We start from the raw sequence: 457507 nt of genomic DNA on the forward strand, positions 1-457507 counted from the left end.
GCGCTGGCAGGGCTCGTCGTCACGGGGTGCAGCGACAGCTACGCACAGTCCCAGGCCGACGGCCCCGCTCCCGGCGGCATCGCGGGCGGGAAGCCCGCCGCCCCACCGAAACCCCCGCGGGCCGCGAACGCCGCACTGGCCGTCGGCGGGGCCCGGCAGAGCCCCGGTGTCGTCGCCGCGGGCGGCGAGGACGCGGTGTACAACTACGGCCCCACGGTGATGGTCGACGGCGGCAAGACACACATGTGGTGGTGCAGCCAGTACGGCAGCGCGCCCCCGCCGGGCGACGACATCCTGTACGCCGAGGCGGCCACGCCCGACGGTCCGTTCACCGGACCGGGTGGCGGGGCACCCATCCCGGTGCTGTCGGGCGCGCCGGGCAACTTCGACGGCATGCACACCTGTGACCCGTCCGTGCTGCGCGTCGGCACTACCTACTACCTGTACTACACGGGCGCGGCGGGCGACCACGCGCTCGGCAACGCGATCGGCCTCGCCACCAGCTCCGACGGCGTCCACTGGATCCGCGCTGCGGGCGGCAAGCCGATCCTCGGGCCCTCGCACGACGTGCACCGTGACAACGTCTACGGCGCGGGCCAGCCGTCGGTGGTGTTCCTCGACGGCTGGTACTACCTCATCTTCACCGACACCACCGGCCGCGCGGCGGGCTGGAACGGCGCCGGGCAGTTTGTCGTCCGCTCGCACGACCCGGCGTTCGCCGGTGGCGTGGAAGCGTTGGGGGACAAGGGTTTCGCGCCGGTCTCATCGACGAACGCGCCTCGCGAGCGCTCGGTGGTGGACGGCTTCAGCGCCGACCTGGAGTGGGTCGGCGCGCTCGACGCGTTCGCCATCGCCCACGAGACCGCGGCCGGCACCACGCTGACGTTCTGGGACCGCGACTTCACCATGCAGCCGTACGCGCCCGTCGTGATCCCCGGCGCCTGGAAGGAGGGGCCCGGCCTGGTCCGGCGCCCCGACGGGCACGCGCCGACGTCAGTCGCCGACCCCTGCGGCACGGTCTCGTTCGACGTCGTCCGCGCGACCGTCACCGGCGAGTCCGGGGCCCCGACCGCGTTGCAGCACTTCGGCCTCGACGTGCGCGGCTCCGGCGCCTGCGCGGACGCCGACCGCGTCACCACCACCTTCGACGGCGTCGCGATGCCGTCCCCGGAACGCACGATGGACCTGTTCCGCCGCGGGCAGCGCATCCGGATCGACCGCCGCTCGGTGGCCGCGACGCTGGCGGGCGAGGTCGTGAACGAGCCGCTGCCGCCCGTCGAGGGCATCCCGGTGACGGCCCGGCTGCACGCCGGCGCCACCGTGGTGCACGCCTACGGGCGCGGCTACGGCGTGCTGCTGGGCAAGAACGTGCGGTGGGGCCTGCCCGACACCGGCTCGGTGAAGCTCAACGACTCCGAGGCGAAGGAGGTCGACCCGCGACAGTGGGACGCCTACGCGATCGGCCTGCCGCTGGGCGGCTGACCGGCGACGGCGGGTCCAGCTCCCCGGAATGACGCCCGGCGACGGGGTCCGCGGCTTCGGCGGCGAGGTCACCCAGGTCGCCGGACTGGCCGGAGTCGCCGCCACCGTCGGGTCCGGGGCGCGGGCGGCGGGTCGGGGAGGGCTTACGGCGCTTGGCCCGGCGGTTCGGGACCGGCGAGTCGGCCGAGTCCGATCCGGAAGCCGAGGCCGGCACAACATCGCCGGGCAGATCCAGCTCGCCCACGTTCCGCTGATGACGGGATTCGTCCGGCTCGAGCACCTCGTCGTCGTCCGAGTCCGCCCGGCCGGGACGCCGGATCCGGCCGCCGACGAACAGGCCCAGCCCGGCCGGGACCAGTACCAGCAGGGCGGAGAACGCCGCGCCGCCGGTGAGGGCCGACTTCAGCTCCGCGCCGCCGGTCTGGTCGACGAAGATGGCGCGCCCGATCACGTACAGGACGCCGCCCGCCAGGCCCGTCACCAGCGCCGCGATGAACCACGCGCGGCCGCGGTCGGGCCGGTCGCGCCAGCCGTCGACCGCGCTCCACAGCGCCGCGACGCCGACGAGCACCGCGAGCGTCAGCGACGTGATCACGGTCTGGTCGGTCGGGTGGAACACGGACCACTTGGCGAGCAGCGTCAACGCCGCGGCGTGCACCACGGCCATGACCAGCCCGCGCGTCAACCAGGCACCCAGCATGGACGGAGTGTAGGTGCCGCCGGGTGAACGCCGTGTGGTCCGTCCGGCCGTGTGCCGGTCCGGCCGCGGAGCGTAACCCTACGTAAGGTGGATCAGCCGCCCCGCCCGGCTGGCTAAGCTGGCCGGGTGCCTGAAATCCACGCTCACCGGCGCGGCGCGCTGCGGTCCCTGCTCGCCGAGTCCGGGGTCGACGCGCTGCTGGTCACCGACCTGCTCAACATCCGCTACCTGACCGGGTTCACCGGCTCGAACGCCGCGCTGCTCGTGCACTCCGGCGGCGACGGGCGCACGGTGTTCTGCACCGACGGCCGTTACACCACGCAGTCGGCGGCCGAGGTGCCCGACCTGGAGCGCGTGATCGACCGCGCGAGCGCCCGCGCGCTGGCGCGCCACGCCGCGCACGACCACGCCCACCACCGGCGGACCGGCTTCGAGAGCCAGTACGTCAGCGTCGAGGAGCACGAGGTGCTCAAGGTCCGGTTCGAGACCGTGGACCTGATCCGCACGCCCGGACTGGTCGAGCAGCTGCGCGTGGTCAAGGACGAGGTGGAGGTCGAGGCCCTGCGCGAGGCCTGCGCGGTCGCCGACCGGGCGCTCGCCGACCTGGTCGCGGCCGGTGGCCTGCGCGCCGGCCGCACCGAGCTGGAAGTGGCCCGCGACCTGGAGAACCGGATGCTGGACCACGGTTCGGCCGGGCTCTCGTTCGAGTCGATCGTGGCCGCGGGGCCGAATTCCGCGATCCCGCACCACCGGCCCACCGGGGCCGAACTGCGCGCGGGCGACTTCGTGAAGCTCGACTTCGGCGCCACCGTCGACGGCTACCACTCGGACATGACCCGCACGTTCGTGCTCGGCGAGCCCGCGGACTGGCAGCGCGAGCTCTACGACCTGGTCCACCGCGCGCAGGCGGCCGGCACCGAGGCCGTCCGCCCGGGCGCCGTGGTGTCCGAAGTGGACGCCGCCGCCCGGTCCGTGATCGTCGGCGCGGGCCGCGGGGAGGAGTTCTCCCACGGCCTCGGGCACGGCGTCGGACTCGAGGTGCACGAGGCGCCCAGCTTCGCTACCACGGGCGTCGGTACACTGACCGCCGGTATGGCGGTCACCGTCGAGCCCGGCGTATACCTCGCGGGTCGCGGTGGCGTGCGCATCGAGGACACGCTCGTCGTGCGGGACACCGGGCCCGAACTCCTCACCCTGAGCACCAAGGACCTCGTGGTCGTCCGATAGCGGCGGCCGCGGACTAGAGATCGACACAGGAGACCGAAAGCTCGTGGCCACCACCAACGACCTGAAGAACGGGCTCGTCCTCAACCTCGAGGGCCAGCTGTGGACCGTCACCGCGTTCCAGCACGTCAAGCCGGGCAAGGGCGGCGCCTTCGTGCGCACCACCCTCAAGCACGTGCTGACGGGGAAGGTCGTCGACAAGACCTTCAACGCGGGCACGAAGGTCGACACGGCCACCGTGGACCGCCGGAACATGACCTACCTGTACAAGGACGGCCAGGACTTCGTGTTCATGGACGCCGACACCTACGACCAGATCACGGTGCCGCCCGAGACCGTGGCCGACAACGCCAACTACATGCTGGAGAACACCGACGTCCAGGTCGCGGTGCACAACGAGGTGCCGCTGTACGTCGAGCTGCCGACCTCGGTCGAGATCCTGATCCAGCACACCGACCCCGGCCTGCAGGGCGACCGCTCGACCGGCGGCACCAAGCCGGCCACGCTGGAGACCGGCGCGGAGATCCAGGTCCCGCTGTTCCTCTCCACCGGCGAGAAGATCAAGGTCGACACCCGCGACGGCCGCTACCTCGGCCGCGTCTCCAGCTGATGCCGGACAAGCTGCCGCCGCACCCGAACCGCGGCGGGTCGATCAGCCGCAGGCAGGCCCGCCGCCGGGCGGTCGAGATGCTGTACGAGGCCGCCCAGCGCGACGCCGACGCGGTCACGCTGCTGGCGGACCGGGTCGGCGCGGTGGAGGTCGACCCGGTCGCGGACTACACGATCGCGGTCGTGGAGGGCGTCACCACGCGGCGGGAGCAGATCGACGAGCTGCTGTCCGAGCACTCGCAGGGCTGGACCCTGGACCGGATGCCGCCGGTCGACCTCGCGGTGCTGCGCGTGGGCGTCTACGAGATGCTGTGGTCGGCCGACGTGCCGGACGCGGTCGCCATCGACGAGGCCGTGGGCCTGGCCAAGGAACTCTCCACGGACGACTCGCCCCGCTTCGTCAACGGCGTGCTGGGCCGCATCGGCACGATCGCCGACCGGCTCCGCGCGGTCCTGTAGCCGCGGGCCCGCCCGATGCGCCCCAATGTGGCGTTCGGTGCGTTGGGCGCACCCAATGTGGCGTTCGGTGCGTTGAGCGCACCGAATGTGGCATTGGGGCGCATCGCTGCCGGATCACGATGGGTAGGTGCGGTTTAGCCCGATCGGGTCATGGCGCGGGCCGGGGGCCGGCGCCGGGAACCGGGCCGCGGGGCTGTGTTGATCACCGTCCGCAGCCACGGGAAGCGTGCGGGCAGACGCCCGAGGCGGGGTGAGCGTTTCCGGCTATCCGGTCCGGAAACGCTCACCGCGTCGGGCAGCTGCCGGACATCAGTCTTCTTTGGACGGACGGGCCTCTGGCGGCAGGACGCCCCAGTCGATGAGCTGCTCGGTGAGCTCGCCGGGGGTCATGTCGTAGATGATGGCCAGTGACCGCAGGTCCTCGGTGCGGATCGAGAGCACCTTGCCGTTGTAGTCCCCGCGCTGGCTCTGGATCGTCGCCGCGTACCGCGCGAGCGGGCCGACCTTCTCCGCGGGTAGCTGCTGGAGCCGCTCCAAATTTATCACGATCTTCGTGGCGGGCTCGGCGCCCGAGGGCACGCGGCCCTCCGGCAGCAGTTCGACCACCGGCACGCCGTAGAAGTCGGCCAGCTCGGCCAGCTTCTGGACGGTGACGGCCCGATCGCCACGCTCGTACGAGCCGACGACGACGGCCTTCCAGCGGCCGCCCGACTTCTGCTCGACCCCGTGCAGGGAAAGGCCCTGCTGCTGGCGGATCCCGCGGAGCTTGGCCCCGAGCGCCTTGGCGTAATCGCCCATCTGGTGGTTCTCCGTTTCCTCACCCCCACGCCGGTCGGATGACCGGTGAGGGGACTCCTCGAGTCGAATACTCAGAGTAATGGTTACGCATAGTTGTCACCAGGTCAAGCAGAAGGTCTTCCGCCCCTGGTCGGGGCCATGGACACACCACCCGGAAGGCTGATTGACCTCCCCTGCTACTGTCGGTGCGATTTCCTCGCACAAGCCGGAGATCGACGTCCTTTAAGGACCCGTCCAGAGAGGCGGGGAAGGAGGTCCGCCTTGTCGTCACGTCCGCGTGGCGCGGCGGAGCCGGCCGGGGAGCGCGAGCTCCTTTCCGCCGGCGATGTTGCGCGCACCATCGCCCGGATGGCCCACCAGGTCATCGAGAAGACCGCCGGTCCACCGGGTGACATCGCACCCCCGGTGCTGCTGGGCATTCCCACCCGCGGCACCCCGCTGGCCTTGCGGCTGGCCCAGAAGATCGGCGAGTTCGCCGGCACCACGCCCCCCACGGGCGCCCTCGACGTTACCCTGTACCGCGACGACCTGCGCCGCCGTCCGCCGCGCGCGCTGGAGCAGACGCAGCTGCCCGCGTCCGGCATCGACGACCGGCTGGTGATCCTGGTCGACGACGTGCTGTTCTCCGGGCGCACCATCCGCGCCGCGCTCGACGCCCTGCGGGACCAGGGCCGGCCCCGCGCCGTCCAGCTCGCCGTGCTCGTCGACCGCGGCCACCGGGAGCTGCCGATCCGCGCCGACTACGTCGGGAAGAACGTGCCCACCGCACGGGCCGAGGGCGTGTCCGTGCTGCTGACCGAAACGGACGGCCGGGACGCGGTCCTGCTCCGCGCCCCGGAAGGAGAAACCCGGTGAAGCACCTGCTCGCCACGGACGGGCTGGACGCCGACACCGCCACAGCCGTCCTCGACACCGCCGACGAGCTGAAGCACACGCTGCTCGGCCGCGAAGTCAAGAAGCTGCCGACGCTGCGCGGCCGCACGGTGATCACCCTGTTCTACGAGAACTCCACCCGCACCCGCGTCTCGTTCGAGATCGCGGGCAAGTGGATGAGCGCCGACGTGATCAACGTCTCGGCGGCCAGCTCGTCGGTGAACAAGGGGGAGTCGCTGCGGGACACCGCGCTCACCCTGGCCGCCGCGGGCGCCGACTGCGTGATCGTCCGGCACCCCGCCTCCGGCGCCGCCCACCGGCTGTCCGGCTGGCTCGCCGCGGCAGGCACCGCCGTGGTCAACGCGGGCGACGGCACGCACGAGCACCCGACGCAGGCGCTGCTCGACGCCGCCACCCTGCGGGAGCGGCTCGGCTCGCTGGCCGGCCGCCGTGTGGCGATCGTCGGCGACGTGCTGCACAGCCGCGTCGCGCGCTCGAACATCCACCTGCTCAGCACCCTCGGGGTGGAGGTGGTGCTGGTCGCGCCGCCGACGCTGCTGCCGGTCGGCGTCGAGACCCTGCCCGTCACGGTCTCGCACGACCTGGACGCGGAGCTGCCCGCCGTCGACGCGGTGATGATGCTGCGTGTGCAGGCCGAGCGGATGACCGGCGGGTTCTTCCCCTCGTCGCGGGAGTACTCGATCTCCTACGGCCTGTCCGAGCGGCGCCTTGGCCTGCTGCCGGAGCACGCCGTGGTGCTGCACCCCGGGCCGATGCTGCGCGGGATGGAGATCGCCTCGGCGGTCGCCGACTCCCCGGCCTCGGCCATCACCGAACAGGTCCGCAACGGCGTCCACGTGCGCATGGCGGTCCTCTACCACCTCTTGGCCAGTGAAGGAGACGCCGCGTGAACCTTGTGATCAAGGGCGCCCGCCCGTACGGGGAGGGCGACCCGGTCGACGTCCTCGTCGAGGACGGGGTGATCACCGCGATCGGCGCCGTCGAGGTGCCGGACGGCGCCGAGGTGCTCGACGCCGCGGGCCAGGTCCTGTTGCCCGGCTTCGTCGACCTGCACACCCACCTGCGCGAGCCCGGCCGCGAGGACACCGAGACGATCGAGACCGGCTCGGCCGCCGCGGCGCTGGGCGGCTACACCGCCGTGTTCGCCATGGCCAACACCGACCCGGTGGCCGACAACGCGCTGGTCGTCGACCACGTGTGGCGGCGCGGGCAGGAGGCCGGCCTGGTCGATGTGCACCCGGTCGGCGCGGTCACGGTCGGGCTCAAGGGCGAGAAGCTCGCCGAGCTCGGCACCATGGCCAAGGGCACCGCGCGGGTGCGGGTGTTCTCCGACGACGGCCTCTGCGTCGCCGACCCGCTGCTGATGCGCCGCGCGCTGGAGTACTCCACCGCGCTCGACGCCGTGATCGCCCAGCACGCGGAGGAGCCGCGGCTGACCGTCGGCGCGCAGGCGCACGAGGGCGAGCAGGCGGCCCGGCTGGGCTACCCGGGCTGGCCGGCGTCGGCCGAGGAGTCGATCGTGGCGCGCGACTGCTTGCTCGCGCGGCACGCGAAGGCCCGGCTGCACGTCTGCCACGTCTCCACCGCGGGCACCGTGGACGTGCTGCGGTGGGCGAAGGACCGTGGCACCAAGGTTTCGGCCGAGGTGACGCCGCACCACCTGCTGCTCACCGACGAGCGGCTGGCCACCTACGACCCGGTGAACAAGGTGAACCCGCCGCTGCGCACCGGGGGTGACATCGAGAAGCTGCGCGCCGCGCTGGCCGAGGGGGTGATCGACTGCGTCGCCACCGACCACGCCCCGCACGCCGTGCAGGAGAAGGACACCGAGTGGAGCGTCGCGCGGCCGGGCATGCTCGGCCTGCAGACCGCGCTGTCGGTGGTCGCCGAGACGATGGTGAAGACCGGCCTGCTCGACTGGCGCGGGGTGGCCAGGGTGATGAGCGAGCGGCCCGCCGCGATCGGCAGCCTGCCCGACCACGGCCGTCCGATCGAGGCCGGCGAGCCCGCCAACCTGACCCTGGTCGACCCGGACGCCGAGTGGACCGTGCGCGGCGCCGAGCTGGCCAGTATCTCCGCCAACACCCCGTACGAGGGAATGAGCCTGCCCGGCGTGGTGACGGCGACCGTGCTGCGCGGGCGGATCACCGCGCGCGAAGGGAAGATCTGCTGATGGACCGGGTCCTTCTCACACTGGGGATCGTCGTCTTCTTCCTGCTCTGCCTGTGGGGCATGTGGCTGGGCTGGCGGCGAAAGTCCCGCGCGCAGAGCGTTCAGGTGCCGCCGTTCCCGGAGATTCCCGGGGAGCCCGGTGAGGCCCTGCTGGAGTCGACCGGGCTCTACGTCAGCACGACGACCGCGGGCCACTGGCAGGACCGCGTGGTCACCCGCGGCGCCGGGCTGCGCAGCGGCGCGGTCTGGCGGCTGCACCCGGGCGGCATCGCCGTGGAGCGTGGCGGGGCGCCGGACTTCTGGATCCCGCGCGAGGCGGTCACCGGCGTCCGCCGCGACTCGCGGATCGCCGGGAAGGTGATGGGCACCGACGCGTTGCTCATCATCACCTGGCGGGCCGGGGAGGCCGAGCTGGACACCGGCTTCCGCGGCGACGAGCTAGACGACTATCCACAATGGATCGACCAGCTTTCCGAACACGACATCAAGGGAGGTGCCCAGTGAGCACCGCGAACGGCACCCGCGTCCCGGCTGCCCTGGTTCTCGAGGACGGCCGGGTCTTCCGCGGCGCGGCGTACGGCGCGCGCGGGCGGACGCTGGGGGAGGCGGTGTTCTGCACCGGCATGACCGGCTACCAGGAGACCCTGACCGACCCGTCCTACCACCGCCAGATCGTGGTGCAGACCGCGCCGCAGATCGGCAACACCGGCTGGAACGACGAGGACGACGAGTCCGCCCGGATCTGGGTCTCCGGCTACGTCGTGCGCGACCCCGCACGGACGCCGTCCAACTGGCGTTCGAAGCGCTCGCTCGACGCGGAGCTGGAACGGCAGGGGATCGTCGGCATCGCCGAGGTGGACACCCGCACGCTGACGCGGCACCTGCGTGAGCAGGGCGCGATGCGCGCCGGGGTGTTCTCCGGCGACGCGCTGGGCACCGACGAGCAGATGGTCGCCGAGGTGCTGGACAGCCCGCAGATGAAGGGCGCCGACCTGGCCGGCGAGGTCTCCACGGACCGGCCGTACGTGGTCGAAGCGGCGGGCGAGCGCCGGTTCCGCGTGGCCGCGCTGGACCTGGGCATCAAGTCGAACACCCCGCGGCTGATGGCCGCGCGCGGCATCGAGGTGCACGTGGTGCCGTCGGCGACGTCGGTCGAAGACCTGCTGGCCACGGAGCCGGACGGGGTCTTCCTGTCCAACGGCCCCGGCGACCCGGCGACCACCGCGCACGCCACCGCGTTGACGAAAGCCGTGCTGGAGCGGGAAATCCCGCTGTTCGGCATCTGCTTCGGCAACCAGATCCTCGGCCGCGCGCTGGGGCTGGGCACGTACAAGATGCGCTACGGCCACCGCGGCATCAACATCCCGGTGATCGACGTGGCCACCGGCCGGGTCGCGATCACGGCGCAGAACCACGGCTTCGCCCTCGAAGGCGAGCCGGGCCAGCGCTTCGAGACGCCCTACGGCGCCGCGCAGATCAGCCACTACTGCCCGAACGACAACACCGTCGAGGGCGTGCGCGCCTTCGACGTGCCGGCGTTCTCGGTGCAGTACCACCCCGAAGCCGCGGCCGGTCCGCACGACGCGGCGCCGTTGTTCGACGAGTTCGTGAGCTTGATGGAGAAGAAGGCCCGGGCATGAAGTTGGCGACCGGCGTTCAGCGGCTTCAGGTACGCAACTTCCGAGCGCTGCGCGATGTGGTACTCGATGATCTTGAGCAGGTGACCGCGTTCATCGGTCCCAACGGCAGCGGCAAGTCCACCCTGTTCGACGTGATCATGTTCGTGAACGAAGCGCTCGGCGGTGGTCTTGAAGCAGCCTGGCGGCGGCGTGGTGGATTGGCGCAGATTCGTACTCGTGGTGCCGATGGACCGGTCGAGATCGAGTTGGCCTGCCGGACGGTGGACGGGCTCTTCACCTACCGGCTCGCCCTTGAGGAGAACGAGGGGATGCCGGTAGTCGCCGAGGAGAGGCTCGTCTGGCAGGAGCGCGCGGACGACAGCGGACTCGCGGTGCTGGAATTTCATCATCGGCGGGGGATCATTCGGCGCCCGGGCTCCAAACCCGAGAAGACCGAGCTCGTCGAGGACGGGATCCTTGGCGTTGGCACGTTCGGACAGCTTGCTCCGAATGCGGAGATCGCGGCTTTTCTTCGCTTTGTGATGCGGATACAGCTGATTGATCTAGATGTGCGGGCGATGCGGGCCGGTGCCTCCGGCCCTGCCCGGGGAACAGGGCTTGATCCACATGGAGGCAACATCGCCATGCGGGTCCGTCATCTGCAGGAGCGGGAACCTGAGGATTGGGCGGAGCTGCTTCGTTCGCTTCGGCGCTTCGTGCCCTACCTGGAGGACATTCAGCCCGTTCAAGAGGGCGACACGCATATCGTCTTGTTACGGGAAGAAGGCAGGGCGGCGCCGGTTCGACCGGCGAGCATTTCGGATGGGACGCTGCTGCTGCTCGGCTACCTTGTAGCGCTGCGAAGCCCGCTTGCAGTGCTACTCGTCGAGGAACCTGAGACGCGCGTGCACCCGCGTCTGCACTACTTGCTCGCCGAAGAGGCTAGAGGTACTGCTAGCGAACAGGTGTTCATCTCGACGCACGCGCCACAGTTCGTCGATGCGCTGCGCCTGGACGAACTGTGGTTGTTCGGGCGGGTCGGTGAAGGCGTTACTGAGGTCAAGAGGGCGTCGGAAGTCGAGATCGCGGCGAGGATGATCGACCACGGCGGATCCCCTGGCAACTTGTGGACCGAGGGCTACTTCCGGTTCGGTGACCCCTTGGCGGATCGGACGTGAGTGCTGCGGCGCAGGTGCGGCTCGAGGTGCTGGCCGAGGACTTTTCGATGGAAGTCGTGCTGAAAGAGATCCTGCCCAGGATTGTGCCAGGAGCGCCCTATGAGGTCGCTTCGTTCCAGGGGAAGGACGACCTTCTGAAGGGTCTGCTCGGCCGGTTACGCGGCTATGCGAGTCACTGGTCCAGCACCGGAACGCGGGTTGTCGTGGTCCTCGACCGTGACAACGACAACTGCGCGGAGCTCAAGGCCAGGCTGCTGAGGATGGCGGACGACGCCAGGCTTCCTCGCGAAGCGGTGCTGTTCCGCATCGCGGTGGAAGAACTCGAGGCCTGGTTCTTCGGTGACATCCCCGCTCTCCGCGAGGCATATCCGAAAGTGCCGCCGAGCTTGGGCAGTCAGACCGCGTTCCGGGAGCCGGACGCGGTCGCGGGCGGTACGTGGGAGGCATTGGAGCGTGTCCTGCGTAAGCACGGGTACCACGCCAAAGGCCTGCGGAAGGCGCGAGCCGCTCGCGACATCGCCCCGCACATGGACGTCGAGAACAACCGCTCCCAGAGTTTCCAGGCTTTCCGCGATGGACTGCGGCGCTTGGTGAAAGAAGGAAACTGATGCCGAAGAGGACAGACATCCAGCACGTCCTGGTGATCGGCTCCGGGCCGATCGTGATCGGGCAGGCCGCCGAGTTCGACTACTCGGGCACGCAGGCCTGCCGGGTGCTGCGCAGCGAAGGCCTGCGCGTGTCGCTGGTGAACTCCAACCCGGCCACCATCATGACCGACCCCGAGTTCGCCGACGCCACCTACATCGAGCCGGTGACCCCGGACTTCGTCGAGAAGGTCATCGCCGAGGAGCAGGCGCTGGGACGGCCGATCGACACGCTGCTGGCGACGCTCGGCGGCCAGACGGCGCTCAACTGCGCGGTCGCGCTGCACGAGCGCGGGGTGCTGGAGAAGTACGGCGTCGAGCTGATCGGCGCGGACATCGACGCCATCCAGCGCGGCGAGGACCGGCAGAAGTTCAAGGACATCGTGCGCTCGATCGGCGCCGAGGTGCCGCGTTCGCGGGTCTGCCACGACATGGCGGAGGTCCGCGAGACCGTCGCCGACCTCGGCCTGCCCGTGGTCATCCGGCCCTCGTTCACCATGGGCGGGCTCGGCTCCGGCATGGCCCACACCGCCGAAGAGCTGGAGCGGCTCGCTTCCACCGGCCTCGACGAGTCGCCGGTCAGCGAGGTGCTGATCGAGGAGAGCGTGCTCGGCTGGAAGGAGTACGAGCTGGAGCTGATGCGCGACAAGCACGACAACGTCGTGGTCGTCTGCTCGATCGAGAACATCGACGCGATGGGCGTGCACACCGGCGACTCCGTCACGGTCGCGCCCACGATGACCCTGACCGACCGCGAGTATCAGGTGATGCGCGACGTCGGCATCTCCGTGCTGCGCGAGGTCGGCGTGGACACCGGCGGCTGCAACATCCAGTTCGCGATCAACCCCGAAGACGGCCGCATGGTCGTGATCGAGATGAACCCGCGCGTCTCCCGCTCGAGCGCGCTGGCGTCGAAGGCGACCGGCTTCCCGATCGCCAAGATCGCCGCGAAGCTCGCCATCGGCTACACGCTCGACGAGATCCAGAACGACATCACCGGCGAGACCCCGGCGGCGTTCGAGCCGGTGCTGGACTACGTCGTGGTGAAGATCCCGCGGTTCGCCTTCGAGAAGTTCCCCGGCGCGGACCCGACGCTCACCACGACGATGAAGAGCGTCGGCGAGGCGATGTCGTTCGGCCGCAGTTTCCCTGAAGCACTCGGCAAAGCGATGCGTTCGATCGAGACCAAGGCGACCGGCTTCTGGACGCTGCCCGACCCCGAGGGCGCGACGATGGAGTCCACTTTGGACGCCCTGCGCGTGCCGCACGAGGGACGGCTGTACGAAGTGGAGCGCGCGCTGCGGCTGGGCGCCACCGTCGCGCAGGTGCACGAGGCCAGCGGCATCGACCCGTGGTTCGTCGACCAGATCGCGCTGATCGGCGAAGTCGGCGCGGAGGTGCGCGACGCCCCGGTGCTCGACGGGGACCTGCTGCGCCGCGCCAAGCGCACCGGCCTGTCCGACCGGCAGGTCGCCGCGCTGCGGCCGGAGCTGGCCGGCGAGGACGGCGTGCGCGCGCTGCGCCACCGGCTCGGCGTGCGGCCGGTGTTCAAGACCGTCGACACCTGCGCGGCCGAGTTCGCCGCGAACACCCCGTACCACTACTCGGCCTACGAGACCGACCCCGCGGCGCAGTCGGAGGTCGCGGCCCAGCCGGACAAGCCGAAGGTGCTCATCCTCGGCTCCGGGCCGAACCGGATCGGGCAGGGCATCGAGTTCGACTACTCGTGCGTGCACGCCGCGATCGCCTTGCGCGAGGCGGGGTTCGAGGCCGTGATGGTCAACTGCAACCCCGAGACCGTCTCCACCGACTACGACACCTCGGACCGGCTGTACTTCGAGCCGCTGTCCTTCGAGGACGTGCTCGAGGTGGTCCACGCCGAGCAGCAGTCCGGCACCGTGGCGGGCGTGATCGTCCAGCTCGGCGGCCAGACCCCGCTCGGGCTGGCGAAGCGGCTCGCGGACGCGGGCGTGCCCGTCGTCGGCACCCCGCCCGAGGCGATCAACCTGGCCGAGGACCGCGGCGCGTTCGGCGACGTGCTCACCGAGGCCGGCCTGCCGGCCCCGCGCTACGGCACCGCGACGTCCTTCGAGGGCGCCAAGCGCGTCGCCGACAAGATCGGCTACCCGGTGCTCGTGCGGCCGTCGTACGTGCTCGGCGGGCGCGGCATGGAGATCGTCTACGACGAGGAGTCGCTGGCCGGCTACATCCACCGCGCCACCGAGGTGACGCCCGAGCACCCGGTGCTCGTGGACCGCTTCCTCGACGACGCCATCGAGATCGACGTCGACGCGCTGTTCGACGGCGAGGACCTGTACCTGGGCGGCGTGATGGAGCACATCGAGGAGGCCGGCATCCACTCCGGCGACTCCTCGTGCGCGCTGCCGCCGATCACGCTCGGCGCCACCGACCTCGAGGAGGTGCGCCGCTCCACTGAGCTGATCGCGCGCGGCGTGGGTGTGCGCGGGTTGCTGAACGTCCAGTACGCGCTCAAGGACGACGTGCTGTACGTGCTGGAGGCCAACCCGCGGGCGTCGCGCACGGTGCCGTTCGTCTCGAAGGCCACCGCGGTGCCGCTGGCCAAGGCCGCGGCGCTGGTGATGACCGGCTCGACGATCAAGGACCTGCGCGCTTCGGGCGTGCTGCCCGCCGAGGGCGACGGCGGCCGGATGCCGGCCGACTCGCCGGTCGCGGTCAAGGAGGCCGTGCTGCCGTTCCACCGGTTCCGCACGCCGGAGGGCCACGGGGTCGACTCCCTGCTCGGCCCGGAGATGAAGTCCACCGGCGAGGTGATGGGCGTGGACGTGTCCTTCGGGAAGGCGTTCGCGAAGTCGCAGAGCGGCGCGTACGGCTCGCTGCCGACCTCCGGGCGCGTGTTCGTCTCGGTGGCCAACCGGGACAAGCGCTCGCTGGTGTTCCCGGTGAAGCGGCTGGCGGACCTCGGGTTCGAGATCCTCGCTACCTCCGGCACCGCGGAAGTGTTGCGGCGCAACGGAGTCGGCTGCACGGTGGTGCGCAAGCACTCCGAAGCGGCCTCGCCCGGGAACGAGGAGCCGAACATCGTCGAGGTGATCCTCGCCGGCGGCGTGGACATGGTGATCAACACGCCGTACGGCAACAGCGGCCCGCGCATCGACGGCTACGAGATCCGCACCGCGGCGGTGTCGCGCGACATCCCGTGCATCACCACCGTCCAGGGCGCCGCGGCGGCCGTGCACGGCATCGAAGCGCTCATCCGGGGGGACATCGGGGTGCGGAGCCTCCAGAGCCTCCAGGCGGCGCTGAAGGCCACGAAATGACCGCAGGGGACGGAACGGAGCGGTTCGGGGCGCGGCTGGCGAAGGCGGTGGCCGCGCGCGGGCCGCTCTGCGCCGGGATCGACCCGCACCCGGGCCTGATCGAATCCTGGGGCCTGCCCCTCGATGTGAGCGGGCTGGAGCGGTTCGCGCTGGGCGCCACTGAGGTGCTGGCGGCCGAGACGGCGATCGTGAAGCCGCAGTCGGCGTTCTTCGAGGCGTTCGGCCCGCCCGGGGTGGCGGTGCTGGACCGCGTCGTGACGGCCGCTCACGACGCCGGAGCACTGGTGCTGCTGGACGTCAAGCGCGGGGACATCGGCTCCACCATGGCTGCCTACACGGCCGCTTACGTCGCCGCCGACGCCGCGTTCGCGGCCGACGCGGTCACGGTGTCGCCATACCTCGGCTTCGGCGCGCTGGACCCGGCTGTGACGGCCGCGCGCGAGGCGGGCAACGGTTTGTTCGTGCTCGCCCGCACTTCGAACCCGGAGGCGCACGCGCTGCAGAGCGCGAAGCTCCCGGACGGCCGCACGGTGGCCCAGAGCGTCGTGGACGCCGCGGCGGAGCACAACGCGGGTGCGGAGCCCTACGGGGACGTCGGCGTGGTCGTGGGCGCCACGGTCGCCGCGGGCGAACTGGACCTGACGCGGCTGAACGGACCCGTGCTGGCGCCCGGTTTCGGGGCCCAGGGGGCGACAACAGGGGACTTGCGGGCACTGTTCGGGCCCGGACTGCCGGGCGTGCTGCCCGCCTCGTCCCGCGACCTGCTGCGGCACGGCCCGGATACCGCCACCCTGCGCCAAGCGGTAGGCCAAGTGGCGGACCTGCTGGCCGGGCGCAAGGAAAACGGCCAATAGCAGGCGCCGGAATCGGCCTCCACCAGCCACCCCCGCATTGTGGCGCCTGGTCCAGGGTGGGTACCGTCGCGTCACCCACCCAGATTTGAGAACTACCGGAGGAAAACGTGGCACTTCCCCAGCTGACAGAGGAACAGCGTGCTGCGGCGCTGGAGAAGGCCGCCGCCGCCCGCCGCATCCGGGCTGAGCTGAAGGAGCGGCTGAAGCGGGGCGGTACCACTCTGGTCGACGTGCTGAAGCAGGCCGAGGAGAACGAAGTCCTCGGCAAGATGAAGGTTTCGGCCCTGCTCGAGGCGCTCCCCGGCGTCGGCAAGGTCCGGGCCCAGCAGACGATGGAACGACTGGAGATCGCACCCAGCCGCAGGCTCCGCGGACTCGGCGACCGGCAGCGCAAGGCGCTGCTGGCCGAGTTCAGCGGCGAGTGAGCGGCGTCGGTCAGGACTACCCGGTGATCCGGGGCGCCGGCCGCGACGATGAGCCGGTGGCGGGGGAGACCTCCCGCCACCGGCTCACCGTCGTCTCGGGGCCTTCCGGGGTCGGGAAGTCGAGCGTGGTGGGGGAGCTGCGCAAGCTCGAGCCGGACATCTACTTCAGTGTCTCGGTGACGACCCGGAAGCCCCGCCCCGGCGAGGTCGACGGCAGCCATTACCACTTCGTCGGCCACGACGAGTTCGACCGGCTGGTCGACAGCGGCAAGCTGCTGGAGTGGGCCGAATTCGCGGGCAACCGCTACGGCACCCCGCGGGAGCCGGTGGAGCAGGCGCTCGCCGACGGCAGGCCCGCGGTGCTGGAGATCGAACTGCAGGGCGCGCGCCAGGTCCGGGCCGCGATGCCGGAGGCCCGGCTGGTGATGCTGATGCCGCCGTCCTGGGAGGAACTGGTCGGCAGGCTGACCGGTCGTGGCACCGAATCCGAGGCCGCCGTGGCGGCCCGGCTCGCCCAGGCGGAGCGGGAGCTGGCCGCGGCGGGGGAGTTCGACGAACGGGTCGTCAACGCCGACGTGCGGACCGCCGCCGAGCGGTTGCTAGACTTGATTACCGGCGGTGGCATCTCTGCCGCCGGTCTGATCGACGATACGGAGCAGCACGAGTGACTGTGCAACAGGCGACGCTGGAAGAGCTCGAAGGCATCACCAACCCGCCGATCGACGACCTGCTCGAAAAGGTCTCCTCGAAGTACGCCCTGGTGATCTACTCGGCCAAGCGGGCCCGGCAGATCAACGACTACTACGCCCAGCTGGGCGAGGGCCTGCTCGAGTACGTCGGCCCCCTGGTGGAGCCGGGCCCCCGCGAGAAGCCGCTGTCGATCGCCCTGCGGGAGATCCACGGCGGGCTGCTCGAGCACACCGAGGGTGAGTGACCGCAAGCCCAGGATCGTCCTGGGGGTAGGCGGCGGCATCGCCGCCTACAAGGCCTGTGAGGTCCTGCGGGGCCTCACCGAGTCCGGGCACGACGTGCGCGTGGTGCCCACCGAGGCCGCGCTGAACTTCGTCGGCGCGGCCACCTTCGAGGCGCTGTCGGGGAACCCGGTGCACACCGGCGTGTTCACCGAGGTGCCCGAGGTGCAGCACGTGCGGGTCGGCAAAGAGGCCGACCTCGTGCTGGTGGTCCCGGCGACCGCGAACCTGCTGGCCAAGGCCGCGCACGGGATCGCCGACGACCTGCTGACGAACACCCTGCTCACCGCCCGGTGCCCGGTCGTCTTCTTCCCGGCCATGCACACCGAGATGTGGGAGCACCCGGCCACCCGCGACAACGTGGCGCTGCTGCGCTCGCGCGGGCTGGTCGTCACCGAGCCCGCGGCCGGGCGGCTGACCGGCGTCGACACCGGCAAGGGCCGGCTGGCCGACCCGCGCGAGATCGTCGACCTGGCCCGGCTGCTGCTGGACGAGCCCCGCGCGCTGCCCCGTGACCTCGAGGGCCTGCGCGTGGTCGTCTCCGCTGGCGGCACGCGCGAGCCGCTGGACCCGGTGCGTTACCTGGGCAACCGCTCATCGGGCAAGCAGGGTTTCGCGCTCGCCCGCGTCGCCGTCCAGCGCGGCGCCGAGGTCACGCTGGTCGCGGCCCACACCGTCGAGCTGCCGCCGCCCGCGGGCGCGAAGGTCGAGCGGGTGTCGAGCGCGGAGGAGCTGCGCAAGGCCGTGCACGCCGCGGCCGCGGAAGCCGACGTGGTGGTGATGGCCGCCGCGGTCGCCGACTTCCGGCCCGCCTCGCGCGCCGAGAGCAAGATCAAGAAGTCCGACGACCAGCCGGACCCGGTGATCACCCTGGACCGCAACGCGGACATCCTGGCCGAGCTGGTGCAGGACCGCCGCGCCGGCCAGGTGATCGTGGGCTTCGCCGCGGAAACCGGCGACGAGAACGGCAGCGTGCTCGACCACGCCCGCGTCAAGCTCCGCCGCAAGGGCGCCGACCTGCTGGTGGTCAACGCGGTGGGCGACGGCAAGGCGTTCGGCACCGAGGACAATTCGGGCTGGCTGCTCGCCGCCGACGGCACGGAGCAGGCCATCCCGCTCGGCGCGAAGGCGAGGCTGGCGGCCACTATGTGGGACGCTGTAACGGGTTTGCTTCAGCGTCGACTCCAGCTCTAGGCCTTTCTGGGTAGTGTAGGGCCTGTTAAGGGGTACCTAAGTCCAGGCTGGGTACCGAGCCGAAACGAGGGAAGTGACGGGCTCGTGACTGCGTCCATCAAAAGGCTGTTCACGTCGGAATCGGTGACCGAGGGCCATCCCGACAAGATCTGTGACGCCATCAGCGACTCGATCCTCGATGGCCTGCTCAGCAAGGACCCGCGCAGCCGGGTGGCTGTCGAGACCATGATCACGACCGGCCAGGTGCACGTGGCCGGCGAGGTGACCACCGAGGCGTACGCGGACATCCCGACCATCGTGCGTGACGTCATCCTGCGCATCGGCTACGACTCGTCGGCCAAGGGCTTCGACGGCAACTCGTGCGGCGTGAACGTGGCGATCGGCTCGCAGTCGCCCGACATCGCGCAGGGCGTCGACACCGCTTACGAGTCGCGGGTGGAGTCGGACGAGGACGAGATCAACCGCCAAGGCGCGGGCGACCAGGGCCTGATGTTCGGCTACGCCTGCTCGGACACCCCGGAGCTGATGCCGCTGCCGATCGCGCTGGCGCACCGGCTCTCGCACCGGCTGACCGGGGTCCGCAACGACGGCGTGCTGCCGTACCTGCGCCCGGACGGCAAGACCCAGGTGACCATCGAGTACGCGGGCGAGCAGCCGGTGCGGCTGGACACCGTGGTCGTGTCCACGCAGCACGCGGACGGCATCGACCTGGAGCAGATGCTCGGCGTCGACGTGAAGAAGCACGTGGTCGAGCCGGAGCTCGCGGGGCTGGACCTGGACACCACCGGGGTGCGGCTGCTGGTGAACCCGACCGGCCGGTTCGTCATCGGCGGCCCGATGGGCGACGCGGGGCTGACCGGCCGCAAGATCATCGTCGACACCTACGGCGGCATGGCCCGCCACGGCGGCGGCGCGTTCTCCGGCAAGGACCCGTCGAAGGTGGACCGCTCCGCCGCGTACGCGATGCGCTGGGTGGCCAAGAACGTGGTCGCCGCGGGCCTCGCGAGCCGCGTCGAGGTCCAGGTGGCGTACGCGATCGGCAAGGCCGCGCCGGTGGGCCTGTTCGTGGAGACCTTCGGCACCGAGACGGTGGACCCGTCGAAGATCCAGGCCGCCATCAACGAGGTGTTCGACCTGCGCCCGGCCGCGATCATCCGCGACCTGGACCTGCTGCGCCCGATCTACGCGCCCACCGCGGCGTACGGGCACTTCGGCCGGCCGGACCTCGACCTGCCGTGGGAGAGCACCTCGCGCGCCGAGGCGCTGCGCTCGCTCACTGGCGCCTGAGCCGCCGGCTTCTCTGACCCATCCGAGTCCCTGAAGGCCACCATGAGGGCGTATCCGGCCCTCATGGTGGCCTTCAGGGCGTTCTGGCGGCGGGACTGTCGGCGGGGTCTGGTAGAGATCACGGGGTGAGCAGCTCCGAACCCGCCCCGCTGTGGGAACTCCCGGAGCCTTCGCGCTCCGAGCCGGAGCCGAAGGCCGCGTCGTCGCGCGCGTCGAAGTCCTCGGGCAAGCCCGGCGCGAAGAAGTCCGTGCCGCGTAAGGGACAACAGCAGCCGGCGGCCGAGCGGCCCGTGGCGAAGATCGTGGTCGACATCCCGCTGGCGCACCTGGACCGCACGTTCGACTACCAGGTGCCGGACAAGCTGCACGAGGCCGCGGTGCCCGGCTGCCGCGTGCGCGTGCGGTTCGCGGGACAGCTCGTCGACGGGTACCTCGTCGAGCGCACCGACACCACCGAGTACGAGCGGAAGCTGGCGTTCCTGGAGCGCGTCACGTCCAGTGAAGCCGTGCTGCCGCCGCCGCTGCACACCGTGTGCCGGGCGGTGGCGGATCGTTACGGGGGCACGCTTTCCGACGTGTTACGGCTGGCGCTGCCGCCGCGGCACGCGAAGGTCGAGGGCGAGCCGCCCGCCGAGCCCGCGCCGACGCCGCCGGCCCCCGACGTTTCGGCGTGGGCGCGATATCAGCGTGGCCCGGCGTTCTTGGAGGCGACGGCGGAGGGCAAGCCCGCGAACGCCGTCTGGCAGGCATTGCCCGGTGAGGACTGGCCGCGGCGGCTCGCCGAGGCCGCTGCGGTGGCCGCCGCGCAGGGACGGGGCGCGCTGCTCGTGGTGCCGGACCACCGGGACCTGACGCGGGTGCACGAGGCGTGCGCCGAGCTGGTGGGCGAAGACGCCGTGGTCGCGCTGATCGCCGGGCTGGGGCCCGCGGAGCGGTACCGGCGGTGGCTCGCCGTGCTGCGCGGCGCGGTGCGCGTGGTGGTCGGCACGCGCGCGGCGATGTTCGCGCCGGTGGCCGACCCGGGCCTGTTCGTGGTCTGGGACGACGGCGACGACCTCCACCTCGACCCGCACACGCCGTACCCGCACGTGCGTGACGTGCTGATGGACCGCGCGCACGCGGCCAAGGCGTCGCTGCTCGTCGGCGGCTTCGCGCGGACAGCGGAGGCCCAGCTGCTCGTCGAATCCGGCTGGGCGCAGCCGGTGCTGGCCGACCGCGTCGAGCTGCGCGCGGCGGCCCCGCGGGTGACGCCCGTCGGCGAGGACTTCGACGTGGCCCGCGACGAGGCCGCCCGCGTCGCGCGGCTGCCCGCGGTGGCGTTCGAGGCGGCGCGGCAGGCGTTCGCGGCCGGGCTGCCGACGCTGGTGCAGGTGCCGCGGCGCGGGTACGTGCCGGGGCTGGCGTGCGGCAACTGCCGGACGGCCGCGCACTGCCGCCGGTGCGCGGGCCCGCTGGCCCTGCCGGGCGGCTCCGTGGACGGCGCGCCGAAGCCGCCCGCGTGCCGCTGGTGCGGCGTGCCGGAGACCGCGTTCCATTGCGTGGCTTGTGGTTCCGTGCGCTTGCGCGCGGTGATCGTCGGGGCCAAGCGCACCGCGGAGGAGCTGGGACGAGCGTTCCCCGGGGTGCCGGTGCGGACGTCGGGGGCCGCGGAGGTGCTGGCGACCGTGCCGGGCCGCCCGGCGCTGGTGGTGTGCACGCCGGGCGCCGAGCCGGTGGCCGAGGGCGGTTACGGCGCGGCGCTGCTGCTGGACGGCTGGGCGCTGCTGGGCCGCCAGGACCTGCGCGCGTCGGAGGAGACGTTGCGGCGCTGGATGGCCGCGGGCTCGCTGGTGCGCCCGGCGTCGTCGGGCGGGCGCATCGTGGTCGGCGCGGAGGCTGGCCTGCCGGTGGTGCAGGCGCTGGTCCGCTGGGACCCGGCGTGGCACGCGTCGCAGGAGCTGGCGGAGCGCCGGGAACTCGGCTTCCCGCCCGCCATGCGCATGGCGAGCGTCGAAGGCACCCCGGACGCCGTCGCAAGCGTCCTCGACGACCTCCCGCTGCCCGGCACGGGCGAGGTACTGGGCCCGGTCCCCCTCGGCGATTTCGACGAGGAGGGCAACGCCGCGCGCGAACGGGCCCTGGTCCGCGTCGCCCGCCCGGACGGCAAGGCCCTCGCCACGGCCGTCCACGCCGCCGCCGCCCGCCGCGACGCCCGCAAGGCCACCGAACCGATCCGCATCCAGCTCGACCCATTGGACCTGATCTAGGCGGCTACGCCGTTTGCGGCTCGTGACTGCTGCTTCTGGCGGGCTTCGTCGGCACAGAGCCGCCCCATACGCTGGGAAGGGGGCGATCGTCCGGACCGGGCATCCGGCGGGTGGCCACCTGGCCCGGGTCGACGCGCCCGAGCCGTCCTTTCGACGTCGCGATGCCGGCCGGCCCGGTGAGGAGGAGCCCCCACCGATGACCGAGGCTGCCATCAGGTCGGCCGAACAGACGGACCTCGCCGTTCTCGCTACGCACCTGGGGGATCCCGGCTACTTCGAGGACCGCCTGCTCCGCCAGACGAAGGGGCTGGGAGTTCTGTACACCGCTTGGCACGGGTCCGAACCGGTCGGTGACCTCTACCTGTGGCTGGAAGAGGCCGAGGAGGCCCCGATCCGGGAGCACCTGCCCGGTGTGCCACTGCTGACCCATCTGGAGGTACGGGAGGGGCTGCGGAGCCGGGGCATCGGCCGAGCCCTCGTCGAAGCGGCCGAGGAGAGTTTGGTCAAGCTCGGCCACGACCTCGGCGCCCTGGCGGTCCGGACGGACAACCACCGCGCCGCGCGCCTGTACCGCAGGCTCGGCTACCACGACTGGGGCCGCGGTGAAGTCGTCTGCAACGCCACGCGGACGGCCCCCGACGGGAGCATGGTCACCGAGCCGGAACTGTGCCGGGTGATGGTGAAGGACCTGCTGGGCCGCCATCCGAGGCGGCTCGCGGAGGGAGCCTGCGGGCACCCGTCCTAGCGGGGGCCTTGGACGGCATCGGACAGGGAGAGGTCGCGAAACACCTTCTCCATGCTGTTCTCCTCACCGTCCGGAATGGACAGCAGCTCCAGGTAGTCCTTCCACGCCGACCGGTCCCGGCGCCAGCTCTCCAGATAATCGACGCAGAACTTCGGTTTGATCAGCTCGCTCTGGCGCAAGGCGGCCCTCAGCGACTCGTGCATGTGCCGGGTGTCGCCCCGATCCGGCGTTTCGGCCAGCAGCTCCCGGATGAGCTGTCGCCGGCTCTCGAGAAAGGTGGCCCAGTAGCCCAGGGTCGCGTCGACTGGCCCTTTTCGATCATCGAGGAGCCCGTACAGCCCCTCAGCCAGGGTGTCGCCCAGTTCCTCGGACTCGGCGCGTTGCGGGTTGTGGTAAGGGTCGTAGGGCTCTTGCTGAGCTTTGCCGGTGACGGCGGTCCGCAGGAGGCGCTGGTCGTCGAGAAGGAAGAACCAGTCCTCGTTGTAGATGTCGGGGAAGAACGAACCGAAAGCCCGGCGCTCAACGGCCAGGGCGCCGCCGCCGACGAAGGTGTCCTGGCGGCGGCCGGAACTGCGGAGAGCGTGGCAGACCACGGAGTTGTCGGGCATCCCGGAGTTGGTCAGCCCGACCGCCGCGTACTCGCCGAGCAGACCTGCGGCCGCGCTGAGGTGCGTCGGGTCGGGGAAGGAGATGTCGTCGTCCAGGAAGAGGACCCGCTCCCAGCCGGCCAGGTTCGCGATCATCAGGCCCAGATTGCGTTTGAGACTGGTGTCGGTGCCGCGGGTGAAACCGCGGTTCGTGAGCAAGGCTTCCGTCTCGAAGCGGGGCACCAGGTTGTCGTTGTCCAGCAGGCCGAGGTCCACGCCGTAGGCCCGGACCCCGCTCTCCTTGGCCGCGACCATGGTCTCCGCCACGGATGCGTCCTTGCTGCACAAGACGATCAGCGTCGCCTCGGTCCGGCCGGCCGCCTCGATCGCGTTGGCGAGGCCGCCCGGGCGGCGGCTGGTGGGCACGATGATGGCGTCCAGGTTTCCCGGAGTCACTCCGGCCGCGTCCACCCGGTCCACCAGGTCCTGGTGACTGGGATGCTGGTCGGCGAGGGCCAGCCGCTCGATCGGCGTCGCTGTCATTATTCGGTGCCCTTCCGAGACCAGGTGTGGAGACAGGCGTCGGTGAGCGCCCAGTCGGGAGTGATTGCCGCGCCGCGGAAAACGGTGACCCGGCTGATGACGCTGAAGGATTCCGCATCGCCGAAACGCTCGTCCAGCCACTCCTGGTTGCGTTCGCGAAACCGCTTGTCGGTCAGCGCCCGTACCACGCCGTAGGTCCCGCGACCGAACGTGCCGTTGCACAACGTCACCGTTCGCTCCGGGTTGAACGGGTTGCGGCCGTGATAGAGGTGGGCGACGTCGGCCACCAGGTGACCGCCCTGGTCCAGCTCGGCGGAGAAGAACTCCGTGCCGCCGTCGTCGCGGCTGACCTCGAACCCGCCGAGCGGCCCGTTGGGACCGTCGCGCCGCACCTGCCGCACGGGGATGTCCATCAAGTCGAGCAGCGCCCGGGTCTGGGTGTTCCAGTCGACCCCGCCGAGCACGATGAGGTGCGCGGTGTTGTCGTCGCGCTTCAGCGGCGTGCGTTCGTCCGTGGTCCGGAAGGTCAGGTCGCTGTGGGGGTTGCACATGCGGACGTGGCCCACCAGCTCGACCAGCGAATCGAGGTCCGCGTAGGTGTACAGCTCCACGTAGTCGGGGCTCTCGGGATCCGCGAAAGTGCTCTGCCGCAATTCCTCCGGCAGCCTCGCGCAGACGATCACGATGTCCTGGTCCGGCGGGAACTGCCACAGGTTGTGGGCCGCCGGGGCTTCCACCAACGATCCGGAGGTGGCGTCGGTGCCATCGCGGAGCTGCTGGAGCTCCTTCAGAAGAACGTTCCGCCGGTCACGCTCTTCCGGGGCGAGGTCGCCGGCCGAGAGCACCCGATAGGGTTCGCGCTCGACCGAGCGCTTGCTGGCAAAGAAGGTCGCGTAAGCCTCGAGCCGGACCGGCGGCGGGACAACCGTATTTTCCCAGGACGACAGCAGCGCGGTGCTCACGCCGAACGCCCTGGCCAGGTGGGTCTGGGTGAGCGGCACCCCCGGCCAGGTCTCCTTGCGCAGGGCGCGCAGCCGCTCGGCGAGCGGCGGGCTGTCTCCGGCCACAGTTTCAGGCCCTTCAGTGAAATTCAGCCAGTGGGTGAATTTGCGGGATTCTACCGTACACCCTCGTCAAGTGCTGGGAGGGGCGCATGAAGGGTGTCGTAACAGCGGTAGGGGTCGTTACATGCAGGTGCAGGGGTTGTGTCACGTCGGGAACGGACATTGTTTCAGGCGGCTTCAGGCCTTACAGTAGTGATTGTGAAATTTCAGTAGATTTCAGTAAGCTTCTGAAACCCCCAGGAGCCGGCCATGGACAATCGAGTGCTCGGTATGCCCCTCCACCGGACGATAGTGGTGGTCGACGTCGAAGGTTCGACGATGTTGACCAACCCGGAGCGCGCCCTGATGCGGGAGAGGCTGCGAAGACTGCTCGACGCGGCGTTCCTCGCGGGCGGGATCGAGGAGGAGTTCCGCGACCCGATGATCGACCGGGGTGACGGGGCACTGTGCCTGGTCCGTCCGGTCGACGAGGTGCCGAAGACGGTGCTGCTCACGAGATTCGTCCCGGCCCTCACGGAAGCGTTGTGGCGGGCGGCGGAAGAGCCGCGGGGGGAGGCGTTCCGGCTGCGGGTCGCGCTGCATGCCGGCGATGTCCACTACGACGGGCACGGGGCGTACGGCGAGGACATCGACTTCGCCTGCCGCCTCCTCGACGCCCCGGTCGTCAAGCGGTGGCTGAAGAATTCCACTGACCCGCTGGTCCTCGTCGTCTCCAGTGAGATCTACCGGACGGTCGTGCGGCACGGGTACGAGGGCATCGACAGCGGCGCGTTCGACCACGAGGTCTCGGTGCGGGTGGGCGGGCAGCGCATGCGGGGGCGGATCCGCAGTGCGGAGCCGGTGCTGCCCGGGACCGGGCTCAGCGCGTAGAAACCTGCTGCGGGGCGGAAAATGGAAACCTTGCCGCGACCACGAAGGGCCGGGTATGGAGGTGCACGGGTTCTGGACCGCGCTCGGCCCCTCCGATCGCGCGAAGATCACCCCGCTCGGGACGCAGCGGCTCTACCGGCGCGGCGAAATCCTTTGCCGCGAAGGGGATCCGGGCGGGATTGTGCTGGTTTTGATCCGTGGGCACGCCCGGATCATCACCGTGACGCCCGACGGGCGTGAAGTCCTCATCGCCGTGCGGGGGAGCGGGGACGTGGTCGGGGAACTGGCCGCGATCGACGGCGGGCCCCGCTCGGCGACCGTCGAAGCGCTGGACGACGTCGAAGCGCTCGAGGTGGCCGGCAGCCGGTTCGCCGCATTGTGCCGCAGGGAGCCGGAAATCTCGTGGGCGCTGCTGGTCGTCCTCAGCGAAAGACTGCGGGACGTCGGGAAGCAGTGGCTCGACCTCGGCGGGGGTGCCATCGCCCGGCGGGTGGCCGCGCAGCTCATGCAGCTGGCTGTGCAGCACGGGGCCCAGCAAGGTACTGATATCGAAGTCGTCGTGCCTGGAACACAAGCAGAACTGGCGATGACAGCGGCGATTTCGCGGGAATCGTGGGCGCGTGTCACCCGGGAACTGAGGGAGCGGGGCATCATCAGCACCGGCCGCCGCCGGCTGACGATCCATCGGATGGACGAACTGCGCCGGCTGGCGCGTTGAACGTGTCTGCTGACACAGATTCCGCGCTCGCCCAGGGGTTTCCTTGAGGTTCACCACCGAGGGAGGCACCCCATGGAACCGTTTCTTCCCGTACCGCAACCGATCCGCTGGCGTCGCGGGGTCTACGCGGCCGCGCTGGTCATCCCGTTCACCGTGGCGCAGGTGTGGGCGCTGCTGGTGCTGATGAGCGTCGCGCCGCTCGGCGGGCTCGTCGGGCAGGCGTTCCTGGTGTCCTTGCTGGGTTCGCTCGTCGCGGTGGCGGCGGGCTGGCGGTGGACGTGGCTGCTGACCTCCGAACGTCGCCGCGAGCGGGACCGCGCCCGTGACCTCGAGCGTGTCCGTTATCTCGAGCGCGCCCGCGAGTTCGACCGTGACCATGACTTCGACCGTGACCTCGTGGCCAGGCACCTGACCGGGGTATGACCACCGCGACGCTGGCGGAGGCCGTCACGGGCGCCTCCGCCGGACCGGCGTCGCTGATCGTGCTGGCGCTGGTGCTGCTCGTCGCGTCCGGCCGGGTGCTGCGGCGGCCGGTGAGGTTCGCCGGACGGCTGCTCGGCCTCGCCGTCGCCGCGTCCGGCATCAGCGCGTGGGTGACGGTGACGATGGTCGTCGCCGTCCAGTGAGCGCGACCAGCTCGTGAGTGTTCCGGACGGTTAGAACCGTCATAGCCACTCACGAGTCCTTCAGCCGGCCAGTTGGCGTTTCACCTCCGCGGCCACGCGGCCGCCCTCGGCGCGGCCCGCGACCTTCGGGCGGAGCTCCTTCATCACCGAGCCCATCGCGGCCGGGCCGGTGGCTCCGGACGCGGCGACGGCGTCGGTCACCAAAGCGGTCAGCTCCTCGTCCGTGAGCTGGGCCGGGAGGTAACCCGTGAGCAGTTCCGCCTCGGCGCGTTCGCGGGCGGCGGACTCGGCGCGGTCGCCCTTCTCGAAGGCCTCCGCGGCGTCGCGGCGCTTCTTCACCTCGCGGGTGATGATCTTGAGCACCTCGTCGTCCGACAGCTCGCGGGCGGTCTTGCCCGCGGTCTCCTCGTAGCCGATCGCCGACAGGGTGAGACGGAGCGTGGCCGAGCGCAGCTGGTCTCGGGCCTTGATGGCGGTGGTCAGGTCGTCGTGCAGGGTCGCCTTGAGCGTGGTCATGCCCTGATCCTGGCACCAACCGGGCCCGTTCGCGCCGGGCGCCGCGCTACCGGCCGGGGCCCGCCTGCGCCCAGCCTCGCCGCACCGGCCGGGCCCGCGCCGAGCAGCGCGTGACGGTGCCTTCTAGACTCGACCCCGATGTTCGACCAGTGTGAATTCCCCCTTTCCCCGGCGGAGGTGCCGTGATGCGGCTCGTCTTCGCCGGCACCCCCGACCCCGCCGTGCCGTCCCTGCGCGCCCTGCTCGAGTCCGGGCGGCACGAGGTGGTCGCCGTCGTCACGCGGCCCGACGCCCAGTCCGGCCGCGGCCGGCGGGTCGTGCGCTCGCCCGTCGGCGCGCTCGCCGACGAGCACGGCATCGAGGTGCTGACGCCCGCGCGCGCCGGTGACCCCGCGTTCCTGGCGCGCCTGACGGAGCTGGCGCCCGACGCCTGCCCCGTCGTCGCGTACGGTGCGCTGCTGCCGCAGTCCGCGCTCGACATCCCGGTCCACGGCTGGGTGAACCTGCACTTCTCGCTGCTGCCCGCGTGGCGCGGCGCCGCCCCGGTGCAGTCCGCGATCCGCGCTGGCGACGAGATCACCGGCGCGTCCACCTTCCGGATCGTCAAGGAGCTGGACGCCGGCCCGGTGTTCGGCGTCGTGACCGAGAAGATCGGGCCCACCGACACCGCGGGCGTGCTGCTCGGCCGGCTCGCCGAGTCCGGCGCCGGCCTGCTGCTGTCCACCATGGACGGCATCGAGGACGGCTCGCTGCGCGCGGTCGAGCAGTCGGGCGAGGGCCTCAGCTACGCGCCGAAGGTGACGGTGGACGACGCGCGGGTGTCGTTCGCCGACCCGGCGGCGGCCGTCGACCGGCAGATCCGCGCGGTGACGCCGGAGCCGGGCGCGTGGGCGGAGTTCCGCGGCGAGCGCTTCAAGCTGGGACCGGTCACGGTGGTCGACGAGCCCGGCCCGCAGCCGGGCGAGATCGTGGTGGAGCGCAAGCGCGTGCTGGTCGGCACGGCGACGAAACCGTTGCGGCTGGGCGAGGTCCAGGCGCCGGGCAAGAAACGGATGGCGGCCACCGACTGGGCGCGCGGTACACGGATCGACGAGGGAGAGCGCCTGCGGTGAACGAGCGAGGCGAACGGCGGCCGTCACGGCCGCAGCGGGACCGTCCGGCCCCGCGCAAGGAAGGTCCGCGGCGTCCGCCGGAGGTCGACCCGGCCCGGCAGGCCGCGTTCGACGTCCTGCGCGCGGTGCGTGAGAAGGACGCGTACGCGAACCTCGTGCTCCCGCAGCTGCTGCGCGAGCGCCGGATCACCGGCCGCGACGCCGCGCTGGCCACGGAGCTGACGTACGGCGCTTCGCGGGCGCAGGGCCTGCTCGACGCGGTCATCGGCGCCTGTGCCGAGCGTCCGGTGGAGAAAACCGACCCGGTGGTGCTCGACGCGCTCCGGCTCGGCGTCTACCAGCTGCTGCGCACCCGCATCCCGCAGCACGCCGCCGTCGGGTCCACTGTGGACCTGGTCCGGGCCGAGGCGGGTTCGTGGGCAACGGGGTTCGCCAACGCGATCCTCCGCGGAGTGTCCGAAAAGGACGAACAGACCTGGCTGGACCAGCTGGCGCCGGACGAGGCCACCGACCCGATCGGCGCCTACGCGCTGCGCACCGCGCACCCCCGTTGGGTCGCGCGCTCCTTCGCCGAGGCGTTGGGGGACAAGGGCGCCGAGCTGAAGGCGGCGCTGGCGGCCGACGACGCCCGGCCCGAGGTGCACCTGGTCGCCCGGCCCGGCGAGATCAGCGCCGACGAGCTGGCCGCGATCACCGGCGGAGACCCCGCGCCGTACTCGCCCTACGGCGTCCGGCTGCCCGCCGGCGCCGGCGACCCGTCCAACGTCGAGCCGGTGCGCGAGCGGCTCGCCGCGGTGCAGGACGAGGGCAGCCAGCTGTGCGCGATCGCCGCGACGAAGGCGCCACTGGACGGCTCCGACGAGCGCTGGCTCGACTTGTGCGCCGGCCCCGGCGGCAAGGCCGCGCTGCTGGGCGCGCTCGCCAAGATCAGCGGGGCCCGCGTGGACGCCGTCGAGAAGGCGCCGCACCGCGCGCGCTTGGTCGAGAACACCACCGCCGGCCTGCCGGTGACCGTGCACGTCGCCGACGGCCGCGAGTCCGGGCTCGAACCCGGTTACGACCGGGTGCTCGTCGACGCGCCGTGCAGCGGCCTCGGCGCGCTGCGGCGGCGGCCCGAGGCGCGCTGGCGGCGCAAGCCCTCCGACGTCGCGGACCTGACCCGGCTGCAGGGCGAGCTGCTCATCGCGGCGCTGGACCTGGTCCGCCCGGGCGGCGTGGTGACCTACGTCGTGTGCTCGCCGCACCTGGCCGAGACCGAGGGCGTGGTCGGCGAGATCGCCCGGCGCAGCAAGGCCGAGGTGCTCGACTCCCGGGAGTTCTTCCCCGGCGTCCCGCAGCTCGGTGACGGGCCGTACGTGCAGCTGTGGCCGCACCGGCACGGCACCGACGCGATGTTCTGCGCCACGCTCCGCAAGCAGTGAGGGACCTCGGGCTCGTCGCGAGCTCGTGCGGTGGGCTGGACACCCGGTTCACCGCCGAGCTGGCGAAGCCCGCGGCCGCGCGCGGCTGGCGTCTCGCGGTCACCCTGACCCCGACGGCGCACCGCTGGCTGGACACCACCGGCGGCCTCGGCGAGCTGGCCGCGACCACCGGCCTACCCATCCGCTGCGCCGGACGGCTCCCCGGCGAGCCGCGGCCGCACCCCGACCCCGGGGTGTTCCTGTTCGCCCCCGCGTCGGCGAACTCGGTGGCCAAGCTGGCCCTCGGCATCGCCGACAACCAGGCGCTCACCCTGCTCGGCGACGTGCTCGGCGCGCCCGGCGTGACGATCGTGCTCGCCTACCAGATCCAGGACACCCGGGTGCACCACCCGGCCTGGCGCCGGCACCTGGACACGCTCACGGGCGCCGGGGTCCGGCTGCACCGGCTCGACCCCCGGCGCCCGTGGTCCGAGGTGCTGGACCTGCTGCCGCCCGCCGGTTAGCGCGCGATGGTGCCCTGAAGGCCACCTTCAGGGGCGGATACGACCCTCAAGGTGGCCTTCAGGGCGTGGAGCGCAAAGCCGCTGGTTAGCGCTGGGTCAGCGCCGTCTCGAGGGCGGCGTCGAGGTGCCCGGTGGCGGCTTCCGGCCCCGGCGCCTCGTTGATCAGCACGGTGGCGCTGCGTCCGCTGTCGGTGACGCCGGCGCGGGCGTAGAAGCCGAAGATTTCGCCGTCGTGGCCCCAATACCGGCCGCCGCCCGGCAACGGCTGGAGGATCAGGCCCAGGCCGTAGCCCTGAGTGCTGCCCGGGATCGGCACGGTGCGCTTCATCTCGGCGAGCTGGGCCGGCGGCAGCAGCCGTCCGCCGAGCAGGGCGGTGAAGAACGTGTCGAGGTCGGCGCCGGTGGAGACCAGCGCGCCCGCCCCCGCGGCGATGCTCGGGTCGAAGTCGGTGAAGTCCACTGGGCCGTCCGTGTCCGGCAGGTCCACGTAGCCGCGGGGGTGCGGGGCGGGCAGCGTCTCGTCGCCGCGGCCGGGCAGCGACGTGCCGGTCAGCCCGAGCGGGCGGCTGATGCGGGCGCTGATCTCGTGGGCCAGCGACTGCCCGGTGACCCGCTCCACGAGCATCTGGGCCAGCACGTAATTGGTGTTCGAGTACGACCAGGACGTGCCGGGCGCGAACAGCGGCGGGTGCGCCAGCGCCATCGCGACCAGCTCGGCCGGCTCGGCGCCGCGGTGGCGCAGCTGCTCCACGTTGCCCTGGAGCAGGTAGTCGGTGTAGTTGGGCAGGCCGCTGGTGTGCTGCAGCAGCTGGCGCACGGTGATCTTCGTGCCGTCGTTGCCGTTTCCGGTCACGACCCCCGGCAGGTACGCCGCGATCGGCGTGTCCAGGCGGACCCGGCCCTCGGCGACGAGCTGCAGCACCACCGTCGCGACGAAGGACTTCGTCACGCTGCCCGCCCGGAACCGCGCGCCGACCGGCATCGGGGTCCCGGACGCGAGGTCGCCGACGCCGCTGCGGACGGTCCGCGTCCGGCCGCCCTCACGCACCACGGCCTCCGCGCCCGGCACGCCGTCGCCCACCGTGAGCACGGCGAGCGCCTGCCGGACCGGGTCGGCAGGCGCGGCCGTGGCCGGCGCGGCGACCACGGCCGCGGTCAGCACGGCGAGCGTGCCGACGGCGGTGATCTGCCTGCAGCGTAAGGACATTCTCATGATCTTCCCCTCGGTCGAGTGCCTCAAGGAAGATCGTGTCGCGGCGGCGCGGGCGAAACCACCGGGCTGGCCCCCGAGCCGTCCGGGGGCTTACCCCACCTCAGCGCAGGCGCAGGGCCCGCTTGATGGTGCCGAACAGGTCGGTCTGGTTGGTCAGGCCGACGATGTTGGCCGCCTGCGGGCCGTAACCGGCGATGCGGACCTGGGTGCCGGTGTGGTCCATGGACTGCCCGGCCAGGGCGGTGCCGTAGTTGAGGGTCATGTTCGCGCCCTCGTTCGTGACCAGCGTGGCGGTCTCGCCGGGGCTGACCGTGCCGTTGCCGATGATCTGGCTGGTGTGGCCGTGGTCGGCGGTGACCAGCACCAGCGTGTCCGCGTGGCTGCGGGCGAAGGCCATCCCGGCGGCGATCGCCGCGTCGAAGTCGACCACCTCGCCGATCTGGCCGCACGGGTCGGCCGCGTGGTCCTGCTTGTCGATGCTGGCTCCCTCGACCTGGAGGAAGAAGCCCTTGTCGCCGCGGCGGTCGTCGAGCAGCTGCAACGCCTTGCGGGTCTGGTCGGCGAGCTTCGGCTGTGTGGCCGGCAGGTCCGGGTTCGGGGTGCAGCGCGACGGCGCGGTGCCGCCCGTCTTGGCCAGCGGACCGGTCCAGTTCACCGGGAGGTTGCCGTCGGCGAACAGGCCGAGCAGCGGCTTGCCGGGCTTCGCGGCGGCGAGGTCGGCGGCGGTGCGGGCGACCTGGTAGCCCGCGGCCTTGGCCTGGTCCAGCACCGGCTTGCCGGCGAACTTGCCCGCCTTGGCGTTCTGCGCGAAGTACTTCGCGCCGCCGCCGAGCAGGACGTCGGGACGCGTCTGCACGAGCTGCTCGGCGATCGAGCCGGCGCCGCCGTTCTCCTTGGCGTTGGCCGGGCAGAGCTTGCTGGTCTCGTCCGGGCCCTTGCAGTCGCGGCTGACCACGTGCGAGCCGAGCACGGCCGGGGTGGCGTCCTGGACCTCGGCGGTGGTGACGTCACCGGTGCGCAGGCCGGCGCGCTTGGCCAGCTCCAGGACCGTCGGCACGGGGTTGCCGTACGCGTCGACCGAGATGGCGCCGTTGTAGCTCTTGGTGCCGGTGGCCCAGCCGGTGCCCGACGCCGCCGAGTCGGTGACGTAGTCGGGCTTGGCCGGGTTGCCCTTCTCCACGGCGTAAGTGGTGTAGTCGCCGGTCAGCGGCAGCTCGTCCATCGCCAGCCGCCCGGCCGCGCCGCGGGAGTAGTTGCGCGCCGAGGTGATCTCGGACTGGCCCATGCCGTCGCCGATGAACAGGACCACGTTCCGCGCGCTGCCGCCCTGGATCGCGTTCCGCACCTCCTGGGTGCGGTCGCCGGCCGAGGCGGCCCGGACGCCGGCGTCCCCGGGCGTCGCGAGGGCCGTGCCGCCCGCGGCGGCGACCAGCACCGCGCCCAGCGCGCCCGCGGTCAGCCACTTGCGGCGGCCTGCGAAGAGCGTTCTCATCGGTTCTCCTAGTACGGGGTTTTTCTCCGGATACATACGGAAGTTCCGGACTGGGCCATTAGTCCTGCCGCATGTGTTCCGTACGCGGAATCGCCATGAGCGAAGAATGTCCGTAAAGCGAACAACCGGGGCGTCACAGCCGGTGAGCGGCCACGGGCGGCCGCCTCCTACACTCGGGCCGTGGCCGAACGACCCCTCATCGCACCCAGCATCCTGTCCGCGGACTTCGCCCGTCTGGGCGAGGAGATCGCCGCCGTCGCGCACCCGGGGGAGACCCGCGCGGACTGGGTGCACGTGGACGTGATGGACGCGCACTTCGTGCCCAACCTGACGCTCGGCCTGCCCGTGGTGGAGTCACTGCTCAAGTCCACCGACGTGCCGGTGGACTGCCACCTGATGATCGACGACCCGGACCGCTGGGCGATCGGGTACGCCGAGGCCGGCGCCTACAACGTCACGGTGCACGTCGAGGCCGCCGCGGACCCGGTGAAGCTGGCGAAGAACCTGCGCGCGGCCGGGGCGAAGGCGGGCCTGTCGATCAAGCCGGGCACGCCGCTGGAGCCCCACCTCGAAACCCTGAAGCACTACGACACGCTGCTGGTGATGTCCGTGGAGCCGGGCTTCGGCGGGCAGTCGTTCATGCCGGACGTGCTGGACAAGGTGCGCACCGCGCGCCGCCTGGTCGACACCGGGCACCTCAAGCTGGTGCTGGAGATCGACGGCGGGATCAACGCCGACACCATCGAGCAGGCGGCCGAGGCCGGCGTCGACTGCTTCGTCGCCGGCTCCGCGGTCTACGGCGCGCAGGACCCGGGCAAGGCGGTCGCCGCGCTGCGCGAGCAGGCCGCCCGGCACCGGGCCGGCTGACGCCCTCGCCCGGGGAAGCACCCGGGCACGGCCGGGTGTTGGATGGAAGGCACCCGGTTCGGCGGGTGGTTTCTTCTCAGGGGAGGCAGTAGCGGTGTTCACCGGCATAGTCGAGGAAGTCGGCGAGGTCACGGCGGTCGAGCAGCTGACGAACGCGGCGCGGCTCACGGTCCGCGGCCCGCTGGTCACCTCCGACGCGGGCCACGGCGACTCGATCGCCGTGAGCGGCGTCTGCCTGACCGTGGTCACCGTTTCGGGCGGCGAGTTCACCGTTGATGTGGTGAACGAGACACTGCAGCGCTCCAGCCTCGCGAAGGTGGCCGTGGGCGACGCCGTGAACCTCGAGCGCGCGACCCCCGCGGGCGGGCGGCTCGGCGGGCACATCATGCAGGGCCACGTCGACGGGACGGGCGTCTTCCTCTCCCGCGACGAACAGGGCGTGACCACGTTCGCCCTGCCCACGGGCCTGGCGCGGTATGTGGTCGAGAAGGGCTCGATCGCCGTCGACGGCGTTTCGCTGACCGTCGCGGCCATCACCGAGGACTCGTTCTCGGTCGCCCTGATCCCCACCACGCTGGAGGTCACCACCCTCGGCCGGCGGACCGCCGGCGACCTGGTGAACCTGGAAGTGGACGTGGTGGCGAAGTACGTGGAGAAGCTGGCCATCCCGCATCTGGCCGGCCGGGCGCACAATGACCACGTCAGCGGGGACGGTACGAAGGAGCAGGCGTGAGCGAGACGAGGGCGGCCGAGCCGCAGACGGGGTGGACGCCCTGCGGCGCCGGCGCGGTGTTCGACGCCGACGCGATCGAGGCGGCGATCGCCGACATCGCCGCGGGGCGCGCGGTGGTCGTGGTGGACGACGAGGACCGGGAGAACGAGGGCGACCTCATTTTCGCCGCGGAGAAGGCGACGCCGGAGCTGCTGGCGTTCATGGTGCGCTACACCTCCGGTTACGTCTGCGTGCCGTTGACCGAGGCCGAGGCGGACCGGCTGGACCTGCCGCCGATGTTCCACACGAACCAGGACGCCCGCGGCACCGCCTACAGCGTGACCGTGGACGCCGCCGAGGGCATCAGCACCGGCATCTCGGCCGTGGACCGGGCGCGGACCATCCGGCTGCTGGCCGACCCGGACTCCAAGGCCACGGACTTCCGCCGGCCCGGCCACGTCGTCCCGTTGCGGGCCAAGGAGGGCGGCGTGCTGCGCCGTCCCGGCCACACCGAGGCGGCGATCGACCTGGCCCGGATGGCCGGGCTGCACCCGGCCGGGGTGCTCTGCGAGATCGTGTCGCAGAAGGACGAGGGCGAAATGGCGCGGCGCGACGAGCTGGAGGTCTTCGCCGCCGACCACGGCCTCACGATCATCAGCATCGCCGACCTGATCGCCTACCGGCGCCGCACCGAGAAGCAGGTGGAGCGCGTCGCCGAGGCGCGGATCCCGCTCGCCGCGGGCACCTTCCGCGCGGTCGGTTACGACAGCCTGCTGGACGGCATCGAGCACGTCGCCTTCGTCTACGGCGAGGTCGGCGACGGCGAGGACATCCTGGTCCGCGTGCACTCCGAGTGCCTCACCGGCGACGTCTTCGGCTCGCTGCGCTGCGACTGCGGCCCGCAGCTGGAGGCCGCGCTGTCCGCGGTCGCCGCCGAGGGCCGCGGGGTGGTGCTCTACATCCGCGGGCACGAGGGCCGCGGCATCGGCCTGCTGCACAAGCTGCAGGCCTACCAGCTGCAGGACGACGGCGCGGACACCGTGGACGCGAACCTGGCGCTGGGCGTGCCCGCCGACGCCCGCGACTACGGCACGGGCGCGCAGATCCTCTGCGACCTGGGCGTCCGCTCGATGCGGCTGCTCACGAACAACCCGGCCAAGCGCGTCGGCCTGGAGGGCTACGGCCTGCGCGTGACCGGCCGCGTGGCGCTGCCGATCTCGCCGAACCCGGAGAACCTGCGGTACCTGCGCACCAAGCGCGACCGGATGGGGCACGACCTCGCGCAGCTGGACCACTACGAGCAGGTGACGGCAGCCGGGCCGGACGGGGAAGGGGAGAGCACGCGATGAGCGGGGAAGGACGTCCCGACGTCGAGCTGGACCTGAGCGACTGCAAGTCGCTGCGGCTGGGCATCGTGGCGACGCGGTGGAACGCGGGGATCACCGACGTGCTGCTGGAGCGCGCGCTGGTGGCGGCCAAGGAGGCCGACCTCGAGGAGGAGCCGACCGTGGTCCGCGTGGCCGGCGCCGTGGAGCTGCCGGTGGCGGCCCAGGCACTGGCGCGCAACCACGACGCGGTTGTCGCGCTGGGCGTGGTGATCCGCGGGGGCACCCCGCACTTCGAGTACGTCTGCGACGCGGTGACGGCCGGCCTCACGCGGGTGGCGCTGGACGAGAGCACCCCCGTCGGCAACGGCGTGCTGACCTGCGACACCGAAGAGCAGGCGCTGGCCCGGTCCGGAAAACCGGGCTCGGTGGAGGACAAGGGCTACGAGGCCGCCGTCGCGGCGCTCGACACCGCCCACGTGCTGCGCGGCCTGCGCCAGCCGTGGACCGAACGGGGATTCGTGTGAGCGGGACCATGACCGAGCAGCAGACGGAGACCCTGGTGATCCGCCCCCGGCGGACACTGATCATGTGCAGCGTGCTGGCGGTGCTGCTGCTGGGCGTGTTCATCGTGGTCGCGGTGCTGCTGCGCAATTCGCACACCGGCGTGGTGTTCGAGCCCGCCGACCAGGCCGCGATGATCGGCATCGGCATCCTGCTGGCGGCGGGCACCATGCTGTTCGCCCTGCCGCGGGTCCGCGCGGACGCGGCCGGCGTCGAGGTCCGCAACGTCCTCGCGACCCGCCAGTTCGCCTGGACGGACGTCCTGTCGGTCAGTTTCCCGGACGGCGCCTCCTGGGCCCGTTTCGAGCTGCCCGAGGACGAGTACTTCTCGGTGATGGCGGTGCAGGCCGTGGACCGCGACCGTGCGGTCGCCGCCGTGCGCGCGCTGCGCCGCCTGCACCGGGCGGCGCACGAGGCTGCTTGAGTTTTCGCGCCCGAGCCGTCCGGACCTTCGGGTTCGGGCGGCTTTTCGCTGTGGTGAAAGGGAAAACGGTATGGAACAGGCTCTTCGCGCGAGCGCTTGGCGGGACGGCTCGTGGTACCGCGTCCGCACCGCCCGGTTCGAGGCGGCGTTCGTCGTCTCCGACGAGGAACTGGACCGGGTGGAGAACGTCGACGTCGAGGTCCGGCTCGCCGACGGCTCCCGCTGGACCGCGACGGTCTTCACCGTCGCCGAAGTCGGCCGGCTGATGGCGCGGTGGGCGGACAGCGGCGAGGCGCTGGGCGGACGCTACTTCTGGTGCTCGGACGGCCTCATCGTCCGGGACGCGGGCATCACCGCGATCACCGACGTGCTCAGCGGGCTGCTCGACAACGGCGACTTCACCAGCGTCCTGCGCCGCTGTGTTGATGAGAGCAGTTGATGAGAGCGGCGGTGGGGACTATGCCGCCGGGGACGGCAGTGAAAGGTCCACCACCACCGGCGCGTGATCCGAGGAGCCCTTGCCCTTCCGGGCCTCACGGTCCACATAGGAGTCCGCCACCGCGCCGGTGAACGCGCGGTTGCCGTAAACCAGGTCGATCCGCATTCCCCGGTTGTTGGGGAAGTTCCCGGCTCGGTAGTCCCAGTAGGTGAACGGGTGGTCGTACTTCTGCGGGCGCGGGAAGACGTCGCCGAGGCCCACGGCGCGCAGCCGTTCCAACGCCGTGCGCTCGGGCCCCGTGACGTGGGTCGAATCGGCGAATGCCGTGATGTCCCAGACGTCCTCGTCCGACGGCGCGACGTTGAAGTCGCCCAGCACGGCGAAGGGCGCGTCCGAAAGCTCCGCCGAGACGGTCTGCCGCAGCGCCTCTAGCCACTCCAGCTTGTACGCGTAGTGCGGGTTGTCCGGCTCACGCCCGTTGGGCACGTACACCGACCACACCCGCACGCCGCCGCAGGTGGCGCCGATCGCGCGGGCCTCGGCGGCGCCGTCGAACTGCGGCTCGCCGGTCAGGCCGCGGGTCACGTCGGCCAGCCCGATCCGGGAGAGGATCGCCACGCCGTTCCAGCGGCCCAGGCCGTACGCGGCGACCTCGTAACCCAGCTCCCGCACCGGTTCGACGGGGAAGGCCTCGGTGGTGCCCTTAAGTTCTTGCAGGCACAGCACGTCGGGGGCCGAGTGCTCCAGCCAGTCGAGCACGCGCGGCAGCCGCGGCACGATCGAGTTGACATTCCACGTCGCGATGCGCATGCCCGCCAGGATAGGGGTGCGCGGCCGGGCGGACCCGCCGCGCACCCCGCCCGGCTCAGACTCCGGCCGTGGTCCGGATCCACGAGCGGCTGGACGCGACGCTCGCGTAGTTGTTGGTGCCGCGGGTGTTCGTGCCGCTCTGGTTCTGCACCGTCGACGCGACGCCGACCTGCGCGCCGTTCGACAGCTCGGGCCCGCCCGAGTCGCCCTTCCACGCCGAGCCGTTGACGCCGACGCTCTGGATCGCGCGGCCGCCGTAGGCGTCCGTGGAGCGGCCGGTGACCTGGACGTTCGCCACCTTCAGCGCGGACGCCGGCGGTCCGGTCGGCGTGGTGCGGCCCCAGCCGTAGAGCTGGTTGGAGCTGCCGTTGGCCGGGTCCGCGCTGCCGAGGGTGACCGGCGCGGCGCCGGTGGTCTGCGCGAGGTGCAGGAGGGCGATGTCGCCGTTGGGCGACTCCTTCTTCTGGTCGACGGCGATCTTCGTGCCGCCGAAGAGGGTGTTGGTGCCGACCCGCACGAACATGCCGCTGCCGTCCTCGTCGAGGCAGTGCACGGCCGTCATCACCCAGCTCGGCGCGATGACCGTGCCGGAGCAGTTGAAGCCCTGGAAGTCGCGGCCGGGGGTGTTGACGTACACCTGCGCGCCCCAGCTGACGGTGGGAGCGGTGCCGCCGCCGACGATGTCCGTCTGGGCGCCGGCGACAGCGCCGCCCGCGAGGGTCAGCGCGACGGCGGCGGCGGTGGCTGCGCCGGCGATACGGATTCTGCTCAAGGCGGGATCCTTTCGGGGACCGGTGGGGACCGGGGGAGACGCCGAGTGCTCTCGGCCGAACGGAAAGTAACCGCGCGTTGACCAGGGCCGGAACCGACGAACGTCGCTTCTGTCCGAAGCACCCGACTTCCGTCGGGTCACCGGTCCCTGAAGGCCACCTTCAGGGACCGTCGTGCCCTGAAGGTGGCCTTCAGGGCACGACGCGACGAAACCCGGGCAGGCGAGGGGCCTCGCGAAACTGTCGGTGCCGCGCCATAGGGTGGTGACCGTGGCTGACCCGACCACCTACCGTCCCTCGCCGGGGAGCATCCCGGACGCGCCCGGCGTGTACAAGTTCCGCGACGCCGCGAAGCGGGTCATCTACGTCGGCAAGGCCAAGAGCCTGCGCAGCCGGCTGAACTCCTACTTCGCCGACCTCACCGGCCTGCACCCGCGCACCCGGCAGATGGTGACCACCGCCGCGAGCGTCGAGTGGACCGTGGTCAGCACCGAGGTCGAGGCGCTCCAGCTGGAGTACAACTGGATCAAGGAGTTCGACCCGCGGTTCAACGTCCGCTACCGCGACGACAAGAGCTACCCCGTGCTCGCGGTGACGATGAACGAGGAGTACCCGCGGCTGCACGTCTACCGCGGCGCGCGCAAGAAGGGCGTCCGCTACTTCGGCCCGTACGCCCACGCGTGGGCCATCCGCGAGACGCTCGACCTGCTGCTGCGCGTGTTCCCGGCGCGCACCTGCTCGGCCGGGGTGTTCCGCCGCCACGGCCAGATCGGCCGGCCCTGCCTGCTCGGCTACATCGACAAGTGCTCGGCGCCGTGCGTCGGGCGCGTCTCGGCCGACGAGCACCGCGGGATCGTCGAAGACTTCTGCGACTTCCTGGCCGGCCGCACCGACGCGATGGTCCGGCGGCTGGAGCGGGAGATGGCGGCCGCGTCCGAGGAGCTGGAGTTCGAGCGCGCGGCCCGGCTGCGCGACGACCTCGGCGCGCTGCGCCGGGCCATGGAAAAGCAGGCGGTGGTGCTCGGCGACGGCACGGACGCCGACGTGGTCGCCTTCGCCCACGACGATCTCGAGGCCGCCGTCCAGGTCTTCCACGTCCGCGGCGGGCGGGTGCGCGGGCAGCGCGGCTGGGTGATCGACAAGGCCGAGGAGATGGACGTCCCGGCGCTGGTCGACCACTTCATCACGCAGTTCTACGGCGAGGAGTCCGAGCGCGCGGAGCGCGACGACGTGAACGGCGGGCCGGTGGTGCCGCGCGAGGTGCTGGTGCCGGAGCTGCCCGCGGACGCCGAGCCGCTCGCCGAATGGCTGTCCGGCAAGCGCGGCTCGCGGGTGAGCCTGCGCGTCGCCCAGCGCGGGGACAAGAAGGCGCTGGCGGAGACCGTGGCGCGCAACGCCGCCGAGGCGTTCACCCAGCACAAGCTGCGCCGCGCCGGCGACCTCACCGCGCGCTCGGCCGCGTTGCAGGAGCTGCAGGACTACCTGGCGCTCGACAGCGCGCCGCTGCGCATCGAGTGCATCGACATCAGCCACATCCAGGGCAGCGACGTGGTCGCGTCGCTGGTGGTGTTCGAGGACGGTCTCGCGCGCAAGTCCGAGTACCGCCGGTTCGCGCTGCGGGAGGCGGCCGACGAGGGCGACGTCGCGTCGATCGCCGAGGTGGTCCGCCGCCGGTTCCACCGCTACCTGAAGGAGAGCGCGGAGGAGGCGGCGGACCGCGACAGCGCGGCCGGCGAAGGGGCCGAGCCCCCGCGTCCCGGCATCGACCCGGAGACCGGCCGCCCGCGCAAGTTCGCCTACCCGCCGAACCTGCTGGTGGTCGACGGCGCGGGCCCGCAGGCCACCGCGGCCGCCGAAGTGCTCTCGGAGCTGGGCATCACCGACATCGCCGTGGTCGGCCTCGCGAAGCGGCTGGAGGAGGTCTGGCTGCCGGCCGACCCGGACCCGGTGATCCTGCCGCGCACGTCCGACGCGCTGTACCTGCTGCAGCGGCTGCGGGACGAGGCGCACCGGTTCGCCATCCGCTACCACCGCGAGAAGCGGTCCAAGCGCCTGCAGACGTCCGAATTGGACAGTGTGCCCGGGCTCGGGCAGGCTCGGCGCACCGCGCTGATCAAGCACTTCGGCTCGGTGAAGAAGCTCAAGCAGGCCAGGGTCGAAGAGATCGAGGCGGTGCCCGGCTTCGGCAGGCGCACCGCGGAGGCCGTGGTGGCGGCACTGGCCGGGGAGACCGGTGCCACCGCCCCGGGAGGGGAACAAGGGTCGTGATCGGAGAAGGAACCATCATGAGTGCGCAAGAGGACAACCGGGGGACCGGGATGGAGGTCGCCGTCGTCAGCGGCCTGTCCGGGGCGGGGCGCTCCACCGCGGCGAAGTGCCTGGAGGACCTGGGCTGGTTCGTGGTCGACAACCTGCCGCCGGAGCTGATCGCCACCATGGTCGAGCTGGGCGCGCAGGCGCGCGGCGCGATCACCAAGGTGGCCGTGGTGATGGACGTGCGCTCGCGCGCGTTCACCGACGACCTGGCCTCGGTGATCAAGGACCTCGACGCGCGGGGCTACAAGCCGCGCGTGCTGTTCCTGGAGGCCACCGACGCGGTGCTGGTGCGCCGGTTCGAGGCGGTCCGCCGCGGCCACCCGATGCAGGCCGACGGCCGGCTCGCCGACGGCATCACCGCCGAGCGACGGCTGCTCGCGCCGCTGCGCGAGGAGGCCGATCTGGTCCTCGACACGTCCGCGCTGTCGGTGCACGACCTGCGCGCGAAGATCGAGGACGCGTTCGGCTCCGAGGCGAGCACGCAGACCCGCGTCACCGTGCTCTCGTTCGGCTACAAGTACGGTCTCCCGATGGACTCCGACCTGGTGATGGACGTGCGGTTCCTGCCGAACCCGTTCTGGATCCCGGAGCTGCGGGAGCACACCGGGCTCGACGGCGAGGTGCGCAACTACGTGCTGTCGCAGGAGGGCGCCGAGGAGTTCCTCGACCGCTACCACCAGCTGCTGCGCCTGATCGGCGCGGGCTACAAGCGCGAGGGCAAGCGGTACCTGACGCTCGCGGTGGGCTGCACCGGCGGCAAGCACCGCAGCGTGGCGATCTCCGAAGAGCTCGCCCAGCGACTGTCCAATGAGGACGGAATGGCCGTGAAGGTGGTGCACCGCGACCTTGGCCGCGAGTGAGGTGCGCGCTGTCGCGCTCGGCGGGGGACACGGCCTGCACGCGACGCTGACCGCGTTGCGGCGGGTCACCCGCAAGGTCACCGCCGTGGTGACCGTCGCCGACGACGGCGGGTCGTCCGGCCGCCTGCGCCGGGAACTCGGCCTGCTGCCGCCCGGCGACCTGCGGCAGGCGTTCGCGGCGTTCGCCGCCGAGGACGGCGGCACGCTGTGGGCCGAGGTGTTCCAGCACCGGTTCGGCGGTGACGGCGCGCTGGCCGGCCACGCGGTGGGCAACCTGCTGCTGGCGGGGCTGTTCGAGGTGCTCGGCGACCCGGTGGCGGCGCTGGATGAGGCGTGCCGGCTGATCGGCGTGTCCGGGCGCGTGCTGCCGATGTCGCCGGAGCCGCTGGAGATCGAAGCGGAGGTGAGCGGCCTCGACAGCGAGGACCCCGACGCGCTGCGCCGGATCCGCGGCCAGGTCGCGGTCGCGAGCACCCCGGGGCAGGTGCACCGGATCAGCCTGCACCCGGTCGGGCGCCTGCCGCGGCCGCCGAAGGGCTGCCCGGAGGCGATCGAGGCGGTGCTCGGCGCCGACGTCGTGTTCCTCGGCCCCGGCTCGTGGTTCACCAGCGTGCTGCCGCACGTACTGGTGCCGGACCTCTACGACGCGCTCGTGCGGACCACCGCGACGAAGGTCGTCGTGCTGAACCTTGTCCCCCAGCCGGGGGAAACTGCCGGGTTCTCGCCGGAGCGCCACCTCGACGTACTCTTCGAGCACGCGCCCGGTCTGCGGGTCGACGCCGTCATCGCGGACCGCGATTCGGTGCCGGACCCGGCAAGTCTGCGCCGCGCGGCCCGGCGGCTCGGCGGCCGGGCCCACCTGGGGGCGGTGGCCGACCCGGTGGTGGAGGGACGGCATGATCCTGATGCGCTCGCCCGGTGCATGAGAGAGGCTCTCGGTCTCGGTGGGGAGCACCGTGGGTGACGGCGGGCGCGGAGCGGAAGGCAGGAGGGGCAGTACATGGCGATGACCGCCGCGGTGAAGGACGAGCTGAGCCGGCTCGAGATCACCAAGATGGGGCCGCGCCGGGCGGAGGTCGCGTCACTGCTCCGCTTCGCCGGGGGGCTGCACATCGTGGCCGGCCGGGTGGTCGTCGAGGCGGAGCTGGACACGGGCTCGGTGGCGCGAAGGCTGCGCCGGGAGATCCACGAGCTCTACGGGCACCATTCGGACGTGCACGTGATCACCGCGAGCGGCGGGCTGCGCAAGGGGACGCGGTACGTCGTGCGCGTGGTCAAGGACGGTGAGGGCCTGGCCCGCCAGACCGGGCTGATCGACCAGCGCGGGCGCCCGGTGCGGGGGCTGCCCGCCGCGGTCGTCTCCGGCGGGGTGGCCGACGCGGAGGCCGCGTGGCGCGGCGCGTTCCTGGCGCACGGCTCGCTGACCGAGCCGGGCCGCTCGTCCTCGCTGGAGGTCACCTGCCCCGGTCCGGAGGCGGCGCTGGCGCTCGTCGGCGCGGCACGGCGGATGGGCATCCAGGCGAAGTCGCGGGAGGTGCGCGGCGCGGACCGCGTGGTGGTCCGCGACGGCGACGCGATCGGCGCGCTGCTGACCCGCCTCGGCGCGCACACGAGCGTGCTGCAGTGGGAAGAACGGCGGATGCGCCGCGAGGTGCGCGCGACGGCGAACCGGCTGGCCAACTTCGACGACGCGAACCTGCGCCGCTCGGCCCGCGCGGCCGTCGCGGCGGCGGCCCGCGTGGAGCGCGCGCTGGAGATCCTCGGCGACACGGCCCCGGACCACCTGCTGGCGGCGGGCAAGCTGCGGCTGTCGAACCGGCAGGCGTCGCTGGAGGAGCTGGGCCAGCTGTCCGACCCGCAGATGACCAAGGACGCCGTGGCCGGCCGGATCCGCCGCCTGCTGGCGATGGCCGACAAGCGCGCCAAGGACCTGAGCATCCCGGACACGGAGTCGGCCGTCACCCCCGAGATGCTCGAGGACGAGGAAGCCTGACCGCCCCGGCGATCGCCCGCAGCCACGGCTCGGCGATCGCCGGCTCGCGCGTCAGCTGCCGGACGAACCGGTCCCGCACGGGCGCCGGCCGCCCGGCCTCGACGATCGCGAGGGCCTGACGGGCGTGCTCGATGTGTGGGAGCGCGCGGGCGTCCTCGTCGGCCCACCGATCCCGGCTGCGGAAAGAGGCAGGTCACCGTCCGCGCTGCGGGCGAGCACTTTACGCGGCGCAGGCGGACGGGTTCTGGCACGTCACCAGCGCACCATCCCGGGCAACCGGTTTCCTGACGACACCTTGTTAACGCCGCCGCCGATGGCGGGGTGAACTCGTAACATCGCGGTAGCGCCCCGGAGTGGTGGGCGAAACGTGTCACCCGGACCGTGGACTCCAGGCGATCAGCCTCGAGGAAGGGGAAAGGCATGCGCACGAGTGGCACAGGGGAGCGCGCGCAGCTGCAGGTTTCGGCGGAGGTCGGCACCTGGCTGAACCGGCGCAGTGGTCGGGCGGGCGACTGGACGCCTGAGCAGCTGGCCGCCGCCAAACGCGGCACCAGCGTCTCGGTGGTCATCCCCGCGCGTGACGAGGAGGCGACGGTCGGCGCGATCGTCACCGCCATCCGCGAGGAGCTGATGGAGCGGCACGCGCTCGTGGACGAGATCCTCGTGGTGGACAGCCGTTCCACGGACGCCACCGCGGAGGTCGCCTCGGCGGCCGGCGCGGACGTCGTGGCGCAGGACTCGGTGCTGCCCGAACTCGGCGGCCTGGCCGGCAAGGGCGAGGCGCTGTGGAAGGGCGTCGCCGCGACCACGGGCGACCTGGTCGTCTTCGTGGACGGCGACCTGTACGACTTCACCACCGACTACGTCACCGGCCTGCTCGGCCCGCTGCTGACGGACCCGTCGGTGGGCTACGTCAAGGGCTTCTACCACCGCCCGCTCACGGGCGCGGCGGGCAGCGAGGCCGACGGCGGCGGGCGGGTCACGGAACTCGTCGCGCGGCCGTTGCTGAACATGTTCTGGCCGGAGCTGTCGGGTTTCGTGCAGCCGCTCGCCGGCGAGTACGCGGGCCGGCGCGAGGTGCTGGAGAGCATCCCGTTCGTGGCGAACTACGGCGTCGAGATCGGCCACCTGATCGACCTGCTGGAGGCCCGCGGACTCGACGCGCTCGCCCAGGTGGACCTCGGCCGCCGGGTGCACCGGCACCAGAGCACCCACGCGCTGGGCCGGATGGCGGGCCAGATCATGCTGACGCTGTTCGACCGCCTGGAGCGCTACGGCCGGCTCGTCACGGCGGTCCCGCCGGCCACGCTGCTGGCCCAGTTCCAGCGCGGCACCTCCGCCGAGGGCGTCGACCGCGAACTGGTCCTGACCGACCTGACCTGCGAGCAGCGGCCGCCGCTGTCGAGCTTGCCGGTGGCGTTGCGGCCGGAGAATCAGTTGCAGGACACGGCGTAGGCCGTGAAGTGGTCCACTGTGGACTTTGCACAGTGGACCTCTGGTAGTGCGCGGCCGGGACAACCGGCGCCGCTCCGGTTGTCCCGGCCGCGGTCGGGGTTCCCCGTCTCGGGCGGGGCGTTCCGGTCAGGAACCGGGGAGTGGCCTGCTGTCGGCCGTGGTGACGGCGGGCGGTCTGTCAGTGGGCGGTCTGTCAGCGGGTGGAGTGGCGGTGGGTGGTGTGCACCCGGGGTGACCGGCGCCGCTCCGGTCACCCCGGGCGCAGTCCGTGGGCCCGGGGTGACCGGGCCGAGCGCCGATGTCCCTGTGCCGATGTCCCTCGCGCCACCGCGGCGGCACGGGCGTGGGTACGTCCGCTCCGCACGGAATCGCGGAGCCGGGCGCGGTACGCCAGGTCAAGCGGATCGCCACGAAAACCTCCTCCAGCGCCGGAAGGCAGCGGGGACCTACCGGGGGCGGCAGCGGTGTCGGCGGTGTCAGCGGGGGACTGCGGTCGGACTCGGGGGAGATATAGTTAGGAAACTTTCCTATCTATGGGTGAGATCACACCATTTCCGACCGGGTGATGTCAATACCGAACCGGGCCGTCACGTTCAGTGCCCGGAGAACCCGGGAAAAGACGAGAAAAAGCCGGGTTCCCACCAGGAACCCGGCCCATCGATCCGAACGCCGAAAGCACGCTCCGCCTACAGCGCCCAAGCCCCAGCTTCAGCGCGAGAGCCGGCTCACCCGGCGATATCGGCCCGCGCGATCACCTTCGTGATCTTCGCCCGGACGAGGGACTCCTCCGGCACCGCGTTGCGCCGCCCGTACTCCGCGGCCCGCTCGGCGCCCATGTACCGCTCACCCAGCCGCGTCGCCCACTCCAGCATGCCGTCGAAATCGTGGGTCAGCCGCGCCTCGGCGGTGAACTGGACGTACGAGTAAGGCGGCCGCTGGTCGTCCACGGCCAGTGAGATCCGGCCGTCGCGGCGGATGGCCTTGCCCTTGAGGGTGTCGGTGCCCGTGGTGAAGACGATTTCGTCGCCATCGGGCGTCGCGTCCAGCAGGAACCACACCGGCGTCACGATCGGGGCGCCGTTCGCGCGGACCAGCCCCAGCATGCCGGTCCGGGTGCCGGAACCCGCGAACTCCCACCATTCGTCCCTGGTCATCTCGCGCATGGGACCGACGTTAGCCCGTCACCCGTGCGGGCGCAGGAGGAGGCCGACTAGCCTGACCTGCTGTGCGAGACGACGAGATGGGCGCCGCGGGCCTGGCCGACGAAGGGCTGACCCGCCGGCTGAAGGCGCTCGCCTGCACCGCGCCGCTGCACGACCTGGACGCGCGCAAGGCGAAGCTGGACTGGGCCGACGCCACGGTCTACCAGATGGCCGAGATCGCGCTGCACACGATCGACCAGGTCACCATCGCGATGGACTTCGATACCGGTGCGGGCCACGACCAGGTGATCGACCGGCTGCTGCGGTTCATCGCGCAGCAGGCGCCGTCGCGGACGCCGGACGAGCACGTGCGCGTGGCGAAGTGGGTGCTGGACAACCTGATCAACGTCGGCACCACCGACCGCGGCTTCCGGCGCGTCTACGGGTCCATGGGCCCGGGCGGCTACCAGCGCCGCCAGTTCGACTTCAAGCTGCTCGTCGAGCTGGCCGCCCCCGACGGCGAGGTCTACCTGCGCGCCACCGACGAGGCGATCAACGTGCTGGTCGGCGCGCTGGACACCGACGTCGAGTCGGCGCAGATCGCGGCCGAGGTGAAGCTGGAGAACCTGATCAACCGCGGCCGGCTGGCCGACGCCAAGCTCGCCGCGGAGCAGGCGCGCTACCGCACCGTGCAGTACGGCGAGACGTTGCGCGCGAAGCTCGACGCCACCCGCCGCGACGTGCGCGCCGTGGACTGGGAGCGCGAGGTGCCGGACCTGATCGACTCCGCGCTCGGCCACATCGAGTCCCGCTTCCGGGCGGAGAACGCGATCCTCAAGAACATCACCATCGCGCGCGACGAGTCGGAGGATGTCGACCACAAGCGCCGCGCGGCCGAGCTGGTCGACATCGTCGCGGACTGCATCCGGCGGCACACCCGCCTGCAGTCGCGGCTGGCCGACGCGGGCGCGGTGTTCCGCGCCGAGCAGGACCGCCAGCAGTTCTCCGGCCCGCCGCAGCGCGCGACCATCGACCTGTTCGGCCAGCTGCTGGTGCCGACGCTGGGGCTGCCGCTGGCCGACGCCGTCGCGCCCGCGGAGCACTTCTTCCACGCCGTCGCCGGGATCGCCCCGCCGGTGGTGCCGTCGCTGTCCTCGCTCGTCTCGCTGCTGCTGCGGCCCGTGCCGGAGCGCGACCAGCTGGTGGGCGAGGTGCCCGAGCCGGAGCTGATGCCCGCCGACGTCACCGACCGCTTCGGCGACGACGTCTGGCGCCTCGCCGACGACCTGCTCGACCTGCCGGAGGTGCCGCGCCGCCTGTCCGGCCTGCTGGAGGACGCGCGCCGGACGAAGCAGCCGGGGCTGCCGGCACTGGTCGCGCTCCGCGCCCTGCACGCCTACAGTCCCGAGGTCGGCGCCGCGCGCCGCCAGGGGGAACGCCAGGTGCTGCTGGCCGTCGACGATGGAACCCAGCTCGAAGATCCGGACTTCGGCGGCGCCGACCTGCTGCTGTCCACCGCCGGGGTCGAGCGCGCCGGCGAAACCGACGAGACCGAGGAGGTCGCCTGAGATGGCCGTGACCCACACGAGCGTCGACGCCGAGGCCGCCGCCCGGCTGGTGGCGTTCGGCATGCGGCCGAAGCAGCTGCCGGCCCGTGACGTCGTCTACGGCGAACTGGTCCGCAGGTATGGCGAGGACAACGCGTTCAAGGCGCTCACCCACGCCGTCGCCTCCGGCCTCGGGCTGATGGTGCTGGAGGTCAACCAGCAGGCGGGCGCGGTGCTCGCGGCCACCGACGAGTCGATCTTCGAGATCAAGATGGACGCCTACGCCCGGCAGAGCAAGATCCGCGAGCGCCGTGAGACCGAGAAGGTGCTGCACGGGCTGATCCACCTCGCCACCGCGGCGCTCGGCTACCCGCGCCCGGACGACCTGGCCAACGACACCTACATCGGCCGCGTCAGCGTCGAGCTGGTGGACGCGATGGTCCGCGAGGCCGCCCGCATCCTCGACGAGCGCGCGCAGCAGGCCGAGGCCAACAACGACCCGCTGGCCGACGCGCCGGAGCTGGAACAGGCGTGGCGCGCGTACGCCCGCCGGCCCGCCGCCGCGGCCACGAAGGACGGCCGGATGGCCGCCGACACCACCAGGGGCATGGTCGCGCGCGCCCTGCGGTTCCTCGCCGACCAGGGCTTCCTGGTGCCGGTGAGCGACGAGCAGGGCGGCACCTACCGCACCACCCCGCGTTATCAGATCCAGGTGCGCGAGCTGGCCGCCGACGCGGCGTTCGACGACCTGCTGGCGCTCGACGTCGTCGCGGTCGCGGGCGCCGGGGGCACGCTGCGCCCGGCCGCGACGGACACGCTGCAGTAAGAGGGGACTTCGATGTACGAGCTTTCGCGGGTCCGCCTGCACTCGGTGGGCCCCGCGGGCGCCCGCTACCAGGACGTGGTGCTGGACTTCAGCGGCGTCGGCGCCACGATCACCGCGCCCAAGCAGGACGCGCTGTTCAGCGCCGGGATCCACGCCGGGGGACCGGTGCGCCGTCCCTCGCCCGCCAGCGTGCTGTTCCTGGAGAACGGCGGCGGCAAGTCGGTGCTGATCAAGCTGATCTTCTCGGTGATGCTGCCGGGCCGCCGCCAGGTGGTCGGCACCACGAGCACCAAGGTGCTGGAGAAGTTCGTGGCGGCCAAGGACGTTTCGCACGTGGCGCTGGAGTGGCTGCACGTGGAGACCGGCCAGCGGGTGATCACCGGCAAGGTCTCGGAGTGGCGCGGGCACGTGACGTCCGCGGACTCGGAGAACCTGGTCGACTCCTGGTACTGCTTCCGGCCGACGCCCGCGCTGGCGCTGGACTCCCTGCCGCTGACGGAGGAGTCCCGGCTGCTCACGATGTCCGGCTTCCACGACCGGATCGCCGCCTCGGCGCTGGCCGAGCCGGAGCTGGAGCTGTTCTGGACGCGGCGCCACCACGAGTGGACCGGCCGGCTCGACAGCCTCGGCCTGGACACCGAGCTGTTCCGCTACCAGCGCGCGATGAACGCCGGTGAGGGCGAGGCGGCGGACGCGTTCCAGTTCTCCACCGACGAGGCCTTCGTCGAGTTCCTGCTGCGCGCGGTGCTCTCGGAGGACGAGCCGAAGGACCTCGCGCAGGTCGTCTCGACCTACTCGCACAATCTGGCGCAGCGCGGGGACCTGTTGGCGGAGAAGGACTTCGTCGCCGGCGCGCTCGAACTCCTCGGCCCGCTGGCCGAGGAGGAGGGTGTCGCCGCCGCGTCACGCCGCATCGCCGCGGTCGCGCGGGCCGACCTGCAGGAGCTGGCCGGGCGGATCCACGCACGCAACGAGCTGGAGAACGCGCGGCTGGACGGCCTGGACGACCACGTCGAAGAGGTGAAGACGGCGGAGAAGCTCGCGGAGGGCGACCACCGGCGGCTCGCCGCGGGGGTCACCGAGCTGCGCCGCCTGGTCGCGGTGCTGCGCCTCGACGAGGCCCAGGCCGCCCGCAAGCGCGTGGACGCCGAGCTGGCCGAGGCCAAGACCGAGGCCGAGGCGTGGCGCGAGACCGCCACCGTGCTGAACCAGCTGAACGCCGGTCGCAAGGCGAAAGACCTGCGTGAGCTGGTCGGCAATCGCGAGGAGAAGGCCAAGCCCGCGCTCGCGGCCCGCAACGCCGCGGCGTCGGCGCTCGGCCGGGGGCTGCTCGCGCTGGCCCGCGACGCGCAGCGACAGGCCGACAAGGCCGAGGCCCACGCCGGTGCGTTGCGCGCGGAAGCGGAGAAGGCGCAGACCGACCGGGACGAGGCCGCGAACCTGGCCGCCGGGCGCCGCGCCGAGGCGCGCGGGCTGTCCGCCCGGATCGCCGAGCTGCGCGAGGAGATCTCCGTCTCCGTCCGAAGTGGACTGCTGAGCGCGGGCACCGACGTCGCCGAGGCCGCCCGCGCGGCGCGGACCGCGGCCGAGAACACCGCCGCGGACTTCACCCGGCGCGAGCAGGAGCTGGAACGCGTCGCCGAAGACCTCCAGGCGGCGCAGCGGGCCGTGAACGAGGCGCACCAGCTCTCCGGGTCCACACAGGACCGTCAGGTGCGGACGATCGAGGACCTCGACCGCGCGCACCGGCGTACCGACGCGCTCGCCGCCGAGCCCCGTCTGGTCGAGCTGCTCGGCGCCGAAGACGTGAACCTGGAGAGCGACCTTCCCGTTCTGCTGCAACGGCTTCGTGAGGCGAGCGCGACCGTCGAGCGGGAGCAGACGGAGCTGCGGATGGCGGAGTCCGCGGACGAGCGGGCCCTGTCGGCGCTCGGCTCGGGCGGGCTGCTGCCGCCGCCGCAGGACGTGCAGGCCGCCCTCGACGCGCTGGAGCAGGCCGGGATCACGGCGTGGTCCGGCTGGCGGTATCTGTCCAAACTGGACTCTGTTCGCCGCGACGAGGTGCTGGAACGGCTGCCGCAGCTGGTCGCCGGGGTGCTGCTGAACGACGTCGCGCAGGTGCCGCGAGCGCGTGAGGTACTGGAGAACAGCCGGTTGCTGCCGAGCGCCGTCATCGCGGTCGGCACGACCGATGCGTTCCAGGACGCGGACGCGCCGGAGGTTTCAGGCGTCGAGTCCTGTGTTGAATTCATCGTGCCGCCGAACCCGGCGATGTACGACGAGGAAGCGGCCGACACCGAACGCGAGGCCGTCGCGCAGCGCAACACCGAGCGGCAGCGGCGCCTGGAGCGGCTGGCCGAGTCGCTGTCCGCCGACGGCGCGCTGACCTGGAAGCTCACCACCTGGCGCGAGGACTACCCGCCGGGCGCGATCGCGACGCTGGCCGAGCAGGCCCAGACCGCCCGTACCGCAAGGGAAACCGCGCAGACGGCGCTCACCCAGGCGGAGACGGAGTTCACGCGGCTGAGCGAGAAGGCGGCGACGCTACGCGAGCGCGTGCCGGCGTTGCGTGTGGCGCTGGCCGAGGCCGAGGACAAGGCGCGCCGGCTCGCGGAGCTGTCGACGCGGGCGTCGCGCGTCGCCGAATGGACCGAAGAAGTCGAGCGTGCGGGCGAAATCGCTGAGCGCGCGGAGGTCAACGCCTCCGACGCGGCGGCGAAGGCGGCGCGGCTGCGCGAGCAGGCGGGGGAGGAGCAGCGGACCGCCGACGGGCACCGCCGCACCGCGACCACCGCCCGCGCCGAGCTGGCCGAGGTGCCGGGCGCCGGCGAGCTGGGCGAGGACGCTGAAGCTCCGGCCGAGCCGGTGGACGCGCTACGGCGGACGTTCGCGTCGGCGTCCGAGGCTTACGCGAAGGTGGAGGTCGGCAGCGACCTGCGCGCCGAGCTGGACCAGGCCGAATCGGCCGAAGCCGCTGCGGGCTCCGCGCTGGAGTCGCTGGACGAGGCCGTGCGCCGTCGTTCGGCGGAGCTGCTGGAGACGCCGGACGGCTCCGACGCCTCGGCTCGCGCGGCGGCGCTGGCCCGGGCCCGGCGCGTGGTCGACTCGTTGGAGGAGGAGCGCACCGAGGCGATCGGGCTGGTCTCCACGCGGCGGGCGGAGCTGGACGTGCTGCCGCTGCAGAACGGCGCCGCCCCGGTCGACCGCCCGCGCGACATCGAGCACGGCCTGGAGCTGATCGACGCCGCGTCGCTGGAAGTCTCGGCGGCGGCCCGTAAATGGGAGGAGCTGCAGGAGCGGCGCGCGGCGGCAGAGGCGACGCTGGACTCGGCGAAGGCGTCGGCGTCCGGCTTCGCGCTGCTCGCGGAGTCGCTCGCGCACCTGCTGCCCGAAGACGCGGTGGCTGCGTACGACGGTGATGTCGACGCGGCGCGCGCGAAGCACACACAGCTCAACACCGTGCTGAGCGAGGCGCAGGAAGCTGCCGACACCGGCGACAGGCGCGTACGCGAGGCGGCCGACCAGCTGGCCCAGTACGCCACCGAGAAGCGGTTCGAGAAGCTGAGCACGCCCGTACGCCAGCAGGTGATTTCGGTGAAACGTGACCAGCTGCCGGTGCACGCGGCCGAGTGGGCCGAGGCACTGCGGCCGCGGCTGCGCACGCTGACCGACGACCTCGCCCAGATCGACCGGCACCGCGGCGGCATCATCACGCGCCTGCAGGGCATGGTCGACGGCGCGCTGCGGACGCTGCGCGCGGCCCAGCGCGTCTCGCGGCTGCCGGACGGGCTCGGCGACTGGTCGGGCCAGGAGTTCCTGCGGATCCGGTTCGCCGAGCTGGAGGAGAACGTGCTGGCGGAGAAGCTCGGCGAGGTCGTCGACGAGGCCGCGGCGGGCAAGACCGCCGACGGCCGTGACGTCAAGCGCGACGGGCTTTCCCTGGTGCTGCGCGGGGTCCAGGTGTCGGCGCCGAAGGGCTTCCGCGTCGACATGCTCAAGCCGGACTCCGTGCTGCGCACCGAACGCCAGCGCGTTTCCGAGATCCGCGACGTGTTCTCCGGCGGCCAGCAGCTGACCGCGGCGATCATCCTGTACTGCACGCTCGCGGCGCTGCGCGCGAACAACCGCGGCAAGGCGCGCAACCGGCACTCCGGCGTGCTGTTCCTGGACAACCCGATCGGCCGCGCGTCGGCGGGTTATCTGCTGGAGCTGCAGCGCGCCGTCGCGGAGGCGCTGGGCGTCCAGCTGATCTACACGACGGGCCTGTTCGACGCCGGCGCGCTCGCGGAGTTCCCGCTGATCGTCCGGCTGCGCAACGACGCGGACCTGCGTGCGGGCCGCAAGTACCTGTCGGTGGACTCGACCATCCGGACCTCGCTCGACGACCTCGGCGAGCCGGACGGCGTCGCCCGGCTCTCGGCGACACGGATGTTCACCCGCGGCGCGGAGGCTGGGGAAGCCGCGGAATCCGCGCAGGCGGAACTACCGGCGTAACTGAGTGGCACGTGGTAGCACGTGGTGCCACCTCTCGGATAGAATGGAGTTATGAGCCTCCACCACGAGATCACTCAGCGGGACCTGCGCAGCAGGTCCGGCGAGATCATGGACGCCGTCGAACACGGCAGTACGTTCGTGGTCACCCGGAGTGGGACACCGATCGGCGAGCTGGTTCCGCTGCGCCGTCGCCAGGCGGTCACCCGCGCGCAGTTCGCATGGGGGTCCGAGCATGCTCCCATCATCGATCTGGAGCGCTTCCGGGCCGATGTGGACGCGGACATCAGCGAAGAGGCGTCTGACCCGTATGAGCGGTGAAGTCCATGGGCTGCTGGACACGAATATCCTGATCCTGCGCCACAGTATTGAGCACAGCCGGCTGCCGGACGTGGTGTCGATCAGCGCGATCACCCTCGCCGAGCTCTCCGCTGGGCCTCAGCACACCGGCGACCCGGAGGAACGTGCGCGCCGCGTGGCCGTCCTGCAACAGGCCGAGTCCGAGTTCGATCCGTTGCCCTTCACCACCGAGGCTGCGCGGGTGTACGGCAGGGTGGTGGCGGCCGTCCTGGCAGTGGGACGGACACCGCGGAGACGCTTTGCCGACCTGATGATCGCCAGCACGGCCATCGCATGGGGACTTCCGTTGTACACCACGAATCCCCAGGACTTCGCCGGGCTGGACTCGCTGCTCCAGGTGGTTCCCGTCCCTCGGCCGTCCAACTGAGGGAACAACGGCGGGCCGGCGCGGGTTGCCTGCGGCATGGACAAACTCGGCCCACTGGGCGTCGCCAGTCCCGCGTTCGGCCCGGCGGACTCCGCCGCCGCGGTGGAGAAAGCCGTCGAGCTGGAAGAACTCGGCTTTTCGGCGCTGTGGCTGCCGGGCGGCCAGGACAACAACCTGCCGATCGTGCCGGCCGTCGTGAACGCGACGAAGCGGATCACCGTGGGCAACGGGATCCTGCCGGTCGACCACGTGCCCGCGGCGGAGCTGGCGGCGGTGTACGGCGAGCTGGCCGCGTCGCACCCCGGCCGGTACGTGCCGGGCATCGGCGGCGCGCACGGTCCCCGCCCGCTGGCCACGCTGAACGCGTACTTCGACGAGATCGACCCGGTGGTCCCGCGGGCCGAGCGGGTCCTTTCGGCCCTGGGCCCGAAGATGCTGCGGCTGGCGCGCGACCGCGCGGCGGCGGCGTACCCGTACCTCATCACGCCCGGCTACGTCGCGTCCGCGCGGGAAATCGTCGGCCCGGACACGCAGCTGGCGGTGGGCGTGGCGGTCGTCGCGGAGACCGACGTGCAGCGCGCCCGTGAAGTCGTGCGCGGCGGCTCACTGCCCTTCCTGTCCGGAGTCCCGGGTTACGTGGCGAGCTTCCGCCGCATGGGCTTCGACGACGCCGACATCACCGGCCTGTCCGACCGCCTGGTCGACGCGCTCACGGTGTGGGGCGACCTCGACACGGTGGTCGCCGGGCTGCGCGCCTACCTCGATGCGGGCGCCGACCAGGTCGTGATCCACCTCGACGGACTGCCGCCGTCCTGGCCCGCCGAGCTGGTTTCCGCGCTGGGCTGAGGGTTTTCAGTCCTTGCGGCCGGTGAACGCCAGCGTGGTGCCCAGGCCGATCATCACCAGCCCGCCGGTGCCGCCGATCAGTTCGAGGCGGCGGGGCGAGCGGGCGAACCACGAGCGGGCGGTGCCGGCCGCGACGGCCCAGACGCTGTCGGTGGCCAGCGCGATCGCCGGGAGGCAGATGCCGAGCAGCAGCATCTGCGCCGGCACCGAGCCGGCGCCCGCGTCGACGAACTGGGGCAGGATCGCGGCCAGGAACACGATCGACTTGGGGTTCGCGAAGCCGACGACAAAGCCGTCGCGCAGCACGGCCCAGGTGCGGCCCGGGGCGGCGCGCACGGTGGACGCCATCGCCTCGGTGAGCTTGCGCCGTTTCCGGATCGCCTGCACGCCCAGGTAAACCAGGTACGCCGCGCCCGCCAGCTTGATCGCGGTGAACACCGCGGCGGACGTCGTCACCAGCACGCCCAGCCCGAACGCCACCGCGACCACCTGCGTGTACACCCCGGTCGCGTTGCCGACCACGGTGAGCAGCGCGTCGCGGCGCCCGACGGTCAGCGCGCGGCTGATCGTGAACAGCACACTGGGCCCGGGGACGACGACCATGAGGAAGGTGAGCGCGGCGAACGCCGCGAGGTGCGCGGTGGTGACCATGCGCCCGAGGGTAGAGTCGGCCGCGGCTCGCTGACGACGCATTTTCGCCGTTCCCCGAGAGTGCGAGCGGAGCTGCTCGCCGGCCGGCGCACGACGGCCGAACCGGTCATCGGTGGCAGCTGACCGAGGTCACCGACACGTCGATCTTCGTCTTGGACTTCGGGGTGCTGACCACCGAGCGGGAAACCGAGTACTCCGTGCCCCCTGTGTTCACGGCCGTCTCCACGATCTCCCCGCTTTCGTCCCCGGTGATCGTGTACGTGAGGTCGCACTCGTAACCTGAGATCAAGGTGTTCGCCCCGAGGAACGAGATCTGGGGTTCGACCACCGTATTGCAGCCCGCTGACCGGAAGCACTGCTTGGAAAACGTCCGCAGCTCGACCTTGAAGTCCTTCGCCTCGGGCGCGCTGATCAGCGCCGAGGGCGGTGCCTCCGACGTCGTGGTGGGGGTGTTCAGGCTGACGCAGTCGGTCTGGGTGCAGCCCGCCGCCTGGTTCGAGTCGAACGCGCTGTGCCACTCGCTGGTGGCCGGGGCTTCGTTGCCGCAGGCAGCCAAGCCGAAAGCGGCGATCGCGGCGGTGACGGCGAGAGTGCTGCGCTTGATCATGGTGCGCCCCTTGCTGTGGTGTGCCTGGGAGTCGCGGCCGTCTGTCGAAGCGTTACGGCGGTCAGGTCCGCCTCCCCGGCCCTCCGACCACGCGTTTTTGTCGTACCCCGCTGGTAAGAACTTCTCTTGTGAAGATCACCCCCGAACAGCGCCGGGCCCGGCTCGGCGTGCGGCACCACCTCGCGGCTCCCGCGGCCTCGGCCGAGCGGGCGGCCGAAGGCGTCGTCGCGCTGCACGCCACCGATCCGGCGTCGGTGTACCTGGCCGCGCGAGCGCGGATGGCCACCGATGCCGTGGCCGGCGTTGAGCGCGCGCTGTACGAAGACCGCACCCTGCTGCGGATCCTCGGCATGCGCCGCACGGTTTTCGTCACCGGGGTGGACACCGCCGCGGTCGTGCAGGCGGGCTGCTCGGCCGATATCGCCGCCAGACAACGGAAACTGCTCGAACAGCACCTCGCGAACCAGGGCCACCCGGAGAACCTGCCCGACCCGGCGCCGTGGCTGCGGGAGGTCGAGCAGAGCGTCGAAACCGCGCTGCGCGCCCGTGGTTCCGCCACCGCGCAGCAACTCGTCGAAGACGAGCCGCGCCTGCGCCAGCAGCTGCACATGGCCAAGGGCAAGCCGTACGCGGCGATCGGCAACGTCACCAGCCGCGTGCTCTTCCAGCTCGCGGCCGACGGGCGGATCGTGCGCGGCCGGCCTCGCGGCAGCTGGCTGAGCACCCAGTACGAGTGGGCGCCGCTCGACGGCTGGCTGCCTGGCGGGCTCACCGCGTGGTCCTCCGGCGACGCGCGGGCGGAGCTGGCGCGCCGCTGGCTGCGCGCGTTCGGCCCCGCGCCGATCGCCGACCTGCGCTGGTGGACGGGCTGGACAGTGGGCCAGACGAAAAAGGCGCTCACCGCCGTGCAACCGGTCGAGGTCGACCTCGACGGTGAGCCGGGTGTTGTCCTCGCGGACGATCTCGAGCCCGTCGCCGAGCCGGCGCCGTGGGTCGCGCTGCTGCCCGCGCTCGACCCCACGGCCATGGGCTGGGCGGCGCGCGACTGGTACGTCGGCGGGCACCGCGATGCCCTGTTCGACCGCAGCGGCAACATCGGCCCCACCGTGTGGAGCGACGGGCGCGTGGTCGGGGCGTGGGCCCAGCGCGCGTCGGGTGAGGTCGTGACCCGGCTGCTCGAAGACGTCGGCGCGGAGAAGGCGGCGGCCATCGAGCGGGAGGCCGCCGGGCTCACCGGATGGCTGGGGGAGGTGCGCGTGATCCCCCGGTTCCGGACCCCGGCCGAGCGTGACCTGGCCGGGTGAGCCGGGGCACCAATACCGATCCAGCGAGTGGTCCGCCCGAGGCCCTGTTACAGATCTACTTTCGGTGTCGCAAGCGCGTGAGCTGGCTTCTTAATCGATTCTTGACGCGTTCGCGCAGTGGTGGAAGTCTCGTTGGGGCAGTCCGGGCCGCGCATGCCCGCACGCTAGGGTTGCGCCGAAGTCCGGAAGTCTTCCGGGGCCTCGCCCCGGTTCTGGTTCGCCGCCGCCCGCGGCTGCGAACCGCACTGAGACAGCTGAACCGAAGATACTTGTACTGAGATATTCAGAGGAGTGGCAGCAGTGACCGTTCGCGTAGGTGTCAACGGCTTCGGCCGGATCGGCCGCAACTTCTTCCGCGCCGTGAAGGCGAGCGGTCACGACATCGAAGTTGTCGCGTTCAACGACCTCGGCGACGTCAACACGATGGCGCACCTGCTCAAGTACGACTCCATCCTGGGCCGTTTCCCGGGTGAGGTCAGCGTCAGCGACGACGGCATCGTGGTGGACGGCAAGACGATCAAGGCCCTCGCCGAGCGCGACCCGGCCAACCTGCCCTGGGGCGACCTGGGCGTGGACGTCGTCGTCGAGTCGACCGGCTTCTTCACCAAGGCCGACGCCGCCAAGGCGCACCTGGCCGGCGGGGCCAAGAAGGTCATCATCTCCGCGCCCGCCACGGGCGAGGACCTGACCGTGGTCCTGGGCGTCAACGACGAGAAGTACGACGGCTCGCAGAACATCATCTCGAACGCCTCGTGCACCACCAACTGCCTCGGCCCGCTGGCCAAGGTCCTCAACGACGCCTTCGGCATCGAGCAGGGCCTGATGACCACGATCCACGCGTACACGCAGGACCAGAACCTGCAGGACGGGCCGCACAAGGACCTGCGCCGCGCCCGCGCCGCCGCGCTGAACGTGGTGCCGGCCTCGACCGGTGCCGCGAAGGCGATCGGCCTGGTGCTGCCGGACCTGCTGGGCAAGCTGGACGGCTACGCGCTGCGCGTGCCGGTGCCGACAGGCTCGGCCACCGACCTCACGGTGACCCTGAAGAAGGCCGCCACCGTGGACGAGGTCAACGCCGCCTACAAGGCCGCCGCGGACGGCCCGCTCAAGGGCTACCTGCGCTACAGCACCGACCCGATCGTGTCCTCGGACATCGTCACCGACCCGGCGTCGTGCATCTACGACTCGCCGCTGACCAAGGTGATCGGCAACCAGGTCAAGGTCGTCGGCTGGTACGACAACGAGTGGGGCTACTCCAACCGCCTCGCGGACCTGATCAAGCTCGTCGGCTCGAAGCTGTCCTGAACGCGATGACGGTCAAGACTCTCGACGACCTGCTGGGCGAGGGCGTTCAGGGCCGGTACGTACTCGTGCGTGCCGACCTGAACGTCCCGCTCGACGGGTCCCGGATCACCGACGACGGCCGCGTCCGCGCGGCCCTGCCGACGCTGAAGAAGCTCAGCGAGGCCGGCGCCAAGGTCGTCGTCACGGCGCACCTCGGCCGCCCGAAGGGTGAGCCGGACCCGAAGTACACGCTCGCGCCGGTCGCCACGCGGCTGGGCGAGCTGCTCGGCACCGAGGTCCCGCTCGCCGGCGACCTGGTGGGCGAGTCGGCCAAGGCACTGGCCGGCGGTCTCGCCGACGGCCAGGTCGCCCTGCTGGAGAACGTGCGCTTCGACGCGCGCGAGACCAGCAAGGACGCTGTCGACCGCTCCGAGCTGGCCGCCGAACTGGCCGCGCTCGTCCCGGGCGGGGCGTTCGTGTCCGACGGGTTCGGCGTGGTGCACCGCAAGCAGGCCTCGGTCTACGAGATCGCCGCGGTGCTGCCGGCCTACGCGGGCGGGCTCGTGCTCGCCGAGCTCGAGGTGCTGAAGAAGCTCACCGACGACGTCGCGCGGCCGTACGTGGTCGTGCTCGGCGGCGCCAAGGTGTCGGACAAGCTGGGCGTGATCGCGAACCTGCTGACCAAGGTCGACCGCCTGCTCGTGGGCGGCGGCATGGCGTATACCTTCCTCAAGGCCCAGGGCCACGAGGTCGGCAACTCGCTGCTGCAGGCGGACCAGCTCGACCAGGTGAAGGGCTTCCTCGCCGAGGCCGAGAAGCGGAACGTGGAGCTGGTGCTGCCGGTCGACGTGCTGGCGGCCACCGGCTTCGCCGCCGACGCCGAGCACGAGGTCGTCCCGGCCACCGGGATCCCGGCCGACCGTGAGGGCCTGGACATCGGCCCGGCCAGCCGTGAGCTGTTCGCGAGCAAGCTCGCCGACGCGGCCACGGTGTTCTGGAACGGCCCGATGGGCGTGTTCGAGTTCGAGGCGTTCGCCGGCGGCACCCGTGCCGTCGCCGAGGCGCTCGTGGCCAGCGACGCGTTCACCGTGGTCGGCGGCGGTGACTCGGCGGCCGCGGTGCGGCAGCTGGGCCTGCCCGAGGACGGCTTCTCGCACATCTCCACCGGCGGCGGCGCCTCCCTCGAGTACCTGGAGGGCAAGGAACTGCCGGGCGTGGTCGCGCTGGAGGTGAAGAACTGATGGCGCGCAAGCCGTTCATCGCCGGCAATTGGAAGATGAACCTGAACCACCTCGAGGCGATCGCGCTCGTCCAGAAGATCGCGTTCGCGCTGCCGCATAAGTACTACGCGAAGGTGGACGTGACGGTGCTGCCGCCGTTCACCGACATCCGCAGCGTCCAGACGCTCACCGACGGCGACAAGCTGCCGCTGACCTACGGCGCGCAGGACGTTTCGCCGCACGACTCCGGTGCCTACACCGGTGACGTGTCGGCGCCGATGCTGGCGAAGCTGGGCTGCAGCTACGTCACCGTCGGGCACTCGGAGCGGCGCGCGATCCACGGCGAGACCGACGAGCTGGTCAACAAGAAGGTCAAGGCCGCGCTGAAGCACGGCATCACGCCGATCCTGTGCGTGGGCGAGGAGCTCGAGGTCCGCGAGGCGGGCGAGCACCTGGCGCACACCACGGCGCAGCTGGTCGAGGGCCTCAAGGGGCTCAAGGCCGAGCAGGTCCAGACGGTGGTCGTCGCGTACGAGCCGGTGTGGGCCATCGGCACCGGCAAGGTCGCGACCCCGGCCGACGCCGAGGAGTGCTGCAAGGCCCTTCGGGCAACTCTGAACGAGAAGTACGGCGACGAGGTGGCTTCGGCCGTTCGGGTGCTTTACGGCGGTTCGGTGAAGTCCGGCAACGTCAGCGAGCTGGTGTCCTGCGAGAACATCGATGGTGCTCTCGTGGGTGGCGCGAGCCTCGACGGAGACGAGTTCACCAAACTCTGCGCACTCGCGGCCGGTGGGCCGCTGCCCTGATCGGGGCCACTACCGGGTAACCTGTGTATCCGGTCCGTCACACAGCAGTGGACGAGTCCAGGGGTACGGTGAAGATCCGCGCGAGCGGGTCCTGGCCGTGCCCCTGCGTTCTCCGAGAACTACAGAGGATGACATGAAGCTGTTCCTCCAAATTCTGTTGATCGTCACCAGCGTGTTTCTGGTGGTGGCCGTGCTGCTGCACCGCGGCCGGGGCGGCGGCCTCTCGTCGCTCTTCGGCGGTGGCATGCAGTCCAGCCTGGCCGGGTCCAGCGTGGCCGAGAAGAACCTCGACCGGATCACCCTGCTCCTGGGTTCCATCTGGGTGATCAGCATCATCGGCCTCGGCCTGCTGCTCAAGGTCTGACGGACCGGTAGCCCGCGCAGAGTGTGTGCATCGGCGTGCCTATTGGGGGGCGCGCCGCCGATTCGTAGGTGTGAGGATTCATGGTTGGCGGTAACGCGATTCGCGGCACCCGGGTGGGTGCCGGTCCTTCGGGCGAATCGGAGCGAGGTGAGTCGGCCCCACGTCGTCGCGTGTCCTACTGGTGCGCGAACGGCCACGAGGCCCGCCCGTCCTTCGCGATGGAGGCCGAGATCCCCGACGAATGGGACTGCCCGCGCTGCGGCCTCCCCGGTGGGCAGAACGAGAAGAGCCCGCCCGCCGCGCCGCGCACCGAGCCCTACAAGACGCACCTGGCCTACGTGAAGGAGCGCCGCAGCGACGCTGACGGCGAAGCCATCCTCGCGGAGGCCCTCGAGCGCCTCCGCCAGCGCCGGGAACTGATCTAAGGCGTCAAGGCCCAGGAACCACCGACCGGGTTCTCCACGACCCGGCCGGTGGTTTTCTTGTGCCCGGGGCCGGTTCGCCCTGGCTGCCCTGAAGCGCCCCAATGTGGCGTTGGTTGCGTTGGACGCACCCAATGTGGCGTTCGGTGCGTCGGACGCACCGAACGCCACATTGGGGCGCATTCGGCGAGGCAGGCGACCGCAGTGACCCGGGGGCAACCCGGTGGGGGCGCGGGAAGAGCCGAGCAAGCCCCGGAAATACCGAAGGGGCACCGCCGGAGCCGGGTTGCGGTCTCCTTGCGGTGCCCCTTCGGCTGGGGGACCGGGGGTGCGTCAGCGTTCCAGGGGGTACCTGGCCCGGACGCGGAACCCGCCGTCTTCGGTGTCGGCCGTTTCGAAGCTGCCGCCGAGGAGGCGGGCGCGTTCGGCGAGGCCGGTGAGGCCGTGGCCGCCTGAGGGGAGGTGCTCGCCGGCGCGGCTGGCGCGCTCGTTGCGGACCTCGATGTTCAACGCGCCGCTCCCGCCCTGGATCCGGATGGTCGCCGTGGCGCCGGGGGCGTGCTTGTGCACGTTGGTCAGGCATTCCTGCACCGTGCGGTACGCCGCGGCCGAGACCTGGCTGGGCACGGTGTCCGGCAGGCGCTCGACCGTCAGGTGGACCGGCATGTCGGCGGTGCGAATGAGGTGGTCCAGCTCGCCGATCCCGGGGCGGGGGCCGTCGTCCTCGGCGCCCGAGCGCAGGACGCTGACCAGGGAACGCAGCTCTTCCAGCGTCCTGGTCGACAGCTGGCGGATCACCTGCGCGGTCTCCATCGTCCGGCCCTCGTTGCCGGCCTGGGCCTGCAGCGCGCCGGCCTGCATGGCGATCAGCGTGATCTGGTGCGAGACGACGTCGTGCATCTCGCGGGCCAGCCGCGCGCGCTCCTCGGCGCGGACGGCGTCGGCGTGGAAGCGGCGTTCGCGGTCGCGGCTCTTGGCCAGTTCGGCGAGCTTGGCCGAGATCTCCGTGCGGGCCCCGATCAGCAGGCCGATCGCGATGGGCATGCCGGCCACCAGCACGCCGTAGATCCCGTCGAGGAAGTGCTCACGCCAGCTGAGCTGCACGAAGTCCTCGAGCGGCCACTGCACGAACCGGCAGATGAACACCAGCCCGGCGCCCACCCAGGTCTGCCAGTGGATCTGCCGGCGCGTGGCCAGCATGCCGAGCGTGATCATCGACGCCAGCTGCGCCCACCCGGCGAGGAAGCCCGGCACGGCGGCGAGCACGGCGAGGAACGGGAACCGGCGGCGGAACACGACGGCCAGGCACGCGGCGGCCGAGAGGTAGACCGAATACGGCTGGGCCTTGGGCGGGATCACCAGCCAGACGTCGAGCACGGCCAGCAGCACGGCGGCCGCTTCGACGCCCACCACCGCGACCGTCGGGCGGCGAAGGGCGGCGAGGACCCCGGTCAGGCTCGCCCGCCTGACCCGGTCGGCAGCCCCCGCACCGGGGCTGCCCATAGAGATGCCTGGAATCGAGAGTCCCTCTGTGCTCATCGCGGCGACCCCATTCGTCTTGTGGACTTGGTAATGAGATGCGCGAGGCACCCGATCGGGACGCGTGGCTGCGAACAAATGTGCGGATGCTAACGAAGAGAGGTGTAACGACGGTAAGTTTCACCCCGTCGCCGGGTCGGGGTGTGCTGCTCTCCGGCACTACGACGTACGGGCGATGCACGCGTCCTTGATGTCACCTCGTGTCGATCACACCACCCTATGTTCACCTTACGGGTGATCCCACATACTGGTGAGCCGCTCTTCGGCCCAGTGACCGTTGGGCCATTCGGCGCGCCGGTGACCCACGGTTGGCGGTTCACTCGTCCGGGCGCGGCCGACATTCTGGGCGCATGGCGCTCGGCATCGACATCTACCGGAGCTTCCAGACCGTCACCAGCTGGCAGGAAGTCAAGAACCACGGCGTCACCTACGCCTACGTCAAGCTCTCCGACGGGGGCGGGCGGCCCGTGGGCGGCCCCGGTGACAACGAGGTCAACGGCGCCAGGTCGGTCGGCATCCCGGTCGGGGGCTACCACTTCGTGCAGGCGAACCCCGGGCCGGAGGCCCAGGCCGACGTGTTCCTCGGCGAGGTCCGCCGGCTCGGCGCGACCGGGTGCGTGCCGATGCTCGACCTGGAAGACAACCCGGCGAGCTCGAAGCTGCCGAACATCCCGGACGGCCAGAAGCGCGGCTTCGCCACGGCCTTCTGCAACCACGTCGCGGGCCAGGGCTTCCGTCCTGGCGTGTACATGAACAACGCGCTGGCGAAGAAGCTGCGGCCCGACACCTGGGGTGTGTCCGGCCTGGTCATCTGGATCGCCCGGTACGGCGCCCGCCCCGACGCCGCGGCCGGGCGCTACGACCTGCACCAGTACTCCAGCACGGGGCAGGTGCCCGGGATCCGAGCCCGCGGCGTCGACCTCGACGAGTCCTACACCGATGCCCACCTCGCGGGCGTTTCACGACAGAGAGTGACCGAACTGATGGAACGCGTGAAGATCCCGGTCAGCATGGACAGCAGTGCGGTCCGGCTGTACCTGTCCGGCAGCGATACCTCGGCGATCGTCATCCGCCCGCACCTGAACGGCGACGGCTTCGCGCCCCACCCGGTGTGGCTCGGCAACATCTACGCCTGGGGCAGCGACAAGGCCGGCATCGGGCACAACCCGGTGGGCGAGCCGGGCTTCGACCCGAAGGTCGTGTCCCACCGCCGTTACGAGCTGCCGGGCGCGGTCTGGGCGGACCTCGAGTACAGCTCCGCCGAGGAGTTCGACATCGACATCGTCGGCTGAAACCGGCCCGGAACCGGCCCCGGACACACCGAAGGCCACCCCGGCGAACCCGAGGTGGCCTTCGATGCTGGCGAACTACGCCGTCGGCGTCTGGTAGACCTTCGTCAGCTTCCCGGCCGCGGTGCGGTCCAGGAGCCACAGGGTCCGCCGGTAGCCGCGGGCGCCGGAGACCGGCACCTGCACCTCGTCGGCGCCCGAGAGCGCCAGCGAAACGGCCTCGGCCTTGGCCTCGCCCGCCGTCATCAGCCAGACCTCACGCGCGCGGCGGATGGCCGTCAGCGTGAGCGAGACGCGGGTGGGCGGCGGCTTGGGGCAGTCGCGCACCGCCACCACCGAGCGCCCGGTCTCGTGGACCGCCGGCGAGTCCGGGAACACCGAAGCGGTGTGCCCTTCGCCGCCGAGGCCCAGCATCATGATGTCGAACGCCGGGACGCCGCTGCCGTCGTCCGTCCCGTCGGTGCCGGCGTTGGCGGCCAGCACCTCCGCGTACGCCGAGGCCGCCGCGTCCACGTCGTCGCCGAACTCGCCGTCCGACGGTGCCATCGCGTACACGCGCTTCGGGTCGAGCGGCACGTGGTCGAGTAGGGCCTCACGGGCCTGCTTCTCGTTCCGCTCGTCCGAATCCGCGGGCACGAACCGCTCGTCGCCCCAGTAGATGTCGAGGCGCGACCAGTCGATGGCGTCGCGGGCACTGGAGTTGCGCAGCTCTTCGAGCACCGCGATGCCGGTGCCGCCGCCGGTCAGCCCGACCGACGCCGAGCCCTTGGCCGCCTGGATGTCCACGATCCGCGTGACCAGCCTGGCCGCCGCCGCGGCGGCCAGCAGGTCGGCGGTCGGGTAGACGACGACCTCGGTGCGGCTCATGAACTGCTCTTTTCCGCCGTCTTCGTCTTGGCCGGGGCTTTCTTGGCGGCTGCCGTCGTCTTGGCCGGGGCCTTCTTCTCAGCCGAAGCCGAAGCCGACGCCGGAGCCGCCTTCGCCGTCGCGGTGCCCGTGACGATCTTGTGCAGGCCGTGCAGCGACGCCTCGTAGACCTCGTCCGGGTCGAGCCGCCGCAGCTCCTCGATCAGGCAGTCCTCGGTGGTGCGCCGCTGCAGCGAGATCCGCCGCGTGGGCTGGCCCGGCTGGGTCAGCGTGCCGACCCGGCCGTCCGGCCGCGTCAGCTCCACCGAGCCCGACCGCCGCTCCAGCGTCACCGAGATGATGCCCTGCGCGCTGGAGCTCTTGATCCGCTTCACCGGCACCTTGAGGTACTCGGCGAGCCAGCCCGCCAGCAGCTCGGTGGACGGCGAGTCCGCCTCGCCGGTCACGGTCGCGCCGGTGACCTTCTCGTACGGCGGCAGGTCCAGCGCCGACACGAGCTGGGCGCGCCAGCGCGTCAGCCGGGTCCACGCCAGGTCGGTGTCACCCTCCACATAGGACTTGGCCCGCGTGGTGAGCGCCCGGATCGGGTTCTTCTCCGAGGCCGAGTCCGTGATGCGCCGCTGCGCGAGGTCGCCCAGCGGGTCCTCCGCCGGCGACTTCGGGCCGGCGCCCGGCCACCAGGTGACGATCGGCGCGTCCGGCAGCAGCAACGGCACCACCGCGCTCTGGCCCTGCGTGGCCAGCGGCCCGTAGAGCCGCAGCACGATGACCTCGCTCGCGCCGGCGTCGCCGCCCACGCGGATCTGGCCGTCGATGCGGGGCGCCGCGGTGCGGGCGCCCTTGGCGACCACGATCACCCGCGACGGGTGCTCCCGGCTCGCGTCGTTGGCCGCCTCGATGGCTTCCTCGAGCTTGGCGTCGTCGTCGGCGACTATCACCAGGGTCAGCACCCGGCCGAGCGCGACCTGGCCGCCCTGCTCGCGGATCTCCACCAGCTTCTTGTTCAGTGCCGAAGTGGTGGTGGATGGCAGGTCGATGATCACGGACGCCTCCAGTGTTTTTGCGGGATACCCGCACCCAGTCGGCGTCCGCGATCGGCTTCGCGATTGTTGCTCACGGACGCCTCCAGTTCCGGCCGGTACGCTCCAGCATCTCGTCCGCGCTCTTGGGACCCCAGGTCCCCGGCGGGTACTGCTCCGGCGAGCCCTTCTTGGCCCAGCTGTCGAGGATCGGGTCCAGGATCTCCCAGGACAGCTCGACCTCTTCGTTCACCGGGAACAGCGAAGGCTCACCCAGCAGCACGTCGAGGATCAGCCGCTCGTACGCCTCGGGGGAGGACTCGGTGAAGGCGTGCCCGTAACCGAAGTCCATCGTGACGTCGCGGACCTCCATCGTGGTCCCCGGCACCTTCGAACCGAACCGCAGCGTGATGCCCTCGTCCGGCTGCACGCGGATGACCAGCGCGTTCTGGCCCAGCTCCTCGGTCGACGTCGAGTCGAACGGCAGGTGCGGGGCGCGCTTGTAGACCACCGCGATCTCGGTGACGCGGCGGCCGAGCCGTTTGCCGGTGCGCAGGTAGAACGGCACGCCCGCCCAGCGGCGGTTCTGCACCTCCAGCGTCACCGCGGCGTAGGTCTCGGTCTTGGAGTCCTTCGCGAACCCGGCCTCCTGCAACAGGCCCGGCACCTTCGTGCCGCCCTGCCAGCCGCCGGCGTACTGCCCGCGCGCGGTGGTCTCGTCGAACGGCTCCAGCGGCTTGGTCGCCGCCAGCACCTTCGCCTTCTCCGCGCGCAGCGCCTTCGGCTCGAACGACAGCGGCTCGTCCATCGCGGTGAAGGCGAGCAGCTGCAGCAGGTGGTTCTGGATGACGTCGCGCGCGGCGCCGATCCCGTCGTAGTACCCCGCGCGGCCGCCGAGGCCGATGTCCTCGGCCATGGTGATCTGCACGTGGTCGATGTAGTTGGCGTTCCAGATCGGCTCGAACAGCTGGTTCGCGAAGCGCAGAGCCAGGATGTTCTGCACCGTCTCCTTGCCGAGGTAGTGGTCGATGCGGAACACCGACTCCTCGGGGAAGACGTCGTTGACGATCGCGTTCAGCTCTTCGGCACTCTTCAGGTCGTGGCCGAACGGCTTCTCGATGACGACGCGGCGCCAGGTGTTCTCGTCGGCGTTCGCCAGCCCGGAGCGGGCCAGCTGCTTGGTCACCACCGGGAACGCACCGGGCGGGATCGACAGGTAGAACGCCGTGTTGCCGCCGGTGCCGCGCTCGATGTCCAGGTCCTTGACGGTCTGGGCGAGGCGGTCGAAGGCGTCGTCGTCGTCGAAGGTGCCCTGCACGAACCGGATGCCCTCGGCGAGCCGGTTCCAGACCGACTCCTTGAACGGCGTCCGCGCGTGCTCCTTCACCGAGTCGTGCACCAGCTCGCCGAAGTCCTGGTGCTCCCAGTCCCGGCGGGCGAACCCGACCAGCGAGAAGCCCGCGGGCAGCAGCCCGCGGTTGGCCAGGTCGTAGATGGCGGGCATCAGCTTCTTGCGGGCCAGGTCGCCGGTGACCCCGAAGATCACCAGGCTGGACGGGCCGGCGATGCGCGGGAGCCGCTTGTCCCGCGCATCGCGCAGCGGGTTCTGCCACTCCGAGGACGCGGTCATTCTCCGACCTCCTGTACTGCGCGGACCAGCTCGGCCAGCCCGGCCGCGCGGTCGGTCAGGTGCAGCCGCAGCACCGGGCGGCCGTGCTCGGCGAGCACCTGGCCGTCGCCCAGCGCCTGCGCGTGCTGCAGCTGGCCGAGGGTGTACGGGCGGTCCGGCACCTCGATGTCCTCGGCGACGGCGCCGGTGACCTGGAGGAAGTTGCCGTTCTGGTGGCCGCCCTTGTGGTACTGCCCGGTGGAGTGCAGGAACCGCGGGCCCCAGCCGAACGTGGTCTGCAGGCCGGTGCGCTTGGCGATCTCGCCGCGCAGCAGGGCCGTGGACGCGTCGTCGAGGCGGTCGAGGTAGGCCTGCACCGCGACGTAGCCGTGCTCCGGGGCCGAGCCGAAGAACGCGCGCAGCACGTCCGCCAGCTTTCCTTCGGTGGCAACGCCTTCACTGCCGAAGATCTCGACGGCACCGTCCACATTGGACGCAGTCTCGCCGCCCTTCAGCTTCTCCGGGTCGTCCAGCAACGCGCGCGTGGCCTTCTTGGCGGCCTCGACGTCGGGCTGGTCGAACGGGTTGATCCCGAGCAGCCGTCCGGCGAGCGCGGTCGCGAACTCCCACAGCAGGAACTGCGCGCCGAGCGGGCCGGTGACGGCGATCTTCGCCGCGCCCTCCGGCGCGCCGATGGCGACCGGGGTGGCGTCGGACTTCGCGTCGGCGAAGCCGGGCGCGTCCGGGCCTTCGACGGCGACCGGCAGCAGGCCGGTGCCGAGCTTGCCGGTGGACTCGGCGATCAGCTGCTCCGCCCAGTCGGGGAAGCCCTTGATGCCGGAGCCGGTGTCGGCCAGGACGACCTTCTCCGCGCCGTCCTCGTGGGCGGCGGCCCAGGCGGCGGCCAGCTTGATCGCCGGGTTGTCCGCCGAGTCGGAGCCGAGGATCCCGGCCACCGCGGCGGCCTGGTCGAGCAGTCGCGCGACGTCCGCGCCGGCCAGCCCGGCGGGCACCAGCCCGAACGCGGTCAGCGCCGAGTAGCGGCCGCCGACGTGCGGGTCGGCCAGGAAGGTCTTGCGGTAGCCCTCCTTCTCGGCCAGCTCGGAGAACGGCGAGCCCGGGTCGGTGACGACCACGATCCGCCGCCCGGCGTCGATGCCCGCGTCGGCGAACGCCTTCGCGAAGATCCGCCGGTGGCTGTCGGTCTCCATGGTGCCGCCGGACTTGGACGACACCACGAGCACCGTGCGCTCGAGGTCGCCCGCGAGCGCGTCGGCCACCTGGCCCGGGTCGGTCGTGTCGAGCACGGTCAGCGCGACCTCGGACGTGCCGGCGATGACCTCCGGCGCGAGCGAGGAGCCGCCCATGCCGGCGAGCACCACCCGGTCGACGCCTTCGCTCCGCAGCTCCGTGCGCAGCGCCTCGATCTCGCCGATCAGCGGCCGGGACGACTTGTGCAGCGACGTCCAGGACAGCCGGATCGACGCCTCGGACTCGGCGTCCGGGCCCCACAGCGTGGCGTCGTTCGCGGCGAGCTTGGTGGCCGCCTGGTCGGCGACCAGCCGCTCGACCAGGGGCGCCGCCTTGCCTGCCAGTTCGGCGTCGACGATCTCGACGCCGGTTTCATCCCCTGTCATGGTTCTGGCTCAGCCCTTCGCGTTTTCGAGCTGGCCGGTGACGGTGTCGAGCAGTTCCTGCCAGGACTTCTCGAACTTCTCCACGCCCTCGTTCTCGAGGGTGACGAACACGTCGGCGATGTCGATGCCCACGCCGCTCAGCTTGTCGAACACGGCCTGCGCCTCGGCGCCGCGGCCGGTGACCTGGTCACCGGTGACTTCGGCGTGGTCGGCGGCGGCGTCGAGGGTCTTCTCGGGCATCGTGTTCACGGTGTCCTTGACGACCAGCTGGTCCACGTACCGGGTGTCGGAGTAGGCCGGGTCCTTGACGCCGGTGGAGGCCCACAGCGGCCGCTGCGCGTGCGCGCCGTCGGCGGCCAGCGCCTTCCAGCGGTCGGTGTCCAGCAGCTTCTCGAAGGCCGCGTACGCGAGCCGGGCGTTGGCGATGGCCGCCTCGCCGAGCAGCGCCTTGGCCTCGTCGGTGCCGATCGCGTTCAGCCGCTTGTCGACCTCACTGTCCACACGGGACACGAAGAACGACGCGACCGAGTGGATGCCCTTGAGGTCGTGGCCGTTGGCCTTCGCCTGCTCCAGACCCGCGAAGAACGCCTTGATGACGTCTTCGTAGCGCTCCACCGAGAAGATCAGCGTGACGTTGACGCTGATGCCCTCGGCCAGCACCGCGGTGATGGCCGGCAGGCCCTCCTCGGTGGCCGGGATCTTGATCAGCACGTTCGGCCGGTCGACCGTCTTCCACAGGTCCTTGGCCTCGGCCACCGTCTTCGCGGTGTCCTTCGCCAGGCGCGGGTCCACCTCGATGGACACGCGGCCGTCGACGCCGCCGCTGGCGTTGTAGACGTCGCGGAACAGGTCCGCGGCGTTGCGCACGTCGGTGGTGGTCAGCTCGCGCACGGTCCCGTCGAGGTCCGCGCCGCGGTCGGCCAGCTCCTTCACCTGCGCGTCGTAGGCTTCGCCCTTCGACAGCGCGTTCGCGAAGATCGTCGGGTTGGTGGTGACGCCGACGACGTGCTTGTCGCGGACGAGCCCGGCGAGGTTGCCCGTGTTCAGCCGCTCGCGTGACAGGTCGTCCAGCCAGATCGAGACCCCGGCCTCGGAAAGCTGCGCGAGCCGATCAGTGGTGCTCATGGTGATCCCTTCAGTTCTGGGTGTTGGCGATCGAGCGACGGGCGGCGTCGGTGACTGCCTCCGCGGTGAAGCCGAACTCACGGAACAGTGTGGTGGCATCGGCCGACGCACCGAAGTGCTCGATCGAAACGTTCACCCCGGCGTCACCGGTGAAGCGGTGCCACGACTGGGCGATGCCCGCCTCGACGGACACGCGCGCCTTCACCGACGGCGGGATGACGGAGTCCCGGTAGGACTGGTCCTGCGCGTCGAACCACTCGACGCACGGCATCGACACGACCCGCGCCTTGACGCCGTCGGCCTCCAGGGCCTGCTTCGCCGCGACCGCGAGCTGGACCTCGGAACCGGTGCCGATCAGCACCACGTCCGGGGTGCCGTCGGAGTCGGCGAGCACGTAGCCGCCCTTCGCCACGCCTTCGGCGCTGGTGCCTTCGAGCACCGGCACGTTCTGGCGGGTGAGCGCGAGGCCCGACGGGTGGTGGACGTCCTCCAGGACGGCCTTCCACGCGTACGCGGTCTCGTTGGCGTCCGCCGGGCGGACGACGTTGAGGCCGGGGATCGCGCGCAGCGCGGACAGCTGCTCGATCGGCTGGTGCGTGGGGCCGTCCTCGCCCAGGCCGATGGAGTCGTGCGTCCACACGTAGGTGACCGGCGCCTTCATCAGCGCGGCGAGCCGCACCGGCGGGCGCATGTAGTCGGAGAAGATCAGGAACGTCGCGCCGTACGGGCGGGTCCCGCCGTGCAGCGCGATGCCGTTCAGGATCGAGCCCATGGCGTGCTCGCGGATGCCGAAGTGCAGCGTCCGGCCGTACGGGCTGGTCTGCCACATGTCCGTGGCGGCCTTCTCCGGGCCGAACGAGTCGGCGCCCTTCATGGTGGTGTTGTTGCTCTCCGCGAGGTCCGCGGAACCGCCCCACAGCTCGGGCAGCGGCTCGGCCAGCGCGTTCAGCACCTCGCCGGAGGCCTTGCGGGTGGCGACGCCCTTGGCGTCCGGCGCCCACTTCGGCAGGTTGTCGGCGAAGCCCTCGGGCAGCGTGCGGGTCGACATCCGGTCGGCCAGCTTCTTGCGCTCCGGGTTGGCCGCGGCCCACGCCTCGAACTGCTCCTGCCACTCGGCGCGGGCGGCCTTGCCGCGGTCGAGCGCCTTGCGGGTGTGGGTGATGACCTCGTCGTCGACCTGGAAGCTCCGCGCCGGGTCGAAGCCGAGGATCTCCTTGACGGCGGCGACCTCTTCGGCGCCCAGCGCGGCGCCGTGCGCCTTGCCGGTGCCCATCTTCTTCGGGGCCGGGTAGCCGATCACGGTCCGCACCGCGATGAACGACGGACGGCCGGTTTCGGCCTTCGCGTTCTTGATGGCCTCTTCGAGCGCGACGACGTTCTCGCCGCCCTCGACGAACTGGGTGTGCCAGCCGTAGGCCTCGTACCGGGCGACGGTGTCCTCCGAGAGGGCGATGTTCGTGTCGTCCTCGATGGAGATCTTGTTGTCGTCCCAGAAGACGATCAGGTTGCCCAGCTCCTGGCGCCCGGCGATGGACGAAGCCTCGGCGGTGACGCCCTCTTCGATGTCGCCGTCGGAGGCGATCGCGTAGATGTAGTGGTCGAAAACGCTCTCGCCGGGAGCGGCGTCCGGGTCCAGCAGGCCGCGCTCGCGGCGGGCGGCCATCGCCATGCCCACGGCGTTGGCCAGGCCCTGGCCGAGCGGGCCGGTGGTGGTCTCGACACCCTTGGTGTGGTGGTACTCCGGGTGGCCCGGGGTCAGCGAGCCCCACTTGCGCAGCTGCTTGAGGTCATCGAGTTCGAGGCCGAAGCCGGCGAGGTACAGCTGGATGTAGAGGGTGAGGCTCGAGTGCCCGGCGGACAGGACGAACCGGTCGCGCGCCGGCCACTCCGGGTCGGCCGGGTCGAGCCGCATGGTCCGCTGGAACAGCGTGTAGGCGAGCGGCGCCAGGCTCATCGCGGTGCCGGGGTGCCCGCTGCCGCAGTTCTCCACGGCGTCGGCGGCCAGCACCCGGACGGTGTCGACGGCACGGGTGTCGGTCTCGGTCCAGTCGGCGGGCACGGCGCGCCGGAGCAAAGGGTTGTTCTCGCTGGTAGAAGCGGTTTCGGACACTGAACTCGAACTCCCCGTCCTGAGGTTGTGGCTTGCTTTCCTTCATGGTGTAGCCGGTGCGCACTGCCAGTAATCTCAATCGATCCCGAAGGGACGATATTCCTGCTGGCGGCAGCGCGCAGGCGCACCACTCGGCCCGTCGCGGTCAGCCTAGTGCTTGGGGTGTTCGCAGGCAGTCGCGACAGACGCGGGTGTGACTTCTGTCCGGGTGACGGCCGCGGTGCACGCCCCGGTGCTGGTCACCGACCGTACGAAGTGGACACGCCCTGAAGGGGTCCTTGAGGGCATATAGGTCCCTGAAGGCCACCATGAGGGACTTGTACGCCCTCAAGGTGGCCTTCAGGGCGGTATCACCCAGTCCGTCACGCGGGCCCGCGTGACGGAAGAGACAGACCCGGCGCGAGAGAGGCCCCGCGATCACCGACCGGATTCCCCGCGTCTAACATCGAGCGCGGGCCTGGTCCGGGAGATTCACCAGTGTCACCGCGGTCTTCCGGGCCGCCGCCCGGCCCCGAACTGACACAGGGAGTGAAATGTCGTTGGTGAACGCTGCGCACGGACGCAGTGAAGACACCAGCGCCGTACACCCGACCGGTGAACGACCGCACGGTGCCCGGCGAAGCGTCCGCCAGGTGGTCGGCGCTTACGCGGCGCTCTCCAAGCCGCGCGTGATCGAGCTGCTCCTCGTCACCACTATTCCGGCGATGTTCCTGGCCGGGCGCGAGATCCCGTCGCCGTGGCTGGTGCTCGCCACGCTCGTCGGCGGCACGATGGCCGCGGGCAGCGCGAACGCGCTCAACTGCGTGATCGACGCCGACATCGACAAGGTGATGAACCGGACCAAGCGGCGCCCGCTGGTCAAGGACTCGGTGCCGCGGCGCAGCGCGCTGATCTTCGGCCTGGTGCTCGGCGTCGCGTCCGCCGTCGTCCTGTACTTCACGGTGAACTTGCTTTCGGCGATCCTCGCGATCGCGACGATCCTCTTCTACATCTTCGTCTACACCCTCGGCCTCAAGCGGCGGACTTCGCAGAACGTCGTGTGGGGCGGGGCGGCCGGCTGCATGCCGGTGGTGATCGGCTGGGCCGCGGTCTCCGGCACCGTGCAGTGGCCCGCGTTCGTGATGTTCGGCGTCATCTTCTTCTGGACCCCGCCGCACACCTGGGCACTGGGCATGAAGTACCGCGACGACTACGAGCGCGCGGGCGTGCCCATGCTGCCGGTGGTCGCCAGCGCGCAGCACGTGGCCCGCCAGATCGTCATCTACTCGTGGGTGATGGTCGCCTGGACGCTGCTGCTGCTGCCGGTGACGAGCTGGCTGTACGCCAGCTTCGCGGTGCTGGCCGGCGGCTGGTTCCTGTTCTACGCGCACAGCCTCCAGGCCGCGGTCCGCCGCGGCGAGGAGACCAAGCCGATGTCGCTGTTCCACCGCTCGAACACCTACCTGATGATCGTGTTCGTCGCGCTGGCCGTCGATTCGGCGATCGGGCTGCCGACCCTGGGCCTGCCGTTCTAGACTGTTCCCCCGTATCCCGCGGTGCCGTCGAGGTCACTTGGCCTCGGCGGCACCTTTGTGAATGGGCACAGTTGTGCGAACCGGGAATCCCGGGGCGCACCGGGTGCGTTGGTCTTCGGAAGGCTCATCCTTGCCCCGACGTTGAAAGCAGGCTGCTCTTGTCCGTGTCCCCGGACCGGGAAACAGACGGCACCCTCGTGGACGGCACGCCCGAGCACGCCGCCGAGCTGGCGCGTGAGCAGGCGTACGTGACCACCTTGTACGTGAAGCTCGACTCCGAACGGGTCGAGGCCCAGCGGCGGCTCGACGTCACGCTGAAGCAGGCCGGCGGCACCCCGCAGGCGCGCACGGAGCGCGACGTCGCGACCACGCTCTACACCGACCGCCTGGCCCAGCTGGGCTCCGTCGAGCAGGGGCTGTGCTTCGGCCGGCTCGACTTCCTGCCCGAGCAGGCCGAGGAGACCACCTACATCGGGCGGCTCGGGCTGTTCGACGAGGACGACGAGTACCGGCCGCTGCTGGTCGACTGGCGGGCGCCGGTCGCGCGGCCGTTCTACCTCGCCACCGCCGCGTCGCCCGACGGCGTGCGCCGGCGCCGTCACCTGCGGTCGCTGACGCGCAAGGTCACCGGCTTCGACGACGAGGTGCTCGACCTCTCCGCCGCCGACCAGGGCCAGGACCTCGGGCTGGCCGGCGAGGCCGCGCTGCTGGCCGCGCTGGAGCGCCGCCGCACGGGCGAGATGAGCGACATCGTCGCGACCATCCAGTCCGAGCAGGACCGGATCATCCGGGCGCCGCTGGGCGGGGTGATGGTGGTGCAGGGCGGGCCCGGCACCGGCAAGACCGCCGTGGCGCTGCACCGGGCCGCTTACCTGCTCTACACGCACCGCCAGCAGCTCACCACCCGCGGCGTGCTGGTGGTCGGGCCGAACAGCACGTTCCTGCGCTACATCGGGCAGGTGCTGCCGTCGCTGGGCGAGACCGGCGTGCTGCTCGCCACCGTCGGGCAGCTCTACCCGGGCCTGGACGCCGACGGCGCCGAGTCCCGCGAAGCCGCCGAAGTGAAGGGGCGGCTGGTGATGGCGGACGTGCTCGCCAACGCCGTCCGCGACCGCCAGCGGGTGCCCGAGCCGGTGCTGGAGATCGAGTACGAGCGCGACCTGCTCAAGCTGGACCGCAAGACCTGCGCCGAGGCGCGCACCCGCGCCCGCCGTTCGCGCCGTCCGCACAACCTGGCGCGGCGCCTGTTCGTCTCCGACGTGCTCGACGCGCTGACCCGCCAGGCCGCCCGCAAGCTGGGGGAGGACCTGCTCGACGCGCAGGACGTCCAGGACATCCGCGCCGAGCTGGCGGCGGACAAGGGCATCGCCGCCGCGGTGGACTCGCTGTGGCCGAGACTCACCCCGGAAGGCCTGCTCGACGACCTGTTCGCCGAGCGCGAACGCCTCCGCTCGGCCGCCGGAAAGCTGCTTTCCGAAGCGGACCGCGCGCACCTGGAGAGCGGCCGCGAGGCGCACTGGACCCCGGCCGACGTGCCGCTGCTGGACGAGCTGTCCGAGCTGCTGGGCGAGGACGACACCGACGAGCGCGCCGAGCGCCGCCGCCGCGACCGCGTGGAGCGCGCGTACGCCGAGGGCGTGCTGGACATCCTGGAGCAGGACGACGAGATCGTCGACGAGGAGCTGCTGCGGGTGTCGGACGTGCTGGACGCGGAGCTGTTCGCCGAGCGGCAGCAGGCGCGCAGCGAGCTGACCGCCGCCCAGCGCGCCGCGCAGGACCGGACGTGGACGTTCGGGCACGTGATCGTGGACGAGGCGCAGGAGCTGTCCGCGATGGACTGGCGGCTGCTCATGCGCCGCTCGCCGAACCGGTCGATGACCCTGGTCGGCGACGTCGCGCAGACCGGGGCCGCGGGCGGCGCGAGGACGTGGGACGAGGTGCTCTCGCCCTACGTCGCTGACCGCTGGAAGCTGGAGCAGCTGACGGTGAACTACCGCACCCCGGCCGAGATCATGGCCGTCGCGGCGCGGGTGCTGGCCGAGCTGGACGTGGACCTGAAGGCGCCGACCTCGGTGCGGGAGACCGGGTTCCGGCCGTGGTGCGCGCCGTCCGCCGACCTGGCCGCCGACCTGCCGGGCTTCGTCGCGGCCGAGCTGTCCGCTGTGGACGGTGGCACCGTGGCCGTGCTGACGCCCGCGTCCCGGGCCGAGGCGGTGCGCGAGCTGCTGGGCGTCTCGCCCGACGACGAGCGTGTCAGCGTGCTCACCGTGGAGCGGGCGAAGGGCCTGGAGTTCGACTCCGTGCTGCTGGTCGCCCCGGACGAGATCACCGGCGGCTCGCCGCGGGGGCTGAACGACCTGTACGTGGCCCTGACGCGCGCGACCCGTCGGCTCGGCGTGGTCCAGACCGGTGACGCTGTTCCGGCGCTCGACGGCCTTGGCTAGGGTGCCGGTCATGCAGAAAATCGGCAAGATCGCCGCCGTGGCCGTCGCCGTCGCGGCCGCGGCACTCAGTCTCACCGCGTGCGGCGGCAGTGACCAGCCCGCCGCCGCGGCCGGCCCCAAGCGCGAGTGCACCGCGGACGACATCAAGACCACCGGGAACTTCGGCCAGGTGCCGACCATCACCATCCCGGACAGCTGCGACCCGCCGAAGAAGCTGATCACCAAGGACCTGTCCGAGGGCACCGGCCCGGCGGCGGCCAAGGGGCAGCAGCTCAACATGAACTACCTGCTGGTGACCTGGTCGAACAAGCAGAAGCTGGACAGCTCGTTCGACCGCGGCCAGACCTTCCCCCTCACCCTCGGCGCGGGCGACGTCATCCCCGGCTGGGACCAGGGCCTCGAGGGCATCAAGAAGGGCGGCCGGCGGCTGCTCATCATCCCGCCCGACCTGGCCTACAAGGGCGGCGGCAACGGTGTCGCGCCCAATGAAACGCTGGTCTTCGTCACCGACGCGGTGTCGGTCGGCGCTGCCTGAGCGGGTAGTCCGACGGGTCAGCGCGGGGTGCCGGACGGACATCCCTGGCGGCATTGTGGGCCGAGCCGACGAAACGGCCGGGACATTCGCTTGCCGGTCGGTGGGTGGATTCATTCCTCTTCGGACAGTTGAGCTGCTCGTGCTGGCGCTCTGGACCGGGCCGAGCTACACTGAATCACGCACATCGATCGTGATTCAGTCCGGAAGGGGGAAGTGACGATGGCGACCAGTGTCGGGCCGCTGATCGAGCGCGCTCGTGTTGCCGCGGGTCTCAGCCAGCGTGCCCTTGCGGACGCAGCCGGTATCTCGCAACCCACCTTGTCGCGGATCATCTCCGGGGACCGGACGGCGAAGATGCCGGAGGTGGTGGCGATCGCGTGGGCGACCGGGCACACCGTCGCCCAGCTCACCGAGGCCGGAGCGGTGGCCGACCGGGTGCAGTACGCGGCGCGAGCGACCAGCGACTCCGATATGGATCGCATGCGGGAATCGCTGCTGCACTTCATGGAGCTGAACGATTACCTGGATGACCAGGCCATCCCCGCCACGGTCTGATACGAGTGGACGACCTTGAACGCCGAGACTGAGGGACGGGCGGCCGCCGCGCGATTCCGCCGCGAGCATCACCTGGGCGTGCAGCCGTTGGGCGACCTTGTGGCGGCCATCGAGCAGGCGACCGGGATCGACGTGGCCATCCTCGAAGCAGGCCCGGATGAGCACGGCCTGACCATGCGGGATCCTGCGCGCGACGCCGTGTTCATCGGCGTCGCGCGCACCCGGAACCCGATGCGGCAACGCAGCACGCTCGCCCACGAACTCGGCCATGTGCTGTTCCAGGACTGGACAGACGGTATCGTGGGCAGCTGGAGCGAGCGGACTCCTGCGGAGATTCGAGCCGATGCCTTCGCCCGGCACCTGCTCGCGCCGGTCGATGGCCTGCGTGAGTTCCTCGGGAACCGGGAACCGGTGACCCAATCCACGCTCTCCGAGGTCGTCCAGCGGTTCCTGGTGTCACCGCAGATTGCGGCCATTGTGCTGAATCAGGCCGAATACATCGATGACGACACCAAGCACGAGTGGATGGCGCTGACCGCACCACAACTGGCCACCCGGTTCGGATGGAGCGACCAGTACCGCGCATTGCAGGGCGACTCCGATCAGCGGAGGGCGCCACAACGGTTGCTTGCCCGCGCGATCAAGGGCTACGAAGAAGGGGTGCTGTCCGCGCAGGCAATCGCCACCTTGCGCGGCATCACGCCAGGCGCCGCCGAGGCGGACCTGCGCGAGGCGGGCGTTGTGCCCGTCCAGCGGGCGATCGCGTGGGCTGTCTCCGCCGAGTTGCCTGCCGTGCAGGTGGACTTGGCCGCCTTGGACGCGGCCCTCAATGCGCCAGACGATGATGACGGCGATCCCACGGCAGATGCGAGTGAGGCCGGGTGAGTCACCCGCCGATCATCGACGCTGGACCTGGCCTGAACTTCTTCTCCATCAATAAAGAGCGTCTCCTCATCGGCGTCCTCGGGCCGCTCAGCGCTCCGGAGACGGTGCAAAATGAGGTGCTTCGCAAGTCCCGGCAGGATGAACGTTTCCGCGCCGCCGCCGTGGTTTGGCGAAAGCTGACACCGGCATGGATGAGGGTGCTCTCCGACGCTCAGACGCCCGAACTCGCAGCAGCGGTCCACCGGATCACCCGGCAATCCATGGAACAACGGTTGAAGCACCCCAAAGACCTTGGCGAGACCATGGTCATCGCTCACGCGGTCGTTGCCGCCGAAGCAGGTGAGACCGTGACCGTTCTCATCGACGATGGACCAGGGGCGCGAACTGCCACTGCGGAGATCAGCCGGCTCCAGCGGTTTCAAGCCGGCGGTCGCGGTGTCGGGTCGATCAGGCTGGTGAGCACGCTGACCGTCCTGGAACTCGCGGCAGGCACTCAGCACGTCCCCGACAAGCCCGCGATGCGTGCCATCTACGCCCGCCTGCGCTGCCTCGATGACGGCCTGCCGCCGATCGAGAAAACCAGTCTCCTCGAGTCTCCACGCTGGTCCTGAAATCTGACGAGGCGTCCTCAAGCCAGGAAGTCCAGCCGTTCCGGTCGTACGGGATGGGCGAAGCCGGTGCCCGCCGCCCAGCGGGCCGCTTCGGTGGCGGCGAAGTCGGCGAGGCGGCCCAGTTCGTTGCCCTGGGAGCCGGCGACGTGCGGGGTGATCAGCACGTTGTCGCAGGTCCACAGTGGATGGTCGGCGGGCAGGACCTCGGGGTCGGTGACGTCGAGGACGGCGCGGACGCGGCCGGCGGTGGCGGCGTCGACGAGGGCCTGCTGGTCGAGCACCGCTCCGCGGGCGGTGTTGAGCAGGACCGCGCCGGGGCGCATCGAGAAGATCAGGTCGCGGTCGACGAGGCCGCGGGTGGCCGGCAGCAGCGGGGTGTGGACGCTGACCACGTCGCTGTGCGCGAACAGCTCGGCCAGCCCGGCCGGCTGGACGCCCAGCTCGCGCGCCTCCGCCGCGGAGACGTACGGATCGTGCAGCAGGACGCGCAGATCGTACGGGCGCAGCAGTTCGATGACGCGGCGGCCGATCATCGACGCGGACAGCACCCCCACAGTGCGGCGGTAGTTGCCCAGGTCCGGCCCGCTGAACCCATCCGGGCGAGACCGCGCCGCCCGGTAGCCGCGGGCCTGTTCCAGCACCTGCTTGCCGGTCAGCAGGATCATGGCGACGGTGTACTCGGCGACCGGCAGCGCGTTGGCGGCCGCGGCCGAGGACACCTCGATGCCACGCTCCCAGCAGGCCGGCGTCACGTGACCGCGGATGGAGCCGGCGGTGTGCACGACCGCCCGCAGCCGGGGCGCGGCGGCGAGTGCCGCGGCGTCCAGCGGCGGGCATCCCCAGCCGGTGATCAGCAGTTCGGTGTCCCGCAGCACGGCCGCGGCTCTCGGCGTGGTGAAGTCGTCGAGTACCGGGCCCGGCGCCACGTCACAGGACTCGGCGAACGCGGCCCGGGCGGCGCTGGTGAGGACCGCGGCGGCCGCGTCGGGGGCCATCGCGAACGCGGCCGCGGGACGGCGCCCGCCGGTCACTTCACCGCCCCCGCGGTCAGGCCGGAGCGCCAGAACCGTTGCAGCATCACGAAAGCGATGATCAGCGGCAGGACCGCGAGCAACGATCCCATGACGACGACGGGGTAGTACTCGGGCGAGACGAGGGCCTGGCTGTTCCAGGTGTAGAGCCCGAGGCTGAGCGGGTAGAGGTGCTGGTCGGACAACATCACCATGGGCAGGAAGAAGTTGTTCCAGATCGCGGTCAGCTGGAACAGGAAGACGGTGACGAAGCCGGGGCCGAGCATCCGCAGCGAGACCCTCAGGTACGTCACGAGTTCGCCGGCGCCGTCGATCCTGGCCGCCTCCAGCACGTCGTTCGGCACGTACCCCTCGCTGAAGATCCGGCCGAGGTAAACGCCGAACGGGTTGAAGAGCACGGGAATGAGGACCGCCCAGACGGTGTCCACCAGGCCGACGCCGGACGCCGTGAGGTACAGCGGCAGCGCGAGGACCGTCTGCGGCACCATCACGGCCGCGAGGACCAGGCCGAAGAGCTTCTCCTTGTGCCGGAAGCGGAACTTGTCGAAGGCGTAGCCGCACGCCACGCTGATCAGCGCGCTCACTGCGGCACCGACGACCGCGTAGAGCAGGCTGTTGGCGTACCACCGGCCGTACAGCCCGTCGTCCATGGTGAACAGGGCGTGCAGGTTGGCCCCGACGGAGAAGTTGCCGAAGTCGAGGATGTTGCTGCCGAACAGGGCGTCGCGGTTCTTCGACGCGGCGAGCACCAGCCAGAGCACCGGCAGCACGGTGTACAGGACGGCGATGCCGACCACGGTGGTGGCGGCGGTGCGGCCGAGCAGCCTCGGGCGCACCAGCACGGATCCGGTGCTCATCGGGCGGTCTCCTCACCGGTGCGGTTCGTCCAGCGGGTGACGCCGTACGACAGGGCGATGGTGCAGATCAGCAGGATGACCGAGGCGGCCGCGGCCAGGCCGTAGTTGTTGCGGGTGAAGGCCGCGTCGAAGATGTACATGCTCGGCGTGTACCGGGAGCCGATCATCGGGGTCGACTGGCTGAGCAGCATCGGCTCGGTGAACAGCTGCAGCGCCGCGATGAGGGTGAACATCGCGACCATCACGATCGCCGACCGCACCAGCGGCGCCTTGACCTGTACCGCGGTGCGGACCCCGCCGGCACCGTCCACAACGGACGCTTCGATGATCTCGGGCGGGATGGCCTTCAGCGCGGCGTAGAAGATCACCACGTTGTAGCCGAGGTTGCTCCACACGGCGATGTTCACGATCGAGGGCAGCACGGCGTGCACCCCGAGGAAGTCGAGGGTGATGTCGCCCTTGGCGAACAGGGCGATGATCGGGCTGATCCCCGGCGTGTACAGGTACAGCCAGATGATCCCGGCGATGATGCCGGGCACCGCGTGCGGCAGGAACAGCCCCAGCTGCGCCACGGCCCGCAGCCGCACGGCCCCGGAGTCGAGCAGAAGGGCCAGCGCCAGCCCGCAGACCACCATCAGCGGGATGTAGATGACGCAGTACAGGGCCACGGTGCCGACGCTGCCGAGGAACGTCGGGTCGGTCAGCACCGCCGCGTAACTGCGCAGGCCGACGAAGACCGTGCGCTCCGGGCCGATCCCGAGCCCCGGCCGGTCCGCGCCGAAGAAGCTCAGCCACACGGCGATGCCGACCGGGATCAGGAAAACGGCCACCAGCAGCCCGAAGAACGGCGCCATCAGCACCGCCGCCGCGCCGGATCCGTTGCGGCGGGCGCGCCGGGCCGGCGCCGGTCCCGGCGGCTTGCCGGTACGGGCCGAGGTCAAGGTCGTGGCCATCGGTGTCACCTGCCTTCCTCAGCTGCTGTGCTGGGTAGTGGCCAGGCCGAGCGCGTCGAGGTCGGGCATGGTGCCGGCCTGGGCCGCGCGCACGGCGTCGATGAGGGTGCCCTGGCCGGCGCCGGCCCGGGCGAAGCCGTCCTGCATGAGCCGCTGGGTGGCGGTCATCCGCGGACCCCACACCCAGCCCGGACGGATCTTCGCGGCCTCCTGCCGGAACAGGGTGAAGATGTCCTGCCCGCCGTAGTAGGCCCGGTCGAACGCGGTGCGGCCGACGTCGAACAGACCAGGCGCGGCCGGGTACGAGCTGCTGATCCCGCTGGAGAGCCGGGCCTTGAGCGCGTCCGGGTGCGAGGCCTGCCAGGCGATGAATTCCATTGCGGCCTCAGGGTTTTCGCTGTCCTTGGTGATGGCGAACGCGGAGCCGCCGTGCGTGCCCAGCGCCGGGGACCGCGGCTCCCACTGCGGCAGCGGGGCGATCCGCCACTTGCCCGCCTGCCCCGGCTGCGCGGACATCTGCGAGCCCGCGCCCCAGGCGCCGGCGAGCCGGGCGAGCACCAGCCCCTGGCCGATCTGGGCGTTGGCCTGCTGGCTGTCCACGGCGTTGACGAAGACCAGGTCCTCGTCGATCAGCTGCTGCCAGTACGCGGCGACCTTGCGGGTGGGGGCGTCGGCCAGTGACACGTTCCACGCGCCGGTGCGGGTGCCGAACCACTGCGCGCCGGCCTGCCAGGAGTACGAGGAGAACTCGTTGGCCCCGTCGGTGGCGAACAGGACCAGCCGCCGCTGCTGGGATCCGCGGCGCACGGTGCGGGCCGCGTCGGCGAATTCGTCCCACGTGCGGGGGAGGGCGAGGCCGTACTCGGCGAACAGGTCGGTGCGGTAGTGCAGCACCATCGGCTCGATGTCCAACGGCACGGCGAACGTCCGGCCGGCGAGCGAGGTGAGTTCGATCGACTGCGGCAGCAGGGCTTTGCGCAACTCGTCGGACACCAGGCCGGTGATGTCGCGCAGGATGCCGTCGATGGCGAAGCCGGGGATCTGGGGAATGTCGACCGTCACCACGTCCGGGCCGTTGCCGGCGCGGGCGGCGTTGCTCAGCTTGGCGTAGCCGCCCTGGCTGCCGCCGGGGAGCTGCTGGAACTCGACCTGGATGTGGTCGTGGGTCCGGTTGAACTCGTCGACCACCTGCTGGCTGCCGCGGATCGCGGCCCAGAAGGTGAGGCGTACCGGACCGCTTTTGCCGCTGCTGGTGCCGCCACCGGAGCAGGCGCCCAGCGCGGCGGCCATCGGGACGGCGGCCGCCGCGGCGAGCAGGGACCGGCGGCTCAGTCGAGCGGGCATCGTTGCCTCCTACGACTTCGGTACGGATTTCGGTATGGAACCGGCCAGGTGCTCGATGCGGGGTACGGCGCCGGCGATGTCCTGGCCGGTCAGGGTGCGCGGCCGGCCGGGCAGCAGGTCGACCAGGTTGTCGCTCCAGGCGACGGACCGGGGTGCGGGCACCCAGACGCCCTTGGCCGGACGCCGGGCGGTGAGCCGGATGGCGTTCTGGTCGAGCACCGTCACCTGCAGGTCCGGGTCGGCGAGGGGATGCTCACGGTGCGGCTCCGGCCAGCGGGTGTGCCCGGCCAGCACCGTGGTGTCGGCTTCGAGCCGGGCCTGGATCACGACGTCGGCCGGCAAGTGCGGGATGGTGCCGAGTTCCACGGCGCGGCCGGCGGGCAGCAGGCACGGCGCCCGGTGCACTACCTCGGCGCCCGACGCGTTCAGGCCGGCGATCTCGACGACCAGTTCGGCGCTCAGGTCGTGGGGCGTGTCGTTGACCGCCCACGCCGTGCCGCCGTCCGCGAGGCCGATCGCGACGGGGGCAAGGGCCCGTCGGATGGCGTAGTAGGCGGGTTTGCGGAAGCCGAGGTGGTCGATGAGCGCCCAGCTGATCGCCGGCCAGCAGTCGTTGAGCTGCCACGCCAGCGCACCGGAGACGACCCGCCGCCCCGCGCCCTGCCACTGGCGGCGCCAGGCGTGGATCGCGCAGGTCATCGCCTCGGCCTGGACGAGCTGGGTCCGGTAGCGGTAGGCGTCCAGCTCCGCGGTGGCGCCGAAGTTGTCTGCCACATAGGAAGCCAAGCGGCGCGGGCCGTCGACGGCCTTGTTCCGGTGCTCCAGGGTGCGGGAGCCGAGGTGCCGCTCGTCGACCGGGATGCACGCGTCGAGCGTCTCCGGGGCGGGGAAGGACTGCATCCCGAACTCGCTGACGAAGCGGGCCGGGAACCGCGCGTAGTCCTGGTACCGGGCCTGTTCACCGTGCCAGACATCCCAGATGTGCTGGTCGCCGCGCGTGTCCTCGTCCGGGTAGGGGCTGCCGGGCCAGTACGGGGTGTGCGGGTCGGCCGCGGCCACGATCGCGGGCAGGAGTTCCTCGTAGTAGGCGCGGGCCGGGAAAGCGCTTTCTTCGGTGACCGGATAGCGGCCTTCCTCCCTGGCCAGCGAGTAGTCCTCGTTGTTGCCGCACCACAGGACGATGCTCGGGTGGTGCTGCAGCCGGGCGACGGCGGCCTCGGCTTCGGCCGCCACCGAAGCGGTCATCCAGTCCGGGGCGGGGTACTGGCCGCAGGCGAACATGAAGTCCTGCCAGACCGTCAGGCCCAGCTCGTCGCAGAGGTCGTAGAAGAGATCGGGCTCGTAGATGCCGCCGCCCCAGACGCGGATCATGGCCAGGTTGGCGTCGGCGGCCGCGGTGAGCAGGTCGCGGTAACGCCCGGCGGTGATCCGCGGGGTGAAGGAGTCGGCGGGGATCCAGTTGGCGCCGCCGCAGAACACCGGCCGGTTGTTGATCTCGAAGTGGAAACCGGTGCCGTCGTGGCCGTCCAGCGGCTCCTGCACCAGCCGGACCCGGCGGATCCCGACGTGCAGCTCGCGGCGGTCCAGTTCGGCCCCGTCCCGCAGGACGGTGACGGTGAGGCGGTAGCGGTCCGCGGCGCCGTGGCCGCGCGGCCACCACAGCCGCGGCCGGACGACGTCGAAGGACAGCTCCTCGTCGAGGCCGGCGTCCGTCTTGGCGAGCAGCGCCCCGTCCGGGCCGGACAGCTCGGCCCGGAGCGTGAGCCCCTCCCGCTCGGCCGTGTCGAGGCCGACCCGCACCGGCACGCTGGCCCGCGTCAGGTCTTCGGTCACCTCGATCGGGCAGGTCACCGAGGTGATCGCGGCGTCGTACGCCTCCAGGCGCACCGCCTGCCACGGGCCCGCGGTGATCAACGTCGGGCCCCAGTCCCAGCCGTAGTGGTACCCGGCCTTGCGCACCCACATGCGGCTGGCGTCGCCGGTGCTCCAGTCGCCGAGCACCCCGCCGGCGGACTCCCGCTCCTTGCCGCGCCGCCACGCCGACTGGAAGCTGATCTCCAGCTCGTTCCCGGTGGGCCGCAGCCGGTCGCGCACGTCCACCCGGTGCGGGACGAACATGTTGTCGCACACCAGGATTTCGCTGCCGTTGAGCGTGACCGTGGCGAAGGTGTCGAGACCGTCGAGGCACAGCGCGACCGACGGCGCCCCGCCGAAGCCGTCCGGGAGGTCGAAGGCGCACCGGTACGTCCAGTCGCGCTCGCCGACCCACTGCACGTCGTCTTCGTTCGTGCCGAGGTGCGGGTCGGGGATGCGGCCGGCCGCGAGCAGGGCCTCGTGCACGGTGCCGGGCACGGGGGCCGGCAGCCAGTCGTCGCGACCGGTTTCCGTTACGCCCCAGCCGTCCAGGGGCAGAACCTTGCGCATGGATTTCCCCAACCGTCAGAGCACGGTGAACGTGCTGGCGCGGTCCAGGCCGGTCGCGGCGGTCCAGGCCGCGGCGTTCGCGATCGTCTCGGCGCGCTGGTATTCGAGCTTGGTGCCGGCACGCAGTGAGACGCGGTTCTTGTCGACGACCATCCCGGCCGGTGGTGTGGTGTGCGCGAAGTACGTGTAGTTCTGCGCCGCGTCGTAAAAGGTGTTGTCCGTGATCGACAGGCCGCCGCAAGGCAACTCGGTGTCGTAGAACAGCAGCTGGGTGCCCTTGCCCGCGGTGTCCGGCCGGACCCCCGCGCCCCACGAGTAACCCGCCTGCCGGCAGTCGTTGCCGGCGAACGAGCAGTCCGTGAAGCCGTAGCCCGAGCCGGTTCCCGTGCCCTGGCACCACATTTCGAACGACTGCGTGCAGTTGTGGATGGTGCAGCCGGTGACGTGCACGCGGGTCCAGCCGGTCTGGGCGCCGGTCTGCTTGCCCTGATAGGTGACGGCCACGTCGTACGCGTCGTAGATCTGGGTGCTGGTAACGGAAATGTCGCTGCCGCCGATCCAGATCTCCACCCCGTTGCCGTAGCGGGTGTTCGCCGGTCCGCTCAGCAGCTGGGAGCCGCCGATCTCGTGGATGACGCAGCCGGAGACGGTGACGTTGCTGATCAGCCCCGGGGACCGGAAACCGTGGCCGCCGCTGCCCACCAGCTCCAGGTCGCGCACGGCCACCGAAGACTGGGCGGTGACGAGGTTGCCGTCGACCGCGGCCCGGACCACGCCGGCCAGCGCGGGATTGCCGGCGAGGCGGACGTACAGGTACTGCGTGTTGTCGCTGTAGAAGTCCCAATCGCCCGCGAGTGCGTCGAGGGTGAAGCGCTTGCGCGCGCGAACCACGCCGTCCACCCGCAGGAAGCCGACGTTCACGTTGGCCGAGCCGGTGTTTCCGGTGTACGCGCCGGAATTGGCGCTCAGGTCGATCCGCCAGGTCTGGGCGTCGTACCGGGTCCAGCCGGCCTCGATGGTGCACACCTTGTAGCTGGTCAGCTGGGGGAGGGCGCCGACGCCGTACGCGCCGAAGACGAGTTGCCGCGTGGCGTCCGTCGATGGCGGGATGGCGTCGATGGCGCCGTAGAAGGTGTCGCCGCGGCGGAACAGCACCTGGTCGCCGCGGGTGATCCCGCCGTCCGCGAGCGCTTTGTTCACCTGCTCGACGGTGCGCCACGCCCGGGTGGAGCCGAGCCCGTCGGCCCGGTCGGAGCCGGTCTGGCTCACGTGGAAGGTCCGGCCCGTGGTCTGGGCCGAGGCCGTGCCGGCGAACCCGCCGGCGAGGGGAACGGCCAGTGCCGCCGCGAGGACGGTGCGCCTTTTGAGGGGCGTGCCGATGGAGTGAAGCAGGTCCATGCCGACCTCCGGTCTGTCGTCGACCGACGAGTTGTGCTCGGCATCACAGCACCGAACCGGTTCAGTAGTCAAGCTCTTGACGGTGCGTCCTTGGCCCTCGCGGTCGTGCCCCGCGGGATCAGCCGGGCCGGCTCGGCGGTGACCTCCCCGGCCGGCCCGCCGCCGATGACGCTGATCAGCAGCTCCGTCGCGGCCCGCCCGTATTCGACGACGTCCACCGACACCGCGGTCAGCGGCGGATAGGCGAACTGGCACAGCGGGGAGTCGTCCCACGCCACGATCGACAGGCCGCCGGGGACGTCGACACCCATCTCCCTGGCGACGCCCGCCCCGGCCACGGCCATCACGTCGTTGTCGTAGATCAGCGCGGTCGGCGGGCTCGCCTCCGCCAGCAGGCCGCGGGTGATCTCGGCGGCCCGCTCCAGCGTGTAGTCGGCGTAGATCGTGCGCGCGGTGCCCGTCACGCCCAGCCGCCGGAGCGTGGCGCCGAAGGCCCGGCCGCGCTGGCGGATGTGCAGGAACTCCCGCTGCCCGGCGACGTGCACGATCCGCCGGTGCCCGAGCGCGGCGAGGTACTCGACCACCGAGGTCATCGCCGCCGTCTCGTCCTTGCGTGCCACGGACAATCCGGCGTGGCGCCGTGGATCGCCCATCACGGTCGCGGGCAGGCCCAGCTGCTCCACCAGCTCCAGCCGGGGATCCCGCACCCGCAGGTCGAGGATCAGCAGGCCGTCGACCCGCCGCTCGGACGCCCACTTGCGGTAGATCGCCATCTCCTCGTCCAGATCGCCGACGACCTTCAGCATCAGGGCGAACCCGGACCGGGCCAGCTCCAGCTCGATCCCGGAGGTCAGCCGCATCAGGAACGGCTCGACGCCGAGCAGCATCGCCGGGCGGGCCAGCACCATCCCGATCACCTGCGACCCGGACCCGGACAGCGCGCGGGCGGCGGGGTTCGGCCGCCAGCCGAGTTCCTCGGCCACGGCCAGGATCCGGCGGCGGGTCTCCTCGGAGACCCCCGGCTGGCCGTTCAGGGCGTAGGACACAGTGCCCTTGGCCACGCCGGCCCGGCGGGCGACATCCATGATCGTGGGGCGCTTCATCCGCACCTTCCTCCAGGACTGAACCGGTTCGGTAAACCGTACCCTCCTCAGGCCGGAGGCGCTGGCAGGTCGACCTCGTCCCGGCTGCCGTCCGGCCATGTCACGACGGCCGCCGATCCGTCGCCGGTGACTCGTAACCCGGCCGAGGCTGCCGGCCCGGCCACCACTTTGGACAGGCACACCAGCACCGCGATCACCTCGCCGGCGGTGGCGTCGGCGGTCAGGTACGGCGTCGCGGAGTGCGGACCGAGCGCGTTCGCATCGGTGGCTTCGTCGATCGCGCCGACGGCGGAACCGCGCAATGCCGCCACGGTGCTGGCCAGACCGTCACCACGCCAGGCCCAGGCCACGTCGGCTCCGGTCGCGCGCTGCGGCGGTTCGGCGTCCGCCAGGCAGTAGCCGCCGATCCGCACGCGCACGGAATCCCCGGCCACGCCGTCGACGCGGACGAGCCGTACTTCCAGCGGCCCGTTCACCAGCGACGCGGTGGTGACCCACGGCCCGGTGCGCCACGCGGGAATCGGCGGATCGTCCGAGTACGGCCGTGGCGGCGTCCCCTCCGGCCAGTGGGCGCGGTGGCGGGACACCGCGACCCGCGCACCGAGGTGCACCCGGGTCAGCGGGCTGCGATGCGAAGGACGGCCGGCCGCGTCCAGCACGGCGACGTGGGAATCGACGGGGTCGGTGCGCGCCGCCTCGGTGGCGTCGGGCGCGGCGTGGCTGGCGTAGCCGATGCGGGCGTACAGCGGGTCGTCGGCGCCGGGGCCGGCGGGATCGGTGTGGTCGCTGCCGTGGTTGACCACCCGCACCACCCCGTCGGCGGCCGTGGCGGACACCAGCCAGCCGGGCGCGGTGAGCGTGCGGTGCACATCGCCGGCCTCGACGGCCAGCGGCTCCTCTCGCTCCGTCCACACGGGATGCTCCGGCGGCAGGACCAGCCCGGCGAAGCCCTTGCTCGACCAGTACGGCGACCCCGGCCCGGAGTAGACCTGCCGCATCCGCGGGAACTCCCCGTGCCACCCGAGCACCTGCAGCCCGCGCTCGTCGAAGCAGCCGGCGTCGAGGAAGTGCCGCAGCACCCCGCTTGCCAGCCGCCGGGTCCGGCCGGGGGACAGCGGGGTCGCGTCGAAGGCGGCGCCGGTCCAGAACGGGGCGAGCATCGCGTACCGGTAGGTCAGAGACCGCCCGTGGTAGACCGGGGCGCCGTCCGGGGCGATGAGGTGCTGGACGTCGTCGAGGTAGCGGCGCAGGCGGTCACGGTAGCGCTCGACAACGGCGGGATCCGCGTCGTCACCACTGATGCGGCAGTACCAGAGCGCGTAGAACTGCATCGCCCAGCCGCAGTAGTAGTCGAAGTTGCGCAGCTCCGGTGCCCCCGGCTCGGCGCCGTCGGCGTACCAGCCGTCCACCTGCCAGTCCTCGGCCCGCTCGATCGCGTAGCCGATGTCGTGCCCGCTGTACGGCGCGCCGACCGAACGCAGGAACGCCGATGTGACGCACCGGAACCACAGCCAGTTGTTCTCCGGCACCCACACGCCGAGCATCCCGGACATCCAGTCGACGATCCGCTGCCGCACGGCGTCGTCGAGCCGGTCCCAGATCCACGGCCGGCTCTCGTGCAGCGCGATGGCGAGGGAGGCGCACTCCACGCGGGCCTGCGGGCGGTCGCGCACGTCCGGCCAACGCTCCGCGGAGGCGGGGTCGGTGCCGGCCGCCAGCCCCCGCGCGTACCACTCCGCGTGCCCGCCCGGATCCGTGTCACCGGACTGCGCGAGGCGGAAACCGGCGAGCAGGAACGTACGGGCGAAACCCTCCAGGCCGTCGCTGTGCCGGCCGGAGGCGCTGGCCGGACCCGGCAGGTGCAGCAGGGCGTGCTGCTCGGTGGCGTACGGGCGAACGGCGGCCAATGCGTTGTCGGCGACGGTTTCCCAGTGCGCGCGGGTGAAGCCGGTGTACGGGGAGAGGCTGCGGTCGTCCGGGACGGAGGTGGGCATCGAGGCGAATCCTTGCTCAGTCGATCCAGCTCAGCAACGTTGCGGCATCGCGGCGTAACGCGTCGGGATCGTCGCCGGCCACGAATTCGAGCAACGCGTGCCGGGTCAGCCCGTCCGCAGCCAGCTCCGCCAGTACCGGCTGCCACAGGTCGCCGCGGTCGGCGAGCGGCAGCCGTTCGGCCGGGCCGGGCGGGCCCCAGCTGAAGACGTGCACCGAGGGCACTTCCGGGAGCAGCGCCCGGATCTGCGTCATGGCCGGCGCGACGGGTTGTTCGCCGCGTGGCTGCCAATACGGCACCACGGCGGGGTGATGGAGTTCCCGGAGCAGTCGCTGTGTCGACTCGAGCGTGTCGGTGAGTGTGTCGACGTGGTACTCCAGCGCGAGCCGCAGGCCGCGTTCCTGCGCCGCGTCACCCGCTGCCCGCAAACGGGCCGTCACCAGCGCCCGGTGGTGCGGGGACGACTCCGCCGAGCCGAGCCGGCCGGCCCACACGCGCACCAGTGGCGCGCCCAGCAGCGCGGCGGTGTCCAGTACGGGACCCAGCTCGGCGGGGTCGCTTTCGCCCGCACGGTAGTAGGAACCGTAGGCGGCGACGGCGATCCCGGCCGCGGCGCACCGGGCGCGGGTACGTTCCGCGGCATCGAAATCCCCGGCCGGCACGTGCACGTCGCCACCCCATTCGACGGCACGCAATCCACATTCGCCCGCTAGATCGATGATCTCGGGCACGCCGCGATCCCGGAACGTCACCGAGACCAGACCTGGAACGATCATCGTAACCGCCCGCCGTGACAGTAAGCGCTTTCCATCGGTGATGAACCTACACCGCGGCGATGGTGGCGCGCCATCTAGAGAGCGCTTACTATCCGGGGAAACTCGGAGGTGGTGTCGTGGGCACAGAGGTACCCGCCGCAGAGGTATCGGGCGTAGAGGTGCTGCGCGTGGCGATGAACGGCGTGACCGGGCGGATGGGCTACCACCAGCATCTGCTGCGTTCCGTGCTCGCGATCCGCGACGACGGCGGGGTGGCGCTCACCGACGGACGGCGAGTGCGGCTCGAACCGGTGCTGGTGGGCCGCAATCCGGCCAAACTGGCCGAGCTGGCCGACCGGCACGGCATCACCGAGTACTCCACCGACCTGGACGCGGTACTCGCCGACCCGACCATCGGCATCTACTTCGACGCCCAGCTCACCGGGGTCCGCCGCGACGCGTTACTCGCCGCGATCCGCGCCGGTAAACACATCTACGCGGAGAAGCCGGTGGTGGAGACGGTCGAGGACGCGCTCGACATCGCCGAACGGGCCGACGCCGCCGGGCTCAAGACCGGAGTGGTGCACGACAAGCTCTACCTCCCGGGCTTGCTCAAACTGCGCCGGCTCATCGACAACGGCTTCTTCGGCCGGGTGCTGTCCGTGCGCGGCGAGTTCGGCTACTGGGTCTTCGAGGGCAGCTCGCCCGCGGCGCAGCGGCCGAGCTGGAACTACCGGGCCGAGGACGGCGGCGGCATCACCCTGGACATGTTCGCGCACTGGGCTTACGTGCTGGAGAACCTGTTCGGCCGGGTCGAGGCGGTCCTCGCCCGCACCGTCACGCACATCCCCGAACGCGTCGACGAGCGGGGCGCCACCTACGCCGCGACCGCGGATGACGCCGCCTACGCGATCTTCGAGCTGGCTGGTGGCGCGATCGCCCAGATCAACTCGTCGTGGTGCGTGCGGGTCGACCGCCAGGAGCTGGTGGAGTTCCAAGTGGACGGTGTCGAAGGCAGCGCCGTCGCCGGGCTGTGGGGCTGCCGGGTGCAGCACCGCGGCACCACGCCCCGCCCGGTGTGGAATCCGGATCTGCCAACCACCGAGTCCTTCCGCGACCAGTGGACCGAGGTCCCGGACAACGCCGAATTCGGCAACGGCTTCCGCGCGCAGTGGGAGGAGTTCGTCCGGCACGTCGCCGACGACCCCGGCGCCCCGGCCTACCGGCACGACGTGCGTTCCGGCGCCCGTGGCATCCAGCTCGCCCGCGCCGGCCTGCAGTCCTCCGCCGAGGGACGCCGGATCACGTTGGAGGAGCTGGCATGACGGCGGACCGCACCCTCCTGCGGCTGCCGCAGACCGACGGCAGCGTGCGCGAGTACCGGCCTTCCGCACCGCGGGAATTCCCCCGTCCGGCCGAGCCGTTGCGGGCACGGATCGCTTACGCCGCAGCGCATGTGGCCGCGTCGGCCCATGGCGAAAACTCGCCCGGCGCACCGGCGGCACTGGACTGGGACGCGACCCTGGCGTTCCGCCACCACCTGTGGTCCTACGGGTTCGGCGTCGCCGAGGCCATGGACACCGCCCAACGCGGCATGGGGCTGGGCTGGACGGCCACCAAGGAACTGATCACCCGCTCGGCCCGTGAGGCGGTGGCCGTGGGCGGGCTGATCGCCGCGGGCGCCGGTACGGACCACCGGCCGGAAGCGTTGTCGCTGAACGAGATTCGCGCCGCATACAGCGAGCAGATCGAGACTGTGCAAGCCGCGGGCGCGAACGTGATCCTGATGGCCAGCCGTCAGCTCGCCGCGACGGCCCGGGACGCCATGGACTACCACGAGGTCTACGCACCACTGCTGGCCGCGGCCGATCGTCCGGTGATCCTGCACTGGCTCGGCCCGATGTTCGACCCGGCGCTGGCCGGCTACTGGGGCAGCACCGATCCGGACGAGGCGGCCACAACGCTGCTGGCGCTGATCGCGGAGCACCCGTCCAAAGTGGACGGGGTGAAGGTGTCGATGCTCGACGCCGAGCTGGAGCGGCGAGTGCGGACGCGGCTGCCGGCCGGGGTGCGGCTCTACACCGGCGACGATTTCCACTACCCCGAGCTGATCCGCGGCGACGGCGAGCGGCACAGCGACGCACTGCTCGGGATCTTCGCCGCGATCGCGCCGGCCGCGTCGGCCGCCTTGCAGGCGCTGGACCGCGCCGACCTCGCGGGGTTCGACGCGCTGGCCGGCACGGTGCCGCTCGCCCGGCACCTGTTCGCCGCGCCCACCCGTTACTACAAGGCCGGGATCGCTTTCCTGGCCTGGCTTTCGGGCCACCAGCCGGGCTTTACCATGGTCGGCGGGCTGCAGAGCGGACGGAGTGTGCCGCACTACGCCGAGGCCTACCGGCTGGCCGACGAGCTGGGCCTGTTCCCCGATCCGGACGTCGCCGCGACCCGCCTGCGTGCCTTCCTGACCGTGGCGGGGGTGGCGCAGTGACCGCGAACGCCGGGCTGGCCCGGTTGTCCCTCAACCAGCGCACCATTCGCGGTGCGACCCTGCCGGAAGCCGTCACCGCCTGCGTCACGGCCGGAGTACCGGCGATCGGGCTGTGGCGGGAGGAAGTCGCCGAGACCGGTCTCGAGGCCGCGGCGGCCTGCGTCGCCGATGCCGGACTGCGGGTGTCGTCGTTGTGCCGTGGTGGATTCCTCACCGGAAGCACCGCCGCGGACCGTGCTGCCGCGCTGGCCGACAACCGGGCGGCGATCGACGAGGCGGCTGCGCTAGGCGCGCCCTGCCTGGTGCTGGTCGTCGGTGGACTGCCGGCGGGCTCCACCGATCTGGCGGCGGCCCGCGACGGCGTGCGTGCGGCGTTGCGGGACCTCGCCTCGTACGCGGGAGACCGCGGTGTGCGGCTGGCGCTGGAACCGTTGCACCCCATGTATTGCGCGGACCGGGCGGTGCTTTCCACACTGGCGCAGGCACTGGACTGGGCGGAGGAGTTCCCGGCCGGGCAGGTGGGCGTCGTGGTGGACACCTTCCACGTGTGGTGGGACCCGGACCTGCTCGCCCAGATCGCCCGCGCGGGCGAGCGCATCGCGTCCTACCAGGTGAGCGACTGGATCACCCCGCTACCCGCCGACGTCCTGCTCGGCCGGGGGATGATGGGCGACGGGCACATCGACTTCGCCCCGATCACCGCCGCCGTCGCGACGGCCGGCTACCGAGGTGACATCGAAGTGGAGATCTTCAACCAGGCGGTGTGGGACAGCCCGGCCGATCAGGTGATGACCACGATGTGCCTGCGGTACCGGGAACTGATCGCGCCGTAGCATCACGCCATCGTGAGCGACAAGAGACAGCCGGTGGCCGTGACGCTGGCGGACGTGGCGCGCCGGGCCGGGGTGTCCGCGGCCACCGTGTCACGGGTGCTCAACGGCAACTACCCGGTGGCCGGCCGGACCCGCGACCGGGTGCTGCGGGCGGTGTCCGAACTGGACTACGTGGTCAACGCGCACGCCCGCTCCCTGGCCGGGCGCACCTCCGACATGGTCGGGGTGCTGGTGAACGACGTCGCCGACCCGTTCTTCGGGCTGATCGCGGCCGGGGTGCAGGCCGAGGTGAGCGCCGCGGAACTGCTCACGGTGATCGCCAGTACCGGCGGCAATCCGGACGAGGAGCTGCGTTACGTGGAGCTGCTCATGCGGCAACGGGCCGAGGCGATCGTGCTCGTCGGCGGCCAGGCGGGTGGAGCCGAGCACGCCGCGCGGCTGGCCGCGCTGGTCCAGCGGGCCGGCGCGGCGGGCACCCGGGTCGTGCTGTGCGGGCGTCCGCCGTTGCCGGGCGCGTCGGCCGTCGAGATCGACAACCGCCGCGGTGCCGCCGGCCTGACCCGGCACCTGCTCGCCTTCGGCCATCGGCACATCGCGTATCTGACCGGTCCCTCGGGCAACACGACCACCGAAGCCCGGCTCGCCGGTCACCGGGACGCTCTCGCCGCGGCCGGCGTGGCGGAGGGACCGCTGGCCGAGGGCACCTTCACCCGGGACGGCGGCCGGCGTGCCGCGACGGCGATCCTGGCCATGGCGGACCGGCCGACCGCGATCGTGGCGGCGAACGACCTGGCCGCGGCCGGGGTGCTGGCCGCGGCCAGGGAGGCGGGGATCGCCGTGCCGGCGGACGTCTCGGTGGCCGGCTTCGACGACCTGCCGATCAGCCGGGACGCGATGCCGACCCTGACCACGGTGCGAGTGCCGCTCGACGAACTGGGCCGGCGGGCCGGCCGGATCGCCGCCGGCCAGTCGGCGTCCGAGCCGGGCGAGCTCGTGCCGGAGCTGATCGCCCGCGACTCCGTGAGCGCGCCGGCCTCCCGCCAGGTGCCGGAACGCCGTTAAGGACTCCTTGCCTACCTTGGGAGTAGGCAAGGAGTCCTTAACGGCCTTTCTCGGGCGCGCGTCACGGAATCAGGATCAGCTTCCCGGTCGTCTTCCGGCCCTGCAGGTCCTCATGGGCCTGGCGGGCGTCGGCGAGGGGGTAGCGGCCGCCGATGCGGACGTCGAGCGAACCGTCGACGACGGCTTGGAACAGCTCGTCCGCGCGCCAGTCCAGCTCCTCGCGGGTGAGCACGTAGTGGGCGGACGTCGGGCGGGTCAGGAACAGCGAGCCGCCCGAGTTGAGGCGTTGCGGGTCGATCGGGGGGACCGGGCCGCTGGCGGCGCCGAACAGCGCGAGGGTGCCGCGGATCTTCAGGCTGGCGAGGCTGCCGTCGACGGTGTCCTTGCCGACGCCGTCGTAGACCACCGCGACACCCTTGCCGCCGGTCAGCTCGCGGGTGGTCTTGGCGAAGTCCTCCTGGTCGTAGCGGATCACGTGGTCCGCGCCGGCCCCGCGCGCGAGCTGGGCCTTCTCCTCGGTGGACACGGTGCCGATCACCTGGGCGCCGCGCGACTTCGCCAGCTGCACCAGCAGCAGGCCGACACCGCCGGCGGCCGCGTGCACCAGCACGTCGTCGCCTGGCTTCACCTCGTACGTCGAGCGCACCAGGTAATGAGCCGTGACGCCCTGCAGCATGACGGCCGCCGCGACCTCGTCGGAAACGCCGTCGGGCACCTTCACCGCGATCGCCGCGGGGACCCGCTTGCGCGCCGCGTAGCTGCCCAGCGAGCCATTCCAGGCAACGCGGTCTCCGGGCGCGAAGCCCGTGACGCCTTCGCCGACCTCGGTCACGGTGCCCGCGCCTTCGAGGCCGAGCACAAACGGCAGGTCGAGGGGGTAGATGCCTTCGCGCTGGTAGGTGTCGATGAAGTTGACGCCCGCCGCGGCGACGTCCACCAGCAGTTCGCCGGCCTCCGGCGCGCCGACCTCGACGTCGGCGACCTCCAGCACCTCGGGCCCGCCGGTCCGGGTGACCTGCACAGCGGTGGACATGGTGCCTCCTCGCGTCGGTGATCCTTTCCCGGTGACAACTATGGCCGAGGCCACGCTTGTCCCGCGTCCCAGGGGGTGAGCGGTTAAGCTCGCCGACGTGGCTGAGGAGACCGAAGAGACGCCTTCCGCACCGTCCACGCCGACGGCCCGCCAGCTGGCCGCCGCCCGGGACTTCGTGGCGCGGCACGGGAAGCCGTCACGCGCTGTGGTGGAGAACATCGGCCGGGCCGGCGCCCGCGTGGTGCTGGTCGGCGCCGACGGCGCGCTGGGCGACGTGCTGGTGGCCGGCCCCGAGGCGGGCACCGCGCTCGTCGAGGCGGTGGACGACCTGGAAGCCGCGAAATGGGACAGCGAGACCGTGAAGCTGACCAAGATCGGCCCCGCGCACCGGCGCAAGATGGCCGGTCCGAGGGCGGGCCGATGAGCCGCACCGCGATCCTCGCCTCCTGCGCCAAGATGCCCGAGGGCGACGGCGACGACCAGGCCGTGCCCGCCGCGCTCGACGACCTGGGCTTCACCGTGCGCTGGGCGCCGTGGGACGACCGGGACGTGGACTTCGCCGACGCCGACGTGGTCGTGCTGCGCGCGACCTGGGACTACCCGGATCGGCGCGCGGAGTTCCTCGACTGGTGCGAGTCCGTGCCGGCCCTGTACAACCCCGCCGCGGTGGCGCGCTGGAACACCGACAAGTCCTACCTCGTCGAGCTGCAGAACGCGGGCCTGCTCGTGGTGCCGACCACGCTCGTCGAGCCGGGCGAGCAGATCCAGTGGCCGCGCGCGTCGTTCGTGGTGAAGCCGTCGGTGGGCGTGGGCTCCCGCGGCGCCGCCCGCTTCGGCGCGGACGCCGCCGGCGCCGGCGAGCACCTGCGCACGCTGCACGCCGACGGGCGGACCGCGCTCGTCCAGCCGTATCAGTCCAGTGTGGACACCCAGGGCGAGATCTCGCTGACGTACTTCGGCGGGATCTATTCGCACGCCTTCACCAAGGCGGCGATGCTCGGGTCCGATGTGGACCCGAGCGGCCTGTACCTCGCGGAGCGGATGAGCGCGGCCGTGCCGGCGCCCGAGGTCCGCGCGCTGGCGGAGGACGCCATGGACACCGCGTGCTCGCTGCTGGGCATCCTGCGCGCGGAACTGCTCTACGCCCGCGCCGACATCGTCCGCGGCGAGGACGGCCACCCGCTGCTGCTGGAGCTCGAACTGGTGGAGCCGACGCTGGGCTTCCGCCACGCCGATGCCGGCGCGCCGCTGAGGTTCGCTTCCGCGGTGCGCCAGCAGCTGGCTTAACGGACCCGCTTCGCCTCGAGGCGTTCCGCTCGGGGCCACCGGACGTCGGTGGCCCAGCCGAGGCGTTCGAACACCCAGATCACCCGCGCGGAGACGTCCACCTGGCCGCGCAGCACGCCGTGCCGGGCGCAGGTCGGGTCGGCGTGGTGGGAGTTGTGCCAGGACTCGCCCATGGACAGGATCGCGAGCGGCCAGAAGTTGGCCGCCTTGTCGCGGCTGGCGAAGGGCCGTTCGCCGATCAGGTGGCACACCGAGTTCACCGACCAGCTCACGTGGTGCAGGAACGCGATCCGCACCAGCCCGGCCCAGAAGAACCCCGTCACCGCGCCCCACCACGACCAGCTGACCAGCCCGCCCAGCGCCGCGGGCAGCAGCAGGCTGAGCGTGATCCACAGCCAGAAGAAGCGGTTCACCACGCGCAGGTCGCGGTCGCCGACGAGGTCGGGCGCGAAGCGGTCCGCGTTGGTCACCTCGCGCTGGAACATCCAGCCCATGTGCGCGTGCCAGAACCCGCGCAGCAGCGCCGAAGGCGACGTGCCGAACAGCCACGGCGAGTGCGGGTCGCCCTCGCGGTCGGCGAACGCGTGGTGACGGCGATGGCTGGCGACCCAGAAGATCACCGAGCCCTGCACGGCCATGCTGCCCGCGACGGCGAGCGCGATCCGCAGCGCCCGCGGCGCCTTGAACGCGCCGTGCGTGAAGTACCGGTGGTAGCCGACGGTCACGCCGAGCGTGCCGAAGGTGTAGAAGACGGCGGCGAGGGCCACGTCGACCCAGGTGAGCCCCCAGCCCCACAGCAGCGGGACGGCGGCGACCAGCGCCGCGAACGGCACCAGCAGGAACGTCTTGAGCACGATCATTTCCGCGCTGCCCCGCCGTCCGGAGATCAGGGGCTTCACGGTGGACGGGACGGACGTCATGGCGCGGCACCTCAGGGGTCGGCTGGCGGCTGTCGCGCCGGAGCTTAGACGACCCCGTTGTCCACCGGGCCAAAGGTGCGTTACGGACGCGTGGCCGGCACGATGCCGGTCAGCCCGCGGCGGCGAGTTCGCGCTCCGCCGGCAGCAGCGAGACTGCCGGGCCCCGGTCGCGGGTGCCGGTCCACAGCGTCGCCGTGACGACGATGACCAGCGCCGAGCCGAGCACGTGGAACGAGACCATGGCCTCGGGCACGCCGAGCGCGTACTGCACGATGCCCAGCACGCCCTGCGCCAGCGCGACCGCCCACACCCAGGCGTAGCGCTGCCAGACGCCCTTCGGTGCGCCCACCCGCAGCAGCTGCAGGCCGAACACGGCCAGCACCAGCAGGTAGACGACCAGCAGGCCGCCGTGGGCCTGGGCGAGGTTTTCGATCGGCGCGTCGAGCCGGTGGGTGCTGGCGTCGCCGCCGTGCGGCCCCGCACCGGTGACGGTGGTGCCGGCCACGAGCACGGCCCACATCAGCACGGTCAGCAGCACCAGGATCTTGCGCCCGGACGACGGCACGAGCGGCCGCGCGGGTTCGTCGCCCTCGTTGAACGCCTTCAACAGCAGCACCGCCAGCCACACCAGGGGAGTGGACGCCAGGAAGTGGATGGCGACGGTCCACCATTCCAGCTTCGCCAGCACCGTCATGCCGCCGATGACGGCCTGCAGCACCACGCCGCCGGGCATCGTCCAGGCCAGCCGCACCAGCCGGCGGCGGTTCGGGTGGTCGAGCAGGATCCGCCACGCGGTGATCACGGCGAGCGCGGCGATCACGATCACCGCGCCGGTGAGCATCCGGTTGGAGAACTCGATCCACTGGTTCACCGCGTGGATGCCGGGGTGGTCCACCGGGACCAGGCTGCCGGGCACGCACTGCGGCCACGTCGGGCAGCCGAGGCCCGAACCCGTCACGCGCACCACGGACCCCGTGACGCCGATCCCGCCCATCGCCACCACGGAGGCGACGCCGACGGCCCGCTGGACCGTCGCGGAGGGGTACGGCAGGCGGGCGATCAGACTGGGGAAGAGCACGGGGGAATCGTACTCGTGAGTGTTCAGGACGGTTCTAACCGGCATAACCACTCACGAGCTTTATCCACATCTCCACCACTCATCCACAGATTTCGCTTCTGCGGCCATGGGGCGCTTTCGCGGTGCGAGAGTCGGTTTGTGCCTCGTCATTCACGATGGTCGGAGTCCGACCGGATCCACGAAGAGCAGCTCGGCAGCTGGCGGTCACTCCTGCGGGACCAGGCCGGAGTCATCTCGCGTGCGCAGCTGAAGGCGCACGGCCACGGCGCGCACGACATTTCGGCCAATCTCGTGGCGGGTCGGTGGCAGCGGCTGCTCCCGAGGGTCTACGCGACCTTCACCGGAAAGCCGGACCGTCTCGCCCTGATGAACGCGGCGATTCTGTATGGCGGAGCCCACGCTGTGCTGAGCCACCGGACGGCTGCCGAGGAATGGCAGATGCTGCCCGTCGAAGCCGGGCCGATCGAGATCACCGTGCCCTACCACAACTCCGCGGTCTCGCAGCTGCCATGGGTCAGGGTGCACCGGTCCCGGGCCTTGGCCCACACCGCGCTCGCCGTTCCGCTGCCGAGAACCCGGAGGACGGTCACGATCGTCGACCTCGCGGTCGCGGCACCGTCCGCGCGGGCCGCATTATACCTGGTCGTGGACCTCGTCAGCCGACACGCGATCAGCGTGGCGGACATGCTCGAGTGCGTGGGCGCACGGGCACCCAATCGCTACCGAACGGTCATCGCGCAGGCTCTGGACCTGGTCGGCGGCGGGCTGATGTCGGCTTTGGAAGTCGAATACGCGGAGCGGGTGGAGCTGGCGCACGGTCTGCCGGCGGGCAGCCGCCAGGTGCCCTTCACCGTGGACGGCAAGACTTTGTGGGAGGACGTCGCCTACGACGGAACCGGCGTGGCGTTGACGGTGCGGCTCGATGGCCGGGCCACGCACAGCATCGCGGGAGTGGCGTTCCGCGATCGCCGCCGTGACAACGCCGCGGAGCTCGCGGGCCGGTCCCGGCTGACCTACGGATGGCGGGACGTACATGAGGACCCCTGCGGCGTCGCGCGTGAGGTGGCGAGTGTGCTGACGCGGCTGGGTTGGCGGGGCGGCGAGAAAGCTTGTGAGTGTTTATGACGGTTCTAACCGTCATAAACACTCACAAGCAGTTCAGGTCAGCTTCGTGGTCCGGGTCGCCAGCGCGCCCGCCGCCACGGCCCACACCACGAGCACGGCCAGCGGCCCCACCGCGAAGTGGCCGTCCACCAGTGCGGCGCGCAGGCCTTCCGCGAGCGCGCCCGAGGGCAGCAGCGAGACGACCACGCCCACCCCGGACGGCAGCGCCGAGGGGGCCAGCAGGATGCCGCCCGCGAGCAGCAGCACGAACCAGACGATGTTGGCCAGCGCCAGCACGGCTTCCGCGCGCAGGGCGCCGCCGAGCAGGACGCCGAGCGCGCCGAACGCCAGCGTGCCCACCAGCAGGAGCACGATCGCCGCCGCGAGGCCCGCCGGGGACGGCGACCAGCCCAGCAGCGCCGCCACCACGCCGATCACCACGGCCTGCAGCACGACCACCACCAGCGCGGCCACCACCCGGCCGGCCACGAGCAGCCAGCGGGGCAGCGCGGTGGCCGAAAGCCGCTTCAGCACGCCGTAGCGCCGGTCGAAGCCGAGCGCGATGGCCTGGCCGGTGAAGGCCGACGACATCACGGCCAGCGCCAGGATCCGCGGCGTGATCCAGTCCACTTTGGACGCCGAGCCGAGCTGGCTCGCGGGCAGCACGTCCAGCAGGCTCAGGCCGATCAGCAGCGCGATCGGGATGATCAGCGTCAGCAGGAGCTGTTCGCCGTGGCGCAGCGTCAATCCGGCCTCGACGCGCGCGTGCGTGCGCAGCATCTTGCCGAGCGACCCGCGGCCGGGCGCCGGGGTGAAAGTCCCCGCGGGGAACGGAGTGGTCATGCCCGCAGCTCCCGTCCGGTCAGCTCGAGGAAGACCTCTTCCAGCGTTCGCCGCCCGACCTGGAGCTGTTCCGGCAGCACACCCTGCTGCGCGCACCACGCCGTGACGGTCGACACCACCTGCGGGTCGACCGCGCCCTCGACGAGGTAGGCGCCCGGCGCGGTCTCGCTCACCCGGTAGCCCTCGGGCAGCGCGGCGGCGAGCAGCGCGGTGTCCAGCCGGGTCCGGGCGCGGAACCGCAGCTGCGCGGCGTCACCCGACTCCAGCGTGAGCGCGTGCGGGGAGCCTTCGACGACGACCTTGCCGTGGTCCACGATCACCACCTGGTCGGCCAGTGCCTCCGCCTCCTCCATCAGGTGCGTGGTGAGCAGCACGCTCACGCCGTCGGCGCGCAGCGCGCCCAGCAGCTCCCAGACCAGGCGGCGCGCCTGCGGGTCCATGCCGGCCGTCGGCTCGTCGAGGAACACCAGCTCCGGGCGGCCGATCAGCGCGCAGGCCAAGGAAAGCCGCTGCTGCTGGCCGCCGGAGAGGCGCTTGAACGGGGTCCGCCGCACGGCCGCCAGGCCGAGCACGTCGAGCAGCCACGCGGGGTCCAGCGGGTCCGCCGCGCACGAGGCGACGAGCGAGAGCATCTCGTCCGCGCGGACTCCGGGGTACGCGCCGCCGCCCTGCGGCATGATGCCGACGCGCGGGCGCAAAGCCGCGCCGTCCTTCACCGGGTCGAGGCCGAGTACTCGCACTTTTCCCGCGTCAGGCCTGCGGAAACCCTCGCAGATCTCGACGGTGGTGGTCTTGCCCGCGCCGTTCGGGCCGAGCAGGGCCAGCAGGCAGCCGCGCTCCATCCGCAGGTCGAGACCGTCGACGGCGGTGGTGGAGCCGTAGCTTTTCACCAGGCCGGTGAGCTCGACGGCGGGGTTGTTCACAACGGCTCACGATACGACGTCGGCCACGGCCTTCGGTTCCGGGGACGTCCTGGACAGCAGGAGCGGGGAGAGGCGGTACACCACGGCGAGGCCGCCGAGGGTCACCAGCGCCGCGGCGCCGTAGGCCCACGGCAGGATGTAGGCGTGCCCGTCGAAGGCGCTTCCGGTGGGGGGCAACAGGAACGGCAGCCCGGCGCTGATCACCGTCGCGGCGGTCCGGAACCGCGAGGTGCCGGCGGCCGCGGCCAGCGGGATCACCGCCCACAGCACGTACCAGGGCTGCAGGCTGATCTGCAGGATCATCGCCGCGCCCAGCCCGACGCCGAGGCCGATGATCGGCCGGTAGCGCCACTTGAAGCTGGCCCAGAGGAACTTGACCGTGACCGCGGCGGTGACCACGTAGCCGAGCACGCCGATGATCGGCACCAGCGCGTTGGTGTGGTTGCCGAGGCCGAGCGCGATGCCGAGCACCCCGGCCAGGTTCGCGAGCTCGGCGGTGGGGGAGATCCAGGACCGCACGAGCCCCGGCGTGGCCAGCGTCGTGCCGACCCAGCCGAAGCCGAGCCCCGTGCCGTAGCAGACCGCGACGAGCACCACGCCGAACAGCAGCGCCATCGGGACGCCCGCCCACACCAGGTCCTTCAGCCGGCCGTGCCAGCGGCGCGCCACCATCACCGCGAAGAACGGCAACGCCAGCAGCGCGGGCACCTTGATCGAGGCGCCGAGTGTGATGATCGTGACGCCGAGCGCGATGAACAGCAGCTCCCCGCGCGCCAGCGGCGGCGGGCTGTCGCCCTTGACCCGCACCGGCAGCCTGCGGATGCCGACCTCCAGCCCGGCCACCATCAGGCCGATGGCCAGCGAGTCGTTGTGGGCGCCCGCGACGAAGTGGAAGATCAGCAGCGGGTTCGCCGCGCCGAGCCACAGCGCGGTGACCGGCTGCACGCCGAACCGGCGGGCCAGCCGCGGCACCGCCCACACGATCAGCACCACGCCCACCAGCGCGAGCGCGCGCTGCAGCAGCACGCCGACCACGATGTCGTTGCCGCCGACCGGGGCGAGCCAGCCGCCGAGGCGCAGCAGCAGCGGGCCGTAGGGCGCCGGGGTGTCGCGCCACATGTTCGACACACCCGCGGTGAGCGGGTCGGCGATGCCGAGCGCCGGCGCCGGGCCCAGCTGGTACGGGTCCATGCCGCGGTGCACGATCTCGCTCTGCGCCAGGTAGCTGTAGACGTCGCGGGAGAACAGCGGCGGGATCAGCAGCAGCGGCGCGACCCACATGGCGATCGTGCGGGCGAGCTGGCCCTGCGTCGCCAGCCGCGCGCTGGCCGGCCGGGCGAAGCGGCCGAGCATCAGCCAGCTGAGCACGAGGATGCCCATGCCGGAGAAGGCGATGGCGAGCGAGACCGACGGGATCCGGGTGAACAGCCGCAGCACCGGCAGGTTCTGCACCGGGTTGATCACCGGGGCGGCGCCCGCGCCGAGCGAGCCGAGCGCGAGGAACAGCGAGCCGACCGTGCCGAACCGGCGGACCACGTCCAGTCCGCGGTGTTCCGCCTGGTCGAGCGGCTGCGGCTCGTGCGGGCGGACGGGTGAAGGCGGCGCCACGGTCGTCGCCGTGTCGCCCGCTACGCCCACTTCCGGGTCCCGCTGCACGGGTTGTTCGCCGACTGCCACGCCAGGAAGGGTATCGAGTCGCCCTGGCGGGTGATGCGGGTCACTGGCGGACGCCCCGCCTTTGCCCACGGCGGGGAAATAAGACACACTTGTGTTGTGAAAAAGAACGGGACTCCGGACGAGACGGGCGGCGACGTGTCGCGCGCCGTGTCCGTCGGCGTTCCCGTGCAGGTCAACGCCGTGAACGCGGCCGAGGGCCGGACCCGCCACGAGGTGGCGCGGCTGCTGCTGGAGCAGGGCCCGATCTCTGCGGCGGTCGTCGCGGAGCAACTCGGGATCAGCCCGACGGCGGTACGCCGGCACCTGGACGCGATGGTGGCCGACGGCGGGGCGGAGACCCGCGACGCGTCGCGCCGGGAGCCGCGCGGCCGCGGCCGGCCCGCCAAGCTCTTCCTGCTCACCGAGTCGGGCCGGGCCCGGTTCGGGCACGCCTACGACGACCTCGCCGTGTCGGCCATCCGCTTCCTCGCCGAGCACGCGGGGCCGGACGCCGTGCGCGCGTTCGCCGAGAGCCGGGTCGAGGCCCTCGTCGGGCCGCACAAGCCGGCGATCACCGGATCGGGTGACCCGGTGATCCGTGCCGAGGCCCTGGCCACCGCCCTGACCAGGGAGGGCTACGCTGCGTCGACCCGTCAGGTCGGCTCCCCGGGCGGCCCCGGCCACAACGTCGGGGCACAGCTTTGCCAGCACCATTGCCCGGTCGCGCACGTCGCCGCGGAGTTCCCGCAGCTGTGCGAGGCCGAGACCGAAGCGTTCGCCCGGCTGCTCGGCACCCACGTGCAGCGCCTGGCGACGATCGCACGCGGCGACAACGCGTGCACCACACACGTACCCGTCACAGCGACGGGTATCCCGGCCCATCCCGAGCCGGACAGCACCAGGCCTCCGGAGGCGGCCGCGGCGACGCGGCCGGCCCAGGGGCGTACAGCACGGATCCCGAATGGAGGGAAACCCGCATGACTGCCGCTGCCGAGCAGCGCACTCCCACCACCGCGCCACTGAGCCAGGAAGAGACCATCGAGTCCCTTGGCAAGTACGCGTTCGGCTGGGCCGACTCCGACGAAGCGGGCGCCAGCGCCCGTCGTGGGCTGAACGAGGACGTCGTCACCGACATCTCCTCGAAGAAGTCCGAGCCGGAGTGGATGCGCGACGCCCGCTTGAAGGCGCTCAAGCTCTTCGAGCTGAAGCCGATGCCCAACTGGGGCGCCGACCTCTCCGGGATCGACTTCGAGAACATCAAGTACTTCGTGCGCTCCAGCGAGAAGCAGGCCACCAGCTGGGAAGAGCTGCCCGAGGACATCAAGAACACCTACGACAAGCTCGGCATCCCCGAGGCGGAGAAGCAGCGCCTCGTGGCCGGCGTCGCCGCGCAGTACGAGTCCGAGGTCGTCTACCACTCCATCCGCGAGGACCTGGAGGCGCAGGGCGTCCTGTTCCTGGACACCGACACCGCGCTGAAGACGCACCCGGAGCTGTTCGAGGAGTACTTCGGCTCGGTGATCCCGGCCGGGGACAACAAGTTCTCCGCGCTGAACACGGCGGTGTGGTCCGGCGGCTCGTTCATCTACGTGCCCAAGGGCGTCAAGGTGGACATCCCGCTGCAGGCCTACTTCCGGATCAACACCGAGAACATGGGCCAGTTCGAGCGCACCCTGATCATCGTCGACGAAGACGCCTACGTGCACTACGTCGAAGGCTGCACCGCGCCGATCTACCAGTCCGACTCGCTGCACTCGGCGGTCGTCGAGATCATCGTGAAGAAGGGCGGCCGCTGCCGCTACACGACGATCCAGAACTGGTCGAACAACGTCTACAACCTGGTCACCAAGCGCGCCAAGTGCGAAGAGGGCGCGACCATGGAGTGGATCGACGGCAACATCGGCTCCAAGGTGACCATGAAGTACCCGTCGGTCTTCCTGATGGGCGAGCACGCCAAGGGTGAAGTCCTCTCGGTCGCTTTCGCGGGCGAGGGCCAGCACCAGGACGCGGGCGCCAAGATGGAGCACCTCGCGCCGCACACCTCCTCGACCATCGTGTCGAAGTCGGTGGCGCGCGGCGGCGGCCGGACGTCCTACCGGGGCCTGGTGCGGGTCGCCAAGCGCGCGCACCACTCGCGGTCCAGCGTGGTCTGCGACGCGCTGCTGGTGGACACGATCTCGCGCTCGGACACCTACCCGTACGTGGACATCCGCAACGACGAGGTGTCCATGGGCCACGAGGCCACGGTGTCCAAGGTCAGCGAAGAGCAGCTGTTCTACCTGATGTCGCGCGGCCTCGACGAGGCCGAGGCGATGGCGATGATCGTGCGCGGGTTCGTCGAGCCCATCGCGCGTGAGCTGCCGATGGAGTACGCGCTCGAGCTGAACCGCCTGATCGAGCTCCAGATGGAAGGGTCCGTCGGCTAGTCATGTCGGTTACCGAGAACAACGTTTCCGAAGCCCTTCGCGAGGGGGCCGTCATTCCGGCGGCTTCCCGCGCGGAGCGCTTCACCTCCTACGACGTCGAAGCCTTCGAGGTCCCGGGCGGCCGTGAGGAGAACTGGCGCTTCACGCCGATGAAGCGGCTGCGCGGCCTGCACGACGGCAGCGCGGCCGCCTCCGGCGAGATCACGCTGGACGCCGACGCCGCACCCGAGCTGAAGATCGAGACCGTCGACCGTGACGACTCCCGGCTGGGCCAGGCCGGGGTGCCGAGCGACCGGATCGCGGCGCAGGCCTACTCGGCCTTCACCAAGGCCACCGTCGTGACGGTGCCGAAGGAGACCACGGCGTCGAAGCCGTCGGTGCTGCGCATCCACGGTCCCGGCGAGGGCAAGGTCGCCTACGGGCACCTGCAGGTCCGCGTCGAGGCGTTCGCGCAGGCCGTGATCGTGCTCGACCACGTCGGCTCCGGCACGTACGCGGACAACGTCGAGTTCCTCGTCGGCGACTCGGCGAAGCTCACCGTGGTCAGCGTCCAGGACTGGGCCGACGACGCGGTGCACGTCTCCGAGCAGCACCTCAAGGTCGGCCGCGACGCCACGCTCAAGCACACCGTGATCACCCTGGGCGGCAACCTGGTCCGCATCTCGCCGACCGCGGCCTTCGCCGAGCGCGGCGGTGACGTGGAGATGCTGGGCGTCTACTTCTCCGACGCCGGCCAGCACCAGGAGCACCGGCTGTTCGTGGACCACGCGGTGCCCAACTGCAAGTCGCGGGTCGGGTACAAGGGCGCGCTGCAGGGCGAGGGCGCGCACTCGGTCTGGATCGGCGACGTGCTGATCCGCGCCGCCGCCGAAGCCACCGACACCTACGAGTTCAACCGCAACCTGGTGCTCACGCCGGGAGCGCGCGCGGACTCCGTGCCGAACCTGGAGATCGAGACCGGCGAGATCGAAGGCGCCGGCCACGCGAGCGCGACGGGAAGGTTCGACGACGAGCAGTTGTTCTACCTCCAGTCGCGCGGGATCGCCGAAGAAGCCGCTCGACGCTTGGTCGTGCGCGGGTTCTTCCACGAGATCCTGGTGAAGATCGACGTCCCCGAGGTGCGCGAGCGCCTCGAAGCCGCGATCGAGGCCGAGCTCGAAGCCGTTGGCGTCTGACGCCGTCCACCGCAGACTTTAGGCCCCCGCAGATTTAGGAAATGTAGAATGGCTACCCTGGAAATCAAGGACCTGCACGCCTCGGTGACCACCGAGGAAGGTGCCAAGGAGATCCTCAAGGGCGTCGACCTGACCATCCGGTCGGGCGAGACCCACGCGATCATGGGCCCGAACGGCTCCGGCAAGTCCACCCTGTCCTATGCCATCGCCGGCCACCCGAAGTACCAGGTGACCTCCGGCGAGGTGCTGCTGGACGGCGAGAACGTGCTGGAGATGAGCGTCGACGAGCGCGCCCGCGCCGGCCTCTTCCTGGCCATGCAGTACCCGGTCGAGGTGCCCGGCGTCTCGATGTCCAACTTCCTCCGCACCGCGGTCACCGCGGTCCGTGGCGAGGCCCCCAAGCTGCGCCACTGGGTCAAGGAAGTCAAGGAGGAGATGAACAAGCTCGAGATCTCCCAGGAGTTCGCCGAGCGCAGCGTGAACGAGGGCTTCTCCGGCGGCGAGAAGAAGCGCCACGAGATCCTGCAGCTGTCGCTGCTCAAGCCGAAGTTCGCCATCCTCGACGAGACCGACTCCGGCCTCGACGTGGACGCGCTGCGCGTCGTCTCCGAGGGCGTCAACGAGTACAAGGCTTCGAGCGAGGTCGGCGTCATGCTGATCACGCACTACACCCGGATCCTGCGGCACATCACGCCGGACTTCGTGCACGTGTTCGCCGGCGGCAAGATCGTCGAGTCGGGCGGCAAGGAGCTGGCCGACGAGCTGGAGGAGCACGGCTACGTCAAGTACGTCGGCAAGGCCGAGCCGGCCGCCATCTGACGTCTTCGGCGTCCGCCGGACCGAAGTTCCCGACTACACCGAGAGAGGAGTTGGCTCGATGACCACCACGGCTTCGAACAGCCCGACCAACTCTGTTCCCCTTGACGTGGCGGCGCTGCGCGCCGACTTCCCCATCCTGTCCCGCACCGTGCGCGACGGGAAACCCTTGGTGTACCTGGACTCCGGCGCGACCTCGCAACGGCCGACGCAGGTCCTCGACGCCGAGCGGCGGTTCCTCGAGACCTCGAACGCCGCCGTGCACCGCGGTGCCCACCAGCTCGCCGAGGAGGCGACCGACGCGTACGAGTCCGCCAGGGCCCGGATCGCGGAGTTCACCGGGGCCTCCCCGGAGGAGCTGGTGTTCACCAAGAACGCCACCGAGGGCATCAACCTGGTGGCGTACGCGATGAGCAACGCGGCCACCGACCCGGAGAGCGCGGCCGGCCGGTTCGTGGTCGGCCCGGGTGACGAGATCGTCATCACCGAGATGGAGCACCACGCGAACCTCGTGCCCTGGCAGCAGTTGTGCCAGCGCACCGGGGCGACGCTGAAGTGGTTCAAGGTGACCCCCGAGGGCCGCCTCGACCTCTCGGACATCGACGAGCTGATCACGCCGCGCACGAAGCTGGTGGCGTTCGCGCACCAGTCCAACGTGCTGGGCACGATCAACCCGGTCGAACGGCTGGTGGCCAAGGCGAAGCAGGTCGGCGCGCTGACCCTGCTCGACGCCTGCCAGTCGATCCCGCACGGGCTGTACGGCCAGGGCGCGGTCGACCTCGGCGCGCTGGGCGTCGACTTCGCCGTGTGGTCCGGGCACAAGATGCTGGCGCCGTCCGGCATCGGCGTGCTCTACGGCCGCACGGAGCTGCTCGAAGCGATGCCGCCGTTCCTCACCGGCGGCTCGATGATCGAGCTGGTCCGGATGGAGAAGACGACGTTCGCGCCGCCGCCGCAGAAGTTCGAGGCGGGCGTGCCGATGACCTCGCAGGCCATCGGGCTCGGCGCGGCCGTGGACTACCTGTCGGCGATCGGCATGGACCGCGTCGCGGCGCACGAGCACCTGCTCACCGAGCGGGCGCTGGCCGGGATCGGCGCCATCGACGGCGTCCGGATCATCGGGCCCACCGACCTCGCGGACCGCGGCGGCACGGTGTCGTTCGTGATCGACGGCGTGCACCCGCACGACGCCGGCCAGGTGCTCGACAGCCTGGGCATCGCCGTGCGCGTCGGCCACCACTGCGCGTGGCCGCTGCACCGGGCGTGCGGGGTGCCCGCCACCGTGCGGGCGACGTTCTACCTGTACAACACTCTGTCCGAAGTGGACGCCCTCGTCGACGGGATCCGCGAGGCGCAGAAGTTCTTCGGAGTCGCCCAGTGAACAGGACAGCACTGTGAACCTGGAGAGCATGTACCAGGAGATCATCCTGGACCACTACAAGAACCCGCACGGGCGAGGCCTGCGCGACCCGTTCGACGCGGAGTCGTTCCAGGTCAACCCGACCTGCGGGGACGAGGTCACGCTGCGGGTGAAGGTCGACGGCGGAAAGGTCGCCGACATCTCCTACGAGGGCCAGGGCTGTTCGATCAGCCAGGCTTCGACGTCCGTCATGACGGACCTCGTCGTGGGGCACACCGTGGAGGAGGCGTTCACCACCATGGACGCCTTCGTGGAACTGATGCAGGGCAGGGGCAAGGTCGAGCCGGACGAGGACGTGCTGGAGGACGGGATCGCCTTCGCGGGCGTCGCCAAGTACCCGGCCCGCGTCAAGTGCGCACTGCTCGGCTGGATGGCGTTCAAGGACGCTGTCGCCCGCACCACCACAGGAGCTGAGAAGGCATGAGCGAAGACACCCGGACCGCAGCCGTCGCCGACGAAGCGGAGGCTCCCGTTGCGGAGACCGCTGTTCCGGAGGCCCCCGCTTCGGCGGAGACCCCGGAGCACCGCGAGGGCCGCACGGCCGCCGACCTGCCGGAGCAGACCGGCTCGGTCCCGGCCGACGTGGCGAAGATCGAGGACATCGAGGAGGCCATGCGCGACGTGGTCGACCCCGAGCTGGGCATCAACGTCGTCGACCTCGGCCTGGTCTACGACATCCACGTGGAGGCCGACAAGTCGGTCACGCTCGACATGACGCTGACGTCCGCGGCCTGCCCGCTGACCGACGTGATCGAAGACCAGACCTCGGCGGCGCTGACCTCCGGCGGCCTCGTCAGCGACTTCCGGATCAACTGGGTCTGGATGCCGCCGTGGGGCCCGGAGAAGATCACCGACGACGGCCGCGAGCAGTTGCGCGCCCTCGGCTTCACCGTCTGACACCGCGCTTTTCCCAGGGCCACCTCGCATTTCGGTGCGGGGTGGCCCTTTTGGGTACGGGATTGTATAACGGCATATACGGCGCCGCTGGCGTCAAAGTTGGCTATGGAGTGTGACGACAGGTGATCGACGTGCGCCGCTCAGTTTTCGGTCCCGGGATAGGCGGTGTCGGGATCCTGCGAGCCGTCAGGAACGCTGCTCGCTGCAGCCGGGTGAAGATTCGGCCGGCCAGTCTCCGCGCTGGCCGCTCCGGCCAGTGACAGGACGGCGCCTGCCACCGTCGCGGCAAGCACGCTTACTGAGGCAATCCGACGAACCATGGACATTTCCCGCTCCTGCTGGATACGAAAACCACAGTGCCCGAGTCCACTGCATCGCCGCCGTGAGCCTGCCTTAAAGACGTCGGGATCTACCCAAAAGATTGGTGAGGCGACGAGCAGAGCTGGACGGAGGACGGGCAAGGTCACGCCGCCGGCCATGCCGACTATCGCCTGTTGTCGTACGGGTCCGTACTTACGGTACCGTATCAACCGTGAGCGAATCCTGTGTTGTCGTCGGCGCTGGTCCGGTCGGCCTGACCGCGGCACTCGCGCTGGCCCGGAAAGGCGTGCGTGTGCTGGTCCTGGAGGCTGAGTCACAAGGCCGGGACCGGCCGGGCAGCCGGGCGATCGGCTTCTTCTTCCCCACACTGAAGCGATGGGAGAGTGTCCTGCCGGGACTGGGCGAGTCGATCGCGACCTCGGGCATCCAGGTGCGGGGATACGACGCCTATTACGGCGCGAAGCGAGTCTTCGCGACTCGGTTCAAGCCGGCGCCGCCGATGAGGTGGGGCCGGGCCCTGCCGCAGCGCAAGGTCGAGGAGATCCTCTACGACCAGGCCGTCAGGCACGGCGTCGAATTCCGCTGGGCGGCGCCCGTCGCCGGCGTCACCACCCACGCCACCGGCGTCACGATCGAACTGGCCTCCGGCGAACAGCTCGCCGCGCCCTACGTCATCGCCGCCGACGGTGCGAAGTCGGTGGTACGCAAGGCAATCGGCGTGACGATGGCCGGCTGCACCGACCCGACCCCGTTCATCATCGTCGACGTCGACGAGCACCCCGACGGCTCGACCCCGGGCGCGCCCGGCTACTTCCAGTACCGCTGCCCTGAACTCGACGGGCGCAATGTCATGCACATGCCCTTCGCCGGCGGGATGCGGATCGACCTGCAATGCGCGCCGGACGACGACGCCGAGTACCTGGCCGGCCCCGAAGGCCTGCGGGAGTGGCTGCCCAAGATCGTCGACCCCTGGTTCGCCGACCACGTCCAATGGGTGTCGACCTACCGTTTTCATCAGGTCGTCGCCGACTCCTACACCGATCCGCGGCGCCGGGTACTGCTCGCGGGTGAAGCGGCACACCTGTTCGCCCCGTGGGGCGGGCGTGGCCTCAACTCGGGCGTGTTCGACGCCACCGACGCCGCGTGGGCGATCGCCGAAGCGCTGGACAGGCCCGACCCGGCCCAGGCGCGCACGGTGATCGAACGCTGCGCCACCGACCGTCGCCGGTGGGGCCTGCGCAACTGTGCCGTGTCGTCGAGAGGACTGCGGATCATGCGCGCGCAGGACCGGAGCATGCGGGTGCGGCGCGCTCTCGCCGCGCGGCTCGCGCCCCTCGTCCTGCCCGCCGGCGCGTGGCTGGCCAACGGGCCACTTCAGCTCACCCTGCCACGACCGGGAGCACCCACTTCGAATCGGTACTACTGATGACCGGGCTCCCCGAAACGACCCCGCCCGCGAGCGAAGCACGACGGCGCCAGCCGAGGATGCCGATCGACGTCCGCCGCGCGCAGGTGCTCGACGCGGCGTTGCGGCTGATCCTGCGCGACGGGTACGCGGCCGCGACGATGGAGGCCATCGCCCGCGAAGTGCAACTGGCCAAACCCCGCGTCTACAGCGCCTACCCGGGACGCGGCCCGCTCCTGGCCGCCTTGCTCGAACGCGAACAGCAACGGATGGTCGCCACGCTGGCCGAAGCGATGCCCGCGTTCACCGAGGACGGCGACGTCGACACCATCCTGGCGACCGCGATGACCAACCTGCTGGAATCGGCCACCGCGCATCCCGATTCCTGGCGGCTGCTGATGCTGGCGACCGACGACACTCCGGCCGAAGTCCGCGACCACACCGCGGCCGGACGGGAATTCGCCCTGCAACGACTACGCGCACTCCTGGACTGGGGCCGCGACCGCCGGCCGGGCCTCGCCGAGCTGGACCTCGAAATCGCCGCGCAATCACTGCTCGCGGTCGGTGAGCACGCCGTCCGGCTCGTGCTCACCCGTCCTGAGGAATTCACGCCGCAGCGCTACGCCAGGTTCACCCGTAGCCTGCTGGGTCTGCTGCCGGGCTGACGTAGTCAAAGACCAGGAACGCGTCGCCGAGCCGCTCGACGCGTTCCGCAAGGTTCCGCTGGACGATGGAAGACGACGTCGGAAAGGCCACGAGTGAGATGGTCCTGGTTCTCGGCCGCAGCTGACAGCACCGGGTGCGGGGCAAGGGCACGAAGCCGGAGTCAAGCCCGCCCGAGCGGTGACGGCACGGTGACGGGGCCGGCCGATCCTGTGGGGTGGCCACCCGCGAGCACCACTGAGGCCGCAGCCGCGGCATGGGAAGGTGAGGTGCGACATGGTCGACTTCGGCCCCCGTCCGACTCGGCAAGCCCCTGAGCAGACGCCGCTGGTCGCGCCGCGCGAGGCCGAACTTCCAGCGGCGACAATGCCTTCAGCCGTCCCCATGGACTTCAGCCGCGTTCCCGCCCGGTCCTCGACAACACGCGCCGCATCGCCGGAGCGCCCGGACGCTGTTGCTGACCAGACCGCCGCCGGATCGGTGCGGTCGCCCGGGACTCCGCTTCCGCCCGAGGTCCGGCGCCGGCTGGAAGCCCGGCTGGGTGAGGACCTCGGCGGAGTTCGAGTGCACAGCGGCCCCGAGGCGGCCCGCGCCGCCCGGGACCTGGGCGCGATCGCGTACACCTCGGGCGAGGCCATTGTGCTGGGCGACAAGGCCGGCGCCGCCGATGAGCACCTGCTGGCGCACGAGGCGGCCCATGTCGTGCAACAGCGGCACGCCAGCCGTCTCGTGCCGGGCATCAGTACCCCCACCGACTCGGCCGAACAGGCGGCCGATGCGGTGGCCGCGGGGGCGACGCGGTCCACCGCCGGTACCGGCGGTGCGGTGGCGGCGATCCTGCGGCAGGCCGACGTCACCAGGGAGAATGCGGGCGCGACACCCGCGGAGGTGGAGGCGGCCCTCACGGAATACCTGCAACGGGTGCAGCGGGAACAGGGCGGCCAGACGTTGCATTACACCGAGCAGGTGAAGTTCGCGGTCTTGCAGCTGTTCGTCGGCGATGTGAGGGGGATGACAGCCGTCCAGGCGCGGTTGTCCGGGGCGCTTCCCGGCACGCCAGCCGCCTTCGCGCACGAGGTCGCCCAGCAGGTGCGCGGCGTCATTCCCGCCGAGCGACTGAGCAAGCTACGTGCTGCCCCGGCCAAGGAGGGCTCCGACAAGCGGCCGAAGACCGTGGAAGAAGGGGCCGGTGCCCTGATCGTCGACTCGACCGTCGCTCCGATCGTCCGCGGGCTGAAGCTGTCCCCGGGCGTGCAGAAGAAAATCGTGGACGGCGCCAAGTCGGCGTTGACCGCGGGGGTGATCAAACTGGTCGACACCGTGCTGGACCAGGTGGGTGTGATCGGCGCGGACAAGGCCAGCATTCACAGCCTCGTCGAGGGCCTGATCAAGCAGCAGGCGGGCAAATCGATGGACCGCAAGCAGGACGGTGCCGGCAGCCCGTACGCGCCCGTCGTGCCGCCGTCGGTCGCGCCGGCGGTTCCGTCCGCGCCCGGCGAGACGATCGTCAAAGCGCCGGCGGTCCCGTTCGACTTCTCTCCGGTGAAGCCGCCGCCCAAACCGAGCGCCGCCCCCCCTACGCCGAGCCAGGTCGTCTCGTCGGTGGCCGCGCAGTTCGGCAGCCTGTCCTTGACGCCGGCGGGCATCCAGGCGGGCGGCTACGACCTTGTGAACGACTTCGCCGCCAAGGTCGAGGCAGGTCTCAACCTTGCCCAGAAGCAGCATCAAGACTCTCTGTACCTGGATCTCAGCGGCGATTACGCGAAGGTGAAAGACAAGGCCACCATTTTCGAGACGGCGATGGCGATCGTCTTCGCGGTGCGTGACGCACTGCCGCACCACGCCAGCTCGGTCATGCAAATCTATCTGCGGGCGGACGGGCGAGTTGTCCGCGGCTTCCGGCTGCACCCGGGCAACTGACCGGCTCGCGTTCATCCAGGCCGGTTCTGACTGAGATCGCGCAGATCGAGGACGACCTTTCCCCGGCGGGGTGGCTTCGCGGCCGTTTCGTGGGCTTGGGCCGCCTGGTGCGCCCCGTGGATTTCCCGGACCGGAACGCGGAACCGGCCCTGATCGGCGAGCGCGGCGGCGATGGCGAGTCCGTGCACGCCGTCGGCCTGACCGCCAAGGCGGCCCATGGACAGGCGGACGCCGTGAGCGGCCGCGCCGAAGTCGGCCAGGGTGACCACCCGGTCCGCGGCGCCGGTCAGGTCGATCAGTTCGCCCAGCGAACCGGCTCCCGCGACGTCGAGCGCCCGATCGGCGTCGGCTGTGGTCAGCGCGCGGACGCGGGCGGGCAGGCCGGGACCGTAGCCGACCGGTTCCGCGCCCAGGCCCTTGAGGAACTGGTGGCTTTCGGGGCGGGCGGTGCCGATCACGCGGGCGCCGCGAGCCACGGCGAGCTGGACCACGATGCTGCCGACGCCGCCGGCCGCACCGTCGACCACCAGGGTCGTGCGGTCGTCGACGTCGAGCAGGTCCAGGGCGCGGGTCGCGGTCTCGATGCCGGTGCCGGCCGCGCCGGCCTCGGCCCAGCTCAGGCCGTTCGGTTTGGGCGCCCAGAAATCCAGGACCACGAACTGCGCGCTCGCACCGCCCAGGCTGGCCACGTCGACCGCACCGAAGACCTCGTCGCCGACGGCGTAGCCCGTCACCTCGGCACCGACCTCGTCGATCACGCCGGCGGCGTCGACGCCGGGAATGTGCGGCAGGGCGAGGTTCCGGCTCATGGCGGTCTCACCCGCGCGCAGTCCCAGGTCGACGGGTGAGACCGCGGCCGTCCTGGCCACGATGCGGACCTGGCGGGGGCCGGGACGCGGCGCGGGCGCGGTGCCCACGGCCAGTACCCCGGGCGGGCCGAATCGCTCGAACTGCACAGCGAACATGATCACCTCTCCGGCCCGGGCCGTCCGGGCGTTTGATGGGGTAAACCTGGTTCCGGGGCAGACGTTCCGTCATCCGGGGAAATGAGAGGGGAGCGCGGGGCAATGACTCGGAAAGTCCGGGCCGACGCGGTCGGCAACCGTGAGCACCTCGTGGCGACGGCTCGTGCAGCCTTCGCGGCGGAGGGCGTGGACCTGTCCATGCGCGAGGTCGCCCAGCGCGCCGGGCTGGGCGTCGCGACGCTGTACCGGCACTTTCCGACGCGCACCGACCTGATCAGCGAGGCTCTCGCCGAACACGTGGCGGCGTGCCGGGCGGGCATGCGGATCGCGGAGTCGGAGCCGGACGCGTGGCTCGCGCTGAGCGGCGCCATCCGCTGGTTCGCCGAGCACCAGATCCGCGCCCCCGGGCTCAACGAGGCCCTGTCCGGTCCACACGCGACCGTTTTCCGTGCCGACCGGCAGGCCCAGGCGGCGGCGCTGGAGCGGCTCGTCGCGCGGGCGCAACGGCAGAGCGTCCTGCGGCCGGGCGTCTCGGTCGCCGACGTCCGCGTCGCGCTCATGGCCATCTCGTCGCTGCGCCCCACCCGGGCCCATCCTCGGCCGGCCGCCATCCGTACGGTGCTGGGCCTGCTGCTGGAAGGGCTGCGTTCGCCCGGCGTCGGCGGAATGCCGCGAACGCCCGGTCCGGCACGCTATAACTGAATCCATGACGGAACCAGGGAACAGCGAAGACCCGGCCGACAGACCCCGGCGCGGGCTGGCCGTGGCGGCGGTGTCGGTGGCGGTGGTCAGTCTTGTGCTGGCGGTGTCGACGTGGGCGGCCTGGCTGCTGGTGCGGCCGCGGGTGCTGGCCCAGCCCGGAAACGCGTTCCTCGGGCAGGCCCTGCTGTTCGTGCTCGGCGCGTTGTGGTTCGTGGCGCTGCTCGCGGGGGCGCTGGCGATCGTCTTCGGGATCACCGGTGGCGCGCGTCGGCATGACGGCGACCTGGCGCGGGCCGGCGCGTTGACCGGGGTGCTGACCTGCCTCGTCGCGCTCGCCGGGGCGGTCACCTTCGCGCTCAGTCCTACGTGGACGCCGATCGTGGCGTACCCGGACAGCCCCGGCAGTTATGACAACTATTTCGACCACGGGAAGTAAATGACCGTCCTGCGCTCCCTCCTGCTCTTCCTCGCCGCCGCGGTGCTGGAGATCGGCGGCGCCTGGCTGATCTGGCAGGGGGCGCGCGAGCACCGCGGCTGGGCCTGGATCGGCGGCGGCATCGTGGCGCTCGGGCTGTACGGATTTGTTGCCACCCTTCAACCGGACGCCCATTTCGGCCGCATCCTCGCGGCGTACGGCGGGATTTTCGTGGCCGGCTCGCTCGCCTGGGGCATGGTGGCCGACGGCTACCGGCCCGACCGTTTCGACGTGATCGGCGCGCTGCTCTGCCTCGCGGGCGTCGCGGTCATCATGTATGCGCCGCGAACCGGGTAACGTTCGCGGAACGGGCACGATAGACGAGCGTGATCGAACCGGACTTCCCCGCTCCGCCGCCCGCAACTCCTGTTCAACGGCGGTTTTCGCCGCTGCTGGCCATTTTTCTGGTGGTCCTCGTCGCCGGCGCGGTGCTCACCGGGTTCGGGCTGGTGAAGGTGTTCAGCTACCGGGTGGTCACCCTGCCCGGCGGCTCGATGGACTCGACGGTGCCCCCAGGGACCTCAGTGATCTACCGGCTGCGCGACGGCGAGGAAGTCCGCCGGGGCGACCTGGTCGTCTTCGAGGCCGAACAGTTCACGGAGGATCCGGGCTCCCGGTTCGTCAAGCGGGTCATCGCGGTCGGCGGCGACACGGTGGAGTGCTGCGACGCGCGGCACCGGATCGAAGTGAACGGCAAGCCGGTCACCGAGCCCTACCTCGACCCGGCCGTGACACCGGAGCGCGGGGCCCTGCCGTTCAAGGCGAAGGTCCCGGCCGGGGCGATTTTCGTCGCGGGGGACACCCGGGACAATTCCAACGACTCCCGGGTCTACGCGGACCAGCCCGGCGGCGGCGCGGTCCTTCTGTCCAAAGTGGATGGCGTGATCGTGGCCGAGGGCAGCCTGTTCTGGGCCAAGGCCTTGAAACCCACCACGGCGTTCACCGACGCCGGGCTGTCCGGCGCGGCCACTGAGGACACCGGGCCTGTCACCGCCAGGCTCACCGTCGCCGGGGGAGCGCTGCTGTTCCTGATCGGGTTCGCCGGCGCGATCGTGGCGGCCGCCCGCTCCGCCGGAAGACGGCGAACCGCCGCCGCCCCGCCTGGGCACTGAGCACCCGAACATCACGACACACAACGCCCGGACGAACCCGATCCGGACACCGGGGACCCCGGCGGCGCGCACCATCAGGGGAATCCCTCGACTGCCACGTACCGTGCGCGGTCTCCTACTTTCGGACGTGGCCGCGCATTCGGTGAACTCCTAACGTGTTCGATCGAACCGCGGTTGCCGATTTCCGGCAGCCGAATGGGATTTCCCCGGCGAAGGAGACACGATGAAGGTACGCGGGTTCGGGCGGATCGCGGCGCTGGCTCTCGCCGTCGCGGCGCCGCTGGGCATCGGCTTGGTCACGGCGCCCGGCGCGTCGGCCGCTGCGGCGACCACGGTGTACTACGACTCCAGCGGCGCGCCCGACTACCTGGCGCAGATCGACCAGGGCGCGGCGAACTGGAACGCCGCCGTGAACGACGTGAAGCTGGTCAAGGGGGACGGCACCGGGACCGTGGTGTTCCACGAGACCAACAGCGGCGGGTCGTACACGAACACCGACGGACACGGCAACGGCGACATCTACCTCGACACCAGCCAGGTGGCCGAGGGATTCGACCCGACGCGTATTGCGGCGCATGAGCTGGGGCATAACCTGGGGCTGCCGGATGATTACAGCGGGCCTTGCTCGGAGCTGATGTCGGGGCATGGGCCTGGGACTTCTTGTAAGAACGCCAAGCCTAGTGCGGCGGAGGTTTCCAAGGTGGAGTCGTTGTGGGCCAACGGGTTTGCTGTTGTGGGGGCTGGGAGTCGGGTTACTTCGGTTTACTGAGTTGGGGCAGTAAACCGGGTGAGGTAACGGCACCCCGAAGTTTGATTGTGACTACGGCGCTGGCCACGTTTTGGCTTCGGATCGGGGTGCGGGGGTGGGGCTGGGTGGTGACTCGCGTTCGTTGTTCGGGTGCGGTGGGGTGGGGCTGGGTGAGTGGTGGTTCACGCTTGAGAGGGAGGTGGGAGGCCTGCGGTGCTGGAAAGATCGCTGTGTGCGGTTTCTGCGGCCTGTCCTTTCCCGGGTGACCTATCGGCGGTGGGCCTATCTCATCGTTGGTGGGGCGCTCAGCGTGCCGTACCTGGTGTTCGCGGTGGCGGCGGTGACGGTGGTGTCCTCGGTGCTGTTCGAGTCCTCGACGGTGGGGGCGCTGGTGGTCGGGGGAGCGGTCACCCTGGTGGTGGTCGTGGCGACGTCGTTCTTGCCGGTGGTGCGGGTGCTGGAGGCGGTGGCGGTCCGGGAGCTGCTGGGGGATCCGGCGCGCGGCGCGGACGGGCGGGTCGTGGGGTTTCGGACGCGGGCGCGGCACAGCCTGATGTTTCTGCTGCACGTCGGGTGCGGGGCGGTGCTCAGCATGGTCTCGCTGGCGGTGCCGGTGGGGTTCGGGCTCGCCGTCATCGCGATGGTCACCGGGCAGTTGGTGGAGAGCGACGACGCGACCGTCGACGTGCCGCCGGGGTGGGAGTCCGTGTGGCTGCCCATCACCTTCGTGATCGGGTTCGTCGTCCTCCTCTACCTGGTGTGGGGCGTCGGCGGGGTGTTGCGGGAGGTGGCGAAACGGCTGCTCGGCATGTCCGCCGCCGAGCGGATCGTCGAGTTGGAGCGGCAGACCGAGCGGCTGTCCGAGCGCACGCGGCTGGCCCGCGAGCTGCACGACTCGGTGGGGCACGCGCTGTCCGTCGTCACCGTGCAGGCCGGGGCCGCGCGGCGGACGCTGCACAGTGACCCGGGGTTCACCGAGCAGGCGCTCACCGCGATCGAGGAATCGGCGCGCACCGCGCTTGACGACCTTGACCATGTCCTCGGGCTGCTTCGTGACGGGGACACCACGCGGGCGCCGCAGTCCGGGCTGGACGACCTGCCCGTGCTGGTCGGCGCTGCCCGGCTGGCCGGCGCCGACGTCACGGCCGAGCTGCACGGCGCGCCGGCCGACGTGCCCGCCGTCGTTTCGCGGGAGGTGTACCGGATCCTGCAGGAATGCCTGACCAACGCCGTGCGGCACGCCGGTAGGGTGCCGGTGGCGATGACCGTCGCCATCATGGCGGGCGGGCTGCGGGCCACGGTCACCAATCCGCTGGGCGCCGCGCGGGTCCAGCGGGCCGGCGGGGGACGCGGGTTGCGCGGCATGGCCGAACGGGCGGAGCTGCTGGGCGGCACGTTCTGCGCGGGGCCGGTCGGCGTCCGCTGGGAGGTAGTGGTGACGGTGCGGTGGGGGAGCCGATGAGCGTGGGCGTGCTGCTGGTCGACGACGAGCCGCTGATCAGGATGGGGCTGCGCGCGATCGTCGACGCCGAGCCGGACCTCACCGTGCTCGGTGAGGCCGCCGACGGCGCCGGGGTGACCGGGCTGGTGGCGAAGCTGAACCCGGACGTGGTGCTGATGGACGTCCGGATGCCCGTCGTCGACGGGATCCGCGCCACCACCGACCTGATGACCGCGCTGGCCGAGCCGCCCAAGGTGATCGTGGTGACCACCTTCGAGAACGACGACTACGTCTACGACGCGCTCCTGGCCGGCGCCAGCGGGTTCCTGCTCAAGCGCGCGCGGCCGGAGGAGATCGTCGCGGGCATCCGCACCGTCGCGGCGGGCGAGTCGCTGCTGTTCCCCGCCGCGATCCGGCGGCTGGCCGAGAAACACGCGCGCGGTGGCGGACGCGACGGGCTGAACCGCGCCGGCCTCACCGAGCGGGAGCGCGAGGTGCTGCGGCTGATGGCCGCCGGACTGTCCAATGTGGAGATCGCGGGTCGGCTGTACGTCGGCGTGCAGACGGTGAAGACGCATGTGGGCAACGTGCTCGCGAAGCTCGGCGCCCGCGACCGCACCCAGGCCGTGATCCGGGCCTACGAAACGGGATTCGTCACGCCGAGCGGCTGACGGCCACGTCGCGGCCGACCCCGCGCAGCACCTCCACCCGGTCCGAGCCCGGGCGGCTCAGCACCCAGCTGGAGCCGGACACGGCCTTCGCCCGCTTCTTCAGCGGCGCGAGCAGGCGCGAGGCTTCGCGGTACGAGCCGAGGGAACCGCTGCCGCACACCAGCGTCGCCAGCGACACCGTGACCGGCAGGCCCTCGGCCGACCAGCTCGTGTCCAGCAGGGCCGCGGCGACGGTGCCGATCTCGTCGACGTCGCAGACGATCAGGAAGTCGTCGCCCCCGACGTGGCTCACCCGCATCCGCCGCAGCTGCCCCGCCAGGCCGGACAGCGTCGAGCCGAGCTCGCGGATCAGGTCGTCGCCCGCGGCGAAACCGGCGTTGTCGTTGACGGCCTTGAACGAGTCGACGTCCAGCCACGCGGCCACGAACGGCTCGCCGACGGCGATGCGGCGCTCGACGTCGCGGGCCACCGTCTCGCTGCCGGGCAGCCGGGTGAGCGGGCTGAGCGTCACGGCCTCCTCGACCTTCGCCTCGGCGACCCCGCGCACCACCTCGGTCACCAGCACCACGCCGAGGCAGCGGCCGGAGCCGTCGACCACCACGACGTCGTCGCCGGTGCGGCCCCAGTCCGCGTCGGTGACCAGCTCCAGGAATTCCAGCGCGCTCGCGCCGGCTTCGATGGTGTGCGGCTGGTCGGCCAGCCGCTCGGCCGGCCGCCGCGCGTGCAGTGCGTGCCCGTACGGACCCGTTACCGCCACGAGGAACCGCGTCCGGTCCACCGACCACTGTGGACGGTTGTCGTCGTCGACGCCGACCACCCCGCTCGGTGCGTCGGCCGCCGCGAGGACCGCGCGGACGTCGTCGCAGGTCGCCTCTTCGGGCAGCGTGGTGGCCGGGCGGAGGAAGTCGCCCACACGGGGTGCCTGCGGCGGCGCCGGGGTGCGGCGGTCGTCCGGCAGGACGGCGCCCGCGGCCGGCGCTGAGCGGTGCGCGGCGGGCGGGGCCAGCAGGTTGCCCTGCGCGATCCGCACGCCCAGGCTCTGCGCGGCGTCCAGCTGCGGCCCGGTCTCGATGCCGGTGGCGACGAGCCGGATGCCGGTGCGGGTGGTGTAGTGCAGCAGCGATTCGACGACGGCGACCGACGCCGGCTCGTCCGGCAGGCCGCGCAGCACACTCCGGTCGAGCTTCACCAGGTCCACCGGCGCGCGCACGAGCAGCGCGAGCGGCAGGTCGCCGCGGCCGAGGCCGTCGAGGGCCAGCCGGAAGCCCAGCTCGGTCAGCGCCCGCATGGCCTCGACCAGCTGGTCGGCCGGCAGGTGCGAGAACGGCGGCCCGACCTCGAGGACCACGTCGCGGGTCCGGCGCCCGGCCGCGCCGAGCTCGGCGATCAGCTCGTCGAACGCGCCCGGGCCGGCGGCCAGCGTGCGGGCGGAGAGGTTCAGGTGCAGCGGCAGCGCGCTGGGCCGCTCGGCTTCCTGGCGCACGGCGGTGGCCGCGAGGCCCAGGTCCACCTCGGCGAGCCGGCCGGCGCGCCGCGCTTCGGCGAGCAGCTCGTGCGCGGTGCCCTTGCCCGGACGGGCCAGCGCTTCGTACGCCAGGACGCCGCCGGTGTGGAGGCTGTACATCGGCTGGAAGGCGAAGCGGACCGCACCGGGCGTCGTCACCCTTCGATCGTCGCAGCGGCCCGCGGGCCAGGGAAACCGTTGTCGACAGATGTTCACCGCCCGGGAACCTGGGTTACCTGGAACGGAGTAACCGGCTGTCGCACCGCGTGGTCATCCGTGCTCCTTCCGCACCGGTCGCAGCCCCGCCAGCCGGGCCCGGAGTCCCGGCGGCGCGGCGCGGAACAGCTTCGCCATCGCCGCGGCCGTGCCGGGCAGGTCCTCGCGGCCCGAGGTGAACGCGCGCTGGGCCGCGGGCGGGAGCGTGAAGAACAGGTCGAAGAACTTGGCCGGCTCACCGGGCGGCATCGCGCGTAACGCGTGCAAGCCGTGGCGCCGCAAGGAGTGCACGGCTCGGGCTTCGGGCGTCCACAGCGTCCTTTTCGCCGCGCGCACCGCGGCCGGAGGCCCGGCTTCGAAGGCACCGGCGATCGCGGCGGCGACGCGAGGGGCCAGCCGTAGCGACGTCGCCAGGCTGTACCCGGTGGCCGGGTGGACCAGGCCCGCCGCGACTCCGAACGGGACGACCGCGCCCCGGCCGGGCAGCGGCACGTCGAGCACGATCCGGACCCGCTCTTCCGCGAACGCGGACCGGCCACGCAGGCCCGCGGCGGCCAGCCGGGCACGCAGCCGCCGGGCGAGCTCGTCGACCGGCACCCCCGGCCGGTGCGCGAGCGAGGTTTCTTCGACCAGCACCGAGCCGTCGCCCAGCGGCAGCTGATAGCGGAAACTCTGGCCGCCGCCGCGCCAGTCCATGAACACCGCCGCGTCCGGCCCCAGCCGCTCGGCGTCGGCGGCGGGCAGGACAAGCCCGTACGCCGTCTGCTCCGTGCGCGGGCCGCGAAGTGCGCCGCCGGAGAGGACGCGGCTCGCGCCGGAGGCGTCGACGACCACGGCGGCGGCGAGCCTGCGGTCGTCGGTCAGCACCACCGTCGCCCCGTGGCGGCCGGGTTCGACGGCGGCCGCCTGCCCGGTGACGACGCGGACGCGCTCCCCGGTCAGCCAAGTGCGCAGGCCCTCGTTGTCGAGCACGAGGTAATCGCGGCCGAGCCGGTGCTCCCGCGTGCCGAACGCGACGGTGGCCGCCGGCGCCGCCGCGATCACCCCGCCGGGCAGCCCGGGCAGCTCGTCCGACCAGACGCCGTAGGTGTTGCGCCACGGACGGTGCGGCGCCGGGTCGACGACGGTCGTCGCCAGGCCGCGCCGGGCGCACGCGCGCGCCAGCGCCCACCCGGCGGGCCCGCCGCCCGCGATCAGCACGTCAGCCACGTCGGAGATCCTGCCGCACTCCCGCCGGCCGGGTCAGTACGGTGGGCCGCATGGACGAGACCGACCCGAGGGCCGCGCGGCGCGACCCGGCGAGCTCGGCTGGCGGGTTCACCGACCTGGCCACCAGCCCGTTCCGCATCGACCGGGACCGCATCACCGCCTCCCCGTTCTTCGCCCGGCTGGGCGGGGTGACGCAGGTGGTCAGCGCCGCGGGCGCCGGGTTGCTGCACAACCGGCTCACCCACAGCCTCAAGGTCGCGCAGGTCGCCCGCGCCATCGCCGAGCGGATCAGCGGCGCCGGCGAATCGGCCGAGCTGGCCGCGAAGCTGGGCGGCTGCGACCCGGACGTGGCCGAGGCCGCGGCGCTGGCGCACGACCTCGGCCACCCGCCGTTCGGGCACCTCGGCGAGCAGACGCTCGACCGCATCGCCCGGCACCGGTTCGGCCTCGCCGACGGCTTCGAGGGCAACGCCCAGTCGTTCCGCATCATCACCACCACCGACGTGCGCGGCCCGTCGGCGATCGGCCTCGACCTGACCACGGCCGTGCGCGCCGCGGTGCTCAAGTACCCGTGGGCGCGGCTGCACCACCCGGCCCCGCACCCGACGTCGCTGCCGAACCCGCCCCGCGGCGCGGCCGAGCCGGACGACGCGCCGGGCACCGGCGCGAGCAAGTTCTCCGCCTACGTGACCGAGCTGGACGACTTCGCCCAGGCGCGCGCCCCGTTCACCGGCCGCATCGAGCCGTGGCAGCAGACGGTGGAGGCGTCCGTGATGGACACCGCCGACGACATCGCCTACGCCATCCACGACCTGCAGGACTTCCACCGCATCGGGGTGCTGCAGCACGCGCCGGTCGCCGCGGAGCTGGGGGAGTGGCTCGGCCACGCCCTCGACCTGGCGGCGCTGGACGACGACCAGCTGTATTCGGAAATCCGCCGCCCCGGCCGCTCACTGGAGCGGATGCGGCGCCGGATGCACCACCGGGACGCGTGGATCGTGGACGACGACGCGTTCACCCAGGCCGTCGGGCGAGTGCACCGCGAGCTGGTGGACGGCCTGCTCGCGGACAGCTTCGACGGCTCGATCGAGGCCGAGCAGGCGACCGCGGCGTTCTCGGCCAACTGGACCTCGCGGCTGGTCGACGGGGTGATCGTGGCGTCCTCGCCGTCCACCCGCTCCGGGCACGTCTCGCTGCGGCCCGCGCAGTGGCACGAGGTGCAGGTGCTGAAGTTCGTGCACCGCCGTTTCGTGCTGCTGCGCGCGGACCTCGCGCTGCACCAGCGGGGCCAGGCCGCGCTGGTGACCAGCCTGGTCGACGCGCTCGACGCGTGGCTGCAGGACCGCGACGAGGTGTCGCGCCTGCCGCGGCGCCTGCACGACCTGGTCGAGCTGGCGCACGAGGAGTACAGCCTCGTCGCGGGCACGGCGCCGGAGCTGCTGGTCGGCGCGACCGGCGAGCGGGTGCAGGGCGCCGACGCCGTCCGGAGCCTCGCGCGGGGGCGCGCGGTGGTGGACTTCGTGGCTTCGTTGACGGACAAACAGGCCGTCACGCTGCTCGACGCGCTGTCCGGCCGGTCCGCGCAGCCGTGGTCGGACTCGTTTGTCCTCTGAGGCGTCCCGGTTGTCTTCTGACTGTCTTCTGACCGCTGCCGAACGGCCTACGACGATCGGCGGGTGGCGGGAGATTACCTACCCTATGTCACCCTAACGGCTGATTTTTACGAAGACGCACAGTACTTAGCTAAGGCCAGCCGGTGATCACCGGCATTGGCCAGCGTGAGTCGGGGCACGCAGTGCGAGATTCGGAGGCGCACGTGCGTCGAAGCCGTTCTACCAAAGCCGCCAGAGCCGAAAGACCCAGAAGAGACACGCGGAGCCGGGCGGCCGTCCTGGCCGCCGGGGCCGCGGCGCTGCTCGCCGCGCTGGGCCTGGTCGCCCCGCCCGCGGGCGCGGCCACCACGTCCACACCGGACACCTTCTCCGCCACCGCCGCCCGGCAGATCGCCGCGCTGCAGGCGGTGAAGACCGGGCAGACCCCGGTCGAGTCCAAAATAGACAGCCGGTTGCTGGTCGAGCAGAAGCTGCGGGCTCAGCGGCTCAGCGCGTCGGCCGTCCCCGCGCTGAAGGCGGGCGACGTGTCCGCCGCCGGCACCGCGCTCGTCGACATCCGCGCCACCAAGGTCACCGACGGGCTGGTCAGTGACCTGCGCAAGGCGGGCGCGGGCATCCGGTCGCTGTCGGACCGGGAGGCGAGCATCCGCGCCGAGGTGCCGCTGGCGGCGTTGCCCGCCATCGCCGCGCGCGCCGACGTGAAGCGAGTCGAGACCGCCGACCAGGCGATCACCGCTCGCGAGCTGGAGCACCCGGCCGCGCCGGGCAAGGCCGCCCCGGCCGAGACCAAGCAACAGAAGGGCGCCCGCATCGAGGGCGAGCTGAAGAAGGCGCTCGCGGCGAAGAACCAGCGCTCCGCCGCCGCGGCCACCATCACCAGCGAGGGCGACCGCGCGCACAACGCGGACCTCGCCCGTCAGCAGTTCGGCGTCACCGGCACCGGCGTGAAGGCCTGCGCCCTGTCCGACGGCGTCGACTCCCTCGCCGTCTCGCAGGCGAAGGGCGAGCTGCCCGCGAACGTCGACGTCCCCGCGGGCCAGGCGGGCTCGGGCGACGAGGGCACCGCGATGCTCGAAATCCTCCACGACCTCGCACCCAACGCCGCGCTCGGCTTCGCCTCGGCCTTCCAGTCGGACGCGAGCTTCGCCGACAACATCCGCACTCTTCGCTTCCAGTCGCACTGCGACGTGATCGTCGACGACGTCATCTACTTCGCGGAATCCCCGTTCCAGGACGGGATGATCGCCAAGGCCGTGAACGACGTGACCGCCGACGGCGCGCTCTACTTCTCCTCCGCGGGCAACGAAGGCAACGTCGCCGACGGCACCTCCGCGCACTGGGAAGGCGACTTCGCCGACTCCGGCAAGACGGTCGGCAAGTTCGCCGGCACCGCGCACAACTTCGCGGGCGCCGGGGGCAACCAGGTCTTCGAGCCGATCTCGGACGCCTCGTCCGCCGGCATCCCGGTGACGCTGAACTGGTCGGACCCGCTCGGCGCGGCGTCGGACGACTACGACCTCTACCTGCTCGACGCCACCGGCAACGTGGTCAGCTTCAGCCAGAACGTGCAGAACGGCACCCAGGACCCGTTCGAGATCCTGTCCACGCCGTTCTTCGGCGGCACCGGGCTGCGGCTCGCGGTCGTCAAGTACGCCGGTGAAGGGCGCTACCTGTCGCTGACCGCGTTCAACAGCCGGTTCAAGGACTCGGCCGACGGCCTGAAGGCCTACACCACCCCGGGTGTCGTGGTCGGCCATTCGGCCGCGCGCAACGCGTTCGCCGTCGCCGCGGCGCCCGCCGGTGCCGCGTTCGGCCGCCCGCTGGAGCCGGGCGACCCGGCCAACCCGGCCGGCCCGTTCCCGGCCGCGTTCTCCGGCGCCAGCAAGGCCGAGCGGTTCAGCTCCGACGGCCCGCGGCGGATGTTCTACGAAGCCGACGGCACGCCCATCACCCCGGGCAACGTCTCCGCGACCGGTGGTGAGCTGCGGGGCAAGCCCGAGATCACCGCGGCCGACGGCGTCCGCACCTCGGTGACCGGGTTCGACCCGTTCTTCGGCACCTCCGCGGCCGCCCCGCACGCCGCCGGGATCGCGGCGCTGGTGCTGTCCGGCAACCCCGGACTGTCCGCTTCGGACGTTCGCGACGCGTTCCTGAACACGGCCGTGGACATCGAGGCGCCCGGCACCGACAACCTGACCGGTGCGGGGGTCATCCTCGCCGACAAGGTGCTCGCCTACACCGGGGCCAGCCCGCAGCCCTACGCCCAGGCCCAGCCGCCGACGGTGAAGGCGACCGACGGCGGCTCCTCGCTGGACCCCGGCGACACGGCGAAGGTGACGCTGCCGGTGACCAACACCGGTGACGGCATCGCGTCGTCCACCAGCGTCGTGCTGACCAGCCCCACCCCGGGCGTCACGATCGCGCCGCGCGCCAAGGCGTACGGCACGATCAGCCCGGGCCAGACCGGCGTGAACGACTTCACCGTCACCGTGCCGGCGAGCCAGCAGCTCGGCGTCCCGGTGGTGCTGTCCGCCAAGGTGACGTTCGCGGGCTCGTTCTCGCCGCTCACCAGCACGTTCCAGGTCGGGGTCGGCACGCCGTCACCGGTGGCGCAGACCTTCGCCTACACCGGCCCGGTGGTGGCGATCCCGGACAACTCGCCGCTCGGCGCCTCGGTGCCGCTCGTGGTGAGCGGGGTCGGGCCCGCGTCCAAGGTGTCGCTGTCGATCGACGGCACCACCTGCACCACCACCGAAGGCGCGACGACGGTCGGCATCGACCACACGTACGTGGCCGACCTGGCCGGCACGCTGATCTCGCCCTCGGGCGCGACGGCGACGCTGTTCCAGCACACCGGCACCAGCGCCAACAACCTGTGCCAGGTCGTGTTCGACGATTCGGCGGTGAAACCGTTCAGCAGCCTCACCTCGCTGGACGCGCCGTTCACCGGCACCTACCGGCCGGCGAACGCGCAGACCCCGCTGAGCGGCATCGGCGCGGCCGACGGCACGTGGACGTTCAAGGCGGTGGACAGCGCGGTCGGTGACACCGGTTCGATCCGCAGTGTCTCGCTGCACGTCAACGGCTACGTCGGTGCCGTCCCGGCGCCGGGGCAGGCCGCCGGGGTGCACCAGTCGGTGACCACGGGGCCGGTCCACCCGGCCAACGCCCTCGCCTGATCCCCAAGGGTCCCTGAAGGCCACCATGAGGGTCGGATATGCCCTCATGGTGGCCTTCAGGGACTTCGGCGGGAGGGGTGGGATGGCCGTACCGTTGCCGTCATGGCGAAGGCACGTCAGGTCGCGGGCGGCGGGCGGGCGGTCGAGGTGGCGCCGGACCGGCTCGCCGGCTGGTTCGCGCGCTTCGCGGAGCGCAACGACGGTGTCCGCGCGACCGTGCTCGGTCCGCGTGAGGTCTGCGTGACAGCGGGCAACGGGGTCACGGCGACCGCCACTGTCCCGTTCGGACCGCTGGCCATGACGGGGGAGCGTGAGGGGCTGGCCGTTGAGCCGTTTGTCGCCCACGTGCTCGTGCCGCGGCTGGTCGCGCTGCTGCTGGTGCGCCTCGGCGGGCACAGCCTCGGCCTGGCCCGCGGCGGGGTGGTGGTGCTCTCGCGCACCGACCGGCACCTGGTGCACGGCCGGTCCGCCGCCGGCGGCTGGTCGCAGCAGCGGTTCGCGCGCCGCCGCGCGGGACAGGCACGGACGGCGTTGAACACCGCCGCCCAGGACGCTTTCGAGGTCCTCGTGCCCCGGCTGTCCGAAGTGGACGCAGTGGTGCTCGGCGGCGATCGGCACGCGCTGGACCGGCTGCGCGGGGACCGCCGGCTGGCGCCGCTGTTCGCTCGCGCGGAGCCGAGGGTGCTGGAGATCGCCGAACCTCGGCGAACCGTTCTCGAAGACGCGGCGGAGCAGGCGATCTCCGTGGAACTGGTGCTGCGCGAGAGGTGAACTCCCGGTGAAGCCGGAGTGAGACCGGCCACGGGGCGGAAAACCCGTGGACGCCGACCCGTACACTCGATCTCGTGGAAATCCTGCTGGAGTAGCGGCCGCACCGGACACCCGTGTCGAAACCGGGTGGTGCCGGTGCCCGAAGCTGTCCACGTCCACCCCCCGAATCCGGGAGTTTCTCTTGATCACGGCCACTGGCCTCGAGCTGCGTGCCGGCTCGCGCATCCTGCTCAACGGCGCCACCGTCCGCATCCAGCCCGGCGACCGCATCGGCCTGGTCGGCCGCAACGGCGCCGGCAAGACCACCTCGCTGAAGGTGCTCGCCGGCGAGGGCGAGCCGCACGCCGGCGACGTCCGCCGCAGCGGCGAGCTGGGCTACCTGCCACAGGACCCGCGCGAAGGCGACCTGTCCGTCACCGCGAAGGACCGCGTGCTGTCCGCGCGCGGGCTCGACACGCTGCTGCGCGACATGGAGAAGGCGCAGACGGCGATGTCCGAGCTGGTCGACGAACGCCAGCGCGACAAGGCCATCAGCCGCTACAGCCGACTCGAAGAGCGCTTCGCGTCACTGGGCGGTTACGCCGCGGAGAGTGAAGCCGCGCGCATCTGCTCGAACCTCGGCCTGGCCGACCGTGTGCTGTCGCAGACGCTGAGCACGCTGTCCGGCGGCCAGCGCCGCCGCGTGGAGCTGGCGCGCATCCTGTTCGCCGCCGCCGAGGCGGGCGCGGGCGGCAAGTCCGAGACGATCCTGCTGCTCGACGAGCCCACCAACCACCTGGACGCCGACTCGGTCACCTGGCTGCGCGGCTTCCTCAAGCAGCACGACGGCGGGCTCGTGGTGATCAGCCACGACGTGGAGCTGCTCGGCGACGTCGTCAACAAGGTCTGGTTCCTCGACGCGACGCGCGGCGAGCTCGACCTGTACAACATGGGCTGGCAGCGCTACCTCGACGCGCGCGCCACGGACGAGAAGCGCCGCCGCCGCGAGCGCGCGAACGCCGAGAAGAAGGCGTCCGCGTTGCAGCAGCAGGCCGCGAAGCTCGGTGCGAAGGCGACGAAGGCGGTGGCGGCCAAGAACATGGCGCGCCGCGCGGAGCAGATGCTGTCCGCCCTCGACGAGACCCGTCACGCCGACAAGGTCGCCCGGATCAAGTTCCCGGAGCCGGCGCCCTGCGGCCGCACGCCGCTGATGGCCGAGGGTCTGTCGAAGTCTTACGGCTCGCTCGAGATCTTCACCGGGGTCGACCTCGCCGTCGACCGGGGCTCGAAGGTCGTCGTACTCGGATTGAACGGTGCCGGAAAGACGACATTGCTCCGGTTGCTCGGCGGAATGGAAACTCCGGACACCGGATCCTTGGTGCCGGGTCACGGAATGCGTTTGGGCTATTACGCACAGGAACACGAAACGCTCGACCATGAAGCGAGCGTGTGGGAAAACATCCGACATCTGGCCCCGGACACCGGCGCCCAGGAGTTGCGTAACCTGCTCGGCTCGTTCCTCTTCACCGGCGAACAACTCGACCAGCCCGCCGGCACGCTTTCCGGTGGCGAGAAGACGCGCCTCGCGCTGGCCGGCCTGGTCTCCAGCGCCGCCAACGTGCTGCTGCTCGACGAGCCTACGAACAACCTGGACCCGGCCAGCCGCGCGCAGGTGCTGGACGCGCTGCGCAGCTTCGCCGGCGCGGTCGTGCTGGTCACTCACGACCCGGGCGCGGTCGAGGCGCTGGAGCCCGAGCGCGTCATCCTGCTGCCCGACGGCACCGAGGACCATTGGTCCGCTGATTATCTGGAACTTGTCCAGCTAGCGTGACCTCAGATGCGGCCATTCGGGTGCTTGCCAACCGGCGCGAAGCACTGAAATGGCCCAATGTGATCGCAGTTTCGACTGTTTTACGTCTGTCGTCTGGCATTCCGGCGCTCAGTGTTCGATCATTGCCCCGGCAGGGGCCGTTATGTGGCCCAGAACACCACTCGGCGGGAAGGCGATCGACGTGGCTGATCTCAAGAAAGGCGCGCGGATCACCGGCAACACGCGCGACAAGCTGGCCGCTGACCTGAAGAAGAAATACGAGAAGGGCTCGAGCATCCGAGCCCTCGCGGAGTCCACGGGACGGTCCTACGGGTTCGTCCACCGGGTTCTCTCGGAGTCCGGAGTCCAGCTGCGGGGGCGTGGCGGGGCGACTCGGGTCAAGAAGAAGTAGCACCAGGGCTGCTGCGCGGGGGGCGCAGTCCCGGTTCGGAGGCTCGGAACGTGAGCGCGGCTCCGAGCAGTACCAAGGGATAGACCAGGTAGCCGTAGCGAGTTGCCGGAGTGAGCAGGATCAAGGCGCCGAGACCGACGGCGATCCGCACCAGCGCGGCGGATCCGGTCGCGGGGGGCCGGCGCCCCAGCCACACCAGCATGGCCACCGCTGCCGCACCGACCAGTACCAGCGAAACCACGTTGCCCACGGGGCCGGTTTCCGCGATCAGGTGGCCCGGCAACGGGCTCGCCGCGGGGGAGCGCACCACGCCCATCCCGAGCGGGAACCGGATCACGTGCTCCATGAAGGCCTCCGGGCCGGCCAGGTAGACCGGCAGGTGCAGCACCACCGTCGTGGTGACCAAAGTGGTCACGAAACGGATGAGCGCCGCGCGGCCCAGGCCGTTTTCGCGGCGCCCGCGGCAGTAGACGTAGACGATGAGCACCGCCGCGGCCGGTGCCACGATGAGTTTCGCGCTGATCACCAGCGCCAGCACCAGCCCCGACCAGCCGGCCCGGCCGGTCGCGGCGAGTGCGCACGCGAGCACCAGCAGTCCCACGATGGCCAGATCCGGCCCGGCGACCGACCACGTCAACGCGGTCAGCGGGCACGCGACCGCGAGCTGCGCCGCGAAAACCGGAATTCGGGGCCATTTCAGCATTCGTAGCGAGGCGATCACGCACAGGCACGCGGCGAGCGCGAACATCCAGCGCGCGTCGGTGAGCGCGTTCGTCACCGGGTTGCCACCGAACAACGCGCGCGGCAGGCCGAAGATCGTCATCACCGGGCCGTAGGGCGTGTAGTCGTTGACCTCCGGCGGGCGGCCGAGGGCGGTCACGTCGACGTAGGGCGTGCCGTGCTGCAGCAGCAGGCTCGCGCTGCGCTCGATCACCCACACTTCGGGCTGCGCGGCCCACGAGCCGGGGGTGATCAGCCAGTCCACTCCGGTCAGTCGGCGAATCACCAGCACGGTCAGCGGAACGATCATCGCCAACAGCCCGACCGACGCGATACCCAGCCACCGCGAGCTGAGCCGTCCCCGCGGCTCGCGGCCGGCCCGCGCGGAGATCAGCAGCCAGGCGCTGTGCACGGCGGCGAGCCCGTAGCCGGCGCTCGCGAACGCGCCCCAGATCCGGTAGCCGTAGAACTCCGAGGCGAACGCGCTGGCGAACGCGAACACGAAGCAGCCGAAGTAGAACACCAGGTCCCAGCCGAGCAGCCGGGTGGCGCGGGCCTCGGCCGCGCGGCCCGGTGCCATGAGCAGCTGCACCCTGCGTCCCCCTCGACTCGGCGTATCGTCCCCCGTCGCGTCAGGTTACCGAGGGGTCCCCGGCGGTGAGCGGCCGCCCGTTTGCCGAGGACCCGGCCGGATCGGGAAGAACTCCGGGCGGGCCGGTGTTGTCCGCTTCATATCCGGAAAAAAGCTCAAGTAATATAGAAGTTTCATCCGGGCCGCACCACCGGCCCGGCTGGGAAGATGGGGGACACCTGATGGACAACACCTGGGCGCTGCTGAGTTCGGCGATGCGCTCGGCGGACACGCCGAGGGCGCTGACCCGCGGCACGGTCAAGCGCGTCGCCCGCTTCGCCCGGCCGCATTGGGTGCGGCTGCTGGTCTTCCTGGTGCTGACGGTCGTCTCGGCCGTGCTCGCGGTGACCACGCCGGTGCTGGCGGGCAAGGTGGTCGACTCGATCGTCGGCGGCCACGACCTGTCGGTGGTGCTCTGGCTGGCCGTCGTGATCGCCCTGCTGGCGATCGCCGACGCGGGGCTGGGCCTGGCCGAGCGGTGGCAGTCCGCGCGCATCGGCGAGGGCATCATCCTCGACCTGCGCGTGGCCGTCTTCGAGCACGTGCAGAAGCTGCCGATCGCGTTCTTCACCCGGACCCGCACCGGCGCGCTGGTCAGCCGGCTCAACAACGACGTGATCGGCGCGCAGCGGACGTTCACCGCGACGCTGTCCGGGCTCGTCACCAACGTGATCCAGCTGGTGCTCTCGCTGGCGGTGATGATGACGCTGTCCTGGCAGGTCACGGTGGTCGCGCTGGTGCTGCTGCCGGTGTTCGTGCTGCCGGCGCGCCGGCTCGGCCGCCGGATGGCCGGGCTGCAGCGCGAGGCCGCCCAGCTCAACGCCGGCATGACCACGCAGATGACCGAGCGGTTCTCCGCGCCCGGCGCCACGCTGGTGAAGCTGTTCGGCCACCCGCGCCAGGAGGTCGCGGACTTCGCCGGGCGGGCCGGGCGCGTCCGCGACATCGGCGTGCGCACGGCGATGCTCACCCGCTGGTTCATGACCAGCCTGACGCTCGTCTCCGCGCTGGCGCAGGCGCTCGTCTACGGCCTCGGCGGCTACCTCGCGCTGACCGGGCAGCTCGAGCCCGGCACCGTGGTGGCGCTGGCGCTGCTGCTGACCCGGCTCTACGCCCCGCTGACCGCGCTCGCGAACGTGCGCGTGGACGTGATGACCGCGATGGTCTCGTTCGAGCGCGTCTTCGAGGTGCTCGACCTGGACCCGATGATCAAGGAGCCGGCCGAGCCGAAGGCACTGCCCGCCGGTGGTGCCGGGGCCGGTGGTGACGCTGTTGGTGGTGCCGGGGTTGGTGGTGACGCTGTTGGTGGTGCCGGGGTTGGTGGTGTCTCGGTCGGTGGTGTTGCGGTGGAATTCGACGACGTGCGGTTCGGCTACCCCGCGGCGGACCGGTTCTCCCTCGCCTCACTGGAGGACGTGGCCACTTTGGACACCCGAGGCGGCGAGGAAGTGCTGCACGGCATCAGCTTCCGCGCCGAGCCGGGCCAGATGGTGGCGCTGGTCGGCTCGTCCGGCGCCGGGAAGTCGACGATCGCGTCACTGCTGCCGCGGCTCTACGACGTGGACGCGGGCGCGGTGCGGCTGTCCGGAGTGGACGTCCGCGACCTCGATTTCGCCACCCTGCGGGAGACCGTCGGCGTGGTGACCCAGGACGGGCACCTGTTCCACGACACGATCCGCGCCAACCTGGCGTACGCGCGGCCGGGCGCGACCGACGACGAGATCTGGGCGGCGCTGGAGCAGGCGCGGCTCGGCGAGCTGGCGCGCTCGCTGCCCGACGGCCTCGACACCACCGTCGGCGAGCGCGGCTACCGCCTTTCCGGCGGCGAACGGCAGCGGCTCACCATCGCGCGGCTGCTGCTGGCCCAGCCCAAGGTCGTGGTGCTGGACGAGGCGACGGCCCACCTGGACTCCGAGTCGGAGGCCGCGGTCGGCGAGGCGCTGATCGGCGCGCTGGAAGGCCGGACGTCGCTGGTGATCGCGCACCGGCTGTCCACAGTCCGCGCGGCCGACCTGATCCTGGTGATCGAGCACGGCGCGGTCGTCGAGCAGGGCACGCACGAGGAGCTGCTGGCGCGGGAAGGCCGTTACGCGGAACTGCACCACACCCAGTTCAACGAGGAGCCCGCGGTTGCGTAGGCCGGCGCCCTTCGTCGAATGCGCCCCAATGTGGCGTTCGGTGCGTTGAACGCACCGAACGCCACATTGGGTGCGCCCAACGCAACCAACGCCACATTGGGGCGCTTCAGCGGCGGGGCCGCAGCGGGTGGGTTACCGCAGCGCCGGGACGCGCGGGCCGTACTTGGCCAGCAGCGCCACGTTCGCCTCGTCGCCACCCTCCACATTGGAACTGCGCCACAGTGGAACGTCGATACCCTCGGCCGTGCCGCGGTCGAAGACCTGGGCCAGCACGAGGTTCCACAGGAACGCGTTGACCACAGTGGACAGCGGCGCGGTGCGCGGCGCCGCGGCCGGGTGGCTGGCGTCGCCGGGGACGACCAGCGAGTCGAGCACCACGCTGCCCTCCTCGACCAGCGTGGTCGGCGACCGGCGCGGCGCGGCGGCCACACAGGCCCGCGACGTCACCGCGATCACCGAGGCACCGCGGCGGCGGGCGCCGGCGGCGAGTTCCACCGGGTACGGGTTCACGCCGGAGGTCGAGAACACCACCAGCACGTCGTCCGGGCCGGGCGCGCGCTCGGCGAGCACCTCTTCCGCCAGCCCGGTGCGGCGCTCGGTCTTGGTGCTGTGCTGCGCGCCGTGCAGCGGCAGCAGCTCCGGGTGGTACAGCGGGTACACGCAGGCGAGGCCGCCCGCGCGGTAGAATGTCTCGGCGACGGCGGCCAGCGAGTGCCCGGCGCCCGCGGTGAACACCAGCGCGTCGCTGCGGATCACCCCCAGCACCAGGTCGGCCGCCGCGGCCAGCTGATCGGCATTGGCCTCCTCGGCGGCCGCGAGCTTCTCCGCCGTGCTCTTCCAGTTCTCCGTGGCGCTCACCACACCTGCCCTTCGTCGCGGGTCCGGTCGCCGAATCTAGCGCGTGGCCACGCTTCGTGGTGGATTAGCGTGATACCCGGACAGGAACAGATCCCGGTGACTGGGAGGCGGCACGTGGACGAGGCGGAACCCGTCGTTTCGGTGCGTCGTGCGCGGGGCCGCACCCGCGCGGTCGCGTTGGTGCTGCACGGCGGGGCCGAGGTCGGCACCGCGAAGGTGCCCCCGTGGAAGCTGGCGTACCTCCGCATGGTGCCGCTGGCCCGCGCCCTGCACCGCGCGGGCGGCCCGTACGGCCTCGAAGTGCGGCTGCTGCGCAACCGGCGCTACGGCTGGAACGGGGCCGCCGAGGACCCGGTGCCCGACGCGCGCTGGGCGCTGGAGCGGATCCGCGCCGAGCACCCCGGCCTGCCGGTGGTCCTGGTCGGGCACTCGATGGGCGGGCGCGTCGCGCTGCGCGTGGCCGACGACCCGGCCGTGACGGGCGTCTGCGCGCTCGCGCCGTGGACGCCGGCCGGCGAGCCGGTGGACGCCGTCGCCGGCCGCTCCGTGCTCATCGTGCACGGCACCCGCGATCGGATGACTTCGCCGCGTGAATCCCACGCCTTCGCCGAGCGCGCCCGCGCGGTCGCGGCCCGCGTCGCCCGGTTCGAGATCGGCGGCGAAGGACACGCGATGCTCCGCCGTTCGGCGGTCTGGACCAGGTTGGTGTGTGCTTTCACACTGGACGTGATCGAGGCCGGGGAAAAGGACGAAACTTTACTTGGGGCCTGGACCCGTCCCGCGGACGAGCGGTTGCGAATCCCGGTGTGAGGCGAGTCGGGCGACCGGCACAAAGCGCACGCTTCGTGACCCGGGAATATCATCAGCATGGGCCGCACAGCCCGTCCGGAGGGAGTGTCTTGTCCACCTCGAGTGTCGACCGCGCGGCGGGACTGTCCCCGCAGCAGACCACTACTGAAGAATCCCGGTGGCCGGGCCTGGCCACCCCGCCGCACTCGCCCCTGCGCGCGCGGGCCGCGGAGGCGCTTTTCCGCCGCGCCGTGAAGTCGCTTGAGCTACGGGTGACCTTCCCCGACGGGACCACGCTCGGCGCGGGCGGCCCGGACGCGCCGGAGATGCGCATCCGCCGCCCCGCCGCGTTCTTCCACCGCCTCGGCGCGGACGCGAAGATCGGCTTCGGCGAGGCGTACATGGTGGGCGACTGGACCGCCGACGACCTGCCGGGTGTGCTGACCCCGTTCGCGGAGAAGATGGCCACGGTCATCCCGCCGTTCCTGCAGCGGTTCCGCCGGTTCGTCGAGCGCGCCCAGCCCGAGGCCGAGGAGAACACGGTCGAGGGATCGCGCGAGAACATCCACCGGCACTACGACCTGTCCAACGACCTGTTCAGCACCTTCCTCGACGAGTCGATGATGTACTCCTCGGCGCTGTTCGGCCCCGGGGACACTTTGACCCAGGCCCAGCACCGCAAGCTCGACAGCGTGCTCGACTACGCGGGCGTGCGCGAGGGCAGCACCGTGCTGGAGATCGGTACCGGCTGGGGCGAGCTGTCCATCCGCGCCGCGTCACGGGGCGCGAAGGTCACGTCGCTGACCATCTCGCAGGAGCAGAAGACGCTCGCCGACGCGCGCATCGCCGAAGCCGGTTACCGCGACCGCGTCGACGTGCAGCTGTGCGACTACCGCGAAGCCAAGGGCGAGTACGACTCCGTGGTCAGCGTCGAGATGATCGAGGCCGTCGGCATGTCCTACTGGCCGACGTTCTTCTCCACCATCGGCAAGCGGCTGCGCCCGGGCGGCCGGTTCGGCCTGCAGGCGATCACGATGGACCACGACCGGATGATGGCCGCGGCGCGCTCGTACAGCTGGATCCACAAGTACGTCTTCCCCGGCGGCATCATTCCCTCGGTCGAGGCGATCGAGCAGGGGATGGCCGAGAACACCCGGCTCAAGCTGGCCGGCATGCGGGAGTTCGGCCAGGACTACGCCCGCACGCTGAAACTGTGGCGGGAGCGGTTCATGGCGCGCTGGACCGACATCAAGGACTTCGGGTTCGACGACGTGTTCCAGCGGACGTGGGAGTTCTACCTGGCCTATTCCGAGGCCGGGTTCCGCTCCGGGTACCTCAAGGTTCACCAGTTCGGGTTCGCCGACCCGCGCTGAGCAGGGGGTTCCCCTCCGGCACAACCGGCCCAGGGTGCCGCACGTCCTCATACTGAGGGCATGCGGTTCACTGGGCCGCACCAGTTGCTGATCCGACCGGAAGTAGGCGGACACGGGCTGCAGCCGATCCGGTTGCCGGACCCGTTCCGCCGTGGCTGTGTCGGATCAGCAACGAACTGCACAGCATTTGCCGGATTCGGGGACGGGTGATGGACCGATGACGTACGGCGGCGACGGCAGGCGGCGGGAGCCGCCCCGGGGGCCCCAGCCTCCAGGGAGCTCGCGGCAGCACCAGCGGGCGCAGATGATGCCGTTGCCGGGTGCTCCCAGCTCATACGACCAGCGGACGCGGCCGATGGGCAATCGGGGCGAGGCGCCGCCGCCCGGTCCGCCGCCCCGTCAGTCCCCGCCGGGCCCGCCCCAAGGCGCGCCCGGCCCGAGGCCGCGCCGTCGCCGCCGGTGGAGCATCGGCAAGATCCTGCTGACGCTGGTGCTGCTCTTCGTCGTGTTCATCGGCGGCGTCTGGGCGTACCTGGAGTTCTCGATCGCGCGCGTCGACGCGCTGGCTGACTACGACGGCAGGCCCGCCGCCGCGTCCGGCACCAACTGGCTGGTGGTCGGCTCCGACAGCCGCGCCGGGCTGTCGGCCGCGGAAGAGGAGAACCTGGCCACCGGCGACTCCGGCGAGGCGGGCGGGCAGCGCACCGACACCATCATGGTCGCGCACATCCCGGACAACTCCACGAAGCCGACCCTGCTGTCGCTGCCGCGCGACTCCCAGGTGAAGATCCCCGGCCACGGCACCAGCAAGATCAACGCGGCGTTCGCCCTCGGCGGCCCGGCACTGCTGGTGAAGACCGTCGAAGGCGTCACCGGCCTGCGCATCGACCATTACGCGGAGATCGGCTTCGGCGGCTTCGCGACCATCGTGGACGCGATCGGCGGCGTCGACATGTGCGTCGACAAGGACATGAACGACACCATGACCGGCATCAACATCAAGGCCGGCTGCCAGACGCTCGACGGGCGTGACTCGCTCGGCTTCGTCCGGATGCGGCACAGCACCGCGACCCCGCGCTCGGACCTCGACCGGGTGGCCAACCAGCGCAAGTTCATCGGCACGCTGGTCAGCCAGATCGCGAGCCCGGGCACGCTGCTCAACCCGTTCCACTTCTTCCCGCTGCTGTCCTCGGCGCCGGGCGCGCTGACCATGGACTCGGGCGACCACGTGCACAACCTGGCCGGGCTGGCGATCGCGATGCGCGGCATCTCCTCGGGCGGCGTGCTCACCGGCACGGTGCCGGTCACCGACGGCTCGGCCGAGCACTGGGACAAGACCAAGTCGGCCCAGCTGTTCGACGCGCTGAAGAACGACACCGAGGTGCCGGACGGCGTCCTGGTCAGCTGACGGCACTGACGCACCCGCGCGGGCGCCCACCGAAAATGGTGGGCGCCCGCGCGCCGTCTGCTGTCACGATGGGGCGATGGACACGCCACGGGAAACCCTGACCGAAACCGGGATCACGCTGGTCCGCTGGCGCGCGGACCACCTCGAAGACCTGGTGGCGGCCGTTCAGGGATCCCTGGCGCACATCGGCGCCTGGCTGCCCTGGGCCATGGACGGCTACGGCCCGGCGGAGGGCACCGAATTCCTGACCGGCACGGCGGAGCGCTGGGAGTCGGGGGAGGCGTACGAGTACGCCCTGCCGGCCCCGGACGGCGCCCTCATGGGCGCCTGCGGGCTGATGCGCTGCGCGGAGGACGGCGGCCCCGAGATCGGCTACTGGCTCGCGCTCCCGTACACCGGCCGCGGCCTGATGACGGCGGCCACCTCGCTGCTGATCGCCGAGGCGTTCCGCCAGGGCGCCGAGCACATCGAGATCCGGCACGACGAGGAGAACACCCGCAGCGGCGCCGTTCCGGCCCGGCTGGGCTTCACGCTGGACCGCAAGGAAGCCGCCACCGAACCGCTCGCGCCGGCCTGCAGCGGCACCAGCCACGTGTGGCGCCTGGACCGTCCCTGAGACCGGTCAGGCCGCGGCCTTGCGGTCGCGCAGGAGCTTGAGCGCGCGGTCCGCGTGGGCGGTGAAGTTCAGCTCGCTCTTGATCACGTCCAGCACCCGCCGGTCGGTGCCGATGACAAACGTCTGGCGCTTGGTGTGCAACGGGATCAGCTTGCGCCACACGCCGAACTGCTTCGCCACGCCACCGTCCACATCGGACAGCAGGGGGTAGTCGAAGCTGTTCGCGGCGGAGAAGGCGCGCTGCTTCTCGACGGCGTCCGGGCTGATGCCCACGCGCTGGGCGCCCACCTCGGCGAACTCGGCCGCCAGGTCGCGGAAGTGGCAGCTCTCCGCGGTGCAGCCGCTCGTCATCGCCGCCGGGTAGAAGAACAGCACCACCGGGCCGGACGACAGGAAGTCCGACAGGGTGCGCTCCACCCCCTGGTCGTCGGCCAGCGTGAAGTCGGGGGCGAGGTCGCCGGTCTCCATCGGGATGGGTCCTTTCGGTCGGTGCCGCGGAAGAAGATCCTCTCAGGGCTTCGGAACCGCGGAGCGCCCGGATGGCTCAGCCGGCGTGCCGCTCGATCATCTCGTCCACCTCGTCACCGGTGGCGGAGTCGGCGACGAACGAGCCTCGCGCGGCCAGCACGCCCAGCTCACGCAGCCGCTTCGCGTGCTCGGCCGTGCGCACGCCTTCGGCGCCGATCCGCAGCCGAAGCTCCTTCGCCCGCGCGACGAGCTGGGCCAGGTGCCGCGTGTCGGTCTCGGACGGGTCGTCGGCGAGCGCGTCGACCGCCGGGCCGGACAGGATCACGTGCCGCACCGGCAGCCCGTAGCGCGGGATCAGCTCCAGCTCCTCCGAACCGGAGACGGTCAGCACCAGCTGGACACCGAGGTCGGCGAGCACGGTGAACGAGTCGAGCACCTCACCCGAGTCGTCGAACAGCGACTGGTGGTCGGTGCACAGCCGCATCGCCCGCGCGGGCAGGTCGTGGCGGTCGAGCTGCTCCTTGACCAGCAGCACCAGGTCCTGGTCGACGGCGAGCCGCTTCGGCAGCCGGATGCACACGTCCGGCGCCGCGTCGCCGAACTGGTCACGCCAGCGCGCGGTCGCGGCCAGAGACTCGGCCAGCAGCCACTTGCCCAGCGGGATCGTCATGCCGGTGATCTGCGCGAGCGGGTAGAACTCGTCCGAGCTCAGCTCGCCCCGGTCCGGGTGGTTCCAGCGCAGCCCGGCGTTCACGGCCGCGATCTCGCCGGGCCGGCTGAGCTTCACAGTCGGCTGGTAGATCAGCGAGAACTCACCGTTCTCCAGCGCGCCGGCGATCACCGCGCCCAGCTGGTAGCGGCCGCGGTCCCGCGCGTCGAGCTGCGGGTCGAACAGCATCCACTGCGCCTTGCCCGCCTCCTTGGCCCGGTGCAGCGCCAGCTCGGCCGCGCGCAGCAGCTCGACGTGGCTGCCGCGCTCGGCGGCTGGGCGCACGACGATGCCGGCGCTCGCGCTGACCCCGATCCCGTGCCCGCCAAGGTAAACCGGCTCGTTGAGGTCTTCCAGCGCCCGGTCGACCAAGGCCACCACCTGCTGCTGGGTCAGGTCTTCCCCGCGCAGCAGCACCCCGAAGCCGTCGCCGGACAGGCGCGCGACGTAGCCCTCGTGATGGCCGGTGAAGGTCCGCGACAGCTTGCTCGCGACCTCCTTCAGCACCTCGTCGCCGACTCCGGCGCCGAGGCCGTCGTTGATCACCTTGAAGCCGTCGATGTCGAGGTAGACCAGCCCGAGCTGACCGCGGTCGGGCGTGCCGAGCGCCGCTTCCAGCCGGGTGGTGAACGCCTGCGCGTTCGGCAGCCCGGTGAGCGGGTCGTGCAGGTTCTGGTGCAGCAGCCGCTCGCCCAGCAGGTGCAGGTCGTCGGTGTCGGCGGCCATCATGACCGGGAAGCGCGCTTCGGGCCCGTCGCCGGGCAGCCAGGCGAGGGTGACGTTGGTGGTCAGCCGGCCGTCCTGGCTGTGCGCGAGGTGCACGCCGCGCTCGGTGAGCCGGTCGGTGCCGCGCGCGGTCAGGCGTTCGAGCCCGCCGCGGATCCGGTCGGCGTCGTGGGTGGTGGCGGCCAGGTCGGACAGGTGCCGCCCGCGCAGCCGCTCGGGCGGCAACCCCACCAGCTTCCCGAGCGCCGGGTTGGCCTCGACGATGTCACCGTCGATGTCGGCCAGCGCGATGGCGATCGGCGCGACAGTGAACAGCGTGGTGAAGCGCAGCAGGACGCCCTCGTACGCCGGGTCCGCGTTCCGGAGGACTTCACGGGCGAACTCGAGCAGGAGGCGCTCCCTGTTCTCAGGTGGAAGCGTTACTCCTTTGGTGTCAGTCAGCATCGCCGCGTACCGGCGCGCGAGGTCGGACACCCCTGGCTGGCCACCAGGCTCAGGCACACTCCACCCCTTCATGCGCGGACGAACGCCAGCTCAGACGTGGTGCGAGGAATCATGGACCCACACTAGGTATGAATTGGCCGTGAGTGATGCCACGGCATCACGCGCGAAACGGGGTGTCTACCGGCTGAACGAGTGATGGGCACTGCACAAAAGGTGACGGCTTGTCACCATGCGTGCGCGAAAGTGTCTCCCGATGCCGACGGGCCCCCGGCCCGCGCCCGCTCGGCGTCGAGCGGAGCCGTCAACGATATTCGAGGCGCACCGGAAGTCCGTCGGCGGGCACCGGCAGGGAGACGTAGTCCCAGCGCGCGGTATAGCCCTCGGGCACCGACCATCGGTAGGCCCGCAGCATCTCGTGCATCAGCGCCTTCACCTCCAGCCCGCCGAACTGCAGGCCGATGCACTTGTGCGCGCCGCCGCCGAAGGGCATCCAGGCGAAGCGGTGCGACTTGTCCTCGCGGCGCGGCTCCGCGAACCGCTCGGGGTCGAAGCGCTGCGGGTCGGTCCAGCAGTCGGTGCTGAAGTGGTTCAACGTCGGCGAGACCCCGACGAGCGTGCCCGCCGGAAGGTAGTGGCCGAGCACCTCGGTGTCCTTTGCGGTCTTTCGGGCCATCGAGGGCACCGGCGCCACCAGCCGCAGCGCCTCCTTCATGACGAGGTCGAGCGTCTCGAGGCTTTCCAGCGCTTCGATGCCGGGCAGGTCGTCGCCGAGTGCCAGCGACTCCGTGCGGGCGTGCTCCTGCCATTCCGGGTGCTTGGCCAGGTAGTAGGCCATGGCGCTGCTGGTGATGGTCGTGGTGTCGTGCGCGGCCATCATCAGGAAGATCATGTGGTTCACGATGTCGACGTCGCTGAACCGGTCGCCGTCCTCGGTGGTGGCGTGGCAGAGCGCGGCGAACAGGTCGTCGCCGTCGGCGAGCCGTTTCGCGGGCAGGTTCTCGCCGAAGTAGCGCTCCAGCACCCGCCGGCCGCGCAGCCCGGCGGCCCAGCGCCCGCCCGGCACCGGCGCGCGGACGATCGCGGTGCCGGCGCGCACGGAGCTGACGAACGCGCGGTTGATCTTCGCCGCGTCCGCGTCGGAGCGCATGTCCATGAACACGCGGGTGGCGACGTCGAGGGTCAGCTGCTTGAGCGCCGGGTACAGCCGCGGGCTGGTGCCCGTGGGCCATGACCGGACGCCCTCGCGCAGCGCCGGGCCCATCTGCCCGACGTAACCGGTGAGCCGCTCGCGGGTGAACGCCTGCTGCATGATGCGCCGGTGCAGGTGGTGCTCGCCGAAGTCGAGCAGCATCAGGCCGCGCTCGAAGAAGTGCTCGATGAAGAACTTCCAGCCCTCCTGCGAGAAGGCCTTGTCCTTGTTCACCAGCGCGATCTGCGTCGCCTCGGGACCGGACAGCGACACGATCCGGCGGCCGAAGCCGCCCAGCCACGACACCGGGCCGTACTGCTCGTAGCGGCGCATGCTGAAGTCGAGGCCGAAGCGCATCATCTCCAGCGCGTGCCCGACCACGGGCGGGCCGTCGTCGCCCAGCACCGGCTTGAGCCCGCTGCCCGCGGGCGGGGCCGCCAGCTCGCGCACCGGCCACGAAGCGCCGAGCCAGCGCTCGTCGACCTTGCGGGGCAACGGGATCGCCGTCAGCGTCGGCACCCGCTCACGCAGGGCCTCGGCGACTTTGCCGACCGCGCTCGTCATCGGAGATCATCTCCTGCCTGACTCTGGGACGAGCTCCAGCGTGCACCCTTATTGACTCAGTGACAATACCTCTGGGCACCGCTATTCGGGTGGTCCGGCCGCCGCCGCTCAATGGACTTGCCGGTCCAGAAATCACTCGGCACCCTGGACGCAGACCACGAGCTCTTCCTTTCCCAGGAGCACTTCCATGCCTCTCGACCAGTACTACCTCCTCGGCCGCTCGGGCCTGCGCGTCAGCCGGCTCGCGCTCGGGACCATGAACTTCGGCACCGGCGGGTTCCACGCCGCCTTCGGGAAGACCGAGGACGAGGTCCGGCCGATCTTCCGCAAGTACCTCGACGAGGGCGGCAACTTCCTCGACACCGCGGACTTCTACACCGCGGGCGAGAGCGAGACCATCCTCGGCCGGCTCATCGCCGAGGCGAACGTGCGCGACCGCGTCGTGCTCACCACCAAGTTCACCAACAGCGTCGACCCCGGCGACCCCAACGCGGGCGGCAACGGCCGCAAGCACCTGATCCGCGCGCTCGAAGCGTCGCTGCGCCGGCTGGGCACGGACCACGTCGACCTTTTCCTGCTGCACACGTGGGATCGGCTCACCCCGGCCGAAGAGGTCGTGCGCACGCTCGACGACCTCGTCCGCGCCGGCAAGATCCGCTACGCCGGCCTGTCGGACGTGCCCGCCTGGTACGCCGCCAAGGCGCAGACGTTCGCCGAGGCGCACTCGCTCACGCCGATGATCAACCTGCAGCTGCCGTATTCACTGGTGCAGCGGGAAATCGAGACCGAGCACGTCCCGATGGGACAGCATCTCGGCGTCGGCATCACGGCGTGGAGCCCCCTGGCGGGCGGTTTCCTCACCGGGAAGTACCGCAACGGTGGCGAAGGCCGCTTCGCCGACCCGGACGCCCAAACCTGGACCGAGCGCGACTGGCAGTTGCTGAAGCCTCTCGAAGAGGTCGCGGGCAAGCTCGGCGTCACGATGGCCCAGGTGGCGATCAACTGGGTCGCGACCCAGCCGGGCATCGCGTCGGCGATCGTCGGGGCCAGCAGCGCCGGGCAGCTGGGCACGAGCATGGCGGCGCTGGACTTCGAGATCCCAGCCGAACTGCGCGCGCGGCTCGACGAAGCGAGCGCGGTGCCGCCGGCGTCGGTGTACCGGATGTTCACGCCGCAGTACCAGAACTGGATCGTCACACCGGGCACCAAGATCGGCGACAAACCGGACGGCTACCGGCCCGCCGTGCGGAACTGGTAGCGGAACCGCTCGTGAGTGTTTATGACGGTTAGAACCGTCATAAACACTCACGAGTCGGAAATGGGTGGTGCGGGTCAGGCCTGCTCGGAGCGCACCTGCTTGGCCGCCGCCACCAGGTTCCGCAGTGCCGGGTCGACCTCGGCGTAACCGCGGGTCTTGAGGCCGCAGTCCGGGTTCACCCACAGGCGGCCGACCGGCACGGCGGCGACGGCCGTGCGCAGCAGGTCCGCCACCTCCTCGACGCCGGGAACGCGCGGCGAGTGGATGTCGTAAACGCCCGGGCCGACGCCGCGGGCGAAGCCGGCTCCGGAGAGGTCGTCCAGCACCTCCATCTTCGACCGCGCCGCCTCGATGCTGGTGACGTCGGCGTCGAGCGCGTCGATCGCGGGCAGCACCTCGCCGAACTCCGAGTAGCACATGTGCGTGTGGACCTGGGTGGCGTCGGCCGCCCCGGAAGTCGCGACGCGGAACGCGCGCACGGCCCACGCGAAGTACGCCTCGTGCCCGGCCGCACGCAGCGGCAGCAGCTCCCGCAGCGCGGGCTCGTCGACCTGGACCACCCGCACGCCCGCGGCCTCCAGGTCGCCCACCTCGTCACGGATCGCCAGCGCGACCTGCAGCGCGGTGTCGGCCAGCGGCTGGTCGTCCCGGACGAACGACCACGCCAGGATCGTCACCGGGCCGGTCAGCATGCCCTTCACCGGCTTTTCGCTGAGCTGCTGGGCGTACCGCGCCCACGGGACGGTCATCGGCGCCGGCCGCGAGACGTCGCCGAACAGGATCGGCGGGCGGACGCAGCGGGAGCCATAGGACTGCACCCAGCCGAACTCGGTGGCGGCAAAGCCGTCCAGCTGCTCGGCGAAGTACTGCACCATGTCGTTGCGTTCCGGCTCGCCGTGCACCAGCACGTCGAGGCCCAGCTCTTCCTGCAGCCGCACCACGCGCTCGATCTCGGCGTGCATCGCGGCGACGTAACCGGCCTCGTCCAGCTCGCCCGAGCGCAGCGCCGCGCGGGCCTTGCGGACGTCGGTGGTCTGCGGGAATGAGCCGATCGTGGTCGTCGGCAACGGCGGCAGGCCCAGCTCGGCCTGTTGCGCCGCCGCGCGCTGCTCGTACGGCGGGCGCGTGGCGTCTTCCGGCCGCAGGGCGGCGAGCCGTTCCCGCACGCGCGGGTCGGTCACCTCGGTGGCCGCGGCGCGGTCCGCCACGGCCGCACGGGCCGCGGTGAGGTCCACGTCCTCCTCGCGCAGCGCTCGGCCGAGCAGCACCACCTCGTCCACCTTCTGCCGCGCGAACGCCAGCCAGCCCTTCAGCCGGGCGTCGAGGCTCGTCTCACGCTCGACGTCGTAGGGCACGTGCAGCAGCGAACAGGACGTCGAGACGCTCACGGACGCGGCCGTGCCGAGCAGCTTGCGGGCCTTCTCCAGCGCGCGGTCCGGGTCGGTGCGCCACACGTTGCGGCCGTCGACCACCCCCGCGAGCACCTCCTTGTCCCGCAACGCGCCCTCGGCCGCGACGTCGTCCACAAAGGACTCGTCGGTGACCAGGTCGACGGCCAGCGCCTCGATGGGGGAGCGGGCCAGCACACCGAGCCCGCGCCCGAGCCCGCCGAAGTACCCGGCGACGAGGATCTTCGGCCGGTCCTCGGACTTGGCCAGCACGTGGTACGCGCGGGTCAGCGCGTTCAGCTCGGCGGTGGTGCGGTCGCCGGCGAAGGCCGGCTCGTCGAGCTGGACCCACTCCACGCCTTCGTCGCGCAGCTGGCGCAACAACTCGGCGTACGCCGGGAGCAGTTCGTCGAGCAGCTCCAGCGGCTCGAAGCCCGGCACGGTCGCCTTCGCCAGCAGCAGGAACGTGACCGGGCCGACGAGCACCGGCCGCGTCTCGATGCCGAGCGCGCGGGCCTCGCGGTACTCGTCGAGCGGCTTGCTGCCGGTCAGCGTGAACTTCGTGTCCGGGCCCAGCTCCGGGACCAGGTAGTGATAGTTGGTGTCGAACCACTTCGTCATCTCGAGCGCGGGCGCGTCCTGTACCCCGCGCGCCGCCGCGAAATAGGTGTCCAGCGGCGAAAGCCCCAGACCCGTGAAGCGCTCCGGCAGCGCGCCGAACAGCTCGGCGGTGTCGAGCACGTGGTCGTAGTGGGAGAAGGTGCCGGACGGGATCGAGTCCAGCCCGGCGTCGCGGTGCCCGGTCCAGGCGCGGGTCCGCAGCGCGCGGCCGGTGGCCAGCAGCTCCGCCGCGTCGATCCGGCCCGCCCAGTACCGCTCCAGGGCGCGCTTGAGCTCCCGGTCCGGCCCGATGCGCGGGCTGCCCAGGATGGTGGTGCCGATGGTGTTCACAGCTCTCTCCTCGCGAGCTCGCCGAACGAGTCCGGACGCGCGAAGGGGCCGCGTGTTCGGTCGCGCCTGCTCCCACGAGGCCCGGACTCACGCACGCCGACGGCGCGCGTGCCACAGGCAGGTCTTCGGACTGGTGGGCGCCGTGCTCGCGCCTACTCGCCGTCGCTTCCCGGGCTCGCGCCCAGTGCTGTACCACTTGTCGTGGTGACGGCTTTCGTTCCCACTCACCGCTGCGGGGGCAGTCCCGGATTCACACCGGGTTCCCTGTTGCCTCGCCCCGGTCGCGGCCGCGAAAAAAGCCCGGCCACGCCCTGGGCGAACCAGTGGCGTGGCCGAGCCTAGCGGTCGGGGCCGAGCGTGGCACAAATCCCGCTCGATTCCCGGATGGCGGGATCAGTCCCAGTCCAGCGCCCCGCCCGACTGGTACTCGATGACGCGGGTCTCGAAGAAGTTCTTCTCCTTCTTCAGGTCCATCGCCTCGGACATCCACGGGAACGGGTTCTCCGTCTCGCCGAAGATGGGCGCGAGGCCGATCTGCTGCGCGCGCCGGTCGGTGATGAAGTGCATGTACTGCTCGCACAGCTGCGCCGACAGGCCGAGCATGCCGCGCGGCATGGTGTCGCGGGCGTAGGAGACCTCCAGCTCACACGCCTCCTTCAGCATCCCGCGCACCTCGGCCTGGAACTCCTCGGTCCACAGGTGCGGGTTCTCGATCTTGATCTGGTTGATGCAGTCGATGCCGAAGTTCAGGTGGATCGACTCGTCGCGCAGGATGTACTGGTACTGCTCGGCGATGCCGACCATCTTGTTCCGCCGGCCGAGCGAGAGGATCTGCGCGAAGCCGGTGTAGAACCACATGCCCTCGAAGATCACGTAGAACGCCACCAGGTCGCGCAGGAACGCGGTGTCGGCCTCCGGCGTCCCGGTCTCGAAGTCCGGGTCCTCCAGGTGCTGCGTGTACTTCAGCGCCCACGCGTCCTTGTCCGAAATGGACGGCACCTCGCGGTACATGTTGAACAGCTCGCCCTCGACCAGGCCGAGGCTCTCGCAGATGTACTGGAAGGTGTGCGTGTGCACGGCCTCCTCGAAGGCCTGGCGCAGCAGGTACTGGCGGCACTCCGGGTTGGTGATCTGCCGGTACACCGCGAGCACGATGTTGTTGGCCACCAGCGACTCCGCCGTGGCGAAGAAGCCGAGGTTGCGCTTGAGCATCTGCCGCTCGTCCTCGGTGAGGCCGTCCGGCGACTTCCACAGCGCGATGTCGGCCTGCATGGCGACCTCGGTCGGCATCCAGTGGTTGTTGCAGCCGGCGAGGTACTTCTCCCACGCCCAGCGGTACTTCATCGGCAGCAGCTGGTTCACGTCGGCGCGGGCGTTGATCATCCGCTTGTCGTCGACGTTGATCCGGGCGGCGCCGACCTCGATCTCACCGAGGCCGGTCACGCCGGTGCTCTCCACGTTGGTCATTCGGGTTTCTCCTGGGGAAAGCGGTGGGGGGCCCTGAAGGCCACCATGAGGGACCTGGATGCCCTCATGGTGGCCTTCAGGGCCGCGGGGCTACTGGCAGGCTTCGCAGTCGGGGTCGTCGATCCGGCAGGCGGCGCCTTCGGTGGCGACGAAGTCGACGTCGTCGACCTTCGGCATCTCCTTGGGCTCCGGCTTCGCGGCGGGCGGCGTGACGGGCACGGCCGGGACCGCGGCGGCCGGGACCGCGGCGGCCGGGACCGCGGCCGAGGCGGACGGCGCCGGCGCGACCGACGGGGACGGAGCGGCGGCAGCGGCCGGAGCGGCAGCGGCCGGGGCGGTCGTGGTGGCGGCGGCGGAGACGGCGTTCAGCTTGCCGTCGGTGCCGCGCAGGGTGCTCTTCTCCACGTGCGTCGCGGACTGGGCGCGCAGGTAGTACGTGGTCTTGAGGCCCTTGTGCCACGCGTAGCGGTACAGCTCGTCGAGCTTGCGGCCGCTGGGCGCCGCGATGTACAGGTTCAGCGACTGCGCCTGGTCGATCCACTTCTGCCGGACCGAGCCGGCGTCCACGATCCACTTCGACTCGATCTCGAACGCGGTGGCGTAGAGCGCCTTCAGGTCGTCCGGCACGCGGTCGATCTGGCCGAGGCTGCCGTCGAAGTACTTCAGGTCGCTGACCATCACCTCGTCCCACAGGCCGCGGGCTTTGAGGCTCTTGACCAGGTGCGGGTTGACCACGGTGAAGTCGCCGGACATGTTCGACTTGACGAACAGGTTCTGGAACAGCGGCTCGATCGACTGGCCGACCCCGGAGATGTTGGAGATCGTCGCGGTCGGCGCGATCGCCATCACGTTGGAGTTGCGCATGCCGACGGTCTTGACCCGCTCGCGCAGCGGCGCCCAGTCGAGCGTCGAGGAGGTGTCGACGTCGAGGCCGTCGCCCTGGCGCGCGTCGATCAGCAGCTGCATCGAGTCGATCGGCAGGATGCCGCGGCTCCACAGCGAGCCCTCGAACGACTGGTACTGGCCCCGCTCCTCGGCCAGGTCGGTCGACGCGGAGATCGCGTAGTACGACACGTGCTCCATGCTGACGTCGGCGAACTTCACCGCGTCGGCGGAGGCGAACGGCACGCCGATCTCGAACAGCGCGTCCTGGAAGCCCATGATGCCCAGGCCCACCGGGCGGTGGCGCAGGTTGGAGCGGCGCGCCTCCGGGATCGTGTAGAAGTTGATGTCGATCACGTTGTCCAGCATGCGGACGGCCGTGCGCACGGTCTTCTCGAGGCGCTCGGTGTCGAGCCCTTCGGGGGTGACGTGCTTGAGCAGGTTCACCGAGCCGAGGTTGCAGACCGCGACCTCTTCGGCGTTGGTGTTCAGCGTGATCTCAGTGCACAGGTTGGACGAGTGCACGACGCCGACGTGCTGCTGCGGCGAGCGCAGGTTGCACGGGTCCTTGAAGGTGATCCACGGGTGGCCGGTCTCGAACAGCATGGTCAGCATGCGGCGCCACAGCTCGACCGCGCGGAGCTTGCGGAACACCTTGATCTCACCGCGCTCGGCGGCGGCCTCGTACTCGCGGTAACGCTCGGCGAACGCGTTGCCGTAGAGGTCGTGCAGGTCCGGCGTCTCGTTGGGCGAGAACAGCGTCCACTGCGCGTCGGCCTCGACGCGGCGCAGGAACTCGTCCGGCACCCAGTTGGCCGTGTTCATGTCGTGCGTGCGGCGGCGGTCGTCACCGGTGTTCTTGCGCAGGTCGAGGAATTCCTCGATGTCCACGTGCCAGGTCTCGAGGTACGCGCACGCCGCGCCCTTGCGCTTGCCGCCCTGGTTCACCGCGACGGCGGTGTCGTTGGCGATCTTCAGGAACGGCACGACGCCCTGCGACTGGCCGTTGGTGCCCTTGATGTGCGCGCCGAGGCCGCGGACCGGGGTCCAGTCGTTGCCGAGGCCGCCCGAGTACTTCGCCAGCAGCGCGTTGTTCTTGTACGCCTGGAAGATCGAGTCCAGGTCGTCGTCGACGGTGGTCAGGAAGCAGGACGACAGCTGCGCGCGCGTGGTGCCCGAGTTGAACAGCGTCGGGGTGGACGCCATGAAGTGGAAGCTCGACAGCAGCTCGTAAAACTCGATGGCGCGGGCTTCGCGGTTGTCCTCGCGGATCGCCAGTCCCATCGCGACGCGCATGAAAAACGCCTGCGGCAGCTCGAACCGCGTGCCGTTGTGGTGCTGGAAGTACCGGTCGTACAGCGTCTGCAGGCCGAGGAAGCCGAAGTCGAGGTCGCGCTCGGGGCGGATCGCCTCGGTGATCTTGTCCAGGTCGAAGCGCAGCAGCTCGCCGTCGACCAGCTCCAGCTCGACCGCGCGGCGCAGGTAGGCGCGGAAGTAGGCGGGGTACTCGGCGGCCATCTCGTCCTGGCTGGCCAGGCGCGGCGTCGCGGCCAGGTAGCTCAGCGCCTCGCCGCGCAGCTTGTCCAGCAGCAGCCGGGCACTGACGTAGGAGTAGTTCGGCTCCTGCTCGACGAGCACCCGGGCGGCCATGATCTGGGCCAGCGCCAGCTCGTCGGCGCTGATGCCGTCGTAGAGGTTGCGCTTGGCCTCGGTCAGCACCGGCTCGGCGGACACGTCCTCGAGCCCGGCCACGGCCTCGCCCACGACGTGGGACACGCGGGCCCAGTCGAGCGGGCGCAGGACGCCGTCGACGCCCTTGACGCTGAGCGCGACCTCGGCCGGCACCGGCGTAGCGGCTTCGCGGGCCTTGGCGCGCTCCTCGCGGTAGAGCACGTACGCGCGGGCGACCTTGTGGTGCCCGCCGCGCATCAGGGCCAGCTCGACGAGGTCCTGGATCTGCTCGATGTGCAGGGCGGTCTCCGGCCCGGCGTGGCGCAGCAGGGAGGCCTCGACCTGCTCGGTCAGCTCGGCGACCACGTGGTGCACGCGGGAGGAAGCGGCGGCGTCGCCGCCCTCGACCGCGAGGAACGCCTTGGTCAGCGCCACCGTGATCTTGCCGGCGTCGAACGGCGAGACGTTGCCGTCCCGCCGGATGACGTGGACGGCGCTCGGTGTGGTGTCCGACGACGAGGCCGGCCGCTGACCGGTTTCCACTGACATGCGTGTCTCCAACAGGGTCGAAAAATGGGCGCGTTCAACCGCCACACGGCCGACGGAGGCCGTGCGCTGCGGTTTCACAAATCTGCCCGGCGGCCCTTCCTGAGCGGTCTCCCCGTCGCTGGGGGCTGCCGGTTCTCAGAGACTACATCTAGGGGTGTCGGCTCGCACGCGCCCCAAGGGGTGGCGTGTCGTCGGCTCACCCTCGCGGGTTAGCCGATCACTGAGAGCGGCTGCTCAGGGCCGTTTCGAGCTGCCGAAACGAAGATCGAAACCGCTCAGCGCGGCGCTCACGATCGGGCGACGCCCGGCCAGGAAGCCGAGCGGCCCGCGCGGGTTCACGGACCAGTCGGCGGCCGCCGCGGCCGGCTTGAACCGCGCCGTGACGGGGCTGTGCTTGGGCCGGCCGTCGAGCGTCTGCGCGATCTCGAACGCGGCGGGCGTGGCGACGGGCAGGCCGGCGCGGCGTGAGAAGGCGGCGGTGGCGATCCAGTCGTCCGCCGTGGCCGCGGTGAACGTGCGCCCATGGTTGAAGCCGAACGTGGCGAGGTCCTTCGGGATGCCCCACAGCGCCCGGCCGCCGGCGAGCGAGACCTCGCTGTCGACCCAGATCCCGGTGATCGACGCGGTGGGCCGGCGTCCGCGCACGGCGACGGCGGCGAGCAGCTCGTGGTAGCTCAGCTGCCCGGGCGGCTGGTAGTCGACCCAGGCGGCGACCACCAGCGCACGGCCGGCCGCGGTCACGGGCTCGGCGCCCTCGGGCAGGGCGGGCAGCTCCGCGACGGGCAGCCGCCACACCGACAGGTAGGCCTGGCCGGCCAGGCGCCACGGCTCGGGCGGGTAGGCGGTCACGGGAGCCACGGCAGGTAGGGCGGCAGGTCCGTGTCGACGCGCATGGTGAATTCCGGCGGGCGCTTCTGGAGGAACGACAGCACGCCTTCGGCGGTGTCGGGGGTGGTGGGCAGGCCGGCGGTCAGCTTCGAGTCCAGCTCGTGCGCCTCGAACGGCGACGGAGCGCTCGCCATCCGGTAGAGCAGCTGGCGGGTGACGGCGACCGAGACGGGCGCGGTGTTCGCGACGAGGTCGCGGGCCAGCTCGTAAGCCTTGTCCAGCACGGCTTCCGGCGCGTGGACGCTGTGCACGAGCCCCGCGCTCAGCGCCTCGTCCGGCCCGAACACGCGTCCGCTGATCATCCAGTCCATGGCCCTGCCCATTCCGACGAGCCGAGGGAGGAACCAGGCCGACGCGCCCTCGGGGTACATGCCGCGGCGGGTGAACACGAAGCCGAACTTGGAGTCCTCGGCCGCCAGCCGGTAGTCGCAGGACAGGGTGATCGTCAGCCCGCCCCCGACGGACGCGCCCCGCAGCGCGGCGATCACCGGCTTGTTCATCGTGAAGATCCGCTTCGAGCAGCGGCCCGCGGGCTCCTGCCAGCCGTCGGGCGGCCCGTCGCCGTGGTCGAAGTCGAAGCCGCCGGCGGACAGGTCCGCGCCGACGGAGAAGTCCTTGCCACTGCCGGTGAGCACGACCACGCGCACGTCCTCGTCGCGGTCGGCGGTGTCCATGGCGTGGCTCAGCTCGTCGGACATCCGCACGGTGTAGCCGTTGCGCGCCCGCGGCCGGTTCAGCGTGACCGTCGCGATCCGGCCGGCGACCTCGTAGGTGATCTCGGCGTAGGGCGTCATGGGTCCCACGGTAGGCCACACGAGGGGTTGCTGACAATGTGTCAATAACTCGGGAGGCTGCAATGGTGGGGCCATGATCCGACTCGGCACGGTGGTACTCGGCGTGGACGACATGGGGCGGGCGCTGGCCTTCTGGCGGCAGGCGCTCAGTTACGTCCTGCGGGACGGTGAGCCGGGGGAGGAGTTCACGGTGCTGGTCCCGCCCGACGGCGGCGGTTTCGGGCTGTCGTTGCAGCTGAGCGGCTCGCCCGTGCAGGAGTTGCCGCGGGTGCATGTGGACCTGTATGCCGGCAGCGCCGAGGAGCACGCTGCGGAGTGGAGCCTGGTGTCCCTCGGCGCCTGCTTGGTGTCTTCCCGACCACGGCGGCGGTACAGCGGCATGATCGAACGACTCGACAAGGTGGCCAAGGCGCCACTCGAATCAGTCATGATCATCGAAGGCCTCGCCGCCAAGTTTGCCCGGGACGGAGCGTTCCAGGTGTCCGTCCCCTGGGTTTGGTCGTCCCGTCGTCGAGATCCCCTCTGCGGCAACCCAGACGGGGTGGCCTGGCCATTCCGGCAGACGTGGGTCGCACCTGCGCCTGCCGGAACTGGTTGCCCTGCCGCTACCCGAGCGCGTTGAGGGTAAGGGTGAGTGCATCGACCAGATGGACGCGGTGGCCGGGATGGAGATTGATCTGCGGGTGGCCGTCCGGGCCGTCGTTGACGAAACTCAAGACCCGGCCCTCGCGGGTGAAGTCGATGACGGACAGTGTTGTGCTGCGGGTGCGGTCCCCGGCGCTGTCGCGGGTCGCGGCGTAGAGCTGGTGAACCGCGTCTCGGTCGGCGCGCATCAGGCGCCGCAGTTCGTCGGCCTGTTCGGAGACCTCGGTGAGGGGATCATCGGCACCGTAGTCGCGGCCGGCATCGTCGTAGTGAGCCTTCGGCACGCGCAACGGCCTGACCCCGCCCGGCGGACGGGTTGGAAGCGCATCCACCAGGCTCTCGACCAAGTCTCGCGGTCGGACGGGGTCGAGCTGGATCACCTCGTGATCGGTCATCAGCCGGATCGCGTCCCGCCCGGCCTCGGCGGCCAAGATCGCCCCGCTGTCCTGCCCGCCGCCATAACGAAGGTTGCTCCAGCAGTACACCTCGCGCCGAGCCGTGGCGAGCACCCCGAGCGTGGCCCGATACTGTGGGACGAGCACGCCATCGGAGGAGGCCAGCCCGAGCCAGTCCAGCGTATCGAGGACACGCTGCCGGAGCGTGGCCGTGGCGTCGTCGGTCCGGTAGGTCTGGTCCGGTTCGACGACGACCGGGAGTTCACCGAGCCCGGCCAGCTCCCAGGACATGAGGAACACGGGCCGGGGCATCCGCACCGGCCGATCGATCACGCTCACCGGTGTGTTCAGCCCCCGATGGTCGGGGGCGTGGGTGGCAACCCGGTCCGCGGATCCAGCAGCTTGCCGCCGTCATCGTCGATCAGGCTGAATGCGGAATCATCGTCCACGCCGTACTTACGCTGGTGCTCCTTGTCGTCCTCGCCTTTGCCCTTGCCGCCGGCCGCGCCCATGCCGCCCATACCCGAGGCACCGCGCGCACCGGCGGCGCCGCGTCCTGCGGCCGAGCCTCCCGAACCGCGCATGGCACCTTCCTCGCCGGCACCGGACTGCGCACCACGACCAGGTCCGCCGGACAGCCCACGACCGCTCGCCCCACCGGCTCCACCAGATCCGGACGACGAACCACCGGAACCGAACCCGCCAGGCACGAACCCGCCAGGCACGAACCCACCACTCAGCCCGGGAGACCATGACGAACCGCCCCCGGAACCAGGGGAGGAGCCGGGCCCCGGCAGCGGTGGCATCGAACCGGACCTCGGTTCAGGCAGCGACGGGGGGAGGTAGCCCGCAGTCTGGGTACCGCCGCCGGATTGGCTGCCCGTCCCAGGAGTCTCGCCCGGCGGTGTGTACCCGGCAGGAAGGGCGTGCCCGTTCGGCACGGAACCACCTCCTGGTGGCGTGTGCGCAGCGCCGCCCGTACCGGTGAACTCCGACCGCGCCGAGGTATTGCCGTTCGTCCCGCCGCTCGACGTGTGCTGCGAGTGAGAGGTAGCGGGATCCTGCGGAGTAATCGTGACCTGGCCATCGAAGGTGGTCAGCTGGCCGTAATCGGACTTCAGGACCTGGCCGCTGGCCTGTGCCTGCTGCGCGTAACCGTGGTAGCGGTCCAGATTCTCTTGCGCCTGCTTGTTGTAGGTGTTGATCTGGTCTTCGGTGTCGGTGTCCCACGGCGTGGCTGTGTCGAGGAAGTCCTTGTGCGGCGGGGTGTTCGGCATCGGCTGCAACGCGGCCTTCATCTCATCGAACCCGTGCGCCACATCCGTCAGATTCTGCGCATTGCCGGTATAGGTCTGCCCGGCGGCAGAAGAAGCATCGCCCAATGGGCGGATTCTCGCCTGCGCGGCATCTGCTCCGCCCCCGGTCCACACCGACTCCAGGCCGGTGCTCAGCTGTTGCACATCCGAACTGGCCTCGTCATGGTCCTTCGCGATGTCGCCGAGCGAGGCCGCGCCTTGATGCCACTCGGTGGCACCCTTGCCGGCCAGAACTTTCTGGACCAGCTCTGGCGCCGGGACCGCCTGATCACCGGTATTCCCGTGCCACACGTCCGAGGCCCAATCCTCGACATCGTCGACCCGATCGTTGAGCCACTTCACACCATCGCCGACCCAGTCGAACATACCCATCACGAACCCGCTTTCTGCCGCAGGTTGGTGACCACCATGTCCGCCACCCGCGCCGCCAGCTCACACGGATCCGCCTTACCCCTTTTAGCGTAGCTCAACTGCAACGTCGCATTGAACGAGAGATCGTCCGCAACGCCGACACTCACCGTGCAGATGTCGCCTGTTTTCTCACCCTGCTTGTCGGCGTATCCGACGGCCGGGAAGCCCTGGATCGGCGGGAGGACCCGCCACAACGTCACCTTTGGCTTGGCGTTCTTATACGCAGCACTGAGACCCTGGTGATCCTGTGTTGTGTAGCTCACCGAGACAGCTGCGTCAGCGTGCCAGTCGCAGTCCGGGCCGAGGCCGGCTGTGGAGTCTGGTTTGCCTTGTGGCGCGGTGCCGAGGATCTGTTTGAGCTGGTCCGGGGTCAACGCGCCTTGGCAGGGATCACCGGAGAGCACGGACTCCGGGAGCGGGTGATCGACCTTGGGGGCGCCGCTGTGCGGCAACGCCTCGCCGACGGGCGACGGCGGGGTACTCGCGGGGGCAGCGGCCGGTTTCCCGGAACAGCCCGCTGCCAGGGCAACGGTCACGACCATGCCGGCCAACGTCAGTAGCGCTCGGGAAGTCCTCACGCGAACCCCTTGTCTTCGCCCGGAGCCACGTTCTTGATGTCGGCCGCCGCCTGCTCGTCCGAGGATTCGGTGATCCCCAATGCCTGCTCCAGCCGGGAGACCAGCTGAGCCGCGTAGTTGTACGCAAGCTCGGCCTGATCTCTGCCCCCGCCGAGAACTCCGCTGTTGTGGTCTTGACCCACCATGAGACTGTTGTAGCCATTGCTGCCCGGCTCATCCGCCGGCGGGTTCATCCCAAGCGCGTCCGCCGCCTTTCGACGCATATCCATGTACTTGTCGCGAACGCGCTTGGCCACGACGAGCATGTTACGTGCTTCGTCGGTGCTCATGGCGAAGCCTGGCCCCGATGGTGTGGCACCCCCTCCGTAGGCGCCTCCGCCGCCCGGCTGGTCGGTGATCGCGAAGCCGAGTCCTTCGAGCCAGTTCGGTCCGGCCGCAGGTTGAGACACTGATCTACCCCTCTGGTGACACCCGTTCACGCTGCAGAGCGGTCCACCCAAAGACTGTCTGCAAATGATTACAGTAACGGACTGATCACCGAGCGGGAGTTACTTCCGGGAAACCGTGATCGTCAACCCAAGGTGTCTTTGGGCAATAGTTTCTGGTGACGGCGGGTCATGGCTTCGTACTCGACATACGCGCGGGAGTTCTCCGGCCCGCCGGCGGCCATCATCTCGTCATGGGCGATGCTCTGCGCGGCGTTCACGCTGGCCATCTGCTCCATGTATCCGACCGCGCGTCGTGTCTCGTCCCGCCGGTCGGCGGCGTGGGGCGTGCCGTGCTCGGCCAACCTGCTGTACAAGGCGGCGGCATCCGTCAGGGCGTTGGCTGCTTCCTGCGCCCACACCACATGCAGCCGAAGGTAGTCACCGAACGTCATCCGGCTGCTGCTGCCGTCGTCCGGCCCAGCGTTCTCCGTCTCGCCCACACCGGCATGGTGTCATCCCCAGCTCGCAAGGGTGGAATATTCGTCAAACGGTCCAGGGTGCACGGAGGAGATCCATCAGCAGCGCTCGGGTGCAGGCAGGGCACAGGAACGCGTCCGGGCTCGGCCGGTGACGCGGCGGAGCGTCGAGTCGAGCATGGCAGCAGCTCCCGCGGAGGCGGAGAAAACAATCAGGCGTGCTTGCTTTTTTCCCGGCCGGGGTGCCAGGCTGGCCGGAGGACGCAAGGAGGCGTGGCATGGCTGATCTCGGCGTGATCCTCGGGGATCTGGCGGCCGAATCGCAGACGATCGACGACGTGGTGGCGGGGTTGCCGGCTTCCGACTGGGCCCGGCCGACGCCCGCGCCGGGGTGGACGGTCGCGCATCAGATCGCGCACCTGGCCTGGACCGACGCCAAGTCGCTGATCTCCGCGCGCCGGCCGGGGGACTGGCCGGCCGAGGTCGAGAACCTGCTCAGCATCGGCGAGGACTACGTCGACGCCGGGGCGCGGGAGCTGGCGCAGGCGCCGCCGCGGGAGTTGCTCGGGCAGTGGCGTGAGGGGCGGGCCGCGCTGGCCGAGGCGCTCGCCGCGGTGCCCGAGGGGCAGAAACTGCCCTGGTACGGCCCGCCGATGAGCGCCGCGTCCATGGCCACCGCCCGGATCATGGAGACCTGGGCCCACGGCCAGGACGTCTTCGACGCCCTCGGGCTCACCCGCGAGCCGACTGCGCGGCTGTGGCACATCGCCCGCTTCGGCACCCGCACCCGCGACTTCGCGTTCAAACTCCACTCCCTCGCCCCGCCCAGCGAGGAGTTCCGGGTCGAGCTGGCCTCGCCCGACGGCACCACCTGGGCGTTCGGGCCCGAGGACGCCGAGCAGCGGCTGACCGGCAGCGCCGTCGGCTTCTGCCTGGTCATCACGCAGCGGCGGCATCCGGCCGACACCGACCTGGTCGCCACCGGCGCCGACGTCGAGGAGTGGCTGGGCATCGCGCAGGCCTTCGCCGGGCCGCCCGGGGCCGGACGCAAGCCGGGGCAGTTCGCATGACCGCCCAGAACATGCCGCTCAGGATCGGCAACGCGTCCGGTTTCTACGGCGACCGGTTCTCCGCCGTCCGCGAGATGCTCACCGGCGGCCCGCTGGACGTGCTCACCGGCGACTACCTCGCCGAGCTGACCATGCTCATCCTCGGCCGCGACCGGATGAAGGACCCGAACCGCGGTTACGCCAAGACCTTCCTTCGCCAGATGGAGGAGAACCTGGCGCTGGCCAAGGAAAAGGGCGTGAAGATCGTCGCCAACGCCGGTGGGCTCAACCCCGCCGGGCTCGCCGCCGCCCTCCGCGAACTGGCCGAGAAGCTCCAACTCGACGTGAAGATCGCGCACGTCGAGGGTGACGACCTCCTCGCGCGGGCTGAGGAACTCGGATTCAAGAACCCCTTGACTGCCAACGCTTATCTCGGCGCCTGGGGCATCGCGGAGTGCCTGAACGCCGGGGCCGACGTGGTGGTCACCGGGCGTGTCACCGACGCTTCGGTGATCGTCGGCCCGGCCGCCGCGCACTTCGGCTGGGCGCGGGACGACTACGACGCGCTGGCCGGCGCCGTCGTGGCCGGGCACGTGATCGAGTGCGGCACCCAGGCGACCGGCGGCAACTACGCGTTCTTCCGCGAGCAGCCGATCGGCGTCCCCGGCTTCCCGATCGCGGAGGTCCACGCCGACGGGTCCTGCGTGATCACCAAGCACCCGGGCACCGGCGGGGTGGTGAACACCGGCACCGTCACCGCGCAGCTGCTCTACGAAATCACCGGCGCCCGCTACGCCAACCCGGACGTGACCAGCCGGTTCGACACCCTGGCCCTGTCGCCGGACGGCCCGGACCGCGTCCGGATCACCGGGGTCCGCGGCGAGGCCCCGCCGCCCACGCTGAAGGTGTGCCTCAACTCCCTCGGCGGCTTCCGCAACGAGACGACGTTTGTCCTCACCGGACTGGACATCGAGGAAAAAGCCGCGCTGGTAAGGGATCAACTCGCGGCGGCGCTCAAGCCGCACCCGCCCGCCGACGTCCGGTGGACGCTCGCCCGCACCGACCACACCGATGCCGACACCGAGGAACGGGCCAGCGCGCTGCTGCACGTCGCGGTGAAGGACAGCGACCCGAAGGTCGCCGGCCGCGCGTTCAGCGGCGCCGCGATAGAGCTGGCGCTGGCCAGCTACCCCGGTTTCCACGTCACCGCACCGCCTTCCGACGCCTCACCCTATGGCGTCTACACCGCGTCCTATGTAGACGCGGAGAAGGTGCCGCACGTCGCGGTGCTGCCCGACGGACGTCGAGTCGACATCGCGCGGGCGGCCGAAACCCTGGCTCTGTCCGAAGTGGACGAGCCCGCGCTGCCCGAGCCGCTGCCGGACGGGCCGGTCCGCCGCGTCCCGCTCGGCCGGGTGATCGGCGCGCGCAGCGGGGACAAGGGCGGCAATGCGAACCTGGGTGTGTGGGTGCGCTCGGAGGAGGCGTGGCGCTGGCTCGTGCACCGGCTCACCGTCGGCGAGTTCCGGCTGCTGCTGCCCGAGACGCACGCGCTGGCCGTGACCCGGCACCTGCTGCCCAACCTGTGGGCGATGAACTTCGTCGTCGAGGACATCCTCGGCGAGGGCGTCGCCTCGCAGGCCCGGTTCGACCCGCAGGCCAAGGCGTTCGGCGAATGGCTGCGGTCCCGCGAGATCGACGTGCCGGAGGCGCTGCTGTGATCGTCGACCCCTTCCGCACGCCGGAGCGCACGGAGTTGCGCGCGACCGTCCGCCGCTTCGTCGAGAAGGAAGTGCTGCCGCACCTGGACGAGTGGGAACGCGCGGGTGAGCTGCCGCGCGAGCTGCACCGCAAGGCCGGTGACCTCGGCCTGCTCGGCGTGGCGTTCCCCGAGGCCGTGGGCGGTGGCGACGGCAACTACCTCGACGCGCTCGTGGTCGCCGAGGAGATGCACTACGCGGGTGGCTCGGGCGGGCTCTTCGCGTCGCTGTTCACCTGCGGCATCGCCGTGCCGCACATCGCCGAGGCGGGCGACCCGGTGCAGATCGAGCGCTGGGTGCGCCCGACGCTGGCCGGCGACAAGATCGGCTCGCTCGCCGTGACCGAGCCGGACGGCGGCTCGGACGTCGCGGGCATCCGCACCACCGCCGTGCGCGAGGGCGACGAGTACGTGGTCAACGGCGCCAAGACGTTCATCACCTCCGGCTGCCGCGCGGACTTCGTCACCACCGTGGTCCGCACCGGCGGCGAAGGCGCGCATGGCATCTCGCTGCTCGTGGTCGAGCGCGGCACCCCCGGGTTCACCGTCTCCCGCAAGCTGGAGAAGATGGGCTGGGCCGCCTCGGACACCGCGGAACTGTCCTACGTGGACGCCCGGGTGCCGGCGGAGAACCTGGTCGGCGCCGAGAACAGCGGCTTCGCCCAGGTGGCCACCCAGTTCGTCACCGAGCGGCTTTCGCTCGCCGTGCAGGCGTACGCGCACGCCCAGCGCGCGCTGGACCTGACCCTGGACTGGTGCCGGCTGCGCGAGACGTTCGGCCGCCCGCTCATCTCGCGGCAGCTGGTACAGCACAAGCTCACCGAGATGGCGCGCAAGACCGACGTCGCCCGTACCTACGCCCGGCAGACCGCCGTCCGCCACGTTTCCGGCGAAGAGGTGATCGCCGAGGCCTGTTTCGCCAAGAACACCGCCGTCGAGGCCGCCGAATGGGTGGTGAGCGAGGCCGTGCAGCTGCACGGCGGGCTCGGCTACATGCGCGAGTCCGAAGTGGAGCGGCACTACCGTGACGTCCGCATCCTCGGCATCGGCGGCGGCACCACCGAGATCCTCACCGGCCTGGCCGCGAAGCGATTGGGATACACCGCATGACCGCACTGAGGTCTACTGTGGACACGAGGGCGGGGGAGTTCGCCGCCAACCGTGAGTCCATGCTCGAGAAGCTCGCCGAGATCGACGCCGAGCACGCGAAGGCCGTCGCCGGTGGCGGCGAGAAGTACGTGGAACGCCACCGCAAACGGGGCAAGCTGCTCGCCCGTGAGCGCATCGAACTGCTGCTGGACGAGGATTCGCCGTTCCTGGAGCTTTCGCCGCTCGCCGCGTGGGGCTCGGACTACCGCGTGGGCGCCAGCGTGATCACCGGCATCGGCGTGGTCGAGGGCGTCGAGTGCCTGATCTCGGCGAGCGACCCGACCGTCAAGGGCGGCGCGAGCAACCCGTGGACGACCAAGAAGAGCTTCCGCGCGGCCGACATCGCCGCGCAGAACCGGCTGCCGGTGATCAACCTCGTCGAGTCCGGCGGCGCGGACCTGCCGACGCAGAAGGAGATCTTCATCCCCGGCGGCCGGGTCTTCCGCGACCTCACGCGGTCCTCGGCCGCGAAGGTGCCCACCGTCGCGCTGGTCTTCGGCAACTCGACCGCCGGCGGCGCGTACCTGCCGGGCATGTCGGACTACGTGGTGATGGTCAAGGAGCGCGCGAAGGTGTTTCTCGGCGGGCCGCCGCTGGTCAAGATGGCGACCGGCGAGGAGTCCGACGACGAGTCGCTCGGCGGCGCGGAGATGCACGCGCGCACGTCCGGGCTGGCCGATTACCTGGCCACCGACGAACAGGACGCCATCCGGCTGGGCCGCAGCATCATCAAGCGGCTCAACTGGCGCAAGCAGGGCCCGCTGCCGGAACCGGGTTACGCCGAGCCGCTGTTCGACGCCGAGGACCTGCTCGGCATCGTGCCGAGCGACCTCAAGGTCCCGTTCGACCCGCGTGAGGTGATCAGCCGCGTGGTCGACGGCTCCGACTTCGACGAGTTCAAGCCGCTCTACGGCCCGAGCCTGGTCACCGGCTGGGCCCGCGTCCACGGTTACCCGGTGGGCGTGCTCGCCAACGCGCAGGGGGTGCTGTTCGGCGAGGAGTCGCAGAAGGCCGCGCAGTTCATCCAGCTGGCCAACCAGATCGACACCCCGCTGGTCTTCCTGCACAACACCACCGGCTACATGGTCGGCAAGGAGTACGAGCAGAGCGGGATCATCAAGCACGGCGCGATGATGATCAACGCGGTGTCCAACTCGAAGGTGCCGCACCTGTCCGTCCTCATGGGAGCGTCCTACGGCGCCGGGCACTACGGCATGTGCGGCCGCGCGTACGACCCGCGGTTCCTGTTCGCCTGGCCCAGTGCGAAATCGGCGGTGATGGGCCCGGCGCAGCTGGCCGGCGTGCTGTCGATCGTCGCGCGGGCGGCGGCCGCGAACCGGGGACAGGCTTACAGCGAGGAGAACGACGCGGCCATGCGCGCGATGGTCGAAGCCCAGATCGAGGCCGAGTCGATGCCGATGTTCCTCTCCGGCATGCTCTACGACGACGGCATCATCGACCCGCGCGACACCCGCACCGTGCTCGGGCTGAGCCTGTCCGCGATCCACAATGGACCAGTGAAGGGCGCCGAGGGTGGTTTCGGCGTCTTCCGGATGTAGGGGTGGCTTCGTGATTCGAAATCTGCTGGTCGCCAACCGCGGGGAGATCGCCCGCCGGGTGTTCCGCAGCTGCCGCGACGCCGGGATCGGCACCGTGGCGGTGTTCTCGGACGCCGATGCCGACGCCCCGCACACTACGGAGGCCGACGTCGCCGTGCGGTTGCCGGGAAACACGCCGGGCGAGACGTACCTGCGTTCCGAGCTGATCGTGAAGGCCGCGGCCGAAGCGGGCGCGGACGCCGTGCACCCGGGTTACGGCTTCCTGTCCGAGAACGCCGCGTTCGCGCAGGCCGTGCTGGACGCGGGGCTGACCTGGGTCGGCCCGCCGCCGGAGGCGATCGCGACGATGGGCTCCAAAGTGGAGTCCAAACGCCTGATGGCCGCCGCCGGGGTGCCCGTGCTGGCGGAGCTGGACCCGGCCGGGGTGACCGAGGCCGACCTGCCGCTGCTGGTCAAGGCGTCCGCGGGCGGTGGCGGACGGGGCATGCGCGTGGTGCGGGAGCTGGGCGAGCTGGCCGAGGCCGTCGCGGGCGCCGCCGCCGAGGCCGGCTCGGCGTTCGGCGACCCGACCGTGTTCTGCGAGCGCTACCTGGAGACCGGGCGGCACATCGAGGTCCAGGTGCTCGCCGACCGCCACGGCACGGTGTGGGCGGTGGGGGAGCGGGAGTGCTCGATCCAGCGCCGGCACCAGAAGGTCGTGGAAGAAGCGCCTTCTCCGTTTGTCGACACGGCGATGCGCGCGGAGCTGTTCGACGCCGCGCGCAAGGCGACGCAGGCGATCGACTACGTCGGCGCGGGCACCGTCGAGTTCCTCGCCGGTCCGGACGGGCGGTTCTACTTCCTGGAGATGAACACCCGCCTGCAGGTCGAGCACCCGGTGACCGAGAACGTGACCGGGCTGGACCTGGTGTCGCTGCAGCTTTCGATCGCCGAGGGGGCGCAGCTGCCGCCGGAGCCGCCTGCGGCGCAAGGACATGCGATCGAGGTCCGGCTCTACGCGGAGACCGTGGCCGTTCAAGACGGGGTCGCGGACTGGCAGCCGCAGAGCGGCACGCTGCACACGTTCGAGGTCCCCGGCGTCGACCGTGAGTTCACCCCCGGCGCGGGACTGCGGCTCGACTCCGGCGTCGAGTCCGGCTCGGTCGTCGGCGTGTTCTACGACCCGATGCTGGCGAAGGTGATCGCCTGGGCCCCGACCCGCGACGAGGCGGCCCGGCGGCTCGCGGCCGCGCTCGAGGGCGCGAAGATCCACGGCGTGGTCACGAACCGCGACCTGCTGGTGAACGTGTTGCGCCACGAGGCTTTCCTGGCCGGCGAGACGGACACCGCGTTCTTCGACCGGCACGGCCTGGCCACGCTGGCGAAGCCGCTGGCCACAGTGGACACCGAGCGGCTGTCCGCCCTCGCCGCGGCGCTGTCGGACGCGGCGGGCAACCGGGCGGAGGCGCGGACGCTCGGCCGGCTGCCCAGCGGCTGGCGCAACGTGCGTTCGGCCGGGCAGCGCAAGGAGTTCAGTCGCGGGGAGACGACGTACGAGGTGGTCTACGCGCTGACCCGGGACGGCCTGCGGGCCGAAGGGTACGACGGCGTCGACCTGGTCACCGCCGAGCCCGGCCGGGTGGTGCTGGACGTCGGCGGCGTGCGGCGCGCGTTCACCGTCGCCCGGCACGGCTCGGAGTCCTATGTGGACTCGGCGCTCGGCCCAGTGGCCTTCACCGCGGCCCCGCGGTTCGCGGACCCGGCCGCGGCGCTGGCGGCGGGCTCGCTGGTCGCGCCCATGCCGGGCACGGTCGTACGGCTCGCCGTGGCCGCGGGTGACGTCGTGGCGGCGGGCGACCCGCTGCTGTGGCTGGAGGCGATGAAGATGGAGCACCGGATCGCGGCCCCCGCCGACGGCGTGGTCACCGAGCTGCCGGTGGAGGTCGGGTTACAGGTCGAGGTCGGCACGATTCTGGCTGTGGTGGGAGAAGCTGTGTTGGGAGAAAGCGTATGAACGCGATGAACTTCGTCGAGCCCGAGGAGCGCACCGCGCTGCGCAAGGCGGCGGGCGAACTGGGGCGAAAGTACGGCCACGAGTACTACGCCAAGAAGGCCCGGTCGGGCGAGAAGACCGTCGAGCTGTGGAACGAGGCCGGCCGGCTCGGCTACCTCGGCGTGAACCTGCCCGAGGAGTACGGCGGGGGCGGCGCCGGGATCGCGGACCTCGGCGCGGTGCTGGAGGAGTTCGCCGCGGCGGGCTCACCGCTGCTGCTGATGGTCGTCTCGCCGGCCATCTGCGGCACGGTGATCTCCCGCTTCGGCACCGACGAGCAGAAGAAGCTGTGGCTACCCGGCATCGCCGACGGCAGCAAGAAGATGGTCTTCGCGATCACCGAGCCCGACGCCGGGTCCAACTCGCACAAGATCACCACCACTGCGCGGCGTGACGGCGGCGACTGGGTTTTGAGCGGCCGCAAGGTGTTCATCTCCGGGGTCGACGAGGCCGACGCCGTGCTCGTGGTCGGGCGCACCGAGGACGCGAAGACCGGGCGGCTCAAGCCGGCGCTGTTCATCGTGCCGACCGACGCGCCGGGGTTCGAGTTCACGAAGATCGAGATGGACCTGGTCGCGCCGGAGAACCAGTTCTCGCTGTTCCTCGACGACGTCCACCTGCCCGCCGAGGCGCTGGTCGGCGACGAGGACGCGGCGATCGCGCAGCTGTTCGCCGGGCTCAACCCGGAGCGCATCATGGGCGCGTCGTTCTCGCTCGGCACCGCCCGTTACGCGCTGGACAAGGCCGTGGCCTACGCGAACGAGCGCCAGGTGTGGGGCGCGCCGATCGGCTCGCACCAGGGCCTGGCGCACCCGCTCGCGCAGATCAAGATCGAGTTCGAGATGGCCAGGCTGATGACCCAGAAGGCCGCCTCGCTGTACGACTCGGGTGACGACTTCGCCGCCGGCGAGTCCGCCAACATGGCCAAGTACGCGGCCGCCGAGACCGCGATCCACGCGGTCGACCAGGCGGTGCAGACCCACGGCGGCAACGGCCTGGCCACCGAGTACGGCCTCGGCTCGCTCGTCACCGCGGTGCGGCTGGGCCGGATCGCGCCGGTGAGCCGGGAGATGGTGCTCAACTTCGTCGGGCAGCACAGCCTCGGGCTGCCGAAGTCCTACTGACTCGTGAGTGTTTATGACGGTTAGAACCGTCATAAACACTCACAAGCTTTATTCACTATGGAGGTTCCCATGGCCACCTTGGCCGGCAAGACGATCATCATGTCCGGTGGCAGCCGCGGCATCGGCGAGGCGATCGCCCTGCGCGCGGCCGCCGACGGCGCGAACGTCGCGCTGCTGGCCAAGACCGCCGAACCGCACCCGAAGCTGCCCGGCACGATCTACACCGCCGCGGAGGCCATCGAAAAGGCGGGCGGCCAGGCGCTGCCCATGCTCGGCGACGTCCGTGACGACGAGGGCGTGGCGGCCGCGGTGGCGAAGACCGTCGAGCGGTTCGGCGGGATCGACATCGTGGTGAACAACGCGAGCGCGATCGACCTGACGCCCACCGAGCAAGTCAGCATGAAGCGCTACGACCTGATGCAGGACATCAACGCGCGCGGCACCTTCCTGCTGTCGAAGCTGGCCATCCCGCACCTGCGGAAGGCGGCGAACCCGCACGTCCTCACGCTGTCGCCGCCGATCAGCCTCGACGAGAAGTGGTTCACCGCCGGGCACCTCGCGTACAGCATCGCGAAGTACTCGATGAGCCTGGTGACCGTCGGCCTCGCCGCGGAGCTGAAGGCGGACGGCATCGCGGCGAACTCGCTGTGGCCGCGCACCACCATCGACACCGCGGCGATCCGCAACGTCGTCGGCGCCGAGCTGGCGGACCGCAGCCGGACGCCGGAGATCATGGCCGACGCCGCGTACGCGATCCTCACCAGGCCCAGCCGCGAGACGACCGGAAACTTCTTCCTCGACGACGTGGTGCTGCGCGAAGAAGGCGTCACGGACTTCGCGAAATACCGGATCAGCGGCACCGAGGCCGACCTGCAGCTCGACTTCTGGGTCGACCCGGCCTGATGATCCGGGAACCGCAGCAGGAGCGCAGCCGCACGACGCGACGGCGGCTGATCGAGGCAGCCATGGACTGCATCGGCGAGCGGGGCTGGCACGGCGTCACGGTGGCGGTGATCGCCGAGCGCGCCGGCGTGTCCCGCGGCGCCGCCCAGCACCACTTCCCGACGCGGGAGTCGCTGGTCGCGGCGGCCGTCGAGCTGCTGGGGGAGGCGCAGCTGGACGAGCTGCGCACCCGCGCCGAGGGCCTGCCGAGCGGGCCTTCGCGGATCGAGCGCGTGGTCGGGATGGTGCTCGACCTCTACACCGGGCCGATGTTCCGCGCCGCGCTGCAGCTGTGGTCGGTCGCCTCCACCGACGAGCAGCTGCGCGGGGTGATGGTGCCGCTGGAGGCGCGGGTCGGCCGGGAGGCGCACCGGGTCACGGTGGAGCTGCTGGGCGTCGACGAGAGCCGGCCCGGCGTCCGTGAGCTGGTCCAGGCCACCCTGGACCTGGCCCGCGGCCTCGGCCTGGCCAGCCTGCTGACCGACGACACCCGCCGCCGCAGCCAGATAGTGCGCGAATGGGCACGAACGCTGGAAGCCCGGCTCGAAGGAACCGCAAAGGTCTAGTCAACGTCTTAGTGCGGTTGCTAACACTATTGGAGCAATGGACGATAACCCATAGTACTGATCCGACCAGAAGTAGGCGGTCGAGTGGTGACCGACTTGTGGCGGCCGATTGCGCCGTGACTGTAGTCGGATCAGTACTGAACAGCACAGTAAGTGCTCCCGTGGAAGAAGGTTGTTCCAGTGTCCGGATCAGGTTCAGCAGAGGCAGAAGTCGAACTCACCCACCGCGCGATGGCGATGCTCCGTGCCGTCGCGGCGGACCGGGCCCAGATGTCGTCGAGCTGCGAGCCCGACCTCTTCGTCGACGGTTTCGCCTGCTGCGACCAGATGACCGCGCACCTGCTGGCCCACGGCGGGTACATCCGCCCCGCCGTCGAGGTCTCCGCCGGGCTGGTGCCCGCCGAGCTGACCGAGGCCGGGCACGCCGCTTTGCTGATCACGCAAGCCGCCTGAACGAACACGATCGGTCACCGCGCGTCGCTGTGTCGCTCGCGCGTTCGATGACCGCTTTCGGTATTCGCCGCCGTTTTTGAGCGGACGGCAGCCACAAGCGAGGCGGCGCCGCCGGGGCTTCTCTCACTTCGGCCGAAGTGGATGACCCCGTCCGGTTCCGGAGCTACAACGGGAGCATGACTTCCCCTTCGATGCGGCTCGTGACCTATGACCGGTACGGGCCTGCCGACGTCCTCTCCGTGACCACCGCGCCCGTTCCCCGGCCGCGCCCCGGCGAGGTCCTGGTCCGGGTGCGCGCGGTGTCGGTCAACGGCGGTGAGCTGGCGATGCGGGCCGGGCGGCTGCTTCCGTTCAGTGGCAAGCGATTCCCGAAGTTCGTGGGGATCGACCTGACCGGTGAGGTCGTCGAGGCCGGGAACAGCCGGTTCACGGCGGGCGACCTGGTCTGGGGCCAGGTGGGGCGGCGGCCGCGCTCGGCCGCGGAGTACGTCGCCGTGCGGCCCGAGCTGCTGGACCACGTCCCGGCCGGGCTCGATGCGGTGCAGGCCGTTTCGCTGCCCGTCGGGACCACGGCGATCACCGCGTTGCGCGACCTGGCCGCGCTCGCGCCCGGCGAGCGGCTGCTGGTCCGTGGCGCGACCGGCGGCGTCGGGTACGTCGCCGTGCAGCTGGGGAAAGCGATGGGGGCGCACGTCACCGCGCTCACCAGCGCGGGAAACCTGGACCTGGCCAAGGAACTGGGTGCGGACGAGGCGATCGACTACCGCGCGCCCGGTGACCTGGGCCGGTTCGACGTCATCCTCGACACGGTCGGCACCGGCCTGCCCGCGTTCCGCCGGCTGCTCACCCACCGCGGGCGGATGGTCACGATCGCGTTCGACTTCGACCACCCCGTCCGCTCACTGGGCTACATCGCCGCCCACGCGCTGCGCCGCCGCCGCTGGGTCCGTTTCTTCAGCGGCAACCCGGACGCCTCGCTGTTCGCCGAGCTGGGCCGCTGGGTCACCGCCGGCGCGATCCGCCCGCAGGTCGACCGGGTGTTCCCGCTGGCCGACGTCGCCGCCGCGCACCGGGCGCTGGAACAGGGCGGCGTGCGGGGCAAGATCGTCGTGCGGATGGACTGAGCCCGGCGCTCGGCTCCATTGTGGATGGTGCGCCTTACTTGGACTCGACCCGCCCGAGCGGTTCGGGTCCGTCGGCCAGCGCGGCACACGCTGTCTCCCAAGCGGAATCCCCGGGGTAGAGCCGGGCGCGGAGGTAGGCCGTGGTGAGCTGCTGGACGGCGGCGACGCGCTCGGGATTCTCGTCCGTGGTCTCGGCGACGTCGTAGCCGGAGACCCCGCCGAGCCCGTGCTCCGCGCCGAAGAGGGTGAGCAGGGACTTGGGGCCGGGGGAGAGGAAGTACGGGTCGGTGTGCCAGCTCGCGCCCTGGACCGTCAGGTGGGGCGAGGCGTCCTGGTCGCCGGCGACCACGAGCGCGGGCGTGGTCATCGCGGAGAAGTCGGTGGTGCGGAAGAAGGAAAAGTGCTCGGCCGCGAACTCGCTGAGGGCGTCGCCGCCCCGGCCGGGCGCGGCCAGCAGCACCCCCGCCTTGATCCGGGGCTCGGCCAGGACCACTTCCGTGCCGTCGTGCGGATCGGTGAGCCGCGCGCCCAGCAGCAGGCTCGCGGTGTGCCCGCCCATCGAATGCCCGGCCACGGCGACCTTGTCCCGGTCCAAGCGCCCGGCAAGCTGCGGGACGGCGGCCTCGATCGCGTCGAGCCGGTCGAGGATGTGCGTCATGTCCTCGGCCCGCGATCGCCAGTACAGCGGTGCTTCGGGGTCTTCGGAGTTCAGGATCAGCGTCGCCGAACTCAGGTGGGTCGGCTGGATGACGGCAAACCCTTGGGCCGCCCAGAAATTGGCGAGCGGGGCGTAGCCGTTCAGTGAGGACAGGTGGTTCGAGCGGCCTTGGCCGTGCGAGAGCAGGATGATCGGCAGCCCGCTTCCGGTCACCGGCGCGGAGACCCGCACCTGCAGGTCCACGGCGCGGCCGGGTGTGGACAGCACCACCGGGCCGACCGAGAGGACCGGAGCGGGCGGGTAAGTCGGTTCACTCATGATGTGCGGTTCCCTTCCCTGCGCCTCGCCACCGAAGCGGAGCGCCGTTCCGTAAATATATGGAACCGTGCTCCGCTTTGTCAATCGCGGACCAATAGTTCATCAGATGATGTACTGTCGTCCCCGTGCTGAAGTGTGAGACACGAGGTGACGCGCTGGCCCGGCTCGGGCGCGCGCTGGCCGACCCGACCCGGTGCCGGATCCTGGTCGCGCTGCTGGACGGGACCCGTTACCCCGGGGCGCTCGCCGCCGAGCTGGGGCTGTCGCGGTCGAACGTGTCCAACCACCTGGCCTGCCTGCGCGGGTGCGGGCTGGTCGTCGCGGCCTACGAGGGCCGTCAGGTCCGTTACGCACTGGCCGATCCGCACCTGGCCAAGGCGCTCAACGAGCTGGCCAAGGTCGTGCTCGCGGTCGACACCGCCGAGCCCTGCCTCGGCCCCGACCACGGGCCCGGCCTCACCCCCGCCGTGAGCAAGGTGGCCCGATGACCGACCGGCCGGAGAACCTCGTGACCACGGCTGCGCAAACCCCGGAGGCCTGCGCCGACGGGTGCTGCGCCCCGGAGTCACCGCCCGACGCAGGAAACGCGGCCCGGCGGGCGGTGCTGTCCCGGCGAGTGCGCTGGTTCGTCGCGGCGACGATCACCTACAACGTGATCGAGGCGGTCATCGCGATCACGGCCGGGTCGTCGGCGTCGTCCGCCGCGCTGATCGGCTTCGGGCTGGACTCGGTCATCGAGGTCGCCTCCGCCGCCGCGGTCGCCTGGCAGTTCTCCGGCGCCGATCCCGAGGCGCGTGAACGCACGGCTTTGAAGGTCATCGCGCTGTCGTTCTTCGCGCTCGCGGCTTACGTCACCGTCGACGCGGCCGGGTCCCTGTTCGGGTCCGGCTCGGCTGGGCACTCGACCGTCGGCATCGTGCTGGCCGCGGTTTCCCTGCTGGTCATGCCGGGCCTGTCCTACGCCCAGCGGCGCGCCGGCCGGGAACTCGGCTCGGCCAGCGCTGTGGCCGATTCGAAGCAAACCCTGCTCTGCACTTACCTTTCCGGCGTCCTGCTGGTCGGCCTTCTGCTCAACAGCCTGCTCGGCTGGTCCTGGGCCGACCCCGTCGTCGCGCTGGTCATCGCCGCCGTCGCCGTCAAGGAAGGCCGCGAAGCCTGGCGCGGTGACCAGTGCTGCTGACGCCGCGCCCGAGCACCAGGTACAGGCCCGCGGCCAGCACGAACCCGACCGCGAACGTCAGGTCGCCCACGGCCGGGACGGCGCGGGGGACCGGCGCGACGTAGAGGGCCTGGTTCGCGAACAGCGCCACCGACACCACCAGCCCGGCCAGGAAACTGAAGAAGCCCGGCCAATTGCGCGTCCGCGGGTCCGCCAGCAGGGGCCCGACGTCGACCTTGCGTCGGCGGTACAGCTCGACCAGCACGACGCCCAGCCACGGGCCGATCCAGTACGCGATGACCAGCAGGAAGTTCTCGTACGCGGCCCCAGCGTCCGAAAGTCCCAGCCACGCGAGCACGAACCCCACCGCGCCGAAGGCGAGCGCCACCGCCGCGCGCCGCCACGCCAGCGGCAGCCGGACGCCCATCGCCAGGAAGGCCAGCGCGCCGGAGTACACGTTGAGCACGTTCGCGGCGACCGCCCCGAGCGCGATGGCCAGCAACGTCGCCGCGGCCAGGAAAGCGGGCAGGTGACCGGTGAACGCCGCGGCCGGGTTGTCGCCGGACGGGCCGGCGATCGTGGTCGACGCCGCGCCGGTCAGCATCAGCACGGTGGTGGAGATGAACAGCCCGACGCCCGCGTAGGCGCCCACCGCGCGTGGCGAGGCCGTGCGCGGGAGGTAACGCGTGTAGTCCGCCGCGTAGGGGTTCCAGCCAGCGGTGTAGCCGAAGGCCGTGCCGACCGCGAGCAGGAACCCGCCCGTGCCGCCCGTCGCCGCGGCCGCGCCGGGGGAGGACTTCGCGAACGTCACCACCGCCGCGGCCGCGAAGACCACGGCGAGCACGATGAACGCGTACTTTTCGTACGCCTGCACGAGGTTGTGCCCGAAAAACGCGATCACGATCTGCAGCGCGACCACGATCACCAGGCAGCCGAGCACCGGCAGCCCGGTCAGGGCGGCCAACGCGAAGGCGCCGCTGACGCTGTTGACCGCGAACCAGCCGATGCCGGCCATCACCGACATCAGCGCGGCGGGCAGCAGGTTGCCGCGGTAGCCGAACGCGGTGCGGCCCAGCACCATCTGCGGCACGCCGTACCGCGGGCCCGCCGCCGACAGCGCGGCGTGGGCCAGCGAGCCGAGGCCGTTGCCGAGCACGAAGGCGATCGCGGCCTGCCAGAACGACAGCCCGAACACCGACACCGCGAGCACGCCGACGAACACCGTCGCGAATTCGAGGTTGGGCGAGGCCCAGGTCCAGGCCAGCTGCCGGGGCGAGCCGTGCCGGTCGGCGCCGGCCACCGGCTCGACCCCGCCCGGCTCGACGGCCACCACCTTGTCGCGGTAGCCGCCGCGTGCGTCCACGGTCTCGGCCATGCGTCCCACCGCCTTCCGATCGCGACGAGACCCTAAGCCGCCGATGTTTCGCCGGTGTTGCGCTCGAAGGGGACCAACGCCGTTAAGGCCTCCTTACCCGCGTCGGACGCGGGTAAGGAGGCCTTAACGGCCACCGCGGGATCAGCCGTTGTAGCCGGCCACGATCTTGGTGAACGCGTACTGCTCCTGGTCGATGCCGCTGCAGTCGCCGCCGCCGCTGCAATCGCGGTTGGTGGCCCAGAAGGTGAAACGGCCCAGGTGATGGCTCGTCGCGTAGTCGCGGATCGAAGTGAAGTTGTCCACGGTCACGGTCTCGCCGGCGTTGTCGGTGTTGCCGTTCATCGAGGACAGGCCACTGCGGCTGTACGCGGTGGCGTCGTCCCAGCCGAAGGTGGACTTCAGCTCGCCGGCCAGCCCGTCGACGGCCGACTCGGTCATCGCGGCCATGTCGCCGCCGCTGGAGAAGTCGAACGGCATGACCGACCAGACGTCGATGTCCGCGCCGAGCGCCTTGGCCTGCGTGATCAGCCGCTTGCCGGTGTCGGTGGGGCCGGTGGTGCTGGTGCCCATGGTGATGACGACCCGCAGGCCCGGGTTCTTGTCCTTGGTGATCTTGACGGCGTTCAGGATGCGGTCCTGCACCGTCGGGTTCTCGAACTCGTCGGTGTTCTCGATGTCGAGGTCGATCGCCTTGAGCTGGTAGGCGTCGATCACCTTCTGGTACGCGCCGGCCAGGTCCTCGGGCGTGGCGCAGGTGGCGCCGAGCTTGTTGCCCGACCAGCCGCCGAACGACGGGATCACGTCGCCCCCGGCGTCGCGGATGCTCTGGATCATCGAGGCGTCGGAGCCGTCGAGCGCGCGGCTGCCGTCCCACTGCGGGTTGCAGGTGCCGTTGGACAGCATGAACGCGAGGGTGAACGCCTTCACGCCGGTCGCGGACATGGCCGCGGCGGGGTCGGCCTGGCCGCCCCACTGGTACAGGTAGGGCGAGGCGAGGACGGGGTCCGGGGCGGCCATCGCCGACGGGGCGAGACCGGCGGTGGTGGCGAGCGCGGCACCCGCGGCGAGCGCGAGCGTGGCCAGGCGGCGCCACCGAGTTACTGATCCGACCGGAAGCAGGCGGAGACGGGCTGCAGCCGATTTGCTTGCCGGAACTTGTTTCCGCCGTGGCTGTAGTCGGATTAGTAGCGAACTAAGCAGCATAGGTCCTCCAGCGGTGGGGACGCACGCCGGGGCGTGCTGGTGCGGAGTACCTCCGAAGGTGATGCGGCGGTATCAACCTGGAGGCGGGCTGTGTGCCAGCTCACGGTGGACTAGACCATTGGCAGTGTCAAGGTCCCGGCCCGGATGGAAAAAGACAGACAGTACGAAAGTAGGTCACCACCGTCGCCGGGGTCGTGTGCCACTGAAGGCGGAGTGACAGCGGCGGCCGGGTGGGCTAATTTGCCGAAATGATGGGGGATTCGGCGGCGGCCGGTCGGCGCTGGCGCCTGCCCTCGCTCGCCGGCTGGGCGTTGTGGCGCCATCCCCGCCGGGCCCTGGTGCTGGTGCTGGTGGTCGACCTCGTCGCGCTGGCCGGGACCGTGGCCGCCACGCTGCTGGTGCCGGTCTCGCTCACCGCCGCGGAAGAGTTCGCGGTGCTGCTGGCGGGGTTACTCGGGTGCGCCGAACTGTGCCGGTCAGCGGAACGCGGCCGGGCGGAATCATTGCTGGGGCCGGGTTTCGGCACGCCGTGGCTGTTCGCCGGCGCGGTGGTGCTGCCGCCCGTGCTCGCGGTGGCGCTGGTCGTGGTGTCCGGGCTGCACCGCTGGGCCCGGATTCGGCGGCGGCCGGTGTACCGGCAGGTGTTCGACGTCGCCGCCACGGCGGTGGCCGTGCTGCTGGCGGCAGGTTTCTTGATCTTGACCGGGCCGCCGTTGTTCACCAGCGCCCGGCTCACCGGCTTGGTCGTGGTGGCGGCGCTGGTGTTCGGGGCGGTCGACGCCGCGCTGCCGGCGGCCGTCGACGGCCGCCCGTCCCGAGGTCTGCCGGCAGCGCTGTTCGACGGTGCGATGGTCGCGCTCGGCGTCGCGCTCGCCTGGGCCGTCACGGACTCGCCGTGGGTGCTGCTGCCGCTCGCCGCTGGGCTGGTGGTGCTCTACCGCGGCGAGTTCGGCCGCGCGGGCCGCGACGCGGCCTCCGTGGACCCCGGCACCGGCGTGCTCACGGCCGTCGCGTGGTGGGACGCCGCGCGGGAGACGCAGGCGCCCGCGTTCGCCGTGCTGGTGCTCGACCTCGACCACTTCGGCCGGCTCAACGCCCGTCACGGCCGCCGCATCGGCGACGACGTCCTGCGCGCGATCGCCGACACCCTGCGCGCCGAGGTCCGGTCCGCCGACCTGGTCGGCCGCTCCGGCGGCGGTGAGTTCGCCGTGCTCCTGCCCGGCACCGGGTGTTTCGACGCGCTGGCCATCGCCGAGCGCATCCGCCTGCGGGTCGCCTCGACCGCCGTCGCGCTGAAAGCGGCCTACGGTAATCCGCAGTTCGCCTGGGCGACGGTCTCCGTGGGCGTCGCCGCCCGCCCCGACCACGGCGACCCGGTGGCGGCGGTCTTCGCGGCGGCCAGCGCGGCCGTCCGCCAGGCCAAGGAAACCGGGCGCAACCGGACCGTGCGCGCGTCCTGAGCGGGCCGGACGCCGTCAAGGACTCCTTACCTGCGTAGGACGCCAATGTCAGGGACTTGGGCCGTGTTGCCATGTTTGACCGTATTCCCAGGTCCCTGAAGGCCACCTTGAGGGACCCGGATGCCCTCAAGGTGGCCTTCAGGGACCAACAACCCACGTCCCAGCGTCCCGCCACGGCCGAACCGGCGACGCCCACCCGTCAAGCCATCTGGCCTGGGCAAACGGGCCCGAAACGTACCTAAACCGCTGACTTGAGTTCCAGGCACCGGCGCCGGACGCCGTCAAGGACTCCTTACCCGCGTGGGACGCGGGTAAGGAGTCCTTGACGGCACCGTGGTCAGTGCACCGTGATCGCGTCCAGTTTCTCCTTCAGGTAAGCCGAAGCGACCACCTCCGGGTAGGCGACGCGGCCCAGCGGCGGCGCCAGCGAAGTGATGCGCGCGTCGTGGTCGGTTTCGTAGAAGAAGATCAGCGAGACGAGGTCCTCGTCGGGGGCGCTGGCGTGCGGGGGCAGCACGCGGTGGCGGGTGGAGCGCCAGCGGTCGCCGGTCCAGCGGGCCATCAGGTCGCCGATGTTGACGGTGAACGCGTCCTCGTCGAAGGGCGCGTCCACCCAATCGCCTTCGGCTGTGCAGACCTGCAGGCCGCCGACGCCGGACTGGCGGTCGAGCACCGTCACGGTGCCGAAGTCGGTGTGCGGGCCGATCCGGAACTGGCCCGGCTCGGGCGGGCCCACGCTGGTCATCGGCGGGTACCAGTTGATGTTGAAGGTGTACGTCGGATGGCCCGTGTGCCGCGTGAAGTGGTCCGGTTCCTGGGCCAGTGCGTGCGCGAAGACCCGCAGCAGGTCGTCGGACAGCGCGCGCATGCGGGCCATGTACTCCTGCGCGGTGGCGGCCAGGCCGGCGACCTCGGCGGGCCAGACGTTGGGCTGGAACCAGAACCCGTCCACGGCCGGGTCGTCGACACCCGCGTCCGCGCCCGCCGAGTACGACTCCTTCAGGTCCGGCGGCGTCTCGGTGCCCTCGGCGTAACCGTTGGCCTCGACGCCGGGCGGCAGCCAGCCGCGCCCGCCGACGGTCACCGCGTACCGCTGCTTCACTTCGGGTGGCAGCGCGAAGAACCGGCGCGCCAGCTCGCGCGTGCCGGCGCGCAGCTCCGGCGGCACGCCATGGCCGGTGACGAGCAGGAAACCGGACTCACGCAGCGCGCGGTCGATCTCGGCGGCCACCGCGGCCCGCCCCTCGGGCGTGCCGGCGTACCAGGGGGACAGGTCGACGAGCGGGACAGCGGTCGGCATGGTCGTCTCCTATGGAGTGTCCGAAGTGGACGGTACCCCGATGTCCTCGAACCACAGTTCCGGGCGCCGGGCGATGAAATCGGTCATCAGGGCGGTGCACGCGGGGTCGTCCAGCAGCTCGATCGTGACGCCGAGGCCCGCCAGCCAGTCGTGCCCGCCGTGGAACGTCTCGGCCTCGCCGATGATCACGTGCGGGATGCCGAACTGGCGCACCAGCCCGCTGCAGTACCAGCACGGCGAGAGCGTGGTGACCATGATCGTGTCGCGGTAGTGCGGGCGGCGCCCGGCGTTGCGGAAGGCCGTGGTCTCGGCGTGCAGCGACGGGTCGCCGTCCTGCACCCGGCGGTTGTGCCCGCGGCCGAGCAGGGTGCCGCGGCGGTCGAACAGCGCGGCGCCGATCGGCACGCCGCCCTCGGCCTGGCCCAGCTCGGCCTCCTCGCGGGCGACGGCGAGCAACTTCTGCGGGTCGATCTGCATGCGCCACTCTCACCGGCCGCGGCGGGTGCTGGCAAGTCCTGCGCCATCGCGGACCGGAACTGTCCGCGTTGTCTGGCAGAGTGAGGCGCATGTACGGAACCTCCGAGCGGCTGCTGCGCCTGCTGTCCCTGCTGCAGGCCCGGCGCGACTGGCCGGGGCCGGACCTGGCCGAGCGGCTCAGCGTGGACGTCCGCACGGTCCGCCGCGACATCGAGCGCCTGCGTGGGCTGGGTTACCCGGTGCACGCGACGCCCGGGGTCGCGGGCGGGTACCGGCTCGGCGCCGGGGCCGCGCTGCCACCGCTGCTGCTGGACGACGACGAGGCCGTGGCCGTCGCCGTCGGCCTGCGCACGGCGGCCAACGGCACGGTGTCCGGTATCGAGGAGACGTCCGTGCGCGCGCTGGCGAAGCTCGAGCAGGTGCTGCCCGCGCGGCTGCGGCACCGGGTGAGCGCACTGCAGACCGCGACGCTGGCGCTGGGCAGCGGCGGCCCGATGGTGGACGCCGAGGTGCTCACGGTGATCGCCTCCGCGTGCCGCGACCACGAGCGCCTGCGTTTCACCTATGGCACGCACGCGGGCGACGTGGCGGAGCGGAACGTCGAGCCGCTGCGGATGGTCCACACCGGACGCCGCTGGTACCTCGTGGCGTACGACCTGGGCCGCGAGGCCTGGCGCACCTTCCGCGTGGACCGCGTCGACGGCGTCCCGGCGCCCGGTTTCCGTTTCACACCACGCGAACCGCCCGCGGAAGACCTCGCGGTGTACGTCTCACGCGCGATTTCCGCAGCGCCGTACGCCCATCAAATGGTGCTGCGGGTGGCCGCGCCGGCGTCGGTGCTGGCCGAACGCGTCCCGCCGACAGTGGGTGCGGTGGAGCCGGTCGACGAGCACAGCTGCCGGATCCGGACGGGTGCCCACGACCTCGGCGCGCTGCCGTTCTACCTCGCGCAGTGGGACTACGACTTCGTGGTGGAGGACGCGCCGCCCGGGCTGGTCGAGCGGCTGGCCCGGATCGCGGACCGGTTCTCCCGCGCCGCCGCCGGTTCTCAGCCGTGAGTGGTCAAGCCGGACCATGCCGGATAGCTCGCGAAGTCGGTGAGCACGTCCCACACGTGCTGCGGGGCGGCTGCGATGTCCGTGAAAACTTCGGCCGTACGCATACGGTTTCCTCCGCGGTTGGTGTTCGGAGTCAGCTCAGTGCGGCAGCCAGCGCCGCGTCGAGGTCCGGGTACGCGTAGGTGTAGCCCCCGTCGAGCGCGCGGCGGGGATAGCGCGCTGGCCGGTGGTGACCATGTCGGCCATCTCACCGAGGGCCAGCTTCAGCACGAACCCGGACGAGATTGTGGGTGCCCAGCACCCGCGATCGCCGCACGCGCTCCTTGGCGTCGTCGGTCAGGACAGGGTGGTGGCCTCGTCGCCCCGTTCGCTGAGGCGGGCGACGAGCTTCCGGCCGATGAGGCCGGTGGCGCCCGTGACGGTGATCTTCATGGCTGTTTCCTTTGCCAGATACGGGGAATCGCCGGGTCAGACAGTCGGTGGGGTCCAGTCGGCGGGCAGGCCGGACTGGGCCAGCACGGTGGCGAGGCTGTAGTAGTCCCGGTTCGCGGCGATCAGGCCGTGGCGTAGTTCGAGGATCGTCGTGGCGGGCACGGCGAACGGCGTCGGCGCACCGTGGATGTGGCCCGCGTACGTCGTTTCGATGGCGACGCGATCGCCTTGGCGGAACGATTCCTTGACCGTCACCTTCACGTCGGCGATCAGCAGGTCGGTGCGCTGCTTCCAGCCGGCGACCCCGTCCCGGCCCGTCGAGACCGCGTTGACGCCGAGGTCGGTGTAGGTGCCGTCCGGGGTGAACAGCTTCGCCAGCGCCTGCGGGTCGGTGCCGCTCCACGCCGCGGACCAGGCGGCCACGATGTCGTTGGTGTCCCGGGGTGTCAAGGGACGAGGACGATCTTGCCGAGAGCCGTCCGGGAGGACGACTCGCTGAGCTCCAGCGCCGCGACGACCTCCGTCAACGGGAAGCGGGCCGCGATCTTCGCGGTCACCACGCCGTCGCGCAGCAGTCCGAACAGGTAGGTGAGGTCGGTGCGGGTCCTGTCCTGGAACGCCGCCTGCTTGGCCGAACCCGGTTTGCCCGCGCCCGTCCAGACGTTGTAGAAGCTCGCGTGCCGGCCCGTCGGCAGGTAGTTCCACATCGCGAGTTTCCCGGCCAGCATGAGGAATTCGGGCAGCACCGGGCCGGTTTCGTCGATCTTGCTCGCGATGCTGTAGGAGACCAGCGTGCCGGTGCGGTTGAGCAGCCCGTACGAGACGGGGACGCTGTCGCCGCCGAGGTGGTCGAACACCGCGTCCACGCCGTCGGGGGCCAGCGCTCGCACCGCTTCGGCCAGATCGGGGACCCGGTAGTCGATCGGCTCCACGCCCATCGCGCGCAGCGCCTCGTGGTGACGCGGGCCGGCCGTGCCGATCACGCGGGCGCCCGCGTGCCGCGCGAGCTGCACCAGGATCGTGCCCACACCACCGCTGGCGCCCAGCACGAGCACGGTCTGCCCGGCCTGGACCTTCGCGCTGCGGTGCAACATCTGGTACGCGGTCAGCCCGTTCACGATCAGCGTCTCCGCCTCGTCCGCGCTGATCCCGTCGGGCACCTGCACCAGGTCGGCGGCGGTGAGCAGCACGGCCGTGGCCCAGCCGCCGGTCTTGGTCAGCGCGGCGACCCGCCGCCCGACCAAGACGCGGTCCACGCCGGGGCCGACGGCCTCGACGACGCCGACGAGGTCGTAGCCGGGCACGAATGGGAACTCGGGCTGGCCGTAGTAGCGGCCCCGGCGCATCGCGCTCTCGGCGGCGGACACGGCCGTCGACTCGACGCGCACCAGGGCCTGGCCGGCGGCGGGCGCCGGCAGCGCGCGCTCGACCAGTCGGAGGCCGGACGGTTCGACCTTGCCCGGCAGGACTACCTCGGTGGCGGTCACCTCGGGGGCGTTCTTCTCACTCACGGCCGGCTCCTCGACTATCGGCGACTGTACATCGCACTGTTAATGGTCGTAACTATGTATCGATGCGTCATACTGTGTCAACTCGTCAGCAGAAATGAGGTGACCGTGCTGCCCGAGCAGGAGCTGACCCGGCGCGACCGGTACGGCGCCGGACCGTGGCCGAGGTCAAAGAGGCCGCCATGGCTCAGGTGCGGGCACAACTGGGCCGGTGGAACGGGGGAGACCGGTCCGGCCTGCCGATCCAGGTCCCGCACTTCGGGCTGGTCTGGTGGAGCCGGCTGATCGGCCTGGAGCTGGAGCAGCACACGCCGGCCCGGGCTGTGCTACCGGAGCGAGGTCGAAATGATGGTGGACAGCCTCCGTCGCGGGCGGGCGAGCAGCGCGGAGAGTCGCCGATTGTCGTCCCGGGCAAGGAGGCGATGCGGTTAACTGTCCGGCATGTCATACCCGGACGCCCCGGCACCACAACAGTCATTCCCGCAGCCGCAGCCGGCAGCCACGAGATCCAAGGCCGGCTACGGCCTGCTGATCGCCGCGATCCTGTTCGCCGGTTTCGGTGGCGGCCTGCTGGCGTGGCACCCCTGGGACAAGGGCCCGGCGCCGGCGCCCCCAAGGACCCGCGGCACATCACCATCCAGAAAGTCGGCGACCAGAGCGATCCGACCGACTCCGGTTCGACCCGGCCGGTCTACTGCATGACCAACGAGACCGGCGGCCTGTCCTGCGTCGTGATGCCCACCCGCTACAGCGGTATCGAGGCCTCGACCGGCTGATCCCGCGTGGCCGGCTCTGTCCCCGTCCCGCCCACTGAGCGAGCGCTTAGAATAGCCCGGACGGTGGATCAGGAAGGATCGCGGGATGACGATGTCGCTCTCGGCCGAGTTGTGGCCCGACGTGCAGCCCGAGACCGCGCGCCGGCTCATGCTGGCCGGGGTGGAGTCCTTCGCGCGGCGCGGTTACCACGCCACCACCACCCGTGACATCGCGAGCGCCGCCGGCATGAGCCCGGCCGCGCTGTACGTGCACTTCCCGTCCAAGGCGGCGCTGCTGTTCGCCATCAGCCGCAGCGGGCACGAGCAGACGCTGGCGCTGGTGGAGGACGCGGTGGCGAAGGTCGAGGACCCGGTGGAGCGCATCCGCCTGCTGGTGACGGACTTCGTGGCCTGGCACGCGCGGCGGCACACCGTCGCGCGGGTGGTGCAGTACGAGCTGAACGCCTTGCCGGAGCAGGAGTTCGAGGTCGTCGCCGAGCTGCGCCGCGGGATCGAGCGCATCGTCCGCGACGTGATCACCGCGGGCTCGGCCACCGGCGCCTTCACCGTCACCGACCCGCACACCGCGGCCCGCGCCGTGCTGTCGCTGGGGGTCGACGTGGCCCGCTGGTACAGCGAGCGCAGCCGCCAGACGCCTCAGGCGCTGGGCCAGGAGTACAGCGAACTCGTGCTGCGCATGCTGGGCACCCGGACGGATTCGTGAGTCTTCGCGCCGGTCAAGGCCCGAGGGACTTGACGGCGTTGTCGATCTCCCAGTCGATCAGCCGCTGCGCTTCGATGGTGTGGTTGTCCAGCATGCCGGTCAGTTCGAGGCTCACGATCCCGTGCACCCGCGTCCAGATCACGATCGCGGCGCGGGCGGCCCGAGGGGTGGCGTCCGGCCGCTCTTGAGCCCGGGCCCAGTGCCTCAACTGCCCGTCCAGCGTGCGGTCACCACTGCCGCCGTCGGCCGGCGCGGTCTCCTGAACGGCCACCAGCAGGTCCATCAGCAGCGCCATCGACTGGTCCAGCGGGGTCGGCCCGGCCACGTCGGCGGGCAGGTCGCCGCGCTCGCCGAACAGCATCCCGTACCGCTTCGGGTGCCGCAGCGCCCAGTCGCGGTAGGCGCCGACCACCAGCCGGATGCGCGCTTGCGGCGCTCGCCTGCTGCCTTCCACGGCCTCGGCCATGACCACCGTGAGCTGCCGGTAGGACACCGCGACCAGGTACGCCACCAGCGCGTCCCGTGACACGAAGTACCGGTAGACCGCCGGTGCCGACATCGCCATGCCCCGGGCCAGCGCCGCGATCGTCAGCGCGTGCACCCCGTCACTGTCGATGATCGCGAACGACGTGTCCTCGATCTCCTGGAGAGTCTGGGCCCGCAGTCGCTCGCGCCGGCTCGGCACCGGCGGTTCGGTGGTCATCTTCGCATCATAACGACCCGTATCGATGTTTACCGGTAGCTCGACTCGTTACGACCGATAACACATCGACGGCACGATCACATCGACGGCGCAGTGTCCGTACCGATCGCGGCGGCGCGCAGCGCGTCGGCCAGCTGCGCGGCCGGTTCGGGCAGCGGCCCGGGCAGCCGGGCGAGGACGATGCGGCGTTGTTCGGCCGGCCCGCCGCGGACGGGCAGGATCCGCACTCCGCCGGGTGCCACGGAGGTGAGCGCGGTGGGCACGGTGGTGATGCCGCAGCCCGCGGCGACCAAGCCCAGCTTGGCCAGCCAGTCACGGGCGGTGTGCGCGATCACGGGCCGCTCGTCCAGACCGGGCCACGCCCCCATCAGCCGTTCCTCGCCCGACGCCGAACCGGCGATCCACCGCTGACCGTGCAGCTCGGCCACATCGATGAACTCGCCCTTGGCGAGCGGATGGCCGGACGGCACGGCCACGCGCAGGCCGCGCTCGGTCAGCGTCCGTAGCCGCAAGGCCGGGGTTTCGGTGTCGGGTGGGCGAAACGGCGGGGCCGAGGCCAGCAGCGCCAGATCGAGCGTGCCGGCGCGCAACGCCCGGACCAGCGCGGGTGTGCTGCCTTCGCGGGTGGTCACGGTGATGGCGGGATGCGTGCGGTGCAGCGCGGCCAGCGCCCGGGGCACCAGCGCGGCCCCGGCACTGGTGAACCAGCCCAGCCGCACCGTGGCGGGTTCGCCGGGCTCCCCGGCCAGTTCCCGCGCGGCGGCGTCGATCTGGTCGACCACGGTGGCGGCGCGGCGCACCACGATCCGGCCGGCCGCGGTCAGGCGGACCCCGTCGTGGCGGCGCTCCAGGAGCGACGAGCCTGCCGCGCGCTCCAACGCGGCGATCTGCCGGGATACCGCGGACTGGGTGTAGCCGAGCGCGGTGGCCGCGGCGGTGAGCGTCCCCCGCTCGGCCACCTCTCGGAACACCCGCAGTGCGATCAGCGACGCGTCGGCGAAGGCCATGACACTTGAGCATACCGTGGTTGAGTTTCTCTCGCTGGTGGCATGCCTCCGGGCGACCTAGCGTGGTGGGCATGAACCTGATCCACACACCTTTCGGCTTTGCCGCCACCGCCGCCGAAGCCGCCGTGGGCATCGACTTGACCGGCCGGCGAGCGATGGTGACCGGCGCCTCCTCGGGGCTGGGCGTGGAGACCGCCCGTGCCCTGGCCGGCACCGGCGCGGAGGTCACCCTGGCGGTCCGGGACGTCGAGGCCGGTGAGCGCGCCGCCAAGGACATCACCGCGACCACCGGCAACACCGCGCTTCGCGTCGCCCGGCTCGATCTGACCGACCCGGCCTCCATCGCGGCCTTCATCGTGGCGTGGGACGGGCCGCTGCACGTACTGGTCGCCAACGCCGGTGTGATGGCCTGCCCCGAGCAGCACACCCCGGAGGGCTGGGAGTGGCAGTTCGCCACCAACCACCTCGGCCACTTCGCACTGGCCACCGGTCTGCACGCGGCACTGGCCGCCGACGGGGCCGCCCGCATCGTGATGGTCAGCTCCAGCGGCCATCAGCTCTCGCCGGTGGTCTTCGACGACGTCCACTTCGCCTTCCGTCCCTATGATCCGTGGCTGGCCTACGGGCAGTCCAAGACGGCCAACGTGCTGTTCGCGGTCGAGGCGGCCCGACGCTGGGCCGGGGACGGCATCACCGCGAACGCGCTGATGCCCGGCGCGATCCACACCAACCTGCAACGCCACACCGAGGGCCGGGGCAGCGGTGCCGTTCCGCCCGAGTTGATCAAGACACCGGAGCAGGGCGCGGCGACCTCGGTCCTGCTGGCCACCTCACCGCTGCTGGACGGGGTCGGCGGCCGGTACTTCGCCGACGGCAACGAGACCGGGACCGTCGACCGCCGCGGCGCCGCGCCGCCCCTGCACGGCGTGGCCCGCTACGCACTGGACCCGGACAACGCCCGCCGGCTGTGGACCCTCTCCGAGCGGCTGCTCGCGACGGCCGGTCGAAGGTCATGACCCCGAAAGTCGCCCTGGTCACCGGTGCCACCCAAGGGCTGGGCCTGGCCCTGGTCGAAGGGCTGGCCCAGCGCCTGACGCCGGCGGACACCGTCTACCTCACCGGACGCGACCTCGACCGCGTCACCCAGGCCGTCGCCGCCCTGCCCGGTGGCGGCGCCCGGGTCCGCGGCGAGATCCTCGACGTCGCCCAGACCGGCGCCGCCGACCGCCTCGCCGCCCAGCTGGCCGACCGGCACGGCGGCGTGGACATCATGTTCGGCAACGCCGTCATGCGGGCCGGCCCCGGCGACGACCCGCGCACGATCGTGGACGCCTACGCCGAGGTCAACAACTTCGGCACCACGCGGGTGCTGCGGGCCTTCGCCCCGCTGCTGCGGGACAACGGCCGGTTGATCGTCGTGGCGAGTTCCCTCGGCACCCTGTACCACCTCGCACCCGTGCTGCACGGCCGGTTCGCCGAACTGTCCTCATTGGACGATGTGGACGAGCAGGTCGCCGCCTGGCGGGACGCGGTGCGGGACGGCAGCGCCCGGGGCGGGGCGTGGCCGGGGTTCGTCAACATCCCGTCCAAGATCGGCCAGGTCGCCGCCGTCCGCGCGCTGGCGAGCCAGCGCCGCGAGCAGGACCTCGCCCGCGGCATCCTGCTGGCCGCCGTCTGCCCCGGCATGATGAACACCCCCACCTCCGCCCTGTGGTGGGACGTCACCGGCGCCCCCACCCCGGCGCAGGCCGCTGCCGCCCTGCTGAAGCTCGCGTTCGACCCGGTCGATCCCGGTCACTACGGCGAGCTGGTGCGTGACGGCCGGACCCTGCCGTGGGCTCCGGGCTGATCGGGGGCCGGCACCATCCCGGGGCCCGGACAAGACTGTGCCACTCCGGAGAACCTGGCGGTGGCACAGTCAACGGCGAGCGGCGGCGCGGTCACCGGATGGTGTGCCGCGGAGCCTGCGCCCGAGGGGTTGTCACGCCGTGGCGCCGGCCCGGTTGCCCGCGGGCAGGACGACCCGGGGCGGCTCGTGCAGGCCGAAGGCGCGGTGCAGGGCGCGGACGGCCTCGTCGAGGCGGGCGCGGTCGCACAGGGCGGACAGCCGCAGTTCGGAGACGGCCAGCTGGCGCACCCCGGCGCCGGCCGCGGCCAGCGTTTCCAGGAACGTCGCGGTCACGGTCGCGTCCGAGCGCACGCCGGTGCCGACCACCGAGACCTTGCCCGCGCCTTCGTCGTGGCTCAGCCGGGCGAAGCCGATCTCGGCCCGGCGCACGTCGAGCGCGGTCAATGCCCGCGCCAGGCCGGGTTCCGGCACGACCACGGTGAGGTCCACTGTGGACGAACCGGTGCGGGAGGGGGTGCGGGTGAGCATGTCGACCTCCACCCCGGTGCCCGCGAGGGCGCGGAGCACGAGCGCGGTCGTCGTGGGGGCCGGCGGCACGTCGGTGAGGGTGACGGCCACGACGGAGCGGTCGTGCGCGACGCCGGTGATGGCTGGCTGTTCCATGATGTCCTCCGGGACTGCGGAAACGAGGGTGCCGGGATGATCGGTGTAGGAAGAGCGGACGTGGAGCCGGACGCCGTGCTGGTGGGCGCATTCGACGCACCGCGCCATCAGCACCTTGGCCCCGGCCGTCGCCAGTTCCAGCATCGCCGGGTGGCCGATGGCCGGGATCCGCCGCGCGTCCGGCACGATCCGGGGGTCGGCGGTGTAGACGCCGTCGACGTCGGTGTAGATCTCGCACCGCTGGGCCGCGAGCGCGGCGGCCAGCGCGACCGCGGTGGTGTCGGAGCCGCCGCGGCCGAGGGTGGTCGTGTCCGAAGTGTCCGGCCGGACGCCCTGGAACCCGGCCACCACCACGATCCGGCCGTCGGAGAGCTCGCGGCGGACCCGGGCCGGGTCGATGTCGAGGATGCGCGCGCCGCCGTGGGACGGGGTGGTGCGCAGCCCGGCCTGCCCGCCCGAGAGCGAGCAGGCGCCGACCCCGAGCCGCTGCAGCGCCATCGTCAGCAGGGCGCTGGAAATGTGCTCCCCGGCCGAAAGCAGGTGGTCCAGCTCGCGGGGCGCCGGGGTTTCGCTCACCTGCCCGGCGAGGGCGAGCAGGCGGTCGGTGGTGTCGCCCATCGCGGACACCACCACGGCGATCTGGCCGCCGTCACGCCGCGCGCCCGCGATCCGTTCGGCGACCGCGGAGATCCGCTCGGGAGTGGCCACGGACGAGCCACCGTACTTCTGCACGATGAGGGTCATCTCGCGTCCCCGGCCGCGGCGTCGAGTGCGGCGAGCAGGATCCCGGCCGCGGTGCGCACCACCTCCGCGGTGACGTTGAGCGGGGGCAGCAGCCGCACCACGCAGTCGCCGCGCCCGCCCAGTTCGACGATGAGCCCGCGGCGCAGCGCCTGTTCCTGCACGGCCAGGGCGAGGGCCGACGCGGGCGCGCCGGTGTGCGGGTCGGCCAGCTCGATGCCCCACATCAGCCCGGCCCCGCGCACGTCCGCCACCCAGGGATGGCCGGCCAGCGGGGCGAACAGCACTTCGAGCTGGTGCTCCCGCTCGACGACGTTCGCGAGCACTCCGTCGCGCTTGATCACCTCGATGGCCCGCACCCCCGCGGCGAAGGCGAGCTGGTTGCCGCGGAAGGTGCCGCTGTGCGCGCCCGGCGCCCAGGTGTCCAGGCGCTCGTCGTAGATGATCAGCGCGACCGGCGCGCCGATCCCGCTGAGCGCCTTGGACGCGATGACCACGTCGGGCTCGATGCCGTAACGCTCGAAGGCGAACCAGGTCCCGGTCCGGCCGCAGCCGGTCTGCACCTCGTCGACGACCAGCGGGATGTCCAGCTCCCGGGTCAGCTCGCGCACCCGGTGCACGAAGCTCTCCCGCGCCGGGATCACGCCGCCCTCGCCCTGCACCAGTTCGAGCACGACCGCCGCGGGCAGCGGGATGCCGCCGTTGGCGTCGGTCAGCGACCGCTCGAGGAATTCCACGCAGTTGGTGGCGCAGGTGTCCGGCTCGAGCCCGACCGGGCACCGGTGGCAGTAGGAGTACGGGAAGAAGTGCACGCCGGGCATCGTGTTGGCGACCGGCTGCTTCTGGCTGACCAGCCCGGTCAGGCTCAGCGCGGCGTGGGTGCTGCCGTGGAACCCGCCCTGGAACGACACGATGTCGCCGCGCCCGGTCGCGGTCTTGCACAGCTTGAGCGCGGCCTCGACCGCGTTCGCCCCGGTCGGCCCGCAGAAGTGCAGTTTCATCCTCGACCGCATGCCTTCGGGCAGCATCGCGAGCTGGGCCGCGGTGAACTCGTCCTTGGCCGGGGTGGGGAAGTCCAGCGCGTGGGTCAGCAGGCCCAGCTGGCCGGTCATGGCCTCGACCAGCTCGGGGTGGTTGTGGCCGAGGGACAGCACTCCGGCCCCGGCGAGGAAGTCGATGAACACGTTGCCGTCGACGTCGCGCACGAAGCTGCCGGAGCCTTCGGCGATCGCGATCGGCAGGTGCCGGGGGTAGGCCCTGGCGTTGGACTCCCGGCGGTCCTGCCGGGCGAGGTACTCGGCCGAGCGCGGGCCGGGCAGGTCGCCGTGGACGGCGGGGCCGGTGAGCGACGCGGGGTGAGCGAGGGTGGTCATGTGGCCAGTTCTCCCGTGACAGTGGTGGTGACCCGGTCGAGTTCGACGGCGGGGTTGCCGCCCCAGTGGGCGGCGGTGGTCAGTTCGGTGCCCTTCATCAGGAACGAATCGGGGGAGAGCACGGCGCCGCCGGCCATCGTCACTCCATAGTGGACGAAGGCGTTGGCGCCGACGACGCAGCCGGCCCCGAGGCTGATGCGGTCGGACTTGAAGGCGCCGTCTTCGAGCGAATGGCCCTGCAGCACGCTGGCCAGGTTGAGCACGGAGCCGTCGCCGACACTGACGAGGCTCTTCTCCGGGATGCCGCAGCCGTCGTCGAACACGCGGCGGCCCATCTTCACCCCGAGCAGGCGCCAGAGCAGGACCTTGAACGGCGTCCCGTTGAACATCGTGAGGTAGCGGCCCGAGCTGAGCTTCCAGAACCGCTCGTGCCGCCAGAACACCGGGTCGTAGATCGAGCAGAACCGGGGCCGCAGCCGGCGGAAGCCCTGCACCGCGCGCTCGACGAGAATCCAGTAGGCGACGACGAACACCAGCGACGCGAGGATGTCCACCGCCCACACGACCGGGCCGAACCGGCTGTTCAGGCTGCCCGCGACCAGCGCGATCAGCACCGTCCCGCCGAGGCCGAGGCACTGGGCGAGCAGGTACGCGAGCATCGTCACGGCGTTGTGCCGGTTCTTGCGGGCGAGGCTGTGCCGCAGTGCTTCCCCGGTGGCCAGGTTCGCGAACCGGCTGTCCCGGTCGACCGAGCGGGGGATCTCGAAGCTCGGCGAGCCGAGCAGGCCGGTGTTCTCCCGCAGCGGGCCGTCCAGCGGGATCATCACCTTGGTGGCGAGCAGGCAGTTGGACCCGGTCCGGCCGCCGGTGGGGTAGTGGATGTTGTTGCCGGCGAAGTTGTGCTCCCCGATCTGGGTTGGCGCCAGCCGGAACGACGTGCTGGAGTAGTCGAGGTTGCCGATGCTCAGCCCGTCGGAGATCATCGTGCCCCGGCCCACACTGGACAGCAGCGGGTTGTCGTGCCGCACCGACAGGCCGAAGTTGGACCCGGTCTGCACGTAGTCGCCGAGGTCGTAGCCGAGCCCGCGGAGGTAGTGCACGATCGCCGAGCTGTCGCCGAAGAGGTTCTGGAAGGTCCGGATGTTGGTCAGCCGGGTGATCGTGCGCTGCACGTTGTGGTGGAACCCGAACAGCGGGTAGACCCGGCCGGGCCGGACGAGCCGGGACAGCACCCGGGGCAGCGTGCACAGGGCCAGCAGCCCGAACAGGAGCAGGCCCAGGTACAGGCCCGCGGTCTCGCCGACGTCCGCGGCGGCCGCGCCGGCCCCGGTCAGGGTGGCCGAGGTGAACAGCTGGTCGGCGGCGTTCAAGGCGCCGAGCAGCAGCGGCACGTAGACCAGCAGCAGGAGCAGGACGCGCAGCACGCTGAACCGCGCGCGCCGGGCCGTCCCGCACGGCCGCGGCTCCAGCGTGTCGTAGTCCACTGTGGACGGAACAGCCGGTGAGCCGTGCCAGTGCGCGCCGTCCGGGACGGCCTGGCCGTCGTGCAGGGACGAGCTGTGCCCGAGCTGCGCGTGGTCGCCGATGGCGGTGTTGATGTCGAGCACGGACGCCTCGCCGACGAACACGCCTTCGCCGATGCTCACCCGGCCGGTGCGCAGCCGGCCGAGTTCGGCGCGGTAGCAGGCGAAAGCGGTGTCCTTCCGGATGATCGTGCCCGCGCCGACGGTGAGCAGGTCGGTGCACACCGGCAGGTTCGCCGAAAGGATGGTCACCCCCGGGCCGATCCTGGCCCCCAGCGTGCGCAGGTAGAACACGTACAACGGGGTGCCGACGAACAGCGCGAGCGGGTTGAGCCGCTGCAGGGTCTTCACGGCCCAGAACCGGACGTAACCCAGGCTCCACAACCGGATCTCGGTGGGCTTCCAGCGTCCGACCAGCAGCCACTTGGCGGCGAGCGGCACGGTGCACAGCAGCGTGAAGCCGGCCGCCGCGAACGCGACCGACCGCAGGTACAGCTCGAGCAGCCCGCTGCCGCCGCCGACCCAGATGATGCCGTCGTCGAGCACAAACGCGTCCATGCAGCAGTAGGCGAGGAACACCAGCAGCTGCAATACGCCGCACAGCACGTACATCGGCCCGCTCACCGGCGGCGGCGGTGGTGTGGTGGCCGCGCGGACCGGTGTGCCGCCGGGCTCCCGCGTGGCCAGTGTCCCGGCCAGCGCGGCCAGGTCCGGGCTGAGGTAGACGTCCTTCATCGACACCGGCGGGAGGGCCGGGTGGTTCCGGACCTTCGCGCAGAAACGGGCGATCAGCAGGGAATTCGCGCCGAGATCGTCGAAGACGTGGTCGCGCACGGAAACCCGCTCGACGCCGAGCACGTCAGCCATGATCGCGGCCAGCTCGCGTTCCCCAGGGGTGTCCGGGGCGACGTAGGCGTGGTCCGAACCGGTGCTGCGCGGCCCGGTCGGCACCGGCAGGTTCTTGCGGTCGGCCTTGTTCCCCGGTGTCAACGGGATGGCGTCGAGTTCCTGGAGGTAGGCCGGGATCATGTAGCCGGGCAGCCGGTCGCGCAGGTGGGCCAGGATCCGGTCGTGGCCCAGCGGCCCGGCGTCCGCCCGCCGGCTGTAGTACGCGGCCAGCTCCACCGTGTCCGGCGCGGGCGAGTGGGTGCTGACCACGGCCGCGGCGATCCCGGGCACGCCCAGCAGCGCCGACTCGACTTCGGTCAGTTCGATGCGGTAGCCCCGGATCTTCACCTGGGTGTCGATCCGCCCCTGGTACTCGATCAGCCCGGCCGGGGTGATCCGGCAGAGGTCGCCGGTGCGGTAGATGCGGCCCGACGGGTTGCCGGGGATCCCGACGAAGTCGCGGATGAACGCGCGCTCGGTGAGGTCGTCCCGGTTGAGGTAGCCGCGGGCCAGGCCGATGCCCGCGATGCCGAGCTCACCGGCCTCGCCGGGCGCGGCCAGCCGCGGGGCGTCCGGGTCCAGCACGACCACGGAGTAGGTCGGCAGCGGCACCCCGATCGTCACCGGCCCGGCCGGGTCGATGACCGCCCAGGTGGCGGTCACGGTCGCCTCGGTCGGGCCGTAGACGTTGAGGAACCGCCGGTCCGGGCGGTGCCAGCGGGTGATCAGGTCCTCCGGGCAGGCTTCGCCGGAGACGAGCAGGAACCGCAGTGCCGGCAGGTCTTCCTCGACCGTGGCCAGCAGCGTCGGCACACAGCACAACGCGCTGATCCGGCGTTCGGTGAGGAAGGCGTGCAGGTCGTGGCCGACCAGCGCGCTGCCGCCCGGTTTCGGGACCAGCGTCGCGCCGGCCAGCCACGGCACCCAGATCTCTTCGACCGAGAAGTCGAAGGCGATCGTCATGCCCTGGTAGACCCGGTCGGACGGCCGCATTCCGTAGGTCTGCGCGGCGACGCGGACGAAGTTGCAGATGCTGGCGTGGTCGACGGCCACGCCCTTGGGCCGCCCGGTCGAGCCCGAGGTGTAGATGACGTAACAGAGTTCTTCGGCCGGGGGACCGGTTTCCGCCGGGCCCAGCCGGGCCGGGTCCTGCCCGGCGATCGCCGCGGCGGACTCGTCCTCGTCGAGGAAAACCTGCCGTACGGCCAGTTCCGCGACCTGCTCACGCAGGTGCGCCAGCGTGAGCACGGTCCCGGTCCCGGCGTCACCGGCGATGTAGCCGATCCGGTCGCGGGGGAATCCCGCGTCCAGCGGGACGTACGCGGCGTTCACCTTCAGCACCGCGAGCATGGCGGTGTAGGCCTGCACGGCGTCGTCGAACAACAGCCCGACGCGGTCTCCGGCGCCGACCCCGAGGCTGAGCAGGTGCCGGGCCAATTGATTGGCGCGGGCGTCGAGGTCCGCGTAAGTGAGTTGTTCCTTACCGGCGTCGACGGCGAGGTGCCCGCTCCGGCCCTGGGCGGCCAGTTCGTCGCATTTCGCCTCGAAAAGGTGGTGCAGTCGTTCGCCCGGTCTCCACCGGGCTCTGTGGTCGGCATCGGGGCAGATCAGAACGCCGGTGCCGGTTCCGGTCCACGGGTGCTCACCGGCGAGGTCGCCCGGTAGTGGCGCATCCGGTGTCAAGCTCGTCATGCACTCCTCCTCATTTGACGCAGGGATTCGCATATCGCCGGTAAAAGGCGATTTGGCGATGAGGAAAACGTGTTTTCCGGGGTGCTCGAAGGAGGGGCGCGCCGAGCACCGCCCGCCCTGGTTAACGTCGCTGAAACCCCGTAGTTACAGCGTAGCGCAGACTCTTCCACGAAAACCGTGAGTTGGCCGTAAGCGACGTCGACTGTGCAGAATCTGGAAAAGAATGATCAAAGACGGGGTAAGTTAATAGGCCAGGAGGGTGAACCGGACGATTTCTCGACGTACGGGATTCTGGTCTTTTTGCCTGGTGAAAGGTGATTGTGAGCGACGTGGTGAGGGCGCATGTGAATATTCACAAATTCGCGCTGTGGTGCGAATAACTGCGCGAGGGGCTGTCCGGAATATGGGACGGCGAATACGGTCCAAGGTCACCAAATGGGATCTTGGGGGAAATATCGCGTTGTGAAGAAAGGTCCCGGGTTTGCGGGTTACCGGACGGTTTCATCTCCGGGTCCGATAATCGACGCCGTTTCGATGAGCCGCTCCGGTCGTCTCATACGATTTCAGCAGGGAAACCGGCGTTGCGGGAACCATGGATTAATCGTCGCAGCCCGGTGAACTGGTCTGGACCAGATGGCAGGGGGAGGTTCGGGCAGTGGCATGGAGCCGCCAGGGCAGCAACCGGGTGAGTTCAACTGCCGTCCCCTCCGGTGTCGTCTGGGGTTCAGCCGGTACTGGTCGACTTGACGGTGTTTCTGACCGGCTGCTCCCAGAGGACGAAGTGACACAATTCGCACAAGGCGGGGATGGTGACCCGCTGGCCTCGTTCACCGCCGAGGTCGAGGGGATCAGGGCCAAGGCCGACGAGATGGCCGAACGGCTGCGCACCGCCACCGGGACGGCGCGGACGCCCGACGGCGCCGTGTCCGTGACGGTCGGCGCGGCCGGCGTGCTGCAGGGGATCACGTTCGGCGCCAAGGCTTATCACCGGCCGCCGGAGGTGCTGTCCGCGATGGTGATGCAGCTGATCGCGACCGCGCAGAAGGAAGTGTCGGCCGAGGTCTACGACGCGTTTGGCGGACTGGTCGGCGGCGAGGACTCCGAGGCGATGGCGATCCTGCAGGAGTTCGTGCCCCAGCCGGACGAGGAGGACGAGCCGGCGCCGCCCGCGGCCGCGCCATCGCCATCCGGGGCCGCGCCGCCGCCGCCCGGGGGCGCGCCGCCGCCGCGACCGCAGCAACCGCCGGCGCCACCCCCTCCCGCGGCCGCGCCACCCCAGCAGCAAAGCCCCCCGCCGCCCTCGCCGCGCCGGCCGGCCCGGTCAGCCCCGGTCGAGGACGACCTAGACAACAATCCTTGGTGAGAAGGGAAAACCGGTGGCAGGGAACGGTTTCACGGTCATCCCGGACGAACTGCACAAGTTCAGCGGGTACCTCAGCGGCACCACCGCGCCCGCGGTGAAGGAAGCCGCCAGCGGCGTGCACGGGGCGAACGGCTTCGACAACCAGGCGTTCGGCATCCTCCTCGCGCAGATCCTCGCCATCCCGGCGCGGATCGCGATGAGCGTCGTCGCCGGCAATCTGGACAAGGTCTCGGACGACGTCACCGCGACGGCCGACAGCACGAAAAAGGCCGCGGAGGCCTACACCAACCAGGACGAGAGCGCGTCGAACGGGCTCGGGACCTTCAAGGCGGAACTGAAACCATGAGTGTCGTAGAGCCCATCACCTCGTCGAACTCGACGAGCGGGGCGGGGGCGATCGACAGCTGGCACAGCGTGGCCTCGGCGATCACCGAGATCAAGACCGCGCACGGGGCCGACGCGGCCGCGATCGGCGTCGAGATCGGCGTGACGGTGATCGGCGCGATCGCCGACACGGCCGCGCTCGTGCTGGACCCGCTGGCGAAGCTGACGTCCGCCGGCCTCGGCTGGCTGATCGAGCACATCTCGTTCCTCAAGGAGCCGCTGGACCAGGTCGCCGGTGACCCGGCGGAGATCAAGAAGCTGGCCGAGGAGCTGCACAAGATCGGGGAGACGCTCCGCAACTCCGCGAAGGACCTGGACGCCGCGCTCGCCGCCCAGATCACCAACTGGAAGGGCGAGGGGTACGACGCCTTCAAGAAGGAGGTCGACACCCGGCGCGGGCAGATCGAGGACTCCGGGCACTCCGTCGACATCGCCGGGTACGTGGTCGAGACCACGATGGCGCTGGTCACCGCGGTGCGCTCGCTGCTGCGCGACCTGATCACCACGATCCTGGGCGACATCATCGCCACGGTGCTGGTCGGGCTGGCGATGGCCGCGTTCACCTTCGGCGCGTCACTGGTCGCGGCGGTGGGCACGAGCGTCGCGCTGGCGGCGGCGCAGGCCGTTTCGTTCGCCGCGAAGCTGGCCAAGCTGATGGGCCTGGGGGAGCGCACGGTGGGGCGGCTGGTCAAGCTCTCCGCCCAGATCAAGCCGCTGCCGAAGACCGGCGGGACCACACACGAGCTGACCCCGATCACGCCGCATCCGGGTGGCACGGGCACACCGCACACCGAGACCCCGCCGGGAACGCGGCCGCCGACTCCGCACGAGGAGGCCCCGCCGACTCCGCACAACGACACGCCGGAAGGCTCGCCGCCGCCGACCCCGCACGAGGAGACCCCGCCGGGCTCGCCCCACAACAACGAAGACGACGTGTTCAACGACTGGGTGAACGCGGACAACCACCTCAACGGCCCGCCGCACACCGAGACCCCGCCGGGAACACGGCCCCCGACGCCACACGACGACGCGCCGCCGACTCCGCACGACGACGCGCCGCCGACTCCGCATGACGATGCGCCGACTCCGCACGACGACACTCCGACCCCCCACGACGATGCGCCGACTCCGCACGACGAGGGCACGAACACCGCCGGGGACCACACCGACGTCCCGCCGCCGGCGAAGCCCCCGGAGCCGCAATCTCCGTTGAAGCCGTGGGAAATCAAGAAGATGAAGGCGCACGAGGACTGGCTGAAGGGGGCGAGCTGGGACAAGGTCAAGTGGGTCGAGAACCAGTTCAAGACCAACCCGAAACTGCAGAAGTACTACCCGGTCATGAAGGGGCTGTCGGACGCCAAGAGCAGTAAGAACTTCGTGGGCTGGGTCGGCAAGGACTTCGTGAACGTCGACAAGGCGCTCACCGACATCCAGATGCAGGCCGACACCGCCTGGGCCGATTCGGACAAGAAGTGGCGCGAGGAGCACCCGGACCCCGCCGCGACGGACCCGGGCCAGCAGAAGGCCTGACCGCGCCGTCCTGAGCTGGGCCGTCCATGGCCGTTAAGGCCTCCTTACCCGCGTCCCACGCGGGTAAGGAGGCCTTAACGGCGCTCCAGGGTCTTGTGGCTCCGGAGCACTAAAGCGTCTTGAGGGTCTGGATGACCGGCGCGGTCTCCATGCGCTGGACCGAGGGGAGCGCGGCGACCTCGGTGGTGAGGTAGGTGAACAGCGCGCCGGGGTCCGGGCACAGGACGTTGGCGTACAGGTTGGTCGATCCCGTCGTGGCGGCGGCGAACGGGACTTCGGCGTGGGCGCCCAGTGCCCGGCCCGCCGCGAGCAGCTGGTCCGGGGCCACCGAGAGCCACAACATGGTCTGGCTGGCCATGCGCAGGCTGCGGTAGTCGTAGTCCACGTCGAAGTAGACGGCGCCGGTCGCCCGCAGTTCGGCGAGGCGGCGGCGCAGGGTGGTCGCGGGGCGGCCGGTGGCCGCGGCCAGTGCGGTGAAGTCGGTGCGGCCGTCGTTTTCCAGCAGGGCCAGCATCTTCCGGTCGCCGTCGTCCAGGGTGACGGGCGGCCCGGGTGCGGGGTCCGGCGGCCGCAGCCGGGCCACCTGCCCGGGCGACAGCGCGTCGACGACGCTCTGCGGGCCGCCGAAGAAGACGTGCAGCAGGCAGTTCGCGCTGACGTCGAGCACTTGCGGGGTCCGCGGCAGCTGCTCCAGCAACAGCGTCTCGCTGTCGTGGCTGGTGGGCGCCCGCACCGTGGCGACGATCTCGGTGCCGCCCGAGGTCAGCTTGACCCACGAGGTGTCGGGGCGCCGCGCCAGCGCCCGGCCGACGGTCCGGGCGACGTTGGGGGTGCACCGGACCCGGACGAACCACGAGACCTCGCCCACCCGCGCCGGGTCGGTGCGGCCGGTCACCCGCAGCTTCCCGGCCGAGCGCAGGCGCGTGTAGCGGCGGGCGACGGTCTGGTCGGACACGCCGAGGACGCGGGCGATCGTGCTGAACGGCGCTCGTCCGTCCAGCTGCAGCGCGTGGATGAGCTGGAGTTCCAGTTTGTCGAACGCGTCGGAAGTCGCCATCGCCGGCCTCTCTGCGTCGAAAGTCGCCATGACGACACCACTGGCTGGTTGTTCCTGATCGTCGAGCCGAGCATAGGCCGGGTCCAGGGCGCCGGCGAACGCCGCCGGCGGGACCGAACGGGGAGGACAAACGATGACAACACTGGTGATCGGGGCTCGCGGCAGCATCGGGCGGCAGGTGCTGGAGCAGCTGGTGGCGGCCGGGGAAACCGTGCGCGCCTCGGTCCGCGATCCCGCGACGGCGGGCCTCCCGGCCGGTGTGCCGGTGGTCGCCGCCGACCTGACCCGGCCCGACACGCTGCGCGCCGCGCTGGACGGGGTGCGGAAGGTCTTCCTCTACGCGCCGCTTTCCGGTGCGGACGCGTTCCTCCAGGCCGCCGGCGACGCGGATCTGGAGCAGGTGGTGCAGCTGTCGTCGGGAAGCGTGCTGCTGCCCGGCGCGGCGGGCAACGTGATCGCCGAGGAGCACCGGGCCGTCGAGCGGTCGTTCGCCGATTCGGGCCTGCGCTGGACCCCGATCCGCCCGCTGGTCCTGGCGGGCAACGCGGTGAACTGGGCGCGCTCGATCCGGGCCGAGGGCGTGGCCCGGCTGTTCCGTCCCGACGCGGTCACCGCCCCGATCCACGAACGCGACATCGCCGCGGTGGCGGTCGCGGCCCTGTCCGGGGGCGCCGGCGTCAGCGCGATGCTGACCGGGCCCGAGCTGATGTCCCAGCAGCGTCAGGTCGAGTCGATCGGCGCGGCGATCGGCCGGGAGATCCGGGTCGAGGAGCTGTCGGAGGACGCGGCCCGCCGCCGGTTCGGGCCCTCGGCCACCGTCGCCGCGATCCTCGAGCTCACCACGGCCGCGGCGGCCGGGGGATCACCGGCGACGGACGCCGTGGAGCGGGTGCTCGGGCGGCCCGCCGTGCCGTTCGAGCAGTGGGCGCGGGACCACGCCGCCGACTTCCGCTGAGGGCTTTCCTTTGGGGGCTTTCCCTTTCCGGCCAACGAAATCCGCCATCGGGGAGGAGTCGCGCCGATGCCCGGCGGATGCGAGCCGGGAGTCTTCATGAGAGTGGACTTGCATGAACGCACGCGGGTCGTCTACAGTCATGCGAGTCAACTCTTACGAAGGGGATTTACCCATGACCGCCTCGGCCACCACCAGCAGCAGCACCCGCACCATCGACCTGGCTGACGGCCTGTCCGTCACCGTCAGCGAATTCGGCGAGAACACCGACGGACAGGCCGTGCTGCTGCTGCACGGCGGCGCCGGGCCCCGCTCGGTGGCCGGTCTCGCGACCGCGATGTCCGAGCACGTTTACACCATCGCCCCCGTCCACCCCGGCTTCGACGGCACGCCGCGGCCGGAGTGGGCCGACAGCTTCGAGGACCTGGCCTGGGCCTACCTGGACCTGCTGGACAAGCTCGACCTGAACGGGGTGATGGTGATCGGCAACTCCCTCGGCGGCCAGATCGCCACCGAGATGGCGCTGCGCGACACCCGCGGGCGCCTGGGCTGCCTGGTCCTGCTCAACGCCTCCGGCCCCCAGCCCGACGACGAAGGTGACATCGTCGACATCCGCACCATTCCCCCGTTGGAGATCGGCGGGCTGTCCTTCGCGAATGCGGCCTTCCGGCCCGACTTCTCGAAGCTGACCGACGAGCAGCGGGCCGGCCAGGCCGCCAACCAGAAGACCCAGGCCGTCTACGCCGGTGAGAACTTCGTCTACGACCCGAAGATCCGCCGACGCCTGCACCGCGTCACCCTGCCGGTGCTGGTTGTCTGGGGCGAGGAGGACGGAATCTTCAGCGCTCGCTACGGCCGCACCTACGCCGGCGCGTTCCCGGACGGCCACTTCGTGCCGGTCCCCGGCGCTGGGCACTTCCCGCAGATCGAGCAGTTGGGCGCGACGCTCGGCGCCATCGGGAACTTCGTCGACACTGTCGTGAAGCCGGACGAGAACGCCTGATCACCCACTTCGCCGCGCAGGGGACTTTCGAAGTCCTCTGCGCGGCGAAGTTGTGTCCGGACTGGGGAAGCCCAGCCCGGACCGTCACTTCTTTCGCTTGCGCCGTCCGGGGTTCTCCTGGACGAACGCCCGGGTGAGCGTGGCCGCGGTGCTGACGGCGCTCGCGATGGCGTCCTCCGGGTCGAGCCCGGACAGGTCGGTCAGGGTGAACAGCGCCTCGGCGCTGACGACCACCGCGAGGCTGCGGCGCAGCTGCGTCAGCGCGGGGCTGTCCGGGTCGTGGCTTTCGGTCAGCGGGGCCAATGCGTCGTCGATCAGGCCGAACCGCAGGCCCGGGCGGGCGGCGGTGCCCGGCCGGGTGACGGTGGCGGCGATCATCGCGCGCACCACCCCCTGCCGGGCGAGGACGTGCCGCAGCAGGAACTCGGCCGCGGCCGCCACGCGTTCCACCGGGTCCTCGGAGCCTTCGACCGTTTTCAGTGCTTCGTCCGGCGTCGGCAGCTGCCCGGCGATCGCTTCCCGCAGCAGGCTGGCCAGGTCCGGGAAGTAGCGGTAGGCCGTCGCTTCGGAAACCAGGGCCGCCTTGGCGATCTCGGGCATGGTCACTTCACGGCCGGTCCGGCTCAGCTCGGCCGCGGCCGCCACGATCGCCCGGTGCGTCCGCAGCTTCTGGTTCACGCGACCGGTGGTGGTCTGCTCGGTCATCGTTCGCCCCTTCCGTCTGCGGCCAGTTTAGCGGGTCGACTCCGATGATGAGAGCTGACTTGCATAACTGAAAGAGTGACCGCTTCCGGCGGGGTCCCTCGTTCGCACGGTCGAGGCGGGGCCGCCGAGTTCGTCCTCGAGGCTGATCAACGACGGCGCCCGGATGCGGAGACTGGGAGGACGAGCTGAAGGAGGTCCACCCCATGTCCCGTATCTTGCGCGACAAAACCGAAGTTTCCTGGAATCGCCTGGTCCCGCGCACGATCGGCCGCGCCTGGTTCAACGTCGTGCTGGCCTTCGTCGCGGTCGGCTGCCTCGCATTCTCGTTCATCGCCAACTACGACGGGCTCGCCTGGCAGACCGTCTCGTACGGGGTGGCGCTGGTGTGCGCCCTGACGCTCATCCCGCGGTCGATCGCGGGACTCGTGATCCTGCGGCGGGAGGCCGCCCGCGATCAGTGAGCCCCAGCGGCCTCGGTCGGCCACCCACGGGCGAGGACGACGGCGGGCGGCCGATCAGCCGATCAGCCGAAGGTGAAGGAGTAAGCCTGCAGTCCCGGGCTGAGGGTCAGGGACAGCTCGCCGCTGTGGAGGCCGGGCGTCTGGGTCAGGCGGTAGAGGTTCGGGGTGCCGCTGACGGTGATGGTGCGGGGCGGCTGCCCGTCGCCGGTGTTGACGGTGACTGTGCCCTGTCCGGCGAGCACGAGGTTGGTGGATTTCGCGGTGTAGCCGAGCTGGAGCTGCGCGCCCGCCCCGGCGGTGGACTTCTGGTAGTCGATGGTCCAGTCGCCGCGGTAGGCGACCTTGCCGGCCGGGATCGTCGGTGGCGCGGTGTAGGCCGTCGGCTGCTCCAGCTGGAGCGGGCTGGTGCCGGCGTAGGTCTTGGGGAGTTCGCCGTAGTTCAGGTAGGTCTCGCGGGTGGTGCGCTGGTCGGTCGGTGTGGTGTCGGGCAGTTCGCCGGGCGCGGGCAGCTTCGCGGCGGGGTTGCTTTGCTGCAACAGGGTTCGGACGAGGTTCTCCGTCTGGTCGTAGGCCCCCTCGCCGAGCTTGAGGTAGCGGACCTGGCCGGTGGCGTCGATCAGGTAGCGCGCGGGCCAGTACTGGTTGCGGAAGTTGTTGAACGTGCTGGTCTCGTTGTCGATCGCGACCGGGTAGGTGAGGCCGAGCTTCTGGGTCGCGGCCTCGACGTTGGCCTGGTCGTGCTCGAAGGCGAACTCCGGCGTGTGCACGCCCACGACATCCAGCCCGGCGGCGTGGTAGCGGGCGTAGAGGTCCTTGATGTGCGGCAGGCTGCGCTGGCAGTTGATGCAGGAGTAGGTCCAGAAGTCGACCAGCACGACGTGGCCGCGCAGGCCGGCCATGGTCAGAGGAACGCGCGTCGGCCCAAGGGGGACGGGGAGTCCAAAGCGATCTCCGGGTGTGGTGGTGGACAAGCAGAACGGGCGACGTCCACCGTGCGCTACGGAGCGAAGATCACCCGCACTGTGATCGTCGGCACACGTTCTAGCAGACATTCGGCATAGCCGTATAGGCCGAATGCCAAATAGCCCCCGGATGGGCTCAGGGGTGATTTTCGCCGCGACTGCGGGTGCGTGGCGGGGAAAAAATCCGCAGGTGCGGAATTACGGCCGGGCGACGATGAGCCGGACGGCGCCGACGAACTCCGGCTGGGCGGCGACCGCGCCGTAGCGGCGATGCCACTCGCCCGAGCCGAGGTCGGCGCGCAGCCGGGCCACGGTCCGGTCGACGGCCTCGGGCTCCACGAAGCCCCAGGCCGACTGCGATCCGCGCACGGCAGGGTCCAGGAAACGCTCGGGCCGCGCGTAATAGGCCTCGGTGAACCCGTCGACGCAGTCCGACGGCACCGGGACCGGCGTCACCTCGCTGGTGCCGCCCAGCACCTGGCGGATGTGCTCGATCGCGGGGTACCGGCGGCGTTCGGCGGCGATCAGTTCGGGCGCGTAGTCGGCGAGCCACAGCCGGTCCAGCGCGTCGCCGTCGAAGGTCAGCACCACGACCGGGCCCCGGCTGACCCGCCGCAGCTCGCGCAGCCCGGCGTCGAGGTCGGCCCACTGGTGGACGGTGACCATCGCCATCGCGGCGTCGAAGCTGTTGTCCCCCAAGGGAAGGCTCTCCGCGGTGGCGTCGATCGCCTCGGCCAGGCGGGCGGGGCGCTGGGCCCGCATCGACGCGGACGGCTCGACCGCGGTGACCTCACGGTCTTCGGGCTCGTACGAGCCGGCCCCGGCGCCGACGTTGAGCACCGTCCGGGCGTCGCCGAGCGCGGCGTGGACGAGCGCGGCGATCCGCGGGTCGGGCCGGCGCTGTACGCCGTACCCGGCGCCGTGGGTCTCGTAGTCGAAATCGCCGGCGATACGGCTGCTCATGGATCCCCCCGATTCTCAGTGCCTGGGCTCACCCTGCGGGAGGCTCCGGATGATCGTCAAGGTGTTTCACCGCGAGCCACACCCGGTCCCGGGTCAGCGGCAGCTCGGTGAACCGGACGCCGGTCGCGTTGCGCAGGGCGTTGGCCAGCGCGGGGGAGACGGGGTTGAACGGGCTTTCGCTCATGGACTTCGCGCCGAGCGGGCCGATGGTGTCCGCGGTGGTCATGAAGTGGACCTCGGTGCGCGGCACGTCGGCGAACGCGGGCAGCCGGTACTGGCGGAAGGCGGCGGTGGTGACCGCTCCGCGCCCGTCCACGCGGACGTGCTCGAACAGCGTGGCCCCGAGGGCCTGCGCGACCCCGCCTTCGACCTGGCCGCGGCACTGCATCGGGTTCATCACCTGCCCGGCGTCGGCCGCGTGCACGCTGCGCAGGATCCGGATCTCGCCGGTGCCGGGGTCGACGGCGACCCGGAACCACTGCGCGTTGAAGGCCACCGAGCGCGGGGTGCCGTCGAAGTGGCCGTCGGCGGCGAGTTCCCGGCCGGCGGCGAGCGCGGCCTGGTGCAGTTCCTTGAGCAGCACCCGTTTTCCGGCGTAGCCGACGGCTTCCTCTTCGAGCCGGCACGACGCCCGGTCCACGCCGAGGTGGGCGGCCGCGAAGTCCAGGATCTGCCCGGCCAGCGCTCCTGCCGCGCGCAGCACCGCCTTCCCCGCGACCACGGTGCCGGTCGAGCCGAAGGCGCCGGTGTCGTGGCGGACGAGGTCGGTGTCGGACTGGCGGATCGTCACCTGCCCGGTGGTGGTGCCGAGTTCGCCGGCCGCGATCTGCCGGTGCACGGTGGTGGTGCCGTTGCCGAACTCCGCCGTGCCGACGGCGACGTCGAAGGTGCCGTCGGAGAGCAGGCTGACCCGGGCGTCGGCGAAATGCCCGCGGGGCGGGGCGGTCGCGATCATCGCCAGCGCCGACCCCTCGCCGACGAGCCAGCCCGGTGGCGCGGGCTCGGCGGGTTCGGCCGCGGCCGCGCGGATGATGCCGAGGCACTGGTCGAGGCCGTAACTGGCGATGTGGAGGTCTTCCTCCTCGCCGTCGGCGGTGGTCATCGCCTCGCCGGCGCGGATGACGGTGCGCTCGCGCAGGACCAGCGGGTCGAGGCCGAGCTGGTGGGCCAGCTCGTCGAGGGCCGACTCGACGGCGAAGATGACCTGGCCGAGCCCGTAACCGCGGAACGCGCCCGAAGGCACGTTGTGGGTGTACACCGAGTAGCCGTCGGCCTTTTTGTTCGGGCACCGGTAAACGGCCAGCGATTCGCCGCAGGCGTGGAAAAGCACGCCGGGGCCGTGGTTTCCGTACGCCCCGGTGTCGGCGACGACGTGCAGCGCCAGCGCGGTGAGGGTGCCGTCGCGGCGCGCGCCCGCCTTGACCCGCACGGTGAACGGGTGCCGGGTGGTGGCGCCGAAGAACTGCTCGGCGCGCGTGTACTCCAGCTTGACCGGACGGCGCAGCCGCAGGGCCGCGAGCACGACGACGTCTTCGACCAGCATCTCCTGCTTACCGCCGAAACCGCCGCCCACCCGCCCGGCCACCACGCGGATCCCGTCCTCGGGCAGGTCGAACAGCGAGCACAGCGCGCGCCGGGTGAGGAACGGGGTCTGGGTGCTGGAGCGGACCGTGAGGCGGCCGGTGTCCTCGTCGAACCAGGCCACCGCGCCGTGCGTCTCCAGGCTCGCGTGCTGCACGCGCTGGGTCCGGAAAGTGTTCTCGTACACGGCATCCGCCTCGGCGAAGCCCGCCTCCACGTCGCCGACCTCGCCGTGCAGCTCGGCGGCGACGTTGTCCCTCGGCCGCGCGATCCCGCTCACGGCCGGGTCCTTGTCGTGGACGACGGGGGAGCCGGGCCGCAGGGCCGCATCGGGGTCGGTGACCGCGGGCAGTACGTCGTAAGTCACCTCGATCCGGCGGCAGCCTTCCTCGGCGGCGGCCTCGGAATCCGCGACTACCGCCGCGACGCGCTGGCCGACGTGCCGCAGCACCCGGTCGAACACCCGGGTGTCGGCGGGGTCGTCCTCGACGTGCTCGTGCTGGGCGCTGGAGTAGAGCCGGTCCGGGGCGTCGTGATGGGTGAGCACCAGCTGGACGCCGGGCACGGCGAGGGCGGCGGTCGTGTCGATGCGGCGGATCCGCGCGTGGGCGTGCGGCGACCGCAGCAGCTTCAGGTGCAGCAGGCCCGGCACGTCGAGGTCGAAGGTGTACCGGGCGGTGCCGGTGACCACCTCCGGTCCGGCCGGCGCGGGCAGGTTCCGCCCGACCGCCTGGCCGCCGGCCGGCTCCTCGACGTGCTTCACCCCGCGGACGGTGTCCTCGATCGCGCGGTAGCCCGTGCACCGGCAGAGGCTGCCCTTGAACGCGCGGGGCAGGTCGGCCAGCTTGTCCTCGTCGAGCGCGGCGGTGGTCATGAGGAAGCCCGCCGTGCAGAAGCCGCACTGAAAGCCCTGGGCGTCAAGGAATTGCTGCTGGACCGGGTGCAGCTCCCCGTCCTTCGCCAGACCCTCGACGGTGGTGACGCTGCGCCCTTCGGCGCGGACGGCCGGGTAGACGCAGCTGTGCACGGGCGCGCCGTCCACGTGCACCGTGCAGGCGCCGCAGTCTCCCGCGTCGCAGCCCTTCTTCACCCCGAAGCAGCCGCGCTCACGGAGGTAGGTGCGCAGGCACTGGCCGGGCCGGGGCTCGGCCTCGAACCGCTGCTCGTTGACGGTGATCTTCATCGGGCGCCGCCCAGCTCGCGGCGGATCTCCTCGGCGAACCGGAAAGTCATGTGCCGCCGCCATTCCGGCAGCCCGTGGATGTCGTCGAACCAGTCGTCCGGCGTGATGGCCCGCGCCAGCGCGTCGTGGAGTTCGCGCTCGTCCGGAAGGGCTGGGAAGTCGAAGCGGAACGGCCGCACGGTGGACGCCGTGACGGTCAGCGCGAACGCGCCACTCGCGTCGAGCGTCCCGATGACCAGCGCGCCCGAGCGGCCCAGCCCGTAGAGCGAGGCCTGGCGGAACGCCGTGCGCCGGGCCAGCGCGGCGGCGGGCAGGGTGACCGACCGCAGCAGTTCCCCCGCGGCCAGCACGGAGCGGCCCGCGCCGGTGACGAACTCGGCGACCGGCACGCGTCGCGAGACACCGTCCTGCGCGGTCAGCAGGCCGACACCGTCGAGGGCGGCGGTCAGGGAGATCATCGGGCCGGCGGGCAGCGCGTTGCACAGGTTTCCGCCCACGGTGGCCATGTTCCAGATCTTGAACGACGCGAGGAACGCCCGGCAGCACTGTTCGACCAGCCCCGCCGCGGGACGGCCGTCGTGCGCTGCGAAGCGGGACAGCTCGGCGATCGTGCACGTGGCGGCCAGCTCGACCGACCCGTCGTCGCGGCGCTGGACGGGCGGCCAGCCGAACCGGCTCAGGTCGACCAGGCGGCGCAGGTGCGGCTGCGGCTCGGAGAACAGGTAGGTGCCGCCCGCCAGCCAGGCGTCACCGGGCAGCCAGGGCGCCGCGCGGCGCGGGTCGAGCACTTCGGTCACGGTGTTCAGGTCCACGCTGTCCGCTCCTCTCGCGAGCTGGTCCTTGAAGGAAACAAGACGCGACGCGGTGACACGAGTGGAGGGCGCTACGGAAAATTCTTCGTGAAACCTCGCGGATCTGGAGCATCATCCAAGGCATGCGGGTGGCTGAGCTTCTCGGGCTGGAAACGCTGGACCTGACCCTGACCTGGGGTGACGACGCCCTGGCCGGGCGGGAGGTGCGCGGCGTGACCGTCACCGACCTGGAAGACCCACGCCGGTTCGTCCGGCCCGGTGACCTGGTCCTGAGCGGGCTGGTCTGGTGGACGCCGGAGCACGGCCGGGCGAAGGCGGAGCGGTTCGTCGCGGCGCTGCGGGAGGCCGGGGCGGCCGCGCTGTTCGCCGGCGAGGAGACCCATGGCGCGGTGCCCGAGGCCGTGGCCGACGCCTGCCGCGAGCACGGCGTCCTGCTCGCCCGGGTCCCCGCGCACACCGATTTCCGGGCCATCACCGACGCGGTCTACCTGCGCCAGTGGGGCGACGTCGGCCGGCTGCCGGCGGGCGGGCGTGCGCTGCCCGAAGGCACCCACCGTGACCTGGACCGGCTGCTCGCCGGGCACGCGCCGCTGGCGGAGCTGCTGGACTGCGCGCTGGCGTCACTCGGCGTCGCGGGCCAGGTCGTCACCGCGACCGGGCGGGTGCTGGCCGGCGCCGAGACGCTGTCGAATCCCCGCGAACTCCCCGTCGAAGGCGGCTCGTCCCGGTACGACGCGTGGCGCCTGCGTACCCCGGCCGAAGCCCCGGTGCCGCCGCGGGCGTTGCACGAGATCGCTGCGGTGGTCGGCCGGTATCGGCTTGGTCAGCCCGGCCATCGGGCGGCGGGGGACCGGCTGGTGTCCGATATGGACGCACGGCTGGTCGTCTCGGACGCATTGCGGTCCTGCGGCCTTCCGGAGACCGGGCCCTACCTGGTCGTCTCCCTTGTTATGGCCGACGCGGCGGACGCTCTGGACGAGGGTTTGGCTTGGCTGAGCGGAATTCCGTTCGCGACCGGGACTCTGCCCCAGGGGGAGGCCGTCGCCGTTGTGTCCGATGTGGACTGTCTTTCGGGATTGGCGCAGGTGTGGCCGAAGCTGCACGCCTGCGCCCCGGACGTGCCGCTGCACGGTGGCCTGAGCGCACCGGCGCCGGACGCCGCCGACCTGCCCGGTGCGCTGGACCAAGCCCGTCACGCCGCGGCGGTGGCGCGTCACGGGACGCCGCGGAGTTCCCGGATCGTCGCGGTCGAGGAGGTCACCGCGTTGGCCGGCCTCCTTGCCGGGTTACCCGCGGCCGTGCGCGCCGCCTACCGCGCGGAAGTGCTCGGACCGCTCCTGCGCCACGACGCGTCGTCGCCCGCCCTTCTGCTCGACACCCTGGAGAACTTCCTTGCCGGCAACGGTTCCTGGACCCGCACGGCCGAGGCGATGCACGTCCACGTGAACACCGTGCACTACCGGATCGAGCGCGTCGAGCAGCTCACCGGCCGTGACCTCTCGCGGCTCGACCACCGTCTCGACCTGCGGGCCGCGCTGCTGTGCGGGTGAGAACTGTCAGAACGGGAAGCCGTGCGCTTGCTCGCGGACGGTCAGCCACTGCCACTGGGTGAACTCGTCCCGCACGACCACCACCGGCGCGACAGGGCCGAAGATCTCCTCGCGGAACGCGGGCCCGCGCGACTGCTCGGCGTGCGGGTTGCCGGCCGGCAGCGCGGCGGCGCGGCGCGAAAGCCGCTCGAGGTATTCGTCGGCCACGGACTCGACCACGATGTGCCGTCCCGCGGTTAGGCAGACCTGGCCTTCGTGCAGAAAGCGCCCCAGGCGCCGGACGAGCCGGCCATGTCGAGGCCGGCGTCCGCGATGGTGACCAGTGAGCCTGGCCGGTGATGTCAGCAGCGGTGAGAAAGGCCGGCCCACGAGCTTCACCAGTCCGGAATGCACGGGTTCGGTGGTGCGCACTCCGACCGCCCGGCCGGATGACCCGCCGTTGATGCTCACCAACGGCCACTGCGTTCAGGGAAAGCGGCCCGCGCCGGGATCGGCGCTGGTCGACCAGCGGGCCCAACCGCCTGACCCAGCGACACACCGCGGCCGATCGCCGATCAGCTTGCTCGCGTTCCGAACGCATCACCGGCCGTGGCAGGCGTGCGGCACAACCACACGCCTGCCACGGGCAGTGCGTCGAAGACTTGCGTGCCAACGATTCGTGCGGCAGCGATGGATCCACAGACTGCCGAGATGACGGTGGTCAACCACCGAGTACCTGACACCCCGGGTCTGTTCTACGGCGAGCTGCTCACTTGTCCGCGGTGAGCTGGCCGGCCACGCCCCAGCTGTCGGTGGGCACTTCCTGGATCCACACCTGCACCGACTCCGCCGGCACCGCGAGGGACTCCACGAACGCGTCCGTGATCCGCTTCACCAGCTCGCGCTTGAGCTCGACGGTGCGCGGACCTTGCTGGACGGTGACGATCGGCATGACGTTCTCCTTGGTCTCACGTGGTTCGGATGAACCGGGTACCAGTCCATCCGAAGAACCCGGCGCGACCAAGGCGCGGTCCGCGATCGCAGCGATCACCGATCGCGATCGCACGCGCGCAGCAGCTCGTCCAGGCACCAGGGCGGGCTGCTCGCGGAGACCGCGAGCAGGGTGTTCATGAGGATCGGCCGCGTGGTCCTGCGGAAGGCGACCTTCGGCGAGGGCAGCCGGCGCGCGTGCGACTCGTACACCACGGTCCAGCTCCCCGAGCCGGAACCGACCGTGGCCAGAGTGTCCTGCATCGTCGTGAACACCGGTCCGAACACCGGGGTGAACCCGGCCTCCCGGCAGGCTGACAGCACCAGGTCGTGCAGAGGTGCGTTGCGGGAGCGGTCGGCCAGCCGCAGTGGCAGGTCGGCCAGATCGGCAAGATCGACCGAGGTGGCGTCGGCCAACGGGTGGTCGATCGGCAGCGCGATGGTGATCTGGTCCTGCCACAACGGGATCAACCGCAGCCCGGGGCTCTCGGTGATGCCACGAACGAAGGTCGCGTCCAGCTCGTGCGCCCGCACCTGATCCAGCCGGGCCCGGGTAGGGGCCGACACCAGTTCCACGCTCACCTGGGAGACGTACTCGGCCAACGCGGACAGGACCCGGTCCAGGTGGTCGCCAAGCCCGTCGCTGGTGCCCAGCCGCAGGGTCGCGCCGTTGGTGCCGGCCGCGTCCGCGATCACGCTCCTGGCCCGGTCCGCCGCGGCCAGCACCGCGCGGGCCTCGGGCACCAGCAACCGGCCGGCCGGGGTCAGCCGCACCGTGCGTGGTGCGCGGTCGAACAACTCGGCACCCAGTTCCCGCTCCAATCGGCGAATCTGCTGACTCACCGCCGACTGCACGATGTGCAGGCGCCCGGCTGCCCGCCCGAAGTGCAGCTCCTCGGCCACAGTCACGAAATAGCGCAGCTGACGCAGTTCCACCAGCACAGTCAACCCCACCGTCCCCAGCCGAGCCAACCGACCTGCCACCCACCTGTCCACCACGACCACGCACTTGCACCGGCCCCGGCACAAAGGCTGCGACGGGCTGACCGAGCCCCATCCGCCCTGTTCAGGCCACGCTGGTGCGGTGTCCAGTCCGGTGGGTTGCGGGCGTTGGCGTTCGCGCCATCGCAGGTAGTCGTGCAGCGCGCCGCGGTCCTGCTGCTGACCCTCAAACGCGGTGTGGTCACTTCCCGGTCAGTTTCCGGGCCCGGGCCAGCAGTTCCTCCACTCGCGTCCGCAACCGGCTGTCGTCCTTGCCCAGCTGCGGCAACAGGTTCGCGTAATCCGACGCCAGCTGCCGGTACTTCCTCGCGAACGAACCGTTGTGGTCGGCGCGGGCGTACCGGCTGTCCAGGTCGATGATTTCCTGTGCCAGCACCGCGGCGGACGACGACAGGGTGGCTTTTTCGTCGTCGGATTCGACGCGGTGAATACGGTGTGCCCCGGTGGCCGCGGCGGCGCGGCGGGCTCCGAAGTAGAGCCCGGCGGCTCCGGCGATCACCGCGGCCAGTGCGGCGATCGCGATCAGGTACCGCGGCAGCGACGGGTCGATCGTGCGGGAACCGTCCGGGATGGTGCTGCTCCGGACGAGCTGGTCGTAGTTGACGACGATCGTCTTGACCGCGTTCAGCGGCTGCTTCGAGAATCCGCCGATGCCGTCGGTTATCTTCGATTCCGCGACGAAGGACTTGCCGAAGTTCGCGTCGTACGCGCCGGGGAACCTCGAGCAGGTGTAGTGGTCGAAGTCGTCGGCCTTGGGGCTGAGCAGGACGGCGATCGTGTCCGGCGCGGCGTTCGACAGGGTGTGGCAGGCATCGGGCAGATCGGTGCCGCCGTCCAGGAAGCCGATGACGAGCCGCCGGTTGCCGACGATGCGTTCGGCGGCGGCCAGGTCGACCTGCTGTCCGGGCGCGGCATACACCGGCGACGAGCGCAGCTGGCGGGCGAGCGGGCCGTCGAACACTCCGGCCGACCAGGTCGCCCAGCCGGCGAGCACGAGGCAGGCGAGGGTGACGAGCCCGAAGCCGCTCTTCAGGAAACGGCGTACGCGAGTCATGCGAGGCTCCCCGGCAGGTAGTGGGCGGGGCGGTAGTCGTCGCGGTCGAGCAGCTCCGCGACAGTGTCCAATTCGGACTGTGCGGAGTCGAGCGCCTCGCGGACGAGCTTGTCGTCCAGCTTCTTGTCGAGTGCTTCGCGGGCGGTGGTGAGATCGGTGATGCCGCGGGCGAGAGCGGCGTCGGAGGGACCGCCGGTCAGTCCGGAAACCTCGACCGCCAGTGCGGTCAGCCCGGCCAGCCGAGCTGGGAAGCCGGCATTGGCGGACGGGCGGTTCCGGTGCAGCGCCGGGCGGATCGAGAACGCGAGGAAGCCGACCGCGCACGCGGCGAAAATCCACGGCAGAGCCGGAAGCGTGACGTGGAGCGGGTCGAACGGCACGTACGGCAGAGGATGGTCGAAGATCCCCGCGTAACGAATGTCGGTGACCTGGCTCAGGTACGCGCCCAGCAATCCGTCTTGCGGATAGCTGCGCGGGCTCAGGAAATCGCCGAACTGGCCGTAGAAGCCGGCGGTGGCCACGTCGGTGAACTCCGCTGCCGACGGGCCGTCGTATTCGATCCATCCGCCGTACATCACGACGATCGGCCGGCCGGGGAATTCCTTGGCCAGCGCGGGACCGTAGTGCACCAGCGGCTCGCCCGCGGGCTGTGTCGGCAGGGCGACGTACAGCGGCTTGCCGGGGAAGGCATTCGTGGCCGCGGGCGGGTTGGCCAGGGTCGATCCCGGGGCGAGATAGCGGCCGGTGGCCCGCACACTCGCGGTCGCCGTGGCGAGTTCGGCCGCGGTCGGTTCGCGTCGTTGCACCGGCGGGACATCGGGCGGTAACGGCTGGTGACGCACGGAGGCGATCATCGTCAGCACTTCGTTCGTCACGTCGGCGGTGCCGAACTGGCGCTGCCAGACCGACGCGTCGTCGGCCGACGCGGTACCGATGCCCGCGGACACTTCCAGGCCTGCAATGGTCACCGAAGCGTTGGACACGTCGCGGACTCGCTTGGCGGCGTCCTTGTCGATCCCCGGCGGCGCGACGAGGATCCGGATGTCCGCGTTCCCGATCGCCTTCCGCACCGCGGCTTCGTCCCAGACGGCGATCGCCCCGGGCAGCCGTACCACCGGCGACGCCTGGACCATCGTCTTCATCTGGTCTGTTGACGGAACTGTCGCGCCGTTCGTCCCGGAAGTGCTGTCCTGGACGGATTTGCCCGAGGACGGCGACTGGGCATAGCTGACCTGTGCGTTCTGCTGTGCTTGCTGAGTAAGGAAGAGGACCAGCGTCAGCACCGCGGCCGCGAGCAGACCCCAGCGCGCGAAGTGCGGCCAGCGCTTTTCAGCCACGAGCGGCCTCCTGCCACAGCTTGTCCGCGTGGCGAGCCTGTTCGCGCACGGTCTCCGCGGCGCCGGGGCCACCGCCTTCCGCGGCGAGGGCGGTCGCGCGGGCCAGCAACTGCTCGGCTTCCGGATGTTCGCCGGAAGCCGCGTCCCGGCTGATCGCGGCGCGTTCGAGCGCGGCCTGCGCGGCTGCCCACGCGGTGCGCAGCCGCGCTTTCCGCTCTCGTTGCCGCGGCAACGCCACGACCGCGTACCCGGCCGCCACCAGGACGACCGCGGCCGCCACCCAGATCCACCAGGTCATCTTGAGGCTCCCTCGCTTCGCGAGGCCTCATTCTGCGTGACGCCCAGCCGGTCGGTGGGGTAATTGCCGGATCGGGTCCGTGAGTGTGGCGGGGGCCTCGACGAACCCCGACCATCGCGACCCCGTGGCCACCTCGCCGCCCCGCCGGAGCGAACACCACCGATTGCCGCGGGCATCCGTCGCCAGGAAAGCTTGGTTGTTCGCCGTTATATCAAGCGGTCCGCCCGTGCAGGGTCCGCGGCCTCGTTGCTCCGGCAGGTCATGGTGTGGTGGTCTCGCGGGCTCCATTCGAGCAACCGATGCGCCTCGATCCAGGCAGCACAGATCGAACACACTGGGTAGCTGAACTGATCGCGTACGGTGTCGATTTGTTGTCACGAGAACCGTCGGGGTGCGCAGGGACGCGTCCTGCATAATGACGCTAAGCAAGCGCTTAGGCGTCGGCCGCGAGAGGAACAGGAGACCAGTGTTGTGAACTCGTTCAAGGATCGCGTGGCGATCGTCACCGGGGCCAGCCGGGGGATCGGGCTCGGTATCGCGAAGGAGCTGGTCCAGCGCGGCGCGAAGGTGTGCATCACCGCGCGCAAGCCGGAGCCGCTGGCCGAGGCCGTCGCGGAGCTGGGTGGTGGGGACTTCGCGATCGCCGTGCCCGGCAAGGCGGACGACGTCGAGCATCAGGCCGAGGCGGTGGCGAAGACCGTCGAGCGGTTCGGCCGGCTCGACCTGCTGGTCAACAACACCGGGATCAACCCCGTGCTCGGCTCCACACTGGACATCGACCCGCTGGCCGCGGCCAAGATCCTCGGGGTCAACGTGCTCGCGCCGCTGTCCTGGATCAAGCACGCCCGCGACGCCTGGATGGGCGAGCACGGCGGCTCGGTGGTCAACGTCGCGTCCATCGCCGGCATCCGGGCGTCACCCGGCCTCGGCATGTACGGCGTGAGCAAGGCCGCGCTGATCCGGCTCACCCAGGAGCTCGGCGCCGAACTGGGGCCGAAGATCCGCGTGAACGCCGTGGCGCCCGCAGTGGTCAAGACCAAATTCGCGACGGCGCTGTACGAGGGCCGCGAGGAGGAGGTCGCCTCGGTCTACCCGATGAAGCGGCTCGGCGTGCCCGCCGACATCGCCGGCGCGGTGGCGTTCCTGCTGTCCGAGGACGCGGGCTGGATCACCGGCCAGACCATCGTGCTCGACGGCGGCGTGACCCTGGGCGGCGGCCTGTGAGCGCCGGGGTCGTCGTCACCGGGGGCGGCGGCGGGATCGGCGCGGCGCTGGCCCGCCGGTTCGCCGCCGAGGGCGCCCGCGTCGTGGTCGCGGACCTCAACGGTGACGCCGCCGCCGAGGTGGCCGCCGAGGTCGGCGGGACCGCGTTCGCCGGTGACGTCGCGAGCGAGGACGGCGTCGCCAAGCTCATCGCCGCCGCGCGCGAGACGCTGGGCGAGATCGACGTCTTCTGCGCGAACGCGGGCATCGCGCCGTTCGGCGGCGAGCAGTCGACCGAAGAGGACTGGGCGCGCACCTGGGACGTCAACGTGATGGCCCACGTCCGCGCGTCCCGGCTGCTGCTGCCGGCGTGGCTGGAACGCGGCAAGGGCCACTTCATCGCGACGGTGTCCGCCGCGGGCCTGCTGACCAGCCTCGGCTCCGCGCCGTACTCCGTGACCAAACACGGCGCGCTGGCCCTCGCCGAGTGGCTTTCGGCGACCTACCGCCACCGCGGCCTCACCGTGCAGGCGATCTGCCCGCAGGGCGTGCGCACGGCGATGCTGGAGAGCACGGGCGAGCGCGGCAAGCTGCTGATGGAGGCGTCGGCGATCGAGCCGGCCCAGGTGGCCGACGCGTTGTTCGCCGCCATCGAGGAGAAGCGTTTCCTGGTGCTGCCGCACGAGGAAGTCGCCCAGTACTACGCGGCGCGCGCCACCCAGACCGACCGCTGGCTCGGCGGGATGAACAAGCTGCAGCGCAAGATGGAAGAGCTGCCCGAAGAAGCCTGACCCGCCGTGGTCCGTCAAGGCCTCCTTACCCGCGTCCCACGCGGGTAAGGAGGCCTTGACGGCGTTCGACGGGCGCTGCCGGAATTCATTCCTTCGCCTTCGGCCGGGCAGCGCAGGCGCGTTGATCCACTGCTGTCCGGAACACGACAGGAAACCGGGCCGATCTTGACACCGCCCGCGCGTCACGAGGACCGTTCCGATCGCACTTCGGCGAAACAACTCGTGCTCCGGAGCGAAGGACAAGCAGACATGGTCATGCGTCGATTGTTACTGAGATTGTCCGGCGCGGGCCTGCTGGCCGCCGCGCTCGCGGTTCCCGTTTCCGCCCCCGCCGGGGCCGCGACCCTGGTCTCCGATCCGGCGTCGCTGGTGAACCCGTTCATCGGCACTTCCAACCAGGCGGACGACTTCCCGGGCGCGGACGTGCCGTTCGGCATGGTCCAGTGGAGCCCGGACACCCCCAGCCGGCCCAGCGGCGGCGGGTACGAATACAACGATTCTTCGATCACCGGATTCAGTTTGACGCATTTGTCCGGTCCGGGGTGCGGCGCGGACGGTGACGTCCCCATTCTGCCCACCGTCGGCGCCGTGGACACCGGGGCCAAGGATTCGTTTTCCCACGCCAATGAGTCGGCGAACGCCGGGTATTACTCCGTCGGCCTCGACAATGGCGTGAAAACGGAGCTGACCGCCGCCCTGCGCTCCGGCCTGGCCAAGTTCACCTTCCCGTCGAGCACCCAGTCCAACCTCGTCTTCAAGCTCAACGGCAGCCAGAACGGCACCTCCGACCAGACCTGGAACGTGGTCAGCCCGACGGAGGTGTCCGGCTCGGTGACCTCCGGGCACTTCTGCGGCGCCGGCTTCACCTACACGCTCTACTTCGACCTGGTCTTCGACCGGCCGTTCGCGACCAGCGGCACCGCCGCGGCGCCCGCCGTCACGCCGAAGGCCGCACCGGGCAAGCTGCACGGCCAGGCCACCCCAGCCGCACCCGCCGCCCCGGCGGCCGGGCCCGCGGGCTCCTACGTGCGGTTCGACACCACCTCCAACCCCACCGTGCAGGCGAAGGTCGGCGTGTCCTACGTGTCGGTGGCGAACGCGGTGGCGAACCGGACGGCCGACCTCCCGTCGTTCGACTTCACCGGGGCGAAGCAGGCCGCGCACGACTCGTGGAACTCGATGCTCGGCCGCATCCAGGTGGGCGGCGGCACGGCGGCGCAGCAACGCGTCTTCTACACCGCGCTGTACCACTCCCTGTTGCACCCCAACGTGTTCTCCGACTCCAACGGCCAGTACATCGGCTTCGACAACAAGGCGCACACCGTCGCGAGTGGACACTCGGCGCAGTACGCGAATTTCTCCGGCTGGGACATCTACCGCACCCAGGCGCAGCTGTCGGCGCTGGTCGCGCCCACCCAGACCAGTGACATCGCGCAGTCCATGATCACCGACTACGACCAGGGCGGCACGCTGCCCAAGTGGGCGCAGAACAACGGCGAGACCGACGTGATGGTCGGGGACCCGGCCGCGCCGATCCTCGCGAGCTACTACGCGTTCGGCGCCCGCGGGTTCGACACCTCCGCGGCGCTGGCCGCGATGGAGCACCAGGCGAGCGAACCGAACAACGACCGGCCCTGGCTCGCCGACCTCAACTCGCCGGGCTACATCCCGGGCAACGTCGACAGCAACTACGAGTGCTGCAACGCCTATGGCCCGGTCTCCACGCAGCTGGAGTACGACTCCGCGGACTTCGCGGTCTCGGCGTTCGCCGGAGCGCTGGGGGACAAGACGAACCAGGCGTTCTACGCCGGCCGCGCGCAGAACTGGAAGAACACCTTCAACCCGGCCAGCGGTTTCATGCAGCCGAAGGACTCGAGCGGCTCGTGGACCGGCGGGTTCGACCCGAAGAGCCAGTCCGGCTTCGTCGAGGGCACGTCGTGGCAGTACACCGGCATGGTGCCGTTCAACGTGGCCGGCCTCGCGAAGGCGCGCGGTGGCAACGCCTCGCTGGTGAGCTACCTCGACAGCGTCCTGTCCGACTTCCACTACGGCGACGGCAGCAAGTCCGACCTCGGCAACGAGCCGAGCCTGGAACTGCCGTGGGAGTACGACTACGTCGGGCAGCCGTACAAGACGCAGAAGGTCGTGCGGCAGGCCCAGGACCAGATCTGGAGCGACGCCCCCGGCGGGTTGGCCGGCAACGACGACCTCGGCGCGATGAGCGCGTGGTACGTCTTCTCCGCGCTCGGCTTCTACCCGATGACGCCGGGCACGGCGGACCTCGCGCTCGGCAGCCCGCTGTTCACGCAGTCCGTGACCACACTGCCCAGCGGGAAGACGCTGACGGTCAACGCGCCGGCCGCCGCGGACAACGCGCCGTATGTGCAGAGCGCCACCTGGAACGGCGGAGCCTGGAACAACGCGTACGTCCCGACGTCGGCGATCACGGCGGGCGGCACGCTCGCGTTCACCCTCGGCACCACGGCCAACACGGGGTGGGCGGCGTCGAGCCCGCCGCCGTCGTACGAGGGCGGGAGCCTGCCGCACCTGGGCACGCTCACGTCCGGGATCGCCGGCAAGTGCGCCGACGTCGACCACAGCGGCACGGCCAGCCCCACGAAGGTCCAGATCTACACGTGCAACCCCACCGGCGCCCAGCAGTGGTACGCCGCGCCGGACGGTTCCTTGCAGGCCGAGGGCGGCTGCCTCGACGTCTCCAACAGCGGCACCGCCGAGGACACATTGGTCCAGCGGTGGCACTGCAACGGCAGCGTCGCGCAGGTGTGGCAGCCCGGTGCCAACGGCTCGCTGGTGAACCCGAATTCCGGGCGCTGCCTCGACGACCCGCAGGCCACCACGGTCGATGGCACCCAGCTGCAGATCCACACCTGCAACGGCACCGCGGCGCAGAACTGGACGCACAACTGAGCTGAAAGTCCCCGCCACCCCGGATTTTCCGGAGCGGCGGGGACTTTCGCGTCGTTGGATGCCCTGAAGGCCACCATGAGGGCGGATAGGTCCCTGAAGGTGGCCTTCAGGGCCGTGCTGTGCGCTCAAGACGGGCCGCGCCCGGTGCCGCTCAATCGCCGGTGTGGGGCGGGAATCGCGGCGGCCGCCGTTCGTTCCAGCTCGCCACGCCCTCGGCCAGCTCCGGGTGGCCGAACGAGTCCAGCATCAGCTTGGTCGACGCCACCGCGGACTGCTCCAGCGACGTGGCGGGCTCGCGGGTGACCTGGTCCTTGATCGTCGCCATCGAGCGCGGGGCGCTGTACGTGGCGAGTTCGGTGGCGTAGGCGTGCGCGCGCAGCGCCAGCTCCCCGGCGGGCACGATCTCCTGCACCAGCCCGTATTCCAGCGCCTGCTCGGCGGTGAACGTGCGGGCCGACAGCAGCAGGTCCAGCGCGCGGCCGCGGCCGACGAGTTCCGGCAGCAGCTTCGCGACGCCGTATTCCGCGATCAGCCCGCGGCGCGCGAACGCCGTGGTGAACTTCGCGCCCGCGGCGGCGAAGCGCACGTCGGCGGCGCAGGCGAGGACAAAACCGAGGCCCGCGCAGCCGCCGTTGATCGCCGCGACGACCGGAACGCGCACGAGCGCGGCGGCGAGCACGTCGCGGTAGCCCTCCAGGTCGTCGTCGGTCACCGGCGGCGCCTCGGAAATGCCGCCGAGCAGGCCGAGATCCGCGCCGGGGCAGAAGGCGCGCCCGGCCCCGGTCACCACCACCGCGCGGACGGCCGGGTCGGCCTCCGCCGCCCGCAGCAGGGAGCCGTACCGCGCCTGCATGGTCCGGTCCATCGCGTTGCTGCGCTCGGGCCGGTCGAAGGTGAGCGTGGCGACCGGCCCGGCCGCCTCGTACCGGACACCATCCACAATGGACTCTTCAGCGGGCAACGCGGCCTCCTCGGGCGGAGTTCCTGACGGTTCACGGGCCCGGACGAGCGTACGCCCGGCCTGCCGCCGAACCGAGTACCAACGGGCCAATTTTCCCGGCATATCCAAATAAAAAGGTCAAATCGGGCAGTCGAGTCCGGCAGGTTCCGGTCGGTACCGGCAAGATCACTCTGCGAAGTCGTTGCCGCCGAACGGTGTAACCGCGCCGGGTGGTGGGTAGTCACCGTCGACTCGATCAGTCCCCGGCCAGTCCGGCGGGCGCGGTACCGAAAGGCAGAACTTGATGTCCGACGCGGCAGGCCCGGCAGGAAAACTGACGGTGGAGGACGTCCACGTCACCGATCCCTCGGTGATCAGACGAGCCGTCGGCGCGGCCGCGGTCGGCAACATCACCGAGTGGTACGACTTCGGCGTCTACGGGTACCTGGCGACGACGATCCAGAAGGTCTTCTTCACCGACCTGCCGCCCGCGACCGGGCAGATCGCCACGTTCGGGGTGTTCGCGGTCTCGTTCCTGATCCGGCCGTTCGGCGGGCTGATCTTCGGGCCGCTGGGGGACCGGATCGGCCGCAAGAAGGTGCTGTCGCTGACGGTCATCCTGATGGCGCTCGGCACGCTCCTGCTCGGCGTCATCCCGAGCTACGGCGCCATCGGCATCGCCGCCCCCATGCTGGTGCTGCTGGCGCGGCTGCTGCAGGGCATCTCGACCGGCGGTGAGTACGGCAACGCGATGACGTTCATCGCGGAGTACGCGCCGGACCGCCGCCGCGGGTTCTTCGGCAGCTGGCTGGAGTTCGGCACGCTGACCGGGTACGCCTTCGGCGCGACGATCGCGACCGTGCTGAGCGCGGTGCTCACCGAGCAGCAGCTGCTCACCTGGGGCTGGCGCATCCCGTTCCTGATCGCGCTGCCGCTCGGCGCGGTCGGCCTGTACCTGCGGCAGAAGCTGGAGGAGTCGCCGGCGTTCGCGCAGCTGCAGGGCTCGGGCGAGCAGAAACCGGTGCAGTCGCTGGGCAGCGAGCTGCGCGCGGTGTTCACCAAGTACTGGCCCGCGATGCTGCTGTGCGCCGGCCTGGTGCTCACCTGGAACGTGACGAACTACATGCTGACCAGCTACATGCCGACGTACCTGACCGAGGCCCTGCCCGCGCACGGCGCCGGCGTCGGCACCACGGCTTCGGAGATCCTGCAGATCCTCGTGCTGGTGGTGCTGATGGTGGTGATCACGTTCGTCGGGCGGCTGTCGGACAAGGTGGGCCGTCGCCCGGTCGTGATGGCCGGCTGCGCCGGGCTGGTGGTGCTTTCGCTCCCGTCGGTGCTGCTGGTGCGGGCCGGCGGCGACCTCGCGACGTTCTTCGGCCTGCTGCTGATGGGCCTGGTGCTGGTGCTCTTCTCCGCGGTCCTGCCGTCCACCCTGCCCGCGCTGTTCCCCACGCACATCCGGGCGGGCGGGCTGTCGATCGCGTTCAACATCTCGGTGTCGATCTTCGGCGGCACGACGGCGACGGTGATGAGCGCGCTCGTCACCGGCACCGGCGACCTGAACTGGCCGGCCTACTACCTGATCATCGCCGGGGTGATCGGCGCCGTCTGCACGTTCTTCATGCGGGAGACCGCGCGCCGGTCGCTCGCCGGCTCGGGCCCGACGGTGGAGACCGACGAAGAGGCGCGCGAACTGGTCGCGGCGTCCGCCAACGGCACCTGGCCGGAGAAGGACTGATGGGCCACGACGGCGGGGCCGGCGGCGGGCACCACGGCGGGGGACATTACGGCGGGCATCAAGGTGGCGGGCACCACCATCACTACACGCCCGCCGACGGCGGCGGCTACATCCCGTCGGGCCGCCGTCGCGGGGGCGGCCCGCCCGCCTCGCGGGGCGCGATCATCGCGATGCTGATCGGGCTCGCCGTCATGGTGGTCCTGCTGGTGCTGACCCACTGACACGGCCGGCCTCCCGTGCTTGACGGACACCTGCTTGACGGACACCTGCTTGACGGACATACAGCGGCTCTCTAGCGTTCCCCATACCGACTGGTCGGTGTCCAAGGGAGGTCACGCGATGGGCTGGTATGACACGAAACCGTGGCTGGCGAGCTACGGGGACGAGCCCGTTCCCGAGGTCACGCCGACCACGCTGCTGGACACGTTCCGGCGCACCGTCGCGGCGGTGCCGGACACCACGGCCATCGCGTATTTCGACGCCCGCCTCAGCTACCGCGAGGTGGACGAGCTGTCCGACGGCGTCGCCCGGCACCTGCTCGCCGCCGGTTTCGCCCGTGGCGACCGGCTCGCCCTGGTGCTGCAGAACATCCCGCAGTTCGTGCTCGCGCTGCTCGGCACGTGGAAGGCCGGCGGCATCGTGGTGCCGGTCAACCCGATGTACCGGACGGGCGAGCTGACCCACGTGCTCACCGACGCCGGCGTCAAGGCGATCGTCTGCTCGCAGCGCGGCTGGCACGACTACATCGGCGCGCTCGTCCCGGACAGCCCGGTCGAGATCGCGTTGACCACCAGCGAGCTGGACTTCCAGACGCGGGACGACCACCGGGTGCTCGGCCAGGCCACGCGGCAGGCGACGCCCGGCGCGGACGACCTGCTCGAGGCCGCCCGCTCGGCATCGGGTGATCTCGAACCGGTCCACCCGGCGCTCGGTGACGTCGCGCTGATCAGCTACACGTCCGGCACCAGCGGGAAACCCAAGGGCGCCACCAACACCCACGGCAACGTCGGCACCAACGCGGCGGTGCTCGCCGCCTCCGCGGGGCGGGAACCGGGCGTGGCGCTCTTCGCGCTGGCGCCGCTGTTCCACATCACCGGCATGGTGTGCGAAGTCGCGTACGCGATCGAGGTCGCGGGGACTCTCGCGCTCGCCTACCGGTTCGAGCCCGGCGTGGTCCTGGACGCGCTGCTGGAGCACCGGCCCGTGTACATGGTCGGCCCGTCGACCGCGTACATGGCGCTGATGGCGCACCCGGCGGCGTCGCCCGCGCACTTCGAATCGTTCGAAGCGCTGTACTCCGGTGGCGCGGCGCTGCCGCCGGCCGTGGTGGCGTCGTTCCGCGAGCGTTTCGGGCGCTACATCCACAACGGCTACGGCCTCACCGAGACCACCGCGGGCTGCGTCGTCGTGCCGCGGGGCGTGGAGGCGCCCGTCGACCCGGAGTCCGGCACCATCTCGGTCGGCCTGCCGGTGCCCGGCACGATCGTGCGGATCCTCACCGACGACGGCGCCGAGCTGCCGCCGGGCCAGGCCGGCGAGATCGCCGTCGAAGGCCCGATGGTGGTGCCCGGCTACTGGAACCAGCCCGACGCCACGGCCGCGTCGCTGCCCGGGGGCCGCCTGCTCACGGGCGACATCGGTTTCATGGACGAGCGCGGCTGGGTCTACGTCGTGGACCGTAAGAAAGACATGATCAACGCGGCCGGGTTCAAGGTGTGGCCACGCGAAGTGGAGGACGTGCTGTACACCCATCCCGGGGTGCGCGAGGCCGCCGTGGTGGGCGTGCCGGACGAATACCGCGGCGAGACCGTGAAGGCGTACGTCAGCCCGGCGCCGGGGCAGCGGCCGGACCCGGCGGAGCTGGTGGCGTACTGCAAGGAACGGCTGGCCGCGTTCAAATACCCCCGCACGGTCGAGGTGCTGTCCGAGCTGCCGAAGACCGCCAGCGGCAAGATCCTGCGGCGCGAGCTGCGTGCCCGCGGTACGGAAGGGGCGTGACGGTGGTCGACACAGTGCGTGGCGAGGTGGCGCCGGCGGACCTGGGCAAGGTGCTGATGCACGAGCACATCTTCGTGCTGAGCCCGGAGTTCGTCGCCAACTATCCCGAGCACGACGGGTTCGACGAACGGGTGCACGTGCCGGAGGCGATCGAAAAGCTGCGGGCGCTCAAGGCCGCGGGGATCGACACGATCGTCGACCCGACCGTGATCGGGCTCGGCCGCTACATCCCGCGAGTGCAGGAGATCGCCGCCGAGGTCGACCTCAACATCGTTGTGGCGACTGGGTTGTACACCTACAACGACCTGCCGCACTACCTTTCGCTGCGCGGCCCCGGCACGATGCTGGACGGTGAGGAGCCGATGGTCGCGATGTTCGTCGGCGACATCACCGACGGCATCGCGGGCACCGGCGTTAAAGCCGGGGTGCTCAAGTGCGCCACCGACGAGCCGGGCGTGACGCCGGGCGTCGAGCGGGTGCTGCGGGCCGTCGCGAAGGCGCACCGGGCCACCGGCGCGCCGATCATGACGCACACCCACGCGGGCACCCGGCGCGGGCTGGAGCAGCAGGACGTGTTCGAGTCCGAGGGCGTCGACCTGGGGCGCGTGCTGATCGGGCACAGCGGCGACACGACGGACCTGGACTACCTGACGGCACTGGCCGACCGCGGCTCGCTGCTCGGCATGGACCGGTTCGGGATCGACGCGTACCTGCCGTTCGAGGAGCGTGTGGCGACGGTCGCGGCGCTGTGCGAACGCGGGTACGCGGGCAGCATGGTGCTTTCGCAGGACGCGTCGTGCTACATGGACTGGCTGGAGGCGCCGGTGCGCGAGGCGGTGCTGCCCAACTGGCACTACCTGCACATCACCGACGACGTGCTGCCGGAACTGCGCGCCCGCGGCGTCGCCGAAGCCGACCTGACGAAGATGCTGGTCGACAACCCGAGGCGGTTCCTCACCCGGGGAAGCGGGTACTGACTCGTGAGTGTTCCTGACGGTTCTAACCGTCCTAAACACTCACGAGTCCTCGAGGAGCAGGCCGCGGTCCCGCGCCGTCTGCTGCAGCAGGCGACGAAGCTGTTCGCGAAAAAGGGCTTCGACCGCACGTCGGTGCAGGAGATCGTGGAGGCGGCGGGCGTCACCAAGGGCGCGATGTACCACTACTTCGGCTCCAAGGACGATCTGCTCTACGAGATCTACGCTCGCGTGCTGCGTGAGCAGACCGCCCAGCTGGAGAAGGTCGCCGACAGCGACGCCCCGCTGCGCACCCGCCTCGCCACCGCGGCGTCCGATGTGGTCGTCAGCAGCATCGAAAACCTGGACGACAACACGATCTTCCTGCAGTCCATGCACCAGCTGGGCCCGGACCAGCGCAAGGCGGTGCGCGCGGAACGCCGCAAGTACCACGAACGCTTCCGCCGCCTGATCGAAGAAGGACAGGCCGGCGGGGCCTTCCGGGCGGACAAGCCCGCGGACCTGGTGGTGGACTTCTTCTTCGGCTCCGTCCACCACCTGGGCACCTGGTACCGCCGCGGCGGGCCACTGACCGCCCGCGCGGTGGGGGACCACTTCGCGGACCTGCTGCTGTCGATGCTGAAGCCGGAAGCCTGAATCCCCTGCCGCTGACGGGTTCGCGTCAGAAGGCGATTCTGTGATGGTGCACCGCGCCGAACATCTTCTCCGGGGTCATCACGGTTTTCATCATCACGGGCATCAGCAGGTCTCGCAGGACCCGGGCGCCCGGACCGGCCGCCTTGTCGTTGTTGATCTTCGCCGCGCGGGCGATGATCCGCTCGACCCACTCGCGACGCGCTGACTCGTACGCGGCGAACGCGTCCGGCACGGTCGGCCCGTCACGCAGGCAGCGGGCGAGTTCGAGCGCGCTTTCGATCGCCTGGGACGCGCCCTGGCCCGAGCTGGGCGAGGTGGGGTGGGCCGCGTCGCCGACCAGGACCACCCGGCCGCGGTGCCAGGTGCGGACCGTGGGGATGTCTTCGAGGGGACCGGGCCGGGCGACGTCCGCCGGGGTCAGCAGGGCGATGATGTCACGGGCCGGGACGTCGTCGGCGTGGCGTTCGCGCAGGACGGCCAGCCAATGCTCCGGCGAGGCGGTCTTCGCTTCGGCCGCCGAAGCGGCGGGAACGTTGCTGAACCAGAGAATCTCCTCCTCGTCGATGAAGTAGCCGAAGAAGGCACGCTTGCCGAAGGCGAAGTGCTGGTAGTTGCCGGTGACGGGCAGGCCGGGATTACGGATCCAGCCACCGAGGCCGAGCAGACTGGCGAACCGGGGCCCGGCCGCCGACGAGTCCAATGTGGAGCGTACGGCCGAACGGATGCCGTCCGCGCCGGCCAGTGCTTCGCCGATGGCCGACGACCCGTCGTCGAAGTGCGCCACCACCTTGTCGGCCGAGTCCTCGATGGACACCAGGCGTTTGCCGAACTCGACCGTGATGCCGCGCCGCAGCGTCTCGTCCAGCAGGGCCCGGTACAGCCGGTCCCGTCGCAGCAACAGGCTGGCGGGCAGCCCCGGCAGGCCGTCGAACCGGCCGACCGCGCGGCCTTTGTGGTTCTGCATCACCATGCCCGGCACCTCGATGCCGACGGCCGCCACCGCGTCGTCGGCGTCGATCTGCCGCAACGCGTTACGTCCGTTGGGCGCCAACGTCAACGCGCTGCCCACTCCGTCGGCCGAGGTGGAGTACGCCTCGTACACCGTGGCGTCGATGCCCGCCCGCTGCAGCGCCATCGCCGTCACCGTGCCGGCGATCCCGCCGCCGATCACCAGAACAGTCATTTCTTCTCCCCGAAGAACTCGTCCCACGCTTGCCGGTAGTCGTCACCGGCGACGGATTCGGCGAGCCGCTCGACGAACGAGCGCTCCGCCTCCAGCTTGGCCAGCCGGTAGTCCTCCTCGATCAGGTACCACCAGGCCAGGCCCTCGTCCTTGGCCTGCGCCAGCGTCCGGCGGATCTCCCCGGCCAGCTCGGTGAGCGCGGCGAGCCGCTGGCCCAGCAGGTCCCGGGCCTCGTCCGGCTGGAGCACCGTGAACATCGACAGGGCCGCGCCGAACAGCGGGTATTCCGTGGCGGGCTCGGCGACCAGCTCGCGCATCCAGTCGAAGAGCTCGAGCCGCCCCGTCGGCGCGATCGCGTACACCGTCCGCTCCGGGCGGGCGGTGTCGCGCAGAGTCTCCTGCTCGGCGATGAAGCCGGCCTTCTCCAACTGCCCGACCACCATGTACAGCGAGCTGCGGGTGTACTTGAAGTCCCGCTCCTTGCCGTACTCCACGAACCGGCGGGCCATCTCGTAGGGATGCATGGGTTTCTCGAGCAGCCCGGCCAGCACCGCCAGGCCGAGCGGGTTCCCCACCGCGCGTCGTTTCATCGTTCCTCCCCTTGGTCAGGATCGACTATACGCGGATGACTAGTTGATGCCAACTATTTGGATCGGCGGCTGGGCTCTTGCTGCTCGCGTGCTCGACTTCGTCCGGGCGGAGCAGCTCAGTCTTGGGCGGTCGAGGTCTCGACCCAGGTCAGGTAGTCCGCGGATCCGTGGACCAGCGCTACGGCGGTCACTTCCGGGTTGTCCCACGGATGCCCGGCGCGGATGTGCGCCGCCAACTCGTCGTAGCGGGCGCCGATCGTCTTGAACGTGACCACCCACTCCTCGCCTTCCCCGGCCTCGCCGAGGTGCCAGAAGTACGACGCCACCGGTCCGCAGACCTGTGTGCTGGCGGCCAGCCGGGCCGCGACCGCAGACGAAGCGATTTTTGCCGCCGAGGCGCGATCCGGCGTGGTTGTCGTTACCACCAAATGGTCAGCCATGGGGCTCAGGCTACGGCTGCGCCCGTTGAGCGGGCCGAAGATCTGGCCGCCGACGAGCGGGGCGCGGTACGTCCGGAGTGGACTTGCCGCAGGCTACCTAGAGATTAGCAGGTCGAAAAGTCCTTACCCCGCTGGGAAAACAGCCGCTATCCAGCCACCGACCGGGCCATCCGCTCAACGCTGCGCAGGCCCGCGCTCAACGCCCCGGCCGCGGCGCCGGGATCGCCCCGGCCGGCCAGTACGTCGGCCAGATCGAGCAGGGCGCGGGCCAGGTCGTGGCCGGGGCCGGTTCGTTCGAAGATCGTCACCGCGGTGCGGAGGGACTGCTCGGCGTTCATGCTTTCCTTGTCCAGCAACGAAAGCAGCCCGAGTTGACGGTGTGCCCGCGCGGCCGTGCGCGTGTCCGGTTCCGCTGCGGCGAGGACGTTTTCCAGCAGGGCGCGGGCGCCCGCGACGTTGCCCAGCTCGCGGTGGACGCCCGCCAGTTCGGTGGCGACGTCGGCGGCCGCCTGGTGTTCGCCGTCGGCTGTGAGCATCGCGCGGGACTGGCTGAGGTCGGCGGCGGCGCCCGAGAGGTCTCCGGCGGCCTGGCGCGTGCGGGCCCTGGCCTGGTGGCACAGCGCGAGTTCGGCCCGCAGGCCCAGCTGCCGGTGCGCCGCCCGCGCCTGCGCCACGGCCACGTGGGCGTCGTCGAACCGCCCGGCCGCCACCAGGGTGCGGGCGAGCCGCAGGTTCAGGTCGCGGCTGAGTTCGGGGCTCGGCAGGGCCAGCGCGAGGGCCTCCGCCGCGGCCGGCGAACTGTCGTCCCCGACCTGGACGTCGCACGCGGCCAGGTGCGCGTCGACGAAAAACAGCGCGGCCGGGTCGGGGTGGCCGGACTCGTGCAGCTCGTCGCGGATCGTGCGCAGCAGGTGCCGGGCGTAGCGGAACTCGCCCGACCGCCGCAGCCGCACGGCCCGGCCCGCGTTCGCCTCGACCCGCAGGTGGGGCGGTTCGTCGGCGAGCAGTGCGGCGGCCTCCTCGTACAGCGCGGTCGCCTCGGGCGTCAGGGCGGCGAGGTCGGTCAGCGCCCGCGCCTTCAGCGGGCCGGTCGCGAGGGTGGCGAGCCGCCGCCGGTCGCCGGCGACCACCGCGTCCAGCAGGGCCAGCTCCTGGCCGACGACGGGGTCCGCGGTCCGGCCGGTGGCCAGCTCCTCCAGGCCCAGCCCGAGCCGGAACGCGAAGTGCCGCATCGCCTCGGCCGACGGTGTGCGCCGGTCGCTCTCGACCGCGGAGACGTACCCGGGGGTGTAGCTGGGCGCCGCGAGTTCGCGCTGGGTCAGGCCGAGCCCGGTGCGCAGCCGGTGGATCCGGCGCCCCACCGTCTCCTCGTCCCGCTGCGCCATCTTCGGCCTCGTCCCGGCTAGCCTGGTGGTTTCCGACCGCGGCCAGGATAACGGTGATGACCATGGAGGGCGTGGGGCAACGGCTCCAGCGGCTGCGGGTCGAGCTCGGTCTCACCCAGCAGCAGCTCGCCGCTCCCCAGTACACCCGCGGGTTCCTCGCGACCGTCGAGGCGGGCGGCCGGGAGCCGTCCGTGGAGGCGCTGGGCTACTTCGCCACCCGGCTCGGCGTCGACCCCGACGACCTGCGCCACGGCCGGCCCGCGGGCGCCGCCGAGGAGCTGACGGCCGAACTCGAGCGCGGCCGACGGTCGCTCTCGCGCGGGGAGGTCGAGGCGGCGGCCGAGCTGTTCGCGACGGTCGAGCGCACGGCGCGGCGCTACCGGCTGCCGGTCGTCGAATGCCGCGCCCGGATCTGCCTCGGCGAGGTCGAGCTGCACCAGGGCCGGATGCGGGCGGCGCAGCTCGCGTACGAGCGCGCGGGCGAACTCGCCGGCGGGGCACCGGGTTCCGTCCGGGCCGCGATCGTCCGGCGGCGGGCGCAGTGCCTGCTCAACGTCGAGTCCGCGGCCGCCGCGATCACCCTGCTGGAAGAGGGCCTCGCCGAGGTCCGGGCCGAAACGCCACCCGACCCCGACGCCGAGCTGTGGCTGCTGGCCGGCCTGATCACGCCGTACCACGAGCTGGGCGCGCTCGGCCGGATGCATGAGACCATCGACGAGGGTCTCGCGGTCGCGCGGCGGGCGTCGCAGCGCGAGTGGATCGCGACGTTCTACGACCTCGCCGGGCAGCGGGTGCTGGAGACCAAGGGGTTCGCCGAGGTCGATCGCTGGTGGGGGATCGCCCGGCGCACGTTCGCCGAGCTCGGCCTCGACAGCGAGTCGGGCAGTGTGCACTGGTCTCGGGGGTACGCGCTGAGCCAGGCCGAACGCCTCGACGAGGCCGGCACCGAACTGGGCCTGGCGCTGGAGATCTTCGACGCGGTGGGCCGGCTCCACGACGCGGCGGGCGTCGCGCTCGAACTGGCCGACGTCTGCCGCCGGCTGGGGGACCGCGGCCGGGCCACGGAGCTGGCCACCCGCGCGGGGGAGGCATACGTGCGGTTCGACCTGCCCGCGGGGATGGCCGAGGCGGACCGGATCCTGGGGCTGCTGGCCGGGGCGGCCGGCGACCTGGCCGAGGCGGGGCGCCTGCTGGAGCGCGCGCTCGACGGCTACGCCCGGGCCGGGATCGTCTACGACCTCGGTCGGACCTGCCGGCTGTACGGCGATTTGCTGCTGCGCAACGGAAAGACGGCCGAGGCGCTGGAAGTGCTGCGTCGCGGGGCCCGGAGCGTGGCTTCCCAGACCCGGGCCTGACCGGAACCCTCCGAAGGTCTGTTGACGTCTTCCCGCGGCATGACCTTTACTGCGTATGCATCAAGTTGGTTAACAGAAGTCAACTCGAATGATGCGTTACTCCCCGAACACCCCTTCCCGGGACTGACCAGGTCCGCGGGAAATGCGTTGTGCCCGTTCAACCCCATCGGGAGAGATCACCATGAAGAAAAGACTCCGCGCGCTCGGGCTCGGAATCGCGCCGTTACCCATATTGGCCGCCGCATTCACCGGAACGGCCTATGCCGCGGACGCGCAGGTCGCGCTGCCGGGCAACGTCAGCCCCGCTGTCGCGCACAGCCAGCGCGTCGGCGACCTGCCCGCCGGCCAGCAGGTCCCGGTCGCCGTGGCGCTGAAGCTCCACAATGCCGCGGGTCTCGACAAGTTCGTCGCCGACGTCGCGAACCCGGCGTCGCCGATTTATGGCCACTACCTGACCCCGCAGCAGTTCGGCGCGGCCTACGGCCCGACCAAGTCCGACCAGGACCGCGTCACCGCCTACCTGCAGGGCAAGGGGCTGCGGGTCACCGGCGTGTCCGGCCAGGTGGTCGACGCGACCGGCACCGAGGCGCAGGTCGCGGGCGCTTTCTCGACGTCGATGGGGGTCTACGACGACCCGGCCCAGCACCGCCGCTACTTCGCGAACGACGGCGCGCCCTCGCTGCCCGCCACGGTCGCCGGTGTCGTCCAGGGCGTGTCCGGGTTGGACAACTACGCCGTCCGGCGGCACAACGAGGTCTCCGCGCCGAAGGCGAATCCGAACGTTTCGGGCCTCGGGCCGACGGCGTTGCGGTCGATCTACAACACGAACCCGATCGGTGCCGACGGAACCGGGCAAACGGTCGCTTTGTACGAATTCGACGGGTACAAGAAGTCCGATATCGCCGCTTATGACCAGAATTACAACCTCGGTTCGTCGGCACCGGTGACGGTTCCGGTCAACGGCCAGAACTACGACTCGAACCCGGGCGGCGGCGAGGCCGAGGTCGACCTCGACATCGAGCTGGTGCAGGCGATGGCGCCGAAGGCCGCCACCCTGGTGTACGAGGCCGCCAACGACGACGGCGGCGAGCTGAACATGGTCAACCAGATCGTGCAGGAGAACAAGGCGCCGGTCGTGTCGATTTCCTGGGGCATCTGTGAGAAGGACATCTCCAGCTCGCAGATGACCAACGTCGACAACGGCTACAAGCAGGGCGCGGCGCAGGGCCAGAGCTTCTTCGTGGCCACCGGTGACGACGGTTCGCGCGGCTGCAGCCGCAGCACGTCGGGCTCGGGGGTCGTCTCCGCGGGCTGGCCGGGCACCTCGCCGAACGTCACCGGTGTCGGCGGCACCACGCTTACGGTGGGCAGCAACAACACCTACGGCTCGGAAACCGGCTGGAGCGGCTCCGGCGGCGGCACGTCCACGCAGTTCCCGGCCCCGAGCTGGCAGCCCGGCGTCGGCGGCAAGCGCACCGAACCGGACGTGGCCCTCGACGCCGACCCGCAGACCGGCTACGCGGTCTACACCAACGGCGGCTGGGCGCAGTACGGCGGCACCAGCTGCGCCGCGCCGATGTGGGCGGGCTGGGCGACGCTGTACAACCAGAAGGCCAAGGCCAAGCTGGGCAACCCCGACGCGGCGATCTACGGCGTCGGCAACGGCAGCAGCTACGGCTCGGCGTTCCACGACATCACCTCCGGCAGCAACCGCGACTTCTCCGCGAAGACCGGCTACGACCAGGTGACCGGCTGGGGCACCTACGACGGCAACGGCCTGTTCACCGCGCTCGGCAACAGCACCCCGCCGACCGGCAACACCGTCTCGGTGACCAACCCGGGTGACCAGTCCAGCCAGCCGGGCGACGCGGTCAACCTGCCGATCAAGGCGACCGACTCGGCCGCGTCGGCCAAGCTGACCTACGCCGCGTCCGGCCTGCCCGCCGGGCTGGCCATCGACCCGGCCAGCGGCGTGATCACCGGGAAGCCGACCACGCAGGCTGTTTCGAACGTGACCGTCACGGTCACCGACGACACGAAGGCCTCCGGGAACACCGCGTTCAAGTGGACGGTCGGCACCCCGCCGACCGGCACCGTCTCGGTGGCCAACCCCGGCAGCCAGTGGGGTTTTGTCAACTTCCCGCTGTTCCAGACGATCCAGCTGACCGCCACCGCCAGTGACAGCGGCCCGGTCACCTTCTCGGCGGCCGGCCTGCCGCCGGGCCTGTCGATCAGCGCGTCGGGCACCATCACCGGCACGCCGACCAAGGCCGGCACCTACTCGGTGACCGCCACCGCGACCGAGGCCAACGGAGCCCACGGCTCCACGACGTTCGGGTTCCAGATCTACGGCTGATCGTTCCGGCCGGGGGGTGCTGTGCGGGACCGGATCCCGGGCAGCACCCCTTTTTCCTGGTGGCCCATGGGTTTCCGGGGGAGCGATGCGGTGGTGTGCGGCTTGGCTGTTCTGCCGCAACGGTGACCGCATCACTGACCACCTCACTGCCCGCGTCGGCGGCCGTGGCTCGGCTGTCCGGCCACACCGCCCGCGCCAGCGACCAGTGTCCTAACCTTCCCGTAGCACCAGCCCTCGCGTTCCAGCCGGGCGCGGGCGGGCGCACGGCCTCGCCCCGCGCCGCCCACGAGGGGTCCGCCGTGAAGGGCTCGTGAGTGGCGATGACGGTTCTAACCGTCACCAACACTCACGAGCCGGATTCAGTGCTGCTTCAGATGATCCAGGATCAGCGGCAGGATCGCGTCCGCCGACTCCTGCGGCAGCCAGTGGCTCGCGCCCTCGATCACCACGAGGCGGTACTCCCCGTCCACGAAACTCGCGGTGAGGTCGGCGGCGACGCGGCCGAAGCGCGGGTCCTCGGCGCCCCACAGGTACAGCGTCGGCACGGCGATGCGCCCGCCCGGGAGGTCGAACTCGCCGTCGGGGCCGCGGTACCAGTTCAGCGTCGCGGTGAGCGCGCCCGGCTCGGTCAGCCGCGCGAGGTTGCGCTCGACCTGTGCGGCGGGCAGCCGTCCGTCGTACAGCGCGCGAAGTTCGGCGCAGTCGTCGGTGAGCAGGTAGGTCTCGGCGCGGCCGTCGGGGCGCCGGAAGAACTTGATGTAGGCCAGCGTGTACTGCTGCTGCTCGTCCACCTCCGCGGCCTGCCGGAGCGCGGCCGGGTGCGGGGCGGTGAGCGCGGTGAACGACCGCAGGCGGTCGGGGTGCGCGGTGGCCAGCGCCCAGCCGACCATCGCGCCCCAGTCGTGCCCCACCAGGTGGAACCGGTCGGAGCCGAGCGCGGCGGCGAACGCGATGACGTCGGTGACCAGGTGGCGGACCGAGTACTGGTCGACGTCCTGCGGCCGCGCGGCCGGGGCGTACCCCCGCTGGTCGACGGCGACGGCGTGGTAACCCGCCTCGCCCAGTGCGGTCAGCTCCGCGGCCCACGAATCGGCGAATTCCGCCCAGCCGTGCAGCAACAGGACGAGGTCCCCGCTCTCCGGGCCGGCCGCGAGCGCGCTGTGCCGGTGCGTGCCGACGGTGATCGTCTGCCGCCGGAGGTCGGTAACCATGATCGCCAGGCTACGAACCCCGGGGGCCGTGCCACTACAGGAAAAAGTGCACTCTTGCCGCCTGTTCGGACGTGTGGCGCCCGCCACTGTCCACAATGGCCACAGGGCGCGCGGGGGATGACGCTTCCGTCGCGGGAAGCGTCATCCGCCCGCGGGCTCAGGCCGGGAGGTCGACCAGGCCGGCCAGCCGGGAGCGGTGCCGGCCGGGGGTGCCGAACGCCAGCTCGTCGCTCTTGGCGCGCTTGAGGTAGAGGTGCGCGGGGTGCTCCCACGTCATGCCGATCCCGCCGTGCAGCTGGATCGCCTCCTCCACCGCGTGCACCGCGATCGGCGCGACGCGGGCCTGCGCCACGGCGACCGCGATCGGCACGTCGAAGCCGCCCGCCAGGGCGTCGGCGGCGTACCGGGCGGTCGCGCGGGCGTTGACCAGGTCCGTGTACAGGTTCGCCAGCCGGTGCTTGAGCGACTGGAACCCGCCGACCGGGCGGCCGAACTGGTACCGGCCCTTCAGATAGGTCACCGTCGTGGTCAGCGCCCACTCGGTGAGCCCGGTCTGCTCCGACGCCAGCAGCCCCGCGGCCGTGGTCAGCGCGTTGTCCAGGGCCGCGACGGCCTGCTCGCCGGAGGTGAACCGGCGGGCCGGCGCGTTCTCCAGCACGACGTCGGCGACGCGGCGGGTCAGGTCCAGCGACACCAGCTCGGTCACCGTGGCCGCCGTCGCCTCCACCGCGTACAGCCCCGGCCCGTCCGGTCCGGTGGCGGGCACCACGAGCAGCTCGGCCACGGACGCGTCGGCGACCGTGCCCACGCGGCCGCTGAGCGTGCCGTCCGCGTTGACCGTGACCGTCGCCGGGAACTCCGCCCCGGGCGCGGTCGACAGCGGAACGGCCAGCGCGCCGGTCAGCTCACCGCCGGCCAGCCGGGGGAGCAGCTCGGCGATCACCGGGTCGGCCGAATCGGCGCCGAGCAGCGCCGTGGTCGCGAGCACCGCGCTGCCGAGGAACGGCACCGGAGCGACGCTGCGGCCCAGTTCCTCCAGCACGACGGCGGCCTCGCGGGTCGTGGCGCCGTGGCCGCCCAGCTCCTCGGGCACCATCAGCCCGGCGGTGCCGAGGTCGGCGGCGAGCGTCTTCCACAGCTTCAGGTCGTACGGCTCGGCCGTCTCTGCCCGCGCCAGCAGCGCCGCCGGGGTGACCCGGTCGGTGAGCAGATCGCGCACGGACGAGCGCAGGTCTTCTTCGACCTCGGAGTAGAGCAGGTCCGGCGTCGGCAGCTCGCGCGCAAGCTCGCTCATCGGGGCAGGTCCTTCCAGGCGACGTCCTTGTCGACCCGCGGCTCGGACGGCAGTCCCAGCACACGCTCGGCGATGATGTTGCGCAGCACCTCCGAGGTGCCGCCCTCGATGGAGTTGCCCTTCGCGCGCAGATAGCGGTAACCCGCCTCGCGGCCGAGGAAGTCGACCTTCTCCGGACGGCGCTCGGTCCAGTCGTCGTACCGCAGGCCCTCCTCGCCGAGCAGCTCGATCTCCAGCCCGGTGAGCTTCTGGTTCAGCTCGGAGAACGCCACCTTCATCGCCGAGCCCTCCGGCCCGGGCGCGCCCACGGCCAGCTGCTGGCGCAGGCGCGAGCCCGCCAGCCGCAGCGCCTCGGACTCGACCCAGTGCTGCACCAGCCGGTCCCGCAGCTCCGGCGTGCGCAGCTCGGGCCGGTCCCGCCAGGTCTTCGCGACCAGGCCGATCAGGCCACCCTCGCGGGGCACGGCGTTGCCGCCGATCGCCACGCGCTCGTTCATCAGCGTGGTCTGCGCGACCTTCCAGCCCTCGCCGACGGCGCCGAGCCGCTGGCTGTCCGGGATCCGGACGCCGGTCAGGAAGACCTCGTTGAACTCGGCCTCACCGGTGATCTGGCGCAGCGGCCGCACCTCGACGCCGGGCGCGGTCATGTCGCACAGGAAGTACGTCATGCCCTGGTGCTTCGGTACGTCCGGGTCGGTGCGGGTGACCAGAATGGCCCACTGCGCGTTGTGCGCGCCCGAGGTCCACACCTTCTGCCCGGTGACGACCCAGTCGTCGCCGTCGCGCACCGCGCGGGTGGCCAGCGCGGCGAGGTCGGAGCCCGCGCCCGGCTCGCTGAACAGCTGGCACCACACCTCCTCGCCCGTCCACAGTGGACGGAGGTAGCGCTGCCGCTGCTCCGGCGTGCCGAAGGCGAGGATGGTCGGCGCGGCCATGCCGAGGCCGATGCCGATCCGGCGCGGGTCGTTGTCCGGCGCGCCGGCCGCGGCGAACGCGGCGTCGACGCCCGGCTGCAGCGCGCGCGGGGCGCCCTGCCCGCCCAGCCCCTCGGGGAAGAGCACCCACGCCAGGCCCGCGTCGAAGCGGGCGCGCAGGAACTCCAGCCGGTCGGTGGTCTTCGGGTCGTGCGCGGCGAGGAACCGCTCGACCTGCCCGCGCAGGTCCTCGGCGGTGACGGTCATCGAGCCGTCTCCGTGCGGTACTTCTTCAGCTCACGGCGGGCCAGCGAGCGCTTGTGCACCTCGTCCGGGCCGTCGGCCAGCCGCAGCGTGCGCACGCCCGCCCACAGCTCGGCCAGCGGGAAGTCCTGGCTGACGCCGCCGGCGCCGTGTGCCTGGATGGCCTTGTCCAGGATCCACTCGACCTGGATCGGGGTGGAGATCTTGATCGACTGGATCTCGGTGTGCGCGCCCTGGTTGCCGGCGGTGTCCATCAGCCACGCCGTTTTCAGCACCAGCAGCCGCTGCTGCTCGATGCGCACGCGGGACTCGGCGATCCAGTCCTGCACCACCCCCTGCTCGGCGATGGGCTTGCCGAACGCCTGCCGCGAGAGCGTGCGCCGGCACATCAGCTCCAGCGCGCGCTCGGCCATGCCGATGGCGCGCATGCAGTGGTGGATGCGGCCCGGCCCGAGGCGGGCCTGCGCGACGGCGAACCCGGCGCCCTCACTGGCGATCAGGTTCTCCGCCGGCACGCGCACGTCCTCGAACAGCACCTCGGCGTGCCCGCCGTGGTCGCCGTCGGTGTAGCCGAACACGCGCATGCCGCGCTTGATCGTGAGGCCGGGGGTGCCGCGCGGGACCAGGATCATGCTCTGCTGCTGGTGCGGGGCGGCCTCGGGGTCGGTCTTGCCCATCACGATGAAGATCTTGCAGTTCGGGTTCATCGCGCCGGAGATGTACCATTTGCGGCCGTTGACCACGTACTCGTCGCCGTCACGCCGGATGCTGGTGGCGATGTTGCGCGCGTCGGAGGAGGCCACCTCGGGCTCCGTCATCGCGAACGCGGAGCGGATCTCGCCGTCGAGCAACGGCTGCAGCCACTGCTTCTTCTGCTGCTCGCTGCCGAACATGTGCAGCACTTCCATGTTGCCGGTGTCCGGCGCGGCGCAGTTCACCGCGGTCGGCGCGAGCCGCGGGCTGCGGCCGGTGATCTCGGCCAGCGGCGCGTACTGCAGGTTGGTCAGCCCCGCGCCCTGCTCGCCGGGCAGGAAGAAGTTCCACAGGCCGCGTTTGCGCGCCTCGGCCTTCAGCTCCTCGACGACCGGCGCGGTCGTCCACGGGTCGTCGCTCGCGGCGAGCTGCTCTTCGAACACGGCTTCGGCGGGGTAGATGTGCGAGTCCATGAACTCGAGGAGCTTCCCCCGCAGCTCCTCGGTGACGGCGTCGTACGCGAACTCCATTACTTCTCCTCTTTGAGCGACTCGTTGCCGTGCGCGATGAGGGGGACGACGCCGGACCCGACGTTCTCGAAGCCCGCCCCGACGGTCTGGCCCTTGCTGTAGCGGAAGTAGATGCCTTCCAGGATCACTGCGAGCTTGAAGAACGCGAAGCTGACGTACCAGTTGAGCGCCGAGACGTCCCGCCCCGAACGCTCGGCGTAGCGGGCCACGACCTCGTCGGCGCTCGGGTAGCCGGGCGCGGAGCTGGCGTTGGACACCATCTGCAGCGACACCTTGTCGCGCTCGGCGTACGCGACCAGCAGCGCGACGTCGGTGAGCGGGTCGCCGAGGGTGGACATCTCCCAGTCCAGCACCGCGGTGATCCGGTCCTCGCCGTCCACGAGCACGTTGTCCAGCCGGTAGTCGCCGTGCACGATCGACGGCGGGCCGGAGACGGGCAGCTTCGCGGCCAGCCGGTCGTGCAGCGTGTCGACGCCGGGCAGGTCGCGGCTGCGCGAGCCGTCGAGCTGCTTCTTCCAGCGCCGCAGCTGCCGCTCCAGGAACCCGTCCGGGCGGCCGAAGTCGCCGAGCCCGGCCGCGGCCGGGTCGACGGCGTGCAGGTCGACCAGGGTGTCCACCAGCGCGTCCGCGATCGCGCGGGTGCGCACCGGGCCGAGCGCGGCCAGTTCCTGGTCACTGCGGTAAGGCGTGCCCGGCACGAACTCCATCACGTAGAACTGAGCGCCGAGCACGTCGGCGTCCTGGCACAGCACGACGGTGCCCGGCACCGGCACCGCGGTGCCCTGCAGGCCCGAGATCACGCGGAACTCGCGGGCCATGTCGTGCGCCGTCGGCAGGACGTGGCCCAGCGGCGGGCGGCGCACCACCCACCGGCTGGAGCCGTCGCCCACGAGGTAGGTGAGGTTCGACCGGCCGCCCTGCACCACCTCGGCGCTCAGCTCGCCGGTGACGAGACCGGGCCGCTGCTCGTCCAGGTACGCGCGCAGCCGGCCCAGGTCGAGGCCGGGCGGGTCGGTCGGGGTCATCAAGCCTCCTCGGGTTGCAGTCGTGGGGTTCGAATCACGGTACCGACTAGTCGGTATGTCGTACAGGTCCCGGCCGGTCCCGGCCGGGACCCTGGTCAGGCGATCAGCCGGGCGACCATCTCGGCGACGCAGGCGGGCTTGGCCTCGCCCTCGATCTCGACGGTCCAGCGCACGATGGCCTGTTTGCCGCCGGGCACGTCGGTCACCTCGACCAGGTCCGCGCTGCCGCGCACCCGCGAGCCGACCTTCACCGGCTGCGGGAAGCGCACCTTGTTGAGGCCGTAGTTGATGCCCATCTTCAGGCCGTCGACCCGGTAGATCTCCGGGCCGAACATCGGGATGAGCGACAGCGTGAGGAACCCGTGCGCGATCGTCGCGCCGAACGGGCCCTGCGCCGCCTTCTCGGCGTCGAGGTGGATCCACTGGTGGTCGCCGGTGGCGTCGGCGAACAGCTGCACCCGGTCCTGGCCGATCGTGTGCCAGTCGCTCTCGCCGAGGTGCTCGCCGACCGCGCCGGCGAACTCGGAGACGTCGGAGAACACGCGCATCGCCATCAGTCCTTCGGCCCGCCGGCCACGTAGATGACCTGGCCGGAGATGAAGCCGGCGCCGTCGCTGACCAGGAACGAGGCCAGGTTCGCGATGTCCTCGGGCGTGCCCACGCGCTGCACCGGGATCTGCGAGGCGGCCGCGGCCTTGAACTCCTCGAAGCCCATGCCGATCCGTTCGGCGGTCGCGGCGGTCATGTCCGTGGCGATGAAGCCCGGCGCGATCGCGTTCGCGGTGACGCCGAACTTGCCCAGCTCGATGGCGAGGGTCTTGGTGAAGCCCTGCATGCCGGCCTTGGCCGCGGAGTAGTTGACCTGGCCGCGGTTGCCCAGCGCGGACGTGCTGGACAGGTTGACGATCCGGCCCCACTTCTCCTGCGTCTGGTACTTCTGCACCGCGCGCGCCATCAGGAACGAGCCCTTGAGGTGCACGCCCAGCACGGAGTCCCAGTCCTGCTCGCTCATCTTGAACAGCAGGTTGTCGCGGAGGATGCCGGCGTTGTTGACCAGCACGGTGGGCGCGCCGAGCTCCTCGGCGACGCGGGTGACGGCGGCGTCCACCTGCTCGGCGTCGCTGACGTCGAGCGGCACGCCGAGCGCCTTCCCGCCGTCGGCCGCGATCGCCTCCGCGCCCTGTTTCACCCCGGCCTCGTCCAGGTCCAGCAGCCCGACGGCGAACCCGTCGGCGGCGAGCCGGCGCGCGACCGCGGCGCCGATGCCACGGCCGGCCCCGGTCACGATGGCCACGCGGGAGGGGGAATCGGTCACGGGGACCTCCTCGTCGTTGAGAGAGAACGGTTCGGCTGCCGGGCGGGCCGCGCTGAGTGTTCGCCAGGAGGACGGAACCGGTGCCCCGCCCCGCAACCGCGGATGTCGTGGCCGGATCGTATCCAACTCGCGCCGCCGTCGCCCGGGGCAGCGGCGGTAAGCGTACGCTTATCACGCGACTTGCGCGAGGGTCCGGATGAGCGATTTGGGCTTGCCGGACGGGGGTTCCGGGCGCGGTCTACTTGCGGTGGATCCGGCAGGTGGGCTGGAGAAGCTCGACTCCGCGGCCACCTGCCGGTCGCCGACTAACTGGTCGACAGTGCTTGACAGGTTAAGTCGGCAGGTTCACCCTGGATCTCGGGGCAAGCCGGGAGAAGGCCGATGCAGATCGCGAAGATGTGGCGCTATCCGGTGAAATCGATGCTCGGCGAGCAGGTCGGAGAGGCCGGCTTCGCGGCGAGCGGGGTTGACGGCGACCGGCGGTTCGCCCTGATCGACGACGTGACCGGGCTGGTCGCCACGGCCAAGCATCCGCGGTTGTGGAAGGGCCTGCTCAAGTTCTCGGCGGCGGCGGACGGCGGCGGCGCCCGGATCACCTTCCCGTCGGGATGGACCGTCGACGCCGAGGATCCCGCGGTGGACGGGCTGCTCTCGACCGCGTTGGGGCGAGCCGTCCGGATGTCCGCCGAACGGCCCGAGGCCGCCACCGTGGAGCGGCCCGCGCCGGAAGACGTGCTCGCGCAAGGGGTCGAGGCCGAAGTGGCGGCGGCGACGCTGGAGATCGGGCAGGGCACGCCGGGGTCGACGTTCGTCGATTACGCGCCGGTGCACCTGATCACCACGGCCACGGTCGGCGAGGTCGGCACCGAATACGTCCGTTACCGGCCGAATCTCGTGATCGAGACGCCGCCCGGTACCCGTCCGTACGTCGAGAACGACTGGGTCGGCGGGGAAATCCGGATCGGTGACGAGGTGGTCCTGCGGATCGTCCTGCCGACGCCCCGATGCGCGGTGCCCACCCTGGAGCACGGCGGGCTGCCCCGCGCCCCGCATGCCGTCCGGGCCTTGATGGCCGACAACCGGGTCGCCGTGCCGGGCTTCGGTGTCCTCCCTTGTGCCGGTTGTTACGCGGAAGTCGTTCGAGGCGGCGTTGTCCGGGTCGGCGACGCCGTGGTTGTTACGAATCCCTGACGCCCCGCGGCGACCCGCCGTACGCTCCCGCCCAGCCGCTTAAGCTCCAGCGCAGGTGGTCGTTCGAGGAGGTCGCACTGATTACGTTGGCGCTGATCGGGTTGGTGGGCGGCCTGATCACGGGCATTTCCCCTTGTGTGCTCCCGGTTCTGCCGGTCCTGTTCATGACCGGCGGCGCGGGCGCGGAGCCCGGCCGGCGGCGGCCGTTCCTCATCGTCGCGGGGCTGGCGCTGAGCTTCACGTTCGTCACGCTGCTCGGCACGCTGGTGCTCGCCGCGCTGCACCTGCCCGGCGACGTGCTGCGGTGGGCCGGGCTCGGGGTGCTGGTGGTGCTCGGCGTCGCGATGATGTTCCCCCGGGTGCAGGACCGGCTGGAGCGGCCGTTCGTGCGGCTCGGCCGGAAATCCGTGCCGGGGCAGCGGGGCGCGTTTGTGCTCGGGCTCGCGCTCGGCACGGTCTACGTGCCCTGCGCCGGCCCCGTGCTCGCCGCGATCACCGTGGCCGGGGCGACGCGCACGATCGGCGTTTCCACCGTCGCGCTCACCATCTCTTTCGCTGTCGGCACAGCGATTCCGCTGCTGTTCTTCGCGCTGGCCGGGCATCGGGTGGCCGAGCGGGTCAAGGCGTTCCGGGACCGGCAGCGCCAGGTCCGGTTCATCGCCGGCCTCGTGGTGATCGGGCTGGCCGTGGCGCTCACCTTCAACATCACCGACGTGCTGCAGCGCGCCGTCCCCGACTACACCGCGAGCCTCAACCAGGCGCTCGGCGCGGACCGCATCGGCGGCGGCAGTCTCCAGGCGTGCCGGCGGTCCGACGAACTCCAGGACTGCGGAACCACCCCGCAGACCGCCGGGATCAGCCAGTGGATCAACACGCCCGGCGGGAAACCCCCGGCGCTGCAAGGGAAAGTCGTGCTCTACGACTTCTGGGCCTACTCCTGCATCAACTGCCAGCGCGCCATCCCGCACGTCGAGGCGTGGTACCAGCGCTACCACGACGCGGGCCTGGAGATCGTCGGTGTGCACACGCCGGAGTACGCGTTCGAGCACGTCCCGGCCAACGTCGCCGACAGCGTCGCGCGCCAGCACATCTCCTACCCCGTGGCGATCGACAACGACTACGCCACCTGGAACGCCTTCGGCAACCAGTCGTGGCCCGCCGAGTACCTCTCCGACGCCACCGGACAGGTCCGTCACGTCTCCGTCGGGGAAGGCGACTACGAGGGCACCGAGTCCCTCATCCGCGACCTCCTCACCGCGGCCGAACCGGGCCAGACCCTCCCGCCCCGCACGGATCTTCCGGACGCCACCCCGACAAATCCCTTACAGACGCCGGAAATCTACCTGGGCTCCGGCCGTGGCGGCAGCGACGACGTGACCCAGCACGGCGAATGGACCGCCACCGACGAGTACCTCGCCGCCGGGAAGGACGCCTCGCTCACGCTGGATTACGACGCCGCCACGGTCTACCTCGACGTCGGCGGCACGGGCACCGTCACCGCCACGGCCGGCGGGGTCACCCGCAGCATCGCGGTGTCCGGCACCCCGGACATCCACCCGGTCGTCCAGACGCCGACGCCGGGTCAGGGCACCGTGACGCTGACGCTGAGCCCCGGGCTGCAGGCCTACTCGTTCACCTTCGGCTGAGCCTGAGTCTGAGTCACGCCTTCGCGCGGGTCATTCCGATTCGCGCCGCGTGAGCACCAAGGGCCCGTCCTCGGTGACGGCGACCGTGTGCTCGGAGTGGGCGGTGCGCGAGCCGTCGGCCGACCGGATGGTCCAGCCGTCGTCGTCGTAGATGATCCGGTCGGTCGTCCGGGCGAACCAGGGTTCGAGCGCGAGGGTCAGGCCCGGCCGGAGCTTCAGCCCGCGCCCGGCCCGGCCCTGGTTGGAGACGTGGAGGTCCTCGTGCATGGTGCGGCCGATGCCGTGACCGCCGAACTCGGTGTTGACCGGGTAGCCGTACTCCGCGGCCACCGCCCCGATCGCCGCCGAGATGTCGCCGAGGCGGTTGCCGGGACGGGCCACCTCGATCGCCGCCTCCAGTGCTTCCTCGGTGGCGCGGATGATCCGCAGGTCCTCCTCGGCCGAGGTGCCGACGATGACCGTGCGCGCCGAATCGGCCGCCCAGCCGTCGATGATGACCGCGAGGTCCGCGGTGAGCACGTCCCCGTCGCGCAGGACGTAGTCGTGGGGCAGGCCGTGCAGGACGGCGTCGTTGACGGACAGGCAGATGACGTTGCGGAACGGGCCCTCGCCGAAGGACGGCGAGTAGTCCCAGTAACACGACTCCGCCCCGCGCCGCTTGATCATGCCGCGCACGTGGTGCTCGATGTCCATGAGGTTGACGCCCACGTCGGCGATCCGGCCGACCTCGGAGAGCACCTCGGCGACGAAGCGCCCGGTCACGTGCATGCGCTGGATCTCCGCAGGCGTCTTCAGTTCGATCACGAGTACCTCACGTACGTATGCTGTCGGTATAGTTATACCGGCACCTTAGCAGCTGTTGGTATAACTATACCGCCGGGCAAGGTTGACGGGTCGGCTACAGCCAGCCGTTGGTCTCCGCGACCCGCGCCGCCTCCGCGCGGGTGCGGGCCTGGGTCTTGCCGATGGCCGAGGACAGGTGGTTGCGGACGGTGCCCTCGGACAGTCCGACGGTCCTGGCGATGTCGGCGGCGGTGCCCCCGTCGGCCGCGGCGCGGAGCACGTCGGCCTCCCGGTCGGTGAGCGGGCTGGCGCCGCTGGCGAGGGATTCGGCCGCCAGCGCCGGGTCGACGAAGCGCAGCCCGGCGTGGACCCGGCGGATCGCGTTGACGAGCTGTTCGGGCGGGGAGTCCTTGACCACGTACCCGGCCGCGCCCGCGGACATCGCCCGGGAAAGGTAACCGGGGCGGCTGAAGGTGGTGCAGATGATGGCGCGGCAGGACGGCATCGCGTGGCGGAGCTCGGCGGTGACGGCGAGCCCGTCCCGGCCGGGCATCTGCACGTCCAGCAGCGCGATGTCGGGAGTGGTCCGTTGCGCGGCCGCCAGCACCTCGGTGCCGTTGCCGACCTGGGCGACCACGTCGATGTCGGGTTCGAGCCGCAGCATCGCGGCCAGCGCGCCGCGCACGAGCGCCTGGTCGTCGGCCAGCAGTACGCGGATCATGCCAAGCCTGCCTCGGCGGAAGAGATTTCAGCGGGAGCAAAGGAGTCTGCCGGTCCGCGGGCGAGGACGCGGAAGCCGCCGCCGGGGGCCGTGCCGTGTTCGAGAGTGCCCGAGACCGTGGCCAGCCGTTCGGTGAGGCCGGTCAGCCCGTGCCCGGCCGTCACGCCGGCCGGGGTGGTGCCGTCGTCGGTGATCTCCACCCAGTCGCGGCCGAGCCGGATGCGGCAGTGTCCGGCGTCGGAGTGGCGCAGCACGTTGGTGACCGCTTCCCGGACCACGTAGCCGAAAACCCCTTGCAGCTCGGGCCGGACGTCGTCGGTCGCGGTGGGCAGCTCGGCCCGCACCCCCGCGGCGCGCAGAGCCATCCGGGCGCCGGCGAGCTCACCGGCCACCGACACCGTGCGGTAGTTCGAGACGGTGGCCCGCACGTCGGAAAGCGCTTGCCGGCACAGGGTTTCGAGCTCGCGGACCTCGGTGACGGCGGGGTCGATGTCCCCGGCGGACTCCAGGATCCGCCGGGTCAGCCCCAGCTTGACGGTCATCGTCGAGAGGCTGTGCCCGAGGATGTCGTGGAGGTCCCTGGCGACCCGTTCCCGCTCGTGGGTCACGGCCATCCGCTTGACCTGCTCGCGCGCCGCGCGCAGGTGGCCGATCGTGAAGCTCAGCGCGAAAACGGTGCCGAGGGCGGCGGTCACGCCGACCAGCGTCGCCACCTGTCCCCAGTCCACGTGGCCGTGGCTCAGCTGCATCCAGCCGATCTGGCCGGCCGCCGTGACGACGCCGAGCGGCACCGAGTAGCGCAACGGCAGCAGCATGAGCCCGATCGCGATGGCGTAGGTCAGGTCGGTGAGGTAGCCGGGCACGCCCAGGAGCAGGGCCGGCGCGGCCCCCAGCGCGAACATCACGGCCACGACGGCGATCCGCTGCCGCCGGGGCGCCGTCGGCCCGTACCACGGGGCCAGCAGACAGCCGAGGAGGTAGCCGAGGACGAGGGCGATCGAGACTCCGCCGAGGGCGCCGTGCGCGCCGTTCGCGATCTCGGTGATCCGCGCGATCAGGGCGAGCGAGGAGAGACTGATGATCGCGACGGCGGTCAGCCGGCTCCGGGCCGCGCGGCCACCGCCGGGCTGATCCTCTTTCCAGAAACTCCAGTCCGGCCACTGCCGGGCGGAGAACTCGTCGGGATCCCGTTTGCCCACGTCGGCCATGGTACGGCTCGGGTGCCGCGGGTCCGCGTCGACGGCGGCACGGGGGAGTGAGGTCTCGGACACGAGGCCAGCGTCCACTGCGGACGGCCCGGGGTCTCGCCCATTCGGCACCGGACGGCCCATGACAGATGACAGGGGCGTCGCCAGCCGAGGCGGAGCACCGGCCGGGGTGCGTAGGATTCCCGCCGATGAGGATCACGAGTGCGCCACTGGCCGCCGCGGGGCGCGGGATGGCGAGCGCGCTGTGGCAGGCGGTCGTCGGGGGCAGCCGGCCGGCGGTGGTGCCCGGCAAGGCCCACCGGGTGCTGATCGGGCTGCTCGCCGTCGTGGCCGGGGTGCTCGCGGTTTTCCCCACCGGCGGCGCCGAACCGAGCGCCTTGTTCCTGGCCGTCGCGCTGACCGCGTTCTCCGTGGCGCTCACGTTGGTGCACCCGCTGTGGGCCTGGCGGGTGCTGATCCTCGTGGTCGCCTTCGCGGACCAGCTCTACGGGATCCACGCGCGGTTCGGCTGGCCGTGGACCGGCGGTCTCGCGCTGGCGGCGATCCCGGTGCTCACCGCGGTCGGCCGGAACCACCGGCCGGGCGTGCTGGTGTGGGTGTGGCTGATCTCGGCCGCGGTCAGCGCCCGGCAGGTGAACGCGCGCGGCGAGCTGGTGGCGATCGCCGTGCTGCTGGCGGTGCCGCTGGCGTTCGGCTGGCTGGTTTCGCGGCTGCGCGGCATCGAACGCGACCTGGCGGAAGAGGCCGCGCGCCGGGCGGTGCTGGAGGAGCGCACCCGGATCGCCCGCGAGCTGCACGACGTGGTCGCCCACCACATGTCGGTGCTGGCCATGCGCGCGGACTCCGCGCGGTACCGGTTTCCCGGGCTGGACGACGGGCTGCGCGAGGAGTTCCAGGTCATCCAGGACACGGCCCGGAACGGGATGACCGAGATGCGCCGCCTGCTCGGCCTGCTGCGCGACGGGCAGGCGGCGCCGGAGACCGAGCCCCAGCCCGGCGCCGAGCGGATCGAGGAGCTGGTGGAACGGGTCCGCGCCGCGGGCACCGACGTGCGGTTCGAGCTGCGGGGCGAGTACCGCGACCTGCCCGACGGCGTCGCGCTGTCGGCGTACCGGATCGTCCAGGAAGGGCTCAGCAACGCGGTGCGGCACGCGCCCGGTGCGCCGGTCGAGGTGTTCGTGCACATCGGCTCGGGGGAGCTGCGGCTCACCGTGCAGGACACCGGCGCCGTCACGAGCGTGCCGGAGGAGACGGGCGGCCGGGAGAAGCACGGCCTGCTCGGGATGCGTGAACGGGCGGCGGCGCTGGGCGGTACTTTCACCTCGGGGCGGCGGGACGGCGGCGGGTTCGCGGTCACCGTGACCGTCCCGCTGGACTGAACCGGGGGAGAACACCATGGCCGTGACGGTCGTGATCGCCGACGACCAGACCATGGTCCGGCAGAGCTTTCGCGCGGTGCTGGACGCGCAGCCGGACATCGAGGTGGTCGGCGAGGCGGCCACCGGGACCGAGGCCGTCACCGCGTGCCGCCGGCTGCGGCCGGACCTGGTGCTGATGGACATCCGGATGCCGGAGCTGGACGGGCTGGCCGCCACCCGGCTGATCCTCGGCGACGACCGCGACGCCGGGCCCCGCGTGCTGATGCTGACCACGTTCGACGCCGACGAGTACGTCTACGGCGCGCTCGGCGCGGGCGCCAGCGGGTTCCTGCTGAAGGACTCCCCGCTGGACGACCTGGTCGCCGCGGTGCGGATGGTGGCCGCGGGCAACGCGTTGTTCGCCCCCGCCGTCACCCGCCGGGTGATCGCGGGCTTCGCCGGGCGGCGGCCCCGGACCCAGGACGTCGCCCGGCTGGCGGACCTGACCGCGCGCGAGCTGGAGGTGCTCCGGCTGATCGCGCAGGGACTGTCCAACGTGGACATCGCGAAGGAGCTGGTGATCGCCGAGCAGACCGCCAAGACCCACGTCAGCCGGGTGCTGGGCAAGCTCGGCCTCCGGGACCGCGCGCAGGCGGTCGTGCTGGCCTACGAGGCGAAGCTGGTGGTACCGGGCGAGTGATACCCGGGTAGCACGAACCGCCGGAGACAGTACCGGGGAGGCAGCGGAAGATGGCTCTCCGGCCCGACGACCGGACGGCCGTAACTGCCTAGTTTTTCCCTTGTGGACAAAGGGAAAAAGGTTTCGCTCGTGCTGCTCGCGGTGGTCACCGGGTTGGCCGGGATCGCCGTCCACCACTGGCTGAACGGGATACCGCTCGGCGTGGACAGCGCGGTGTACCGCGCCGGCGCGCTGGCGGTCCTGCGTGGACAGCCGCTCTACGACCCGTTGCTCGCCCTGGACCCGAAGTCCGCGCTCGAACTCCCCTTCACCTACCCGCCGAGCGCCGCGTTGCTGTTCCTGCCCCTGGCCGCGCTCCCGCCGCAGCTGGTGTGGCTGCTGCTCGGGGTGGGCTCGGTGCTCGCCCTGTGGTCGGTGCTGCGCCGGTTCTCCGGGACCACCCCGTTGCTGCTGCTCTGCCTGCTGCCCGTCCTGCAACCCGTGTGGCGCTTGATTTCGCTGGGCCAGGTCAACGCGCTGCTGATGGTCATGGTGGTGGCCGACGCGCTGCCGGTGCGGAGCCGCCGGTACGGCGGGGTGCTGATCGGGCTGGCCGCGGCGGTGAAACTGACCCCGCTGATCTTCATCCCGTACCTCTTCCTGACCGGCCGCCGCGCCGACGGCTGGCGGGCGCTCGCGACTTTCCTCGGTGCGAGCGCGGTCGGGGCGCTGGTCCTGCCCGGCGACTCCGTGCGGTACTGGACCTCGGCCGTGCTGGACAACCGCAACGCCGGATCCGCCACCTGGGCGGACAACCAGTCCCTGCGCGGGGTGCTCGCGCGGTTCGACCTGACCTCGATCGGCTGGTACGCCGCGCTGGCCGCGCTGTGCCTGCTGCTCGGCGCGTTGCTGGTGCGCGAATTCCACCGGCGCGGCGACCCGCGGGCCGCGCTGCTCGTGACGGCGGGGTGCGCGCTGCTGGTGAGCCCGATTTCCTGGACGCACCACTGGATCTGGGTGGTGGCGCTGGCCGGGTACCTCGCGGGCCGGTGGGCCGCGCTGGCCGGCGTCGCGGCGGTGTTCACCGGAATCGCGCTGGCCGTGGTCCCCGAAGGAGCTCGCCGGGAGCTGTCCTGGGGCCCGGTCCAGGTGGTCCTCGGCAACGCCTACGTCCTGGCCGCGCTGGCCGCCGGCGCGGTCCTCGCGGCCCGGCTGCTGATCCGGTCGCCGGACCGCGGCCGGGCCAGCCCGGAGCTGCCCGCGTTGAGGCAGTGACCCCGGCCGGATCCGAGCGCGCGGAACCCCAGGACCGGCCGGCCGGGACTGCGGCATTCGGCTGAAAGGACGGCGGGTCAGCATTCGCCCGGTTGCCTCAGAGGGCTACTCTCGGTACGCCTGCCGCCACGCACTCAGGAGGGTCCTGGAATGCCGTCGAATGATGTTGCCGACCCGAACACCCCGGTCGGCGTGGACCCGAACCGGGCCAGCGTCGCGCGCGTCTACAACTACCTGCTGGGCGGCAAGGACAACTACGAGATCGACCGCAAGACCGGCGACGAGATGGCCGCGGCCATGCCGGACGTCGTCGAGGTGGCCCGCGAGAACCGGATGTTCCTCATCCGCGCGGTGCGGTTCCTGGCCAACCAGACCGGCGTCACCCAGTTCCTCGACTGCGGCTCCGGCCTGCCGACCGCGGAGAACGTGCACCAGGTCGCGCAGCGGATCAACCCGCTGACCAGGGTGATCTACGTCGACAACGACCCCGTGGTCACCGCGCACGGCCGCGCCCTGCTGGAAGAGAACGAGTTCACCCGCTATGTCGAGGGCGACGTCTTCAGCCCGCGCACCATCCTCGACAACGAGACCACGCGCCGCCACCTGGACTGGAACCGGCCCATCGCGCTGTCGTTCGTGGCGACGCTGCACCACCACAAGGGCGAGCGGCACGCGCCGGCCGAGGTCATGCGCGAGTACATCGACGCGCTGCCGTCCGGCTCCTACGTGGTCATCTCGCACCTGCTCGACCCGGAAGAGCCCGCGGACAGCGACGCCGCCCACCAGCTCTCGGACGCCGTCGCCCGCGGCTCGCTCGGCGGCGCGACCTGGCGCACCCAGGCCGAGATCGAGGAGCTGTTCGGCGAGCTGGAGCTGGTGCCGCCGGGCATCGTGCCGCTGTACCAGTGGTGGCCGGACGGCCCGCAGCTCAAGCCCATCGGCGTCGCGCACCGCATCATCGCCGGTGGTATCGCCCGCAAGCCCTGATCCTTCCCACAGCCTGTTCCACTGTGGACAGACGGCCGGGGTTCAGACGAGCCGGCAGGGGATGTCGGTGTTGTCGCCGAGGTGGTACGACGCGCAGACCCGGTGGTAGCCGTCCGCGATCACCAGCGCGCCGGTGCCGAGGACCGGGTGGCTTCCGCCGCGGACCAGCAGGACCGGGGACAGGGCCGTGCCGTGCGCGGCCTTGTGCAGGTCCTTGCGCACATGGGCGTCGGTTTCGGGGAGCAGGGCCAAGCCCCGCTGGCCCGCAGGATGTCCTTGGCCTTGCGGTGGACCGGCTCGGCGGCGCGCAGCGCGTCGACCAAGCGCGTGGCCGCGGGCTCGGGGACGAGCAGGCTCAGGTAGTCCTGGGCCGCGGGGAAGTCGTGCTCGTCGGGCTCGTTCTTCCAGTTCTCCGGCATCGCTGCTCATTTCGGCGGGTGTTCGGTGCGGGCCCGGCCGGTCTCAGGTGCGGGCCGGGCGACGGCGGGGCCGGGCCGGTGCCCGCCGCGGGAGCTCGGGGGCGGGCAGGCGCAGCAGGCTCCCGAGCCGTCCTGGTCCGAGGGTACGGAGTGCCGCCGCGGCCTCGGGCTCGTGACGGGCGGCGTTGGCGAGGATCCCGAACAGCAATGTGGTGACGACCAGCGAAGTGCCGCCGTAGGAGACCAGCGGGAGGGTGACGCCGGTGACCGGGAGCAGGCCCACGACGTAGCCGATGTTGATCGCCGCCTGGGTGGTCAGCAGGACGGTGAGGGTGCCGGTGACGATCCGGATCCACGGGTCCCGGTTGCGCAGGGCGATGCGGAGCCCGACCACCGCGACCGCGGCGAACAGCGCCAGCACGACGGCGCAGCCGACGAACCCCAGCTCCTCCCCGATCAGCGCGAAGATGAAGTCGTTCTGCACGTTCGGCAGGTAGTTCCACTTCGACTGCCCCTGGCCGAGGCCGATGCCGAACAGGCCGCCGTCGGCAAGGGCGTACTGCGCCTGGCGCGCCTGGTAGGCGGCGCCGCTGTAGTCCTGGTCCGGGGAGAGGAACGACAGCACGCGCGCCAGGCGGTACTGCGCGACCAGCGCGAGGACCAGGATGCCGGCGAGGCCGCCGGCCAGCAGGACCGCGAACAGCCGTTTCGGGGCGCCGGCGAACCACAGCAGCGCGAGCACCACCACCGCCAGCGTGATGGTGCCGCTCAGGTTCGGCTGCGCCATCACCAGCGCCACGGTCAGCAGGGCGGCGGGCACGAGCGGGACCAGCAGGTGCCGCCACTGGTGCAGCACGGCGGCCTTCGTGACGAGGATGTGCGCGCCCCACAGGGTGAGCGCCACCTTGGCGATCTCCACCGGCTGCAGGGAAAACGGGCCGAGGACGAACCACCGCTGCGCGCCGTCCGCGCTGGCGCCCAGCGGCGTGAGCACCAGCACGAGGCCCGCGAGGCCGGCCACCATCGCGCTCGAGGCGGCCCGCCGGAGCCGCCGCAGCGGCAGGCGCAGGCCGAGCCAGAAGGTCACCGCGCCGAAGCCGACGAACATCAGCTGCTTCAGGAACTGCGAATAGACCCCGTCACCGGTCGCCGGATTCCCCGAGGACACCGACGAGGCCGACAGCACCATGATCACGCCGAGCAGCACGAGGATCCCGCACAGGGCCAGGATCAAGTGGAACGAAGCCAGCGGCCGCGAAAGCCACGCCGTCAGCGCCGCGGGGATGGCACGGGGCCCGCTTTCGGCGGCCTTCGCGCTTTCCCGGCGGGCCGGGGCCGTTGACGTCCTGGCCGGTGTGTCGAGAACCACGGAACGGCGGTGCTCCCGGCGAATACCGGCCGGACGTGGAATGGGCACGGGCCGACGTTAGACGAATGTTCCTGAGTAGACGCTGAGTGAAGCCCGGGTGTGCCTATCGGCCGGGTAAAAACGCGCATGTCTGCGGAGTGTGTCATGCTGCCCCGCGTTCATCCCATGGGTGAAGTGGCCGGTGTGCGTCGCATCACGCAACCGGAATGGCAGTGAAGCGTCTCTCGAACGTTCTTGCTCCGATAGTCCTTTTTCCGCTTGGTCAAAGGATTATCGGCGCTGCGGTCGGGTGATCCCCGAAAGGTCCGGTGCTACCGTCGGGTGGCCGGTCCCCGGGTGGAATTTATTCAAGGGAAGGTAATCCGTGTCGGTTGAAGAGCGGGAAAGAAGGCTGGATACCGCACCTGCCGTTTTTGTGGCGGAAAGCGGTTCGGCGGTCTATTCCGGTGTCGAACCGGCGCCGCCCCGGACCCTGCTGAGCGTGCTGGGCGAATCAGTTTCCCGGTACCCCGACGCGCCCGCACTGGACGATGGTGAACAACAGTTGTCCTACGCGGGACTGGATCGTGAAGTCCGCCGGCGGGCGGCCGTGCTGCGCGACGCGGGAGTGCGGGCGGGCGACCGGGTCGGGGTGCGGGTCCCGTCCGGCACCGCCGAGCTGTACGTCGGCATCCTCGCGGTGCTGGCCGCCGGAGCGGCGTACGTCCCGGTCGACGCCGACGATCCCGACGAGCGCGCCGAGCTGGTCTGGCGCGAAGCGCGCGTCTACGCGGTGATCGGTGCCGGCGAGAAGGTCGAACTGCGCCCCGGCAACCAGCCCGGTGGCTGCGGCGGCACGCCGAGCCCGGAGGACGACGCGTGGATCATCTTCACCTCCGGGTCCACCGGCCGGCCGAAGGGCGTCGCGGTGACCCACCGGTCGGCGGCCGCGTTCGTCGACGCCGAGGCCCGGCTGTTCCTGCGGTCCGCCCCGATCGGCCCCGGCGACCGGGTGCTCGCCGGGCTGTCCGTCGCGTTCGACGCCTCGTGCGAGGAAATGTGGCTGGCCTGGCGAAACGGGGCCTGCCTGGTCCCGGCGCCACGCTCGCTGGTGCGCACCGGGGCGGACCTCGGCCCGTGGCTGCGGCAGCGCGGCATCACCGTGGTGTCGACCGTGCCGACCCTGGCCGCGATGTGGCCGGTGGACGACCTCGCCGCGGTCCGGCTGGTGATCCTCGGCGGCGAGGCCTGCCCGCCCGAGGTGGTGCGGCGGTTCGACGACGGCGTGCGCGAGGTGTGGAACACCTACGGGCCCACCGAAGCCACCGTCGTCGCCTGCGCCGCCCGGCTGCGCGCCGGTGAGCCGGTCGGCATCGGGCTGCCGCTGGACGGCTGGCGGCTGGCCGTGGTCGACGCGGCCGGGCTGCCCGTGCGCTGGGGCGAGACCGGCGAGCTGGTGATCGGCGGCGCGGGGCTGGGCCGTTACCTCGACGCGGTCAAGGACACCGAGAAGTTCGTGCCCCTGCCCGCGCTCGGCTGGAAGCGCGGCTACCGCAGTGGCGACCTCGTCCGCGCGCTGCCGGACGGGCTGGTGTTCGTCGGCCGCGCCGACGACCAGGTCAAGCTCGGCGGCCGCCGGATCGAACTCGGCGAGATCGAGGCGGCGCTGCTGGAGCTGCCCTCGGTCGCCGCCGCGACCGCGGCTGTCCGGCGGACGGCCGGCGGGATCGACGTCCTGGTCGGCTACCTCGTCCCGGTCGGCGCCGGGTTCGACCAGGCCGAGGCCACCCGCCTGCTGCGCGACCGGCTACCGGCCGCGCTGGTGCCTCGGCTGGCGGTGCTGGCGGACCTGCCCACCCGGTCCTCGGGCAAGGTGGACCGGGACGCGCTGCCGTGGCCGTTGCCCCGGGCGCGCGAGGCGGCCGTCCCCACGGACCTCGACCGCGACACCGTCCGGCTGCTCGCCGTCTGGAGCGAACTGCTCGGCGTCGAAGCCGGCCCGGACGACGACTTCTTCGACCTCGGCGGGACCAGCCTCGCCGCCGCGCGGCTCGTTTCCGTGCTGCGTGAGCACCATCCCGGGATCTCGGTGGCCGACGTCTACCGCCATCCCACCCCGGCCCGGCTGTCCGCCGTGCTGGGGGCCGGGCCTGCCACCGAGGCCGAGCCGGCCCGCACGTTCGACCGGACGCCGCGGTACTCCGGCTGGGTCCAGTGCGCGATCCAGCTCGTCCTGCTCGGGTTCGGCGGCGTGCGGTGGCTGCTGATGATCGCCCTGATCGGCAACCTGCTGCCGCTGGTCGTCGCGGAGTCGTGGCTGCCGACGATGTCGTGGTGGGCGCTGGTACCCGCGTGGCTGGTGCTGTTCAGCCCGGCCGGCCGGATGCTGATCTCCGCGTTCGGCGCGCGGGCGCTGCGGGGCCGGATCCGGCCGGGGGAGTACCGCCGCGGCGGGCGGACCCATCTGCGGCTCTGGGCCGCCGAACGGTTCGCCGCGTCGTTCGGCCCGGCCGCGATCACCGGCACTCCGCTGGCAGCCCGTTACGCGCGGCTGCTCGGCTGCTCCGTCGGTTCGGGCACGGATCTGCACGCGCCGCCGCCGGTGAGCGGGCTGGCCACGTTCGGCGACGGCTGCGCGGTCGAGCCGGAGGCCGACCTGGCCGGGTGGTGGCTCGACGGCGACGTGCTGCACGTCGGGGAAATCCGCATCGGTGACCGGGCCCGCGTCGGCGCGCGCAGCACCCTGCTGCCCGGCGCCGCGCTCGGTGCGGACGCCGAACTGCTGCCCGGCAGCTGCCTCGGCGGCGTCGTGCCGGACGGCGCCACCTGGGGCGGCTCTCCCGCGGCCCCACAGCAGCGCGCGGCCGACCACAGCTGGCCGGCCGCTCCGCCCGCGCGTTCACGGGGATGGGCGGCGCTGTACCTGGCCAGCGGCGCGATGCGGGGACTGCTGCTCGGCGCCGCCGCGGTCCCGCCCGCGGTGCTCGCGATCCTGGTCCTCCCGCCGCAGACGACCCTGGTCACCGCCATGGTGACCATGCTCTGGTGGATGCCGCTGATGGTCCTCGCCGGACTACTCGGCTACGCGCTGCTCGTGCTGGCACTGACCCGGCTCGCCGGCGCCGCGATCAAGCCGGGTGTGCACCCGGTGCACAGCCGCGCCGGCTGGGCCGCCTGGCTCGTGCACGACCTGATGGACATGGCGCGCAAGAGCCTCTTTCCCTTCTACGCCAGCCTGTTCACCCCGGTCTGGCTGCGTTGTCTCGGCGCGCGCGTCGGCCGTTCGGTCGAGGCGTCCACGGTGCTGGCGCTGCCCGGGATGCTGCGGGTGGCGGACTCGGCGTTCCTCGCCGACGACGTGCTGGCCGCGCCGTACGAGCTGCGCGGCGGCTGGCTGCGCGTCGGGCCGGCCGAGGTCGGCGCCCGCGCGTTCGTCGGGAACTCGGGCATCGTCGGGCCCGGCCGGTCCGTCGGCCAGGGCGCGCTGATCGGGGTGCTGTCCGACACCCCGGAGGAGGTGCCGGACGGCAGTTCGTGGCTGGGCCGGCCGCCGATGCGGCTGCGGCGCGAGGCCGAGATCCCCGACCCGGCGCGGACTTTCGCCCCGCGTAAGGCTTTGCGCGTCGCGAGGGCCGCCGTCGAGCTGGGCCGGATCATTCCGCTGATCGTGGCCGGGCTGCTGGGCACCGCGACGTTCGTCGCGTTCGACTACGTCTACGAAGCCGCCGGCTTCTGGCTCGCCGCCGCGGCGGGCGGCCTGGTGCTGACCGTCGCCGGCCTCGTCGCCGGTCTGATCACCACCGCCGCGAAGTGGTTGCTGGTGGGGCGTTTCCGCGCCGGGCGGCATCCACTGTGGAGCTCCTTCGTGTGGCGCAACGAGCTGTTCGACACGTTCGTCGAGATGCTCGCGGTGCCGTCGCTGGTCCAGCCGTTCTCCGGCACGCCGGTGCTGAACTGGTGGCTGCGCAGCATGGGCGCGCGGATCGGCCGCGGGGTCTGGTGCGAGAGCCACTGGCTGCCCGAGCCGGACCTGGTCACCGTCGGCGCGGGGGTGAGCGTGAACCGCGGCTGCGTGCTCCAGACCCACCTGTTCCACGACCGCGTCATGCGCCTGGAACCGGTGACCCTGGACCGTGACGCGACCCTCGGGCCGCGCACCATCGTGCTGCCGGGCAGCCGCGTCGGCCCCGCGGCCACGATCGGTGCCGGCTCACTGGTGATGGCCGCGGAATCCGTGCCCGGGCACAGCCGGTGGCAGGGCGCGCCCATCGTGGCGAAGCAGTAGGTTTCGCCCGCCCAGGCGTCAGCTCTGGGAGGGAGCGGCCCCTTCGGCGGGCGGGGTCTCCTCCTGCTCGTCCGGCAGCGCTTCCTTGGCCGCGGCCTTGGCCTCGCTGATGTGGTGGCTGATCTCGTCCAGTTCACGTTCCGCGTCCCGGATCCGCCGGTCCTGGTCCCCTGCCATGAGCACGCCCCTGACGTCGATGCTGCGTCTCCCGCCGGATAGCCGCTGGGCTCCCGGCGCAAACCGCCGCTATCCGGGGAGGATCAGCGCGGCGGGGGCGTGGCCGGCCTCCCGGGCGGGAGCGGCGACGGCGGCGGCCCGTGAGGAGTGGATGACCAGGCGCTCGTGCACCCGGGTGATCTGCAGCGGGCGCCAGGTCGCGCGGGTCGTGGCGACCAGCCGCAGGTCGGTGCGCGACGCCGCGGCCCGGTGCCCGTCCAGCAGCACCGTGAGCCCGGCGGAGTTCAGGAACCGGACCGCGGACAGGTCCACCACGAGCCGCCGCGGCCCCTGGGCCAGGGCCGACTCGATCGCTTCCCGCACGGTGGGCGCGGTGTGCAGGTCGAGGTCACCGTCCAGGACGAGGACCATCGTCCGGCCGTGCCACTCGGTGGTGATCTTCAAGGTCGTGATCGCCGTGACCGTCGAGGTCGGCGGTCTGGCCCGGCCCCGGGCCGGCGGAATGGCCACCACTCCGGCGGGCGGCTGCGGGCGGCGGAAACGACGGGGGTCGAGGGTGCCGAGTTTCATCACGGTCGGGCTCCTGCTCTGCCGACCGCGACCCGGGCCGCGGGAACCTGCGGCCCGGGACCGGAGGCGGCCTCGGAATGACGTTGATCGTCGCGAGGGCAAGGGCTGGGCGCTCCGGCGCTGTCGGACCGCAGTCTACTGTGACGGCAGCCCGCCCGACCCGTCCTCGAGCGGTGTCGCACCCGATGGCGGACGTGGTGGTTCCGCGCCGGGTCGTCCGGTCTGGTTAAGCTGGCGCCATGGGCGATGGGGTTGAGACGGCGACGGCGGCGCGCTGGGCCGAAGTGGTCAGCTACGTGCGGTTGCGCTACGAGGTCCTCGAAGAGGTCGACGGCTGGGTGCGCTTCCGGCTCGACACCCAGGGCGGCCGTACCCAGCAGGTCACCGTGCACCTGGTGCCGGACCTCGACGGGACGGCGTGGGCCGAGATCTCCTCGCCGGTCGGCTGGGCCGACCGCATCGACCTGCGCCGGCTGCTGGAGCTGGTGGGCTCGTCGAACGTCGGCGGGGCCGCCGTGGTGGACGGGATCGCGCTGGTCAAGCACACCGTGCCGCTCGGCGCGCTGGACCTGGAGCTCGAGTTCGAACGGCCGCTGCTGTCGATCGTGACCCGCGCGGACGCGCTGGAGCAGCAGCTCGCCCAGGCCGACGCGTTCTGAGCGGCTAGACGCGCGCCGGGGTGAGCTGACGCGCGGGCGCCACCAGCGCCGCCAGCGCGACGAGTTCGGTGAGCGCCATGCCGCGTTCGACGAGGCCGAGCGGGATGAGCTGCCACCAGCGTTCGTCGGTGATCGCGGCGACGCCGACGGCGCCGAGGATGATCCCGAACCAGCCGAGGGACAGCGCGGCGAGTAACCGGACGGCGAAGCGCCTTCGGGGTGAATGCGGGAACGTCGTGCGCGCGGCGAGCAGGACGGCCAGCGGCAGGCAGACGAACGCGACGACGCTGGCGGCGCGGTGGAGGGTGCCGCCCGCGCCCGATCCGGCGGCCGCGGCCCAGTCGGTCTTGGGGAACGCGACGATGACAAGCAGCCCGATCGTCCACAGCCCGCCGAAGATCGCGGAGACGACGGGCAGCCGCTGTTGCAGGCGCAGGACCGCGAGACTGACGGCGGAGCCGACGGCCACGAGGACCACGGCGAGGTCGAAGACCCACTTGTTGTCGCTGAGCCCGTACTCGCTGATCGTGCGGCTGGTGACGCTGATCTGGTCCGTCGGCGGCACCAGCCCGAGCACAAGGACCAGCAGGGCCCCGACGGCGAGCGCGATGATGCCGCCGATCGCGAGGAGAGCGGGCCGGCGGTCCGGGGCGAGGGCGGTCATACACCGAGATTAGCCAAGCCGGGTTCGGGTCGGTGTGAGCGGAAGATCGGCGTGACCGGGAGATGGTTGCCTGGGGCTGGTCACGGGGAGTTGGTGCGGGAGAGGGTTCTCGCCGGGGACTGGTCGCGGGGAGTTGTTTCGCCGGGAGGCGTATCGCCGGGGGCTGGTCGCGAGGAGCCGTCACCGGGAGCTGCCCCGCAGGGGAGGCGCCTCGCCGGGAACTGGTCACCGGGAGATGTTCCGCCGGGAAGCGCATCGTCTGGGACCGGTCGCGAGGAGCCGTCGCGGGGGGAGCTGTTCCGCCGGGGAGGCCCGTCGCCGGGAACTGATCAGGAGGAGCCGTCACCGGAACCGGGGCGCGGGGCCGGTTGTTGTCGCCTTGGCCGGAGCCGGAGCCGGAGCCGGAGCCGGAGCCGGAGCCGGGCGCGGGCCTGGTCGTCGCTGCCCCGGCCGGGGCAGCGACGTTGCGGCGGGCGCGGTGCCCGCTGTTCCGTCGGGGAGGTCCATCGGAGGCCAGTCGCCGGAACTGGTCGCGAGGAGCCGTCGCGGGGGAGCTGTTCCACAGGGGAGGCCCGTCGCCGGAACTGGTCGTGAGGAAGCCCCTTACCGGGCACCGTTCCGCCCGGCCGCACCGCCGCTCAGGCCGCCCGGCCGCTCCCGACCACCTGGCCACGGACGGCGCGCAGCGCGTGGTGATCCACAGTGGACGGTTCGGCGGAGAGCCAGCCGCCGATCTCGTGCAGGAACTGCTCCGGGGTCATCGGCGGGCCGGGCTCGCCGTCCGGGTCGGCGGTGGTGATCTCGCCTTCGCGGCTGGGGTACACGATCATCGCGCCGCGCAGGGCGACGCCGGGCAGCAGTTCGCGGTAGGCGTCGAGGCTCTCGGCCAGCCGGCTGCCGCCGCCGCGGAAGGCGCGGCCGTTGCGCAGCAGGCGGCCGTCTTCCGTGGTCTCGTAGTGGCCGGGCAGCCAGAGCTTCGATTCGACGAGCACCAGGCGCTTGCCGCACAGCACGGCGTGGTCGACGTCGGCGAACACCGAGCCCGGCCAGGACAGGCCGTGGAAGATGCGGGCGCCGGGGAGCCGGGTGAGGTAGCGCTCGAGCAGGTCGGCGGTGAGCCGCTCCGCCAGCTCGTCGGCCTCGACGCCCGGGTGGCCGAACACCGGGGTGCCGCCGAACTCCTCGGCGAACTCGGCGCGGGCCTTGCGCGCCGCGAGATAGCCCTGCGCGAGGCGCTGCACCAGCAGCGCGGTGCCCGCGGTGAGCAGCAGCCAGACGATGAGCACCGGCGGCGTGAAGTCCACCCCGGTGAGCAGCGGCAGCAGCACGAGCACCATGCCGGTGACCGCCGCGACCACGGGCGTGTGCCCCGGCCCGCGGCGCCGGCCGTGCCGCATGCGCGTGTCCTCGCCGGCGAACACCCACCAGTCGAGGTCCTCGGGCGCCAGGTCCAGCGGCTCCGGCACGAAGCCGGGCTCCTCGCTGAACCGCCGCCGCCTCGGCCGCGCCACCGGGCGCGTGCGCACGGCGGGGATCCCCGCGTTGTACCCGGCGCGACGGGCCGGGTCACTCAGCGTGTCGTAGGCCTCGCGGAGCAGCTGGAACGTGCCGACGGTGCCCCCGGCGTCGGGGTGCAGCGTCTTGGCGAGCCGGCGGTAGGCCGCCTTGACCTCCGCGGGCGAGGCCGTCTTCCCCACGCCGAGCACCGCGTAGTAGTCGACTTCGGGCACGTCGCGTTCCACCTCCGGATGGCTGGCGCGGCAACACTATGGGGTCCCCGATCGGCGCCGCCAACCGCCTCCGCGGCGCGCCGGGGTGAATCGATTCTCCAGCTGCCGCCCCGTCGGGCCTGTCCGGGGAACGCGCCGGTACGCCGAGTGCGCGGTGACCACAGTGGACAGTGGTGGATGGGTCCGTTCCGGTGTATCGGTCCGGCGTCGGCGGTGACTGTCGGTGGTTACCTGTCGCTCGATCGGGTTCCGCTCGGCTTTCTGGGCCGCGGGAGGCGGGATCGGCCCAGCAGACTCGGGACCGTGCGGAAACTCAAGGCCGCCCGTCGTCCGGAGATCGTCGGGGCGGCGGTGGAGCTGGCCGGGGAGCGTGGCCCGGCCGCGGTGTCGATGCGCGCGGTCGCGGCCCGGCTGGGCCTCACGCCGATGGCGTTGTACGGCTATTTCCGCAGCAAGGACGACCTGCTCGACGCCGTCGCCTGCCACCTGATGGGCCTGCTGCCCGAGCCGGGCGCGGACCTCCCGCCGCTGGAGCGGCTGCGGCGCCTCGCCGGGGGACTGCGGACCGTCGCGCGTGCGCACCCGGCGCTGGCGGGCTTGCTGTTCACCACCGGCGCGGCTGCGGCCGACGAGGCGCTGGTGATCACCGACCGCTGGTATGCGGCGCTGCTCGATGCCGGTGTGCCGGCCGCGGACGTGCCCCGTCTGGAGCGGCTGCTGACCACGTTCGTGGCGGGTTTTGTGCTGTCCGAGGTCGAGGGGCGGTTCGCCGCGGCCCGCCGTGCCGCGCGGTCGCGCCGGGCCCGGTTCGCCCCGGCCGACCTGCCCGGCCACCACCGCCTCGGCGACCGGCTCGACCCGGACGTCGCCTGGGACACCGAATTCGACGAAGACCTGGCCGCCCTGCTGGGCCTCGTCGAGGCGGCGGCGCTGCGGGACTCGTGAGTGTTTATGACGGTTCTAACCGTCATAAACACTCACGAGTCTTTCAGGCCCGGCGCGGCTCGCGGCGGTCGAACACCAGCTCGCGGGCCGTGCCCAGCGCGGTGGTGATCGCGCCGGCCAGCACGGCCTCCGAGCCCAGCTGCCCGGCGATGATCTCCGCGGTGATCGGCGTCGTCGCGGCGAGGGCGCGGCGCATCGGCTCGGCGAGCAGGTCCGCGTTGCCGCCGATGCCGCCGCCCAGGACGATCAAGCCGGGGTCGAGCACGGCCGTCACCGCGGCCACCGCGTGGGCCAGGTGCACGGCCTCCGCCTCGACCACGCGCAGGGCCAGCGGATCGCCTTCGCGGGCGAGGCGGAAGACGTCCTTGGCCGTGCGGGCCTTGCGCACGCCCAGCTCGCGGGCCAGCGCGACGACGGCGTGGGCCGCCGCGGCGTCCTCCATCGGGCCCGGCCGCTTGGCCCGGGTGCCGCCGGAGCCCACCGGCAGGTCCGCGATCTCGCCGGCCGCGCCGTGGGCGCCGCGGAACAGCCTGCCGTCCACCAGCACGCCCATCCCGATACCGGTGCCGACGGTCAGGCACACGAGCACGTCGACCCCCAGCGCCGCGCCGAGCGCGTGCTCGCCGACGGCGCACAGGTTCGCGTCGTTCTCCACCACCAGCTCCGAGCCGTGCGCGCACAGCTCGTCCGCCAGCTCGTGCAGCAGGCCCCGGCGCTCCCAGCCGGGCAGGTTCGGGGCGCGGTGCACGGTGCCGGTGCGCGCGTCCGGGATGCCCGGCGTGCCGACGACCGTGGCGACGACGTCCCCGGGCGCCAGCCCGGCCGCCGCCACCGCCCGCGCGACCGCCCCGCTGACCGTCCGCACGAGCGCGCCGGCCGAACGGCAGCGGTTCGGCTCGTCGAGCCGCGCGACGATGCTGCCGTCGAGATCCGCGACGGCCACCCGGATCGACCGCCGCCCGATGTCCACCGCGGCCACATGCCCCGCCTCGGGCGCGGCCCGGTACACCACGGCCGCGCGCCCCGGCCCGGACAGGCTGTGCCCGGCCGCCCGGACGAGCCCGCACTGCTCCAGATCGAGCAACGCCTGCCCCACCGTGGGCTTCGACAACCCGGTCTCCCCGGCGATCTGCGGCCGGGTCGCGGGACCCTGGTCGCGTAACCGTTGCAGCACCAGGCGCTGGTTCAGCGCCCGCATGCTCGCGGGCGTCCCGACTTGCGGGCCGGGCCCGATCGACCGGGGCTCGGCGGACAACCGGGACTGGGGTGACGGCCGGGCCTGGAGTGACGACAGGGCTGTGGGGGAGTGCTGGGGCTCGGGGCCGGGCCCGGCTTGCGCTGGGGAGGAGCCGAGTCCGGCTTGGGGGCCGAGCCTGGCCTGCGCGTCGTGTCCGGCCTGTGGGCCGTGTCCGGCTTGCGCGGGGGAGATGTTGGGCCCGGCTTGCGCGCCGAGCCTGGTTTGAGAGCCGAGCCCGGCTTGTGCGCCGGGCCCGCCTCGCGCAGTGGAGGGGCCGGGTCCTGCTGGTCCTCCGTGCTCGGCTCGCGTGCCGTGTCCGGCTTGCTCGCCGATCCTGGCCTGCGGCCCGTGTCCCGCTTGCGCGCCGAGCCCGTTTTGCCGCCCCCGCCCCGTTTCCGCCGCCGGTATCGATCGCGGCCCCCGCGCCGCACCCCTTCCTTGCGCCTCACCGCCCGAGCCGCCGCCCGCAGCTCCCACTCCCGAACCCGCCGGCCCGCGCGCCCTACGCCGCCCTGACGCCCCACCGCTCGCACCGCCCGCACCGCCACGGCCCGCCGTTTCCGCGCCCAGGCGCGACACTGGTTCCCGTGTCACCTCCGCCACCTGCGGCTCGTCCCCTCGTGCGCCGTCCGCTGTCACGCTTTCCCCGTCCTCGCCATGCTCGTGTTTCCACAACTTTACGAACGGATCCCTTCCCGCCCCGTACATCTTATGTTAAGAAGCTTTACTAACTATCGGATGGAGGCACGACGTGAGCTCACCCACCCGTTCGGGGGGCCCGGGGGCGGCGGACCTTTCGCCCACCGGCCTCGAACGCAAGATCGGGCCGCTCCAGGCGACGGCGATCAACATGACGCAGATGTGCGGGATCGGCCCGTTCGTCACCATCCCCGCGATGGTCGCGACGATGGGCGGCCCGCAGGCGATGTTCGGCTGGATCATCGGCGCGATCATCGCCCTCGCCGACGGTCTCGTGTGGGCCGAGCTCGGCGCCGCGCTGCCCGGCGCCGGCGGCACGTACGTCTACCTCCGCGAAGCGTTCCAGTACCGGACCGGGCGGATGATGCCGTTCCTGTTCGCGTGGAGCGCGGTGCTGTTCATCCCGCTGATCATGTCCACCGGCATCATCGGCCTCGTCCAGTACCTCGGCTACCTGATCCCCGGCGTGACCGGCGACGGCGGCACCACCCCGCTCGGCAAGGTCATCGGCATCGCCATCGTCCTGGTGATCGTGCTCGCGCTGTTCCGCCGCATCGGCCAGATCAGCAAGCTCACCACCGGGCTGTTCGTGATCATGCTGTTCGCCGTGCTGACCGTGATCATCGCGGCGTTCTCGCACTTCAGCGGCGCGCAGGCGTTCGCCTTCACCCCCGGCGCGTTCGGCTCGGGCGGCGCGTTCTGGGGCGGCCTCGGCGCCGGCCTGATCATCGCCATCTACGACTACCTCGGCTACAACACCTCGGCCTACCTCGGCGGCGAGGTGCGCAACCCCGGCCGGACGTTGCCGCGCTCGATCATCTTCTCCATCCTCGGCATCATGTCGCTGTACTTCCTGCTGCAGGTGGGCGTGCTCGGCTCGATCCCGCTGGAGGAGCTGAAGAGCGCGACGTCGGTCGCCTCCAGCGTGCTGGAGCAGGCGTGGGGCACGGTCACCGCGAAGGTGATCACCGTCTTCATCGTCATCGCGGCCATCGGCTCGGTGTTCGCCGGCCTGCTCGGCGGCTCGCGCGTGCCGTTCGAAGCCGCGCGAGACAAGGTGTTCCTGCCGATCTTCGCCAAGCTGCACCCGCGGCTGAACCTGCCCACCGCGGGCGTGATCACCATGGGCGTGATCACCGCGATCGGCTCGTTGTTCACGCTGACCGACGTCATCAACGCCGCCGTCACGGTGCTCGTGATCATCCAGTCGCTCGCGCAGGTCGCCGCGATCTGGGTGCTGCGCCGCCGTCAGCCGCGGCTCGAACGGCCGTACCGGCAGTGGCTCTACCCGATCCCGACGATCATCGCGCTCATCGGCTGGGTGTATATCTTCGTTTCCGCCACTTGGCTCTCGATTTTCCTGACCATCGCGTGGATCGTGCTCGGTGTCGTCGCCTTCCTGATCTACGCGGCGGCCGAGAAGACGTGGCCGTTCGGGCCGAAGGACATCCGTGAGGCGTTCGCTTCGGCGGACACCACGAACACCGAAGGGGCTCAGGCATGAGGAAACCGCCCATGGCCAGGATCGCCGCGGCCGCCGCGCTGATCCTGGTGCCCGGGGTGCTGAGCGTGGCCACCCCGGCCTCGGCGCAGGTGACGCCGCAGGCCACCGCCCGGCCGCACGGGCTGTCCACGATCGGCCTGGCCGGCTGGCAGGTGCTCACCACCGCGAGCGTCAAGGACGGCGGGGCCAAGGTGTCCGCCCCCGGCTACTCCACCGCGGGCTGGCTGCCGGTGAAGCCGGACGACGCCGGCGCGCCCGGCACCGAGATCAACGCGCTGGTGCAGAACGGCAAGTGCCCGGACGTCTTCTACTCCGACAACCTGCGCAAGTGCTTCGGCTCCGTCAGCAAGCTCGGGCCCGTGGTGACGAAGCCGTTCTCCGACCCGTGGTGGTACCGCACGGACTTCGACCCGTCGTTCACCGCGGGCAAGGCCGCGAAGCTGACCATTCCCGGCATCGTCGGCGAGGGCGACGTCTGGGTCAACGGCACGCTGGTGGCGGGCAAGGACGTGGTGAGCGGCGCGTTCGCCGGGCACACCTTCGACGTCTCGAAGCTGCTGAAGCCGGGCAAGAACAGCCTGGCGATCAAGGTCTACCCGAACGACCCGACGAAGATGTACACCCTCGACGAGGCCGACTGGAGCCAGATCCCGCCGGACAACAACACCGGCCTCCAGTACCCGCCGACGCTGCAGCTGTCCGACGCGCTCACCGGCGACAACGCCCACGTGGTGCAGGACAACGCGGCCGACCTGTCGACGTCCTCGCTCACGGTGAAGGTGGACGTCACGAACACCGCGGCCACCGCGCAGACCGGTCACGTCGCGGCCACCGTCACCCCGCCCGCGGGCGGGGGCGCGCCGATCGTGGCCGAGCAGTCCGTCACGGTTCCCTCGCACGGCAAGCAGACCGTGACGTTCACGCCGGCGAAGTTCCCGCAGCTGAAGATCCGCAAGCCGCAGGTGTGGTGGCCGTACTCGATGGGCGCGCAGCCCCTGTACACCCTGGGCACGGCGGTCTCCGAAGGCGGCGTGCTGTCCACGTCGTCGTCGGACACCTTCGGCATCCGCACGGTGACCTCGAAGCTGATCGGCAAGTCCGCCCCGCTGCCCGACGGCGCGCGCAAGTTCGCCGTCAACGGCAAGGACTTCGTGTTCCGCGGCGGCGGCTTCGCGCCGGACCTGTTCCTGCACTACGACAAGGCCGACACCGCGCACCAGCTCGCGCTGATCAAGAACATGGGCCTGTCCGGCGTCCGGCTCGAGGGCCACGACATGCCGCAGGACTTCTACGACCAGGCCGACCGCGCCGGGCTGCTGGTGCTCGGCGGCTTCATGTGCTGTGACGCCTGGCAGCCCGAGGACGTCTCGAAGCTGACCGAGCGCGACTACACGATCATGCACGACTCGGCCTACTCGATCGGCCAGCGCGAGCGCAGCCACCCGAGCGTCATCGTCTACGGCTGGAGCGACAACGCGCCGGTCGCGCGTCAGGAGACCGAGAGCCTGAAAGCCTTCAAGGACGCGGACTTCCAGGTCCCGATCATCGCTTCGGCGGAGTACAAGAGCACGCCGACGCTGGGCAGCTCGGGGGAGAAGGAGGGGCCGTACGACTGGGTCCCGCCGTCCTATTGGTACGACACCTCGCACTTCGACAGCGACGACTCCAGCCGTACCAACGCGGGCGGTTCGTGGGGCTTCGCCAGCGAGCAGAGCGCCGGGCACACCGTGCCGACGCTGGATTCGATCAAGCGGTTCCTCTCGCCGACGGAGCAGGCGAAGCTGTGGCAGGACCCGGCGTACAACCAGTACCACGCCAACTTCGAGCCCGACCACGGCGGCTACGCGTTCGGCACGCTGTACACATTGGACAACTCCATCACCCACCGGTACTGCCAGTGGGACTCGCTGGAGTCCTATGTGGAGTCCGCGCAGATCGCGAACTACGAGAACACCCGCTCGCAGTTCGAGTCCTTCCTGGCGCACTCCACGGACAAGAAGAACCCGTCGACCGGCGTCGTCTACTGGCAGCTGAACAAGGGCTGGCCGACGCTGCTCTGGTCGCTGTACAACGACGACGGCGACCAGCCGGGCGCGTTCTACGGCGCGAAGAAGGCCAACAAGCCGTTGCACGCGCTCTACGGCTACGACACCGGCACGGTGACCGTCGACAACCTCGGCGCCACCACGCAGTCCGGGCTTTCGGTGCAGGCGAAGGTCTACGACACCGCGGGCAAGGTGCTCGACGACCAGACCGCGAAGAACGTCTCGCTCGGCAGCCAGGGCGTGCTGACCGGCCTGCTGAAGCCGAAGGTGCCGGCCGAGACGAAGGCGCCGGCCAAGGCGCAGGTGTACTTCGTCGAGCTGCAGGTCAGCCAGGGCGGCAAGGTCGTCGACCGCAACGTCTACTGGATGTCCACGCAGAAGGACGTCGTCGACTGGGGCAAGACCCTGGGCCAGCCGCAGGCGACGCTGAGCCAGTACAGCGACCTCACGGCGCTGCAGGACCTGCCGAAGTCGCAGATCGGCGTGCAGGCCACGACGAAGGCCGCGCCCGGTCCGGACGGGGCCGACACCGCCACCACGGTCACGGTGACCAACACGTCGAAGACCCCGGCCGTCGGGTTCTTCCTGCGGGCCGACGTCCGCCGGGGCACGCCGGACGGGCACGAGGCCGCCGGTGACAACCAGCTGGCCGCGGCGACCTGGGACGACAACGACATCACGTTGTGGCCCGGGCAGTCGCAGACGCTGACCGTCAGCTACCGGGCGGCGGACCTGCACGGCGCGGCGCCGGTGATCAGCGTCGACGGGTTCAACACCGGCCGCGTCGTGGTGCCCGCCGGTAGGCACGGCGGTGGTCATGCGGCCGTCCCGCCGCGGATCGAGGGGACCCGCGAGTGAGGTCCGAAGAACTGGTCCTCGGCATCGATTTCGGCGGCACGAAGGTGGCGCTGGGCCTCGCCGGCCGTGACGGCACCCTGCTGGCCACGCGCCGGCTGGACACCGACGCGGCGGCGGGGGCCGAGCAGGTGGTGACGCGCGCGCTCGCCGAGGCCAGGTCCCTGGTCGCGGACGAGCACGCGTCGCCCGGCTCGGTCGGCGTCGTCAGCCCCGGGATCGTGCTGCCGGACCGCATCCTCCTCGCGCCGAACGTGCCGGGGTGGGAGCGGCTGCACCTGAAGGAGCTGGTGGCCGCCGAGTTCCCGGACGTGCCGGTCGCGGTCGGCACGGACGCGAAGGCGGCGGCGCTGGCGGAGTGGAAGTGGGGCGCGCTCGCCGGGGCCGACCCGGCGGTGTTCCTCTCGCTGGGCACCGGCATCGCGGCGGCGGTGCTGGTCGGCGGCCGGCTGCTGACCGGTGCCAACGGGGCCGCGGGCGAGATCGGCTACAACCTGCTCGCCCCACCGGACACCGACGGTTTCGCCAGCGGAGCGGCGCCGCTGGAGGAAGCCGTGGGCGGGCGTGGGCTGGGCAGCCGGGCGAGCGCGCTGCTCGGCCGCCCGGTCACCGCCGGCGAGCTGTTCGCGCTGGCCCGGGAGAACACCCAGGCCAAGGAGCTGGTCACGGCGGCGCTCGACGAGCTGTCCATGCACGTGGCCAACCTGGCGATCGCGTTCGACCCGCAGCGCGTCGCGGTGGGCGGCGGGCTGGTCCGCTCGGCCGACGTGCTGCTGCCCGCCCTGCGCGACCGCCTGGCCGCGGCCGTGCCGTTCCCGCCCGAGCTGGTGTCGGCGCGGTTCGACCAGGACGCCTCCCTGCTGGGCGCCGTCGCGCTCGCGCTGGGGGAGGGCTGACCCCTGCGGATGCCCTGAAGGCCACCATGAGGGCGGATACGACCCTGAAGGTGGCCTTCAGGGACCTCCGGCGGGGGACTGGCCCTCGCCCGGGTTGTCCGTCAAGGCCTCCTTACCCGCGTGCTACGCGGGTAAGGAGGCCTTGACGGCCTTTCACGCCAGGCGGACGCGGGTCGATTCGCGGACCACGAGTTCCGGGGTGAAGACGACCTGCCGCCGCTGCGGCGGCTCGTCGCCGGTTTCGGCGAGCAGGAGGCTCGCGGCGGTGCGGCCGAGGCGCAGCGCGGGCTGGCGCACGGACGTCAGCGGGACCGCCGCCGCGCCCGCGAACTCGATGTCGTCGTAGCCGACGATCGCCATCTCGGCCGGGACGCGGATGCCCGCGCCGACCATCGCCTGCAGGACGCCGAGGGCGAGCAGGTCGTTGGCGCAGAACACGGCCGTCGGGCGGGGGCTCATGCCGAGCAGGCGCGCGCCGGCGTCGCGGCCGGACGTGACGTCCAGGCCGATCGCCTCCAGCACGGACAGCTCGGCGCCGGATCCGGCCAGCCCGGAGCGCAGGCCGAGGTCGCGGTCGCGGCACTGGGTGAGCAGCATCGGGCCGTTGACGAACGCGATCCGCCGGTGCCCGGTCTCCAGCAGGTGCCGCGCCGCGAGCTCACCGCCGGCGACGTCGTCCACCGACACCGAGCTGGCGTCCTCCGCGGGCACCTTGCGGTCCACGAACACGTACGGGATCCCGCTGCGCCGGAACGCCTGCATCGCGTCGCCGGCGGTGTCGACCGGGCTCAGCAGCACCCCGCGGACCCGCTGCTCGGCGAGCATCGCGAGGTACGACGCCTCGGTCTCCACCCGCTGGCCGCTGTTGCAGGTGATGATGTTGAGGCCCTCGTCGTGCGCGGCCTCCTCGGCGCCGCGGGCGACGTCGACGAAAAACGGGTTGCCGAGGTCCAGCACCAGCAGCGCCATGATCCGGCTGCGGCCCGCGCGCAGCTGCCGCGCGGACTCGTCGCGGACGTAGCCCAGCTCCTGGATCACCGACAGCACGCGGTTGCGCGTGGCGGTGGCGACCACGTGCGGGCGGTTGACCACATTGGACACCGTGCCGATCGAGACGCCGGCCTGCCTGGCCACGTCCTTGATGCCGACCACGGCCCTCCCTCAAGTCTTCGAGAACTCAAGGCCAGCGTAACACGCATATGAAACGTTTCAGAGGTCAGGGTTCCCGGCGCGTCGACCAGGATTCCGCGGGGCGGGCGGGCCCGGAAGGCGAGTCCCCGCGACGGCGGCTTCCCGACGGTAGCTGAAACGATCCGGCATAGCCAGCCGGACTCGGCGTGGTGCGGCTGGGGGTTGATTCCCCGTCCACGGACTGGTTACGCTCGCTCAGCCCGGTGATTGATACGTTTCAAGCCAGGGGATGGCCGCGCGCCGCCCCGCGTCAAGGAGGACGCCTTGGCCGTCAGCGTCGTCGCAGCCGTCCGCTTCGAACACCTCGATCCCGCGCTCGGCGTCGGCACGGCCGAGCCGCGGATCTCCTGGCAGGTCCGGACCGAGGACCCCGGCTGGGCGCAGACCGCGTACGAGGTGGAGCGCGACGGCGGCGCCCCCGTCCGCGTCGAGTCCGGCGAGCAGGTGCTGGTGCCGTGGCCGTTCGAGCCGCTGGCATCACGGGCCCGCGCGGTCGTCCGCGTCCGCGTCGCCTCGGGGGAGAGCTGGAGCGACTGGAGCGAACCGACACCCGTCGAGGCGGGCCTGTTGGACGCGGGGGACTGGACCGCCCGGTTCGTCAGCCCGCGCGCGCTTGGCGCGATCGGCGGGCGTGCGCCCGTGCTGAGTCGCAAGTGGACATCGCGCGCGGCCGTCGCGTCGGCCCGGCTCTACGTCACCGCGCTCGGCGTCCACTCGGCCACGCTCAACGGCTCGCGGATCGGCGACGAGGTGCTCGACCCGGGCTGGACCAGTTACCGCAATCGTTTGCGGTACCGGACGCACGACGTCACGGCGCTGATCGGCGAGGGCGAGAACCGCCTCGAAGTGCTGCTGGGCAACGGCTGGTACCGCGGCCGCCTCGGCTGGACCGGCCAGCGCGGCGTGTACGGCGACCGCGTGGCCCTGCTGGCGCAGCTGGAGGTCCGCTACGACGACGGCACCACTGAGGTCGTCGCCACCGACGAGCGGTGGACCGCGCACGAGAGCGGCGTCGTCGACAACGACCTCTACGACGGCCAGCGCACCGAACTCCGCCCGCACGAGTCCGTTGTGGACGGTGTGGCGGTGCTGCCGGACCCGCCCGGTGCGCTCGTCGCCCCGGACGGCCCGCCGGTCCGGGTGACGCAGGTGCTGCCCGCCGTGACGGTCTCGACGTCGCCGTCCGGCGCCACGCTGGTGGACTTCGGGCAGAACCTCGTCGGCTGGGTGCGGCTCAAGGTCCGCGGCGCGCGGGCCGGCCAGGAGGTGACCGTGCGGCACGCCGAGGTGCTCGAACACGGCGAGCTGGGCACCCGGCCCCTGCGCAGCGCGAAGGCGACCGATTCGTACGTGCTCGACGACGACGCCGAGGTGGTGCTGGCGCCGGAGTTCACCTTCCACGGCTTCCGCTACGCCGAGGTCACCGGCGTCGAAGGCCTCGCCACGGCCGACGTCGAGGCCGTCGTGGTGGGCAGCGACCTGCGCCGCACCGGCTGGTTCGGCTGCTCGGAGCCGCTGCTGGAGCGCTTCCACGAGAACGTGGTGTGGAGCATGCGCGGCAACTTCCTCGACCTGCCCACCGACTGCCCGCAGCGCGACGAGCGGCTCGGCTGGACCGGTGACATCCAGGTGTTCTCGCCGACCGCCTCGTTCCTGTTCGACACCGCCGGGTTCCTGTCTTCGTGGCTGAAGGACCTGGCGGCGGAGCAGTCCGAGGACGGCTCCGTGCCGTTCGTGGTGCCCGACGTGCTGCACACCGAATCGCCCGCCGCGACGGCGTGGGGCGACGCCGCGACCGTCGTGCCGTGGGTGCTGCACCAGCGTTATGGCGACGTCGAGGTGCTGCGGCGGCAGTTCCCCAGCATGCGCGGCTGGGTCGACCGGATGGCGGCGGCGACCACCGGCGGCGTCTGGGCGGGCGGCTTCCAGTTCGGCGACTGGCTGGACCCGGACGCGCCGCCGGACGACCCGTTCGCGGCGAAGGCCGACCCGGACGTGGTCGCCACGGCCTACCTCGCGCACTCGGCGGGCATCGTCGCGGACGCCGCGCGCCTACTGGGCCTCGACGAGGACGCCGCGACGTACGCGGACATCGCCGCACGTACACGGGAGGCTTTCGCGCGGGAGTACGTCACGGGCTCCGGGCGCGTAGTGAGCGACGCGCAGACGGCGTACGCGCTGGCGCTGGAGTTCGCGCTCCTGCCGGAGGCCGGGCAGCGCGCCGTGGCCGCCCGCAGGCTCGCGGATCTGGTGCGCGCCAGCGGTTTCCGCATCGGCACCGGGTTCGTCGGGACGCCGCTGATCGCGGACGCGCTGACCGCGTCCGGGCGGCCCGACCTCGCGTACCGGCTGGTGCTGGAACGCGGCAACCCGTCGTGGCTCTACCCGGTGACCATGGGCGCCACCACGATCTGGGAGCGCTGGGACTCGATGCTGCCGGACGGCTCGGTGAACCCGGGCGAGATGACGTCGTTCAACCACTACGCGCTCGGCGCCGTCGCGGACTGGCTGCACCGGACCGTCGCCGGTCTCGCGCCGTCGTCGCCGGGCTACCGCTCGCTGGAGGTCCGGCCGCGGCCGGACGCGGCGTTGACGCACGCGTGGGCGCGGCACGAGACGCCCTACGGCGAGGCCTCGGTTTCGTGGCGGCGCGAGGACGGCCGGTTCACGCTCGACGTCGTCGTCCCGGCGGGCGCCTCGGCCACGGTGCACGTGCCCGGCGCGGAGCCCGTCCACGTCACGCACGGGCGGCATTCGTGGACGGTGGCGGACCCGTGCGCGGCGGCCGAGGCTCGTAAGGTCAAGCCGCGGACCGTGCGGGAGCTGATCGACGCACCCGCGCTGTGGGCTTCGTACACCGACGTGCTGGTCGGCTTCGAACTGGCCACGGACGCGGCCGACCTCGCCCGGCAGGCCGCGCCCTACCTGGGTCTCACCCCCGCTGAGCTGCCGGAGTTCCTCGCGCGCAAGGACTTCGCCGGGCGGGGCACCGAGGCGCGGGCCGCGGTGGAGGAGCTGCTGCCCGGCTGAGACCCCGGGGCACGCCTGCGCAAGGGGCAGCGCAGCCGGTCGCCCACATTACTGCGGCGTGCCCTGAAGGCCACCTTGAGGGCATCTAGGTCCCTCATGGTGGCCTTGAGGGCATTTCAGGTCCCTCATGGTGGCCTTCAGGGCATGACGGGACGACGGGTTCGCGGCTAGCATCAGCGTGGTTTGCTCATTCTGGGAGGAGCCCGGGTGCGGATTCTCGTTTTCCTGTCGACTGTCGTGCTGGCCTGGTTCCTCACCGGGGCGGTCGCCTCGGCCGGTCCCGTGCTGGAGGGCGACACCGACAACCCGGTCTCGCCCGCGCCGGCGGTCAGCCGCCCGGACGCCCCGCACTGCACCGTGTCGCTGGCCGACAAGTTCCCCTCCAACGCGGCCGACGGCAGCCCGCAGACGTTCTCCGGCACGCTCACGCCGCCGAAGAGCTGCCCCGGGCCGTGGGCGAAGGTCGTGCTGGACCAGACCGTGACGGTCAGCGGCCGCCAGTACGACCGGATCGGCGACCTCCTGATCGGCGGCACCGAGGTGTGGTGGGGCACCACGGAGGAGCCCAGCGGCGAGGGCCACCGCGCGATCACGTACCACTTCGACAAGGACCTGACGCCGTACACCGCGTTGCTGCGCACCCCGCAGCCGTTCACCGGCGGCATCGGCAACTACACCTCCGACGTCTACACCGGTGTTTACGCGCAGACCGTCACGCTCACCTACTACCGCGCCGACCACGCGCACCCGGCGCCCGCGACGGCCGACCGCGTCGTCGGCTTCCCGCACGCCGACGCGGCGCCCGGCGCCGCCACCGTCCACTTCGCCGCGAAGGACTTGCCGCGCAACATCACCGGCGCCCGGCTCGAGGTGACGCTGGAGGGTGGCGCCTGCGACGAGCAGTGGTTCGACGACGTGCCCGACGAGGTCGCCGCGAAGTACCCGGCCGCGAACATGTGCGGGCACGGCCCGTTCCGCGAGGCGAACGCGGCGCTCGACGGCGCCCCGATCGGCGGCGTGCAGACGTTCCCGCACATCTACTCCGGCGGCATCGTGCCCACGCTGTGGCGGCCGGTGGTCGCGATCGGCACGTTCAGCCTGCACGCCGAGACGCTCGACATCACGCCGTTCGCCGGGCGGCTCGTCGACGGCGGCGCGCACGACCTATCGTTCACCGTGCCGGACATCGGCGGCTCCTGGAGCGTGGTGGCGACCCTGCTGCTCGACACCGACCACCACGCCGCGCGGACGTCCGGCGCGCTGACGCAGGACGACGTCGCCCCGGTGGCGCCGAAGCAGACGGTGGTGAAGGACATCGCGGGCGGGGTGAACGCCACCGTGACCGCGCACCGCGACGACGTGACCGCGGGCTACCTCGACACCTCCGCGGGACGCGTCTCCACGCGGGTGGAGCGCACGCGGGACTACCGCAACAGCGACGACGTGACGGCTGCCGGCCTGACGCAGCACGTGGTGCAGTCCGACGCCGGGCGGCAGACCTCGGTGTCCATAATGGACGGAAAGGTGCGCTCGGCGGCGCGGCACGACTGGTCGTACCCGCTCACGGTGGACGCCTCGGCCGCGAACTACGTCGACGACCAGAACTTCCGGCTCACCGGCGCGGTGGACATGACGATGCAGCTGTCCGACCTCACCGGCGACGGCCGGTCGTGGTGGCCGGTTTCGGCGTCACGCGAATGGCTCGGCTCGTCCGGCGTGCTGGCGCGCACGAACGGCGTCAACACGGAGTCCGACGGCAGCTCCCGCACCACGTACGCGGGCGCAGACGACCGCGGCCGGCCGTACTGGCACGCCATCACGACCGATCACGGCCTGGTCACGGTGGACGTGGGGATCCCGCGGCGCGGGTGACGGCCGTCTCCGCCGTCATCACTCGTTCGGTGCAGTGGGGTAGTCTCGCCGCCATGGGGAGTCTCCGTTCGCGTGTCCTCGCCTGGGTCGGCCGCCGATACCTCGCCCGGCAGCAGAAGCGGGGTTTCGACCTCGAAAAGATGGCCTTCCTGCCGGACACCGCGCTGATGCCGCTGCGGCGTGACGGCCTCGACCCCGTCGCCGAGCTGGGCGCCGCGCGGGACGAGGCGCCGATCCGGAAGCTGGACATGCCGTTCGGCCTGAACGCCTGGCTCGTCACCGGGTACGAGGAGGCCAAAGCCATCCTCGTCAACGCGTCGGAGTTCAGCAACGACTTCACCAACCTGGTGGGCAACGCCGGCGTCACCGAGGACCAGAACCCGGGCGGCCTCGGCTTCGCCGACCCGCCGGTGCACACGCGGCTGCGCAAGCTGCTGACGCCGGAGTTCACCATGCGCCGGCTCAGCCGGCTGACCCCGCGGATCGACGAGATCGTGACCGAGCAGCTCGACGCGATGGCTGCCACTGAGGGCCCGGTCGACCTGTGGGAGCAGTTCGCGCTGCCGATCCCGTCGCTGGTGATCTGCGAGCTGCTCGGCGTGTCCTATGAGGACCGCGCCGACGTCCAGCGGCTGAGCACCGCGCGGTTCGACCTGTTCGGCGGAGCGAGCGCCTCGCTCGGCGCGATGTCGGAGTCGCTGGAATACCTGCTGGAGATCGTCCGGAAGCAGCGCCAGGAGCCGGGCGACGGCCTGCTCGGCATGCTGATCAAGGAGCACGGCGACGAGATCAGCGACCAGGAGCTGGCCGGCCTCGCCGACGGCGTGCTGACCGGCGGCCTGGAGACCACGGCGAGCATGCTCGTCCTCGGCGCGCTGGTCGTGCTGCGCGACCCGGTGGCCTTCGAGGCCGCGAACGGCGACGACGACGCGGTGCACCGTTTCGTCGAAGAGCTGCTGCGTTACCTGGCCGTGGTCCAGATGGCGTTCCCGCGTTTCGCCAAGCAGGACATCGACATCGAGGGCGTCCACATCGGCGAGGGCGACATCGTGCTGGTGTCCTTGTCCGGCGCCAACCGCGACGGCGAGCTGGGCGCGGACATGGAGAGCTTCGACGCCACCCGCGAGCCCACCTCGCACCTGGCGTTCGGCTACGGCGCCCACCGCTGCATCGGGGCGGAGCTGGCCCGCATGGAACTGCGCACGGCGTACCCGGCCCTGGTCCGGCGCTTCCCGAAACTGCGCCTGGCGGTCGAGCCGGAGGAACTGGTCTTCCGCAAGGTGTCGATCGTTTACGGGCTTGATTCGCTGCCGGTGCTGGTGAACTGACCCCGGCTGGTCGCACCTGCGCACGGGTCCGCCGATGTGCGCGGCTGCGATCGCCGATGGTGTGCGGTCGCGATCAGCGATGGTGTGCGGCTGCGATCGCCGATGGTGTGCGGTCGCGATCAGCGATGGTGTGCGGCCGCGATCGCCGACGGTGCGCGGCCGCCATCGCCGACGGTGCGCAGCTGCGATTGCCGCCGTGCATCGTCGCCATCGCGGCGCCATCTCGTGTCTCTGCCGGGCCGCTGCCGCATCGGCCGCCGCCGCATCGGTTGGCGCAGACACCGAAGCTGCGCCCCCGAAGCCCGCCATGCCGGGGGCAGCCAGGGCAACCCAAGGGCAGCTCGCCGGCGCAACCCAGAGGTATCCCGCCAGGGCAACCCAAGGGCAGCCCGCCGGCGCCGCCCAGAGGCAGTCCTCCAGACGCAAACCCAGGCGCCGCCCAAAGTTCAGCCAGGGCGACCGGCGCGAGTCAAAGTCAGCGGACCCCACGAGGCCGGAACTGGATGCTGATCCGTGGCCCCACCCCCTTGGCCGTCTTGGGGATCGCGTGTTCCCAGGTGCGCTGGCAGGAGCCGCCCATGACGATCAAGTCGCCGTGGCCCAAGGGGTAGCGGTGGGATTCGCCGCCGCCGCGGGGGCGTAGGGCCAGTACGCGGGGGGAGCCCACCGAGAGGATCGCGACCATGGTGTCCTCGCGGCGCCCGCGGCCCAGGTTGTCGCCGTGCCAGGCGACGCTGTCGCGGCCGTCGCGGTAGTGGCAGAGGCCCGCGGTGCGGAACGGCTCGCCCAGTTCGGGGGCGTAGTACGCGCTCAGCGACTCCCGCGCCGAGGTCAGCACCGGGTCCGGCAGCGGCGCGTCCTCACGGTAGAAGCACAACAGCCGCGGGACCGCCACGACCCGGTCGTACATCTGCCTTCGCTCCTCCTGCCACGGGACCTCTTCGGCGAGCCGCGTGAACAGCTCACCGGATCCCGACAGCCAGCCGGGCAGCACGTCGACCCACGCGCCGTCGCCCAGCTCGGTGCGCCGGACGGCGCCGAGCGGGCCCAGCTCGGCCGGCCCGGAGTCGCCGAACAGCGAGCCCTGCAGTGCCTGTGTCATGCCAGCCACTCTACACGATCATTCGAACGTATGTTCGCATGCGAGGTGGCGATGCGATGGAAGACGTCCCGAACCTGGTGGTCAAGCCGACGTAGCCATGGCCACAACTTGATCCCACGTCATTCGTCGCCCTTCTTCGAAAAGCGCGTCGAACTTGTCCTGACCGGTCTCGGCCATCGCGGTCGCCTTGGTCCGCCGGTGCTGCTGCTGGAACTGGACGATCATCGACGGCCCGAACCGGTCGATGAGCACCGAGGCCGCGCCGGCCAGGCGAGCCGACCGCTCCGGTCGCCCGCCGAGCGCGGCGGTGGCTGCCAGGAAATCCAGCGCATACATCATTGTGAGGCTGGCTCCGAGCCGGTCACAGATCGCGACGGCCTCCCGCAAAACCCGCTCGGCGCCCTCCGCCTCGCCGAGTTGGAGCAGGACGAGACCTCGGTAGTTGAGTGCCGAAGCCAGTTCGTATGGACCGCCCTGGCATCGAAGCTGGGTCTCGATCTCGACCAGCAGACGGTGGGCTTCCTCATGCCGCCCCAGCATCGTGATGGCGTGTGCCCTCGCCACGCGGGCCGTGGCCAGCGAGCTCGTCCAGCCCAGCCTGCCCATCGCGTTCGCCGCCTCGCCGAACACCAGCTCGGCGGTCTCGTGGTCCTCCGCCCACGCGGCGACATAGCCGCGATGCAGCAGCGCCATCGCCTGGGTGGCGAGATCGCCGGTCTGCTTGGCCACGCGAACACTTTCTCCGACCGCCTGAACGGCTTCACCCGGGCTGCTTCCGTACAGCGCCACGCCGAACATGGCGAGCACACCGGCCCGGGGGCTCGCGCCGAGTGATCCGTCGGCAGCGGTCAGCGCTTCACCGGCCCAACGCCGGCATTCGGAGAAGCGGCCCTTGATCACCCACAACTGCCAGAACACGAAGATTCCAGCGAACCGGTCGAGCCGGCCGTGGTCGAGCAGCCACCGCATCGCCGCCCGCAGATTGTCGTGCTCGGACAGCAACCGGTCCAGCCAGACCCGCTGCCCGGGCCCCTCGACGCCGGCTCGCGCGGTCTTGGCGAAGTCTTCGAAGTAGGCGGCGTGCCGCGCCCGGCCCGCATCCTCCTCCGACCGCGCCAACGCGAAGGTGCGAATGGTCTCCAGCATGGTGAAGCGGGCTTCGTCGGTGCCTCGGACTTGCTGACGGGTGATGAGGCTGGAATCCAGCAACCGGCTGAGGAGTTCAAGCGTGCCCGCTTGGTCGACATCGGCGATCGCCGCCGCGGCCTCCACTGTCCAGCCACCGGCGAAAATCGCCACCGAACCGAGCATCGCCTGCTCATCGGCGTCCAGCAGGTCATAGCTCCACGCGATCGTGGAGCGCAGCGTTCGCTGCCGGTGTGGCCGATCGCGGGCACCGCCGGCCAGAAGGTCGTGCGACTGGCCGAGCTGGCCGAGAAGCGCCGCCAGCGGCAGCAGCCGCGTTCGGGCCGCGGCAAGTTCGATCACCAGGGGAAGCCGGTCGAGGCGATGGCAGATCGCGTCGACGACCAGGGGATCGAAGTCTTCGGTCACCGGACTCGCCTGGTTTGCCCGCTCGGTGAACAGATCGATGGCGGCCGGTGCTGCCAACGGCTCCACCGGCCGGACGTGCTCTCCGTGGAGCCCCAGCGGTGCGCGGCTGGTGGCCAGGATCGTGAGCCGCGGTGCGGCATCCAGCAGCGAGCCGATCTCGGGTGCGGCGTCCAGCACGTGTTCCATGTTGTCCAGCAGGATCAGGGTGTGCCGGGTGCGGAGGCAGACCTGAAGAGTTTCCCGGAGGGGCCGGCCGCCCATGTCCTGGATGCCCAGGCTGCTGGCGATGGTGGACAGGACCAGGTCCGGGTCGGACAGCGGCGCCAGCAGAACCAGCACGACACCGTTGGTGAAGCAGGATGCCAGCCGCGCCGAGATCTCCAGAGCCAGCCGGGTCTTGCCGACTCCGCCCGGGCCGGTCAGCGTGAGCAACCTCGCCCCGCCCGTGGTCAACCGCTCGACGGACTCGGTCACCTCGCGGTCACGGCCGATCAACCGGGTACGCGGGGCCGGCAGTCCCCGGAGGGAGTCGCAGGGCAGCGACGGCGCCGGCGTGGCCTCCCCGGTACTGGACACCGGGTCTTGCCGCGGTGGCGGGTCGAGCGCGGGATCGTTGCGCAGGATGGCGAGTTCGAGCTGTCGCAGCTCTCGGCCGGGGTCGATACCCAGCTCCTCGGCCAGGTGCGCCCGGGTCTGCCGGCCCATATCCAGCGCGTGGCCGGCCTGCCCGCCGCGGTACCGCGCGAGCATCAGCTGGCAGACCAGCCGCTCCCGGGTCGGGTGGGTCTCGACCAGCGTCGTGAGCTCACCGAGAACGTTGTGGTGGTGACCCAGCCGCAGCAGGCTGTCGAACCGGTCTTCCTGCGCGACCAGACGAGTTTCCGCCAGCCCTCCACACAACCGTTCCCGAACCTCGGGGGTGGCGGTGTCGGCCAGCGCCGGGCCGGTCCACAGGCTCAGCGCCTGCTCCAGCAACGTCACCTTGCGCCGGTCGTCGCGGGTGCCGCGGGCCTGCTCGATCCACCGCTGGAACCGGTGGACGTCGATCCGCATCGGATCCGCGTGCAGCCGGTATCCGGGTCCCTGGGTGGATATCGCCACCTCGGCGGCACCGGCCTTGGCCAGTAGCGACCGGAGATTGGACACCTGCACCTGGATCGCGTGGGTGGCGCTGCGTGGCGGCTCACCGGGCCACAGCCACTCCACCAGCCGCTCGATCGGCACCACCCGGTCGACATCCCAGGCCAGCACGGCCAGCACGAGTCTCTGCTGCCGTGGGCCAAGGTCCACCGCCGTGTCGCCGACTCGAACCTGCACCGGCCCCAGCAACCGCAGCTCCACACACACCTCCCAGGTGAGTTCGTGCTGCTGACAAGAGGATGTCCGCTTCGGTCAGATACCTCAAACGATTACTCCGACCGGGCTATGACCCGGCTCTGAGCCGCCTTCGCCACGGTGATGAGCACCAGCACGACAACCACCTGAGGAGATGGCGTGAACGTCAGATCGATGAGTTCCCGGACGAGCCGCGCGCCTCCACTCTGTCGCCGGTGCCACGCTCACCGAGCTTCTCCTGAGTGACTGTGTCGACAGTGTCACTATCGTTTTCAGAGAAGGGAAATGTCATGAAAACTGCTCTTCGTATTATTCTGACAGCAGCGGCCCTGGCGTCCGGAATGTTTTCCGCGACCAGCACCGCGACCGCGGCCCCTGCTGCATGCACTTTTCACAGCTGGTCCGGTTTGATCGGCGATAGGTATAATACTTTTGGCGGTTTGACCGGCGTGCTGGGGTGTCCGACTACCGATGAACGCGATGTGAGCGAAGGGCATGGGCGGATTCAGTATTTCCAGAACGGCGTCATCACGTCGTCGCCGACAACCGGCCCGAGCTCGGTGGAGACACTCTGGAACTCCGGCGCGCAGCTGTCCTTCGACTGGTACACCACCGCCCCGCTGAATTACGACGTCTGGCTGCTCAACGTCCGCTTCAACGGCACGGATCGTGGACTCGATCGCGAGCTGCCGGCCATCTCGGGCACTGCGGTAGGGCGGAGCAGTGGCCGGACCACTATAGGCTTTGCCGGTTCGGGAAACTACCGTGTCGCGATCGAGGGTTGCGATCTCGGCGGCGGCCACACCTGTCGGCAGGGCTGGACGAACCCGCTCTATCTGAGCCTTTAAGGGAGGGGCAGGCATGAAATTCGCTCTTCGGATTGTTCTGGCAGCGGTAACTCTGGTGTCCGGGGTGTCTTTCGCGACCAGTCCCGCGATCGCGGCTCCTGCGGAATGTACTTCTCACAACTGGTACGGTTTGATCGGCGCCAGGTATGAATACTTTGGCGGATCGGCCGGGGTGCTGGGGTGTCCGACTACCGAGGAACTCGAGGTGAGCGAAGGGCGTGGACGGATTCAGTATTTCGATCGCGGGGTCATCACGTGGTCTCCGGCCACTGGCCCGAACTCGGTGCAAACACTCTGGAAGGCCGGCAACGGACAGTTGCTCTTCGACTGGTACACCACCGACCCGCTGAATTACAACGACTGGCTGCTCAACGTCCGCTTCAACGGCACGGATCGTGGACTCGATCGCGAGATGCCGGTTGGTCAGAACTTCGATGTCTTCCGTACCGCCGGCCGCACTGCCATCGGCACTGTGGGTTCGGGAAGCTACCGTGTCGCTGTCGAGGGTTGTGATCGCTCCGGCGGAGGCACTCATACCTGTCGGCAAGGCTGGACGAATCCGCTCTATCTCATGTACTGACCGGAGCAGGTCGCCTTGGGTGGATCCAACGCACTCAAGGCGACCTTCAGTCGTTGGCCCGGCGGATTCGTTGGCCCAGTGGATTCGATGGCAGAGTGGACTCGTGCTCGCTGGCCCACCGCCCCGCCGGAGGAAGGCGATGTCCTCATGAAAGCAGTTCAGTACCGGAGTGTCGGCGCGGCGCCTGAGGTCGTCGAGGTCCCCGATCCCGAGCCGGGTCCGGGTCAGGTGCTGGTGAAGGTCACCGCGGCCGGCTTGTGTCACTCCGACCTCGCCCTGATGCACATGACGGCGGAGCGGTTGCCGTTCCCGCTGCCGTTGTCCCTCGGCCACGAGGGTGTGGGGACGGTGGCGGCGCTCGGGGAGGGTGCGGCGGGGGTGGTGGTCGGCGACAGTGTCGCCGTTTATGGCGCGTGGGGTTGTGGTGTCTGCGCTGCGTGCGCGGCGGGCCGGGAGAACTATTGCCCGCATGCCCGTGGGCTGGGTATCCGTTCTCCAGGGCTGGGTGCTCCGGGTGCTCTCGCGCAGTACCTGCTCGTCGATGACGTGCGTCATCTGGTTCCTTTCGTGGGGCTTGACCCGGTGGCTGCCGTGTCGCTGACCGATGCCGGTCTGACCCCGTACCACGCCGTCAGGTGGGCGTTGCCTGCGTTGGTGCCGGGTTCGACCGCGGTGGTGATCGGTGTCGGCGGCCTGGGTCATGTGGCGATTCAGTTGCTGCGTGCGCTCACTCCGGCGCGGGTTGTCGCGCTTGACGTGGGTGAGGACAAGCTGGCTCTCGCTCGGGAGGTCGGTGCGCACGAGGCGCTGGTGTCGGACGCGTCCGTGCCTGAGGCGATCCGTACGCTCACCGGTGGCTTCGGCGCCGAGGCGGTGTTCGACTTCGTCGGGGTGGAGGCGACTGGTCGCATCGCTGTCGCGTCCGCTGCCGCGGAGGCACGGGTGCTGAACGTCGGTTTGGGTGGCGGCGCGATGCAGATGGGCTTCATGCTGGTGCCGCCCGGTATGAGCGCGTACGCCCCGTACTGGGGGACTCGCGGTGATCTCGTCGAGGTGATCGCTCTCGCCCAGGCGGGCGCGTTGTCTGTCCGGACCGAGATCTACACCCTTGACGAGGCCCCGCTCGCGTACGAGCGGCTGGCCGCCGGAAAGGTCACCGGCCGCGCGGTCGTCCTGCCCCACGGCTGACCGGTCGCGCAGGTGGTCATCCGGCCGTAGGCGGTTCCTCGGCCGGTTTCGGGTGCGCGGTCACCACCAGCCGATGCGTGCGCGCGCCCGGAGCCGCCTCGTCGTGGTAGCGCGAGACGAGGCCGGCGACGAGCGCGGTCAGCTCGTCCGTGAACGCCGCGCGGTCGCGGGCCGAGCCGAACGCGATCTCGGTGTCGAGGGTCAGGGTCGCCAGGGGCTGTTCGGCGCGGGCGGCGCGGCGGGCGAGCCCGGCGACCTCCCGCACCGTCCGGCCGGCGACGGCGAGCTGGTAGGCCGACGACAGCTGGTCCGGCTTGATCGCGCGCCGCCCGGCCTCGCCGAGGGCGGCGGGGGAGACCAGGTACGACGCGGCGGTGGCGGTGAAGAGCCGTTCCGTCAGCCCGCCCCACTGGCGCGTGCCCGCGGGCACGACGAGGCCGTGCGCCTCCAGCGCGCGCAGGTGGTAGTGCACTTTCTGCCGCGAGAGCCCGAGGCGCGCGGCGAGCGCGGCGGCGGACGCCGGCTCGGTCAGCGCCGCCAGCAGCCGCGCGCGGACCGGGTCCAGCGCGGTGGCCGCCGCGGCCGGGTCCTCGATCACCTCGACGTCACGCATGCACTGAGCCAAGCATTGACAACCAAAGTCGGCAAGGGCCCCGGAACGGGTGCTTGTCTGTTTCCGCCCGTGCTCGTACAGTCAGCACCCAGGTCCGGCCAGTGGTCTGGACCTGCCCCACTACCGCCGCCCTGAGTTGCATGGAGGTTGGCTAGTGCGCGGAAGATTACGCCTTGGCGCGGTGCTCGCCGGGGCCCTGTTCGGCCTGGCTGTGGTGACCCCGGTCGCGAGTGCGCAGGTCGGCACGGGACCGTGGAACTCCTGGTCGCCGGGCTATGCGGAGCAGGAACGCGGGTGCGGCCAGATCAGCGGCCTCACCTTCAAGCTCACCTGCTCGACCGGCAGCGGCGACCAGCGCGCCGAGCGGCGGTACGACACCTACACCGGCGGCACGCACCAGTTCGAGGGCTCGTTCAAGATCACCAGCATGAGTGGCACGCGCATCAGCGTGAAGCAGACCTTCCGCGACGGGTCGAACGCGGGCCCGTACTTCCTGCTGGCGGTCGAGAAGGGCGGCCGGATGTACGCGGTGGAAGGCGGGCAGACGCTCGCCAGCGGCGCCACCGTCGGGACTTCCGTGCGGGTCAACACGATCAACCAGGTCGGCAGCACGCACAAGGTCTACGTCAACGGCTCGCTCAAGCAGACCATCGACAGCCCGGGCGGCAGCTACTACGACAAGTTCGGCTCGTACCGGACCTCCAGCGGGGCCGGCCCGATCACCGTGCAGTGGAGCGGCGTCAAGTTCTGGACGAAGTGACCCCGCGGGCGGTGTCCCCGGTGTCCGCCGGGGGCGCCGCCCACTCGGCCGGGGAGTCCCATGAGGACAGTCGCAGCCCGCTGGTGAACCGCCGCGGCGCGCCGGTCAGCGGATCGTCGAACTCGAGCGTCTTCGCCAGCAGCTGCAACGGTTTCGTGAAGTCGTCGAGCGGGGTTTCGGTGAGCACGGGGTAGAAGCCGTCGCCGAGGATGGGGATGCCGAGGCCGTTGAGGTGCACGCGCAGCTGGTGCGTGCGGCCGGTGGCGGGCACCAGCCGGTAGCGGCCCAGCCCGTCGCGGCGCTCCAGCAGCTCCACGTACGTCTCGGCGTTCACCTCGCCCGGAACCTCTTGGGCGGCAAGCACTCCGCGCTCCTTGACGATCCGGCTCCGGACCGTGCACGGCAGCTCCAGTGCCGGGTCGTACGGCGCGATCGCCTCGTACTCCTTGTGCACCAGGCGGTCGCGGAACATCGTCTGGTACGCCCCGCGCGCGGACGGGGTGATCACGAACATCACCAGCCCGGCCGTGACGCGGTCGAGGCGGTGAGCGGGGGACAGCGCCGGCAGGCCGAGGTCGCGGCGCAGCCGGACCAGCGCCGTCTCCAGGATGTGCTGCCCGCGCGGGATGGTCGCGAGGAAGTGCGGCTTGTCGACCACGAGCAGGTGCTCGTCGCGGTGCACGACGGTGATGCCGAACGGCACCGGCACCTCGTCGGGCAGGTCGCGGTGGAACCAGATGAACGTGCCGGGCGCGAACGCCGTCTCGACGCCGAGCGGGCCGTCCGGGCCGAAGATCCGCTCCTCGCGCAGCATCTCTTCGATCCGCTCGGGCGCGACGCGCGGCAGCCGTTCGACGAGGTGCTCCAGCAGCGTGCCCCACGGGCCTTCGTCGGGCAGCCGCAGCCGGGCCGGGTCGAGCCCGTGGCGGGGCGGCAGCGGGGCCGGGAGCTTGCGTCTCATCGGACGCCGACTCTACTTGTGAGTGTTCATGACGGTTCTAACCGGCATGAACACTCACGAGCCGTTTTGCCGGTAGATCGCGATGTAGCGGGCCTTCGCCTCGGCGTCGGCGAGGTCGAACGCCTCCTTGCGGATGCGCTTGCCGGTGCCCGGCGGGAAGCCGTTGCGGGCCAGGCGGTGGTCGATGCTCTCCTCCATGTACGCGCAGGAGTAGAAGTACGCGACCAGCGCCGCCATCAGCACGATCGCCAGCCGGAGCGGGATCGGGCCGGGCAGCAGCAGCCAGACCAGGCAGAGCGGCGCGATGCCGACGGAGCTGCGCAGCACGTGCCGCGCCTTCCAGTGCTTCGACGTGGTGTCGTGCAGGATCCAGTCGTGGTACCGCTCCGGCAGCCGGCCGCCCACGGCGTACCAGAACCAGCGGAGCACTCCGGGACGGGTCATCTCGTCCTCCTTGTCGACCTGCTCGCTCTCGTTCACTCGTAGAGTACACTAATGATTAGTGCGCTAACGATTAGTGTAGTCGAGACCACTTCGGCTAGGGTGGCGCGACGCGAGGAGGAGGAAGAGTGGCCGAGATCGACCTGGGCGAGGACCCGTTGAAGCTCGACCGGCAGGTGTGCTTCGCGCTGTCGGTCGCTTCGCGCAGCGTGATCGCGATCTACCGGCCGCTGCTCGAACCGCACGGGCTGACGCACCCGCAGTACCTCGTGATGCTCGCGCTCTGGGAGAAGGCCCCGAGGTCGGTGAAGGACCTCGGCGCGACGCTGCGCCATGAGCCGGCGACGCTGTCACCACTGCTCAAACGCCTGGAAGCGATGGACTACGTGACGCGCGGCCGCAGCCGTTCCGACGAGCGGCAGCTGACCGTCGAGCTGACCGAGAAGGGCCGGGCGCTGCGGGCGGAGGCGGAGAAGATCCCGTACCGCGTGGTCGAGAAGCTCGGCATGGAGCTATCCGAGCTGGAAGCCCTGCACACCGCGCTGGGCCGAGTGATCGCGGCAACCGCATAAACGTTCATGTACGGCTCTTGTACGGCGATCTTCCACGATGAGCGGGCGGGCGTCGTCGCAGCGGCGAGGACGCGACGCGATCTGAAGGCCTCCTTCCGGCCCCCATCCGGGAGGGGGCCTTCGCCTTGTCCGGCACTGGGAGTACCAGGCGCCCCGGCGGCGTTGCGTCAGTGAGACAGACGCCGGTCGGAAGGAGCAAGTGTGGGCGAGGAACTGAAGGTGCGGCTGGGGGTCGCGCCGGCGCCGGGCACGGGTCCCGCGGAGTTCGCGGGGCTGGCCGAGACGCTGGAGGCGGCCGGGGTCGACTCGCTGTGGCTGTCCGAGCTGGTCTACGCGCCGGAGGTCGACCCGCTGATCGGCATGGCGCACGCGCTCGCCCGGACCAGCAAGCTGAAGGTGGGCACCGGCGTCGCCATTCTGCCCGGCCGCAACCCCGTGCTCGTCGCGAAGCAGCTGGTCACGCTGGCCGGGCTGGCGCCGAAACGGGTGCTGCCAGTGTTCGGCCTGCGCCCGGCGAATTCGGCCGAGCACAACCTGTTTCCGGTGCCGGAAGGCAAGCGGGCCGCGGTGTTCGACGAGTCCCTGACCCTGCTGCGGCTGCTGCTGGAACACGACAACGTGTCGTTCGACGGCGAGTTCTTCCAGGTCGACGGCGTCACCATCGGCCCGCGCCCGGCCAAGCGGCTGGACGTGTGGCTCGGCGGCAGCGCCCCGGCCGCGCTGCGCCGCGCGGGACGGCTGTCCGACGGCTGGCTCGGCAGCTTCCACTCGCCCGAGCAGGCGCGGGCCGCCCGGGTCGCCATCCAGGACGCCGCCGCCGAGGCCGGCCGCGAGATCGAGGCCGACCACTTCGGCCTGAGCCTGCTCGTGGCGACCGAGGGCACCCCGGAGCGGATGCTCGCCGTCGCCGCGAAACGACGGCCCGGCACGCCCGTCACCGACCTCGTCGCGACGAGCTGGGCCGAGGCCCGGCGCCTGCTGGAGCAGCACATCGACGCGGGGCTGTCGAAGTTCGTCCTGCGGCCCGGGCACTCGGGCGACTACCAGCGGTTCCTCGACGGCTTCCAGCGTGAGCTGGTGCCGCTGCAGAACTGAATCAGTCGAGGCTGGGTCAATCAAGGAATTCCAACTGGACGGTCTTGCGGGGCATCAGGACCAGCGCGACAACGCTGAGCACGGCCACGCCGACGAGCGCGAGGAAGACGTTGTGCGTGGCGTCCGCGAGGGCGCTACGCACAAACCCCGCAGCGGCGGAATGGTCGGCGTGGCCGCCGAGCACCAGGCTGGTGGCGTCCACGCTGTCCGGCAGCTTGCCGGCCACTTCCGCGGGCGGGTTCGCGAACCGGTCGGCGAGGGTGGCGTTGGCGATCGCGCCGAACAGCGCCGCGCCGACCGCGCTGCCGAGGGAGCGGCTGAACATGTTCGTCGCCGTCACCACGCCGCGGCGCTCCCATCCGACAGTGGACTGCACGGCCACCACCGTCGGGCTCGCGGCCAGGCCCAGCCCGATGCCGAGCACGAACGACGCGCCGGCCGCCGCCCAGATCGACGAGTCCGGCCCGAGCGTCGTCGTCAGCGCCCCGCCGGCGATGATGAAAACGGTGCCGATCAGCGCGGTGTCACGGAATCCGATCTTCATGTAGATCCGGCCGGACAGCGACGCGGCGAGCGGCCAGCCGATCGTCAGCGCGGCGAGGGCGAACCCGGCGGTGAGCGCGCCGGTGCCGAGCACGCCCTGGGCGTACGTCGGCAGGTACGAGCTCAGCCCCATCATCACCGCGCCGACCACCAGCGCCACCAGGCTGCCGCCGACGAGCGTGCGCCGGGTGAACACCCACAGCGGCAGCACCGGTTCCTTCGCCCGCTGCTCCACCAGCACGAACGCGACCAGTGCCAGTGCGCCGGCCGCGAAGATCAGCAGGCTCGGCGCCGACGCCCAGCCCCACGCGACGCCGCCTTCCAGCAGCGCGAGGATCAGCGCCGTGCAACCGAAGGTGAGCAGCCCGGCGCCGGCGTAGTCGATGCGGTGCCGGCTGCGCTCCACCCGCTCGGTGAACTTGCGGTAGAGCATCCAGGCGGCGATCGCGCCCAGCGGCAGGTTGACGAAGAAGATCCAGCGCCAGCTCAGGTACTCGGAGAACACGCCGCCGAGCGTCGGCCCGACCACCGACGCGATCGCCCACACCCCGGCCAGGTAACCCTGGACCCGGGCGCGCTCCTCGACCGTGTAGAGGTCGCCGACCATCGTCATGCTGATCGGCTGCACCGCGCCGGCGCCGATGCCCTGCACGGCGCGCGCCGCGATCAGCACCGGCATGCTCCAGGCCGCGCCGCACAGCACCGAGCCGACGAGGAAGGCCGCGATGCCGAAGAACATCACCGGGCGGCGGCCGAGCACGTCGGCGAACTTCCCGTAGAGCGGGACAGTGACGGCCTGCGTCAGCAGGTACACCGAGAAGAGCCAGGGGAACTGCGAAAACCCGCCGAGGTCGCGGACGACCGACGGGACGGCGGTGGCGATGATCGTGCTGTCCAGCGCGACCAGCCCGGTGCTCAGCATCACCGCGGCGAGGACGGGTCCGCGCTCGGACCGGAAGCCGACGCCGGTTTTGGTGCTGGATGCCGGTTTACTGGCCGGCGGGGTGCTCATCGGGGGAGTGCTCCTCGGGGTGCCCATGGCTCGGTTCAACTCGTTCGCATCGGTAAGCATTCCACGAACGAGTGGCGGAACCGCCGGGTTCACCGGCCCGCCATGATGGGGGGATGGACACGTGGGTGCGGCCGATCCGCCGCGGGTGGGTGGTGCGCGATCGCGTGCCCGGGCCGGACGTCGACGAGTTCGCGGAGCCGGACGCGGTCGCCTTCGCGCTGGCGTCCCCGGAGGCGGCGGGGGACACGCTGCTGGCCGTGCAGCATCCGGCGCGCACGCCGGCCGCGCTCGCACGTGGGCTGGACCTGAACGCGGCGCTGCCGTCCGCGCGCGCCGCGCTGGCCCGCATCCGGTCGCTGCACTACCGCTCGCTGACCGGTTTCGTCGCGGCGTACCGCATCGACGGCCCGGACGGCGTGGCGGTCGGGGTGCTGTGCCTGGTCGACCTCAGCGAGCTGACCTCGGGCCGCGCCCACGTGCGGCACACCGAGGAGGTGTACCCGCAGGTGGTCGCGGAGCGCGCCGCCGTCCTGTCCGGCCTCGGCTGCGCGACGAGCGCGGCGATGCTGGTCCCGGCCGAGGACGGGGCGCTGCTGACCGAGACCGTCGAGTCGGCGTGCGCGAGCCTCGGCACGCCCGATGTGTCCACTGTGGACTCCACGGGCCGTCGGGACGAGCTGTGGGTGGTGCCGTCCGGGACCGTGCAGGCGCGCCTGCTCACCGCCGTGGCCCGCTCGGACCTGCTGGTCGCGGACGGTAACCACCGGGTCGCGGCCGCCGCGGCCACCGGCCAGGGCGCGCTGCTGGCGCTGGTCACGGCGGGCCCGCGGCTGGAGATCGGCGCGATCCACCGGGTCCTCACCGGGTTTTCCGCGGCCGAGCTGACCGGCGCCTGGCGCGCGGCGGGCCTGGAGGTCGTGCCGACGACGGACCGGACGCCGCCGTCGTGCCCCGGCACGGTGGTGGTCCTGGCCGGCGCCGAGGCCCTGCGCGTCACGCTGCCCGTGGCCGATCCCTTGGTGATCGACCACGAGGTGGTCGAGCGGGTGCTGTTCGCGCAGGCACTGGGCGTGGACCCGGACGGGCCCGCGGTGCGGCCGCTCCCGGCGGGCCGCCCGGTACCCCCAGGCGCGGTGGTCCAGCTCGCCCCGGTCCCGTTCGAGACGGTGCTGAAGGTCCACGCCGCGGGCCGGCGCATGCCTCGCAAGGCCACCTACTTCACCCCGAAACCCCGCGGCGGGCTGGTGCTGGCGGAGATCTGAGGCGTCCGCTCAGGGGATGATGCCGCGTGACTCGAGCGCGTCGGTCAGGCGTTCGCGCAGCTCCTGGGCGGTGGCCTCCGGGTCGATTTCGGCGGGGGGCGAGAGGACTTTCGAGATCACCGTCGACAGGTTCTGGTACGCGGGGGTGAGCGGGCGGACGGCGGCGTCGCCCAGCGCCGTGCGGATGTCGCCCTTCATCGGGAACTGTTGTGCCATCGTGGGATTCTCGGTCGCGTTGGCGGGTTTCGCCGGGTCCAGCGGTGCGGCGTCGTCGTAGATCGAGGCGAGGCTGGGTGGTTCGCCGTCGAGAAGTGCTTGGTATTTCTGGCTTTCCGCGTTACGGAGGCAGAGCGCGGCCTCGAACGCCTCACGCTTGTGCGGGGAATAGGCGCTGACGGCGAGGTTGTAGCCGCCGATCGTCGCGTGCGCCTCGCGCCCGGGCACGGCGGCCGGGTAGGGCGCCCACTTGATGTGGCCGATGTCCTGGGGCTTCGCCTGTGCGTACGCGGCGTAGACGAACGGCCAGTTCAGCTGGAACGCCGCCTGCCCGCGCTGGAACGCCTGACGGACCTCGTCCTCCTTCTGGTTCGTCAGCGACGGGTCGGTGATTCCCGTGCCGGCCAGGGTTTTCAGCAGCTGCAGCGCTTTGACGGCGCCGTCGTCCATCACCACGGACTTGCCGTCGTCGGACAGGATGTGCCCGCCCTCGGACGCGACGAGGGTGTTGTAGAAGACGACAAGCCCTTCGTACTGCGCGCCGGTGAAGACCACCGAATACGGCTTGCCGGCGGCCTTGAGCCGCTGGGCCTGCGCCATCATCTCGTCGAACGTCCGCGGCGGCGCCGGGGTGAGGCGGTCGTCGTACCAGAGCAGCTGGATGTTGGTGTTCTTGGTGGCGCCGTAGAGCTGCCCGTTCCACTGGGCGGTCGCGAGCGGCCCCGGCAGCACGTCCTCGGTGGCGGCGGCGCGGTCCGCCCCGGTCCACGGCTCGATCCACCCGGCCTCGGCGAACTCGGGGACCCAGGTGACGTCCAGCCCGAGCACGTCCATGGCGTCGTCCCCGGCGGCCAGCCGCCGCACCATCTGCTCCCGCTGCCCGTCCGCCCCGCGCGGCAGCTTGTTGTAGACGATCCGGTACCGCCCCGCCGCCTCCTGGGTGCACTTGTCGACGAGCGTCTGCATGTGGTCTTCGGGGGAGATGTAGAGGTTGATCGTGGTGCCGCTTTCGGCGGAACACCCGGCCAGCCCGGCCCCCACGACGACCGCGACCCCCGCGAGGGCCCGTCCGCGCCTGATTCCCGGCCGTTTGATCCCCTGCCGCATGAGGCCTCCTCGCACCGATCACCCGTCGTAGCCGAGAAGCCTCACATCGTGGCCGGTTGCCTCTTTCGAGTCAAGGCGCGAAACCCTGCAGGTCAACGCCCCCGCAGCCTAGGATCACCTCGTGGAACTGCCCGTGATGCCGCCCGTGCGGCCGATGCTTGCCAAGGCCGTGCACGAGGTGCCGCGGGCCGGGGGGTTGTGGTTCGAGCCCAAGTGGGACGGGTTCCGCTGCGTCGTGTTCCGTGATCGCGACGAGGTGGAGCTGGGGTCGCGCAACGACCGGCCGTTGACGCGGTACTTCCCCGAGCTGGTGCAGCTGCTCAAGGACGCCCTGCCGCCGCGGTGTGTGGTCGACGGGGAGATCGTGCTGGTGACGCCGCGGGGGCTGGACTTCGGGGCGCTGCAGCTGCGGCTGCACCCCGCGGCGTCGCGCGTGGCGAAGCTGGCCGAGGAGACGCCGGCCAGCTTCATCGCGTTCGACCTGCTCGCGCTCGGGGACTCCGACCTCACCGGGGAGCCGTTCAGCGAGCGGCGGCGGCTGCTCGAACAGGCACTGGGCGGCGATCCGACGGGCGCGTTGCAGCGCGTCCACCTCACGCCCCTGTCCACGGACCCGGACACCGCGCAGGACTGGTTCACCCGGTTCGAGGGCGCGGGCTTCGACGGGGTGATGGCCAAACCCGCCGACCAGCCCTACGAGCAGGACAAGCGCGTGATGTGGAAGGTCAAGCACGAGCGCACGGCCGACTGCGTCGTCGCCGGGTTCCGGTGGCACAAGGACGGGGCCGGGATCGGGTCGCTGCTGCTCGGGCTGTTCGACGAGCGCGGCGAGCTGCACCACGTCGGCGTCGCCAGCAGTTTCACGGCCCAGCGAAGGCGCGAGCTGGTCGAGGAACTCAAGCCACTGACCGAAAACGCGCTCGACGGACATCCCTGGCGGACCTGGGCCGAGTACCAGACCGCCGACGAGGAGACCGGGCGGCGGCCCGGCGCGAACAGCCGCTGGGCGCCGCAGAAGGACCTGACCTGGGAGCCGGTGCGGCCCGAGTGGGTCGCCGAGGTCCGGTACGAGCACCTGCAGGGCGGCCGGCTCCGTCACGGCGGGCGGCTGGTGCGCTTCCGGCCCGACCGTGAGCCCGCGTCCTGCACCTACGCCCAGCTCGAAGAGGCCCCGCCCGCCGAGCTGGCCGCGCTGTTCCGGGAGGCGAGATGATCCTCGACGTGGACGGTGTCGAGCTGACCGTGTCCAGCCCGGACAAGGTCTACTTCCCCGAGCACGGCGAGACGAAGCTCGACCTCGTCCGCTACTACCAGGCCGTCGCCGGGCCGTTGCTCGACCGGCTCGGCGGCCGCCCGCTGCTGCTCGAGCGCTACCCGGACGGCGCGGGCGGCAAGTCCTGGTTCCAGAAGCGGGTGCCCAAGAACGCGCCGGACTGGCTCACCACCACCGTCGTCTCCACCCCGAACGGCACGACCAGCGACGCGCTCGTGGCCGCCGACCTCGCGCACGTGTTGTGGGCGGTCAACCAGGGCTGCCTCGGCTTCCACGTCTGGCCCAATCGCGCCGACGGCGGCGAAGTCGCCGACATCGCCGACGAGCTGCGGATCGACCTCGACCCGTCACCCGGCGTCGGGTTCCCGCAGCTGCGCGACGCTGCCGTGCTCGTGCGCGCTTTCCTCGGCGAGCTGGGCATCGAGGCGCACGTGAAGACGTCCGGCTCCCGCGGCCTGCACCTGTACGCGATCCTCGAGCCGCGCTGGGACGGTTACCAGGTCCGCGCCGCGGCCGTCGCCCTCGCGCGGGCGCTGGAACGGCGGCACCCGGACCTCATCACCGCCCAGTGGTGGAAGGAAGAACGCGGCTCACGCGTGTTCGTCGACTTCAACCAGAACGCGCCGCACAAGACGGTGTTCGGCGCGTGGTGCGTCCGCCCGCGCGTCGGCGGGCAGGTGTCCACGCCGATCTCGTGGGACGAGCTGCCTGCCGTCGAGCCGGACTCGCTCACGCTGTCCACGGTCCCGGCCCGGGTCGCGGCGGCCGGTGACCCGTGGGCGGGCGCGAACGACCGTCCACAATCGATCGAACCGCTGCTGGAACTGTCCCGTGAGGACCTCGCGAGCGGGCTGATGGACGCGCCGTGGCCGCCGGTCTACCCGAAGATGCCGAACGAGCCGCCGCGCGTCGCGCCCAGCCGGGCCAAGAAAAGCTCGTGAGTGCCGTCAAGGACTCCTTACCCGCGTGGGACGCGGGTAAGGAGTCCTTGACGGCGGTTGGCCGGCGTCACGAGAACGGCAGGTCGAACGCGAGCTGCTCGGTCCGGTCCAGCGCGGCGGGCGAGCCGGACAGGGTGGCGGCGCACGCCGGGCACGGGGCGACGTCGTCACGGGTGCCGAGGTCGATCGGCGTCCAGGTGCGGGATTCGCGTTCGCCGCAGGCCGAGGCGCGGTAGCGCAGGTCGCCGGAGCGGGTCATCAAGTGGGCGACGGGAGCGTCGTCGGGCAGCGCGCCGACGAGGTACCAGCGCGTCGCGCCGAGGAGCGTGGACGGATTCGCCATGGAACTCCTCCTCCTGGGGAGGCCGGTTCAGCAGCTTTCCTTACACCACGGCCAGTGTCCGTCGCCGCGCCCGTGAATCCGCGCGTTTGCGCGCGTTCGGCGTGGCGCGCTCAGTCGCCGGGTTCGCCTTCGTCGAGGTAACGCAGGATCCGCAGCATGCCGCGCTCGTCCAGCGCGGTGTCGTCGGCCAGGCAGGCCTCGAGCCGCCGGGTGAGGTCGGCGGCGTCGATGCCCGCGCCGATCAGCACCAGCTCGGTGCGCCGCGGCCGTCCCGCGGGCCAGGCGGACCGGTCCAGCTCCACGAACCCGCCGACGGTGTGCAGCCCGAACCGCGACCGGACACCGTTCGGGCCCAGGTCGAGGTGGCCTTTCACGCGGTAGAGCCCGGCGGGGCGCTGTTCCAGGAAGTCCAGGAACCGCCGCGGCGAAAGCGGCCGCTCCGCGGTGAACGTGACGCTCTCGTAGGCCGCGTGCAGGTGCTGGGAGTGGTCGTCGGGCTCCCGCAGATCGTCGAACGAGAGCTGGCCGAAGCGCTCGCGCGGCCGGGGGTCGAAGAACAGCTCCGGGTCGACGCGGCCGTGGTCGGTGACCAGCAGCGGGATGCCCGGCGCCAGCTCCTCGACGGTGCCGCGCGCCTTGGCCAGCTCGTCGGCCGTCACGCGGTCGGCCTTGTTGAGCACCACCAGGTCGGCGACGCGCAGGTGGTCGGCCAGCTCGGGGTGGCGTTCGCGGGTGGCCGCGAACTCGGCGGCGTCGACCACTTCGGCGAGCCCGCCGTAGCGGATGCCGGGGTTCTCGCTGGCGATCATCAGCCGCACCAGGTCACGCGGCTCGGCGATGCCGCTGGCCTCGACGACGATCACGTCGATGCCCGCCTCGGCTTCGGCGAGCTTGCCGAGCATGGCGTCGAGGCCACTGGCGTCCACGGCGCAGCACAGGCAGCCGTTGCCGAGCGAGACCATGGTGTCCACCTGGCCGGAGACGGCGAGCGCGTCGATGTTCACCCGGCCGAAGTCGTTGACGACCACGCCGACCCGCGCGCCCTGGCGGTTGGCCAGCAGGTGGTTGAGCATCGTGGTCTTGCCCGAGCCCAGGAAGCCCGCGACGAGGACCACCGGGATCCGCTGCCTGGCCACCCGCACCCCTCTCGGTCGTCGCCGCGACCCTACCTGCCGGGCTTGCCGGCACCCCGGACGGCTCGCGGAAACCGAATACGTTCGAATGGGCGCATGAGTACGTGATCCATTTTCACTGCGGAGAGCATCCCCATTTGGTGGTAGCTTCGCCCCGGCTGTCGGGTAGTCTACTGCGCCTGGTCGGATCCCTTGGGGCTACAGGGTTTCCGATCAGAACGGACATTCGGACGATGACGGGGGAGTGGTGGGCCCTTCCTGCGGGTCGCATTTTCGGAGAGTGGAGTAGCCCGGTGACAATGGCGTCCATGCGGGTGGAGATCCCGCAGCAAGACATCCGCGACCGAGGACAGCGTGCCGAGTTCGCGGAGGCCGAGGAATTCGTGCGCCTCTGCCACGCCGAGGAGGCGGTGCCGCCCGGGCAGCGCCTTCACGAGCGGCTGGCGCGGATCCGCGCCGAGATCGACGAGACCGGCACCTACCGGCACACGCCCGCCGAGCTGGCGTACGGCGCGCGGGTGGCGTGGCGCAACTCCGCCCGGTGCATCGGGCGGCTCTACTGGCGCAGCCTGCGGGTCCGCGACCGGCGGCACGTGCGCGACGCCGCCGGCATCGCGGGGGAGTGCGTGGCACACCTGAGGGAGGCGACGCGCGGCGGGCGCATCCGCCCCACCGTCACCGTGTTCCCGCCCGACACCCCGGCCGGGCCGGGCCCGCGCATCCACAACGACCAGCTGGTCCGCTACGCCGGCTACCGGCTCGGCGACAGCTCGGTGCTCGGCGACCCGAAGCACGTCCGCTTCACCGAGCGGGTGCGCGAGCTGGGCTGGCGGGGCCCCGAGCGCCGCGGCTCGTTCGACGTGCTGCCGCTGCTGGTCGAGGCCGGTCACGGTGAGCGACGGCTGTCCGTCCTGCCCGCCGACGCGGTGCTGGAGGTGCCGCTCACGCACCCGGACCACCGCTGGTTCGACGGCCTCGGGCTGCGGTGGCACGCCGTGCCCGCGATCAGCGACATGCCGCTGGAGATCGGCGGTGTGCGGTACCCGGCGGCGCCGTTCAACGGCTGGTACATGGCCAGCGAGATCGGCGCGCGCAACCTCGCCGACCCCGGCCGGTACGACCTGCTGCCGGTGATCGCCGACCTGATGGGCCTGGCCACCGGCGACGACCGCACGCTGTGGCGCGACCGCGCACTGGTCGAGCTGACCCTGGCCGTGCAGCACTCGTTCGACCAGGCCGGGGTCACCATCGCCGACCACCACTCGGAGTCACGGCGGTTCCTCGCCCACCTCGAACGGGAGGAGCGAGCGGGCCGTTCGTGCCCGGCGGACTGGAGCTGGATCGTGCCGCCGCTCTCGGGCGCGCAGACCGCCGTTTTCCACCGCTACTACGACGAGCCGGACCCGGCCGCCCGGCCGGCCTTCCTGCCGCCCGGCTAAGGAGAACGCCCGTTCGGCGGATCGTGCGAGACCGGGGGCGCCGCCGGTCCGCCACGGGCGGAGAATGGGGTCATGACCGCAGTCCTCGTCGTGTTCGCGGGCAAGAGCGGCGGCACCCGGGAAATCGCCGAGGTGATCGCCGCCGAGCTGCGCGCGCAGGAACTGCGGGTGGACGTGCGGGACGCGGCCGACGTCGCCGGGGTCACCGAGTACGCGGCGGTGGTCGTCGGCAGCGCGCTGTACTACTCGCGCTGGCGGCCGGAGGCGGTGCGGCTGCTGGAGCGGCACGTCGCGGACCTGCGGGACCGGCCGGTCTGGCTGTTCCACAGCGGACCGTGCGGGCCGGGCGCGGCGCTGGTCCGGGTCAGCCTGCCGGCGAAGGTCGCGCTGCTCGCCGCGCGGATCGACGCGGAGCGGACCGCGACCTTCGGCGGGCGGCTGGACCCCGCCCGCGCGCACGGGCTGGTCGCGCGGCTGATGGCGTCCGGCCACCGGGCCGGGGACTTCCGCGACTGGGACCGGATCCGGGCCTGGGCGCGGGACGTCGGCCGCCGGGTCCGCACCCGCGTCCCGTTGTGACGCGTGTGTCTGTTTTGCTTGGTGTGACTGGTTTTCCCGTTCCCTTTCCGGGTGTTGCCGACGTGCTGGGTCAGGTGTAGACCAAGCGGAGGCCTATTCCGAAAGAGAACGACGGGGGCTCGTGTGGCGGACAGCGCGGACAACGTGGTGGCGAAACCGGGAAAGCAGAAACTGACTTCCGACCAGAGAAACTCGTTCATCGCCGCGTCGCTCGGCTGGAGCATGGACGCGTTCGACTACTTCCTGGTCGTGTTCGTGATCGCCGACATCGCCAAGGACAAGTCCTTCGGCGCGACCGCGACGCAACTGGCGTTCATCACCACGGCGACGCTGGTGATGCGGCCGGTGGGGGCGCTGGTCTTCGGCCTGTGGGCGGACCGGGTCGGGCGGCGGGTGCCGCTGATGGTGGACGTGCTGCTGTACTCGGTGGCCGGGGTGCTGTGCGCGGTGGCGCCGAACTTCACCGTGCTGCTCATCCTGCGGTTCATCTACGGCATCGGCATGGGCGGCGAGTGGGGGCTCGGCGCGGCGCTGGCCATGGAGAAGATCCCGGTGGAGCGGCGCGGGTTCTTCTCCGGGCTGCTGCAGGCCGGGTACTCCGCCGGCTACCTGGTCGCGGCGCTGGCGTACCTGCTGTTCCACACGGCGCTGGGCCTGGACTGGCGGTGGATCTTCGCGCTGAGCATCTTCCCGGCGCTGATCAGCCTGCTGATCCGGTCGCGGGTGAAGGAGTCGGAGGTCTGGGAGGCCGCGCAGGAGAAGATGCGCGTCACCAAGACCTCGGTGAAGGACGTGCTGCTCAACCGCAAGGTGATCCGCCGGTTCGTCTACCTGATCCTGCTGATGACGGCGTTCAACTGGCTGAGCCACGGCACCCAGGACGTCTACCCGACCTTCCTCAAGGCCACCGACCACGGCGGCGCCGGCCTGACCGCGGCGACGAGCACGTGGATCGCGGTGGTCTACAACATCGGCGCGATCATCGGCGGACTGACCTTCGGGGCGCTGTCGGAGAAACTCGGCCGGCGGCGCACCATCGTCACGGCGGCGGTCCTGGGGTTGCCGATCATCCCGATCTTCGCCGTCGACCACGGCGCGGGCATGCTGGCGCTGGGCTCGTTCCTGATGCAGATCATGGTGCAGGGCGCGTGGGGCGTCATCCCGGCGCACCTGACCGAGATGTCGCCGGACGCGGTCCGCGGGTTCTACCCCGGCGTCACCTACCAGCTGGGCAACCTCCTGGCCGCGCTGAACCTGCCGATCCAGCAGGCCATCGCCGAGTCGCAGGGGTACACCGCCGCTCTGCTGTGGACGGTCATCCCGGCGCTGGTCCTGGTCGCGGTCCTGACCTCGTTCGGCAAGGAGGCCAAGTCGATCCGCTTCGGCGGCGAGGCGGCGACTACGGCGCCGGCCAGCGGTTCGGCCTGAGTTCTGTCTGTGTCGTGAGTGTGGCTGGTCAGCCGAGTTCGGCTGACCGGCCTTTTTTATGGGCAAATAGCGGGCACAATAGAGTAGTCCGATGAAATTCTGATGAAACCGAGTTTCTTTCGAATTCCGTCGCTTCGGGGCGGTTTTTCCGGTCTGGTGCAGCTGTGTGAAAACCGGTAACATCCGAAATCGTTCAGCACGGCCGTTCGGTCGTTGTGCGCTAATCGGGGAGTGAAAATGAGAAAGCTCGCGGCCGTTATGGCCGGTCTATTGATGTCGGCGGGAATCGTCCTGGTGGCCGCGCCTGCCGCGTCCGCGGCTTCGTGCGACGGCACTTACACGATCGTGGTAGGCGGCTACACCGACCGTGATTCGATGATCTTCAGCGGTGCCGGCATCAGCCAGCGCGTCGGCTACTCGGCCGAGGTCAACAGCCAGAGCGCGCGGCAGGGCGTGGACGAGCTGAACCGGCTGATCCGCAACCAGCGCGCGGCCTGCCCGGACCAGCACGCCAAGGCGGTCGGGTTCTCCGAAGGCGCCGCGGTCGTGCACATCTGGGTGACCGAGAACTGGAAGACGTTCGGCAACGTCAACGCGGTCCTGATCGCCGACCCCAAGCGGGACCCGCACGGCCTGGGCGGCCCCGGACTCGCGGGCCAGGCGCCGTCGGTCATCTTCGGCCCGATCGTCGGCTATCCGCTAGTCGGGGTCGACAGCTTCTTCGGCAACGTTCCCACCGTCTCGCTTTGCGCTGACGACATCATCTGCGACGAAGCCGCGGCATCGGGCTGGATCGGATACGCGCAGCACAAACACACGGACAACTACAACTTCAACGTCGATGTCTACTCTGACAACGGCGTGGGGCAGTGGTTCAACGGGCAGTATTTTCCGGATAAGTAAATAGGGTCGCGTTCATCGGGGGCCTCGGCGTGATGCCGGGGCCCCCTGGTGTTGTCTGGGGTTATTCGGGTTCTCTGCTTTGTTGGGGAATTGGTGTCCCTGGTGGCGGTGTTGCCGTTGCCGTCGGCTGCCCGCGGACGGGCTCGGCCTCTTGCTGCCTCCGGTCCGCGATCGGCTCCTGACCTGCGGGGTTGCGCGCCGATAGTGAGGCGATATATCGTCGAAGTGTCGGCGATGGAACAACCCCTTCAGGAGGACATCATGACCAGGACAGCAGGCAGCGACCACGTCTTCGACGGCTTCGGCGGCGACGACCGGCACGGCCCCCACGACCAGCACGGCCCCGGTGACCGGCACGGCCCCGGTGACCGGCACGGCTCGGGCGCTCGGCACGACTCGGCCCATCGGCACGGCTCCGGCGACCGGCCGGGTTTTGACACCGGGTTCGGTTTCGGCCACCAGCACGGTTTCGGGTTCACCATGGGCCACCCGGCCGGGCCGTTCGGAGCTCGGCGGGACCCCGGCGGTTTCGGGTTCCCATCGGGGGCCCACCACGGCCCCGGCAGCCCCCCGCACCACCACGGCGGCCACCACGGCCCCGGCAGCCACCACGGCCCGGCCGGATTCCCGTTCGGCCACGGCGGCGATCCCCGATCCGGGGGATTCCCGTTCGGCCCCGAGCATCACGGTGCCGGTGAGTCTCCCTTCGGTCGCGGGCATCACGGTGCCGGTGAGTCTCCCTTCGGCCACGAGCCCCACGGCACGGGCGGATTCCCCTTTGGCCCCGAGCATCATCACGGCGCTGGTGGCGCCCCGTTCGGGCACGAGCTTCACGGTGCCAGTGGGTTCCCCTTCGGTCAGGGCGGCGATCCCCGATCAGGTGGGTTCCCCTTTGGCTCCGGGCATCACGGTGCCGGTGGCTTCCCGTTCGGCCCCGGCAGCCACCACGGCCCGGGCGGGTTTCCGTTCGGCCAGGGCGGCGATCCCCGGACGGGTGGGTTCCCCTTTGGCCCCGGGCCTCATGGTGCCGGTGGCTTCCCGTTCGGGCACGGACCTCACGGTGCCGGTGGGTCTCCCTTCGGCCACGGTGGGCACCACGGGCCGGGCGGGTTTCCGTCCGGGCCGGGGGGCGATCCCCGGACGGGTGGGTTCCCGTTCGGGGACGGGGAGCACGAAGAGCCTGAAGGCTTCCCGCTCGGGCACGACGCGGCGCGGGGGCCGGGCGGGTTCCCGCCGCCGCCCCCGCCGCCGGGAGGGCCCGGCTTCCCTGGGTTCCCGGGATTTCCCGGTGGACCGGGCGGACCGGGCGGGCTGGGTGGGCCGGGCGGTCCCGGTGGGCCGCGGGGGATGTTCGGTGGCGGCGGGAGTCCGTGGGGCCGCGGTACTCGCGGCCCGGCCCGGCCGGTGCGGCCCGCGGTGCTCGCGTTGCTGACCGAGGAGCCCATGCACGGGTACCAGATCATGCAGGAGATCCGCCGCCGCACCAACGAAGAGTGGCGGCCCAGCCCTGGGTCGATCTACCCGATCCTGCAGCAGCTCGAGGACGAGGGCCTCGTCCGGTCCGACGCGTCGGGCGGCCGCCGCGTCGTGCAGCTGACCGAGGCCGGACGTGAGCACGTCGCCGGGCGGGAAGAGGAGTTCGCGGGGTTGTGGGAGTCCCGCGTCGCCGATGACGACCCCAGTGTCGACCGGGTTCACGCGCTCTACAAGCAGCTCGGCGACCTCTCCGGCGCGGCGGGGCAGGTCGCCTACACCGGGACGGACGCCCAGTTCGCCGAGGTTCGCAAGGTCCTCAACGAGGCCCGCCGCCGGATCTACGGCGTGCTGGCCGAGGACACGGAAGACTGACCGGAACCGGGGTGGCAGGTCCACAGTGGACCTGCCACCCCCCGTTTTTCCCGGCGACAGCCCGGATTACGCCGCCCACCTCACCCGACCTCGGCCGCCCGTTCAAGCAACGCCTGGTGCACAGTCTCGACCGCCGGACTCTGCTTGCGGTCGAGCCGGGCCAGGACCAGGACCCGGCTGAGGGTGGGCGTGTCCAGGGTGACGGTCCGGAGGTCCTGGCGGCCCTCGGTCAGGCGGCGGGGGAGGAACGCGATCCCGAGGCCGTCGCGGACCAGGTCCAGGGCCATGGCCGTGTCGGCGACCTCGATGGCGACGTCGCGTTCGACGCCCGCCTCTTCGAAGAGCTGGTCGGTGCGGGTGCGATTGGCCCAGCCGGCAGGGAAGTCGATGAAGGGGAACCCGGCGAGGTCGGCGCACCGCAGTGGCCCGTCCGGCAGCGGCGTGCCCGGGGCCGCGGCCAGGACGAGGTCGAGAGTGCCGACCGGACGGAGGCCGATCGAAGCCACCGCGGTGTCCGGTTCGGGGATCAGGGCGAGGTCGAAGGTCCCGTCGACGATGCGGTCGAGGTGGCGGTCGAGTTTCAGCGGCGAGAACTGGACGCGCAGCATGATGCCCGGATGCTCCCGGCGGATCGCGCCGAGCACCTCGGCCAGCGGGAACGTGCCGGTGGACAACGCCGTGCCGAGGGTGACGGTGCCGTGCAGGCCGCCGTCGAGCGAGTCGAGTTCGCGGCGGACGTCCTGGGCCGCGCCCACGATGGCCCGGGCCCGGTCCAGGAGGATCCCGCCCGCCGTCGTGAGTTCGATGCGGTGGCCGATCCGGCGGAACAGGGACTGGCCGAACTCGTGTTCCAGGCGCCCGACCGCGGCCGACATCGTCGACTGCACCACGTGTTCGCGCTGGGCGCCACGCGTGAAACTGCCCTCGTCCGCGACCGCGATGAAGTAGGCCAGCTGCTGAAGCTCCATGCGAGGCAGTATCGCCGACGTCGATCGAAGCAGCGGAATCGTTCGTTGGACGCGCCCGGCGTTCCCGATCGACGATGGAGGGCAGGCACCGCGAACATCCACAAGGGAGCACGACATGCGACTGATCGCGCTGGAGGAAGCCTTCTCGATTCCCCGGCTCAGCGACCGCCATCCGGGGCTGACCGACCTCGGGCCCATCCCGGTCAGCCACGACTTCGGCCGGCACGTCGCGTTGCGGCTGCCCGACTTCACCGAGCTGCGGCTGCCCGAGATGGACCGTTACGGCGTGGACATGCAAGTCCTGTCGCACACCGCCCCCGGCATCCAGGCCGACCTCACGGCCGAGGACGCGGTCGCCGCGGCGAGGTTCGCCAACGACTACCTCGCGACCGTGGTGACCGAGCACCCGACCCGGTTCGCCGGCTTCGCGGCCCTGCCGATGCAGGACCCGGACGCCGCGACCGCCGAGCTGCGCAGGGCTGTCGAGGAACTCGGCTTCCGCGGGGCGCTGGTCAACGACCACACCCAGGGCCGCTACCTCGACGACCCGGTCTACGAACGGTTCTGGACGACGCTGGAGGACCTGGACGTCCCGCTCTACCTCCACCCCGGCTCGCCCCCGGCCGAGCAGTGGAAGGTGCTGGACGGGTGCGCCGAGCTGATCGGCCCGACCTTCACCTGGGGCGCGCAGACCGGCGGGCACGCCCTGCGCCTGCTCTACTCCGGCGTCTTCGACCGGCACCCCCGCGCGCACCTCATCCTCGGGCACATGGGCGAGTACCTGCCCTTCATGATCTCCCGCCTCGACTCGCGCTATGCGACCCTCGACCCGGGACGCAGCCTGGACCGCGCCCCGTCGGCGTACGTTGGCACGAACATCCTGATCACCATCAGCGGCGTCCAGTCCCCGGCGGCGCTGGCCGGCGCGATCCTGGCCATCGGCGCCGACGCGATCATGTTCGCGATCGACTACCCCTACGAGTTCACCGGGCCGGCCACGACCGCGTTCGCCGGGGCCGCGCTCAGCGATACCGACCGGCACAAGATCGCGCACGGCAACGCCGAACGACTGCTCAAACTCAACCCCTGAGCCAAAAACCCTAGGTCAGCCGGGTCGGCGACGGCCCAGCCGCCCAGCCCAAATGGTCCGACACCGTCGCCGCGGCAGTCGCGGTGGCCAGGCCGGCGGCCGTCAGCCGGGGAGCCACCCGGTGGTGCGGCGCGGACACGTTCAGCGCCGCCACCACCCGGCCTCGGAAGTCGCGGATCGGCGCGGAGACGCCGGACAGGCCGGGCTCGAATTCCTCCTCCACACGGGCGAAACCGTGCGCCCGGGCCTCCTGGACCTTCGCCCACAGAGCCGGGAGATCGGCCAGCGACGGGAAACGCACGTACAGCTCGTCGGGCGTCGCGTCCAGCAGGAGGACGCGCCCGGCCGACGTGCGGTCCGCCGGGACGCCGCGGCCCTCCCAGCCGCGCACGCGGAACGAGTGCCCGGAGACCGAAAGCAGCGTCAGCACTTCCTGGTCCCGCAGCACACACAGGTGAACGGTCTCCTCCAGGTCCGCCGACAGCGCGCGCATCACCGGCTCCGCGGCCCGCGCCAGGCGGTCCTCCACCGTTCGCGCGACGAGCGAGAACAGCCGGCGCCCCATGCGGTACTCCAGCGTGTCCGGGTCGCGCTCGACGACACCCTCCTCGGCCAGCGCCTTGAGCGCGCGCGAGACCTGGCTCTTCTCCCGGCCCGTCAGCTGCGCCAGCCGGACGACGCCGAGCCCGCCCGCGCGTTGGCCTTCTTCCGACGCCAGCGCTTCGAGCAGGTCGAGGTCGCGGCGCAGGCCGTGGCCGGGATGGCGGTCCATGGGGAGCAGCGTAAGCGAGTTGGCCCCAGCGCAACGCGCATTGCGATCCGCCCGCGTGGCTTGCCGTCGCGAGAGGGCCGCTCGTAGCTTCGGGAGGGAAGCGAAGGGGCACAATGAAGATCACGGACATCACGCTCGACCGCCTGCGGCTGCGGCTGGACCCGCCGTTGCGCGCGGCGTGGGACCCGGAGCCGCGCCGGCAGTTCGACGCCACGATCGTGCGGGTGCACACCGACGACGGCGTCACCGGCATCGGGTCCGGCGACACCATGGCGGGCTTCGACGCCGTCAAGCACCTGTTCGTCGGCGAGGACCCGCTGGACATCGTCCGGCACGTCAAGGCCATCGAGACGGCCAACTTCCACGGCGGCCGCTACTGGCCGCTGGAGGTCGCGCTCTGGGACATCATCGGCAAGGTCGCCGGCCTGCCGGTCGCCACGCTCTTCGGCAACGCCGCGCGGTCGGTGCCCGTGTACGCGTCCACGGCGGAGCTCAAGCCGCCGGCGGAACGCGTCGAGTCCGCGTTCGAGGCGCGCGAAGCCGGGTTCCGCGCGATGAAGATCCGCATCGACCGCGACCGTGCCGCCGAGGGCGTGGCGACGGTCGCCGCCGTGCGGGACGCGCTCGGGCCGGACTTCGAGATCATGGTCGACCTCAACCAGTCGTGGCGGATGGCGGGGGACACCGCGCCCGCGACGGACCTGGTCGCGACGCGCCGGCTGGTGCGCGGGCTCGCCGAGCTGGACGTGTTCTGGGTCGAGGAACCCTTGCCGTACCACGATCTCGACGGCTTCCGCACCCTGCGCGCCGACAACCCCGGCGTCCGGCTCGCGGCGGGGGAGATGCATGACTCGGTGCCGGAACTCCTGCGCTGCCTGGAAGAGGACGTGCTCGACGTCTACCAGATGGACGTCGTGCTCGCCGTGGGCATGCACCGCGCACGGACCCTGGCGGAGCTGGCGCAGTTCAAGCACCGCGCGTTCACCCCGCACAGCTGGACCAACGGCATCGGCGTGCTGGCGAACCTGGCCGTCGCGGCCGGGGCCGGCGGCGGGCCGTACTTCGAGTTCCCGTTCGACCCGCCGGGCTGGACGCCGCGGCGGCGCGACTTCATGCTGGCCGAGCCCGTGACGGTCAGCGCGGCCGGCGAGCTGGCGGTGCCGGCCCGGCCCGGGCTCGGCATCGAGCTGGACGAGCAGGCGCTCGACCGCTGGCGGATCCGGGACTCCTGAGCGCCCACCCGGCGCCGGTCTTGGGCCGGTGTCCCCCTGAAGGCCACCTTGAGGGTCCTACATGCCCTCAAGGTGGCCTTCAGGGACTTCGGAACGGCGGGGCGACAAGCAAGCCCCCCGCCGCGTCAGCTCTTCAGGCCGTGCTCGATCGCCTCGATGATCCGCGGCCGCAGCTCGGCCGCGCTGATGATCGCGTCCACCGAGCCGACCTCGACCGCGCGCTGGATGCTGTGCACCCGGTCGAACTCCGACGCCACCTGGCCCAGCTTCTCGGCGCGCACGCCGGACTGGACCTCGGCCAGCTCCGCCGTCAGCGCCGCGCGCTCGGCGCCGCTGACCTCGGCCAGGCGGGCCTGCAGCGAGGCCACGCGCGGGTCGTTCGCTGTGCGGGTGTTCACCTCACCGGCGAACACCACCGCCGCGGCGGGCGCCCCGCCGAGCACGGAGGCGAACGAGCCCTCCAGGGCGAGCACCGTCATCTTCGGGTTCAGCGCCTTGGAGAACACCACGAACGCGCCGCCGTGGTAGCGGGAGATCACGGTGAACACGATCGGGCCGTCGAAGTTGACGATGGCGCGGCCGATCTCGGCGCCGTATTCCAGCTGCAGCTTGCGCATCGACTCCGGGGAGCCGTCGAAGCCCGACAGGTTGGCCAGCACCACCAGCGGCCGGTTGCCGCTGGCCGAGTTGATCGCGCGCGCCGCCTTCTTCGACGAGCGCGGGAACAGCGTGCCGGCCGTGTAGGTGTCCGGGCCGTCGGTGGGCGGGAAGCCGCGGCGCGGCACCGAGCGCGACTCGATGCCGAGCAGGCACACCGGGCGGCCGCCGATGTGCACGTCCTGCACCGCCGCCGTGTCCGCGTCCGCCATGCCGGCCCAGCGCTCCAGCACCGGGTGGTCCTGATCGGACAGTGCGCGCATCACCGTGCGGATGTCGAAGGGCTTCTTCCGGTCCGGGTTGTGCTCGGCCGAGAAGATCTGGCCCACCGTGGTGAAGTCGCTGCCGACGATCGCGTGCGGGTAGCCCGAGACGTCGCGGCCCACCGGGTCGGTCGTCACGGCCTGGCGCGGTGCGGGCTCGCCCGGCACCACGTAGGTGTGGTCGTAGTGCGACATCAGCACGTCGCGTGCCCCGGCCAGGTTCGGCGCCCAGTACTGCGCCTGCCCGTTCGGGCCCATCACCCGGTCGTAGCCGCCGATGCCGAAGTTGTCCTCGGCCGACACGCCGCCGGAGAAGTCCAGCGCGTCCTTGCCGGTGAGCACCATCGCCGAGTCCGGCGTCATCACCAGGATTCCCTTGGTGTGCATGAGCATCGTGGCTTCGGCGTTCCAGTACGGCTGCGCGCCCACGTTGATCCCGGCGACGACGATGTTGATCTCGCCGCCCCCCTGGGTGAACTCGATGATCCGCTTGAGCGCGGCCGCCACCCAGTCCATGTTCTCGGTGCCGGAGTCCATCGAGATCCGCGCGCCGGAGGAGATCGAGAACCACTCCAGCGGCACCTGCTTGCGCTCGGCCAGGTCCAGCGCGGCGATCACGCGGGCGCACTCGGGCTCGGACAGCGCGCCCAGCGCCTTCGTCGGGTCGCCCAGCAGCACCACACGCTCGACGCCCTCGGGCACCAGCTTGGTCGGCGTGCGCACGACGCCCGCGACGATCGCGGCCTTGTTCCCGCCCCGCGGCCGGTCCACCGGCACCAGCGCGCCGGAGTCGTCGAGGTCGTGCTCGACGAAGCTGCCGGCGCCGGCCAGCATCCCGGTCAGCTCGTACGGGTAGACGGTGTCGCGCCGCGCCGCGCGCAGCACCTTCTGCCGGTAGCCGTCCAGCGGCTGCACCAGCTCGGACGACGGCTTGCCCACCGCCAGCCGCACGCCGGAGCCGACGTCGTTGCGGATCGTGACGGCCACCTCGGTCAGCTCGCCCGTCTCCCGGTCGCGCCGCCGCGCCAGGAAGAGGATCTCCTCCAGGCCCGCGCCCGCCGTGGTCGGCAGGACGCGCTGGGCGAGCAGGTTCAGCTCGTCCATGGTCAGCTCGCTCGGCGGCCAGACGTACAGGACGACGCGGTTGGTGTCGAAGCGCTTCTTCGCCGGCCGCTGCGCCTGCACGTTGCGGATGGCGTCGAGGCACCCGGCGAGGGTGTCCTCGGCCGACGGCAGCGAAACGAGCCGCCCGTCGGCCTCGCGCAGCGGGGTGAGGTCGCGGACCTGCGCCATCGCGACCAGCCGCTCGTCGGCCGGGTTGGCCTTGGCGACGCACTTGAACAGGTACACCTCCTCGTCCGACGAGGGCAGCCGGGTGAGGTCGAACTCCTGGAGCCGCTGCAGCTGCATGCGCTCGGCCACGCGCGGGTGCAGCCCGCGGATGACCCGGTCCTCGGCGAAGCCGCTGCCGTTCCCCGTGGTCTCGGTGCTTCGGCGGAAGGTGAAGTGGTGGTGGAACACCGCGCCGTCGCCCCCGGCCACGGTGGTGGTGATCCGGTCGACGCGCTCGGGCAGCGGGTGCGCCGCGATCACCTCGCCGAGGCGGGTGGCCATCGCGTCCGCGTCCGGCTGGCCGGCCCAGCGCACGTAGACGTCGGCGACCACGTGCGCGCCGGGCGCGGCGTCCCCGGCCAGCTCGCCGACCGCGCGGACGGCGTCGGGCAGCTGCGCGAAGTCGACGGCGGTGGTGACCACCCGCGCCGGCTCCGCGTGCTCGGCGGTGACGAACGTGCAGCCCGCGACGTCGCGCGAGCGGATGCCCGACAGGCTCTTGTTGCCGTAGTAGCGGCGGGTCAGCACTTCGAGCAGCGGCGCCGGGTCGGTGCCCGGCCTGCCGATGCGCTGGCCGATGATCCGCACCAGCGGCTCGGAGCCTGCGACCATGGCGGCGATGCGCTCGGCGCGGTCCGGCGAGTCCGGGTGCCGGTCGAGGTGGCGCAGGCTCTGCCGCACGCCGGCGTAGACCTCCGCGCGGGCCCGGCGCAGCATCGGCTGCGCGAACCAGCGGAACACCACGCCGCGGGCGAGGTCGCTGACCGCCGGGTACCGCACCTGCGTGGCGGCCACGAGGTGCTCCAGCGCCAGGCCGGCCTCCTCGCGCAGCGACTCCGCGGGCGGCGCCTCGGTGAGCCACTGGCGCAGCAGCGCCGAGACGATCGCGACGTCGGACGAGGCCCGCTGCTGGGCCAGGAAGATGCGGAAGACCGCCTCCTCCAGCTCCGGTGTGCGCTCCAGGTCCGGGACGCCGTAGTGGCCCAGCACGCGCCGCAGCCGGCCCTGGAAGGTCTCCGGCAGCCCGGCGCGCTCGACGTCGAGGCTCTGCAGGTAGGAGTGGAAGTACTCGCGGGCGCTGTGCACCGGCCGCTCGGCGCTGATGTCCTCGCCGGCCGGCTTGTTGCGGGTCAGCTCGGACAGGTCCGCGAAGGCGCCCAGCAGATCGACTTCGGCGGTCATCAGCGGACGGCCGGACTCGCCCAGCTCGGCGCGCGCGGCGAGGTAGCCGGTCAGCACGCGGCGCTGGTCGTACGGGTCCACGTCGAAGCCGAGCAGCAGGCTGCGCAGGTCCTGCAGGCCGCGTTCGGCGCGGTCGGCGGCCGACACGGCGGTGGGCTCGGCGGGCAGGTCGATCTCGACGGCCTCGGTCGCGGCCGCCTCGTCCGCGGCGTCCTCGGTGCCCTCGTCGGCCAGCGGCTCCAAGCGCAGCAGCGCCGCGCCCGTCTCCACCTGGCTGCCGATCGACACCGGCAGCTCCCGCACACGGGCCCGGAACGGCGCCCGCAGCACCGTCTCCATCTTCATGCTTTCCAGCACGAGGATCGGCGCGCCGCCGTCCACCTCATCGCCGACGGCGACCGGTGTCGCGACCACCAGCGCGGGCGCGGGGGAGCGGACCACGCCGCCCTCGTCGAGGCTGACGCGGTGCGTGACGCCGTCGACCTCGACCAGGTGCACCGGGCCGTGGGTGCCGGTGACCAGGCGGAAACGCCTGCCGTTGACGGTGATCTGGCCGCTGTGGGCGTCGAAGCGGTCGATCTCGACGTCGGCCGGGCAGACCTCGCCGCCACCGCTGATGCCGACGCGGAAGCGCTTCTGCCCGACGCGGGCCACGGAAACCCGGTAGCCGACGCCGCGGAGCTTGAGGTCCAGCGGGCGGCCGCTTTCGTGCTGCACCTGCGGGCGGCCGCCGCGCGCGGTGGACAGCAGCCGCTGGCGGGCGACTTCTTCCTCGTCCTCGTAGGCCTCGATGGCGGCTGCGGCGAGCGCGATCGCGGAGTGCTTGTGCGTGACGAGCCTGCCCTCGCCGCGGACGCGGTCGATCCAGCCGGTGTCGGCGCTGGCGTCGATCACCTCGGGCTGGTCGAGCAGGTCGAGTACGAAGCTCTTGTTGGTGGCGCCGCCTTCGATGATCACCGTGGTCTCGCCGAGCGCGCGGCGCAGCCGGGCCAGTGCCTGGTTACGGTCGCTGCCGTAGGCGATGATCTTGGCGATCATCGAGTCGAAGTCGGCGGGGATGGTGTCGCCCTCGCTGACGCCGGTGTCGACGCGGATGCCAGGGCCCGCGGGCAGCAGCAGCCGCGCGATGTGGCCGGGGGAGGGGGCGAAGTCGCGGTCCGGGTCCTCGGCGTTCAGCCGCGCCTCGACGGCGTGCCCGGACTCCGCCGGCTGCGGGCCTTCCAGCTTGCCGCCCTCGGCGACGTGCAGCTGCAGCCGCACCAGGTCGGTGCCGGTGGTGATCTCGGTGATCGGGTGCTCCACCTGGAGCCGGGTGTTCACCTCGAGGAAGGCGAACAGCTTGTCCCCGGGGTGGTAGAGGAATTCGACGGTGCAGGCGCCGCGGTAGTCCACGGCCACGGCGAGCCGTTCGGCCGATGCCTTCAGCTCGGCGGTCTGCTCGGGGGAGAGCACCGGCGACGCCGACTCCTCGATGATCTTCTGGTTGCGCCGCTGCACCGAGCAGTCGCGGACGCCGAGCGCCCACGCCGTCTCGCCGTCGGAGATCACCTGGACCTCGACGTGCCGCGCGCCGGTGACCAGGCGCTCCAGGAACACGATGCCGCTGCCGAACGCGCGCAGCGCCTCCTGGCTGGTGCGCTCGTAGGCGTCGGTGAGGTCTTCGGCCGAGGCGACCATGCGGATGCCGCGCCCTCCGCCGCCAGCGGTGGCCTTGAGCATCAGCGGGTAGCCGATCTCGTCGCCGGCGCGCAGTGCGGCGTCCAGGCTCGCGACCTCGCCGCGGCTCCACGGCGCGACCGGGACCCCGACCTCCTCGGCGATCAGCTTCGCGCCGATCTTGTCACCGAGCTTGCGCATCGCTTCGGCGCTGGGGCCGACGAACGTGACGCCGACCTTCTCGCACAGCTCGGCGAACGCCGGGTCCTCGGCCACGAAGCCCCAGCCGACCCACGCGGCGTCGGCCTTGGTCTCGACCAGTGCCTTCTCCAGCACGGCGAGGTCGAGGTAGGGACGGGCCGAGGCCGGGCCCAGCGGATAGGCCAGGTCGGCCTCACGGACGAACGTCGAGGACCGGTCCGCATCGGTGTAGAGGGCGACCGTCTCGATCCGCGCCCCGGTTTCCGCGGAAAGGTCCCGGACTGCGTGGATCAGCCGCATCGCGGCCTCCCCGCGGTTCACGATGGCGACACGACTGAACACCGACTGAGCCTCCCATGTACCCACGCGCAGCAGGCGACGTCCGGCCCCCGGATCGTCGCCTGCACTTGCTTACACCCTGCTCCCTTACCCGCCGGTACACCAATGTCGTGCATGGCGCATGCCGGAGCCGCTGGATTGTGGGAACCAGCCAAAAAGCGGCCTGGACCACACGGGTCCGACCGCCGTTCGCGCGAGGTTCGCCACAAATCACACCGAACAAGCTAGCGCGGGGCGACTGGGGAAGGCCCGAGAGTAAGGGGCGGACAGGGGGTCTTCGCCGCCACGCTGTGTGGCGGCCATCCGCCGTTCAGGCCGGCGACGGGGTGGCGGCCGGATTTTCACCGTCCGGCTCACTCCTTATTTACCTAACTTAGGTATACAGTCAACGGAGAAACATACCTAAGTTAGCTACCTTACCTGGTGGCTGCCGAACCCGAGGAGCGGAAATGAGCTCGGTCCTGATCTCCGGCGCCAGCATCGCCGGCCCCGCGCTGGCCTACTGGCTGCGCCGTTACGGCTTCGACGTCACGGTCGTCGAAAAGGCCGGCACCCCGCGCGGCGGCGGTTACCCCATCGACGTCCGCGGCACGGCACTGGACGTGGTCGAGCGGATGGGCCTGCTGCCGGAGCTGCGCGCCGCCCACATCGACGGCCGCCGGATCACCTTCCTCGACCCCGAAGGCGGCCCGGTCGCCTCGATCCGCCCGGAAGTCCTCACCGGCAGCGTCGACGGCCGCGACCTGGAGGTGCCCCGCGGCGACCTCACCCAGGCCCTCTACGGCGCCGTCCGCGACGACGTCGAATTCCTCTTCAACGACAGCATCACCACGCTCGACGACCACGCCGGCGGCGTCGACGTGACCTTCCGCAGTGGCGCCCGGCGCACGTTCGACCTCGTCGTCGGCGCCGACGGCCTGCACTCCGGCGTCCGGGCCCTCGTTTTCGGTCCTGAGGAACAGTTCCACCACTACCTCGGCTACTGCTTCGCCGGCTTCACCATGCCCAACGACTTCGGCCTGTCCCACGAGGGCGTCGTCTGGAACACGCCGGGCCGGGCCGCGATCCGTTACGCCGTCGGTGACAGCGACGAACTGCACGGCTTCCTCAACTTCGCCCGCCCCGAACCGCCGTTCGACGCGTTCCGCGACCCGGCCGCCCAGCGCGAGCTGGTCGCCTCGGTCTTCGCCGGCGAGGACTGGGCGGTGATCCCCCGCATGGTCGAAGCCATGCGCACCGCCGACGACCTCTTCTTCGACGTCGTCAGCCAGATCCACCTGCCCCGCTGGTCGGCCGGCCGCGTCGCCCTGGTCGGCGACGCCGCCCACGCCCCGTCGTTCCTCAGCGGCCAGGGCTCCAGCCTCGCCCTGGTCGGCGCGTACATGCTCGCCGGCGCGCTGGCCACCGCCGGCGACCACACGAGCGCGTTCGCCGCCTACGAGCAGGACACCCGCCCGTTCGTCGAGCTGAACCAGGCCCTGGTCACCGGTGGCGGCGCCACGCTCCTGCCCACCACGGCCGAGGCGCTGGACCAGCGCAATGCCGCCCTCCGCGACTTCACCTCCCTGCCCGCCGACACCGGCCGCCCGGCCTACACCGCGCTCCGGCTGCCCGACTTCACGAACGTGTGACGCCCCGGCGGCCGCGGCTGTGGATCTCGCGGAACGTTTTCCGCGGTCCTCGCCGCGGTGCCGGCGGTTTTCCGTAGCTCTCGGCCGTTCGGGAGGTGACCCTTGACACACCCTTCCGGGTGGACCTACGTTCACCGGTAATCGATTTCTCGACGACGCCCGCTCGTGACCGGACGGCGCGAGCGGCCGAGGGGCGAGGGCGGTAATGGGCGACGACGGCGTCGCGCTGGTCGAGCTGGCCGGCGTCAGCAAGGCCTACGGCGGGGTGCGTGCGGTGCGCTCGGTGGACTTCACCGTGCACGCGGGGGAGGTGCACGCGCTGCTCGGGGAGAACGGGGCGGGCAAGTCCACCCTGATGAAGGTGCTCTCCGGTGAAGTGGCCGCCGACGAGGGGACGATCCGGATCGCCGGGGAGGCGGTCCGGTTCGCCCGGCCCGCCGATGCGCAGCGGGCCGGCGTCGCGATGATCCACCAGGAGCTGGACCTCGTGCCCGCGCTTTCCGTGGCGGAGAACGTTTTCCTCGGCCGCGAGCCGCACACGCGCGGCGTGCTCGACCGCCGCCGGATGGTGGCCGAGACCCGGCAGCTGCTGGCGCGCACGGGCGTCGGCTTCGACGCGGCCACGCCGGTGGAGCTGCTGCGCACCGGCGAACGGCAGCTGGTCACCATCGCCAAGGCGCTCTCGCTCGACGCGCGGATCCTGATCATGGACGAGCCGACTTCGGCGTTGTCCCCGCACGAGGTGACGCGGCTGTTCGCGGTGATCGACCAGCTCCGCCGCGACGGCGTGGCCGTGGTCTACATCTCGCACCGGATGGAGGAGATCGGCCGCGTCGCCGACCGCGCGACGGTGCTGCGCAACGGCGAAGTGGTTGCCGAGTTCGCCGCGCGCGAGCTGACCGCGGCGCAGGCCGCCGAGGCGATGGTCGGCCGCCCGGTGCACCTGATGTTCCACGCCGAGACCCGCGCGACGGCGACCGAGGACGTGCTGGAGGTGGCGGACCTCGTGGTCCGGCCCCGCGCCGGGCGGCGTGAGCCCGCCGGGATCAGCCTGCGCGTCGGGGCGGGCGAGATCGTCGGCGTCGCCGGATTGCTGGGCTCTGGCCGCACGGAGCTGCTGGAGACGCTGTACGGCGCCGGGCCGAAGAGCGCCCGGAGTGGCACGGTTCGCTTGCGGGGCAAGGACTTCCGTCCACGGTCGCCGCGCGCGGCGCTGCGGGCCGGCGTCGCGTACGTGCCGGAGGATCGGCGCGTCTCCGGGCTCGCGCTGGAGCACTCGGTGCTGGCCAACACCGTGCTGTCTATTGTGGACGGAATGGCGCGGTTCGGCCTCGTGCCCGCCGCCCGCGAGCGCAGCCGGGCGCGTGAGACGGCGGAGCGACTCGGCGTGAAGCTCACTTCGCTGGCCGACCCCGTCGGCGCGCTGTCCGGCGGCAACCAGCAGAAGGTCGTGCTGGGCCGGGCACTGCTCACCGAGCCGGCCCTGCTGCTGCTCGACGAGCCGACCCGCGGCGTGGACGTCGGCGCGAAGGCCGAGATCTACCGGATCCTCGGCGAAATCGCGCGGACCGGCGTCGGCGTGCTCTTGGCGTCTTCCGAACCCGCGGAGCTGGTCGGGGTGTGCGACCGCGTGGTCGTGCTCCGGGGCGGCCGCAGCGTCGACGAGTTGGATACCGCGCTGGCCGGCGAGGCGGAACTGCTCGCGGCGTCGATGGGAGATGTCCAGTGAAGGCTGTCGCGGTGCTGTTCCGGTTCCAGAGTGTGTTCGGGCTGGTCATCGTGTTCGCCGCGGCCGTCGCGTTTTCCCCGTCGTACGGCGGGAGCCTGGTGTTCCTGGGCGCCGACAACCTGTTCAGCGTGGTGCGCGCCATCTCCGAGATCGGCGTGATCGGGGTCGGCATGACCCTGGTGATCCTGGTCGGCGGGATCGACCTGTCCGTCGGCTCGGTGGTCGGGCTGGCCAGCGTCGGCATCGCGGAGCTGCTCACCGCCGACGACTGGGGACTCGTCCCGGCGGTGCTGCTGATCCTTGCGATGGGCCTGGTTTTCGGCCTGCTGCAAGGGATCGCGAGCGCCCGGTTCCGCATCCAGGCGTTCATCGTCACGCTCGCCGGCATGCAGATCGCGCGCGGGCTGGCCCGGATGTGGTCCGGCGGCGAGGGCGTGTCCATCACCTACGGCGACGGGAAGGGCCAGGCGCCGGTGCCGTTCTCGCTGCTGGGCGAGCGGACGTTCGGCGGCGTGGTGCCGATCCCGGCGCTGATCTTCGTGGTGGTCGCCGTGCTGGCCATGGTGCTGCTGCGGGTCAGCGCGTTCTCCCGGCACGTTTACGCGATCGGCGGCAACGAGCGGGCCGCGAGCCTGTCCGGCGTGCCGGTGACCCGGGTGAAGGTGCTCGTGTTCGGCATCTGCGGGCTGCTCGCGGCGCTGGCCGGGATCGTCCACGCGGGACAGCTGAACTTCGGCGGCCCCAACGACGGCGTCGGCTACGAGCTGAACGCGATCGCCGCCGTGGTGATCGGCGGGACCAGCCTCTCGGGCGGGCGCGGGTCCGTCCTCGGCACCGTGGCGGGCGCGCTGCTCGTCGGCGTGCTGGACAACATCCTGCAGCTCAACGACGTCGACTCCAACGTACAGCTGATCGTGGTGGGCGTGGTGATCGTGTTCGCCGCCGGCCTGCAGCGGCTGCGGCCGGCGTCGCTCGGCGCGGCCGGGGCCCGGGCGCCGGCCGCGCCGCCCACGGATTCTCAGGCAGATTCTCAGGCAGGGAAGGGGAGCTGATGTCCAAGAACACCCGCCGGATGGCGGTTTTGGTGGCCGCCGGGATGGCCCTCGCGGCCTGCGGCACCACCCACGAGAACGCGCCCGGTGCGTCGTCCGGCACCGCGCCCGCGCCCAAGGCCTGCAAGGGGCCCGGCGGCAAGTTCACCATCGGCATGAGCCAGGCGAACCTCGCCGAGCCGTACCGCGTGCGGATGGACGACGACATCCGCAAGGCGGCGGCGGGCGTGCCGCAGTTCACCGTCCACTACTCCGATGCCGCGCAGGACAATTCGAAGCAGGTGGAACAGGTCAACACGTTCCTCACGCAGAAGATCGACCTGCTGATCATCAGCCCCAACGAGGCGACGCCGCTGACCGGCGTCGTCAAGCAGGCCTACGACCAGGGCATCCCGGTGCTGGTGCTGGACCGGAAGGTGGACGGCGACGCGTACACGTCGTTCATCGGCGCGGACAACGTGGACATCGGGCGCCAGGCGGGCCAGTTCTTCGCCGAGAAATTGCTGCCACAGGGCGGAAAGATCGTCGAGCTGAAGGGGCTCGCCGGCGCGACACCCGCCAAGGAGCGCAGCGACGGCTTCGACAAGGGCATCGCGGGCAAGAACGTGAGCATCATCGGCACGGCGGACGCGGATTGGTTGCGGGACAAGGGCCAGCAGCAGGCCGACGCCCTGCTCAAGGCGCACCCGGACGCGCAGGCGATCTTCTCCGAGAACGACCCGATGGCCGAGGGCGCGCGGCTGGCCGCGCAGAACGCGGGCAAGCCGGACCTGCCGATCGTCGGCATCGACGGGCTGCCCGTGCCCGAGGGCGGCATCAAGGCGGTGGAGGCCGGGCGGCTGTCGGCGACGTTCGTCTACCCGACGGGCGGCGCGGAAGCCGTTGCCGCGGCCAAGAAACTGCTCATCGACTGCCAGCCGGTGGCCAAGACGCAGACGCTCGGCACCCGGCTGGTGACCAAGGACAACGCGGCCGCGGTGTACGAAGAGTTCAACCGAGGCTGAGCAGAGTGAGCAAGGACAACGGCGCGCACGCGGCGTCCGGCCGCGGCTGAGCAGAGGGGCAAGCATGGCTCGAATCGGCGTCCTCGCCATCTCCGACGGGCGCGACCACGTGCACCGCCGCAACACCGGGTTCATCCGGTCCAAACGGGACAGTTTCGTCGCGGCGCTGGAAGCGGCGGGGCACGAGGTGGTCGTCGGCGACCTGGTGGCGACGAACACCGTCGCCACGTCGGCGGCGCGGGAGGTCGCGGCCGCGGGCGTGGACGTGACGGTGTTCTACTACGCGGTGTGGAGCTTCCCGCACTTCACGATGCTCGCGGCGGACGCGACCACAAGCCCGCTGCTGCTGGTCGCCAGCACGGACCCGGCCGAGCCGGGGCTGGTCGGGATGCTCGCCGCCGGGGGCGCGCTGGACCAGATCGGCCGCGCGCACACCCGGCTGTGGGGCGCGCCGGACGACGCGTCGCTGATCGCGGAGATCGGGGTCCGGGCGCGGGCGGCGTCGGCGGTGGCGTCGCTGCGCGGTTCGACGTTCGGGCGGTTCGGCGGGCGGCCGATGGGGATGAACACGGCCGTGGCCAACACCGACCAGTGGATGCGGCAGTTCGGCGTGGACGTCGAGGAGATCGACCAGTACGAGCTGGTGCTGCGTTCGGAACGGGCCGACGCCGCGGAGGCCGCCGGCGCGCGCGAGTGGCTGGAGCGCCTGGCGACCGTGCACTACGACGGCGAGAAGCTGACGCCCGAGCTGCTGGAGCGGCAGATCCGCTCGTACCTGGCGGTGCGCGACATCGTGGCGGAGCGGGGCATCGACTTCTCCGGGATCAAGGGCCAGCCGGAGCTGACCGAGAACTTCGCGACGATGGACGTCACGGAGGCGTTCCTGAACGACCCGTACGACTGGAACGGGCCCAAGGCCGTGCACGTCACCGCCACGGAGGCGGACATGGACGGCGCGCTGACCATGCAGCTGATGCACCGGATCACGGGCACGCCGGTGCTGTTCGCGGACGTGCGCCACTACCACGCCGACCGGGACATCTGGGACCTGTGCAATTCGGGCCAGCACGCGACGTGGTTCGCGGCGCGCAGCGCGGACCCGGCGGAGAACCTGGCGAAGGTGCACCTGTACCCGGAGGTGTTCTTCTTCCCGGCGGGCGGCGCCTCGGTGCAGCACATCGCCGCACCGGGCGCGATGACCCTCGCCCGCCTGACCCGCCTCTCGGGCGACTACCGCCTCCAGCTCTTCCAGGGCGACTTCGAGTCCTACGACGACGCGACGAACGCCGCGCTGGCCGCGTCGTCGACCCCGGAGTGGCCCCACGCCTTCGCCCGCCTCGACGTGCCCGCACCGACCTTCCTGTCCGGGTTTGGGGCCAACCACGTGCACGCGGTTCCCGGCGATGTCCGCGCTGAGCTGCGGGCGGCGGCGGAGCTGATGGGCGTGCGGGTGGAGGAGTGGAGCCGGGGGGAGTGACTGGGACCCGGACGGGGCCGGATCAGGTCTGGACCACGGCCGGGCCGGGGTGAGTCCGGGCTTGTGGCCGGGCCGGCGTGGGGGTCGGCCCGGTCCGGTCTGGACCACTGCCGGGGCCGGGCTGGGGACTGCGGCTGGGCACTGAGCCGAGCTTTGCGAGGGCAAGCCGCGGCGGGGATGGCCGTAGCCGGTGGCCGCTGGTCTTGGCTACTGGTCTTGACCACTCGGCCGGCCTGCACGCCCGCTCCGTCCGTCGGGCCGAGCGTTGGTGTGCCTGCCGTGCCCTTTGGCCGCCGCCGTCCTCGGCGACGCGCGCGGGCGGAATGCGTTTTTCCGGGTGTGAGCCCTGTGGCCCTCGTCGCGATCGCTTGGCCGGGCCGGGGCCGGGGCTCACCATGGCTGAAGTGCGCGTCGCCCGGAGCGGCAGTCGCCAGGACTCCCTTTCGAGTGGTCACTAATGCCGATGAGTGAGCGTGTGAGACATAGGTCTCCACCAAAGGGGTGAAAGATCGACTGTCGGGCAGCTCGTAGTCTTACGGCGCGTTACTCATAGAGGAACATTCACGTTAGACCCCGAGAACGAATCAAGGAGGTACCGCCATGGGCACCGAGAGCCCCGCCGTCCGCGCGACGGTCATCTTCGGACTGCGCACGTTCGGGGCCATCCCGCTGCCGGTGCGCGCCGACCTCGAGTACGACCCGTCGGACCCCTACGCCATCGCCGTGGGCTACCACGCCGGCCCGGGTGTCGTCCGCTGGCTCTTCGGCCGTGACCTGCTGGCCGACGGCCTGATCGCCCCCGCGGGCGACGGTGACGTCCGCGTCCGCCCGGCCGCCGACCCGTCGCGCGTGATCGTCGAGCTGAACGCCCCCGACGGCTCCGCCGTGCTGGAAGCCCAGGCCAGCGAACTCGCCGACTTCCTCGACCGCACCTACGACGAGATCCCCGCCGGCGACGAGGCCCGCTGGTTCGACTTCGATCACGAGCTGACCAAGCTCGCGATGCACGACTGACTCACGACCTGCTCGTGATGCACGACTGACCGACCCGCTCGTGATGCACGACTGACTGACCCGCTCGCCCCACGGGGCACCCCGCTCACCCGGCGAGTGGGTCCGCCCGTGCCGCGAGCGGAACCCCTCGGCCCGCGACTGGATCCGTTCGCCCCGTGCCCGGACTTACCCGGCCCGCGAGCGGATCCGCCGGACCGGCCGAGGGGCAAGCAGCTTCGGGGACTCCCGGACCGGCTCCAGCCCGGCAATGCCGCGCTGTATGAGCGTCGGAGTTCCTCAGCCCACCGCACCGGCAGACCTTTCCGAAGCTCCCTGCGAGCCTACGGCCGCCGATCCACGTCCGATCAACAGCCGATCGCCGAAGAGCGCCTGCGGACGAAGAAGCTCTGTAGATCCGCTGCACGCCTAGACCAGACTGGACGTCTTCGGCTCCGACGACGCGCTCGACCTGCTGGGCCGGAGTGTCGGGGCCGGCCGGCTGGCAGCCGAACCGATCGCCGCGCAGGATCTCGTTGCCGCTTGCGGACGGCTCCCGCTGGCCGTGCGCATCGTGGCGTCGCGCCTCACCGCACGACCGCACTGGACTCTGCGGTCCATCGTCGACCGCCTGGACGACGAGCGCCGCCGGCTCACCGAACTGCGGGCCGGTCCGCTGGCCGTCGAGGCGGTTTTCGAGGTGGTGCACCGGCAGTTCGTCCCACCGCTCGCGCACGACTTCGTGCTGCTGGCCTCAGTCGCCGGCACGGAGTTCACACTGCGGGAAGCGGCGGCCGTGCTCGGCGTCGACGAGGACGTGGCCGAAGCACGGCTGGACGCCCTGATCGACGCTTGCCTGCTGGAGGAAACGTTCACCCGCCGGTTCCGCATCCACGAACTGCTGGTCCTCTTCGGCCGCGGCCTCCAGCGGGATCAGGCCGAGGAGACAGCGGCGCTGGACCGGTTGCTGTCGCAGCTGCTCGCCACCGCCCGCACCGCCTTCGCGTGCGCTGCATCGGGCGATCCGGCCGGCGACGTGCTCGGCTGGCGCCGGCTGCCCGATCCCGGCCCGCCGATCACCGATCTGCGCTCGGCCCGGGACTGGGTTTCGAGAACCGGGCACACCGTGCTGGCGGCCTGCGCCCGGGTCGCCGAGCTGGGTGCCGCGGGCCTGCTGGGCACCGCGATCGACCTGCTCCTCGCGATGGGCCTGTTCGCCGCCGAGCCGGGGATGCGACGGCTGGACGCGATCACGCGAACCTTGGCCGAAGCGGCGGCCGACACCCGCGCACCGACCGGCCCGATCTCGGGGAGGTGCCGCCGGGCGCGCTTCCGCACCGCCGGCCGGGCCGAGTTCCTGCACAGCACCATCGCACTGCGCACCGGCACGTACGCCGACGTGGAAGTCCACGCGCAGCGCGCGGTGACCGCCGCGACGGTGAGTGGCGACCGCGTGATCCTTCAACAGGCGCTCAGCAACCGTGGCCTGGCCGCGCACCAGCGCCACGACTATCCGTTCGCGATCCGGTGCTTCGACCGGTCCGCCGAACTGGCGCGAAGACTCGGCCATCACTCCGGGGAAGCGACCAGCCGGCTCAACGCGGCGCACGCCCGGCTGCGCAGCGGCGCCGAGCTTGTCCTCGCTGCCTGCGAGCCGCCACTCGGGGACGATTGCCACCTCCGCTTCGCCGAACGTTTGCCGCAGCGTTGACCGCGCGGGCCAGGCTGGATCCGCCGGATCGTTCTCGAAAACGCTGCTTCCCTTGCTGAGACTGGGTTCGCCGGCGAAGGACTCCTCGCACGCCACATCAGGTGGGCTACGCGCGAGTACGGGGCGCGTCACGGCCACCTCGGGGGAGGCGTTCGCGGGGCTGCCCACCGTCGTGGAGTCAGCACCGGTGCGCGCTCGCCGAACCGGGCGTGGCCGTGAAAACTGTTGTGACGAAAGACAACCGTGACGGTGCCGGGACGCAGACCCCGGCCGGACGGTGCAGCGCGCCCGCGCCCGCGAGGCCCGTCCCCGGGTCCGGCGGGGTGCCGTGGGGGAAGATCGATCCGGGCCTCCACGTGCGGAAGCGGGCATTCGCCTCGGCGGGTGGTTCGAGTTGACCTGCGCCCTCAGCGGCGTACGGTCATAGTGGTTGGCTGTTGTTCAAAATATGTGCTCCGGTCAGCGCCCCCAGCAGATACCTGCGGAAGGAGCGCACCATGACTGCCCGATTCTCCGTATTCTCCGCGCCCACCGAGCTGACGGTCACCATCACCGGCCGCGACGGCGTCCTGGTCCTGACCACCGTCGGTGACATCGACGCCGCCAGCGTTCCCGCCCTCGACGAGGCGCTGGTCACCGCGCAGGCCGGCCGCGAGCGGGTGGTGGTCGACCTCTCCCGCGTCGAATTCCTTGGCTGCGCCGGGATTCGCGTGCTCTGCGGCGCCGCTGAGCGCGACCCGTCGCTCACGGTGGTGTCCGGCACCGCGCACGGGGTGCGGCGCTGCCTGGAGGTCACCGACGCCGCCCTGCACCTGACGATCCACGAGACGCTGGCCGAGGCGATTTCGCCCGCCGGGAATCCCGCCAGGAATGAGGAATCGGCCACCTGATCGGGTCAGCGCGTTTCACCGCCGAGGGGCCCGGGTAGGCCGGGACCATGACCGCTCAGACCAGGAACGTCCCGGAAATCGAGCTGAACAACGGCGTCGGCATCCCGCAGTTCGGGTTCGGGGTCTTCCAGATCCCGCCGGAGGACACCGCCGCGGCGGTGTGTACTGCGCTCGAAACGGGTTACCGGCACCTCGACACCGCACAGCTGTACGACAACGAACAGGGTGTCGGGGACGGCATCCGCCAGTCGGGTGTGCCGCGTGAGGAAGTCTTCGTCACCACCAAGCTCGCCAACGACGCGCACGGCCACGACAACGCGATCACCGCGCTGGAAGGGAGCCTGCAGCGGCTCGGGCTCGAGCAGGTGGACCTCTACCTGATCCACTGGCCGCTGCCGCATCAGGACAGGTACGTGCCTACCTGGCAGGGCTTCGAAGAGCTGCTGCACGCCGGGAAGACGCGCGCGATCGGCGTGTCGAACTTCCAGACCGCGCACCTCGAACGGCTGGCCGAGGAGAGCGCGACGGTGCCCGCGGTGAACCAGATCGAGCTGCACCCCGCGTTGCAGCAGACGGAATTGCGTGCCTACCACCGCGCGCACGGCATCGCCACGGAGGCGTGGAGCCCGCTCGCGCAGGGTGAGGTGCTGGAGGACCCGGTGCTCACCGAGCTGGCCGCGAAACACGGGAAAACCGCTGCCCAGGTGGTGCTGCGCTGGCACCTGCAGCTCGGGAACATCGTTTTCCCCAAGTCGAAGACGCCCGAGCGCATCCGCGAGAACATCGACGTGTTCGACTTCGAGCTTTCCGGCGACGACCTGGAGGCGATCGGCAAGCTCGACGCCGATCACCGCACCGGCTTCGACCCGGACACCTTCCGCGGCTAGCCCGGGTCAGCTACCGCCGTGGATACCTGGAGAATTCCCACGGTGACGCCGGCGCCGTAGAACCGCAAAGCTCGAAGGAAAGAACCGGACCTCCTGTCGCGAGGTCCGGTTTTTTCCTTTCGCGGTAAGCAAAACCGGTGAGGTCAGCCGGGGTCGACGGCGGAGCGGATCTCGTCCACGAAGCCGGGGCCGGACATCAGCACCTGGCTGCCGGGCGGGCGGTCCGAGGTGGCGGGGTGGGGTGAGGTCGGCGCGGCGCGACGGGCCTTCACGACCTGTTCGCCCAGCTCTCGCAGTTCGTCGGCGCTGTGGGCCGCGCGCAGGCTGTCCACGACGCCGCGCTCGTCTTCCCTGGTGTGCCGCCGGACGGCGCGGATCAGGGCGCTCAGCAGGCGTTCGAAGCGGGGTTCCTGCGGTCCGGCCCCTTCCAGCCGCCGCATCAGGTCGTCGGCCTCGGCGAGCTGCTTGCTGCCCGCCGCGCCGGGCAGGTGCCGCTGCTCGGCGACGGTGTGCCGCGCGAGCGTGGCCAGCAGGTGGTCGGCCAGGTCCTTGCGGTTCTCGGGGCTGCCCTGCCCGAGGTCCAGCTCGGTGCAGAGCCGGTCCAGGATCCGGTGATCCTCGACGAGGAGGTCGGTCAGGTCGGTGCTGCGCATGGGATCGGGGTACCCGGCCACGGAAAGGTGAATCGTCGAGGTGCGGCTCACCTGATCGTGGGTACCCCGCAGGGAAGAGAAACTGACAAATACGAGGAGCCACACGCATGAGAGGTCCGGCCGCGGGGATCGAGCGCGAGCGCAAGTACGAGATCAGCGAGACGACCGGGATCCCGAGGCTCGTCGGCGCCGGCCCAGTCCGCAGCCAGGAAGCGCCCGCCGAGCACGTCCTGGACGCCACCTACTACGACACCGCCGGCTTCGCGCTGGCCCGGGCGGGAATCACGCTCCGGCGGCGCACCGGCGGCGAAGACGCGGGGTGGCACCTCAAGCTGCCGATCGGCCCGGACACGCGTGAGGAGCTGAACGTCGCACTCGGCGCCGACGAGCTGAAGGTGCCGAAGGAGCTTGCGCGGCTCGTGCTCGCGTATACGTTGGGCCACAAGCTGGTGCCGATCGCGCACCTCAAGACCGACCGCTTCGCGCACCAGCTCACCGACAGCGACGGGCATGCGGTCGCGACACTCACCGACGACCACGTGACCGGCGAGGCGGGCGGCGACTCCGCCCGGCTGGACCGTTGGCGGGAGCTGGAAATCGAGCTGGCCCCCGAGGCCGCGCCGGGTGTGCTCGACGAGCTGGGACGCGCGCTGACCGGCGCGGGCGCGAAGGCGTCACCGTGGCCGTCAAAGCTGCGTCGCTTGATCGGGGACCGGGTGCCCGCGCGGAAGAAGCCGGCCAAACGGCCCGACGCGGGCACCGTGGTGGCCGGGTACCTGCGGGAGCAGGCCGACCGGTTGCGTCAGGCGGACGTGGGCGTGCGGCGGGACGCCGACGACTCCGTGCACCAGATGCGCGTGGCCGTGCGGAAGCTGCGGAGCGCGCTGCGGACGTTCGGGTCCATTGTGGATGGTTCGGCGACGGCGGAGCTGGTGACCGAGCTGAAGTGGCTGGGGCAGCGGCTGGGCCCGGCGCGGGACCTGGAGGTCTCCGCGGAGCTGGTGGCCGCGGGCGTGGACCGGTTGCCGCCTGAGCTGGTGGTGGGCCCGGTGCGGCAGTACGTGACGCGGTACTTCGCGCGGGAGCAGGCCGTTGCGCGGGAACGGGTGGTGGAGACGGTTGACGGCAAGCGGTACCTGCGGTTGCTGCGTTCCCTTGATTCGGTGCTGGCGGAGCCGCCGTTGACCGCAGCAGCGGGAAAGCCTGCGCGCAAGGGATTGCGGAAGCCGGTGCGTCAGGCCGTACGGAAGATGGAGCGGGCGGAGAAGGCGGCGCGGGGGCTTTCCTGGACGGAGCGCGAGGTCGCGCTGCACGGCGTGCGGAAGAAGGCCAAGCGGGTCCGGTACGCGCTGGACGTGGTCCGGCCGGTGGAGAAGGTGGGGGATTGGCGCAAGCGGGTGAAGGGCGTGCTGCGGGAGCTGGGGCGGCACCAGGATGTCGTGGTGAGCCGGGAAGTGTTGTACCGGCTGGGGATCACGGGGTTCGGGGATGGCGAGAACACGTTCACGTTCGGGGTGCTGTTCGGGCGGGGCGAGGGGGCCGCGGTGGGGCATCGGGATGGATTCGTGCGGGCCTGGCGGCGGTTGCGGGGGAAGAAGCGGCCCGGGTGGCTTTCCTGATCGGGCCGCGCTGATCCGGGCGTGAACCCGGCCTGGCCGGGAGGCTCATGGCTTCCCGGCGAGGCCGGTGGTCAGGGCGCTCCGCGGTGGGATCAGCTGAAGACGACGGACCTGATCAGCAGCCGATCCGAGGCCCGGCCACCGGCCTTCAGCGTGTAATAGGCGTCGCCTTCGCAGTTCCCGTTTTTGAACACGGTCGCGGACGAGTCGGTTTTGTTGTGCGGCCGGAAGGCGTGCTGGTCGTAGAAGTCGATGACTTCCGGAATGTCCAGGCACACGCCGCTCGGCGGGTCTGCCAGCGCCCCGCTTTGAATCATGCCGTCCTCGTCGTAGTAACGGTAGGTGAAGTCTCCTTCGGCCGCTGACGCGACTGCCGGGACGGCAACGCCGAAACTGCAAACACTGGCGACAACGAGCAAGGCAGTGCGCACACGCATGTCAGATCGTTCCTTTCGGAAAACTTGGAACCGTTGCGTCACCCAGTGCACCCGGGCCGACCGGCACCCGTCTACGGTGGCCGCCCGTTCAGGGTCCTGCCCCGATCGTGCGGCGGACGGGCACCGCAAGTCCGGTGCCCCCGTCCACCTCACCCGCCGCCCGCTTGCGGTCATCCCCTTCGGGCACCAGTGCTTCGGGGAGCAGCCGTATTCGTGACAGCCCGTCGCGGCGGCACACCCCATCGGGCCCTGAGGGTTTGGCCGTGATGGAACCCTGTCGGGTGGCGGGATCACTTGCCCAGCGCGTTTTTCAGCTCCTGCTTCGACATGGTCGAGCGGCCGTGGATGTTGCGCTGCCTGGCTTCGTTGTAGAGCTGGTCCTTCGTCGGGCCACCCGGGCCCTGGCGGTACTCGCCCGATTGGGCGCGGTTCTTGTTCACCGTGCGGGCGGCGATCTTCTCGGCGCGGCCGGTACTCACGCCGTACTCGCGCTGGAATCTTTGATGTGCTCGTACTGGCGCTCGCGCTTGGTGTTCCAGGTTTGCTGCGGCATGATCGGCTCCTTTCGTCGGCAGACGGGTACCCGACCGGCCGCGAGGGCTAAACGTGCAGGTCAACCTCCTGGAACAGCCGGTGGTGAACCAGCGGGGCCGCCCGTCCGTGTGGTGAGGTGAGGACGAACGGGCAGGGAGGTCAGGGTGCGTTTCCACGATGAAGGGCCGGTGGTCTTGGTGCTGCCGGGCAACGTCGACGACCTGACCGAGCCCAGCGGTGGCAACACCTACGACCGCCGGATGTGCGGGAGCCTGCCGGGCGCCGGGACGTCCGTGCTGGAGCTGGCGGTGCCCGGGAGCTGGCCCGAGCCGGGGCCGACGGCGCGGGCGCGGCTGGCCCGTTCGCTCGCCGAGCTGCCGGAGCGGGCCACCGTGCTGCTCGACGGGCTGGTGGCCTGCGGGGTGCCCGAGATCCTCGCCCCGCACGCGCGGCGGCTGCGGCTCGGCGTGCTCGTCCACCTGCCGCTGGCCGATGAAACCGGGCTTGAACCGGGGCGTGCCGCCGAGTTGGAGGGCCGCGAGCGCGAGACGCTGCGGCTGGCCGGGCTCGTCGTCGCCACCAGTTCGGCCGCGGCGCGGGACCTGGTCCACCGCCACGAACTCGACCCGTCCCGCGTGCACGTGGTGTGGCCGGGCACTGACCGCGCGCCGCTGGCGTCCGGGTCGGACGGCGTTTCCCGGCTGCTGTGCGTCGCCGCAGTGACGCCGCGCAAGGCGCAGGACCTGCTCGTGGAGGCGCTGTCCCAGGTGGACGCGCTCACGGCCGAGTGCGTCGGCTCGCTCACCCGCGAACCGGACTACGCCGACGAGCTGCACTGGACCGTCAAGCGCCTCGGCCTCGACGGGCGCGTCCGGCTGACCGGGCCCAGGTCCGGCGCCGACCTCGACGCCACGTACGACGCCGCGGACCTGCTGGTGCTCCCGTCCCACGCCGAGACCTACGGCATGGTCGTCACCGAGGCGCTCGCGCGCGGCATCCCCGTGCTGGCCACCGACGTCGGCGGGGTCCGCGACGCGCTCGGCACCGCGCCCGACGGCACTGTGCCCGGCCTGCTCGTGCCGCCCGGCGACGTCGGCGCGCTGGCTCGCGCCCTGCGCCGTTGGTCGGACGACGCCGGCCTGCGAGACCGTCTTCGCGCCTCCGCACTGGCCCGCGCCGGAACCCTGGAGGACTGGGACGGCGCCGCCCGCCGGCTGACCGAAGTCCTCGCCCGTTTCCGTTCCGCTCCGATCGAGGTGGCTTGAGAGATGCGCACGTTCTGGGTGTGGTTCCGGCTCCTCGGCGGCTTCGCCATCATCGGCGTGCTGGCCTGGCGGCTGGGCACCGGCGCGTTCCTCGACGGGCTGCGCGTGATCGGCCCGTGGCCGCTGTTCGCCGCGCTCGCGCTGGGCCTGCTGACCACGGTGGCGAGCGCCTGGCGCTGGAGGCTGGTGGCCTCGCGGCTCGGGTTGCGGCTCCCGATGCGCGACGCGGTGGGCGACTACTACCGCGCGCAGTTCCTCAACGGCGTGCTGCCGGCCGGCGTGCTCGGCGACGTCCACCGCGCCGTGCAGCACGGGCGCAGATCCGGTGACGTCGGCCGCGGCGTGCGAGCCGTGGTGCTGGAGCGGACCGCCGGTCAGGTCGTGGTGGTCGCCGCCGGGGTGGCTGTGCTGGTCTTCCGCCCGACGGTGCTGCCGCCGGTGGCGCACGACGTGCTCACCGGGTCCGGCGCGGCCGTGCTGGCGGGCGCCGTGGTGGTGCTCGCGGTGGCGTTCGGCAGCGGGCCGCGGTGGCTGGAGAGCCCGTCACGGTGGCGGCGCGCGTTCGCCGTCTCGATGGCCGACGTGCGCGCCGGGCTGCTCGGCCTGGGCGTCTGGCCGCGGGTGACGGCGCTTTCGCTGCTCGCGCTCGCCGGGCACCTGGCCCTGTTCGTCGTCGCCGCGCGGGCCGCCGGGGTGACGGCGCCGCTCACGACCGTGCTGCCGTTGCTGGTGCTCGCGCTGCTGGCGATGGGCCTGCCGGTGAACGTCGGCGGCTTCGGGCCGCGGGAAGGCGTCGCGGCGCTGGCGTTCGGCGCGGCCGGGCTCGGCGCGCAGCTGGGCTTGACGGTGGCCGTGGTCTACGGCGTACTCGGCCTGGTGTCCAGCCTGCCCGGTGGCGCGCTGCTGCTCATGCGCTGGCTCGGCGGCCTGCGCCGGACGGCTGCGCAACCGGCTCGGCAAGCCGCTCGGGAACCGGCCCCGGAATCCGCCGCGAAACCGGCTCTGGAACCGGCCCCGCGCCTGCTCCGCGTGCCCGAGCGGTCGGCCGCCTGAAGGTGCCGCCGCCGGAGCGGCCCGGCCCCGCGGTTCCCCCTGCCCCCGGCCCGAGTGGATCAAGCCGGGCGCTCTACCGTTCACCTGTGCGGTTCGTGGTGGTTGTTTTCGTCCTGCTGGCCGCCTCGGCCTGCGCTTCGTCCGACGCGGCCGTGGGCGGGGGAGAGGTCGTGCCGACGACGTCGGGCCAGGTGCGCGGCACCGTCGCCCAGGACTACCGGCTGTTCCAGGGCATCCCGTACGCCGCGGCGCCGGTCGGGGACCGGCGCTGGCAGCCGCCCGCCGCGCCGTCGCCGTGGCTCGGCGAGCGCGACGCGACGAAGCCCGGGCCGCGGTGCCCGCAGCAGAAGCCCTCCGACGGGGCGGCCACGAGCGAGGACTGCCTGTCCCTGAACGTCTGGACGCCGAAGGCCGCGACCCGGCGCCCGGTGCTGGTGTGGATCCACGGCGGCGCGTTCCTGAACGGCGGCGGGGACCGTTACGACGCGCGGGACCTGGCCACGCGCGGCGACGAGGTCGTCGTCACGGTCAACTACCGGCTCGGCACCCTGGGCTTCCTGGCCGACCCCGCGCTGGCGCCTTCCGGCGACGCCGGGAACTACGGCCTGCAGGACCAGCAGCAGGCCCTGCGCTGGGTGCGGGACAACATCGAAGCCTTCGGCGGCGACCCCGGGGCCGTGACGATCGCCGGTGAGTCCGCGGGCGGCATGTCGGTGTGCGACCACCTGGTGGCGCCGGGCTCACGCGGGCTGTTCCGCGCCGCCGTGATCCAAAGTGGACCGTGCCAGGCGCAGGCGACGCTGGCCGGGGCGGTCAAGTCCAGTGTGGACTACACGAGCCGGCACGGCTGCGCCGACCGGGCGACGGCGGCGGCCTGCCTGCGCGAGCTGCCCGTCGCGGACCTGGTGGACGCGCCGCAGTTCTTCGCCATCGCCGGGATCGGCATGCCCGGCCCGGTGGTGGGCGGCTCGGTACTGCCGGTGCCCCCGCTCGACGGGTTCCGCCGCGGGGCGGCCGTGCCGGTGCCGGTGGTGGTGGGCACGACGCACGACGAGTTCACCTACTTCCTCGCGGAGCAGGTCGCGGCCACGAAGAAGCCCGTGACGCCGGACGGTTACGTCGCGGCGCTGGCCCACGTGTTCGGCGACGGCGCGTCGGTGGCTTCGCACTACCCGCTGGCTTCATTCGGCGGTGACGCTTCGCGTGCGTACGCAGCGGCCGTCACCGACAGTGGTTTCGCGTGCGCCGCGCAGGACGTGGCGACGGCGCTGGCCGCGCGGGCGCCGGTGTGGGCGTACGAGTTCGACGACCCGACGTCACCGGCCGCCGCCACGATCCACGCGCCGTTCCCGCTCGGCGCGGCGCACACGTTCGAGCTGCCGTACCTCTTCCGCCTCGACGGCCAGGCCGGCCTGCTCACCCCGGCGCAGCAACGGCTTTCGGGCCAGATGATCGGCAAGTGGACCGGGTTCGTGCGCTCGGGCACCCCGCCGGACTGGCCGCGGTTCGGCGCCGTGCAGTCGTTCCGCCCGGACGGCGCCGCGGTGACGACGTCCTTCGCCGCGGATCACCGCTGTGCGTTCTGGAGCGGCTTCAAGGTGCCCTGAAGGCCACCATGAGGGCATGTAGGTCCCTCATGGTGGCCTTCAGGGCACCACGCGGCCTGCTGGACCCGGCTCCGGCAGGATGTCCGCCATGACGGTGACCGCAGCGGATCTCGACGTTGTCCTCGGCTGTTTCGACCACGCGCTCCGGCCGGTCGTCGACCGGGACTGGACGCGGCCGGCCGGGGACGTCGAGTGGGACTGCCGGCACACCGCCGAGCACGTCGGCGACTGCCTGCTCTCCTACGCCGCCCAGCTGGTCACCGCGCCGGCCGGCCAGTACGTGCGGCTGCTGGGCACGGTGGAGGACGGCGCCTCGAACGCCGAGGCGCTCGACGTCGCGCTCACCGGCGGGCGGCTGCTCGCCGCGGCGGTGCGGGCGACCGGCCCGGACGTCCGCGCGTATCACCCGACCGGGCGAGCGGACGCCGAGGGCTTCGCCGCCATGGGGTGCGTCGAAGCGCTGATGCACGGTGAGGACATCGCCACCGGCCTCGGCGTGCCGGAGGCGATCGACCCGCCGCGCGACGTGTGTGCCCGCGTGCTCGCGCGGCTGTTCCCGGAACAGGACGTCGAAGGCGACGCTTGGCAGGCGCTGCGCTGGTGCGCGGGCCGGATCGAGCTGCCGGGGCGGCCGAGGCGCATAGGCTGGAAATGGCGCGGCGCCCCACTCTGTGAGTGATCCGTCGTGACCGGCTGTCTCGCCGGGTGAACGCGGCTGCCCCGTGGTGGCGCCGTCCGGTAGTCTTGACAGCCAGGTCGAGAGGCGCTGCAACGGACCAGGCGGTCCGCCACGCTCGGCCGCTCCGTTCGTGAAAGGGCGCCTCCGTGACCGATACGGAGGTGGCCGGTATGTCGCAGAGCCTGCGGGACCTGCTCGACGAGCGGATCGTCGTCCTCGACGGCGCTTGGGGCACGATGCTGCAGGGGGCCGGCCTCACGCCGGCCGACTACCGCGACGAGTGGCTCGAAGGCCACGAGAAGGACGTCACCGGCGACCCGGACCTGCTCAACCTCACCCGCCCCGACGTGATCCTCGACGTGCACCGGCAGTACCTGGCCGCGGGCGCGGACGTCACCACCACCAACACCTTCACCGCCACCAGCATCGGCCAGGCCGACTACGGCCTCCAGGACCACGTGCGCGAGATGAACCTGCGCGCCGTGGCGCTGGCCCGTCAGGCGGCCGACGAGTTCGGCGGCCGGTTCGTGGCCGGCTCCATCGGCCCGCTGAACGTCACGCTCTCGCTCTCGCCGCGCGTCGAGGACCCGGCGTACCGCGCGGTCACCTACGAGCAGGTGAAGGCCTCCTACGCCGAGCAGATCAAGGCGCTCGCCGACGGCGGGGTCGACCTGCTGCTGATCGAGACCATCTTCGACACCCTCAACGCCAAGGCCGCGATCACCGCCGCCCGCGAGGTCGCGCCGGAGCTGCCGCTGTGGATCTCCGTGACGATCGTCGACCTGAGCGGCCGCACGCTCTCGGGCCAAACTGTCGAAGCGTTCTGGAGCTCCATCGCGCACGCCGAGCCGCTGGTCGTCGGCGTGAACTGCTCGCTCGGGGCCCAGGAAATGCGCCCGCACGTCGAGGAGCTGGCGAAGATCGCGGGCACCTACACCGCGTGCCACCCGAACGCGGGCCTGCCCAACGCGTTCGGCGGCTACGACCAGACGCCGGAGGAGACCGGCGGCATGCTCGGCGAGTTCGCCGGCGCCGGCCTGGTCAACATCGTCGGCGGCTGCTGCGGCACCTCGCCCGCGCACATCGCGAAGATCGCCGAGGCGGTCAAGGGCCTCCCGCCGCGCGTGGTGCCCGACCCCGCGCACCGGACGCGCTTCAGCGGGCTGGAGCCGTTCAAGATCACCGCCGACACCGGGTTCGTGATGATCGGCGAGCGCACCAACGTGACGGGCTCGGCGAAGTTCCGCCGCCTGATCGAGGGCGGCGACCACCAGGCCGCCGTCGACGTCGCGCTGGAGCAGGTGCGCGGTGGCGCGAACCTGCTGGACGTGAACATGGACGCCGACCTGCTCGAGTCCGAGGAGGCGATGACCACCTTCCTCAACCTCATCGCCACCGAGCCCGAGGTCGCGCGCATCCCGGTGATGGTCGACAGCTCCCGCTGGCGCGTGCTCGAAGCCGGCCTGCGCTGCCTGCAGGGCAAGGGCGTGGTCAACTCCATCAGCCTCAAGGAGGGCGAGGGCCCGTTCCTGGAGCAGGCCCGCCGCATCCGCGACTACGGCGCGGGCGTCGTGGTGATGGCGTTCGACGAGCAGGGCCAGGCCGACACCGCCGAGCGCAAGGTCAGCATCTGCGGCCGGGCGTACGACCTGCTCACCCAGAAAGCCGGGTTCGCGGGCGAGGACATCATCTTCGACCCCAACGTGCTGGCCGTGGCCACCGGCATCAGCGAGCACAACGGCTACGCGAAGGCGTTCCTGGAGGCGCTGCCGCGGATCAAGGAACGCTGTCCGGGCGCGCACACCTCGGGCGGCATCTCGAACCTGTCGTTCTCCTTCCGTGGCAACAACGTCGTGCGCGAGGCGATGCACTCGGCGTTCCTGCTGTACGCGGTGCGAGCGGGCCTCGACATGGGCATCGTCAACGCCGGCCAGCTCGCCGTGTACGAGGACATCCCGAAGGACCTGCTGGAGCTGGTCGAGGACGTGATCTTCGACCGCCGCGAGGACGCGACCGACCGGCTGGTCGAGTTCGCCGAGACCGTGAAGGGCAGCGGCACCAAGCGCGTGGTCGACCTGTCCTGGCGCGAGGCGCCGGTGGCGAAGCGGCTTTCGCACGCGCTCGTGCACGGCATCGTCGACTTCATCGAGGACGACACGGAAGAAGCGCGGCAGTCGTTCGAGCGGCCCCTGCAGGTCATCGAGGGCCCGCTGATGGACGGCATGAAGATCGTCGGCGACCTGTTCGGCGCCGGGAAGATGTTCCTGCCGCAGGTGGTGAAGAGCGCGCGCGTGATGAAGCGGTCCGTGGCTTACCTGGAGCCGTACATGGAGGCGGAGAAGGAAAAGATGCGCCTCGAAGGCCGCATCGACACCTCCCGCGGCCAGGGCAAGGTCGTGCTCGCCACGGTGAAGGGCGACGTGCACGACATCGGCAAGAACATCGTCGGCGTGGTGCTGGGCTGCAACAACTACGAGGTGATCGACCTCGGCGTGATGGTGCCCGCGGCGAAGATCCTGGACACCGCCGTGGCCGAGAACGCCGACGCGGTCGGCCTGTCCGGGCTGATCACCCCGTCGCTCGACGAGATGACGAGCGTCGCGACCGAGATGCAGCGCCGCGGCCTGAAGCTGCCGCTGCTGATCGGCGGCGCCACCACGTCCAAGCAGCACACCGCGGTGAAGATCGCCCCGGCCTACGACCACACCACGGTCCACGTGCTCGACGCGTCACGGGTCGTCGGCGTGGTCTCCGACCTGCTCGACACCGACCGCGCGGACGTCCTCGACACGGCGAACCGCGCCGAGCAGCAGCGGCTGCGCGAGCAGCACGAGAACCGGCACAGCACCCCGTTGCTGACCGTCGAGCAGGCCCGGGCGAACCGGGAGGAGGTCTCGTTCGACGAGATCCCGGTGCCCGACTTCACCGGCGTCCGGGTGCTGGAGCCGCCGATCGCCGAGCTGCGCAAGATGGTCGACTGGCAGTTCCTGTTCCTCGCCTGGGAGCTGAAGGGCAAGTACCCGGCGATCCTCGACCAGCCGGTCGCGCGGGAGCTGTTCGACGACGCGAACACGATGCTGGACGAGATCATCGCGGACGGCTCGTTCACCGCGCGCGGCACGTACGGCTTCTGGCCCGCGCACGCCGAGGGCGACGACATCCTGCTCGACGGCGAGTACGCGGACTTCAGTTTCCCGATGCTGCGCCAGCAGACGAAGAAGCCCGAAGGCCGCGCGAACCGCTGCCTGGCCGACTACATCGCGCCCGAGGGCGACCACCTCGGCGGCTTCGCGGTCGCCATCCACGGCGCCGGCGCCCTGGCCACGCACTACGAGGCCGAGAACGACGACTACCGCGCCATCATGGTCAAGGCACTGGCCGACCGGCTCGCCGAGGCGTTCGCCGAGTACATCCACCTGGAGGCCCGGCGGCGCTGGTTCGAGCCGGACGTCCAGCCGGACCTGGCCGACCTGCACGCGGAGCGCTTCCGCGGCATCCGCCCGGCGCTCGGCTACCCGGCCAGCCCGGACCACAGCGAGAAGCAGGACCTCTTCACGCTGCTGGACGCGGAGAACCTCGGCATCCAGCTCACGGAGTCGTACGCGATGATGCCGGCCGCCGCGGTGAGCGGGCTGATCTTCGCCCACCCGGGCTCGCGGTACTTCACCGTCGGCCGCCTCGGCCGCGACCAGGTCGAGGACTACGCCCGGCGGCGCGGCCTGGAACTGGACGAGATCGAGCGCTGGCTGCGGCCGAACCTGGCCTACTGACGCTTCCCGGGTCTGGGCTTCCCGCGGTCCCTGAAGGCCACCATGAGGGCATTTTGGGCCCTGAAGGTGGCCTTGAGGGCATCCGGGTCCCTGAAGGTGGCCTTCAGGGACCGCCGCCCTGTCAGTGACCCTGGTGCTGCTGCGGGGGCTGGCTGCTCTGCGGCTGCTGCTGCGGGTACTGGCCCGGCTGGCCCTGGCCGCCCTGCTGCTGCGCCACGATCTGGTCGGCCTGTTCGCGGGTGATCCGGTTCTGGGCACCGCAGTGCGTGCACTGCGTGAGGTACTTGACGCTGATCGGGAAGAGCGGGATGAAGAACAGCGTGAACTTCGTGACCCGCTTCAGCACGGCGTGCGCGGCCGGGTAACCGCACTGCCCGCAGAGGAAGGTCGCCAGCACCAGCTGGAACATCTTCGTGCGGTAACCCCAGATGATCATCGTGCGCTCCTGTACTCGGACAAACCTGCGGACAGCGTCACAGAGACGTCCCGCGCGGCGGGGCGGTTCCGGGAAAATGCTCGTGAGTGTTTATGACGGTTAGAACCGTCATAAACACTCACGAGTCCTGGTGGCGCGGGCCGACCTGCGCGGACGCGGGGCGGCGGCTAGTTTCTCCCCGTGGTCAGAATCAGCGCGGTGAGGTTCGGCGCGGTGGCGCTGCTCGTACTCGTGGCACTCGGCGGCGTCGCGCTCGTTGTGGCGGTCTCGCCGTGGTGGTGGTTCCTCGCCGGGCCGCTCCTCGCGCTCGCCGTGACCGGGGTGTACGACCTGGGCCAGCGCCGGCACTCGATCCTGCGGAACTACCCGGTGCTCGGGCACGCCCGGTTCCTGCTCGAGGGCATCCGGCCGGAGCTGCAGCAGTACTTCGTGGAGCGCAATTTCGACGGCCGCCCGTACGACCGTGACGTCCGCAGCATCGTCTACCAGCGCGCGAAGGGCACGGACGCGGAGGAGCCGTTCGGCACCGAGCGCGACGTGTACGCCGACGGCTACGAGTTCCTGGTGCACTCGATGGCGCCGGTGAAGGAACCTGAGGCCCCGCCGCGCGTGCGTGTCGGCGGGCCGGACTGCACGAAGCCCTACGACATGGCGCTGCTGAACGTCTCGGCGATGAGCTTCGGCGCGTTGTCGTCGAACGCGATCCTCGCCCTGAACCGGGGCGCGGCGCTCGGCGGGTTCGCCCACGACACCGGCGAGGGCGGGCTGAGCGAGTACCACCTGCGCGCCGGCGGCGACCTGATCTGGGAGGTCGGCACCGGGTACTTCGGCTGCCGCACGGCCGACGGGGACTTCGACGCGAGCGCGTTCGCGGACAAGGCCGGCCACGACGCGGTCAAGTGCGTCTCGCTCAAGCTCTCGCAGGGCGCCAAGCCCGGCATCGGCGGCGTGCTGCCCGGCAGCAAGGTCAACGCCGAGATCGCCCGGGTCCGCGAGGTGCCGGTGGGCCGGACGGTGATCTCCCCGCCGTACCACCGGGTTTTCTCGACGCCGCGCGAGCTGGTGCGGTTCGTCGCGCGGATGCGGGAGCTGGCGGGCGGCAAGCCGACCGGGTTCAAACTGTGCGTCGGCTCGCGGCGGCAGGTGCTGGCGTTGTGCAAGGCGATGGCGGACGAGGGCGTGACGCCGGACTTCATCGTCGTCGACGGGTCCGAGGGCGGCACCGGGGCGGCGCCGCTGGAGTTCGCCGACCACCTCGGCACCCCGCTCACCGAGGGCCTGATCACCGTCCACAATGCACTCGTCGGGACCGGCCTGCGCGAGAAGATCCGGCTGGGCGCCAGCGGGAAGGTGGCCACCGGCGCGGACATCGTCAAGCGGCTGCTGCAGGGCGCCGACTACACGAACGCGGCGCGGGCGATGATGTTCGCCGTCGGCTGCATCCAGTCGCAGCGCTGCCACACGAACAAGTGCCCGGTCGGCGTCGCCACCCAGGACCCGCGCCGCGGCCGCGCGCTCGCCGTCGGCGACAAGTCGGAGCGGGTGCGGCGGTACCAGGCCTCGACGGTCGAAGGCGCCGTGCGGATCATGGCCGCGATGGGCGTCGCGGACCCGGCGGAGCTTTCCCCGCACATGCTGCGCCGCCGGCTCGACCCGCACACCGTCCGCTCGTACGCGGAGCTGTACGACTGGCTCGCGCCCGGCCAGCTGACCGCCGAGCCGCCGGCGGACTGGGCCGCCGACTGGGCGGCGGCCGACCCGGACCGGTTCACCGTGTAGCGGGATTCCCCGGCCGGTCCCGCGTCCGGGCATAGGTCGATCGTGGTGCCCGGGGCTAGGCTGAGCGGAGGTTGAAACGACAGCCTTCGAGCCCGGGATGTGGCCCGTGCCTGGGCTTCCTTCGCGCCGCCTCGTCGCCGCGCCGCCGGCGATCGGCCGGGGCCGGGCCGGGTCGGGAAAGGCTGGACGTTCTGTCGAACGCATTGGAGCGGGACACCATGCCGGTGACCCCCGTCGCCCGCTTGGGCACCCCGGGCTTCCGGCTGCGGGTGCTGCTGATCGAGGACGACGACGGCGACGCGCTGCTCGTCGAGGAGATGCTCGCCGACGCGATGGTCCCCACCACCCTCGCGCGGGTGCGGACGCTGGCCGAGGCCGTCGCCGGGCCGGTCGCCGCCGACTGCGTGCTGCTGGACCTGCAGCTGCCGGACGCGATGGGGCTGACCGGGCTGACCCGGCTGCTCCGGCACGCGCCCGGCACCGCCGTGGTGGTCCTGACCGGCCAGAACGACGAAGCGACCGGGGTCGCGGCGGTCGCCGCCGGCGCCCAGGACTACCTGGGCAAGGACCAGGTCGACGGGCCGCTGCTGGGCAAGGCGCTGCGGTACGCCTGGGAGCGCAAGCGCACCGAGCAGGTGGAGCAGCAGCTGCTCCAGCAGCAGCTGCTGGCCAGCGAGAACTCGCGCCTGGAGCGCGGGCTGCTGCCGACGCCGTTGCTCACCGACCCACGCCTGCGCCTGGCCGCCAAGTACCGGCCCGGCCGCAACGGCTCCCTGCTCGGCGGCGACTTCTACGACGCCATCGAACGGGCCGACGGCACCGTGCAGCTGGTGATCGGCGACGTCTGCGGCCACGGCCCGGACGAGGCCGCGCTGGGCGTCGCGCTGCGCATCGCCTGGCGCGCGCTGGTGCTGGCGGGGCTGCCGACGGCCGAGGTGCTGGCCACGGTGGAGCGGGTGCTGGTCCACGAGCGGATCCGGCCGTTGTTCGCGACGCTGTGCATGGTCGAGGTCGCGCCCGACCGCGCTTCGCTGCGGATGAGCCTCGCGGGGCACCCGCCGCCGCTGGTCGCGACCCGGGACGGCGGCGGGCGCCTGCTGCCGGGGGCGAAGCTGGGCGTGCCGCTCGGCGTGATCCCGGACGCGCGCTGGGATCCGCTCGACGTGGCGCTGGAGCCGGGCTGGTCGTTGCTGCTCTACACCGACGGGGTCTTCGAAGGCCGGGTCGGCGACGGCCCCGAGCGCCTCGGCCACGAGAAGATGGCGGAGCTGCTCCTGCGGCTGCTGCGTGAGGCCGGCCCCGACGCCGACCGCGGCGAGGTGCTGGACGAGCTGATCACCCGCGTCGAGGAGCTGAACGCGGGCGCACTCGACGACGACGTCGCCCTCGCCATGCTCACGCACCTCCCCCGGGAGGGCGCGTGAACCGGTACGCGGGCGCGGAATCGCGATGGCCGATCCGCCGCTGGGTCACGCTGCTCGCCGGGCTCGAAGCCGTGCTGCTGCTCGCGGCGCTCGCCGGCGGCGGGATCGCGCTCGCCAACCTCACCAGCGCGCGCACGCAGCTGCTGGACCGGACCGGGCCACAACTGTTGCAGGCCAACGCTTTGTCGCAGGCGTTGCTCAACCAGGAGACCGGCGTCCGCGGGTACCTGCTGACCGGGCAGCGCGACTTCCTCCAGCCCTACATCGACGGCAGGCAGGCCCAGTCCGACGCGGTGGAGGAGCTGCGCCGGCTCGGCGCGACGCCGGACACGGAGGCCGGCAACGACCTCGAAGCCGTGCTGCGGGCGGCGAAGGCCTGGCAGGAGGTCGCCGCCGCGCCGGGCCAGGGCAGCGCCGGACGGCCGTCCCCGGACCTGGCCGACCACGGCAAGACGCTGTTCGACCAGGTCCGCACGAGCCTGGCGACGATGGACGCGCACCTGTCGGTCGCCCGCAACGCCGGCCGGGACGCGCTGAACCGCGCCGCCCAGGTGCTCACCGCGCTGCTGATCGTGATCGCCGTGCTGGTGGTGATCCTGTTCGCGCTGCTCTACCTGTGGCTGCACCGCGCCATCACCCGGCCGATCACGCGGCTGGCCGAGGAGGTGCGGGTGGTGTCGGACGACAACCTGCACCACCCCGTGTACGGCACGGGGCCGCGCGAACTGGTGAAGCTGGGCGCGGACGTCGAAGCGATGCGGCAGCGGATCGTCGACGAGGTCAGCGCGCTGGAGCGTGCGCACGCGCTGCTCGACGTCCGGACGCAGGCGCTGGAGCGGTCCAACTCCGACCTGGAGCAGTTCGCGTACGTCGCCTCGCACGACCTGCAGGAGCCGTTGCGCAAGGTGGCGAGCTTCTGCCAGCTGCTGGAACGCCGGTACAAGGGCCAGCTCGACGAGCGCGGCGACCAGTACATCGCCTTCGCCGTCGACGGGGCGAAGCGGATGCAGAACCTGATCAACGACCTGCTCTCGTTCTCCCGCGTCGGCCGGCGCACCGCCGAGCCGGTGGTCCTCGACACGGGCCGGCTGCTCGACGAGGCGCTCGGCAACCTCGAGCCGGTGATCGAGGAGACCGGCGCCCGGGTCGAACGGGGCGAGCTGCCCGAGGTGCGCGGCGAGGCGTCGTTGCTCACCGCGGTGCTGCAGAACCTGGTGAACAACGCGCTGAAGTTCCACGCCGACGAGGCGCCCGTGGTCCGCGTCGAAGCCGAGCGCGACGGTGACGAGTGGCTGTTCTCCGTCACCGACAACGGGATCGGCATCGAGGACCAGTACGCCGACCGGATCTTCGCGATCTTCCAGCGGCTGCACAGCAAGGCCGCCTACAGCGGGACCGGCATCGGGCTGGCGATGTGCCGCAAGATCGTCGAGCACCACGGCGGGCGCATCTGGCTGGACACCGGGTACACCGGGGGCAGCCGCTTCCGCTTCACCCTGCCCGTCGTGGCCGCCGAGTCCACTGTGGATCCAAAGCTTGTTCCCGCCGCCGAGAGCCAGAACGAGAACCAGAACGAGAACCAGAACGAGGACGCATGACCGAGAGCCTTGCCCCCATCGACATCCTGCTCGTCGAGGACGACCCCGGCGACGTGCTGATGACGCAGGAGGCGTTCGAGCACCACAAGATCCGCAACCCGCTGTACGTGGTGTCCGACGGCGTCGAGGCGCTGCAGTTCCTCCGGCAGGAGGGCCCGTACGCCGACGCGCCGCGGCCGGGGCTGGTCCTGCTGGACCTCAACCTGCCCCGCAAGGACGGCCGTGAGGTGCTCGCCGAGGTGAAGGCCGCGCCCGAGCTGCGGTGCATCCCGGTGGTGGTGCTGACCACCTCGGAGGCCGAGGAGGACATCCTGCGCAGTTACGACCTGCACGCCAACGCCTACGTGGCCAAGCCGGTGGACTTCGACCGGTTTGTCGAGGTCGTGCGCCAGATCGACGATTTCTGGGTCACTGTCGTCAAGCTGCCCCGTTGAGCCGGTGGCGTGCGCGCGGTTGTTGCTGCACGATAGGCATTTGTGACGTCTTCTTCGCCGGATGTTCCCGCCCCCCGCCAGGAGAGCGGTGACCTGCAGGTCACCGTGCGCTGGCGCGGCGACGCGGTGGTGATCGCCGTGGCGGGCGAGATCGACCTGGTGACCGCGCCGGAGTTCGACGAGGTCGTCGCCGGCGTCGTCGACCAGGGCCCGGCCGTGCTGGTGGTCGACCTGGGCGGGGTCTCGTTCCTCAGCTCGGCGGGCCTGCAGGTGCTGGCGGGCGCCCACCGGCGGCTCGGCGAGCGCGGCCTGCGGGCGGTCACCACGTCGACCGCGACGTCGAGGCCGTTCACCAGTACCGGCCTGGACACGTGGATCGGGCTGTTCCCCTCGGTGGACGAGGCGCTGGCCGCCACCCCGGGAACGGGGGAGTGAGCGTGGCGGTCACCGATGAGGGCGCCTTCCCGGTCTCGCCCTTGCGCTGCGACGGCGTGCCGGCCGAGCCGCGCGCCCTGCGCGCCCTGCGGCACCGGCTCACGGCGTGGGCGCTGGCCGCCGGCATCGAGCCGGACCTGGCCCAGGACATCGCGCTGGCCGGTTACGAGGCCCTGGCGAACGTCGCGGACCACGCCTACCACAACAACCACGGCGGCCTGGTGGATCTCGAGGCCTCGCTGCACCAGGACCGCGTCGAGGTCGTGATCACCGACCACGGCCACTGGCGCGCCCCGGTCGCCGACTCGGCCCAGGTGTCGCTGCGCGGCCGCGGCCTGATGCTCCTGCGCGCGAGCGCGGACGCCGCGGAGATCACCCCCGGCGCGGACGGCACCGTGGTGACCCTGGGCTGGAACCTGCCGGTGCCGTCGTCACACTGACGGGCTGGGCACCTCGGCCGCGCGGCGGCGGAGGAGGAAGCGCTGCACCTTGCCGCTGGGATTCCGGGGCAGGGCCGTGACGAACTCCATCCGCCGCGGGTACTTGTACGGCGCCGCAAGGGATTTCGCGAAGTCCTGCAGTTCCGTGGCCTTGCCCGGGGACGGGGCGACGCCGTCGCGCAGGACCACGTACGCCGCCACCACCGAGCCGCGGGCCTCGTCCGGGGCGGCGACCACCGCGCACTCCAGGACGTCCGGGTGGCGCAGCAGCACCTCTTCGACTTCCGGGCCCGCGATGTTGTACCCCGAGGACACGATCATGTCGTCGCTGCGGGCGCGGTAGTGGAAGTAGCCGTCCCCGTCGCGGACGTAGGTGTCGCCGGTGAGGTTCCAGCCGTCCTGCACGAACACGGACTGGCGGTCGTCGGCGAGGTAACGGCAGCCGGTGGGGCCCTGCACCGCGAGCCGGCCCGCGGTGCCGTCCGGGACCGGGTGGCCGTCTTCGTCGAGGATGCGGGCGCGGAAGCCCGGCACGACGCGGCCGGTGGAGCCCGGGCGCGCGTCGCCGTCGGCGGCGGAGATGAAGACGTGCAGCATTTCGGTGCTGCCGATGCCGTCGATCAGCCAGTGCCCGGTCGCGTCGTGGAAGTCGGTTGCCACCGCGGCCGGCAGCGCCTCGCCCGCCGACACCGCGCGCCGCAGGCCGCGCAGCAGCGGCCGCCGGTCGGAGGCGAGGATCGCGCGGTACGCCGTGGGCGCGGTGAACAGCGCCGTGACGCCGTGGGCGGCCGCCAGCTCGGCCAGCTCCAGGGGAGTGGCCCGCTCGACGAGCAGCGTGGCCGCGCCCGCGTGCAGCGGGAACACCAGCAGGCCGCCGAGCCCGAAGGTGAACGCGAGCGGTGGCGTGCCGGTGAACAGGTCGTCCGGCTCCGGCTTCAAAACGTGCCGCGAGAAGGTGTCCGCGATGGCGATCAGGTCGCGGTGGAAGTGCATGGTCGCCTTCGGGCGGCCGGTCGTGCCCGAGGTGAACGCCAGGATCGCGACGTCGTCGGCGGCCGTGGCCACGTCGTCGAACGTCGGCGGCTGCCCGGCACAACGGATGGCGAGGTCTTCGGGCGCGTCACCGCCGTACGCGAGCACGGGCAGGTCGAACGCCTGCAATTCCTCGGTATAGCGGTGATCGGCCAGTGCGAGCGTCGGCGAGGCGGCCTCGACGATCTTCGTCAGCTCGTGCGCGCGCAGCATCGGCATGGTCGTGACGGCCACCGCGCCCGCCTTCAGCACGCCCAGCCAGCACGCGGCGAGCCACGGGGTGTTCGGCCCGCGCAGCAGCACGCGGTTGCCGGGCACCACGCCCAGCCCGGCCAGCGTCCCGGCCACCTGGTTCGCGCGGGCCAGCAGCTCGCCGTAGGTCCACGTGATGTCCGCGGACAGTACGGCGCGGCGCTCAGCACCCCAGCGCGCGACGGCGCCGTCGAGCAGCCGGGTCGCGGCGTTGAGCCGGATCGGATAGGCCAGCTCGGGCCGGTCGAAGACCAGCTCGGGCCACTGGCCGGCGGGCGGCAGGTTGTCCCGGCAGAAGGTGTCCACGTGGGCACTGGGCGAGAGCGGCACGGTTGACCTCGCTTCCGGTGACGGCCGTCACCAGAACGCCACTGTAATACAGTTTACGATCGTCAGGAAGACGCAACAACGGCCGAGGACCGCTTCAGTCGCGGGTGGCGGGCCTCCACACGTTTTCGTCCGTGGTTTCGACCGGGATGGGTGCGATTTCCGTTGTACCGTAATAACCCGGCGGTAGTTTTCGGCGCCGGTGCGCGATCGCCGCCGCGGCCTGGAGGACGATGCACAGCGCCACGTAGCCGAGGAGCAGCGTGGTGAAAGCGTGCGGCTGGCTGCCTTCGCCGACGATGTCGTAGACCACCGGCACCGAGTACATCGCCGGCAGGGTGCCCTGGATCGCCTCGCGGCGCAGCAGTTCGCCCGCGGCGAGGGAGCCGTCGTTTTCGGCGAGCACCGGCTCACGCAGCGTGCTGCGCAGCACCACCGCGGTGCAGATCGCGCCCACCGCGAGCAGGCCGAGCCAGCTCCACGCGTACGTCCGAGCCCCGGCGACGAACATCGACACCGCCAGCAGCGCCCCGCCGACAAAGGTGGTGACCGCCGCCGCGACGGACCAGCCGTCGAGCAGTCCCGTCGGCCGGGCGACCCCGGTGAGGGGGTGGGGCACCAGCTCGACGAGGTTGCGTTCACGGACCCGCCGGGCCCGCCACAGCCCGATCTGGATGGCGGCGAAGATGAAGTACAGGGGGATGCTCTCGGTCATCTCGCGGCCGCGCACGCCCGGCAGCAGCTCCAGGCTCTGATACCCCAGGCTGCCCACGACGCCGAGCACCGCGTACACCGGGAAGGTGCGGAGCCACGTGCCGGGCGTGAGGTGGGCCGCGATCCGGATGCACAGCAGCCGCGTCGGCAGGTTCACCTCGACCCCGTGCCGGGCCAGCCACTTGCGGGCGGCGGCGATCTCCGCGGCCGACGGTTCGGCCGGCGGTCTTCTCCGGCGCGCCAGGAACTTGTTCATGGCCACACTCCCCCAGAAATCGGCCATTGGGCTCCGGATCGTCACACGGCGGGCGAAACCTCGTCAACCACTCGCAGGCTCGGCAGGCCGAACGGGATGTAAGCGAGACCCAGCGGGTTGCCGTCCTCCAGGAGGGCGAGGCGGGCGGACAGCACGGCCTCGCCGAGCGGCGCGCGGTCGACCAGGAACCGGCGCACGAACTGTTCCGCGAAGGTGCGGGCCAGGTCCTCGAACACGGTGATCTCGGTGCCGATCACGGCGCAGGCGAGCGCGTCCTCCACGAAGAAGCTGACGAAGTCGATCGCGCGCTCGGGCTCGAGGTCCGTGGTGCGGCAGCCGTTGAGGAAGACCAGCGGGCGCGTCGAGGCCCAGTGGATGCGGCTGTGGAACAGGTTGTCCGGCGTGATGGCGGGCTCGGCGGCCCGGCCGACGCGCAGGTACGGCACGTCGGCGTCCACGCCGCCGTGGCAGTACAGGTACACCAGGTGCGGGTTGCCGGCAGCCAGTTCGCGCAGCACCGCGTCACGGCCGTCGCGGGGCTGCCAGTCGAGCTGGGGGAGCAGGTCGTGCAGGGCTTGGCAGTGCTCCTCGACGTACTGGAAGTCGCGGTAGACCCCGACGCTCAGCCGCACCGCGCCGTCCACCGCGATCCCGGCGGGCAGGGCCGCGCCGCGCCCGAGGGACACCGGCAGGCCGAGCGCGTGCCGGTAGCCCCAGAACCCGCCCGGGCACACCACGGTGTCGTCCGGTTCCCTGGCCTGGGCGCAGTCGCCGCGGAAGCAGGCCGAGCCCGCGAGCGGGAGCCCTTCGCGGCGGTGGTGCAGGAACTCGGCGCACAGCCGGAGCGGGCCGCTCGTGTCCAGCGGCAGGTCGTACAGCAGCGCCGCCGGGAGCACCTGCCGCGCCGACTCCTTCAGCGCGATCTGGATCAGCCCCGGCCGCGCGAGGGCCGAGCGGAGCCGGTCGGTCATCGCGTACACGTCGCCGCCGGTCGAGCGGCCGAGCGCGCGCAGCAGCAGGTGGTGCAGGCGGAAACCGTTGCGCGCCAAGCTGGTCAGGTCCTGGGTGAGCAGCTCGGTGGACGCCGGACGGGCGTAGCGGTAACCGTCCTCGGCCCGCCACGACTGGTCCGTGCCCCACGCGACCCGCCGCAGCGCGCCGCGGGCGAGCCGGATCTGCGTGGCCAGCTCGGCCTCGCCGATCGTGGCGTCGGAACGGAACAGCTCGCCGCCGTCGGTAGCCAGCACCCGCAGCGCGTGGGTGCCGTCGCCGTTGTCGTTGAGCAGCAGGCTCGCCGTGTGCGGGGTGAAGTCGGGCAGCGGCCCGGGCACGGCGGGGTCGGCCAGCCGGTAGTCCACAGTGGACTGAAGAGCGTCGGCCCGGTACTCGGCGCGCGGCGTGGCGTGCACGGTCACCACGCGGGACTCGACCAGCACCTGCCGCCAGTAGATCCCGCACCGCAGCCGGTACACCCCCGGCGGCGACGGCAGCCGCACCGGGAAACGCGCCCGCTGCCCGGGCGCCAGCAGGCGGAGCGCGTTCGCCGGGTCCACCTCGATCTCACCGGGGAAGCCGAACACCGCGACGACCAGGGTCTCGTCGCGCGGCACGAACCCGGGCAGGGGAGCGGGCGCGGTTTCGATCGAGTAAGGGTTGGGGCCGCTGATGTCGAGCCAGAAGTCGTACGTGCCCCCGGCGGCCAGCGTCCGGCTCGGGGATTCGGGGGAGCCGTTCACCGGGGCGAAACCGGTGTTGACCACGGGCTCCTGGACCGGCGGGTCCGGCGGGGACGGCCGGGCGGGTCCGGCGGATTCGACGGGATCCCGGCCCTGTGGCGCGATGACGTCGGGTGGGTAGCCCTGGTCGTAGCCGCCTTGCGGGGAGCCGCCCCAAGCGCTGCCGCTTTGGCCGTAGCCGCCTTGCGGGGAGCTGCTCCAGGGGCTGCCGCTTTGGCCGTAGCCCTCGTCGTAGCCGGGCTGCTGGTTCCCGGGCTGTGGGTATCCGCCCTGCGGGTACTCGCCCGGCTGGCTGCCATAGTTGCCGGTCTCGCCGACGGCGCCATCCGGCGGTGCTCCGCCCCAAGGTTGTTCGTACCCCGTTCGTGTCTCCCGGAAGAACTGCGCGGTGGCGCGGGCCAGCGCGTCCGCCCGGCCGGGCTCGACCAGCTCGACGTGGACGGCGTCGAGCCCGTTCAGAACCAGCGGGCCGTCGAACCGTAGCTGCACCGCGAACCGCTGCAGGCCGGGCACCACTGGGAATTCCGGTCCGGTCAGGCGGGTGCTCGTCTCGTCGCGTACCGAGGTGATGGTGACGCCGGGGGCCGGGGACAGGCGCAGGCTCAGCCGCCGCGGGCGGTTCGCCGCCGCTCGGAGCGCGGGACCCATCGCGGAGGACTCGACGACCGCCAGCGACCCGGACAGCTCACGGGTGATCATCGCCAGGGTGCGCCCGGCGCCGACCCCGACGGCGTCGCACCTCAGCGCACCGCGGCAGGCCTGCAGTGCCGCGTCCAAGAGGATCGGGTCTTCGCCCTCGTGTGCGCCGAGCAGGGTCAGGTGGGCGTCGAAGAAGTCGCGGGTCAGCGCGTTCGCATACCGGAGCCAGTGGCCGTACGAGAGCGGGCCGCGGTGGCCCTTCATGCGCCGGACCGCCTTCATGGCGGCGGCGCGGCTGAGCCTGTCCGCCGCGATCAGCCCTTGCGGGGGATAGCTTTGCTCGACCCGGTCAGTGCCCAGTACCACCGCGAAGTACGTGCCGTCGGGCAGCGCGTCGACGGCCGTGGCGACGGCGGCGCGGACCGCGCGGGCTTCCCGTCGCTGCGTGAGCAGGGAGCCGTCGACGAGCAGTACCTCCGCGCGCGGCGGGACGTCGACGGTCAGCACCGTCACACCGTCCCGGTCGTTTTCGCCGAGGCCGACGACCGTGGCCGTGACCGAGAAACGCGGATCCGGCGCCACGGCCTACCGCCTGACCTGGCCGGACTCCGGGTCGCCCATGGCGCCGTGGTCCGGGCCGTCCGGAATGGTCTCGCCGGGGGCGGGTGACCGGCGGCGGCCGTCGATGAAGTAGTCGACGCCGAAGCTGGGGGAGCGCCGCACCAGCACGGCCAGCACCAGCAGGTAGCCGAAGAACCCGGCGAACAGGCCGATGCCGTACGCGCCGAACAGGTCGCTGCCCGCCGGGAACAGGGCCAGCACCGCGCCCCCGCCGATGGTGCCGATCAGGCTGACCAGGTCCGGGAACCGGACGCCGCCCGTGCGGTGCCGGTTGATGTAGTAGACGTACCAGCCGACCAGCGCGCCGAAACCGCCCGCGCCGAGGAGCTGAACAGTCGACGCCGGTGTCATCGCCGCCCCGCCTTCAGCCGCGCACCGGCCACCGCCGAGACGGCGAACGCGCAGGCCACCGCGGCCAGGAAGCCCCACATCGCGGGCCCGCCGCCGAAGAACCACACCTGTGCGGCCGGCACCGCCGTCGCCGGCACCAGCACGGCGGCTGTCGCGCGTCGCGGGGCGGCCGCCCACCCGAGGGCGAGCAGCCGGCCCCAGACCGCGCCGAAACCGCAGGCCCCTGCAACCAGCACCACGTCCGCTCCCCTCAGCCGTGACCGGTGGAAGAGCCCATCATGGCGTATCGGGGCGGGTTCAGGAGCGGGCGTCGAGGTACGCCGGGTCCGGCGGCGGGATCGGGATGTCGGGCTGGCCGTCCAGCAGGGTGCTCATCGCGTGGAAGTACGGCGGCGCGGCGACCGTGCCACCGAACGCGCCGTGCCCGCAGTTGCCCAGGTGCACCGGGGTGCCCGGGCAGATCTCCGCCGGGTGCGGGCCGTCGGCGAACACCATCGACGACACCGCGAAGTTGTCCACGCCGCCGACGAACGCGACGGACTCGCTCTCCTGCGTGGTCCCGGTCTTGCCGATGTCGGGCCGGGTCCAGCCGGCGGTGCGTGCAGCGCTGGCCGAGGTGCCGATGGTGGTGTCCTGGCTCAGCCCGGACTCCAGCGTGGCCGCGACGCCCTGCGGGATCACCTGCTCACAGGCCTGCTGCTTGACCGGCACCGGCTGCCCGTTCCGGTCGGTCACCGACAGGATCGGGTCCGGCGGGCACCAGGTGCCGCCGCTCATCAGCGTGGCCGACACGTTCGCCATTTCCAGCGGGCTGACCGGGCTGTTGCCGAGCGTGAACGACAGCAGGTTCTGGAAGTACTGCGACTGCGGCTGGTTGTACTGCGGGTTCTTCGACAGCGCGTTGCCGGGGTCGGTGATCGGCGGGTTGCCCGCGTCGTTGGTCGCGAGGGTGTTGCGCAGCCCCAGCTTCCGCGCCATGTCCAGCACCGCGGGCATGCCGACCTGGCCCTCGAGGCCCACGAACGCGACGTTCGGCGAGGTCGCCAGCCCGTTCGCGAGCGAGATCGGGTCCGGGTAATTGGTGCCGTCGTTGCTCACCGGGTAGCAGTGGGTGTACTGGTTCGCGTTCGGCGGGGTGAAGCAGTTGCTCATCGGGTTGGGCAGCGGGGTGTTCAGCCCGGCCTTGCCCGCCACCATCGCGGCGGCCGTGGTGAAGATCTTGAACGACGAGCCCGCGCCGAACTTGTTGCTCGCGTCGGCCACGATGTCGGTGGACGTCTCGCCCTGCGCCGGGTCCGTGCCGTAGTTCCGGTTCGCCACCATCGCGAGCACCTGGTGCTGGCTGCTGCCCGGCTGGATGACGGCGAAGGTGTTGGCGACGCCGTCCTGCGTGGTCGGCACGTTCGCGTCGACCGCGTCCTTGGTCACCTGGCTCACGTGCGGGTCCATGGTCGTCTTCACGACGTAGCCGCCGGTGTCGATCTGGTCGGCGGTGAGACCGGCCTTCTGCAGGTAGTTGATCGCGTAGGTGCAGAAGAACCCGGCGTCCGGCGCCGCGCCCATGCAGGTGCTGGGCGGCGTCTGCGGGTGGGTGCCGACCACACCCAGCGGCGTCGCCTTCGCCGTGACTCCGTAGGCAGCGGGCAGGGAATGGGCGGACACCATGGCATCGATGACCACATTGCGGCGTTTGAGCGCCTGGTCCGGATGCGTGTACGGGTTGTAGACGCTCGGGTTGTTCACCATGCCGGCGAGCAGCGCGGCCTGCGGCACGGTCAATTTGTCCGCTGTGGTCCCGAAATACGCTTGCGCGGCGGCGCCGATGCCGTAGACGGTGCCGCTGTACTCGACCACGTTCAGGTAATCGGCGAGCACGTCGTCCTTCGACACGGTCTGGCTGACCTGCACGGCCATCTTCGCCTCGCGCAGCTTGCGCGCCAACGAGTCCTCGCGGTCCTGCGCCTGCGCGTTCTTGTTCCCGCGGTCCACCACGTTGATCAGGTAGTTCTTCACGTATTGCTGGGTGATCGTCGACGCGCCCTGGATGTTGCCGCCCGAGCTGTTGTTGACCGCCGCGCGCAGCATGCCCTGCGGGTCGACGCCGCCCTCGGTGTAGAAGCGGCGGTCCTCGATGTCCACGATCGCGGCCTTCATCGTGGTGGCGATCTGTGCCGCGGTGACCGGAACGCGGTATTGCGAGTACAAAGTCGCGATCGCGCCGCCATTCCGGTCCGTCACCGTTGTCACCAAAGGCGGGTCCGCGTGCGCGAGGTCGGCCGAGATCTCGTCGACCGAGTCACTGACCTGATTGGACAGAACACCGGCGCCGATCGCGACCGGCGCCATGGTGCCGGCGACCAGGATCCCAGCCAGCACACACAATCCGAGGAACGGGGCTACCCCCCTGCTGCGAGCCACAGACGCCACGTTAGGACCGCCTGGGTGAGACGGGCGTGGGGTGAGACGTTTCTTTCATCGGGCCAACCTTCCCAGCAGTGCCGAGGCTACGCCGATCGCGATCGCCGGGGCACTTGCCAGGACGCCGAAGTCCGGCCTGGGGTTGGCTGGGGCGCCGAAAACAACCCGTGCAGGGTATCCATCTGATCGCTCGGCGGGTTGGCGTGGCTCGCCTGCGTTGAGCCGGCGCGGGCATCAGGTTCACCGGATAGTGGGCGTTGGAGCCGAGCGCGGCGGCATGGTGATGGCCTGCCCGATGATGGACAGGCAGCAGAAGAACGCCGAGCACTACGACCATGACCATCGCCAGCGGTCGCAGCGGGTTCGTGGTCAGCGTCGCGAGATTCCGCTGTCCTTGCCTGGTCGCTCCGCGTCCGGTTTTGGAGGTTTCGCGCTATGTGCCGGGTCAGGCGGCTGCTTCGTGCCCGGCCTCGCCTGTGGTGTCTTTGGCTCGGTTTTCGTGCAGTGGTGGTGGTTTTGTCGCGTATACCCGCCCGTTCGGTGTGGTGATCGTGCCTTCACCGCCGGGCGCCGTGGTGCAGGACCAGTCGGGTTCGTCCTTGAGGCGGTGGTGTCGCCGACAGCGCGGGCCGAGGTTGTCTTCGGCGGTGTGGCCGCCTGTCGCGAAGTCTCGGGTGTGGTCGATGTCGCTGTACTGCGACGGACGATGACATCCCGGGTGCTGGCACACCCGATCCCGCACCTGCACCAGGTCAGCGAGCGCGGCTGGTGGCCGGTAGCGGGTGCGGCCGACACTGCGGACCTGCCCGGTGGCGGGTTCGGTGATGATCCGCCGCCACACCGAGTTCGAGTCCGCCGCGAGCGCCCGCGCCAGCCACGCCGGAACCGTGCCACAACCCGACAACTCGGCGGGATCCTCGTTCAACCCGGCCAGCGTCAAAAGGTCCACATACAGGTAGACAACGGGCTTGACGCCACTGTCACCCGGCGCCCGGTTCAGCAGCCGATCGACCAGGACATCCGCACGCAGTTGATCCAAAGTCCGGACCTCACCGCCGCGACGCAGCCTCCGCGCCCCCTGATCGAGAGAGGTGTAGATCGCCGACGCTTGTTCCACGGGCAGATCACACAGCAACGTGGACATCGTCTCGTCCTGATGCACCAAGCAGATGTTACGGTCGCGCCGCCGCGCCCGGGATCTTCGCTCATATCCTTCGGCATCCACTTTCTGCACCACCCGATTCACCGCGGCCCGTAACGACGACGGATTCTTCCCCGCCAACCGGGCCGCCACAATCGCATCGACCTGACGAGCCATCTCATCAGAGAGAGCTATCGTCGGCTCGAATACCATCCGCGCCTTGAAAGCATCGATCTCCCCACGCCGGAATGCCGCGAACGTCTCCGGCAACCGGGTTGTCAGCGCCTGCGCCAACGCGACATCAGCCCCCGCGCGCCGCTCTGTCACCGACAACTCCAACGCCAACTCCGCCGCCACCGACCGGGCAGATCCACCCGTCGCCGCGAACAACGCGACATCAGCAGCCTGCTCGGCCTCCAGTTGTGCTACCCGGATGGCCCGTTCATGAATCCGAGACAAAACATCGGAAGCGTCCTGTAAAGAAGAATCCCCATAATTGCTCACCCTTCAATTTTACCGACGCCACCCACCAAAAACGTCACCGAATCGAGTGAACAAATCATCTTCATATCAACCATTAGGTCACGAGAAACCCCACTGAGGTTTTCTCGGTAGCGTCGGTGGTGTTCGCGGTGGGTGAGGACGAGGGTGCTTGGACGATGGTGCCGATCCGGTGTGGGCAGAGTGTGACTCGTCGTAGGGCTGGCCAGCGGTTTTTGAGGATGGAGGCGGCGCGTTCGCCGGGCAGCAGTCAGGCAGGCGGCCCAGCCTCGGCCGGAGAATCAGCCGCTTTCCGCTTGCCCGGTGACCATTCCAGCGACAGCTTGAAGTTCGCCTCCGTGGCCGCTTTGGCGATGACCACCCCGGCCTCGGCGGTGAGCTTCACGCCGAACTCGATCTTCACCGTGTCCGGCGGGGTGGCCAGGTCGCTGATCTGGTGCAGCACCGCGGCGACGGCCGGCTTCACCCGCCGCAGGGCCTCCTCCAGTGTTTCGGCGGAGTCCCGCACCACCGAGCCGGCCCGGCCGACCCGTTGCAGGCGCTGCTCGTCCTCGGCCACCTCGACCAGTACGGTGCTGCCGTCTTCGAGCGGCATTTCCACCACGGTACCCACGGATCCTCCTGATGTGGTCGGTGTTTCGGTCATCCGCCGATGGGGCCGGTGTAGGTGCCCGCCGGCAGGCTCTTCAGCTCGTTGGGCAGCGGCACCCCGCTGGCGAGCACGGAGGTCAGCCGGTCGTACTGGCCGTCGTAGTCGAAGGAGTCGGGGCCGGGCTGGGGGCTGCCGGACCGTTTCAGCGGGGCCGGCCGTCCGGGCGCCGGCAGCACGAGGCCGTCGATATCGCTGTTGACGACCAGCAACGGCGTGTCCGGGCCGCTGTCCAGTGGCAGCACGGTCTGCCAGCCCCCGGGAATCGGCAGCGTGACCGGGGGCTGGTCGAGCCGGCTGAGCGGCAGGATCGAGACGGTGGAGACGCCGGTCAGGAAGACCTGGTCGCCGTGCGGGCTGAGCGCGACCCTCCCGGTCGACTGCGCCTCCGGCAGCAGCGGGCTCTCCGCCGTCTGCTGGAGCGTGGCCAGGTCGAGCACCGCCAGCCGGGCCCGGGGGTGCTCCGGGAACGTGTGCGGGTCCTGGTTCTCCGGCAGCAGCAAGGCCAGCGTGCGGCCGTCCGCGCTGACGGCGAACTGATCGGAGTCGAGGCCGTCGTACAGCTGGGTGACCACCGGCGACGATCCGGTCAGGTCCACCGAAATCAGTTCGGTCTGGAGCAGCGAGGCCCCCGGGAACTCCGGCCTGGTCGCGTTGAGCAGGACCTGGCGCCCGCCCGGCGCGAGCCACATGTCGTCCACGGTGTCCAGCCGGCCGGCGGGGACCGCGACGTCGTAGCGCTGCGCGCCGGTCGCCACGTCCCAGGACTTGAGGTGCTGGTAAATAGCGTCGTCGCCGGTGTACACGGCGGTGAGCTGCGTGCCGTCCGGATCGAACCGGAGCACGGGGGCCTGGGAGATCATCCCGACGTCCACCGTGCCGAGCTGCCGGGTCCGCCCGGTCACGGTGTCGTACAGGCACACCCCACCGCACGTCGGCGGGGCGTCGGGCCTCAGGTCGATGCCGCTCCACATATAGGCGACGTAACGGCCGTCCCGGCTGATCGTCACCCTGCTGGCGCGCACGTCGAGGGTTTTGCCGGTCACGGTCGTCCCGTTGATCCGCCAGAGCGTCACAGCCTGCTGCGGGTCCGTGGTGACCAGGCTCCGCCCGTCGGCGCTGACCTTGTCCACAATGGACGAAGGTGGCTCCCGGGGCAGCGGGTCGTGGCCGGTCAGCACGAGCGGCTGCGCGCTGAAGTCCGGCAGGATCCGGTCGGTCCCCGCGAAGCTTTGGTACTGGCCGGTGATCGCCAACTCCGTGCTGAGGTTGGCGCTGGTCCGGTACGCCCGCAGCGTCGTGCGCAGCTGGGCGTACGGATCTTGCCGGTTCATGGCCTGGATCAGGTTGTCCGCGGCGTCGCTGGCGGTCTGATTTTCCCGCTGCACCACGAGCAGTGTGCCGACGAGCCCGCAGGCCACCACCACAGCCGACCACCTCCGCCGGCGGACGGTGCGGCGATGCCGGCTGGTCACGAGGTAGCGCTGCTCGGCTTCGGCGAGGTCGTCACGGCGTTTGGCCCGCCACTGCAAGGCTTCCCGCAGATCCACGCCGGTCAGCGGCGGGGCGTCCCGGCGGATCCGCTGCCGGATGGTCTCCTGCCATTCACGGAACTCGCGGTCCCGCCCGCCGAGTTCCGCCAGCAGCGGCCAGAGCGTCACGAGCGCGTCGTGGGCCAGCTCCGCGACCTCGCTCGTGTCCTGCTCCCGCAACACGACCAGGCGGGCCCGGTCGGCGGCCAGCACCCGCGCCGCGGCCCACTGGTCACGGTCGAGCTGGGCGCGGGGAGCCGCCCGGCGGACGAACTCACCCCGAGTGCCGATCGGGTAGAGGAGCTGGACGAGCAGCCGGGCCGCCGACTTCCGTTCGCCGGCACCGAGCCCGTCCCACACGGCCTCGGCGTGCCGGGCCAGCGCGGACCCGACGCCGCCCATCGCCTTGTACGCGCGATGCGTCAGCACGCCGGCTTCCTGGTCCTCCCAGAGCATGGCCAACGCGAACTGCAGCAACGGCAGCCGTCCCGCCGCCTTCGGGCCCACGTCGATCAGGATCCGGTCGACCAGCCCGTCCTGGTACCGGACCATCCGGGTGCGGCGCACCGGTTCCTCGACCGCCGCGCGCAGCGCCTCCGAGCTCAGCTCGCCGACCGTTTCCATCCGGTTGTCCTGCACCAGCTCGGCCAGCTCGCCGTGCCGCAGCACCTGGTCGAGGAAGTCCGACCGCAGCGCGGCCACCAGGTCAAGCTGCGCCGGCCGTTTCAGGCAGTGCCGCAGCACGGCGACGAACTCGGCCAGCTCGCCGTCCGTCGTGGTCAGCGCCTCCTCCAGCTGGTCCACCACGAGCACCAGGCGTTCGCCGCCGAGCTTGTCCAGCACCTCGCCGACGACCTCGCCGATGAGTCCCCGCGCCAGCCGGGCCGCCATCTCGTCGACGCGGGCGCCGCGGGCGAGCGGGTCCGCCCCGGGTGCCGCGACCCGGGCCAGTGCCAGCGCGACCGCTCGCAACGGCGTCCGCGCCTGGCTGGGCCGCATCGTGACGACGACCAAGCCGGGAGCTTTCCGCAGGCGGGGGATCACCCCGGCGTTGAGGACCGAAGACTTGCCCGCACCCGAAGGGCCGACCAGGGTCAGCGCGGGGGTGTGCTCGCGCCGCCGGACGAACCGCTCCACGAGTTCGTCGCGGCCGAAGAACACCGCGGAATCGTTCTCCCCGAACGACTTCAGGCCACGGAACGGCGAAGCCGGCCGCACCTGCTCCGCCAGCCATGGCCACGCGGCGAGCAGCATCGGGGCCGGGATCATGAACCCGCTGCGCCGGCCCCGGGTCCAGCCCTCGACCACCAGCCCGGCGACCGCGCGGTCCTCGACGTCCCAGACCGGCGTGCCGGAGAAGCCCTGTTCGAGGGTGAACTGGCTTTCCGCCGTCGAGTCGAGCTGGATGTAGCCACGGGCGTCGGGACCGGCGAGCACCGCGTGGCCTTGCCCGCCGTACGGCGCGTCGCCGGGGAATCCGAAGGTCGTCACCGAACGGCCGGACGGCTCGCCCAGGCCGGCCAGCGGCGCGGGCTCGGCCCCGGACGGTGCCGGATCGAGCAGCCGCAGGCCGGCGATGTCCTCCGGGGCGATGGGCCCCGGCGGCACCCAGTGCACGATCTCGGCCCGGACCAGCCGGTCGTGATCCCCCGCGAAGCTGAGCATCACCTCGCCGCCGGGCTGCGCGGTGGCGTCGACGCGACCGCCGCTCGCCAGGCTCACCACGTGCGCCGTGGTCAGCAGGACGCCCGGCGCCACCAGGAACGCGCCCCCGACCGGAGCCCCCTCCGGCCCGAGCACCCGCGCGACGGACTGCTCCACCCCACCCATCGGGTCAACCTATTACAGAACGTGCTGGAGCAGTGGCGGAATCAGCCGGTCGCCGATCCGCCCGGTTTGTCTTCGCCGCCACGGTTCGCTCGTTACTAATCCGACCGAAAGTAGGCGGACACGGTCTGCGGCCGATCTGCTTGCAGGAACCGTATCCGCCGTGGCTGTAGCCGGATTAGTAACGATTGGCACAGTAAGATCCGCCCCCATGACCGTGCCGGACGAAGCCGTGCTGCCTGCTCCGCGCGCGAGCGAGGACGACCTGCTCATCGAGCTGCGGGAGCGCCTGGAGGTGCTGGCCCGGGAGGCGCTGGCGAAGCAGGAGCAGGTGGTGGCGCTCGCGGTGCCGGCGCCCGATCGCGAGCGGGAGTACGAAAAAATCGTGGCGGGGGTGGTCGCCGACGCCGACGACGCACTGCGCGACACCAACCACGAGATCTTGGGGCTGAGCGCGGCCCGCGAGGCGCTCGCCAAGCACCTGCCCTCGCCCGAGGCGCCGCGGGCGGATCCGCGCGATCCGGCCGGGCACGCCGCCTTCGGTTTCGTGCTGTGGCTCGGGATCGGCTACCCGTTGCTGTGGTGGGAGCTGAACCAGACCGGCCTGACCGGCTTCGGCTGGTTCCTCACCGTGACCGGTTTGGTGGCGGTCGCGGTTTCCGCGGTCTGGTACGCGGCGCGGCTGCTGGTCCGCGCGGGCCGGCGCCTCGGCGACGTACCCGTGGAGACGGGCGGGGCGTGGGCGTTGGTCACCGGGTTCACGACGCTCTACTTGCTGCTGCTGTGGCGGCTGGGGCCATCAAGCCGTGAAGCGCTGGGCGGCCCCTGGTCGGTGGTCGTGTGGGTCGTCGCGGGTCTGGCCGCGGCGTTCGTCGTCGCTGTGGCGAGCAGTTTGGCCGCGGTCCCGCCGAAAGACGGGGCCCCCGCCCGGCGGCCGCCCGGGATCGTGATCCGCCGGGGCCTCGCCGCCGCGGTCCTCGCCGCCGCCGTGGCCTTCCTCGTGCTCCAGGTCCTGCCCCTGCCGGTCCCGCCCTGGGCGCGGTTCGTGCTGGCCGACGCCGGATCGCTGGTGATCCTGATCGGCGCGGCCCCGCTGAGCCTCCGGCTGATCCCCGCGGCCTGGTCGCGGGACCCGGCCCGGCGCGGGAGCCCGGGCTGGAACCGGCGGCTGGACGAGCTGGCCGAGAACCTGAACGAGGCCCAGGACGCCTGGGCCAAAGCCGCCAGGGGACCGGTCCGGGTGCTGCTCAACCGCCACCTCGACAAGGTGCTCAACCCGGCGTTCACCACGACGCTGCGGCCCTACGACCACCACGCGCTGGGGCAGATGCGCGCCGGGGACCGGGCGGTCACGACCATCGCCATCGGGGACCGCCTCCGGGCCCTGCTGGCGGGCATCGAGAGCGGCGCGGTCGGGATGGCCGGACCGCGTGGCGCGGGCAAGTCCACCCTGCTCGAGGCCTACCGGGACGGAAAGTTCCTCGACGATCCCCACAGCGAGCACATCGCGCTGTGGGAAAGCGTGCCGGTGCGGTACGACGCGCGGGAGTTCGTGCTGCACCTGTACGCCCGGACCTGCGGTGCGGTGGCGGAGTTCTGTGAACGGCGGGGTGCGGCCGCGCCACCCGGACCGGCTCGGCGGGCCGGGTGGCGGAGGGTCGGGCCGTTTGTCGCCGTCGCGCTCGGGTGGGCCGCTGCGGGCGTGGCCGGGTCGGTGCTGGCGCTCGGCTCGCGCTTCGACCTGGCCGCGTGGTCGGCGACGCTCTGGTGGCCGTTGGTGTGCCTGCTCGGCGCGTCGAGTTTGCTCTACCTCGCCGCGCGGCGAGGGGCCTGGCCGGCGCCGTCCCGCGAGCCGGCTCCGCCGCCGGTCCTGCCGGGAGACGTGACCGCGTTGCGGGCCCGCGCGGAGTGGGCGCTCGACGACATCCGGTTCCAGCAGAAGCACACCTCGGGCTGGTCCGGGAAGGTCGGCGTGGCCGGCGCGGAAGCGGGCGTCACCGGCTCCCGCGAGCTGACCCGGCAGCCGAAGACCTACCCCGAGATCGTGCACGAGTTCGGTGTGTTCCTTCAGCAGACCAGCCGTTGTCTCGCGGCGCTGGACCGCGTCGCGAGCCCGTCGCTGGTGATCATCCTCGACGAGCTGGACAAGATCGCCGCCCCGGACGTCGCCCAGGACTTCATCAACGAGGTCAAGGGGCTGCTGACCACCGACGTCCCGGGACTGCTGTTCCTGGTGTCGGTGTCGGAGGACGCGCTGGCGGCGTTCGAGCGCCGCGGGCTGCCGGTCCGGGACGCCTTCGACAGCGCGTTCGACCTGATCATCCGGCTCGAGTACCTCGACCTCGCCGACGCGCGGCTGGTGCTGTCAAGCCGCGTGGTCGGCCTGCCCCAGCCGTTCATCTGCCTGTGCCACTGCCTGTCCGGCGGGCTGCCCCGGGAGCTGATCCGGGTGGCCCGGCAGGTGCTCGCCGGCGACGGGGAGCTGGCGGACGTCGCGGCCCGGGTGGTCGCCGAGGACCTCGCGGCCAAGCGGGCCGGGCTGCTGACGGTCATCAGCCGGGGCGGGCACGACGACGCACTGGTGAGCGACCTGGTCCGGCACATCAACGCGCACGCGGGCGCCGGCCCCGGCGAGCTGATCGCCGCCGCGGAAACGCCGCCGATCACCACGGGTGCGCCGGAGCACGCGGACCTGCTGCGGCTGCAGACCGAAACCCTCGGCTACCTGTACTACCTGGGCACCGTGCTCGAGGTGTTCGGCCCGGCGTTCGCCCCGGCCGACCTGGACCGGGGCGCCACGGCGGGCGACGGCTCGTTCGACTCGCTCGCGTCGGCGCGCCAGCTCTTCCCGGTGAACGCCCGCCTGGCCTGGCTGACGATCACCGCGTTCCGGGAATGCTGGGGCCAACGCGCGGTGCCGCCGCCGTCGGCAGGGGTCAGCCCTGCGGGGCCGGGGCCTGGCGCGGCGTGAGCCAGCGGGTGACCCACTGGGCGACCGCGACCAGCAGCAGGGCCCAGTAGCCGTACTTCGGCCAGATCGCGCCCACGATGAAGGCCACCAGGAACGCCGTGCTGGTCAGCGAGGCATTGAGCACCGATTCGCCGGGGATGGGCTCGGAGTCGCCGCGGACTTCGGGGGAGCGGTGGATGACCAGCACCATCGCGAGGTAGAACAGGCTGTTCGCCAGGATGGTGCCGATGTAGAACATCACGGCGAACCGGCTGGTGGCGAAGCCGCCCACGATCTCCGTGGGGAAGGGCAGCAGGACGATCGAGAAGATCCAGCCGAAGTTCAGGTACATCAGCGACCCGCTGTAGGCCTCGACGTGCTCGAAGATCTGGTGGTGGGCGTACCACAGGCGCGCGATGACCGCGAAGCTCAGCAGGAAGGTGTAGATCTTCCACTGGTTGTGGGTGAAGGCCTCGATCGCCTCGCCTTTCTCGGCGACCAGCTCCGGCACCAGCTCCGACAGCGGCAGCACCAGCAGGGTCAGGGCGATGGCAGTCACGGCGTCGGTGAAGAACACCAGCCGTTCGGGTGACTTCGTCTTCTGCACCGCGCGATCCAACCACCCCGCGTCCCCGGCCCGTTCGCGGGGGTAGGGCGTCCATAAAGGACGCCGCGGTTCAGCGGGCCAGCGCGCGGGCCGCCGCGCGGGTGACGGCGGCGGCGACCGCGGCCAGCGCGGGCGAGTCCAGCTTCCACTGCTGCCAGTACAACGGGACGTCCACCGGCCGGTCCGGGGCCAGGTCCACCAGCGGGTCGCCGCGGCGGGCCAGCTGGGCCTCGGGCACCATGCCCCAGCCGAGCCCCGCGGCCACCGCCTCGGCGAACGACTCCGACGCGGGCACGTAGTGGCGCGTCCCGCCGGACCGGTGACGGCGGGTGAGGCCGCGCAGGAAGCGGTCCTGCAGGTCGTCTTTGCGGTCGAACAGCACGGCGGGCGCGTCCACGAGCGCGCGCGGGCCGTCGCCGAGCCAGCGGTCGACGAACTCGGGTGAGGCCACCGCGCGGTACCGCATCCGGCCCAGCCTCGTCGCCGTGCAGCCCTGCACCGGGTGCGGCGCGGACGTCACCGCCGCCATCACCAAGCCCTCCCGCAGCAGCGCGGCAGTGTGGTCCTGGTCGTCGCTGCGCAGGTCGAAACAGACACGCAGCCCGTCGGGCAGGTCGGCGAGCGCGGGCAGGAACCAGGTGGCCAGCGAGTCGGCGTTCACCGCGATCGGCAGCGTCGTCGGCGCACCCGGCTCGGCCAGGCCCAGCTCCGCCCGGGTGTCGGCTTCCAGGCGCGTGAGCTGGCGGGCGAACCGCACCAGCACCGCGCCGGACTCGGTGAGCCGCACCGGTTTCGACCGCTGGACCAGCACCCGCCCCGTGCGTTGCTCCAGCGCTTTCACCCGCTGGCTCACCGCCGACGGCGTCACGTGCAGCGCCGCGGCGGCCGCGTCGAAGGAGCCTTCGTCGACGACAGCGAGCAGCGTCCGGACCTGGTCGAGCGGCAGATCTGACATCATGATCGCTAATGCTACGTAAGAATCTTTAGCTGGTCTCATGACGGTCGGCGCGCTTACGTTCGGTGGCGTGCTTCCCGTACTCGCCGCCGGCTTCGGCACCAGCCTGTCCCTGATCGTCGCCATCGGCGCGCAGAACACCTTTGTGCTCCAGCAAGGCCTGCGCGGTACGGCCGTGGTGCCGGTGGTGCTGGTCTGCGCGCTGTCGGACGCGGTGCTGATCGCCGCGGGGGTGAGCGGGATCGGCGCCGTCCCGCACCGCTGGCCGTCGGCGGTCAGCGCGATCGGCGTCGCCGGCGGCCTCTTCCTGGTGGCTTACGGCTTCCTCGCCGCGCGCCGCGCGGTCCGGCCGGGCGCGCTGACCACCGGCGCGTTCGAGCCGAAATCCTTGCGCCGCACCGTGTTCACCTGCCTCGCGCTCACTTGGCTGAACCCGCACGTGTACCTGGACACCGTGCTGCTGCTGGGTTCGGTCGCCGCGGGACACGGCGACGGCCGCTGGCTGTTCGGCGTCGGCGCCGTGCTCGCGAGCGTGTTCTGGTTCTGTGCGGTGGGATTCGGCGCGCGGCGGCTCGCGGGCGTGTTCGCGCGCCCGGCCGCGTGGCGGGTGCTGGACGCGCTGATCGCCGTCACCATGACCGCGCTCGGCGTCACGATGCTCGCGGGACGGCTGTGATCAAGACTGGGCCGGGGGAGTTCAGGCCTGCGGCGCGACCGGCCACATCTCGTCGTTCAGCAGCCGCTTGAGGATCTTGCCGGTCGCGTTGCGCGGCAGCTCTTTCACGAAGTACACGTCTCGCGGCACGGCGAAGCGCGCGAGCTTCTGGTGGATGTAGTGCCGCACGTCCTCGGCGTGCATCCGCGCGCCGCCGCGAAGCACCACGTACGCGGCGAGCCGCTGGCCGTACTCGTCGTCGGGCACGCCCACCACCGCGGCGTCGGACACCCCCGGCAGCGCGACGAGCGCCTCCTCGACCGGCCGCGGGAACACGTTTTCGCCGCCGGACACGATCATCTCGTCGGCGCGGCCGGTGATGAACAGCCGTCCGCCGGCGTCCTGGTAGCCGATGTCGCCGGTGGCCATCAGGTCCTGCGCGCGCGGCACGCTGGAACCGTTGGTGTAGCCGTCGAAGAGCATGTCGTTGCCGACGAAGATCTGGCCCTCGTCGCCGGGCGGCACGAGCTTGCGGTCCTCGTCCAGCACGGCGATCCGCGTGCCCGGCGGGCAGCGGCCCGCGGTGGTCGGCGCGGCCCGCAGGTCGGCCGGGTCGGCGATGCTCGCCCAGGAGACCTCGGTGGAGCCGTAGAAGTTGTAGAGGATGTCGCCGAAGGTGTCCATGAACGTGGTCACGAACGTGCCCGACATCGCCGAGCCGCTGCTGGCCACGATCCGCAGCGACGACAGGTCGTACCGGCTGCGCACGCGCTCGGGCAGGTCCTGGATGCGCTGCAGCATGATCGGCACGGCGAACAGCGCGTCGCACCGGTGCTCGGCGATCATCCGCAGCGTGTTCTCCGCGTCGAACCGGCGGATCAGCGACAGCTCCGCGCGCACGGCCATGCCGACCTGCATCGCGGCCAGGCCCCAGCTGTGGAACAGCGGCGCCGCGACGGCGATCTTGTCCCTGGCGCGCAACGGGATCCGGGCCAGGATCGTCGCGGCGGCGCCGAGGCTCTTGGGCGTGGGACGGCGCGCGCCCTTCGGCGCCCCGGTGGTGCCCGAGGTGAGCACGACGATCTGGCCGGGCCGCTCGCTCGGCTTCGGCCGGTTCGACGGCGCGTCGTGGATCAGCTCCTCGACCGTGCGGTAGCCCTGCTCCGCGTCGTCCCAGGTGCTGACGCGCGGGAAGTCGCCGCGCACGTCGGAGATCGTCCGCGCGAACTCGTCGTCGGCCAGCACCGCGGCGGGGCGGTGGTCGTTCAGCACGTCCCCCACGGCGCTGGGGGACAGGCCGGTGTTGAGCAGGATGACGTCCGCGCCGAGCTTGCTGCAGCCGACGAACGCCTCGACCATCGCCGCGTGGTTGCGGCACATCAGCGCCACCCGCTGGCCGGCTTCGACGCCGAGCTTGGCCAGCGCGTTGGCCAGCCGGTTGCTGCGTTCGTCGATCTCGCGGAAGGTGCGGGTGTTCCGCTCGTCGTGCACCGCGATCTCGTCGGCGCCGCGTGCCGTGGCGGCCAGGTACCCGCCGGCGACGGTGGCGCCCCACTGCGAGATCGAGCTCAGCTGCTTGACCACCTTGTCCGGCCGTCCCGCGGCGATCACGCCCGCGCGGACCAGGATGTTCGCGGTGCGCAGCGTGGTCGCGCGGTCCTGCTGGGGCGGGTCGGCGGCCTCGCCCGAGAGCTGCTGGTCGATCCGCCGGGTCAGGTCCTTGAGCAGGGTCTTGACCGCGGACCGGGAGAAGAGGTCGCGCCGCTCCGGCGGCAGCGAGGGAAGCATCAGGCGCAGCACGATCTCGGTGCGGCCGCCCTCGATCGGGCGCAGCTCGAAGGAAACCCAGTTGCGCTCGTCGGGCAGCCCGCACCAGACCACGTGTTCGTTCGGCCGGTACACCGCCGCGTGCACGGTGCCCTCCACGAGCGTTTCGCGGTCCGGAGTCAGCCGGATCAGGCATCGCGGGCCCCGGCCGCGCGCGGCGGACTCGGTCACCTCGCACCAGCTGATCGCCGGGACGAACCTCGGGTACAGCTCCGGCGACCCGATGATCTGCCACACCTGGCCGGGCGGGTGCCCGGCCACTGCGCTCGCCTCGACTACATCGTCTCGCATGCGATCCGCCTCAGTCGCCGCGCGCGTTGTGCTCCCCGGTCACCCACCGGACACGCGTTCAGGTTCGGGCACGCTATCAGCAAACGGGCCAGCTCTGGTACTCCGAACGACGGCGGATCCTCCCTGATGGGAATTTTCCGTCCACGCGTGACAAGGGTCGCCGACCTGGCGGGAGTGTGCTCCTCGTGCGGGCCGGCGGGCGGGTCCCATAATGTCCGGGTGGAGCAATTGGTCGAGGAGTACGGCCCCCGCTGGGAGCCCGGCCCGTACGAGCGGGGAACCGACGGCCCGCGGGTGATTCTCGTGGGGGTCGACACCTCCCCGACGGGCTTGCGCGCGGCGTCCTACGCGGGCGGACTGGCCCGCCGTCAGAAGGCGCGGCTGGTGATCGTGTACGTCGCGGCGCCGTCGATGTGGGCCGGGCTGGCCGCGGCCGCCGTGGCCGACATGCAGCAGCAGACCTTCGAAGAAGAGATCGAGGAGCTGCGCTCAGAACTGCGCAACCGGGCCGACGAGCTGGGCGTGCCGGTCACCTTCATGGTCCGCCGCGGCGAGGCCTTCCCCGAACTGCAGCAGGCGGCGATCGACGAGAGCGCGGACATGGTCGTGGTGGGCGCGTCCGAGCAGGCCGGCCACCGGCTGGTCGGCTCGGTGGCCAACCGCCTGGTCCGCGCCGCGAACTGGCCCGTGGTCGTCGTCCCCTGACTCGCGGGTGCCCTGAAGGCCACCATGAGGGACCTACATGCCCTCAAGGTGGCCTTCAGGGACCAACGGCGGCGTTGACAGCCGCTCGGCGAGCGGTAAGAATACTGAACCGGTAAGAAACTTGAACCGGTTCGGAGGCGTCGGGTGAATCCACAGGACGAGTTGTCGAACGAGGCGGCGAAGTTCGGCGCGCTGGCCAGGGAACACGCTGCGGAAACCGAGCAACGGCGGGCGCTGGCACCCGCCGTGGTCGACGCCGCCCGGGCCTCGGGCCTGTTCCGCACGGGGCTGCCCGCGGCGCTCGGGGGAGCCGAACCGTCCGCGGCGGCGGTGCTGCGGGCCGCGGAGAAGGTGGCCGAGGGCGACGCGTCGACCGGCTGGTGCCTCTCGATCGCCGCCCTCAGCAGCGTGCTCGGCGCGTACCTGCCCGCGCGGGGCGGCCACGAGGTCTTCGACGACCCGGCTTCGATCGCCGCCGGTGTGTGGGCCCCGCGCGGGAAAGCGGTACCGGCCGACGGTGGCGTCACGGTTTCCGGGCGCTGGTCGTTCTGCAGCGGGGTGCCGCACGCGGACTGGGTTTTCCTCGGCTGCGTCCGGCCGGCGGCCGAAGGGCAGGCCGGGCAGCCGGTCGTCGCCGCGATCCCGGCCGCGCAGCTGACGGTCCACGACACCTGGCGCACCTCCGGCCTGCGCGGCACCGGCAGCCACGACACCAGCGCGGACGAGGTCTTCGTGCCCGAGCACCGGCTGCTGTCCGTTATGGACGGACCGCCCGCGAATGCCGGTACGCTGCATAGGTTCCCGCTCTTCGGGTTCTTCGCCGCGTCGGTCGCGGCACCCGCGCTCGGCAACGCCCGCGGCGCGATCACGGACCTCGTCGAGCTGGCCGGGGTGAAGAACCCGAGCGGATCCCGCCGCACGCTGGCCGAGCGATCGGCCACGCAGGGCGCCGTCGCCGAGGCCGAGGCCTCACTGCGCGCGGCCCGTGAGTTCTACTACCGCGCCATCGACGACGCCTGGCAGGCCGCTGCCGCCGGGCCCGCGCCGGTTGCCGCGGAACTGAGGCTGGCGTTGCGGCTGGCCAGCACGCATGCCGTCCGCACGTCGGCGGAGGTCGCGCGGGTGATGTACGACCTCGGTGGCGGCTCGGCGATCTACGAGACTTCGCCGTTGCAGCGCCGGTTCCGCGACGCGAACACGGCCACCGCGCACTTCCAGGTCAACCCCGCCACCTACGAGCTGGCCGGCCGGGTGCTGCTCGGCCTCCCGGCGGAGACGGCGCAGCTGTGAGCGGAATCGGTGTGGTGACGCCGTTCTGGCTCGACCGGCCGGACACCGAGGCCGTCGACCTCGCCGTGGAGGCCGACCGTAACGGCTTCGGCGAGCTGTGGATCGGCGAGATGGCGACGTTCGACGCGTTCGCGCTGGCGACGGCCGTCGGGCTGCGGACGGAGCGGATCGGGCTGCGCGTCGGCCCGTTGCCGATCGGTGTCCGCACGCCGGTCTCGCTGGCGCTCGGCGTGTCGTCGGTGGCGGGGCTGACGCGCCCGCCCGCGGGGCTCGCGCTCGGCGGGTCGAGCCCGATGATCGTCGGCCGCTGGCACGACCGGCCGTGGGAGCATGCCGCGGGCCGGATGCGCGAAACGGTCGGGGCGTTGCGAACCGTCCTGAATGGACAACGGCTTTCCGTTGCGGGGGAACACGTCCGCAGCGACGGTTTCCGCCTGCGGCAGCCGTTGCCGGAGCTGCCGATCACGGTGGCGGCGTTCGGCCCGGCGATGACCCGCGTGGCCGCGGAGGTGGCGGACGAGGTCGTGCTCAACCTGGTGCCGCCCGCGCACGTCGCGGCCGCGCGGAAGGCGGTGGACGCGCACGCCGTCGCCATCGGGCGGACGCCGCCGCGGCTGGCGGTCTGGATCCCGGTGGCGCTCGACCCCGGCGCGGCGACGCAACGGCAGCTGGCCACACAGATCAGCGTTTACCTGAGCCCACCGGGTTACGGCGAGATGTTCGCGTCGCTGGGTTACGGCTCGCTCGTGGCGTCGGCGCGGTCTGGCGCTTCGCGGGCCTCGCTGGCTGCCGCCGTCCCGCCGGAGCTGGTGGCCGATGTCGGCGCGATCGGTGACGTCACCGAGGTTCGCGCGCGGATCGCCGAGTACCACGCGGCGGGCGCGGACCACGTCGGCCTCGTCCCGGCGACGGCGGAGGACCCGGCCGGTCGGGCGCTGCTGCGTGAGCTGGCGCCGTGATGGCCGCGGAACACGAGCTGCGCCACCGTTTCACGGCGGAGTCCGTCGGCCGGTCGCTGGAGGTGCTGGGGGAGCGCTGGACTCTGCTGATCCTGCGCGAGGCGTTTTTCGGCGTGCGGCGGTACGCGCAGTTCGCGCGGAACCTCGGCATCCCGCGCCCGACCCTGTCCGCGCGCCTGAAGAGCCTGGTGGAGCTGGAAGTCCTGGACCGCGTCGTCTACGCGACGGACCCGGACCGCTTCGAATACCGCCTCACCGACGCGGGCAAGGCGATCTTCCCGGCGCTGGTCGTCCTGATGCGCTGGGGCGACGACCACCTGCCGACCCCGGACGGCCCGCCGCTGGTCCTGCGCCACACCCCTTGCGGCGAGCCGGTTTCGCCGTACCTCGCCTGCCGCCACTGCGGCGAGGAGGTCACCACGGCGAACGTGACCCCGGAGCCGGGCCCGGGCCACCGCGGTGGGTAGCCCGGGGCCGACGACCCGCGCCGTGGGCCGTTCGGGGCGGGGGTTGCTCAAGCGTCGTCGGTGCCGTCGACGATCGCGTCCCAATGCCGCTGCGCTTCGGGGCGCCATTCGGCGTAGCGGCGGTGGAACAGCTCCGCCGCCTGGGCGCCGCTCCAGCGCTCGGGCAGGAGGTCGGGCGGCAGGCCCGGGTCGAGGAACGGGAAGCGGCGCCATTCGTGCACCAGGCGGGTCTGCGCGAGCAGCACGGCCTCACCCGCGCGGGGCGCGAGGCCGGTGAACTCGTCGATGAACCGCTCGTAGTGGCGGTCCAGCTCGCTGAGGTCCCAGGCGCGCTCGGCCATCTGGTGCTCGTCGCCGATGTCCGCGTAGCCGGCGACGAACGACATCGCCTGGCCGCTGTCGGTGAGGTCCCCGACGAGCCTCGCGGCCTCGGCCTGCGCGGAGGTGTCCGGGCTGATCCACACGCCCGGCGCGGGCGAGCCGAAGCCCGCCCAGCTCAGCCGCGTGCGCATGCGGTGGCGCAGGTCGCGCTGCGTCTCCGGCACGGACACCAGCAGCACGAGCCACTGGCGGTCCCACTCGTCGCGGCCGCGGCCGAACCGGTAGATCCGCTCGGCGCCCTCGGTCAGCAGCCGGCGGCCCGGCGGGGTCAGCGACCAGCGCACCCGGCGGCCGGCCCGCTCCGACTGCAGCCAGCCCTCACCCGAAGCCCGCGCCAGCGCCTGCCGCGCCGACTTCTCCTCGACCTTGAACAGGGCGAGCACGTCGACCAGCGTGGAGGTCCAGACCGCGTCCTGGCGGGGCAGCACGTACTCGCCGAGCACGGTCATCAGCAGCGACCGGGCACTGGTGTGCGCCAGCTCGCGCCGGCGGGTCACAGTGGGCCGGATAGCCGCCACGAGCGGATCACCGCCTTCCGAGGAGACGGGGACGGGCGTCCGGCCAGGTTACCGCTCCGGACCGGCCCGGGTGCCCGGTTCCGCGACAATCCCCGGCCGGCGCCCGTCAGAATGCTCCGGGACCCGTTCCGCCGGCGCGCGCCGTTGTCACGGCAGGAAAACCGCGGCGGCCTCGTCGGCGAGCACGGCGGCGCGCGGGGCGTCCGGATCGGTCTGGGCCAGGTGCATCAGCCCGAGGATGGCCGCGTAGGCGACCCGCGCCCGCGACTCCGCCCGGCCCGGTGACAGGCCGAGCTCGCGGTAGGTCCGGGCCAGCAGGTCCAGCCGGGCCCGGTTCACCCGCTGGACCACGTCCTGGACGCGGGGGTCGTTGCGGTCGCCGAGCAGGCTCAGGTGCACCGACGGCGCCAGCGGCTGGACGGCCTGCACGACCGCGGTGAGCAGGTCGCGCAACCGTTGTGCCGGATCGGCGATCGCGGCGAACGCGGCGAGGCTCTCGTCGCCGTGGCTCCGCCCCCATTCGGCGAGCGCGGCCGCGATCAGCTCGTCCCGGTTCCGGTAGTGCGCGTAGAAGCTGCCCTTGGTCACGCCGAGCGTCCGGGCCAGCGGCTCGACCCCGACCGCGGCCAGCCCGCCGTCCGCGATCGCCTGCAGTGCGGCCCGCGCCCAGTCCTGGGCGGACAGCCGGGTCGGCTTGCTCACCATGGGCAAGAGGATACGCGGGCGTATTGACCGTCCCGCGGACGCCGGATACGGTGGCGTATCCATACGCCACCGTATCAAGGAGTAACCCGATGGAGCGCACCAGGATTCGCCGGGTGGTCACCGGCCACGACTCCGAGGGCAAGGCCCGCGTGGTCGACGACAGCGCGGTCGAGCCCATCACGTCCGGGCTGATGCCCGGCGCCGCGGTCTACCGGCTGTGGGGCGGGGACGAGCGGCCCACGTTCCCGGACGACGGCTCGCCGCGCGGCGCCGAGGCGTACTTCCCGCCCCGCGACGGTCGCGCTTCATGATCAACACCGTCGCGCCGGGCGAGCTGGTCCCGGCTCCCGGCCTCGACCGGGCCGCCGCACTGGCCGAGCTGGAGCGGCTGATGCCGGGCGCGATGGCCGCGGTGGAGGCCGGCGCCCCGGGGATGCACCGCACCGACAGCCTCGACTACGTCCTGGTCGTCTCGGGCGAGGTCACGCTCGAACTCGACGGCGGCGAGCGGACGGTGCTGCGGGCCGGCGACGTGGTCGTGCAGAACGGCACCCGGCACGCCTGGCACAACCACGGGACCGGGCCCTGCACGATCGTCGGCGTCGCCATCGGCGCGGACCGCGCGCGATGAGTCCTTAGAGGACGGACACCGCCAGCCGGGCCAGCCGCGCGGGCTCGGTGACGATCTCGATGCCGGTGATCCGGTCGCCGTCGGCCGTGGACGTCATGGTGAACGCCATCGCCGCCACCAGCCGGCCCAGCGGGGCGACGACGAGGCCGGGCTTGCCGTCGACCAGCGCCGCGCGCGCGAGGGCGGCACGCTCGGAGAACCGCCGCGCGCCGTTCGCCACCTCCTCCGCGCCGCGGACGACAGCGGGGCTGTCGCCGTCCACGTGCAGCACGACGTCGGGGTCGAGCACGGCGATCAGTGCCGTGAAGTCTCCTTCGCGTGCGGCGGCGAGGAAGGCGTCGACGACCCGGCGATGGCGGGCGAGGCCGGTTTCCGAAGCCGTGGCGCCGCCCCGGACCCGGCGGCGCGCGCGGCTCGCGAGCTGGCGCGCGGCGGCCGGGGTGCGGTCCACGATCGGCGCGATCTCCTCGAAGGGCAGGGCGAAGATGTCGTGCAGCACAAACGCCAGCCGCTCGGCCGGCGACAGGGTGTCGAGCACGACGAGCAACGCGAGCCCGACCGAATCGGCCAGCACGGCCTCGTCCTCGGGATCGGCGCCGCCCGCGTGGTCCGGCAGCCGGTCACCGGCCGGCTCCTCGCGCCTCGACGCGGGCGAGCGCAGCACGTCGAGGCACACCCGGCTGACCACGGTGGTCAGCCAGCCGCCGAGGTTGCCGACGTCGGCGGTGCCGACGCGGCTGAACCGCAGCCAGGCCTCCTGGACGGCGTCGTCCGCCTCGGCCAGCGAGCCCAGCATCCGGTAGGCCACCGCCCTGAGGTGGGCGCGGTGGGTCTCGAACTGCCGCACCGCCAGGTCAGGCTCGTCCACTGTTTCTCCTCAGGTCCGTGCTCTCCTCACTCTGACGCGCGCGGGCCCGCGAATGTGACTCGCGGGCAGCGTCGCCGGTTCTGAATGTGGCGTGGCTTGGGGTCGACGGCCAAGCAGGTCCGCGCCGGAAGTGACACCTGACATCAGCCGTCGAACAGAGCGATGGCCACGTTAGCCAGAGTCGGCCTGGCCGGGACGAGAGCTGGCATCGCGCCGTGCGCCCTCGGCTCGATCACCCGAAAGCAGAACTCATGCTTGGGTTTTCCTGAACCAAGCTGCCATGTTGTCCTGCCTCAGTGCGGGACCGATCCGCCGAGCGCAGACGGTCCAGCCGAGGTGCCCGGGCCGGTCAGCGAGCGATGTCGGCGTCGAGTTCGAGAATCGCGCTCGCTACCTCTGACGGGAACAGTGTCGACCAGATGATCTCGCCAGGTGACGGCTCCATCGCCGCAAGCGGAGATGGCTCAGGTTGCCAGTCGTCCGTCGTGATGCCGGGAACACAGTCGAGGAGCAGAGCGAAGACCGCCGGGTCGGGAATGCCTTCGGCAATGATCGCCAAGTATGCCTCGTGGCCGTCGTCGACACGGACAAAAGCCTTGACGCGATGGTGCCGGAACTCGGCCACGGCGAGACTTCCGGTCGTGAGAGACATGGCGATGAGGCGGATCACCATTTGCTTCATTTCACGTCGCCAGGTGACAGCTTGCTCGGCCGTGACGCGCTTCCAGTCCCAGTCGCCAGGGAGGAGACAAGCGGTCGAGACAGTCTTACCTACGGTGCATTCGCGCCTGATCGATTCGTAGAAGTCACGTTGTGGGCTGTCAGCCTGGCGGTGCCCGGCCGCGCCGATCCACCACGCGCCGGTACCTGGCGGAAGCCCGTTCGGCAGGTCGTCGCCATGTAGTTGGGTGACGACGGCTCGCTGATCGCCAGTCTTGACCTTGAACCACACACGATCGCTCAGTGACAAGATCCGTCGGGCTCCGCCGGCGTCCAGCTTCGCCGGGACAGCCTGCGCGGTGACGACGACCGGGTGGTCGATCTCGTTGAGGGGCTGGCTGAGGTCTGGCAACGACAGGCCGAGATCGGCAAGGCATCTCTTGGTCGGGCGTACATCGACTGGGGCCTGAATCATATTCGAAATGCTAGAGAACCTTCTGGCGGCACGATCGACCGCCATGTGCCGAGCTATTTCGGCAGGCCGCCGAGATCATCGAGTTCATCAGCGTTGAATCCGGTCATGAGGGAGATGGCCGCAGCATCAGAGCCGTTGAGCTGGCCGAGCGCGGTTTTGATCCCAGCGTGGATCTCGTCCCGGTGAGCGTCGATGTATTCGCGCACGGCAGCATCGACGATGTCCTTCTTCGAGCGCGACATGAAATGAGCTGCGTGGGACACAAGTTCATCGGTTGCAACATCTACCTTGATAGGCGCGGTGGCGGCAGCCATGACCGAACTCTCCTTCGGACGATGCGAGTGATCTTGCCTGGTACCAGAGTACCAGTGACCACCCCGCAAGGGTAGCGAGAGCGCCCACTGGCGTCCTGCTTGTAGAAACGCAGGTCAACGGCACTCTGGCGCTCAGCATGGCTGATCCGATGGTCACGGCCACTACGACAAGGCGACACTCTGACGCGCGCGGGCCCGCGAATGTGACTCGCGGGCGGCCCGTGCGACGGTGGGCGCGCGGGAACGCGGTGTTCCCCGGTCACCCGAGAGGCTTCCTGGTGTCGGTCTTGCCGGATCCCGAGTCCGTTGTCCCCCGGTTGCGCGCCGCCGGGTGCGTGTTCGCCGAGGAGGAGGCGCGGCTGCTCGTCGAGGCCGCGGCCACGGCCGGCGAGCTGGACGCCATGGTCGGGCGGCGGGTCGACGGCCTGCCGCTGGAGCACGTGCTCGGCTGGGCGGAGTTCGCCGGCCGCCGGTTCGTGGTGGAGCCGGGTGTGTTCGTCCCGCGGCACCGCACCGAACTGCTCGCGCGGCTGGCTACCGGTTTCGCGCACCCCGGCGCCGTGGTCGTCGACCTGTGCTGCGGGTCCGGGGCGCTGGGCGCCGTCGTCGCCGCGGCCGTGCCGGTCGAGCTGCACGCGACCGACATCGAGCCCGCCGCGGTCCGGTGCGCTCGCCGGAACGTCGCGGGCCACGTCTACCAGGGCGACCTGTACTCGCCGTTGCCGCGTGAGCTGCGCGGGCGCGTCGACGTGCTGATCTCGAACGTCCCGTACGTGCCGACCGGCGAGGTCGCCCTGCTCCCGCCCGAGGCGCGCGAGCACGAGCCGCTGGTGGCGCTCGACGGCGGCGCCGACGGGCTCGACGTCCTGCGCCGCGTGGTCGCGGAAGCCCCGGGCTGGCTCGCCCCCGGCGGTCGTGTGCTGTTCGAGACGAGCGAGCGGCAGGCGGCCCGCGCGGTGGCCGACGTCGAACGCGCGGGCCTGGGCGCGCGGGTCGAGGAGTCCGAGGAGCTGGGCGCCACCGTGGTCGTCGGGCAGCGACCCTGGCCGGCCGCAAAGCCGTTGCTGCACAAGGAGTAATCCCACCATCGGCGGTTTGCCGGGCGGCGCGGCGGGTATGTCGCCGGGGCTCGCGAGAGAAGGGACCCCGATGAAGGTTTACGCCGATCGCCCCGCCCGCCGCGCCGCCCAGGTCTTCGCCGATCTCTTCGCCCTCGGCCTCACCGCGTCCGCGATCTGGCTCGCCGTGCGGGTGCACACCGAGGTGATGCGGATGCGCGCGCCCGGCGACGGGCTCGTCGACGCGGGCTCCGGCCTGCGCGGCACGTTCGACTCGGCCGCCGGAAAGGCCGGCGGTATCCCGCTGATCGGCGACGCGCTGGCGGGCGCGCTGCACACCGGCTCCGCCGCCGGCACGAAACTCGTCGACGCCGGGAACTGGCAGATCGACGCCGTCGCGAACCTCGCGTGGTGGATGGCGGTGTTCGTGGTGGCGCTGCCCGTGGTGTTCCTGCTGGTCTCGTGGCTGCCGCTGCGCTGGCGTTTCACCCGCGGCGCGACCGCGGCCGCCCGCTTGCGCCGTCAGGGCGAAGACGGTCTCGACCTGCTCGCGCTGCGCGCCCTCGTCACGCGGCCGCTGCCGCGGGTGGCGAAGGCGGGCGAGCTGACCGCTGGCTGGCGCGAGCACGACCCCGCCGTGATCCACCGCCTCGCGGGCTGGGAGCTCCAGCGGCACGGGCTGCGCGGGGTGGCGGGCTGACCGGCATTCGTGGCGATGTCGATCACGACACGGATTCGTCTTGTCCTCGCACTGCACTCACGGCGCCGGGCCGTTTAGGGTCGGGTCATGTTGGTCGGCCTGCTCACCCGGGAGTACCCACCGGACGTCTACGGGGGAGCGGGGGTGCACGTCGAGTTCCTCGCCCGCGAACTCCGGTCGCTGGTCGACCTCGACGTCCACTGCTGGGGTCCCGACCGTGCCGACGGCGCGCACGGGCACCAGGACGCGCACGGGTACAGCCAGCCCGCGTTCGCGACGATCGACATCGCCGTCTCGATGGCCGAGGCGCTGCGGGGTCACGACCTCGCGCACAGCCACACCTGGTACGCGAACCTCGGCGGGCACCTCGCGAAGCTCACCCACGGCATCCCGCACGTGATCACCGCGCACTCGCTGGAGCCGTTGCGGCCGTGGAAGGCCGAGCAGCTCGGCGGCGGCTACCGCGTGTCGTCCTGGATCGAGCGCGACGCCTACGAGGCCGCCGACGCGATCATCGCCGTCAGCAGCGGGATGCGTGACGACGTGCTCCAGGCCTACCCGGCGGTGGACCCGGAGCGGGTCCACGTGGTGCACAACGGCATCGACACCACGCTCTACCAACCCGATCCGGACCAGGACGTGCTGCGCAAGCACGGCATCGACCCGGACCGGCCGTACGCGCTGTTCGTCGGCCGGATCACCCGGCAGAAGGGCGTGCCGCACCTGGTGCGCGCCGGGTTCGACCTCGACGAGGACGTGCAGCTCGTGCTGTGCGCCGGCGGCGCCGACACTCCCGAGCTGGACGCGGAGTTCCGCGGGCTCGTCGCGGAGCTGCAGCGGAAACGCACCGGGGTGCACTGGATCCCGGAGATGCTGCCGCGCCCGGAGGTCGTCCAGCTGCTCACGCACGCGACGGTGTTCGTCTGCCCGTCGGTGTACGAGCCGCTCGGCATCGTGAACCTCGAGGCCATGGCGTGCGGCACGGCCGTGGTGGCGAGCGACGTCGGCGGCATCCCCGAGGTCGTCGACGACGGTGTCACCGGCCTGCTCGTGCACTACGACGAGGCGGACCCCGCGGCCTTCGAGGCGGCGCTCGCCCGGCGGGTCAACGAACTCGTCGCCGATCCCGGCCGCGCCACCGGGATGGGCCTGGCCGGGCGGGCGAGGGCCGTGGGAGAGTTCGGCTGGGCCGCGATCGCCGCTCGGACGGTCGCGATCTACGAGGCGTGCGGGAGGGTTTCGTGATCGACGGATCCGACGTGCTGGGCATTGTCCTGGCTGGCGGTGAGGGCAAGCGGCTGATGCCGCTCACGGCCGACCGCGCGAAGCCCGCGGTGCCCTTCGGCGGCGTGCACCGCCTGATCGACTTCGTGCTCTCGAGCCTGGTGCACGGCGGCATCCGGCGGATCTGCGTGCTCACGCAGTACAAGTCGCACTCGCTCGACCGGCACATCAGCACCACCTGGCGGCTCTCGTCGCTGACCGGGGAGTACGTGACACCGGTGCCCGCGCAGCAGCGGCTGGGCCCGCGCTGGTTCCAGGGCAGCGCCGACGCCATCCACCAGAGCCTGAACCTGGTCTACGACGAGCAGCCCGCCTACATCGCGGTGTTCGGCGCCGACAACATCTACCGGATGGACCCGCGGCAGATGATGGACGCGCACATCGCCTCGGGTGCGGGCGTCACCGTGGCCGGCATCCGCGTGCCGCGGGCCGAGGCGAGCGCGTTCGGCGTGATCCACACCGAGGACGGCACGAAGATCGACGCGTTCCTGGAGAAGCCGGAGGACCCGCCGGGCCTGCCGGGCTCGCCCGACGAGTCGTACGTGTCGATGGGCAACTACGTGTTCACCACGCAGGTGATGCTCGACGCGCTGAAGGAAGACTCGAAGAACGTCGGCTCCAAGCACGACATGGGCCGCGACATCATCCCGGCGCTCGTCACGAAGGGCGAGGCCGCCGTCTACGACTTCAACGGCAACGAGGTCCCCGGCGAGACCGAGCGCGACCACGGCTACTGGCGCGACGTCGGGACCATCGACAGCTACTACGACGCGCACACCGACCTGATCTCGACGTACCCGATCTTCAATCTGTACAACCGGAAATGGCCGATCCTGGCGCACCCCGGCCAACGGGCCGCGGCGAAGTTCGTCGAGGGCGGCACGGCCAACCAGTCGATCGTCAGCAACGGCTGCATCATTTCCGGCGCCCAGGTCGTCGACTCGGTGCTCTCCCCGGACGTGCTGGTGGAGAACGGCGCCGTCGTGCAGGGCTCGGTGTTGCTGGACGGCGTCCGGGTGGGCCGCGGCGCGGTGGTCCGCCGCGCGATCCTGGACAAGAACGTCGTCGTCCCGCCCGGCGCCCACATCGGCGTCGACCTGACCCGCGACCGCGAGCACTACCACGTCAGCCCGGGCGGGATTGTCGTGCTGGGCAAGGGAGAACGCGCGATTTAAGCTTTCGCCGACGGCTGTGGGGCCGCGCCCGTCCGATGGGACGGAGCGCGGCCCCCACGTCGGCCTCAGGACCTACTTGCGGTGCTTCTTCGCGCTGTCGTCCTGGATGTCGAACTGCTCCTTGCGCACCTCGCCGGTGACGGTCTGGTCCTCGGTGACCGTCTCGGTGCTCATGCGGACCCGTTCGACCGGGACGGTTTCCTTGCGTACCACCGCCTTCTCGGCATGCAGGGTGATGTCCTGCTCCTGTTCGCCGAGCTGGGCGTCCGGGCGGGCGCGGCCGTCGGTGATCGGCTCGCGCTCGATGCGGACCTCCTCGTGGCTGACCGGGACCGTGACCTGCTGCTCCTCGGTGACCACGTACTTGCGGAGGTGGACGTGCCCGGCCTCGACCTGCTCGGTGCCGACGTTCAGCCGCTCCTCCGAGCGGATCATCTCGTCGTCGCGGGCGCCCTTGCCGCCCTTCGCGGCCTTGTCCCGCTCGCCGGAACGGCCGGACTGGGCCCGGTCACCGGTCATCCGGTCCGGCGCCTGCCGGTCGCCCGCCATCCGGTTGCCGGCCATCCGGTTGCCGCCGGCCGCCATGCCGCCCGCCGCGGCCATCCCGCCGGTCTCGGCCATGCGGTTGTCCTGGCCGGTGCGGCCGGACTTGTCGCCGCGGCCGCCGTTCGCGTCAGGTGCCGTGCGCGGCATCGGCAGGCCGTAGTGCCGGTAGAGTTCGGCGCTCTCGCTGGAGGAGAGGTGACCGTCGGCGTCGATGCGCGGCGCCTCGGACACCTGGTCCTTCGCGACGTTCACGTGGACGCCGTCGCCGTCCAGGTTCGCGCCCGAAAGCGGCACGAAGCTCTCCTTGCTGCCGAACAGCCCGGTCTTGACCGTGATCCACTCGGGTTCACGCGTCGCGTCGGCGAGATAGACGTTCCCCACCTTGCCGATCTTGTGGCCCTCGGGATCGACTACGGCGCTGTCCATCAGCTGCCGGGGTTGCATGGTGCCGGCCATGTCTCTCGCGTCCTCTCTCTATCGGTGGTGCGGGTGCTCGCCTTCGAGCACCACCACCGTCGGACGCGCGGATGATCACGGCAACTCTCCGGTGTGCCGGAGGGTGACCCCGGAAAGTGGAGGTTTGACCGCGCCCGTCCGGGTAACGCGTGCGCTTCGCGGACGACCGCCCGGTACCGGGCCGGAATCGGGGCTCACCTCATTGGGTAAGGCTCGCCCGGGTGCTCGGGTGGCGGAACCGATCGTCCGCGCCGGGAACGCCCTGATGGAAGGTCTGCGCAGGTCAGACTAGGTGGCGTAACACTGGCGTAATCAAATCGCGCGTAGGGTCCGGTGCCGTGGACAGAGCGGATTGGGTTTCCTCGGCGCCGAGGGCCGAGCGGGCCCGGCAGGTGGCCGACGTGCTCCGGCACCAGATCACGTCGGGCGCCTTCCCGGCGGGGGCGCTGCCGGACGAGCGGGCGCTCGGCGAGCGGCTCGGGGCCTCGCGCAACGCGGTCCGGGAAGCGCTGGGCCTGCTGCGCGCCGAGGGACTCGTCGAGCGGCGGCAGGGTGTCGGAACGCTGGTGGTGCGGCCGAAGTACGGCCACGGGCTCGACCGGCTCGCCGGGCTGGCGGAGGCGCTCGAAGGGTACGGCGAGGTGGTCAACGAGGTCCGCTCGGCCGGGGTGGCCGCGGCGCCGCCCGCGATCGCCGCGCGGCTGGGGCTGCCGCCCGGCGCGGAGGTGGTGCACCTGGAACGGCTGCGCCGGCTCGCCGGGGCGCCGCTCTCGCTGGACACGACCTACCTCACGGCCGACATCGGCCTGCCGCTGCTGGACGCCGACCTCGCCGGCCGCGACCTGTTCGCCCTGATCGAGGAGACCTGCGGCCGCCGGCTGGGACGGGCCGACGTGGTCGTGCACGCCGTGACGGCCGGGCCGGACACGGCCGCGCTGCTGGAAATCCCGGTCGGCACCGCGGTGTTCGCCCTCGAACGCCTGACCTTCCTCGACGACGGCCGCCCGGTCGACGCGGAGTCGATCCACGTGCGCGCGGACCGGCTGACCCTGCGCGCGACGGTGCACCGGGGGCCGGCGTGACGACCTATGTCCTTTTGGGACTCTTCGGCCTGGTCGGCGGGATCGGGATCACGGCGTTCGGCCCCGGCGGGGTGCTGCCGACGATCGGGCTGTTCCTGCTCACCCCGCTGGCGCCGGCGCAGGTGGCCGGGACGGCGATCGCCACCCACATCGCGACCGGGGCGCTGGGCACGGCCGCGTACGTCCACTCCGGACAGCTGCGGGAAGTCCACACGCGACGGATCGCGCTGCGACTCGCCGCCACCGCGGTGGTCGGGGCGCCGGCCGGGGTGTTCCTCAACTCCCTGGTCTCGGCGCGGCTGTTCGGCCTCCTGCTGGCGGTGTTCGCCGTGGTCGTCGCGGTGCTGGTCTGGCTGCGAGACCGGCGTGGCACCCCGGTCCGGCCGGTGCTGCCGACCGGGCTGGTGGTGGGGCTGGGCCTGGCCGTCGCGGTCGCGGCCGGGCTCATCGGGGTTGGCGGGCCGATGCTCACCGTGCCGCTGCTGGTGGCGTGCGGCGTACCGATGCTGGAGGGGCTCGCGGCGGCGCAGGCGCAGTCGGTGGTCGTCGCCGGCGCCGGCACGATCGGGTACCTCGTGCACGGCGCCGTCGACGGACCGCTCGCCCTGGTGATCGGGCTCCCGGAACTGGCCGGGGTGCTGCTCGGCTGGAAGGTCGCGCGGGTGGTGCCGGTGCGGCGGCTCAAGGTCGTGCTGATCGCCGCGCTGCTGGCGGTCGCGCCTTACCTGGCCCTGCACGGCTGAGTGACTCGTGAGTGTTTATGACGGTTCTAACCGTCATGAACACTCACGAGCGGACGCGGTCGAAGGGCAGCCGCAGCACCGGCCCCGGCCGGACGTCGGCCGCGTGCAGCCGGATCCGGTCCACTTCGGACGGTGCGAGGGCCCGGCGGTAGAGCCGGGTGTCGTCCAGTGCGCCGTTCAGGTGGTAGGCGCCGTCGAGCCGTTCGCCCAGCAGGAGCTGGAACGACACGGTCTGGCTGACCGAGCCGGGGGAGTCCGGCCCGTCGGCGACCTTGGCCCCGTCGACCAGGATCGTCAGCCGGCCCGCCGTGCGCTCCAGGGCCACGTGGTGCCAGGCCTGGTCGTCGTAGGCCTGTGCGGTGGTGACGGACTTCGTGCCCGCCGGCGTGGTCATGGCGGCGATGAGCCGGTGCGACGCGGGTTCGCCGCGCAGCCACAGCTGCGGCGCCGTCGTGCCCATGCCGCCCAGCCAGAACAGCACCTGCGGGTCCTTCACCGCGCCGTAGCGGAACCACGTGGTGAAGGTGAAGTCACCCGAGCCCGGCAGCTGCGACGGCGAGTACGGGACGCGGACGAAATCGTCGGCCCCGTCCAGGTTCAGCGCCCCGCCGAACCGGCCCGCCGTCACCGAGGCGCCGCCGAGGACCCGCGCGTCGGCGTGCGTGCTGGAGACGTCGGGGGTGGTCGGCCCGGCCGAGTGATGCCCGAGGTAGGCCTCGTCGAAGCGCGCGAAGCGGATCTCGTCACGGGCGTCGACGGCGCCGCCCTCGTACATCAGGCCGATCTTCGCGTCCGGGTCCCGCTGGTCGCTGAGCTGCACCAGGTCGGAGTAGCCCGACCAGTCCGTGGTCACGCGGGTGCCCTGCTCGGCGTTCTCCCAGGTGCGGCCGTTGTCGTAGGACGAGCGGACCATCATCCAGCGGCGCCGGTCGGTGTCCGACGGCGAGGCGAACAGGATCCGCTCGCCGCCCGGGCGCTGCAGGCGCAGCAGCGAGCCCTGCACCATCGGCGTGACGAGGTCGGGGATGGTGGTGAAGTTCCGGCTGAACGTCTCGCCGCCGTCGCGGCTCAGCGCGTAGTCACGGTTGCCGACGTCGGTGCCGCCCTGCTCGCGGCCGCCGGCGTAGATCGTGCCGTCGGGCAGTTCCACGACGCTGACTTCGGACGGCTTCTGTGTGTACGTCCCGCCGACCGGGTGCGGGTAACTGTCGACGGCGCCGACGTGCCAGCTCGCGCCGTCGTCGTCGCTGTAGATCAGGGCGGCGTAGTTCTCGATCGAGTTCGTGCCGTCGCTGCGCTCGGCGTTGACGCCGAAGACGAGCCGGCCCGCGTGACGGCCCTGGGCCAGCTGGATTCCGTGCACCGGGCCCGAGGCGTACCACGAATCCCACGCCGGCAGCTTCGCCTGCGCGCTGATGTCGACGGGCGCGGACCAGGTGCGGCCGTCGTCGTCGCTGTACTGCGAGTGCGGGGACCGCGGGCACGGGACGTCGCATGCCTTGTCGTCGTCGCGGCCCTTGTTGTACGTGGTGATCAAGACGATCCGGCCGGTGCGGCTGTCCACAATGGGCACCGGGTTGCCGTGGGTGTCGCCGTCGCCGGGGTTGACCACCTGCAGCGGGGACCAGGTCCTGCCGCCGTCGGCCGAGCGCTTGAGCACCAGGTCGATGTCACCGGTGTCGCCGCAGTTGTCGACGCGCCCCTCGGCGAACGCGAGCAGGGTGCCGTGCGTGCTGCGGACGATCGCGGGGATGCGGAAACAGGCGTACCCGGTTTCCTGATGGGGGTTGAAAAGGGCTTGCTGGTCGAATTGCGGGACTGGAGCACTGGCCGTCGCCGCGCCGGGCACGAGCAGCCCGGACAGCAGTACGACGAAGGCCAGCCCCCAGCGGGCAGTCGCTCTCATCAGTGGGTTTTCCCTTCACCTCGGGTCAGGACGGCCACCCCGCGCGGCGCCAGCGGCACCGAGCCGACAAGACGGCCGGGATCGGTGAGCAGGTCACGAGCGGGCTCGGGCAGCGGCACGGTGACCGCCTCCGCGCCGTGGTTGAGCAGGAACAAGTAAGCGCTTCCCCCGGCCGCTTCCCGGACGATTGCCTGCACGCCGTCGGGCAGGTCCGGCAGCACCGGCTTGACCCCGGCTTCGGCAGTGACCCGGTCGAACAGCGCCCGCATGGCCACCGGGTCCGGCCGCGTCGCGAGGTACCAGGCGACCCCGTCGCCGAACTCGTGCCGGGTCACCGCGGCGCGGCCCGCCAACGAGCCGTCGCCGAACGTCGTGATCACCGACGCGCCTTCGGGTTGCACCCACTCGGACCAGATCGTGCCGGTCGCCGCTTTCCCCGCCGTGTCAATACTTATCGAGCCGCCTTCGGGCAGCGGCCAGAACTCGTCCACCCGCAGCCCCAGCACGTCGCGCAGCGGGGCCGGGTAGCCGCCGAGGTACGCGCGGTCGTTTTCGTCCACGATGGCGGAGAAGAAGGACACCACCAGGTGCCCGCCACCGGCCACATAGGACCGCAGGTTCTCCGCGACCCCGGCGTCCATCAGGTACAGATTCGGCACCACCACGAGCTTGTAACCGGACAGCTCTCGCGTCGGCCGCACGACGTCGCAGGTGACACCGGCGTCGAACAGTGGTGCGTAGTGCGCGAGGTGCGTGTCGAGCTGGCGCAGGTCGTCGGACGGGTGGGAGTCCAGTTCCAGCGCCCACCAGCTGGGCCAGTCGTGCAGGATCGCGACGTCGGCGTGCACGCGGGTGTCCGCCAGCTGCGGCAGCGCGGCCAGCTCGCGGCCCAGGTCCCGCACCTCGCGGAACGCGCGGGTGTCCCGGCCACCGTGCGGCACCATCGCCGAGTGGAACTTCTCGGCCCCGCCGGAAGTCTGGCGCCACTGGAAGAACAGGACGGCGTCCGCGCCGCGCGCCACGGCCTGCCAGCTGCCCAGGCGCATCGCCCCGGGCGGCTTCGGGCCGTTGCGGGTGCGCCAGTTCACCGCGCTCGGCGCCTGCTCCAGCAGCATCCACGGCTGTCCGTCCTTCGTGGACCGGACGAGGTCGTACGCGAACGCCGCCTCCACATGGCTGCGCGGTTCGTGCGGGTCGGGGTACGAGTCGAGGCTGACGATGTCCTCATGCGGCGTCCACGTGTGCCAGTCGAGCGCCTTCTGCACCAGGCCGACGAAGTTCGTGGTCACCGGCACGTCCGGCGTCACGCGGCTGAGCACCTCGCGCTCGGTCAGGTAGCAGCCGAGGGCGGCGTCGGAGGAGAACCGGTGGTAGTCCAGCTGCTGCGCGGGGTTCGGGAAGGTCGGCGCGACGCGCGGCGGCTCGATCTCCGCCCAGTCCTCGTAACGCTGCGACCAGAACGTGGTGCTCCACGCGGCGTTCAGCGAGTCCATTGTGGAGTAACGGCGCCGGAGCCAGCGCCGGAAGTCCGCGGCGGAGTTCTCGCAGTAACACGCGCGGATGTGGCAGCCGAACTCGTTGCCGATGTGCCACATGGCCAGCGCCGGGTGCCCGGCGTAACGCGTGGCGACCTGCTCGACGAGCCGGGCCGCGTGCTCGCGGAACACCTGGCTGGACGGGCAGAACTGCTGCCGCGCGCCCGCCGAGAGCCGGGTGCCATCCGCGCGGACCGGCAGGATCTCCGGGTACCGGTGGGACAGCCACGGTGGCGGCGACGCCGTCATGGTCGCCAGGCAGGCCGCGACGCCGTTGCCTGAGAGCTTGTCCATCACGGTGTCGAACCAGCCGAAGTCGAACTCGCCGGGCCGCGGCTCCACCTGTGCCCAGGAGTAGATCCCCATGGTCACCAGGGAGACCCCGGCCTCGGCCATCAGCTTCACGTCTTCGTCCCACACCTCGGGGGACCAGTGCTCGGGGTTGTAGTCGCCCCCGTAGTGGATCCGGTCGAAGGCGACCATCTAGAGCAACCCCGCTTCCGCGAGCTTCTCCTTGATGCGCAACAGTTCGTCGTCGTTCAGCGGCAGCTGCGGCGGCGCCATGACAGCGTTGTCGATGAACCCGCGCATCTTCATCGCCGCCTTGAACGCGCCGAGTGCGGCCGAGCCGCGGCCCATCCGGTCCGGCGCCGCCACGTCGATGATGCCGAACAGCGTGAGCAGGCGTTCCTGTTCACGGCGCGCGGCGTGCGGGTTGCCGGAGCGGCAGTGGTCGTAGATCAGCACGTAGCCGACGGGGTCGACGTTGCCGAGCCCCGGCACGGCGCCGTCGGCGCCCATGGCGAGCGCCGAGTCCACGAGCAGCTCCGAGCCGGTGAACACGGCGAACCGGTCCAGCCCGCGCTCACGCCGTTCCTTGAGCACGAAGCGGAAGCCGGCCTCGTCGCCGCTGGAGTCCTTCAGCCCGGCGAGCACGCCCGCCTCGGCCAGGTCGAGCACCAGGTTCCGGTCGAGCTTGGTGTGCACTGCGACCGGGATGTCGTAGGCGAAAATCGGCAGCACGGTCTGCTCGTGCAGCAGCCGGAAGTGCCGGTCGATCTCGGTCACGTGCGTGCGCGTGTAGTACGGCGCGGTGATCACGACCGCGTCGGCGCCGGCCGCTTCGGCGGTCTTCACGTGCTCGGCCACGCGCTGGGTCGTCATGTCGATACAGCCCGCCAGCACCGGCACACGGCCGGCGACCTGGTCCACGGCCGTCTCGACGACGACGCGGCGCTGCGCGTCGGGCAGGAACGCGACCTCGCCGGACGAGCCGAGCACGAAGACGCCGTGCACGCCCGCGTCGAGCTGGACCTCGATGTGGCGGCGCAGCGACTCGGTGTCGACGGTGAAGTCGTCGTTGAAGGGGGTGCACAGGGGCGGGATGATGCCGGCGAACTTCGTCGCGGTCATGAGGCGTTCACTCCGGTGAGGGTCTCTGGGTGGATGCAGCGGTAGGCGTGCCCGGCGGTCTCGGTGAGCGGCGGCAGCGCTGCCGCGCACTCGTCCGTGGCCTTCGGGCACCGGGTGTGGAACGGGCAGCCCGGCGGCGGTGCCGTGGCGGACGGGACGGGTCCACTGAGGACGATCGGCTCGACCGGGTGCAGCAGGCTCGGCGTGGCCGAGAACAGCGCCCGGGTGTAGGGATGCCGGGCGCCGGAAGGAAGTTCCGCGGCCGGCGCCGTTTCGACGACGCGGCCGAGGTACATCGTCACGATCCGGTCGCTCATCCGCCGCACGGTCTGGATGTCGTGCGAGACGAAGACCATCGCGAGCCCGAGCCGTTCGCGCAGGTCGATCAGCAGGTTCAGGATCTGCGCGCGGACCGAGACGTCCAGCGCGGACGTCGGCTCGTCCGCCACCAGCAGGTCCGGGCCCAGCGCGAGGGCCCGCGCGATCGCGACGCGCTGGCGCTGCCCGCCGGACAGCTGCGAGGGCACGGCGTCGGCCACGCTGCCCGGCAGCCCGACCAGCCCCATCAGCTCCCGCACGCGCTCCTCGCGTTCGGCGGGGGAGCCGGCGTGGTGCACGTCGAGCGGGTCGCGCAGGATCTTCGCGACCGGCAGCCGCCGGTTCAGCGCCGTGGCCGGGTCCTGGAAGATCATCCCGACCCGGCGGCCGACGTCGGCCGCACGCAGCTCCGAAAGCGGCTTTCCTTGGTAGCGCACGGTTCCCGACGTCGGGCGCTGCAGCCCGACGAGCACCTTGGCGAGCGTGGACTTGCCGCAGCCGGACTCGCCGACCACACCCACGGTCTCGCCCGCGGAGATGGTCAGGTTCGCGTCGGTGAGCGCGTACACGCTGTCGCGCCCGAACAGGCTCGCCGCCCGGATCCGGTGCACCACATGCACACCGTCGACTTCGACCAAGCTCATACTGTGCCTTTCGTTATCAATCCGACCACAGTCACGGCGGAATCGGCTGTACACAAGAAGGTCACCACGGTCCGCCTACTTTTGGCCGGATTGATACCGGCGCCCCTTCCGCGATCACCGGCGTCGTGCGCTCGGCCGGGTAATGGCAGGCCACGACGTGTCCGGCCTGATCGCCCACCCGGTCCGGAGCCACTTCGAAGCACTGCCCGCGCGCCGCCGGGCAGCGCGCGGCGAACCGGCAGCCGGGCGGGAAGTCCGCGGGCGCGGGGACCACCCCCTTGATCTGGGTGAGCGTGGCCTCGTGCTCCTCCAGCGACAGCACCGCGCCGAGCAGGCCGCGGGTGTAGTGGTGCCGCGGCGAGCCGATCACCTGCGCGGTGGCGCCGGTCTCGGCCACCTGCCCGCCGTACATCACCACGACGCGGTCGGCGACGTCGGAGACCAGCGCGAGGTCGTGCGAGACCAGGATCAGCGCGAAGCCCAGCTCCTCCTGCAGCCGCAGCAGGAGCGCGATGATCTGGGCCTGCACGGTCACGTCGAGGGCGGTGGTCGGCTCGTCGGCCACGATCAGCTGAGGGCTGCGGGAGAGCGCCATCGCGATCAGCACGCGCTGGCGCTGGCCGCCGGACAGCTCGTGCGGGTACGCGCGCAGTGTCCGGCCGGGGTCGAGGTTCACCAGCTCCAGCAGCTCTTCCGGGCTGCGGGTGCCGCCGCGGCGGGTGAACTGCTTGAGCTGCGCGCGGATCGTCATCGCCGGGTTCAGCGAGCTGAGCGCGTCCTGGTAGACCATGGAGATGTCGTGGCCGAGGTGACGGCGGCGGGCGCCCGGCTTCATGGTGAGCAGGTCCTCGCCCTCGAACCGGATCTCGCCGGACAGGCGCGCGGCGCCCGGTTGCAGCCCCATCACCGAAAGCGCGGTGAGCGACTTGCCGCAGCCGGACTCGCCGATCAGCCCGAGCACTTCGCCGGCGCGGACGGTGAACGACACGTCGTCCACCACGTTCACGCCGTCGTGCCGGTCGGGGAACGCGATGGCGAGGTTCTTCACTTCCAGCACCATGCGCTGCCCGGTCAGGTCACGCGCCTTGGCCGCCAGCCGTTCCCCGGCCTCCAGCAGGCCCGCGATCGGCAGCGCGGGGGCGGCGTCCGCCCCGGCCGCGATGGCCTGCTCGATCTCCTGCGCCACGCGGCCGGACTTGCCGTCGCGGCCCGAGGGCGCCGCCCACGCGTCGGAGATGCCCTCGGACAGGACGTTCAGCGCCAGCACGGTGAAGAGGATCAGCAGGCCGGGGAACAGCGTCGCCCACCAGCCGCCGGTCAGCACCAGGTCCTTGCCGTCGGCCAGCACCGAGCCCCACGACGGGTCCGGCGGCTGGATGCCCGCGCCGATGAACGACAGCGACGCCTCGAACACGATCGCGTCGGCCACCGTCACCGTGCAGAACACCAGGATCGGCGCCGCGCAGTTGACCGCGATGTGCCGCGTGAGGATGAAGAGCCGCTTCGCGCCGATCACGCGCTCGGCGGCCACGTAGTCCTCGCCGTACTGCGCGAGCACGTTCGCCCGCACCACCCGGGCCACCGACGGCATGTTCAGGAAGCCGATCGCGAGGATCAGCACCAGGATGCCGCGGCCGAACACGGCGACCAGCACCGCGGCCAGCGCGATGCCGGGGAACGCCATGATCACGTCCATCACGCGCATCACGACCGCGTCCACCTTGCGCCGGGACGTCGCCGCGAACGAGCCGATCACCACACCCGTGGCGAGCGCGAGCAGCGTGGCGCCGAGGCCGATCGCGAGCGACCAGCGGGTGCCGGCCACCAGGCGGGAGAAGACGTCCCGCCCGGACTGGTCGGTGCCGAACCAGTGCGCGGCGCCCGGGCCGCCGGTGTCGGTGCTGAGCGCGTCCGGGTCGTGCGTGGCCAGCAGCGTGCCGAGGACCGCGACGAGCAGCAGCAGCGCGAGCACGCCCAGCGCGGCCCACGACGTGGCCGGGAGCTTCCGGAACCGGATGCCCGGCCGGGCCAGGCGCGCGGTCAGGTTCGGGCGGATCACCGGGCGCATCACGAGTGGCTCCTCAGCCGCGGATTGGCGATCAGGTACAGCACGTCGACGATCAGGTTCACCAGCACGAAGCCCACGGCGATCGTGATGACAAAACCCTGCACCTTGGCGGTGTCGCCGTCCTGCACGGCCTGGATCATGTTCTGCCCCATGCCGGGCAGCGCGAACATCGTCTCGATCACCACGGCCCCGCCGAGCAGGTAGCCGACCCGCAGCCCCAGCACGGTCAACGGGTTCACGAGCGCGTTTCGCAGCACGTTGCGGCCCACCACGACCACGGGCGGCAGGCCGCCGCCGCGCGCGGTGCGCACGTAGTCCTTGTCCAGCTCCTCCACCATCGACGTGCGGATCACGCGCGTCAGCTGCGCGGCCACCGGCAGCGACAGCGAGACCGCCGGCAGCGTCAGCGAGTTGAGCCAGCCGGAGAACGAATCGGCCGGGCTGACGTAACCACTGGTGGGGAACAGGCCCTCGCCCACGGCGAGCCACTGCACGAGCAGCAGGGCGATCCAGAACGCCGGCGCCGCGACCCCCGCGAGCGTGACCACCCGGATCAGGTGATCCGGCCAGCGGTCGCGGAACAGCGCCGAGGTCACGCCGAGCACGATCGACAGCACCAGCGCGATCGCCAGCCCGAGCAGCGTCAGCTGGACGGTGAGCGGGAGCGCGGTGGCGATGGTCTGCCCGACCGGCTCCCTGGTGATCACGCTGGTGCCGAAGTCGCCTTGCAGCAGGTGCCAGACGAAGTGCACGTACTGCAGCGGCAGCGGGTCGAGCAGGCCGTTGTCGGCCCGGAACTGCTGCAGCTGCGCGGCGGTGGCGTTCGCCCCGTTGAACGCGGCGAGCGCCGGGTCGACGGGCGAGAAGCGCATCACGATGAACACGAACAGGATCACGCCGAGCAGCAGCGGGATCAGGGCGAGGATGCGGCCGGCCAGCATCCGCACGACGACGGTCACGGGGTCTCCTAGTGGATCTTGCCTGCGCCCTTGTGCCCTGAAGGCCACCATGAGGGACCTTGATGCCCTCATGGTGGCCTTCAGGGCATGCCGGGCACTCGCAAGGCTCGTGGTCAGACCGGCTTGGCCTGGTTCAGGTAGAGGCCGGGGTAGCCCTGCGCGCGCACCCCGGTGATGGCCTTCGGGTCCCACGCCGTGCCCAGCTGGGTGAAGACGATCGGGTAGATCACCGCCTGCTCGGAGATCAGGTCGAGCAGCTGCTTGTACAGCCCGTTGCGCTTGCCTTCGTCGGCCTGCTGCGCCGCTTGGTCCTGCAGCGCGAGCAGGGCCTGGGCGTCGGTGTTCGTCCAGCGCGCGTACTTCGTCATCATCAGCGACTGCGCGTCGTAGTAGTAGCGGATGAGCAGGTCCGGGTCGTTGCCGAACTGCATCGGGTTGTTCGTGGTGGACACGACCTGGAAGTCGCCGCCGTTGTCCAGTTTGGAGAACAGCGCCTTGGTGTCCTGGGAGTCCAAAGTGGTCTCGACGCCGATCGCGTCCCAGCCCTCCTTGATCACCTTCACGCAGTCGAGCACCAGCGAGGTGTTGGTGGTGGACAAGGAGATCTTCAGCCCGGCGACCCCGGCCTCGGCCAGCAGCTGCTTGGCCTTCGCCGGGTCGTAGGCGAAGTCCAGCGACGCCGGCTGCGACTGCGGCAGCTTCGGGTTGATGAAAGACGTGCCGGGGGTGCCGGTGCCGCGCAGGCCGATGTCGACCATCTTCTTCTTGTCGATGGCGTAGTGCAGCGCCTGGCGCACGCGCTTGTCCCCGAACGGCGCGTGCGCGGTGTTGAACATCAGGTACAGGTTGTTGCCGCCGTCGGCGAACTCGACCGTGCGCCCGGCCTTGCGCAGCTGGTCGGCGTTGGCGGCGGGGATGTTCTCCACGACCTGCGCGTCCGGCTTCGCGCCGGAGATCGCGGCCACCCGCGGGGCGGAGTCCACGATGGACTTCCACAGCATCTTGTCGTAGGCGGCCGGGCGCCGGCCGTTGTAGGCCGCGAACTTCTCGAACGAGGTGTGGCTCAGCGGCGCCTGCTCGGTGATCTGGTACGGGCCGGAGCCGACGACCTTGCCGGCCGCGGCGTCGGCCCATTTGCCCTCGTAGACGTGCCGGGGCAGGATCTTGCACGACTGGATGCGCTGCAGCGCGTACGGGAAGGGGAACTTCAGCACGAACTCGACGCTCCGGTCGTCGACCTTCTTCACCTCCTTCAGCCACTGGGAGAAGAAGCTGTGGATGAGCACGTTCTCCTTCTCGTCGAGAGTGCGCGCGTAGGTGAACACCACGTCGTCGGCGGTCACCGGCTGCCCGTCGTGCCACTGGGCGCCGTCCCGCAGCTCGAACTTGATGCTCGTGCCGCTCACGTCGGCGGGCAGCGCCTTGGCCAGGCCGGGGAACGGGGCGCGGGTGATCGGGTCACCCTCCACCAGGGACTCGTAGACGTGCAGGAAGGCGGCCATGGAGAACGCCGAGGCCGTCTGCAGCGGGTCCCAGGACTGGTTGTTGCCGTAGCCGACCACCGCGGTGACCAGGCCGGTGGAGCTGCCGGTCTTGGTGGTCGAAGCGGGACCACCGCAGGCGGCCAGCGTCGACGAGAACGCCGCCGCGGCGCCTGCCATGCCGGCGTAGCGCAGCAGCGCGCGCCGGTTGAACGAAGGGCCGGTCCCCATGGCGGTTCGCGACATAACGGCTCCTGACTCGATGTGTTTCGCCCACCAGTAAGTCTCCGAGAAGTAGGACATGGGACGTCCTATGACTTGGCCGAACCCTAGAACCCGCGGGGGTACCGGTCAAGGGGACCGCAGCACTTTCGCAACCCGGGCGTCACCGGGGGGAAACAAGCCGGGCATGACGTAGGATGTCCTCCGATGGCGACGTGCCAGCGAACGAAAGAACAGCCGGGGAGAGATGTTTTGGCGCGCCCTCAACGCAGTGAAGAGATCACCAAGCGGATCATCGACCTGATCATCGAACGGGACCTGCCGCCCGGCGCGCCGATGCCCACGGAGCTGAGCCTGATGGACGACATCGGGGTGAGCCGCAACTCGATCCGGGAGGCGATCAAGGCGCTGCAGGCGCTGGGCATCGTCGAGATCCGGCACGGCTACGGCACGTTCGTCGGCTCCGCGGGCTCCGAGGCGCTGCAGACCTGGCTGCTGTTCCGCACGCGCACCCGCGGCACGAGTGACGCCGGGCGGCTGCGCGACCTGCTGGAAGTGCGCGAGATGATCGAGACGGAGCTGACCAGCCGCGTCGCGCTGGACCACCGGCCGGAGCTGGTCGGCGAGCTGCAGGCGTGCGTCGCGCGGATGCGCCGCAAGGGCCCCGACTCCGCGGTGGCCGACCGCGAGTTCCACGACCTCATCTGCGCCGAGGCCGGTTTCGACCTGGCCCGTGAGCTGACTGGCCTGTTCTGGGACGTCTACCGGGCCGCGGAGTCCGAGCTGGGCGGGCCCCCGACGTCGGCCGCGGGCACCGCGAAGCGCCACCAGGCGATCGTCGACGCGCTGGTCAGCGGCGACGCGGACGCCGCGGCGGAGGCCGTCCACCGGCACTTCGACGAAGTCCGCAAGCGTGCCAAGGCCGGCCGCTACGGCGGCTTCGGCGCGGCCCGTCCCGAGCCCGCGGACCCAGTGGACGCGGGGCTCGCGTGACGCCGGAGATCGAGCTGCTGCCGCCGTCGGCCGCTGCGGACGAGGAGGTCGTCGGCGCCGTCACCGCCCTGGTCAACCGCGTCTACGCGACGGCCGAGGCGGGCCTGTGGGCCGGGCGGGCGGACCGGACGACAGTCGCCGAGGTGACGGACCTGGTGCGCGCCGGGGAGATCGCCGTGGCGCGGCTCGGCGGCCGGATCGTCGGCAGCGTGCGGATCCACCGCCTGGACGACGGCGCGGGGGAGTTCGGCCTGCTGGCCGCCGCCCCCGACGTGCGCGGCGCGGGCATCGGGCGCGCGCTGGTGCGGTTCGCCGAACGGTGGTGCCGCGCCGGTGCGTGCGCCGAGATGCAGCTGGAACTGCTCGTCCCGCGCGACTGGACGCACCCGTCGAAGGAGTTCCTCGCCGGCTGGTACGACCGCCTCGGCTACCGCGTGGTGCGGACCGCGACCATCGACCAGTCCTACCCGCATCTGGCCCCGCTGCTGGCTACACCGTGCGATTTCCTGGTGTACCGCAAGGATCTCTCAGCTGGAGAGCCGGCCGGGGCCTGAAGCTGCGGGCGGGTGGCCATGTGCAGCGCCGTTTCCGGCACGAGCACGGCGTCCGCGCGCGGGTGGCCGGCCACCCGCGCAGCCCGAGGTACGCCGCGGCACTCAGGTAGGCCAGCGACGTGCTGCTCGCGGGCACACCGAGGCGCTCGCTCAAGGCGCGCGCCCGCGCCCGCGCGCCGTCGACCCCGTCGAGGAAACTGCAGCTGGAACAGGCCCAGCTCACCAGGGCTCCACGGCACGTAGGCGAATTCCACGGCGAGCGCCGGGTCGACGAGGGCAGCGAGGCGGGTCAAGCCGTCCTCGCCGCGGTCCCGGGTCGGGTACACGAGTCCGAGGGTCCGGTCGGTCATGGCTCCCGCCGTGCCCGCGGAACGCTGGCGTCGCACAGCGGCCGCCTCGGGCTTCGGCGGGCGGGGGAAGCGAACCCGGGGCAGGATCGGCTGGGCGAAGACCGCCCAGTGAGAGAAGGAAACCACGATGAAGCTCGACCTCGCCGGGAAGACCGCGCTGGTCACCGGTTCGACGCAGGGGATCGGCGCGGCGATCGCCGCCGGGCTGGCGCGGGCGGGGGCGCGTGTGGTGGTCAACGGCCGCAGCGAGGGCAGCGTCGGCAAGGCGATCGACGCGTTGCGGCGGGAGGTGCCGGACGGGGAGTTCACGGCCGGGGCCGGCGACGTCACCACCGACGAAGGGGCCAGGCAGGTGGTCGCCGCCGCCGGGCAGCTCGACGTGCTGGTCAACAACCTCGGGATCTTCGGCGCCCAGGAGCCGATGAGCATCACCGACGACGACTGGCGCCGCTACTTCGAGGTCAACGTCCTCGCCGCCGTCCGGCTGATCCGGCTGGCGCTGCCCGCGATGATGGACCGCGGCTGGGGCCGGGTGCTGAACATCGCCAGCGACTCCGCGGTGGTCATCCCCGCCGAGATGATCCACTACGGCACGTCGAAGACCGCGCTGCTCGGCGTCTCCCGCGGGTTCGCCAAGCACGCCGCCGGGTCCGGCGTCACCGTCAACTCCGTGATCGCCGGGCCGACGCACACCGGCGGCGTCGAGGACTTCGTCTACCAGCTGGTGGACAAGGACCTGCCGTGGGAGGAGGCGCAGCGCGAGTTCATGAAGAAGCACCGGCCGCAGTCGCTGCTGCAGCGGCTGATCGAGCCCGAGGAGATCGCGAACCTGGTGGTGTACCTCAGTTCCCCGCTCGCGTCCGCGACCACGGGCGGCGCCGTGCGCGTCGACGGCGGGTACGTCGACTCGATCCTGCCCTGACGCCGGTCAACCCAGATAGAAGTCCCTGCGCGCGGCCACGAACTCCTCGATCGTCATGGCGGGATCACCGGTGACCAGCTCGACGTCACGGGTCGCGCGGTCGTAGCGGTTCGCGTGGTGCAGCTTCGCCATGGTCGCGATGTGCTGCTCGGCGTGCGGCGGCAGCCCCGCCGCGGACAGCGTCCCCGCGATCCACTCCGCCAGCGGGACGTCCACATAGGACACCGGAACGCCCAGCGCCCGGCCGAATTCCGCGGCGACACCGTCCATGTCGAGCGTGCGCGGCCCGGTCAGCTCGTAGACGCGGCCGAGGTGCGGCGCCGGGTCGCGCAGCACGGTCGCGACGACGCGCCCCACGTCCGCCGCGGCGACCGGTGAGGTGCGGCCGGTGCCGAACGGCAGCGCCAGCGTGCCGTCCCGGCGGATCGAGTGCGCGGCGAGCGTGGTGAACAGCGGGTTGTCGAGGAACGTGGTCGGCCGGACGTGCACCACGGGCAGCCCGGACCAGGTCAGCACCCGGTCCGACAGCCAGTGCAGCCGCTGCTGGTGCGATTCGGCGGTGCTGGTGGCGGTCATCTGCGAGACCGTCATCTGGGAGATCGACACCAGCCCGTCGAGCTGCCCGTGCTCCTGCGCGACGGTGGCGACGACCGTCGCGGCCAGCAGGTAGTCCGGCGAAACGCTCATGCTGAAGTACATCCGCCCGGCGCCGTCGAGGGCGCGGGCCACGTCGAGGGGCCGGGTGAGGTCGCCGACGACCACCTCGGCCCCGAGCCCGCGCAGCTCTTCGGCGCGCTGGTCGTCGCGTCGCACCATCGCGCGCACCGGCACCCCCTCGGCCAGAAGCCGCTCCAGGACGATGCGGCTCACGCCGCCCACCCCGCCACCGGCCCCGGTGACGAGAACCAGGTCGCTGACCGCCACCGGCGTCTCCTCTCGTGAGATCACCCGGTCATAGTAGCGGTTCACATGCTGAGTTGCCTTTTAAGACTTACTGAAGGCGCCGGACTACCCGCAAAGCGTCTGGTGTGAATTTTGACCAGGTGGTAGAAATCTGTCGACGCCGCCCTTCCGGCGGCCTGTCCCCGAAGCAAGGGAGCTGGAATGGGCAAGGTCTCCGTGCAGCTGTACTCGGTCCGCGACGAGTTCGCGGCCGACCCGGCCGACACCCTGCGGCGGCTGGCCGCCATCGGATTCACCCAGGTCGAGCCGTACGGCGTGGTCCAGAACGTCGAGGCGCTCGCCGCCGGGCTGCCGGCCAACGGGCTCACCGCGCCGACCGCGCACGCGCAGCTGATCGGCGTCGACCAGGACGCCGTGTTCACCGCCGCCAAGTCGCTCGGCATCGGGATCGTCATCGACCCGCTGGTCAAGCCCGAGCAGTGGCAGGACGCGGCCGACATCGCCGCCACCGCCGCCGCGCTGAACGCGGCCGCGAAGACCGGCGCGGAGCACGGGATCACGGTCGGCTACCACAACCACTGGTGGGAGCTGGAGTCCCGGATCGACGGGCGCAGCGCGTTCGAGGTGTTCGCCGACCAGCTCGACCCGGCGATCGCGCTCGAGGTCGACACCTACTGGGCCACCGCGGGCGGCGAGAACGCGGCGGGGCTGCTCGGCCGCCTCGGCGACCGCGTGCGCGCTATCCACGTCAAGGACGGCGCCCTCGCCACCGACGCCTCCGGCCAGGTCCCGGCGGGCCAGGGCAGCGTGCCGCTCGCGGACATCCTCGCCGCGGCGCCGGACGCGTTGCGCGTGGTGGAGTTCGACCGCTACGACGGCGACATCTTCGAGGCCATCGCCGGCAGCTTCGCCTTCCTCGCCGGCGCCGAGAAGTGAGCACCGGGCCGGTCGGCGTCGGCGTGATCGGCGCCGGCGTCATCAGTGACACGTACCTGGAGAACCTCACGGCCTTCCCTGACGTGCGCGTGCTCGCCGTCGCGGACCTCGACGTCGGGCGGGCGGCGGCGCAGGCGGCGAAACACGGTGTGCCGCAAGGGGGAACGGTCGCGGAGCTGCTCGCGCACCCGGACGTCGAGCTGGTCGTGAACCTCACGATCCCGGCCGCGCACGTCGAGGTCGGGCTGTCCGCGCTGGACGCGGGCAAGAGCGTGTGGGCGGAGAAGCCGCTCGCGCTCGACCGGCAGACCGGGCGCAAGCTGCTGGATCGCGCACAGGAGAAGGGGTTACGCGTCGCGAGCGCGCCGGACACCGTGCTCGGCGCCGGGCTGCAGACGGCCCGGCGCGCGGTGGACGCCGGGCGCATCGGCGAGCCGCGCACGGCGCTGGCGCTGTTCCAGACGCCGGGGCCGGAGAGCTGGCACCCGGCGCCGGAGTTCCTGTTCCAGGCCGGCGGCGGGCCGCTGCTCGACATGGGGCCGTACTACCTGACCGAGCTGGTCCAGCTCCTCGGCCCGATCGCCAGGGTCACCGGCGCCGGGGGGCGGGCGCGGGAGACCCGCGTGATCGGCTCCGGGCCGCGCGCGGGCACCGAGTTCCCGGTGACCGTGCCGACCACGGTGACCGCGCTCGTCGAGTTCACCCGCGGCGGCAGCGCGCAGGTGGTGCTGAGCTTCGACTCGGCGCTGACCCGCACGGGCTTCGTCGAGGTGTCGGGCACGCTCGGCACCGCCGTGCTGCCGGACCCGAACCGGTTCGACGGGTCCACGCAGCTGCACCTGCTCGGCGCCGAAGAGCCGGAAGAGCTTGTCGCGCAAGGACATGCGGCGTCACGGGGCACGGGCGCGCTGGAGCTGGCGCGCGCGATCCGGGCCGGCGTGCCGGAGCGCGCGTCCGGCGAACTGGCCTACCACGTGCTCGACGCGATGCTCGCCATCGACGAATCGATCACGCGTGGCCAGGCGGTCGAGGTGGAGAGCACGGTCGAGGTGCCGCCCGCCCTGCCGGACGCCTGGGACCCGTACGCCGCCACTCTTTAGCCGGGGTCGCGTGAAGCGCCCCAATGTGGCGTTGGTTGCGTTGGACGCACCGAACGCCACATTGGGTGCGTTAAGCGCACCGAACGCCACATTGGGGCGCATCGGGCGGGACGGATGGGGCTCCTCAGCCGAGGGGCACGGTGAGCAGGTTCTGCAGGTAGAAGCGCAGGGAGCCGACGAGGTCGACGCTGCCGGGGGCGGTGAGCCATTGGACCTGGAGCCCGTCCATCAGCGCGATGAACGTCAGCGCCGCGTAGTCGGGGTCGATGCCCTCGCGCAGCTCGCCGCTCGCGGACAGCACGCGGAACGAGCCGACCACGCTCTCGCGGGCCTGCTCGTAATGGCGCTCGAAGTAGCCGTGCGCGGGGTGGTCGGGCGCCACCGCCTCGGCGGCCAGCCGCGAGTACAGGTCGACGATGCCGGGGTGGCGCACGTTGTGCCCGGCCAGCGCGACGAAGTGACGGAGCACCTCGAGGCCCGGCGGCACGTTCAGCTGCTCGCGCTCGGAGTCCTCGGCGTCCCGGCGCACCAGCACGGCGGCGAGCAGCGCCTCCTTGGTGGGGAAGTAGTACAGGAGGCCGGCGTGGCTGATGCCGACGCGCTTCGCGATCTCCCGCAGCGACGAGCCGTGGTAGCCGGCTTCGCCGTACACGGTGGCGGCCGCCGAAATGATGTCCTCCCGGCGGATCCGGCCCTTGAGGTAGCCCCCGCTCACGGGGTGTCGATCGGTTCGGCGTCGTGCACCCGACCATCATGCCGCAGGCCGGAAACGAACAGTAATGGTGATTGTTCGAACAATTAGGTTGTACGAACTACCGGGTTTAGTGGCATCATCGAAGGACCACACCCAGGAGGAACCGCCCATCATGAACGATCGACCCCCACCCGCCGGGTTGCCCCGCGCCGCCCGCGTCGCGACCTGGACCTTCTTCGCCCTCAACGGGTTCGCGGTCGGCATGTGGGTGGTGCACATCCCCGTGGTCGAGCGCTCCACCGGCATCTCGCACAGCACGCTGGGCGTGCTGCTGCTGGTGCTCGGCGCGGCCGCGTTCGCCGGGATGCAGGTGGTGGGCCCGCTCGCGGACCGGTTCGGCCAGCGCCTGGTCCTGCCGACGTCCGGCGTGCTGCTCGGCATCGCGCTGATCGGGCCGGGGCTCGCCGGCAGCTGGTGGTCGCTGGGCCTCACGCTGGTGGCGTTCGGCTTCTTCAACGGCTCGATCGACGTCGCGATGAACTCCCACGCCGTGGTCGTCGAGCGCGCGTACCCGCGGCCGATCATGGCCTCGTTCCACGCCATGTGGTCGATCGGCGGGGCGATCGCCGCGTTCGTCGGCGCGGCCGTGCTGAAGGCCGGGATACCGACGGCCGCCGCGCTGGGCGGCACGGGCGCGGTGTGTGTGGTCCTTTCGCTGGTGGCCGGGCGGTTCCTGCTCAACGCGGAACCGGCGAAGCCCGCGGCGACGGAGACGGCGCCGGCCCAGCGGACCCGGCCGCCGATGCGCCTGGTGTGGCTGCTCGGCGCGCTGGCGTTCGCGCTCATGCTGTCCGAGGGCGTCGCGAACGACTGGGCGGCGCTGCACCTGCAGGACGTGCTGGGCACGTCCGCGGCCACCGCCGCGCTGGGCTACGGCTCGTTCGCCGTCGCGATGACCGTGGGCCGGTTCGCGACCGACCGGGTGGCCGCGCTGGTCGGCCCGGCCGCGATCGTGCGGTACGGCTCGGCCCTCGCCGCCGTCGGCCTCGCCATCGCTTCGCTCTCGCCGTGGGTGCCGCTCGCGCTGGTGGGCTGGGCGCTGTTCGGCCTCGGCCTGTCCGGTGGCGTGCCGCAGCTGTTCACCGCGGCGGGCAACCTCGACACCCGCGCGTCCGGCGCGCTGATGGCGAAGGTGGTCGGCCTGGGTTACGTCGGCCTGCTGGCCGGCCCGGCCCTGATCGGCGGCCTGACCCGGTGGATGCCGCTGAACGTCGCGTTCGCCGTGCCGTTCGTGCTCTGCCTGCTGGCCGTGGTGTTCGCGCCGGTGCTGGCCCCGCGCGGCGACCGCGAGCCGGCCGAGGTGAGCTGAGCCTGACTGCCGTTCGCCGTTAAGGCCTCCTTACCCGCGTGGGACGCGGGTAAGGAGGCCTTAACGGACTTTCACGGTCAGAACGGGCAGCTCAGCGGTCCCTGGCTGTGGCCGCCCCCGGTCAGGGTGACCGGGGGCAGGGCGGCGACGGAATCCAGGTGCCGGACGGTGCAGGCGATCTGCTGAGTGGCCTTTGTGGACAGTGCCGAGACGTCGATGCCCAGCGCCACCGTGACTCCCGAAGGCTCCACCGCGACCGACACCGGAACCGCGGTCGCGGGCACCTCGGTGGTCAGGCCCGCCGCCCGCTCGGCGTCGTCCGGCCCGGCGGCCAGCAGGGTCAGCACGTCGGCCGGCTCCGTCCGGATCCCTTCCCGTTGCGACGCGGTCGGCTGGCTGCCCATCAGGAAATAGAGCACGGTGCTGTTCGAGGCCTGCGGGACGACCGGCCCGCTCGGCGCCGGGACCCCGGGGATCACCCCGCTGGGCCGCACCCCGCAACCGGCCAGCACGACGGCCAGCACAACGACCGTTACGGCGGCCAGCCCGGCCGGCACCCCGATCCGGCGGGTGGAGCCGCCCCGGCGCGCCGGCCGCCGGTGGTGCCGCAGCGGGGTTCCGGCCACGGCCGCGACGACCCTGCGGCCCCGGCCCCGGCCCCGGCGCGGGGCCGAGTCCGGGGTGCCGGGCCGGTGCGCGGCCAAGCCCGAGCCAGCGGTCCCATCCGTGCCCGCCGCCCGCTTTTCCCGGTCCGGCAAGGACTTTCCGGTGCGCATCAAGCACCTCCCGAGTCGCGGGGGAGGCGGGCGGTGAAGACGGCGCCGCCGTGGGGACGGGTGGCCGCGGTGAGGGTGCCGCCGTGGAGTTTGGCGTTCTCCCAGGCGATCGCGAGGCCCAGGCCGCTGCCCTCGGAACGCGAGCGGGCCGTGTCGGCCTTGTAGAAGCGGTCGAACACGCGCGGCAGGACCTCCGGGTCGAGGCCGGGGCCCTCGTCGGTGACCTCGACCGTCAGCCAGTCCGGCTCGGCCGTCAGCCGCACCGTGACGGGTGGGGCGCCGTGGCGCAGCGCGTTGCCGACGAGGTTGGCGACGATCACGTCGAGCCGCCGCGGGTCCAGCCGGGCGCGGACGCCGGGCGTCAGCTCGGCGACCACCTCCGTCAGCCAGCCGCGGGCGCGCAGGGTGGCGCCGACGGCCTCGGCGACGTCGACGTCGTCCAGCGCCAGCGCGGCCGAGCCGGCGTCGAAGCGGGTCACCTCGATCAGGTCGTTCACCAGCCGGGTCAGGTTGTGCGTCTCCTGGCTGACCAGCCGCGCCGCCTGCCCGGCGAGTCCCGGCAGGCCGGCCGCCTCGGCGTCGAGCACGTCGGTGACGGCGGTCATCGCGGTCAGCGGCGTGCGCAGCTCATGCGACACGTCGGCGACGAACCGCCGCGCGTCCGCCTCCATCCGCTCCAGCTCGCCGACTTGCCGCTGCAGCGACTCGGCGGTGGTGTTGAACGTCCGCGCCACGCCCGCCAGCTCGTCGGACCCGCGTACCTCCAGCCGGGTCTCCAGGTCACCCTCGCCCAGCTGGTGCGCGGCGTGGCGCAGCTCCCGCACCGGCCGCAGCACACTGCGCGCGGCCAGCAGCGCCAGCAGCATCGCGAGCGCCAGCGCGGCGCCGCCGGTGAACCACGCGCCGCGCGCCAGCTCACCGATGCTCGCGGCTTCGGGCTCCAGGCTGCGCAGCACGTACACCTCGATCCCGGACGGCCGGGTGCCGCCCGCCGCCGAAGGGTCCTTGACCAGCAGCTGGGTCCCGATCACCAGCCCCGCCGAACCGGCGACCTCGACCCGCTGCCAGGACACGACGCCCCTGCGCACCGCGCCGTGCAGCTCCGCGGTGACCACGGCGGGGTCCAGGCCGCCGCCGGTCTTCCCTCCACTCTCCACCACGGCTTCGTCGCCCCGGCCCGACACGTGACCGGCCATCTGGTTGAGCCCCGCACGGGTCGGCGTGAGCGTCTGCAACGGGTACAGCTGCTCGATCCGGTTCGTCACCTCGATCACGGCCTTGTCCTGCGCGCTCTGCAGGATCGTCGTGCGGGCCTGCACGTACCCGAAGCTGGCCACCGCGGCCGCCGTGACCACGCTCAGCAGCGCGAACGCGGACAGCAGCCGCGGGTACAGCCCCCAGTCAGACCATCCCTTCACAGGGGGCCGAACCGGTAGCCGAACCCGCGCAGCGTCTGCACGTAGACCGGCGCCGCCGCGTCGTCTTCGATCTTCGAGCGCAGCCGCTGCACACACGCGTCGACGAGCCGCGAGTCGCCCAGGTAACCCTGGTCCCACACGGCTTCCAGCAGGTGCTGGCGGCTCAGCACCCGCCCGGGCGCCGCGGACAGCTCCAGCAGCAGCCGCATCTCCGTGGGGGCGAGGCCGACCGTCTCGCCGTTCTTCGTGACGACGAGGCCGGCCCGGTCGATCGTCAGTGACCCGTGCCGTTCGACCTCCGCTTTCGGCTCGGCCGGCCGCTGCTCGCCCCCGGTCCGGCGCAGCACGGCGCGGATGCGGGCCTCCAGCACGCGGGCCTGGGCGGGCTTCACCACGTAGTCGTCGGCGCCGGCCTCGAGCCCGGCGACCACGTCGATGTCGTCGTTGCGCGCGGTCAGCATGATGATCGGCAGGTCCCCGCCCGCGCGGATCCGGCGGCACACCTCGAAGCCGTCCATGCCCGGCAGCATCAGGTCGAGCACCACCACGTCGGCGATGTCCGAGGTGAGACGCTGGAGGCCCAGCTCGCCGGTTTCCACGGCCTCCACCGTGTGACCTTGGTAGGTCAGCGCGAGCTGCAGGCCGTCGCGCACGGCCTGGTCGTCTTCGATCAGCAACACCCGGGGCATGCTCCCCACTATCGCAGCGGCACCTACGACCGTGTCGGCGGAGTGTCATCGTTCAGTAACAAACGGCGATGCTTACACAGCTGTTACACAGCTGTCGACGGTTGAGGACGCGACCCGGGCCGGCCGGGCATATTGGTTGCCGAGCATGGACGGCATGATCAAGCCGACCTTCTCCCGTGCCCGGCTCTTCGCGGTGATGACGCGGATGCTTGCCGTACTGCTGCTCCCGTTCGCCGGCCTGCGGGCGCCCGGGCGGGCCCGTTACCTGGCCTGCCAGTGGGCGCTCGGCCTGCGGTTCCCGGCGGAAGACCTGACCGGCCTGGTGCCGGAGGTCCGCGAGGCGTTCACGGCGGCGCGCACCGAGGCGTTCTGGCGTGACGGCCAGCTGATCGGCCTCACCTCGGGGCACCGGGACGCGGCCGAGCAGCACCGGCTGTTCACCGACGAGGTCCGCCGGACCGGCTCCGTCCGCGAGGCCTGCCGTCTGGTGCTGCCACCCGCGGAGTCGACCCACGTCGGCGGCATCGCCCTCGACGTCCGGCCGACCGAGGGGGCCGCCTGGCTGGAGCGGCACGGCGCGGCCCACCACCTGCACCGCCGGTACGACAACGAGTGGTGGCACTTCGAGTACCACCTCTGCCCGCCGCCGCGCCTGCCGTACCCGGGGGCCGGGGCGCCGGCGAATGGCCGGCCGCGCGTCCGCACCGGAGAATGGGTGGTGTGATCGAAGCCGGCAGCACGTACGTCGCGCTGGGCAGTTCGTTCGCGGCCGGCCCCGGCATCCCGCCGGTGCTCGACCGCACGGCCCTGCGCTCCGGGCGGAACTACGCCCACCTGGTGGCCGAGTCGCTCGGCCTGCGTCTGGTCGACGTCACCAGTTCCGGTGCGACGACCGCGCACCTGCTGCGGGAGCGGCAAGGCCGGGCCCGGCCGCAGATCGAGGCCGTCGGCGCCGAAACCCGCCTGGTCACCGTCACCGCGGGCGGCAACGACCTTGGTTACCTCGGTGGCCTCATGGCGGGCAGCCTCCGCGGCCTGCTCGCCCGCCCGGTGCGCGTCGTCTCCCACCGGGCCGCAGACCTGTTGGCGGGCAACGGGAAACCGGTCTCACGCGCGTCGTTCGACGCTGTGGCCGCTTCGCTCGCCGAGGTGGTCGTCCGCGTGCGGGACCGGGCGCCGTCCGCGAGGGTCGTGCTGGTGGACTACCTGCCGGTCGCCGGCCCGGACACCCGGCCCGGCCCCGGGATGCCGCTCACCGCGCGGGCCATCGAGCAGGCGCGGGAGACGGCCGACGGGCTGGCCGGCGCGTTCGCCGAGGCCGCCCGCGCGTCCGGCGCCGACCTGATCGCGGCGTCGTCGGCCGGTCTGGACCACTGCGTCGGCTCGGCCGAGCCCTGGGTCCTCGGCTTCCGGATCGGCAACCCGCGCTCCGGCGGCCCGGTCGCCTACCACCCGACGGCGGCCGGGATGGCCGCCGTCGCCGCCATGGTCACCGGCCTGCTGGCGGACTGACCCGCGCCGGTCCGTCCGGTGTGGACAGTGACGGGTCTCAGAACCGGCGCGTGAACGGCAATGGCTTGCGCATCCGGATCAGCAGCAGCAACGGCACCAGCACGTAGGGCAGGTTGAACGCGAGGAACTTGCCCGGGTTCCCGGTGCGCATCGCGGGGTCGCCGAAGAACTCCACGCCGAACACCACCACGCCGGTGAGCGTGACGATCATCGTCGCGTAGATCACCGCGAACAGCTGGATCCAGTTCCGCCCGGACAGCAGGCAGTAGACGAGCAGCACGTAGAACGGCATGTAGACGAACGCCGACAGCCCCGTGACGATCCGCATCCAGTCCGGCGGGTGCATGAACAGCACGTCGGCGTCGTGGGCGTACCAGTAGTTGGACTGCACGAAGAAGTTGCCCGACGGCTGTGAGAAGTCGACGCCGACGGTCGGCAGCAGGTCGCTGATCAGCGACGTCACGGTGAACGCGGCGAACAGGACCGCGAAGAAGATGTCGATCCGGCGCGCCTTCAGCGGCAGGTTCGCGGGGGCGGTCATGGCCCGGATTCTAGGCGGGCGAAATCGGGCTTCCCGGGCGACGCGCCAGTAGAGTGCGGGCATGAACGCGTTTCAGGTCTGTCTCTGGGTCTTCGCGGGGGTCTGCACCGTCTGCTGGCTGTTGTCGGTGGTGACGCGGGAGTACTCGTGGGTGGACCGGATCTGGTCGCTCGTGCCGGTGGCCTACGTCGCGATCTTCGCCGGCGCCGCCGGGTTCGCCGACGCGCGGCTGGACGTGATGTTCGTGCTCGTGGCGCTCTGGGGCGCGCGGCTGACGTTCAACTTCGCGCGCAAGGGCGGTTACGCCCGCGGCGGCGAGGATTACCGGTGGGCGGTACTGCGGGCGAAGATGCGGCCCTGGCAGTTCCAGCTGTTCAACCTGTTCTTCATCACGATCTACCAGAACGCGATCCTGCTGCTGATCACCCTGCCCGCCTGGACGGCGCTGGAGAACCGCTCGCCGTTCGGCGCCTGGGACGTCGTGGTGGCGGTGGTCGGTCTCGCGTTCCTGGTCGGCGAGACGGTGGCGGACCAGCAGCAGTGGGACTTCCACCAGTGGAAGGCGCGGGAGCAGGCGGCCGGCCGGACGCCCGAGCCGCGGTTCCTGCAGCGCGGCCTGTTCCGCTTCTCGCGGCACCCGAACTTCTTCTTCGAGCAGGCACAGTGGTGGATGGTGTTCTTCCTGGGCGTCGTCGCCGCCGCTGCGGTCACCTGGACGATCGCCGGCGCGGTGCTGCTGACCCTGCTCTTCGTCGGCTCGACCGTGTTCACCGAGAGCATCACGCGCGGCCGCTATCCGGAGTACGCCGACTACCAGCGCCGGACGTCGCCGATCGTGCCGTGGTGGCCGCGGCGGGCCGAGGCCGTGCGGGCCTGAAGACTCGTGAGTGCCTGCGCCCGGTGAGCTACGCTGAACGGGTCGAGAAGGACCTGGGTCGGCATTGGGTAAGCCCGACCCCCTCGAAAGAGGCTCCGTTCGTTGCTACGGCGGCGAACCCGCGACAAGCTATCGGCGAACAGCCGGGGCTTGGCGCTGCCTGTTTGCCGATAGGCCGGTCGAGTCTCGGTTTCTCGCCTCGAATAGGTAAGAGGAGAGACCATGCCCAGCATTCGCGTCGGCTCAGCGGTGACCCAGATCAACGTCTTCACCGTCGAACCCGATGGCCAGCAACCTTTGATCGACTACCTGGCCCGTGCGGCGCAGGTGGCCAGCGAGGTACCCGGCTGGCTGTCGGCCAGCCTGCACCGCAGCCTCGACGGCACCCGCGTCGTCAACTACGCCCAGAGCGAAGACCTCGACGCCGCACAGCGGGTCTTCCGGCATTTGACGGACCGCGGCCTGATCGAGGGCAACAAGGCGCTCGGTGAAGCCCACCCGGGTCTGTACGAGGTGACCTTCGCGCTCGATCGGGACGACGTCTGACGCTGATGCCGACAAACGAGTCCGGGTGGGCTCAGGCGTTGCGGGGCTTGAGTTCCGCCATGTCGCCGAAGTCCTCGCCGGGTACCTGGGTGTTGATGATCCGCGGTGTCGCGGAGATCGCGTCCGGCAGTGTGGCCATCGCGGTCTTGAAGTGCTCCGAGCTGACGTGCGCCACGGCGGCGTCCTGGTCGCGGTAGCCCTCCACCACGACCCATTCGTTCGGGTCGTCGGCGCTGCGCGACCAGTCGAAGAAGAGGTTGCCCGGCTCCGCGCGGACTCCCGCCGTGAAGTCCGCGACGATCGAGAGCCAGTCGTCGCTCTTTTCCGGCAGCACAGGGAACTTGACGACGATGAAGATCACGGCAGTGGGTCCTTTCGCTGGCGGGAATCCGGCGTCCCCATCCTCCACCGCCCGGCCTTCCCCTGCTCGGCGCGGGTCCGTCAGCGGACCGCGTGAGTGATCTGGGGCACACCCGCGCGGGGGAGATGAACGAACCTCGGGTTCTATCCGTCATACCGGCGATTTCCGGCACCGGTGCGGGGAACCACAACGAACTGGGGGTTCGACCATGATCGGTTTCGAGACCGACCTCAGCGATCTGCGCGGCGCGGCGGGGCTCGTGGGCAAGGCGGGCGACGGCGCCACCGTGGCGCGCGACGGCGTCAAGAAGCTCGACGTCCCAGGTTCTTCGGGGCCCGCCGACCTGCTCGATTCGGTGCTGCCGTTCGGCGGCGGCGCGCCGACCGCGTTCGGCCGCTCGCTCGGGATGCGCGACGTGAAGTCGGCGTACGAGTACCACCGGCAGAAGGTGGAGGAGGCGCTGGCGAAGCTCGCCGACACCACCCAGCAGTCGAGCCGGGCCCTGCTCCAGGTCGCGGACCTGTACGAGGAAGCCGACGAGGACGCGAAGAACCGCGTGAACCGGGCGGCCGCGCAGCTGGAGGGGAACTGACGTGGGCGACGACTACTTCGGCATCCAGTCCTCGTCCGGCGACGAGGACCGCTCGGCGCTGCTCGAGGGCGTGAGCGACGGCCTGCTCGCCGGCGCCAACGACGCCCTCGACGGCCTGCTGTCGCTGAAATACGGCGACTGGGCGACCTACAACTTGATGGAAGGGCTCTACGAACAACAGCAGCAGGCGATCGCGGACGTCTTCCGGGAGTTCTCCCAGGCCGACATCGAGCCGAGCTCGGCGGACGGCCTGCAGTCGATGATCAACAGCTACGAGCAGGTGTGGAAGACCTTCGGCAACGAGCCGCTGACGGACCTCACCCGGGCGCGCGAGCAGATGGAGTCGTGGCGGGGCGAGGCCGCCGAGGACGTCAAGACCTACCTCGACGAGCTGCACGCGACCTACGACCGGATGGCGACCGAGATCTCCGTGCTGGAGAGCGGTGTCATCGCGGCGCGCGACGCGGTCTGGGGCGCCCGGTCGGACCTCAACAGCCTTGCCGCCACGTTCAAGGACACAGCCCGGAAGTGGGCGGAGGAGAAGTCGAAGCAGGGCGAGATCTCGTGGTCGCGGGTGCTCGCCGCGGCCTTCGTCACGACGCTGACGACGATGCTGGTCGTCGCGGCCATGCCCGCGGTGGCCGGGGTGGAGATCACGATGGCGGCCAAGGGCATCCAGGCCGCGGCCGCCGGCGCCGGCGCGGGGCTCAACGAGCTGGCCGCCGAGCAGGGCGCCGCGGTCGAGGGGGACAGCGCCAAGGAGATCTACGAGAGTTTCTTCGAGCACGTCGACAAGATCCGGACGGGAATGCAGGAGTCCTCCGGCCGGCTGGCCGCGAACATCCGCGCGCACGGCGACCAGCTGCCGAAGATCCCGGCCCCGCCGGACGTGAGCCCCGGCGATTCCTTCGACCCAGGCAACTTCGAGACCTCGAACACCCCGAAGGGCACTGAGGACAAGGTCCGCCGGGAGAACATCGACATCTCTCCGGACGGCGGCCTGTCCCGTCCGCTGACGCCGGGCACGCTCGGCTGATGTCCCCCGCCGCCCCGCCCCCGGACCGCGATTCGCTCGTGACGGCCCTGTCCACGCTGTCGGCCGACGTCACGTCGCCCGACGGCGCGGCAGGCGTCTCGGTGAACACCGACGGCGTCCTGACCGCGCTGCACCTGTCGGACGCCGTGCGGGGGATGTCCCCGCAGGAGATCGCGGAGCTGGTGCTCCTCACCTATGCCGAAGCGCAGCGCGTTTCGGCCCGCCGCACGGGGGAACTGCTCGCGCCCTTGGGCACGACGGGTTATCTGATGGACCGGCTTCGCTGGCGGGCCGGGTTTTCGCCGGAGATTCCCGAAAACGAGCCCGCCGACGGTGCTTCGGGTTCCGCGGCGGAGGGCTCCCACGCTGCCGGAGCGTCCGCGCCGGAGTCCGCTTCCACGGTCCCCGGCGAGTACCTCCGCGATCGCTCGGCCGACGCGGTTCCGGAGCCGTCCGAGCCCGGCCCCGTCGCGGACGACGACTGGTACGACACCGGCGTGCGCTTCGACCCGGCTTGGTGACTGCCGTTCCCGGCCGGGCAACCCGCGGTCGCCTGGCCAGGATTGTCCTCAAAGGACAGTCACTGCGTGAACGACACCGCCAGCGCGCCACCGCCGGTCTGCGGGGCTCCGGTCGGCCGGACCGCGACCTGGTGGTGGCGGGGCGACGACGGGTGGGTGGCGGGCGCGGTCGGCCGCGAAGAAGGCGGTGTGGTGGGCGGTGTGGTGGGCGTGGAAGTCGGTGGTGTGCCGGTGATCGTGAACGTGCCGGTCGCGACGCGGCCGTCCGTGCAGGTGAACGTGGCGGTGTAGTGGCCGGGGCGGGTGCCCGCCTTGCCGTCGCCGCCGGAGTAGCCGAAGTTCCCGCCCTTGGTCCAGATGATCGGGGCCGCGAAGCCGGGTGACGTGACCGGGCCCGACGGGCCGCAGCCGCCGCCCTGAGCGGCGTACGTCCCGACGTGCATTTCCCCGCCCGGCGCCACTTCCGAGGGCCACAGCGACCAGCCGACGGCGGACGGCGCCGCCGGGCTTCCCGTAAGCAGGGTCGCGCTCAGCAGGGCCGCACCCGTGATGAATTCCGTGAACATGCTGTCCTCCCCATCTCCTGTGCCGTTTTCACGCACGGGGGAGGACAGCGGTTGCCTCAGCGGTCGTAATAGGACGACGGCGGCTGCGGCGGCTCGTTCCACTGCCGGGTCGGCGCGTCGGCGGCCCGGGTCTCGCGGCGCTTGCGGTGGTGCAGCGTGCGGGCGCTCGCGGCCATGCTGTTCACCACGATCGCGATCACCAGCCCGATCACCAGGTTGATCACGGCGGTCGCGATCTTCGCGCTCGGCTCGACCGTCAGGGTCAGGGGCAGCACGACGGCGATGAGCGTCACCAGCACCATGATCCAGCCGAAGAACTGCGCCGGCGCGGGCGTCGCGACGCTCAGCAGGTGCATCAGCCCGGTGGCGAGCAGCGCGGCGACGGCCGCGGCGATCGCGTACGTCGTGGTGCTCGCGTTCCCCCAGATGCCCTCGCCCTTGGGCGCGAGCACCGGGACCGCGAAGATGCCGCGGGCGATCAGCAGGCCGACGATGGCGACGAGCGCGGCCACCACCGCCGTCGCGACGCCGCCCGCCCACAGCCGGGCCGCGTCCACTCCCGTCCGGACTTCGCGGTCGTAACCGCCGTTCTGCGGGTACTGGGCCATCACGGATCCCTCCGTTGCGCGAGCCGTACCGGGCTATTGTCCCGCTATCCGGCCGCGGGCGCTTGGTCCGAAGACCCGGAGGCCCCGGGCTCCGGCAGGCCGCGCAGGCGGAACGCCAGCACTACCAGCATGACCCCGTACAGCAGTGCGTAAACCCCGATCAGCACGGCGATCCCGAACGCGCCCGCGATCGGGTGCACCAGCACCAGGATCCCGGCCACCACGCTCAGCACCCCGGCGATGATGAGGAACGCCTCGCCGGTGATCTGCTTGCGCAGCCGCACCGCCGCGACGATCTCCGCGATGCCGGTGACCACCGCCCACGCGCCGACCAGCGTCGTCACCACGACCACGGTCGCGCCGGGCCACACCAGCGCGAGCACACCCGCGATCAGGCCGAGCACGCCGAGCAGCGCGTACGCGGCCCGCTGCGCGCCGTCGCCGGGCCGGAACGCCTGCACGATCGCGCCGACGCCGTCGAACAGCGCGTACACGCCGAAGACGATCGCCAGCGCCAGCACGGTGACGCCGGGCCAGACCAGGGTGAGGATGCCGAAGAGCACCGCGAACACCCCGCGGACCGCGACCAGCGGCCAGGCCCGGCGGGGGTCGAGGGCAGAAGTGGCGATGAACGCGGACATGCGCGGCTCCCGGGAGAGGACGAAGACCTGCGGAAACGCTAGCAGCGCACCGGGTCCGAAGCACGGTCCGGCGGTTCACCCGATAGGTGTCCGAAATGGACGTCAGCGGGTCACGGGCAGTGCGTCGAGGCGCCACGTGCCGGGGTCGGGGACCCGGTGCGCGCCGGGTTCGGCGACCGCGAGCGCGGGGAACCGCCGCAGCACGGCGCCGAGCGCGACCTCTGTCTCGACGCGCGCGAGCGAGGCGCCGAGGCAGAAGTGCGGGCCGTGCGCGAAGCCGAGGTGCCCGCCGGGGGCGCGGCGGACGTCGAGGCGATCCGGGTCGGCGAACGCGCGGGGGTCGCGGTTGACCGCCGCGATCGACGCGGTGACGGGCTCGCCCTTGCGGACCGTCACGCCGTGCAGCTCCAGGTCTTCGGTCGCTTGCCGCGGAATCGTCAGCAGCTGGGGCCCGCACCAGCGGATCAGCTCGTCGACGGCGCCCGGCAGCAGCGCCGGGTCCGCGTGCAGGGCGGCGAGTTCACCCGGGTGGGCCAGCAGCGCCTCGACCGCGTTGGCGATCAGGTTCGCCGGCGTCTGGCCGCCCAGCACGAGCTGCCAGACGAGTGTGACCAGCTCCGTTTCCGCGAGCCCGGCAGCGACCCCGTCGGTTTTGAGCAGGGCGACCAGATCGCTGCCGGGCTCCGCGACGATCTCTCGCGCGCCGTCGATGATGCCCGGCATCGCGGTGGTGAAGCCCTGGCCCGCGGCCGAGACGATCATCGAGCCGTACTCGTGCCAGCGCGGCCGGTCGGCCTCCGGGACGCCGACCAGCTCGCAGATGACCTCCATCGGCAACGGCTGGGCGAAGTCCTTCAAAAGGTCCACGGGTCCGTCGGCGGGCAGATTGTCCAGCAGGCGCCCGACGATCCGCTCGATCCGCGGCCGGAACTCGGCGGCCCGGCGCGCGGTGAACGCGGGGGAGACGAGGCGGCGCAGGCGGGCGTGCTCGGCGCCTTCCATCTCCTGCATCGTGCGCAGGTACGGCCGGCAGTGCTCGGGCACCTCGGGCCGCTGCTGGAAGCTGCCGGAGCTGAGCGCGAACCGCGGGTCGGTGAGCATCGCGCGGGCCTCCTCGTGCCGCGTCACCACCCACATCGGGCCGAAGCCGACCATCCGGGCCACCGGGCCGTGCTCGCGGGCGGCGCCGTAAGCGGCGAACGGGTCGCGGTGCACGGCCGGGTCGGCCAGGTCGATCTCGGGCACGTCCTGGACGGGGGTCATGGGTGTCTCCATTTCAGATGTTCATATCAGATGGTCTCATCATATGCATGGTGACGGTATCTTGGGCAAGCATCCGGAGACGAGGAGGACGATGGCCCGGCTGACCAGGGCGGAGGCCCAGGAACGCAACCGCGCGAAGGTGCTCGAAGCCGCTCGTGACGAGTTCGCCGAGCGTGGCTTCCGCGACGCCAAGATCGACGTCATCGCCGAGCGCGCGGAGCTGACCCGCGGCGCCGTCTACTCGAACTTCCCGGGCAAACGGGCGCTGTACTTCGCGGTGCTGGCCGCGGCGGCGGAGCGGACCTCGGCCGAGCCGCGTAACCAGGACCCCGGGCTCAGCGCCGCCGAGGCGCTCGGCGCGCTGGCCGGCGCGTGGGTCGCGCGGCTGCCGCTGGCCACCGACCCCGGGGCGCGGCTGGGCGCGGACCTGATGCCGGAGATCCTGGCCGACGAGCTGACCCGCCGCCCGTACGCGCAGCTGATGCGCTTCGAGGCGATCACGCTCGGGCTGGCGCTGGAACGGCTGGCGCCGCGGGACGGGCGGCTCGTGCGCGTCGCGGAGGCGGCGCTGACCACGCTGCACGGGGCGAGCCGGCTCGCGGCCGTGGCGCCGGGATTCGGCGAGCCGTTCAACGTGGTGCGGGTGTGCGAGTCGCTGCCGGGGCTGGGGCTGCCCGACGAGTGGCCTTCGGAGCCGCCGATCGTGGCGCGGGCCCGGCCCGTGGACGAGCGGTGGGAGCCGCCGCCGGCCGGTGATTCATTGCGGGATTCGGCCGCCCGGCTCGACGGCGACGGCGTGGTCGCCGTGCTCGGCCTGCACCGGCTTTCCGCGGCGGAGGAGGCGATTCGCGCGGCTCCGGAGGGGGACGCGGTCACGGTCGCCGTCGTGACGGGCGAGCCCGCCGAGCTGTCCCCGCTGACGCACTTGGCGCTGGCCGAGCTGCGCGGCCACCTGCGGCAGGCGTTTCCGGCCTCGACGTGGCCACGGGTCCAGGTGGTCCGGGACGACACGGGCGCGCTGGCGGCGGCCGCGGGCGTGACGGCGGTGAGCGACGCTACCGAGACAGCCGTGCGGGTCCGGGGCGGGCGCATTGTGTTGCGGGCAGAGGGTTTCGGCGCTTGTCACGCGGCCGCGGCCGGGGTGCGGCTCCCGTAGAAAGCCGTTAAGGCCTCCTTACCCGCGTGCGACGCGGGTAAGGAGGCCTTAACGGACTTCGTTACTTGGCGGTCAGCCGATCTGGTAGCTGTACGGCAGGGTCGCGAGGACCTCGCCGGTGCCCTCCTGCGGCAGGCCGGTCGCGCCGGTCGGCAGGGTCGGCACGGTCACCAGGTTCAGGTGACCCGCCACCGAAGCCCCGTGCTTGCCGGACGGCTTGATGGTCACCGAAACGGTGACCGTCTGGCCCGGCTTCACGATCTGCGGGGTGCCGCCCGTGCCGCTGGGGTTCACGGACTGGTCGTACGGGTCACCGGTGGACGACGTCACGGCCGCGTCGAAGCCCGCGGTCTGGATCGACGCCGTGTACGAGGAGTGCCCGGCCGGCGCGCCCGCCGGGCCGAACGGCCCGATCTCCTGCACGTCGGCGAACCAGATGCCCTTCGTGACGTAGCCCTGCTTCTCGGCGATCGTCGCGACGGAGACCGTGCTGCCCGCCTGCGCGGCCTTCAGGTCACCGAGCACGTCGATGCCCGCGGCCGAGCCCTGGATCTCCACCTGGGCCGGCACGGTCGACGACGTGGCGACGGTGAACTTGCCGGTGTCCGGCGGAATCGAGTACACCGGGGCGTTGACGTTCAGCTCCGGCAGGTCCACCTCGGTCGAGCCGCCGACCGGCTGCGGCTGCAGCGTCTGCCGGTCGTTGGTCCGCGCGTCCACGCCGATCGCGATCGGCTCGATCCCGTTGTTGCGCACGGTCACCGGGACGGTCACGGCCTGGCCGGCGGCCAGCTTCTTCGCCGCCGCGTTCGGCAGCGTCGGAGCGCTGACGGACACCTGGTCGAAGCCCACCGTGCCGGTGAACGGCTGCTCGATCTGCTTGCCCGTCACCGGGTTCTGCACCACGACCACGAAGTGCCAGCGGCCCGGCAGCGGGTTCGCGTCGGTCAGCTGGAGGCCGGTGCCCTGCGAAACGGTGGTCGGCGAGCTCAGCGAGGCGTTGCTGTTCACGTCCGCCAGCTCACCGTTCGGGTCGACCAGCACGCCGTCGACGAGCGTGCCCGGGTCCTGCAGCTTGACCGCGACGTCCAGGTCTTTCTTGCCCTTGGGCACGTCGAACTCGTAGCTGAAGGTCTGCGCCGGCGACTGGGCCCGCGCGTTGCCGCCGGTGATCGTGCCGCCGAAGGCGCCCGTGCCGTTCTTGGTCGGGATCAGCGAGCGCAGCACGGCGGACAGCGTGGTCTGGTGGCCGTCGGAACTGCCGAAGGTCACCGAGTAGTCCGCGTCGCCGCCGGTGGCCGGGGTGGTCAGCGCGACCTTGACCGGCTTGGTCTGGCCCGGGTTCAGGCTCAGCACCTGCGGCGAGACCTGGCCGTACGGCACGGCCCGCTGCGTGTCGGTCCTCAGCTGGATGTCACCGGTGTAGCCGGTCGGGCCGGACGCGGAGTAGAGCACCGCGGTCCAGGCGCCGGCGGCCGGGTGCGTGACGTCCACGTTCGCGTAGTTCGGCGTGGCCGCGCCACCCTGCGGGCGGCTGTTGGCCACGTAGGTGCCGTCCGGCGCGATCAGGGTCATCCGCACCACGAGGGTGACGGACTGGCCGTTGACGGTCTTCGGGCTGCCCTGCCACGCCATCCGCGCGAGCAGGCGCTGCGCGCCCGAAGCGACGTTGAACGTGACCTTCTTGTACGCCCAGTTCGTGCCGTTGTAGTACGGGAACGTGGGCAGCTTGGCCGAGTCGAACGCGGTGGTCTGCGACTGTGAGGACTGCGGCACGAAGGTGCGGGTGCCGGCGCTCACCGTCAGCGGCTTGCTGCCGACGTTGGTCACCTTCACCGTGGCGTTCTGCGTGCTGCCCGGCGCGCCTTCCAGCGTGAGCTGGTCGGTCGAGAGCGCGATGTTCGACGCGGCGCCCGCCGGGGCACCGGTCGTGCCGGGCGAGGTCAGCGCCGCCTCGACGGCCGCGCGGGCGTCGAGCAGGCCGGAGCCCTGCTCGTCGGCGGGCAGGCCGAGGTCGTGCGCCGTGCCGGTGATGAACTGCTTCACCTGCGCGGGCGTCGGGGACGCGCCGTGGTGCGTGCCGCGGTAGCCCTGGATGACGAGCGCGGCGACACCGGCCGTCAGCGGGGCGGATTCACTGGTGCCGCCGAAGGACTCGAGGTCGGTCGGCTGCGGCACGGTTTTGAAGTTGCGGCACTCGGAGTACGCGGGCGCGCAGTCGGCCCAGTTGCCCTCGCCGGGCGCGACGAGGTCGATCGTGCGGCCGTTCTGCGTGATGCCCGAGGAGGACAGCGCGGAGATGTTGTCGTTGACCCACTTGCCGTTGGAGAACGGGAAGGCGCCGTAGGTGGTCTGCGCGTACAGCCGGTTGTCGGTGGTCGCGCCGGCCGAGATCACCAGCGGGTCGGTGGCCGGGCTGCCGATGGTCGAGGTGACGCCCGCGTCGCCGCTGGAGGCGGTGACGGTGACGCCCGCGGCGACGGCCTGGTCGTTGAACACCTGGAACAGGTTGCGGGAGCTGGCGTCCGGGTACTGGTTCAGGCCCAGCGACTCGTTGATCACGTCGACGTGGTCGACGGTCACCGCGTAGTCGATCGCCTGCAGCACCGCGGAGTTCGTGGCGGTGGAGCCGAAGACGTTGAGGCCCACCAGGCTCGCGCCGGGCGAGACGCCCTTCACCACGATGTTGCAGCCCGCGGGCAGCGGGTGGTTCTCGTTCACGAACTTCGACAGGTCGTGCACGACCGTGCCCTGCGCGGCGATCGACGAGGCGTCGCCGAAGGCCTCCGCGCCGGAGTCGGTGGTGGCCGGGCCGTCACCGGAGAAGTCCTGGAAGTCGGAGAACACGTGGGAGCCGTCGGGGCGGATGAAGTCCGCGTAGTTCGGGTCCATGTTGTCCGCGAGGAACGCGACCTTCACGCCCGAGCCGTTCGCCAGGTCCGAAGCGCTCTTCGAGCCGTCGGTGCTGTAGGCGTGGATCGAGGTCAGCGCCTCGGGCTCCAGCAGCGGCTTGGCCGGGTCGGCCGGGCAGATCGTGCCCGGCGTCTGGGGGTTCGCCTTGTCCTGCGCCTTCGGGGCCTTGCTGTCCGCGCCGGGGGCCGGCGTCGCGTCGGGCAGGGTCACCTTGCTGTCCGGCAGCACCTGGGCGACGGCCGGGTCCTGCGCCAGCTGGGCGGCCTGCGCCGAGGTCACCGTGGCGGAGAACGCGTTGCCGAGCGCGAAGTGCTTCACCTTGGCCGGCGCCGCGCCGGTGAGCTTGGCGAGCACGGACTCCTGCTGCTGGGTGGCCTCGGTGCGCCGGGTGCCGTCGGCCGCCTTGGTGGCCGGGGCGTCGGGGAGCTGGTTGTTGAGGACCACGATCACCGACTGCGGTGCGGCATCGGCCGCGGTGACGCTCGGCGCGGCGACGGCGGCCTGACCGGTGCCCAGCTGAGTCAAGCTGGCCAAGGCCAAACCGCCGGTCGCGGCTATGACGAGGGCGCGAACGGATCGCGAGGAACGCCGCATGTGCAGCTCCCACTTCCTACTCGGAGGGTTTGAAAGTTACTGGCCCCGACGAAATCGGGCGCGGTTGTGCCCGCCTGATTTCCCTGTGGGAGAACTATTTCCAAACCCGCGTCGATCCACAAGCGACAATAGTGGTGAAGAATTCCGACAAAAAGACCGAATTCTGCGCCGGCCCGAGCGGCGAGTCCCATTTGGTTTTTATGTGCTGTTTCCGGGAAATATATTCAGGTCACGGGAAGGTGACTGCGGGAGTGCCGCGCGATCACGAGCGTGCCCGCGAGCGCCACCACGGCGAGGCCGCCGAGCAGCACCGGGTAACCGGCCACTCCGCTGAGCGCCGCGAGTAACGAAGGGAGCAGGAAACCGATGTACGCCAGCGCGTAGTAAATACCGGTCAGCTCGGCGATTTCGTCCGGCCGGGCCAGGCGCTGCAGTTCGAGCAGCCCGGACACCACGGCGATGCCGTACGCCGTGCCCAGCACCAGCGCGGTGGCCAGGGCCAGCCACGGCGAGCGCAGCGCGGCGGCGACCGCGCTGAGCGCGAGCCCGGCGCACAGCACGGTCATGCCGGTGAGCACCGCGCGGGCGCTGGTCGCGCGGTCCACGCGCTTCGCGATCGGCTGGATGCCGACACCCGCGCCGACGGCGCACACCGTCAGCAGCGTGGAGTAGGCGAGTGACCACGAGCCCAGCCGATCGTCGACGAGCTGCGGCATGATCGCGTACGCCACGCCGCACGAGCCGAAGATCCACGGCGCCATCGGCAGGATCACCCGGCGGAAGCGGGGATGGCGGGTGGTGGTGAGCCGGGTGCGCGGGAGCTGGGCCGTGGCCTGGCCCAGTGTTTGACGATCCAGCGTTTCCCGGCCGCGCAGCGCGAACACCAGCGCCACCCCGGCGAGTCCGATGTGGACGGCGAACGGCAGCACCATCGGCCACGGCGCCCACTGCGCGAGCACCCCCGCCGCGCCGGGGCCGATGCCGAGGCCGAGCGTGAGGCACAGCGCGGCGCGGCGGGTGCCGAGGTCGGGGGCGCCGTCCTGACCCGCGTCGGACAGTTCCTTGACCCAGGTCGAGCCGACGGCCATCGCGACCGCCACGGCGACCCCGGTGACGAACCGCCCGGCGGCGATCCAGGCGACGCCCAGCGGGCCGAGCGCGATCAGCGCGCTGGCGGCCAGCGACAGTGCGGTGCCGGCGAGCACCACCGGACGGCGCCCGTAACGGTTGGACAGGCGACCCGACAGCAGCAGCCCGGGAACGAGCCCGATCACGTACGCGCCGAGCAGCGCGTCGACCGTGAAGGTGGAGTAGCCGGCGTCCTTGTACATCACCAGAAGCGGCGTGAACTGGTTGCCACCCCAGCCGCAGGCGAAGACCGCGGCGGCGGCCGGGAACCAGGCCGGGCGGGTGCGCGTGGTGCCGGGTGCGAACGCCTGGGCGGTGGCGGTCATCGGCGGTGGACCCCGTCCAGGTGAGCGCGCAGCGCGGGGGCGAACGCGCCGACGTCGGCGCGTTCGATGATCGCGACCAGCGCGGCGTGCTCCTCGGCGATCTCGGGCAGGCGGGCCGGGATCGGGCCCAGTGCGTGCAGGTTCATCCGGCGCTGGCGGTCGGCGAGCGTGGTGTAGAAGCCGAGCAGCACCGCGTTGCCCCCGGCGGCGACGATCGTGCGGTGGAACCGGCCGTCGGACTCGACGAACGCGGGCAGGTCGCCGGTCTCGGCGTGCGCGCGCTGGGTTTCGAGCACGGCGCGCAACTGCTCCAGCGCGCCGGGGATCAGGTCGGGCCGGCGCACGAGCCGCTGGACGGCGGCGGCCTCCACGGCCTCCCGCGCGTCGAGCACGTCCTCGGCCTCACCCGGCGGCACGGGCACCACGATGGCGCCGCGCTTCGGGATCAGGTTCAGCAGCCCCTCGACCTGCAGGCGCAGGAACGCTTCCCGCACGGGCGTCCGGCTGACACCGAGCCGTTCCGCGATCTCGCCTTCGCTGAACAGGTGCCCACCCGGCAGCTCGCCGGTGAGCACCAGCTCCTTCGTCAGCCGGTAAGCCCGGTCGGCGGCACCGGGCACGGCGTTCTTCGCTGGGGTCACGGTCTTGGACGCTAGCATGCGTCTTAGCTTGTATCTAAGCTGATGTGACCTGCTGCTCGTCACCTGAACCGGTTCTTGTCTCCTCGACTCGGGTATGGCGGCGGGGCGGTGTGCGTCATCCTGGGGTGGGAGCAGTCTCGGGGAGGGGCGGCCACGTGCAGAGCCGGCGGGAAACCCAGCACCACACGGTCGTCGTGGTGGACGTCGAAGGGTTCGGTGACCGGGGGCGCACCAACCTCCACCAGCGGGCCGTGCGCGACGGGCTGTACCAGGTGGTGGAGAAGGCGTTCGGCACGGCCGGCGTGCACTGGGACCGGTGTTACCACGAGGACCGGGGCGACGCGTTGTTCATCCTGGCCCCGGGGTCGGTGGACAAGGCGGTGTTCGTCGAGACCGTGCCGCCGCTGCTGGTGACCGCGCTGCGGGTGCACAACGACACCCATCCCGACGCGCAGCGGATCCGGCTGCGGATGGCGCTGCACGCCGGGGAGGTCCACTACGACGAGCACGGCGTCACCTCTTCCTCGCTGACCCTGGCGTTCCGCCTCAACGAAGCCCCGCCGTTGAAAGCCGCGCTGGCCGCCTCACCCGGGGTCCTCGCGCTGATCACCTCGAACTGGTTCTTCGAAGACGTCGTGCGCCACACTCCCGGCGCGGCGCCCGCGACCTGGCGGCCGGTCGAGGTGACGGTGAAGGAGACGACGACAACCGGGTGGATCACCCTGCCGGACCACCCTTACCCGCCCGGCCCGGTCGTGATGACGTCGTGGTCGCCCCCCGCCGTCCGGTCCGCGGATCGGGGCGGGGCGGCGGTGCCGCGGCAACTGCCGTCGGCGGTGCGGGACTTCACCGGCCGCGCCGAGCACCTGGCCGCCCTCGACACCCAGCTCCCCAGCCAGTCCGACGCCGGCGACGGGCGGGCGTCGGCAGTGGTGATCTCCGCGGTGGACGGCACCGCCGGGATCGGCAAGACCGCCCTCGCCCTGTTCTGGGCCCACCGGGTCCAGCACCGGTTCCCCGACGGCACCCTGCACGTCAACCTGCGCGGCTACGGTCCCGGCGCCCCCGCCACGCCCGGTGAGGTCCTGGAGCAGTTCCTGCGGACGCTGGACGTTCCGCCGCAGCGGATTCCCGCGGATGTGGAGGGGCAGTCGGCACTGTTCCGCTCGTCGATGGCCGGGCGCCGGATGCTGCTGGTGCTCGACAACGCCAACCACCCCGACCAGATCCGGCCCCTGCTCCCCGGCGCGGCGGGCTGCATGGTGCTGGCCACCAGCCGTGCCAGCCTCACCGGCCTCGTTGTCACCGAAGCCGCCTACCGCCTCACCCTGGACTTGCTCACCTCGCCCGAAGCGCACAACCTCGTCACCAGCGTGATCGGCGCCGGCCGCGCCGCCGCCGAGCCCGGCGCGGTGGACGAGCTGGTCCGGCTCTGCGCCCGGCTGCCGCTGGCCCTGCGGATCGCGGCCAGCCGCATCGCCACCCACCCGCACACCACCGTCGCCGACATAGTCAGCGAACTCGCTGACGACCACGCGCGCCTCGACGCGCTGAGCCACGGCGGCGACGAACGCGCGGCGGTGCGCGCGGTCTTCGACTGGTCCTACCGCCGGCTGCCCGCCGAGCAGGCGCGGCTGTTCCGCCGCCTCGGGCTGCACGCCGGGCCTGAGATGAGCGTCCAGGTGGCCGCGGCGACGGCCGGCCTCGACCTGCCGGTGGCCCGGCGGCTGCTCGACGCGCTGGCCGACAGCCATCTGATCGAGTCGGTCGCCAGGGACCGGTACCGCTTCCACGACCTGCTGCACGCTTATGCCGCCGAGCGCGCGGAGCACGACGATGCCGCCGAGGACCGTGACCACGTGCACCGAACCCTGCTGGAGTGGTACGCCCACCACGGCAGGGAGGCCCACCGGGTCATTCTCTCCGATTCGGCCGACTGGCATGCCGCGGCGGCCGTCGACACCCACGCCCGTCCCGAAATCACCTTCTCCGGGCCGGACGACGCCTGGACGTGGGTCACCTTCGAGACCGCCAACGTCATCGCCACCCTCCGCGCCGCGGCGCCCTACGGCTCGTCCCAGCTCGTCATGCTCCTGGCGGACATTTCCGTGGGGCCCCTGCTGCTCGGGGCACGCTGGGCCGACGCGTTCGACGCCTGCCGCCTCGGCCTGGCCACCGCCCGCCGGATCGGCGACCGCACCAGCGAATACCACCTGCTGCAGAGACTGGGTATGACCCACCGCAACGTCGCCCAGTGGCAGGAGGCCGTCGACGCCTTCCAGGAAGCGCTGGTGCTGGCCCGTGAACTCGGCGACCCGTGGCTGCAGGCGGAGAACCTCGGCCAGCTCGGCTTGACGTGCGCCGAGCGCGGAGAGTACGCCGAGGCCGGGGAGTACCTCCGTGCGGCGCTCCCGCTCAGTCCTGGTGCCCAGCAAGGAAACCTGGAAAGCCACATCGAGTTCACCCTCAGCGCGGTGTGCACCGGCCTTGGTGACTACGAGGAGGCGCTGCGGCACGCCGAGCGCAGCCTCGAGCTCCTCAGGCAATCCGGTAGCCGCGATGTCGAAGCGTATGTCCTGCACCACATGGCGAAGGCCAAGCAGGGGCTCGGTGCCCACGCCGAGGCGATCGAGCTGTGCGAACGGGCGCTCATCATCGAAACCCGCCACCGGGACCCGCGAAACCACGCCTTCATCCTCGACACCCTGGGCACTTCGCTGGCGTACATCGGTGAAACCGCACGGGCGATCGCGTACTGGCGCGAGGCGCTGGCCATTCTCGACGAGTTCGGCTACCACTCGGCCCCCGAGCTACGGGCTCGTCTCCACGCGCTGGAGACCGGCGGCTCCGGACAAGGCCTCTGAAGAGCGCGGTTGTCCGGTTGTGTGGTTGCCGCTCGGGCCTGGTCGAGCGCTTCTCGGCGACTGTGCAATGTGACATACTACTGCGGTGATGACGGGAGAGCGTCCGGACGTGCTGGTGATCGGGGCCGGGGTGGTCGGGGCCGCGTGCGCGTACTTCTGCGCGGCGGCGGGGCTGCGGGTCGCGGTGCTGGAGCGCGGGGGCGTCGCCGGTGGGACCACCAGCGGCGGCGAGGGCAACATCCTGGTGTCCGACAAGTCGCCGAGTCCGGAGCTGGACCTGGCGCTGTTGTCGGTGCGGCTCTGGGGCGAGCTGGGGGAGCGGTTCGGGCCCGATGCGTTCGAGCTGGAGCACAAGGGCGGGGTCGTTGTCGCGCAGTCGCCGGAAGCGGCTCGCGGGCTGGCCGCGCTGACGGCGGAGCAGCGCGGGCTGGGCGTCGAGGCGGTCGACGTGTCCGCGACGGAGCTGGCCGAGCTCGAACCCAACCTGACACCCGACGTCTGCGCCGGCGCCTTTTACCCGCAGGACATGCAAGTCCAGCCGATGCTGGCCGCCGCGGAGCTGCTGCGCGGGGCGCGGGCGCTCGGCGCCACCGTGCACACCGGTACTGAGGTGCTCGCGTTCCGGTGTACACGAGAAGCTGTTCAAGGAGTGGTCACCAACCGCGGCGAGTTCGCGGCGCGCTGGGTCGTCAACGCGGCGGGCACCTGGGGTGGTGCCGTGTCGGAGCTGGCCGGGGCGCCGGTCCCGGTGCTGCCGCGGCGCGGTTTCGTGCTGGTCACCGAGCCGCTGCCGCGTGTGATCCGGCACAAGGTCTACACCGCCGACTACGTCGCGAACGTGGCCAGCGGGGACGCCGGGCTCGAGACGTCCGTGGTGGTCGAGGGCACCCGCGCCGGCACGGTGCTGATCGGCGCCAGCCGCGAGCGCGTCGGCTTTGATCGGCAGTTCTCGCTCCCGGTCGTGCGCAAGCTGGCCGCGCAGGCCCTGGGTGTGTTCCCGTTCCTGGCCGACGTCGCCCTGCTGCGCAGCTACCTCGGTTTCCGCCCGTACTGCCCGGACCACCTGCCGGTGATCGGCGCCGACCCGCGCCTGCCCGGGCTGGTGCACGCCTGCGGGCACGAGGGCGCGGGCATCGGGCTGGCCGCCGCGACCGGTCACCTGATCGCGCAGGAACTGACCGGGGCGAAGCCGGACCTGGACCTGACGCCGTTCCGCGCTGATCGTTTCGCGGATCGTTCTACGGAGGAGCAAACGTGAGTTTTTCCTTCGACGGCAAGGAGATCACGGCCGAACCGGGGCAGAGCGTCGGCGCGGCCCTGATCGCCGCGGGCTACCGGTCCTGGCGGACGACGCGGCACGGCGGCGCGCCGCGCGGGGTGTTCTGCGGCATCGGCGTCTGCTTCGACTGCCTGGTGGTCGTCAACGGCCGCCCGAACGAACGCGCGTGCCTCACCGAGGCCCACCCCGGCGACGACGTGCGGTCCCAGGAAGGAGCGGGTCGCGGTGACCTTGCCTGCTGAACCTGGTCGGCAGGTCGGGCCTGCTGGGCCTGCCGATCTTGCTGTGGCTGCCGGGTCTGCTGCCTCTGCTGATCTTGCTGATCTTGCGGGGCTTGCCGGTTACGACCTCGCGGTGCTGGGCGCGGGCCCGGCCGGGCTGGCGGCTGCCGTCACCGCCGCGCGGGCGGGCGCCCGGGTCGCGCTCATCGACGCCGGCGACCGAGTCGGCGGCCAGTACTGGCGCCACCGCGAGGCCGACGACGGCGCAGGCCACCACCACTGGCAAACCCTGGTACGGCTGCGGGATTCCTTGCCCCAACTGGACTTCCTGGCGCGGCATACGGTCTGGCACGTCGCGCGGACCGGCAGCGCGCCTGCTGATGGCGGCGGGCCGACTGAGGGGACCGGCGGCGGGATCGCTGTGCCTGCTGGTGGTGGCGGGTCGGCCGAGCGGACCGGCGGCGGGATCGCTGCGCCCGCTGGTGGTGGTGGGTCGGCTGAGGGGGCTGGAGGCAGGACCGTCGCGTCCGCCGGTGGTGGCGGGTCCTCCAAGGGGACCGGCGGCAGGACCGTCGCGTCCGCCGATGGCGGCAGGCCCGCCAAGGAGACCGGCGGCGGCTTCACCACTCGCACCAGCCGTCGTGGGTTCGGCGGGGATTCCGGTGGCGGCTTCACTGTCCACACCAACCGCGGCGAGGTTCGCGCCCGCACCCTCGTGGTGGCGACCGGCGCCTACGACCGTCAGCTGCCGTTCCCCGGCTGGACCCTGCCGGGCGTCTTCACCGCCGGTGGCGCGCAGGCACTGCTCAAAGGACACGGCGTGCGGGCCGGGAGCCGGGTTGTCGTGGCTGGGACCGGGCCGTTCCTGCTTCCGGTCGCCGCAGGGCTGGCGCGGGCCGGGGCCGAGGTGGCGGGGGTGTTCGAGGCCGGTTCCCCGGCCGGGTTCGCCCGGTCGCCACTGGCCGTGCTCGGCAGCCCCGGCAAGCTCGCCGAGGGCGTCGGGTACCTGAAAACCTTGGCCCGCAAACGGATTCCGTACCGGACGCGGACGGCGGTGGTGGCCGCGCACGGCGACGACAGTGTCCGCTCGGTGACCGTCGCGTCGCTCGACCGGGGCTGGCGGATCGTGGCGGGCAGTGAGCGGGAGATCGCGTGCGACACCGTCGCGGTCGGCTACGGCTTCACGCCGCAGTTGGAGATCCCGCTGCAGCTCGGGTGCGAAACCCGCCTCGGCGCCGACGGCAGCCTCATCGCGGTGGCCGACGAGCAGCAGCGCGCCACCGTGCCCGGCGTCTACCTGGCCGGTGAGGTGTGCGGCGTCGGCGGGGCCGAACTGTCTCTTGTGGAGGGTGAGCTGGCCGGGCTGCACGCCGCGTTCACCACGGTCGGCGCCGAGCCGGACTCGAGCGTGGTCACCGTGCTGTTGCGCCGAAGGAAGTCCGCCCGCGCGTTCGCCGGCGCGATGCACGCCGCGCATCCGGTCCGTCCCGGCTGGTTGGACTGGCTCGACGCGCCGACGTTGCTCTGCCGTTGTGAAGAAGTGACTGTCGGGACTGTCCGCGACACCATCGCGGACCTCGGCGCGACGGACGCCCGCACCGTCAAGCTGTTGGCGCGCCCCGGAATGGGGCTGTGCCAGGGCCGGGTCTGCGGGTACGCCACGGCGTGCCTCACCGCCGCCGGGCAGGGGCGCGAGCCCACGGCAGCCGACCTCGCCGGGCTGGCGGCCCGGCCGATCGCGCAGCCGGTGCGGCTCGGGGACCTTGCGAGTGGCTGATCTGGCACTGTCCGAAGAGGACGAAGCGATGCTCGACGGCGCGGACGGTCCCGCGGCGCGGCTGTGCCTGCGGATGGTCGTCGCGCTCGCGCGGGTCCGCGGCGCGTCCCGGCTGCTGCGCGTCGCGTCGGCCCACGTCGACGGGTGCCTCTACCACGGCCAGGCGGGGCTGGACTTCGTCGAACGGCTCGGCGAGCTGGGCGGCCGGGTCGCCGTGCCGACGACGCTGAACGTCGGCTCGCTCGACCTGCGCCACCCGGACCTGGTCCACGCCGACGCCGAGACGACCGCGAACGCGCGCCGCCTGATGGCCGGCTACACCGCGCTGGGCTGCACGCCGACCTGGACCTGCGCGCCGTACCAGCTCACGCACCGGCCGTCGTTCGGCACGCACGTGGCGTGGGCGGAGTCCAACGCGATCGTGTTCGCCAACTCCGTGCTCGGCGCCCGCACCGACCGTTACGGCGATTTCCTCGACATCGGCGCGGCCATCACCGGACGAGTCCCGGACGCCGGACTGCACCAGGACGCCAACCGGCGCGCCACGGTCCGGCTCGACTGCGCGGGCCTGTCGCGGCGGCTGCTCGCCGAGGACGCCGCCTGGGGAGTGCTCGGCCACCTCGCCGGGCGCGTCGCGGGCAGTGGCGTGCCGGTGCTCACCGGGGTGCCGGACGGGGTGACCGAGGACCGGCTGAAAGCGTTCGGTGCTGCGGCTGCGTCAAGTGGGGGAGTGGGCCTGTTCCACGTCGTGGGCGTGACCCCGGAGGCGCCGTCGCTCTCGGCGGTGGCCCCGGCGGACATCCCGGTGCACGAGGTCGCCGCGGCCGACCTGCGCGCGATCCGGGACGAGCTGAGCACCGCCCGAGGCCGGGGGATCGACGCGCTTTGCCTTGGCACGCCGCACTTCTCACTCACGGAGTTCGCCCGGCTGGCCGGCCTGCTCGGCGACGGTTCGCCGTTCCACCCCGACGTGCGAGCGTGGGTGACGACCAGCCGCGCGGTGCTAGCGGAGGCCGAACGGCTCGGGTACGCGGAAACCGCGCGCACGGCCGGCGCCCAGATCGTGGTGGACACCTGCACGTACCTCACCCCGATTCTCGACGCACAGGTCCGCACCGCGATGACGAACTCCGGCAAGTGGGCCTGGTACGCGCCCGGCAACATCGGCGTGGCCGTCACGCTCGGCTCGATGGCGGAGTGCGTCGCCTCGGCCCGGGCGGGATACCTGGTGCGAGACGAGGAACTGTGGGCGAGCTGACCTCGGATGGCTCGGACAGCGCAGCCACTGCAGTCCTGACCGGCCGGACCGTCTTCCCCGGCGAGGCCACCGGATTCCCGCTCATCCTCGATGCGCCGCTGTCGTTCTGGGGCGGCACCGACCTCACCGGCCGGATCGTCGACGAGCATCATCCGCAGCGGGGTGCCGTGGTCACCGGGCGGGTGCTCGTGCTGCCGAAGGCGCGGGGGTCCAGCTCGTCCTCGTCGGTGCTGGCCGAGCAGATCCGCAGCGGCACCGGCCCCGCGGCGCTCGTCCTCACCGAGCCCGACGCGATCCTGATGCTCGGCGCATGGGTCGCCGCGGAGCTGTACGGCCACCGGCTCCCGATCGTCGTGCTGGCCGCCGCGGACTACGACCGGCTGTGCGCCGCCGGCCCCGGCCCGGTGACGATCGACGCCGGGCCGGAGCACGCCACGGTCACCGTCGCCGCCGCGCCCCGCACGTCCGGATGACCAGCCCCATTACCGCCGTGGCCATGCCGCTCCGGCCTGGATAACCAGTCCCATCACCGCCGTGGCCGCGCCACTCCGGACCCACATCACCGCCGCACCCGCACCGCCCCGCCCTGAACAACAGCAGCCACCCCCGACACCGGCGACGCGAGCACGTCCAGGTCGTCCAGTGGATTCCCCCGCGCCAGCACCACATCGCCGCGCGCGCCGGGCGCCAGGACGCCCAGCGAGCCCTCCTGGCGCAGCAGCTCCGCCGCCACCGTCGTGGCCGAGCGCAGCACCGCCCCCGGAGACTGGACCTTGCCGCGCAACGTGAATTCCTCCGACTGCCGGGACTGCATGGCGCCCAGCAGGTCGCTTCCGTACGCGATCCGGACGCCCGCCGCGTCGGCCAGGCGGAGCGCCTCGAAGCCGTTCTCGGTCACCTTCACGACCTTCGTGTACTGCTCGTCGGTGAATCCCAGCTCCCGGCTCTGCTCCAGCAGTGCCTGGTAGGTCACCAGCGTGGGCACGTAAAAAGCGTTGTGGCGCAAGAACAACTCGATCGACGTCGCGTCCAGCAGGTTGCCGTGCTCGATCGTGCGGACGCCGAGTTCGAGGCCTCGGTTCACGGCCTCGGCGGTATAGGCGTGTCCCGCCGTGTACAGGTTCGCTGCCGCGGCCTCCTGAACGATCGCGCGCACCTCCTCGTCGGAGAACTGCAGCGAGTCGATCCGGTCGGTGTGGCTGGCGCAGCCGCCGGACAGCATGAGCTTCAGGTGGTGCGCGCCGCGGCGGATCTCGTCGCGGGCGGCGCGGCGCACCTCGTCGACGCCGTCGCACACGCGGCCCAGCCCGGGCACCGCGTAGTGCTGGTCGTGCACGTCGCGGCCCTCAGGACGCAGGTCGCCGTGGCCGCCGGTCTGCGAAAGCGCCTTGCCACCAAAGAAAATCCGCGGCCCGGCGAACAAACCCTGCGAGACGGCGGCGGCCAGCCCGAAGTCCGCGCCGCCGACGTCGCGGACGCTGGTGAAGCCGCGCGCGATCATGTCCGCGAGCAGGTGCGAGGCCTGCGCCGCGACGTAGGCGGGGGACCGGTCGGCGACCGAGCCGAGGTCCGCGCTCACGGCGGTCACGTGCACGTGGCAGTCGATCAGGCCCGGCACGGCGAACAGCCCGGTCGCGTCGAACTCGTCCGCGCCGGCCGCGTCGCCGGGGTCGGCCTCGACGGCGGTGATCCGCCCGGCGCCGATCCGGATCGCCCGCTCGGGCGTCACCGTTTCGGTCACCGGGTCGACGACGGTCACGTGCCGGAGCACGAGGTCGGCGGTCATGCTGAACCTCCAGGGTTGGTCGTGTCCTGTCCGATCGCCTCCAGTGACCGGCCGGTGGTGCGCCGGCCGAACACGGCCACCACCGCCGCGCCGAGCACGAGCAGGACCAGCAGCATGGCGAACACCCCGCCGAAGCCCACGCCCGAGTAGGAGAAGCCGATCACGATGGGGGCGATGATCCCGCCGATCCGGCCGACGGCCGAGGCGACGCCGAGCCCGGTGGTCCGGATCATCGTCGGGTAGAGCTCGGAAGTGTAGGAGTACTCCAGCGCCGCGTTGCCGTTCATGAAGAACGACAGCACCACGCCCCAGACGAGGATCTGCGTGCTGCTGCCGGCGAATGCCAGTCCCAGCGCGCCCGCCGCCCCGCCGGCCAGGTAGAGCACGATCGTCCACTTGCGCTCGAGGCGCTCGCTGACGAACGCCGCCGAGTAGTAGCCGGGGATCTGCGCGAGGTAGATGACGATGGAGAACAGGAAGCTCTTCGAGATGTCGAAGCCCTGCTTCACCAGCAGCGAGGGGATCCAGGTGAAGAAGCCGTAGTAGGTGAAGATCGCGACGAACCAGTAGACCCACAGGGTGACCGTGGTCTTGCGCAGCCCCGGCGACACCAGCGCCTTGAGATTGTCCAGCACCCGCCCCGAGGAGACGTGCACCTCCTCGGCCTGTGCGGACGGCCGCGGCGCGGGCAGCGGCCCGACCCGGGCGCTCACCTGCCGTTCGATGTCGGCGACGACGCGCTCGGCTTCGTCGACCCGGCCGTGGACGTGCAGGAACCGCGGCGACTCCGGCAGCGACCGCCGCCACCACAGCAGCAACAGGATCGGCGCCGCGGTGAGCACCTGCACCCAGCGCCAGCCGTGCGGCACGTCGCTCACCACGAAGTAGCCGAGCAGGCTCGCGAAGACGTAGCCGAAGGCGAAAAACCCGGCCAGGGAGCCGATGTAGCGCCCGCGCACCCGCGAGGGGACGAACTCCGACAGGTACGGCGCGATGATCGCGCTCTCCGCGCCGGTCCCCATTCCCGCCACGACGCGCGCGAGGAACAGCACCACGAAGTTCGGCGCGGCCGCCGCGACCAGGCTGGCGGCGGCGTAGATGACCAGCGCGCTGACCATCACCGCGCGCCGGCCGATCTTGTCGCCGAGGATGCCGGCGCCGAGCGCGCCGAACAGGAACCCGATCAGCAGGCTGCTGCCCAGGATTCCGGTGGCGCCGCTGGAAAGCCCCCACTCCTTGGCGACCGAGGGGAGGATGAACGCGACGATGGCGCCGTCCATCGCGTCGAAGGTGTAGCCGAGGCCGCCCGCGAACAGCAGCTTGTAGTGGAAACGGGACATCGGCAGCCGTTCGAGCCGGGCCGCCATCAGGTGCGAAGTCAGCTTCGGGGTCGTCTCGGTCATGGTGCCTCCAGAGGGCTGAACGAGGTCAGGCCACTGTACAATGTCACATAGCACATGGCACGATGATTCTCGTTCGTCAACGCTGGGTAACATCGAAAACCGGGAGGTCTCATGACGGGGCGCGAAAAGCCGTGGCACGGAGTGCTGGTCGCGACGGCCCTTCCGCTGCGGGGTCCGGAGCTGACCGCGGACTTCGACACGTTCGCCGAGCACGTCGCGTGGCTGGCGGCGAACGGCTGTGACGGCGTGACGCCGAATGGTTCGCTGGGGGAGTACCAGACCCTGAGCGTCGAGGAGCGGACGCGGGTGGTGCGGACCGCGGTCGACGCGGCGCCCGAGGGGTTCACCGTGATGCCCGGGGTCGCCGCCTACGGCGCGGCCGAAGCACGGCGCTGGGCCGAGAACGCGGCCGAGGCGGGCTGTCCCGCGGTGATGCTGCTGCCGCCCAACTCCTACCGCGCCGACGAGCGCGCGGTGCTCGCGCACTACCGCGAGGTCGCCAAGGCCGGCCTGCCGATCGTGGCCTACAACAACCCGTTCGACACCAAGGTGGACCTGGTCCCCGAGCTGCTGGCCGAGCTGTACGCGGAGGGCCTGATCACGGCGGTCAAGGAGTTCTCCGGCGACGTGCGCCGCCCGTACCGGATCGCCGAGCTGGCACCGGGCCTCGACGTGCTGTGCGGTGCCGACGACGTGCTGCTGGAGCTGGCCGTCGCCGGGGCGCCCGGCTGGGTCGCGGGCTACCCCAACGCGTTCCCGAAGGCCACCACCGAGCTGTGGGCCGCCGCCTCGGCCGGCGACCTGGCGAAGGCGCTGCCGCTGTACCGGCTGCTGCACCCGTTGCTGCGCTGGGACTCGAGGACCGAGTTCGTCCAGGCGATCAAGCTGAGCATGGACATCGCCGGCCGCTACGGCGGTCCGTGCCGCCAGCCCCGGGTGCCGCTGACGGCCGAGCAGGAGAAGGCCGTCCGCCAGGCCACCGAGCGGGCACTTGAGGAAGGGCTTTCCTAGACCATGCGCGCGAAGCGGCTGTTCCACGCCGTCGACTCCCACACCGAGGGCATGCCGACGCGGGTGATCACCGGTGGGGTCGGCGTCGTGCCGGGTGCCACGATGTCCGAGCGGCGCCAGTACTTCGTCGAGCACCTCGACCACATCCGGCAGCTGCTGATGTACGAGCCGCGCGGCCACTCGGCCATGAGCGGCGCCATCCTGCAGCCGCCGACCCGGCCGGACGCCGACTGGGGCGTGCTGTTCATCGAGGTCTCCGGCTGCCTGCCGATGTGCGGGCACGGCACCATCGGCGTCGCGACGGTGCTGGTCGAGACCGGCATGGTCGAGGTGACCGAGCCGGTCACCACGATCCGGCTCGACACCCCGGCCGGGCTGGTGGTCGCCGAGGTCGAGGTTTCGGACGGCGCCGCGCGCGCGGTGACGATCCGGAACGTGCCGTCGTTCTCCGTCGGGCTGGACCGCGAGGTGGACGTGCCGGGGCTCGGCCGGGTGCGCTACGACCTGGCGTTCGGCGGCAACTTCTACGCGATCGTCGGCCTGGCCGAGCTGGGCCTCCCGTTCGATCGCGCGGAGAAGCAGCGGCTGATCGACGCCGGACTGTCCATCATGGACGCCGTGACCGAGCAGGACCGGCCGGCGCACCCGGTGAACGCGGAGATCTCCGGCTGCCACCACGTTTACCTCGCCGCGCCGGGCTCGACGGCCCGGCACTCGCGGCACGCGATGGCCATCCACCCCGGCTGGTTCGACCGCTCGCCGTGCGGCACCGGCACCAGCGCGCGGATGGCGCAGCTGCACGCGCGCGGCGAGCTGCCGCTGGACACCGAGTTCCGCAACGAGTCGTTCATCGGCACGCACTTCCTCGGCCGGCTGGTCGAGGAGACCACCGTCGGCGGCATCCCGGCGGTGGTCCCGAAGATCACCGGCCGCGCCTGGCTGACCGGCACGGCGCAGTACTTTCTCGACCCGGACGACCCGTTCCCCGCGGGGTTCCAGCTGTGAGGGAGTACGTGGCCGGGGCGCCGCCGATGCGGGACGCGATCGACGCCCTGCGCGCGGCCCTGCGCGACGGCCTCGACCCCGAGCAGGACCCGCCACGGTCGGTCGTCGAGGTGCCGCACGGGCAGCTGCTGCTCATGCCCGCGTACTGGGGCCGCTACGCCGGGGTCAAGGTCGCCACCGTCGCGCCCGGAAACCCGGAGCGCGGCCTGCCGCGGATCCAGGGCGACTACCTGCTGCTGGACGGGCCGACGCTCAGCCCGCTCGCGCTGCTGGACGGGGTCGCGCTGACCTCGGTCCGCACCGCGGCGGTGTCGGCCGTGGCCGCCGACGCGCTCGCGGAGCCGGACGCCGCGCGTCTCGTGGTGTTCGGCACCGGGCCGCAGGCCCACAGCCACGTCGAGGCCCTGCGGGCGGTCCGGCCGGTGCGGGAGCTGGTCGTGGTCGCCCGCGACCCGGGCCGTACCGCCGAGTTCGCGGCGGCCTACCCGGACCTGGACGCCCGCGTCGGCACGGCGGCGGACGTCGGGGACGCCGACCTCGTCGCCTGCTGCACCACTGCCCGGACCCCGCTCTTCGACGGCTCGCTGCTGCCGGACCACACGACGGTCGTGGCGGTCGGCTCGCACGAGCCGGAGGCCCGGGAGGTCGACGACGTCACCGTGCGGCGCTCCACTGTGGTCGTGGAGGCGCGGGCCGCCGCGCTGCGCGAGGCCGGTGACGTGGTCCTGGCCGTGCGGTCGGGCGCGATCGGGCCGGACGCGCTGCACACGTTGTCCGACCTCGTGCGAGGGAAGGCCGACGTGCCCGCGGGGCGGCCCCGGCTGTTCAAGAGCGTGGGAATGGCGTGGGAGGATCTGGTGGTCGCCGCGACGCGGCACGAAACCGCCAGGGGAGACCGACGATGACGATGGACGGCCACCAGGCGCTGGCCCTGCCCGTGTTCGGCGTCCAGCGGAACCTGCGCGACCAGATCACGCAGACGCTGCGCGCCGCGGTGATCTCCGGGGAGCTGCGGCCCGGCGAGGTGTACTCCGCGCCGAGCCTGGCCGCGCAGTTCGGCGTCTCGGCCACCCCGGTCCGCGAGGCGATGCTGGACCTGGTCAAGGAAGGCCTGATCGACACGGTGCGCAACAAGGGGTTCCGGGTCACCGAACCGTCCGAAAAGGACCTCGACGACCTGTCCGAGCTCCGCGCGCTGATCGAGGTGCCCACGGTCCGCCGCATCGCCGAGGCCGGCGTCGACCCGGCGGTGATCGCCGAGCTGCGCCCGCTGGCACTGGGCATCGAGCGCGCGGCCGCCGAGCACGACCTCATCGCGCACGTCGCCACGGACATGCAGTTCCACCTCCGGCTGCTGGAGCAGGCGGGCAACCCGCAGCTGGTGGAGACGGTGCGCTCGCTGCGCGCCCGGTCCCGCATTTACGGCCTCGCGGGCCTGGCCGAGCGCGACGAGCTGATCCCCTCCTCGGCCGAGCACGCCGAGCTGCTGGACCTCATCGAGGCCGGCGACGCGGCCGGCGCGGAGGCGCTGATGGACCGTCATATCCGGCACGTGCGCGGCATCTGGGCCCGCTGACCGCTCCGGCGTGGCAGGGTGGGCCCGGGCCATGAGGGGAGAACACGATGAGTGAAGACCGGGCGATGGCGGCGCCGGAGCTGTTCGACGCCGTCGGCGCGGGCTACGACGAGGTGTTCGGGCAGCGCGCAGTGGCCGAGACCGCGGTGCGGCAGCTGCTCGGCTCGCTGCCGCCGGAAGCGCGGGTGCTCGACATCGGCAGCGGCACGGGCCGTCCGGTCGCGGACGCGCTCGCTGCGGCGGGCCACCGGGTGACCGGCCTTGACGTGTCGGCCGTGATGGTCGAGCTGGCGCGGTCGCGGGTGCCGCAGGCGGAGTTCGTCCAGGCCGATGTGCGGGAGTGGCAGTCGGAGCCGGAGTCGTGGGACGCGGTGTGCGCCTTCTTCTCGTTCCTGCAGCTGCCGCGAGCCGACACCGAGGCCGTGCTGGCGGACATCGCGCGCTGGCTCGTCCCGGGTGGACAGCTCGTGCTCGTGACTGTGCCGATGGATGTGGAGGGGCTGCGCGTGCCGTTCCTCGGTCACCACATCGAGGTCACCAGCTTCGCCGAGCCGGACCTGGTGGACCGCGTCCGGGCGAGCGGGCTCGACGTCACCGGTACCCGGTCCGAGGTCTTCGACGAGCCCGGTGCGGAGCCGGAGGAGCATTTGCTGATCACCGCGCGGAAATCCTGATCCGTCCTCAGTGGATCGCTGACCCGTCGAAGGCCTCCGCACAGCCGGTGCGGAGGTCTTCGACGGTGAACGGCGCGGCTTACTGCTGCTGGTCGCCGCCGCCGTTGAAGCGTTCCTTGAGCTTGTCGGCGCCCTGGCTGATCTGGTCGCTGTGCTTGCCACCGGTTTTCTCGTCGGCGAATTGCGCGGCCTTGTCGACCCCCTGGTCGACCTTGTCGGAGTTGCCGCCGGCGAACTCCTGGATCTTTTCCTTGGCCTTGTCGAACATGCCGTCCATGTTCCGCTCCTCTCGTCGTACCGGAATCCTGCGTGGACACTTGCCGGGTACCCCAGGGGAGCGGGGGTTGCCCGGGGTTCGCCGGATCGGGTGAGATCTGTCGCCGGTGGCTAAGGCTTCCGAGGTGCCACAGTGAGGCCGTCGACGAGAAGTTCGGTGATACGGAAGGCTTCCTCGTGCCAGCCGGGGTAGGTGCGGGCGCCGCAGATCCCGCCGAGCGCGCGTAACACCGTCTGCCCGGTGATGTCGCCGCGGATCACGCCGGTTTCCGCGCCTCGTTCGAGCAGCAGGTCCAATGCGTCGCTGAGCTGCTCCCGGCCGCTGGTGAACACGGGGGAGTCGGTCGCCATGATGCTCTCGAGCGCGGCGGCCATGCCTTTGCTGACCGCGGCGTGCTCGACCACCCGCCGCAGGTACTCCGCGAGCGCGGCGCGTGGCTCCAGCTCTTCGAGCAGCCGCCGCGCGCTTTCGCAGACCTCGGTGACCTCCTGCCGGTAGACCTCCTCGACGACCGCGTCGCGCGTGTCGAAGTGCCGGTAGAGGGTGCCGACCGACACGCCGGCGCGCTTGGCGATCTCCTCGACGCGGATGTCGGCCTCACCGGCGGCGAAAGCCTCCCGGGCGACGGTGAGCAGCGCCTCCCGGTTGCGGCGGGCGTCGGAACGCAACGGACGTGACATGAATCCCTCCCGGCGCCAAAGGTGAACCACCCTCCGTATATTACCGGAGGTATGTTCACTTTAGCGGAAGGTGCTTGTCATGGACGACGGACTGGCGGGTAAGCGCGTACTGGTGACCGGTGGGAGCCGAGGCCTGGGAGCGGCGACCGTCCGGCGGTTCGCGGAAGCGGGGGCCACCGTGCTGGCCGTCGCCCGCAACGCGCCGGCCGAGCCGTTGCCGGCGACCTTCATCCCCGGCGACCTCGGCACCTCGGCCGGCGCCGCGGCGCTCGCCCGGCGGGTGCTCGGCGAGGTCGGCGGGATCGACGTCCTGGTCGACAACGCGGCGGCCGCGACCGGGCCGGTGGCCACGCTGGAACGCACCGACGAGAGCTGGCTGGCCGACCTCGACGCGAACCTGCTCAGCGCGGTCCGCCTCGACCGCGAGCTCGTGCCCGGCATGGTCGAACGGGGCACCGGGGTGGTCGTGCACGTGTCCTCGATCGCGAGCCGGCTGCCGCAGGACCGGGAGGTTTCCTACGCGGCGGCCAAGTCCGCGCTCAACACCTACAGCCGCACCCTGGCCGCGGAAGTCGGCCCCCACGGCGTGCGAGTGGTGTGCGTCCTGCCCGGATTCATCGCGACGCAGGGCGCGCTCGACCATCTCCAGCAGTTCGCCGACCAGCAGGGCATCACGATCGAAGAGCAGACACAGCAGGTCGTCGAGCACCTGAACGTGCCGATGGGCCGGCCGGGCGAGCCCGAAGACGCCGCCGAGCTCATCGCCTTCCTGGCCTCCGCCCGCGCGAAATGGCTGACGGGAGCCCAATTCCGCGTCGACGGCGGCATCATTCCCACGACGTAGGAGAAAGGCCCGGCTGGTCGTTTTTTGCGTGCATGCGTCGTCGGCGAGGGCCGGTGGGCGCCTCGCGTCGGCCTCGGGGGGCACCGGGTCAACCTCCGCTCACGGGGGCGCGCACCGGCCCGTGACCATGGCGACCGGCACCCTCGGCGACGTTGACCTGTGTCACCCGTTCCTGGTGCATGCCGGTCGCCCGGGCCGTGCTCGACGGCCTTCACCGGTAGCCGCGCCACCGGTCCTTCTGGGTATCGTCGCCCCGTCGGGTATCGGAGCCGAGGAGGGCACGTGGCGGGACCGTTGAGCGGGCTGAAGGTCGTGGAGCTGGCCGGGATCGGGCCGGGGCCGCACGCGTGCATGGTGCTGGCTGACCTCGGCGCGGACGTCGTGCGCGTCGAGCGGCCGTCCGGCTCGCTGGACCTCAGCGGTGGCAAGCCCGACCCGTTGCTGCGCGGCCGCCGGTCCGTCGCCGCGGACCTGAAGACGGCCGAGGGCCGCGAGCTGGTGCTGCGCCTGGCGGAGAAGGCGGACGTGCTGGTGGAGGGCCTGCGCCCGGGGGTCACCGAGCGCCTCGGCGTCGGCCCGGCCGACTGTCACGCCCGCAACCCGGGACTGGTTTACGGCCGGATGACCGGCTGGGGCCAGGACGGGCCGCTCGCGACCCGCGCCGGGCACGACATCAACTACATCGGCCTGGTCGGCGTGCTGCACGCGATCGGCCGCGAGGGCGAGCGCCCGGTGCCGCCGCTGAACCTCGTCGGCGACTTCGGCGGCGGCTCGATGTTCCTGCTCGTCGGCGTGCTTTCCGCGCTGTGGGAACGGGAACGCACCGGGCAGGGCCAGGTCGTCGACGCCGCGATGGTCGACGGCGCCGGGGTGCTCGCGCAGATGGTGTGGGCGTTGCGCGGGCTCGGCTCGTGGTCCGACGACCGCGGCACCAACCTCCTCGACGGCGGCGCGCCCTTCTACGACACCTACGTGTGCGCGGACGGCCGGTACGTCGCGGTCGGCTCGCTGGAGCCGCAGTTCTACGCGGTGCTGCTCGCGGGGCTGGAGCTGGACCCGGCGTCGCTGCCGCCGCAGCTGGACCGCGCGGGCTGGCCGGTGCTGCGCGCGACCTTCACGAAGGCGTTCCTGGCCCGCACCCGCGACGAGTGGGCCGAGGTGTTCGGCGACGTCGACGCGTGCGTCACCCCGGTGCTGACCCCGGACGAGGTCGCCGCGCACCCGCACGTCGCGGCCCGCAACGGCCTCATCGAACTCGACGGCATCCTCCAGCCCGCCCCGGCGCCCCGTTTCTCCCGCACGGCAACGGATCTGCCGTCGCCGCCGCCGAAACCGGGCGCCGACACCGAAGCGGTTCTCGCGGACTGGGGTGTCTGAACCCGCGGCTCAAGAACTCGTGAGTGTTTAGGACGGTTAGAACCGTCCTAAACACTCACGAGCGGCACTAGCGTGGTGCGCATGGACCTTCCCGACGATCTCCGCGCCCTGCTGGAGCAGCCCAGCCTGTGCTTCCTCGCCACGACGATGCCCGACGGCTCGCCCCAGCTGACCCAGACCTGGGTCGACACCGACGGCAAACACGTCCTGGTCAACACCGTCCAGGGCCACCAGAAGGTCCGCAACCTCGAGCGTGACCCGCGGGTGGCGCTGAACATCGCCGACGCCGCGAACCCGTTCCGCTACTACCGAGTCCGCGGCCGGGTCCTGGACATCACCGCCGACGGCGCCGCCGAGCACATCGAAAAGCTCGCCCAGCGCTACACCGGCAAGCCCTACGCCTGGTACGGCGGCCGCGACCAGGTCCGCCTCCTGCTGCGCATCGAGGCCGACAAGATCGGCACGTTGGGCTGAAAACAGCCACGTCGAGCCGGGCGAGGGACGCGCCTTATCCGTGGAGCCGCACCGGTAAAACCTGATGCCCGTTGGCGATGAACGACGCCAGCGGCACCAGCTCGTCGGCCGCCACGTCCAGGGCCAGCCGCGGGAAGCGGGCGAACAGCGCGGGCAGGGCGATCTCCGCCTCCATCCGGGCCAGCTGCGCGCCCGGGCAGTAGTGCACGCCGTGGCCGAAGGCCAGTGACGCCTTGTCCGCGCGGGTGATGTCGAACCGGTCGGCGTCCGGGCCGTGCTGGTCCTCGTCGCGTCCGGCGATGCCGAGCGAGGCCAGGATCGCGTCGCCCTCGCGGATCGTCGTGCCGGCCAGCTCGAGGTCGGTGAGCGCGAACCGCAGCGGCAGGTGCGAAACCGGGGACTGCCAGCGCAGCGCCTCGTCCACGACGTCGCTCCACGCGCGCTCGCCGTCGAGCACCATCCGCAGCTGCCCGGGATGGCTCAGCAGCGCGGTAATCGAGTGATCGAGCAGGTTGACGGTGGTCTCGTGGCCGGCCGTGATCATCAGGATCAGCGTGTCGACCAGCTCGATCTCGGTCAGCCGGGAGCCGTCTTCGTCGCGGGCGGCGATGAGGACGGTGGCCAGGTCGTCACCCGGTTCGGCGCGCCGGGCCGCCACGAATTCGGCCAGCAGCGCGTACGTTCCCTCGACGTTGGCGGCCGCTGCCGCCGGCGTCGCCGAGGTGTCGAACATGCCCCGCACCGCGGCGCGCAGCCCCGGCCGCGCGGCGTCCGGAACCCCCACCAGCTGGCAGATCACCTCGATCGGCAGCGGGTAGCAGTACCCCTCGCGCAGGTCGGTCGCGGCGGGGCCGGCCGCCAGCCCGTCGAGCAGGCCCGTGGTGATCTCGGCGATCCACGGGCGCAGCCGCTCGGTCCGCGCCGGGGTGAACGCCTTCGACACCAAGGCGCGCAGCCGCCGGTGCTCGGTGCCGTAGGCGGTGAACATGTTCTGCACCGAAACCCAGATGTGCAGCGGCCAGTCGCCGGAGATCTCGCCCGCGCGGTAGGCGGGCCAGTGCCGCCGCGCGTCCTTCGACACCCGCGGGTCGCTGAGCAGGTTCTTCAGCGCCTGCTGGCCCGTGACCGCCCAGGCGACCACCCCGCCGGGCAGCTCGACCTGCGTGACCGGGCCGCGTTCGCGAAGACGGGCCCCTTCGCCGTGGACGTCGCGAGCGGTCGCGTCGAGGGCGAAGGGCGGGGCGGTGTGGTGCATCGGCTGCTCTCCTGACCGGCCGCCGGCGCGTCCACAATGGACAAAGGGGAGGGAGTGGTGCGACGCCGGTGAAATCCGACCAGAACTGTAGCGCGCGCGGCGCGCGGCCCGAGCGGTTCCAGGGGTGGAAGATCAACTCGGGTGAAAGGGGTTGACGCCCGCTCAGCCGTCCGCGCGGCGCCGGTGCAGGGAAAACCGCTCGAACACCGACAGCTCCCCGGTCGGCTTGTTCACGTTGTAGTACGTGACGTGCATGGTCGTCGTGTCGCCGCGGTGGCGGCCAGGGTCGACGGTGAAGGCGGCGAAGCCGTACGGGTGGTCCAGGTCCCGCACGGCACTCCACACGGCCTGCTCCCGGACGTAGGTCGGCACCCGCTTGCCGGTCGGGCCGGCCTTCGCGGAGACGGCGGTGAGGACCTTTCCCGTGCCGTCCTTGAAGAAGCTGCCGTTCGTGGTGCCCGAGACACCGCCACCGCCCAGGATCATGTGCACGGTGCCGTGCGTCGCGTCGATGTCGTCGGTGGCCGCGGAGACCGGGTTCGGCGTGAGCGTCTCGCTGCCGGACACCACGCCGTGCACGGCGAGGGAGCGCTCGTAGTCGTGCTCGTGCCCGCACAGCACCAGGTCCACGCCGTACGCGTCGAACAGCGGCCCGTACTTCTCGCGCAGGCCGAGGTCGGAGCCGTTGGCGTCGGAGCTGCTCACCATCACCTGGTGCATCGCGACCACGATCCAGTCGATGTCGCGCGACGCGCGGGCCGCGGCGAGTTCCTTCTGCAGCCAGGCGAGCTGGCGGCCGCCGGAGTAGCCGTTGACGTAGACGTCGCCGCCGTCCTGCAGGCAGTTGTCGTCGTTCTGCAGCACGATCACGCGCACCGCGCCGACGGTGAAGCCGTACCACAGCCCGGCCAGCTCGGCGTCGGTCTCGGTGCTGGGCAGCTGGAAGTAGGCCTGGTACGCGCCGAGGCCGATGGCGCCGTTCTGCTTCTCGATCTCGTGGTTGCCCGCGGCGGGCATCCACGGGCGGAACCGCGCCGAGCGGGTGTTGTTGGTGAAGAAGTTGTTCCAGGTGCGCACGCGGTCGAGGTCGAGGTTCGCGTAACAGAGGTCGCCGTTGAGCAGGTGGAACAGCGGCGCGACGGTCTCGATGCCGGTGACGATGTCCTTCGTCGCCGGGGTCGAGTTCGCGTCCAGGCCGACGCCGCCCGCGGCGTTCCAGGTGACCTGCGGCGCGGACTGGTCGCCGAAACTGGTGAAGGTGAAGGCCGAGCGGCCCGACGGCGCGGTGCGGAACGTGCCCGCGTCCGGCGTCGCGCCGTCGTGCTGGGCGGCGTAGATGTACTCGGTGCCGGGGCGCAGCCGGTCCAGCTCGGCGTGGTGGACCCACACCGTGCGCCCGGAGGTGCCGTCGACGTACGTGCGCGTGTCCGCCTGCGCGATCGCGCCGAAGCCGCCGCCGAGCGTGCCGTAGAGCACCCGCGGCCGGCGGACCGAGCCGTCGGTGATCCACGAGACCACCATCTGGCGCGCCGGGTCCCGGCCGAAGGTCAGGTGCAGGCCCTGCACGGGTGTCACGCCGTTGCCGATGGACGGCACGAAAGCGGCGCTCTGCGGTGCCGCGCCGGCGATGCCGGTGCCGAGCAGCGGGGCGGCCGCGCCGGCGCCCAGCAGCCCGAGCGCACCACGGCGGGTGACGGTGTGTTTGCTGCTCTCGGACAACGGGGGCCTCCTCGGCTTCGGCTTCGGCGCGAACGTAAGCGCATTGCCCGACGCGGCGGTGAACGGGAACTGTCGCCCGCGTGAAGTGTCCGGCCGGTCATTTGTCATCGCCCTCGCCGCGCCGACCTGGTTGGCTGGAGGCATGACACTGGGGCCCGATCGATTCGCCGCCGAAATCCTCGCCCAGGCCGGGGAGTTCACCGCGGCGCTGGCGCACACCGACCCGGGCGCGGCCGTCCCGGATTGTCCGGAATGGACGGTGCTGGACCTTTCCGCTCACGTCGGGCGTGGGCTGCGGTGGGCGGCCGCCGTGACGGCGCAGCGCACGTTCGTCCCGTTCTCGCAGGTCCCCGAGGCGGAGCCGCCGGCCGACCCGGCGCCGTGGCTGCGCGCGGCCGCCGAGCTGCTGGTGGCCACGGTGGCGGAGCACGGCGTGGACCAGCCCGCGTGGACGTGGAGCGTGGACCAGTGGGCGGGCTTCTGGCTGCGCCGCATGACCCACGAACTGGTGGTGCACCGCGCCGACGCGGCGGCCGCGGCGGGCGTGCCGTTCGACGTCGCGCCCGACCTGGCGGCCGACGGCGTCACCGAGTTCTTCGAGCTGATCCCGGACCGCCTCCGGATGACCCCGACTCCGGGGCTACAGGCGCTGGCCGGCGACGGCGAAACGCTCCACCTGCACGCCACCGACGGCGCGGGCGACTGGCTTGTCCGGCGTACGCCCGAGGGCCTCGCGCTCACCCTCACCGCCGGGCCCGCCGACGTCACCGTCCGCGGCCCGGCCGCCGGTTTGATGCTGGCGCTTTACGGCCGTCGTCCCGCGGCGGAGATCGAGGTGCTGGGGGACGCGGCTTTGTTCGAGTACATCCGGGAGAACGCCCGGTTCTGAGCCCGGATCCACCGATCGGATCGCCGGGCTTCAGCTCCCGAAGGTGCGCCGGTAGGCGGTGGGGGTGGTGTCCAGCACGCGTCGGAAGTGCAGCCGCAGGTTGGCGGCGGTGCCGAGCCCGCAGTCCCGGGCCACGCGGTCCATCGGGTGATCGGTAGTCTCCAGCAGTTCTCGCGCCCGGCCAAGGCGGGCGTTGAGCAGCCATTGCAATGGCGTCGTGCCGGTCTCCTCGGTGAACCGGCGCATGAGGGTGCGCGGTGAGACGCCCGCGTGCCGGGCGAGTTCGCGTAGCGTGACCTGCTCGCCGAGGCGTTGCAGAGCCCATTCGCGAGTGTCGGACAGCGACGCGTCACCGGCTGCCGCGACGGGAGCGGGCACGTACTGGGCTTGTCCGCCTTCGCGGTGCGGGGCGGCAACCAGGCCGCGGGCGATCCGGTTGGCCACCGTCGCGCCGAGGTCGCGGCGCACGATGTGCAGGCACAGATCGATGCCGCAGCACACGCCGGCCGAGGTGAGGACGTCGCCCTCGTCGACGTAGAGCACGTCGCGATCCACTGACACAGCGGGGAAATCGCGTTCGAAGTCATCGATGTACTGCCAGTGGGTGGTGGCGTGCCGGCCGTCCAGCACCCCCGCCGCGGCCAGGGCGAAGGCCCCCGTGCAGATCGACACCACCCGCTTGCCCCGCTCGTGCGCCTCGGCCAGCGCGGCGAGCATGGCTTCCGGCTGCCGGCAGGGTGGATCGGACCCCGGCACGATCACGGTGTCGGCGGCGCGCACCGATTCCAGGCCTCCCTCGGTGACCACCGTGAAGCCCCCGGTGGTGCGCACCTTCGCGTCGACGGCGCACACGGTCATCTCGTACGGGGTCTCCGGCCGGGTGGAGAAGATCTGCGCCGGGATCGCCAGATCAAGGGGCATGACCCCGTCCAGGGCCAGGATCGCGATCCGGTGAGCCGTCATGGCAATATCCTATCGAAGTAAGGTAATTTTGCCTATCGCCAGGTCAGAGCGACCCCGGGCACGCTGAAGGCATGACCGAAACCGCACATGAGGCGATCCCCGGTGGGTCGGCCGACCTGATCGCGCTGCCCGGTACGCCGCTGGCCGAAGCCGTGCTGGAGCTGATCCGCCCGGTGGAGACGCCGTCGGTGTTCAACCACAGCGTCCGCAGTTACCTGTTCGCCCGGGTGGTCGCCGGCCGCCTTGGCCTGACCGCGGGCAGCGACTACGACGACGACCTGTTGTTCTCCGCGAGCGCGATGCACGACCTCGGCGTCGCGCCGGACGGCCCGCACCGTCAACGGTTCGAGATCGAGGGCGCCGATCGCGCCGCCGCGTTCCTCGCCGACCGCGGGGTGCCCGTGTCCGACGCCGATCAGGTGTGGCAGGCGATCGCGTTCCACAGCTCGCCGGGCATCTCGGAGCGCCGCGGCACCCTGTGCCTGCTCGTCCGCGAAGGCGTCGCCCTCGACTTCGGCGGCCCGATGGGAAACGACTACCTCGACGCGGTCACCGACGAGCAGGCCGATGCCGTGCACGCCGAGTACCCGCGGCTGGACATGGTCCGTTCGCTCACCGACGCGATCGTGGCGCAAGCCGCGAAGAACCCGAAGAACGCGGCCCGCTACACGATCCCCGGCGAGTTCCTCCGTGAACGCGAGGCCTACGGCCGGACCCGGCTGGAGCACGCCTGCGACTCGTCCCGCTGGGGCAACTGAAACCCCGCAGTCACAACGAAAGGGAAGTACCGCAATGACCAGCTACACCGTCGAGATCCCCGAAGACTCCGAAATCTTCGGGAAAACGGTCAGCGCTTTCGCGAACTTCGGCTACTCCGCCGCGGTTCGCTCGCACGGGCACCTGTTCATCGCCGGCACGATCGGCCGCCGCGCCGACGGCACCATCCCCGGCGACATCGAGGAACAGACCGAGATCGCCATCCGGCGGATCGAGGAAATCCTCCGGCTGGAAGGACTCGACCTGTCCGCGCTGGTCGACGTGACCAGCTACCACGTCGACATCCACCAGCATCTGCCCGGCTTTTCCCAGGCCAAGGCGCGCCTGATCACCCCGCCTTACCCGACCTGGTCGCTGATCGGCGTCAGCGGGCTGGCCAGCCCCGGGCTGCTCGTCGAAATCCGGGCCACCGCCGCCTATCCCGACGCGTCCTGACGGATCACCGCTGCTGGGCCGGGGTCCGGGCTCGGCGCCTCGGCGTCCGGCCGGTGTCCCGGCCAGGAGCACAGGATCGATTCAGTGGATCTCTGCTAGCCTCGCCGTGATTCGCGGCTCACCGTGGTGCCGCCTGTTGCCGCGGTGCCCACGGTCGTTCGAAGGCGCTCCGGCTCGAACTTCCGAGGAGCGAAATGACTGCCATCGTCCGGGTCAAGGGCCGTGAGGTGCTCGACAGCCGCGGGAACCCGACCGTCGAGGTGGACGTGGTGCTGGCCGACGGGTCCGTCGGCCGGGCGGCGGTGCCCTCGGGCGCCTCCACCGGTACCCGTGAGGCCGTCGAACTGCGTGACGGCGACAAGAAGCGGTTCCACGGCAAGGGCGTGCGCAAGGCCGTCGACGCCGTGAACACCGAGATCGCCGAAGCCGTCGTGGGCATGGACGCCGAGGCGCAGGCCGACGTCGACCGCGCCCTGATCGCGCTCGACGGCACCGCGAACAAGGCCCGCCTCGGCGCGAACGCCACGCTCGGCGTCTCGCTCGCCGTGGTGAAGGCCGCCGCGGCCGCCAACACCCTGCCGCTGTACCGCTACGTCGGCGGCGTTTTCGCGCACCTGCTGCCGATGCCGATGATGAACATCATCAACGGCGGCGCCCACGCGGACAACCCGATCGACTTCCAGGAGTTCATGATCGGCCCGGTCGGCGCCGAGACGTTCGCCGACGCCGTGCGCATGGGCTCCGAGGTCTTCCACACCCTGCGCAAGTCGCTGCACGACGCGGGCCACAACACCAACGTCGGCGACGAGGGCGGCTTCGCGCCGCAGCTGGGCTCGGCCGACGAGGCGCTCGAGTTCGTCGTGCGCGCCATCGAGCAGACCGGCTACACCCCGGGCGAGGACATCTCGCTGCTGCTCGACCCGGCCGCGTCGGAGTTCTACACCGGCGAGGTCTACGACTACACCGGCGAGGGCCGCAAGCGCAGCATCGAGGAGCACGTCGCCTACCTCACCGACCTGACCACGCGGTTCCCGATCATCTCCATCGAGGACGGCCTGGCCCAGGACGACTTCGCCGGCTGGAAGCAGCTCACCGACGGCATCGGCGACCGCGTGCAGCTCGTCGGCGACGACCTGTTCTGCACCAACGTGGAGATCCTCAAGGACGGCATCGAGCGCGGCATCGCGAACTCGATCCTGATCAAGGTCAACCAGATCGGCACCCTCACCGAGACGCTCGACGCGGTCGAGACCGCGCACAAGGCGGGCTACTCGGCGGTCCTCTCGCACCGCTCCGGCGAAACCGAGGACACCACGATCGCCGACCTCGCCGTGGCCACCAACTGCGGCCAGATCAAGACCGGCTCGCTGTCCCGCTCGGACCGCACGGCCAAGTACAACCAGCTGATCCGCATCGAGGAGGAGCTGGGCACCGAAGCCCGCTACGCCGGCCGCGCCACCATCCGCGGCCAGCGCTGACTGTTCAAGTCCGTCAAGGCCTCCTGACCCAGTCCCTGAAGGCCACCATGAGGGCATATCCGACCCTCATGGTGGCCTTCAGGGACAAACCAGGCCAGCCGGGTCAGGTGAACCGGCGGGTCACCTCGGTGTAGCCGGGCACCTGGCCGGGGATGACGGCCTCGTGATCAGGCCCGGCCGGCACCAGTGACGTGGCCAGCACCCCGGCGAACTCGTGCAGCGCCTGGGCGGGCGTGACACCGCCGGCGCGCATGAACGCCCGGTAGGTGCCGACCCGGCCGATCGTCGCGGCGTCGGCGTCACCGATGCCGAAGGCGACCATCCGGGGGGCGCCCGGCCAGTCCGCGGTGGTCAGGTCGGCGTGCACGGACGGCCAGATCGCCGGATCCGTCGGCTGGCCGTCGGACAGGAAGAACACCACCGGACGGCAGACTTCGAAGGAATCGGCGAGCAGCGCCTCGACGTCGCTCTGGATGGTCCGGCGCAGCAGGGCGAACGCCGAGCCGAAGTTCGACTCCGCCCCGGTCGGCCGGGCCCGCGCCCCCGCGCTGCGGCTCAGCGGGGACAGCGGGGCCACGATCCGGGCCGACCCGGAGAACCCGATCACGCAGAGGCGCGCACCGGCGGCGACGTCCGGTTCGGCGCCCACCGCCTCGTGCACTTCGCCGAGCCGGTCGTTCAGGGCCCCGATGTGGTCGGCCATCGAATACGACTCGTCGCAGACCACGTAAAAGGGCACGACTCTGTCCGGCATCCGGTTTCTCCTCACCGCGAAGGGATCCGCCCGGCCCGGGCGGAGGGAAGGACGTTCCCGCGCCGGCGATCCGGGCGCTGCCGGTGAGTGTCCGGCCGGGCGCTGGACCGGGCGTGGACCGGACCTTGATTCCGCTCCGCCGCAGGGGAAGTGGACGGCGGGGGGACCGTTGATGGATTCACGGATCGGACCGCTTCTGCGGCCCCGGGCGATGGGGTTGACTGGGAGGCCTGGTCACACCGCGAGCGAGGGGCGCCATGGAGATCCTGCTGCTCGGTCCGTTCGAAGTCCACGACGGTGCGGAAAACGTCGACCTCGGTGACCTTCAGCAACGGTATCTCCTGGCGGTGCTCGTGCTGCACGCCAATCGCGCGGTTCCGGTGGAGCGGCTCATCGAAATCGTCTGGGCCGGGCAGGTGAAGCCGAAGACCAACCTCGTGCCCGGCTACGTCGTCAAACTGCGCCGGCTCTTCCGGGAGCGGTTCGGGGACGAACTCGTGATCGACCGGCTGCCCACCGGGTACGTGCTGCGCGTCGACCCCGGCCGGATCGACACCGTGCGGTTCGCCGCGCTGGTGGACGAATCGAGCCGCTGCCCCGATCCCGCCCGCCGGCTGGGCCTGCTGCGCGAGGCGGTGGGCCTGTGGCGTGGCCGGTACCTGGAGGACCTGGACCACGACCGGGTCGGCGCGGCGGACCTCGTCTCACCCGAGGAGGCCCGGTTCGACGCGCTGGGCGACCTGGCGGAGCTCGAACTGCTGCAGGACAACCACCGCCGGGTGCGCGACCAGCTGCGGCCCGTCGTACGGGCGGATCCCACCCGGCACCGGCTGGCCGGGCTGCTGATGCGCGCGCTGATCGCCAACGGCGATCGCGTGCCGGCGATGGAGGTGTACCACTCGACCAGGGCGGCGCTGGACCAGTACGGCCTGGAGATCCCGGTCGAGCTGCGGAAGCTGGCGCGGTTCGCGCAGTTCGTCGAACCGCGGCTGGCCCTGCCGCGCCCGCCGAGCCGGTTCGGCGGGCGCCGTGACGAGCTCGCGGCCGTCGAATCACGGGTCCTCACCGCGGTGGCGGGGCACCGGCCGGCCACCGTCTGGATCAGCGGGATGCCCGGAGTCGGGAAGACCGCGCTCGCGGTGCAGGCGGCGCACCAGCTGCGCGGCCGGCTGCCGGACGGCCAGATCTTCGTGCCGCTCAACGGTTTCACGCCGCACGTGCGCCCGGCCACCCTGTCGGACGCGCTGGGCGTGCTGCTCGGCGCGCTGGGCGTGCCGCCGGAACGGCATCCGCCGACGGTGAGCCAGCGGATCGCGCTCTACCAGTCCACATTGGCGGGCACGAGCACGCTGGTCGTCCTGGACAACGCGCTGTCCGAAGAACACGTGCGGAGCCTGCTGCCCGCCACCCCGGGGTGCGCGGCGATAGTCACGAGCCGCCGGGTCGGGGGCGTCGAGGTCGAGGACGAGATCCGCCTCGGCCCGTTGCCACCGCGGGCGGCCGCGACGCTGTTCACCGACCTGGCCGGCCCGGACCGGGTACGCGGCCGGCGGGCGCAGGCCGAGGCGGTGGTCGCGCGGTGCGGTTACGTGCCGCTCCCGATCAAGGTCGTCGCGGCCCAGTTCCGGGTGCACGGGTCCTGGTCGCTGGAGCACTTGCTGGGTCTGCTGGAGCAGGAGAACCCTTGGCATGCCACGACTTCCTTCGAGGGCGCGGCCGCCGTCGCGTGCGCGGTGTCCTACCGGGAACTGCCAGGGCCGCAGCAGGATCTGTTCCGGTTGTTCGGCGAGCTGCCGGGCGTCGACCTGGCGGTGCCCGCGGCCGCCGCGGTGGCGGGGTGCACGGTGCCCCAGGTGCGAGAGCTGCTCGACAGCCTGCACGGCGCGTGCCTGGTCGAGGAGGCCGAACCCGAGCGGTACCTGATGCTCGACCCGCTCCGTGAGTACGCGGGGAGCTTGCCGGAGCCGGCCGGGGCCGCCGCCGCGATCGCCGGGCTGCTCGACTTCTACCTGGTCACCACGGCCCGTGCGGTGGAGGCGGTTTTCCCGTTGGAGCGGGAGCGCCTGCCCGGCGTCACCCGCCACAGCCCGGTCGCACTCGCCTTCCCCGACGACGGGGCGGCCCGGGCGTGGCTGTCGGCCGAGCGGTCGAACCTGCTGGAGGCGATCAGGTACGCGGCCGTCCACGATCGGCCCGAGCACGCCTGGCAGCTGGCCGCGCTGCTCTGGCGGTGGTACTACGTCAGCGGGTATCTCCAGGAATGGCTGGAGAGCATGGAACTGGCCAGGAAGGTGCTCGAGGTGCCGGGCCGGGACCGCCACGGCCTGGCCGGCGTGCTCCTGCGGCTCTCCGGCGCGCACCGGCAGCTCGGCCGGCCCGGTCCGGCGCTCGAGGCCGCCGCGCAGGCGCTCTCGGTCTGGACCGCTCTCGACGACCCGGCCGGCGAGGCGAGTGCCTTGTGTGCCATCGCCTTGGTGACCATGGACCGAGGCGAGACCCGGTCCGCGATCGCCCACTTCGAAGCGGCGCTGGAGAAATTCGAGGCCCTGGACGACGAGCGCGGCCAGGCCAACGCACTGGGCAACCTCGGCCAGCTCGACGAACTGCTGGGCCACTTCGACCTCGCCGAAAGCCGCCTGCTCGCCGCCGTGGACCTCTTGCGGCGCCTCGGGCACACCCAAGGGCTCGCGCACGCGCTGGACAACTTGGGCGTGGTCCGGCAGCGCCTGGGGCGGCTGGAGGAAGCGCTGGCCGACCATGCGCGGGCTGGGGAGCTGGCCGCGTCTGTCGGAGACCGCAGCTGTGAGGCGTACGCGCTGAACAACATCGGGGCGGTGCACCGGCTTTCGGGCCGGCTCGGCGAGGCACTCGAGTTCCACGAACGCGCGCGGCAGGTGGCCGACCTAGTCGGCGAACCGGCCCTGCGCACCCAGCTGTACCTCGACCGCGGCGCGACCTACCACGCCCGCCGAGAGGACGAGCGCGCCCGCGAGGCCTACCTCGCGGCACTGGACCTCGCCGCAGGCATCGGCGACCGAGGCCGGCAGGCCCACGCCCACCACGGCGTGGCCCGCGTCCTTCACAGCACAGGCGACCACACCGCCGCGACCCGGCACTGGCGGGCGGCGCTGGCTGGTTTCCGTGAGCTGGACTGGATTGAGGAGATCGGGGTTCGGGATGAAGTGTCTACATTGGACTGTTTGTGTATTGTGGCTGCGGACGAGTGATGTTTCTTGGTGGGGATTTCGATGGCTGCGCGGCTGGCTGGGGCAGGCTGCGACTGGCCGGAGGCAGGCGAAGGCTGTGTTCAACGCTGACCGGGTCAGGCGGCCATGCGACTCGCTGGGGCAGGCGCCAGTCGGAGGAAGGAACCAGTCGGAGGTAGGCGGAGGGCTGCGGCCAACGCTGGCCGCAGCCTGATGGCCGCGCGGAGGGCCGGGTCGGGCATTGGCTGGAGGTAGGCGGAGGGCTGCGCTCGATGCCGGTCGCAGCTTGATGGCTGCGCGGCTGGCTGGGCAGGCATCGGCTGGATCAGCCGCCAGCCGGAGGTAGGCGGAGGGCTGCGCCCAACGCCGGTCGGGGCCTGGCGGCCATGCGGCTGGCTGGGCAGGCATCGGCTGGGTCAGGCACCGGCCGGAGGCAGACGTAGCGCCGCGCTCAATGCCGGTCGGGGCCTGGCGGCCATGCGGCTGGCTGGGCAGGCATCGGCCGGAGGTAGGCGCAGGGGCTGCGCTCATTGTCGGTCGCAGCCTGACGGCCGCGCAGCTGGCCAGGTGAGGTACCGGCCAGGTGAGGTACCGGCTGGTTCAGGCACCGGCCAGGTGAGGAATCGGCCGGGTCAAGCCCCAGCTGGGTCAAGCACCGGCGGATCAGGCGCCAGCCGAAGGCAGGCGCAGCGCCGTGCTCAGCGCCGGCCGCAGTTGCTGGACCGCCGGGTGGGTGCGCCAGCGCGCCGTGATCCGCACCAGGTGGCGCAGGTCCGTGCGGATGGTCGCGGAGTCGACGTGGGCCGCGTCTTCGAGCACGTCGTGGGCGAGTGTGCAGGCCTGGTCCAGTTCGCCCGCCGCGGCGTGGGCGAGGACGCGACGGGCGCCGAAGCGGGCGCGGGCCCGGCGGGCGTCCACTGCCATGTCCGGGACGTGGCGGTCCAGCACCTCGGCCGCTTCGCCCGGGCGGCCGAGGTCGAACAGCGACCAGCCTCGCGCCAGCGCGATCTCGTCGGAGACGCTTGACGAGCCCAGCGGTGAGGCGGTCGGTTCGCGTTCGGCGAGCAGACAGCTCGCCCGGTCGAGCGCGCACTCGAAGGCACCGGTGTCCCCGGCGAGCGCGTGCCCCTGCGCCTCGCACCGCGCGGCCAGTCCCAGGATGCGCGGGCCCGCCGCCCGGTCGTCCTGGGCCCGGGCCGCGAGTTCGATCGTGGTCAGCGGATCCTGCCGGTACAGCGCGATTTCCGCCTGCCGCACGTGCGCGTAACTCGCCAGGTGCTCGTCGCCGCCCGCGGTCGCGTACCGCACCGCGCGCCGGGTCCACCACAGGGCCGCCTGCTCGTCACCGGCCTCCTGGCTCATCCAGCCGGCGTATTCGGCCGCGCGTGAGGCCTGCAGGAGCAGCTGCGCCCGGATGTGCGCGGGGTGGTCCCCGGCGGCCAGCGTGCGCAGCACCGTGATGTGGGAGACGACCTGCATCAGGACCGTGGCCGGCCCGCTCATCGTGCCGAGCCGCCGGTAGTGGCCGAACGACGTCTGGAGCCCGGCGAGGGTGAGCTCGTCGACCTCCGCGTGCGCGGACCCGCTGAGCGCGAATCCCGGCGGCAGGCCCAGACCGGCCTGGGCCAGCCGCCGGGGCAGCTGGTGGAAACGGTGCTCGCGCTCGCCGTCCATGACGACGACCCACACCTGTTCGTCCGGATCCTCTTCGACGGCTTCGTTTGGTGCCGCGGCGACCGAGCGCACGAGAGCCGAAAGGACCCCACCAGTACCGAGGACGCTGTCGCACCGCTTCGCGATGTCGGCGGTCGGTGCCTTGAGGTCGTTCTCGATCTTGCTCAGATAGCTTTTGCTGTAGGTGATCTCCGTGGCCAGCCGGGCTTGGGAAATCCCTTTTCCCTCACGGATCCGCCGCAGCGTTTCGCCGAATGAGCCGGCCATTTCGCCTCCCGCTGAAGCCGCCGTCGCTTTCCTGGCAGTACATCACCTGCGCGTCGGGAAGGCAATGAGCGAGAATAGGCCGCACTTCTCAGTCGATCCAGCCGTGGCCGTCCGGTGACGCCGACGGCGGGGCGGTGACGGTCGGCCCGGTCCCGCCGCCACCATCGGCGAGCGGCATCCCGGCGGCCAGGGCGGGCAGCCCCAGCACGGTGAGGGCGGCCAGTCCGCAGATGATTTTCGCGATGGCCGAAACGGCGTACGAATTCGACATGGGAACTCCTGGGGAAGTGGGTTTCCGACGCTGTTTCGCGTCTGTTCCCAGGGTTCGGCCCAACGGACTTCCGGACAATGAGGTTCCCGTTTCACAACGGAACAGGAACCGGGAAACGCCCCGCGCTCAGGCCAGGCCGAGGGTGCGGGTCATCAGCACGGCGTACGAGCTGCCCGCGTGCGGCATCCGGCCGGTGGTGACCAGGGCCAGCGCCTCGTCGAACGGCAGCGCGTGGACTTCGAGGTCCGCCTCGCCCGGCTCGAGGTCTGCGGCCCCGTGGCGCAGCCCGGTGGCGAAGAACGCGTGGTCGCGGTGATTGGTGAACGAGTCCGCGCAGTTGACGGCCCCCAGCGGGCGCCACGTCTCGGCGGAGATCCCGGTCTCCTCGGCCAGTTCGCGGCGGGCCGCGGCGAGCGAATCCCGGTCCGCCGGGTCGATCCGGCCGGCGGGCAGCCGCCACTGGACCTCGTCGTGCACGTAGATCCACTGCCGGGTCACCGCGACCAGCCCTTGCCCGTCCACGGCGACGACGGTGACGGAGCCGGGCGACACGACGTGGTCGTAAGGGCTTCCCGAGCCGTCCGGGCGCACGGCGTCGTCGCGGCGCACTTCGAACCAGGGGGAGGTGAACACGCTGGTCGAAGCCAGGCGGGACCAGCCGCCGGCGGGGGACTCTGCTTCTTCGCGGATCACGCCGACGAGTCAACCACAAGTGTCACCCGGGCCGGTGCACGGTGAATCCACCGCCGGTCCACCGTCCTGCGGCACCCTCGCGCGAGAATCTGGTGCCCGCCCCCGGGCGCCGGTGGATCGAAAGGATGATTACCCGGATCCAGTAACGTTTTCGTCACTTCGTTAACGCCGGGTTCCCGGGGGCCGATCTCAGTGCGTCGTTGGGTGCCGAGGTGAAAATCCCAGTAATCCGGTCATGGCGATTTTCGCCAGGGCGTTGTCATTCGAGGAGTTCGGTAACGGTGGAAGTGTCATTCGTGAATCGCTGCCGTCTCCGCGCTTTCCGGCTGGTGAGTTTTTCACGGCCAGGCGCTCGCAGACGATTGCCGTCGGCGAGGTCCGTGCCTGGGGCAGTCCATTACCGATCTACGCCGAATCCACCTCCCTGAATCACACTCTGCCCCAAACCGCACTGCCCCAAACCGCACTGCCCCGAATCGCACTGGCCCGAATCACCGCGCATCCGGTATTCCCGCCGCAGGCGAGCACGTCCAGCTCAGCGCAGACCATGACGACCGAACCGAGGAGGGCCCATGACCGAGTCTGCCGAGAGCTACGACTTCTGCCTGTCGTTCGCTTCGGAGCAACGCCCGTACGCCGAGGAAGTGGCAGGCCTGCTGCGCGCAGCAGGCCTCCGGGTGTTCTACGACAGCGACGAGACGGCTTCCTTGCTGGGGGCAGACCTTTACACACGCCTCGACGACGTCTACAACCGCCTTTCCCGGTTCTGCGTCCTGTTCGCGTCCGAGGCCTACGCCCGCAAGATGTGGACGAGCCACGAACGCGCCTCGGCGCAGGACCGCGCCATCCGGAGCGCCACCGCTTACGTGCTCCCGGTGCGGTTCGACGACACGGACATCCCCGGCCTGCGCGGCACCACCGGTTTCGTGGACGCGCGGCGCGTCTCCCCGGCCGGGCTGGTGCGGGTGCTCGTCCAGAAGCTGGAGAGGGAACCGGTCCCCGCGACGGAACCGGCGTCGGTGGTGGCGCTGGCCGCGGACGGGGCCGACGACGGGGAGCCCGCCGGGGTGCTCGGGCAAGCGCTGGCCGCGTGCCGGGTCGACGTCGCGCCCGAGCCGGTTGCGCGGATGCGTGCGGTCGCCGTGGTTCCCGAGCGCCTGATGCCGGCCGCGGACGTGGTCGGCGCGCTCCTGCCCGCGCTCGAGCGGCTGGTCGCCGCGCGGCAGTGGCAGTGGCAGCGGCTGCGGATCGCCGTCCACCGCGCGGAACTGCCGGCCGGGCACGGCTTGGCCTGCCTCGACGTCACTTTCGCCGTCGAGGCCGCGATTTCCGCGGCCGTCACCGGTGTTTTCGATGCGGCTCCGCGGGCGAAGTACGCAGTGGTGGTGACCCAGCGCGTCTACGACTCCGTGGTCCGGCCGGGCCGCGGCGGCGGCAACCCGGCGCTCTACCACCTGGTGACGACGGCGGACGGCACCGGCCTGCACGTCCGGGTGCCCGGCTACCCACGCCCGCTCCAGCCGGACCGGCCGCCTTCCGCGGCGGAGCGCGCGGCGGGCGGGACCAAGAACACCTTCTTCGGCGGCGTGCGCGCGGGCCACGTCGGGGACATCACCAACGTCGGCGGCGTCCACCTGACCACCAACGACTTCGGGGGCGACGATGACTGACCCGGAACCCGTCGACGACACGACCCCGGACACTTCCGCGCCCGAGCCCGACGCCGCGCAGCCGGCCGAGGACCCCAAGGCCGCGGAAGCCGGGAACCCACCGGACGGAGCCGAGCCGGGCAGTCCCGGGTCGGAGGGGACCGGCCCGAAGGGGACTGAAACCGAGGGCCAGGAAGACATCAGCTCGGTCCAGGACAAGGCAGCGGATCCGGAGAGCGCGGAGAACTGGCGCCTGTTCGCCCATCAGATGGAAACGGCGACGGCGTCGATGTTCGGCAGCGCCGCGGGGACGGCGAACTTCTTCCTCGGGGCCACGAACGTCGGCCAGGTCGGTGACCGTCACGGCGGCGGCCACGGCCGTCAGCTCGACCTGAAGGTGCGCAGCGGCGTGGTGCCCGTGACGGTGCTCGAACGGATCGAGCAGTCCTATGTGGCACCGAAGGGGTACACCGATCTCAAGGAAACCCTGGAACGGGAACAGGTTCTCCTGATCCGCGCCCGCAGCGGGACCGGGCGGACCACCACCGCGCTGCGCCTGCTCGACGAGGCGTGCCGGGAAGGGGTCCGCAAGCTCGATCCGGACACCGACCTCAAGTCGTTGCAGGCCAAGGACCTCGAGCCGTCGCGGGGGTACCTGCTGGAGTCGCTCGACCCCGCGCAGGCCGTCGAGCTCAAGGCGTTCCACGCGGAACGCCTGTGCCGGCTCATGGCGGACCGGGGCTGCCGGCTGGTCGTGATCGTCGACGAGTCGACCGCGCTGGCCCTGAACGAGATCGGCCACCTCGTCGTCGAGGACTTCGGGATGGTGAAGCCGGAGCAGCTGCTGCACCACTACGTCGAGCTGGGCCTGCGGGCCTCCGGGGCCGCGGCGGACACCGACGTGCTCACCCGGCCCGCGGTGAAGGAGATCATCGACCAGCTCACCGAGGACATGCCGCCCCGCGAGCTGGCCGAGCTCGGCGAGCTGCTGGTCGAGGTGGCGAACGACCGGCGCGAGCTCGACTACGTCCGGGAGCGTTATTCCCGGGCGAGTTCCACGAGTTTCGGGGAGTGGTTCGACACCCAGCAGGAGGTGGAGCAGCGGGCGTTCGTGATCGCGCTGGCCGTGTTGAACGGCGAGCCGGTGCAGCTGGTGTCCGCCGCCGCCACGCTGCTCGCGGACCGCTTCCTGGCGCTGGAGTTCCCGAAGCGCGCGGACCGCTCGCGCGACGTTTTCGCCACCCCGCTCGCCCGGCGGCTCCAGCAGGCGCGCGCGGAGGTGGTGACCGGCACCCAGGACACGCTTTTCGGGCAGGTCCGGGTGCACCAGGCGCGGTTCCGCGACGAGCGTTTCCCCCTGCGGGTGCTGGAACAGGTCCGGTCCCAGTACACCCAGGCGCTGGAAGTCGTCATGGGCTGGCTGTTCGACCTCGGCAACATCCCGGGGCCGCAGGTCCGGATCCGCGCGGGCGTCGCCGCCGGTTACCTGAGCCAGCACGACTTCGTGGACGTCTACCACCGGATCCTCTGGCCCTGGGCGGCTTCCGGCGACGTCGACCAGCGCCGGGCGGCGATCGCGGCGCTCCAGGTGCCGGGCTGGCCCGCCGGTTCGGAGCGGGTGGTGTCGAAGCTGCTCACGCGCTGGGTCCGCCAGCGCGGCAACCGCGAGCTGCAGGCGACGGCGGCGCAGGCGCTGGGCAGCACGACCGCGATGAGCCCGGCCGCGGCCCTGCGCCTGCTCCGGCTGGCGGCCCGGCACGCGGACCGGACCGTCGCGTACTGCATCGGCGAAGGCGTGAGCGACCTGTTCGTCCGCGCCGATCCCGAGCAGGTGCTGCGAGCGCTGGTCCGCTGGTCGCGTGAGGACGAGTTCTCCGAGCGCCGGGAGACGGCGTTGCTGGCCGTCCTGATCACCTCCCGCTACCTCGCGGTGACCGAGGAACGCAGCGCGGAGCGCTGGCCGGTGCTGGTCTGGCTGGCCGAGCGCCGGCCCGAGCAGCGGGAGCACATCGTGCTGCTGTTCTCGAGGATGCTGCTCGCCGCCGACTTCATGCGGCACGGCTACCTGGAGATCCACCGGTGGCTCCGGATCGCGCAGCGCGAGCCCGGGCTCGTCGAGCCGATCGCCCGGTTGCTGGCGGAGATCGGCCGGAGCTCCGGCGAGACCGACAGCATCGAGTTCTACCTGCGGGACTGGGCCGGCGACCGAGGCGCCCCGGCACAGGGGGCCAAGGCCGTGCTCGAGCAGTTCGCGCGGGAGCCGGAAGGAACAACCGAGGAGAACGAGGAGAACCCGTGACCGAGAACAACGCCGAGTCCACGCCGAACGCCGCCGAGGGCGCCCCCCAAGCCGCCGCCGTGAAAGCGCCCGAGCTGCCCCCGGTCGAGGTCGTCCAGCGGATCGAGGTCAGCCGGGCCGCGTTGCGGCGGAACAATCCCGCCACCTCCGGCCATTCGGTCGTCGTCTACCTCACCAAGGCCGGGGCGTACGAGATCGGCTCCGGCCGGCTGAGCATGGGCGAGCTGTGGCTGTCGACGCCCCAGAAGATGTTCCTCGTCGACGTCGCGCCGCACCAGGAGAAGTTCCTGCTCGAGCTGCCGGCCGAAGGCGACGCTTTCTGCTTCTCCGCGGACGTGCGGGTCACGTGGCGGGTGCGGGACGTCGTCGCCGCGGTGAAGGACGACCGGGACCCGCGGGTGCTCGTCCGCGACTTCGTCGAGGAGCGGCTGCGAGACGTGACCCGCAAGTTCGACGTGGAGAAGTCCGCCGCCGCCGAGCAGCGGGTCCAGCACGAGTACCAGGACCGGACCGTCACGGTCACCGAGGCGATCGAGCTCAGCGCGTGCACCGCGGTGCTGGGCCTGAACGAGGAGATCCGCGAGCACATCGCCAGCCGGCTGCGGGCCAAGCAGAAGGTGGAGGCCGCGGAGAACAACCACTCCGTGACGATGGTGACCGAACGGTTCGCCCGGGAGATCGAGGCGCTCAAGCAGAAACACGACCTGGAGATGAAGCAGGAGCGCATGAAGGTCTACGCGGACGCCCTGCGCTCGGACGACGTGAACCTGCTGGCCCTGCGGCTGTCCGGCCACGACGAGGACGTCAAGGACGTGCTCGAACTGGTGATGGAGCAGAAGAAGCGGGGCTTCGAGCGGGCCAGCGCTGTGCTCGATTCGCTGCTGGACGCCAACCTGGTCAACCGGAAGGACGTGGCCACGCTGATGCAGGAGGCCGGCAGCACGTTGCTCGGGCTGCCCCAGAGGTCCGCGGCCCCGGAGCCCCCGCCGGTGACCGCGAAGGCGACCCGCGTCGAGCTGCCCGATGACGACGAGGAGGAAGAGGACGATGGTGGCAACCGCTGAGGTGCTCAGCCCAGTCGCGGGCGTGCCGCTCCTGGGGGATCTCGTGTCCTTGCTGGACGGCGCGGCCACCCAGGCGGGAATCCCGTTCTGGCTGCGGGCGTCCGCCGAGCTGGTGGTCGTCGCGCTGCTGGGCTACCTGCTGCTGCGCGTGCTGACCGCGCGCCTGCTGCCGTGGCTGGGAACCGCGCTGGTGCCCCCGGCGGCACTGGTGGTCCAGGCCGCGCTGGTCCTGCTCCTGCTGCCCGACCTCGGGATCAGCCGGCTGTCGCGCCGCTTCGGCCGGACGCCACCCGAGGTCGTCTACGGCTACGGCGCGGCAGTGATGGGCTGCGCGGACGCGGCGGAGACCCTGCTACGCCGCGGCCTGCCGAAGCTGCAGCTGACCCGCCTGATGCGGCCGTGGCTGCTCGTCGCGCTGCTCCTGGCCGGTTTTCTGCTCTGGAACGGCCAGGACTGCGCGGCGGGCGTCGGGGCTCAGTGCGTGAGCCCGGTGCAGTTCTGGATGAGTTCGGTTGGTAGTGCTTGATTTCTTGAGTGTCGGGTTTCGGTAGGCCTGTGTCTGAGGAGGAGGTGTGGGGCCCGCAAGCGTTGGTCCGGCGTGACGGCTTTCGCGGCCTTTGTGTTGCGGCGTCAGTGGAATCCGGGTGTTCGCGTTGCGGCGTCAGCGGAGGCTGGCCTGTGCTGCGATGTCGTTGGCGTACGTCGAGACGCGCGTGTACACATCGGGTTTCCCGGCGCACAGCATGCTCGACGGGGCGTACTCCGGGTGGCCGGTGCGGCAATCCATGTCGCTCCTCACCGGGATCACCGCGCGGCGCGGGTAGTCCGAGCGCTCGCCGCGGTCGGAGACGCGGGCCCAGCCGGGCATGGTGGCCTTCGTGCTGGTGGCGTACGGTCCGCCGTCGCGGCCGAGGTTCGCGGCCGAGGTTCGCGGCCGAGGTTCGCAGCCGAGGTTCGCGGCCGAGGTTCGCGGCCGAGATCCGCCGCCGAGATCCGCCGTCGCGGCCGAGGTCCGTCGTCGCGACCGGACAGACGCCCGCGCACCTTCGCCGCGGGCACCGCTTCGGCGCAGTGCGTGGCCGTCACGATCGCCGACTCGCTGATGATCGTGCTGCCGCAGCACCGCGTGCCCTGCCAGCCCAGCCAGCCTGCCCTGCCCTGTCCAGCCCTGTCCTGCCAGCCCAGCCTAACCAGCCCAACCAGCCCAGCCAGCCAGCCCTGCCCTGCCCTGCCCAGGCCAGCCCTGCCAGCCCAACCAGCCCAGCCAGCCAGCCCTGCCCTGCCCTGCCCTGCCCAGGCCAGCCCTGTCCTGCCAGCCCAGCCCAACCAGCCCAACCCTGCCCTGCCAGCCCCGCAGTCCTGCCGACTGCGGCCTTCCGCGCCCAACGCCCACCCGACACCGGCCCGTCGCCCGGTACCCACACCACCCCAGACGACCCTAAGGCCCATTTACTCCGGTTGTAGTGGTCAGAAACCAGACCACTACAACCGGAGTAAATAACCCATAGGGTCAGAACCCGGACCAGCACCCCTAGGAGCAGAGCGGCGCCACCGGCTTGTCGGATCCGGTCTGCACGTAGGTGTCCGAGATGTAGTTCCCCGCGCCGATGCGGTCCCAGATCGTGCTGGTGCCGAGCTTTCCGGTGACCGAGTCGCCGTTGACGTAGCACTCGATGGGGACCTTGGCGTAGTTCGCGGCGAGGCCCTTGATCGCGCCCGAGGTGGTGGCGCTCGCGCGGACGTTCACCGGGTCGCCGGCGGTGCTGACGGTGCCGGAGGCGGCGGACGTGCCGGTCCAGAGGTAGGTGACCTTCACGTTCCCGTTGTCGCCGAGGCCGAGGCCGCTGCCGAAGACACCGTCGGCCAGGTCGATGCCGGCCGGGTTGCCGACGGTGTAGCCGAGGTCGTCCTTCTTGTTGTTGTAGCCGTTGTGGTAGGCGGCGTACGCCTCCGGCTGGCCCTGCGGCAGGTCCTTGTACTCCGAGCGCACCGAGGCCGGGTTCCAGTAGTCGTCCTTGGTGTTCCACGGGCCGACGTCCCAGACCGGCGCGTACTCGCAGCGGGTGCCGTCGGTCCGGCACACCTTCACGCTGTACGTGCCGCTGCCCTTGGCCGAGGTCGCCTTGCCCGAGGGCAGGGCGACGAAGTGGTCGTTGCTCGTGATCACGTGGCCGTTGGCGGTGGTGTGGCCGACGAGGCCTTCGCGGGTGGCGTAGATCGTGTAGGTCAGCGGCGTGGACGCGAGCAGCGCGTCCGCCTGCGGGGCGAGGCTGCCGTTGAGGTCGACCTCGCGCACCGTCGGACGGACGCCGTCGGTCTTGCTGGACAACGAGATCCGCGTCTGGACCACGCTGACCGCGCGGCCGAAGCTGGCGGGTTGGGCGCCGGCCGGGGTCCACTCCGTCCAGTCGTCGGCGCCGGTGCGGCCGCGGACGTCGACCTCGACGTCGGTGCCCGCTGGGCGGTCCGCGGTCACCTGCGCGGTGACGCGGTTGACCGCGGAGGTGAGCGGCTGTTCGCCCGAGATGAGGTAACCCTCGCTGCCCGCCGTCATCAGATCTGTTCTGTGCCAAGTGGAATCACGAAGGGTGAGCGCGCCGCCGGAACTCTGCACGTTGACGTCATCACTGTCCACCTTGGACAGGTCGGCGCGCCAGGCGCCGGTTCCTCCCGTGGCGCCGGCGGGCACCGCGAACGCCGTGCTCCCGGCCGTGACCGCCCCCACGGCCAGCACTGCCGCGACCGCGCGGCGGACCATCACATTCCCGACCACGACCGTTCTCCATTCACTCGTTCGACGCGAATGTGGTGAAGCTTGTGCGTGGCCCGTACACGATCCGTACAACGGCGTCCCCCGACTGTATAAGGAGATGTCCGAAAGCGGTAGAATTGCCCGATATGAACGAAAACGGCGGGCTTATCCCCGTCTACATCGGACGTTCCGGGCCTCGGTAGCGCCGAAGGTAGGGACCTGGCCGGGGCGAAGATCACGAACCGGGACCGCGGGGGGCCAGTTTCCGTGGACCTCATGGACAGGTGAGCCGTCGCCGGTGTAGTTGTGGGCACGTCGGGTTCGGAAACGATTCTGGGGGCTGGTGATGGCGGGGTACCTGGTGCGCCGTGTCCTGCAGTCCCTCGTGGTGGTCGTGCTCGTCGCGGTCGTCACGTTCGTCCTGTTGCAGCTGCTGCCCGGCGGGCCGGCGCGCGCGATCCTCGGGCCGAAAGCGACGACGCTGCAGATCAACACCTTCTTGCACGACAACGGCTACGACCGGCCGCTGCCCGCGCAGTTCCTGACCTGGGCCGGCCACGTGCTGACCGGCGACCTCGGCTACTCCTACAAGCTCAACCAGCCCGTGACGGCCGTGATCGCCGACCACCTGCCCAAGACGATCCTGCTCATGACGCTGTCCACTTTGGTCGCGCTGGTGGTCGCCGTGCCGCTCGGGGTCTACCAGGCGCGCAAGCGCAACACCCCGGGCGACTACGTGGTGACCGGCCTGTCGTTCGCGTTCTACTCGATGCCGAGCTTCTTCCTCGGCGAGATCCTGGTGCTGCTGTTCGCCGTGCAGCTGCAGTGGTTCTCGCCGCTGGGGCCGAGCGGGGACTCGATCGGCGAGATCCTCACGCAGGCGCCCGCGCTGGTGCTGCCGGTGCTCACGCTGGCGCTGATCACGGTCGCCTCGTTCAGCCGGTACGCGCGCTCGTCGGTGATGGAGAACCTGAGCCAGGACTACGTGCGCACGGCGCTGGCCGGCGGCGCGAGCGATGGCAAAGTGCTGACCCGCCACGTGCTGCGCAACTCGCTGATCCCGATCGTCACGCTGCTCGGGCTGTCGCTGCCGCAGCTGTTCGCGGGCGCGCTGATCACCGAGCAGGTGTTCAACTACCCGGGCATGGGCTTCACGTTCATCCAGGGCGCGCAGGTGCACGACTACCCGCTGCTGCTGGGCATCGGGCTCGTGGTCGCGCTCGCGACCGTGGCGGGCTCGCTGCTGGCGGACATCGGCTACGCCGTGCTCGACCCGAGGGTGAAGTACTGATGACCGAGGCGAAGACACCGCCGGCCGAGCTGAAGGACCAGCCGCGCTCCGCGGCGCGGATGACGCTCCAGGCGTTCCGGGAAAACCGCCTCGCGGTCGCCGGGCTGGTGCTGATCGTCCTGTTCCTCCTCTTCTGCTTCCTGGGCCCGCTCGTCTACCACACCGAGCAGGTGGCGACGAACCTCTCCGGCGCCAACCAGCCGCCGGGCGCGGGGCACCCGCTGGGCACCGACGACGTCGGCTACGACGAACTCGGCCGGCTGATGGAGGGCGGCCGCTCTTCGCTGGAGATCGGCGTGGCGGCGGCCGTGATCGCGACGGTGTTCGGCACGCTGTGGGGCGCGATCGCCGGGTACGTCGGCGGGTTCGTCGACGCGGTGATGATGCGGGTGGTCGACACCCTGCTGGCCATCCCGACCCTGTTCCTGCTGCTGATCCTGGCGGCGATCTTCACCCCGACCGTCAGCCTGCTGATCCTGGTGGTGTCGTTCGGCGCGTGGCTGAGCCCGGCGCGGCTCGTGCGCGGCGAGACGCTTTCGCTGCGCACCCGCGAGTACGTGCAGGCGGTGCGGATGATGGGCGGCGGGAGCCGTCGTGTGGTGCTGCGGCACATCATGCCGAACGCGATCGGCACCATCGTGGTCAACGCGACCTTCCAGGTGGCCGACGCGATCCTGCTCGTCGCGTCGCTGAGCTACCTCGGCCTCGGCATCGCCCCGCCGCACGCGGACTGGGGCAACATGCTCTCCAACGGCACGGAGTTCGTGCAGAACGGCTACTGGTGGATGATCCTGCCGCCGGGCATCGCGATCATGCTCGTGGTGGTCGCGTTCAACCTGCTCGGCGACGCCCTGCGCGACGCGCTCGAAGTGCGGCTGCGGAGGCGGTGACATGAGCCCTGTTCTCAGGCTGGAAGACCTGCGCACCACCATCGACGTGCGTGACGGCGTGGTGCGGCCGGTCGACGGCGTCACGCTCGAGGTCGGCCGCGGCGAGCTGCTCGGCCTGGTCGGCGAGTCCGGCTGCGGCAAGACGATGACCGCGCTGTCGATCCTGCGCCTGCTGCCCCCGGGCGGGCGGGTCGAGTCGGGCCGGATCCTGCTCGGCGACGACGACCTGGCGGCCATGACCGGGCCGGAGCTGCGCGCCGTGCGCGGCAAGCGGATCGGCATGGTGTTCCAGGACCCGATGACCTCGCTCAACCCGACCATCCCGATCGGCAAACAGGTCACCGAGCCGCTGGAGCTGCACGAGCGGGTGTCGCGGGCGAAGCTGCGGGAGCGGGCCGTCGAGATGCTCGAGCTGGTCGGGCTGCCGGACGCGCGGCGCCGCGTCGACGACTACCCGCACCAGCTCTCCGGCGGCATGCGCCAGCGCGTGATGATCGCCCGCGCGCTGGTCTGCGAGCCGGAGCTGCTGATCGCCGACGAGCCGACCACCGCGCTGGACGTCACCGTGCAGCACCAGATCCTGGAGCTGATCGACGACCTGCGGCACCGTCTCGGCATGGCCGTGATCCTGGTTACGCACGACCTCGGCGTGGTCGCGGGCCGCGCCGACCGGGTCGCCGTGATGTACGCGGGCCGCATCGCGGAGCTGACCGGCACACGCTCGCTGTTCGGCAACCCGCGGCACCCGTACACCGAGGCGCTTTTCGAGGCACTGCCGGAAAACGCGGCGGAGTCGGGGGAGAAGCTGTACAGCATCCCGGGGCTGCCGCCGGACCTGGGCGACCCGCCGGCTGGCTGCCGCTTCGCGCCGCGCTGCCGGTACGCCACCGAGGAGTGCGTCGCGGCCGAACCGCCGCTGGACGGGGAGGTGGCCGGGCACGACTACGCCTGCTTCCACCCGGTCGGCGAGCCGGGGCTGATCGAGCTGTCGCGGGTGGTGCGGGTGCACGAGCGCGGCGGGGTGCCCGCGGACGACAGCGACGGGGTCACGGCCGCGCCGCTGCTGGAGGTCGAGCACCTGGTCAAGGACTTCGCCGTGACCCGCGGCGCGGTGCTGCGGCGGAAGGCGGGCACGGTGTCCGCGGTCGCGGACGTGAGTTTCGCCGTGGCGGCGGGGGAGACTTTCGGGCTGGTCGGCGAGTCCGGGTGCGGGAAGACCACCGTCGGACGGTCGATCGTCGGGCTGGAGGAGCCGACGTCCGGGCGGATCCGGATCGCCGGGACCGAGCTGACTTCGTTGCGGGGCAAGGAACTCCAACGGCGGCGGCGCGAGACGCACCTGGTCTTCCAGGACCCGTACGCCTCGCTCGACCCGCGGATGCGCGTCGGCGCCGTGCTGGCCGAGCCGTTGGAGATCCACGGCGTCGGCACGCGCGCGTCGCGGGCCCGGCAGGCGCGCGAGCTGCTCGCCGAGGTCGGCCTGCCCGCCGGCGCGGCCGACCGGTACCCGCACGAGTTCTCCGGCGGCCAGCGCCAGCGCATCGGCCTGGCCCGCGCGCTCGCGCTGGAGCCGAAGCTGATCGTGGCCGACGAGCCGGTGTCGGCGCTCGACGTGTCCATCCAGGCGCAGATCCTGAACCTGATGAACGACCTGCGCTCGCGGCACGGGCTGACGTACGTGTTCATCTCGCACGACCTGTCCGTGGTGCGCTACCTCGCGCAGCGGATCGGCGTGATGTACCTCGGCAAGCTGGTGGAGGTGGGGCCGGCCGCCGAGGTGCACGGACGGCCGCGGCACCCGTACACCCGCGGGCTGATCGACACCGTGCCGGTGGCCGACCCGTGGGCCGAGGGGCGCGACGGCGGGGTCACGGGGGAGCTGCCGTCGGCGCTCGACCCGCCTTCGGGCTGCCGGTTCCGCACCCGCTGCCCGTTCGCGCAGGACGTCTGCGCCGCCGAGGAGCCCGCGCTGCGGACCTTCGGCGACGGGCACCAGGCCGCCTGTCACTTCCCCCTCGAACTCCCTCTCGGACAAGAACAAAGCAACCCGCTGCTCGACGCGGAACCGACCGTCTACCAAGGAGAGAACGGATGAGAATCACCAAGGCACTCGTGCTGCCCTTGGTGCTGCTGGCCGGGCTGGCGACCGCCTGCAGCGGCAGCAGCGGCGGCTCCGGCGGCGGCACCCCGACCGAGGGCGGCACCGCGGTGTTCGCCGAGGCGCCCGGCACCCAGCCGAACTGGATCTTCCCGTTCGTCGACTCGGCGCACAACAGCGGCTACGCCACGGGCGACCTGCAGCAGCTGATGTACCGCGAGCTGTACTGGTTCGGCGACAGCAGCGGCAGCACCGGGGTGAACACCACCAAGAGCCTCGCCGACCCGCCGGTCTACAGCGACAACAACAGCAAGGTCGTCATCAACGTCAAGCCGTACAAGTGGTCCAACGGCGAGACGGTGAACGCCAAGGACGTCGTGTTCTGGATGAACATGATGTACGCGGAG

General features: G+C 71.5%; 403 protein-coding genes, 2 pseudogenes and 1 riboswitch (2 of these 406 running past the window's edge). Of the genes and pseudogenes, 235 read left to right on the forward strand and 170 right to left on the reverse strand.

The genetic code is table 11. From position 1 onward, the window contains the following. On the forward strand, window positions 1-1482 hold the 3' portion of the coding sequence (locus tag OG943_RS02945) for a beta-xylosidase (RefSeq protein WP_328608104.1). It extends 21 nt beyond the left edge of the window; only the last 1482 of its 1503 coding nucleotides appear in the window; its start codon lies off the left edge, out of view; the stop codon is at window positions 1480-1482. A 280-nt stretch (window positions 1483-1762) separates the two neighbouring features. Here the strand turns inward: OG943_RS02945 and OG943_RS02950 are convergent. Continuing rightward, a pseudogene (locus tag OG943_RS02950) lies at window positions 1763-2149 on the reverse strand (B-4DMT family transporter); the annotation flags it as partial. Between the two features lie 159 nt (window positions 2150-2308). Here OG943_RS02950 and OG943_RS02955 point away from each other — a divergent pair. The 3 genes from OG943_RS02955 to nusB are packed head-to-tail and all read left to right on the forward strand — an operon-like array spanning window position 2309 to window position 4474. Continuing rightward, window positions 2309-3409 carry a M24 family metallopeptidase gene (locus OG943_RS02955; protein WP_328608105.1) on the forward strand — a complete coding sequence of 367 codons (1101 nt, stop codon included), beginning with the start codon at window positions 2309-2311 and terminating at the stop codon, window positions 3407-3409. A 43-nt stretch (window positions 3410-3452) separates the two neighbouring features. Continuing rightward, the gene (gene efp / locus OG943_RS02960; protein WP_328608106.1) at window positions 3453-4016 is read left to right on the forward strand and encodes an elongation factor P; all 564 of its coding nucleotides are present in this window, start codon (window positions 3453-3455) and stop codon (window positions 4014-4016) included. Beyond that, entirely contained in the window at window positions 4016-4474 is a 459-nt protein-coding gene (gene nusB / locus OG943_RS02965) for a transcription antitermination factor NusB (RefSeq protein WP_328608107.1), read from the forward strand. Before efp ends, nusB begins: the two co-directional genes overlap by 1 nt. A 309-nt stretch (window positions 4475-4783) precedes the next feature. On the opposite strand, the gene bldD is transcribed toward nusB, so the two are convergent. Beyond that, the gene (bldD, locus tag OG943_RS02970; protein WP_003096372.1) at window positions 4784-5272 is read right to left on the reverse strand and encodes a transcriptional regulator BldD; all 489 of its coding nucleotides are present in this window, start codon (window positions 5270-5272) and stop codon (window positions 4784-4786) included. A gap of 261 nt (window positions 5273-5533) precedes the next feature. Between bldD and pyrR the strand changes: the two genes are divergently transcribed. The 16 genes from pyrR to OG943_RS03050 all read left to right on the forward strand — a co-directional run bounded on the left by pyrR (window position 5534) and on the right by OG943_RS03050 (window position 22800). Next, complete coding sequence (pyrR, locus tag OG943_RS02975; protein ID WP_328608108.1) at window positions 5534-6127, forward strand: bifunctional pyr operon transcriptional regulator/uracil phosphoribosyltransferase PyrR; 594 nt, start codon at window positions 5534-5536, stop codon at window positions 6125-6127. Beyond that, window positions 6124-7056 (forward strand): aspartate carbamoyltransferase catalytic subunit, encoded by a 933-nt coding sequence (locus tag OG943_RS02980; RefSeq protein ID WP_328608109.1) that lies wholly within the window; start codon window positions 6124-6126, stop codon window positions 7054-7056. Before pyrR ends, OG943_RS02980 begins: the two co-directional genes overlap by 4 nt. After that, the gene (locus tag OG943_RS02985) at window positions 7053-8339 is read left to right on the forward strand and encodes a dihydroorotase (RefSeq protein WP_328608110.1); all 1287 of its coding nucleotides are present in this window, start codon (window positions 7053-7055) and stop codon (window positions 8337-8339) included. The genes OG943_RS02980 and OG943_RS02985 overlap by 4 nt, the downstream gene beginning before the upstream one ends. Continuing rightward, window positions 8339-8842: a PH-like domain-containing protein gene (locus tag OG943_RS02990; RefSeq protein ID WP_328608111.1), complete on the forward strand. Its 504-nt coding sequence runs from the start codon at window positions 8339-8341 to the stop codon at window positions 8840-8842. The genes OG943_RS02985 and OG943_RS02990 overlap by 1 nt, the downstream gene beginning before the upstream one ends. After that, complete coding sequence (gene carA / locus OG943_RS02995) at window positions 8839-9978, forward strand: glutamine-hydrolyzing carbamoyl-phosphate synthase small subunit (protein WP_328608112.1); 1140 nt, start codon at window positions 8839-8841, stop codon at window positions 9976-9978. Before OG943_RS02990 ends, carA begins: the two co-directional genes overlap by 4 nt. After that, on the forward strand, window positions 9975-11135 hold the full coding sequence (locus OG943_RS03000; RefSeq protein WP_328608113.1) for an AAA family ATPase: 1161 nt from the start codon (window positions 9975-9977) through the stop codon (window positions 11133-11135). Before carA ends, OG943_RS03000 begins: the two co-directional genes overlap by 4 nt. Beyond that, the gene (locus OG943_RS03005; protein WP_328608114.1) at window positions 11132-11743 is read left to right on the forward strand and encodes a DUF4276 family protein; all 612 of its coding nucleotides are present in this window, start codon (window positions 11132-11134) and stop codon (window positions 11741-11743) included. The genes OG943_RS03000 and OG943_RS03005 overlap by 4 nt, the downstream gene beginning before the upstream one ends. Beyond that, window positions 11743-15078, forward strand: coding sequence for a carbamoyl-phosphate synthase large subunit (gene carB, locus OG943_RS03010; RefSeq protein ID WP_328608115.1), 3336 nt, complete (start codon window positions 11743-11745; stop codon window positions 15076-15078). Before OG943_RS03005 ends, carB begins: the two co-directional genes overlap by 1 nt. Beyond that, window positions 15075-15932: an orotidine-5'-phosphate decarboxylase gene (pyrF, locus tag OG943_RS03015; RefSeq protein WP_328608116.1), complete on the forward strand. Its 858-nt coding sequence runs from the start codon at window positions 15075-15077 to the stop codon at window positions 15930-15932. Before carB ends, pyrF begins: the two co-directional genes overlap by 4 nt. Window positions 15933-16039: 107 nt before the next feature. Next, window positions 16040-16357 (forward strand): integration host factor, actinobacterial type, encoded by a 318-nt coding sequence (gene mihF, locus OG943_RS03020; RefSeq protein ID WP_003096398.1) that lies wholly within the window; start codon window positions 16040-16042, stop codon window positions 16355-16357. Next, a complete protein-coding gene (gmk, locus tag OG943_RS03025) occupies window positions 16354-17025 on the forward strand; it encodes a guanylate kinase (protein ID WP_328608117.1) in 672 nt (223 codons plus the stop codon). Before mihF ends, gmk begins: the two co-directional genes overlap by 4 nt. Continuing rightward, window positions 17022-17291, forward strand: a complete 270-nt coding sequence (gene rpoZ / locus OG943_RS03030; protein WP_020658117.1) for a DNA-directed RNA polymerase subunit omega — start codon at window positions 17022-17024, stop codon at window positions 17289-17291. The genes gmk and rpoZ overlap by 4 nt, the downstream gene beginning before the upstream one ends. After that, window positions 17284-18522: a bifunctional phosphopantothenoylcysteine decarboxylase/phosphopantothenate--cysteine ligase CoaBC gene (gene coaBC / locus OG943_RS03035; protein WP_328608118.1), complete on the forward strand. Its 1239-nt coding sequence runs from the start codon at window positions 17284-17286 to the stop codon at window positions 18520-18522. Before rpoZ ends, coaBC begins: the two co-directional genes overlap by 8 nt. Window positions 18523-18606: 84 nt before the next feature. Further along, on the forward strand, window positions 18607-19809 hold the full coding sequence (gene metK, locus OG943_RS03040) for a methionine adenosyltransferase (RefSeq protein WP_328608119.1): 1203 nt from the start codon (window positions 18607-18609) through the stop codon (window positions 19807-19809). A gap of 125 nt (window positions 19810-19934) precedes the next feature. Then, window positions 19935-22055, forward strand: a complete 2121-nt coding sequence (locus tag OG943_RS03045; protein ID WP_328608120.1) for a primosomal protein N' — start codon at window positions 19935-19937, stop codon at window positions 22053-22055. A gap of 196 nt (window positions 22056-22251) precedes the next feature. Continuing rightward, window positions 22252-22800, forward strand: coding sequence for a GNAT family N-acetyltransferase (locus OG943_RS03050; RefSeq protein ID WP_328608121.1), 549 nt, complete (start codon window positions 22252-22254; stop codon window positions 22798-22800). On the opposite strand, the gene OG943_RS03055 is transcribed toward OG943_RS03050, so the two are convergent. Together OG943_RS03055 and OG943_RS03060 are read right to left on the reverse strand one after the other, a co-directional pair. Continuing rightward, window positions 22797-23930, reverse strand: coding sequence for a hypothetical protein (locus OG943_RS03055; RefSeq protein WP_328608122.1), 1134 nt, complete (start codon window positions 23928-23930; stop codon window positions 22797-22799). The genes OG943_RS03050 and OG943_RS03055 overlap by 4 nt on opposite strands. After that, complete coding sequence (locus OG943_RS03060; RefSeq protein WP_328608123.1) at window positions 23930-24997, reverse strand: helix-turn-helix domain-containing protein; 1068 nt, start codon at window positions 24995-24997, stop codon at window positions 23930-23932. Before OG943_RS03060 ends, OG943_RS03055 begins: the two co-directional genes overlap by 1 nt. Window positions 24998-25243: 246 nt before the next feature. On the opposite strand from OG943_RS03060, the gene OG943_RS03065 reads away from it, so the two are divergent. From OG943_RS03065 to OG943_RS03080, 4 genes are all read left to right on the forward strand, one after another. Beyond that, window positions 25244-25864 carry a hypothetical protein gene (locus OG943_RS03065; protein WP_328608124.1) on the forward strand — a complete coding sequence of 207 codons (621 nt, stop codon included), beginning with the start codon at window positions 25244-25246 and terminating at the stop codon, window positions 25862-25864. A gap of 55 nt (window positions 25865-25919) precedes the next feature. Continuing rightward, complete coding sequence (locus tag OG943_RS03070; RefSeq protein ID WP_328608125.1) at window positions 25920-26582, forward strand: Crp/Fnr family transcriptional regulator; 663 nt, start codon at window positions 25920-25922, stop codon at window positions 26580-26582. 72 nt (window positions 26583-26654) lie between these two features. Continuing rightward, window positions 26655-27005 carry a hypothetical protein gene (locus OG943_RS03075; protein ID WP_328608126.1) on the forward strand — a complete coding sequence of 117 codons (351 nt, stop codon included), beginning with the start codon at window positions 26655-26657 and terminating at the stop codon, window positions 27003-27005. Beyond that, window positions 27002-27208, forward strand: a complete 207-nt coding sequence (locus OG943_RS03080; protein ID WP_328608127.1) for a hypothetical protein — start codon at window positions 27002-27004, stop codon at window positions 27206-27208. The genes OG943_RS03075 and OG943_RS03080 overlap by 4 nt, the downstream gene beginning before the upstream one ends. Window positions 27209-27268: 60 nt before the next feature. On the opposite strand, the gene OG943_RS03085 is transcribed toward OG943_RS03080, so the two are convergent. Then, a complete protein-coding gene (locus tag OG943_RS03085) occupies window positions 27269-27724 on the reverse strand; it encodes a GatB/YqeY domain-containing protein (protein WP_328608128.1) in 456 nt (151 codons plus the stop codon). A gap of 185 nt (window positions 27725-27909) precedes the next feature. On the opposite strand from OG943_RS03085, the gene fmt reads away from it, so the two are divergent. The 3 genes from fmt to OG943_RS03100 are packed head-to-tail and all read left to right on the forward strand — an operon-like array spanning window position 27910 to window position 30760. Further along, on the forward strand, window positions 27910-28836 hold the full coding sequence (gene fmt, locus OG943_RS03090) for a methionyl-tRNA formyltransferase (RefSeq protein ID WP_328608129.1): 927 nt from the start codon (window positions 27910-27912) through the stop codon (window positions 28834-28836). Beyond that, window positions 28833-30257, forward strand: a complete 1425-nt coding sequence (locus OG943_RS03095; RefSeq protein WP_328608130.1) for an RsmB/NOP family class I SAM-dependent RNA methyltransferase — start codon at window positions 28833-28835, stop codon at window positions 30255-30257. The genes fmt and OG943_RS03095 overlap by 4 nt, the downstream gene beginning before the upstream one ends. Further along, the gene (locus tag OG943_RS03100) at window positions 30254-30760 is read left to right on the forward strand and encodes a flavoprotein (RefSeq protein WP_328608131.1); all 507 of its coding nucleotides are present in this window, start codon (window positions 30254-30256) and stop codon (window positions 30758-30760) included. The genes OG943_RS03095 and OG943_RS03100 overlap by 4 nt, the downstream gene beginning before the upstream one ends. Before the next feature lie 85 nt (window positions 30761-30845). Here the strand turns inward: OG943_RS03100 and OG943_RS03105 are convergent, their stop codons facing one another. Further along, a complete protein-coding gene (locus OG943_RS03105) occupies window positions 30846-31973 on the reverse strand; it encodes a serine hydrolase domain-containing protein (protein ID WP_328608132.1) in 1128 nt (375 codons plus the stop codon). Between the two features lie 100 nt (window positions 31974-32073). Then, complete coding sequence (phoA, locus tag OG943_RS03110) at window positions 32074-33465, reverse strand: alkaline phosphatase (RefSeq protein ID WP_328608133.1); 1392 nt, start codon at window positions 33463-33465, stop codon at window positions 32074-32076. A gap of 180 nt (window positions 33466-33645) precedes the next feature. Here phoA and rpe point away from each other — a divergent pair, with 180 nt between their 5' ends. The 6 genes from rpe to OG943_RS03140 all read left to right on the forward strand — a co-directional run bounded on the left by rpe (window position 33646) and on the right by OG943_RS03140 (window position 37796). Next, window positions 33646-34332, forward strand: coding sequence for a ribulose-phosphate 3-epimerase (gene rpe / locus OG943_RS03115; RefSeq protein ID WP_328608134.1), 687 nt, complete (start codon window positions 33646-33648; stop codon window positions 34330-34332). Window positions 34333-34426: 94 nt separating this feature from the next. After that, window positions 34427-35065: a riboflavin synthase gene (locus tag OG943_RS03120; protein WP_328608135.1), complete on the forward strand. Its 639-nt coding sequence runs from the start codon at window positions 34427-34429 to the stop codon at window positions 35063-35065. A gap of 56 nt (window positions 35066-35121) precedes the next feature. Next, complete coding sequence (locus OG943_RS03125; RefSeq protein WP_328611983.1) at window positions 35122-36393, forward strand: bifunctional 3,4-dihydroxy-2-butanone-4-phosphate synthase/GTP cyclohydrolase II; 1272 nt, start codon at window positions 35122-35124, stop codon at window positions 36391-36393. Beyond that, a complete protein-coding gene (gene ribH / locus OG943_RS03130; protein WP_328608136.1) occupies window positions 36390-36896 on the forward strand; it encodes a 6,7-dimethyl-8-ribityllumazine synthase in 507 nt (168 codons plus the stop codon). Before OG943_RS03125 ends, ribH begins: the two co-directional genes overlap by 4 nt. An 8-nt stretch (window positions 36897-36904) precedes the next feature. After that, window positions 36905-37357: a PH domain-containing protein gene (locus tag OG943_RS03135; protein ID WP_328608137.1), complete on the forward strand. Its 453-nt coding sequence runs from the start codon at window positions 36905-36907 to the stop codon at window positions 37355-37357. A gap of 70 nt (window positions 37358-37427) precedes the next feature. Then, window positions 37428-37796, forward strand: coding sequence for a hypothetical protein (locus tag OG943_RS03140; protein ID WP_328608138.1), 369 nt, complete (start codon window positions 37428-37430; stop codon window positions 37794-37796). An 18-nt stretch (window positions 37797-37814) separates the two neighbouring features. Here the strand turns inward: OG943_RS03140 and OG943_RS03145 are convergent, their stop codons facing one another. Together OG943_RS03145 and OG943_RS03150 are read right to left on the reverse strand one after the other, a co-directional pair. After that, a complete protein-coding gene (locus OG943_RS03145) occupies window positions 37815-38606 on the reverse strand; it encodes an exodeoxyribonuclease III (RefSeq protein ID WP_328608139.1) in 792 nt (263 codons plus the stop codon). A 55-nt stretch (window positions 38607-38661) separates the two neighbouring features. After that, the gene (locus OG943_RS03150; protein ID WP_328608140.1) at window positions 38662-39378 is read right to left on the reverse strand and encodes a S1 family peptidase; all 717 of its coding nucleotides are present in this window, start codon (window positions 39376-39378) and stop codon (window positions 38662-38664) included. Window positions 39379-39646: 268 nt separating this feature from the next. On the opposite strand from OG943_RS03150, the gene uvrC reads away from it, so the two are divergent. The 5 genes from uvrC to OG943_RS03175 all read left to right on the forward strand — a co-directional run bounded on the left by uvrC (window position 39647) and on the right by OG943_RS03175 (window position 46000). Beyond that, window positions 39647-41644 carry an excinuclease ABC subunit UvrC gene (gene uvrC / locus OG943_RS03155; protein WP_328608141.1) on the forward strand — a complete coding sequence of 666 codons (1998 nt, stop codon included), beginning with the start codon at window positions 39647-39649 and terminating at the stop codon, window positions 41642-41644. A gap of 17 nt (window positions 41645-41661) precedes the next feature. Beyond that, entirely contained in the window at window positions 41662-42552 is an 891-nt protein-coding gene (gene rapZ / locus OG943_RS03160) for an RNase adapter RapZ (protein WP_328608142.1), read from the forward strand. 1 nt (window position 42553) lies between these two features. Beyond that, window positions 42554-43516: a gluconeogenesis factor YvcK family protein gene (locus OG943_RS03165; protein ID WP_328611984.1), complete on the forward strand. Its 963-nt coding sequence runs from the start codon at window positions 42554-42556 to the stop codon at window positions 43514-43516. Window positions 43517-43552: 36 nt separating this feature from the next. Continuing rightward, window positions 43553-44545, forward strand: a complete 993-nt coding sequence (whiA, locus tag OG943_RS03170; protein WP_315660405.1) for a DNA-binding protein WhiA — start codon at window positions 43553-43555, stop codon at window positions 44543-44545. A 420-nt stretch (window positions 44546-44965) separates the two neighbouring features. Further along, window positions 44966-46000: a glucosyl-3-phosphoglycerate synthase gene (locus OG943_RS03175; protein ID WP_328608143.1), complete on the forward strand. Its 1035-nt coding sequence runs from the start codon at window positions 44966-44968 to the stop codon at window positions 45998-46000. Window positions 46001-46725: 725 nt separating this feature from the next. On the opposite strand, the gene OG943_RS03180 is transcribed toward OG943_RS03175, so the two are convergent. After that, window positions 46726-47163: a PPOX class F420-dependent oxidoreductase gene (locus OG943_RS03180; protein ID WP_328608144.1), complete on the reverse strand. Its 438-nt coding sequence runs from the start codon at window positions 47161-47163 to the stop codon at window positions 46726-46728. Between the two features lie 77 nt (window positions 47164-47240). Between OG943_RS03180 and OG943_RS03185 the strand changes: the two genes are divergently transcribed. The 6 genes from OG943_RS03185 to OG943_RS03210 are packed head-to-tail and all read left to right on the forward strand — an operon-like array spanning window position 47241 to window position 55579. Beyond that, entirely contained in the window at window positions 47241-48710 is a 1470-nt protein-coding gene (locus OG943_RS03185; RefSeq protein ID WP_328611985.1) for a hypothetical protein, read from the forward strand. A 1-nt stretch (window position 48711) separates the two neighbouring features. Further along, the gene (locus tag OG943_RS03190; RefSeq protein ID WP_328608145.1) at window positions 48712-49515 is read left to right on the forward strand and encodes a hypothetical protein; all 804 of its coding nucleotides are present in this window, start codon (window positions 48712-48714) and stop codon (window positions 49513-49515) included. Window positions 49516-49527: 12 nt separating this feature from the next. After that, window positions 49528-54009, forward strand: a complete 4482-nt coding sequence (locus tag OG943_RS03195; protein WP_328608146.1) for a hypothetical protein — start codon at window positions 49528-49530, stop codon at window positions 54007-54009. Window positions 54010-54060: 51 nt separating this feature from the next. After that, window positions 54061-54327: a type II toxin-antitoxin system Phd/YefM family antitoxin gene (locus OG943_RS03200; protein WP_328608147.1), complete on the forward strand. Its 267-nt coding sequence runs from the start codon at window positions 54061-54063 to the stop codon at window positions 54325-54327. Then, window positions 54317-54733: a type II toxin-antitoxin system VapC family toxin gene (locus OG943_RS03205; RefSeq protein WP_328608148.1), complete on the forward strand. Its 417-nt coding sequence runs from the start codon at window positions 54317-54319 to the stop codon at window positions 54731-54733. Before OG943_RS03200 ends, OG943_RS03205 begins: the two co-directional genes overlap by 11 nt. 36 nt (window positions 54734-54769) lie before the next feature. Then, window positions 54770-55579, forward strand: a complete 810-nt coding sequence (locus OG943_RS03210; protein WP_328608149.1) for a TIGR03620 family F420-dependent LLM class oxidoreductase — start codon at window positions 54770-54772, stop codon at window positions 55577-55579. A gap of 6 nt (window positions 55580-55585) precedes the next feature. On the opposite strand, the gene OG943_RS03215 is transcribed toward OG943_RS03210, so the two are convergent. Both OG943_RS03215 and OG943_RS03220 read right to left on the reverse strand, forming a co-directional pair. Further along, window positions 55586-56230, reverse strand: coding sequence for a LysE family translocator (locus OG943_RS03215; RefSeq protein WP_328608150.1), 645 nt, complete (start codon window positions 56228-56230; stop codon window positions 55586-55588). Between the two features lie 106 nt (window positions 56231-56336). Continuing rightward, window positions 56337-56837 carry a hypothetical protein gene (locus OG943_RS03220; protein WP_328608151.1) on the reverse strand — a complete coding sequence of 167 codons (501 nt, stop codon included), beginning with the start codon at window positions 56835-56837 and terminating at the stop codon, window positions 56337-56339. Between the two features lie 128 nt (window positions 56838-56965). On the opposite strand from OG943_RS03220, the gene OG943_RS03225 reads away from it, so the two are divergent. The 6 genes from OG943_RS03225 to OG943_RS03250 all read left to right on the forward strand — a co-directional run bounded on the left by OG943_RS03225 (window position 56966) and on the right by OG943_RS03250 (window position 62240). After that, the gene (locus tag OG943_RS03225; protein WP_328608152.1) at window positions 56966-58141 is read left to right on the forward strand and encodes a winged helix DNA-binding domain-containing protein; all 1176 of its coding nucleotides are present in this window, start codon (window positions 56966-56968) and stop codon (window positions 58139-58141) included. 300 nt (window positions 58142-58441) lie between these two features. Continuing rightward, entirely contained in the window at window positions 58442-59446 is a 1005-nt protein-coding gene (gene gap / locus OG943_RS03230; RefSeq protein ID WP_328608153.1) for a type I glyceraldehyde-3-phosphate dehydrogenase, read from the forward strand. A gap of 5 nt (window positions 59447-59451) precedes the next feature. After that, a complete protein-coding gene (locus OG943_RS03235) occupies window positions 59452-60666 on the forward strand; it encodes a phosphoglycerate kinase (protein WP_328608154.1) in 1215 nt (404 codons plus the stop codon). Continuing rightward, window positions 60666-61451 (forward strand): triose-phosphate isomerase, encoded by a 786-nt coding sequence (tpiA, locus tag OG943_RS03240; protein WP_328608155.1) that lies wholly within the window; start codon window positions 60666-60668, stop codon window positions 61449-61451. The genes OG943_RS03235 and tpiA overlap by 1 nt, the downstream gene beginning before the upstream one ends. A gap of 133 nt (window positions 61452-61584) precedes the next feature. Next, window positions 61585-61815 carry a preprotein translocase subunit SecG gene (gene secG / locus OG943_RS03245; RefSeq protein ID WP_328608156.1) on the forward strand — a complete coding sequence of 77 codons (231 nt, stop codon included), beginning with the start codon at window positions 61585-61587 and terminating at the stop codon, window positions 61813-61815. 80 nt (window positions 61816-61895) lie between these two features. Further along, window positions 61896-62240, forward strand: a complete 345-nt coding sequence (locus OG943_RS03250) for an RNA polymerase-binding protein RbpA (RefSeq protein WP_091618855.1) — start codon at window positions 61896-61898, stop codon at window positions 62238-62240. 330 nt (window positions 62241-62570) lie between these two features. Here OG943_RS03250 and OG943_RS03255 read toward each other — a convergent pair whose 3' ends face one another. Beyond that, the gene (locus tag OG943_RS03255) at window positions 62571-63776 is read right to left on the reverse strand and encodes a sensor histidine kinase (RefSeq protein WP_442874684.1); all 1206 of its coding nucleotides are present in this window, start codon (window positions 63774-63776) and stop codon (window positions 62571-62573) included. Window positions 63777-64126: 350 nt separating this feature from the next. On the opposite strand from OG943_RS03255, the gene OG943_RS03260 reads away from it, so the two are divergent. Further along, complete coding sequence (locus OG943_RS03260) at window positions 64127-65068, forward strand: glycoside hydrolase family 25 protein (RefSeq protein ID WP_328608158.1); 942 nt, start codon at window positions 64127-64129, stop codon at window positions 65066-65068. Between the two features lie 75 nt (window positions 65069-65143). Here the strand turns inward: OG943_RS03260 and pgl are convergent, their stop codons facing one another. The 6 genes from pgl to tkt all read right to left on the reverse strand — a co-directional run bounded on the left by pgl (window position 65144) and on the right by tkt (window position 73432). Further along, window positions 65144-65932: a 6-phosphogluconolactonase gene (gene pgl / locus OG943_RS03265; RefSeq protein ID WP_328608159.1), complete on the reverse strand. Its 789-nt coding sequence runs from the start codon at window positions 65930-65932 to the stop codon at window positions 65144-65146. Beyond that, the gene (gene opcA, locus OG943_RS03270) at window positions 65929-66975 is read right to left on the reverse strand and encodes a glucose-6-phosphate dehydrogenase assembly protein OpcA (protein ID WP_328608160.1); all 1047 of its coding nucleotides are present in this window, start codon (window positions 66973-66975) and stop codon (window positions 65929-65931) included. Before opcA ends, pgl begins: the two co-directional genes overlap by 4 nt. 70 nt (window positions 66976-67045) lie before the next feature. Then, window positions 67046-68581, reverse strand: coding sequence for a glucose-6-phosphate dehydrogenase (gene zwf, locus OG943_RS03275; RefSeq protein WP_328608161.1), 1536 nt, complete (start codon window positions 68579-68581; stop codon window positions 67046-67048). Then, on the reverse strand, window positions 68578-70197 hold the full coding sequence (locus OG943_RS03280) for a glucose-6-phosphate isomerase (protein ID WP_328608162.1): 1620 nt from the start codon (window positions 70195-70197) through the stop codon (window positions 68578-68580). Before OG943_RS03280 ends, zwf begins: the two co-directional genes overlap by 4 nt. A 9-nt stretch (window positions 70198-70206) precedes the next feature. Next, entirely contained in the window at window positions 70207-71322 is a 1116-nt protein-coding gene (gene tal, locus OG943_RS03285; RefSeq protein WP_328608163.1) for a transaldolase, read from the reverse strand. A gap of 10 nt (window positions 71323-71332) precedes the next feature. Then, on the reverse strand, window positions 71333-73432 hold the full coding sequence (gene tkt / locus OG943_RS03290; protein ID WP_328608164.1) for a transketolase: 2100 nt from the start codon (window positions 73430-73432) through the stop codon (window positions 71333-71335). Window positions 73433-73965: 533 nt separating this feature from the next. Between tkt and OG943_RS03295 the strand changes: the two genes are divergently transcribed. The 6 genes from OG943_RS03295 (at window position 73966) to OG943_RS03320 (ending at window position 79976) form a co-directional block, all read left to right on the forward strand. Then, on the forward strand, window positions 73966-74946 hold the full coding sequence (locus OG943_RS03295; RefSeq protein ID WP_328608165.1) for a heme o synthase: 981 nt from the start codon (window positions 73966-73968) through the stop codon (window positions 74944-74946). 158 nt (window positions 74947-75104) lie between these two features. Continuing rightward, a complete protein-coding gene (locus tag OG943_RS03300; RefSeq protein ID WP_442874685.1) occupies window positions 75105-77390 on the forward strand; it encodes a HelD family protein in 2286 nt (761 codons plus the stop codon). A 10-nt stretch (window positions 77391-77400) separates the two neighbouring features. After that, the gene (locus OG943_RS03305; protein ID WP_328608166.1) at window positions 77401-77925 is read left to right on the forward strand and encodes an FKBP-type peptidyl-prolyl cis-trans isomerase; all 525 of its coding nucleotides are present in this window, start codon (window positions 77401-77403) and stop codon (window positions 77923-77925) included. Between the two features lie 219 nt (window positions 77926-78144). After that, window positions 78145-78480, forward strand: coding sequence for a helix-turn-helix domain-containing protein (locus OG943_RS03310; protein WP_328608167.1), 336 nt, complete (start codon window positions 78145-78147; stop codon window positions 78478-78480). 15 nt (window positions 78481-78495) lie between these two features. Continuing rightward, window positions 78496-79365 (forward strand): ImmA/IrrE family metallo-endopeptidase, encoded by an 870-nt coding sequence (locus tag OG943_RS03315; protein WP_328608168.1) that lies wholly within the window; start codon window positions 78496-78498, stop codon window positions 79363-79365. Then, window positions 79362-79976 (forward strand): hypothetical protein, encoded by a 615-nt coding sequence (locus tag OG943_RS03320; protein ID WP_328608169.1) that lies wholly within the window; start codon window positions 79362-79364, stop codon window positions 79974-79976. Before OG943_RS03315 ends, OG943_RS03320 begins: the two co-directional genes overlap by 4 nt. A gap of 17 nt (window positions 79977-79993) precedes the next feature. Here OG943_RS03320 and OG943_RS03325 read toward each other — a convergent pair whose 3' ends face one another. The 9 genes from OG943_RS03325 to OG943_RS03365 all read right to left on the reverse strand — a co-directional run bounded on the left by OG943_RS03325 (window position 79994) and on the right by OG943_RS03365 (window position 91855). Beyond that, window positions 79994-81007 carry a hydroxyacid dehydrogenase gene (locus tag OG943_RS03325; protein WP_328608170.1) on the reverse strand — a complete coding sequence of 338 codons (1014 nt, stop codon included), beginning with the start codon at window positions 81005-81007 and terminating at the stop codon, window positions 79994-79996. Continuing rightward, window positions 81004-81864, reverse strand: coding sequence for a carbohydrate ABC transporter permease (locus OG943_RS03330; RefSeq protein WP_328608171.1), 861 nt, complete (start codon window positions 81862-81864; stop codon window positions 81004-81006). Before OG943_RS03330 ends, OG943_RS03325 begins: the two co-directional genes overlap by 4 nt. Further along, the gene (locus tag OG943_RS03335) at window positions 81861-82817 is read right to left on the reverse strand and encodes a carbohydrate ABC transporter permease (RefSeq protein ID WP_328608172.1); all 957 of its coding nucleotides are present in this window, start codon (window positions 82815-82817) and stop codon (window positions 81861-81863) included. Before OG943_RS03335 ends, OG943_RS03330 begins: the two co-directional genes overlap by 4 nt. An 18-nt stretch (window positions 82818-82835) precedes the next feature. After that, entirely contained in the window at window positions 82836-84161 is a 1326-nt protein-coding gene (locus OG943_RS03340) for an ABC transporter substrate-binding protein (protein WP_328608173.1), read from the reverse strand. 9 nt (window positions 84162-84170) lie between these two features. Continuing rightward, window positions 84171-86585: a glycoside hydrolase family 2 protein gene (locus OG943_RS03345; RefSeq protein WP_328608174.1), complete on the reverse strand. Its 2415-nt coding sequence runs from the start codon at window positions 86583-86585 to the stop codon at window positions 84171-84173. Between the two features lie 15 nt (window positions 86586-86600). Then, window positions 86601-87983 carry a hypothetical protein gene (locus tag OG943_RS03350; RefSeq protein ID WP_328608175.1) on the reverse strand — a complete coding sequence of 461 codons (1383 nt, stop codon included), beginning with the start codon at window positions 87981-87983 and terminating at the stop codon, window positions 86601-86603. Between the two features lie 68 nt (window positions 87984-88051). Next, window positions 88052-89086 (reverse strand): LacI family DNA-binding transcriptional regulator, encoded by a 1035-nt coding sequence (locus OG943_RS03355; protein ID WP_328608176.1) that lies wholly within the window; start codon window positions 89084-89086, stop codon window positions 88052-88054. Window positions 89087-89133: 47 nt separating this feature from the next. Then, the gene (locus tag OG943_RS03360; RefSeq protein ID WP_328608177.1) at window positions 89134-91080 is read right to left on the reverse strand and encodes a DUF2264 domain-containing protein; all 1947 of its coding nucleotides are present in this window, start codon (window positions 91078-91080) and stop codon (window positions 89134-89136) included. Between the two features lie 16 nt (window positions 91081-91096). Beyond that, on the reverse strand, window positions 91097-91855 hold the full coding sequence (locus OG943_RS03365; RefSeq protein ID WP_328608178.1) for a sugar phosphate isomerase/epimerase family protein: 759 nt from the start codon (window positions 91853-91855) through the stop codon (window positions 91097-91099). Window positions 91856-92028: 173 nt separating this feature from the next. Here OG943_RS03365 and OG943_RS03370 point away from each other — a divergent pair, with 173 nt between their 5' ends. The 4 genes from OG943_RS03370 to OG943_RS03385 are packed head-to-tail and all read left to right on the forward strand — an operon-like array spanning window position 92029 to window position 96217. Next, entirely contained in the window at window positions 92029-93159 is a 1131-nt protein-coding gene (locus OG943_RS03370; protein ID WP_328611987.1) for a Gfo/Idh/MocA family protein, read from the forward strand. After that, complete coding sequence (locus tag OG943_RS03375; protein WP_328608179.1) at window positions 93156-94322, forward strand: dihydrodipicolinate synthase family protein; 1167 nt, start codon at window positions 93156-93158, stop codon at window positions 94320-94322. Before OG943_RS03370 ends, OG943_RS03375 begins: the two co-directional genes overlap by 4 nt. After that, window positions 94319-95155, forward strand: coding sequence for a sugar phosphate isomerase/epimerase family protein (locus tag OG943_RS03380; RefSeq protein WP_328608180.1), 837 nt, complete (start codon window positions 94319-94321; stop codon window positions 95153-95155). The genes OG943_RS03375 and OG943_RS03380 overlap by 4 nt, the downstream gene beginning before the upstream one ends. A gap of 12 nt (window positions 95156-95167) precedes the next feature. Then, window positions 95168-96217, forward strand: a complete 1050-nt coding sequence (locus OG943_RS03385) for a LacI family DNA-binding transcriptional regulator (RefSeq protein WP_328608181.1) — start codon at window positions 95168-95170, stop codon at window positions 96215-96217. A 61-nt stretch (window positions 96218-96278) separates the two neighbouring features. On the opposite strand, the gene OG943_RS03390 is transcribed toward OG943_RS03385, so the two are convergent. Further along, a complete protein-coding gene (locus OG943_RS03390; protein ID WP_328608182.1) occupies window positions 96279-97250 on the reverse strand; it encodes a quinone oxidoreductase family protein in 972 nt (323 codons plus the stop codon). Window positions 97251-97347: 97 nt separating this feature from the next. Here OG943_RS03390 and OG943_RS03395 point away from each other — a divergent pair, with 97 nt between their 5' ends. Beyond that, on the forward strand, window positions 97348-97674 hold the full coding sequence (locus tag OG943_RS03395) for a hypothetical protein (protein ID WP_328608183.1): 327 nt from the start codon (window positions 97348-97350) through the stop codon (window positions 97672-97674). Beyond that, window positions 97671-98537, forward strand: a complete 867-nt coding sequence (locus OG943_RS03400) for an ATP-grasp domain-containing protein (RefSeq protein WP_328608184.1) — start codon at window positions 97671-97673, stop codon at window positions 98535-98537. Before OG943_RS03395 ends, OG943_RS03400 begins: the two co-directional genes overlap by 4 nt. On the opposite strand, the gene OG943_RS03405 is transcribed toward OG943_RS03400, so the two are convergent. Then, window positions 98534-99457, reverse strand: a complete 924-nt coding sequence (locus tag OG943_RS03405) for an acyl-CoA desaturase (RefSeq protein WP_328608185.1) — start codon at window positions 99455-99457, stop codon at window positions 98534-98536. The genes OG943_RS03400 and OG943_RS03405 overlap by 4 nt on opposite strands. Window positions 99458-99566: 109 nt before the next feature. Further along, on the reverse strand, window positions 99567-100535 hold the full coding sequence (locus OG943_RS03410; RefSeq protein WP_328608186.1) for a COX15/CtaA family protein: 969 nt from the start codon (window positions 100533-100535) through the stop codon (window positions 99567-99569). Window positions 100536-100673: 138 nt separating this feature from the next. Between OG943_RS03410 and OG943_RS03415 the strand changes: the two genes are divergently transcribed. After that, entirely contained in the window at window positions 100674-101660 is a 987-nt protein-coding gene (locus OG943_RS03415; RefSeq protein WP_328608187.1) for a hypothetical protein, read from the forward strand. A gap of 33 nt (window positions 101661-101693) precedes the next feature. Here the strand turns inward: OG943_RS03415 and OG943_RS03420 are convergent, their stop codons facing one another. Genes OG943_RS03420 through mptB form a run of 3 tightly spaced genes read right to left on the reverse strand, consistent with a single transcriptional unit; the run spans window position 101694 to window position 105043 of the window. Then, window positions 101694-102482 carry an ABC transporter permease gene (locus OG943_RS03420; protein ID WP_328608188.1) on the reverse strand — a complete coding sequence of 263 codons (789 nt, stop codon included), beginning with the start codon at window positions 102480-102482 and terminating at the stop codon, window positions 101694-101696. Further along, window positions 102479-103405 (reverse strand): ABC transporter ATP-binding protein, encoded by a 927-nt coding sequence (locus tag OG943_RS03425; protein WP_328608189.1) that lies wholly within the window; start codon window positions 103403-103405, stop codon window positions 102479-102481. Before OG943_RS03425 ends, OG943_RS03420 begins: the two co-directional genes overlap by 4 nt. A gap of 6 nt (window positions 103406-103411) precedes the next feature. Continuing rightward, a complete protein-coding gene (mptB, locus tag OG943_RS03430; protein ID WP_328611988.1) occupies window positions 103412-105043 on the reverse strand; it encodes a polyprenol phosphomannose-dependent alpha 1,6 mannosyltransferase MptB in 1632 nt (543 codons plus the stop codon). 135 nt (window positions 105044-105178) lie between these two features. Between mptB and OG943_RS03435 the strand changes: the two genes are divergently transcribed. The 10 genes from OG943_RS03435 to OG943_RS03480 all read left to right on the forward strand — a co-directional run bounded on the left by OG943_RS03435 (window position 105179) and on the right by OG943_RS03480 (window position 116104). Next, entirely contained in the window at window positions 105179-106042 is an 864-nt protein-coding gene (locus tag OG943_RS03435; protein ID WP_328608190.1) for a helix-turn-helix transcriptional regulator, read from the forward strand. Next, entirely contained in the window at window positions 106039-107487 is a 1449-nt protein-coding gene (sufB, locus tag OG943_RS03440; RefSeq protein ID WP_328608191.1) for a Fe-S cluster assembly protein SufB, read from the forward strand. Before OG943_RS03435 ends, sufB begins: the two co-directional genes overlap by 4 nt. Before the next feature lie 2 nt (window positions 107488-107489). Next, window positions 107490-108662: a Fe-S cluster assembly protein SufD gene (gene sufD, locus OG943_RS03445; RefSeq protein ID WP_328608192.1), complete on the forward strand. Its 1173-nt coding sequence runs from the start codon at window positions 107490-107492 to the stop codon at window positions 108660-108662. A gap of 48 nt (window positions 108663-108710) precedes the next feature. Beyond that, window positions 108711-109481 (forward strand): Fe-S cluster assembly ATPase SufC, encoded by a 771-nt coding sequence (sufC, locus tag OG943_RS03450; RefSeq protein WP_328608193.1) that lies wholly within the window; start codon window positions 108711-108713, stop codon window positions 109479-109481. Window positions 109482-109539: 58 nt separating this feature from the next. Next, window positions 109540-110859, forward strand: a complete 1320-nt coding sequence (locus OG943_RS03455; RefSeq protein ID WP_328608194.1) for a cysteine desulfurase — start codon at window positions 109540-109542, stop codon at window positions 110857-110859. 13 nt (window positions 110860-110872) lie between these two features. Then, window positions 110873-111322, forward strand: coding sequence for a Fe-S cluster assembly sulfur transfer protein SufU (sufU, locus tag OG943_RS03460; RefSeq protein ID WP_328608195.1), 450 nt, complete (start codon window positions 110873-110875; stop codon window positions 111320-111322). Continuing rightward, window positions 111319-111795, forward strand: a complete 477-nt coding sequence (locus OG943_RS03465) for a metal-sulfur cluster assembly factor (RefSeq protein WP_328608196.1) — start codon at window positions 111319-111321, stop codon at window positions 111793-111795. Before sufU ends, OG943_RS03465 begins: the two co-directional genes overlap by 4 nt. Window positions 111796-112327: 532 nt before the next feature. Continuing rightward, a complete protein-coding gene (locus OG943_RS03470) occupies window positions 112328-113542 on the forward strand; it encodes an FAD-dependent oxidoreductase (protein WP_328608197.1) in 1215 nt (404 codons plus the stop codon). Beyond that, window positions 113542-114186, forward strand: coding sequence for a TetR/AcrR family transcriptional regulator (locus OG943_RS03475; protein ID WP_328608198.1), 645 nt, complete (start codon window positions 113542-113544; stop codon window positions 114184-114186). Before OG943_RS03470 ends, OG943_RS03475 begins: the two co-directional genes overlap by 1 nt. A 274-nt stretch (window positions 114187-114460) precedes the next feature. Beyond that, a complete protein-coding gene (locus OG943_RS03480) occupies window positions 114461-116104 on the forward strand; it encodes an eCIS core domain-containing protein (RefSeq protein ID WP_328608199.1) in 1644 nt (547 codons plus the stop codon). An 11-nt stretch (window positions 116105-116115) separates the two neighbouring features. Here OG943_RS03480 and OG943_RS03485 read toward each other — a convergent pair whose 3' ends face one another. Continuing rightward, complete coding sequence (locus tag OG943_RS03485) at window positions 116116-117069, reverse strand: NADP-dependent oxidoreductase (protein WP_328608200.1); 954 nt, start codon at window positions 117067-117069, stop codon at window positions 116116-116118. A gap of 102 nt (window positions 117070-117171) precedes the next feature. On the opposite strand from OG943_RS03485, the gene OG943_RS03490 reads away from it, so the two are divergent. The 7 genes from OG943_RS03490 to OG943_RS03520 all read left to right on the forward strand — a co-directional run bounded on the left by OG943_RS03490 (window position 117172) and on the right by OG943_RS03520 (window position 122218). Beyond that, window positions 117172-117771: a TetR/AcrR family transcriptional regulator gene (locus OG943_RS03490; RefSeq protein ID WP_328608201.1), complete on the forward strand. Its 600-nt coding sequence runs from the start codon at window positions 117172-117174 to the stop codon at window positions 117769-117771. Between the two features lie 4 nt (window positions 117772-117775). Continuing rightward, a complete protein-coding gene (locus OG943_RS03495) occupies window positions 117776-118207 on the forward strand; it encodes a hypothetical protein (protein WP_328608202.1) in 432 nt (143 codons plus the stop codon). Then, window positions 118208-118543: a YnfA family protein gene (locus OG943_RS03500; protein ID WP_328608203.1), complete on the forward strand. Its 336-nt coding sequence runs from the start codon at window positions 118208-118210 to the stop codon at window positions 118541-118543. It abuts the gene before it with no gap. Between the two features lie 29 nt (window positions 118544-118572). After that, window positions 118573-119358 (forward strand): signal peptidase I, encoded by a 786-nt coding sequence (gene lepB, locus OG943_RS03505; RefSeq protein WP_328608204.1) that lies wholly within the window; start codon window positions 118573-118575, stop codon window positions 119356-119358. Between the two features lie 223 nt (window positions 119359-119581). Further along, a complete protein-coding gene (locus tag OG943_RS03510) occupies window positions 119582-120127 on the forward strand; it encodes a snapalysin family zinc-dependent metalloprotease (RefSeq protein WP_328608205.1) in 546 nt (181 codons plus the stop codon). Between the two features lie 211 nt (window positions 120128-120338). Beyond that, window positions 120339-121568: a sensor histidine kinase gene (locus tag OG943_RS03515; RefSeq protein ID WP_328608206.1), complete on the forward strand. Its 1230-nt coding sequence runs from the start codon at window positions 120339-120341 to the stop codon at window positions 121566-121568. Next, a complete protein-coding gene (locus OG943_RS03520; protein WP_328608207.1) occupies window positions 121565-122218 on the forward strand; it encodes a response regulator transcription factor in 654 nt (217 codons plus the stop codon). The genes OG943_RS03515 and OG943_RS03520 overlap by 4 nt, the downstream gene beginning before the upstream one ends. Here OG943_RS03520 and OG943_RS03525 read toward each other — a convergent pair. Continuing rightward, window positions 122202-123881 (reverse strand): GGDEF domain-containing protein, encoded by a 1680-nt coding sequence (locus tag OG943_RS03525; RefSeq protein ID WP_328608208.1) that lies wholly within the window; start codon window positions 123879-123881, stop codon window positions 122202-122204. The genes OG943_RS03520 and OG943_RS03525 overlap by 17 nt on opposite strands. 111 nt (window positions 123882-123992) lie before the next feature. Continuing rightward, window positions 123993-125147, reverse strand: a complete 1155-nt coding sequence (locus OG943_RS03530) for a lycopene cyclase family protein (protein ID WP_328608209.1) — start codon at window positions 125145-125147, stop codon at window positions 123993-123995. 50 nt (window positions 125148-125197) lie between these two features. On the opposite strand from OG943_RS03530, the gene OG943_RS03535 reads away from it, so the two are divergent. The 5 genes from OG943_RS03535 (at window position 125198) to OG943_RS03555 (ending at window position 132911) form a co-directional block, all read left to right on the forward strand. Continuing rightward, a complete protein-coding gene (locus OG943_RS03535; protein ID WP_328608210.1) occupies window positions 125198-126760 on the forward strand; it encodes a deoxyguanosinetriphosphate triphosphohydrolase family protein in 1563 nt (520 codons plus the stop codon). Between the two features lie 299 nt (window positions 126761-127059). Next, a complete protein-coding gene (locus OG943_RS03540) occupies window positions 127060-129939 on the forward strand; it encodes a S8 family serine peptidase (protein WP_328611989.1) in 2880 nt (959 codons plus the stop codon). 102 nt (window positions 129940-130041) lie between these two features. Further along, a complete protein-coding gene (locus OG943_RS03545) occupies window positions 130042-130710 on the forward strand; it encodes an acVLRF1 family peptidyl-tRNA hydrolase (protein ID WP_328608211.1) in 669 nt (222 codons plus the stop codon). Window positions 130711-130891: 181 nt separating this feature from the next. Beyond that, window positions 130892-132520, forward strand: a complete 1629-nt coding sequence (locus OG943_RS03550; protein ID WP_328608212.1) for an ABC-F family ATP-binding cassette domain-containing protein — start codon at window positions 130892-130894, stop codon at window positions 132518-132520. 181 nt (window positions 132521-132701) lie between these two features. Then, entirely contained in the window at window positions 132702-132911 is a 210-nt protein-coding gene (locus tag OG943_RS03555) for a helix-turn-helix domain-containing protein (RefSeq protein WP_003071237.1), read from the forward strand. Here the strand turns inward: OG943_RS03555 and OG943_RS03560 are convergent. After that, window positions 132898-134211, reverse strand: a complete 1314-nt coding sequence (locus tag OG943_RS03560; RefSeq protein WP_328611990.1) for a glycosyltransferase 87 family protein — start codon at window positions 134209-134211, stop codon at window positions 132898-132900. The genes OG943_RS03555 and OG943_RS03560 overlap by 14 nt on opposite strands. A 233-nt stretch (window positions 134212-134444) precedes the next feature. Here OG943_RS03560 and OG943_RS03565 point away from each other — a divergent pair, with 233 nt between their 5' ends. After that, the gene (locus OG943_RS03565; RefSeq protein WP_328608213.1) at window positions 134445-136400 is read left to right on the forward strand and encodes an ABC transporter ATP-binding protein; all 1956 of its coding nucleotides are present in this window, start codon (window positions 134445-134447) and stop codon (window positions 136398-136400) included. 132 nt (window positions 136401-136532) lie between these two features. Here the strand turns inward: OG943_RS03565 and OG943_RS03570 are convergent, their stop codons facing one another. Then, window positions 136533-137261: an SIS domain-containing protein gene (locus OG943_RS03570; protein WP_328608214.1), complete on the reverse strand. Its 729-nt coding sequence runs from the start codon at window positions 137259-137261 to the stop codon at window positions 136533-136535. 111 nt (window positions 137262-137372) lie between these two features. On the opposite strand from OG943_RS03570, the gene OG943_RS03575 reads away from it, so the two are divergent. The 4 genes from OG943_RS03575 (at window position 137373) to OG943_RS03590 (ending at window position 141444) form a co-directional block, all read left to right on the forward strand. Beyond that, entirely contained in the window at window positions 137373-138068 is a 696-nt protein-coding gene (locus OG943_RS03575; RefSeq protein WP_328608215.1) for an alpha/beta hydrolase, read from the forward strand. A gap of 89 nt (window positions 138069-138157) precedes the next feature. Continuing rightward, window positions 138158-139420 (forward strand): cyclopropane-fatty-acyl-phospholipid synthase family protein, encoded by a 1263-nt coding sequence (locus OG943_RS03580; protein ID WP_328608216.1) that lies wholly within the window; start codon window positions 138158-138160, stop codon window positions 139418-139420. 217 nt (window positions 139421-139637) lie between these two features. Then, entirely contained in the window at window positions 139638-140828 is a 1191-nt protein-coding gene (locus OG943_RS03585; protein ID WP_328608217.1) for an LCP family protein, read from the forward strand. Window positions 140829-140904: 76 nt separating this feature from the next. Beyond that, the gene (locus OG943_RS03590; RefSeq protein WP_328608218.1) at window positions 140905-141444 is read left to right on the forward strand and encodes a GNAT family N-acetyltransferase; all 540 of its coding nucleotides are present in this window, start codon (window positions 140905-140907) and stop codon (window positions 141442-141444) included. 6 nt (window positions 141445-141450) lie between these two features. On the opposite strand, the gene OG943_RS03595 is transcribed toward OG943_RS03590, so the two are convergent. The 3 genes from OG943_RS03595 to OG943_RS03605 all read right to left on the reverse strand — a co-directional run bounded on the left by OG943_RS03595 (window position 141451) and on the right by OG943_RS03605 (window position 145544). Continuing rightward, a complete protein-coding gene (locus tag OG943_RS03595) occupies window positions 141451-141912 on the reverse strand; it encodes a peroxiredoxin (RefSeq protein WP_328608219.1) in 462 nt (153 codons plus the stop codon). A gap of 76 nt (window positions 141913-141988) precedes the next feature. Continuing rightward, a complete protein-coding gene (locus OG943_RS03600; RefSeq protein WP_328611991.1) occupies window positions 141989-143791 on the reverse strand; it encodes a diguanylate cyclase domain-containing protein in 1803 nt (600 codons plus the stop codon). Between the two features lie 301 nt (window positions 143792-144092). Next, entirely contained in the window at window positions 144093-145544 is a 1452-nt protein-coding gene (locus tag OG943_RS03605) for a cytochrome P450 (RefSeq protein WP_328608220.1), read from the reverse strand. Between the two features lie 187 nt (window positions 145545-145731). Here OG943_RS03605 and OG943_RS03610 point away from each other — a divergent pair, with 187 nt between their 5' ends. Beyond that, window positions 145732-146802 carry an aldo/keto reductase gene (locus OG943_RS03610; protein ID WP_328608221.1) on the forward strand — a complete coding sequence of 357 codons (1071 nt, stop codon included), beginning with the start codon at window positions 145732-145734 and terminating at the stop codon, window positions 146800-146802. 74 nt (window positions 146803-146876) lie between these two features. On the opposite strand, the gene metE is transcribed toward OG943_RS03610, so the two are convergent. From metE to OG943_RS03635, 5 genes are all read right to left on the reverse strand, one after another. Continuing rightward, the gene (gene metE / locus OG943_RS03615) at window positions 146877-149141 is read right to left on the reverse strand and encodes a 5-methyltetrahydropteroyltriglutamate--homocysteine S-methyltransferase (protein ID WP_328608222.1); all 2265 of its coding nucleotides are present in this window, start codon (window positions 149139-149141) and stop codon (window positions 146877-146879) included. 112 nt (window positions 149142-149253) lie between these two features. Continuing rightward, window positions 149254-149467, reverse strand: a riboswitch (cobalamin riboswitch). A gap of 67 nt (window positions 149468-149534) precedes the next feature. Beyond that, window positions 149535-150608 carry a ribonucleotide-diphosphate reductase subunit beta gene (locus OG943_RS03620; protein ID WP_328608223.1) on the reverse strand — a complete coding sequence of 358 codons (1074 nt, stop codon included), beginning with the start codon at window positions 150606-150608 and terminating at the stop codon, window positions 149535-149537. 90 nt (window positions 150609-150698) lie between these two features. Then, complete coding sequence (locus OG943_RS03625; RefSeq protein WP_328608224.1) at window positions 150699-153710, reverse strand: ribonucleoside-diphosphate reductase subunit alpha; 3012 nt, start codon at window positions 153708-153710, stop codon at window positions 150699-150701. Window positions 153711-153944: 234 nt separating this feature from the next. Beyond that, on the reverse strand, window positions 153945-154559 hold the full coding sequence (locus tag OG943_RS03630; RefSeq protein ID WP_328608225.1) for an acetoacetate decarboxylase family protein: 615 nt from the start codon (window positions 154557-154559) through the stop codon (window positions 153945-153947). Beyond that, window positions 154556-155392 carry an enoyl-CoA hydratase-related protein gene (locus OG943_RS03635; protein ID WP_328608226.1) on the reverse strand — a complete coding sequence of 279 codons (837 nt, stop codon included), beginning with the start codon at window positions 155390-155392 and terminating at the stop codon, window positions 154556-154558. Before OG943_RS03635 ends, OG943_RS03630 begins: the two co-directional genes overlap by 4 nt. A 73-nt stretch (window positions 155393-155465) precedes the next feature. Here OG943_RS03635 and OG943_RS03640 point away from each other — a divergent pair, with 73 nt between their 5' ends. After that, window positions 155466-156014, forward strand: a complete 549-nt coding sequence (locus tag OG943_RS03640; protein ID WP_328608227.1) for a VOC family protein — start codon at window positions 155466-155468, stop codon at window positions 156012-156014. On the opposite strand, the gene OG943_RS03645 is transcribed toward OG943_RS03640, so the two are convergent. The 5 genes from OG943_RS03645 to OG943_RS03665 all read right to left on the reverse strand — a co-directional run bounded on the left by OG943_RS03645 (window position 155998) and on the right by OG943_RS03665 (window position 159665). Next, entirely contained in the window at window positions 155998-156771 is a 774-nt protein-coding gene (locus OG943_RS03645) for an ESX secretion-associated protein EspG (protein WP_328608228.1), read from the reverse strand. The two genes, OG943_RS03640 and OG943_RS03645, sit on opposite strands and share 17 nt — an antisense overlap. Before the next feature lie 8 nt (window positions 156772-156779). After that, window positions 156780-158114 carry a hypothetical protein gene (locus OG943_RS03650; protein WP_328608229.1) on the reverse strand — a complete coding sequence of 445 codons (1335 nt, stop codon included), beginning with the start codon at window positions 158112-158114 and terminating at the stop codon, window positions 156780-156782. 5 nt (window positions 158115-158119) lie between these two features. Then, window positions 158120-158701: a DUF3558 domain-containing protein gene (locus OG943_RS03655; protein WP_328608230.1), complete on the reverse strand. Its 582-nt coding sequence runs from the start codon at window positions 158699-158701 to the stop codon at window positions 158120-158122. A 32-nt stretch (window positions 158702-158733) separates the two neighbouring features. Further along, window positions 158734-159066 (reverse strand): hypothetical protein, encoded by a 333-nt coding sequence (locus OG943_RS03660; protein WP_328608231.1) that lies wholly within the window; start codon window positions 159064-159066, stop codon window positions 158734-158736. 242 nt (window positions 159067-159308) lie between these two features. Then, window positions 159309-159665 carry a hypothetical protein gene (locus OG943_RS03665; RefSeq protein WP_328608232.1) on the reverse strand — a complete coding sequence of 119 codons (357 nt, stop codon included), beginning with the start codon at window positions 159663-159665 and terminating at the stop codon, window positions 159309-159311. Window positions 159666-159919: 254 nt separating this feature from the next. Between OG943_RS03665 and OG943_RS03670 the strand changes: the two genes are divergently transcribed. The 10 genes from OG943_RS03670 (at window position 159920) to OG943_RS03715 (ending at window position 171398) form a co-directional block, all read left to right on the forward strand. Then, window positions 159920-160711 carry a TIGR03084 family metal-binding protein gene (locus OG943_RS03670; protein ID WP_328608233.1) on the forward strand — a complete coding sequence of 264 codons (792 nt, stop codon included), beginning with the start codon at window positions 159920-159922 and terminating at the stop codon, window positions 160709-160711. 11 nt (window positions 160712-160722) lie between these two features. Then, the gene (locus tag OG943_RS03675; protein WP_328611992.1) at window positions 160723-162411 is read left to right on the forward strand and encodes an acyclic terpene utilization AtuA family protein; all 1689 of its coding nucleotides are present in this window, start codon (window positions 160723-160725) and stop codon (window positions 162409-162411) included. Then, window positions 162411-163559, forward strand: coding sequence for an acyl-CoA dehydrogenase family protein (locus tag OG943_RS03680; protein ID WP_328611993.1), 1149 nt, complete (start codon window positions 162411-162413; stop codon window positions 163557-163559). The genes OG943_RS03675 and OG943_RS03680 overlap by 1 nt, the downstream gene beginning before the upstream one ends. Beyond that, window positions 163556-165157 carry an acyl-CoA carboxylase subunit beta gene (locus tag OG943_RS03685; RefSeq protein WP_328608234.1) on the forward strand — a complete coding sequence of 534 codons (1602 nt, stop codon included), beginning with the start codon at window positions 163556-163558 and terminating at the stop codon, window positions 165155-165157. The genes OG943_RS03680 and OG943_RS03685 overlap by 4 nt, the downstream gene beginning before the upstream one ends. Window positions 165158-165167: 10 nt before the next feature. Then, complete coding sequence (locus tag OG943_RS03690; RefSeq protein WP_328608235.1) at window positions 165168-167150, forward strand: acetyl/propionyl/methylcrotonyl-CoA carboxylase subunit alpha; 1983 nt, start codon at window positions 165168-165170, stop codon at window positions 167148-167150. After that, window positions 167147-168313: an acyl-CoA dehydrogenase family protein gene (locus OG943_RS03695; RefSeq protein WP_328608236.1), complete on the forward strand. Its 1167-nt coding sequence runs from the start codon at window positions 167147-167149 to the stop codon at window positions 168311-168313. Before OG943_RS03690 ends, OG943_RS03695 begins: the two co-directional genes overlap by 4 nt. Window positions 168314-168382: 69 nt before the next feature. Beyond that, window positions 168383-169216, forward strand: a complete 834-nt coding sequence (locus tag OG943_RS03700) for an SDR family oxidoreductase (protein ID WP_328608237.1) — start codon at window positions 168383-168385, stop codon at window positions 169214-169216. Then, window positions 169216-169821, forward strand: a complete 606-nt coding sequence (locus OG943_RS03705; protein ID WP_328608238.1) for a TetR/AcrR family transcriptional regulator — start codon at window positions 169216-169218, stop codon at window positions 169819-169821. The genes OG943_RS03700 and OG943_RS03705 overlap by 1 nt, the downstream gene beginning before the upstream one ends. Window positions 169822-170052: 231 nt before the next feature. Next, the gene (locus OG943_RS03710; RefSeq protein ID WP_328608239.1) at window positions 170053-170274 is read left to right on the forward strand and encodes a hypothetical protein; all 222 of its coding nucleotides are present in this window, start codon (window positions 170053-170055) and stop codon (window positions 170272-170274) included. A 176-nt stretch (window positions 170275-170450) separates the two neighbouring features. Further along, window positions 170451-171398 (forward strand): NAD(P)-dependent alcohol dehydrogenase, encoded by a 948-nt coding sequence (locus OG943_RS03715; protein ID WP_328608240.1) that lies wholly within the window; start codon window positions 170451-170453, stop codon window positions 171396-171398. A gap of 34 nt (window positions 171399-171432) precedes the next feature. Here the strand turns inward: OG943_RS03715 and OG943_RS03720 are convergent, their stop codons facing one another. Further along, entirely contained in the window at window positions 171433-172374 is a 942-nt protein-coding gene (locus OG943_RS03720) for an alpha/beta hydrolase family protein (protein WP_328608241.1), read from the reverse strand. Between the two features lie 125 nt (window positions 172375-172499). Here OG943_RS03720 and cmtR point away from each other — a divergent pair, with 125 nt between their 5' ends. Together cmtR and OG943_RS03730 are read left to right on the forward strand one after the other, a co-directional pair. Further along, window positions 172500-172862 carry a Cd(II)/Pb(II)-sensing metalloregulatory transcriptional regulator CmtR gene (cmtR, locus tag OG943_RS03725; RefSeq protein WP_328608242.1) on the forward strand — a complete coding sequence of 121 codons (363 nt, stop codon included), beginning with the start codon at window positions 172500-172502 and terminating at the stop codon, window positions 172860-172862. Further along, complete coding sequence (locus OG943_RS03730; RefSeq protein WP_328608243.1) at window positions 172859-173554, forward strand: cation transporter; 696 nt, start codon at window positions 172859-172861, stop codon at window positions 173552-173554. The genes cmtR and OG943_RS03730 overlap by 4 nt, the downstream gene beginning before the upstream one ends. On the opposite strand, the gene OG943_RS03735 is transcribed toward OG943_RS03730, so the two are convergent. Together OG943_RS03735 and OG943_RS03740 are read right to left on the reverse strand one after the other, a co-directional pair. Next, on the reverse strand, window positions 173511-174908 hold the full coding sequence (locus OG943_RS03735) for a purine-cytosine permease family protein (RefSeq protein ID WP_328608244.1): 1398 nt from the start codon (window positions 174906-174908) through the stop codon (window positions 173511-173513). The two genes, OG943_RS03730 and OG943_RS03735, sit on opposite strands and share 44 nt — an antisense overlap. A gap of 141 nt (window positions 174909-175049) precedes the next feature. Next, entirely contained in the window at window positions 175050-175925 is an 876-nt protein-coding gene (locus OG943_RS03740) for a chitinase (RefSeq protein ID WP_328608245.1), read from the reverse strand. Between the two features lie 434 nt (window positions 175926-176359). On the opposite strand from OG943_RS03740, the gene OG943_RS03745 reads away from it, so the two are divergent. Further along, entirely contained in the window at window positions 176360-177571 is a 1212-nt protein-coding gene (locus tag OG943_RS03745; RefSeq protein WP_328608246.1) for a sensor domain-containing diguanylate cyclase, read from the forward strand. 337 nt (window positions 177572-177908) lie between these two features. Here the strand turns inward: OG943_RS03745 and OG943_RS03750 are convergent, their stop codons facing one another. Both OG943_RS03750 and OG943_RS03755 read right to left on the reverse strand, forming a co-directional pair. Then, window positions 177909-178871 carry an isopenicillin N synthase family dioxygenase gene (locus tag OG943_RS03750; RefSeq protein ID WP_328608247.1) on the reverse strand — a complete coding sequence of 321 codons (963 nt, stop codon included), beginning with the start codon at window positions 178869-178871 and terminating at the stop codon, window positions 177909-177911. A gap of 9 nt (window positions 178872-178880) precedes the next feature. Next, window positions 178881-179348, reverse strand: a complete 468-nt coding sequence (locus OG943_RS03755; protein WP_328608248.1) for a nucleoside deaminase — start codon at window positions 179346-179348, stop codon at window positions 178881-178883. Window positions 179349-179437: 89 nt separating this feature from the next. Here OG943_RS03755 and OG943_RS03760 point away from each other — a divergent pair, with 89 nt between their 5' ends. Continuing rightward, window positions 179438-180406 (forward strand): helix-turn-helix transcriptional regulator, encoded by a 969-nt coding sequence (locus tag OG943_RS03760; RefSeq protein WP_328608249.1) that lies wholly within the window; start codon window positions 179438-179440, stop codon window positions 180404-180406. Between the two features lie 138 nt (window positions 180407-180544). Here the strand turns inward: OG943_RS03760 and OG943_RS03765 are convergent, their stop codons facing one another. The 4 genes from OG943_RS03765 to OG943_RS03780 form a co-directional block, all read right to left on the reverse strand. Further along, window positions 180545-180652: a hypothetical protein gene (locus OG943_RS03765; protein WP_328611994.1), complete on the reverse strand. Its 108-nt coding sequence runs from the start codon at window positions 180650-180652 to the stop codon at window positions 180545-180547. A 90-nt stretch (window positions 180653-180742) separates the two neighbouring features. Beyond that, window positions 180743-180838 (reverse strand): NAD-dependent epimerase/dehydratase family protein, encoded by a 96-nt coding sequence (locus tag OG943_RS03770; RefSeq protein ID WP_328608250.1) that lies wholly within the window; start codon window positions 180836-180838, stop codon window positions 180743-180745. A gap of 36 nt (window positions 180839-180874) precedes the next feature. Continuing rightward, a complete protein-coding gene (locus tag OG943_RS03775) occupies window positions 180875-181288 on the reverse strand; it encodes a nuclear transport factor 2 family protein (protein WP_328608251.1) in 414 nt (137 codons plus the stop codon). Beyond that, complete coding sequence (locus tag OG943_RS03780) at window positions 181285-182349, reverse strand: medium chain dehydrogenase/reductase family protein (protein ID WP_328608252.1); 1065 nt, start codon at window positions 182347-182349, stop codon at window positions 181285-181287. Before OG943_RS03780 ends, OG943_RS03775 begins: the two co-directional genes overlap by 4 nt. Window positions 182350-182504: 155 nt before the next feature. Here OG943_RS03780 and OG943_RS03785 point away from each other — a divergent pair, with 155 nt between their 5' ends. Both OG943_RS03785 and OG943_RS03790 read left to right on the forward strand, forming a co-directional pair. Continuing rightward, complete coding sequence (locus OG943_RS03785; protein ID WP_328608253.1) at window positions 182505-183122, forward strand: hypothetical protein; 618 nt, start codon at window positions 182505-182507, stop codon at window positions 183120-183122. Window positions 183123-183207: 85 nt separating this feature from the next. Then, complete coding sequence (locus OG943_RS03790; protein ID WP_328608254.1) at window positions 183208-183825, forward strand: TetR/AcrR family transcriptional regulator; 618 nt, start codon at window positions 183208-183210, stop codon at window positions 183823-183825. Between the two features lie 13 nt (window positions 183826-183838). On the opposite strand, the gene OG943_RS03795 is transcribed toward OG943_RS03790, so the two are convergent. After that, entirely contained in the window at window positions 183839-184528 is a 690-nt protein-coding gene (locus tag OG943_RS03795) for a TetR/AcrR family transcriptional regulator (RefSeq protein ID WP_328608255.1), read from the reverse strand. A 77-nt stretch (window positions 184529-184605) separates the two neighbouring features. Further along, window positions 184606-185535 carry a LysR family transcriptional regulator gene (locus OG943_RS03800; RefSeq protein ID WP_328608256.1) on the reverse strand — a complete coding sequence of 310 codons (930 nt, stop codon included), beginning with the start codon at window positions 185533-185535 and terminating at the stop codon, window positions 184606-184608. 71 nt (window positions 185536-185606) lie between these two features. Here OG943_RS03800 and OG943_RS03805 point away from each other — a divergent pair, with 71 nt between their 5' ends. Beyond that, complete coding sequence (locus tag OG943_RS03805; protein ID WP_328608257.1) at window positions 185607-186551, forward strand: SDR family NAD(P)-dependent oxidoreductase; 945 nt, start codon at window positions 185607-185609, stop codon at window positions 186549-186551. After that, a complete protein-coding gene (locus tag OG943_RS03810) occupies window positions 186548-187384 on the forward strand; it encodes an SDR family NAD(P)-dependent oxidoreductase (RefSeq protein ID WP_328608258.1) in 837 nt (278 codons plus the stop codon). Before OG943_RS03805 ends, OG943_RS03810 begins: the two co-directional genes overlap by 4 nt. Window positions 187385-187516: 132 nt before the next feature. Here OG943_RS03810 and OG943_RS03815 read toward each other — a convergent pair whose 3' ends face one another. Genes OG943_RS03815 through OG943_RS03825 form a run of 3 tightly spaced genes read right to left on the reverse strand, consistent with a single transcriptional unit; the run spans window position 187517 to window position 194264 of the window. Next, entirely contained in the window at window positions 187517-188791 is a 1275-nt protein-coding gene (locus tag OG943_RS03815; RefSeq protein WP_328608259.1) for an aspartate kinase, read from the reverse strand. Further along, window positions 188788-190161, reverse strand: coding sequence for a diaminobutyrate--2-oxoglutarate transaminase family protein (locus OG943_RS03820; RefSeq protein ID WP_328608260.1), 1374 nt, complete (start codon window positions 190159-190161; stop codon window positions 188788-188790). Before OG943_RS03820 ends, OG943_RS03815 begins: the two co-directional genes overlap by 4 nt. After that, a complete protein-coding gene (locus tag OG943_RS03825) occupies window positions 190158-194264 on the reverse strand; it encodes a Pls/PosA family non-ribosomal peptide synthetase (RefSeq protein ID WP_328608261.1) in 4107 nt (1368 codons plus the stop codon). The genes OG943_RS03820 and OG943_RS03825 overlap by 4 nt, the downstream gene beginning before the upstream one ends. A gap of 781 nt (window positions 194265-195045) precedes the next feature. Between OG943_RS03825 and OG943_RS03830 the strand changes: the two genes are divergently transcribed. From OG943_RS03830 to OG943_RS03840, 3 genes are read left to right on the forward strand one after another with little or no spacing between them, the layout of a single operon-like run. Then, the gene (locus OG943_RS03830) at window positions 195046-195627 is read left to right on the forward strand and encodes a YbaB/EbfC family nucleoid-associated protein (protein ID WP_328608262.1); all 582 of its coding nucleotides are present in this window, start codon (window positions 195046-195048) and stop codon (window positions 195625-195627) included. Between the two features lie 13 nt (window positions 195628-195640). Next, complete coding sequence (locus tag OG943_RS03835; RefSeq protein WP_328608263.1) at window positions 195641-195973, forward strand: hypothetical protein; 333 nt, start codon at window positions 195641-195643, stop codon at window positions 195971-195973. After that, window positions 195970-197541 (forward strand): hypothetical protein, encoded by a 1572-nt coding sequence (locus OG943_RS03840; protein ID WP_328608264.1) that lies wholly within the window; start codon window positions 195970-195972, stop codon window positions 197539-197541. Before OG943_RS03835 ends, OG943_RS03840 begins: the two co-directional genes overlap by 4 nt. Before the next feature lie 109 nt (window positions 197542-197650). On the opposite strand, the gene OG943_RS03845 is transcribed toward OG943_RS03840, so the two are convergent. Beyond that, window positions 197651-198598 (reverse strand): Lrp/AsnC family transcriptional regulator, encoded by a 948-nt coding sequence (locus OG943_RS03845; RefSeq protein ID WP_328608265.1) that lies wholly within the window; start codon window positions 198596-198598, stop codon window positions 197651-197653. A 133-nt stretch (window positions 198599-198731) separates the two neighbouring features. Between OG943_RS03845 and OG943_RS03850 the strand changes: the two genes are divergently transcribed. Both OG943_RS03850 and OG943_RS03855 read left to right on the forward strand, forming a co-directional pair. Then, window positions 198732-199553: an NAD(P)H-binding protein gene (locus tag OG943_RS03850; RefSeq protein ID WP_328608266.1), complete on the forward strand. Its 822-nt coding sequence runs from the start codon at window positions 198732-198734 to the stop codon at window positions 199551-199553. A 172-nt stretch (window positions 199554-199725) separates the two neighbouring features. Continuing rightward, window positions 199726-200553, forward strand: coding sequence for an alpha/beta fold hydrolase (locus tag OG943_RS03855; RefSeq protein ID WP_328608267.1), 828 nt, complete (start codon window positions 199726-199728; stop codon window positions 200551-200553). A gap of 84 nt (window positions 200554-200637) precedes the next feature. Here OG943_RS03855 and OG943_RS03860 read toward each other — a convergent pair whose 3' ends face one another. Continuing rightward, on the reverse strand, window positions 200638-201258 hold the full coding sequence (locus OG943_RS03860; RefSeq protein WP_328608268.1) for a TetR/AcrR family transcriptional regulator: 621 nt from the start codon (window positions 201256-201258) through the stop codon (window positions 200638-200640). 203 nt (window positions 201259-201461) lie between these two features. Here OG943_RS03860 and OG943_RS03865 point away from each other — a divergent pair, with 203 nt between their 5' ends. Then, window positions 201462-201719: a hypothetical protein gene (locus OG943_RS03865; protein ID WP_328608269.1), complete on the forward strand. Its 258-nt coding sequence runs from the start codon at window positions 201462-201464 to the stop codon at window positions 201717-201719. Window positions 201720-201781: 62 nt separating this feature from the next. Here the strand turns inward: OG943_RS03865 and OG943_RS03870 are convergent, their stop codons facing one another. From OG943_RS03870 to OG943_RS03885, 4 genes are all read right to left on the reverse strand, one after another. After that, window positions 201782-202618, reverse strand: coding sequence for a redoxin domain-containing protein (locus tag OG943_RS03870; protein ID WP_328608270.1), 837 nt, complete (start codon window positions 202616-202618; stop codon window positions 201782-201784). 261 nt (window positions 202619-202879) lie between these two features. Next, the gene (locus OG943_RS03875; protein ID WP_328608271.1) at window positions 202880-203644 is read right to left on the reverse strand and encodes a class I SAM-dependent methyltransferase; all 765 of its coding nucleotides are present in this window, start codon (window positions 203642-203644) and stop codon (window positions 202880-202882) included. 28 nt (window positions 203645-203672) lie between these two features. Further along, window positions 203673-206408 (reverse strand): molybdopterin-dependent oxidoreductase, encoded by a 2736-nt coding sequence (locus OG943_RS03880; RefSeq protein WP_328608272.1) that lies wholly within the window; start codon window positions 206406-206408, stop codon window positions 203673-203675. Then, window positions 206405-207220: an FAD binding domain-containing protein gene (locus tag OG943_RS03885; RefSeq protein WP_328608273.1), complete on the reverse strand. Its 816-nt coding sequence runs from the start codon at window positions 207218-207220 to the stop codon at window positions 206405-206407. The genes OG943_RS03880 and OG943_RS03885 overlap by 4 nt, the downstream gene beginning before the upstream one ends. Before the next feature lie 122 nt (window positions 207221-207342). On the opposite strand from OG943_RS03885, the gene OG943_RS03890 reads away from it, so the two are divergent. Then, the gene (locus tag OG943_RS03890) at window positions 207343-208770 is read left to right on the forward strand and encodes a helix-turn-helix domain-containing protein (RefSeq protein WP_328608274.1); all 1428 of its coding nucleotides are present in this window, start codon (window positions 207343-207345) and stop codon (window positions 208768-208770) included. A 6-nt stretch (window positions 208771-208776) separates the two neighbouring features. Here OG943_RS03890 and OG943_RS03895 read toward each other — a convergent pair whose 3' ends face one another. From OG943_RS03895 to OG943_RS03920, 6 genes are all read right to left on the reverse strand, one after another. After that, window positions 208777-208989 (reverse strand): hypothetical protein, encoded by a 213-nt coding sequence (locus tag OG943_RS03895; protein ID WP_328608275.1) that lies wholly within the window; start codon window positions 208987-208989, stop codon window positions 208777-208779. Window positions 208990-209518: 529 nt separating this feature from the next. Then, entirely contained in the window at window positions 209519-209701 is a 183-nt protein-coding gene (gene dmpI / locus OG943_RS03900; RefSeq protein WP_328608276.1) for a 4-oxalocrotonate tautomerase DmpI, read from the reverse strand. A 95-nt stretch (window positions 209702-209796) separates the two neighbouring features. Beyond that, window positions 209797-210693: a LysR family transcriptional regulator gene (locus tag OG943_RS03905; RefSeq protein WP_328608277.1), complete on the reverse strand. Its 897-nt coding sequence runs from the start codon at window positions 210691-210693 to the stop codon at window positions 209797-209799. A gap of 229 nt (window positions 210694-210922) precedes the next feature. After that, window positions 210923-211795 carry a hypothetical protein gene (locus OG943_RS03910; RefSeq protein WP_328608278.1) on the reverse strand — a complete coding sequence of 291 codons (873 nt, stop codon included), beginning with the start codon at window positions 211793-211795 and terminating at the stop codon, window positions 210923-210925. Beyond that, window positions 211792-213132 (reverse strand): hypothetical protein, encoded by a 1341-nt coding sequence (locus OG943_RS03915; RefSeq protein WP_328608279.1) that lies wholly within the window; start codon window positions 213130-213132, stop codon window positions 211792-211794. The genes OG943_RS03910 and OG943_RS03915 overlap by 4 nt, the downstream gene beginning before the upstream one ends. Then, window positions 213125-213430 (reverse strand): DUF6403 family protein, encoded by a 306-nt coding sequence (locus OG943_RS03920; protein WP_328608280.1) that lies wholly within the window; start codon window positions 213428-213430, stop codon window positions 213125-213127. Before OG943_RS03920 ends, OG943_RS03915 begins: the two co-directional genes overlap by 8 nt. A gap of 471 nt (window positions 213431-213901) precedes the next feature. Between OG943_RS03920 and OG943_RS03925 the strand changes: the two genes are divergently transcribed. From OG943_RS03925 to OG943_RS03935, 3 genes are all read left to right on the forward strand, one after another. After that, window positions 213902-214654, forward strand: a complete 753-nt coding sequence (locus OG943_RS03925; RefSeq protein ID WP_328608281.1) for an SDR family oxidoreductase — start codon at window positions 213902-213904, stop codon at window positions 214652-214654. Continuing rightward, window positions 214651-215424, forward strand: coding sequence for an SDR family oxidoreductase (locus tag OG943_RS03930; RefSeq protein ID WP_328608282.1), 774 nt, complete (start codon window positions 214651-214653; stop codon window positions 215422-215424). The genes OG943_RS03925 and OG943_RS03930 overlap by 4 nt, the downstream gene beginning before the upstream one ends. A gap of 255 nt (window positions 215425-215679) precedes the next feature. Continuing rightward, the gene (locus OG943_RS03935) at window positions 215680-218352 is read left to right on the forward strand and encodes a lectin (RefSeq protein WP_328608283.1); all 2673 of its coding nucleotides are present in this window, start codon (window positions 215680-215682) and stop codon (window positions 218350-218352) included. A 151-nt stretch (window positions 218353-218503) separates the two neighbouring features. On the opposite strand, the gene OG943_RS03940 is transcribed toward OG943_RS03935, so the two are convergent. Continuing rightward, on the reverse strand, window positions 218504-219313 hold the full coding sequence (locus tag OG943_RS03940) for an enoyl-CoA hydratase-related protein (protein WP_328608284.1): 810 nt from the start codon (window positions 219311-219313) through the stop codon (window positions 218504-218506). A 283-nt stretch (window positions 219314-219596) separates the two neighbouring features. On the opposite strand from OG943_RS03940, the gene OG943_RS03945 reads away from it, so the two are divergent. From OG943_RS03945 to OG943_RS03965, 5 genes are all read left to right on the forward strand, one after another. Next, the gene (locus OG943_RS03945; protein WP_328608285.1) at window positions 219597-221033 is read left to right on the forward strand and encodes an MFS transporter; all 1437 of its coding nucleotides are present in this window, start codon (window positions 219597-219599) and stop codon (window positions 221031-221033) included. Then, window positions 221033-221254, forward strand: a complete 222-nt coding sequence (locus tag OG943_RS03950; protein WP_328608286.1) for a hypothetical protein — start codon at window positions 221033-221035, stop codon at window positions 221252-221254. Before OG943_RS03945 ends, OG943_RS03950 begins: the two co-directional genes overlap by 1 nt. Before the next feature lie 118 nt (window positions 221255-221372). After that, on the forward strand, window positions 221373-223031 hold the full coding sequence (locus tag OG943_RS03955) for an AMP-binding protein (protein WP_328608287.1): 1659 nt from the start codon (window positions 221373-221375) through the stop codon (window positions 223029-223031). A 2-nt stretch (window positions 223032-223033) separates the two neighbouring features. Then, window positions 223034-224008, forward strand: coding sequence for a phosphotriesterase family protein (locus OG943_RS03960; RefSeq protein ID WP_328611995.1), 975 nt, complete (start codon window positions 223034-223036; stop codon window positions 224006-224008). Window positions 224009-224011: 3 nt separating this feature from the next. Continuing rightward, entirely contained in the window at window positions 224012-224641 is a 630-nt protein-coding gene (locus tag OG943_RS03965) for a TetR/AcrR family transcriptional regulator (RefSeq protein ID WP_328608288.1), read from the forward strand. A gap of 25 nt (window positions 224642-224666) precedes the next feature. Here the strand turns inward: OG943_RS03965 and OG943_RS03970 are convergent, their stop codons facing one another. From OG943_RS03970 to OG943_RS03985, 4 genes are all read right to left on the reverse strand, one after another. Continuing rightward, window positions 224667-225824: an FAD-dependent oxidoreductase gene (locus OG943_RS03970; protein WP_328608289.1), complete on the reverse strand. Its 1158-nt coding sequence runs from the start codon at window positions 225822-225824 to the stop codon at window positions 224667-224669. After that, window positions 225821-226414, reverse strand: coding sequence for a PadR family transcriptional regulator (locus OG943_RS03975; RefSeq protein WP_328608290.1), 594 nt, complete (start codon window positions 226412-226414; stop codon window positions 225821-225823). Before OG943_RS03975 ends, OG943_RS03970 begins: the two co-directional genes overlap by 4 nt. A 116-nt stretch (window positions 226415-226530) precedes the next feature. Next, window positions 226531-226854, reverse strand: coding sequence for a divalent-cation tolerance protein CutA (gene cutA, locus OG943_RS03980; protein ID WP_328608291.1), 324 nt, complete (start codon window positions 226852-226854; stop codon window positions 226531-226533). 146 nt (window positions 226855-227000) lie between these two features. Next, window positions 227001-228239 carry a helix-turn-helix transcriptional regulator gene (locus OG943_RS03985; protein WP_328608292.1) on the reverse strand — a complete coding sequence of 413 codons (1239 nt, stop codon included), beginning with the start codon at window positions 228237-228239 and terminating at the stop codon, window positions 227001-227003. A 56-nt stretch (window positions 228240-228295) separates the two neighbouring features. Here OG943_RS03985 and OG943_RS03990 point away from each other — a divergent pair, with 56 nt between their 5' ends. Together OG943_RS03990 and OG943_RS03995 are read left to right on the forward strand one after the other, a co-directional pair. Then, complete coding sequence (locus OG943_RS03990; RefSeq protein ID WP_328608293.1) at window positions 228296-229594, forward strand: XRE family transcriptional regulator; 1299 nt, start codon at window positions 228296-228298, stop codon at window positions 229592-229594. A gap of 181 nt (window positions 229595-229775) precedes the next feature. Continuing rightward, window positions 229776-231950: a protease pro-enzyme activation domain-containing protein gene (locus OG943_RS03995; RefSeq protein WP_328608294.1), complete on the forward strand. Its 2175-nt coding sequence runs from the start codon at window positions 229776-229778 to the stop codon at window positions 231948-231950. Between the two features lie 359 nt (window positions 231951-232309). Here OG943_RS03995 and OG943_RS04000 read toward each other — a convergent pair whose 3' ends face one another. The 7 genes from OG943_RS04000 to fabG form a co-directional block, all read right to left on the reverse strand. Continuing rightward, entirely contained in the window at window positions 232310-233161 is an 852-nt protein-coding gene (locus tag OG943_RS04000; protein WP_328608295.1) for an alpha/beta fold hydrolase, read from the reverse strand. Window positions 233162-233318: 157 nt separating this feature from the next. Continuing rightward, window positions 233319-234455: an acyl-CoA dehydrogenase family protein gene (locus OG943_RS04005; protein ID WP_328608296.1), complete on the reverse strand. Its 1137-nt coding sequence runs from the start codon at window positions 234453-234455 to the stop codon at window positions 233319-233321. After that, complete coding sequence (locus OG943_RS04010) at window positions 234452-235636, reverse strand: acyl-CoA dehydrogenase family protein (RefSeq protein ID WP_328608297.1); 1185 nt, start codon at window positions 235634-235636, stop codon at window positions 234452-234454. The genes OG943_RS04005 and OG943_RS04010 overlap by 4 nt, the downstream gene beginning before the upstream one ends. Further along, on the reverse strand, window positions 235633-236856 hold the full coding sequence (locus tag OG943_RS04015) for an acyl-CoA dehydrogenase family protein (protein WP_328608298.1): 1224 nt from the start codon (window positions 236854-236856) through the stop codon (window positions 235633-235635). The genes OG943_RS04010 and OG943_RS04015 overlap by 4 nt, the downstream gene beginning before the upstream one ends. Continuing rightward, on the reverse strand, window positions 236856-237881 hold the full coding sequence (locus tag OG943_RS04020) for a phosphotransferase family protein (protein ID WP_328608299.1): 1026 nt from the start codon (window positions 237879-237881) through the stop codon (window positions 236856-236858). Before OG943_RS04020 ends, OG943_RS04015 begins: the two co-directional genes overlap by 1 nt. 95 nt (window positions 237882-237976) lie before the next feature. Next, window positions 237977-238429 (reverse strand): MaoC family dehydratase, encoded by a 453-nt coding sequence (locus tag OG943_RS04025; protein WP_328608300.1) that lies wholly within the window; start codon window positions 238427-238429, stop codon window positions 237977-237979. A gap of 5 nt (window positions 238430-238434) precedes the next feature. Then, window positions 238435-239196 (reverse strand): 3-oxoacyl-ACP reductase FabG, encoded by a 762-nt coding sequence (gene fabG / locus OG943_RS04030; protein WP_328608301.1) that lies wholly within the window; start codon window positions 239194-239196, stop codon window positions 238435-238437. Between the two features lie 381 nt (window positions 239197-239577). Here fabG and OG943_RS04035 point away from each other — a divergent pair, with 381 nt between their 5' ends. After that, window positions 239578-240387 (forward strand): MOSC domain-containing protein, encoded by an 810-nt coding sequence (locus OG943_RS04035; RefSeq protein WP_328608302.1) that lies wholly within the window; start codon window positions 239578-239580, stop codon window positions 240385-240387. Window positions 240388-240473: 86 nt separating this feature from the next. Beyond that, window positions 240474-242033: a cytochrome c biogenesis protein CcdA gene (locus OG943_RS04040; RefSeq protein ID WP_328608303.1), complete on the forward strand. Its 1560-nt coding sequence runs from the start codon at window positions 240474-240476 to the stop codon at window positions 242031-242033. A 30-nt stretch (window positions 242034-242063) separates the two neighbouring features. Here OG943_RS04040 and map read toward each other — a convergent pair whose 3' ends face one another. The 3 genes from map to OG943_RS04055 form a co-directional block, all read right to left on the reverse strand. Then, window positions 242064-242837, reverse strand: coding sequence for a type I methionyl aminopeptidase (gene map / locus OG943_RS04045; protein WP_328608304.1), 774 nt, complete (start codon window positions 242835-242837; stop codon window positions 242064-242066). Window positions 242838-242931: 94 nt separating this feature from the next. Further along, window positions 242932-243537 (reverse strand): response regulator transcription factor, encoded by a 606-nt coding sequence (locus OG943_RS04050; protein WP_328608305.1) that lies wholly within the window; start codon window positions 243535-243537, stop codon window positions 242932-242934. Beyond that, a complete protein-coding gene (locus OG943_RS04055; RefSeq protein ID WP_328608306.1) occupies window positions 243534-244808 on the reverse strand; it encodes a sensor histidine kinase in 1275 nt (424 codons plus the stop codon). Before OG943_RS04055 ends, OG943_RS04050 begins: the two co-directional genes overlap by 4 nt. A 125-nt stretch (window positions 244809-244933) precedes the next feature. Between OG943_RS04055 and OG943_RS04060 the strand changes: the two genes are divergently transcribed. The 4 genes from OG943_RS04060 to OG943_RS04075 all read left to right on the forward strand — a co-directional run bounded on the left by OG943_RS04060 (window position 244934) and on the right by OG943_RS04075 (window position 249044). Then, the gene (locus OG943_RS04060; protein ID WP_328608307.1) at window positions 244934-246124 is read left to right on the forward strand and encodes a sensor histidine kinase; all 1191 of its coding nucleotides are present in this window, start codon (window positions 244934-244936) and stop codon (window positions 246122-246124) included. Window positions 246125-246140: 16 nt separating this feature from the next. After that, entirely contained in the window at window positions 246141-246803 is a 663-nt protein-coding gene (locus OG943_RS04065) for a response regulator transcription factor (protein WP_328608308.1), read from the forward strand. Window positions 246804-246905: 102 nt separating this feature from the next. Beyond that, complete coding sequence (locus OG943_RS04070; protein WP_328608309.1) at window positions 246906-248057, forward strand: glycosyltransferase 87 family protein; 1152 nt, start codon at window positions 246906-246908, stop codon at window positions 248055-248057. Between the two features lie 150 nt (window positions 248058-248207). After that, window positions 248208-249044, forward strand: coding sequence for an SAM-dependent methyltransferase (locus OG943_RS04075; protein ID WP_328608310.1), 837 nt, complete (start codon window positions 248208-248210; stop codon window positions 249042-249044). Between the two features lie 42 nt (window positions 249045-249086). On the opposite strand, the gene OG943_RS04080 is transcribed toward OG943_RS04075, so the two are convergent. Both OG943_RS04080 and ftsW read right to left on the reverse strand, forming a co-directional pair. Then, window positions 249087-249296, reverse strand: a complete 210-nt coding sequence (locus tag OG943_RS04080; RefSeq protein ID WP_328608311.1) for a hypothetical protein — start codon at window positions 249294-249296, stop codon at window positions 249087-249089. 210 nt (window positions 249297-249506) lie between these two features. After that, window positions 249507-250832, reverse strand: coding sequence for a putative lipid II flippase FtsW (ftsW, locus tag OG943_RS04085; RefSeq protein WP_442874774.1), 1326 nt, complete (start codon window positions 250830-250832; stop codon window positions 249507-249509). Between the two features lie 364 nt (window positions 250833-251196). Between ftsW and OG943_RS04090 the strand changes: the two genes are divergently transcribed. Then, complete coding sequence (locus OG943_RS04090) at window positions 251197-255096, forward strand: Pls/PosA family non-ribosomal peptide synthetase (RefSeq protein ID WP_442874686.1); 3900 nt, start codon at window positions 251197-251199, stop codon at window positions 255094-255096. A gap of 18 nt (window positions 255097-255114) precedes the next feature. Here the strand turns inward: OG943_RS04090 and OG943_RS04095 are convergent, their stop codons facing one another. Continuing rightward, window positions 255115-255273 carry a hypothetical protein gene (locus OG943_RS04095; protein ID WP_328608313.1) on the reverse strand — a complete coding sequence of 53 codons (159 nt, stop codon included), beginning with the start codon at window positions 255271-255273 and terminating at the stop codon, window positions 255115-255117. 69 nt (window positions 255274-255342) lie between these two features. Then, on the reverse strand, window positions 255343-255843 hold the full coding sequence (locus OG943_RS04100; protein ID WP_328608314.1) for an STAS domain-containing protein: 501 nt from the start codon (window positions 255841-255843) through the stop codon (window positions 255343-255345). Between the two features lie 239 nt (window positions 255844-256082). Here OG943_RS04100 and OG943_RS04105 point away from each other — a divergent pair, with 239 nt between their 5' ends. Continuing rightward, entirely contained in the window at window positions 256083-256502 is a 420-nt protein-coding gene (locus OG943_RS04105) for a hypothetical protein (protein WP_328608315.1), read from the forward strand. Window positions 256503-256506: 4 nt separating this feature from the next. Here OG943_RS04105 and OG943_RS04110 read toward each other — a convergent pair whose 3' ends face one another. Together OG943_RS04110 and OG943_RS04115 are read right to left on the reverse strand one after the other, a co-directional pair. Beyond that, entirely contained in the window at window positions 256507-257166 is a 660-nt protein-coding gene (locus OG943_RS04110; RefSeq protein WP_328608316.1) for a DUF998 domain-containing protein, read from the reverse strand. 638 nt (window positions 257167-257804) lie between these two features. Beyond that, a complete protein-coding gene (locus tag OG943_RS04115) occupies window positions 257805-258896 on the reverse strand; it encodes a J domain-containing protein (RefSeq protein WP_328608317.1) in 1092 nt (363 codons plus the stop codon). Window positions 258897-259199: 303 nt separating this feature from the next. On the opposite strand from OG943_RS04115, the gene OG943_RS04120 reads away from it, so the two are divergent. Further along, window positions 259200-259841 carry a TetR/AcrR family transcriptional regulator gene (locus tag OG943_RS04120; protein WP_328608318.1) on the forward strand — a complete coding sequence of 214 codons (642 nt, stop codon included), beginning with the start codon at window positions 259200-259202 and terminating at the stop codon, window positions 259839-259841. A 43-nt stretch (window positions 259842-259884) separates the two neighbouring features. On the opposite strand, the gene OG943_RS04125 is transcribed toward OG943_RS04120, so the two are convergent. After that, complete coding sequence (locus OG943_RS04125) at window positions 259885-261039, reverse strand: ROK family transcriptional regulator (RefSeq protein WP_328608319.1); 1155 nt, start codon at window positions 261037-261039, stop codon at window positions 259885-259887. 790 nt (window positions 261040-261829) lie between these two features. Between OG943_RS04125 and OG943_RS04130 the strand changes: the two genes are divergently transcribed. The 3 genes from OG943_RS04130 to OG943_RS04140 are packed head-to-tail and all read left to right on the forward strand — an operon-like array spanning window position 261830 to window position 267077. Then, window positions 261830-263281, forward strand: a complete 1452-nt coding sequence (locus OG943_RS04130) for an APC family permease (protein ID WP_328608320.1) — start codon at window positions 261830-261832, stop codon at window positions 263279-263281. Beyond that, window positions 263278-266184, forward strand: a complete 2907-nt coding sequence (locus tag OG943_RS04135) for a glycosyl hydrolase 2 galactose-binding domain-containing protein (RefSeq protein WP_328608321.1) — start codon at window positions 263278-263280, stop codon at window positions 266182-266184. Before OG943_RS04130 ends, OG943_RS04135 begins: the two co-directional genes overlap by 4 nt. Then, on the forward strand, window positions 266181-267077 hold the full coding sequence (locus tag OG943_RS04140) for an ROK family protein (protein WP_328608322.1): 897 nt from the start codon (window positions 266181-266183) through the stop codon (window positions 267075-267077). Before OG943_RS04135 ends, OG943_RS04140 begins: the two co-directional genes overlap by 4 nt. 153 nt (window positions 267078-267230) lie before the next feature. Here the strand turns inward: OG943_RS04140 and OG943_RS04145 are convergent, their stop codons facing one another. Continuing rightward, the gene (locus OG943_RS04145) at window positions 267231-268229 is read right to left on the reverse strand and encodes a LacI family DNA-binding transcriptional regulator (protein WP_328608323.1); all 999 of its coding nucleotides are present in this window, start codon (window positions 268227-268229) and stop codon (window positions 267231-267233) included. Window positions 268230-268532: 303 nt separating this feature from the next. On the opposite strand from OG943_RS04145, the gene OG943_RS04150 reads away from it, so the two are divergent. The 3 genes from OG943_RS04150 to OG943_RS04160 all read left to right on the forward strand — a co-directional run bounded on the left by OG943_RS04150 (window position 268533) and on the right by OG943_RS04160 (window position 274498). Further along, a complete protein-coding gene (locus OG943_RS04150; protein WP_328608324.1) occupies window positions 268533-271298 on the forward strand; it encodes a family 78 glycoside hydrolase catalytic domain in 2766 nt (921 codons plus the stop codon). A 207-nt stretch (window positions 271299-271505) separates the two neighbouring features. Further along, complete coding sequence (locus OG943_RS04155) at window positions 271506-273170, forward strand: peptide-N4-asparagine amidase (protein ID WP_328608325.1); 1665 nt, start codon at window positions 271506-271508, stop codon at window positions 273168-273170. A gap of 53 nt (window positions 273171-273223) precedes the next feature. Then, window positions 273224-274498: a cytochrome P450 gene (locus OG943_RS04160; RefSeq protein ID WP_328608326.1), complete on the forward strand. Its 1275-nt coding sequence runs from the start codon at window positions 273224-273226 to the stop codon at window positions 274496-274498. Window positions 274499-274973: 475 nt separating this feature from the next. On the opposite strand, the gene OG943_RS04165 is transcribed toward OG943_RS04160, so the two are convergent. Together OG943_RS04165 and OG943_RS04170 are read right to left on the reverse strand one after the other, a co-directional pair. Next, window positions 274974-275600 (reverse strand): alpha-ketoglutarate-dependent dioxygenase AlkB, encoded by a 627-nt coding sequence (locus tag OG943_RS04165; protein WP_328608327.1) that lies wholly within the window; start codon window positions 275598-275600, stop codon window positions 274974-274976. Window positions 275601-275681: 81 nt separating this feature from the next. Continuing rightward, entirely contained in the window at window positions 275682-278495 is a 2814-nt protein-coding gene (locus OG943_RS04170; protein ID WP_328608328.1) for a BTAD domain-containing putative transcriptional regulator, read from the reverse strand. A 284-nt stretch (window positions 278496-278779) separates the two neighbouring features. Between OG943_RS04170 and OG943_RS04175 the strand changes: the two genes are divergently transcribed. From OG943_RS04175 to OG943_RS04185, 3 genes are all read left to right on the forward strand, one after another. Continuing rightward, complete coding sequence (locus OG943_RS04175; protein ID WP_328608329.1) at window positions 278780-279337, forward strand: LGFP repeat-containing protein; 558 nt, start codon at window positions 278780-278782, stop codon at window positions 279335-279337. 13 nt (window positions 279338-279350) lie between these two features. Then, entirely contained in the window at window positions 279351-279917 is a 567-nt protein-coding gene (locus tag OG943_RS04180; RefSeq protein WP_328608330.1) for an LGFP repeat-containing protein, read from the forward strand. A gap of 147 nt (window positions 279918-280064) precedes the next feature. Continuing rightward, the gene (locus OG943_RS04185) at window positions 280065-281105 is read left to right on the forward strand and encodes an NAD(P)-dependent alcohol dehydrogenase (protein ID WP_328608331.1); all 1041 of its coding nucleotides are present in this window, start codon (window positions 280065-280067) and stop codon (window positions 281103-281105) included. A 16-nt stretch (window positions 281106-281121) separates the two neighbouring features. On the opposite strand, the gene OG943_RS04190 is transcribed toward OG943_RS04185, so the two are convergent. Next, a complete protein-coding gene (locus tag OG943_RS04190; protein ID WP_328608332.1) occupies window positions 281122-281718 on the reverse strand; it encodes an ArsR/SmtB family transcription factor in 597 nt (198 codons plus the stop codon). A gap of 154 nt (window positions 281719-281872) precedes the next feature. Between OG943_RS04190 and OG943_RS04195 the strand changes: the two genes are divergently transcribed. Next, window positions 281873-282478: a hypothetical protein gene (locus tag OG943_RS04195; protein ID WP_328608333.1), complete on the forward strand. Its 606-nt coding sequence runs from the start codon at window positions 281873-281875 to the stop codon at window positions 282476-282478. Here the strand turns inward: OG943_RS04195 and OG943_RS04200 are convergent. Both OG943_RS04200 and OG943_RS04205 read right to left on the reverse strand, forming a co-directional pair. Beyond that, the gene (locus OG943_RS04200; protein ID WP_328608334.1) at window positions 282459-283439 is read right to left on the reverse strand and encodes an RluA family pseudouridine synthase; all 981 of its coding nucleotides are present in this window, start codon (window positions 283437-283439) and stop codon (window positions 282459-282461) included. The two genes, OG943_RS04195 and OG943_RS04200, sit on opposite strands and share 20 nt — an antisense overlap. A 54-nt stretch (window positions 283440-283493) precedes the next feature. After that, window positions 283494-283883: a DUF5313 domain-containing protein gene (locus OG943_RS04205; RefSeq protein WP_328611997.1), complete on the reverse strand. Its 390-nt coding sequence runs from the start codon at window positions 283881-283883 to the stop codon at window positions 283494-283496. Between the two features lie 125 nt (window positions 283884-284008). On the opposite strand from OG943_RS04205, the gene OG943_RS04210 reads away from it, so the two are divergent. Together OG943_RS04210 and OG943_RS04215 are read left to right on the forward strand one after the other, a co-directional pair. Next, on the forward strand, window positions 284009-284452 hold the full coding sequence (locus OG943_RS04210) for a MarR family winged helix-turn-helix transcriptional regulator (RefSeq protein ID WP_328608335.1): 444 nt from the start codon (window positions 284009-284011) through the stop codon (window positions 284450-284452). Between the two features lie 201 nt (window positions 284453-284653). Next, window positions 284654-285547 (forward strand): TIGR03854 family LLM class F420-dependent oxidoreductase, encoded by an 894-nt coding sequence (locus tag OG943_RS04215; RefSeq protein ID WP_328608336.1) that lies wholly within the window; start codon window positions 284654-284656, stop codon window positions 285545-285547. Window positions 285548-285563: 16 nt separating this feature from the next. On the opposite strand, the gene OG943_RS04220 is transcribed toward OG943_RS04215, so the two are convergent. After that, a complete protein-coding gene (locus tag OG943_RS04220; RefSeq protein WP_328608337.1) occupies window positions 285564-287102 on the reverse strand; it encodes an MDR family MFS transporter in 1539 nt (512 codons plus the stop codon). A gap of 113 nt (window positions 287103-287215) precedes the next feature. Between OG943_RS04220 and OG943_RS04225 the strand changes: the two genes are divergently transcribed. Continuing rightward, window positions 287216-288364, forward strand: a complete 1149-nt coding sequence (locus OG943_RS04225; protein WP_328608338.1) for a DUF1015 family protein — start codon at window positions 287216-287218, stop codon at window positions 288362-288364. Between the two features lie 9 nt (window positions 288365-288373). Here OG943_RS04225 and OG943_RS04230 read toward each other — a convergent pair whose 3' ends face one another. Then, window positions 288374-289687 carry an ABC transporter substrate-binding protein gene (locus OG943_RS04230; RefSeq protein WP_328608339.1) on the reverse strand — a complete coding sequence of 438 codons (1314 nt, stop codon included), beginning with the start codon at window positions 289685-289687 and terminating at the stop codon, window positions 288374-288376. 121 nt (window positions 289688-289808) lie between these two features. On the opposite strand from OG943_RS04230, the gene OG943_RS04235 reads away from it, so the two are divergent. Continuing rightward, window positions 289809-290900 carry an ATP-dependent DNA ligase gene (locus OG943_RS04235; RefSeq protein WP_328608340.1) on the forward strand — a complete coding sequence of 364 codons (1092 nt, stop codon included), beginning with the start codon at window positions 289809-289811 and terminating at the stop codon, window positions 290898-290900. Next, complete coding sequence (gene ligD / locus OG943_RS04240) at window positions 290897-291901, forward strand: non-homologous end-joining DNA ligase (RefSeq protein ID WP_328608341.1); 1005 nt, start codon at window positions 290897-290899, stop codon at window positions 291899-291901. Before OG943_RS04235 ends, ligD begins: the two co-directional genes overlap by 4 nt. A gap of 67 nt (window positions 291902-291968) precedes the next feature. On the opposite strand, the gene OG943_RS04245 is transcribed toward ligD, so the two are convergent. Then, the gene (locus tag OG943_RS04245) at window positions 291969-292244 is read right to left on the reverse strand and encodes a hypothetical protein (protein ID WP_328608342.1); all 276 of its coding nucleotides are present in this window, start codon (window positions 292242-292244) and stop codon (window positions 291969-291971) included. A 110-nt stretch (window positions 292245-292354) separates the two neighbouring features. Continuing rightward, window positions 292355-293380 carry a CobW family GTP-binding protein gene (locus OG943_RS04250; RefSeq protein WP_328608343.1) on the reverse strand — a complete coding sequence of 342 codons (1026 nt, stop codon included), beginning with the start codon at window positions 293378-293380 and terminating at the stop codon, window positions 292355-292357. Window positions 293381-293685: 305 nt separating this feature from the next. Between OG943_RS04250 and OG943_RS04255 the strand changes: the two genes are divergently transcribed. From OG943_RS04255 to OG943_RS04270, 4 genes are all read left to right on the forward strand, one after another. Beyond that, window positions 293686-294816 (forward strand): nitric oxide synthase oxygenase, encoded by a 1131-nt coding sequence (locus OG943_RS04255; protein ID WP_328608344.1) that lies wholly within the window; start codon window positions 293686-293688, stop codon window positions 294814-294816. A 72-nt stretch (window positions 294817-294888) separates the two neighbouring features. Continuing rightward, window positions 294889-295395 (forward strand): flavodoxin domain-containing protein, encoded by a 507-nt coding sequence (locus OG943_RS04260; RefSeq protein WP_328608345.1) that lies wholly within the window; start codon window positions 294889-294891, stop codon window positions 295393-295395. A 222-nt stretch (window positions 295396-295617) separates the two neighbouring features. Next, complete coding sequence (locus OG943_RS04265; RefSeq protein ID WP_442874775.1) at window positions 295618-296823, forward strand: MFS transporter; 1206 nt, start codon at window positions 295618-295620, stop codon at window positions 296821-296823. A 237-nt stretch (window positions 296824-297060) separates the two neighbouring features. Beyond that, on the forward strand, window positions 297061-297726 hold the full coding sequence (locus OG943_RS04270) for a cutinase family protein (protein ID WP_328608346.1): 666 nt from the start codon (window positions 297061-297063) through the stop codon (window positions 297724-297726). A gap of 12 nt (window positions 297727-297738) precedes the next feature. Here OG943_RS04270 and OG943_RS04275 read toward each other — a convergent pair whose 3' ends face one another. Then, window positions 297739-298560, reverse strand: a complete 822-nt coding sequence (locus tag OG943_RS04275) for a hypothetical protein (RefSeq protein ID WP_328608347.1) — start codon at window positions 298558-298560, stop codon at window positions 297739-297741. A 582-nt stretch (window positions 298561-299142) separates the two neighbouring features. Here OG943_RS04275 and OG943_RS04280 point away from each other — a divergent pair. After that, the gene (locus tag OG943_RS04280) at window positions 299143-299574 is read left to right on the forward strand and encodes a PadR family transcriptional regulator (RefSeq protein WP_328608348.1); all 432 of its coding nucleotides are present in this window, start codon (window positions 299143-299145) and stop codon (window positions 299572-299574) included. Between the two features lie 80 nt (window positions 299575-299654). Here the strand turns inward: OG943_RS04280 and OG943_RS04285 are convergent, their stop codons facing one another. After that, window positions 299655-300542, reverse strand: coding sequence for a LysR family transcriptional regulator (locus OG943_RS04285; protein ID WP_328608349.1), 888 nt, complete (start codon window positions 300540-300542; stop codon window positions 299655-299657). 115 nt (window positions 300543-300657) lie between these two features. Here OG943_RS04285 and OG943_RS04290 point away from each other — a divergent pair, with 115 nt between their 5' ends. Next, window positions 300658-301632, forward strand: coding sequence for an amidohydrolase family protein (locus OG943_RS04290; protein ID WP_328608350.1), 975 nt, complete (start codon window positions 300658-300660; stop codon window positions 301630-301632). Between the two features lie 10 nt (window positions 301633-301642). On the opposite strand, the gene OG943_RS04295 is transcribed toward OG943_RS04290, so the two are convergent. After that, a complete protein-coding gene (locus OG943_RS04295) occupies window positions 301643-302404 on the reverse strand; it encodes an IclR family transcriptional regulator (RefSeq protein WP_328608351.1) in 762 nt (253 codons plus the stop codon). 113 nt (window positions 302405-302517) lie between these two features. Here OG943_RS04295 and OG943_RS04300 point away from each other — a divergent pair, with 113 nt between their 5' ends. Further along, entirely contained in the window at window positions 302518-303636 is a 1119-nt protein-coding gene (locus tag OG943_RS04300) for a mandelate racemase/muconate lactonizing enzyme family protein (RefSeq protein WP_328608352.1), read from the forward strand. 125 nt (window positions 303637-303761) lie between these two features. On the opposite strand, the gene OG943_RS04305 is transcribed toward OG943_RS04300, so the two are convergent. After that, window positions 303762-309269, reverse strand: coding sequence for an ATP-binding protein (locus OG943_RS04305; RefSeq protein WP_328608353.1), 5508 nt, complete (start codon window positions 309267-309269; stop codon window positions 303762-303764). A gap of 446 nt (window positions 309270-309715) precedes the next feature. Between OG943_RS04305 and OG943_RS04310 the strand changes: the two genes are divergently transcribed. The 9 genes from OG943_RS04310 (at window position 309716) to OG943_RS04350 (ending at window position 320637) form a co-directional block, all read left to right on the forward strand. Next, entirely contained in the window at window positions 309716-310897 is a 1182-nt protein-coding gene (locus OG943_RS04310) for an FAD-dependent monooxygenase (protein ID WP_328608354.1), read from the forward strand. A 205-nt stretch (window positions 310898-311102) separates the two neighbouring features. Further along, window positions 311103-312626 carry a sugar ABC transporter ATP-binding protein gene (locus tag OG943_RS04315; protein ID WP_328608355.1) on the forward strand — a complete coding sequence of 508 codons (1524 nt, stop codon included), beginning with the start codon at window positions 311103-311105 and terminating at the stop codon, window positions 312624-312626. Beyond that, the gene (locus tag OG943_RS04320) at window positions 312623-313678 is read left to right on the forward strand and encodes an ABC transporter permease (RefSeq protein WP_328608356.1); all 1056 of its coding nucleotides are present in this window, start codon (window positions 312623-312625) and stop codon (window positions 313676-313678) included. The genes OG943_RS04315 and OG943_RS04320 overlap by 4 nt, the downstream gene beginning before the upstream one ends. Next, entirely contained in the window at window positions 313678-314682 is a 1005-nt protein-coding gene (locus tag OG943_RS04325) for a substrate-binding domain-containing protein (protein WP_328608357.1), read from the forward strand. Before OG943_RS04320 ends, OG943_RS04325 begins: the two co-directional genes overlap by 1 nt. 64 nt (window positions 314683-314746) lie before the next feature. After that, window positions 314747-316159 carry an L-fucose/L-arabinose isomerase family protein gene (locus OG943_RS04330; RefSeq protein WP_328608358.1) on the forward strand — a complete coding sequence of 471 codons (1413 nt, stop codon included), beginning with the start codon at window positions 314747-314749 and terminating at the stop codon, window positions 316157-316159. A gap of 600 nt (window positions 316160-316759) precedes the next feature. Then, window positions 316760-317173, forward strand: a complete 414-nt coding sequence (locus tag OG943_RS04335) for an SsgA family sporulation/cell division regulator (protein WP_328608359.1) — start codon at window positions 316760-316762, stop codon at window positions 317171-317173. 550 nt (window positions 317174-317723) lie between these two features. Then, the gene (locus OG943_RS04340) at window positions 317724-318860 is read left to right on the forward strand and encodes a hypothetical protein (protein WP_328608360.1); all 1137 of its coding nucleotides are present in this window, start codon (window positions 317724-317726) and stop codon (window positions 318858-318860) included. Window positions 318861-319357: 497 nt separating this feature from the next. Next, window positions 319358-319750, forward strand: coding sequence for an STAS domain-containing protein (locus tag OG943_RS04345; RefSeq protein WP_328608361.1), 393 nt, complete (start codon window positions 319358-319360; stop codon window positions 319748-319750). A gap of 47 nt (window positions 319751-319797) precedes the next feature. After that, window positions 319798-320637 carry an aldo/keto reductase gene (locus OG943_RS04350; RefSeq protein WP_328608362.1) on the forward strand — a complete coding sequence of 280 codons (840 nt, stop codon included), beginning with the start codon at window positions 319798-319800 and terminating at the stop codon, window positions 320635-320637. 143 nt (window positions 320638-320780) lie between these two features. On the opposite strand, the gene OG943_RS04355 is transcribed toward OG943_RS04350, so the two are convergent. Next, on the reverse strand, window positions 320781-321290 hold the full coding sequence (locus tag OG943_RS04355) for a hemerythrin domain-containing protein (RefSeq protein WP_328608363.1): 510 nt from the start codon (window positions 321288-321290) through the stop codon (window positions 320781-320783). 107 nt (window positions 321291-321397) lie between these two features. On the opposite strand from OG943_RS04355, the gene OG943_RS04360 reads away from it, so the two are divergent. After that, the gene (locus OG943_RS04360) at window positions 321398-322909 is read left to right on the forward strand and encodes a CYTH and CHAD domain-containing protein (protein WP_328608364.1); all 1512 of its coding nucleotides are present in this window, start codon (window positions 321398-321400) and stop codon (window positions 322907-322909) included. A gap of 92 nt (window positions 322910-323001) precedes the next feature. Here the strand turns inward: OG943_RS04360 and OG943_RS04365 are convergent, their stop codons facing one another. Next, window positions 323002-323346, reverse strand: a complete 345-nt coding sequence (locus OG943_RS04365; protein WP_328608365.1) for a hypothetical protein — start codon at window positions 323344-323346, stop codon at window positions 323002-323004. Between the two features lie 290 nt (window positions 323347-323636). Continuing rightward, window positions 323637-323899, reverse strand: a pseudogene (locus tag OG943_RS04370) (plasmid stabilization protein). A 145-nt stretch (window positions 323900-324044) separates the two neighbouring features. Between OG943_RS04370 and OG943_RS04375 the strand changes: the two are divergent. The 5 genes from OG943_RS04375 (at window position 324045) to metH (ending at window position 332254) form a co-directional block, all read left to right on the forward strand. Further along, complete coding sequence (locus OG943_RS04375; protein WP_328608366.1) at window positions 324045-325145, forward strand: glycosyltransferase family 4 protein; 1101 nt, start codon at window positions 324045-324047, stop codon at window positions 325143-325145. A gap of 3 nt (window positions 325146-325148) precedes the next feature. Next, a complete protein-coding gene (locus OG943_RS04380; RefSeq protein WP_328608367.1) occupies window positions 325149-326198 on the forward strand; it encodes a lysylphosphatidylglycerol synthase transmembrane domain-containing protein in 1050 nt (349 codons plus the stop codon). Window positions 326199-326284: 86 nt separating this feature from the next. Beyond that, a complete protein-coding gene (locus OG943_RS04385; RefSeq protein ID WP_328608368.1) occupies window positions 326285-327805 on the forward strand; it encodes a carboxylesterase/lipase family protein in 1521 nt (506 codons plus the stop codon). Window positions 327806-327893: 88 nt separating this feature from the next. Further along, window positions 327894-328484 carry a maleylpyruvate isomerase N-terminal domain-containing protein gene (locus OG943_RS04390; RefSeq protein ID WP_328608369.1) on the forward strand — a complete coding sequence of 197 codons (591 nt, stop codon included), beginning with the start codon at window positions 327894-327896 and terminating at the stop codon, window positions 328482-328484. A 170-nt stretch (window positions 328485-328654) separates the two neighbouring features. Further along, window positions 328655-332254, forward strand: coding sequence for a methionine synthase (metH, locus tag OG943_RS04395; protein ID WP_328611999.1), 3600 nt, complete (start codon window positions 328655-328657; stop codon window positions 332252-332254). A gap of 121 nt (window positions 332255-332375) precedes the next feature. Here metH and OG943_RS04400 read toward each other — a convergent pair whose 3' ends face one another. Next, on the reverse strand, window positions 332376-332690 hold the full coding sequence (locus tag OG943_RS04400) for a zinc-ribbon domain-containing protein (protein ID WP_328608370.1): 315 nt from the start codon (window positions 332688-332690) through the stop codon (window positions 332376-332378). Window positions 332691-332870: 180 nt separating this feature from the next. Between OG943_RS04400 and OG943_RS04405 the strand changes: the two genes are divergently transcribed. From OG943_RS04405 to OG943_RS04430, 6 genes are all read left to right on the forward strand, one after another. Continuing rightward, on the forward strand, window positions 332871-334469 hold the full coding sequence (locus OG943_RS04405) for an FMN-binding glutamate synthase family protein (protein WP_442874688.1): 1599 nt from the start codon (window positions 332871-332873) through the stop codon (window positions 334467-334469). Between the two features lie 218 nt (window positions 334470-334687). Beyond that, window positions 334688-335893 (forward strand): PP2C family protein-serine/threonine phosphatase, encoded by a 1206-nt coding sequence (locus OG943_RS04410; protein ID WP_328608371.1) that lies wholly within the window; start codon window positions 334688-334690, stop codon window positions 335891-335893. Beyond that, window positions 335890-337491: an ATP-binding protein gene (locus OG943_RS04415; RefSeq protein WP_328608372.1), complete on the forward strand. Its 1602-nt coding sequence runs from the start codon at window positions 335890-335892 to the stop codon at window positions 337489-337491. Before OG943_RS04410 ends, OG943_RS04415 begins: the two co-directional genes overlap by 4 nt. Next, complete coding sequence (locus OG943_RS04420) at window positions 337488-337925, forward strand: response regulator (RefSeq protein ID WP_328608373.1); 438 nt, start codon at window positions 337488-337490, stop codon at window positions 337923-337925. Before OG943_RS04415 ends, OG943_RS04420 begins: the two co-directional genes overlap by 4 nt. Before the next feature lie 42 nt (window positions 337926-337967). Further along, window positions 337968-338360 (forward strand): STAS domain-containing protein, encoded by a 393-nt coding sequence (locus tag OG943_RS04425; protein ID WP_328608374.1) that lies wholly within the window; start codon window positions 337968-337970, stop codon window positions 338358-338360. A gap of 2 nt (window positions 338361-338362) precedes the next feature. After that, a complete protein-coding gene (locus tag OG943_RS04430) occupies window positions 338363-338800 on the forward strand; it encodes an ATP-binding protein (RefSeq protein ID WP_328608375.1) in 438 nt (145 codons plus the stop codon). On the opposite strand, the gene OG943_RS04435 is transcribed toward OG943_RS04430, so the two are convergent. The 9 genes from OG943_RS04435 to OG943_RS04475 all read right to left on the reverse strand — a co-directional run bounded on the left by OG943_RS04435 (window position 338792) and on the right by OG943_RS04475 (window position 352799). Further along, window positions 338792-340414 carry an AMP-binding protein gene (locus OG943_RS04435; RefSeq protein WP_328608376.1) on the reverse strand — a complete coding sequence of 541 codons (1623 nt, stop codon included), beginning with the start codon at window positions 340412-340414 and terminating at the stop codon, window positions 338792-338794. The genes OG943_RS04430 and OG943_RS04435 overlap by 9 nt on opposite strands. Window positions 340415-340508: 94 nt before the next feature. Continuing rightward, window positions 340509-341381 (reverse strand): hypothetical protein, encoded by an 873-nt coding sequence (locus OG943_RS04440; RefSeq protein WP_328608377.1) that lies wholly within the window; start codon window positions 341379-341381, stop codon window positions 340509-340511. Between the two features lie 41 nt (window positions 341382-341422). Then, entirely contained in the window at window positions 341423-344338 is a 2916-nt protein-coding gene (locus tag OG943_RS04445; protein WP_328608378.1) for a CHAT domain-containing protein, read from the reverse strand. A gap of 3 nt (window positions 344339-344341) precedes the next feature. Continuing rightward, complete coding sequence (locus tag OG943_RS04450) at window positions 344342-344728, reverse strand: hypothetical protein (protein WP_328608379.1); 387 nt, start codon at window positions 344726-344728, stop codon at window positions 344342-344344. Beyond that, window positions 344725-344967, reverse strand: a complete 243-nt coding sequence (locus OG943_RS04455; RefSeq protein WP_328608380.1) for a hypothetical protein — start codon at window positions 344965-344967, stop codon at window positions 344725-344727. The genes OG943_RS04450 and OG943_RS04455 overlap by 4 nt, the downstream gene beginning before the upstream one ends. 58 nt (window positions 344968-345025) lie before the next feature. Continuing rightward, the gene (locus tag OG943_RS04460; protein ID WP_328612001.1) at window positions 345026-347074 is read right to left on the reverse strand and encodes a transglycosylase domain-containing protein; all 2049 of its coding nucleotides are present in this window, start codon (window positions 347072-347074) and stop codon (window positions 345026-345028) included. A gap of 517 nt (window positions 347075-347591) precedes the next feature. Then, on the reverse strand, window positions 347592-348791 hold the full coding sequence (locus OG943_RS04465; RefSeq protein ID WP_328608381.1) for an HNH endonuclease signature motif containing protein: 1200 nt from the start codon (window positions 348789-348791) through the stop codon (window positions 347592-347594). Between the two features lie 247 nt (window positions 348792-349038). Further along, on the reverse strand, window positions 349039-349401 hold the full coding sequence (locus OG943_RS04470) for a CU044_2847 family protein (RefSeq protein WP_328608382.1): 363 nt from the start codon (window positions 349399-349401) through the stop codon (window positions 349039-349041). A 29-nt stretch (window positions 349402-349430) separates the two neighbouring features. Further along, entirely contained in the window at window positions 349431-352799 is a 3369-nt protein-coding gene (locus tag OG943_RS04475) for a serine protease (protein ID WP_328608383.1), read from the reverse strand. 208 nt (window positions 352800-353007) lie between these two features. Between OG943_RS04475 and OG943_RS04480 the strand changes: the two genes are divergently transcribed. After that, complete coding sequence (locus OG943_RS04480) at window positions 353008-355767, forward strand: transcriptional regulator (RefSeq protein WP_328608384.1); 2760 nt, start codon at window positions 353008-353010, stop codon at window positions 355765-355767. Here OG943_RS04480 and OG943_RS04485 read toward each other — a convergent pair. Then, window positions 355733-356353 (reverse strand): TMEM175 family protein, encoded by a 621-nt coding sequence (locus tag OG943_RS04485; protein ID WP_328608385.1) that lies wholly within the window; start codon window positions 356351-356353, stop codon window positions 355733-355735. The two genes, OG943_RS04480 and OG943_RS04485, sit on opposite strands and share 35 nt — an antisense overlap. A gap of 70 nt (window positions 356354-356423) precedes the next feature. Beyond that, window positions 356424-357311: a LysR family transcriptional regulator ArgP gene (locus OG943_RS04490; protein ID WP_328608386.1), complete on the reverse strand. Its 888-nt coding sequence runs from the start codon at window positions 357309-357311 to the stop codon at window positions 356424-356426. A gap of 67 nt (window positions 357312-357378) precedes the next feature. Here OG943_RS04490 and OG943_RS04495 point away from each other — a divergent pair, with 67 nt between their 5' ends. Continuing rightward, on the forward strand, window positions 357379-357984 hold the full coding sequence (locus tag OG943_RS04495; RefSeq protein ID WP_328608387.1) for a LysE/ArgO family amino acid transporter: 606 nt from the start codon (window positions 357379-357381) through the stop codon (window positions 357982-357984). 21 nt (window positions 357985-358005) lie between these two features. Here OG943_RS04495 and OG943_RS04500 read toward each other — a convergent pair whose 3' ends face one another. Beyond that, window positions 358006-360081: an AMP-binding protein gene (locus OG943_RS04500; protein ID WP_328608388.1), complete on the reverse strand. Its 2076-nt coding sequence runs from the start codon at window positions 360079-360081 to the stop codon at window positions 358006-358008. 219 nt (window positions 360082-360300) lie between these two features. On the opposite strand from OG943_RS04500, the gene OG943_RS04505 reads away from it, so the two are divergent. The 4 genes from OG943_RS04505 (at window position 360301) to OG943_RS04520 (ending at window position 363502) form a co-directional block, all read left to right on the forward strand. Beyond that, window positions 360301-360786, forward strand: coding sequence for a universal stress protein (locus tag OG943_RS04505; protein WP_328608389.1), 486 nt, complete (start codon window positions 360301-360303; stop codon window positions 360784-360786). Between the two features lie 144 nt (window positions 360787-360930). Further along, window positions 360931-362076, forward strand: coding sequence for an acyl-CoA dehydrogenase family protein (locus OG943_RS04510; RefSeq protein WP_328608390.1), 1146 nt, complete (start codon window positions 360931-360933; stop codon window positions 362074-362076). Further along, window positions 362073-363035 carry an LLM class F420-dependent oxidoreductase gene (locus tag OG943_RS04515; protein ID WP_328608391.1) on the forward strand — a complete coding sequence of 321 codons (963 nt, stop codon included), beginning with the start codon at window positions 362073-362075 and terminating at the stop codon, window positions 363033-363035. Before OG943_RS04510 ends, OG943_RS04515 begins: the two co-directional genes overlap by 4 nt. Then, window positions 363035-363502, forward strand: a complete 468-nt coding sequence (locus OG943_RS04520; protein ID WP_328608392.1) for a winged helix-turn-helix transcriptional regulator — start codon at window positions 363035-363037, stop codon at window positions 363500-363502. The genes OG943_RS04515 and OG943_RS04520 overlap by 1 nt, the downstream gene beginning before the upstream one ends. A 47-nt stretch (window positions 363503-363549) precedes the next feature. On the opposite strand, the gene OG943_RS04525 is transcribed toward OG943_RS04520, so the two are convergent. Further along, on the reverse strand, window positions 363550-364380 hold the full coding sequence (locus OG943_RS04525) for a PaaX family transcriptional regulator (protein ID WP_328608393.1): 831 nt from the start codon (window positions 364378-364380) through the stop codon (window positions 363550-363552). Between the two features lie 168 nt (window positions 364381-364548). After that, window positions 364549-365106 (reverse strand): TetR/AcrR family transcriptional regulator, encoded by a 558-nt coding sequence (locus OG943_RS04530; RefSeq protein WP_328608394.1) that lies wholly within the window; start codon window positions 365104-365106, stop codon window positions 364549-364551. 89 nt (window positions 365107-365195) lie between these two features. On the opposite strand from OG943_RS04530, the gene OG943_RS04535 reads away from it, so the two are divergent. Both OG943_RS04535 and OG943_RS04540 read left to right on the forward strand, forming a co-directional pair. Further along, window positions 365196-365417 carry a hypothetical protein gene (locus tag OG943_RS04535; RefSeq protein ID WP_328608395.1) on the forward strand — a complete coding sequence of 74 codons (222 nt, stop codon included), beginning with the start codon at window positions 365196-365198 and terminating at the stop codon, window positions 365415-365417. Continuing rightward, window positions 365414-365737, forward strand: a complete 324-nt coding sequence (locus OG943_RS04540) for a cupin domain-containing protein (RefSeq protein ID WP_328608396.1) — start codon at window positions 365414-365416, stop codon at window positions 365735-365737. Before OG943_RS04535 ends, OG943_RS04540 begins: the two co-directional genes overlap by 4 nt. A gap of 4 nt (window positions 365738-365741) precedes the next feature. Here OG943_RS04540 and OG943_RS04545 read toward each other — a convergent pair whose 3' ends face one another. The 3 genes from OG943_RS04545 to OG943_RS04555 all read right to left on the reverse strand — a co-directional run bounded on the left by OG943_RS04545 (window position 365742) and on the right by OG943_RS04555 (window position 368054). Next, window positions 365742-366605: a sigma-70 family RNA polymerase sigma factor gene (locus OG943_RS04545; protein WP_328608397.1), complete on the reverse strand. Its 864-nt coding sequence runs from the start codon at window positions 366603-366605 to the stop codon at window positions 365742-365744. A 349-nt stretch (window positions 366606-366954) separates the two neighbouring features. Continuing rightward, window positions 366955-367740, reverse strand: coding sequence for a hypothetical protein (locus tag OG943_RS04550; protein WP_328608398.1), 786 nt, complete (start codon window positions 367738-367740; stop codon window positions 366955-366957). 53 nt (window positions 367741-367793) lie between these two features. After that, entirely contained in the window at window positions 367794-368054 is a 261-nt protein-coding gene (locus OG943_RS04555) for a hypothetical protein (RefSeq protein ID WP_328608399.1), read from the reverse strand. 278 nt (window positions 368055-368332) lie between these two features. Between OG943_RS04555 and OG943_RS04560 the strand changes: the two genes are divergently transcribed. The 4 genes from OG943_RS04560 (at window position 368333) to glgC (ending at window position 372271) form a co-directional block, all read left to right on the forward strand. Further along, the gene (locus OG943_RS04560; protein ID WP_442874689.1) at window positions 368333-369133 is read left to right on the forward strand and encodes a putative protein N(5)-glutamine methyltransferase; all 801 of its coding nucleotides are present in this window, start codon (window positions 368333-368335) and stop codon (window positions 369131-369133) included. A gap of 70 nt (window positions 369134-369203) precedes the next feature. After that, window positions 369204-369812 (forward strand): hypothetical protein, encoded by a 609-nt coding sequence (locus OG943_RS04565; protein ID WP_328608400.1) that lies wholly within the window; start codon window positions 369204-369206, stop codon window positions 369810-369812. An 87-nt stretch (window positions 369813-369899) separates the two neighbouring features. Next, window positions 369900-371057, forward strand: coding sequence for a glycogen synthase (glgA, locus tag OG943_RS04570; RefSeq protein WP_328608401.1), 1158 nt, complete (start codon window positions 369900-369902; stop codon window positions 371055-371057). Beyond that, window positions 371054-372271 carry a glucose-1-phosphate adenylyltransferase gene (glgC, locus tag OG943_RS04575; RefSeq protein WP_328608402.1) on the forward strand — a complete coding sequence of 406 codons (1218 nt, stop codon included), beginning with the start codon at window positions 371054-371056 and terminating at the stop codon, window positions 372269-372271. Before glgA ends, glgC begins: the two co-directional genes overlap by 4 nt. A gap of 72 nt (window positions 372272-372343) precedes the next feature. On the opposite strand, the gene OG943_RS04580 is transcribed toward glgC, so the two are convergent. After that, window positions 372344-373273 (reverse strand): PRC and DUF2382 domain-containing protein, encoded by a 930-nt coding sequence (locus tag OG943_RS04580; RefSeq protein WP_328608403.1) that lies wholly within the window; start codon window positions 373271-373273, stop codon window positions 372344-372346. Between the two features lie 338 nt (window positions 373274-373611). Between OG943_RS04580 and OG943_RS04585 the strand changes: the two genes are divergently transcribed. Continuing rightward, a complete protein-coding gene (locus OG943_RS04585) occupies window positions 373612-374355 on the forward strand; it encodes a GntR family transcriptional regulator (RefSeq protein WP_328608404.1) in 744 nt (247 codons plus the stop codon). After that, window positions 374352-375098: a sulfite exporter TauE/SafE family protein gene (locus OG943_RS04590; protein ID WP_328608405.1), complete on the forward strand. Its 747-nt coding sequence runs from the start codon at window positions 374352-374354 to the stop codon at window positions 375096-375098. Before OG943_RS04585 ends, OG943_RS04590 begins: the two co-directional genes overlap by 4 nt. A gap of 43 nt (window positions 375099-375141) precedes the next feature. On the opposite strand, the gene OG943_RS04595 is transcribed toward OG943_RS04590, so the two are convergent. The 7 genes from OG943_RS04595 to OG943_RS04625 all read right to left on the reverse strand — a co-directional run bounded on the left by OG943_RS04595 (window position 375142) and on the right by OG943_RS04625 (window position 385668). Further along, complete coding sequence (locus tag OG943_RS04595; protein WP_328608406.1) at window positions 375142-377004, reverse strand: sialidase family protein; 1863 nt, start codon at window positions 377002-377004, stop codon at window positions 375142-375144. Then, window positions 377004-379022, reverse strand: coding sequence for a beta-galactosidase (locus tag OG943_RS04600; RefSeq protein WP_328608407.1), 2019 nt, complete (start codon window positions 379020-379022; stop codon window positions 377004-377006). Before OG943_RS04600 ends, OG943_RS04595 begins: the two co-directional genes overlap by 1 nt. Beyond that, on the reverse strand, window positions 379023-379952 hold the full coding sequence (locus OG943_RS04605) for a dihydrodipicolinate synthase family protein (RefSeq protein ID WP_328608408.1): 930 nt from the start codon (window positions 379950-379952) through the stop codon (window positions 379023-379025). After that, window positions 379949-380914: an ABC transporter ATP-binding protein gene (locus OG943_RS04610; protein ID WP_328608409.1), complete on the reverse strand. Its 966-nt coding sequence runs from the start codon at window positions 380912-380914 to the stop codon at window positions 379949-379951. Before OG943_RS04610 ends, OG943_RS04605 begins: the two co-directional genes overlap by 4 nt. A 61-nt stretch (window positions 380915-380975) precedes the next feature. Continuing rightward, a complete protein-coding gene (locus OG943_RS04615; protein ID WP_328612003.1) occupies window positions 380976-382982 on the reverse strand; it encodes a dipeptide/oligopeptide/nickel ABC transporter permease/ATP-binding protein in 2007 nt (668 codons plus the stop codon). Beyond that, a complete protein-coding gene (locus tag OG943_RS04620) occupies window positions 382982-383941 on the reverse strand; it encodes an ABC transporter permease (protein WP_328608410.1) in 960 nt (319 codons plus the stop codon). The genes OG943_RS04615 and OG943_RS04620 overlap by 1 nt, the downstream gene beginning before the upstream one ends. A 113-nt stretch (window positions 383942-384054) precedes the next feature. Further along, complete coding sequence (locus OG943_RS04625; RefSeq protein WP_328608411.1) at window positions 384055-385668, reverse strand: ABC transporter substrate-binding protein; 1614 nt, start codon at window positions 385666-385668, stop codon at window positions 384055-384057. A 228-nt stretch (window positions 385669-385896) separates the two neighbouring features. Between OG943_RS04625 and OG943_RS04630 the strand changes: the two genes are divergently transcribed. From OG943_RS04630 to OG943_RS04640, 3 genes are all read left to right on the forward strand, one after another. Continuing rightward, window positions 385897-386637, forward strand: a complete 741-nt coding sequence (locus tag OG943_RS04630) for a FadR/GntR family transcriptional regulator (protein WP_328608412.1) — start codon at window positions 385897-385899, stop codon at window positions 386635-386637. After that, window positions 386634-387191, forward strand: a complete 558-nt coding sequence (locus OG943_RS04635; protein ID WP_328608413.1) for a GNAT family N-acetyltransferase — start codon at window positions 386634-386636, stop codon at window positions 387189-387191. Before OG943_RS04630 ends, OG943_RS04635 begins: the two co-directional genes overlap by 4 nt. A 477-nt stretch (window positions 387192-387668) precedes the next feature. Next, window positions 387669-388463: an SDR family NAD(P)-dependent oxidoreductase gene (locus OG943_RS04640; protein ID WP_328608414.1), complete on the forward strand. Its 795-nt coding sequence runs from the start codon at window positions 387669-387671 to the stop codon at window positions 388461-388463. 6 nt (window positions 388464-388469) lie between these two features. Here OG943_RS04640 and OG943_RS04645 read toward each other — a convergent pair whose 3' ends face one another. After that, the gene (locus tag OG943_RS04645; protein ID WP_328608415.1) at window positions 388470-389411 is read right to left on the reverse strand and encodes an NAD(P)H-binding protein; all 942 of its coding nucleotides are present in this window, start codon (window positions 389409-389411) and stop codon (window positions 388470-388472) included. 156 nt (window positions 389412-389567) lie between these two features. Between OG943_RS04645 and OG943_RS04650 the strand changes: the two genes are divergently transcribed. Together OG943_RS04650 and OG943_RS04655 are read left to right on the forward strand one after the other, a co-directional pair. Beyond that, complete coding sequence (locus tag OG943_RS04650; protein ID WP_328608416.1) at window positions 389568-390302, forward strand: sugar phosphate isomerase/epimerase family protein; 735 nt, start codon at window positions 389568-389570, stop codon at window positions 390300-390302. Then, window positions 390299-391402, forward strand: a complete 1104-nt coding sequence (locus OG943_RS04655) for a Gfo/Idh/MocA family protein (protein WP_328608417.1) — start codon at window positions 390299-390301, stop codon at window positions 391400-391402. Before OG943_RS04650 ends, OG943_RS04655 begins: the two co-directional genes overlap by 4 nt. Before the next feature lie 124 nt (window positions 391403-391526). On the opposite strand, the gene OG943_RS04660 is transcribed toward OG943_RS04655, so the two are convergent. Further along, window positions 391527-392117 carry a TetR/AcrR family transcriptional regulator gene (locus OG943_RS04660; protein WP_328608418.1) on the reverse strand — a complete coding sequence of 197 codons (591 nt, stop codon included), beginning with the start codon at window positions 392115-392117 and terminating at the stop codon, window positions 391527-391529. Window positions 392118-392268: 151 nt separating this feature from the next. On the opposite strand from OG943_RS04660, the gene OG943_RS04665 reads away from it, so the two are divergent. Further along, on the forward strand, window positions 392269-393465 hold the full coding sequence (locus OG943_RS04665) for an MFS transporter (protein WP_328608419.1): 1197 nt from the start codon (window positions 392269-392271) through the stop codon (window positions 393463-393465). Between the two features lie 77 nt (window positions 393466-393542). Here OG943_RS04665 and OG943_RS04670 read toward each other — a convergent pair whose 3' ends face one another. From OG943_RS04670 to OG943_RS04680, 3 genes are read right to left on the reverse strand one after another with little or no spacing between them, the layout of a single operon-like run. After that, on the reverse strand, window positions 393543-394241 hold the full coding sequence (locus OG943_RS04670; RefSeq protein WP_328608420.1) for a hypothetical protein: 699 nt from the start codon (window positions 394239-394241) through the stop codon (window positions 393543-393545). After that, window positions 394241-395659, reverse strand: coding sequence for a HAMP domain-containing sensor histidine kinase (locus tag OG943_RS04675; protein ID WP_328608421.1), 1419 nt, complete (start codon window positions 395657-395659; stop codon window positions 394241-394243). The genes OG943_RS04670 and OG943_RS04675 overlap by 1 nt, the downstream gene beginning before the upstream one ends. Continuing rightward, complete coding sequence (locus tag OG943_RS04680) at window positions 395656-396348, reverse strand: response regulator transcription factor (protein WP_328608422.1); 693 nt, start codon at window positions 396346-396348, stop codon at window positions 395656-395658. Before OG943_RS04680 ends, OG943_RS04675 begins: the two co-directional genes overlap by 4 nt. Before the next feature lie 154 nt (window positions 396349-396502). On the opposite strand from OG943_RS04680, the gene OG943_RS04685 reads away from it, so the two are divergent. Continuing rightward, window positions 396503-397072, forward strand: a complete 570-nt coding sequence (locus OG943_RS04685) for a D-alanyl-D-alanine carboxypeptidase family protein (protein WP_328608423.1) — start codon at window positions 396503-396505, stop codon at window positions 397070-397072. Beyond that, on the forward strand, window positions 397069-397860 hold the full coding sequence (locus OG943_RS04690) for an SGNH/GDSL hydrolase family protein (RefSeq protein WP_328608424.1): 792 nt from the start codon (window positions 397069-397071) through the stop codon (window positions 397858-397860). The genes OG943_RS04685 and OG943_RS04690 overlap by 4 nt, the downstream gene beginning before the upstream one ends. A gap of 37 nt (window positions 397861-397897) precedes the next feature. Here OG943_RS04690 and OG943_RS04695 read toward each other — a convergent pair whose 3' ends face one another. After that, window positions 397898-398401: an EXPERA domain-containing protein gene (locus OG943_RS04695; protein ID WP_328608425.1), complete on the reverse strand. Its 504-nt coding sequence runs from the start codon at window positions 398399-398401 to the stop codon at window positions 397898-397900. A gap of 61 nt (window positions 398402-398462) precedes the next feature. Between OG943_RS04695 and OG943_RS04700 the strand changes: the two genes are divergently transcribed. Both OG943_RS04700 and OG943_RS04705 read left to right on the forward strand, forming a co-directional pair. Next, a complete protein-coding gene (locus OG943_RS04700; protein WP_328608426.1) occupies window positions 398463-399278 on the forward strand; it encodes a DUF1295 domain-containing protein in 816 nt (271 codons plus the stop codon). A gap of 222 nt (window positions 399279-399500) precedes the next feature. Next, a complete protein-coding gene (locus OG943_RS04705) occupies window positions 399501-399824 on the forward strand; it encodes an antibiotic biosynthesis monooxygenase family protein (RefSeq protein ID WP_328608427.1) in 324 nt (107 codons plus the stop codon). Between the two features lie 31 nt (window positions 399825-399855). On the opposite strand, the gene OG943_RS04710 is transcribed toward OG943_RS04705, so the two are convergent. Then, window positions 399856-400185: a putative quinol monooxygenase gene (locus OG943_RS04710; RefSeq protein ID WP_328608428.1), complete on the reverse strand. Its 330-nt coding sequence runs from the start codon at window positions 400183-400185 to the stop codon at window positions 399856-399858. A gap of 208 nt (window positions 400186-400393) precedes the next feature. On the opposite strand from OG943_RS04710, the gene OG943_RS04715 reads away from it, so the two are divergent. From OG943_RS04715 to OG943_RS04725, 3 genes are read left to right on the forward strand one after another with little or no spacing between them, the layout of a single operon-like run. Then, a complete protein-coding gene (locus OG943_RS04715; RefSeq protein WP_328608429.1) occupies window positions 400394-400777 on the forward strand; it encodes a hypothetical protein in 384 nt (127 codons plus the stop codon). Window position 400778: 1 nt separating this feature from the next. Then, window positions 400779-401813 carry a hypothetical protein gene (locus OG943_RS04720; protein WP_328608430.1) on the forward strand — a complete coding sequence of 345 codons (1035 nt, stop codon included), beginning with the start codon at window positions 400779-400781 and terminating at the stop codon, window positions 401811-401813. Continuing rightward, window positions 401813-402334, forward strand: coding sequence for a YbaB/EbfC family nucleoid-associated protein (locus OG943_RS04725; RefSeq protein WP_328608431.1), 522 nt, complete (start codon window positions 401813-401815; stop codon window positions 402332-402334). The genes OG943_RS04720 and OG943_RS04725 overlap by 1 nt, the downstream gene beginning before the upstream one ends. Window positions 402335-402393: 59 nt before the next feature. Here OG943_RS04725 and OG943_RS04730 read toward each other — a convergent pair whose 3' ends face one another. The 4 genes from OG943_RS04730 to OG943_RS04745 all read right to left on the reverse strand — a co-directional run bounded on the left by OG943_RS04730 (window position 402394) and on the right by OG943_RS04745 (window position 405412). Continuing rightward, complete coding sequence (locus tag OG943_RS04730; RefSeq protein ID WP_328608432.1) at window positions 402394-402900, reverse strand: hypothetical protein; 507 nt, start codon at window positions 402898-402900, stop codon at window positions 402394-402396. A gap of 56 nt (window positions 402901-402956) precedes the next feature. Then, window positions 402957-403508 (reverse strand): DUF6069 family protein, encoded by a 552-nt coding sequence (locus OG943_RS04735; protein WP_328608433.1) that lies wholly within the window; start codon window positions 403506-403508, stop codon window positions 402957-402959. 44 nt (window positions 403509-403552) lie between these two features. Beyond that, window positions 403553-404149, reverse strand: a complete 597-nt coding sequence (locus OG943_RS04740; RefSeq protein ID WP_328608434.1) for an HdeD family acid-resistance protein — start codon at window positions 404147-404149, stop codon at window positions 403553-403555. A 102-nt stretch (window positions 404150-404251) separates the two neighbouring features. After that, the gene (locus OG943_RS04745; RefSeq protein ID WP_328608435.1) at window positions 404252-405412 is read right to left on the reverse strand and encodes a cytochrome P450 family protein; all 1161 of its coding nucleotides are present in this window, start codon (window positions 405410-405412) and stop codon (window positions 404252-404254) included. Between the two features lie 91 nt (window positions 405413-405503). Between OG943_RS04745 and OG943_RS04750 the strand changes: the two genes are divergently transcribed. Next, window positions 405504-406568 carry a TetR/AcrR family transcriptional regulator gene (locus OG943_RS04750; protein WP_328612004.1) on the forward strand — a complete coding sequence of 355 codons (1065 nt, stop codon included), beginning with the start codon at window positions 405504-405506 and terminating at the stop codon, window positions 406566-406568. A 72-nt stretch (window positions 406569-406640) separates the two neighbouring features. Here OG943_RS04750 and OG943_RS04755 read toward each other — a convergent pair whose 3' ends face one another. The 3 genes from OG943_RS04755 to OG943_RS04765 all read right to left on the reverse strand — a co-directional run bounded on the left by OG943_RS04755 (window position 406641) and on the right by OG943_RS04765 (window position 412170). Then, window positions 406641-410015: a S8 family serine peptidase gene (locus tag OG943_RS04755; RefSeq protein WP_328608436.1), complete on the reverse strand. Its 3375-nt coding sequence runs from the start codon at window positions 410013-410015 to the stop codon at window positions 406641-406643. Window positions 410016-410299: 284 nt separating this feature from the next. Then, a complete protein-coding gene (locus OG943_RS04760; protein WP_328608437.1) occupies window positions 410300-411529 on the reverse strand; it encodes an MFS transporter in 1230 nt (409 codons plus the stop codon). After that, a complete protein-coding gene (locus OG943_RS04765) occupies window positions 411526-412170 on the reverse strand; it encodes a GntR family transcriptional regulator (RefSeq protein WP_328608438.1) in 645 nt (214 codons plus the stop codon). The genes OG943_RS04760 and OG943_RS04765 overlap by 4 nt, the downstream gene beginning before the upstream one ends. A 155-nt stretch (window positions 412171-412325) precedes the next feature. Between OG943_RS04765 and OG943_RS04770 the strand changes: the two genes are divergently transcribed. From OG943_RS04770 to OG943_RS04795, 6 genes are all read left to right on the forward strand, one after another. After that, window positions 412326-415034 (forward strand): ATP-binding protein, encoded by a 2709-nt coding sequence (locus tag OG943_RS04770; protein WP_328608439.1) that lies wholly within the window; start codon window positions 412326-412328, stop codon window positions 415032-415034. An 88-nt stretch (window positions 415035-415122) separates the two neighbouring features. Then, window positions 415123-416292: an NAD(P)/FAD-dependent oxidoreductase gene (locus tag OG943_RS04775; protein ID WP_328608440.1), complete on the forward strand. Its 1170-nt coding sequence runs from the start codon at window positions 415123-415125 to the stop codon at window positions 416290-416292. Then, on the forward strand, window positions 416289-416555 hold the full coding sequence (locus tag OG943_RS04780) for a (2Fe-2S)-binding protein (RefSeq protein WP_328608441.1): 267 nt from the start codon (window positions 416289-416291) through the stop codon (window positions 416553-416555). The genes OG943_RS04775 and OG943_RS04780 overlap by 4 nt, the downstream gene beginning before the upstream one ends. A 43-nt stretch (window positions 416556-416598) precedes the next feature. Beyond that, entirely contained in the window at window positions 416599-418311 is a 1713-nt protein-coding gene (locus tag OG943_RS04785; protein ID WP_328608442.1) for an FAD/NAD(P)-dependent oxidoreductase, read from the forward strand. Next, on the forward strand, window positions 418304-419569 hold the full coding sequence (locus OG943_RS04790) for an aconitase X catalytic domain-containing protein (protein WP_328608443.1): 1266 nt from the start codon (window positions 418304-418306) through the stop codon (window positions 419567-419569). Before OG943_RS04785 ends, OG943_RS04790 begins: the two co-directional genes overlap by 8 nt. Continuing rightward, window positions 419557-420042 (forward strand): aconitase X swivel domain-containing protein, encoded by a 486-nt coding sequence (locus OG943_RS04795; RefSeq protein ID WP_328608444.1) that lies wholly within the window; start codon window positions 419557-419559, stop codon window positions 420040-420042. The genes OG943_RS04790 and OG943_RS04795 overlap by 13 nt, the downstream gene beginning before the upstream one ends. Window positions 420043-420128: 86 nt before the next feature. Here the strand turns inward: OG943_RS04795 and OG943_RS04800 are convergent, their stop codons facing one another. Further along, window positions 420129-421355 (reverse strand): metal-dependent hydrolase family protein, encoded by a 1227-nt coding sequence (locus tag OG943_RS04800; protein ID WP_328608445.1) that lies wholly within the window; start codon window positions 421353-421355, stop codon window positions 420129-420131. Then, window positions 421352-422758 (reverse strand): MFS transporter, encoded by a 1407-nt coding sequence (locus tag OG943_RS04805; protein ID WP_328608446.1) that lies wholly within the window; start codon window positions 422756-422758, stop codon window positions 421352-421354. Before OG943_RS04805 ends, OG943_RS04800 begins: the two co-directional genes overlap by 4 nt. Before the next feature lie 111 nt (window positions 422759-422869). Between OG943_RS04805 and OG943_RS04810 the strand changes: the two genes are divergently transcribed. Genes OG943_RS04810 through OG943_RS04830 form a run of 5 tightly spaced genes read left to right on the forward strand, consistent with a single transcriptional unit; the run spans window position 422870 to window position 427024 of the window. Continuing rightward, entirely contained in the window at window positions 422870-423769 is a 900-nt protein-coding gene (locus tag OG943_RS04810; RefSeq protein ID WP_328608447.1) for a dihydrodipicolinate synthase family protein, read from the forward strand. A gap of 3 nt (window positions 423770-423772) precedes the next feature. Then, window positions 423773-424774 (forward strand): proline racemase family protein, encoded by a 1002-nt coding sequence (locus tag OG943_RS04815; protein WP_328608448.1) that lies wholly within the window; start codon window positions 423773-423775, stop codon window positions 424772-424774. Beyond that, window positions 424771-425679: an ornithine cyclodeaminase family protein gene (locus OG943_RS04820; protein ID WP_328608449.1), complete on the forward strand. Its 909-nt coding sequence runs from the start codon at window positions 424771-424773 to the stop codon at window positions 425677-425679. Before OG943_RS04815 ends, OG943_RS04820 begins: the two co-directional genes overlap by 4 nt. Further along, entirely contained in the window at window positions 425676-426350 is a 675-nt protein-coding gene (locus OG943_RS04825) for a GntR family transcriptional regulator (protein ID WP_328608450.1), read from the forward strand. Before OG943_RS04820 ends, OG943_RS04825 begins: the two co-directional genes overlap by 4 nt. A gap of 47 nt (window positions 426351-426397) precedes the next feature. Then, a complete protein-coding gene (locus OG943_RS04830; protein ID WP_328608451.1) occupies window positions 426398-427024 on the forward strand; it encodes a class I SAM-dependent methyltransferase in 627 nt (208 codons plus the stop codon). A 79-nt stretch (window positions 427025-427103) separates the two neighbouring features. Here OG943_RS04830 and OG943_RS04835 read toward each other — a convergent pair whose 3' ends face one another. Together OG943_RS04835 and OG943_RS04840 are read right to left on the reverse strand one after the other, a co-directional pair. Continuing rightward, on the reverse strand, window positions 427104-427301 hold the full coding sequence (locus OG943_RS04835; protein WP_328608452.1) for an antitoxin: 198 nt from the start codon (window positions 427299-427301) through the stop codon (window positions 427104-427106). A 110-nt stretch (window positions 427302-427411) separates the two neighbouring features. Then, window positions 427412-427981 (reverse strand): TetR/AcrR family transcriptional regulator, encoded by a 570-nt coding sequence (locus tag OG943_RS04840; RefSeq protein WP_328608453.1) that lies wholly within the window; start codon window positions 427979-427981, stop codon window positions 427412-427414. Between the two features lie 79 nt (window positions 427982-428060). On the opposite strand from OG943_RS04840, the gene OG943_RS04845 reads away from it, so the two are divergent. The 3 genes from OG943_RS04845 (at window position 428061) to OG943_RS04855 (ending at window position 430676) form a co-directional block, all read left to right on the forward strand. After that, on the forward strand, window positions 428061-428825 hold the full coding sequence (locus tag OG943_RS04845; protein ID WP_328608454.1) for an SDR family oxidoreductase: 765 nt from the start codon (window positions 428061-428063) through the stop codon (window positions 428823-428825). Between the two features lie 282 nt (window positions 428826-429107). After that, window positions 429108-430202: a CaiB/BaiF CoA transferase family protein gene (locus tag OG943_RS04850; protein ID WP_328608455.1), complete on the forward strand. Its 1095-nt coding sequence runs from the start codon at window positions 429108-429110 to the stop codon at window positions 430200-430202. Window positions 430203-430283: 81 nt separating this feature from the next. Continuing rightward, window positions 430284-430676 carry a PPOX class F420-dependent oxidoreductase gene (locus OG943_RS04855; RefSeq protein WP_328608456.1) on the forward strand — a complete coding sequence of 131 codons (393 nt, stop codon included), beginning with the start codon at window positions 430284-430286 and terminating at the stop codon, window positions 430674-430676. 34 nt (window positions 430677-430710) lie between these two features. Here the strand turns inward: OG943_RS04855 and OG943_RS04860 are convergent, their stop codons facing one another. Both OG943_RS04860 and OG943_RS04865 read right to left on the reverse strand, forming a co-directional pair. Beyond that, a complete protein-coding gene (locus OG943_RS04860) occupies window positions 430711-431931 on the reverse strand; it encodes a cytochrome P450 family protein (protein WP_328608457.1) in 1221 nt (406 codons plus the stop codon). 162 nt (window positions 431932-432093) lie between these two features. Further along, complete coding sequence (locus OG943_RS04865) at window positions 432094-433650, reverse strand: purple acid phosphatase family protein (RefSeq protein ID WP_328608458.1); 1557 nt, start codon at window positions 433648-433650, stop codon at window positions 432094-432096. A gap of 142 nt (window positions 433651-433792) precedes the next feature. On the opposite strand from OG943_RS04865, the gene OG943_RS04870 reads away from it, so the two are divergent. Next, window positions 433793-434539 (forward strand): maleylpyruvate isomerase family mycothiol-dependent enzyme, encoded by a 747-nt coding sequence (locus OG943_RS04870; RefSeq protein ID WP_328608459.1) that lies wholly within the window; start codon window positions 433793-433795, stop codon window positions 434537-434539. Between the two features lie 30 nt (window positions 434540-434569). On the opposite strand, the gene OG943_RS04875 is transcribed toward OG943_RS04870, so the two are convergent. Beyond that, window positions 434570-435502: a GlxA family transcriptional regulator gene (locus OG943_RS04875; protein WP_328608460.1), complete on the reverse strand. Its 933-nt coding sequence runs from the start codon at window positions 435500-435502 to the stop codon at window positions 434570-434572. Window positions 435503-435573: 71 nt separating this feature from the next. On the opposite strand from OG943_RS04875, the gene OG943_RS04880 reads away from it, so the two are divergent. The 3 genes from OG943_RS04880 to eno all read left to right on the forward strand — a co-directional run bounded on the left by OG943_RS04880 (window position 435574) and on the right by eno (window position 438192). Further along, window positions 435574-436260: an HD domain-containing protein gene (locus OG943_RS04880; protein ID WP_328608461.1), complete on the forward strand. Its 687-nt coding sequence runs from the start codon at window positions 435574-435576 to the stop codon at window positions 436258-436260. A 34-nt stretch (window positions 436261-436294) separates the two neighbouring features. After that, window positions 436295-436714, forward strand: coding sequence for a RidA family protein (locus OG943_RS04885; RefSeq protein ID WP_328608462.1), 420 nt, complete (start codon window positions 436295-436297; stop codon window positions 436712-436714). A gap of 194 nt (window positions 436715-436908) precedes the next feature. After that, window positions 436909-438192: a phosphopyruvate hydratase gene (gene eno / locus OG943_RS04890; protein ID WP_328608463.1), complete on the forward strand. Its 1284-nt coding sequence runs from the start codon at window positions 436909-436911 to the stop codon at window positions 438190-438192. Between the two features lie 103 nt (window positions 438193-438295). Here eno and OG943_RS04895 read toward each other — a convergent pair whose 3' ends face one another. Then, window positions 438296-438946 carry a vWA domain-containing protein gene (locus OG943_RS04895; RefSeq protein WP_328608464.1) on the reverse strand — a complete coding sequence of 217 codons (651 nt, stop codon included), beginning with the start codon at window positions 438944-438946 and terminating at the stop codon, window positions 438296-438298. Window positions 438947-439203: 257 nt separating this feature from the next. Here OG943_RS04895 and OG943_RS04900 point away from each other — a divergent pair, with 257 nt between their 5' ends. Continuing rightward, window positions 439204-442173, forward strand: coding sequence for an AfsR/SARP family transcriptional regulator (locus tag OG943_RS04900; protein WP_328608465.1), 2970 nt, complete (start codon window positions 439204-439206; stop codon window positions 442171-442173). A 642-nt stretch (window positions 442174-442815) separates the two neighbouring features. Here OG943_RS04900 and OG943_RS04905 read toward each other — a convergent pair. The 3 genes from OG943_RS04905 to OG943_RS04915 form a co-directional block, all read right to left on the reverse strand. Beyond that, window positions 442816-444093 (reverse strand): helix-turn-helix domain-containing protein, encoded by a 1278-nt coding sequence (locus tag OG943_RS04905; protein ID WP_328608466.1) that lies wholly within the window; start codon window positions 444091-444093, stop codon window positions 442816-442818. 88 nt (window positions 444094-444181) lie between these two features. Continuing rightward, a complete protein-coding gene (locus OG943_RS04910) occupies window positions 444182-444364 on the reverse strand; it encodes a hypothetical protein (protein WP_328608467.1) in 183 nt (60 codons plus the stop codon). Between the two features lie 126 nt (window positions 444365-444490). Further along, complete coding sequence (locus OG943_RS04915) at window positions 444491-445057, reverse strand: NUDIX hydrolase (RefSeq protein WP_328608468.1); 567 nt, start codon at window positions 445055-445057, stop codon at window positions 444491-444493. A 572-nt stretch (window positions 445058-445629) separates the two neighbouring features. Between OG943_RS04915 and OG943_RS04920 the strand changes: the two genes are divergently transcribed. Genes OG943_RS04920 through OG943_RS04935 form a run of 4 tightly spaced genes read left to right on the forward strand, consistent with a single transcriptional unit; the run spans window position 445630 to window position 450595 of the window. Then, window positions 445630-446727: a TIR domain-containing protein gene (locus OG943_RS04920; protein WP_328608469.1), complete on the forward strand. Its 1098-nt coding sequence runs from the start codon at window positions 445630-445632 to the stop codon at window positions 446725-446727. Then, window positions 446720-449005: a hypothetical protein gene (locus OG943_RS04925; protein WP_328608470.1), complete on the forward strand. Its 2286-nt coding sequence runs from the start codon at window positions 446720-446722 to the stop codon at window positions 449003-449005. The genes OG943_RS04920 and OG943_RS04925 overlap by 8 nt, the downstream gene beginning before the upstream one ends. Next, window positions 449002-450069, forward strand: a complete 1068-nt coding sequence (locus OG943_RS04930) for a hypothetical protein (protein ID WP_328608471.1) — start codon at window positions 449002-449004, stop codon at window positions 450067-450069. Before OG943_RS04925 ends, OG943_RS04930 begins: the two co-directional genes overlap by 4 nt. Then, complete coding sequence (locus tag OG943_RS04935; protein WP_328608472.1) at window positions 450053-450595, forward strand: hypothetical protein; 543 nt, start codon at window positions 450053-450055, stop codon at window positions 450593-450595. The genes OG943_RS04930 and OG943_RS04935 overlap by 17 nt, the downstream gene beginning before the upstream one ends. Before the next feature lie 135 nt (window positions 450596-450730). Here OG943_RS04935 and OG943_RS04940 read toward each other — a convergent pair whose 3' ends face one another. Both OG943_RS04940 and OG943_RS04945 read right to left on the reverse strand, forming a co-directional pair. Then, window positions 450731-450937, reverse strand: coding sequence for a hypothetical protein (locus OG943_RS04940; RefSeq protein WP_328608473.1), 207 nt, complete (start codon window positions 450935-450937; stop codon window positions 450731-450733). A gap of 663 nt (window positions 450938-451600) precedes the next feature. Next, window positions 451601-452842 (reverse strand): hypothetical protein, encoded by a 1242-nt coding sequence (locus tag OG943_RS04945; protein WP_442874690.1) that lies wholly within the window; start codon window positions 452840-452842, stop codon window positions 451601-451603. Between the two features lie 325 nt (window positions 452843-453167). On the opposite strand from OG943_RS04945, the gene OG943_RS04950 reads away from it, so the two are divergent. The 4 genes in view from OG943_RS04950 to OG943_RS04965 are tightly spaced (at most 1 nt apart) and all read left to right on the forward strand, a layout consistent with a single transcriptional unit that may run on beyond the window. Beyond that, a complete protein-coding gene (locus OG943_RS04950) occupies window positions 453168-454112 on the forward strand; it encodes an ABC transporter permease (RefSeq protein ID WP_328608474.1) in 945 nt (314 codons plus the stop codon). Continuing rightward, window positions 454112-455002 (forward strand): ABC transporter permease, encoded by an 891-nt coding sequence (locus OG943_RS04955; RefSeq protein WP_328608475.1) that lies wholly within the window; start codon window positions 454112-454114, stop codon window positions 455000-455002. The genes OG943_RS04950 and OG943_RS04955 overlap by 1 nt, the downstream gene beginning before the upstream one ends. Window position 455003: 1 nt before the next feature. Next, a complete protein-coding gene (locus OG943_RS04960; RefSeq protein WP_328608476.1) occupies window positions 455004-457097 on the forward strand; it encodes an ABC transporter ATP-binding protein in 2094 nt (697 codons plus the stop codon). Next, window positions 457094-457507 carry the beginning of an ABC transporter substrate-binding protein gene (locus OG943_RS04965; protein WP_328608477.1) on the forward strand. Its footprint extends 1413 nt past the window's final position, so only the first 414 of its 1827 coding nucleotides appear in the window; it begins with the start codon at window positions 457094-457096; the stop codon falls past the right edge of the window. The genes OG943_RS04960 and OG943_RS04965 overlap by 4 nt, the downstream gene beginning before the upstream one ends.

Origin of the sequence: Amycolatopsis sp. NBC_00345 (assembly GCF_036116635.1) — a bacterium.
In the GTDB taxonomy this organism is placed as follows: Bacteria; Actinomycetota; Actinomycetes; order Mycobacteriales; family Pseudonocardiaceae; genus Amycolatopsis.

Coding starts and splice junctions, on each gene's coding strand:
- nusB (WP_328608107.1), top strand. CDS start 4,016: ATGCCGGACAAGCTGCCGCCGCACCCGAACCGCGGCGGGTCGATCAGC.
- bldD (WP_003096372.1), bottom strand. CDS start 5,272: ATGGGCGATTACGCCAAGGCGCTCGGGGCCAAGCTCCGCGGGATCCGC.
- OG943_RS02990 (WP_328608111.1), top strand. CDS start 8,339: ATGGACCGGGTCCTTCTCACACTGGGGATCGTCGTCTTCTTCCTGCTC.
- OG943_RS03000 (WP_328608113.1), top strand. CDS start 9,975: ATGAAGTTGGCGACCGGCGTTCAGCGGCTTCAGGTACGCAACTTCCGA.
- carB (WP_328608115.1), top strand. CDS start 11,743: ATGCCGAAGAGGACAGACATCCAGCACGTCCTGGTGATCGGCTCCGGG.
- pyrF (WP_328608116.1), top strand. CDS start 15,075: ATGACCGCAGGGGACGGAACGGAGCGGTTCGGGGCGCGGCTGGCGAAG.
- OG943_RS03050 (WP_328608121.1), top strand. CDS start 22,252: ATGACCGAGGCTGCCATCAGGTCGGCCGAACAGACGGACCTCGCCGTT.
- OG943_RS03055 (WP_328608122.1), bottom strand. CDS start 23,930: ATGACAGCGACGCCGATCGAGCGGCTGGCCCTCGCCGACCAGCATCCC.
- OG943_RS03065 (WP_328608124.1), top strand. CDS start 25,244: ATGGACAATCGAGTGCTCGGTATGCCCCTCCACCGGACGATAGTGGTG.
- OG943_RS03070 (WP_328608125.1), top strand. CDS start 25,920: ATGGAGGTGCACGGGTTCTGGACCGCGCTCGGCCCCTCCGATCGCGCG.
- OG943_RS03075 (WP_328608126.1), top strand. CDS start 26,655: ATGGAACCGTTTCTTCCCGTACCGCAACCGATCCGCTGGCGTCGCGGG.
- OG943_RS03080 (WP_328608127.1), top strand. CDS start 27,002: ATGACCACCGCGACGCTGGCGGAGGCCGTCACGGGCGCCTCCGCCGGA.
- OG943_RS03085 (WP_328608128.1), bottom strand. CDS start 27,724: ATGACCACGCTCAAGGCGACCCTGCACGACGACCTGACCACCGCCATC.
- fmt (WP_328608129.1), top strand. CDS start 27,910: ATGCGGCTCGTCTTCGCCGGCACCCCCGACCCCGCCGTGCCGTCCCTG.
- OG943_RS03105 (WP_328608132.1), bottom strand. CDS start 31,973: ATGAGAATGTCCTTACGCTGCAGGCAGATCACCGCCGTCGGCACGCTC.
- phoA (WP_328608133.1), bottom strand. CDS start 33,465: ATGAGAACGCTCTTCGCAGGCCGCCGCAAGTGGCTGACCGCGGGCGCG.
- ribH (WP_328608136.1), top strand. CDS start 36,390: ATGAGCGGGGAAGGACGTCCCGACGTCGAGCTGGACCTGAGCGACTGC.
- OG943_RS03135 (WP_328608137.1), top strand. CDS start 36,905: ATGACCGAGCAGCAGACGGAGACCCTGGTGATCCGCCCCCGGCGGACA.
- OG943_RS03140 (WP_328608138.1), top strand. CDS start 37,428: ATGGAACAGGCTCTTCGCGCGAGCGCTTGGCGGGACGGCTCGTGGTAC.
- OG943_RS03145 (WP_328608139.1), bottom strand. CDS start 38,606: ATGCGCATCGCGACGTGGAATGTCAACTCGATCGTGCCGCGGCTGCCG.
- rapZ (WP_328608142.1), top strand. CDS start 41,662: ATGAGTGCGCAAGAGGACAACCGGGGGACCGGGATGGAGGTCGCCGTC.
- whiA (WP_315660405.1), top strand. CDS start 43,553: ATGGCGATGACCGCCGCGGTGAAGGACGAGCTGAGCCGGCTCGAGATC.
- OG943_RS03175 (WP_328608143.1), top strand. CDS start 44,966: ATGCGCACGAGTGGCACAGGGGAGCGCGCGCAGCTGCAGGTTTCGGCG.
- OG943_RS03180 (WP_328608144.1), bottom strand. CDS start 47,163: ATGCGCGAGATGACCAGGGACGAATGGTGGGAGTTCGCGGGTTCCGGC.
- OG943_RS03185 (WP_328611985.1), top strand. CDS start 47,241: ATGGGCGCCGCGGGCCTGGCCGACGAAGGGCTGACCCGCCGGCTGAAG.
- OG943_RS03190 (WP_328608145.1), top strand. CDS start 48,712: ATGGCCGTGACCCACACGAGCGTCGACGCCGAGGCCGCCGCCCGGCTG.
- OG943_RS03195 (WP_328608146.1), top strand. CDS start 49,528: ATGTACGAGCTTTCGCGGGTCCGCCTGCACTCGGTGGGCCCCGCGGGC.
- OG943_RS03200 (WP_328608147.1), top strand. CDS start 54,061: ATGAGCCTCCACCACGAGATCACTCAGCGGGACCTGCGCAGCAGGTCC.
- OG943_RS03205 (WP_328608148.1), top strand. CDS start 54,317: ATGAGCGGTGAAGTCCATGGGCTGCTGGACACGAATATCCTGATCCTG.
- OG943_RS03210 (WP_328608149.1), top strand. CDS start 54,770: ATGGACAAACTCGGCCCACTGGGCGTCGCCAGTCCCGCGTTCGGCCCG.
- OG943_RS03215 (WP_328608150.1), bottom strand. CDS start 56,230: ATGGTCACCACCGCGCACCTCGCGGCGTTCGCCGCGCTCACCTTCCTC.
- OG943_RS03220 (WP_328608151.1), bottom strand. CDS start 56,837: ATGATCAAGCGCAGCACTCTCGCCGTCACCGCCGCGATCGCCGCTTTC.
- OG943_RS03235 (WP_328608154.1), top strand. CDS start 59,452: ATGACGGTCAAGACTCTCGACGACCTGCTGGGCGAGGGCGTTCAGGGC.
- tpiA (WP_328608155.1), top strand. CDS start 60,666: ATGGCGCGCAAGCCGTTCATCGCCGGCAATTGGAAGATGAACCTGAAC.
- secG (WP_328608156.1), top strand. CDS start 61,585: ATGAAGCTGTTCCTCCAAATTCTGTTGATCGTCACCAGCGTGTTTCTG.
- OG943_RS03250 (WP_091618855.1), top strand. CDS start 61,896: ATGGTTGGCGGTAACGCGATTCGCGGCACCCGGGTGGGTGCCGGTCCT.
- OG943_RS03255 (WP_442874684.1), bottom strand. CDS start 63,776: ATGAGCACAGAGGGACTCTCGATTCCAGGCATCTCTATGGGCAGCCCC.
- OG943_RS03260 (WP_328608158.1), top strand. CDS start 64,127: ATGGCGCTCGGCATCGACATCTACCGGAGCTTCCAGACCGTCACCAGC.
- pgl (WP_328608159.1), bottom strand. CDS start 65,932: ATGAGCCGCACCGAGGTCGTCGTCTACCCGACCGCCGACCTGCTGGCC.
- zwf (WP_328608161.1), bottom strand. CDS start 68,581: ATGACCGCGTCCTCGGAGTGGCAGAACCCGCTGCGCGATGCGCGGGAC.
- OG943_RS03280 (WP_328608162.1), bottom strand. CDS start 70,197: ATGACAGGGGATGAAACCGGCGTCGAGATCGTCGACGCCGAACTGGCA.
- tal (WP_328608163.1), bottom strand. CDS start 71,322: ATGAGCACCACTGATCGGCTCGCGCAGCTTTCCGAGGCCGGGGTCTCG.
- OG943_RS03295 (WP_328608165.1), top strand. CDS start 73,966: ATGTCGTTGGTGAACGCTGCGCACGGACGCAGTGAAGACACCAGCGCC.
- OG943_RS03305 (WP_328608166.1), top strand. CDS start 77,401: ATGCAGAAAATCGGCAAGATCGCCGCCGTGGCCGTCGCCGTCGCGGCC.
- OG943_RS03310 (WP_328608167.1), top strand. CDS start 78,145: ATGGCGACCAGTGTCGGGCCGCTGATCGAGCGCGCTCGTGTTGCCGCG.
- OG943_RS03330 (WP_328608171.1), bottom strand. CDS start 81,864: ATGAGCACCGGATCCGTGCTGGTGCGCCCGAGGCTGCTCGGCCGCACC.
- OG943_RS03335 (WP_328608172.1), bottom strand. CDS start 82,817: ATGGCCACGACCTTGACCTCGGCCCGTACCGGCAAGCCGCCGGGACCG.
- OG943_RS03340 (WP_328608173.1), bottom strand. CDS start 84,161: ATGCCCGCTCGACTGAGCCGCCGGTCCCTGCTCGCCGCGGCGGCCGCC.
- OG943_RS03345 (WP_328608174.1), bottom strand. CDS start 86,585: ATGCGCAAGGTTCTGCCCCTGGACGGCTGGGGCGTAACGGAAACCGGT.
- OG943_RS03350 (WP_328608175.1), bottom strand. CDS start 87,983: ATGGACCTGCTTCACTCCATCGGCACGCCCCTCAAAAGGCGCACCGTC.
- OG943_RS03355 (WP_328608176.1), bottom strand. CDS start 89,086: ATGAAGCGCCCCACGATCATGGATGTCGCCCGCCGGGCCGGCGTGGCC.
- OG943_RS03360 (WP_328608177.1), bottom strand. CDS start 91,080: ATGCCCACCTCCGTCCCGGACGACCGCAGCCTCTCCCCGTACACCGGC.
- OG943_RS03365 (WP_328608178.1), bottom strand. CDS start 91,855: ATGATCGTTCCAGGTCTGGTCTCGGTGACGTTCCGGGATCGCGGCGTG.
- OG943_RS03370 (WP_328611987.1), top strand. CDS start 92,029: ATGAACGGCGTGACCGGGCGGATGGGCTACCACCAGCATCTGCTGCGT.
- OG943_RS03375 (WP_328608179.1), top strand. CDS start 93,156: ATGACGGCGGACCGCACCCTCCTGCGGCTGCCGCAGACCGACGGCAGC.
- OG943_RS03390 (WP_328608182.1), bottom strand. CDS start 97,250: ATGTCCACCGCTGTGCAGGTCACCCGGACCGGCGGGCCCGAGGTGCTG.
- OG943_RS03400 (WP_328608184.1), top strand. CDS start 97,671: ATGAGCCGCACCGCGATCCTCGCCTCCTGCGCCAAGATGCCCGAGGGC.
- OG943_RS03405 (WP_328608185.1), bottom strand. CDS start 99,457: ATGACGTCCGTCCCGTCCACCGTGAAGCCCCTGATCTCCGGACGGCGG.
- OG943_RS03420 (WP_328608188.1), bottom strand. CDS start 102,482: ATGACCACTCCGTTCCCCGCGGGGACTTTCACCCCGGCGCCCGGCCGC.
- sufB (WP_328608191.1), top strand. CDS start 106,039: ATGACTGCCGCTGCCGAGCAGCGCACTCCCACCACCGCGCCACTGAGC.
- sufD (WP_328608192.1), top strand. CDS start 107,490: ATGTCGGTTACCGAGAACAACGTTTCCGAAGCCCTTCGCGAGGGGGCC.
- sufC (WP_328608193.1), top strand. CDS start 108,711: ATGGCTACCCTGGAAATCAAGGACCTGCACGCCTCGGTGACCACCGAG.
- OG943_RS03455 (WP_328608194.1), top strand. CDS start 109,540: ATGACCACCACGGCTTCGAACAGCCCGACCAACTCTGTTCCCCTTGAC.
- OG943_RS03465 (WP_328608196.1), top strand. CDS start 111,319: ATGAGCGAAGACACCCGGACCGCAGCCGTCGCCGACGAAGCGGAGGCT.
- OG943_RS03475 (WP_328608198.1), top strand. CDS start 113,542: ATGACCGGGCTCCCCGAAACGACCCCGCCCGCGAGCGAAGCACGACGG.
- OG943_RS03480 (WP_328608199.1), top strand. CDS start 114,461: ATGGTCGACTTCGGCCCCCGTCCGACTCGGCAAGCCCCTGAGCAGACG.
- OG943_RS03485 (WP_328608200.1), bottom strand. CDS start 117,069: ATGTTCGCTGTGCAGTTCGAGCGATTCGGCCCGCCCGGGGTACTGGCC.
- OG943_RS03490 (WP_328608201.1), top strand. CDS start 117,172: ATGACTCGGAAAGTCCGGGCCGACGCGGTCGGCAACCGTGAGCACCTC.
- OG943_RS03495 (WP_328608202.1), top strand. CDS start 117,776: ATGACGGAACCAGGGAACAGCGAAGACCCGGCCGACAGACCCCGGCGC.
- OG943_RS03500 (WP_328608203.1), top strand. CDS start 118,208: ATGACCGTCCTGCGCTCCCTCCTGCTCTTCCTCGCCGCCGCGGTGCTG.
- OG943_RS03510 (WP_328608205.1), top strand. CDS start 119,582: ATGAAGGTACGCGGGTTCGGGCGGATCGCGGCGCTGGCTCTCGCCGTC.
- OG943_RS03520 (WP_328608207.1), top strand. CDS start 121,565: ATGAGCGTGGGCGTGCTGCTGGTCGACGACGAGCCGCTGATCAGGATG.
- OG943_RS03535 (WP_328608210.1), top strand. CDS start 125,198: ATGGACGAGACCGACCCGAGGGCCGCGCGGCGCGACCCGGCGAGCTCG.
- OG943_RS03545 (WP_328608211.1), top strand. CDS start 130,042: ATGGCGAAGGCACGTCAGGTCGCGGGCGGCGGGCGGGCGGTCGAGGTG.
- OG943_RS03560 (WP_328611990.1), bottom strand. CDS start 134,211: ATGGCACCGGGCCGCGCGGCCGAGGCCCGCGCCACCCGGCTGCTCGGC.
- OG943_RS03565 (WP_328608213.1), top strand. CDS start 134,445: ATGGACAACACCTGGGCGCTGCTGAGTTCGGCGATGCGCTCGGCGGAC.
- OG943_RS03585 (WP_328608217.1), top strand. CDS start 139,638: ATGACGTACGGCGGCGACGGCAGGCGGCGGGAGCCGCCCCGGGGGCCC.
- OG943_RS03590 (WP_328608218.1), top strand. CDS start 140,905: ATGGACACGCCACGGGAAACCCTGACCGAAACCGGGATCACGCTGGTC.
- OG943_RS03595 (WP_328608219.1), bottom strand. CDS start 141,912: ATGGAGACCGGCGACCTCGCCCCCGACTTCACGCTGGCCGACGACCAG.
- OG943_RS03600 (WP_328611991.1), bottom strand. CDS start 143,791: ATGCTGACTGACACCAAAGGAGTAACGCTTCCACCTGAGAACAGGGAG.
- OG943_RS03605 (WP_328608220.1), bottom strand. CDS start 145,544: ATGACGAGCGCGGTCGGCAAAGTCGCCGAGGCCCTGCGTGAGCGGGTG.
- OG943_RS03610 (WP_328608221.1), top strand. CDS start 145,732: ATGCCTCTCGACCAGTACTACCTCCTCGGCCGCTCGGGCCTGCGCGTC.
- OG943_RS03620 (WP_328608223.1), bottom strand. CDS start 150,608: ATGACCAACGTGGAGAGCACCGGCGTGACCGGCCTCGGTGAGATCGAG.
- OG943_RS03625 (WP_328608224.1), bottom strand. CDS start 153,710: ATGTCAGTGGAAACCGGTCAGCGGCCGGCCTCGTCGTCGGACACCACA.
- OG943_RS03635 (WP_328608226.1), bottom strand. CDS start 155,392: ATGACGCCCTACGCCGAGATCACCTACGAGGTCGCCGGCCGGATCGCG.
- OG943_RS03640 (WP_328608227.1), top strand. CDS start 155,466: ATGATCCGACTCGGCACGGTGGTACTCGGCGTGGACGACATGGGGCGG.
- OG943_RS03650 (WP_328608229.1), bottom strand. CDS start 158,114: ATGTTCGACTGGGTCGGCGATGGTGTGAAGTGGCTCAACGATCGGGTC.
- OG943_RS03655 (WP_328608230.1), bottom strand. CDS start 158,701: ATGGTCGTGACCGTTGCCCTGGCAGCGGGCTGTTCCGGGAAACCGGCC.
- OG943_RS03660 (WP_328608231.1), bottom strand. CDS start 159,066: ATGAGCACCGACGAAGCACGTAACATGCTCGTCGTGGCCAAGCGCGTT.
- OG943_RS03670 (WP_328608233.1), top strand. CDS start 159,920: ATGGCTGATCTCGGCGTGATCCTCGGGGATCTGGCGGCCGAATCGCAG.
- OG943_RS03675 (WP_328611992.1), top strand. CDS start 160,723: ATGCCGCTCAGGATCGGCAACGCGTCCGGTTTCTACGGCGACCGGTTC.
- OG943_RS03685 (WP_328608234.1), top strand. CDS start 163,556: ATGACCGCACTGAGGTCTACTGTGGACACGAGGGCGGGGGAGTTCGCC.
- OG943_RS03695 (WP_328608236.1), top strand. CDS start 167,147: ATGAACGCGATGAACTTCGTCGAGCCCGAGGAGCGCACCGCGCTGCGC.
- OG943_RS03700 (WP_328608237.1), top strand. CDS start 168,383: ATGGCCACCTTGGCCGGCAAGACGATCATCATGTCCGGTGGCAGCCGC.
- OG943_RS03705 (WP_328608238.1), top strand. CDS start 169,216: ATGATCCGGGAACCGCAGCAGGAGCGCAGCCGCACGACGCGACGGCGG.
- OG943_RS03710 (WP_328608239.1), top strand. CDS start 170,053: ATGGCGATGCTCCGTGCCGTCGCGGCGGACCGGGCCCAGATGTCGTCG.
- OG943_RS03715 (WP_328608240.1), top strand. CDS start 170,451: ATGACTTCCCCTTCGATGCGGCTCGTGACCTATGACCGGTACGGGCCT.
- OG943_RS03720 (WP_328608241.1), bottom strand. CDS start 172,374: ATGAGTGAACCGACTTACCCGCCCGCTCCGGTCCTCTCGGTCGGCCCG.
- OG943_RS03730 (WP_328608243.1), top strand. CDS start 172,859: ATGACCGACCGGCCGGAGAACCTCGTGACCACGGCTGCGCAAACCCCG.
- OG943_RS03735 (WP_328608244.1), bottom strand. CDS start 174,908: ATGGCCGAGACCGTGGACGCACGCGGCGGCTACCGCGACAAGGTGGTG.
- OG943_RS03740 (WP_328608245.1), bottom strand. CDS start 175,925: ATGGCCGCCCCGGACCCCGTCCTCGCCTCGCCCTACCTGTACCAGTGG.
- OG943_RS03745 (WP_328608246.1), top strand. CDS start 176,360: ATGATGGGGGATTCGGCGGCGGCCGGTCGGCGCTGGCGCCTGCCCTCG.
- OG943_RS03750 (WP_328608247.1), bottom strand. CDS start 178,871: ATGCCGACCGCTGTCCCGCTCGTCGACCTGTCCCCCTGGTACGCCGGC.
- OG943_RS03755 (WP_328608248.1), bottom strand. CDS start 179,348: ATGCAGATCGACCCGCAGAAGTTGCTCGCCGTCGCCCGCGAGGAGGCC.
- OG943_RS03760 (WP_328608249.1), top strand. CDS start 179,438: ATGTACGGAACCTCCGAGCGGCTGCTGCGCCTGCTGTCCCTGCTGCAG.
- OG943_RS03765 (WP_328611994.1), bottom strand. CDS start 180,652: ATGGCCGACATGGTCACCACCGGCCAGCGCGCTATCCCCGCCGCGCGC.
- OG943_RS03770 (WP_328608250.1), bottom strand. CDS start 180,838: ATGAAGATCACCGTCACGGGCGCCACCGGCCTCATCGGCCGGAAGCTC.
- OG943_RS03790 (WP_328608254.1), top strand. CDS start 183,208: ATGACGATGTCGCTCTCGGCCGAGTTGTGGCCCGACGTGCAGCCCGAG.
- OG943_RS03795 (WP_328608255.1), bottom strand. CDS start 184,528: ATGACCACCGAACCGCCGGTGCCGAGCCGGCGCGAGCGACTGCGGGCC.
- OG943_RS03800 (WP_328608256.1), bottom strand. CDS start 185,535: ATGGCCTTCGCCGACGCGTCGCTGATCGCACTGCGGGTGTTCCGAGAG.
- OG943_RS03805 (WP_328608257.1), top strand. CDS start 185,607: ATGAACCTGATCCACACACCTTTCGGCTTTGCCGCCACCGCCGCCGAA.
- OG943_RS03810 (WP_328608258.1), top strand. CDS start 186,548: ATGACCCCGAAAGTCGCCCTGGTCACCGGTGCCACCCAAGGGCTGGGC.
- OG943_RS03815 (WP_328608259.1), bottom strand. CDS start 188,791: ATGACCCTCATCGTGCAGAAGTACGGTGGCTCGTCCGTGGCCACTCCC.
- OG943_RS03820 (WP_328608260.1), bottom strand. CDS start 190,161: ATGACCACCCTCGCTCACCCCGCGTCGCTCACCGGCCCCGCCGTCCAC.
- OG943_RS03825 (WP_328608261.1), bottom strand. CDS start 194,264: ATGACGAGCTTGACACCGGATGCGCCACTACCGGGCGACCTCGCCGGT.
- OG943_RS03840 (WP_328608264.1), top strand. CDS start 195,970: ATGAGTGTCGTAGAGCCCATCACCTCGTCGAACTCGACGAGCGGGGCG.
- OG943_RS03845 (WP_328608265.1), bottom strand. CDS start 198,598: ATGGCGACTTCCGACGCGTTCGACAAACTGGAACTCCAGCTCATCCAC.
- OG943_RS03850 (WP_328608266.1), top strand. CDS start 198,732: ATGACAACACTGGTGATCGGGGCTCGCGGCAGCATCGGGCGGCAGGTG.
- OG943_RS03855 (WP_328608267.1), top strand. CDS start 199,726: ATGACCGCCTCGGCCACCACCAGCAGCAGCACCCGCACCATCGACCTG.
- OG943_RS03860 (WP_328608268.1), bottom strand. CDS start 201,258: ATGACCGAGCAGACCACCACCGGTCGCGTGAACCAGAAGCTGCGGACG.
- OG943_RS03865 (WP_328608269.1), top strand. CDS start 201,462: ATGTCCCGTATCTTGCGCGACAAAACCGAAGTTTCCTGGAATCGCCTG.
- OG943_RS03870 (WP_328608270.1), bottom strand. CDS start 202,618: ATGGCCGGCCTGCGCGGCCACGTCGTGCTGGTCGACTTCTGGACCTAC.
- OG943_RS03875 (WP_328608271.1), bottom strand. CDS start 203,644: ATGAGCAGCCGTATCGCCGGCGATTTCGACTACGAGACCCACGGCGCC.
- OG943_RS03880 (WP_328608272.1), bottom strand. CDS start 206,408: ATGAAGATCACCGTCAACGAGCAGCGGTTCGAGGCCGAGCCCCGGCCC.
- OG943_RS03890 (WP_328608274.1), top strand. CDS start 207,343: ATGCGGGTGGCTGAGCTTCTCGGGCTGGAAACGCTGGACCTGACCCTG.
- dmpI (WP_328608276.1), bottom strand. CDS start 209,701: ATGCCGATCGTCACCGTCCAGCAAGGTCCGCGCACCGTCGAGCTCAAG.
- OG943_RS03910 (WP_328608278.1), bottom strand. CDS start 211,795: ATGACTCGCGTACGCCGTTTCCTGAAGAGCGGCTTCGGGCTCGTCACC.
- OG943_RS03920 (WP_328608280.1), bottom strand. CDS start 213,430: ATGACCTGGTGGATCTGGGTGGCGGCCGCGGTCGTCCTGGTGGCGGCC.
- OG943_RS03935 (WP_328608283.1), top strand. CDS start 215,680: ATGCGTCGATTGTTACTGAGATTGTCCGGCGCGGGCCTGCTGGCCGCC.
- OG943_RS03945 (WP_328608285.1), top strand. CDS start 219,597: ATGTCCGACGCGGCAGGCCCGGCAGGAAAACTGACGGTGGAGGACGTC.
- OG943_RS03950 (WP_328608286.1), top strand. CDS start 221,033: ATGGGCCACGACGGCGGGGCCGGCGGCGGGCACCACGGCGGGGGACAT.
- OG943_RS03955 (WP_328608287.1), top strand. CDS start 221,373: ATGGGCTGGTATGACACGAAACCGTGGCTGGCGAGCTACGGGGACGAG.
- OG943_RS03970 (WP_328608289.1), bottom strand. CDS start 225,824: ATGACTGTTCTGGTGATCGGCGGCGGGATCGCCGGCACGGTGACGGCG.
- OG943_RS03975 (WP_328608290.1), bottom strand. CDS start 226,414: ATGAAACGACGCGCGGTGGGGAACCCGCTCGGCCTGGCGGTGCTGGCC.
- cutA (WP_328608291.1), bottom strand. CDS start 226,854: ATGGCTGACCATTTGGTGGTAACGACAACCACGCCGGATCGCGCCTCG.
- OG943_RS03985 (WP_328608292.1), bottom strand. CDS start 228,239: ATGGCGCAGCGGGACGAGGAGACGGTGGGGCGCCGGATCCACCGGCTG.
- OG943_RS03990 (WP_328608293.1), top strand. CDS start 228,296: ATGACCATGGAGGGCGTGGGGCAACGGCTCCAGCGGCTGCGGGTCGAG.
- OG943_RS03995 (WP_328608294.1), top strand. CDS start 229,776: ATGAAGAAAAGACTCCGCGCGCTCGGGCTCGGAATCGCGCCGTTACCC.
- OG943_RS04000 (WP_328608295.1), bottom strand. CDS start 233,161: ATGGTTACCGACCTCCGGCGGCAGACGATCACCGTCGGCACGCACCGG.
- OG943_RS04005 (WP_328608296.1), bottom strand. CDS start 234,455: ATGAGCGAGCTTGCGCGCGAGCTGCCGACGCCGGACCTGCTCTACTCC.
- OG943_RS04010 (WP_328608297.1), bottom strand. CDS start 235,636: ATGACCGTCACCGCCGAGGACCTGCGCGGGCAGGTCGAGCGGTTCCTC.
- OG943_RS04015 (WP_328608298.1), bottom strand. CDS start 236,856: ATGGAGTTCGCGTACGACGCCGTCACCGAGGAGCTGCGGGGGAAGCTC.
- OG943_RS04020 (WP_328608299.1), bottom strand. CDS start 237,881: ATGACCCCGACCGACCCGCCCGGCCTCGACCTGGGCCGGCTGCGCGCG.
- OG943_RS04025 (WP_328608300.1), bottom strand. CDS start 238,429: ATGCGCGTGTTCTCCGACGTCTCCGAGTTCGCCGGCGCGGTCGGCGAG.
- OG943_RS04035 (WP_328608302.1), top strand. CDS start 239,578: ATGCAGATCGCGAAGATGTGGCGCTATCCGGTGAAATCGATGCTCGGC.
- OG943_RS04050 (WP_328608305.1), bottom strand. CDS start 243,537: ATGATCCGCGTACTGCTGGCCGACGACCAGGCGCTCGTGCGCGGCGCG.
- OG943_RS04060 (WP_328608307.1), top strand. CDS start 244,934: ATGAGGATCACGAGTGCGCCACTGGCCGCCGCGGGGCGCGGGATGGCG.
- OG943_RS04065 (WP_328608308.1), top strand. CDS start 246,141: ATGGCCGTGACGGTCGTGATCGCCGACGACCAGACCATGGTCCGGCAG.
- OG943_RS04075 (WP_328608310.1), top strand. CDS start 248,208: ATGCCGTCGAATGATGTTGCCGACCCGAACACCCCGGTCGGCGTGGAC.
- OG943_RS04095 (WP_328608313.1), bottom strand. CDS start 255,273: ATGGCAGGGGACCAGGACCGGCGGATCCGGGACGCGGAACGTGAACTG.
- OG943_RS04100 (WP_328608314.1), bottom strand. CDS start 255,843: ATGAAACTCGGCACCCTCGACCCCCGTCGTTTCCGCCGCCCGCAGCCG.
- OG943_RS04105 (WP_328608315.1), top strand. CDS start 256,083: ATGGGCGATGGGGTTGAGACGGCGACGGCGGCGCGCTGGGCCGAAGTG.
- OG943_RS04110 (WP_328608316.1), bottom strand. CDS start 257,166: ATGACCGCCCTCGCCCCGGACCGCCGGCCCGCTCTCCTCGCGATCGGC.
- OG943_RS04125 (WP_328608319.1), bottom strand. CDS start 261,039: ATGCGGGCGCTGAACCAGCGCCTGGTGCTGCAACGGTTACGCGACCAG.
- OG943_RS04135 (WP_328608321.1), top strand. CDS start 263,278: ATGAGGAAACCGCCCATGGCCAGGATCGCCGCGGCCGCCGCGCTGATC.
- OG943_RS04160 (WP_328608326.1), top strand. CDS start 273,224: ATGGGGAGTCTCCGTTCGCGTGTCCTCGCCTGGGTCGGCCGCCGATAC.
- OG943_RS04165 (WP_328608327.1), bottom strand. CDS start 275,600: ATGACACAGGCACTGCAGGGCTCGCTGTTCGGCGACTCCGGGCCGGCC.
- OG943_RS04175 (WP_328608329.1), top strand. CDS start 278,780: ATGAAAACTGCTCTTCGTATTATTCTGACAGCAGCGGCCCTGGCGTCC.
- OG943_RS04180 (WP_328608330.1), top strand. CDS start 279,351: ATGAAATTCGCTCTTCGGATTGTTCTGGCAGCGGTAACTCTGGTGTCC.
- OG943_RS04185 (WP_328608331.1), top strand. CDS start 280,065: ATGAAAGCAGTTCAGTACCGGAGTGTCGGCGCGGCGCCTGAGGTCGTC.
- OG943_RS04190 (WP_328608332.1), bottom strand. CDS start 281,718: ATGCGTGACGTCGAGGTGATCGAGGACCCGGCCGCGGCGGCCACCGCG.
- OG943_RS04200 (WP_328608334.1), bottom strand. CDS start 283,439: ATGAGACGCAAGCTCCCGGCCCCGCTGCCGCCCCGCCACGGGCTCGAC.
- OG943_RS04205 (WP_328611997.1), bottom strand. CDS start 283,883: ATGACCCGTCCCGGAGTGCTCCGCTGGTTCTGGTACGCCGTGGGCGGC.
- OG943_RS04220 (WP_328608337.1), bottom strand. CDS start 287,102: ATGAGCACCCCGCCGGCCAGTAAACCGGCATCCAGCACCAAAACCGGC.
- OG943_RS04225 (WP_328608338.1), top strand. CDS start 287,216: ATGGACACGTGGGTGCGGCCGATCCGCCGCGGGTGGGTGGTGCGCGAT.
- OG943_RS04230 (WP_328608339.1), bottom strand. CDS start 289,687: ATGCGGCAGGGGATCAAACGGCCGGGAATCAGGCGCGGACGGGCCCTC.
- ligD (WP_328608341.1), top strand. CDS start 290,897: ATGATCCTCGACGTGGACGGTGTCGAGCTGACCGTGTCCAGCCCGGAC.
- OG943_RS04245 (WP_328608342.1), bottom strand. CDS start 292,244: ATGGCGAATCCGTCCACGCTCCTCGGCGCGACGCGCTGGTACCTCGTC.
- OG943_RS04255 (WP_328608344.1), top strand. CDS start 293,686: ATGCGGGTGGAGATCCCGCAGCAAGACATCCGCGACCGAGGACAGCGT.
- OG943_RS04260 (WP_328608345.1), top strand. CDS start 294,889: ATGACCGCAGTCCTCGTCGTGTTCGCGGGCAAGAGCGGCGGCACCCGG.
- OG943_RS04265 (WP_442874775.1), top strand. CDS start 295,618: ATGGACGCGTTCGACTACTTCCTGGTCGTGTTCGTGATCGCCGACATC.
- OG943_RS04270 (WP_328608346.1), top strand. CDS start 297,061: ATGAGAAAGCTCGCGGCCGTTATGGCCGGTCTATTGATGTCGGCGGGA.
- OG943_RS04285 (WP_328608349.1), bottom strand. CDS start 300,542: ATGGAGCTTCAGCAGCTGGCCTACTTCATCGCGGTCGCGGACGAGGGC.
- OG943_RS04290 (WP_328608350.1), top strand. CDS start 300,658: ATGCGACTGATCGCGCTGGAGGAAGCCTTCTCGATTCCCCGGCTCAGC.
- OG943_RS04295 (WP_328608351.1), bottom strand. CDS start 302,404: ATGGACCGCCATCCCGGCCACGGCCTGCGCCGCGACCTCGACCTGCTC.
- OG943_RS04300 (WP_328608352.1), top strand. CDS start 302,518: ATGAAGATCACGGACATCACGCTCGACCGCCTGCGGCTGCGGCTGGAC.
- OG943_RS04310 (WP_328608354.1), top strand. CDS start 309,716: ATGAGCTCGGTCCTGATCTCCGGCGCCAGCATCGCCGGCCCCGCGCTG.
- OG943_RS04315 (WP_328608355.1), top strand. CDS start 311,103: ATGGGCGACGACGGCGTCGCGCTGGTCGAGCTGGCCGGCGTCAGCAAG.
- OG943_RS04325 (WP_328608357.1), top strand. CDS start 313,678: ATGTCCAAGAACACCCGCCGGATGGCGGTTTTGGTGGCCGCCGGGATG.
- OG943_RS04330 (WP_328608358.1), top strand. CDS start 314,747: ATGGCTCGAATCGGCGTCCTCGCCATCTCCGACGGGCGCGACCACGTG.
- OG943_RS04335 (WP_328608359.1), top strand. CDS start 316,760: ATGGGCACCGAGAGCCCCGCCGTCCGCGCGACGGTCATCTTCGGACTG.
- OG943_RS04345 (WP_328608361.1), top strand. CDS start 319,358: ATGACTGCCCGATTCTCCGTATTCTCCGCGCCCACCGAGCTGACGGTC.
- OG943_RS04350 (WP_328608362.1), top strand. CDS start 319,798: ATGACCGCTCAGACCAGGAACGTCCCGGAAATCGAGCTGAACAACGGC.
- OG943_RS04355 (WP_328608363.1), bottom strand. CDS start 321,290: ATGCGCAGCACCGACCTGACCGACCTCCTCGTCGAGGATCACCGGATC.
- OG943_RS04360 (WP_328608364.1), top strand. CDS start 321,398: ATGAGAGGTCCGGCCGCGGGGATCGAGCGCGAGCGCAAGTACGAGATC.
- OG943_RS04365 (WP_328608365.1), bottom strand. CDS start 323,346: ATGCGTGTGCGCACTGCCTTGCTCGTTGTCGCCAGTGTTTGCAGTTTC.
- OG943_RS04380 (WP_328608367.1), top strand. CDS start 325,149: ATGCGCACGTTCTGGGTGTGGTTCCGGCTCCTCGGCGGCTTCGCCATC.
- OG943_RS04390 (WP_328608369.1), top strand. CDS start 327,894: ATGACGGTGACCGCAGCGGATCTCGACGTTGTCCTCGGCTGTTTCGAC.
- metH (WP_328611999.1), top strand. CDS start 328,655: ATGTCGCAGAGCCTGCGGGACCTGCTCGACGAGCGGATCGTCGTCCTC.
- OG943_RS04400 (WP_328608370.1), bottom strand. CDS start 332,690: ATGATCATCTGGGGTTACCGCACGAAGATGTTCCAGCTGGTGCTGGCG.
- OG943_RS04410 (WP_328608371.1), top strand. CDS start 334,688: ATGCCGGTGACCCCCGTCGCCCGCTTGGGCACCCCGGGCTTCCGGCTG.
- OG943_RS04420 (WP_328608373.1), top strand. CDS start 337,488: ATGACCGAGAGCCTTGCCCCCATCGACATCCTGCTCGTCGAGGACGAC.
- OG943_RS04440 (WP_328608377.1), bottom strand. CDS start 341,381: ATGAACAAGTTCCTGGCGCGCCGGAGAAGACCGCCGGCCGAACCGTCG.
- OG943_RS04450 (WP_328608379.1), bottom strand. CDS start 344,728: ATGACACCGGCGTCGACTGTTCAGCTCCTCGGCGCGGGCGGTTTCGGC.
- OG943_RS04460 (WP_328612001.1), bottom strand. CDS start 347,074: ATGGCGCCGGTCGCGATCGGCGCCGGTGTTCTGTCCAATCAGGTCAGT.
- OG943_RS04475 (WP_328608383.1), bottom strand. CDS start 352,799: ATGGGTGGGGTGGAGCAGTCCGTCGCGCGGGTGCTCGGGCCGGAGGGG.
- OG943_RS04480 (WP_328608384.1), top strand. CDS start 353,008: ATGACCGTGCCGGACGAAGCCGTGCTGCCTGCTCCGCGCGCGAGCGAG.
- OG943_RS04490 (WP_328608386.1), bottom strand. CDS start 357,311: ATGATGTCAGATCTGCCGCTCGACCAGGTCCGGACGCTGCTCGCTGTC.
- OG943_RS04500 (WP_328608388.1), bottom strand. CDS start 360,081: ATGCGAGACGATGTAGTCGAGGCGAGCGCAGTGGCCGGGCACCCGCCC.
- OG943_RS04520 (WP_328608392.1), top strand. CDS start 363,035: ATGGCCGCGGAACACGAGCTGCGCCACCGTTTCACGGCGGAGTCCGTC.
- OG943_RS04530 (WP_328608394.1), bottom strand. CDS start 365,106: ATGGTGAGCAAGCCGACCCGGCTGTCCGCCCAGGACTGGGCGCGGGCC.
- OG943_RS04535 (WP_328608395.1), top strand. CDS start 365,196: ATGGAGCGCACCAGGATTCGCCGGGTGGTCACCGGCCACGACTCCGAG.
- OG943_RS04540 (WP_328608396.1), top strand. CDS start 365,414: ATGATCAACACCGTCGCGCCGGGCGAGCTGGTCCCGGCTCCCGGCCTC.
- OG943_RS04550 (WP_328608398.1), bottom strand. CDS start 367,740: ATGATTCAGGCCCCAGTCGATGTACGCCCGACCAAGAGATGCCTTGCC.
- OG943_RS04555 (WP_328608399.1), bottom strand. CDS start 368,054: ATGGCTGCCGCCACCGCGCCTATCAAGGTAGATGTTGCAACCGATGAA.
- OG943_RS04565 (WP_328608400.1), top strand. CDS start 369,204: ATGAAGGTTTACGCCGATCGCCCCGCCCGCCGCGCCGCCCAGGTCTTC.
- glgA (WP_328608401.1), top strand. CDS start 369,900: ATGTTGGTCGGCCTGCTCACCCGGGAGTACCCACCGGACGTCTACGGG.
- OG943_RS04580 (WP_328608403.1), bottom strand. CDS start 373,273: ATGGCCGGCACCATGCAACCCCGGCAGCTGATGGACAGCGCCGTAGTC.
- OG943_RS04595 (WP_328608406.1), bottom strand. CDS start 377,004: ATGAGAGCGACTGCCCGCTGGGGGCTGGCCTTCGTCGTACTGCTGTCC.
- OG943_RS04600 (WP_328608407.1), bottom strand. CDS start 379,022: ATGGTCGCCTTCGACCGGATCCACTACGGGGGCGACTACAACCCCGAG.
- OG943_RS04605 (WP_328608408.1), bottom strand. CDS start 379,952: ATGACCGCGACGAAGTTCGCCGGCATCATCCCGCCCCTGTGCACCCCC.
- OG943_RS04610 (WP_328608409.1), bottom strand. CDS start 380,914: ATGAGCTTGGTCGAAGTCGACGGTGTGCATGTGGTGCACCGGATCCGG.
- OG943_RS04615 (WP_328612003.1), bottom strand. CDS start 382,982: ATGCGCCCGGTGATCCGCCCGAACCTGACCGCGCGCCTGGCCCGGCCG.
- OG943_RS04625 (WP_328608411.1), bottom strand. CDS start 385,668: ATGTCGCGAACCGCCATGGGGACCGGCCCTTCGTTCAACCGGCGCGCG.
- OG943_RS04640 (WP_328608414.1), top strand. CDS start 387,669: ATGAAGCTCGACCTCGCCGGGAAGACCGCGCTGGTCACCGGTTCGACG.
- OG943_RS04650 (WP_328608416.1), top strand. CDS start 389,568: ATGGGCAAGGTCTCCGTGCAGCTGTACTCGGTCCGCGACGAGTTCGCG.
- OG943_RS04665 (WP_328608419.1), top strand. CDS start 392,269: ATGAACGATCGACCCCCACCCGCCGGGTTGCCCCGCGCCGCCCGCGTC.
- OG943_RS04670 (WP_328608420.1), bottom strand. CDS start 394,241: ATGCGCACCGGAAAGTCCTTGCCGGACCGGGAAAAGCGGGCGGCGGGC.
- OG943_RS04680 (WP_328608422.1), bottom strand. CDS start 396,348: ATGCCCCGGGTGTTGCTGATCGAAGACGACCAGGCCGTGCGCGACGGC.
- OG943_RS04685 (WP_328608423.1), top strand. CDS start 396,503: ATGATCAAGCCGACCTTCTCCCGTGCCCGGCTCTTCGCGGTGATGACG.
- OG943_RS04695 (WP_328608425.1), bottom strand. CDS start 398,401: ATGACCGCCCCCGCGAACCTGCCGCTGAAGGCGCGCCGGATCGACATC.
- OG943_RS04700 (WP_328608426.1), top strand. CDS start 398,463: ATGAACGCGTTTCAGGTCTGTCTCTGGGTCTTCGCGGGGGTCTGCACC.
- OG943_RS04705 (WP_328608427.1), top strand. CDS start 399,501: ATGCCCAGCATTCGCGTCGGCTCAGCGGTGACCCAGATCAACGTCTTC.
- OG943_RS04715 (WP_328608429.1), top strand. CDS start 400,394: ATGATCGGTTTCGAGACCGACCTCAGCGATCTGCGCGGCGCGGCGGGG.
- OG943_RS04725 (WP_328608431.1), top strand. CDS start 401,813: ATGTCCCCCGCCGCCCCGCCCCCGGACCGCGATTCGCTCGTGACGGCC.
- OG943_RS04730 (WP_328608432.1), bottom strand. CDS start 402,900: ATGTTCACGGAATTCATCACGGGTGCGGCCCTGCTGAGCGCGACCCTG.
- OG943_RS04735 (WP_328608433.1), bottom strand. CDS start 403,508: ATGGCCCAGTACCCGCAGAACGGCGGTTACGACCGCGAAGTCCGGACG.
- OG943_RS04740 (WP_328608434.1), bottom strand. CDS start 404,149: ATGTCCGCGTTCATCGCCACTTCTGCCCTCGACCCCCGCCGGGCCTGG.
- OG943_RS04745 (WP_328608435.1), bottom strand. CDS start 405,412: ATGACCCCCGTCCAGGACGTGCCCGAGATCGACCTGGCCGACCCGGCC.
- OG943_RS04750 (WP_328612004.1), top strand. CDS start 405,504: ATGGCCCGGCTGACCAGGGCGGAGGCCCAGGAACGCAACCGCGCGAAG.
- OG943_RS04760 (WP_328608437.1), bottom strand. CDS start 411,529: ATGACCGCCACCGCCCAGGCGTTCGCACCCGGCACCACGCGCACCCGC.
- OG943_RS04775 (WP_328608440.1), top strand. CDS start 415,123: ATGACGGGAGAGCGTCCGGACGTGCTGGTGATCGGGGCCGGGGTGGTC.
- OG943_RS04800 (WP_328608445.1), bottom strand. CDS start 421,355: ATGACCGCCGACCTCGTGCTCCGGCACGTGACCGTCGTCGACCCGGTG.
- OG943_RS04805 (WP_328608446.1), bottom strand. CDS start 422,758: ATGACCGAGACGACCCCGAAGCTGACTTCGCACCTGATGGCGGCCCGG.
- OG943_RS04810 (WP_328608447.1), top strand. CDS start 422,870: ATGACGGGGCGCGAAAAGCCGTGGCACGGAGTGCTGGTCGCGACGGCC.
- OG943_RS04815 (WP_328608448.1), top strand. CDS start 423,773: ATGCGCGCGAAGCGGCTGTTCCACGCCGTCGACTCCCACACCGAGGGC.
- OG943_RS04825 (WP_328608450.1), top strand. CDS start 425,676: ATGACGATGGACGGCCACCAGGCGCTGGCCCTGCCCGTGTTCGGCGTC.
- OG943_RS04830 (WP_328608451.1), top strand. CDS start 426,398: ATGAGTGAAGACCGGGCGATGGCGGCGCCGGAGCTGTTCGACGCCGTC.
- OG943_RS04835 (WP_328608452.1), bottom strand. CDS start 427,301: ATGGACGGCATGTTCGACAAGGCCAAGGAAAAGATCCAGGAGTTCGCC.
- OG943_RS04840 (WP_328608453.1), bottom strand. CDS start 427,981: ATGTCACGTCCGTTGCGTTCCGACGCCCGCCGCAACCGGGAGGCGCTG.
- OG943_RS04845 (WP_328608454.1), top strand. CDS start 428,061: ATGGACGACGGACTGGCGGGTAAGCGCGTACTGGTGACCGGTGGGAGC.
- OG943_RS04855 (WP_328608456.1), top strand. CDS start 430,284: ATGGACCTTCCCGACGATCTCCGCGCCCTGCTGGAGCAGCCCAGCCTG.
- OG943_RS04860 (WP_328608457.1), bottom strand. CDS start 431,931: ATGCACCACACCGCCCCGCCCTTCGCCCTCGACGCGACCGCTCGCGAC.
- OG943_RS04870 (WP_328608459.1), top strand. CDS start 433,793: ATGACACTGGGGCCCGATCGATTCGCCGCCGAAATCCTCGCCCAGGCC.
- OG943_RS04875 (WP_328608460.1), bottom strand. CDS start 435,502: ATGACGGCTCACCGGATCGCGATCCTGGCCCTGGACGGGGTCATGCCC.
- OG943_RS04880 (WP_328608461.1), top strand. CDS start 435,574: ATGACCGAAACCGCACATGAGGCGATCCCCGGTGGGTCGGCCGACCTG.
- OG943_RS04885 (WP_328608462.1), top strand. CDS start 436,295: ATGACCAGCTACACCGTCGAGATCCCCGAAGACTCCGAAATCTTCGGG.
- eno (WP_328608463.1), top strand. CDS start 436,909: ATGACTGCCATCGTCCGGGTCAAGGGCCGTGAGGTGCTCGACAGCCGC.
- OG943_RS04895 (WP_328608464.1), bottom strand. CDS start 438,946: ATGCCGGACAGAGTCGTGCCCTTTTACGTGGTCTGCGACGAGTCGTAT.
- OG943_RS04900 (WP_328608465.1), top strand. CDS start 439,204: ATGGAGATCCTGCTGCTCGGTCCGTTCGAAGTCCACGACGGTGCGGAA.
- OG943_RS04905 (WP_328608466.1), bottom strand. CDS start 444,093: ATGGCCGGCTCATTCGGCGAAACGCTGCGGCGGATCCGTGAGGGAAAA.
- OG943_RS04910 (WP_328608467.1), bottom strand. CDS start 444,364: ATGTCGAATTCGTACGCCGTTTCGGCCATCGCGAAAATCATCTGCGGA.
- OG943_RS04920 (WP_328608469.1), top strand. CDS start 445,630: ATGACCGAGTCTGCCGAGAGCTACGACTTCTGCCTGTCGTTCGCTTCG.
- OG943_RS04925 (WP_328608470.1), top strand. CDS start 446,720: ATGACTGACCCGGAACCCGTCGACGACACGACCCCGGACACTTCCGCG.
- OG943_RS04935 (WP_328608472.1), top strand. CDS start 450,053: ATGGTGGCAACCGCTGAGGTGCTCAGCCCAGTCGCGGGCGTGCCGCTC.
- OG943_RS04940 (WP_328608473.1), bottom strand. CDS start 450,937: ATGCCCGGCTGGGCCCGCGTCTCCGACCGCGGCGAGCGCTCGGACTAC.
- OG943_RS04950 (WP_328608474.1), top strand. CDS start 453,168: ATGGCGGGGTACCTGGTGCGCCGTGTCCTGCAGTCCCTCGTGGTGGTC.
- OG943_RS04955 (WP_328608475.1), top strand. CDS start 454,112: ATGACCGAGGCGAAGACACCGCCGGCCGAGCTGAAGGACCAGCCGCGC.
- OG943_RS04960 (WP_328608476.1), top strand. CDS start 455,004: ATGAGCCCTGTTCTCAGGCTGGAAGACCTGCGCACCACCATCGACGTG.